The sequence below is a fragment of the Anabaena sp. EIM26 genome, assembly GCF_057568715.1.
Genome location: NZ_CM172472.1, coordinates 127,501 through 588,873, shown reverse-complemented (window position 1 = coordinate 588,873; position 461,373 = coordinate 127,501). Strand labels below are relative to the sequence as shown.

Here is a 461,373-nt window from a genome sequence, read left to right as displayed (position 1 = left end):
ATCCTTTTGACAGAATGTTAATTGCACAGGCTATGGTGGAAAATATACCTATAATAAGTGCTGATACAATTTTTGATGCCTATCCTATACAGCATTTGTGGTAAAGACTAAAGCATTAATTCGTAGATTTATCCCATAATGATGGAAAATTTTTAACTTAAAAAAGTTGTGTTTTATGTATTTAAAATCACCGTGGAGATAAAGAGCAAAACCAAAGAATTGCTAATTTATCTCAGGAGTTTGCTTTAGTTTCTCAGGATTTAAATATACCTTATTTAGATGTTTTTTCAAGATTAATAAATTCAAATATTTGGTTAGAAGAAGCCAAAAGTAATGATGGCGCACATCCCAAGTCGAGAGGATATAAAGAATTTGCCAAAATTGTTGATAATTGGGATGCTTGGTTAAAATGGTTTCCTATTTATTAAAGATCATAACCCATGATAGAATCATCTATTACAAATTCATTCCCAAATTTTTTAATTTCACTGGCAATAATTTTAAAGCCAAATCTAGTATAAGCTTTAATCCCTTTTTCATTCCTTTTATTAACATTGAGAATTATTTGTTGTAAGTTCATATTTTTTGCTTTTTTATAAATATGATTTAACATTATTTGTCCATAGCCTAAACCATGCAGTGAGGGTAATAGGTAACATTTGTGTAGCTTTAAATAAGTAATATTATTTTTGGTTTCTGAACCATAGGATAAATAACCAACGAATTGATCATTTTTTAAGACTTTATCGTAAAATATACCCTGATTTAAAATTTCATTTTCAATTACTCCTACACCGTACATCAGATTCAGCATATACTCTATCTGTTCAATGCTGATAATTTTGGGATAGTGAGTATACCAAATATCTACACTAACTTTTCTGAGTTCATCTAAATCTGTATCTAATAACTTTTCAACCCTGATTAAAGAATTATTCATGGTTCACTAAACTTTTTAATAAGCTAATAATGCAATTTATCAGGTTTTTGGTAGATTGTGGAATTGTGCCATGAAACGTCGATCAATGCAGTCTTTCCAGTGCCACAATAATTGATGAGGTGGTAAAGTGAAATTACCCCTAGTAGCTAATGCTCTTTTTTCCCCTGTACTAATTAAACTCAAATATGCTTTTTGGGGTTTGTAAGGTTTGAGTGATTTACCCAAAACCATTCTGCACAAATTTTCATATAGCGGTTTACCTTGACGCACGGCAAACACACCTGCTTTCGGTAGGTGATAATTTACCATAGTCGCAATATCACCTGCTGCAAAAATATGGGAATGGGTGAGGGATTGCAAATTATCATCTACTAAGATAAACCCTTGTTCATCAGTACCAATTCCTGATACTTTTATCCAATCTGGTGCTGATGCTTGTGTCACCCAGAAAACTTGATTACATTCAACTATTAACCCAGATTCACATTTAACCTCAAACTTTTCCTTTATCGGTGCAACTTGACACACTGTTTCCCCTAAATGCAATTTTACACCTTTGTGATTTAAAACTCTTTGCATGATTGTCCGTACTGATGGATGATGATTTGGCATTAATTGCCCACCTCGTTGAAATAAATGCACCTCTAAATTTTCAATCTCCAATTTCTGTAAACCTGCTTGCATTGATAACGCCAATTCCACACCCCCAGCACCACCACCCACGATACTAATACTTAGGGGTTTTTGGGGATTGGCAGCTGCACTTTTCTGTAATTTATCCCAATGTTCTAAAAGTTGTGCTACTGGTTTAGCACTAACAGCATATTCTGCGGCACCTAATACAGACGATTTAGCGGGGGTGCTGCCAATGTCAATAGACAGTAGATCAAAATCTACCGCAGGTCGGTTAGCACAAATCACTTTATTATTTTGTAAATCTAGCCCAATTACTCGGTCAAAATACAGATTTACATGAGCAAAGTTGCTTAAATTTTGCAAGTCAATATGACACTCAGCATAATTGTAAAATCCGGCAATATGTCCTGGTAACATCCCAGAGTAGGGCGTATATTTATCTGGGCTAATTAAGGTCAAATGTAATCCAGAGAAAGGTTTATTACCTAAGAGTCTCAAGATAATAGTATGACTATGGCCTCCACCAATTAGCACTAGCTTTTTCAGTATTGGTTGGCAATTTTGCTGCATTGTCATATTTAAGTAAATACTGGTTAATGATTAAATATCAATATGATCATGATTTTGATCAGTTGTTTATGAATACTACTATTTAGTATTCATAACTAAATTTTGAACCATATGTTTAACATATATTTTTCCTAGTGTCTATACCTCAAATGATTATATTTTCTTTTTTAAGTGCAGAGTAGAATTGGGTTTATCCCAAATAGCTGTAGATCATAGATATGATTTATAAACCTGCTAATAGTTCCTCTAGTATCTTTTGAATTGCTTAGTAGTTATCTTAACTAATAATCAAGGGTTATTTATGTACCAAAAATTGCAACGAATACTCACGAAATTACAAATAATATAAGTATTATGAGAGTGCCAAAAATATTTTCTATTACTTCTAATGAACTTCAAGTCACTGCTTTTTCGGATAAAATAACTACAATGAAAATCATCCGGTGGATGCTGGGAATCAATGAAAATCTAAAGCATAATCAACACAATAAACACTATCAAGATTACTTAATGAAGGTTGTAATCCAACTTGAAAATAATTCCATAGCAAGCAGTCTAGGTGCAATTAATGATTTAGAGCATCTCGCTGGAGTTAATCCACAATACCATTGGATAATCATGGATATGCTCACTAATTTTGTGCGAAATCAAGCTAGTAATATATCCTCAGAAGAAGTAACAAATAATTCTGCTGAAAATGCCAAGACAGTAATTCAAGCAGCTATTACTGTGATTGGTAGAAGAGATACAAAATATGATCCAGAAAATGAGCAAATTGACTTAAGTTACACAGATTTAAGGGGAGTAAACTTGCAAGGTGCAAACCTGGAACAAACTAACCTTTATCAAGCTAATCTCTCAGAGGCAAATCTTGCTGGTGCTAATCTAGAGGGAGCGATTCTCAGTGCGGCTAATCTCTCTGGTGCTAATCTCAATTTTGCTAATCTCTCCCAGGCTATCCTGAGTGCTGCAAATCTCAGAGGTGCAAATCTCTCTGGTGCTAACTTACATCGAGCTAATCTATATTTAGCTAGTTTACAGGATGCAATTTTGAATGATGCTATCCTGGATGAGGCAAACCTGAGGGAAGCTCAGTTTAAGTTGTAAGAAAAAATATATACCAAGTATCTAATGCTGATTACTGATAAAGTTACAACTGAAATTTTTGCTTTCTAGGCATTGACATCTACTCCTATATGGGGGTATTTATAGAAATAAATTGTATAAGTAGGTAACTGTGAACAGGAAAAAGTAAACAGGGTTAAAAGTCTGTGTATGTCTGATTTTTGTGATTTGTGTATGTCGTAACTTACTTAGTTACTGCGATCGCTCTACAGACAGTAAGATCTTTTCTAAAAAGTATATTTATTATCATTCTAACTAATTAATACAACGCTTAATTAAGTAAGTTCTAGCATATCTAACTTTGAAGCTAAATGCTATACTGTTGTTTTTAATCATCTCAGTAATACTCATTATTGTGAAGCATCTTTCTGGTATGTCTGCTAAAAAGACAGACAAAACTTTGAATTGGTTTATTAGCATCATAGTTATTGTTGCTATGTCCTTAATACTGATTGTCTTCGCATCTACTAATATTGAAAAGTTATCACTTCAGCAGCGAATAACTGATAGAAATCAAGCATTAACTACTACTGCCATAGTTTTTCTAGGTTTTGCTGTCATGCTTAATGCTTACTACGCAGCAAAGCGAACTCAAGCAATGCAAAAAAATGCGATTACAGCGGAGAAAAGCCTAGCAATTGGCATAGAAAATACGAAACTGACTCAAGAAAGATTGATTGCAGAACGGTTTCTGGGCGGAATTGCTCAGTTGGGGCATGGCAAGGTAGAAACGCGCATTGGTGCAATTTATGCGTTAGAAAGAATTGCCCAGGATTTCCCCCAAGAACATTGGACAATCATGGAAATTCTTACCGCTTTTATCCGCGAGAATGCAGCTATACAAATAGAGAGGAAATTACCCAAACCGGAAGATTTTATGACGATTGATTTGGGTCAACAGCGAGAACGGTCGCGCCGTCAACAGCCAGCAGATTATTCTATCCCTTTAGAGTCTTTCAAACTTCGCACCGATATTCAAGCAGCACTAACTGTGATTGGGAGACGCAATTTTCAGCAAGACCGGGAAAATCAAAAACTGGATTTACGGAATACTGACATTAGACGGGTAGATTTGGCAGGGGCTAAACTGCAAGGGGTCGATTTGCGGGGATCTGATTTGAGTGGGTCTGATTTGCGGGAGATAGATTTGGGTGGGGCAGATTTAGACGGGGTTAAACTCATCGGGTCGATTCTCTATGAAGCTAACTTGTTTAAAGCGAGTTTGCGGGGAGCTAATTTAAGTCGGGCGAATCTGAATCTTGCTAATTTATATGGTGTCAACTTGCGTTCAGCTAACCTATCTGGTGCAAGTTTGCGTGCAGCTAATTTACAAGCTGCTAATTTGTATAAAGCTAATTTGCAACAAGCAACTCTGAAAGCGGCTAACTTGTCTGGTGCTAAGTTATTTTTGGCTAATTTGCAAGGGGCGAAGTTGGGTAAAACTAATTTACAGTTAGCGGGTTTAACTGCGGCGAATTTGCAAGGTGCAAATCTCAATGGTGCAAATCTCCAAGGTGCAAATTTGAATGCTGCTAAATTACAGCAAACAGATATTTATTTTGCTAATCTGAGCGAAGCTAGTTTGACGGAGGCGGATTTGCAACAAGCTAATCTGATGGGGGCTAATCTTTGTAAGGCTATTCTTGATGAAGCTGATCTTTCTTGGGCAAATTTGATGGGAGCTAACTTAGCTGGCGCTCATCTTTGTGATGTTAAGCTGACTGGAGCGATTTTGACGGGGGCAAAAAACCTGGAATTAGAGCAGATAAATATGGCTTTGGGCGATCGCACTACTCGTCTACCTGATTATATCGAAACACCGGAGAGTTGGCGGCAATCTGTTTGAAAATTTACAACTGCGGTTAGCAGTAAAACCATCTTGGTGCATTCTACTTTTTCAGGCAAGATACGAATTATAAATAATTTTGATTGTTATTAATTGCTCACATTATAATTTTAATTAAGTTATTAAATCATGACTTAGTAATTGTCATTATTGCTTGTTTTTAAAATTCTTAATTCGTAATCAAATTAGCTTTTTATAGTTAGCAATTTATAGTAATTTTTGACCATGACTAATAAATAACATTTTCAAGCTTTTGCTAGATAAAGGTTTGAAAAGATCAGGCTGTTACAAAAAGATTACTATTTTTGAGGATAAAAGTCTGATGACACTGGATATTACTAACAATTTTTCCTCTCAAAAGGAACTCAATATTACTCCTGTTTCCCCAGTTAATACCTTTGATAATCAGGCTGACAATAGCTTGAGTTGGGGTAATCGTAGTAGCTCTCCACAGCAAGAAACGAAAGAGAAAGAGTCTGTTGTCACCACTAGCACCTATAACTCCAGAAATGGCTATGGCTTAATTAATGCCGGAAACGCAGTCAGTGAGGCTGCTGGTGAAAGCCCCTATGCAGATGCTCCTGACTTGGGTGGAAATAATTGGGGTGCAGATTTGGTGAATGCTCCGGCAGCGTGGGAGCGTGGACATACAGGACAGGGTATTATTGTTGCGGTTCTAGATACTGGAGTTGACTATAACCATACCGATTTGAATGATAATATTTGGACGAACAGTAAAGAAATTGCAGGTAATGGTATAGATGATGACGGTAACGGCTATATTGATGATATTCAAGGTTGGAATTTTGATAGTAATAACAATAATGTTTTAGATAACAATGGTCATGGAACTCATGTTTCTGGAACTATAGCTGGGGAAAATAACGATACTGGTGTGACTGGTATTGCTTATAATTCCAAAATTATGGCAGTCAAGGTTTTAGATGAAAATGGTTCAGGTTCCTATTCAAATATTGCCAAAGGAATCTATTATGCTGTAGATAATGGTGCAAATGTGATTAACCTCAGCCTGGGAGGTAATTCTGGTAATGATACTCTCAAATCTGCCCTTGAATATGCCAGCGGTAAAGGCGTAATTGTAGTTATGGCGGCAGGTAATAATAGCGAGTCTACACCATCCTATCCCGCCCGTTATGCCGATAATTTAGGAATTGCTGTTGGTGCAGTAGATAAAAATAAGAACCTCACTGACTTCTCTAACCGTTCTGGTTCTCAAGAAATCAAATACGTCACAGCACCTGGTCAGGATATTTACTCTACTGTTCCCAATAATCAATATGCCACTTACAGTGGCACTTCTATGGCAGCCCCTCACGTTGCTGGGGTAGTTGCCCTGATGCTTAGTGCTAACCCCAATCTGACTGATAGCCAAATCCGGGATATTATTACCCGTACAGCAGAAAATGGGACACAAACTCCAGAACCTACTCAGCCTTCAAATCCAACGCCTTCTTTACCATTTCCGTTTCCTATTAACTTACCATTCAGTCTCATCAATATCGGCTCACTATTTCCCTTCGACAATATAGGTTCATTATTTCCCCTAGAAGTACAATCAACTATCCCATTAGAACCTGTTGTTTTATCTGTTGGTGATATGAATACGGCAACGCCCAATGTAGAGGAATTTAGTTATCACAATCAGAGTCATGATAGATGGGAATTGCGTTACTACGACAGCAATTTAACTAATTACACAATTACTGAAGATGCTGATTTGTTAGGAGTTCGGAGTTCGGAGTTCGGAGTTCGGAGTTCGGAGTTCGGAGTTCGGAGTTCGGAGGCAGGAGTCAGAAGGAAGAAGTCAAAAGAATATTTTTCTCTTCTGTTCCCTGCTCTATAAAACATTCTTTATCCTGAATCCTTACGCTGATTTAGTAAATAAGGAATTAGTGGGTTTGGTTTATTTGAGTTTAGCTACAGCCCCTTCAAAAGCTGTATTTAGTTCTTTCCAAGCTTTTTCAAAGCCAATTTGCATCTCTTCCCAAGCTTGCTCACTAGCTTTTTGTAATTCTTCTAATTTAGCTTGAGCAGCATCACGCTTGGCATATATTTCTTCTAGTTTATTGTTATATTCCAAGGCTGTATCTGCTTTGGCTTGATTTGCCTTGGCTTTCATTTCATCAATCTGAGCATTGAATTTATCTAATTGTGCTTTGACTTTATCTTGATAAACTTGTCTTTTTTCATTCTGCAATGTCATAAACTTACCTGCAATAAATACATCTGCTAAGATGATGATATTTGTTTTATAAATTAATCATCATTTATACCCATATTTTAACAAAAATATTCCTCCTGACAATCATCCGATAGATGCAAAAATAATAGATAATGATTAGGGAAACTATATCTAAAGGAATACAAATTTCAAAATTAATTTTAAAAACCTGATATAGCGGTTTTCAGTCGTATGAAATACAATCGAGGGCGGGAAAACCCCACCCCTACAGGTTTTGCGATTGAATGACTGTATCTCACTCGATTGCATACCGCTATAAAATTTCCTTTTTTATGCATTTTTTAATAAACTCTACCTTTCCATTCACCACCACGTCCTTGCCAATGACGGATAGCAGAATCTATGGTCATTAAAGTATAGAAAAGGGCAATTATAGGTAAACAGCAGACTAACCAAGGAGAACATTTATAAAAACGAATGATGGGGAAATAAGCTAAGGTCATTAATAACCATGTGATAAAACCAGTGGCAGTAATAGGTAAATTTCCTAACCCTAAACCCAAAATTATTCCCACCGGTGGCACTAGATAAACTAAGATCATTCCCAAAACACTTCCTACTAGCAGCCAAGGAGAATAATTCAGTTGGGTGTAAGCACTACGGGCTACCATATCCCAGATGGTTTTCAAGGAATCATAAGGACGCAAACTGTAAGTTAAATCACTTAATCCTAACCAAATTCGCCCTTGATTGGATTTGACGGCTTTTGCTAAAGAACAATCATCTATTAAAGCTTGGCGAATTATTTGTATTCCTCCAATGCGATTTAGGGCTGTTGGACGAATTAATATACAACCGCCAGCTGCTGCTGCGATCGCTTTTTTGGGGTTATTTACCCAGCGAAAAGGATAGAGTTTTTGGAAGAAAAAGACGAAAGCGGGAATTAATAGTTGTTCCCAAAGGCTTTGACAACGTAGTTTGACCATAATTGATACTAGGTCTAAGTTGTCTTCTTCTGCTTTGGCAATTAATCGCCGCAGATTGCTGGGATTATGTTCTATATCTGCATCAGTCAGTAAAAAATAATCGGGTTGTAATTGATTGGCTTTTTGTATGCCCTGTTCCATTGCCCATAGTTTACCAGTCCAACCAGCGGGTAATTCTTGACTAGAGACAATATGTAATTGCTGGGGTTTATCTAAGGCTTGAGCTACTTTTTGGGCAAGATGTGCTGTATTATCTGTGCTGTGATCGTCTACTAAAAAGATGTTGTAATTACCAGAGTAGTCTTGTAGGAGGAGCGATCGCACACTAATGGAAATTACATCAGCTTCATTTCGCGCTGGAATCACCACACAGATTGTTGGTAAGGATTGTTGTGTGTGGATGTCTTCACTTGTTTCTAATTGCTGATCTACCCGCCAAAACTGCCCCCAAAACAACAGCAAAAATAACCAAATCACCAAAGATAAAACCACCAACCCCAATATAATTTCCGTCATGACCTGTTGTAAATTATCAGTGACTCAGACAGAATACAATGTCTATTGATTTTGAGAAAGAATATTAGGACTTACGCAAGATTAAACTCAAAACCTGATTCTTGTGTAGGAGTAATTCATGAATTACCCCTACTTCCGTTCTATTTTGCGTAAGTTCTGAATATTATGGCAGGGAACAAGCGTAAAATTACCTTCCTTACCTCTTCCTTCCCTACGGGACACTGCGTGAACGCGCCCTTTGCGCCTATCCCTACGGTACACTTCGTGAACGCGGTTCAATATAATCCATATTCCTGTAGCAAGAAAATATGTGATTAAATATCATGTAGTGCAGAGGAAAGCAATTAATGCAAACACAAAACAGGGTGCAAGTCAAGCAAATAGCAGAAGCGATCGCAGCCAGTCAACAACATCTACTTTCGATTCAAAAGCCAGATGGATACTGGTGGGCAGAGTTAGAATCTAACGTTACCATTACTGCTGAAACCGTTCTGCTGCATAAGATTTGGGGAACAGACAAAACTCGACCATTGCATAAAGTAGAAACCTATCTGCGATCGCAACAACGAGAAAACGGCGGTTGGGAACTGTTTTATGGTGATGGTGGAGAACTGAGTACAACCGTAGAAGCTTATATGGCACTGAGGTTGTTAGGCGTACCTGCAACAGATCCGGCATTAATAAAAGCTAAATCTTTAATTTTGCAAAAAGGGGGAATCAGCAAAACCCGCATTTTCACCAAATTACATTTAGCATTAATTGGTTGTTATAATTGGCGTGGACTGCCATCATTACCACCTTGGGTAATGCTACTACCCGATAATTTTCCCTTCAATATTTATGAACTTTCGAGTTGGGCGCGTTCTAGTACAGTTCCATTATTAATAGTCTTTGATCGTAAACCTATTTTTAAAATAGATCAACCTATAAACTTAGATGAATTATATACAGAAGGCGTAAATAACGTCAAATGGGAATTACCCCAAAATGGTGATTGGTCGGATATATTTAACATCTTAGATAATGGTTTTAAATTAGCAGAAAGTTTAAACTTTGTCCCTTTTAGAAAAGAAGGTATCAAAGCCGCAGAAAAATGGATTTTAGAACGTCAAGAAGCTACCGGAGATTGGGGAGGAATTATTCCCGCCATGTTGAATTCTCTATTAGCTTTAAAATGTTTAAATTACGATGCTAACGACCCGATTATATATAGAGGTTTAAAAGCAGTTGATAACTTTGCCCTTGAAACAGAAAATAATTATTGTGTTCAACCTTGTGTTTCTCCTATTTGGGATACAGCATGGGCAATTCGCGCCTTAATTGATTCTGGTTTTGAGGCAGATAATCCAGTGATAGTAAAAGCTGGAGAATGGTTAATAGACAAACAAATTCTTGATTATGGTGATTGGTTTGTCAAAAATAAACAAGGGAAACCTGGTGCATGGGCTTTTGAATTTGATAATCGCTTCTATCCAGATGTTGATGATTCTGCTGTAGTTGTCATGGCTTTACATCAAACAAAATTACCAAATGAAGAACTTAAAAAACAAGCTATCAATCGGGCTTTAAACTGGATTGCATCTATGCAATGTCAACCAGGCGGTTGGGCAGCTTTTGATATTGATAATAATCAATATTGGCTCAATTCTGTACCCTATGGCGATTTAAAAGCCATGATAGATCCAAATACAGCCGATGTCACCGCTAGAGTATTAGAAATGTTGGGGGCTTGTAACTTATCAATTCCATCAGATAAGTTAGAAAAATCCCTTGATTATCTTCTCAATGAACAAGAAACAGAAGGTTGTTGGTTTGGACGTTGGGGGGTAAATTACATTTATGGAACTAGCGGAGTTTTATCAGCTTTAGCTTTGATAAATCCGCAAAAATATCGCAGTGAAATAGAACGAGGTGCAGCTTGGTTAGTCAAAGTTCAAAACCTTGATGGTGGTTGGGGTGAAACTTGTTCTAGTTACAATGATTCGAGTTTAAAAGGACAAGGAAACAGCACCGCATCCCAGACAGCTTGGGCTTTAATTGGATTAGTTGCAGCAGGGGAAGCGACAGGAAAATTTGATTTTGAGAGTCTTGAAAAAGGGGTTAATTACTTGTTAGAAACCCAAAGATCAGATGGTACTTGGGATGAATCATATTTTACAGGAACTGGTTTTCCTTGTCATTTTTATCTCAAATATCACCTCTATCAACAGTATTTTCCTTTAATGGCTTTGGGAAGATATCAAGGGATTAAAAAATAGGGATTTGTGAGTGTATAAGAGGTTGTTTGAAAAGTCTCCTTCCATGTCATGCTGAGGAACGTAGCATCTCAGTATGTGGGCTAAACTCCAGATTCTTCGTTGCGTAAGACTCCACATGGCTAACGCCACGCTATGCCTACGGCACACTACGTGAACGCGAACAGAATGACAAATTATACGTCCCTAAACTTTTCAAACATACTCTAATATCAAATTAATATGAAGGTGCATAGAATAAAATCTCAAGAATAATTGAACGCAGATGGACGCAGATGAACACAGATGAACACAGATAAAGATGGATTGATCAATGGATTTCAGGATTATGTGCAGCTTCACATAAAATTGGTATAAGCTGTTTTACATTTAATTTGCATCATATAGTGCGGGCAAGATGCCCGCACCACAAGAAAGAAATTTTTGGGCATTTTTTAATGATAAATCCATCGCAACTTTACGGACGCTGCAACACTTTAATTATTCTATTTTTATCATCTGAATTGCCTGTAATTCCGGCTAAGAGTTTGCCATCAGGACTGGCAACTAAATGACTGATTTGCTCTTGCTTTTGGTCTATAACTGCTTCTATCTCGGCTGTTTGTAGATTCCAGACTGTCAGACCCTTCGAGGTATTACCAATCATAAAATTATGGCTGATGGCGATACTATATGGACTAAATACTTGACGAGAAAAACTTTTCTTAGCCTTTACTTTTCCTGTTTTAAAATCTGATAATTGCAGATGTAAATAGTCTTTTTTTGCTCGTTTAATATTAATCAGTGTCTGCCCATCTAAACTGATGATTCCTGAGTCTAGAGTAGGGTCAAAAAATTGTTGGAGAACTTGTTGTTGGTTTGTTGCCACATCCCACGCCACAAGTTTACTACTCGGTAAAGTAATAAGTACGTACGTTTTTGCCATCTGGACTAATGTCATTAAAATGGATATATGGCAATCTTGCTTTTTGTTTACCTGTTGCCATATCCCAGATTTTGATCTCAGGAGAATCACCACGATCACGACTCATGATAGTCTTGCCATCAGAGGAAATTTCAACATCAGTAACATTACCGGAATGACCTCTGAGTTTTTGAGGAGGCTGATTTGAGGTAAGATCCCAGATGCGAACTAGGCGATCGCTACCAGCACTAACAACAGTTTTACCATCAGGGGCGATCGCTAGATCATTAATTGCACCTGAATCACTCTGTAGTGTTTTTTTTAACCTTCCTGTTTGCAGTTCCCAGACTTTGATTGTTTTATCTTGACCACCACTGACTAAAGTTTGACCATCTGCACTGATCACAATTGCAGAAGCTGTCGGATGTCCCTCTAGGATGCGAACAACTGAAAAATTGCAGTAGGGAGAACTTGCATTATGGGAACAGTACCTATCTCTGTATTGAAAAAAGCTGACAAGTTTCCCAGGAGAACCAGGGAGAAAACCTAGAACGATAGCTACCGGAATCAATAAAGCTTTGCGTTTCCAATTACCTGACTTGAAAATTTTCATCAGATATTTCAATCTCAAATTTCATGATCACAAATTACTTCACCATTTTTGAAATAGATAACGGATAAATGTTTTGCCACTAAAGCTATATAATAATGATTATCATTTTATATAAATCCTATGTCGTCTGCGAATTCAAACACCGATAAGCCCTTAAACCTGCCTCAACGTCCCCGTCGTCTGCGTCGGAATGCAAGCTTGCGGAAAATGGTGCGGGAAACGACTTTAAGCGTAAATGACCTGATCTATCCGATGTTTGTGATGGAAGGGGAAGGACAAAAAGTGGCGATCGCTTCCATGCCAGGATGTTATCGTTTTTCTCTGGATTTGCTGCTGAATGAAATAGCTGAGGTTTCACGCTTGGGAATTAATGCGATCGCACTTTTCCCCGTTATCCCAGAAAATCAAAAAGACGATACAGGCACAGAAAGCTACAACCCAGAAGGCTTAGTACAAGAAACAGTCAAAGCTATTAAAAAAGCAGTTCCCGAAATCATCGTTATTACCGATGTTGCCCTTGACCCCTTCACCACTCATGGTCACGATGGTTTAGTCGATGAAAACGGCATTATTTTAAATGACCCCACAGTAGAAGTGTTAGTAAAAATGGCACTTTCCCAAGCCGCAGCCGGCGCTGATTTTGTTGCTCCTTCTGACATGATGGATGGTAGAGTTGGGGCAATTCGTAAAGCTTTAGATGCTGAAGGTTATATCAATGTATGTATTTTGGCCTACTCTGCCAAATATGCCTCAGCCTACTATGGCCCCTTTCGAGATGCTTTAGAATCAGCACCGAAATTTGGTGATAAAAAGACTTATCAAATGGATGCTGCCAATAGTCAAGAAGCTTTAAAAGAAGTGGAATTAGATATCGCCGAAGGTGCAGATATCATCATGGTCAAACCAGCTTTAGCTTACCTCGATATCATACATCGAGTTAAAAAAGTCACAAATTTACCAGTTGCAGCATACAACGTTAGCGGTGAGTACGCCATGATCAAAGCCGCTGCCGCTAACGGTTGGATAGATGAAAAAAAGGTGATTTTAGAAACTTTAACCAGTATGAAACGGGCTGGTGCTGATTTAATTTTGACTTACTTTGCTAAAGAAGTTGCTCTCATGTTGATGTAACTGGGGACTTTATGACTAATATTCCTGCAAAAATTGACTTAGCAATTATTGGTGCTGGCCCCCATGCCCTCACTTTAACCGCCCATCTGTTACAAAAACGGCAGACAATGAAAGATAACTTTGCCGTATTTGACCCCAGTGGTACATGGATGAGTGGTTGGAAACAGCAATTTGCGGCTTTGGAAATTCCTCATTTAAGATCGCCCGCAGTTCATCATCCCCACCCCAATCCCTTCGCTTTACGGAAATTTGCTGAATCTCGTTCTCAGGAATTTTTTCCCCCCTATGATTTACCAGGAACAAAACTATTTGTGGATTTTTGCGAGGATGTCATAGCAGAACATCAGTTACAGGATCAAGTTATAAATTTGGCTGTAACCAGCATTAAACCGTTATTTAATCATTTTCGTCCTCAATTTAAATTAGGGCTGTCAGATGGGCAAACAGTAACTGCACGGCGGGTAGTGTTGGCAACGGGTAGCGGTAAAATACACATTCCTGATTGGGTAAACGAGATTCAGTCACCCTATCCTCAAGATAGACTTTGCCATTCTCAAACTGTGGATTTACGTCAATTACAGTTAAAGTCTCAAAGAGTCTTGATTATTGGTGGTGGTTTGACAAGTGGACATTTGGCTGTAGGTGCAATTTCTCGTGGTGCAAAAGTTCACTTGATGATGCGACGACAGTTATCAGAAAAGCTATTTGATGCAGCACCAGGTTGGTTAGGCCCCAAATATCTCAAAGGATTTTTTGAGCAAAATTGGCAACAACGCTGGTTGATGATTCAGCAAGCTAGAAATGGTGGTTCAATGACTCCGGCAATAGCGACTCAACTCCGTAAAGAAAAGCATCGTGGTAAAATCATAATTGATGAAAATTGTCAAGTTATCAAAGCCGAATGGTTGGGTAATAACTGGCAGGTAGAATGTAGTGATGGTAACTTTTACGAGTGTGATTATATCTGGTTAGCCACAGGTACTAAATTTGATGTCACCACAGAACCATTATTAAAAGACATTTTAGCCGCTTACCCCATCCAAATCGTCAACGGGTTGCCAGTTTTAGATACGTATCTGCGTTGGCCTGGTTGTGAATTATTTATCATGGGTGGTTTAGCAGCATTGCAAGTGGGGCCAACAGCAAGGAATTTATCTGGTGCAAGAATGGCTTGTGAAAAAATCGTTCCTGCGATCGCTAAACCTAGTGTAGCCTTTTCCCATAGCATCACTGGAATCAAAGCCAGCTAATACAATTTTGGATTTTAGATTTTGGATTGGAAGAAACTCACATAATCCAAAATTCCCAACTCCTGCCTTCTGTCTCCTTACTGTATTTTCCCAAAAATAAACTTCAACATCAATAACATTTTGAGCTTTTTGCGCTAGACTGATAACGATTCTCATTATATGTCTCGAATTATTGAACTGATGATGACTCAATTAACAGCACCAACTTCCAATTTAATTCCTGAAATTCCCAAACAAGGAATGCCCGTAACTATCATTACAGGATTTTTAGGTAGTGGAAAAACCACACTTTTAAATCAAATCCTCCAAAATAAACAAGATTTAAAAGTTGCTGTACTCGTGAATGAGTTTGGTGATATTAATATTGATAGCCAACTGCTAGTTTCTGTAGACCAAGATATGGTCGAACTCAGTAATGGCTGTATATGCTGCACCATTAATGATGGTCTAGTTGATGCAGTTTATCGAGTTTTAGAAAGAGAAGAACGCATTGATTATCTAGTAATTGAAACTACTGGTATTGCTGATCCATTACCAATAATTTTAACTTTTCTGGGAACAGAACTAAGAGATTTAACAAACGTAGATTCAATTCTCACAGTAGTAGATGCTGAGACATTTAATGAGAAACATTTTGAAAGTGAAGCAGCTTTACAACAAATTACTTACGGAGATATTATTCTCCTCAACAAAACAGACCTCGTGACACCAGATAAACTACAAGAAGTAGAACATTTTATCCATGATGTGAAAAATGGAGCAAGAATTTTACACACTCAATATGGAGAAGTTGCTTTACCATTAATTTTAGGTGTAGGTTTAACACCAAAAGATGTATATATTTCTGGTGATAAAGAAGATACTCACGCATCTGAACACCATCATCATGATCATGAACACCATGAAAATCATGACCACCATGAACACCACCATCATCATGAACATCACTCTCATCATTTAGAAAATGATGGCTTTGTATCAATCTCTTTTCAATCTGACAGACCATTTGACGTTAATAAATTTGAGGATTTTCTCACTGAACAAATGCCCCAGAACGTATTTCGAGCTAAGGGCATTTTATGGTTTAGTGATAGTGATTTACGCCATATTTTTCAACTGAGTGGACCTCGTTATCACTTACACGCTGATGAATGGTATACTTCACCTAAAAATCAAGTAGTTTTCATTGGTAGAAAATTAGATACTAGTGAAATTCACACACAACTTAACAAATGTTTGTTATAATCAATAAGTGTTAAGAAATAACTCTATTTGGTTAATAGTTGTTCAAATGTTTTTAACTATTAACCAACGCATAATCTATCTCAATTAAAACAAAGAAAATGACTTTATCGATTCGTCCCGATCTGAATTCTGCTGCTCAGGTAGTATCATCTTTATCTACTCAGCAACAACCAATTGTGACAGAAGCAGAAATGATGCAAGCCGTCAGGACTTTGCTGATTGGACTAGGAGAAAATCCTGACCGGGAAGGTTTAAAAGATACTCCTAAAAGAGTTGTTAAAGCCTTGCAATTTCTCACCAAAGGATATAACGAATCCTTAGATGAACTGTTAAATGGAGCAGTCTTTACAGAAGATGCTAATGAAATGGTATTAGTCCGAGATATTGATATTTTCAGTTCCTGTGAACATCATATATTGCCCGTTATTGGCCGCGCTCATGTCGCCTATATTCCTAATGGTAAAGTCATTGGTTTATCAAAAATTGCCCGCATTTGTGAAATGTATGCAAGACGTTTGCAAGTGCAAGAACGGTTAACTTTACAAATTGCTGATGCACTACTAGGTTTACTCAAACCCAAAGGAGTTGCAGTCGTTATAGAAGCAACTCATATGTGTATGGTGATGCGTGGTGTACAAAAACCCGGTTCTTGGACTGTGACTAGTGCAATGCGTGGTGTATTCTCAGAAGATGCTCGCACCCGTGAAGAGTTTATGAATTTAATTCGACACAATCCTAATTTTCACTAACAGCCTTTGCTGGATGCAAATGTAAATTTAGGTGTACTATGTAGAGATAGGAAATTTCTTATCTCTACATTATTGATTTTTTAATTAGGTTAGTAGAAATTATTCCTACTAAATTTTAATTTAGATATATTCGACTGACGCTCACAGTGAAGCCTAACTCCTGACTTATTACATTTTTATGATTTGATTATGACTATACCAAGTATTACTGTGGTCGCTGGATTATCTGGGGCTGGAAAAACTAACTGGATTTATCAACAAATTCGAGATATTAAATCTGTCGATAAATTAATTTATTTTAGTCCTGGGACGGGGAATGTTACTGTTGACCAAACTCGCATAGCTACCGATTTTCCTGGTATTCAAGTTTTTGGTGATGGACAAGAAATTGAATTTTTGCATCAACTACCCAAAGCAGATGCGGTTTACGTCGAATTGGGTTTTTATCTAGAATTAAAATCAATAGTTTCAGGATTAGACAATCTAACTTACCGTGCTGTAGCAGTCTTACCACCAAATACCAAAAATACAGAATACAATTCTTGGGCTGAAGAAATTGTCTATGGCGCACCAGCCGAAACTATGACAGTAGAAAACCTATGGCGGGTAGCTACGACCGGTCAAGTTATTGATGAAAACAGTTTAGAGGAATTTTGGTATGAAATAACTCATGGTGCTTATGGTGTAGTTAGCCGTGCTAAGGGAATTTTTGATGTCAATGATGGACGTTCTCTTTATTGTGATTTTGTTGCTGGTGTTCCCCAAACCGATTTTTTAGAATTAGATTTACCACGCTGTTTAGAAGGTAGACCTCAGCGGTTTAGCGGTATTGAAGTAGTGGGGAGAAATTTAGATGAAGCAACTTTAAAACAAACATTATCAGATTGCTGTTTATCTGATTCTCTGATTGTGCAGTATCAACAACAGGTAAAAGAAGTTTTATTAGCGGAGCAACAAAGGTGAAAATAGCTGTTATTTCATGTATTCATGGTAATTTTGAAGCTTTAGATGCTGTCCTGTTAGATATTGACCAGCAAAAAGCCGAAAAAATCTTTTGTGTTGGTGATTTGGTCGGATATGGCCCCCATCCTAATGCTGTCGTTAGCCAAATTCGCTCTTTAGATATTCCTACTTGTGTCGGTTGCTGGGATGAAGATATTGTAGAAGGTTTGAATGCTTGTGATTGTAGTTATCCCTCATTATTAGCCGAAAAAAGAGGAATAGAAGCTCATCAATGGACAAACAAGGAAATTCATTCTGAAAACCGCGAATTTTTAGCTAATTTACCCTACAGTTTCAAGGAAGGAAATTTAGCTTTTGTTCACGGTAGTCCCCATAGTAATCATGAGTATTTGTTACCGGAACTTGATGCTTTTGTCGCTTTAGAAAGGGTGCTTTCTACTGGTGCAGATGTGTTGTTTTGCGGTCATACTCATGTTCCTTATGCCCGAAATCTTGATGCTGGTCAGCTACAGGTGCGGGTTGGTAGTAGCAAAGAAGAATCACGGGAAATTAGATTTACATCTCCTCTCAAACAAATTGTGAATGTTGGTTCAGTAGGAGAACCTCGACATGGTAGACCCAATGCGACTTATGTTATTTATGATACTGATGTTCAATCTGTGACTTTGCGAGAAGTTGTTTATGATTATCAGAAAACCTGTGCAGCGATTATAGAGAAGGGATTACCGAAAATTTTTGCTTGGCGTTTGGCGCATGGTTTGGAGTTTGCAGAACGGGCTGATGATCCAACTCATGTTTGCACAAGATGAAGGGATTGGATAAGGGACTGGGAACTGGGAATATGAATACTCATTATACCTCTCCAAAAAAGAATGTAGAGACGTTCCATGGAACGTCTCTACAAGGGTTCTAGGATACATACGCGTATTTAAATTTGGTCGATGTCTATCACCAATCTAAAATCTAAAATCTAAAATTGACTATGTGGGCTATTTTGAGTGGAATTGAAGGAAATTTGGCGGCTTATGAGGCTGTGATGGCAGATATTAAGCGCCAACGTTATTTAGAGGCTTTGTATATTTTGGGTGATTTGGTTGGCCCAAGGCAGGAATGTGAAGCGCTGGTGGAAAGGGTGAAGTCACCTTTGCGGGGTGAGTTAGAACCGATGATTTGTAAGGGTTGGTGGGAGGAACAATGTTTGATTTTGCATGGTTTGGGGGCGACTGGGGAAGCGCCTGATTTGTTGGCGAAATATGGGGGGGATACGGTGAAGATGCTGTGGGAAAGTGTTTCTCGTCAGACTGTGGAGTGGGTGCGATCGCTCGATTTTGGTTTTTTTGAGTTGGATTGTTTGCTAATTCACGGTTCTACGGTAGACATAAGTGAAGAACTTACCCCAGAAACTCCTCCTATCCAAATGCTAGATAGACTAGCGCGAATGCAAGCCAATAATTTATTTTGCGGTCGTTCTGGTTTAACTTTTCAGTATCAGTTGCAAACAGGTTCCATTACCAGTGCAATCACAACCCTTGATCACCAAGTGTCTCCGCAAACAACTACTGTTACACCACGTCAAGTAATTGGGGTGGGCAATGTGGGACGTACCCCCGGTCAAGCTACCTATACTCTCTACAATCCTGGTACAAATCAAGTGGAATTTAAATCTGTATATTACAAAAATAATGATAAAAAATAACCCAAAAAGCCAATAATTGCTAACTTATACTAATTTTTTAGCAGTTAGTGATAAAAATTAGATAGTTTAGTTATTGTGTAAAATACAATCATACTACTCAATATTCCAGATTAAATAACTTGGTTATAATTGGGTAGTTTATATAATTAATTTGTAATTAAATCTACATTTAAAAAATGATTTTAATAAAATAAAATTTCCTGACAAGTATCTTTAATAATATCGAAAATTCCAGGTTAATTAAAATACTATTGCCAGGTAAAAACGTAATCTTAAAGTAATATATTTAAACCAGTCGGAAGACAGATGAGCGATAATATAAAAATATTTAAATTAACGATCAAGAAACAAAGGGCGTTACAAATTAACGGTGCAAATGCCCCAATCACCAAAATAAAAAACACAGAGTAACAAGCATAGTGTTAACTCTGTGCTTATCTATTTCCAACTATTGAAAATAACAGATTTTCCTTTCTTACCCACTTTGCGGGACATAAATTTGATGTTATAGCAGCTTTCATGTATTTACACAATTGATTTCTCTCTGTGGCTCTGCGACTCTGTGTGAGAAAAAAATGTGGTTCATTTACCTGAAAATATCTGTAAGCTGACACTCATATTGCGTAACAGCTAAACCCTGACTTATCGAATCAAACAATTCAGCATTTTTGAAAAGGTTAATTTTTTAGCCCGTTTGAGTACAGCAGACAGATAAATTTAAGCGAATTTTGGCAAAAACCAGGAATAAACACCAGCAAGTATGTATAGAATCTAATATATAAACTCTTGCTGACGCGATTATGCCGCCAGACTACTCCGGTCAAAATCTCCGAGGGCGCTCTTTTAAAAATCAAAAATTAGAAGGAGCTAACTTTAGCAAAGCTGATATTAGAGGTGCAGATTTTACCAATGCTTTCCTAAGAGGTACAGATTTTAATGGTGCTAAGGCTGGACTACAGCGACGTTGGGTAATTGGTTTGCTGATAGTTACATTTCTACTGTCAGCACTATCAGGGTTTTTCTCAATTGTTGTTAGTGCGTGGATAACATATATTTTTGATACCAATCACTTTAAAAACTTTATTGCTGGAATAGTTGTTCTAGTTGTGGTGACAGTCTTTTGTATTGTCACTTTTCGCAACGGTTTAATAGCCGGAGCCTTCACCGGAATTGTAGTCGGAACTATAGCCGGAACCGGAGTTGTATTCACAACCATAGCCGGAGCTAGAGTTGCAGTCGGAACCGGGGTTATAGCTGGAGGTGTAGCAGGAGCAGGAGCAGGAGCCATAGCTGGAGTTATAGCTGGAGGTGTAGCCGTAGCAGGAGCCGTAGCGTTAGACGTAGCGTTAGACGTAGCTATGTCTGTAGCTATATCTGTAGAAATAGCCGTAGTTGTAGCCATAGCTGTAGATGTAGCCACAACTATGGTTGTACAAGTAGCTCTAGCCTTAACAGTAGCTTTATTTTTCGTGTTTTTTACTGTTTACATAGGCTGGCGTATTTTTAAGGGAGATGACAGAGATGCTTGGATTCGTTCATTTGCGATCGCTTTTGCAGCTACAGGTGGGACAAGTTTTCGTGGTGCTGATTTAACTGATGCTGATTTTACTGGTGCAACTCTGAAAAACACAGATTTCCGAACAGCAAATCTAACGCGCACTCGTTTTTATGAAGCGAAAAAACTTGATTTTGCTAGACCAGGTAATACTATATTGAGTAACCCTGCTGTTCTCAATTTGCTCGCTACTCTTAATGGTAGAGAAAAATCCTATGCTGGTGCTAACCTAAAAGGCGCGAACCTAATAGGTGCAGATTTGAATAAAGCTAATTTAAAAGATGCTGATATTATTGAAGCCACTTTTCAAAGCGCTTGTTTAGAATGGGCAAACCTGACTCTTGCTCAAGCTGTAGGTACTAATTTCACCAATGCTCAAATGACAGGTGCTTGTCTGGAAGCTTGGAATATTGAAAGTACAACTATATTGGATAATGTAGATTGTCGCTTTGTCTACCTTTTAGAATATCCGAAATTGGAAACAGATGATCGTGAACGCCGTCCTAGTAGTGGAGAATTTCAACCAGGAGAATTTAGCAAATTATTTGAAGAGGTTTTAAATACTGTTGATTTAATTTTCCGCGACGGTATTGACTGGAAAGCTTTTGTTAATGCTTTTGGCAAGGTGCAGAACCAAAATGAAGATACAGAATTATCTATCCAGAGTATCGAAAATAAAGGTGATGGTGTAGTTATTGTTAAAGTGAATGCACCTGAAGGCGCTGATAAAGAAAAGATTCACAGCGATTTCACTCAAAATTATCAATTAGCATTAGCAGCAGTAGAAGAAAAATATAAAGCACTTTTACAAGCAAAAGATAATGAAATAGTTATCTATCGTCAACAAAGTGCTGATATGAAAGAAATTACTAGCTTATTAGCTAATAAACCTATAAATGTTCAAGTTGACAACAAAGTAGAGAATAAAAATATGACTAACAGTAATGATTCCAGTCGTAAAGTTGAAATTGGTAATGTTGGTAGAGATGTTAATGCTAGTGGACAAGCTTTGAATTTAGGTGAAATCAGTGGTACGGTAACAAATACTATTAATGAATTACCATCTGCACCCAAACCAGAGAAACCGGGAATTAAGGAAATTTTGACGCAACTGCAAACAGCAATTGAAGCTGATAATGATTTAACACCAAAAGATAAAGAAAAGGCACTCAAGCAAGTCAAATCTTTAGCAGAAGCAGCACAAAATCCTCAAGAAAAACAAGATTTAGCAGATACAGCAATTACTATGTTAAAAGGAGTTCTTAGCAACTTACCAACTGCGGCAAAATTGGTTGAGGAATGTAGTAAGCTTTTACCGCTAATTTCTGGTTTTCTGGGTTTAGTCTAGAAATACAGCACGAAAATCTCATTTTCAGATTTCTAGAAATGCAGATTATGATGGGAGGTAGAACCTCCTGGAAGGCGTTCCCAGTTTCTAACTGGGAACGAGGTAAAAACATTCCCGTAGCCCCCTTTCTGTTTACGGAGAGGGGTTTGGGGGTGAGGTTCCGGGTTTATAACTCACCTAAAAAAGGCTATGGTCACGAGGTATTAATCATGACTTCTGTAACTTTACAAATACCAAAATCATTAAAATTCACAGATGATGAATTTGCGGAAATAGTAGATGCTAATAAAGATTTGCGTTTGGAATTATCATTTGAAGGGAAATTAGTTGTTATGTCACCAACTGGGGGAGAAACGGGAGAGAGGAACTTAGAATTAAGTGGACAAGTTTGGTTTTGGAATCGCAAAAATAATTTAGGAAAAGCTTTTGATTCTTCCACCGGTTTTAAATTACCTAAGGGTTCTACCCGTTCCCCTGATGTATCTTGGATAAAAATAGAAAGATGGAATGCACTCACACCAGAACAAAGAAAGAAATTTCTGCCTTTGTGTCCTGATTTTGTGATTGAATTAGTTTCTGAAAGCGATGATTTAGCAGATACGCAAGCAAAAATGCGGGAGTATATTAATAATGGTTTGCGTTTAGGTTGGTTAATTAATCCTAAAGATAAACAAGTAGAAATTTATCGCCAAAATCAAGAAGTAGAGGTTTTACAATCTCCTACAAGTTTATCTGGAGAAGATGTATTACTAGGTTTTAGTTTAGATTTACAGCCGATTTTTGGATAATGAAAAAGGTAAGAATTCAGGAGTCAGGAGTCAGAATGCTTATGAAATCAGGAATAGAAAGAAGTAATATTTTATCAAAATCATTAAAATTGACTAAAAAAGCCTGTATTCTTTATCCTAAATGCTTACATGAAAAATATAGAAGGACACAGCATTGCTGTATCCCTACATTACGTTATGCACTTTAATTTTAAGGACGAGGGGCGTGAAAGGCTTCCCAGGCGGCTTTGGCTGCGTCTTGAAAGCGATCGCTCAAGGTTGTAAAATCCTTAAACATGGTATGCCAATTCTTCTCGGCTTCTTCCTGAATAGTCTTCCAGGCATTTTCTAGTTTATCGCGCTCAATCAATTTTTCTTTCTCAATCGCCTCCCGTGCTTGACGCACAGCATTTAAATAGGTATCACGAGTGAGAGTACCAGCAGATTTTGCTTCAGCTTGGGCGCGGTTTTTAATCGCCTCAATTAAGGCTTTGGTTTCTTGCTTCACTTCATCAGTTTCTCCAGCCATTTCCGTTTCTACTATTTCGCTAGTTTGAGGATTAATTTCTACAATTGCTGAAGATTCAATGTTGTTATTAGTCATAATTCACACATCCTTAATTTGCAAAGCTTACTCGCAGATAAAAACCGTATCTTTGTACTTAATAAGCTCTTGTTGGCAGTTCTTGCTCTAATTTTAGTAATGCTTCCACACGCGCCTCAGTTGCAGGGTGACTGGAAAACAAATTACCTAAGAATTGCCCTGAAATTGGATGAATAATCAATAATGGTTCAAAGGCTGGATTAGCATTTAAAGGCATCTGTTTTGCTGTAGCTTCTAAACGTTGTAAAGCCCTAGCTAAAGCACGAGGATTACCTGTTAATTTGGCAGCACCAGCATCAGCAGAAAATTCTCTTGTGCGGGAAATTGCCAACTGAATAATTGTCGCGGCTATGGGTGCAAGCATAACTGTCACCAGCACTCCCAAAGGATTTCCTCCTCTTTCATTATCTCTTGAACCGCCACCAAACCACAAGCTATAACTTAACATTTGTGCCAGGAAAGAAATCGCACCGGCAACAGTAGCAGCAACGGCTTGGGTTAAGGTATCACGATTGATAATGTGGGTGAGTTCGTGAGCAATTACGCCTTCTAATTCGTCCTCTGGTAAAATATTCAAAATGCCTTCAGTTACGGCAACAGCAGCGTGTTCTGGATCTCTCCCTGTAGCGAAAGCATTGGCAGTTTGTCCAGGAACAATGTAAACTCCTGGCATGGGAATATTGGCACGCGCAGACAATCTTTGCACCATGCGATAAAGTCCTGGTGCTTGGGCTTCACTAACAGGTTGGGCTTGATAAACTGCCAAGGCAATTTTATCAGATTGATACCAAGAAAACAGGTTAGTAACTGCTGCTAACCCAATTCCTATGATCAAACCACCCGTACCACCAATTACCCAATAACTAATTGCAATTAATAAGCCGCTAAGTGTAGCTAACAAAACAGCAGTTTTTAGTTGGTTTCCCATATTGCACTCTCCTGTTAATGCTGTGTTGATTTTTTTAACTTTTAGTAGACAACAGCATTTGTTCAACCATGTCTTGATTGTATCGAGTTCAACTCTGAGGTACAGTGATGAAAACCTCTAACCTGAGTACGGTTTTCCCGCTGGTAATGAGAAACTATTTGCACCTACAATGATGTTTTTATTTGATTGGTGTTTCCCCTGGTAAAATAAAACCATATTTTTTCATGATATTCCTAGATTCTGAACTGTTAATAAAATTTGCAAAATTACGAGACTGCAATTCATATTTACTATCTTTAATTACAGCCAACATCTGCTCAAGGGGTTTATGTAAATTTTCAGGAATTAAAACCCAGCTTCCTGGTTTATTAATACTCAGCGATAAAGCCGAAATAGTTACATCAACATTTCCAGTTTCTCCATATTGTTGGGCTTGACGTATATTTTGCGCTAATACTAGCTTGGGCTTTACTTTTTCCCATAAACCCGCCGATTGTAATGCTTCTTTTGCAGCAAGTCCATAAGGTGCATGATCAGGATTAGCAATAGCTATTTTTTTGACTTCTGTCTTGACTAAATCTTTAATATCCTGAATCTTTATTTTTGCGTCTTCACGAGTCCATAGAGTAATGCGCCCAATCCCATAAATTTGTTTTGTATCGGTAATAATTAAACCTTTTTTATCTAATTCTTCAATAAATTCTTTATTAGCTGCTGCAAATATATCTACAGGCGCTCCATTTTCTATTTGTGTAGCTAATTGACCTGTAGAACCAAAATTAAATACTATTTTATTTCCCGATGCTTTTTCAAAAGTTTTACCAATTTCCTCAAAGGCATATTTGAGATCAGAAGCCGCAGAAACATTTAATGTTACATTGGGTGAGATAGATTGAGTAACTTTTGGGTTAGAGTTGATGGTTTGTGTACAAGCTATTAAAACTACAGTCAGGAAAAATGCTAGGAAAAATTTAAGGTTAAATTTCATACTTGACTAAGTAATTTTCAGAAAATCTTGATACAAAGTACACTACAGCAATATCATCTGTTTTTTTTGTTACACAATGTAATTATGTCATGTCTTTTTAACAAGAACTTTCTTTTTAGAAATAGTGCTAACTATCTATCAAATCTTGGATTAGATTGCTTATATTTATATTCTTATACAGGACTTACGCAAAACAGAACGGAAGTAGGGGTAATTCATGAATTACCCCTACGCAAGAATCAGGTTTTGAGTTCAATCTTGCGTAAGTCCTATTATAATTTCATTCCAGATTCGTAATTAGTTAGAACTTACGCACATCTCACGGAAAAACGAACCACAGAGGCACAGAGTTCACAGAGAAAAGAGGCTTTGAGAGATATTTTGCGTAAGTCCTGTTAGTAAAGTTTGTTCATTTACTAAAATATGATGTAACCTAGTTATATAAAAATTATGAACGGCGATGGAACTCGCCAAAACCGCCTTTAGAAAGGCTGATGGTTCCTACTTTTCCGACTTGCTGCGGGAGGGTGGGGCTATTTGCAAACCTAACTCTCCTGTAGAAAGTATCTGTCTACAAATCGCACTTTCAGGAGTTAGGAATGTTATTTAGTATAATTTGGATTTTATTGATGGGCTATTTTAGCGGACAAATTGCCCGTCGTTTAGGTACTCCGCCGTTACTGGGGATGATTTTGGTAGGGATTTTACTTGGTTCTCAAGTAGGGAATGTTATCAGTGCAGATGTGTTAAATGCTGCTGATGAATTAAGAACTGTGGCAGTAATGATTATTTTGATGAAAGCTGGGCTAGGGTTAGATAGAGAAAAGCTGGCTCAACAGGGGACTGTGGCGCTGCGTTTGGGTTTTTTACCTGCGACTATGGAAGCGATCGCACTTTGTCTCGCCTCTATGGTAATTTTTAAATTAGATTTTCCCACGGGTTTGCTTTTAGGTTGTGTCATTGGGGCAGAATCTCCCGCTGTAATTGTTCCCGGAATGCTGAGACTAAAAAGTTTAGGTTGGGGTGTCACTAAAGGTATTCCCGATGCAATTTTAACTGGTAGCGCTTTATCTGATGTCTTGCTGTTATTAGTTTTCAGCCTTTTACTAAGTTTTTTGGGTAAAGGAGGAGTTGAGCAAATTACCCTGTTTGGGGGTTTGACTTTAAATGCTCTGCAATTACTCCCACTGCAAATTATCATGCAGATATGCTTAGGAGTTTTGCTGGGTTACTTAGCAGCCAGGTTGTTAGTTTCCCTATTAACCACACAAAACTGGACTCAAAATGCCGTTCAAGATACGATTATTGCGGCTGGAATAGCTTTATTGTTGGTAATTGTCGCTCATATCCTACCTTATTTTTCTGGTTATTTGGCGACAATGGCTTTAGGATTTTTCTTAATTGAGTTAGATGCACCTTTAGCGCGACGTTTGCGGGGTGGGTTTGATAGTTTATGGGTAGTAGCGGAGATTTTCCTGTTTGTGTTGTTGGGTGCAACTATTCCACTGCAAGTATTGGGTAATATACTGTTACCCGGCCTGTTAATTTTGGCAATTGGTTTATTTATTGGTCGCATGATAGGCTGGTATTTATCGACTTTGGGTAGTAATTGGAATTGGCGCGAAAGACTGTTTTTACTACCAGGAAACTCTGCTAAAGCCACTGTACAAGCGGCTATTGGGGCGATTCCCCTGGCGCAAGGGATAGAGGGAGGAGAGATCATTTTAGCGATCGCAGCCCTTTCTATTATAACTACTGCACCTATAGGTGCTTGGGCTACTATGGCTTTTGCACCTAAATTATTAACTAGGGGAGAGGTTGACCCCACAAAAGTCACAGTTGCTACTCAAACCCTGTTGCTGGCAGCCGTAGATACCTCTGATATATCAACTGAAGTTTTGATCAAGGTGGCAGATTTAGCCCGTCGCAGTCATGGAAGTGCGATCGTTTTACACGTAGTTAATATTTCCAATCAGCAAGCTGTCAAACAACTGGAAGCACAAGCTAAAAAATTGCTATCGGATATCAAATATGAGTTTTTAACAACAACAGGAACTGTTCCCGAAGAGATTATTCGCATTGCCCAAGAGCATCATGTTACTGCAATTGTCATGGGAAAACGTGGACATCAACCTTGGGAACAAGTGCTGATTGGTTCAGTATCACAAGCAGTTTTGGAAGCCAGTTCAATTCCTGTAATTTTTTTAGAAAATCGTGGAATTAAATGAACCAATTTTTTTCTCACGCAGAGACGCAGAGAGAAGAGAAAAAGTTTCACTAAAATGTATTTCAAGATAGTCTATTCAACTCCTAAAAATACATTATTTAAGTAAAATGAATTATCTGCCTCAATTTGAAATATTTATTGCTTCTAGGTATTTAATTAAGTGGTTGCTAATTTCTTTTATAATTGGTATTTTAGCAGGTGCTGCTTCTGCTGCTCTTTTATCATCATTAGAATGGGCAACTAATTGTCGGGAATCTCATCAGTGGATTATCGCTTTTTTACCAATTGGTGGATTTATCAGTGGTTGGATTTATCATCGTTTTGGTCGGAATGTAGAAGCTGGAAATAACCTTTTACTCGAAGAAATTCATAACCCTAAAAATATTATTCCCTTCCGCATGGCTCCCTTTGTGTTAATAGGAACAGACCTCACACATTTATTTGGTGGTTCAGCCGGACGTGAAGGTACAGCATTACAAATGGGTGCGTCTCTAGCAGATCAATTAACTAAAACATTGCATTTTAAAGGAGCGAGTCGGCAAATTTTGTTAATGGCTGGTATCAGCGGTGGCTTTGCTTCAGTTTTTGGGACTCCATTAGCAGGAACAGTCTTTGGTTTGGAGGTTTTAGCAATTGGTAAAATTCATTATGATGCCCTTTTTCCATCTTTAATTGCAGCAATTGTTGGGAATCAGTTAACTTTGTTATTGGGTTTACATCATACAGCATACCGACACGCTCCAATTATCCCCGCAATGACAATTTGGATGTTTATATCTGCTATTATTGCAGGGGCAATTTTTGGAATTGTAGCAAGAGTTTTTTCGCAAGTAACGCATAAAATTAATCATTTATTTAAAGCTAACATATCTTATCCACCACTGCGTCTTTTGATTGGTGGTGCTATGGTAGCTGCAATTGTTGGTTTAAGTGGGACTACTAAATATATTGGGTTGGGTATTCCGACTATTGTTGATGCTTTTCAAACTCAGTTACCTCCCTGGGATTTTGCTGCTAAATTAGGTATGACGGCACTCACTTTAGGAGCAGGTTTTAAGGGTGGGGAAGTAACTCCGTTGTTTTTTATTGGTGCTACTTTAGGCAATGCTTTATCCTTGTTTTTATCATTACCTGCACCGCTATTAGCAGGAATGGGATTTGTCGCTGTGTTTGCAGGTGCAGCGAATACACCTTTGGCATCAATATTAATGGGAATTGAGTTATTTGGTATAGAATCTGGGGTATTTATTGCTATTGCTTGTATTGTCAGCTATCTATTTTCTGGTCATTCGGGAATTTACACTGCACAGCGAATTGGTTTGAATAAGTATTCATCTACAAATCTGGAATCAGGTTTGACTGTGGGTACTTATAAACAAACAAAAAATATCCCAGAAACTGAATGATGAACCTGCTCTAATTCGTAATTCGTAATTCGTAATTCGTAACTCCGAACTCCTAACACCGAACTCAGGTGATTGTAACGACAAATTACGTTGGCGGTAGCCCGCTGGAGGTATTATTATCAATTACGAATTATTTTAAGTCCATGTCTCAAATGTAAATGGAATTCCTTCTGATTTACAAAAATTACGAAACTCATCCACGGCTGAGGGATTACCACCATATAATTTTTTTAGCAATGCTAATAGAATTTTATCTCTATCCTTTTTTGCGACAGTTACCCAAAATTCATAGTCTGTATCACCCCAGGTTTCTAAGGGGGCTTTACCTATATCTTGCCCAAAAATAAGTAAGTCGCCTTTTTCGTTTAATTCTGCATCAATGAAGCGTGAAGTTTCTCCTTTTTGTTCAAAAAGTCTAATACTAGCTGGGGTAGTTTGCGAATCATTTTTGGGCATAATTTTGGGCATCATTTTATATTTTGATTGACTCGAATTGATGTGTAATTTAGTTGAATGTCAGTAATGGGATAGAATTAATTACACAACTGATTTTTCTGTTCTCTCTCTCAACGAGTGAATTTAATGTCATCCGACTATTTATAGCAGTTTGCGTAGTTAGTAGGTACAAAATCTAAATTTAAACCTATACACAAAGCCAGTACATAGCGATGAGTAACGAGTAACGAGTAATGAGTAAGAAGGAGAGTCAACCACTCGGTACTTGGTACTCACAACTCTTCCGAACTCCAAACTCAGAACTCCTGACTTCTGCTGTATCAGTAATTATATCCATCTTCAATCATGGTAAAATCATAATCAGAAGACAGGGTATGATTGTGTTTTCCATTGGTTTCTTGATCAAGAACTTTGACAACTTTGTTATAAATATCTTCCGCTTGTTGGGGAGAATCACCAATACTAGTTAATCCTAATTTGCCAAACTGGGAAAGACAACCCATGAGATGAAATACTGTACCTGTCTCAGTTCCACTATCAAAATGTAATCTATGGTGAGCGATGATATCCATTAAATCGTTGGGTAATAATCCTTTATAACGGTCTTTTTGTAAATTGTCTGTAGCGATGTAATATTTAGGTCTTCCTTGTTGGCTGTAAAATAATCCTGTGGACAGGTCATAGCGTCCAGTTGTTAATAACTTTAAGGTCATGAAAGGGTGAGTAGTCCCACCTTTACGGAGGTTGATTTCAATGGCTTGAATATCCCATTGGCCATTACCTTGATCTACGGTGACAAAATCAACACCAAATCTTTCTAATGTGCCTTTCTCTGCTAATTTTTTACCTACTTTTAAGCCTAATTGCTGTAGTTGTAATCTATACTTTTCATCAGCAGGAAAGCTACAACCTAGATAAATCTGTCCGTCTGGGCCTCCCAGAATTTGGTCATGGGTGGAGAGAATTTCTACTTCTCCATTAGGTGTAATCCGTCCTTGGACGCTGGGAGAACGCTTGATTTCTCCTTCGATGTATAATTCTACGATTGCTCCTAACTCTGGGATACGTTGGGAAAAATTCGCCCAGGTTTCTTGTGTGGCTTGGAAGCGCATGGTTGAAAAGCGATCGCTAATAGCTGCTACTCTTTCACTATGAGAACCTTGACCAGGTGCAATATTCACCAATGGACGCAGATCCAAAAGTGCATTTCCTTCTCCCGAAATTCCTTCATTAAGTTTCACAACCATCCGTTTTAATGTCGGTTGACGTTCCCATAAATCAGCCGCAGCTACTGCTAATTCTGCGGTATTTTTCACCAGTTCGCTACCATCTGGAAGAGGTACACCACTTTCAGCAAAAATTTGCCGACTACCACTTTTTGTCCCCCAAATCTGTAAATCTGGTGCAGCAGCATACAAAGGCACATTTAATTTCAGTGATAATTCTGCTTCCCAAAATGTGGAATTGTAACAAGCCATAAAAGCCTTGTCTAATCGCAAAGCTTGACGAATTTTTTCTATCAAACGAGGACGTTCTAAAATTTTTTGGCTGAGGGGTTTCAGGGAAGAATCATAAGTCGAAAGTAGTAATAAGCGATGACGGGCGTGGGAAAATGGTATTCCTGGTAGTAGTTGTAAATAGTAATCAATAATGCTGGGATGAAGTGGCATTGATGTCACATAAATCAATCTAGTCCGGGGATTTCGTAAGCGCATCAAAGAAAATAGTAATCTTTCTTCATAATGTTCGCACCCTTCAATCTTTTGCATTTCCCGTTGGTCGATGCTCAAAGAAGGGATAATTAAAATATCCGCTTCGCTGTTATCAAATAACTCGCTAGTTTTCCAGCGATCGCGTAAAGTTAATTGTAAATTGCGAAACTGATCAACCTGTTCTAACTCAGAAATATTTATTGTCACCATAACCCATACCCTGACTAGATACCATTGTTGCCTCATTATCTCAGGTATATCTCAAGGAATAGTTGAGACGCTAATTTAGTATGTATATTTTTGTAAATGTCTTGGAAAAGTCTGATAAGGCTTTTTAAGTCAACTTTGATGATTTTGATAAAATTTCACTTCTTTCTATTCTTCATTTCATAAGCATTCTGAACCAAAGGTCTGCGAAGCGTCTCCTGACTCCTGAATTCTTACGTTATTTCTGCGTTCAAATTTAGCTCATTCATCATTCAATGTCTATATATTTTAATTTATAATTTCTACGTCTCAAGGTTGACGAAATTGATATTTTGTTTATTTCTAGGGAACGATAAAATTTCAATAAATTACATTTAAATTAAGGGCAGATAGTAAGGATAAATCCTTCATCTACAGAGAGTTGTGTACTTGTTTTCAGTGGTTGGATTAAAGTGTGCAGATGTGGGGAGTAATATTCAAAAGCCGCGCATTGTCATATCTTACTGCGTTGGGCTAATTTCTCAGAAAAAAAGTCTGAACTTGCAATAAAAGAACGAGTGGGAGCTAAAAAGTAAGCCTTGGGTTGATATTTCGATCCAAGGTTTATTCTTAGTAATTGGTAATTGGGTTTTTAATAATCAAATTTGGAGTAATCATGATGGCAAAACAAAAGACTATGCAACCACCACAAACACAAGAACTGCCAGGTGTAGAATCAAAAATGGACCCAAAACCCAAAGCAGAAAATGCTGAGTACCGGGGTAGTGGTAAATTAAAAGATAAAATTGCCTTAATTACTGGTGGAGATAGTGGTATAGGTCGTGCTGTAGCTATTGCATTTGCTAAAGAAGGCGCTGATGTAGCGATAGTTTACCTGCAAGAACATGGAGATGCGACAGAAACTAAAAATTTAGTTGAAAAACATGGGCGAAAAGCAGTAACTATTACAGGTGATATTACCCATGAAGATTTTTGTCAGCGGGCTATAGAACAAACAATAGATGAGTTTGGTAAACTCGATATTCTCGTGAATAATGCTGCTGAACAACACCCTCAAAATAGCATTGAAGATATTAGTCAAGAACAATTAGAACGCACTTTTAGAACTAATATTTTCTCGATGTTCTTTCTAACTAAAGCAGCTATGAAACACTTACGCCAAGGAAGCTCTATCATTAATACAACATCAGTAACAGCTTATAAAGGCAATGCTCAATTATTAGATTATTCATCTACTAAAGGTGCAATTGTCGCTTTTACTCGTTCCCTCTCACAAAACTTAGTATCCAAGGGAATTCGCGTCAATGCTGTAGCACCAGGGCCAATTTGGACACCATTAATTCCCTCTACTTTCCCAGAAGAGAAAGTAGAAACTTTTGGCGCACAAGTACCAATGGGAAGAGCCGGTCAGCCTGAAGAAGTAGCACCAAGTTTTGTATTCTTAGCTTCTGATGACTCTTCTTATATGTCTGGTCAAGTATTACATCCTAATGGTGGTGAAATAGTCAACGGTTAATTTTTCAGGCTCAAGGAGATGGGAAGATTTGATATTTTCCTCTATCTCCTGATACTCAATCTGAATGCAAAAGCTGTACTTATTCCTCCATTAGAGGGATGAATCAATATTTAATGACTGATAGTATATTTGTGCAAGTATACTATCAAATAATTATGTCTATGGGTTCCCCAACAAAATTACATGGCACAGAATTAGTAGATTGTGCTAGAGCAAATGCCAAGTTAGGAATTGAAACAGCTACTTATCAATGTGGTTATGGCGATGATATCCAAACCTTTTCCCAAGAACTTCGCCAAGCTTGTGAAACAATGAATTTAAAAGTTAAAGAACTCAATGAACTGATTACCGATCAGGATATGATTTTAAACATGGGTACAGGAGAAATTATTGCTCCTGATACGGCATCAGAACTTTAAGATAAGATGGGGAAAATTGATAAAATATCCCAGTATCAAGACAATTTTGTTAAATACTCCAATATTTTTTTAGTTCTTGGTGTGAGTAATGTGCGGCGATAAGCATCTGCTGCTTTTTTAATTGCTTCTGCTTGAGTTGGGTAAGGATGAATTACACTACTGAGTTTGCTCAGACCGATTTTATTGACAATGGCTGTAGTAATTTCCGAAATCATTTCACCTGCATGATTAGCAACAATTGTTGCACCGATAATTTCGTCAGATCCCTTTCTGTGGTGGATTTTCAGAAAACCAGATTCTTCACTATCTGCGATCGCTCGATCTACACTACTAAAAGGAATTTTAATCGTCGTGATCTCAATACCCAACTTCTCAGCCTCGTCCGCATACATCCCCACATGAGCAATTTCTGGATCTGTGTATGTTACCCAAGGCATCACCAAACTACTTAACTGAGAACGTCCCCAACCAAAAGGCGAAAACAGCGTATTCTTAATCACAATTCGTGCCGCAGCATCAGCAGCATGGGTAAACTTCCAATTCATGCAGATATCCCCAGCCGCATAAATCTTGGGGTTAGTCGTTTGTAGATAATCATTCACCTTCACACCCAAAGTTTTATCGTACTCCACCCCCACCGCTTCTAAATTCAAACCTTCCACATTTGGCGTACGTCCCGCACCTACTAAAATTTCATTAACAGTCACAGAATCTCGATGGCCATGAGCAGAAAAATAAAGTCGCTTTCCTTCCGTAACAGTCACCACCTCTTCTAACTTAGAATTCAGCACCAAACGAATACCTTCAGCAATCAAAACCTTTTGTAAAATTTCCGCAGCTTCTTTATCTTCTTTATTGAGAATATGAGAACCATTATGAAATAATGTCACCTCACAACCCAGGCGTTGAAAAGTCTGTGCCAATTCGCAACCAATTGGACCCCCACCAATGACCGCCAACTTATCTGGTTTTTGAATTAGAGAAAAAACTGTTTCATTAGTTAAATAACCTGCCTCTTCAATGCCAATAATTGCAGGTTTTACGGCTCTTGCACCAGTAGCAATCACAGCTTTTTTAAACTTGAGAATTTTGTCACCAACTTCTACAGTATTCTTGCTCGTAAACTTACCATTTCCTAAAAAAACATCAATCCCTAAATTTTTGAATCTTGCTGCTGAATCATGATGACTAATCCCTGCTCTAATGCGTCGTAATCTAGCCATAACTGTAGAAAAATCTACCTCAATATGTTGGGAAACATTAATACCTAAATCCTTAGCTTTCCAAATTTCACCAACTACACGCGAAGACCTAATCAGACATTTAGATGGTATACAACCCACATTTAAGCAATCTCCACCCATGAGATTCTTTTCAATTAATGCAACTTTCAAACCTAAATCTAAACCCGCAGCACCCGCAGCTACCACTAATCCTGCTGTACCGGCACCAATTACCACTAAATCATAGCAATCAACAGGTTGGGGATTAACCCAATTTCCTGGATGAACATTGGCTACCAGCTTTTGATTATACTCATCCATTGGCAAAACAGTCACTCTCTCAAATTCTGTAATAGACATTATGTATTACCTCTGAATGGTGATGTATAAAGTATGTTTTTGATTCTAGTCTTGAGTTAATCTGTCATGCTGTCTTTACCATCAATATAGCTTTATGAATATTTTGTCAGTTTTATATTTAACAGTTCTTCAGAAATAATAACTATATAAATAAATCAATACGCTTAGTGTTAAGAAATTCGGTCTAACACCTGAATACGACCTTTAACCACACGGCGCAAAAGCCTGTTGAGTGCTTCTTCTTCTTCTTTATCCTTGGATTCATCTAAAATAGCTGCCATTAGCCCATAGCGATCAGCTAGAGTCAAAACCCCTGTGTCAGCAGAAGAAGCGATAATTTCCGAAACAGCACCAGGAAGAATTTGGATATGAAACATGGGGTATGGACTGTGAACTCTATTAATTTAATATCTCCTTAAATTTGATTTATTCGGGTGATTGACATAATATATTTGGTGTGATAAATATCAACTTTTCTTGTGATTGAAATATCAATAAATTTGTGATTTGCGTCACATATATACTAGACATCGACGGACTTTAAATATGCGTTATCCAGAACCATTGTAGAGACGTTACACAAATAGCAATACTGTTCGAGTAAGGAGTGTAGAGACGTTCCATGGAACGTCTCTACAAGGGTTTTCGGTTTACGAATTTGCCTAACCGAACAGTATTGACACAGGTAGGTATTTTCGGCTCTAAAATCTTTTTCACTACTATGTATAGAACGTCGATTCATTAATTCTCAAAACCCCGTTTACGTAACAAAGTAGCTTGATCTGTCGTTGGTTAAATGAGAAAAAACCCGTTTTTTCTCCAAGATTTTGCCTACTAAATCGCTGTTCTCTATAGTAGATGATTTTGAATATTTATCATGGTGATCAGGCACTTAGCTGAGTGTCCCGGATTCCTCGACTTACTTAAATTTAATCGCCATTAATCGCCACAGGCATCGCATAAACCCTGAACCGTGACTTCATAGGTTTCCCCACGCAAACCAGGACGTAGACTGTTTAGCCCAATAAAGCTGAATGTATTCCAAGCAATATCTTCAATTGCACCACATTTATGACAGCAAAAATGATGATGGGGTAGAACATTAGCATCATAGCGAGAAACCCCCTCTTGTAATAACACTTCCCGCACTAGTCCCACTTCTCTCAGCGCTTGGAGAGAACTATAGATCGTTGCTTGAGAAGAAACAGGAAAATCTTTATTCAGATCAGTCAGTATTTGCTCAACTGTCGGGTGATCTGTGCGATATAACAAATTTGCATAGACCGCAAACCGCTGAGGAGTCACCCTCAAACCCTTGGATTTTAAGGTTTGAACAATCGCGTTTGCTTGTTCCTGCATGATCGTTGCCGTATTTAAATAGTTTTTTGTTTTTATTATAGTCTACCAGATTAAGGAATTAGTATCACATTATTCTTTTTATCATATTTAGGTATTTATAACTATTGAATATTTATTAAATCAGAATTATTCTGAGATACATCAAGAAAACATAAATTCACACATCACATTCAAGAGGTCAATATGGCTGTAATCGAAACCGTTCCTAATGTCGTCTTTAAAACCCGTGTCCGTGACGAATCTATTGGTGGACCCAACCCTTTCCGCTGGCAAGAACGCACCACTCAAGAACTATTTGCTGGTAAGCGGGTTGTTGTGTTTTCATTACCTGGTGCTTTTACCCCTACCTGTTCAACCTCACACCTACCCCGTTACGAAGAACTCTACAAAGATTTCAAAGCCTTGGGAGTTGATAGTGTGATCTGTGTATCTGTAAATGATGCCTTTGTTATGTTCCAATGGGGTAAACAACAGAACGCAGAAAACGTCTTCCTGCTCCCCGATGGTAATGGTGAATTTACCCGTAAGATGGGGATGTTGGTTGATAAAGCTAATTTAGGCTTTGGAATGCGCTCTTGGCGCTACTCAATGGTGGTGAATGACGGCAAAATCGAAAAAATGTTTATTGAGCCAGGTTTCGATGACAACTGCCCTACAGACCCCTTTGAAGTATCAGATGCAGATACCATGCTGGCTTACCTGAAAAGCGCTTAGACTGGTATTGCTGTCTAACTTTGAGAAAACGTGATTTCATCAAAATAAGGGCATGATACCACCATGTTCTTAATAGCAATATAAAACTTAGGGGACACATGAGCTACGATTTTGACTTGTTTGTAATTGGTGCGGGTTCTGGTGGTATTGCCACTGCCAGACGTGCAGCAGAGTATGGTGCCAAGGTAGGAATTGCTGAGTTTGACCGACTAGGCGGAACCTGCGTTAATCGTGGCTGTGTCCCCAAAAAACTCATGGTTTACTCTTCTAATTTCCCTGGCTTGTTTGAGGATGCCCAAGGATACGGCTGGAGTTCTGTCGAGAGTACTCTAGATTGGGAAAAGATGATCACGGTGGTCAACAACGAGGTAACTCGCCTCAATGGCATTTATCAAAAAATGCTGAATAATTCCAAAGTTGAGCTTTTTCAGGGATACGGCCAGTTTGTTGATGCTCACACTATTGTCGTTGGCGAACGTCAAGTGACCGCAGACAAGGTGTTGATTGCCGTTGGTGGACATCCTATTAAGCCCAACATTTTAGGAATTGAACACGCCATTACCTCTGATGATATTTTCCACCTGCAAGAACAGCCCAAAAGAATGGTGATTTTGGGGGGTGGTTACATTGGTACAGAATTTGCTTGCATTATGAATGGATTGGGAACCGAAGTCACTCAGGTGATACGCGGTGATAACCTTTTGCGTGGTTTTGATAACGATTTGCGGACTGAAATTCATCAAGGAATGACTAATCACGGGATTAAGATTCTCAGCAACATCGACATGATTGCCATTGAAAAGGATGCGGAAGGAATCAAGGTGACAGTTCGCAAAGATGGTGAGTCTGAGGAGACAGTTGTTGTTGATGTTGTGAGTTTAGCTGCACTTGGACGCAAACCAAATACCCAAAATTTAGGTTTAGAAAATACTAAAGTTAAGCTGCATGATGGCGCAGTTGTTGTTGATAAGTACAGTCGCACAGATGAAGAGAATATCTATGCGGTGGGAGACTGTACTAACAATATTAACCTGACTCCAGTAGCGATCAATGAAGGTCGAGCCTTTGCTGATACTGTGTTTGGTGGCAAGTCTCGTACCATGAGTTATGAAAATGTACCAACAGCGATTTTTACAACTCCAGAAGCTGCTACGGTTGGCTTGACGGAAGCAGAAGCTAGGGAAAAGTATGGTGATGCAGTAAAAATTTATCGCAGTCGCTTCCGCCCCATGTACTACACCTTAGCTGGTAAAGATGAAAAAACGATGATGAAATTGGTGGTTGATGAGAAAACCGATAAGGTGCTGGGAGCGCACATGGTGGGAACAAATGCGGCAGAGATTATTCAAGGAATTGCGATCGCACTCAAAATGGGTGCAACCAAAGCCAACTTTGATGCCACAGTAGGCATACATCCTAGTTCTGCCGAAGAGTTCGTCACCATGCGCTAAAAATCAGTTATGTCAGGAGTTCGGAGGCAGGAGGCAGGAGGCAGGAGGCAGGAGTCAGGAGATGGATTCTGATTCCTGGATTATTCTTCAAGTTCCCAACATTTGCAAATTATGCAAAGTGGAGTAAAGCCCTCCTTGTTCTATCAATTGTTCATGACTTCCCTGCTCAATTAATTCCCCACGCTTCAAAACAAAAATCCGGTCTACATTGCGAATAGTTGACAAGCGGTGAGCAATAATAATCGCCGTCCGTTTGATTAAAAGCTGATTTAACGCCTGTTGAACCAAAGCTTCTGTTCCCACATCTAAACTAGCTGTAGCTTCATCTAATACCAAAATCTGGGGATTACGAATAGCAGCACGAGCAAATGCTAAAAGTTGTTTTTGTCCACTAGAAATATTTGTTCCTCGTTCTCGTAATTGAGTATCATAGCCTTGAGGCAATTGATCAATCAACTCAGAAACATTAGTTTTTTTGGCTGCTTGTTCAATCTCTTCAAACGTGTAGCTATCCCCTAAAGTAATATTACTTTTGACATCACCAGCAAACAAAAAAGCTTCTTGTAAAATTACTGCCATATAACGCCGCAGTTCTGCTTGTGGTATCTCCCGGATATCCACACCATCAATCAGAATGCGTCCTTGAGTAGGTTCGTAGAGACGACACAACAGCCGAATAATAGAACTTTTACCTGCACCCGTCGGCCCCACCAAAGCTATTTTTTCCCCTGGATGAATTGTAAAATCTAAATCTTTAATTACATAATCATCATCTTTATAAGCAAACCAGACGTGTTCAAAACAAATTTCTCCCAGTTCAGGTGGTGTAGTAAAATTTTGAGATTCTAAATCCCTAATGATCTCATCTATATAGCCGAATTGAGCATCTAAAAGTGAGAATCTGGAATTGATACTATCTCTAATTTCTATCGGTTCATCTAAAATATCGTTTAACCTTTCAACAGCAGTGAACCCAGATTGAATAACAGTGAATTTTTCAGCAAAATTTCGCAAAGGATCGAATAATTGCTGGGCATACAAAATAAATGTAGCTAAAATACCGAAGGTAAGATTTTTTTCTAACAGTAACCAACCACCTATTCCCAATACTCCTGCAATAGCAATCAAACTAACCCATTCCAAGGTTCCTGACACAGCAGAATCATACCAAATGGTGGCATCCACTTCTTTAACATAGCGTTTGTTTGTAGCGCGAAACAGTTCTGCATTGAATTTTTCCCGGCGGAACAACTGCACTACATTAATACCAACAATGTTTTCTTGTAGCTGGGAGTTGAGTTTTGATAATTCTTCTCGTACTTTGTAATTGGCATTGCGATACTGCTGCTGAAAGTAAATAATTAACCAGGTGATTGGGCAAAGAATTAATAACAGCAAGCAAGCAAGTTGCCATTGGAGAGAAAGCATTAAACCGACAATTACCACCATAGAAAACAAATCGGAGACAATGCCAATTGCCCCTGTAGCAAAAACATCTCCTAAACTTTCGACATCACTGGTGAGTCTAGTTATGAGTTTACCTACGGGTGTGCGGTCAAAAAAACGCACTGCAAGAGATGTGACATGACGAAATAAATCTTCACGAATTGTCGCTGTAATTTTTTGCCCTAGCTTCTGTACGAGATAGCCCTGAACACCTGTGAGTGATAATCTGGTAACTATCGTAGCGAGGAAGCATCCTTGGAGGATACTTAAACCTTCCCATAACGAGCGATTTTTGAAAAATTCGTAGGTACTAGGTTCCTGACGAATCAGGGATATTGCTTGTCCAATTAGTAATGGTTGAATGGCGTTAGCTATGGAGATGGGAATGAGTAAAAACATTGATAGCGCTAATAACCGCCCGCTACGACGGGCATAAGGTACTAAACGCAAAAACAACCGCCAGTCATTTCTACGGGGACGGTATTCTTTGTGAGATTTTTGCTGGGATTGATAGATGACCATATTATAAAGTTAATTGAAGTTTAGACTTTATTTATACAAATGTACTATTTAATTTTGCAGTTTAATGCATAAATCCTAAGCCATTTTTTGGTGGTGCAGAACAGTAATCTCCAAAATCTCCAAAATGCTGATCTGGAATCGCTTCTAAGTAATTAGACGTTTTTTATACATTTTATCCCTGCATCTTAGGCAAAACAGTCAAATTTGATTTTGTAGTTTCCATTATCCACATCAATTGAGTCAATTCTTGAAGAAGGAGTCAGAATCAAGAAGCTCGTTCCTCGCTAACGCTGCGCTATCAGTCGGGGATACCCTGCTCTAAGCAAGCTACAGATCCACAACTGATTGTTCGCCTTTGGCGTTCCCGAAGAGTAGACCACCCAATTGAATTCTGACTCCTGACTCCTGAATTCTGTCCGATAAAATTAGCTATTGAAATTTATCTATCTCAAGATAGAACACGAACTAGTAATTTATATATCTTTCTATAGAAGGCAATAATAATTAACAATAATTTAGGGAATTTATGACTAATTTTATATCCAGCATTAAGCAGGTAATAGCTCAAAAGAAAGATGCAAATTCTCTAGTTATTATGTCAACCTGAAATTGGTAATAAATGCGATTCCTTTGGCGAGGAGAATTTAAAATGGTAATGACTTTAGATGATACTAAACGGAATGCTATTGCAGTAAAATTGGCAGATATGAAATTACTGCAACAGTTATGTATTGATAATGAAGAACTCTTTTTGAGGGAATGCTCTGATGGGGAAATAACTGATAGTATTCGCCGGATGCTTGATGATGACCGCAAAAATCAAGGCATTCTCGATACTGTAGTGGTTCAATATGGCATCCAAAAAAATGCGGAATCAACTGTGCAACAAATGGTGCAATCAATTCGCAAATTAATGCAAGGTAGTGAATTAAGTTTTTTTGAAAAAGTATTTCAGCATGAGTTGTTGAAGCATCAACAAGTAATGAATGGGCTTACAATTCATAAAGCTGCACAGAAAGTTGGTGCAGATGTCATGGCAGCAATTGGCCCTTTAAATACTATCAATTTTGAAAATCGCGCTCATCAAGAACAACTGAAAGGAATTCTTGAAATATTAGGTGTGCGGGAACTGACTGGACAAGATGCCGATCAGGGAATTTGGTCGCGTGTGCAAGATGCGATCGCTGCTATTAGTGGTGCAGTGGGTAGTGCTGTTACCCAATCTTCTGATAAACAGGATATGAATATCCAAGATGTTCTGCGTATGGATCACAATAAAGTAAATATCTTGTTTACAGAATTAATACAAAGCGATGATCCTCGAAAAATACAAGAATATTTTGGACAAATTTTTAAAGATCTCAGCGCCCATGCAGCAGCTGAAGAGGAAGTTGTCTATCCTAGAGTACGCCCTTTTTACGGTGAAGCTAATACTCAAGAATTATATGACGAACAAGCTCGCTGGGGTCCAGTATTTGAGCAATTGAGAGCTATTAGCCCTTCTGCACCTGAATTCAAAGACAGACTTAGAAGAATATGGGATGAAATTGGCGACCATATTCGACAAGAAGAAAGCACAATGTTTGCTTCTATTCGGAACAACATGAGTAGTCGAGAAAGCGAGGAATTAGCTACTCAGTTCAAAGCTGCAAAAGGTAGGATTCAAGAGCAAATGGGAGGAGCTAAAACAGAGGCAAATGTTTAGATTCTGACCTAGTGATATGATGTCCCGCTGATTAACTATAAATGTAGGGATGTTCAATTGAGCGTTTCTACATTTATTGCCTTTTTTATTATTTTCGACTCAACGGACATTATATGCTCAGTAATATACCACCCTTATTTGATTTGCAAGGTAGGGGTTTAGGATTACTAAACCCTTTTTGTTTATTAGACCTTTCCAAGAATTAAATGTGAGTGATTTGAAGCTCTTGTAGAGACGTTACATAGAACGGCTCTACAATCTTTTTCACCGGATGTTTATTAATTCAAGAATGAAAGTTGTAGCGACTCGCCTTTCATTTAATTCACCTAAGTCCTAACATTCTATTAACCTGTTCTGACTGTAAGGGTTTGCGCTCTATATTCTGAAAACATTCAACTTTTTTTAGATATGCTGAGGCGGTTTTAAAATTACTTAGGTTCAGTAAAACCATATCTTCATATACTGAGTCTTGGGGAATTTTAATATCTAAAACTAATTCTTCTAGCTTATTTTGATCAATTGCAAATTTTAGATATTTTACAAATACTTCCCGCTTTTTAGATCGCACAGTTAATAAGTACCAATGATTACTGGTGGGTTGTGGTGATGAAGATTCTATAGGTTCTATTGGTGGCATATTAGGGTAAGTTTTTGTTGATATGAAAAATTCTCAGCTTATCTAGTAAATTGTTGTGATTAATATTAGATCCAAGTAATAATACAACCTCTACAACATCACATATTTTTAAATAATTTGTCAACGTATAAAATTAATTAATATTTTGTTGTTGACGCTAAATGCCTAGATTTTTGGACAAATTTGTCCAAATTGTAATACCAAGCGTATTACAATCACGGCTGATTCCTACTCAATTACTACCAAATATGTGTGAAGTGTTGGTTATATCCCTTATAGAAAAAGAAATTTATTTTAGTTGGTAATATCTGTAAGCGGCATAAGCCAACGTCACAACCCCGGTAATAATGGCAGATTCATCAACTTCAAATTGGGGATGATGTAAGGGATGATTAATGATTCTATCTTTGTAACCTACACCCAAGCGAAACATTGAACCGGGGGCGTGTTCTAAATAAACAGAAAAATCTTCAGCCCCAAGGGAGGGTTCTGGTAAAACTTGGACTAGTTCACTACTCCAAGCTTCTTCTGCGGATGATTGCAATAATTGTGTTAGTGCATAATCGTTTTGTACACTGGGTACGCCCTGACGATAATTAACTTGGTATTTAGCGCCGTAGGAATTGCAAACATTAGCGACAATATTCTCAATCCATTGTGCTAATTGGGCGCGAGTTTCTGGATGGAGCGATCGCACCGTACCCAATAACTGTACTTTATCAGCAATCACATTCGGCGCTCTACCACCATTAATCTGTCCAATACTCAACACAACAGGGCGTAAAGGATTTTGAGTGCGACTAATCGCTTGTTGCAATGTAGTAATAACTTGGGAAGCAATCCAAATAGCATCAATCGCTTCATGGGGACGCGCACCATGTCCAGATTCACCCATAATGATAATCTCTAAATCATCCGCTGCCGCTGTCAAAGCCCCATAACGGATACCAACAGAACCAGCAGGGATAGAAGGAAAAACATGAACCCCCAAAATTGCAGAGACATTCTCCATCACCCCATCTTTTACCATCCAGCTTGCACCTTGGGCAATTTCTTCCGCTGGCTGAAATAAAAACCTAATTTTACCACCCAACTCATCTGCTATTTGGGAAAGTACCATCGCTGTACCTAATCCCACCGTAGTATGAACATCATGACCACAAGCGTGCATCACCCCTTCCTTACGAGAAGAATATTCTAACCCGCTACGTTCTTGGATTGGTAAAGCATCCATATCAGTGCGAATTGCCAAGATTCGAGCATCTTGATTAGCGCCTTGTAATTCGCCAACCACACCAGTTTTACCCACTCCCTCTTCTACGTGCAAACCACTGGAAGACAGTACCCCAGCCACAAAAGCAGCAGTTTGATACTCTTGTCCACTGAGTTCTGGGTGTGAGTGAATATGGCGGCGAATCTCCACTAAGCGGGGTACTAGGGTGGTGGCTAAGTCTTTAATTCGGGTCAGCATTTAATTAATTTTAGTTGATCAGTGTTGTTTCCATGATAGATAAGTGCCAATTGCCAAAATGCTCTCACTTGACAGGAAAAAAGGGACATTGGCCTCGCATCTGGGGCAATTGTGAAGAAGATATAAAAATCCTAGAAATTATAATGCTAAGACTAGCCAAAGCCAAACAAATGATATAAAATTTATTTTAGCGACTATACCGAAAGATTTATAGACTACCAATTATGTGGTCCCCCTAGCTTAGAAAACAAAGCAGCTAGGGGGATCTTGTTTTATATCTCGTTCCTAGACTCCGGCTAGGAATGTTATCACAGAGTCTCTGACTCTACTGTCATCAACCAGTCCTTCTAGAATTCATAGTTATCTCGTTCCTAGACTCCGGCTAGGAATGCTATCACAGAGTCTCTGACTCTACTGCCATCACCAGCCCTTCTATAATTCATTCTCATACAGAGTGTATAAACAACAATAACCCCGCAATCTTATATTTTTATTTGTTATAACGCTTTTAAATTGGATAACAACAAACACTTGTCGCAGGAATCAGGAGTGAATTTAACGAACCGCAGAGACGCAGAGAGCGCAGAGGTAAAGAAAGAATGTTAACATCCTTATTTAAGCTCGCTATATTTATTAGACATCTCCGAAAATTAAATGTGCGTTTCCTAGAATCCTTGTAGAGACGTTCCATGGAACGTCTCTACATTCTTTTCTGGAGATGTCTATTATTTTGTTGCCTCAACCAATCACGAAAACTAGGATGATAAAAGCTATAATTAACTTCTTCTGCTATTAATTCTAAATGTAAAAATTCTCGCCACTTGTCTAAAATTACCTTAATTTCATATTCATCTTCATCTAACCTTTCTGCTATACTTTGTATTGATACTGATTGCTCTTGAGCTAAGATATTTAACACCTGCAAAACCATTTCTTGCTGGTTATTGGTTGCTGAATTCATCTTTTCTAAATGCTTTTGGTAATAGAGTTGTAAATCTTCGGGGTAAACTTCCTCATTAATAGCTGCTAAAGTTTCCTTAACATACATAAAATTTGTCTCATCATTATCAATTGGTGTTAATAATTGATCATCAATATTTTGAGACATTAAATAACTTTTAATATATTCTTGGACATCAGCGCAATTTTGCTTCAGGTAATTTGATAAATCTAAAGACTGAGATGGCGTTTCAATTAATAAACCAGATTTATCTGTTAGAAACGGACGACGAGTGAGGATAAAATAAACCTTTTCTGGCAGATAACGAGGTAAATAGAACAGATTTGATCCGCGTGGTTGCTTATCAATATTAATTCTGTCACAACCATCAATAGTAATAATTAACCGTTCTTCTGAATTTAATCTACTACTGATTTGCTGCAATAATAATGATAAAAAACCACTATTCTCTGTGGTAGAATTGGTTGAATTATTAGTTATATCTTGACCACCTTGATGTTGAGCAATTTCTATCAATTGAGTGCAAGTCGTCGTCAGAAATTCTTCAGCGCGATTTTTACCAGCAATTTCCACATTATAATAAACAATTCCCGGATTTTGGCTGACATAATGGGCAAGAATAGCACTTTTACCAATACCAGGTTCACCGATGATAGTAAAATAGCCCCGGTCATATTGATTAAGAAAATTATTAATAGCAGAAAAGATGAATTTACGACCTACAAAATTATGATTTTTGGCGTTAATAATTTGCTGAAATTCTGGAGGATATCTGGGGATATTGATTGTATTTTGGATGATTTTATTCATTTTTTACTCTCCCTCTAACCGCAGAAAATGAACCCGTCCTGATTGTTCTCCTGCCGCAATTATCAACCCATCTGGGGAAACTGCACAACATATAATAGATGTGTCACCAGTAAAAGTAGAAATTACCTCTCCTGTTTGCAAATCCCACAGTTTTATGGTCTTATCATCAGAACCAGAAACCGCTTTTTTTCCATCATTTGCAATTGCTACTGACCTAACCCAATTTTCATGACTAGTCAGAGTAGAGATTTCCTTTCCCGTCTCTAAATCCCACAGTTTTATGGTCTTATCATCAGAACCAGAAATTGCATTTTTACCATCTGGTGTAATCGCTACTGTTTTGACTCGCATAGTATGACCAAAGAGAGTAAAAATTTCCTGATTTGTTTCTAAATTCCACAATTTTAGGGTGTTATCCCAAGAACCAGAAATGGCTTTTTTACCGTCTGCTGTAATCGCTAAAGACCAGATTGCACCTCTATGACCCCAAAAAGTATAAATCTCTCTTCCTGTTTCTAAATCCCATAATTTTAGCGAGTTATCTTCTGAACCAGAAAGGATCTTTTTACCGTCTGGTGTAATAGCAACTGCCCAAATTGAACCATGATGACCTCTGTTCGCGTAGCGTTCCGAAGGAAAAGTATAAATTTCCTTTCCTGTTTCTAAATCCCACAATTTTAGGGTGTTGTCAGATGCAGCAGAAACAGCTTTTTTGCTATCAGGTGTAATAGCTACTGCTTGTATCCAAGAATTATGACCTGTGCTTGTATACTCTTGCAAAGGAAGAGTTAAAATTTCTGTTCCTGTTTGTAAATCCCACAGTTTTAGAGTTTTATCATCAGAACCAGAAACGGCTTTTTTACCATCAGGTGAAATTGCTACTGTATTTACCCAATCATTATGACCTTTGTTCGCGTAGCGTTCCGAAGGAAGGGTAGAAATTTCTTGTTCTGTATCTAAATCCCACAATTTCAAAGTTTTATCATCAGAACCAGAAACGGCTTTTTTACCATCAGGGGTAATCGCTACTGCATTTACCCATTCGTTAAAACCTGTGAGGATAGAGATTGATTTTCCTGTATCCAAATCCCAGAGTTTTACAGCTTTTTTACCATCTGGGGTAATGTCTAATTTGTTGACAGAATCATTATTATTTATATAATGTTTAGAAGCAAGGGTAGAAATTTCTTTTCCTGTTTCCAAATCCCACAATTTTAATGTTTTGTCATAAGCACCAGAAACAGCTTTTTTTCCATCTGGTGTAATTGCTACTGACCTAACCCAATTATTATGACCAGTGAGGGTAAAAATTTCTTGACTTGTTTCTAAATCCCAGATTTTCAGGGTATTGTCATCAGCACCAGAAACGACTGTTTTCCCATCTGGTGCGATCGCTACTGTTCTCACCCAACTGTTATGACCTCTTAGGGTAAAGATTTCTAAACTCGTTTCTAAATCCCAGATTTTCAGGGTATTGTCATCAGAACCAGAAACGGCTTTTTTCCCATCTGGTGTAATTGCTATTGCATTTATACAGTTGTCATGACCAATGAGAGTAAAAATATCCTTTCCTGTTTCCAAATCCCATAGTTTTAAGGTATGGTCATCAGAACCAGAAATGGCTTTTTTACCATCTGGTGTAATTGCTACTGCATTGACGCAACTGTAATGACCAGTCAGGGTAAAAATTTCTTTACCTGTTTCTAAATTCCATATTTTTAAAGTGTGGTCATCAGCACCAGAAATGGCTGTTTTCCCATTTGGTGCGATCGCTACTGTATTGACATAACTGTAATGACCAGTGTTCGCGTAGCGTTCCGAAGGAAGGGTAAAAATATCCTTGCCTGTGTCCAAATCCCATATTTTTAAAGTATTGTCATCTGAAGCAGAAACAGCTTTTTTACCATCTGGTGTAATTGCTACTGCTCTGACTGAGTTATTATGACCTGTGAGGGTACGCAGCAGTTTTCCGTCAGGAGTAGTTAAGCTGGCTGTAATCGGACGAAATCGGGGAATTTCACTTTTACTTTCTGCTGCATCATTTAATATTTTCTGAATATCTGAATTTTGAAGACTCTGTAATCTACCCCAGAATTGCCCTATTAATTGATTTGGGTCTTGACTCAAAACATGGGCTGATAATTGTAGGGCATTTTGAATTAATTTCAGGGTTTTAATTTTTGCGGTTTCTAGTTTTTCATCTGCTTCTAAATTATCTAATATCTCTGGGTTGGCAATTAAATCATAATCTTTAATTAGGGCTTCTACTCCAAAGTTAGGAGATTGAATTTTCAGATTAATAAAATCAAAATCGGTGAGGGTTTGATAATATTTTTCAGAGTTTCCCGCTTTTAATTGTTGTTCAGGAAATTTACCTAAAAACATATTTTTAAATTCTGTTGATTTTGCGGTTAATTTATTAGCAAGATTCCCCATTTTATTTATTTCACCTTTTTATTTAGATCCTCAACTTGTTAAGGAAGTGGGATATCCGGTATATTATTTAATTATTCCCAAAAATCCACATTTAGCATTGCATTAATATCACAACTAAATGGCCATATATCAGGAAATTCACACTGTGGATAACCCTTACGAACGAGTTTAAGAGAATTTGCATAAGCCTTATCAAATACTTCGATAAAATAGGGTTTGAGACTTGGTGAATCTGCTAATAAATCTTCTATAGCAATCCTTTGTTTAATAATAGATTCTACCCAACCACGATAACAATCAGGCATATTCACATATGTTCTCTTGAGAATATGTTCTAAAAGTTCTCTGAGTCTACTTTCTAACTCACGTTTATCTGAACGCCCCAAACTATCTATCTCCTCAATTAAATTATCAAAATCTAAACCGTCAATATCCCTATTACGTAATTTGTTGACAATATCTTCAATCCAGAGTAAATAATCTTGCTCATATAAAGATACTTCTGTTTGTATCTGTGTCATGGTTTTACTTCCTAATTCAATTTAAAACATAGATATTCAACTATATTAACTGAAATTACTAACTAGATTCAATGACATTTAATAGAAAACTGTTCATTCACCATAGCTTCGCTATTGACTAATTTATATTTTCCTGATTTAACTAGCTTGAAAATTTTAATAACTGCTTCACCTTCTAAACAATTTCTATCATAACTCCAATCATCAAAAGGGCGATTTAAAAAACAAATATCAAGATAAATAAAATCAGATTTGCTCACTGTATATCCCCTCCCTCCAACCGCAGGAAATGCACCCGACCTGATGATCCTCCAGCGACAATTGTTAAGCCATCTGGGGAAACTGCACAGCAATACATAGAACTTTCACCAGTAAAAGTAGAGAGTTCCTTTCCTGTCTGCAAATCCCACACCTTCAGGGTCTTGTCAACTGAAGCAGAAACGGCTTTTTTGGCATCGGGGGTAATTGCTACTGCTGGTACCGAGGAGTTATGACCTGTTAGGGTAGAGAGTTCCTTTCCTGTCTGCAAATCCCACACCTTCAGGGTTTCGTCACGTGAAGCAGAAACGGCTTTTTTGCCATCGAGGGTAATTGCTACTGCTCGTACCGAGGAGTTATGACCTGCCAGGGTAGAGAGTTCCTTTTCTGTCTGCAAATCCCACACCTTCAGGGTCTTGTCATAAGAACCAGAAACGGCTTTTGTGCCATCGGGGGTAATTTCTACTGCTCGTACCCAGTTGTTATGACCTGTCAGGGTAGAGAGTTCCTTTCCTGTCTGCAAATCCCACACCTTCAGGGTTTCGTCACGTGAAGCAGAAACGGCTTTTTTGCCATCAGGGGTAATTGCTACTGCTTGTACCCAGTTGTTATGACCTGTCAGGGTAGAGAGTTCCTTTCCTGTCTGCAAATCCCACACCTTCAGGGTCTTGTCATAAGAACCAGAAACGGCTTTTTTGCCATCGGGGGTAATTGCTACTGCTTGTACCGAGGAGTTATGACCTGTCAGGGTAGAGAGTTCCTTTCCTGTCTGCAAATCCCACACCTTCAGGGTTTCGTCACGTGAAGCAGAAACGGCTTTTTTGCCATCGGGGGTAATTGCTACTGCTTGTACCGAGGAGTTATGACCTGTCAGGGTAGAGAGTTCCTTTTCTGTCTGCAAATCCCACACCTTCAGGGTGTTGTCAACTGAAGCAGAAACGGCTTTTTTGCCATCGGGGGTAATTGCTACTGCTTGTACCGAGGAGTTATGACCTGTCAGGGTAGAGAGTTCCTTTCCTGTCTGTAAATCCCACACCTTCAGGGTGTTGTCAACTGAAGCAGAAACGGCTTTTTTGCCATTGGGGGTAATTGCTACTGCATTTATCCATTCGTTATGACCTGTCAGGGTAGAGAGTTCCTTTCCTGTCTGCAAGTCCCACACCTTCAGGGTGTTGTCAACTGAAGCAGAAACGGCTTTTTTGCCATCGGGGGTAGTTGCTACTGCTTGTACCGAGGAGTTATAACCTGTCAGGGTAGAGAGTTCCTTTCCTGTCTGCAAGTCCCACACCTTCAGGGTGTTGTCAACTGAAACAGAAACGGCTTTTTTGCCATCGGGGGTAGTTGCTACTGCTCGTACCCATTCGTTATGACCTGTCAGGGTAGAGAGTTCCTTTCCTGTCTGCAAATCCCATACCTTCAGGGTTTCGTCACGTGAAGCAGAAACGGCTTTTTTGCCATCGGGGGTAATTGCTACTGCTCGTACCCATTCGTTATGACCTGTCAGGGTAGAGAGTTCCTTTCCTGTCTGCAAATCCCATACCTTCAGGGTTTCGTCACGTGAAGCAGAAACGGCTTTTTTGCCATCGGGGGTAATTGCTACTGCTTGTACCCAGTTGTTATGACCTGTCAGGGTAGAGAGTTCCTTTCCTGTCTGCAAATCCCATACCTTCAGGGTCTTGTCATAAGAACCAGAAACGGCTTGTTTGCCATCGGGGGTAATTGCTACTGCTTGTACCGAGGAGTTATGACCTGTCAGGGTACGCAGTAAGTTTCCACCTGGAGTAGTTAAACTAGCTGTAATCGGACATAATCGCGGAATTTCACTTTTACTTTGTGCTGCATCTGCTAATATTTGCTGAATGTCTCGCTGTCGAAAACTCTGCAATCTTCCCCATAATTGTCCTACTAATTGATTTGAGTCCTGATTCAAAACATGGGAGGATAATTCTAGAGTCTGTTGAATTATTTTCAGGGTTTTGATTTGTTCTAGTGTTAGTTTTTGATCATCTGCTAGGTTTTCTAATTTTTCAGGATCTTCAACTAATAAATAATCTCTTGTTAAGGCTTCTATTCCAAATTTAGGAGATTGAATTTTTAAAGAAATAAAATCAAAATCCGTGAGAGTTTGATAATATTTCTCTATGTTTCCAGCTTTTAATTGTTGTTCAGGAAATTGACCCAAAAACAAACTTTTAAACTCTGCTGTTTTCGATGTTAATTTAGTGGCAATATTTCCCATATATTTATTTTTCTGTAGTTATTTAATATTGTTATATTGTAGGGTGTGTTATCTTAACGAACCACAGAAACACAGAGAACACAGAGACAAAAAATGAGTAATCTTTAGAGTAGGGAAGGAGTAATTTCATCCTGTACATCCTTTAACCCTGGACATCCTGATTCTGACAATAATTATGGTGCGTTACGCTGTCGCTCTAGCGTAGCCATGCCCGAAGGGCTATACGCACCCTACATGGATTTTGTTTATAAGTCCATCTGGTTCAGCATATAATTAGCCATAATTTCATAAACTTCTCTAAACAGTTTTCGACCTGTTTTTAATTTATCTTGCCCTTTGAGAAATTCCAGAAAACTGCGATGATAAATACTATAGTAAGTTTTTTGTTCCTCTGCATTTACTTTCGGTGTGACATATTCAATCCAATCATCTAAAACATCTTTAACATCATATTCATCTTCATCCAGAATATCTGCAATCAAGTTTAGAGATATGGGTTCACCTCTTTCTACTAAAATATAAAGTATTTTTACTTTCTTTTCATTGGCTTCTTTATCCATTCCCATTCGTGTCCAATGACTTGTATAATAGTCTTGTAGACCTTGGGGTAAACCCGTTAAAGTTAAATCATTATATTTACCTTCAGCGATGCCTGGTAATAAATAGCGTAAATAGATGAAATTATTTTCACTCTTAACCGCTATTTCTTGAATAAAATTATCCTCAGAAATGTTGCGTTCATTTATCCAATTTCTGAGTTTTTGCTCATTATTCAATGATAAGTGCAGATACTCTTTTACGTCTTCTTGACTCAAGGCTGTATAATCACCTTTTGTTAAATCTAATTCATCTACAGGAGTATCTGGAGACAAATTCAAACGCTTTGTTTCTTGATTATAAGGTCTTCTTGTTAATAAAAAATAAATTCCATCAGGCAGATTTTGTGGTAAATCTAAAAGATTACTATTTCCTTCTTGTTCTACTTCATCTAGTGCATCAACAACTATGACTAGTTTTTGTCCTTGGAGTTTTTCACTGGTTTTTTCTAGTAAAGTTCTTAAATCAGCGTTATCTGCGTTTTGGAGAGAATAACGTTTGATTAGTTGTTGACGAATGCTGGCTAAAAACTTTTCTGGTTTGTTGCGTCCTTCTGCAAAAACGTTGAAATAGCAGGGAAATTTGGTGGCTAAGACGTATTTAGCTGCGATCGCACTTTTACCCATCCCTGCATCCCCAATTACGGTAAAATAACCTTTGGGTTGGGTGGTGAAAAATTGATTAATAGCTTTAAAAACGAAATCACGCCCGCAAAATAAGCGAGTTTTTTCAAAGATTAAAGCTTTAAATTCTTTGGGATAAACGTCTAAATTCCAATCTGGATAGGGTTGATATTTTGAAGATTTGGTTTGTTTGGCAACTGCTATAAAAGCTTCACCAAATTCTTCTAATTCAGCCGAAAAGTTGATTTTTGCATTAATTATATGCGTTTTTAGTTCGTTATTTTGATTAAGAAACTTTTTTGTATTCTCTACAAACTGAAAGGGAGAATTATTACTATAAGCATCCCAAAAATAATCTTTAATTACTTTTTCTCTAAACAGGTTTAAGATTGCTTCCGGTTTAAACACTCCATACTTGACCAGAGTATAACCATAAACTGTATCAACATCATCAAGAATTTGGGTGGGATTGAGTTTTAGTTCTTGTAAAACTTTGATGACAGCTTCATTTTTTTGAGCTTGTTTAATGATTATTTGACTAGCTTGAGGGGCATATTTACTAATCACTGAAGTAATGGCGGCAAATTCTATCATGGTTGATTACCCAAAATTTACAATATTTACTACGTTATTAATGCGTAATTACAGTTATTTTCAGGTAAATGTAGCATATTTTTGGATTTTCCGCATAAACCCAGTAAGGATGTTTGTAATCTGACATCTTGCATCAGTTTTAATAACCGCCATGTGTGTCCTTACCTGAGTTCGGAGTTTCTCCTATGCCTACGGCACGGCTTCGCCGAATGGAGACGCTACGCGAACGGAGTTACTCTTTTTAAGAGTGAGAGAATAAGGGTTTGAGACTCTTACTGGGGGGGAGTTTTCCACAAATTATCTTATGTCGAACTCAGGTAAATCCTAGTTTTCGGTAGTAATTTTCTTGATTTGTAATTGCTGGTGTCAGTAATCTTTCCAGTTGCTCTGCAATTACTTCGTCTTCCACCATTAGTCTGTGTTTCTTTTTGGCATGGTCTCTATTGGTTTTTTTGCTGGTCGTCATGGCTAGTCTCAATCGCTCAATTACTTGTCTAGATTGAGTTTCCCACTATTTTTGACTTCTGCAAATACCACCCTTGACAATTTCCCCTTTTCCTTAACTTGTCACTAATGGTATATTTTGAATTATTACCAAAGTTAGGCAGCAGTAACTTTGAGGAGCAATCACGGATAGTGAAGAAAACTTTACCCATTTTTAATAACTATAAAATTTGCGTATTAGGTGATAGAGAATTTTGTTCTATAAAACTAGCAAACTGGCTAAAAGACCAGGGTTTATGTTTTTGTACAAGACTTAAAAAGAGTGAATTTGTAGAAATTAAAAAAGAAATTTGGGTAGATTTAAATAATCTAGGTTTATCACCAGGAGTTGCTTTCTTTTTGGACGGAGTTAAAGTTACGAAAAACATGGTTTTACCAGCTTTAATGTTGCCTGTAAATGGAAACGTAAAATCTTAGGAGTAGCGCCAAAGGAAGGGTGGTTTATTTTAACTAATTTAGATAGTTTGGAATTAGCGATTTCCGCCTATAAAAAGCGATTTTGTATAGAAGAAATGTTCCGTAATTTTAAACGTGGAGGTTATAATTTAGAAGACACAAAGGTTACAGGTGAGCGGTTAATATCTATGATTTTATTAATATCAATTGCGTATACTAGTGCGACAATACAAGGGCAAGAAATTAAACGCAAAGGTATCCAAAAATATATTGGTCGAGTGAAGGAATATGGGCGTACAGAAAGAAGACATAGTAGTTTTTATATTGGATTATATGCCCAATCTTGGGTTAGTTTCATAGACAATTGTAGGGAATTAGTCAGGTCACTATTGAGACTATCTCCTAATAAGCGTAAGTATTATCAACAGGGTGAGAGAGCTATGAGGCTTATTCTGTCTGCATCTTAACCATTTTTGTCATCCCGTCAGGATTGCTATATATTTTCACCAATCAAACCAGATTCCTATATCTAATATACTTGTATGAAAATTTTAGGTGTTCATCATGTTGCTATTATTTGTGCTGATTATCAAAAATCAAAACAATTTTATGTTGAAGTTTTAGGCTTTGAGATTATTCAAGAAACTTTCCGCAGCGCCAGGAATTCCTATAAATTAGATTTAAAAATAGGAAATATTCAAATTGAATTATTTTCTTTTTCTCATCCTCCCCAAAGGGTTAGCAATCCTGAAGCTTGTGGTTTAAGACATTTAGCTTTTGCCGTTGAGGATATTGAGGAAAGTGTGAGTTATTTAAAATCTCACAATATCGAAGTTGAAAATATTAGAGTTGATGAGATTACAGGCAAGAAATTTACATTCTTTCAAGACCCAGATAATTTACCCTTAGAGATTTACGAGACTTAATATCTCAGCCTTATCCCCCAAGTCTTGCCCTTGCGACAATGTAAAAAACCTAAACCTGTGAGGGGGAGGGGTAATTTTGTATATCACGCTTAAAATTTGTATAAGGGATTTCCAAATAAAAATCGGTGTAGGAAACTGCACCGATTTTCAGGATTAATTCTATTTTCCGCACATTTCCCTCACGCTAATGCGGAAGCTTGAGGTTTGGCAAAAATCATCCTACCAGCGGAGGTTTGTAAAGCACTGGTGACAACTACCCGTAATTCACCACCAACATAACTGCGGCCTTCTTCAACGACTACCATTGTTCCGTCGTCTAAATAGCCGACACCTTGAGTCGGTTCTTTACCTTCTTTGAGAATTTTCAAATCTAGATTATCTCCAGGTAAATAAGAAGGACGAACTGCATTTACTAAATCATTGACATTTAAAACTGGGACTTTCTGCACACTAGCAACTTTAGATAAATTGTAGTCATTAGTTAATAGTGTACCGTTGATTTCTTGGGCAAATTTTACCAATTTAGCATCAACTGTGCTAATATCTTCGTAGTCTGCTGGGTTGATGAGAATGCGTTCAGGGTAAGTTTCTTTAATGCGGTTGAGTATTTCTAGCCCCCGTCTTCCCCGCACCCGCTTTTGATCTTTGCTGGCATCAGCAACTTGTTGTAATTCTTGTAAAACAAATTGCGGTACAAGTATAACTCCTTCCAAAAATCCTGTTTCTAGTAAGGTTTCAATGCGACCATCAATAATGCAACTAGTATCTAAGACTTTGGTATTAGCTGGTTTCAAGGTTCCTTCTACCACTAAGGTTTCTACGGTGTTGGGATTAATTAACCGTAATAAACCCCGTCCGTGAGTATCTGCCAAATTCATGCCAGTGACAGAAAGTATGATGCTGCCGACAACTGCCACGAGAGGTTTAATAAATCCAAAATCTGCGGGAATGGGTAGTAAAAATAGCGGGGCTAACATTAAATTGGCGAGTAATAGCCCAATTACTAAGCCAATGGCACGGGTTAAGATGACTTCGAGGGGCATTTCGCGGACTTGCGCTTCTAAGCGACGATATGCCGTTTGGAAACTCAGCCCAATTGCACCACCTAGAATAGCAGCAAAGACAGCCACCACTAAGCGCAATGCGTCTAGGTTTGTGACTCCGTTGAGGGTTCCAGGGGGAAGTAGTTCGGTGCTGTAGTAACCTATTCCCGATGCAGCCAGAATAAATGAGATAATGATAATGAAATCAAGCATGATTGTGGTTTTTTCCTACAACTGTGATTTACCCAGTAGAGTCAGGTATTTTTTAGATCAACGGTGAGATTGATTGAGAAATATGGACTTAAGCTAGGGGTTTCGGCAGTTAATACAATATATGCAAACATTATAACTAAAGAGTTTTCGCTGCATAACTATTCTTATTTTTGTTGTAAAAAGATAACAAGTTGTAAACAAACTACTCATTTTCACGATTTGTATTTGTCCATGAAATTAATTTAATTTTTGATCATAATGAGCCTAAAAGATGTTGCTGTTCAATTTCCCAGTGCGGCTTACGTGCATATCCCCTTTTGTCGGCGACGGTGTTTTTATTGTGATTTCCCGGTGTTTGTGGTGGGCGATCACTCGCGGGGAGAAAATTCTGGTACTATTGCCCATTATGTTGAGGCAGTTTGTCACGAAATCAGCATCTCACCAGCCTTTAGTCAACCCCTAGAGACGATTTTTTTTGGTGGTGGTACGCCTTCGCTGTTATCGACAGAACAGTTGCAATGTATATTAACAGCGTTAGATAGGCGTTTTGGCATTGCTAAGGGGGTAGAAATTTCTATGGAAATGGACCCCGGTACATTTGATTTGACGCATATTACGGGTTATTGTAGTGCGGGTGTAAACCGGGTAAGTTTGGGTGTACAAGCTTTTCAAGATGAATTTTTAAAAGTGGCTGGGCGATCGCACTCAGTTAAAGATATCTTTGCAGCTATAGAGTTAATCCACCAAGTCGAGATACCCGAATTTAGCTTAGACCTAATTTCCGGGTTGCCACATCAGTCTTTGGTTCAGTGGCAAGATTCCCTTACTAAAGCGGTAGAAATTGCCCCCACCCATATATCTATCTATGATTTAACCATTGAACCAGGGACAGCTTTTGGTCGTTATTACAAACCAGGAGATAATCCCCTACCGACAGATGAAACCACTGTTCAAATGTACCAACTAGGGCAGAAAGTCTTAACTGGTACAGGTTATGAACATTATGAAATTTCCAACTATGCCAAAAGCGGACATCAATGTAAACATAATCGAGTTTATTGGGAAAATCGTCCTTATTATGGTTTTGGTATGGGTGCAGCTAGTTATGTGCAAGGTAAACGTTTCACCCGTCCCCGCAAAACTAAAGAATATTATCAATGGTTGGAAAATGGCGCTGTAATTGATTGTGAAGTCACCCCACCAGCGGAAGAATTGTTAGAAACTTTAATGCTGGGGTTGCGGTTAGCAGAAGGTTTGAGTTTAACGGTGTTGTTAGAGAAGTTTGGAAAAGGAAAAGTAGAGAAAATTAAACAATGTTTACAACCTTATTTTGAGAAGGGTTGGGTGGAAGTTGTGGGGGAAAGATTGCGTTTAATTGATCCAGATGGGTTTTTGTTTTCTAATGTGGTGTTGGCAGATTTGTTTGAGAAATTGGGGTATTGAAGCAGTAATTTGCAAACAAGATAAAGCTGTTGTTACAATTAAATAAATAACCATTAACCCAAATGTCTAAAGAACTAATTGAATTGATGCGACTAGCAGACGCACTCACACCGGATGAACAATTGAGTTTCATTGCTTACCTAACCCAAAGGCTACAACTTTGTGAAATCAAACGTAAACCACGCCGCAATCTCACAGAACTGGAAGGAATTGCACCTAATCTACTAAGTGGTATGGATGCCCAGGAATATGTCACACGCATGAGACGTGGAGAGTTCCCTGATTTAGAAATTGAGGAAATGAACACAAGGAAACCAGCGTGAACGTTGAAGAAAGTTTACAGGGTGTAACACGCATATTTTTGGATACTGCACCAGTTATTTACTTTGTTGAGCGCAATCTACAATACTTGGCAACTGTCAGAAAGGTGTTCAATCAAATTCGGGACGGTTCTCTAATAGCTGTCACTTCACCAGTGACTTTAGCAGAATGTTTAGTTTCTCCTTATCGTTTAGGGCAGCCTCAATTAGAGCAGGACTTTATCGACACAATTGTTGATGGTAACAACACTATTTTTATGCCAATCAATAGCCCTCATCTAGCAATAGAAGCTGCTCAAATCAGAGCTAAATATAATTTACAATTACCTGATGCTTTTCAGATTGCTGTTGCTCTAAATGCAGAATGTGAAGCTTTTCTGAATAATGATATCACCTTCAAGCGAGTCACAGAATTACGTATATTAATATTAAATGATTTTAATTCTTCTACATAAGTAAAATTTTTTGATGGTGCGTTATTTGATTAACGCACCCTACAGGTTTTTAAGGAACAATCAAAACTGGACAAGGGGAAAGATTAATAACGCGACTGGTGACGCTATCAGTTGCACCTTCATCAGTTAAGCCTAAACCCCGACAGCCCATAATAATTAAGTTGGCCTCAATTTCATCAGCCACATCACAGATAGTAAAGGCTGGTTTACCTTGTCTTTCCAGGACTTCGGCTGTAATACCCTGCTGTGAGAATAAGGCTTGGGCATTTTCCAGAAGTTTAGCAACGGCCTCTGGAGACATCATAGGATCAGCATTAGGCGCGTCTGGGGCGGCTTCTTCCACCACAGACAATAGAACCAAGCGACTGCCATATTTCTGCACAACGTTGGTAACTACTTCGGCCGCTTCCCGTGCAGCGCGACTTTGATCAATTGGAAACAGAACAGTTTTAAACATAGATCACCTCAGCACCCCTCACTCCGGTAAAATCTTGATAGTTATATTCCAAAACCATAACAAAAAGGCAATCAGGAGAGTTTGGCTGTGTCGAAAAAAAGTTTAGCAAGTTTATCTGCGGCGGATGTATCTGGAAAACGCGCTTTAGTACGGGTTGATTTTAACGTGCCTGTGGATGATAAAGGCAGCATTACCGATGATACCCGGATTCGGGCTGCGCTGCCAACTATCCAGGATTTGACCAAAAAGGGTGCTAAGGTCATTCTAACAAGTCATTTCGGCCGTCCCAAGGGTGTAGATGACAAATTACGTTTAACACCTGTTGCTAAACGCCTTTCTGAGTTGTTGGGACAAGAAGTTGTCAAGACTGATGACTGTATTGGTGATGATGTGGCTGCTAAGGTTGCAGCTTTGCAAAATGGCCAAGTGCTGTTATTGGAAAATGTCCGCTTCTACAAAGAAGAAGAAAAGAATGATCCTGAATTTGCTCAAAAATTAGCAGCAAATGCTGATTTTTATGTAAATGATGCGTTTGGTACTGCACACCGCGCCCATGCTTCTACAGAGGGTGTAACCAAGTTCCTCAGTCCTTCTGTGGCTGGTTATTTGGTTGAGAAGGAATTGCAATATTTACAAAGTGCAATTGAAGAACCTAAGCGTCCTTTGGCGGCTATTATCGGCGGTTCTAAGGTTTCTAGCAAAATCGGCGTAATTGAAACTCTGTTGGAAAAGTGCGATAAGTTGATCATCGGCGGTGGGATGATTTTCACTTTCTATAAAGCCCGTGGTTTGAGTGTTGGTAAGTCTTTGGTAGAAGAAGACAAGCTGGAATTGGCTAAGGCTTTGGAAGCTAAGGCTAAAGAAAAGGGTGTGGCTTTGTTGCTACCTACAGATATCGTTTCAGCAGATAAGTTTGCTCCTGATGCTAATGCTACTACTGTCAGCATTGAGAATATTCCTGCTGATGGTATGGGTTTAGATATTGGCCCTGATTCTGTGAAGGTTTTTCAAGCGGCTTTGGCTGATTGTAAGACTGTGATTTGGAACGGCCCTATGGGTGTGTTTGAGTTTGATAAGTTTGCTGCGGGTACGGAAGCGATCGCACATACTCTAGCAGAAATCGGCAAAACCGGCACAACTACCATTATCGGTGGTGGTGACTCTGTAGCAGCTGTGGAAAAGGTAGGTTTGGCTGATCAAATGAGCCACATTTCTACTGGTGGTGGTGCTAGTTTGGAGTTGCTAGAAGGTAAGGTTTTACCTGGTATTGCAGCTTTAGATGAAGCGTAAGCTGTAAAAGTCCACTAACTAATGACAATTTGAGCAGGGGTGCGGTATGCCGTACCCTTGCCGTTGTCTATAGTTAATAGTTTTAGTAGCACCTATTAGAAAGTATTCAAAAAGATCAATGGTTCAGTATTTTTAATGTTGAGAAAGAAATTAAAGGTTTGAGAGCTATGCTAGAAATAGCAAACTTCAAGGAGAGAGCAAATCATGGAAGAATTACTAGAACTCAGGGAATTAGTAGTTTCTGGCAACCTAGAAGCGGCTCTATCTTTAATTGATGAATTGGAAGAAATGAGCAAAGAAGATAAAATTAATAAAATTTATAGCTATTGTGTAGTGCTTTTAGTTCATTTAATTAAACAACAGGCAGAAAAAAGGACAACTCATTCTTGGGATGTTTCTATTCGCAATGCTACTGATGCAATTGATCGGATCAACAAACGCCGAAAAGCTGGAGGATATTACATGAACAAAAAAGAAATAGAGGAAATTTTATTAGAAGCTTATAATCGAGCTTTAGATAATGCGGCCTTAGAAGCCTTTGGTGGAATTTACGATGGATTAACCTTAAAAAATATGGTAGAGCAAGAATTAATTATCCAACAGGCTTTAAATTTAATTTAATATTAAATTACAATGCAATCTCGTAGTCCCACACATCAAAAACTATAGATTTATGGTCCAATCTTCAAGTTTTAAATTAGGAACTTTGATAAAATCTTTGTAATTTTGAGTTACCACAATTCCATCATTAACTAAAGCTATTGCGGCAATTCTTAAATCTTGTGTACCTGTATTGATTTTTTGCTGGCGTAGTTTTTTAAAAAATTCGCAAGCTGCTTCATTAAAATCTAATAAATTCATATTACAAAAGTAACGTTGAGTTATTAGTAAATTTTGGTGAGCAATTGGTAATAATTCTGGTTTAGTAGCACATCTACTAATAGCGGCTAATCTACCTTTTAATTGTTCTTCAAGTGTCACGGTTGTAATAAATATATTGGCAATTCCAACATTTTTTGCACGTTGAGCAATATTAGGATTTCCATGTTGAGAAAAAGTAACAATATTAGTATCGAGAATATATCTGCTCACGCTGTTTGATTCTCCTCTAAATAAGCTTCATAAGCAGCTACTTCTGCATCTAATTCACGGCGGTTTGCAGCCATATCTTCTACAAATTCATCAAAAAGTGGGTCGTCTTTGAAAATACCATCAAACTGAACAAGAGGATTAAAATCTTCTGCTTGTTTTTGGTTCAAAATTGGCAAACAGCAGAAACGCAATGTAACCCACCATAAATAAGACATGATAGGACTATTGAATTCATTATCACTAATTAAACCATGAGCCATGCGGTTTCTTAAATTACTTCCAGCATCTTCAATGAGTAAACCTCTGAGATCGAAAAGCGTATCTTCATCAAAAATAGATGTTATATCTGCCATATAAAGCATTTTATTCAAATCATATTCGTGTTGAATACCATTCTCAAGCTTGGAGGTTATTACATCTTGCTTTTGCCAAAGTAACTCACGGATAGAATTCTCAATTTGCGGAATAAGAATATGGGTTGATGTAAAGAAATCTCCAGATAGGCCAGCGTAAAGACCTTTTGCAAATAAATATTCTCTTCCTTGTGGCACAAAAGGACTGTATGAAATAATTTTCAGTAAATCATCAACTCGTATGCTATGTTCTAAATTTATCTGATATCTAGCTGGTTCGATATAAGCTTGTGCATGAAACTGTTGGTGGAATCTGGCATTCCTGTACGCTTCAAAAATAGTTGCTTCTTCAGATTCTTTGGCATCATTTGATAAAACTGATGCAGATTGATGAGCTATGAATTTACCCTTACTGTTTGTCATTACTTTTGGGAAAAAAGATGCTAAATAATCATGAGCATTATTTTTCACCTGTTGTTTAAGTTTACAAACTTCTGGAGGACTAACTAATAAAGCTAAAGAAAAAATAGCATCTTGAAATTCTTTTCCTTTCACATAGTTTCTGGCTTGTTCTACTTCAACACTAATGTTTACACCTGGATGGGAAATATTAATCAATTCTTGTGTAGACTCTTCCTGATATTGAAGTAAAATTTTATGGCATTCTTCAGCCCGTTCTTTTGCTGTTGTAGTTTCCTCTTTTGTACCTGGAATTCTCTTAAAAGCTTCCACTGCATCTAGCATAAAATGTGATGCAACTGAGTAACTAGGTGATGTTCTCTTTAGTGCATCCTCAGCTTCTTTAACAAAAGTTTCAGCAGCTTGCATTTTTGCTGTACGTTCTTGTTCTCCATTCTTTTCAATATGATGCCATTTTGCTTTTATTTCCCAGTAGTTACGTGCTTTACGCCAGTCATTATTTAATTCTGCTAATGTTGCAGCTTTTTCAGCAATACCAGCATATTTACTCGGATCACCAAATCGAAATTCTAGCAAAAGTTCCATTAACTTTGCTGATAGCCAAAGAGGATCTTCTCCTTTGTAACGATCCAAAACTTCTTCTATATATGTAAAAACAGTTTCATATTTATAATTAATTTTGCGTGCTAACCTCAGCACCCTTTCAATTCTATCTGTACAATAAGGCCATTCTTCAGGATGTTCTAATTCTTTAGCAGATTCTAAATAAGCATCAACCGCTAACTGTCCCATTTGATAGTCACGCTTTTTCACCCAAAGAATATCAGCTACTCTTGCTTTAAGTTCTGGATCTAATATTTCAAGCGCAATGTCACTAAGAAAGTTTAATTGTCCCTCTGTGAGGTTGCTAAAAACTTCATTAAAAAATTCGTCATTTGATTCTGGCTTGATAGCAGCACCAGTTACAGCGGACAAAATTTCAAAAACTGCCTGTTCTCTGATATTTCCTGCTTCTTTTGCTTTCTTTGCTTTATTCCAGAATGTCATGTCATAGCTCTGACAATCTTTTCTCTCGCTGTTATCAACTACTTCTTTCCAGCCAGATTTAATAAAATCTTCTTTACTCAGAGGAGGGTTTAGTGATGCCATAGTTTAATATTAGTAAATTATTCAGATACTTATATATTAGCTCAAATTGCTCTTAAACGTTGTACTATACGTAAAGACTGCTGCGGGTACGGATGGGAACTGACAAGTCAGCGCTTGCGCGATCGCACATACTCTAGCAGAAATTGGCAAAACCGACACAATAACCATTATCGGTAGTGGTGCTAGTTTAGAGTTGTTAAAAAGTAAAATTTTACCAGGTGCAGCTTTAGATAAAGCCTGATCAGGTTTACAGTTTCTTCCTTCATTGTCCAATCAGCAGAGACGCTAGGCATTAAACCTCAAGAAATGGGGACTCGATTAAATAAAACCCAATAAAATCCAAGCTGTTGGACTGCTTGGTTAAATTGTTCAAAATCTACAGGTTTGACGATATAGCTATTCACCCCCAGTTGGTAACTTTCTATTACATCTCTATCTTCGGCAGAAGAAGTCAACACCACAATGGGAATTGTTTGGGTGCGGGGGTCAGATTTGAGTTGCCGTAAAACTTCCAATCCGTTTACTTTTGGTAGTTTCAAATCTAGTAAAACGACTTTGGGTTGATTTGTTATAGTCCGATCGCTATATTTGCCCCGACAAAAGAAAAAATCGAGGGCTTCTGCTCCATCTTGAAGCCATTGCACTTGATTTCCAATTTTGGCGCGACGTAAAGCCCGCATAGCTAATTCGGCATCAGCAGGATTATCTTCAACTAACACAATAGATATCGGTTGTTGAGAAGATGTATCAGTGGGCTGATCAATGAGTTGGTCAGTCATTATATTATGGTAGGGAACAAGATTAGAGGATGGGAAGCAGAGGAAAAAATTCTTACTCAGTACTCAGTACTCGGAAGGGTGAAATAAAAGGTTGCACCTTGACCGACTGCTGCTTCGGCCCAAATGTGGCCACCATGACGTTGAATAATGCGTTGCACGATCGCTAGTCCAATACCTGTACCTTCAAATTCTTGTTCACGGTGCAGACGTTGGAATACTCCAAAGAGATGATCGGCATACTGCATATCAAACCCTGATCCATTATCTCTGATCCAGTAGACTCCTTCTCCATCCATCACCTCATAACCCACTTCAATATGAGCAATGGATTTGTAACTGGTGTACTTAATGGCATTGGATAACAAGTTGATCCAGACTTGGGTGAGGAGGGAAAAGTCAGCTTGACAGTTGGGTAAATCAGCGATCGCAAATTCTACTTGCCGATTTGACCATTCTGGAGCTAAATCACTTAACACCTGTTGAATCAACTCATTGACTAACACAGGCTGTTTGGACATTTCCTTGCGATCCAAACGGGATAAATTCAACAAATCATCAATCAACTCACCCATGCGTTTGGCATTATCCCGGACAACTTTTAAGTAACGATTGCCTTCTGCATCCAGTTGTTCACCGTAATCTTCTTGAATCATTCTCGAAAAGCCATCAATCGCCCTTAAAGGCGCTCGTAAGTCATGGGAAACAGAATAGGAAAACGATTCCAAAGCTTTATTAACAGCCTGTAATTGGGCAGTTCGTTGGATTACCCTTTCTTCTAATTCTGCATTGAGTTGACAGACAGATTGATTCAATTCTTCCTGCTGCTGTAATAACCGGGCATTATCAATGGAGATAGCTGCCTGAGTTGAAAGCAGATTGATGATTTCAATCCGTTCTGGGGTAAATGCGTTAGTGGTGAGATTATTTTCTAAAAGGACAATTCCTGTAAATTTTCCTTGATTCAATAAAGGTGTACATAGAATTGATTTGGATTGGTGGTAGATAATCCACGGTTCAGATTGAAAGTTACCTTCTTTAATAGCATCACCAAGGACGATGCTTTCCTGGGTACGAACCACATAATTAATCAAGGATGTTGGTAAACAAGGAATGTTGTCTGGGTGTATTAATTCAACTTTCTCATTGTCAATTGAACTAATCGCTTCAATTCGCCATTCATCTTGGGTTTGTAAAATCAAATAACCTGTTTGCGCTCCCGCATTTTCAATCAGAATAGTCATCAGTTTTCCCAGAAGTTGATCTAAGAGAACTTCAGTGGAGTAGGTGCTGCCAGTTGCAGAGATTGCTTGGGAAGCTTTCAACACCGTTTCTAGGTCAAGTGCTGCTAATTTAGTAGAGGAAGATTCTGTCGTATTAAATCTGCGGTTTTCGGTTTGTTCTGATTGCAGTTCTAGTAGTTGGGGATAGCGTCTTTGCATATCTTGAACTTTTGCTGTTGCTCCCCATCTTAAATAACCATACCTGGCCTCTTGCAGATATATTGTAGCGATGGTAATCAAACCTTGTTGCAGATAAAAATTGGCTGCAAGTTCGTTGGCCAGAGCTTCTTCTTGTAAGTATTGGTTTTCCTTAGCCAAACTAATAGCCCGATCATAGGCTTTTATGGCTTTTTTAAACCGACCTAAGACACGATATCTTTCAGCCTCAACAAGATACCATTTGTGCTGGTAATTCATTGGGGCATGATATGCCCAATTTTGCATTTTGGCTTGATTTTCTGCTACCTGCTGAAGCAACTCAGACTGTTGCAGAGGATCTGCATTTGTATACACTGCCAATCGAGATAGAGAATCGTAGAACTTAAAGATAGCAACCAAAGCCGCTCCGGTCATGGCAGGTAAATACTCTTGTGCGATGACAGCATTAGCGTAGGCGCTGCCAGTCGCAGACATCACCTGATTGGTATTAGAGAACAAGTAACAAAGAAATAATTTATTCAGGTAGAAATAAAACAAACCTCCGTGGAAATTGGTTTGTTGCATTTGGGGTAGCCGAATTGCTTCATCATAAGCTTGACCCGATAAAATACCAGGATTAGGAACTTCCTGAATCAAGTTCAAAACAGTTTGCCAGCAAATTTCTACAAAATGAATACCAGCTGAGTGCTTAATTTGTTTAACTGCCTGGTGATAATGATTCAGGTGTAGTTGTAGCTCATCCAAGGGTTGACCGACTGCAAATGAATAAGCACAAAAATGCATGGCAGCATAGCCAGCAAACTCTAAATCTCCCTGATCAACACCAACCTGATAACAATCTTGGTGTGACTGCAAACTTGCTCGGAGGTGTGTTTTCCAAACATTAATTTGGTTACTGACCGCGAATAGGGTTCTGGCTTGAATGGGTTTAGCATCTAAACGAGACAGCAAACTTAACGCCAGTTGTCCAAATTGATATCCTGCTTCAATTTCAAATACAACTCCACAGAGAATAATCCCATAAGCAGCATAGGCAAAGGGCGCTAACATCATGTTTCCGTACTCAACGAGCAAATCTACCATTTTGAGGACAATCAGCAGAAATAGAGGTGGTACGGCTAAAAAAGCTGATGCACACATACTGGTTAAAAGCTGCATTGCTGCCAGCATTTCTGGCTCAGACATCATGGGCAGGTCAATCAAATTTTTAATGGGTCTGTTTGCCAATTTTGAGGCAGTTGCGGAGAGGGCTGGCTGAATATGTTCAGAGGTGGGTTGTATGGGGAGGTGAACCCCTAATTGTTTTAGTAACTGTAAACTTATCTGAATTGCCTCTAGCAGTTGATTTTGGGCGACATAAGTCTGAATTTTGACATCGTAGACTTTGACGCTGGCTAGTAAGGTTTTTGCATGGTCAACTACCTGTTGAAATAGTGGTTCTACTTGCTCGAAATTACCGCTCAGATAGGCTGCTTCTGCCGTTGCACTATATAGAGTTAGGGTAAAGTCATAGTTAGTTTGCCAGCTATCTGTTGTCAGCAGATCCAAAGCAGTTTGCAAGTATGTAAAAGCAGCTTCATAAGCTGTTGATGTTTTGGCTTTTTCCCCTGCTATTAGGTTTAACTGGGACAAGTTATTTTGTTCGGATTGAGTTTTGATTAATTTTTTACCCTGGTTCAGTTGGTTGGTGATATCAAAAATCTTGTATTGTAACTGTTCTGGGGCAGTCCTTTGCCACAAACACTGTCCTACTTGCCAATGGATCATTTGGCGATCGCTCTCTGGGATGAGAGAATAAGCTGCTTGCTGAATGCGATCATGAACGAATTTATATTCAATGGCAGGACTATTGCTGGGAAGTGGCACTTCTAACTCAACGGATTTGTAGGCATTGCTGAGGGGCAAAATCAAGCCTTGTGCGATCGCTTCTCCTAATTTCTGGGCAGTTTTTTGTAGAGATAGTTCTGCCGTCACTGCCAAGGTTTCTAAATCGAACTGGTTGCCAATACAGGCTGATAACTGTAACAATCGCTGTGTCTGCAAACTGAGTTTTTGAATCTTACGTGCCAGTAAATCTACAACATTATCAGTAATTCCCCGTTCCTGAATTTGCTCTATTGACCATTGCCAATTTCCCTTTTGGCGATCAAATTCCAGCAGCTTTTCAGCATACAGGGATTTCAAAAACTCATTCATAAAAAAGGGATTACCGTTGGTTTTTGCTTGCACCAGTTCAGCTAAAGGTAAAACATCTTCTGGTTGACAGCGGAATGTATCAGCAATCAACTGGTTAATAGCGGGCAATTGCAAAGGCTCAAGGAACAGTTGGTTTACCACCCCATTTTCCTGCTGAATTTTTGCCACCATACGGATGAGAGGATGGGAAGCATTTATTTCATGATCCCGATATGCCCCAATTAATAACAAAGATTGCTCAACCGTTGCTATTGTCAGCATTTGCAGTAATTTCAAAGAGGCAGTATCTGCCCATTGCAGATCATCCAAAAAAATCACGAGGGGATATTCTGACTGAGTAAAGACGCAGATAAACTTTTGGAAAACTTGATGAAAGCGATTTTGGGCTTCTGCTGGTAGCAAAGTAGGTACATCTGGTTGATTGCCGATAATTAGTTCTAATGCTGGAATTACCTGGGTAATCACACGACTGTTAGATCCCAAGGCTGCTAAAAGTTTTTCTCGCCAGTTAATTAGCTGTAATTCGCTCTCAGTCAGTAATTGCTTAATCAGTGAGTTAAAAGCTTGTGCGATCGCAAAGTAAGGGATATTACGTTGATACTGCTCGAATTTACCCGCAATAAAATAACCTCTGCTGCGTGTAATAGTTTTATAAATTTCCTGCACAAATGCTGATTTACCAATACCAGAGTAGCCAGCAATCAACAACATTTCTATAGCATTAATCTGACTTGACTTCTGAATTCCTGTGACTCTAGCAAATGCAGCTAATAAGATCTCCACTTCCCTTTCTCTACCATAGAGTTTTTCAGGAATATGAAAATTATCAGAAATATCATGTTGCGCTAAAATAAAAGACTCAACTCTTTTTGTTTGTTGTAGCTGGATCAGACACTGTTCCAAATCAGCCTTAATCCCCCAGGCGCTTTGATAGCGATCTTCTGCTGTTTTCGCTAACAGTTTTAGAACAAGTTCTGAAACTACAACTGGTATTTCTGGATTGATTAAATGAGGTGGCACAGGTTCTAAAGCCAGGTGATAATGAATTAACTCCAACGCATCGCTAGTTACAAATGGTAATCTATGAGTCAACAATTGGTAAAAGGTAGCACCCAAAGAGTAAAAATCAGTTCTATAATCCAGAGAACGGTTCATCCTACCTGTTTGTTCTGGAGATATGTAAGCTAAAGTTCCCTCCAATGTAGTAGGATTTTTGAGAGTTAATGTTTCCCGTGACAGGGCAGTAGCAAGACCAAAATCAATAATTTTAATCTGATTTGTTTCTAAATTTAAAACAATATTGGCTGGATTAATATCTTTATGAATGATATTCGCAGTATGAATTTCACTGAGAATTTTAGTTATCTGAATTGCCATAGGGAGAAAATCAGTTAATGCAAACTCTCTTTTAGTTAAAATCTTTTCTAAAGATTCACCTCCAAAATCCTCTAAAATAATCACAAAAGTACTTTGTAGTTGCTGTAAATCATAAGCTTGCACAACACCAGATATTGTCAAGCTGTGGGTAATTTCATATTCGAGCTTATAACGTGTAATTTCCTCTGGTGTGGGATAGTCTTTCTTCAATATTTTGAAGATTACAGGTAAATTATCTAATTCCCTAATTCCCCGGTAAATCTGTGAATTGTTACTTTCATGAATTTTTGTATGAATTTGATAACTAGGAATTTTCAACATGGTTCAACCACCTTCAATTGGTAAACTCAGGCAGAAAGTCGGGTTAACTCGCAAAGCCGATTTGACAATAGTTGCACTCTTAATTAACGGGCTAATTTATAGCACTGTCAAATTCCATGAGAGTTTAAAGAGGCAAGAAAATGTGAGCATATCAAAGTTTAGCAAGGAGATTCTAAGGCATGAGTGAAGCCTTAAATGTCCTGATTATTGAAGATTCAGAAGCTGATGCTATGTTAGTTCTCAGGGAACTGCGTCGCGGTGGCTTCAACCCAAATTGGGAGCGTATCGAAATCGCCCAAGAGCTACACGCAGCCCTGAACAATCGTACATGGGATGTTATACTTTCAGATTACCGCTTACCTGGATTTAATGCACCTGCGGCTCTGCAAATAGTCAAGCAGAGTCAAAAAGATATTCCTTTCATTCTCGTTTCCGGCACAATTGGCGAAGTATTAGCCGTGGAAATGATGAAAGCAGGCGCTCATGATTATGTGATGAAGGACAACTTAAACCGATTACCAGAGGCGGTGCGTCGAGAACTTCGAGATGTACAAGTCCGAGCAGAACACAAACAAGCCCAAAATCTGTTAGAGACATTAGCCTCTAATATACCGGGCATGATATACACTCTCGTACAGCATTCTGATGGTTATGCTGCTTTTGAGTACGTCAGTTTGGGCTGTTTATCTCTTTTAGAGTTAACGCCAGATCAAGTTTTAGAAAATATCTCTCTTTGCTTTGCCCAAATTCATATTGATGATCGTGCTGGATGTTATGTAACTGCTAAACAAAGCATTCAAACGTTAAATCAATTTTTTTACGAGTGCCGATTAGTTACACCATCTGGTAAGTTAAAGTGGGTACAAGCCAGCGCCCGTCCAGAACTCAAGGAAAACGGAGATACAATTTGGCATGGTATTTTATTAGATGTGAGCGATCGCAAACAGGCACAGGAATTACTGATTCATAATGCTTTACATGATCCATTAACAAACCTACCCAATCGCACACTATTAGAAGAGCGACTTGAATTAGCAATTCACCGCACTAAACGAGCAGAAAACTATCATTATGCTGTCTTATTTCTAGATTTAGATCGCTTCAAAGTTATCAATGACAGTTTAGGGCATTTAGCTGGAGATCAACTACTTAAGACTGTTGCTAAAAAGCTAAAAACTCATCTGCGGGAAATTGATTTAGTGGCTAGACTTGGTGGTGATGAATTCGTAGTTTTCTTAGAGGATATGTATAACTTGGAAGATGCTATCCAAATTACCACGCGTATTCTTAAAGATTTTCAAACACCATTAATAATTAATAATTCCGAAGTTGTAATCAGCACAAGTATCGGTATTGTTTTAGGCACAAAAAACTATGATCTCGCTGCCGATTTACTGCGAGATGCAGATATTGCTATGTATCAAGCCAAAGAAAAAGGCAGAAATTCATACAAAATTTTTGATGCCCAAATGCATACCCAAGCAGTAAATCGACTAACTCTAGAAACTGAAATTCGTAAGGCTATCGAAAGAGAAGAATTTATCGTATATTACCAGCCTATTATTGATATATTTAGCAATCGTCTGATTGGATTTGAGGCATTAGTTCGCTGGCAACATCCAACTCGTGGATTCATTTTACCGAAAGAATTTATTCATCTTGCCGAAGAAACTGGACTAATTGTGCCGATAGATCAGTGGATGTTTTTCACAGCTTGTCAACAACTAGCAACCTGGAAAATTAAGTTTCCTCACCGCTTCCCACTAAAAATAAGTATTAATCTCTCTGTTCAAGATATTCGCCAAGATAATTTAATTGAAGACATTGATAGAATTTTACAAGCCACACAATTAGATGGTGAATCTATCAGTTTGGAAATCACTGAGAGTATGCTAATTGAAAATATCAATCAAACAATTGATTTGTTAACTCAATTAAAATTAAGAAAAACTCAGATTAGTATTGATGACTTTGGCACTGGTTATTCATCACTCAATTATCTTCATCGCTTACCCGCTGATAACTTGAAAATTGATCGCTCTTTTGTAACTCAAATGCAGGAAGGAAATCGTAATTATCAAGTGGTGAGTACTATTATCACTTTGAGTAATCAACTTGGCTTAACTGTTGTAGCAGAAGGAATTGAAACACTACAGCAACTACAATGGTTACAACAATTAGGGTGTGAATTTGGGCAGGGATATTTATTTTCTAAACCCTTGGCTGCAAAGGAAATTGAAATCTGCTTTCTTGACAAAGACCATGATAAATTTTATTAGCTTTTACGAAAAGTGATGCAGATGATTGATAAACTCTAAAATTTTTGTGTTGCTAACTTTCCCAGTCGTATCAAACACAGGACTTACGCACAACAGAACGAAAGTAGGGGTAATTATTACCCTATGTAATCATAAGGTTTTCACCTAACTTTAACTTTAATTTAACTAAATATTAAGAATTGATTACCTAAACCTTAATACATAACAACAAAACAAAAATATACAATATAAACTACATCAAAATCTCTGGAGAAATACAGATGACAGGGTTAAACATAGAATAAAACTTTGAAGAACGGATATTTGTTATAGATAATAGGGAAATCGGTAAATGTCTAGAGATTATAGTACAAAAAGAACCGAAAAAAGTTTAACGGCTAGTACAAAGACAGCATCTAATAAATTGCCGAGTATTTGGAAAATATGGCAACAGCACTTAGTAGAATCTGTACCATTTTTAATTGCTTGCACTGTATTTTTAAGCGTGATTAGTTTAAAAAGTCCTATCCTGCTTTTTTGTTTATTAGCAGGTAGTTTGATCACCATTATTTGTCAGCAAATTGAACAGCAGGTAAATTTACCAAAAAGATGGCTGATAATATGGCAAATTTTGGCAGTATCTATCATTCTTAGTTTATTTTGGGTAGACTTTTTTTCTGCCCCGGCATCTGCTCAATTTTTTGGTAAAGCTGAAAACTTTTTCAAAACTACACTGACACAAGGTACAGACAGTAATAGTAATCCTCAAACAGCAGTCAGTTTAATATTCAACGTTTTGAGAGCAATTTATTTACTTTATATTGCTATTTCTTTAATTGGTGTCATTAATGCAGTTCGCAAAGATGAAGATTGGCAAAGTATCGCTAGAGTTCCTTTGATAGTAGTAGTTGCTGTCACTGTTGCTGATGTCTTGACAGGTTTTGTAATTGGTGATGCCAAATAATTTATCAATGATTCAGATAAAATCAAGGTCAAGTTGAATATCAAATAATCAAGCCTTCTGATTTCTGAATCCTCTTCCATTTTTAAAATTTTTTATGTCTCCAGAACGAGATCAAGAGTTTCGCCCAGTTAATCAAATTCTAGGTTCACAACCATCATTAGGACCAATTCCGGCTGATCAAATTTTTCCTTGGCTGCTGATTGTTCTAGTTTCATATTTTGTGATTAATGGAGTTTTTGGAGGGTTATTTGCAGATGATTTCCAAAGGTGGTTATGGACAGCATTGATTTCAGGGTGGGGAATGGCAACTTGGTGGATATTAAGTGGTGGTAGGAGTTGGCGTTTTTTAAGCAAGTTTATTGGAGTTCCCACTTGGACAAGAGGCTTTGCTCGTTATCAAAGCGTGCTAGAAATTAACTATGAAGCAAAAAATCGGAAAACAAAACATCAACGTCCCAGGTCAAGAAAGTAGATTAACACCATTTGAAGATGCTTTACATTTGGCGACAATGCTCCACATTTCTCTGAGTGGAAGAAATATTGGTGCTTATATTTTGAATAAAGAAAATCAAAAAGATAGGTTTTGTTTTGTTTTTGGTTTTGAATGTCGTGGTATTCACACTACTTTAAGATCAGAACAAATAGAGACTATTTTTAATAATATTGAATCAGGTTTAAAAGATATTCCTGAAGGTGAAAAAATGACCTTACATATAGGGTCTTTTGGTTCGGATCAACAACGCCAAACAGAATTAGTAGATTTAGTAAAGCGGACACCATCAAGGGATATTAAATATTTATTGACAGCAGAAAGAGCGAGAATTCAAGAGCTTACAAATTCTGGAATTCGCAAGCCAAAATTTATGCGAATTTATGTTACTTATACTATTGAACCTCATGCTAATCAAGCTGATGATTGGATTGAGAAATTATTAAATAAAACTGAATCATGGTGGTTAAAATTTAAAGGAGAATTAGCAGAAGTTCAAAATCAGCGAATTGAAACTCTGATCATCAAAGCTTACCAACAAGGTTTTTCTCGCTGGGAACAGCTTTTGTCTAACAAAATGGGGTTAGATGTCAAACCATTAAATGCTGATGAACTTTGGGAAGAAGCCTGGAGACGATTTAATGATACACCACCGATAGAAATTCCCCAATTACTTTATTTAGATGAAAATGGACTCCATGAGGAAGTTAATTCAGATTTAGCTAGTAGCAAATTGCTGATAGAGAATATTCATAGTACAACCTTGTTGATGGAATCGAGTGTACCCTGTGCTGATCGTCGTTGGGTAAATGTGAAAAATCGCTATATCGGGGCGTTAACGTTTTTAGAAAAACCTGGAGGTTGGCCAAATAAATTTTCTCAATTGCGTTATTTGTGGGAATTATTGGCTAGAGAAACAGTAGTAGATACGGAAATTTTTTGTCAGTTAACTGCTGCTAATCCAGCATTGGTTAAAACTACTTTACAACGGGTTCTCAAACAGTCGAATATGACAGCTATGATGGCTCAAGAAAAAAGTAAAACTATTGATGTCAATGCCCAATTAAAGTTAAAGAAATCTGTTGCAGCCCAAGAACAATTATATGAAGGTGCAGTTCCTATATATACAAGTGTAGTTATTTTTGTCCATCGTCCGACTATAGAAAAATTAGACCAAGCCACGAGATATATTGAAAACTGTTTTCAACGTCCTGCACAGGTAATTAGAGAAGTAGAATATGCTTGGAAAATTTGGTTACAATCTTTACCGATAGTTTGGGAAGGTTTGTTAGTTAAGCCCTTTAACCGCAGACAATTATATTTAACCAGTGAAGTGCCGGGATTAATGCCTTTAGTGTTAACGAAAGCTGGAGATAAACACGGTTTTGAGTTAATTGCGGAGGAAGGAGGAACACCAATACATTTAGATTTGTTTAATCAACATAAAAATTTAGCTTTGTTTGCAACGACTCGTGCGGGTAAATCGGTTTTGGTGTCAGGAATTTTAACTCAGGCTTTAGCACATGGGATTCCTGTGGTTGCATTGGACTTTCCCAAGCCTGATGGGACATCTACGTTTACAGACTATACAGAGTTTATGGAGGGGAATGGGGCATATTTTGATATTTCCAAACAATCAAATAATTTGTTTGAACAGCCAGATTTACGATCGCTCTCACCAGAAGAACAGCGCGATCGCTTGCTCGATTATACTGGATTCTTAGAATCAGCCCTAATAACGATGGTTTTAGGCTCATCCACTGAAAATCAACTATTATCTCAAACGGTGCGTTCCCTGCTCAACCTAGCCTTAGCAGCTTTCTTTGCTGATGCAGGTATCCAGGAGCGATATAAACAAGCGATCGCAGATGGTTTTGGAACTACAGCTTGGCAAAAAACCCCTACCTTAAAAGATTTTCTCTGTTTTTGTTCACCAGAACATCTGCAATTAGATTCTATTAGCGGCCGAGTCGATGATGCACTTAGTCAAATTCAATTGCGCTTACGTTTTTGGCTTTCTAGTCGTGTAGGAAAATCTATTTCTGCACCATCTAGCTTTCCCACCGATGCCCAACTTTTAGTATTTGCACTGCGAAATTTATCAGATAATGAAGACGCAGCAGTTTTATCTTTAAGTGCTTATTCAGCAGCTTTACGACGAGCTTTAAGCAGTCCAGCTTCGATATTTTTTATTGACGAAGCACCGATTTTATTTGAATTTGATCAAATATCAGATTTAGTGGGTAGAATTTGTGCCAACGGTGCAAAAGCTGGAATCAGAGTTATTTTATCAGCACAAGATCCCGATACTATTGCTAAATCTAAAGCCGCATCAAAGATTTTACAAAATTTGTCAACGAGATTAATTGGTCGAATTCAACCAGTTGCGGTAGATAGTTTTGTCAGTATTTTAAAATATCCCCGCGATATTATTTCTCGTAATGCAACAGAAAGCTTTTTTCCTCGGAAAGAAGGTATTTATAGTCAATGGTTGTTAGATGATAATGGTATTTATACATTCTGCCGTTATTATCCAGGTTATGAACAATTGGCTGTAGTTGCTAATAATCCTCATGAACAAAATGCTCGTAAAGAGGCTATGTTACATTATGCGGATAAATATGAGGCAATTTCTGTTTTTGCGCGGCAGTTAGTAGCTTCGTTGCGAGGTAGTTAATTGAGGAGTTTTCTCACGCAGAGGCACAGAGAGAGAAGGAAATGAATAGGGGGATTGTATGCGGAAGGTTATTTTTTTTAGTTTGGGGTTTTTGTTGATGTTGGGTTTACCAGCTAGGGGACAGTTAGGTAAGGTTTGGAGTGAATTTCAATTATATTCTGTGGATATGCAAAATTATTTTACAAATAATCTGAGTGAAACTTTAAGTCTTTTAGAAGTTAGTAGTCAAAATTCTTTGAATATTGCTACAGGACAATTGAATTTACCTAATCCAATTGAAGTTGGGAAACAAGCACGTCAGAATTTGTTGTTTTACCCAACGACGGATAAGTTTGAAAATAATCCGGTTGTTAGAGCTAATGCGGTTAGTAATGAGATGAATCGTTTGATTCTTCGGGGTGCGGTGGAAGGTGCTATGGGGACGGAGGGACAACGACGATTAAAAGTTAAATTGGAGGAAACTGAAAATGTGATTAATAATATTGTGGAAGTGGCTAATAATGCAGAACAAAGTAACCAAAATTTTCTCAATGATATTATTTCCAAAATTCCGACTATTGAAAATGTAGCTGAACAATTATCAGCCCAAACTGGTGCTAATCAAATTAATTTACAACTACAAACTCTGAAAGTTCAGAGTCAACAATCTAGGATTATTGGAGAAAACTTAGCGCAAACAATGCAAACTAATCAATCTTTGCAATACTCTAATTTGAATTTAGCAAGTATTTCTCAACAAATGGAAGAAATGAATCGTGCGCGTCGAGTAGATTCAGCAACTGAGGCTGCAAGATTGATGCGGACAACTGCTCAAATAGATTTGTTTGGGAGGGAAGAAAATGAAAATAGAATTCAGGAGTCAGGAGTCAGGAGTCAGGAGTAAGAAGAATTGTAGAACCACAATTCACGAATACTACTGTAATTTATTTAATTTTCTCAAAAATATTGAAAACAAAAAATGCAGTTTTATATTTTGCAAGTCTTTCCTGAAATTGGTATCAATGAAAATTTTGATAGTGGTGCTGAAACTGCCAGAAGTATGGCGGAAAGTTGGGATAATCAATGGTTAGATTTATTACAAAATAATAGTAGCAATAATTTGTATGGGGCAATGACAAATTTAGGCGTGTTTTTTGCTGTAGGAACTCTATTATTTTTTATGATGCAATGGCTGAAAGATGTTATTTACAGTGAATATTCTCGTCCTATATCCGGTTTGATTTGGCCGTTTATAGTAGTAATGCTATTAAGTAACACAGGGGATGGTAGCATCCTTTCTAGTTTGACTTTGGGGGTCAGAAACTTTATCAATACTGTTAATCAGCAAGTGGTAACTTCAGCAGATATTGATCAAACTTATCAACAGGCTTTAAATATGAGTTTGGCTGAAGAAGTTGCGGGTTCTTTAATTCGTCCTTGTCAGTCATTGACTGGTGAACAACAAAATCAATGTTTTGCTAAAGCTAGTGATCAGGTTGATGGTCTTTGGCAAGAATATAGAAATTTATACGGTAATAAAGTTTGGATTCAAAGACTAGAAAATCAGGTAATTTCACTAAAGTTTGGTACAGGCAATTTATCAGATACTAGCTTTAATTCTTTACTGGGAAATACGGCACAAGCTAGTATAAAAAATTTTTTAATTTCGTTGCAATATGCTTTTCAAAACTTGCTAGAAGCGACTATGTTACTAATTGCTGCTTTGGGGCCTATTGCTATAGGTGCATCTTTGTTACCTGTGGCAGGAAAACCTATTTTTGCATGGCTGATTGGGTTTTTATCTGCTGGTATCGCCAAGATATCATTTAATATTATCGCTGCTGTCACTTCTGCTGTAGTTATTAATGGCCCTGCTGAAAATCCTAATGCGAATCCTGACTTAATGTGGTTCATTATTTTTCTGGGAATTTTAGCACCGATTTTATCTTTAGCTGTGGCTGGTGCGGGAGGATTTGCGGTTTTTAGTGCTATTAGTAAGACGGATGGTTTGGTAAAAGGTCGGATATAAATCTGGATAATATTAAATAGGATGAATATACAAACATGACAAGTTTACTTAATCAGAAAAAGCCCACAAGAAATATTTTAAATACTTTTGCAATTGCTACTTTTAGTTTGCATTTATTGGTGTTATTTTTATTCGTTTTTCAAGGGTTGAATATTCGCCAACTGAATCTGCGAAAACCGCCTAACTTTGTGCAAATGATAGATGGTAAAACTTTATCTGCTACTGATGATTTAGCTAGAGATCCCGAAGCGATTCGCCAATTTATCAGTAAAACCATGACATCTATGTTTAATTGGTCAGGAACTCTACCAGTCCAGACTATTGAAGCAGCAGCTAAACCTCAACCAGATCCCGGAATTACGGTGAAAACCTTACAGGGTGGAAATCAAAAAGTTTCTACTAGTAGCTGGGTAGCTAGTTTTGCGATATCTGAAGATTTTCGTAAAGGTTTCTTAAGTGCGATCGCACAAATGACCCCATCAGAAGTTTTCTCTAACAATCCTAATCAAGCTATATCAGCAGAGTTGATGATTAAGCGGATTTATCCACCAGAAAAAATTGCCCCTGGTAAGTGGCGAGTGGGGATGGTAGCGGACTTAATTCAAAAAAAGCGCACAGATGATAGAAGAACAATAACGCCCTTTAATAAAGATTTATTAGTCCGTGCAGTAGATTATTATCCCTATCCCTTACCTGAAATTAGCACCAATATTCAAAAAGCAATTTATAGCAACCGCGCTCAAAAATTAGAAATTTATGAAATTAGAAATTTATGCTTAATAGATAACTATAGTAATCTCAATCAGGATCAATCAAACCCCTGTGGAAATAGAAGTACATCTGATAGCTTTCTTAGATACAGCAGAATTCAGGAGTCAGGAGTCAGGAGTCAGGAGTAAAACTAGCTTGGTGCCTAGGTTTCAATTTTGATTCTGTACCTCATTAATCTGTACTCTGCTGTAAATTCTAAATTCTCATTCCCAATTACCTAAATTATGCAACTTGTCAAATCAGAAACTAAAAAAAGTAGCATCTTACCACTTTTAGCAGTTGGAACATTTGGATTACATCTATTTACTCTGCTATTACTTTTATTTAACGGTTCTATGTTACAGGATTTAAAACGACAATTAACACCCCAAAGTTTAGTGCAACTTGTTGATGGTCGTGCTATCACTGTAGACCCCAAACCAAGTTATGACCGACATTCTGAAACAATTCGCCATTTTGTTGGTGAAACTATGACTCTGATGCTTACTTGGTCACGACAACAGCCACCACTTACAGTATGGGAAATTAGTTCACAACTTTTATCCCCTGAGTTGAAACCAAAATTTCAATCAGAAATTACTAATTTAAATACTAACAATCAATTTGCCAATATTAATCAAGAAAATGAATATGTATTAGTAATAGAAAAAGTTTCTCAGCCCACACCAATAGCTAATGGTAAATGGGCAGTAGAAATTTTTGCCAATCAATTAAATTTTAGCGGTTATAATAATTTGGGAACATCAATTCCGTTTCATAAACAAATCTTAGTTAGAGCTATTGATAAATCAAAAACGTTTCTGCCAACTAAACCACTACCTTGGCATTTAGCCGCTTACCGTCTTGGTGAAGCTAGACTAGAAATTTACGATATATGCGATATCAAAGATAACAAATGTTTTGCAAAATCTAACTAATTAATAAATTATGACTTCCTATTCAATTCAATCACCAATTCCTACACAACCTCTCATTGAATCCGATGCTGATAACTATCAAGTGGAAGTAGATTCTACAGATTGGGAATCTAAAATGGCTAAATTAGTTGGTTTTAAAGAAGAACCACCAATTTTAAATATTGATGCTTTAGAAGCTGATATAGATAGTTTAGAACCGTCCCAGTCTCAAGTACAAGAAGTTGCAACTGCACAATCTCTATCATCTAATCCTTTTGCTAAGTTAGCTTTGGTTGGCGGTGCTACTTTGGTTGTAGTGCTAGTAGCTGGTGTGTTTTTATCGCAGATTATGAGTACGGCCAATCAAAAACCAAAAAATAGTCTTGTTTCTTCGGCAGCTTCGTTACCACCAAAAATTGAACCCATTGAGCAAAATTTAGAACAAGAAATAGAGATTCTCAAAACGAAATTGGCTCTTTCTGAACAAGCACAGGCTGTAACAGCAGCCCAACAAAGTCTGAGAAATAGAGTTATTTCATCGTCGGCAATTCCACGAGTTAATAACAGAACACAAACACCTGTGCAAACTGCTTCTATTCCTCGTGTAGTCACGGTTGAGCGCATTATTAATAGACCAGATAGACCATCCTATTCTCCACCAGCAGTTGTACCACCAGTTGCTGTTATGCCGACTGTTACACCACCAACGCCAAATGTGCAACCATCTCCACCTGATCCTCTCCAAGAATGGTCACAGTTAGCCAAGTTAGGTAGTTATGGTCAGGTGTACACGACTGGTGAATTTAGTGGGAATACAGCTAAATCTGCGGCTGCTAATCATACGAATGTTGCTCAAGAGCCAACTGACTCTAACTTTGAGGCAACACCGTCGGAAGAAGATGTTGTAGCCAACCAAGCACAACCACAAAACTCAAAATCGGTCAAAGTCGGAACTAGTGCTAAAGCTGTTTTGGCAACGGCGGTTTTTGGGGAAACTACGAGGACAAGGAATAATCAAAGGAATAATGAACAAGATGAAAATACAGAAATATTTGTGGTGCGGTTGAAAGAACCACTAAAATCTATAGATGGTGCGATCGCATTACCTGCTAATACTGAGTTGTTAGCTCAAGTTCAGTCTATCTCTGAACGAGGATTAATGCGCTTGGATGTAGTCAAAGTGATCTTACAAGATAAAGATCAGCTTCAAGAAAGAAGCTTACCCAACAATGCTATTATTGTTCGCGCTCCCCAAGGCAGACCACTAGTAGCAAATAAATTTCCTAATAATGGGTCATCTATAGCCAGAATGGATGCCAGTTTATTTGTTTTGGGCGGTGTCAGTAAAGCCGCAGAGTTATTGAATCGGATTGACACCCAAGTTACCACAAATGCTGGTAGCACTATAGTCAGCAATAATAACGCCCAACGTAATCTAGCGGCGGGAATTGTTGAAGGTGGTTTAAAGTCGGTGGTTCCACAAATTTTACAACGTAATCAACAGTCAGTTTCGCAAATGATGCAACAAACTAATGTTTGGTTGATACCAGCTGGCCAAGAAGTGGAAATATACATCAATAGCACCATGCAGTTTTAGCTATAGCAGAATTCAGGAGTCGGAAGAGTTGTGAGTACCAAGTACCGAGTACTTGATTCTCCTTCTTACTCATTACTCGTTACTCGTCGCTATGTACTGGCTTGGTATCTGGCTTTGAATTTAGATTTTGTATCTCATTGATCTGCAATCCGCTGTATTTACGAAAAACTTTAAATTACACCAATGTAAAAAATGATGGTGAAAGCTAGATTTATGCGAACATCCCAATTTTGCAAAAACATTGTCAATTGTCATTCTGAGTGGAACGGAGTGAAGCGTTCGCGTAGCGTTCTGAAGGAAAGAATCTCGCGAGATGCTAGAGCCTCCGGCACGCTAACGCGAACATTGCGCTTTGCTTCATTCAGCATGACAGTGAACTTACACATTTGGGATGCTCCCAGATTGATAGACTTATACTGTATACGCAGAAAAGGATTCCCAATCCCAAATCCCAAATGGTATGATCATCATTTTTTACCTCTGGCTGCTCTAATTTTCTCAGTAGCTATGTTATCTTTGGCAGGTCGTGCTGTAGCTAATAATGCCGTTCTCCGTTCCATGTTTTCCTGTCAAGCCCAAGGTTTAGGGGGAGTTGTACCGACTATCGACGTTTCTTATCAACAAGGTACAAATTTAAGCTTTCTTCCTGCTGGCGAAACCATTAAAAAAGTTTGGTTAAATGATCCGTCACAAGTAACTATGGATTTTGATGGCGCAATGTGTATGCAGTTCGGACAAGAACGTAATTTAAGTTCAGGGGATTGTAAAAATTCAGCAGCAAATGTCATTCAACTCCGGCGAATTGAAAGGATAAAAATCCCCGGATTATCCAAAATGGAAAATACACTTTTAACCGTGATTACTGAAGGGCAAGGTGAAACTAAGCTTTATACTTTCAGAATACTTTATCAAGATGCTGCTCCTGGATATCACACTTTAGCTATTTATCCAGATTCATCTGCTGCTAATGGTGCAAATTGTGCGAGAACATCCTCTTAAGCAAGAATCTAGCTATCCGAGTCTGGAGTCCTGTAGCGGTAGCGAGGCGTTTAGACCGTATAAACCCGGTTACTATAGCAATCCTGTTATTTTATTGTCAATTGAGGTGGTCTGCACTTTATGAAAATCCCTACACTTCTCAATACTGTTCGGTTAGGCAAATTCGTAAACCGAAAACCTTTGTAGAGACTTTGTAGAGACGTTCCATGGAACCTCTCTACACTCCTTAACAGAAAAGTATTGCTACACTTCTATATATTGGGTAAAGAAAATCTCAACAACGCCAGCAAAAATTTATCTAAGCAACAAATGAAGTTGAGTAAAGAAGACAGAATAGACGCTAAAATCGATCCAGCCTTTGTATTTTCGTGGTTTTGTCCCAGATAAATCAGAGTGCGGTTCACTGCATAAATCCTAACTGTCAACGACCCTATCCTCAACCTTGGGGAAACAGATTTTGTAATAGCTGTGGCGCACCGTTACAGTTATTAGACCGCTACAGCCCTATTAATCCTTTGGGTTCAGGAGGGTTTGCCCAAATTTACACGGTTTGGGATGAAAAAACCGAGACTGAAAAAGTTCTGAAAGTCTTAGTAGAAGATTCTCCTAAGGCTTTGGAATTGTTTATCCAGGAAGCGGAGGTTTTAAGTAGTTTCCGACATCCGGGTGTTCCCAAAGTTGATGCTGACGGGTATTTTCAAATTAATTTAACTAGTCCTAAACCACACCAGTTGGCTTGTCTGGTGATGGAAAAAATTGATGGGCAAAATTTGGAGGAAATTCGCAGAAATTATCCTCAAGGATGTCCAGAAGATTTGGTGTTAAATTGGTTCGCCCAGGCTGTAAAAATTTTACAGGAACTACACAAACGCCAAATTATTCATAGGGATATTAAACCTTCTAATTTAATGTTGCGGAACCCTTCACCAAGCGCCCTTCTGCAAGTAGAACAATTGGTACTAATTGATTTTGGTGGTGCTAAACAATTTAGTGGGGCAATATTGCGATCGCACTCTCCCTCCACAAGACTATTTTCCTCTGGTTACAGTCCACCAGAACAGGTCATAGGTGGAAATGTAGGGCCGGCAGCGGATTTTTACGCCTTGGGGCGGACAATGATTGAATTACTCACCGGTAAGCATCCGCAGAATTTAGAAGATCCCATCACTGGGGAATTACGTTGGCGCAATCGCTGTAATGTCAATCCCCGTCTAGCAGACTTATTGGATGAGATGGTAAAGACGGATGTGCGATCGCGTCCCGCCCATGCAGCTATAATTCAAAAACGCTTACTGAAAATAGTCCCCGCAGCATCACAACCAAATTTATTTATCCAACTCAAAACCACTGTTATTCAATCTGTCACCCAATTTACCCAAGCTGTGGGTAGCACAACTCTACTCACAGTCCAGGCAATTTTCAAATTCTTACTAGCTTGTCTGTCAACAATTTGGGCGATGATTTTAGGTGGTATTGGCGCTAGTTTAGGGACTATCGTCGGTTTTATCTTGGCTTATCAAAGCAAATTAGGCGCTTTCGTCGAGGAATTTATATCCCGCCAATTGCCAGCATTAATCCAAAATTCTCAACCAGCTTCAGCCAAAGAAATGATAGTATTTGCTGCTGCTGGTTTAGGAACCGCTTGGGGAATTACCGTATCTGGCAGCTTTGGTCAAAAACGGCGATTTTTGATGGCAGCACTCATGGGTTTAATTGGCAATAGTTTAGGCTGGATAGCTTGGCAATTCATCACCCCACATAACAGCGCCGAAGGTTTAGTTGCATGGATGTTAGTGTCAATTTCCATACTCACCTTGGGCTTAGGTCTGCGTACCCATTATCTAGCTTACGCCTTCATAACTTCCTTTGGGAGTGCAAACATCTTAGCAGCCTTAATTCATCTAGGTTTACCAGTCCCTTCTATCCATTTTTCCTCCAATCAACCAGGCTGGTTAGAGTTATTTGTACCTATCGCCTTTTTTGGTTTTGTGGGTATTTTAATTAGTCTTTGTTTAGGATTGAGTTATTACCTCATTGTTCCTTGTTTACGCTGGTTAGGGTGGCGATAATTCTTAATAAGGGACTTCCTAAAAAAATACTCAAAAGTTTCTTGTGGTGCGGGCATCTTGCCCGCAAATTATCAAGGACACCTGAGTTCGATATAAGATAATTTGTGGAAAACTCCCCCCCAGTAAGAGTCTCAAACCCTTATTCTCTCGCTCTTAAAAATCATAACTCCTAACTTCTAACACCGAACTCAGGTTGATTTAGCGACAAAATTCAGAGGTTCTAGGGACAAAACAAAGTTTCCCTTGTATCCCTACCTGTCACAGGATTAGTACCTTTAGCCAGTTTACACAATTTTTTTTGCTCATCTCCGCGCAGCAGCGCATCAGTAAAATCCGCTCCGTCAACAATAGCACCATCAAATTTGGCACTAGCTGCAAATACTCCTTCTAAAACTGCATTGGTTAAATTGGCTTTAATCAGACGAGCCGAATCCAAAGTAGCATTAGTTAAATCAGCCCCCTCTAAGTTAGCTGATTCCAGATTGGCTGCAAAGAAGCTCACACCACGCAAGTTCGCATGACTGAAATTACTCTGACGCAGATTAGCTTTGGTAAAACTAGAGTCAGTTAAATCACGTCCAGAAAAATCAGCTGCTATCAAGATTTCTTTGTTGTATTCGAGTCCTAAAGCTGTTGGTGCTAAACCTATTAATGCTGTCATCGGAATGATTGCCCAAAGCGATAAACTGAGTATGAGTGATAAAATCCGATACTTAGTATTCATGATATTTTTAATTTAATGCCTAAACATCCACCATCTAATTATCTAGATATCGGTGACTTAGGAGAAGACCTAGTAACCCAATGGTTACAATCTACAGGTTGGGAGATTCTGCACCGTCGCTTTTCTTGTCGCTGGGGAGAAATTGATATTATTGCCCAGTATCACGATCAAAAAGTAACATCGTCTCATAAAAACGGCAATCAACAGGATATCATACTAGCCTTTGTGGAAGTGAAAACCCGCAGTGCAGGCAATTGGGATGCAGGAGGCAGAATTGCCATCACCCGACAAAAGCAAGCAAAACTTTGTAGTACAGCACAAATCTTTTTATCTCAGTATCCTGAAAAGGCTGATTGTTATTGTCGTTTTGATGTAGCTCTTGTTTATTGTCAACGATTATCAAAAAATCTTGTTGGGGCTATAGTTACCCCAGAATCCCCAGCTAGTTTATCAATTGCTGGGTATCAGTTAACGTTGCAAGAGTATATTGTCGCAGCTTTTGATGCTGCCAATTTGTAATTAAAAATTAGATCAAGTTTGCTAACTTTTAAGCCAGTGTTTCTGGGCAATAGCCCAAACCTCGAACAAATTGTTGACGGAATGCTTCAATTTCTTCTTTTTCCGAGCTACCATGAGATACAATTGCTACTTGGTAACGGCGCATTACGTCCACAGGATATTGTCCTGCTTCCAAGCTCCAAAGTGCCATTTGCACTCTCATTGGTGGTTCGTAACTAATTCCTAATTCATTGAAAAAAGACCGTAAATCTCCATCTTCTTGAGATGACACTGGTTCTTTGAGTTTGATTCTCACTACCCAACCGTCAATTTGATGAATTACGCTGATAAAGGAAACAGGGGTTTGGGGTCTGTTGTGCAGATGTTGAACTATTCTCAGTGTCAGGCTGGCATTTGCCAGGTAATATAAATATTCCATGATGGTGTTTGGGAGCAAATCCAATCCTACTTCTCTATTTTCGTGAATAAAGTACAGTTCCTGTTAGGGTAAAAGCACCCGTTTTTATATGGGGAGATTTACCCAATTTTGATCCTGATGCCAAGTGCTTAGGGACTGGGGATTAGAAATTTTATCTTTCTCCTGTACCCTGCTTTCTGCCCTGAATCCCCAATTACTGATTAATCTAATACATGGAGCCACAAATCTCACAAGCTAATTTACAGGAAACGTCTAATCTAGAGAGACTAGATTTGAGTTTAGACCGTTCTTTATCTGGCTATGACTATGAACTTCCACCGGAACTAATTGCTCAAAATCCGGCTGTTCCCAGAGATAGTTCACGTTTATTGGTGGTTAATTCTCCGAATGCAGACCAGGATGTGTTAGCCCTAAATCACATTTTCCGGGATTTGCCTGAACTGTTGCAACCTGGAGATTTGTTGGTGATGAATAATACTAAAGTCATGCCAGCACGTTTGTATGGACGCAAGTTAACGGGGGCAAAGGTGGAAGTTTTGCTGTTGGAAGAAAGACGGCATAATTGTTGGTTGGCGTTGGTGAAGCCAGGAAGGCATTTCAAGGTTGGAACTCAAATTGTTTTTGATGGAAATAAATTATCAGTCAATACTGAATTGACAGCTACGGTTTTGGAGAGTGATGCCGCAACTGGAGGACGGTTGTTGCAATTTGATTTACCTGAGAATATTTCTTTGGTGCAAATTTTAGAGGATTTTGGGGAAATACCTCTGCCTCCTTACATTACGGCTTCTACGGCTGCGGATGAACAGTATCAAACTGTGTATGCTCAAGAACAAGGTGCGATCGCAGCGCCAACGGCAGGATTACACTTTACACCAGAACTTTTACAAAAATTGCGCGATCGCTCTATCAATCAAGCTTTTGTCACGCTGCACGTTGGTGTGGGGACTTTTCGCCCTGTGGAAGTCGATGATGTTACCACCCACCAAATGCATGAAGAATGGATTGAAGTCAACGCTGCTACAGTTGAGCAAATCCGGGCTACTAAAGCTGCTGGGGGGCGGATTATCGCGGTGGGGACTACGGTAGTTCGTGCTTTAGAAGGTGCGGCTCAATTCGGCGATTTACAGCCTTATGTAGGCAAGGTAAATTTGTTTATCTATCCAGGCTTTCAATGGCGGGTTATAGAGGGTTTAATTACTAATTTTCACTTGCCTCGTTCTAGTTTGCTGATGTTGGTCAGCGCCCTGATTGGGAGAAAAAGGTTATTGAAAATTTATCAACAAGCGATCGCATCTCAATATCGTTTCTATTCCTTTGGTGATGCCATGCTGATTCTGCCAGAGGGAGTAATGAGTACCGAGTACCGAGTACCGAGTAATGAGTAATGAGTAATAATTAAATTGTGAATTTTTGATGTAGTTATGGGTACTCTGATTGTGTCAGGATTTCAATTACAAATATAAGGTTACAAGTTATGGCTAAAAAAAATCTACTTACTCGGTACTTGCACAGTTCATTTCCAGCCGATTTTTACAAAAATTCCGCACAACGATTAGGACTTTTGTTTGCTTCTTCTGCATTTTTGGTGTTGGGTTTACCGACAATTATTAATTTGCCAGGAAGCAAACTGTTGGCGCAAAGTGTGGTTTCTCAGGATTTAGACGCAGCTATTTTGTATCAACTGGGAGTTACCCGCTATCACCGCAAAGACTTCAAAAGTGCTGAAGCTGCTTTCAGGCAAGCTTTACAGCGAGATATTAATATTGGGTTAGCACGGCATTATTTAGGTAATATCTTGATGGAGCAAAATCGCCTAGATTTAGCTGTACAAGAATATGGGGAAGCGATTAAACTTAATCCCAATTTTGGCGATGCTTATTACAATTTGGGTTTAGCTCTGCAAAAACAAGGACAAAAAGAAGCGGCAATTAGTGCTTACCGACAAGCATTAGTAGTCAGTCCGACGATGGCAGCAGCCCAGTATAATTTGGGAGTTGTTTTGTATGAACAAGAACAGCGAGAAGAAGCAATCGCGGCTTATCAACAAGCAATTAATTTAGATGGTAGCAATGCCAATGCTTATTTTAATTTAGCGATCGCACTCCAGCAAGAAGGACAAGTAGAAAATGCGATCGCAGCCTATCGTCAAACCTTAACGCTAAATCCTGAAAATACCTTAGCTTACAACAATTTAGGCAGTCTCTTCGTAATTCAAAATCAACCCTTAGAGGCTATTGCCATTTACCAAAAAGCTATTCGCCAAAATCCCAAAAATGCCTTAGCTTACTATAACTTAGGAGTAACTTTATATAATCAAGGCGATCTCAAGACAGCAAATCAAGCATTTAAACGCGCTCGTCAAGAGTATAGCGAACAAGGAAATACTGAACAAACCGCGAAAATTGACGAAATAACCCAGAAAATTACCGAACATTTAACACCCAAAAAACCACAAACCACAACCCCCACTCCTAAGAATGATGTAACATTACCTGCACCTGAAGAAATAATGCCCGTCAACTCTACTGATATGCCTAACACTGTAGAACAACAACCAAAAACACCCTAAGTAGGGTTTGTTTAAAAAGTTGTTGGTGAGGACTCTTAATAGAGAATAGGCAATAGGTCAGGACTTACGCAAAACAGAACGGAAGTAGGGGTAATTCATGAATTACCCCTACGCAAGAATCAGGTTTTGAGTTTAATCTTGCGTAAGTCCTATAGGTAACGGTTTCAGCTATCTGATAGCCTGCGTGTCGTAGCCATACATCCTCAAGGAGAATATTTATCTTTCTGCTGCCTGTTGTCTATCTCAAATTGGCAAGCGATTAATATCCTTATTACAGCCAATAACTACCATCGCTGTACCACGTTCTAAACGCTTAGTAGGGTCAGGATTAATCTTAAATTTACCATCCTGACTCACTGCCAACAAATTCAACCCATAACGATTACGAAGTTGGATTTCAGCAACAGTTTTACCGTGAAATTCATCAGGGACAATCAACTCAACAATGCTGTGATCTGGGTCGAGGTCAAATCGATCTAGAATTGATGGTTTAGTGAGTGTTCTAGCTAAAGCACAACCAGCTTCAAACTCTGGAAAAACAACATGATCTGCTCCCACTCGTTTTAATAACTTGCGGTGAACTTCACTAGAAGCTTTAGCAACTACATGAGGTACACCAGCTTCTTTGACATTGAGAGTGGTGATAATACTTTCTTGAATATAGTTACCAATTGCTACAATTACCGTATCAAATTCAAAAATACCAGCTTCTTTAAGTGCCGCAGGTTCAGTTGAATCTAGTTGCACAGCATGACTAACAATTTCATCAGTTAACGCTTCTGAAACTAGCTTTTCATCAACATCAGTAGCTAAAACTTGATAACCTAAATTATGCAGCGTAGAACAAACAGAACGACCAAAGCGACCTAAACCAATTACCGCAAATTGGTGGTTATCTTGGCGTAAACTGCGAAAAAACTTTAATGATGAAAGATTCATGATTGGTGATTGGTGATTGGTAATTGGTGATTGGTAATTAGTAATTGGTGATTGGTAATTAGTAATTGGTAATTGGTAATTGGTAATTGGTAATTGGTAATTGGTAATTGGTAATTGGTGATTAATAATTTCCCCTATTTCTCCATCTTCCCAGACTATCCTACGAGTAAATTCTCTTCTGGATAGTGAACTCTGCTAGGACGAGGGTCTCCTAATAAAGCTGACATCAATAATAAAACACCAACTCTACCAATATACATTGTGACAATTAAAATTAGTTTTGCTGCTGTGGAAATACCACCAGTTATACCTGTAGACAAACCAACTGTGGCAAACGCTGATACCACCTCAAACAAGATTTTAATAAACTCTAATTTAGGATCTGTGAGACTAATTAAAATTGTTGCCCCAATCACAGTAGCTAGAGAACCAAAAACTACGCCGACAGCTTTTAAAATCAGTGATATAGCTATCTTACGATCATACAATAAAACTTCTTCTTTCCCTTGAAGGATAGATTTTGTACAACTAGTCAGAACTCTCAATGTTGTTGTTTTTATACCTCCTCCCGTACCTCCAGGACTGGCACCAATAAACATCATTGCAATGGTTATAAATAAACCCGCATCCGTCATTTGCCCAATGTCAATAGTGTTAAATCCAGCAGTTCTAGGAGTAACTGATTGAAACCAAGCCGATAGTAATTGATCAGTAAAACTCAAATTACCAAATGTTTGAGGATTCCTAGTTTCTATACAAAGAAAGGCTACTGTTCCCAATGCTAAAAGTATCAAAGTTGTACTGGTTGCTACTTTAAAATCAAGAGAAAATAAGATCGCATTGGGTTTTTTCAAAATTCTATCGCGTAACCAAAGGTATATATCTAAAATTACCTGATAACCAATTCCTCCAAAAATAATTAAGCCGGTGATTGTGAAAACTACTAATCCTGAACTTTGATAGCCTATTAAGCTGTCTTTAAACAAACTAAACCCTGCATTATTCCAAGCATTGATGCTATGAAATATAGCCAACCACAATCCTTGATTCCAACCATAATCAGGAACAAAAGCTGGCAATAATAACAATATTCCTGTGATTTCAAAAATCATGGTTGTTGCAATGATTGAACGGATAATTTGCGTGCTACCGCTCATCCCTGGACGGTCTAAAGCTTGTTGAATTGCTACTTTTTGTCGCAGGTCAAATCTCCTGCCAATTAACAAAATCAAAAATGTGGTAGTTGTCATATACCCTAAACCGCCAATTTGAGCCAATAGTGTGATAAACAATTGACCCCAAAAGGAGAAAAAAGTACCAGGATCAACTACTGATAACCCTGTAACACAGACTGCGGACGTTGAGGTAAAAAGTGCTACAATTGGGTCATTCCACATACCATTGCTAGTTGAGAAAGGCATCATTAACAGGATAGTTCCTAGCAGGATGACAGCCATAAATCCCAAGCAGATTGTACGAGCAACAGTCATAAGTAATTTACAATTTTCTTCTGGAAGCAAAATCGCCTTATCTAATTAAATACACAGATGGTAGCCTAACAATATGTTTTTTGAAATTCGGCTTTGTCTTCTCTGGTGACTCATGAGTACAACACTTTATCAGCAAATTCAACAATTTTACGATGCTTCCTCTGGTTTGTGGGAACAAATTTGGGGAGAACATATGCATCATGGTTACTATGGTGCCGACGGGAACCAGAGGAAAGATCGCCGTTTAGCCCAAATTGATTTAATCGAAGAACTGCTGAAATGGTCAGGGGTTAAGGGTGCGGAAAATATACTGGATGTGGGTTGTGGTATTGGTGGCAGTTCCTTATACTTAGCTGAAAAGTTTAATGCTAAGTCAACAGGGATTACACTGAGTCCTGTACAAGCGGCTAGAGCGACGGCTAGAGCGAGAGAGGCTAATTTGAGCCAGAGAAGTCAATTCCTTGTGGCCAATGCTCAAGAAATGCCGTTTGCTGATGATTCTTTTGATTTGGTTTGGTCGCTGGAAAGTGGTGAACATATGCCAGATAAGACTCAGTTTTTGCAAGAGTGTTACCGGGTGTTAAAGCCTGGTGGGACTTTGATTATGGTGACTTGGTGTCATCGACCAATTGATAGAAAACCACTAAATGCAGATGAACAGAAGCATTTAGATGATATTTATCGCGTTTATTGTTTACCTTACGTGATTTCGTTGCCAGAGTATGAAGCGATCGCACATCAACTACCATTAAACAACATCCGCACCGCCGACTGGTCAACCGCTGTCGCCCCCTTTTGGAATCGGGTAATTGATTCAGCATTCACTCCCCAAGCAGTGTTTGGCTTACTGGTTTCTGGTTGGAGTACAATTCAAGGGGCGCTTTCTTTGGGTCTAATGCGTCGGGGTTATGAACGGGGATTAATTCGATTTGGCTTATTATGCGGTCATAAATGATAGTAGGAGTCAGGAGTTCGGAGTTTCTCCTATGCCTACGGCACGGCTTCGCCGAACGGAGATGCTACGCGAACGGAGTCAGGAGTCAGGAGTTCAGGAGTAAAAATCTTTTGCTGTATGGCTTTTTCTGTAAATCCTGTACCCCATTCAAGTGAATACCGCCATAAATGTATTTAAACACCCTGTAGGGGCGGGGTTTCCCCGCCCTTTGAATTTGTTTTGAATTTGCCAGGGTTTCCCCGCCCTTTGTAATTTTTTTGTAGTTTCCAGTTAGAGAGTAGAAAATGAATCAGTTTTATAAACAGAATTCTCCGATTTCTTCAGTAAACTGGCTTTATGCCTTTTGGAAATTTTCCCGACCGCACACAATTATCGGCACAAGTTTAAGTGTATTGGGTTTATATTTAATTACCCTTGGTGTCACTTCCACAAACTTTTCTAATCCTCATTTTGGTCAAATTTTAGGAACTTGGATTGCTTGTATATCTGGCAATATCTACATTGTTGGTTTAAACCAATTAGAAGATGTTGATATTGACAAAATTAATAAACCTCATTTACCCATAGCATCAGGTGAATTTACTAGACAACAAGGTAAATTAATAGTCATTATTACCGGGATTTTGGCACTGATTACCGCTTGGTTAAACGGCCCTTATTTATTGGGAATGGTGGCGATTAGTTTGGCGATTGGTACAGCTTATTCTTTACCGCCAATTCGCTTAAAACAGTTTCCCTTTTGGGCTGCACTGTGTATCTTTTCTGTCAGGGGAACAATTGTTAATTTAGGACTGTTTTTGCATTTTAATTGGTTATTGCAAAAAAGCCAAAGTATTCCAGGTGCAGTATGGGCGCTGACTGTGTTTATATTGGTGTTTACATTTGCGATCGCTATCTTTAAAGATATCCCTGACATGGAAGGTGATAAACTTTACAACATTACCACATTTACCCTGCAACTAGGACAACAAGCAGTATTCAATCTTGCCCTTTGGGTATTAACTGTTTGCTATGTAGGAATGATTATGGTCGCTGTATTAGATTTAGCCCAAGTAAATGCCATATTTATATTTATCACCCATATAGTAGCCTTAATTGTCATGTGGTGGCAAAGTAGAAAAGTAGACTTGCAAGATAAAAGTGCGATCGCAGATTTTTATCAGTTTATCTGGAAACTGTTTTTCATCGAATATCTAATTTTTCCTTTCGCGTGTATTTTGGCTTAAAATCATGTTAGAAAATTTACCAGTTAGTAATATTTTTGCTATATCTTTAGTAATTGCCAGTATTGGGACTCTCATTTATTTCGCCTTGAGAACATTAATTACTTCAAACTTATTTCAAAAAGGCATCAAGCTTTTTCAAGCCAAAGACTACGAAGGTGCAGAAGCAGCTTTTCGTCAAGTAATTGCCATCAACTCTACCAATGATATGGTGCGGTTATTATTGGGTGATCTTTTAACCCAAAAAGGCGAAATTGATCAAGCCAAAGAATTATTCAGCGAAGTAATTATTCTTAATCCTAAAAATCCCAATGCTTACCTCCGCTTGGCAAATATTTTGCTACTCCAAAAAAAAGAAGCAGAAGCAATAAATAACCTCCAACAAGCAAAAGATTTATTTCAAAAACAGCGTCAACCGCAAAAAGTAGAAACAATAGATAAAATTCTCCAAGACATAGCAAGTGAAAGTAACCAATGACCAATGACCAATGACCAATGCCCAATTCCCAATTCCCAATGCCCAATACCCAATGCCCAATAATAAAGTTTACCTTGTGGGTGCAGGCCCAGGAGATTTGGCATATTTAACTGTTAAAGCTTATCGTCTTTTGGCATCTGCCCAAGTGTTAGTTTATGATGCTTTAGTAGATGCTCAATTGTTAGATTGTGTACCACCAAATTGTCTGAAATTAGATGTTGGTAAACGCGGTGGTAAACCCAGCACTCCCCAAGCTGAAATTAACAATTTACTAGTTAAGCATTGTCAAGAAGGTAAACAAGTTATTCGGCTAAAATCAGGAGATCCTTTTATTTTTGGCCGCTGTATTTCCGAAATAGAAGCTTTAAAATCTGCCGGTTGTGAATTTGAAGTTATACCAGGAATCTCTTCAGCCTTAGCCGCACCTTTGCTTGCAGGAATTCCTCTGACAGATAATGTTCTCAGTCGCTGTTTTGCTGTATTGACAGCACATGAACCAGATGTTTTAGACTGGGAAGCACTATCAAGATTAGAAACTTTGGTAATTTTGATGGGGGGAAAAAATTTAGCAGAAATTGTTCATCAACTGCTACGCCATAACCTATCCCACTCTACACCAATTGCTATTATCCGTTGGGCAGGAACTCCCAGTCAAGAAATTTACATAGGTGAATTAGGCAATATTTTGGTACAAACTGCGGGTTTATCTCTCTCCCCAGCAGTAATCGTTATTGGTGAAGTTGTCCGGTTACGCCAATATCTATAGTATAATTACTTATTAAGAAACTTAGTATATAGCAATTCCCATTCAAGTGAAGTACAAGAAGAAATAATTAAACGCAGATGGACGCAGATAAACACAGATAAATTTGTACCTCATTAGATTGGAAAAGGCTATATTTGATTATCGCTCTTCCCATTACCAACAGTAACAAATATGATTAAGTATATCTTTTACGGCCAGCGAAGCTCACAAACTAACATGATATAACCTGAGAAAAATATCTTTATAAATAGCCAAAACTCTTATATTTTCCCTATGTCAAGCAATCTTCCTCTTTCAGGTAAAACCATTTTAGTGACACGTTCGGTTGGACAGTCAAGCCAATTTAGCGATCGCTTGTCGGCAGCAGGTGCTACAGTCATTGAAATGCCAGCCTTAGAAATTGGCCCCCCTTCCAGCTGGAAAGCTTTAGATCAAGCAATTGTTAACTTATCAACTTTTGACTGGTTAATTCTCACTTCTAGCAACGGTGTAGACTACTTTTTTGAAAGATTCTACCTCAAAGGTAAAGATAAAAGTAATTTAAAAAAGATTAAAATTGCCGTTGTTGGTGAAAAAACAGCCCAAAGTCTTAAAAAACACAATATCCGACCTAATTTTATTCCCCCTCACTTTATCGCTGACTCCTTAGTGAAAAACTTTCCTGAAAACTTAGCAGGTAAAAAGATTTTATTTCCTAGAGTTGAAACCGGGGGTAGAGAAGTCTTGGTTAAAGAATTAACCACTCAAGGTGCAGAAGTTATCGAAGTTCCTGCTTATGAATCTTGTTGTCCCCAGAATATTCCCCCAGCAGCAGAATTAGCTTTGCAAAATCGTACCCTAGATGTAATTACCTTTGCTAGTTCTAAGACTGTGCAGTTTTTCTATCTCTTAGCAACTAGTAAATTAACAAATGGAGTGACACCTTATTTCGACAAAATTTGTATTGCTTCTATAGGTCCCCAAACTTCTAAAATTTGCACCGATTTATTCGGACGTGTTGATATTGAAGCTGAGGAATATACTGTAGATGGTTTAATTAAAGCAATTATAAAATGGTCTAAAGGGTGATTGGGGAATGGGTAATAGTTTTTTCTAATTACCAATTTACTAATGAAAAAACATTTAATCGGTTTAACTGGTGGTATAGCTACAGGTAAAAGTACAGTGGCTAATTATTTAGCTACTGCTTATAATTTACCAATTTTAGATGCAGATGTTTATGCTAGAGAAGCAGTATCTGTTGATTCACCTATCATTACCCAAATTTCCCAACGTTACGGCCAAGAAATTTTGCTACCAGATGGTAATTTAAATCGTTCTCAGTTGGGAGAAATTATTTTTAATCAGCCAGAAGAACGTAATTGGGTAGAAAATCTCATTCATCCTTATGTGAGGAATTGTTTTACTCAAGCTATTAATGAATCATGTGCAAATACCTTAGTTTTAGTTATTCCTCTGTTATTTGAAGCTGGTTTAGAGAATTTAGTTAGTGAAATTTGGGTTGTCTATTGTTCACCAGAACAGCAACAACAAAGATTAATTCAGCGAAATCATTTAACTAATGAACAAGCTGTCGCTAGAATTAATAGTCAATTATCTATTACTGAAAAAGTAGCCCGTGCTGATGTGGTTTTGGATAATTCCTCAACTTTAGAATCACTTTTACAACAAATAGATCTGGTGATGAAAAGGGTTTCTAGTAAGTTGATATGAAGTTGTATAGAACAAGATATCAAAAATAATTTACCGCAGATAAACGCAGATACAGCAGAATTTAGGAGTCAGGAGTAAAACTGGCTTTGTATATAGGTTTCAATTTAGATTTTGTACCTACTAACTATGCAAACTGGTGTAATTAAATTGGTGTCATTATTCTGTTTTGTTTGTCAACAGATTTCTGAAAATATTTTATGTTTAAGTCCCTAATAGGGAGTAATAGAAATTGCAATACGAGCATCTTTAAAATTGGCTTGTAGGATTGATGATAATGACGTTTCAATCCCTAATAGGGAGTAATAGAAATTGCAATTCTTCTTCATCTTTTTACTACACAATATATGCGGCGTTTCAATCCCTAATAGGGAGTAATAGAAATTGCAATTTTCGGGAATTGCCCCATCTGAAGGCTGAGTAAAGTTTCAATCCCTAATAGGGAGTAATAGAAATTGCAATTGAAATTAAACGGCTACTGACTGAAATAGAAACGTTTCAATCCCTAATAGGGAGTAATAGAAATTGCAATCTGCGACCGCTCAAAAAAAATCTCCATTCTCTCTTTCACGTAGGTTTCAATCCCTAATAGGGAGTAATAGAAATTGCAATTCCCTGAATTTTGATACCAGCGGCGATGTCGTCTTTGTTTCAATCCCTAATAGGGAGTAATAGAAATTGCAATTTATCAAATCACCTCATAGCTTTTAAGCCTTTCCCATAAAGTGTTTCAATCCCTAATAGGGAGTAATAGAAATTGCAATGCTTTTTGATTTCCGTAGCCAATTGTGAGTTTAGCTTGTTTCAATCCCTAATAGGGAGTAATAGAAATTGCAATACATCTAGAGGCAACTTTTGAATTTCCAGAAAGCTCGTTTCAATCCCTAATAGGGAGTAATAGAAATTGCAATATGCCCTGCGACGGGTGGTGCGGTGCTGAATTTCTCACCATAGTTTCAATCCCTAATAGGGAGTAATAGAAATTGCAATTGGTAATGCTTTAAAAAAGGGTGGTGTTGTCCTCGAAGTTTCAATCCCTAATAGGGAGTAATAGAAATTGCAATCTGTATTTTGGCTTGCTAACGCTTCAATTTGATATTGAGTAGTTTCAATCCCTAATAGGGAGTAATAGAAATTGCAATCTCCCAAGAATCCTATCTGTGGAATAGTATTTCGTTCAGTTTCAATCCCTAATAGGGAGTAATAGAAATTGCAATAGGTATCTTAAATGAGAAAATGTCTAAAGTCGATTAGTTTCAATCCCTAATAGGGAGTAATAGAAATTGCAATCATTGACTTAAACCACTTGCCAATCCTGAATCAAGGTTTCAATCCCTAATAGGGAGTAATAGAAATTGCAATTCTACCCAATCGGCACGGAATGGGTAAACCAACCTATGTTTCAATCCCTAATAGGGAGTAATAGAAATTGCAATTTGGGAACACTTGCAGAAAGTGTATATGCAGGAATTTGTTTCAATCCCTAATAGGGAGTAATAGAAATTGCAATTTGCCATTCTGCCCAATAGGTGTTTTGTCTGGTTTGTTTCAATCCCTAATAGGGAGTAATAGAAATTGCAATACGGCGGATCATGTCCTGCAAGTGTTCCCACGGTTTATGTTTCAATCCCTAATAGGGAGTAATAGAAATTGCAATACAAAGGATTATTAAAATTTGGATTTGGATTAAAAAGTTTCAATCCCTAATAGGGAGTAATAGAAATTGCAATAAAGGCATCCCAATGATGCCCTGTTGTGTCAACTAGATAGTTTCAATCCCTAATAGGGAGTAATAGAAATTGCAATTTTTAAAGGGGCAATTAGCCCCATAAATTACATCAGTTTCAATCCCTAATAGGGAGTAATAGAAATTGCAATAAGCAAAAGGAAAACACAATACATATTAGGTATTCTAGTTTCAATCCCTAATAGGGAGTAATAGAAATTGCAATATTAGAATTGCTATTACTATTACCTTGAGCGTAGTTTCAATCCCTAATAGGGAGTAATAGAAATTGCAATTTTCATCAATTTTTAACTCTTTGAGAATATCTGCAAAGTTTCAATCCCTAATAGGGAGTAATAGAAATTGCAATTGAAAAGCACCAAAAAAAAGGCGATCGCCTAAACGTTTCAATCCCTAATAGGGAGTAATAGAAATTGCAATTGGACATATGACCTTCCTGACCAAAGAAGAGGGTTTCAATCCCTAATAGGGAGTAATAGAAATTGCAATCATGATGAATCAAGCACACTACCACTTAACTCATCATGTTTCAATCCCTAATAGGGAGTAATAGAAATTGCAATCTGAGGATTCACTTTTAATTCGTGTTTAACAGATACTACGTTTCAATCCCTAATAGGGAGTAATAGAAATTGCAATTTCATTTGTTACTGATGCCAGGGTCATCACCCCTGGCGTTTCATTGTTTCAATCCCTAATAGGGAGTAATAGAAATTGCAATTTCATTTGTTACTGATGCCAGGGTCATCACCCCTGGCGTTTCATTGTTTCAATCCCTAATAGGGAGTAATAGAAATTGCAATGTGAATGAGTAGTGAATGAGTAGCTAGAAATCTGGGTTTCAATCCCTAATAGGGAGTAATAGAAATTGCAATCTTGCTACACGCCGATTGAAGGGCTGCTAATTTCTCGGTTTCAATCCCTAATAGGGAGTAATAGAAATTGCAATAACTCCAGGGAATTTCGCCTCTACTTCATCCAAATATTCGTTTCAATCCCTAATAGGGAGTAATAGAAATTGCAATAGCGGCATCATGGAAGCCTGTCTGTATTTGGTTTTCAAGGTTCGATTGCGCGAGCCTCATCATAATAGTCCATTTCAGGAATTGTGTCAAGAACAAAAAACGCTGAAACCCATGCTGTGTAAGGTGCGCGGATGGTTCATCAACATTAATAGTCGCAAAACCAAGCCTATCAAGAGATACAGCCATTTTTTGCTACTTCTCATTTTTTACACCTACCCACCCGCGCAAAAAAGCTGATGATTAACTCACCAAATCAGGGAAAACCTCTTGTACAGCCGGATGTATTAAACGATGGTTCTGCACATTCAAACCCTTAGCCAAAGCTGGGTTAATATCCAAAGCCTTAATTCCCAAATTAGCCAGCTGCACAGCATAGGGCAAAGTGCTGTTATTGAGAGCTTGAGTGGATGTCCAAGGTACAGCCCCAGGCATATTGGGAACACCATAATGTACTACACCCTCATCTATATATACAGGATTGGTGTGAGATGTAGGGTGTAATGTTTCTACACATCCACCTTGATCAACTGCAACATCCACAATGACTGAACCAGGATGCATTTGTTTAACCAAATCGCGGGATACTAAAATTGGCGCTCTCCTGCCGGGAATTAAAACCGCACCAATGAGTAAATCGGCTTCTTTAACTGCGGTTTCAATATGGGCAGAGTTGCTATAAAGCAGTTCCACTCTAGAACCAAAAAGAGTTTCTAAGTAAGCAAGGCGTTCAACATTAACATCTAAAATTTGTACGATCGCACCCATACCCACAGCAATTTTAGCGGCTTCTGTGCCGACGACACCACCACCTAAAATTACTACTTTGCCAGCTTTAACACCGGGTACACCACCTAAAAGTACCCCCTTACCACCTTGTTGACGTTCTAGGAATCTAGCGCCAAATTGTACCGCTAACCGACCAGCAATAATGCTCATGGGGGTCAGCAAGGGTAATCTATTCACCCCTGGTTGTTCTACTGTTTCGTAAGCGATCGCACTAATGCCACAATCTAGTAAATATTCTGTTAATTTGCGATCGGCTGCCAAATGTAAATAAGTAAATAATAACTGTCCCTTTTGCAAAAAATTATACTCGCTTACCAACGGTTCTTTAACCTTGATCACTAACTCCCGATTCCAAGCAGCTTCTGGTGTAAAAACAATTTCTGCTCCCGCACTGCTATAGTCTTCATCTGTAAATCCAGCACCAGCACCCGCTTGTGTTTGGACAAAGATACCGTGACCATTTTCTCGCAGTACCCGCACACTAGAAGGACTTAAACCTACACGAAACTCTTGATCCTTAGTTTCCTTAGGAACGCCGATTTCCATTTACAGCCTCTGATATTTTTTTATTTACTCTAGCCTGCCAGTCTCTATCTTGCTACTTCCGTATTAGAGATAGCCAATTTCTTACCCATCGCCCCTAAATCTACCTGCAAAACTGCCAACTCTTACCCTTGACTAATCTCCCAGTATTCTTACAATAGATAAAGAATCATTAAAAATTGTAAAGTCGGCTTTTGCATTGCTATCTCCAACAAGCTGCTGTTGGACTTCTCAAGTTAAAGCACTGCAATTAGCTAAAAGCTCAATTTAAAGTTTCGTTTGCCATCAAGAAAAGAGGAAAAACTGATAATGACACAACCACAACCAAGCGTTAACCCCAAACTAGAAGATCCCAAATTTGGTTTTAATGAATATTCCGAACGCCTAAATGGGCGGGCAGCTATGATTGGCTTTATCTTAATGGTTTTGATAGAATATCTCACCAATCAAGGTGTACTTTCATGGCTTGGTTTAAAGTAGTTTCACATTAAAACATAGCTATCAATTAACCCAAGTTGTTCATCTTGTTTTTAGCAACATATCCCATCTATTGTTTCGGAGAAGCAAGGCAGGGTGCAGGGGGCAGGGGGCAGGGTGCAGAAGAGAAAAATATTCTTCTTCACTTCTTTCTCCTAACTCCTAACTCCTAACTCCTAACTCCTAACTCCTAACTCCTAACTCCTAACTCCTAACTCCTAACTCCTAACTCCTAACTCCTAACTCCTAACTCCTAACTCCTAACTCCTAACTCCTAACTCCTAACTCCTAACTCCTAACTCCTAACTCCTAACTCCTAACTCCTAACTCCTAACTCCTAACTCCTAACTCCTAACTCCTAACTTCTAACTCCTTGCCCTGAGCGAAGCCGATAGCGTAGCGTGGCGTTAGCCATAGGGCTGACTCCTCAATGCTAAAGAAGGAGAATTAATATCGACTCAAAATTAAAAATCCTACTTGAAATAACCCGACAACAAAACCCAAAATACCGCCTAAAGTCACAATTGCCTGTAATTCATTTTTAACAATTCCCTCAATTGCGGCTTCTAAATCAGCAGGTGAAGTTGATTTTACTCTGTCGATAATGACTTGATCTATAGATAGAATAGGAATGACTTGGGTAACGATTGCTTCTAAGTCTCTTTCTAAATAGCGTTCTAAAATTAAAGCCAACTCTTCGGAAACAACACCCAAGGAAGTGTTGACAACAGGTGAATTACTCAAACGCTTCAAAAGTAATTCAGAAATATTTTCCCAATCGGCTGATTCTGTTAATTCTTGTAATAAATTGCTACCACTATTTTGCAGATAATGACGAACACTTTCTCTCGTTGTTTTTCTGAGTTGACGGACTGTACCAATTGGTAGATTTTGAAAAGATAAATCTTGTAACAATTTTTTGAAGCGATCGCGCATTTGCAAATCTTGAATTAATTCTTGCAACCGCTTATTGGTAGCTTCTTTTTCATCTAAACAAAATGTCCGCAATCGCGTGAGAGTATTCCGTAAACCAAATAGATTAGCTACTACCCAATAAGTACCACTAGTTTTTTCTCGAAAGCTATCATCAATAGTTTGAATTGTGCGATCAGTTAAAAAGTCAATTATTGCTTGCCGTAATACATCTGGTGGTAAAACAGCTTCTAATAACCAATCAGCTAAACGAGTTGATTGTTCTTCACTCAGTTGAAATTCCAGTAAAATCTGGTCAAAAATTTGGTTGATTTGCGCTTCTAAAAAATTTTCCTGTCGTGCTAAGACCTTAAGCAGTCGTGGTAAAGACTCTCCTAATAAATCACGTAAAATTCCCGCGACAACTTTGATGCTTTTCTGGTTTTTGTCGCCTTGGACTTGTTCAATTGCTAACTGCAATAACCAGAGAATGGCACCTTTTACTCTTTCTGTTTGTAGGAGTCGTCGCGCCAGTTTTTGTAATTCATCTGGCGTTAACAGCGACCCCATAATCGTATCCGAAATATTTTTTGCTAACCGTTCTTGATTACGGGGAATCAATCCGGGAGTAAAAGGTACTCTCCGTCCCAGAATATAAATAGCTTGGTAGGGACGAAATAGCATTTTGATGGCTATATCGTTGGTGAAATAGCCGATAACTCCACCCAAAATAGGGGGTGATACATAAAGCCAAAGATGAGACCAATCCACAGTATTTTGGATTAGGAAACGAGGACAAGGTATTGGGGATTGGCGACTGGGGACTGGGAGAAATTAATTAAAAATTAAAAATAATTCTTATCTCCTGTCTTTTGCCTCCAATTACCAATTATTTATTTACTACTAGCACTCCCATCATATCGTTAGAAATGGGATAATGTACGCTATTGACAAAACCAGCTTTTTGTGCTAATGTTACCTGTTCTTTACCTATGGGGAAGCGGTCTAAGCTGGGACTGATATAAGCGTATTCTTCCTTTACGCCTAGATTTGTGGCTAGGGGAACAACTAAGTTGTCTAAATACCACTGTTGAACAGTGCGGAATATGGCATTACTAGGTCGATGAAAGTCTAAAATAGCTGCTTTGCCACCAGGCTTAAGAACACGATATATTTCTTGGAGACTCCGGGGAATATCTTTAACATTTCTTAAACCATATCCCATTGTGATGGCATCAAATTGATTATCATCAAAGGGTAAATTTAATACGTCTGCTTCTAACCAAGTTATAAGTGCTTGGGGGTAATGTTTGTGGCAGCGTTCTTTAGCTACTGTGAGTAAGTTGCAGGAAAAGTCTACACCATATACCTTTCCCGTCACTCCTGCATATCGGGCTAACCGAAAGGTTAAATCGCCACTACCGCAACACAAATCCAAGCAAGTATCTCCCGGTTTAGCTGCACTCCATTTGACTGTCATTTCTTTCCATATGCGGTGTTGTCCCAGACTTAACCAATCATTTAATTGGTCATAGACTGGAGCAATACGGTCAAAAATGTCACGAATTTCGTTGCCCATTAGTCAGATAATTATGGAAAATTGAGATTGGTATCCTAAGAACAGTTTATAAAGTGTCATTCTGTAGCTTGCCTCCGGTTTTAGAGAGGGATACAGTATGACATTAGGTCTAGGTTTCACCGGTTTGCAGTATAACTACTCGATAGAGCGATCGCTAATAGTTCCACTGATAAATGGATGAGTTTGAGTTCATCTGTTCTTAAAATACAAGGTTTTTGCCACTGTAGGGATAATACCCCCAACATTTTCTGCCGATAAACAATGGGGATAATTAAATGTGCTTGGACTCCAGCGGCTTGGTAGTAAGGAAGGCTACTAAGATTAGGGTCTTGAGGTATATTTAGAGACGATTGTATTTGACCTGTTGCGATCGCTGCTTTTGCTAATACATCTTGAGAGAGCCAATTTTCAATCATGCCCGTCTCGCTGTATACCCCTTGAGTTCCAACTAGAGTGTCTCCTTCAACTAGTTGCACAATACAGCCATCTGCATTAAAAGTTTTACTACAAGCCTTAGCAATGGGAGCCAGAGTTGCTTCTAAACTAGAAGCGGCTTGAGTGACTTCGACCAAAACCGTCAGCAGATCCATTTGGGCATTAGCACGGCGTAATTCTTCAGTTCTTTGCTTGAGCAGATCATAAGTTGCTGCTGCTCTTTGCACTACATCCTTCAGTTCTCCAGAATCCCAAGGTTTGGTGATGTATTTGAAAACTTGACCGGAATTAATAGCCTCTACCAAGTCTTCAATATCAGTAAATCCAGTGAGAATAATTCTGACCGTATCGGGAAATTGTGGTAATGTCCTGCTCAGAAATTCAGTACCTTTCATTTCTGGCATCCGCTGATCGGATATAATAACTGCGACTTCCCCCTCTTCCTCTAACAATTGCAGTGCATTTACACCACTGTCAGCTTTGAGGACATTAAAATCACGGCGAAAGGTACGGTACAGCAAATCCAGATTATCTGGTTCATCATCAACTACAAGAATTTTGAGTTTTGTGGGGCGTTCACGATTACTCGCTTGAGAGCGCAATTGCTCAATGTCCATATTGAGGTTATCCATAAGTTGTTTTATATCTTCTTTACAATTTGGTTATATTCCATACAAGGCTGACTTGAGAATAGGGGATTGGGGATTGGGCAATGGGTAAGACACTCCTCATACGTAAATCATATTCCTAGATATCATTAAGAGTTGATTATGGAAGATTCTGAGTCTGACAAGAGATTAGCACTTTAGAGATTAGAATTAGGATATGCTGTTCAGGTTAAGCCGTAACATATTTTAATTACACGCTAATTAATAAAATTCCGGCATCAGGCAAATACTAAAAGCCAACGCCAGGAACGAAGTCCATCGTTTAAATCTCAAAGAATCACCATATTAAGTTAAAGTTTACACTTTAGATTATGACTGAACTACCAACCAATACTCAAGATACTGAGAACGCTGCTAACGATACAGCACAAGAATTATTAGTCAAGTTAAGACAAAAACAAGGGAACTGGGTGGAATGGGGAACAGCGATCGCTTACCTACAAAAAAACGGTTACAATCCTCAAGAAATTTTTGAAGCCACTGGATTTGAGCCAAGTCAACAAAATCAGGTGATTGTTGGCTCACAAGTTTACAGTTGTTTAGAAAAGTTTGGTGCATCCGAAGCTACAAAGGCATACTATGGTGAAAGGGCTAGTGATATTCTATATGAACTACGCCTACTTACCCAAGAAGACCGAGCCGCAGCTGCCGATTTGATTTTTCACCACAAACTCGACGTAGACGAAGCGCGGGATATCGCCAAATCAATTAAAGATTTTTCTCGATTTGCCGCACCACCAACAGGTTTTACAGCCAATCCTGGGGATGCTGTAGCCTACCAAATTTGGAAATTAGCAAGACAAAATTCTGATTTACAAGAGCGATCGCGCTTAATAGCCAAAGCATTAAGATTTGTTCACTCACAAACAGCTAGGAAACAAATCGAACAACTATTAATGGATTTTACCGCAGTTGCTCCACGTTCCGCTCCCATTCTTCCCTTTTTCCGTCTAGAGTCAGATGAAGAATTACCCCGGATTGTACCTGTAGTTGGTGAGTTGCCATTAACACCGCAAGATATACAAGCTGTACCCCTAATTACAGAAATTGAACCATTCCGGATTGTCAAATTTGCCGGAGAACAAGCTTGGGTATCCTTACCAGGTTGGCAAGTACTACGATCTGCTGAAGATCCCTTAGTAATTATTGCTAGTAGCGATATCTTCCCTAACCCAACCCAAACTAAAGTAGAACCTGTGCTAGTTGTTATAGATCGCGCACAAAGAGAATGGGATATTTCCAGCTACTTTGTCGTCGATAACTCCGGTGAAATTGATTTTCAGTGGTTTGATACAGCCCCAGAAAATACCATACTCGGAAAAATAATAGTTATTTTACGTCCTAAGAAAGTTCTTGATGAAGAATTTACCAAGGATTCTTGGCAGATTGACGAATAAGGTTAGGTGATTGGTGATTAGTGGTAAGAATTCAGGAGTCAGGAGTCAGGAGTCAGGAGGAAGAAGAATATTTTTCTCTTCTGTTAAGAGTTCCCTGCTATATCAAATATTCTGTATCCTGAATCCTTACGATTAGTGATTGGTGATTGGTAAGAAAAGTTTTACCATTCCCAAGTTACCAATTATGAATTGCTGCAACGATAAAGCTGATAGGGAAAGTGACCAGTGCGATAGTGTTGGGTAGGTTCTATATTACAAGTAGTTTTCCCAGAGGTAAGTGTCAACTTTGGTGGATAATCCCGTTTTCTCATACTTGAACCTACGAACCATAAATTAAACTGAGATATATCTGCCATAGAAATTTGAGAAAGCTTGTTACTGAAGGTAGAAAAATCAGGAGATTTATCTAAAAAAATCAAACTATCTTTCTGGAATTGGCTGGTAATTTCATTACTTCTGAGTTGTTCTAATGCCACAGCGAAACTTAGTCCTCCAGCGACATCTTGATAATTGTCATATCCCACCACCAACATTAATGGTACAGCAGGTTCAAAATTCATATATTGGGCAACTTTATCCGGTTGGAAGGGTTTTTGAAACCCTAAATTAGAAAGCACAAAAATACAACTGATTAAACCAACCAATAAAAAGACAAATTTGGAAATTTTGACCTTTTCTAAACTGGCTGCTAATAAAGCGCAAAAGCTAGGATAATAGACAAAATGATAACGAGGAACAACGGTAATATCTTTACCTAATACATAAGCAATAAAGAAGAATTGTAATAATACAAAAAAAGTAAAACTTAAAAGTGTGAACGTAGGCAAATGGGTTGTACTTTTTAACCATAGTAACTTTAAATTTGGTAAGACTTGCCACCCAGCCCAAATCATAAATATAACCATGAGAAAACTACATAAAATTGCCATTAATAAAGGCTGATTTTCTACTGGGAGAGTAATGATCATCAACACCCAGGTGATCAAAGTTTGATAGATAGGTTCAACATGATGAGCAGATGGCAACCAATTAGTTTCTGATCTGCGTAAATGGCTGACTATAACTAGTACCCAGGGTATGAAGCTAATAATAATAAAACAGGTAGAGATAATTAGATATAAACAGGCTTGACGAAGTTTTAAAATATTACGTTTACCCCGATAAATTAGCAATAATAGTGTAGCAACTTCGGCAATAAATGCTATACTAAAAAAATAGTGAACATAAAGACCGATACTATTAATAATTGCCCATAAAAGCCAAACCCAAAATTTTAATCTTGGTTTGTGAAAGAGATCTTGCTGAATTTGCATGAGCAAGAACAATGCTAAAGTAATTATGAGCATAGGTAGAGTGTAGTGCCTTGCTTCTTGAGATAGGTAAACAGCAAAGGGGGATAAAGCCATAAAAAATGCTGCCATAATTCCAGATGTGGGAGAAAAAGCCATGCGATTGACCCCATAAATTGCGAGGATTGTAGCCACACCAAATAAAGCTGGTAGCGATCGCAATTTAGCCATCCACTCTATATCCAAAGGATGCAAAAACCCTAACCAATAGTACATCCAGCAAAAAAACAGCGGTGGGTGAGTAGAATAATTAGCAAGATTTTCAGCAATTTGAGGACAGCTAACACCTGGTTGAAAAGCAAAAATTGCCTGAATTTGGTTGAGGGGAAAGAGAACATCTAAAGGTAAATCACGGTAATTTTTCCCCAAGCTAAAAATAGCCGTAATTATTTCATCGAGCCAGAGGGGTTTTAAATCTAGATGCCAAAAGCGCAAAATAGCACCAATAGCGATCGCAATACCCAATGCAGGTATCGTTCCAGTTAAACCCAAATCTTGTATCAAACGTTTGCGATTTGTCATTATTAATTTATGTTAATTGAAATACTTAATCTCTCAAACACTCACTCTCTGAGCCTCTGCGTCTCTGCGTGAGATAAAATCATACACTTACTCAGCAACGCCAAAATAAAAACCTAAATATTTATATGTCTACAGATAAAATTACTGATTTAGAACATCAAGAAAACCTTGAATTAGAAGAAAATCAGCAATCTTCCTTTGCTAAATTAAACGACAACATTGTAGCCATTCGTGATAGTTTGCGACCTGGACAAAAGCAAATGGCCGACTGGGAATCTGGATCATTAGCTGTGTCAGCGGTTCCTGGTGCTGGTAAATCGAGAGGGATGGCAGATGCAGCTGCGATCGCGATCGCACGTCAATATCAACATTCCCTTTCCACAGGAAACAATTACCGTCGTCAATTGGTAGTCGTCACCTTTACCCGTTCCGCCGCTGCCAACATTAAAGCAAAAATCCGCGAATGCTTACGAGATAAATTATCTTTACCGCAAACAGGCTTTGCAGTCTATACCCTGCATGGTTTAGCCTTAAACATTGCCAGTCGCCATCCTCACTTATCCGGTTTGCAGCTAGAAAATGTCACATTAATTACCCCTAATCAAAGCCATCGTTTTATTCGTCTAGCCGTAGAACAATGGATTATTCATAATACCGAACAATATTCTCATTTACTCGCAGGTAAACAATTTGATGGTGAAGAAACAGAAAAACTGCGTCGTCAGTCAGTATTGCGAACAGAAGTATTACCAGATTTAGCTTACACCGTCATTCATGAAGCCAAAAGCTCAGGAATAACACCAGAACAATTAAAAAAATGGAGTCAAAAAACTACCGATAAGTATGCAATTTTGCAAGTTGCGGCAGGATTGTATGAGCAATATGAAAACTTAATGCGTAGGCGCAACCCATCAGATATGTCGCCAGACTTCATCGACTACGACGATATGATTTTAGCTGCTTTACGAGTTCTAGAAAACGACAGCGCCCGTCGTATAGAGCAAAATCAAGTTTTCGCCGTTTTTGAAGACGAAGCCCAGGATTCTAGCCCACTTCAGACGCAGTTATTAGAAATATTGGCTAGTGAGGGAGATAGTCCTGATTCTGAAATTTCTTTACTGAGGACTCCTCAACTCAACCTAGTGCGAGTAGGTGATCCTAATCAGGCGATTAATTCAACTTTTACTCCTGCTGACCCGATTTATTTCCGGGATTTTTGTAAAAAATGTCATCTTGATCAAAGATTGGCAACAATGGATCAAGCAGGTCGGAGTACAAGAATTATTATTGCAGCAGCTAACTTTGCATTGGAGTGGGTGAATAATCAGTGGTCAACAACCAATAAAGGCGAAGCTCCATTTCTGGTACAGACAATTCACCCTGTGGATATCAATGATCCTCAGACAAATGCTAATCCCGCACCAGTGGGGAGGGGACTTGAACTTTATACCCCTGTGGATATTCATCAAACAGTTGAGTTACTTAGCCAGAGAGTAGTTGAATTATTCACCCAAGATCCCCAATCCTGTGCAGCGGTATTAGTGCGAGAAAATCGCCAAGGAAGATGGTTAGGGGAGGCTTTAGAACCGATCTGCAAAGAACATAAAATCAAACTTTATGACGTGGGAGAGAGAGAAAGACGTTCTCATGTACCCCAAGAAATTTTATCATTATTGCAATTTTGCGATCGCCCCCACTCCCCCGGAAAACTAAAAGCCGCCCTCGATGTCCTAGTCCAACGTCAATTAATTCCTACCCAAGACCTCAACGCCCTCGCCAGTATTCCCGAAGAATTTTTATATCCTGGCCCCCTAGCCGCACCGCAAACAGATATAGTCCAAAAAACTGCCCATTTGTGTCGTAGTCTACTCCGCGCTCGTCTAGAACTACCTCTGTATCAGATTATTTCCTTCTTCGCCATAACCTTAAATTATGACCAAGCAGAATTAGCAACCGCTGACAAACTTGCAGAAAGAGTCAACCAGCAACTCTTCGGTAACACATCAATGGAAGCTATTCTTTCCGCTTTAAGTGAAATCGTCAGTTCCGAACGGTTTGAACCAGTAGACACAGAAAATCTGGATGAACAATATACCCAACCAGGTCAACTCACAATCATCACCATGCACAAAGCCAAAGGGCTAGATTGGGATTATGTGTTTTTGCCCTTTCTGCATGAAAATCTCATTCCCGGTAAATTTTGGGTTCCACCTCAAAGCCAATTTTTAGGTGATTTTACCTTATCAGAAGTCGCTCGCGCCCAAATTCGTGCCGTACTCCACACCAAAACCATCCCCAATATCAGCCAAGCTTGGGAAGATGCCAAATATCTGAAAATGGCTGAAGAATACCGTTTACTCTATGTTGCCATGACCAGAGCCAAGCGGCTGTTATGGATGTCTGCGGCTCAACAAGCACCCTTCACTTGGAACAAACCGCATAATTTGCAAGCTTCAGCCCCCTGTCCGGTTTTTGCAGCCTTAAAGCGCCAGTTTCCCAAAAACGTAGTTAAGAGAACTCCATAAAAAACATGATCCAATAAAGTAGGGGTAATTCATGAATTACCTCTACTTTCGCAGTTGACAAGCTTTAGGGGAATGATATTAAAACAGGATCAATCATTCTATGGAGTTCTCTAAGTAAGGTTTGGTAAAATTATCTCGAATCTGAAAAAGCACTTGAGTTTTTATTTAGATATAGGAGTGAATTCTGTATTCCCTGGTTTCAAGAACAATTCGGGGAACAAAATTAAGCTAAAAATAGTAAATAAGTTTATATATCTTGTTAAATTGAGGCGGAAAACAGATTATGTCATTTCATTTGAAAAATATCGGTAAATTACCTCAATCAATTGTTTTAACCCTGGCTTTAAGCGGGTTGCTTGCTTGTGGACTTGATATTTCTAACAATCAAACTTCTGTGGCTATTCCTAGTCCAGAACAGACACAATTAGCTCAAAATCGAAACAATCTACCTAGAGATATTTCTAGAGCAGTGCTACGAGATGCGGCTAAACGTTCTGGGGTAAAAATTCCTGATTTAAAAATTACTCAAGTCACAGTTACAACTTTTGGAAATCCCTGTATTTTTCGATTTGGGGAAATCTGCACTAAGGAATACAGACCTATTCGCGGATGGAAGGTAGTTGTGCAGGTAAAGGATCAATCATGGACTTATCATGTTAATCAACCTGGTTCACAAATCCTGCTCGATCCCAAAGTGAATGTATCTGCTGCTTCCCAACTGCCGAAGGATATAGCTGATAAAATTGTGATTGATGCTTCTAAACGCTCTGGATTACCGCAAAATGCTATAAAAATCACTCAAGCAACCCAACAAACCTTTAGTAATGCTTGCGTATTCGGTTTTGGTGAGGTCTGTACTCAACAGTATGACCCCATAGAAGGCTGGATAGTAACTGTGAAGGTGAAAAATCAATCATGGACTTACCATGTAGATAAAACCGGTGCAAGCATCGTCTTAGATCCTAAAGTCGCAACCTCCACAAAAAATTAATTTGGGTTTTTTGATATATAATAATAGATTGTGTCGAATCATAGCCAAACCCATGCCTAAACTCAAAACTCGTAAAGCAGCGGCGAAGCGATTTCGTGCCACTGGTACCGGTAAAATTGTCCGTCGCAAAGCTTTCAAAAGCCACCTTCTGGAACATAAGTCTTCCAACAAAAAGCGTGGTTTGCGCCAGTCTGCACTTGTTAATGAACGTGATGCAGACAATGTACGTTTGATGCTCCCTTATTTGTAAAACATCACAGGTAGTTAAGATATGACTCGGGTAAAACGCGGTAATGTAGCTCGTAAACGCCGCAATAAAATTCTCAAAATAGCTAAAGGTTTCCGTGGTTCTCACTCAACTCTGTTTAGAACCGCTAACCAACAGGTGATGAAGGCGCTTCGCAGTTCTTACCGCGATCGCAAAAAGAAGAAGCGTGATTTCCGCCGTTTATGGATTACACGTATTAACGCAGCTTCCAGACAACATGGTTTAAGCTACAGCCAGTTAATTGGTAATCTCAAAAAAGCTAACATTGAACTCAACCGCAAAATGTTGGCACAATTGGCAGTTCTTGACCCTGCAAGCTTTGCTAAAGTTGCAGAAATGGCAAACGCAGTTAAAGGATAAAGGTGGCAACGGATGAATAACGGATGTAACAGGTGGTCAAAAATTAATCAGTTACATCTGGTATTATCCGCTACCCTAGTTTTGGTTTTCTGCCTTTGTTTTGGGGGAAAATCGTTGACTGCATCAGCTGCTACGTTGCCGGAAATTCAGCAACGAGGCTATGTAAATATTGCTGTTAAATATAACTTGCGTCCTTTGGGATTTAAGGATGATAACGGCAATTTACAAGGGTTAGAAATTGATTTAGCCAAGCGTTTGGCAGAGGAATTGCTAGGTAAACCGGATGCGGTGAGATTTAAATCGGTTGCTAATAGCGATCGCTTATCTGTAATTTTAAACAATCAAGTAGACCTCACCATTGCCAGAGTTACAGCAACTGAATCACGCTCCCGTATAGTTAGTTTTAGTGTTCCTTACTATCTTGATGGTGCGGCAATAATTACAAAAGATACATCTATTCAAAAATTACCAGATTTATCTAAACGTAAAATCGCAGTCCTCAACAATTCTAGTACCATCGCCAGGATAAGGTATTTTATACCCGATGCTGAGTTAGTAGGCGTAAATTCCTACGTAGAAGCACGAGATAAAATCGAAAATAACACTGCTGATGCCTTTGCGGCTGATACCAGCGTTCTCAGTGGTTGGGTGCAAGAATATCCCCAATATCGGCTATTACCCACCAAGCTATCAGCCCAACCTTTATCGGTGGTGATGCCCAAGGGTTTGCAGTACGATGAATTAAGGCGAAAGGTAAATGAAGCGATCGCACGTTACACAGCTACAGGTTGGCTCAAAGAACGCGCACAATTTTGGGGACTGTAGCAGAATTCAGGAGTCAACACTTCGACCCTTCGACAAGCTCAGTGACCAGTCAGGAGTCAGAAGAGAATAACTTTCTATCTATTCCCTATTCCCTATTCCCCAATTACGAATTATTTTTTTATTTCCCCATTTTCCCAGAAAGTTGAATAATAGATAGAGAAAGCACTTTTTATATTTGTATTTGTAGGCAATGGATAACAATCTAGCCGTCGTTTATCTCTCAGTTTTTGTTGGGCTGCTCGCATTTGCAGGTGTGAGTGTTTTTCGAGAAATTTTCAAAACTCGCAAACTAGAAGGTTCTCTTTCCAAGTTGAAAAGCAAGTTAACTAAAGAAAAAGGTACGGCTCAAGAATATTACGAATTAGCCAGTATTTATTCCGAAAAAAAAGTCTTTACTCAATCAATACCCCTATTTCAAAAAGCTCTTAAAGCTGCTGAAGAAGAGGGAGAAGAGAATATAGCCCCAGTTTACAACGGTTTGGGTTATGTTTATTTTGCCCAAGAGCAATATGACTTAGCAATTCGTCAGTACAAAGAAGCAATCAAATTGAACCCAGATTATATATCAGCCCTGAATAATCTTGGACACGCTTACGAGAAGAAAAAATTAAATTCTCAAGCACTGGAAATGTATGAAGCAGTACTAAAATTGGCTCCTAATAACGCCACTGCAAAACGTCGTGCTGAATCTTTACGGCGTTTGGTTATTGCATAATCCAGCCAATTATTTGCAAATTAGTTTCTGAATCTATCGGTTTTACTATTAGCACTTGGGAAATAAATAACTAAGTCCTAAACAAGTAAACTAATGATTCAGAAACTAAGGTTTTTTGGGCTAGTTGTTGCCATTATTGTTTTCACTACTGCCATACTGGGATTTATGGGCATTTTATCTGCTCAGGAATCTGTAATTTCCCATCCTTTAAACCCATTAACCGAGATAGAAATTAATCAAGCTGTAGATATACTCAAACAGGAAAAAACTTTGAGTGATACAGCATTTTTTCCCATGATTGCTTTGCAAGAACCGGATAAAAAAGAAGTCTTAAATTTTACACCAGATAAGTCATTTACACGCCAGGTTTTTTTATTAGTTTATGAGCGTGAACTCAACAAAACTTTCACAGGAACAGTTAATCTCACCACCAAAACATTAACGTCCTGGGAAGAAAAACCAGGTGTGCAACCTGCAATTTTACCCACAGATTATGAAATAGCAAAAGAAGTCATTAAATCTGATCCTCAATGGCAAAAAGCCATGCAAAAGCGAGGAATTACAGATTTTGATCAAGTACAAATCAGTTGCTGGACAGCAGGAATACTAACCCCAGAAGAAGAAAAATCAGGTAATCGTCTTTGTCGGGCATTATCTTATTATAAGGGTAAACTATCCAATTTTTATGCCCGTCCCATTGAAGGAGTTTTGGTTACAGTTAATTTAAACAAAGGTGAAATTGACAGTTTTGTCGATAACGGTGTAGTTCCTATTTCTCAAGAAAACTGGGACTATGATCTAAAATCTTTCAGTAAATTACTTTCACCACCAAAACCCTTAAAAATTATTCAATCTCATGGTCAAACCTTCAAAATTAAAGGTAACGAAATTAGTTGGCAAGGTTGGAAATTTCGTTATTTAATGCATCCTCGTGAAGGCTTAGTTTTATATCTTGTTAATTACAAAGATGGCGAAAAATACAGGCCAATTTTATATCGTGCTGGATTATCAGAAATGGCAGTTCCTTATGGTGATTCTAACCCTAATTGGTCATTTCGTAACGCCTTTGATGTCGGAGAATATAACCTCGGTTTATTAGCAAATAAGATGGAAATAGGTAAAGAAGTTCCCGAAAATGGGGTTTTACTGAATGCCGTATTTGCTAATGGTGAAGGAGATGCTTATACAATGCCTGGAGTCATTGGTATCTATGAAAGAGACAACGGTGTACTCTGGAAACATTTTGAATACAACAGCCAAAAAAATGATGTTCGTCGCAGTCGTGAATTAGTAATGAAGATGACGACGGCTGTTGATAATTATGATTACAGCATTAATTGGATCTTTCACCAGGACGGTACTTTAGAAGTACAAAATGAGTTAACAGGCATTGTTTTAGCACAGGGAACAGCAGCCAAAATCCAAACTCAAAATAGTTCTTTAGGTAGATTATTAGCTCAGAATATATTTGGAGTAAATCACCAGCATTTCTTCAACTATCGTCTAGATTTAGATGTAGATGGTCAGGCTAATTCGGTAATGGAAATGAATGTTGAAGCTTTGCCCATAAGTGATAAAAATTCCTTGGGAAATGCCATTACTGTAGAAGACACACCATTAAAAACAGAAAAAGCTGCTGTCCGTGATTTAGATATCAAACACAGTCGAGAATGGATGATTGCTAGTGCAGATAAACAGAATAATTTAGGTGTTCCCCCTGCATATATGTTGATGCCAGGAGGAAACACGATTTTGTATGCGGTAGAAGGTGCAAAAATCCGCGAAAAAGCTGGTTTTGCAACTCATCATCTTTGGGTAACAAAATATAAAGCTAGTGAAATGTATGCAGGTGGAGATTATCCCAATCAAGCAAAACCAGGCGAAGGTTTACCAAAATATATTGCTGATAATGAATCTTTGCAAAATGAAGATATTGTTGTTTGGTACACAATGGGAATGACTCATGTTCCCCGTCCAGAAGATTGGCCTGTGATGCCACGACACCAAGTTGGGTTTAAGCTGATGCCCAGGGGGTTTTTTAGTAGGAATCCCGCGATTAATTTGGGTGAGTAGGTATTTCTTATTTCTCGTTACCTGTCTCTGACAGGTAATGAAATATAGCAATCCTATTTGAGTTGAGAACTTATCGGTGAGGGAAGGGAACAGGGAATAGGGAATAGGGAATAGAAGTATTCATAAATCATTTAGGATTGCTATATATGAGGCTTCGCCTATTGTGCTACGCTGATCAAGCATAGCCTTATTAAACAATATTTTGGCAGAGCTAAATCATAAAATCATAAGATAGTTAATCAATTGATAGCATGACAACTTTCCTTACAGACTCTACAGATATAACTAGAATACATTTATCACCAAAACTGAACCTGAAACAAAGAAGTGAATTGGGTCAGTTTTTGACTCCTGCAACTGTTGCGCGATTTATGGCTGAACAATTTAGTAATTTATCTGGTCATATTAGTCTTCTAGATCCTGGAGCCGGAGTTGGGTCTTTAAGCGCTGCTTTTGTAGAGCGATTATTGAGAAATTCGGCTCAGGTTGATAGTTGTTTGATTACAGCTTATGAAATAGAAACAACCTTCTTATCTTCTTTAGATAAATGTCTTACAGATTGTTGTGTTGCTTTGGATAAAAAAGGAATTACAGCTAACTATTCTTTACAAAATAAAAATTTTATTGAAAGCTATAATAATATTGATTTACCACTTTTCACTACTTCATTTAACAGCTATACTCATGCAATTATCAATCCACCCTACAAGAAGATCAACAGTCAATCATTTGATAAAAAGAATCTGATTAACTTGGGAATTGAAACTGTCAATCTATACAGTGCATTTGTTTGGCTGGCTATGCTACAGCTTGTAAAAGATGGAGAGATAGTTGCAATTACTCCCAGAAGTTTTTGTAATGGTGCTTATTTTCGTCCTTTTCGTCAAGCTTTTTTACAAGAAATGGCTTTTCAAAAAATTCATATTTTTGAAAGTCGCTCACTAGCTTTTTCAGAAGATGCGGTCTTACAAGAAAATATTATTTTTCATGCTGCAAAAACAGCAACTAACCCTAAATTAATAGAAATAAGTATTAATTCAGGACAAGAATTAGATGATGTTTCAGAAATGAGACTTGTTCCTTATAGACGAGTTATTGAAACAAATGATAATGAAATGTTTATCCATATCGTTACAAACTCTCTCGAAGATGCTTTGAGAGTGCAAATGGATAAATTTTCATCTACTTTAGAGGAACTTGGTTTAGATGTTTCAACAGGCCCAGTTGTAGATTTTCGCCTCAAGTCAGCTTTGAGAAATTGCTTGGATGAGAAAAGTGTTCCATTGCTGTATCCAGAATCTATGAAAGCAGGAAAAGTTGTTTTTCCACCAAATAATCCTCGCAAGTCAATTGCTATTGAAAAAAACCAGGAAACGCAAAAATGGTTAGTTAAATCTGGTTGGTATGTTTTAATAAAGCGGTTTTCTGCTAAAGAAGAAAAACGTCGTGTTGTTGCTGCTGTATGTTCTCCTATGGATACATTAGGATTTGGTATCGAAAATCATTTAAACTACTACCACGCTAAAGGAAAGGGAATGAATCCCGACCTGGCAAGAGGTTTAGCAACATTTCTAAATTCAACTTTATTTGATCACTACTTCCGGCAATTCAGTGGGCATACACAAGTCAATGCAACGGATTTGCGGAAAATTAAATACCCTTGCAAAGATGATCTAATACAACTGGGAAGCCAAATTGGTGATTGTGTCTATAACCAGGAGCAACTTGATACACTTGTACACAAAACCTTGTCAATTATGAGTGAAGCAATCAACACGATTGAAGCGAGTAAACGTATTCAGGAAGCACTAGCTATTCTTAAAGATATTTCTGCCCCAAAAGAACAACAAAACGAAAGGTCAGCACTGTGCTTACTTGCTTTGACAGATATTCGACCAGACACTTCTTGGAATCAAGCGATCGCACCAAGACGTGGAATTACTGAAATGATGGATTGGTTTCGTGATTATTATGGGAAGCAATATGCACCAAATACCCGTGAAACAGTAAGACGGCAAACGATGCACCAGTTTGTGCAGATGGGCTTAGTCGTTGAGAATCCAGATCAGCCCGACCGACCAATTAATAGCCCTAAATGGTGTTATCAACTTCAGCAACAAGCACTGTCACTTATACAATCATATAATTCTGAGCAGTGGGAAGAGGCTCGCCGTAATTATGCTATTTCAGTAAAAAACTTATTGCAGGATAGAAATCGAAATATAGCCATGATTCCCGTTAGCTTGCCCAATGGTCAAGCAATTCAGCTTTCAGCAGGTGGACAAAACAAGTTAATAAAAGATATTTTGGAGAGTTTTTGTCCTAGATTTACACCTGGAGGTATGGTTCTCTATGTGGGTGATGCTGGGGATAAGTTTATCATTAATGAAACTCAGAAGTTTAGAGAAATGGGGGTACATTTAGATCCTCACGGTAAAATGCCCGATGTTGTAGTTTATTATGAACAGCAAGATTGGCTGGTATTGATAGAGGCTGTAACTAGTCATGGCCCAGTTAACTTAAAACGACACAATGAATTAAGGCAGCTGTTTCAGTCAAGTAGTAAGGGACTAGTTTTTATGACTGCTTTTCCCAGCCGTAAGGAAATGACTCGATATTTGGCTGAAATTTCTTGGGAAACAGAAGTTTGGGTAGCAGACCAACCAGACCACATGATTCATTTCAATGGAGAGAGATTTCTGGGCCCCTACGAAAACCGGGAAAATCATTCTTAATATTTTAGCAATGTCATCGGCAGGCTGCACTTCCGCTTCACTATTTTCTGAAACTAACTTATCTACAATAAAACTTACTCTTGCGGTATTAGGACTAACAAATTGAATTGTAAATCACTGCACAATAGAGTTAATCAGTACCTAATTTCTGTGTAAAATCCGTGTGTTCAACAGACTGTAAACCAGCTTGTAAAACATTCAACACACCTTGCATATTACCTATTAATAATTCATTTACTGCTAACCATAAACCTGGAAATACCCGACTTTGTAAAATTCCATCTTGATTAGGTGCTAGTTCTAAATATTCACCTTTTTCCAGAGAAAACCAAGTCAATTTTTGGTCTAAAACTTGCCAAACAATATATTCTTTGACACCATTACGGCGATAGGCTTGTTTTTTACCATGTAGGTCAATAGCTGCACTACTAGCAGCAATCTCCACAACTAACTCCGGCGCACCTTCAATATAATCATCCTCACTGAGTCTGGTTTGACCTCCTGCTTCTGGTGTAATAATCAAAACTGCATCAGGTTGAGGTTCGTTATCTAAGTCTAAACGCACCGTGGGTTCAACTCCTAATGCCACACCGGGAGTTAAAACTTCATAATTACCAAGCCATGTTAAGATTCGAGCGTGAGGTTGTCCATGACTTCTAAAGCGCAGAGCAGCAGGCATAATATAAACTATTCCTTCGATTAATTCGGCTTTTTTAGGTTTAGGGATGGCATTATATCGACGCTCAAATTCATAACGAGTCAGTTTGTCGCCGTTTGTCAAAGGAGGAATTGTTGAAGCCAGAAAGGGTATTTTTACCATAATTTTTATAATAGGTAATTAATTCCTGTTGTGTATATTTTAGCAAATTACTGATAAAGACTGATTATATCATTTGGCTTTTTTGCGGTTTATATTAACAAATATCAGTAATGTCAATTGCCCAAAATTGATCGAAAGATTTTGCTAATCATTAAGATTTATTGACTTAAACAACATGAATATTGTTTAAGTCAGTAGCTATAACCCAGTCAGGAACTAGGTTTTACCACTTCCCACGTCAAATAACCTCGCAACAAACCTTATTTGTTCATAACGGTTAGGTTTGAGAAAATCAGAAGCGATTTAATAATCAAGCACTTATAGTTATTTGAGTTGTAAAGGGAGAAAACCGGATGAAATTGGCTTACTGGATGTATTCAGGCCCCGCCCACATTGGCACATTGCGGATTGCTAGTTCTTTCAAAAACGTTCATGCAATTATGCACGCACCTCTCGGTGATGACTACTTTAATGTCATGCGTTCCATGCTATCGCGGGAAAGAGACTTCACCCCAGTGACAACTAGTGTGGTTGACAGAAACGTTTTAGCGCGTGGTTCTCAAGAAAAGGTGGTGGATAACATCACCCGCAAAGATGCTGAAGAACACCCTGATTTAATCGTCTTAACCCCCACCTGCACCTCCAGCATTCTGCAAGAAGACTTACACAACTTTGTGGAAAGGGCGCAGTTGGAAGCAAAAGGGGACGTAATGCTGGCGGACGTGAACCATTACCGCTACAACGAATTACAAGCCGCAGACCGGACTCTACAACAAATCGTTCAATATTACATTGAGAAAGCCCGCAAGCGTGGGGAATTACCAACACAGAAAACTGCTAAACCTTCAGTTAACATCTTTGGTATTTCTACTCTTGGTTTCCACAATAACCACGACTGTACGGAACTGAAACGGCTAATGGCTGATTTGGGAATTGAGGTAAATACTGTCATTCCTGAAGGTGCTTCGGTTCACGAGTTAAAGAATATGCCAAAAGCTTGGTTTAATCTAGTTCCTTACCGCGAACTTGGGTTAACAACAGCTAAATATTTAGAAGAAGAATTCGGGACTCCTTACGTAGATATTACGCCGATGGGTGTGGTGGAAACTGCAAGATGTATCCGCAAAATTCAGCAGGTTATTAATGTCCAAGGTGCTGAAGTTGACTATGAAGACTTCATCAATGAACAAACTCTCCATGTATCCCAAGCAGCTTGGTTCTCCCGTTCTATTGACTGTCAGAACTTGACTGGGAAGAAAGCGGTGGTTTTTGGTGATAATACCCATGCGGCGGCTTTAACTAAGATTTTGGCGCGGGAAATGGGGATTCATGTGGTTTGGGCTGGTACTTATTGCAAGTATGATGCTGACTGGTTTAGAGAACAGGTGAGCGAATATTGCGACGAGGTATTGATTACAGACGATCATGGTGAGATTGGGGATGCGATCGCTCGCGTTGAACCTTCTGCTATATTTGGTACACAGATGGAACGTCACGTTGGTAAACGTTTGGATATTCCTTGCGGTGTGATTGCAGCACCAATTCACGTGCAGAATTTCCCCATTGGTTACAAACCATTTATGGGTTATGAAGGTACAAATCAAATCACTGATTTAATCTACAATTCCTTCACTTTGGGAATGGAAGATCACCTGTTAGAAATCTTTGGTGGACACGATACAAAGGAAGTAATTACCAAAGGAATTTCCGCAGAATCTGGTTTGAATTGGACAAAAGATGGACAAGCAGAATTGAATAAGATTCCTGGTTTTGTGCGCGGGAAGGTGAAGCGAAATACCGAAAAGTTTGCCCGTGAACGTGGGTTTAAAGATATCTCGGCTGAGGTATTGTATGCCGCTAAGGAATCTGTAGGGGCGTAGATTTCGAGGTTAGTTAATAAGAGTGAGTGGTGAGGGGTAAGATTTACTCTTTACTACTTGCTCTTATTTTATATTCTGAAGTTATTGATTTTGGCGTAAAGCTAGAGTTTTTCATAAAAAATACTCTTTTAGTATATAATGCTATCTATTGTATTTGACAATATCTAAATCCACCTAATATGAAACTTTCCTTTGTTAAACCTCATAAATCAATTAGGGCTATTCCAAATCTTGAGATACCTGATTTTATAGTTTTGACTGGAGTTAATGGTGCTGGAAAAACTCACTTATTGGAAGCAATCGAAAAAGGTTGTATTTTGGTTGACAATATCACAATAGATGAACAGACAAAACCAATTCGGCTCTTCAATTGGATGAATCTTGTACCTAATGATAGTGGTGCTATGGCTCCTTTTCAACTAAATCAAGAGAGATATGATTTGTGGTCTCAACTTTCACAGTCCATTAATGAATATCGTCCTCCAATTTATAATACATTACAGACTTTTAATAAACCTGAACTCTTAAATATAAATATTCATACTCTTGTAAGTATGAGTACAGAAGAACTTATAGAACTAGGGCTAAATTCAGATCAAGTACAGCAAATTTTACAGACAATTAAAAATGTAAGTCAACGCGCTAAAAATAAGTTCATACAAAATGACCGTAGTTATCGCCCAACGTTACTCAATCGTTTGGAAGAAAAAACTAAGATTCCTCTGATAGCTTTTGAACAAGAAGATTTTTATGATAACTTTCCTACGACACATTGGATGTCTGTAGATATGTTTCAGCAATCTTTTGGTAGACTTTTCGCAGAGTATCAAAGAAATTGGCTTTTGAATGAGCTTAAGGAGCTTGGACATTCAAAAGGGAATAAGAATGTTACATTTTTATCAGAGCAAGAGTTTAGAATACAACATGGAGAACCACCTTGGGATTTTTTAAATAATGTTTTTGAAGCAGCAAATTTAGATTTTCGTATCAATAAACCACATGAATATGAAGATCGTCTTTATGAACCAATTCTTACAGACAAATTAAGAGGAAACATTGTCAAATTTGCGGATCTCTCCTCTGGAGAAAAGATTTTAATGTCATTTGCACTATGTTTATACTATGCGGAAGACCGTCGTCAGCTTGTAGATTATCCAAAAATTCTGCTTTTTGATGAAATTGATGCTCCATTACATCCTTCTATGACTCAATCTCTTTTAAATACAATACAAAATGTACTCATAAATCATCATAAAATTAAAGTAATATTCACAACACACTCACCCTCAACAGTAGCTTTAGCTCCAGAGGATTCAATATATATCATGAATAAAACTGGAGAAAATCGTTTACAAAAAACGACAAAAGATAACGCGCTTGCTATTTTAACGGCTGGTGTTCCCACTTTAAGCATAGATTACGAAAATCGTCGTCAGGTATTTGTTGAAAGCCAATATGATGTTGAATTTTATGAAAAGATTTATAAGAAACTAAAGAACTATTTAACACCAGGAATTTCACTCAACTTTATTTCATCTGGAGTAGGCGGTAAGGGAAACTGTGACCAAGTTGAAGAAGTTGTAACTCAGCTATATGATAAAGGTGGTAATAAAACTGTTTATGGAATTATTGATTGGGATTGGGATTTGAAAAATATTGAAAGCGAGCGTGTGAAAGTTCTCGGTGAAGGAAATCGTTACAGCATTGAAAATTATATTTTTGATCCACTTCTCTTTGCTGCTTTCTTATTGAAAGATAAGTTAATCGAACGCTCAGAGATAGGTTTAAATGAGAATGAGACATATATTCACATTGCTACATTGGATAATATTCGGCTTCAAAAAGTAGCTGATTTTATAGTAGATAAGGTGAGAGAACAATTACCACCTCAAAAAGAAGAAAATAATCAGCAATGCTACTATATTAGTGGACAATTAATTAACTTGCCAGAATGGTTTCTTCATATTCAAGGGCATGAATTGGAAACTAATCTAAAAAATATTTTTCCAGCCCTCAAGCGGTTTCACCAAGAACCTAAACTTAAAGAAGAAATTCTAAAGACTGTAGCTGATGATATGCCACAACTGCTTTCTAAAGATTTTATACCATTGTTCCAGAAAATTCAGAATGTTAACTTTTAAACACAATAATCATTGAGTCCGTTTTAACGGACTTCGGCTATTAGACTGGGAATTAATTCCCATACGGGTTAGAAAGCTAACTGAATAACAATACTGTAGCCAAATTACGAGGGTTCAACGGCTGTAGAAGCATTGTGAATACGACCAAGAGAGGTAAGCTTGGCAAAAATCTGGGATAATAAAATAGGCTCAGGCTGTTGCGGAAGCATTTTTAACATTTCCCGAACATATCGAAAACCACGACAGTAAGCCTGAAGATCAACAATGCCAGAACCAGGATTATCTTGACGGAACTGAGCTAGAAGATAATGAGATAAATTGACCATAAAAAATGAAAGGTTGACAGCATTAGTCACCGCAGTTTGACCCCTGTTCATAAAATCTTCCAATCCCCAAAATTGTTTAGCATCACGAAAATTAAATTCGATTTGGAAGCGCAGTTTATAATAGTCAATTATTTTGTCATATGATAAAGTTAAGTCACTAGAAAACAGAATTACGTGACTGCAAGCATTAGTTTTCAGATTGGTTTTTACTAAAATCACTACATTCAAAGGCTGGGCAAATTCTTTGTGCAATAAGGTAGATTGATAAGTATTTGTTTGGATATCTTCTTCAATACTAATTTGACACAAATATTTATCAGATATATTGTGCCAGTCCAGCTTATCTCCGTATTTACGACGAGAACGATGATTGGGGTCAGGATGTTGGTAAGGTATATATAATGCCGAATCGTGGCGTAACTTGGAAATTATGTGTAACTTTACCTGCCTAGCCATCTGCAAAGCATTATTGTTCCCAAAGTGACCATCTACGACTAAGTAAGTGAGAGGAATAAAATTAGCTATTAACTTGAATAACTCATTAATCATCTTCTGAATTCGTAGTAACTCAGATGTCAAAAAGACTTCCGTTTTATTTTTGTTTTTACTTCCTTTAGGTCGTCCTCGTCCACGTTTTTCTTGAGATTTTATTTCTGGGATTGACGATACAGTATTTTTTTCTACATCACTCTTGATTACTTGTTCTATTTGAATCGGAAATGAGTGTCTTTGTTGAACACTTACTAATGATAAGGTAAAGAAAGATAACCCCGATATTGGTTTGCTTATTAAACTGGAAAAAAACCTATCTAATCCGTAGGTTTTTTTCCCGGCTTTGCTTATTACTACTTCGTCTCCTGCCAACAAATAAACATCATTTGGGCAGAACAAATGCCGCCGAAAAAACACCCAGAACACCGTTGTCCACGGTATGACTGTACGAAAAAATCTGATTACCGTCCGATAACTACCACCACTAAGCGTCCAACGCGATATTCCCAACATTGTGACTCGCCCGCTCATGGCTAACATGGCCGTGATGATCTGGCTCAACTGCCGCATCGTCGTGACTTTTATTTCTGGCAGTAGGCATTGCAACAGTGCTAGTATGTCAAACATGGGCTGTATGTGGCTTTCGAGTTGTCGTTGTGGAAGACTATAACTCTACTACATCAGCCCTCTTTTTATACTCTTTTTTTGGCTACAGTATTGAATAAAAAATATGCTATTCTATTTTTAGTAATTGTTAGATATTACAATCACTATGAAAAAATTTCGAGACTTATATATATACCTCAATAGCTATGATATTGACCAATTAATTAAACATTTAACCGATAATTGTACAAACAATTGGTCAAGAGCTTACGAACGCGAGAAAAACGCAGTTCTCTTAGAAGAAAAAGCCTACTGTTTTGAACATACCACAGGAGATGGTTTAGAAGCGGCGGGTTTAATACTTTTCCAGAAAGATCATAATACTTGGTTTGTATCTAATATTGTACCAGCAGAAAAAGGTCAATTATCTGTTGATGAATACAATCAAATCTTAGTAGATTTCTTTGAGAAAATTGTACAACCTGCCATTGAAAATACTCCTGTAACCACAGAACTAACAAACGATCAAGAATTTATTGAAAATCTGATCGGTAATGATGCAGCAGCATTATTAAATCAATTTGCTGTTTATGCAAATAAATTTACCGTTACCTCACATCCTGTAGATAGAAAAAAATGGTTTGATTTCATATTATCTGTAAATTCCAAAGGCGTAAAATTAGATTCTAATTTATTAAGTATGTCCTTAATTGAAAAAGGATGGTCAAAAGAAGCAGTAGATAAATTAGTCACAGAATACGAATTTGCAGATGCTTTGCTGAACTATACAAAAGGACAATGATGAATGTTTATTAGTTCAAAAGAGCTAAGTGAAATTATTATCTCTGCACCTGCACCAGTTTTATTTTTAGACACTTGCATAATTTTAGATATTATCCGTTCTCCATTTCGAGATAATATATCTACTAACGAAATATCCGCATCTTTAGAACTGATTAATAAATCACAACTAAATAATCCTAGTGTGTGGTTAGTGACAAATCAAATAGTCTATACAGAATGGAAAGAAAATATAGAAACTGTCAAAATAGAACTTACAGAAGAAATAAAAAAGGCAGAACTAAAAAGAGAAAAATGGTTAATGCTGCAAATATTATCTTTGATTTTAACCATGATTTTGGACAAATAATAAAAACTCTAAATCTCCCTGAACATCTGGGAAATCTCTCCAAAAGTCTCCTAGATAAATGTGAGAAAATAGCAATAGATGATTCTCATTATGTAGAAGCAATGAAGAGAATTAATAAATGTGATGCTCCTGCTCAAAGAGGTAAAGATTCAGCTAAAGACTGTCAGATATTTGCGGCTTTTTTAGATATCGGTAAGCAATTGAGAAATAAAAATTTCCAGAAAAATGTTTGCTTTATCAGTACAAATTTTCAAGATTATGGAAAACCGAATGCTCCTAAATCACCTCTTGATCAAGAAGTTGTTAGTATTAATGCCAAATACTTAAATAAATTAGAATGGGGTTTAGCTATTATTGAAGGTAGAGTATAATTCTGAAAATCGAAAAAATCAAACTCATGGCTGATTATGAATGTTATCCATTATGGTGGGTAAATTCTGATAAAGCTGGAGATATTGACCCAGAAACATTACCACTGAGTCAAGGAACTATTACACGTTTGGAAAAATGGGCTGACATTTATGATGCAAAATTGAACTGGGAAGATCCTAATTCATCAGGTTTTCCCAGTTTAGAAGTTAAAGAGGCTTTTGAAGCAGAAGGTATTAGTTTGTGGAAGCAACTGCAAAAAGAACTTGCACCTAATTATGAAGTTGTTCATTTCAGTGAAACATTACGTAAAGTTGTAACTGATATGAATGAATTAGAATCTTTACGCAATATCCATACTTAACGGATAGTCAACTAAAAAAGTCAACAATGACAAAAGCCTCCTTATGCCAATAATACTTGCTCAGTAGTTAGCAAATATCGTCTAGATCAACCCATTCATCATAGGATGAGTCATAGTCAATGTAATGTACAAAGTATTGTTGACCTTGAATTTTATTGATAGTTGCAGAATACCATTCTTCATTATCCTCATCCCAAACTTTGACCTTTAAACCCACAGCATATCCATTATCATCGGATGCAGCTTTGTCGCGGATACGCAGATAATCTGGTTCAACCCATTCATCAGAGGATGACCCGTAACCATCGTAATGAATAAAGTATTCATTATCTTTGACTTTCTCAATAGTTGCAGAATACCAATCTTCTTCTTCTTCATCCCATACTTCTACTTTTGTTCCTACCGCATACTGATTATTATCAACCTTGACAGTAGATGATATTTCTCGGACTGATGATTTTTCCTCTTGCTGAATTTCCTGTTTAACTAAAATATAGGATTGCTTGATCAAACTAAAAGCCACAGTTTGAATCCCTGTATGCTCATAATAATTGGTAGTTTGATCGATGAATGCTGCTACAAAGTCTAGATTATCATCAGCAATTTGAATAAAATTACCCAGACTACTAAAAATTGATTGCGGAGTTATACCTGTTTTGGATACTAAATTAGATATCCAGTCTTGTACAGAATTAAAACCTTGAGTAATAAAACCAAGCTTATCAGTGGGATTATTACCTGGTAAAGAGCTATTAATAGCTGAAAAAACTGGGTTTTGAGCTATTTGACTAGCATCAGTGCCACTAATGAGTTGATGAATTTTGTTAAGGAAATCAGGGCCTAATGGTAGAATCCCATCTAGACAAACTAAAGCTATCATCCTCATCAGGGAGGCATCTTGATAGTTGTTGGCTAGAGACTTGGCAAACTCTTGGGGGTTAGGTTGCGGAATGCCATTTAGTTTGCAAAAAACGATGATTTCAACAGCAAGTTTCAATACCAAATCAATTGTTTGGGTGAGGTCTGCTTTTGGTGTAATATTGCTCAAAAAAGAAAGAACACCAATTTTCTCACCAACCTTGTTCGCTAAAGCTGCCGCTGCCATAGCTGTGTCTGCTTTATCAATTGTTTGATAAAGCTTAATTGCGCTCTGGTAGCCTTGTTGAGGATCGTGATATAAAATAACAGCACGCTCCCGGATTTTCTGGATTACCTTAGCATCAGTTTCTCCGGTAATGGCACGGATGCTATTGTCAAAACCCACCAAATTGTTCCATTGACTTGGTGCTACATAATCGACAGCCTTTAAAACTTTGACGGTAATATTATCAGTTGATAACTCGTCTACTAACTGAATAATTGATTTTTCCATCAGTAATCCTCAAATAATCCTCAAAAACAAAAATGGGACGTTATTGATAGAGTTCCCTAAATTGGTAAAAAAGTAACTTTCTTTTTTATCTGAAATAGGACTTACGCAAGTGTCATACTAAAAATCTGTTGTAGGGTGCGTCAGACTGCATAAATTTTGCAAATAAACAGAAAGTCCCTCATGGTGTATCAAAAACTCTCAGATCCCTCCTAGCCTTGATAAGAGGGGGAATGAATCTATCAAAGTCCCCCTTTTGAAGGGGGATTTAGGGTGATCTACAGGTATTGGATACCACACCAAAAAGTTTTCAAATATCCTCTTAAACTTAGTTCAGCGACTGTTCAGATGCAATATATTGTTGTTGACAATATTCCTGAGTTGGTGTTACAGAAACAACTTCCACTTCCACAGGTTTTTCTGTGGTTGGATTAATAATAAACTCGCTCGGACCTACATGGGGTTTTTGTAGATTTCCCCAATCATAGGTATAACCCAAACCTGACCAAGGATAATATTCCTTTTTTGCATTGGTGTAAGAATTGGTGTATATTGCCTTGATTATAGGACTGCTATCTGGCACTGGTAAAGGTAAAAGATTGCAACTAGCATCGTCAATTTCTGGATCAATACAGGGTCTGATTAAATCTTCTCCTTTTACCCACATTTCCACAAAATGGGTTTTAGTAGAATACTTATTTAAAATCAACCCTAAATACTGTTGTAACCGCAGTGAAAGTTCAACATTATCAGGAATATTGGCATCTATGGCTTTATATTGCTGACAAAATTCTTTAACTTGTGGTGATGCTGTAAACCAAGTTTGATAAGCAAGTTGTTTTTTTGCACCTATTGGCCAATCTACACTTGGGTTACTCACATATTTCCAAGTAGACATTAGATACTCAATTTTACCATTATTCTCTCTCCATTTAATTCTAGGATTACTTGGAGACAATGGCCAAAGATTGCTAACTACCTCATCTGCTAATGGCTGTTTTGCATCTTCAATACTATCTGCTAATGTTTTGGTCAAAACATTGTAAGTTTCCGGTTGATATTGCAATAGATACTCGTAAACGTTAATAGGTACTTCTGCTTGAGCTAATTGTGCTTTTAGTACTTGTGTACTATAGTCTGTAATTTCTTCAGCTAATACTCTCTGCTCCCATCCAAAAATTAAGAAAGCACAACAAAGTAAGCCTACAAAAAAGCGTTTCTGCCAATTCTTCATGGTAAATGACTTGGTGGTATTTATTGTTGCTGTAAATTCAATTACAGGTTAGATTTTATATTAAGGTTTTACGAAATAACCGATGTGTTTACTTTTTGTAATTCACAATTATATGTATAATATAAAACTTTACATCAAGTGATTTTATTGGAAAAATTATACCTTCACTACAAATGATAATTCGGGAATTTTGCCGAATTTAAAACAATGTCTTGTTATTTTTCTAGTATATGTACTAAATTTTAGACAATAATTGCAGCTTATTTACGTAAATTTATGCAGCTAGAGTAATACTAAGGGAAAACCAGAAAATAAATTATCTAATCTAGGTGCGTAACAGCTTACTATGGCTATCGACAAGCTCTGTACAAGTCCTGCCCGTCCTTGATAATTTGCGGGCAAGATGTCCGCACCACAAGAAATTTTTGTAAATTTTTTTATTTGGAAGTCCTTAAACCCGAACTGCACCTATAGTTTTTCCGGTGGATAGTCTCCTTAATCTGATTTTTTGGAAGTAATTGATACCAATTTTGAATTTTAGATGGGTAATACTTGTACTGAGGCTATTTCATCCATTGGCAATAATATAACTTATTGCTCTTTCCTGTAATTACCAAATCTACTAAAATCAAGATACCTCAGTTAATGGTATCTGAAATATGCCTAAACCTGAAATTTACATAACTTTTAGATTGACCCAGCCAGAGAAAGATTTACTGAGAGAGTATTGTGAACAAACAGGTAGAAATCAAACAGATGTGTTGCGTGAATTAATACGTGGATTGAAACGTCGCATCAAAAGAACAAATAAGGAGGTTTAAAAACCGCTTGTATTCCCATATCCTATATAATGATTGGTAAAGCTTCCTGCTTTTATATCTGAGTTTGGGTACACTATGCAAGTACTTTTTAGCTCTAACATGAATTCTCAGTTGTTCAGCCTTTTTCCTCCACAGGATTACCCTGGTTAAACAAAGAGTGTATACTGTCAAGCAATGATAGTTAGAAGCAAAACTAAGATAAATTATATAGTACAGTTGAACAGTCGTAAATTCTAAATCCTACTATATCAAATAAATTATGTCAGTGCAGAACCCGAATGCTGAAGAGTCTACAGATTTGATTATTGATATTAATAATCAAGAAGTCTATGAGTTACAAAAAAATGCTTCACCTGTAGTTAGTCTAGCTACAAGAAAAGGATCTATTTCTCAGTTCCTTGCTCCCTTGACTCAAGATACTTTCAAACAAGTAGTTCAGGAAGTAGAGCATAAATTAAGGATTGTCAATGAAACCTTATCCATGCTGGATTATCAGGGTTTTGAAACTATCCTACAAGAAATGCTGCATTCGATCACCTTGAAAACAGGGGAGTTATTAGGAGCAGATCGAACAACAATATTTTTATTAGATGAAGAAAACCAAGAACTCTGGTCTATTTTAGCTGAGGGTAAAGGTAAGCGACCATTAGAGATTCGGATTCCAGCGGATAAAGGTATTGCTGGTGAAGTTGCAACTTTCAAGCGGGTAGTCAATATACCTTTTGATTTTTATACAGATGAGCGATCAGTATTTGCTCAAGAACAAGATAAAAGAAATGGCTACCGTACCTACACAATGTTAGCTTTACCGCTGTTAAATGAAGATGAAAAGTTGGTGGCGGTTGTACAATTATTAAACAAATTAAAATATGTACATAATCCAGAAGATCCGCTGTATGAGCGTATTGATAATAATGGATTTACTAGTGCTGATGAGAAATTATTTCAAGATTTTGCACCTTCCATTCGTCTAATTTTAGAGTCATCTCGCTCTTTTTATATTGCGACACAAAAACAAAGGGCTGCTGCGGCTTTAATGAAGGCGATCAAATCACTGAGTCAAAGTAGTCTTGATTTAGAAGATACCCTGAAACGGGTAATGGCTGAGGCTAAGGAATTGATGAATGCCGATCGCAGTACTCTGTGGTTAATAGACCGCGATCGCAATGAATTGTGGACAACAATCACTCAAGACAATGGTTTACCCAAAGAATTGCGAGTACCAATGGGTAAAGGCTTTGCTGGTATAGTTGCTGCATCTGGTAAGAAGTTAAATATTCCCTTTGACTTATATGAGCATCCAGACTCAGAAACGGCTAAAGCTATGGATATACAAACTAACTTCCGCACCTGTAGCCTACTTTGTATGCCGGTGTTTAACAGCGATCAAGAGTTGATTGGTGTTACCCAGTTAGTTAATAAAAAGAAACTGGGAGATTTTCCTCCTTATGATCCCGCTAATTGGCCTGATGCACCCGAATGCTTCCAAGCTAGTTTTGATCATAATGATGAAGAGTTTATGGAAGCTTTTAACATTCAAGCAGGCGTGGCGCTACAAAATGCTCAGTTGTTTGCCAAAGTGAAACAACAAGAACAAATGCAGCGAGATATTCTGCGGAGTCTTTCTAATGGTGTAATTTCTTCAGATAAAACAGGACATATCATCACTGCGAATGAAAGCGCCAAACGGTTATTAGGATTTGATGATGAAGAACGTTTGGAAGGCAGATTAGTTAGTGATGTTGTGAATATTAAGGAGGGTGATTTTAGTAAGTGGTTTGTAGATGCTTTACACGCAACAGATTTAAAAACTAGTCAGCAATATTACCCTGACCGCACACTTTTGACTACCAGTAACGAACAGCATAGCATTAATTTATCACTGAATACTATTGCTGATGTCAGCGACCAAAATCAAGTTTGTGGCGCACTGGTGGTCATGGATGATATTAGTGATGAAAAGCGGCTCAAGAGTACTATGTACCGTTACATGACTCAGGAGTTGGCAGAAGAACTGCTGAAATTAGATGATGCTAAACTAGGAGGCGATCGCAAAGAAGTTACTATTTTATTCTCTGATATTCGTGGCTACACCACCCTCACAGAAAACATGGAAGCTGAGGAAGTGGTGGGTATGCTCAATGAATATTTTGAATCAATGGTCGAGGCTGTCTTTAAACATAAAGGCACTTTGGACAAATATATTGGCGATGCCATCATGGCTGTATTTGGTTCTCCTCTACCTTTAAAAGAACACGCACGCATGGCAGTGCAAACTTCTCTAGAAATGCGCTCTCGTTTAGAAGAGTTGAATACAAGTCGCCAAGCTGTTAATAAGAGTAGGATCAAAATTGGGATTGGTATTAATTCTGATACTGTTATTAGTGGCAATATTGGCTCTAGTAAGCGGATGGAATTTACCGCTATTGGTGATGGTGTCAATCTTGGTTCCCGACTGGAAAGTGTTAGTAAGCAGTATGGTTGCGATATTATTGTCAGCGATAATACATATCGAATCTGCGAAAAAGATATTTGGGCGAGGGAATTAGATTATATTCGCGTTAAAGGCCGAAATGAGCCAGTAGCTATCTATGAGTTGCTAGGCTTGCGTTCTGATTCGATTAGTGATACCAAATTAGAACTAATTGAGCATTATCATCAAGGGCGTGAGTATTATCTTCAACGTCAGTTCATAAAAGCTCAGTCGGAGTTTGTCAAAGCTTTATTAGCTGACAACAATGACAAAGCCTCTATGTTATATCTAGGCCGTTGTCAGCATTGGATACAGTCACCACCATCTGATCAAACTTGGGATGATGGTGTTTGGACGTTTAATGAAAAATAAGCTTTCATGGGCTTGCTGAAAAAAATCTGCCATTTTTAGGGTGTGTTATGGCTTTTGGCCTAACGCACTACTCATGAATATGAATTTAAAAAAGCCCGATCAATTACCGTATTAATTTCCAAAATTTAGCCGTATTAGGCTTATTTTAATTTCCATTAGCCTAAGTTTTTGTTTTTTAATGGTTTTTATTATTTTGTAATTAAACTTAAAAAAAGAAGAGATAAAACCTCAAAAATCACTGTATATAGGTTGTATAGCCTCTAGTTTGTAACAGTTAATTGATATTTGTTGTCAAATCAATCCTCTAGATAGAAACTAGGAGTACAACACAAGCAATTATTTTTATGAACGCTATTTCTAATTTGGAATTTAAACGGTCAACTTGGCAAACAGCCATTATGTTGACTTTGGGTTTTTGGCTTAGTGCTACTCTGGTTTTAGATTGGGTAATTATGCCTAGTCTTTATATATCTGGCATGATGAACCAAGCTAGTTTTTCTACAGCTGGCTATGCTATTTTCTGGAATTTTAATCGCTTAGAGTTACTATCTGCGGCTGTGGTTTTGACTGGAGTTCTGGCTATTTGCAAAGCCAAATCTAATTGGCATTTGAGTAGTATAGTTTTATCGGCGCTTTTGTTAACAGTAGCTTTGCTGGATACTTATTTTTTAACTCCGCAAATGTGCGCTGTGGGAACGAGTTTAAGCCTATTTGCAGAAAGTGCCGTGCCAGTAACAATGAATGTACTACACGGTGGTTATTTTCTGCTGGAAGTATTCAAGTTTGTTGCTGGTGCTATAGTTTTAAACTGGTGCTGGCAGGAAGTTTAAGGCGAAATTGAAAAATGCGATATCCAAATTATGGTGGGTATTGCCCACCATAGAAATATTAATTTATTCTGACTCGGCTTGACTGTTGGGTAATAGCAAGCGGATAGCGAGGATGGCAAAACCCACAGCCGCGATCGCTTTTAAGATGCGTGTAGGAAAAAATTCTGCAACTGCTCCCCCGGCTAATGCTCCTAATAAGCTGGTTAATAACAGCGCTCCAGCAGTACCAAAGAAAACACCACGCCGAGATTGACCACGACCAGAAAGAGCGATCGCAGCTAACTGACTTTTATCACCCAATTCTGATAGAAAAACTGTAATAAAGCTCAACCCTAAAAGATGCCAATTCATATTGATTCTCTGTATAAATAATATCTACTAACCAATAAACACATCCCAAAATAGCATCACAGAAATCAGCAGCAACATTACCCCTGCTGATTTTTCTACAGTTTTTGGACTGAGTTTACTGGCTATCCAACCACCTAAAAGTACACCTAATAAGCTAGTAGTAATTAATGCAGCCCCAGAACCAATGAATACTACCCAAGGTTGATGAGATTCTGCACTCATTAACAGAGTGGATAGTTGAGTTTTATCACCAATTTCTGCCAAAAATATAGTGATGAAAGTTGTTCCAAACACCATCAAGGCTGAATCCTGCTTTTTGGGACTATCCTCAATTACAGGCTCAAGTAGATAATCACTGGTATCTTTTAGTTCTAACTGGTTTTGAGTCTGAGAGAGATCAGAAATGCTTACAGGTGTAGAGTCGAGTTTCACAGGCGGTTGTCCTGCCACTAATTTGTTTTCATATTCTTTTCATTTTCTCAGATTTTTGTAATAAATTGCAACTCTACTGGATAAAATTCCAGATTATAAGCCAACAGCTTGATCAAAACGGATAATTTCCAAACTCCTATCCCCATAGACACCCTCAATTTGCTGATGACAGCAGTCAATGGCAAAATCACTCAGTTCCTCTGGTTCAATGCCGTACATCTCCTCAAATGTCTCTGCTTCCACCCGACAAAAACGCGGACGATCATCATAAATGCCGCATTCTCGCGTAATATGGTCAAAATTAACGCACCATCCCCCCTCTCCCACCATACTCATGTAAACTTCCAATTCTGCTGGTGTGAGATAGTCTTCCAAATCTGGACGATCTGCTGGATCAAGATGACAGCAGGCTCCACATTGCTTTACACATTGCCAAGTGGCCATAATTTCCTCTACCTTGTGACTTCTCGCTATTTTACTTTTTTATGTTGTTTTCTATAATTTTGTTAAGTAAATTAAATCTGGTGTCCGCTTCCCGGATATGATCTATGGCGGTATTGGCAGTTGAATTATTAAATTTTTTAAGACAATAGAGAGGAAAAGAAAACAATGGAAGCTTTAGCCAACATTAATTGGGAAGTCATTTTTCAATTGACCTCCGTAGGTCTAATCATCATTGCTGGGCCAGTAGTAATCTTTCTTTTGGCTTTTCGCAACGGCAACCTGTAGATTGAGTAATGGGTAATGGGTAATAGGTAATGGGTATAGTTTTTGCCAATTATCAATTACCAATTACCACCTGATCACATGGCTGTTTTGACAATTTTTAACTCATAACTATCCAAAGCCTGAATAGCAGCTTGAATAATGCCATCATACTGAGGTAGAGATAAATCAACCTTTTTGGCATCATCACGATTGCTACCTAAAAGACCAATGCTATCTCCCGGCTGCATGACTAAAACTTTACCTTCAGGATTTTTAATTCTTAATTCTGAGTCTACGCCATTTTGATAAACGCCACAGGTGTATTGACGCTGTTTATATTCAAAGTTAGCGCGTAATTTTTGAGATGGTGGGGTGGAAAATATTGGAGATTGAGCGGGAATTCGGATACCTACTAACTCCATTTCGATGGTGATTTTGTCATTAAAGTGATTTTCCCGGAGTTTGTAAGCTATATCAACTCGTCCAGGGAGGGGGAAGTAATCACGCCAACGCCAAGCGATCGCTTTCATTTGAGATCTGATATTATCGACAGTCTGCGCCAATGTCAGTTTAATGTGGCCTTTACCGACTATTTGCTGCTCTATTACTTGGGCATTAGGTGTCCAAAATATAGGATCTGGATTTTCAATACCGCAAGGATGGAGAATATTTAGCTGTTGATATAACTCCTGATTGATTTGATTGAGGTTGGCTTGGGCATCAATTTTGAGTAGTGGTTTAAGGTGTTGGGGTTCTAAACACTGATTTGCAAACTCACATAAACGCGATCGCACTGAGAGTAAATTATCTGCTGGTAAAGAAAATCCTCCTGCGGCTTTATGTCCACCAAATTTGCCCAGCAAGTCTCGACAATATTCTAAAGCTGCAAATACATTAAATTCAGGAATTCCCCGCGCCGAACCGCGAATTACGCCTTCATCCTCAAAAGTACCGATGAACACAGGAACACCGTAACGTTCCAGCAACCGAGAAGCGACAATGCCAATTACACCATGATGCCAATTATCTTTAACAACGACTAATACCCGGTCTTTTTGCAAAGAGTTGACATATAAATCTTCAACAAGTGCGATCGCTTCCTGTTCAATTTGCTCACACATCTGCTGACGTTGGATATTTATTTGTTCGCACTGCATTGCTCTTTCCAGTGCTAACCCCATATCATCAGTAGTCAGCAATTCTATCACCGTCTGCGGGTTGCCAATTCGACCAATTGCATTAATACGCGGCCCCAACCGAAACCCAATATCCTCCGGCTTTAACGATTTTGAATTTTGAACTTTCTCCCCTGCTCCCCTGCTCCCCTGCTCCTCTGCTCCTATTGCCTGAACTCCAGCTACTTGAATTAAAGCCTGTACCCCTGGTAACGTAGATGTAGGTAATAGCTTTAAACCACGTTTTACCCAACGGCGATTAACACCAGTTAAAGGAGCTAAATCGGCAATAGTTCCCAAGGTAAACAACGCTAACATTGGTTGCACTAAACCCTTAAGTTGTCCTAATTGCTGGGCTAAACATACGGCTAAAATATAAGCCACACCCACACCAGCCACACCCCGATAAGGTGAAGACTCAGCAATGAGTTTAGGGTTAAGAATCGCATTCGCTGGGGGTAAAACTGGGGGAATGTCGTGATGGTCGGTGATAATGACCTTTAAACCCAGTTCTCTGGCTCTCGCAATTGGTTCAAAAGCAGATATACCATTATCTACAGTTAAAACTAATCCTACCCCTTCGCTGTGGAACTCTTCAATAATGCGTTTGTTAATTCCATAACCTTCGTGCATCCGACTAGGGATAGCGTAATCTACATTAGCACCCAAAGCACGGAGGCTGCGGAGTAGTAATGCAGTACTAGTCATACCATCTGCATCGTAATCTCCACAGATAGCAATCTTCTCTTGATGAGCGATCGCATCTTCTAACAATTCTACACTCACTGCTAAGTCTGGAAAATCCTCTAACGGAGAAGGTAAATCTAAAGTTTCTGGACTTAAAAATACTTGTGCGTCTTCTGGTGTTTTCATCCCCCGATTAATCAACAACTGGCTGATAATTGGAGATATATTCGTTAAATCTGCCAGGTTTTGAGCTAATTCAGGATTTGCCGGAGCAATTTGCCAGCGTTGATTGGGTAAGCGTTTGATGGGTTGGTCATTAGTCATTGGAATTAGTCACTGTGTAATATTCTTATAAGAAAAGAGGTTGAAACCCCCCTAAGATAGAATACATATATATGATTTATATGATTAGTCCCAGTTAACTATGCAACTAGAAGACTACTTTAACTTTTTAGCATCTGATGATATTTGGCTAAAAGGTAACAAGAGTAGGAATTGAAACAATTATATTTGATTACCTAGCATCAGATAAAATAAAAACAAATCAACAAAAGGCAGTCTTTATGGTAGCCCAAATCAGTGAAATCAAATTCCCCACTGAACTGGTAATTTCTTGGGAAGCCTTACCCGATGATTTTCAGTTAGAGGATGAACCAGTGGAAAATACAGGACAGCCAATTTTGGCTGGTGCTTTACGAGAAAGTTTAGAAATTGCGGGTTTCATTCAACCTCAGATGTTGATAGCCTCAAATTTTGGTTTGTGTGCAACATTAAACGGTCAATTTATTGCTAAAGCACCTGATTGGCTGTATGTTCCTGCGGTTAAAGAGATTTTAGCTGAACGCAAAAGCTACACACCCAATTTAGAAGGGGATATTCCAGCGATAGTAATGGAATTTTTATCCGACAATGATGGTGGAGAATATTCTTTTAAGCGAACCTATCCACCAGGAAAATGGTTTTTTTATGAGCAAATTTTACAAGTTCCTGTTTATGTAATTTTTGATCCAGATGGCGGTTTATTAGAATTTTATCACCTAGAAAATGGTCGCTATGAGTTAAAACAACCAGATGAAAATGGTCTACATTGGATTGATTCAATGGGTCTATGTTTAGGAACCTGGAGAGGAGAAAAAGAAACCAGAACAGGGTATTGGTTAAGGTGGTGGGATAAAGCAGGTAATTTGTTACCTTGGTCTGTGGAACAGATTTCACAAGAACGTCAGCGTGCTGAACAAGAACGCCAACGTGCCGAACAAGAACGTCAGGAGAAAGAACGATTAATAGCTTATTTAAAATCTCAGGGTATCGATCCTGATAATTTACCCACAACAATGCCTTGAAATTAAGAATTCAGACCCCTGATTTCTTGAAAAAATCGGGGTTCTTACAGCAGTTTGCGTAGTTAGGAGGTACAAAATCTAATTAGGACTTACGCAAGATTAAACTCAAAACCTGATTCTTGCGTAGGGGTAATTCATGAATTACCCCTACTTCCGTTCTGTTTTGCGTAAGTCCTGCTAATTTGAAACCTATACACAAAGACAGTTTTACTTCTGACTCCTGAATTCTGCTGTAATTATTGCTAATTAATTAAAATATGTTTACTTTACCATCATTGAGAATATAAAGAGAGCGATAACCTGGAAACTTATTACTAGGACGCAGTTCTAAACGCAAAGTCCCAAAATTAGGTTTTGAAGCAACTGCGTCTAAAGACCTTCCCGTATCATCCCAAAACAAGAGAGAAATATTTGGATTTGTACTGTTTTGTTGTTCTGTACGATATTCTTGTCCGGGTTGTAGAGTAATGCGTCGCATTTCTGGTAATTTTTCTAGTTTTAATACTCTAGGTGTGCGGTTTACAACTTGTAAGCGGACATATTGACCAGGTGTAAATTGAAGTGGTTTTGCACCACAATTAGAAGCGCAGGTTCCAGCTAATGTGACATGAGAATTATTAGTTGGTGTTAACAATAAAGTTGTAACAATCAAGGTTGCTGAAATTAACTTAGACATAAGAGGATGTTTGACAAGTTAGAAAGGGCATAAAACAGATCTCTCAGTATAAGCTGTGAATAGATAGTAAACAGCACTGAGAGAATAATGATAGGACTTACGCAAGATGTGACCGAAACCCTGATTCTTCCGTAGTGGTAATTCATGTAGCTTGCTTCCCGAAGGGTATTACCGCTACTTTTGTTGTGTTGTGCGTAAGTCCTAAATGAGTAAAGCATACCCCAGCAACGTAACCCACGCCCAATATGAATTTTTCAAGCACATAATTTTGATTCCATAAAACTTGTCTAACACCCTCTCAGAAAACTGAAAGATTCCAGGGGTCTAAGCGTGAAATATACCCCCAAAAAAGAGAGTGGGAGGAGGCATATCAAGCGCCTTTCACTCCCACTCTACTATTTGCTGCTGAAGCGATTCAGGAATATACACATAACGCCAATCGTCACTTAGGGGGGTAATTTACAGATTAACGATAACGCCTCTACTCAGTGAGTATTCCTATTGCAGCAAACGCTAATTCTATTTAGTTGTCTGACAAACTTCACAAGAGTCATTTGCTAATTTGTGAAACTTCTTCACAACTGCCTTGCTTTCGTTTGTCTAATACAATGTAACTTGGTTCATCAGAAGGTGGTTGCCAAATTGGCATTTTTTTAAATTTTTTATATTGTTCATTGCTAACTTTTGACCAGCTATATTTCTGTTAATGCAACATAAAAAGACTAGATAAATTTCTTGTAAATTTTCCGGATGGACAGAAAGAGATTGTTTTTAAATTAATAGGGGGTTACACCCCTTATCCTTATGATAACTTGATTTCAGTGGATTTTGGCTCCTTTTTTTATTTGCCTAAAAGCTATTTTAAAGCAAGTTAATCCTGTAAAAATAAGGTTTTAGCTATGAGGGGTGAAACCCTTCCTTAATCTATAGGCAGTTTTCTAAAAGTCGTGATTATCGAATTTAAATGGTTAACTCAACGGGTTACTGAGAAGATTCATCAGTTGCGATCGCTTGATATAGAAGTATGTTGATGTTGATAGTACCTTGAGGCTGAAAGTTGGACTAAATAAAGTGTTTAAGTATACAATAATTAGATTGAGCGGATTGAGAATATTGACGAGCCTGGATTAAGAGTGAAATTCAGCAAAACCCCCAACTCCATGTAAAATACAGATTCCAGACTGTATTTCCTCAACATCATGGGCAGCACTTTTGGTCATCTTTTCCGAATTACGACTTTTGGCGAATCTCACGGCGGCGGTGTGGGCGTTATTATTGATGGTTGTCCGCCACAACTAGAAATCTCGGCTGAGGAAATTCAATTTGAGTTAGATAGAAGAAGGCCGGGACAAAGCAAAATAACCACTCCTCGCAAGGAAGCAGACACCTGTGAGATTCTTTCTGGGGTGTTTGAGGGGAAAACTTTGGGAACGCCAATTTCAATTTTGGTGAGGAATAAAGATGCTCGTTCTCAAGATTATGATGAGATGGAGCAAAAATATCGCCCTTCCCACGCAGATGCTACCTATGATGCAAAATATGGATTGAGAAATTGGCAAGGCGGTGGCAGGTCGTCAGCCCGTGAGACAATAGGGAGGGTTGCTGCTGGTGCGATCGCTAAAAAGATTCTTCGTCAAGTCGCCAATGTGGAAGTGATCGCTTATGTTAAGTGTATTAAAGATTTAGAAAGCGTAATTGATACTGATACTGTAACTTTAGAACAGGTAGAAAGTAACATTGTCCGTTGTCCAGATGGCGAAATTGCCAACCGCATGATTGAATTAATTGAACAAACTGGTAGAGATGGTAATTCCATCGGTGGGGTAGTTGAATGCGTGGTGCGGAACGTTCCCAAGGGTTTAGGTGAGCCTGTTTTTGATAAATTGGAGGCAGATTTAGCAAAAGCTGTGATGTCTCTGCCTGCAAGTAAAGGTTTTGAAATTGGTTCTGGTTTTGCGGGAACTTTGTTAACTGGTTTTGAGCATAATGACGAATTTTACATTGATGAAAAAGGCGAAATTCGCACCGTAACTAACCGTTCTGGGGGGATTCAAGGGGGAATATCTAACGGCGAAAATATCATTTTGAGAGTCGCATTTAAACCAACCGCAACTATTAGAAAAGAGCAAAAAACGGTGACTCGTGAAGGAGAAGCAACACTTTTGGCAGCCAAGGGAAGACATGATCCTTGCGTTTTACCCCGTGCTGTACCAATGGTTGACGCTATGGTGGCTTTGGTGTTGTGTGACCATCTGTTACGGCATTATGGGCAGTGTAAGGTGTTGTAGAGGGGACTGATAAGTTAGGGGTAGAGCGATCGCACTTTAAACAAGTGTCACATTTAGAATTAAATGTGCATTTCTTATCATCCTTGTAGAGACGTTCCATGGAACGTCTCTACTGACTAAGATTTTCAAACATCATTTAAAAAAGTTGCTAAATTTGGCACATTTACCCAGGTTTTCAACTCATGAGATTGATGAGATAAATCCATCAATAATTGAGAATAAACCCCCTCACGCAATGATGGTGTAATCTCTTGTTTAGTTTCAATTCCTTTTATCCATTCATCCACAACACGAAGAAAAGCACAAATGCGACCATCAGCATAATATTGTGGAAATAGCAATTGTTGAGGAATTTCTATTTCTGTTAAAGGTTGACCAATTTGAGAACCCCAAACATGAAAACCGTGAATATAATCCTTTTGGTTGTCGCTACCTAAAATCAATGTACCCTTATCTCCATACACCTCTACCCGATGAGTTCTGGGTGCATGAACAACTGCACTAATAGAAACTTGGCAAGGTATACTATTTGCTAATTCCAGAGATAACATACAAGTATCATCTGTATTCACTGGCTTTAATTTTCCATTTACTGGATCAATTCTTTCGGGAATAGCTGTACTCAAATATGCATTTAATTTGTGAACAGGGCCAAATAACCAATTAATATAATCAAAAGCATGGGAACCTAAAGATCCTAATGCACCACCACCTTGTTCTTGATTAGAATACCAATTCCAAGGACGGGAAACATCAGCGCGAGAAGCACCCAACCAATCAATTTTAATTAAGCGTAAATTACCAACATAGCCTGATGATAAAAGTTGAGCAAAATATTGCCATCCGGGAACAAAGCGAAATTCAAAATCTACAGTCGCAATCACATCTTTATTTTTAGCTAAATAGTATAGTTCTTTAGCTTCAGTTACATTTAAAGTTGTAGGTTTTTCTAATAAAAGATGTTTGCCAGATTGCAGGACTTGTTTTGCCATTTCATAATGTAGAAATGGCGGTGTAGAAATGCTGACTGCTTGGACTTCTGGCAACGCCAGAATTTCTGTTAAATCATCACTAGCGTGGGGAATATTATTTGCTGTAGCGATAGCTTGAGCTTTATTAATATCTCGATGATAAATAGCAACTATCTCTGTTTTGTGATGGGCTTTAAATGCGGGAATATGCACTTTTTGACCAAATCCAGTACCGACAACTGCAACACCAATCATAATTAGTTAAAAGTTAATTTTTTCAAAACCGTAATTTTCGGATTATCATAACTATACATTACCTAGCCAAGATTGACTGAGTTTAAGAAAAAATTATAGGAGTTTTTATATTCAGTTAGTTAAATTTTGTAATCATGAAATAAAATATCAAGAATAATAGAACGCAGATGACCGCAGATAAACACAGATAAAGATAGATCAATCAATTTTAGGATTCTGTGCAGCCTCAGAGGGTGTTTGAAAAGTATAAAGTGTCATGCTGAACGAAGCACCAGCGTAGTGTTCGCGTAGCGTGCCGGAGGCTTCAGCATCTCATAATTTAACGCCAAATCAGGATTATTCACTCCACTTCGTTCCGTTCAGAATGACGAATTATACCTTTCATAGACTTTTAAAACATCCTCTCACATAAAAGTGGTTTTATTTACAAATACCTTTTTTCAAACTTTCTTGAGGATCATTTGAAAATTTTTGAATTATTCCTATCAATTCTTGGCTAGTTCTTGTTCGATTAACCATTAATCTAGGTATTTTGTAATTATCTTTTAAACAAGTATAATTGAGCAGTTTATCATTATATAGATAACCAGATAAATAATACTTGGTGACATACTTTTCTACCTGTTTATTATAAGCACCATAAGGATAAGCAATATGGGAGGCTACTTTTTGTTCTGGGTCTAAATCATCTAGACATTTTCTCAGTTTAATTCTAGCTAATAATAGTTCACTAATTACCTGTTGCTGAGAAATTTCGGTTAAGTTCTGATGATTATTTCCATGAGATTGAATATCAAAAAATCCTTTCTGCCAACCTTCTCTTAATTCCTGACACCTCAAATGAGTTGCAGGTATGCCATCATTATTAGCTAATGTACCAGGACTGATAAATAAAACTACTTTAATTTTTTGACCATATTTTTTTTCCAGCTTAGATAAAATCGGCAACAAATTTGTATATACTGTCTTATAGCCATCATCGAAAGTTAACATAATCATTTTTTTATTTCGATGTTCATAAGGTATTTCTTTAGATTTAGTCAGAAAAAAATCATACAAGTCTTGAGTAGTTAAAAACCAATAATCTTGAGTAACTAAATATTCTAATAATTTCTCTATTTCTTGCTGTTTATAATCCATCTCTAAGTTGGAAGATTGACGAAGATTATTTTGAGATTTCACAATACCATGAAAACCCAAAATCGGAATTGTTGGTGGATTAGATCCTAGTTTAAGCAATGGAAAAATAATTGCCATTAACAAAAATATGGTAATCGGAAATTTTTGGGTTTTTGAAGAATTTCTAATTTGATCATTATTATTTTCGGTCATTTAAAAAATGTTACCTTTTAATTAATATTAGTTGTCAGCATAAACTCAATATATTATATATAAGATGTGATTGATAATCTAAAATATATATTAGGACTTACGCAAGATTGAACTCAAAACTTAATTATTGCGTAGGGGTAATTCATGAATTACCCCTACTTTTGTTCTGTTTTACGTAAGTCCTGTATAGGTATCTTTGTGGTGTATCTACCAGTCAATAAAATCAAGTTTAAAAATAATTACTAGCAAACTTTGATTATTATTGGAAGACCTACAGAAGCTTGGTAGATGCTACTGAGAGAAACTGCATCTAATTTGCAATTAATTATTTCGATTCATCAATGCTGTGATATTGCAAGCGATGTAACCAATTGCTAGAGGAGATTGATTTTGTAAAAGTGGCAAAATTTGATTGAGAATTTGCGGAAGAGTAGAACTATATATAGGGTATAATTTTTCACACAGTTGATTTAAAATGCGATCGCCTGCAATATCGTCTGTACCCGGTCGCAGTAACCAATGCGTCCGCAATATGTGAAAATAATGTATGTCATTAGTCCGCACAACCTGACGAATCTCTTGAATAGCATTTTCCACTAACTCATCAGTTGCCACTTTCATTACCAAAGGTTGCAGCGTAAATGCGGGTTCTTGTTCACTGTTCCATTTTTCTAAAAGCGATCGCTTTTCCAAGGCCATAATGCCCTCTAAAACCATAGCAGGATCAACGGATAGCAGCAAATGGGTCTGCAATCGACAGAAAGAGATGGGTTCTTGCCAAATTGCTAACCAATATAGGATATCTCGTTCCCAGCCGGAAAGCTGCTCAAATTGCTGTTTGAGGATGACACGCAAGCGATCGCCCACAACTATGGTATTTTGATTGAGGAAAGCTGCCACATTCCTACCAAATACAGACTCAATCAAGGGAACAACAATTTTTATTGCTAAAGGATTACCACGATAAAGTTGAATTAAAGCCGATAAACCTAATTCTTTACCTGTAAATCCTCTCGATTGTAATAGTTCTAAAGCCTCTGTTTTGGCTAAACCATTTAATGTGAGAGTACAAACTGTTTTAGTATTAACTTCCAGGGAATTTTGTTTTTCCCGGCTAGTCGTAATGATACAGCTTTGATGGCGGTGAAGGCTTGATTCTTGAATAAATTTAGTTAATTCTGAATTGGATAAAATAGCATCCAATCCATCTAAAATTAATAAACAACGATGTTGTTGTAAATAATTTATTAATTTAAAAGTATCTTTTTGAATGTTTTTAACCGCAGATTGATGAAAACTGTTTAATAAATTATCTATTAAAAAAAACAGTGAAGGTGTATGATCAAGCGATTTCCAAATTAAACAATCAAACTGAGATTGCAGACGATCTGCGATAGCTAATGCTAGAGAAGTTTTACCAATTCCCCCAATACCAATAATATTAATTAATTTACAACCATTATTAATCCATTCCTCTAACTGTAATAATTCCGCATTTCTGCCATAGAAACTTTCAATATCAGGTGCTTCATTCCAGTCAATCAAAGGAGTAGTAACATCTGATTGAATATCAGATGAATCTGAGATAGTTTCCCAATCATTAATACCCACAGCTTGACAAATAGCAATGAAGATTTCTTTCTGAATGCGATCACCCTGCCAAAACCGTCGTAAAGTAGCTTTAGAAGTATGAGCATCTTGCCACCAACGCGCTGTACTAGTTTTAGTCCACCCTAACCGCAGACGGGCTTTATCAACAATTTCTAATCCTGTAGTTGATGCTTTGATAGAATTAGACATATCCCTCTACCTAATTTAATGTTTTTAGCTTAACCTACAAGTATTGCGTAGAGAGATTTAATATCAACGTATACCTGAAATTAACTAAATTAGTTTATTTTAAATGATTCTTATTAATACTGAATTAAACTGAAATACTGATTTTAAAACCAAAGTATAGTATGAGTTATGTGAACTTTATCTCTAGAAAATTCAGAGGTAACAGGAAAAATTCATGTTGAAAAATATGAAATTGAAGTAATGACAGTGTTTTTTGTACCACAATTTTTGAATATTTTATTAAGATAAAAGTTATGTTTAATTATCCAGTAGATACTAGATTATTTTTTGGCGATCGTACTGAAAATATAAGTGCATTTTTTTGGCATTTATGGCGACAGAATGAAGATTACCTATATCGTTGCTGTCTCAAGTGGATGAATGGCAACCCTAGTGATGCTGAGGAAGCTTTGAGCCGGGTGATGTTCAGAGCATGGGAAAAGGTACAAAAATATGCAGGAAAAATTACTAATTATCGGGCTTGGTTGACGCGACTGACTCATAATCTATGTGTAGATATTCATCGAGAGCGAAATCGCGCTGCAAATAGAGTTGAGAATATAGAAATTTATGTTGCATTAGAAGAAAAAAACCTGGTTTTTTATTTCAAAATATCAGAAAGTGCTTTGGAGACAGAGGAGAAAATGGTTGTAATTCGTGAAGCTATTTATAACTTACCAATCAGATTACGTGAGACTTTTATTCTGCATTTTTATCAGGAATTATCCTATCAAGAAATTGCCCAACAGCAAAATATATCCTATCAAAATGTCTGCAAGCGCATTTCGCAAGCAAGAGCAATTTTACGAGATGAATTGAAGGAATATTTTATTGAAGAAACTTTGAACTAAACAGAAGAGATTATCGGTGTGTTGAAGCCCAGTTTATGAAAGGAAATCTGCACCGATTTATTTGGAATCGACTTATGATTTATCATTTACCTGATTCCTAATCACATCACCAAAATAACGTCGATATAATTGGCAACGCGGCTCTACTTCATTGCCTGCAAGCTTCACCAAACCCATACTCTGTAATTGATAAGCTGATATCGTTTCTAATCTCGCTGGCGTAGTAGAATAAATCACCGTTTGAAATGCTGCCATTAATTTCGTTTCCTGTTGCAAGCTCAACCAATATTCTCTTAAATGATGACGATAGATACCTGCATCTGTTACGGCTTCTGCTAACAATTGCTCAAGCGTAATATCAGGATAACTTTTGATATGAGAAAATGCCTGTTCCAATAGATAAGGATGACCACCTACCAATTGCATTAAAGGGTCTATTAAGAATTCATCTTCGGTTAATCCATATTGTCGAGCAAATTCCTGCACCTGCTCTCTCGTTAATTCTGGCAGTTCAATGGGCAATCCCACATTAAAAGGAGACTGATTAATATTTAGGCGGATATAAACATCCGTGGAATGAGCGATCGCTAATCGCAACTTTTTCCAGTTGACACGGCTTCTGGCTTTTTCATACCAAGAACGCAATAACCCAAAAAAGTCTTCGTAAACTTCAGGATAAGGGAAAAGTGCATCCACGTCGTCTAAGTATAAAACGAGGGGATTGTCATTGGCAGCCAAAAGGTATTCTTCTAAATAAGTTGTGCAACTTACCTTCGCACCCATTCCTTCTTCATCCCAACATTCATCTAATTGATTGGGTAGCTTGAGTTCTCGACTAAGATTGAGGCAGAACCAGCGTAAAAATTTATTCAGATTGGTGAGATGAGTTTTGCGATCTGCCATCTTTAAACTTAAGCTAACTGTACGATAGCCCTGCTCTGTCACTTTAGCCAATACCCGTTCCATGAGGGAGGTTTTACCCATTAACTTAGGTGCTTTGAGCCGAATTAAGGAACCTGGTTGCAACAGAGTTTCATGGCAAAGAAATTCAATTGAACATCGCTCCACATATAATTCAGAAGGCTGAGAATCTTGTGTAACTGGATAGGTCGAAGATGGTAATTCTTTTAGTTTACTATTGTGATGTTTACCGTTAGTAGGCATTAATTCCATTGGAGATGAAAGAGATTCAGATGTAAATTGTTTCTCCCAACATTGCTTTTCCCAATATCGTTTTAAGGCTTGTTTAAAATTACTTTTTCTGACTTTTTCACCTAAGGCATCTGTGAGCAGTTTCCAAAGCTTGGGAGCAATATCTTGACTAATATAACTTGTTGCATACTGGTTTTTAGCTGCAATTTGATCATATTCGTCCCGTTCCCAAGATCCTTTAATTACAATTATTTCAACGTCAGTTAAGTTTCTATAAAAATTTTTTAAAACAGCTTGATTAGCTATTTTTATGGCATCATCTAAATTAAAATTCATAACCTTTATACATATTTAATTAATTTATACGTTGCTCAGACTTGCAGGGAGATTTCTTTAAATAAGGGTAAATTTGTATTACTCATTAGCAAAGTTTGATTATTTATTACCGCGCCCTTGTTCTTAGAGGATATCATGTATGATGCAAAATATAGCTAATATTTAGTTAAAAGATTAAACAAACTCAATTTTGTCAATACTGCCTAAGATAGAAATAAATCTTATTAATAAGATTTTTGTGAATAGCTTGAATTTTTGGACAGTACAAATTTCCACTCTACTACTCATGGAAGGAAAGGGGTGGGTAACGCTTCAACAAACTGTTGATATATTTACAAACCAAATTAAATCTATTTAATCTTAATTACAAATCTTTATGCCAAAATAAAAACTGTTATAAATATTGAGAAGCAGCTTATTTAAATCAAGAAACTATTATATATTTTGTAAAATCCAACTATTATCAAAAACGACTTCATAAATCCGGTTATGGATTTTCAGATAACTCTCTTCTTTAACTAATAGCCCTGATAATATCAATTCTCGCTCAATTGGACTATCCGCTGTCTTCACCTTGCCATGTTCTAAAACTTGCCCATAGAGTTCTAGCATTGAAGTAGCTGGCTGTTCACCTTTGAGGATGCGATCGCGAATCGTCCTTAAATGCTCTGGTTCGTCTTGAGCTTCCCAGTCGTATATAATACTGGTACGGATTAAATTCTCAATCCAGGCTTTTTCAGTTTTTTCAGATATAGAAGATGAAGAATTACGAACCATCTGGCAAATCTTTTGAGTTAAAAAAGGCTGGCCGTTAGTCCAAAACAACACTTCTTTAAGTACCGCTTGTGGGTTGCTAACCTTGTCTGAAAACCCATGTAGTAGAGGTTGAGCTTCGTGTAATTGGAAGCCTTGCAGTTGAATAGCCTGACCAATATTAAACGGCGTTCGGCGATAATCTGTAATTAAATCACTAGGAGTAGCAACTCCTAATAAAACAAAGCACAATCGCTTATACTCTGGATTAATACCGCGCTGATTATAGCAAGACCGAACTAAAGTAAAGAAGTCATTAACTGAAAAATCTAAACCTAAAATACAATCAATTTCATCTAAAAAGATCACTATCTTAGGTGCAGGAGTACCATCTGATAATCTAACTTCACTTAACAAAACCTCCTCAAAAAATCTACTCAATCTCTGCACAGGAGAAAGTTCGATATTTTCTTGCCACCAAGCTTTTAAATTAACCTTACCAAACAGGTCAAAACCTTGCCACAACTCCACAGCTAATCCTTTGTACCATTGATCTGGAGTAATGTTTTCACTACCAATTCGAGTCATATCAATGGCAGCACAGCAAAAACCTTCTTGTTGTAAATAGTGCATCATCCGCACCATCAAACTTGATTTACCCATTTGTCGGGTATTGAGAATATAACAAAATTCTCCACTTCTTAATGCTTTATATAGATAACGATCAGCAGCACGCACTACATAGGTAGGAGCATCAATTGGCAAGCTACCACCAACTTGATAATTATAACTTGAAGCTTCTTCATCACTTTTTAACAGAGCATTTTCAAATTCTAATTTAGCTTGAGTGGCTTTAAGAATTTCCAAAGTTTGTGATAGTTCTTGAGTACGTTTTTCTACTTTTTGCTCTAGGGTTTCGTAGAGACGAGAATTTTCAATAGAAATAGCAGCTTGACTAGAAAGAATATTTAAAACTTCAACTCTTTCTGGTGTAAATGCTCCCGTTGTGAGATTATTTTCTAAATATAAAATACCGCTCAATTTACCTTGATTGAGGAGGGGAGTGCAGAGAATTGATTTCGGTAGCGTAGCGATAATATAAGAATCACGGGTAAATTGTCCCTCATGGGCGGCATCATTGAGAACTATATTTTCCTGGGTGCGGGCAACATAGTTAATGATAGCGGTTGAGAGAAGCGGAGTCTGGGTAGAGACATCTAGTGAGTCTACCGGGATAGATTCTAGAATAGTAACGTCATCAGAATCTATAGATCCCACTGCCTCAATCACCCATTGGTCATCAGAATGTAGAAGCAGAAAGCCTTTTTGAGCGCCAGCATTCTCAATTACAATTTTCATTAACTTTGCCAGCAACTTACCCAGAACAATTTCACTAGCTAGGACTTGAGATGCTTTAACGACTGTTGTTAAGTCGAGAAATGTTCCATCATTACCACTAGTAGAAATAGTGGGACTGAGGCTTTTAGCCTTCCCTTTGTTTGTAGTTCCTATAAGATATTGTGGATATTCATCTTCTAATTGTTTTATTTTGGCTTTAGCTCCCCAATGTGTATAACAATGGTGGGCATTTTTCAGATATAACTGCCCAATTTCTTCTCTACCTAGTTGCAGATAAAATTCTGCGGCTCGTTCATAAGCTAAAGCTTCTTCATGGATAAATTCATATTTCTTAGCACCTTGAATAGCTTTTTCATATAATTCTTCTGCTTGCCAATTTTTTCCTGACACTCTGGCTTTTTCAGCAGCAACTAAATCATATTTATGTTGAAAGTTTGCCGGACAATGGTTAGTCCATATCTTCATACTCTCCTGATTTTTGTTTACTTGCTCCATTAATTCTATTTGCTGGTTAATATCACAGGTCTGATATTCAGCCAACGCAGCAAGGGAAAAATAAAAATTATGGTAGGGGCTTGTAAGATATGAACTACAGGCTTGTACATATTTTGCTGCATTAAATCCGGTTGCCAAAGCTTGATGATAATCTTTACAAAAGTAAAAATATATTTGTTTAGCGAAATATGCAAAAAATATTAACCAGGTATTATTATTTTGTATCCAATTATTTAAATATTCTATCTCTTCTTCTCTAGAATTACCAATAATCAAACCATTCTGATTATTATTTGTTGTTAAGAAATTAATTACTAACTTGTGAAATATGTCTATACAGTATATGGAATAAACAAACCCTGTTTTTTTTATATACTTAGAATATTTTTGAAAATCTTCTTCAACCTCTTCTAAATTATATCCACCTAAGAACTTAAAATAGCAATAATCTATAGCCAGATAAGAAGCACTTTCGTTGTCTCCGGTATCTATACCTGTCTTAAAACTTTGTTGTAATTGGTTTTGTGCAATAATCTTTCTTAAAAATTCGTTCCAGTGGTAAATCTGTGAATAATACACATGGATAACAAAAGCTTCTAATCTGGGAACGTTAAATTTTTCTAGTAGCTTGAGAGCCAGTTTACCAAATTTATTTCCATTATCAATATCCCTTTTAATACATAAAAACATTGCATAAACTGTATAAGTGCAAGCTGCTTCAGGAGGATGTCCATATTTCAGGTAGAGATTGATCTGAGTTAATATTACTTCTACTGATAACGGAAAATTAGTCGTGCTTGCAGTGACAATAATTTGTTGTAGGATGACTATAGCTGCAATTTGCAACTGGTCGCTCATTACAGGTAAGTTAGCTAAATCTTCAACATTTTCAATTTGTTTGTCTTGCAAAAATAACTTGATCAATTCTTGTTGTTGGGAAATTTTCTCTTCTATTTTGCTTGGTTCTGGTAAGATATTTATCCCAAATTCCCCTAATGTTTGCAGAGCAGTATCTATTGCTTTATCAGGTTTAAATGTTGTGTTATAGTATAGTATTTTTAACTCATTAACCTTAGATTTATCTAAAATTGATTTTGCTTGTTTGATCACCTGTTCAGCAAGTTCTTCAAATTGGGCAAATTTAATGTTTAAGCAAAGCAGTTCTAATATTTCTACATAAAATTCAAACGTTAATTTATACTGCTTATCCCAGCTATTAGATGCCAAGAGTTTTAATCCCGATTCTACATATCTAAGAGCCGGTGCATAAGCTGTAGATGCCTTAGATTTTTTACCTGCTTGAAGATTCAATTTAGCTAACTCATCTTTTTTAAATTGTTCAGTAATTAATTCTGCTCCTTCATTCAGTTGATTGACAATATTAAAAATATTTTCGTCTAATTCATCTGCTTGAGTATTTTTCCACAACAGACGGCCTATTTGCAAGTGAATAGATTTCTTTTCTTCTTCTAAAATGAGACTATACGCGGCTTGTTGAACTCGGTCATGTAAAAATTTATAGGGAATGAATACAGCCGTTTGAGGGATGAAATCCAAGTCAATATCTGAAGTATTACTTGATATTTCTTCCTGATTCCATAACAGAGGTAGTTTATAGTTATTATTTAAGGGAATGATTAAGCCTTCCTGAAGTGCTGGTTGTAGTTCTTGAGCAGTGACAATTGAGGATTTTTTATTAACAATTGACAAAACTTCCAAGTTAAATTCATTTCCTATACAAGCAGCTAATTTTAAAATATTTTGTGTATTGTTATCTAGTTTTTCAATTTTCCTGACCATTAAATCAACTACATTATCAGTTATTCCTACTCGTTGTATTTGCTCGATATCCCAATGCCAAAAACCTCTGTTATGTTCTCCGTGATTAAAAGGAATTTGAGTGATAGTAAATACTAATAATTTTTCTTGATATAATATTTGTAATAATTGAGTAATAAAGAAAGAATTACCAGCAGTTTTTTTAGTTACTAACTCTGCTAAAGGTCTTACCTCTTCCCTGGAACAATTTAGGGTATCAGCTATTAATTGTTTAACATCACTAATTCCCAAAGGTTGAAGAATGATTTGATTAACTGTAATTTCAACTTTTCTAACTTGCTCTAATGTTTGTATTAAAGGATGAGTGGGACTGACTTCATTATCTCGATATGCCCCAATAATCAATAAATATTGACTATCCGCATTGGTAGTTAATTTCTCAATTAAATTCAAAGATGGTAAATCTGCCCATTGTAAGTCATCGAGAAAGATAACTAAAGGATGTTCTTTTTGACTAAAAATGTGAATAAATCTGGCAAAAAATAAGTTAAACCGATTTTGTGATTCAGTTGCTCCTATTTGCTCAACAGGTGACTGTTTACCGATAATTTTTTCCAAGTCTGGAATTACATCAATAATTATTTGACCATTATTTCCTAAAGCTGTTAATATTTTCTCTTTCCAAATTTGTAGGGTTATTTCCGGTTCACTCAAGAGTTGACGGATTAAACCTTGGAAAGCTTGGGTTATCGCTGCGTAAGGAATATCTCTCTGTAACTGGTCAAACTTGCCATTGATAAAGTATCCTCTTTGCTGTGTAACGGGTTTATGAATTTCGTTGACTAAGGCAGATTTACCAATGCCTGAATAACCAGAAACGAGAATTATTTCAGTATTACCTTGGCTAACTCGCTCAAAAGTAGTTAATAGTTGAGTAATTTCTTGCTCTCTTCCATAAAGTTTTTGAGGAATATGAAACTTATCAGCAATATCTTGACTACCTAAAGAAAATTGAGCAATTTTTCCTGTGGTCTTTAATTGCTGAAGACAGGTTTCTAAATCTGCTTTAATTCCCCAAGCACTCTGATATCTTTCCTCTGGGGTTTTGGCTAACAATTTGATGATGATATTAGATAATGTTAAAGGAATTGAAGCAATTAGTTGATCTGGTCTTTTTGGGTGTTGTGCGATATGACAATGGACTAATTCTATTGGATCATGGGTGGTGAAGGGGAGTTGATGTGTTAACAGTTCGTATAAAGTGACACCTAGAGAATAAAAATCACTACGGTAATCTATACCCCGGTTCATTCTGCCGCTTTGTTCTGGAGAAATATAAGCTAATGTTCCTTCTAAGTGATTGATGTTGCTAACTGTTTGATTTTCTTGAGATAACCGGGTAGAAATGCCAAAGTCAATAATTTTTAGTTGTCCAGTTTCTTTGTTATAAACAATGTTGGCAGGGTTAATGTCTTTGTGGATAATATTAGCGGCATGAATAGCTGATAAACTCTCAGTAATTTGAATAGCAATCAAGAGAAATTGTTCCACGCTAAACTGAACTTGAGACTTTACCAGGTTTAAAGATTGACCTCCAAAGTCCTCTAAGAGCATGATTAAACTATTCTTGTATCGCTTTAAGCCATAAGCTTTGATAATTCCATTTGAATTTAAGGAACGAGTAATTGTATATTCTTGTTTATATCTAGTTAATTCTGAAGGAGTGGGATAGTTTTCCTTAAGCATCTTCAGAATAATTGCTTGGTCATCTGGCTTTAAAACACCTCTATAAACAAACGAATTAGTACTTTCATATATTTTTTCTGTAATTTGGTAATTGATGATATTGTCCATATTTAAAACTTACTAATTTTTATATTTTTAAACTAAATGACTTTAAAGTTAAAGCATAATATCAGATTGTTATTGCAAGGAATAAAGCGATATTAGTCCTGCAATAACATCTTAATATTGACTTTTACTTATTCCCAATTCTTCTAACTAGAAGTTAGAGGTAAATAGGGGTATGGAGGCGTGACATAGTTTACATATATTGAATATTGTCCATCTTCTGTTTTAGAATAAAATGGAAAATCTTCTCCTTCATCGTCAGCTTCAGCCCATTTTTTAATGTGTTCGGGAGGGAGGTTGATTTCGGAAGGTATGGGAGGATAAGGAACAACTACTTGAAAAGCTGTAGAAGAACCTCCTGGATTCATACTCAATTCTTTAATTTTGCCTTCATAGCCATGCCACTCTACTTCCATTCCGTACCTATTAACTATTTCACCGGTACTTAAAATAGGTTGAGAAATTTGGTGATAGGATAAGTTTTCACCCTCTCCAATATTACGATATGCTTGTCCTGCCATCAAAAGACTTAAAGCAATTCCCTGCCATGCATTACTATTGGGCAAAATCAAGAATCGTGGATTTTGACAAGCTTCAGATGAACTCCGTAGTGGATAATAGATATCAAGATTATGGGGGTCTAGCTCGGATGAAGAACTGCTTTGATTAACAAAGAAAATTTCCCTAGCTATGAGTGCATCCAACATTTTAGGATCAATCCTATCCCATTCACCATTTACAAAATTATCCCAACCAGTTGTTTTTTTCGCTTCTAAATAAAAGTGCCATGTTGTAGAAATTAGCTGTGATATTTTACGACTCTGAAGTAAATTCCGGATTGAATCATAAAAATTATTGGCTTCACTAATGATTTGATTTCGTGAACTGCTTTCTGAGAATAACTCATCTACAAAACCGTCTGATAAAAATACTCCAGGTGAAGGTAAATAAGAGCCTATAGAATCACCAGTAATATTCCGCTCTTCGTAATAAGGTTTTAGCTTGTCTTTACTTGCTTGATCAAGCAAGTATTTGTCAAATTCTTCCTTGGTTTTAGCTACTATTGTTGTGTCTATATATTTTGCTGGTGTTTTTTCTTTAGGGGGAGTAACTAAGAGGATTTGATAATATGTGTCAGGACTATGCGACTGTCCTGGACGCAAGGTATCCATTCCGTATCCTACTAGCGGTATAGAAGGATAAGAGGACAATTCTTGTTGATTCATGATAATAGTGCATCCTTAATTTAATGTTCAAGCCAAACTGTAAAAACGGCTGGGATTATCCCAAACAATCTTTTGTATTGTTTCTTGAGATAACTGTGTTTCAAGCTCTATAACTGTGTTTACGCTGTTTTGTTTATGATCCATGTGAGGGTAATCAGAGCCGAAGATTAAGTTATCAGAACCGATATATTCGATAATTTGAGGTAAATAAGGTTCGGAAGGTTCGATACCTACAAAGCACTGACGACGGAAGTACTCTGATGGCTTCATTTTGACATGATCTTTGACCTCCCAATGTAAATTATCATACTCTTCGTCCATACGCCAGAGCCAGTAGGGAAGCCAACCACAACCAGACTCTAGAAAGCCTACCCTTAGATGAGAGTGACGTTCTAATACTCCTCCTTCAATCAAGGCTAACAAGGCCATCATCTGTTCCATTGGGTGGGAACAAGCGTGGAGGGCAAAACGAGTATTAAACCGATCTGCACCTGTGGTTGGTAAGCGGCTATGGGTTCCTTCATGTATTGCTACTGCAATGTCTAACTCTTCGCAGGCTGTCCAAAATGGATCATAAGTGCGATCGCTCAAAATTCGACCTTTTACCGGGTTAGGACGTAAAACCACAGCTTTCCAGCCAAAATCCGCTATGCGATGTAATTCTGATACCATTTGCTCTGGATCATGAAGATTTATGGCTCCTACCCCTTTTAATCTATCTGGATCATAGCTACAAAATTCTTCATATAACCACGTATTGTAAGCATTAGTAAAAGCTCCCACTACTTCAGCGGGCATGGTATCAATGCCAAATAGCCACAGTCCATAAGTTGGATAAATAAACGCTATATCAACCCCCATTTGCACCATTGCTTGGAGGTGAGATTCTGGATTATAGCGATGCAGATAAGCATGGGGATGAGCCTGCATCATCTGCTGATTACCCATTTCTCTCATTTGCAAGGATATCTTTTCCACAATGTCTTCCCCTTTAATTTTCATGTCTGGAGAAGGTGCAAAATGCTTAAATTCTGGGGCTAGATACTTAGACCATATCTGCGGAGGTTCAATCACATGGGAATCAGCATCAATAATTTTATATCCGTGCAGCATAAAACCTGGGAAATTACAGATAGTTATCAGTATAAATTATCCTGTTTGAAATTTGGAGCAAACATCATTTATCTAGCTACCTGTCAAAAATCTCTACGGAATAATACATAAACATCCTAGTCAAAATTAATATAAATATAAGTAAGTGGACAAAATTAATTACATAGGATCTAAATCTACAATCTTTGTGTGATAAAGAATTTGCAAAAAATTCAGTACGTAATTAATTCTGTCCTAGTACTAGTACAGCAATCCTAGATGAAATATGAACAAACTTCAGGACTAATACCCACCAGTTAGCTCAGAAGTCAAATCCGGACTTGCTATAGTATCTTTGGTTTCTCACCTCAAGAATTGAGTTAAAATCAGGACTGTTGCACATCGGTTCAATTCAGTTCAATTCAGTTCAATTCAGGTATGGCAAATCCCAAAAGCCTCCGAACTCCTGACTTCTGATTCCGAACTCCGAACTCCGAACTCCGAACTCCTGCCTACATCCACATCGGATAAGGGTTCAATTGGTCTTCTGTCAAAGACTGTTTCAACCAACCCATTTTAATAGGAATCTCATACAGCCGTCCTGTACCTAAGCGTTTCCACATATGTCGCATTCCTGGCACAATTACTTTAGCTACTCTTAGTCCAATATCTGCACGAGTTTGATCTAGAACTAGCATTTCCAGACCATTTTTTTCCACGATTTGTTGACAAAGCCTAATATCTTCTAAAAGATCATCACTGGCTACTTGGGGATAATCTGCAAAAATTTTCGGGATACTCTGATCATCTGGAAGCAGATAAGGTTGATTTGCTACAGTCGCAGATTTCCACCATTCTATTGCTAGAGGATCAGCAGATGGGGGATATTGGGTAGTTCCATCAGCTTGAGCAGATAAAACATTAGGTAGTATTTGGTTAACTTCAGTTAAAGCTCGACTAATGGCAATCTGAGGGTCAAAATGGGTTCCATACCCTAAAATAATATCTTCTATTTCTTGATCTGTGCGGCGACTAATAGCAGCAAAAGCGGGAATATTCAGGTCACTAGTAATATCTAAAACCCACAATTCTCTATTAATGGCTTGATAATATTTCTTTAGTTCTTGGAAATAAGGCTGATCGAAACTATCTAAATCTACTTGAGGTTTTTGTAGACGGTTATACCACCACAACGCTACACAATCACGCTCAACTAATTCCATAAATCCTTGAAGAATTGCCTCTTCGAGTGTATTACCTGCCGCACATCCATTAGAGTCTGCCCAACAGTCAGGTTTATGGGATTGAGAATAGCCGTAATAGCAATAAGCTGTTGGCAGATATTTAAATTTTTGATAGGTTAAAGACCAAACTGGTGTCCAGTCGATTTCTTTTTCTATATCAAAGGGTTCTGGGATTTTTTGAAACCAACCTTTACTTTTAGTATTCAACTGTTCCCGATGCTGATATTGCTGTTCGCTGAAATTCATACAGTTATTAGGATGAATAGCTTTGTCTCCCATTTGTTGGTAACTGCTTTTGTGTCTAATTTCATCTCCCTGAAATACCCCAGAATACCTTTCAATAGCTTCGCAAAAACCGCTTACCCTGGCTTGAATATCAGTTCTACCTTTTCCTGCACTTCTACCGCCAATATTTTGGCGTAAGCTGTCTACATCATCAAAGACGCTGAGAAAATGATGCTTTGCTATGTATGTATGATTTAACCCATGACCTGGGATCTTTTGTAGTTCTCGAACAACACCTGTAATAGGACTAATATGATGTTGATATTTTCTGAAGGTTTCTTGTGGTGAACAATAACGATGCCCTCCGTCTTTAGTAAAGTTTTTCTGCCGATGTCCTAAAACAATGGGTAGGGGTTGGTTATTTTGTTCATTGGCTATTTCTCCACAATCAGAACATTGGGGACGCTTAACGAAAAGATGCTTTTGGGTTTGGAGAGTAAGGGTATCATAGGTCAATAAAGTTCCTTCTAATTGTTGATTTCTCCCTTGGATAATCCATTTGAAAACTTCTGTTGCTGCCATTCCTAATGCTGTTTGCACAGTAGAAGCCAGGAATCCCAGGGGAGAAGATAGGGAAATTTGTTTATGTTTTTGGATAAAGTTTGCAACTGGTCTATTATCCCTTAATCTCTGGGCTAAACATTCCCAACACCCGGTTGTATGGTGATTAATATGGTGATTAAATATAGGCCCTATCCAGAGGGTTGTTCCTAAGGGATTGACTAGCATCCAAGGTGATTGAGATTTTAAGGATTGTTGATTAAATGCTTTTAGTTGAGGGTGTAGGTAGTCGTCAGTTAAGACGACTGTGAAATCTCCAGCATCAGCTATTTGAATATGCAGGGATTTCAGAATGTTTATGAAGTCTTCGCTAGGAGGAGAACCAAAGGTTTTGATTGCTACTTTCGTTGATTGTAGTCTTTGTGCAGCGATTATGGGAGTAATATTAAGATGATGACAGAAGATGGCTAAGTGAGAGGGGAGTGAGTTATCTTGTTCTACCAAATAGCCTTTTTGTTCCATTTGGAATAGGGCATACTGGGTTTTAATACTGAGATTGAGAATATTTTGAAAAAAGTCGCTAGTTTCTTGAGTAGGTGTCTGTTCTTGTAGTAGTTCTGATTGAATAATATCAAGAATTTCATCAACGCTATAATCGTGTTCTTGTAGTAAAGAAGCGATACGATAAGAAATGCGATCGCTCAAACAGACTGTCTCTCTCTCGGATAAGAGAAATACCTGGTCTGGTTCTATGGTTTCAACAGAGTAACAAGGCTTGAAATGGGGTTTGTTGATCATTTTTCGTATCGGATACAATACAATCGAGGGCGGGGAAACCCCCTCACAGGGGTAGGTTTTTAATATTAACTGTAAAGGCAGGACTAGGAAGACAAGGAGGGAAGGTAGACAAGGAAGATTTGATACGCACAATGGTATTTTGACGGACTGTTCTTGTTACCAAGAGAATCTGATTTTGCACGGTTTTCCTCCCTTGTCCACTGTCCTTCCTTGTCATCCTTGTCTTGCCCTCACGACAATGTAAAATACCTACCCTTGTGAGCAACCCCCTCCCCGCAAGCGATGAGGGGGCTATGATGTATTTCATTCACGTGTATACCGCCATATTAGAGAACTCCACAAACTGCAAATTTTTATTTGGAAGTTTCTATGTGTATAGTTTTGTCTAGAAAATTATCAACTAGGGACTAGCTGTCTAAGATATTGGGATCTGTTTCTAGGGTATGGGCTGCTGTTTGCATCAGTTCAATATCTGCCGGCGACCAATCACGAAGTGCTTGACAATGGTGTGCGGCTAATAGACCCCATAGACCTTTTGGGATCACAATCGGTACTACTAGGTTAGAGCGAACTTGGATGCTGCGAAGAAAATCTCGGTGACAAGTTTCGATAGCTTCTGTTTCTATATTAGCGATCGCTCTTACTCTTCCTGCTAAGTACAAAGCAGCATACTCGCTGTTAAAACAATCATCTGCTCCAGTTGAACCTAAAACCGAGAATTCCTCAGCGCTTAAAGATTCAAATGTTACCTGTCCTTGCCATTTCTCATAAAAGTAATACAAAACTACACGGTCAACCTGGAGTGATTCTCTAAGTTGATTCATAGTCTGTCGGACTAACTCATCCCGCTGCATTTTGCTGACAAGGCGCTTGAGCAATTTTCGCAAACCCTGTTCACTATGCCGATTTGGGATATGTTCAAATTCTGAGTGAGAATGAATTTGCACAGTTTTCAATTGCTTTAGTTCTATATAATAACTGATTAGACTGATGGACAGAGGATTTTAATGTCTCTTTCCTGCACCCAAATACAATTCTCCTACTTTGGGATCGTGTAACAATTCCAATCCTGGCCCAGTGATAGCATCCCGTCCCGATTCTAATACACAACCACGATCTGCCATTTCTAAAGCTTTACGAGCATTTTGTTCTACTAGGACAATGGCTGTACCTGATTGGTTGATTTGTTTAATCTGCTCAAATACTTGCGTTACTAAGATGGGAGATAAAGCCGCAGAAGGTTCATCTAACAGCAGTAAACTGGGTTCTAGCATTAAAGCTTTCCCCATTGCTAACATCTGCCTTTCCCCTCCAGAAAGAGTCCCAGCCCGTTGACGACGGCGATCGCTTAATCTTGGGAACATGGCAAATATTTTATCCTTCAGAGGTTTCAGGGGAATATTCCGTACAAATGCCCCCATTTCTAGATTTTCTTCAATCGTCAGCGAAGGAAAAACGTTGGCTATTTGGGGAACGTAGCACATCCCCCTTTCGACGATTTGATTTGATTTCAAACCTGTAATATTTTCCCCTTTAAAGGTAATTGTGCCTGTGTGGGGTGTCAAAAGTCCAAAAATTGTTTTTGCTAAAGTGGATTTACCTGCACCGTTGGGGCCAATTACTGTGACTAATTCTCCTGCTTCAACACAGAAATTGATACCTTGCAAGATATCTACATCTTTAATATATCCAGCATGGACATTTTCAACTTCTAATAAATAATTTGTCATAAATTATGAGGAGTCAGGAGTCAGGAGTCAGGAGTCAGGAGGCAGGAGGCAGGAGTCAGGAGTCAGGAGTCAGAAAAAAGATAAACATTTCCCCAGTCCCCAGTCCCCAGTCCCCAGTCCCCAATCGCCTAATCCGCTATTTTTTGCAATTCTGGTCTTTCTTCTGCCAAAATTGCTCCTTCTACTGGGCAAACTTGTAAACAGATGCCACAGTCGATGCAGGTTGCAAAGTCAATCCAGTACCAATCGGTGCCTTTGACATTTTTACCTGGGCCGTCATGAATGCAAGCTACAGGACAAGCTGCTACACAGTCAGCCACGCCTTCACAAACGTCAGTCACAATTGTATGTGGCATTTTCTCGATTCCCTCTCTTTAAATAAATCAGCAGTTTCTAGGGTAACAATTTGTAAATCTGTGTAAGGATTCAGGATACATAATGTTTGATATAGCAGGAAACAGAAGAGAAAAATATTCTTCATCCTTCCTTCTTTCTCCTGACTCCTGACTCCTGAATTCTTACAAATCTGTTAACTTACTGCTTCAATTTTGGGTGATCCATCGGCTTGAATCCAGGCGATTTGAGCGATCGCTCTTTCTATGGCATATTGACGAATAGCCTCTGTATCCCTGCCCCCTAAATCCATTTCTACCCGCACTAAATCACTAGATTCTCGTAATTTTTGGGCATAGGCAAAGGCAGCAGCATCAGCACTCTTGCTTTCTGGAACTACTAACCAGTTACTCGCTGGGGTGCTTTGTGGTAATTGCTGAGTAGATGATAGAACTTGGTATAAAACATCAATATTTAGTTCAAACCCAATTCCGGGTATATTTTCGCCTTGGGGATGATATAGCCCTAACAACTGATCATAACGACCACCACGCCCTAAAACTTGAGCTTGCCCATCGGTATCACTGACTACTTCAAACACAATTCCTGTGTAATAGTCAATAGTTTGAATCAGGCTCAAGTCAAGAATTAAGGGGAATTTACCTTCTGATTCTAGTAATTCTACCAAGGATTTGAGGTTATTGACTGCCTCTTGTTGGTCTGCGTCCAGATTTAAACTACTGACTTTTTGCAAGACATCTGCACTATTACCACGCAAATCAAGCATGATTTTAGCACGTTCATGCAGTTCGTCTCCAAGGGGCAAAGTATCTAGAGTTACACGGTCAAGATGAGCGATCGCACTCCGCACTTTGTTTCTCAGATGAGTCGGAAAAGCATCCAGCAGCGATTTGGTAATTCCCGCTTCACCTAAGATTAAATGCCATCCCCGCAAATCCAAGGCCTCTAAACAATTGCCTATCAACAGCAGCACTTCTGCATTTGCCAGCAACCCGCCTGATCCTAGCAACTCTACCCCAGCTTGATAATACTCTTGCTGGCGATTATGTCGCTTTTCCCAGTTACGACGAAATACATTAGCATTGTAATACAGTCGTTGGGGATATGTAGCATCTGCCATGCGAGTGACAACTGTCCGCGCAATTGAAGCCGTGAGTTCTGGACGTAAACCCAATTCTTCATCTTGTCCATTTTGCAATTGAATCACCATTTGGCGTTGAATTGCTTCACCAGCCATCAGGGTATCCATTCGTTCCAAAGTTGAGGTGATAATCCTGTGATATCCCCAACGGTGAAAAACTTGTTGTAACCTATCTTCAATCCAGCGTTTTTGAGCCACATCTAAGGGCAATAAATCCCTAGCTCCCGCTGCTGGTTGATACACCATTATTTTTTCTTCCCACCAAACAAACCACCAAACAAACCACCATTACCAGAGTTATCTGGTTGATTATCTCCTGTATTTGGAGATGAATCCACTTGAACAGTACTGGATTTTAGACCCATAGCCTTTTCTACTTTAGGTTTCCACTCCAAGGCAATTTTGTCTTGGGGATTTAATCTCAATGCGTTTTCAAAGTGAATTTTTGCCATTTTTAGCTGATTTTGCTGTAAATATATGATTGCCATTAAGCTATGACAACGACTATTTCTTGGCTCCAACTTCAAGGCATCCTGTAATTCTACTTTGGCTTGGGTAAATTGGTTTTTTTCAATTAGAATTTGAGCGCGACGGAGGTATTGTGCTACCGGTGAGTCGTCTTTAGGTGGTGGTGATGGTGGTGGAGATGGTGATGGTGATGGTGATGGTGGTGTGCTGGTATTACTTGGCAGCAGAGGTTGAGGGGTTTTCATTAACCGTCCTGCACGCCGCATCAGGTAAACTAAGTTCAATTCACTAATTTGGCTAATAAATTGGGCTGCTTGTTGCAACTCGTCAAATTGAGTCTCGGCCAATTTAGCAAGTTCACTTTTGTACAACAAATCTATATTTGGTGCGATCGCTAATCGTTTAGCTATGTCAGTACTTAGTTCTATTGATGTTGACTCTTGTGCCAAACGCTTGCCTATTTGCGACAAAACTAAACCATATTCGGCGCGATTGCGTTCTACAGAAAGTTTTTCGTAAGCCGGATTAACCAGCTTAGATAATAATTGATTTGCTATATCTTTATCAGCATTTTTGGTAACAACAGAACTATCTGGGTGCAAGCGACGGGCAATTTTGAGATAACGTTTGCGAACTTCTTTAGCATCTGCGTCAACCGGAACACACAAAACTGCGTGATGATCTATGAAATCATATTTAAATAGTCCACCATCTATTTTTAACGACATAATTTTAAGCGTTGCACCCAAGCAGCAATTTTCTATAAGTTTACCCTGCCGGTAATATTTAATGGTCAGTTGTCAGCAGTTTTTCTATCTCACCTATTAGGGAGAGGAGTGACTTGCATGAGTTCCTGACTGAGACTGTTGTGAATATAACCATTGGTAGCGAGAATTCTCCCAGACTCGATTTTAAAAGCGGTTCCATCATAAGCTGTAACTTTGCCGCCAGCTTCTTGTAATAAAATTATACCAGCGGCAATATCCCAAGGTGCAATACCTCTTTCCCAGTAAGCATCAACACGACCACAAGCAACATAAGCCAAATCTAAAGCAGCTGAACCGCCGCGCCTCACTCCTTGGGTAAGATGGGTGAGATGACAAAATTCTGCATAGTTGTTATCAGTAGTTTCCCGGCGGTCATAAGCGAACCCCGTTGTTAACAAACTTTTATTCAGTTCAGCGGTTTGAGAAACTTTGATAGGACGACGATTGCGTGTTGCACCCAAACCCGCAGCAGCCCGGAATAGTTCATTATGGAAAGGGTCATAAATGACACCAATTTGCGAGACACCATTAATAAATAAGCCAATGGAAACTGCAAAACAGGGATATTGATGGGCGTAGTTGGTTGTACCATCTAAAGGATCAATTGCCCAAAGGTATTCATTATCTTGATTTCCCAGTTTTCCTGATTCTTCCGCGAGGATTGAATGTTCAGGAAAGTGACGACGCAAAATTTCTAAAATGACTTTTTCTGAAGCTTTATCGGCTGCGGTGACTAAATCACCAGGTCGTCCTTTTTCTGTAATCGCGTCTTCTACTTTGCCTAAATAATCTTGCAAAATTACACCAGCCGCTAAAGCTGCTTCGGTAGCAATATCTAGAAAAATTTGTAAGTTTGTCATTGGTGATTGGGCATGGGGCATTGGGCATGGGGCATTGGGTATTGGGCATGCGAACATCCCAATTTTGCAAAAACATTGTCAATTGTCATTCTGAGTGGAACGGAGTGAAGCGTTCGCGCAGCGTGCCGTAGGCTTTAGAATCTCGCGAGATGCTTCATTGCGCTTTGCTTCATTCAGCATGACAGTGAACTTACACATTTGGGATGCTCCCTTGGGCATTGGGCATTGGATAATTCTCTGTTTCCTGTTCCCTCTTTCAACGATATAAACGGCGAAATTCACCGGGAGTTAAACGCATGGGTTTTTCTGGGTTCCAAATGCCTTGTCCCATAAGTCTAGCCCATTGTTGGGCGCGTTCTAGGCGTTTGTCGTATTTGTGATTGGGCGATCGCGCTACAAATAGAGCATACCCTTGTTTGAGTACTTGTTCATTTAACAAAACCTGATCTTTCCACGCATAAACCAAAGTTCTGTCAAATTTATCTTTGGCTTCTAAGTCAAACTCTAACTTGATAGATTTTTCTGCATCACCAAGCAAGCTATTTAAAAGTTCTTTAGCATCATCCCCCCAAGGACGCTGGCCTAAATCTGGTGCGTCTACTCCAATTAAGCGCACTTGGGAAATTAAATTGGGTTGTTCTGCCATACCTAGCACTTCTAAGGTTTGTCCACTAACCACCCGCGCTACTTTTACCTCTGAGGGAATATTCGTAGGCTGATTTTTGGCTTGACAACCTACTAAAAGTAGCAAACAGAGGATAAAGCCTATTTTGCGGCTCAAGACCCTAAAAAGACTCTCTAAAGCCCCTATTTCCACATTTAAATATCTGCACCCTGTTTTCTGCTTTGTACTAGTCTTCATCTAAAGGTAAACCTGCTTTAACTTTACCTTTACCAAAAAAGCGCCCAAACTGGAGTTCATAGACTTCATCTTCGTCTTGTGTTTCTACTTCCAAGTCGGAACGGGCATAACTCACACACAATAAAGCGTAACCCTTACGGCGTAAATCGGGAGATAGTCCAATGGCTTCTGGTTGGTAAATGTCTCCTGAGATAACTCTGACAGCACAAGTTGTACAAGCGCCATTGCGGCAAGAAAAGGGCAATTCTATTCCTTGGTGTTCGGCTGTGTGCAGAATATAGCGGTCTTCTGGAACTTGCAAGCTGTATGATGTGCCGGCAGCGCGATCGTGAACTCTAATTGTATGCGTCTGAACCATTTTGTTTTGCTGAAAAGTGTGGACTCTGAGATTTATTTTAAGAAAGTCTTTTATTAATATTGCATTTTTTGCATTTTTGTTTTAAGATGATGATTCGTGACCCCTGGAGAGATGGCCGAGTGGTTGAAGGCGCAGACCTGGAAAGTCTGTTATGCAGTAATGTATACGAGGGTTCGAATCCCTCTCTCTCCGTTCAGAATATTACAACATCGCTAATCCTGATGCATTAAGTTTTACAGTTGGGATTGGGTTTTTTTGACTACGGTTCTTGAAATTGAAGCAGGTGCAGTTTTTGCTAGAGCGATCGCAGCAACAATCGGAACAAGCGATAATAGAATTGGTGACGACGATAATTGTCTACAAGTTTTCTAACCTGAGTCGAGAGGAGATTGAAGCTATGTTGGGACTGAATCTGGAAGAACCGAGGGCTTTGCGAGACGCGAGAGAAGAAGGAGAAAGAAAGATTATTCTCCGACAATTAAAACGGCGATTTGGTGAGTTTTCTGATGAAATTCAGCGTCAGGTTCAGGTTTTGTCGCTGGAACGTTTGGAAGCTTTAGGTGATGCTTTGTTGGATTTCTCTACTTTGGTTGATTTGGAAGGGTGGTTACAAGGTGAAGTAAGGGGGTAAGTCTCACGCAGAGGTGCAGAGGCGCAAAGGAGGGGAGAAACGGCTATAATCCTCCTTTAATTGATATTTTTGCATTAGTCTAGTCCACCTCTGCGACTAGCAATTTCCTTTTCTATTTCCTCTTCATTTAATAAAGGCTTCCCAGACGCAACTATTCTAAAGCGAAGTTTTCGCAGCAGACGAACAGGAGAAACCAAAAGAATGAAATATACAATAATTATTCAATGGTCTGAAGAAGATAAATGTTATGTAGTCTTATTGCCTGATTTTACTAATGTGATGCAGCCTTGTATTCATGGCGAAACTTACGAAGAAGCTTTAAAAAATGGTCAGGAAGTATTAGAAATGCTAATTGAATCATGTTTAGCAGAAGGTGAACCCCTTCCCGAACCGCAAGTTTTAGGAAGGTCTTTAAAAGTCGCGTAATTTTTACATTGAGGTAGGTTGGGTTGAATAAAATGAAACCCAACATTGATTAATTACAGCTTCAATAAGTAACTGTTCCTAAACAATCTTTGATAAATTCAATAATTATCTTAAAATCAACAAAATCCTCAGCTTTTCTTCTTTCTTCACACATCCATTTACAAAATTTCATTTTTTGAAATTCTTGAATTTTATTTTCTTCTCCATAATCTCCATATTTAGTTTTTGGTAAATAAAATTCTTCTGTAAATAAATGATCAGAAAATAGATTTTCAATACCTTTTTTGACTTTTCGATTCTTTTGTTGAGGTATTTTTCTGATTCTCAATTGTTCATGGTTTTCGTCAGATTTATCAGTATCACAATCATAAAGTAATAATACTTTTCTATCACCTAAGAACTTAGGGTTAGAGATAAGAACATCTCTAGTATTCTTTAACCCACCATCGCCAGTATTTATACTTTTTCCTTTACCTATAGAAATTCCTACCCATTCAATATCAACTTGTGCTAAAATTTCCTTTTCTCCTAGCAGTTCTAAGGCAGTTTTAATATAAATTGGGTCAGTTTCTCCTTCTGTTAAAACTAGAGGTTTAGTACCTTTTTCGACAGTAGCTTGAACTTCATCTTTGACTGCGTTAATTTTCTTACAATACTCATAAAACATCCATTGACCATTAATAGACATCAAATAGCTACAGTAATCTTCCCAAACCTGAACAGACCAATGATTTAATGTTTGTCGAAGATATTTATAATTAGGATTTTCTTCTCCATAACGATATTGTAAAAAGTGATCAGGATAACTAGGATACCTTCGGGGTGTATGAGCAGGTATATTATGACGTGCCATTATTCTTAATAAAGCAATTCCCTCTCCTTCCCACATTCTAAGGTGTTGAATGTCATAAGATAAATGAGCAGGATTAGAAGAATCTGCCATAACAATAATACAAAATCCTAAATATAAAGGGTTTTTATGTTCTCCCCGAAAACAACCTTCTTCAAAAGCATTAAGAATACCTTGCGCTTGATTTTCTTGTAAAACATTATGAATCCACCAATCAGGAATTTCTTGATTATTAAATCCATAACCAGACATGATCCAAAAACTACCTACAATGTTTTGAGGATATTCTTCAAGTAATGATATTGATCTTAGACAATTAGTAATGCCAATTTCAGGTAAATGCACTGTCATTTTCAAAAATCCTAGTAAAAATAAAAACGTGATTTTATTCCATTAAACAACAAAATCAAACAAATAATGTGCCATTTCCAATTTAGAACAAGCTGGAATTTCTACCTCTCTTCCTGACCTATCTAAAAACACTGCTTGATTATTATCAATAACTCAAAGTTTATGTTATAGTGTACTCAAGTGTACACAATTTCTCAACTCACTATTATGGACATCCAATCTGTAGGCATCAAAGAATTTCGCGCCAATTTACACAAGTACACACAACAAACATCTGAACCAATTGCAATTACTTCTCATGGAGTCCCAATAGGTTACTACATACCAACACAACCTACTCCTCAAAAACAAGATTTAATGGCTTTACAAGAAGCAGTACAAAAAATCAAACAATTGCTGGAAACAAGCGGTATTAGTGAAGATGAATTACTTGCAGATTTCCAGAATGCTAAAGAAAGTACAATATAACGATGAGAAAGTTAATTGTTCTGGATACTAATATTCTGATTCGGGCAATATTAGCAGAACGTGTACCCAACTTATTAGATAATTACAATTATAACTGTAGTTTTGTTACTCCCGCTTCTTGCTATGATGAGTTAAATCAGCATTTACCCAAAATTTTACAAAAACGGAATCTTGCATTAGATCCATTTTTAACTGCTATTGAGAAACTAACAAAGGTAGTCATACCAATAGCTGACGAAATTTATAGCGAATATGAGTATGATGCAAAACGGCGAATACAAGAAAGAGATATAAAAGATTGGACAATAGTTGCTCTTTCTCTATCTTTAAATTGTCCAATATGGACGGAAGATCAAGATTTTTTTGGAATTGGAATTGCTACATGGAACACTCGAAACGTAGAGATTTATTTAGGTAGTAATTAATGTCATACTTATAAAATTCTAATTACAGCAATATCCACTTTAATGATGTACATTATAGCCCCCTCCTCGCTTGCGGGGAGGGAGTTGGGGGTGGGGTTCTTGTATCTCACTCAAACGATAAACGCTATATTAATCTATCAGAAGTAGAAGAACAATAGAATGTAATTTGATTCCATTAAACAACAAAATCAAATAAATAATGTGCCATTTCCAACTTAGAGCAAGGCGAAATTTCTACCTCTTTTCCTGACTTATCCAAAAACACAGCTTGATTATTATCACTACCAAAACCACTATCAACTTTATCAATAGGATTCGCTACAATTGCATCTAATTTCTTTCTTTGCAATTTTTCCCGCGCTGGAGTAACAATATCCCCTGTTTGTGCTGCAAAACCAATTAAATATTGATGTGGTTGTTTACGATTTCCGATTTCAGCGACAATATCCGGTACTGATGCTAGTGGTAGATTTTCTGGAAGCGATCGCTTGGGCAATTTTTCGGTACTATAATCTCTAGGCTTTACATCGGCAACTGCGGCAGACATAACAATGATATCTGCATTGGCTAAACGCTCTAACATCACCTGCTGCATTTGGTCTGCACTAACTACCTCAATTGCTTCTACTCCCAAAGGTACATCCCAACTCGCTGGACAATGGACTAATATTACTTTTGCACCTCTGTGCAGTGCTGCCTGTGCCAATGCTAAACCCATTTTACCCGTTGAGGGATTGCCAATAAACCGCACGGGATCTAAATATTCTCGCGTTCCCCCAGCACTGATTAAAACCTGTTTCCCAGCTAAATCTCTGATTCCTTGGGTGTGTAGTAAAGATTGAATATAAACAAATATTTCTGCGGGTTCTGCCATTCTACCAGCACCAATGCGATCGCACGCCAACAAACCAGACCCCGTTTCCATACCATAAAATCTACTATCTGTCAATAACTGTAGCCAATTCCTTTGCACTGCCACCTGTTCCCACATATCTGTATTCATCGCAGGTGCTAACAACACTGGACAAGTAGAAGCGAGAACGGTATTTGTTAGCAAATTATCCGCCATACCATAGGTTAACTTAGCTAAGGTATTAGCAGTTAAAGGCGCAATCACAATTAAATCAGCCCAATCACCCAACTCGATATGTAATGGACGAGAATAAATCGGTTGCCAGAAATCATCATCAGTATAAGCGCGATGACGAGATAAAGTGGCTAAAGTCAAAGGTGTGATAAATTCTTGGGCAGATTTAGTGAGAATAACCCGCACTTCTACCCCAGATTTAAACAGAGTGGAAACTAGTTCACAGACTTTATAGGCGGCTATACCGCCGCCTACAGCAATCAGAACCCGCTTAGTGGATGATTTTAGATTTGTAGATAATGGCATTTTGGCAATAACTTGCAATTATCTTTGATTTTAGCCACTCAACCCCAATCTAAAATCCAAAATCTAAAATCTAAAATTCTTAGGCTTCGTCGTAGGCTTCTAAATCTAAAAGGTGGATAAAGGGTTCAACTAATTCTGGGCGCTGAAACGCGATTGCTCGCAGTAGATGCCAATCATTTAAACCCTCAAAAGCATTGCTGTAATTATCCAATTCCAGACGCGTAGCCAAATCTTGTACTTCTGTTGCTGTCATAGCAGCAATATTTTTTCTGGAAATGCTTAGAGTTGTCATCATGCTTGCCCCTCCCTTTTGCAGCGTTCGCATTCAGCTTGAGGTGGATTTGCACTAAACGCTTCCACCCAATCTATATTACTCATTAGTGGGCAACAAAATTGTTAAAATTTGGCTGATTTCTCACCCAATTTGTAAAATATTTGTAACTTTAGCTAACCAATTGTCTTGATTACAAAAGTTCGTAGTACTTCTAACATTTGTAAATTAATTTCATGCCCCATGTCAAATTCATGATATTCTACTTCGACTCCTAGGGATTGGGCTACTTCTCTGGCCTTGATAGCAGCTTGTAAGGGTACAACTTGATCTTGTCTGCCATGCATGATTAATGTGGGTGGAAAGCTAGTTTTATTCAGAGTTTCTACCCCAGGATGTAAATACCCACTCATTACCACTAAACCAGCTAAGGGTAAGGTTAATCCGACATCTAAAGTCATCGCCCCACCTTGAGAAAACCCACTCAAAATAGTCCGCGATAACGGCACACCTGTATTACTCTCTAAAGATTGTAGCCAATCTATTAATAATTTCCGACTTTCTATCAATCCTGCATACATATTTTCATCTCGCAAGTCATACCACGCTCTACCGGTGGGAGAATGAGGATATGGATAAGGGGCATTGGGAAGTAAAAATTCATAATCAGGTAAGTTGATATAAGGGACTAAATCTTCAACATCCTGAGCATTTGCACCCCAACCGTGTAAAGTGACGATTAAAGCGGTTGGTGTTGACTCTGTTTTGGGGGAAAATTTGATGAAATCTAATGCTTGAGTCATGATTTATAACGCCATATGATTGATTGAGAAGGTGGGAGGAAACCCCTACTTTCTATTCATTGTATCGAAATGAAACTGTTAGCTGGTAAGGGAATTGTGATTGTTAATTTCCTTGCAATGGTGCATTTAAAGTTTTTTCGATGCGATCGCGTGTTTCTAGTAAATGAGCTTTAGTATATTCATCATCAGACTTCACTCGCCGGAGTTGCTGATCTAATTGTTTGAGTTTATACCAAGCTAATGTGCGACCATCTTCTGGTACGTCTACTTTCCGTAACACCATCGCTGTTAAAAAGTTCACATATTGTCGTTGTAAACCCCTTCGCAAACTAGAAATTTCTAATTTACCTTTCGGTTTTAAAACTTCTGTCCAAATCCCAGTTTGTAAGGTATCAAATAACTCAGGTAAAGCCAGTGCTTCTCCTTTTGCGCTTTTGAGTTCAATATCCTTAAGGCGTGATAAGCGATCGCTTGAAAGTAAATCACTCAACACGACACTCTGCACAAATAAAACTAAATCATGTACTGGATAATCTAAACGTCCCATCTTCGGATTACTACCCCAATGGTACCAACGAGAAGGTGCCAATTTATTGAGTAGTTCTGGTGAAAATTTCAGTGCATCTTCAGCAAACACATACTCTTGCAGCGTTGCTAATGCCTGTCTTTGCTGGTCTACAGGTACTGATACAAATGGTAGGCGTTTTTTGCTGTCTCCAGGATGAACACGGTAAAAAGACTGCCCCCCAATGTATTTACTTGTATAGTATAATTGCTGTAAATAATTACCAAATATGGTGCTAAATTTTTCGCTTAAATCGCTGTAACTATCTCCCTCAATTGAATAACCTTTATTTAATTTTTCCCACATCAAACGAGAATTATTCAACTGCCATTGTGAATAAATTAGCACATTACTACTATTATCCCAAGGCGCAGATGTAGGGTCAATACTAGATACATCCTCATCTGGAGAATAACTCAAATCTGGGTTTTCTGATTGTTTAGCAATTTGTTCTAAAAATGGTTTCTCTGCAATGGGAGTTTTGGCTTGAGTAGGAGTATAACCATATTGAATTGCCCATTGATCATAGCTTCCCACCATATCAGGAAAATAATCTCCTTGTTGAGTACCATGAGGGGCTATATTTGGTGGAACATAATCCATCACTGAAGCTGTTAAGCCTTTACTGCGGGTGATTTCACGATTATTCATTTCCTCTGGTGGCAAGAGAGTACTACCACGAAAATTATGACGCAGACCTAAAGTATGACCTACTTCATGGGCAATAATTAAACGTAAATATTGATGGATATAATCCTGCACCTGTTGTTTAGTAGGAGCGATATTTGGTAATAGAGACATTGCCAAAGAACCAAAAGCAAATTGGTTAACAGCTTCTATTCCGTAACATAAATCATACTCTCCTGCTAGTTTGGATAAATTACCTCTTAATCCCTTGGTAGTTTTATCTCTTTTTCCACAAAGGAGTCCATTTTCCATCAATGCTGACAAGGAAGTATTAATTTGTGTTTTGTTGGGTAAAACAATTTGCCGATATTCGTTTTTTAAAACTCGCACAAAACTCGCATCAACGATAATATCTGCATCCAAAATTTCTCCAGTTAATGGATTAACACGAGATGGACCCATAGCAAAATATCCATCTATTGTATTAATCCAGCGAATTGTATTGTAACGAATATCCGCAGCATCCCATGTAGGATTATCCGGCATTTGTCGGACTTCAATTGCATTTTTAAATCCTGCTTTCAAAAAGGCTTGATTCCACATTAATACGCCTTCTTTAATAGCATCACGATATTCAAACGGTACGGCGTTATCAATCCAGAAAACAATCGGCTTTTTAGGTAGAGAAATTGCGGCGGTCGGATCTTGTTTTTCTAAATTCCAGCGATTTATATAACGCACAAAAGGATCATTACGATCATCTATAGATAAATCTTGATGTGCAGTGAGAAAATATCCCACCCGATCATCTGCTAATCTGGGTATATAATCATTATTAGATAATTGGGAAAGGCTATAGTGAACCCGCAGAGTAAAGCCCCGATTATCAGGTAAAACTTCAAAATTCTCGCTTTCATTTTTGCCAGCACTATTATTAGAGAAGTTAAAAATTGATTCAACTTCTAGATTCTGGGGAAAAGCTTTAGCATTACCAAAATAAGGTTGATCTGAGTTAGAAGTTAATTCTAAACTTGCAGATAATCCAGCCAAGTCTGTCAGCAACAAATCACCTAAATCAATCAGGATAGTTTTGCGTTCAGAATTAATACTTTTAATGGGAATAGTGTAAAGAACAGAGTCACTAAAAGAACGAGCAAGCGATCGCGCTTGGGGATCTCCTTGACGAGTACGAAAATTAACATTACGAACAACAAAATGTAAGTTCTTGTCTACTCGTTGGAAATAAAACAAAAAATCTTGCAATGGCATACCACTATAAATACCTCTTTCGCCAATACCAGATTCCAACGTGGCTGTAGCTAAGAAGTTTTTTTGTAGTTGCTCTGGCTTAATTTCTAAATATATTTTATTTTTCTCTTTTTGGCGATAGAGAGTAAATAGCCCTTCTAGCTTTTGACTATCTTTCACTACTTCATCAAAGGATTCTAACCCATCCTCTGGAGATGGCTTGGTGAAATTGCCTGGTTTTTTGGGAGTTTTAGCAGCTTGCAGAAATGGTTGCTGTCTGGCTTGATGTGGATTTTGAACTACCCACATAAAAGATTGTTTTTGTACTTGTTTATTCTGATTAATTACCCATACTTGTGATGGTGGTAAGGTGCTTTCAGTTGCCTTTCCTAGCTTGACTCTTGTTTCTGTTCCCGGTTGAAGTCTATTGATTGGTAGTGACTGAGCGTTAGCACCCCCCATTCCTAAAAACAAACTTTGTAATAAAACGATATAAAAAGTTATTTTGTTCATTCTCTATCCCCAATAACTATTTTTCGCAGAATCAGGCAGCAATGCTGAATAAAATCTACTTTTTGTGGATACTGTTTAGTTATTTCTGCCCTGTTGTACTAGTTAATCATCAAAGAAGGGAAGAGGGAATAGGAAACGGGGAAAGGGAAAACAATATTTAATTAATTTTGTTGGAGTTATACCTGTTGCTTTTAGGATTCTCTTAACACGTATCCTACACCCCTAACTGTTTGAATGAGGCGTTTTTGACCATCTTCTTCGATTTTTAGGCGCAAGTAGCGAATATATACTTCAATGACATTTGACTCACCCATAAAGTCATAACCCCAAACATTTTCTAAAATTTGTTCGCGGGTTAATACCTCACGGGGATGTTCCATAAAAAACTTTAATAATTCAAATTCCTTCATTGTCAGGTCGATCGCTCTACCATTATGGATAGCGCGACGGATACCAATATCTAAGATGAGATCGCCAAAGCGCAATTGTTCGTTAGTATCAACATCAGGTTTGAGATATAAACGAATCAGTTTCAAAAAATCTTCCGAGCGATAAGGTTTGAGGATGTAGTCATCTGCACCGGCTTCGAGACAAGCTACACGATCATCAACTGTATCTCTTGCCATTAAGATTAAGATCGGGGCGCGATTACCAATAGTACGAAGATTTCTGCACAAAGAAAGTCCTGATTCTCCTGTCAGCATTCGGTCTACAACAATTAAAGCAGGACTGACTTCTCGGCAGTTTTGTAATCCACCAGCTGCATCATTAGCCACAACTGCCTCATAGCCAGCTTCTTGCAAATCAAAAGCCAGTTGATTGGCTAGACTATCATCGGGTTCAATCACCAGAACACAGGGATTGTGAGCAACTATCATATTAATTTTTGGGATATTGGATTTGGAATTAGGGATTGTATAGCGCTGGAAATGTAATTTAAGAGTTTTTGATATGGTTACAAGTCTGATTTAAAATCTTGCTATACCAGGTGGGGATTTTTAGGTAATTAGTGATTGGGGAAAAATTATTACCTATTACCCTCTGCCCAAAATCTTAAACCATGATACTTGTATCAATCTAGTGTCAACGATGTTTGAAAACGTTGAGATATCAATCCTCGACATTTCCAAGGTGCAATTTTAATTACTCATTCCAAATACAATTCCCTCACTAGCAATTCTGGAAGGAAACAACCCTAAGATAGAGTTTTTACCTCTGAACACTGATAATTAAGGCAGTTCTACAGAATTGGGTTTAGCAATATGTGGCAGACCCCAACCTAGTTTTTCCCGTAAAATTCGGAAAAACTCTGGTGATTGTAAGCGAATGAATTTAGCACTGTATGGCGATCGCTCTAAATATACGCGATCTTCAGGCCAAACATAACATCCTCCGTTTCCATCTACCACCATCACCATGCGAGGGACATTGACTGGATAGATGTTAACTGGTTCACTATCAGGAAACACCAAAGCCCTAGAAGCCAGAGAATGGGGACAAATTGGTACTAGCTGCAACACTGGTACACCAGGAGTTACCACTGGACCACCGGCGCTTAATGAATAAGCAGTCGAACCCGTTGGAGTAGAAACAATTACACCATCGGCGGCAATATCCACTGCGGCATGATGACCAATTTCGATTTCAAAATGGCACATTGATGTCAATGGTTCCCGATGTAGCACCATTTCATTTAAGCAAAGAGCTTCCCATAATACCGAATCTCCCCGCAGAACTTTGACAGTTAGCATGACTCGTTCTTCGATTTCATACTTACCTGTCATGACCTGTTCTATTGCTTGGGGCAATTGGTTAAGATACGCTTCTGTCAAAAATCCCATATGACCAGTATTTACTGTCAATAGTGGGATACCGCAAGGGGCAACTTGACGCGATGCTGCTAAAACAGTGCCGTCTCCCCCCAGCACCACTGCAAACTCCATGTCTGAGTCAAAACCAGGGGGATTTAGACCTTCTATTGGGGTGTGACATACAGGACTATCTGGATTACAGTAGCCCAATATACCACCGATACTCGTTGTTACACACACATCCCAACCAGCTGCGGTTAGCTGATCTTTCAGTTCGATAGCGACACGAACCGCTATCGGTTTAATGTCGTTGTAGATAATGCCTGCTTTCGGCACACTCAAATATCCAAGTTTAGGCGACGCTTGATCTCTAGTAATCGTTACACATTTTTGGCTAATGTAGTCATTAGTCTGGAATTTTATTGACTATTAACTTTTGAAGACTGTTTAAAAGGGGTTTTTTTATCTTTTTGCTTTTTGTTTTTGGTTTTCTCGTAGTCTAACTCCTTCAGCTTTTTCATAATTCGGCTGAAGTACTCTTGCAGATAGGTTTCTACAGTAGCTGTTTGTTGTTTGTCTAAACCAAATACTGTATAAACTTCATCCATAGGCGCATTTAATGGTCTGCCACTAGCTAAGACTTCTGTAAAGGCTAGTCTGTCAGCAACATTCCATCCCCACTGAAAGAACCGCAGCAAACCCTGCACACTGCGAAGTAAGCCAATCGGCATCCTTGTGACTCTGGCATCTTTCCCAGATAAGCGTTCACATATGTTAATTATTTCTTCTGCACTCCAAGCACGAGTACCAACTACAGGGAAGGCTTGATTTTGGGTTTCTGGCACACTTAAAGCGCGGATAGCAAATTTAGCAATATCTTGAGTATCCATATAAGCAACTGGTGAAGATGCACCTGTTACCCACACTGGTTGATTTTCCAAAATGGGGATGCCATATTGACCAATTAACCCTTGCATAAAACCAGCTAACCGTAAAACGGTGTAGTTCAAGCCGGATTCAGCTAAATATAATTCTGTACACCGCTTAATTTCCATGAGCGGTACTTTGGGGTATTTTTCGGCATCGAGAATGGAAAAGAAGATAAAACGCTCTACATTGGCAGCTTTGGCAGCTTGAATTAATGCTACCTTGCCATCCCAATCTACTTGTTTAATAGTTAGTGAGTCTGTGGGACGAGATGTAGAAGCGTCAATGACTGCGGTGACACCTTCTAATGCTGCTTCTAGAGTTTGGGGATAACACAAGTCTCCTCTGACTAGTTCTGCGCCCCATTCTTTTAGGAATGCTGCTTTTTTGTTACTGCGGACTAAACAACGTACCTTATACCCCTCATCGATAGCACGACGAGCCACTTGTCTTCCTAAGGTGCCAGTGGCACCGACGATTAATAATGTCATGAGGGTCATTATAAATTTTAATGTTTTATGAAAAGAATCTTAACAGAATTCTCTATAATAAATAAAACTTTACATATTTTTAATGTAACAGGAGTCAGGAGTCAGGAGTCAGGAGTCAGGAGTCAGGAGTCAGGAGTCAGGAGTCAGGAGTCAGGATAAAGAAAGATTAATGCTCTCCTCATCTTCCCTGCACCCCTGTACCTCTGCTTATTCTTCTGCGCCTTGAATTTTTAGCAATAATGCGCCTAAAGCCCAACCTACGAAGATTAAGCCGAAAGATAACATAGCTGCATTTAAGATTTCGCCGCCCATTTGCTGTGATTCTCCTTTGTGAAGTGAATGGTTTGTTAATGTTTCCTGTTTGTCAGACTGCTTAATTTGACTTGATGGTGCAAATCTCATTTTTGCTAGTCTGACCACTGAGGCTAACTAGGTCTAATCCCAGCACTGCGATCGCTACTTTGGGATTAGACCTTTGAGAATAATTCTAGACCAGTTTAGCAGCTATGGTGGTGTAGCCCAACGAGACTCAGGTGTATAGACCTGGGGAAAATAAATGTTGATGGGTAATAATAATTTAAGCAAGGCTAATGTCACGGATTATCTATAGCAAAATTAATAATAATGTGACATGGAAATTTTATGTATCAAATCAATAAACGTCCAAGATTAGCATTGACGCTGGGAGATCCAGCAGGAATTGGGACAGAGGTGATTTTGAAAGCTTTGGCAGATCCGGAAGTTAGTCAAAACTGTGATGTGGTGGTGGTGGGTAGCCGAGATTTACTGTTCCAGAATTATGAGAAATTAATTAAAAATTTGACATCTTTGGCAAATCCATCTGATTTGTCTGTGATTGATGTTCCTAGTGGTGGTGAAATTATTATAGGTGTGGGTGATGCGAACAGTGGTGCAGCGAGTTTTGCTTATATGGAATATGCTATAGCTCAAACTTTGGCTGGTGAATTTGATGGTATTGTTACCGCACCTATCGCTAAATCGGCTTGGAAGGCAGCGGGATATAATTATCCAGGACAAACGGAGCTTTTAGCCGCAAAGGCTGGTGTTGACCGTTTTGGAATGTTATTTGTCGGGCGATCGCCTTTTACTGGTTGGACACTCCGGGCTTTACTAGCTACTACACATATCCCCTTACGTCAAGTAGCGGATACTTTAACACCCCAATTATTGACTCAGAAACTTGATTTATTAGTGGAGTGTTTAGAGAGAGATTTTGGGATCAAAAATGGGAGAATTGCGATCGCAGGTTTGAATCCCCACAGCGGTGAAATGGGACAACTGGGAACCGAAGAAATAGATTGGCTAATTCCCTGGATTGAGTCAGAAAGGTGCAAGCGTCCAAATATGCAGCTAGAGGGGCCAATACCACCAGATACAATGTGGGTTAAACCGGGTATTGCTTGGTATGGTAATTCTGACATCAAAAATCCCGCTGATGCTTACTTGGCACTTTATCACGACCAAGGCTTAATTCCGGTGAAGTTGATGGCTTTTGACCGGGCTGTAAATACTACTATTGGTTTACCGTTTGTCAGAACTTCCCCAGATCATGGAACAGCTTTTGATATTGCAGGTAAAGGAATTGCTGACGCAACGAGTATGAAAGCAGCGATACAGTTAGCGGTGGAGTTGGTAAAGCAGAAAACATAAGATTATAGGTTTTCATGTGCTGGCTACCGTATGTACCTTGAACAAGAAGATTTAAAAATTATTTTTCTCTTGTGTGGTGGAGACAAAAGCACTCAAGTCCAAGACATTAGTAAAGCATTATTGATCTAGAGTGTGGGATTTTAGTTGTTTGATGGTGCGACTTAGAAATAATTTGTCTTCACCAAAGTATAAGTATGTTGGCATGGTAGTACGGCAATATGATTGTCGTACATGAGCATTAGCTCTAAACTTAATATGTAGATTTTATTCCATAGCTAATTCTAATAGGCGATAATAAGCGATCATCTTTAAAGGCAGGACACGAATAGTTGGCGAATGTTTGTCATATTTAAAAGTAGCTTTTATCATCGCTTAAAAAGCTTTCATTTGTTACTTTTTTCCTAAAAAATTTGTTTGTTCCACCAAGGTGTATTTTGAATTTCCTGTTGAATATTATAAATTTCTTTTTGTAATAGTTTAACTTTATCTAACATAGATTTTTTAGAAAAAAATTCTATTGATATTTCAAATTCTTTAATCGCTTTTTTATATTCTTTTTTCTGTTTGAAGATATAACCTTTTTGAGCATAAGCAGCAGCATAATCAGGATCTATTTTAATTATTTCGTTAATATCGGTTATGGCACTACGTAGATTTCCAATTTTAGCCTTTGTAAAGGCTCTCATATAGTAGGCATCCATACAAGAGGAATCTTGTTGCAAGGCTTGAGTATAATCTCCAATAGCTTGGTTATATTCCTTTAATTTTAAATAAATATTTGCACGTTTTAAATAGGCATTAATTAAGCTAGGGTTTAGCTTAATAACTTTAGTTAAATCTTCTAAAGCATTAGTATTAGCATTGATAGCAGTATAAGCTTCAGCACGGTACGAATAGCAATCAATACTTTCTGGTTTAATTTTGATAGACTCACTTAAATCAGAAATAGCGTTTTTGTATTTGTTTAATTCTAGGTAGAGACATCCTCGCATAAAATATGCTTCAAAAAAATTTGATTTTAGTGTAATAGCTTGAGAATAATCGGCAAGTGATTTATCATAATCTTTTTGCTTTAAAAAAAGATTTCCTCGCTGTAAATAAACATTCAAATTATCAGGATTAACCGTATCTATGGTAATACTTTTAGAATAGTCTGCAATTGCTTTTAGGTCATCACCCAAAGTAGCAAAAATATGTCCTCTATTTATATAAGCATTAATATGATTAGGGTCTATCTCAATAGTTTTATTATAGTTTTTGATGGCTTCTTGATAATCACCTGTATCAGAAAAAATGCAGCCTCTTAAAAAATAAGCATTGGCATATTTAGAATTTATAGAAATAGCTTTTGTGAAATCTTCAATAGCTTCAACATATTGTTTTTTGTTTAAAAATTCGACTCCTCTATAGAAAAAATCTTCATCACTTTTAAAGAAATCTAAGACAGAACCAATTTTTTTGGTGGCTTCTCCAAATATATCTGTTATGACCTTACCTGTAGCTTTGACTTTTTCTTCTCCTGCTGCACCAGCAAAAGCACCGCCCACAATTAGTATAGGTACAGCTAAAGGTAGACTAGTAATACCTACGGCTATTCCAGCAGCTAGTGCTGCGCCTCCTCCCAAAACTGATCCTGTTGCATTTTTCTTATTGAATTCGTTTTCAGACAATTGATTAGCTGTTTCGACAGTTTCTTTTAAAATTTCCCAATTCATGTTGATACCTCTATTTTTTAATTATACTTAGCTACAGTATATACAAAAATATAATATGCAATTTTATTTTGATAAAACAATTCCCAATAATTGATGGCACTAAGTTATTGGAGTCGCAATCGCTTTTTGCCTTGCCGATGTAGTCCCCTGTGGTGGAAGTCAGGAAATACATTTTATGTATAAAAAGTGATTTATTTGACGTAAACGATTAAACGTATTTACATAATAGACAATAAAATTATTATAGTTGTAACAACAAAACATATGCCGAGATTACTTGTCAATTACAAAAAAGTTGAAGAAGTTTATGGTTTGTTTGAGGAAGCTGAAAAAGCACTTAATAAATGGAAAACTAAAGCAGATTTAAATGGGTTATCATATATTGAATCAGATTTAATTATTTATAAAGATAATTTGTGTAAATGGATTCCAGGGTATGGTAACTATGGTGGCTATGTAACCGTATGGGGAATTTATATTAGCAATAATTTATATGAATTACTCTAGTAGATAAGTAAATTCCCTCTAATTAGATCCTCAAAATCTTAACATTCAATACTTTCCGTATAATTACTATGATAGGATTTATTTGTGCAAACTTTTGACAATAATTTTTTGGAAATTTATTATGTCGTCTTACTCTTTCTTTATCAAGAATTTTCCATATAGATGTAATCATTTATTAAATACATATTATCATTTAGCGAAGACAACAGACACAGAGTTAACTCTAATGATATCTATAGCTTCTTCGGGATTTATTATACCCTATGAAAGACTACATTCTAAGGGTTATGATAAAATTCCAAAAAATACTAAAAAACAAATTGAAAGTTTTTTAAAAAGAGATTTTATAGATTTTTTTATTTGTGATAAAGAAACAACTTCATCTTGGCATATTGGCGAAGATATTATTTACAAAGGTGGTGATTTTGTTAAAAATTTGCAACCAGTATTAAACGATCTTAAATTAGTAAGCGAACAACATAAAGTAGATTACATACTCAGAATTTTAAGGAATGCAATGGCTCATGGTAGTATATTTACAAGCGGAGCAGCTTATATAGATAAAATATACTTTTTTGACGAACGAAAGAAAGCCGTTATAGAAGTGTCACCTGATGATTTTCATCTGTTTCTACAAAACTGGTTTCAGTATCTATCCGAATTAGATTTCGGAGAAGTTTAGATAATCGGGTTTATCCATCTTGCCCCAGTTATAAGTCCCCTTCTTGCAATTTTTATTTAAATCTAGCTTCTAGATATCCTAATAATAATAATAGATAAGCGCAACTATTTAGTTATTGTATTGAATATATCAGATACGCAGAGAGAAAAGAAAAAAATTACTGTTAAATAAGGCGCTCAAAAATGTGATTGAGGCACAAGGTGGAATTGATAAACTGCCAGTACCAGTACAGCAATGTTACGACAAATTGACTCAGATGCTATCTGAGAAGGGAGAAATTGAATTTTATTGTTTAACTGCCTTATTGGATGCTTTAGGATTACAGTTAGGAGTAACCGTTAAATAAGCCTGAGTTTTTTATTCCCTATTCCCTATGCTTAATTTCACAATTACCGGAAAGTGATCAGCAGGCCAAACCCCTTCCCATTGTTGACGGTCAATAATTACCTGTTCTATCTGGAAAGAGCGATCGCAATATATTGTATCTATAGCATCCCAAGCTTCACCTGTAAAATCGTGAAAGGTTTTCTGTTGTTCTAAGGGAAGGGTGGCTAAAGCATCTTGGATTTTATGATGATCAGCTAAAATTAGCCGCGCTAGGGTGCTGGGATTAGCATTAAAATCCCCTGTGAGTAGTAGGTGGTCTTCTGGTGCAAATTCCCCTAAACGGTGACTAATTAACGCTGCACCTAACTCTCTGGCTTTAGCATTTTCGTGATCTAGATGGGTATTGACGATAGTTAAAGAAATTCCAGGATGACTCACTTCAAAATTAGCCCAAGTGGCCATGCGTGGTAAACGAGTTCCCCAAGTGATGCTACCAGGGATTTCTGGGGTATCGCTGAGGTAAAAATCTTTGGTTTGTTGAAGCTTGAGACGTTGGGGATTGTAGAAAACTGCACAATGTTCACCTTCTCCTGTCCCAGTGCGATCGCCCCCTATAAATTTATATTCTGGTAAAAGTGCTTGTAAATCAAGCAGTTGATGAGATTTCCCTTCCTGTGTCCCCAGTAAATCCGGTTGGTAGTGTTGGATTAAAGATGCGATCGCACCTACACGTTTTTCCCACTGACGTACCCCCGGATCTGGTTTATCGTAGCGGAGGTTAAAACTCATTACCGTGATTTTCATGAACTTCTTTAATTTAATCAATATTAAAAAGGATATATATAGTCAGCCTATCTTTTCTAGTCCTAAAATAACTGAAGTACAGAAACTTAAACAAAAATCCAAAATCCAAAGTTGCTATGAGGCTTGAGTAGACACAAATTCCCTGACCAGATTTAGCTCCAATATCTTAATTAGCACGAATAATCTAACCAAGCCTCAAAAAAATCCTTAATAAATTCAGATTTTCAACCAATTTGTTCAGCAAGAACAGCATTAATAATTTAACGAGTTGCTTGGGAAATTGGAAATTTAAACTTTGCTACCTTCAGGTGGTTCAAACTTATAACCATAACCACGAACGGTTTTAATAAATTCTGGCATACTCGAATCAGCTTCCATTTTTTTGCGTAGCTGACCAATATGTACATCCACAACTCTTCCGTCTCCTACATAGTCACAACCCCATATTTTTTGAATTAGTTGGGGACGACTCCAAGCCTGACCAGGATGGCTGGCTAAAAAATGTAAAATATTAAACTCTAAAGCTGTTAAAGCCAAAGGTTTATCATTCAGCGTTACCTCTCTACCTTCTGGATTAATTGCTAACTGTTTAAAAATGAGACGTTGTGATTGACTAGGATGGATATAACGAATACGTCTTAAAAGCGCTTCCACTCTGACTTCTACTTCTGCCAAGCTAAATGGTTTAGTCATGAAGTCATCTGCACCTGCTGCCAAAACTCTAATTTTATCCGCTTCATCATTCCTACTAGTGAGTATCAAAACTAAAACATTTGTGCGACTCTGCATTTCTTGACAGAGTTTGTAGCCATTAGCATCTGGCAAATTCCAATCCAGAATTACTAATGCAGGGTTAAATTGGTCAAACAACGCCAGCGCAGTTTTACCGTCTGCTGCTGACTCTATTTGATATTTGCGACTGAGGAAACGGTAAACGAGATTTCGGACACTGAAATCGTCATCTACAACCAGAATCTTGGGAATAGTCGTGGGAAGCATATCCATAATGCAATACAGTCTATGACTTGAATTAGGCAATTTGCTGTGGCGATAGATGAGTCTAGATGTTGTTGAGAGTGTAATTGCTCCTACCCTAGCTCAGATTGAATAATACGCTAGTACAGATATACACTTAATTTTCCCTGAAGTTTATCCAAACTTTATAATAATGCTTACAGAATCTATAGGTAATGTATGATTTTGGTATTTTTCAAAAAACTTTTGGTATAATTTTACGATTACATACCTAAAATTGAATAGCATCTCAATAGCTGTATCTGTAAAAATACTTATTACCCTTAAAAAATATATTACTAATATATTTCAAAGTAGGAATTACGCAAGATGTGACTGAAAACCTTATTCCTGTGTAGGGATAATTTATGAATTACCACAATTCTGGTTCTGTTTTGCGTAAGTCCTATAAAGGTCTCTTTAACTTTTGCGATCAATTGCATCTCTTGTAGCTTTATAAGCTTCGACAAAAGTTCGGAATGATTCTTGGGATATATTTTCTGAAACCAAATCGCCTACTACTTGTTCAAGAATTTGATCTAGCTTTTGTTGCAATAAATCCTTATTTTGCTGGCGATGTTGCAACAATTTAACTACTATCTTAATATATTTTGCAGAATTTTCTCTTTGCTTCTGTTCAATAACTAATTGAGAAACTTGTCTATCTCTTTCTATAGCTTCTCTAGTATTTTTGTAGGCTTCATTAAAAGTTCGGAATGATTCTTGTGAAATTTTTTCATCCACCAAAGCTTTAGCTGCTTCATTGAAGGTTTTGTCAAGCATTTTCTGCCTATCTTCAAGCTTGTATTGGTCTTCTTTCATCAAATTAATAGCTAATTTTAGGTACTCATCAGCTTCATCTTTTTTACTTCTTTCAATCCATAATTTTAGTTGTTTAATCCATTCAACTAAAATTAAAAAAGCTGTCAATAATAAAGCTATATAGTCGGCATTTTCTTGGACAAAAGTTGGTTTGTCTCTTTCATAAAAATCCAAAGCACCAGGATGTAAAGAGATATCAATACCACTAGTGTCACTAGGACGATTAATATCAGCGATTAATGGTTTAACTTCAGTGTGTTCTTGAGAAATTTCGTTGGCTATTTCTTGGCGATATTCATATATAATTTGTGTTAATTCCCTAATTATCCTAGCATCTACTTGATCACTTGCTAATAACAGCCTTGATATAGCTACTGTAGGTAAGTTAGTAGTCGGCATAGGAGGATTACCTCTGTATGCTCCTTGGGGAATAATAGCAGTTTCAAAGGCAGGCTGTTTAATTTTCATCGCTTCTGCCTGTGTGATTGGTAATAATTTTCCCTGATAATTGTTGACAAAATTAGAGATGGATTTATTGCCTGCGGCTCGAACTCGGAATACCGCATCTGCTTTGTTTTCATTAAAGTCTTGATCTGCGGTATTATCGTTGTAACCATTAATGGGTTTACCATTACTATCTAAGCCTGTAATTTTAAAGTCTTTTTGGCTCAGACCATAATGTTCTGCTATTTTGAGAAAAGATTCGTATTGACCCCCACTAGCAGTTACAGCAATTCTTTTACCTTTGAGTTGAACGAATTGGTTAATCTGAGGATCTTTGACAACTAACTGAAACAGATCTCTATATAATACAGACACAGTTTTAGCTGTGGGTTTTTTGTGGTAATTTAAAAATATAGGTTTATCGCTAGATAAAGTACCAATTTTTTGAGAAGTTACATCTGCCTGTGCAGTTACTAACTGGGCATTACCTTCTAATAACATCTGTAAGTTTTTTGTTGTACCACTGGTTTCTTTGACTATAATTTTGATATTTGATCTACGTTCAACTACTTTTTGTATAGCTTCGCTAATAATATAGCTTTCTCCTTGTTTGTCTCCAGCAGCAAGAGTTAGATGGGGAGTTGATAAACGATTGATTACGTTCCAAGCAATGATTGCAAATATGCCGATGCTGGCAAGTCCGAGATTTACAAAAATGAGCTTAGATAAAGGATCGAGAGTTAGAAAAAATTTGAAAAAATCAGAATGAGTATTTTTTTTAGATTTCGCCATATTCGCAAAGTTTCCATTTACTAAATAGACATAGGAGTGTGAATTAAATATGCGTGACTTGAAACCCTTAGAGAACTCCACAAAAAAGATGATCCAATCTTGTGGGATGGGCAGCCCGTCCTTGTATTATTAGCGGGCAAGATGCCCGCACCACAAGAAATTTTGGGATATTTTTTTAATTGGAGAACCCTTATAGAGACGTTCCCTGTAATACTATTTATGAAGCTGCGCTGAATTTTGTAACTTTGTCTTTTTCTCCTTTGTGTTCTCTGTGCCTCTGTGGTTCGTTCCTTTCTAAATTTGGCGCATTTTTATACAGAATTGGTATAAGGTCTCTACAATCTTTTTCACTCCTCTGTCTAATGACCAAATGGGATTCTCAAAGTATTTAACTTTCATGAGCATAAATTTTAATACATGAAAAAGGGTCACTATTCCCAATTTTCCGGCAATGTTTTGTTGTAGGAAACTGATATGTATTGAGTTACAATAGAATGTCTTTGATTTGATTTAAGAAGAGATTATGAAAATGTAAAATTAAGAATAAAATTTTGGATTATTTTGTATTTTGTAGTGAATAAATTTTTCAAGTAAATTTTTTAGCTGAAATTGAATTGAATAAAAAACATATAGCCGTTCCCCTGCTCGTGAGGTACAAAGTTTTTTGTTTTAGGGAACTCTCAACAGTGAATAAATTGGTGTGTACTTCATTAGACTGGGAAACGCTATATAGTTTTTTCTTAATCGGGTTTTGTTCCTATATACTCTTCCCTGTTAAAAGTTCCCTTTTGAAAAACTCCAGTTCTCAACTTGGACGAGGTTTAATAAGTTTGTATCAAGTTGAATACATCGAAAGAGAGATATTTTTATTCATCCTCAAGAAAGATAAAATCAGGATGATTTTTTTGTTAATTTACTGTTAGTCCTTGCACTAACAAAACCTATGAATAACAATCCTATAAGTGGCATTATTCCTCAACAGCCACCAATAGAAGCCGAGTCTGATGTTCATGTAGTTAAGTCTCGGTTGGAATGGGGTGAACCGGCATTTACAATTTTGGATGTGCGCGATCGCTCGACATACAACGAAGGTCATATCATGGGAGCAATGCCTATGCCCATAGATGACCTCACCGAGCGTGCAGTGGACTCTTTAGATAAAAGCCGTGATATTTATGTTTACGGTACGAATCAGGGTCAAACTGCTCAAGCTGCCCAATTATTGCGTTCTGCTGGATTTGAACACGTATCTCAACTCAAAGGCGGTTTGAGTGCATGGAAAGCAATTGGTGGCCCAACAGAAGGCATTATTGAATCCAGAACTCCCGCAGGTGCAGATGATTACAATGTTGTCTCTCGGATGCAAAATCATTTAGAAAATCAGCAGAGAAATTAGGGAATTGGGGAGGAATCTATCTATCTTCTGACTCCTGACTCCTGACTCCTGACTCCTGACTCCTGCTGTATTTCCTCAGTGTTCAAATAAATCTTTGAACTGCAACAAATCCAAGGAAACTATTGTTGGCAGAACTTGGAAGCATTCTTGTGCTAGTTGCCAACGTCCTTCTCGTTGTAGCATTTGGGTGAGCTTTTGCTGTATGTTCAGTAAGTAACGCACATCGTTGGCAGCGTAACTGAGTTGAGCTGCTGATAAATTAGTGGCGTTTCCCCAATCAGAACTTTGAGAGCTTTTGTCTAGTTCTACTTGTTCCAATTCTTGTACCACATCTTTGAGTCCATGACGATTGGTGTAAGTACGAGCTAACTTACTAGCAATTTTGGTACAAAAAACAGGTTGAACCTGGATTCCTAAGTTATGACGTAAAGTAGCGACATCAAAACGGGCAAAGTGAAATACTTTGAGGACATGGGGTGCTTCCAGAAGTTGTTTTAAGTGAGGGGCTTCTGTTTGTCCTTGAGCGATGCGGATAGCTGTTACCTGTCCTTCTGGGTTGCACAATTGGATGAGACACAAGCGATCGCGCTGTGGTAATAGTCCCATCGTTTCGGTATCCACAGCCAGAGCATCAAATTTTAAATATTGGGAGAGAGTGGCCGCATCCAAATCGCGATCGCAAACTTGAAAATTGTCTAATGTCATAAAATTTGCTCAGAAATAATAAATTATAGTGTCTTTCGGTTAATTACGAATAACTTTAAATTAACCTGAGTTCGACATCAGATAATTTGTGGAAAAATCGCCCCCAGTAAGAGTCTCAAACCCTTATTCTCTCGCTCTTAAAAATCATAACTCCGTTCGCGTAGCGTCTCCATTCGGCGAAGCCGTGCCGTAGGCATAGGAGAAACTCCAAACTCCGAACTCAGGTTAAATTACCCTGTCAGACACCAAATTATGACAACAGCAGTAGGGCTATGTTGCAATACGTCCCTACTGTAATTTCCCCCAAAAAATTACTTATCAGATCTATCTAGTATTTAAAAATATTTGCGTGAGGTAGACTTCACCTTTAGCATTAGTGGCTACACCAACCCCTGTAAGTTTATATTCTCCATGAATATTCTTTAAATGTCCAGGACTATTTAACCAACCAATTACAGCTTGATTTGCGGGATTACTATATCCGACGTTAAAAGCTACATTTTCCGCTGCACTATTATAACTAAGAGGTATAGCTTTAACTCGTTGTTCAAATCCATGATGACTAAACTTAACTATACCATTAGCCATATTTTGACTGTGAATTCTTGCTTGCTGAGAGATATTTGCATTTAAAATTAACGTTGGCATTCCTTGAGCAGCCCGATATTGATTAATTTGCTCAAAAACTAATTTTTCTAGAGTAGAATTTTGAGAATTAAGGTTCGATGCTATCACTGCCTGACTAGAAAGATTCAATGACTGCTGAGTTTGAGAAATTTTTTTGGTAAAACTATTACCGGTAATAGGAGCTGTCATGAACCCACTAGCAAGGACAAGCGTACTTAAAGCCATGCCAAAAGCAGTTTGTCGGAACATAGAGAATTAGGTAGTGTATGAATTGATGAGACATATACTCTATCTTCTGATTTCAGAATAAATACCAGGATACTATCAAGTATTTATCAACTGAGGAATTACCTGATTTTCCAAACTTCTGAGTTCAGTTTTATCAAGATGGCATTTTATTTCCCTGAAAATCTGCCAATTTTATGACCTTTTTAAAACCCTGGTATCCAGTATATGTCAGTAGTAGATGCCTTACTTCATTAAATGTTCTTGACACTACATTATTAATCAAAAAAATATAAAAAAAATAGTATCCACTGACAGATGTCATGGATACTAAAATTATTAAACAGGTATTTCACAAAACTTATCTTGATCGCAGGAAAATTTGTGTGAAATAAATTTGCCCTCGGCTATTATTCGCTACACCAATTCCCGTGAGGTTATAGTTACCTTTAATGTTGGTTAAATGTCCTGTACTTTTCAGCCATCCTTGAACTGCTGTAGTAGCTGGATCACTAGAACCTTGGTTGTAAGCAACATTCTCCGCAGCTGCACTGAAGGGAATAGCGATCGCTTGAACTCGTGATTGAAATCCGCTATGTCCAAAGCCGACTTTACCACTAGCCATGTTTTGACTGTGAATTCTGGCTTGATTGTCAATCTGAGAATTACGAGTTAGTGCAGGTAAATTTTGGGAAGCCCGGTACTGATTGATTTTCTGAAAAACAGATGCCTCTATTGCCGCTGTATTAACAGTACCTTGTGCAACCTGGTAGCTAGGAGTTAATACGGTTGGAGAATGAGGTGCTGAACTAGCTATCCCACCACTAACTAAAACCAATAATCCTGCACCAGCGGCTGAAATAGTGTTTTTAAACATAATTTATCACTGCTCAAAAAATATGAGTTAGGGATGTACCTGAGTTCGATATAAGATAATTTGTGGAAAACTCGCCCCCACTAGGAGTCTCAAACCCTTATTCTCTCGCCCTTAAAAATCATAACTCCGTTCGCGTAGCGTCTCCGGAGGAGAAACTCCGTTCGCGTAGCGTCTCCGTTCGGCGAAGCCGTGCCGTAGGCATAGGAGAAACTCCTAACACCGAACTCAGGTGGATGTAGATTAAATCACCAAGTTAATGAAATTATCTACAAACTTTTTAGAGTGTGTTAGGAACACACCCCGATTGTACTCATTGAATTAAGAACTTAGCCGCTGTTTGCACATCTTTATCACCTCGTCCAGAACAGTTGATGATAATTCGGGGACTACCAGAGAGTTGGGGACACAAAGTTTCTAGATAAGCGATCGCATGAGAAGTTTCCAAAGCAGGTATAATTCCCTCTAGCTTCGATAACCGCTGAAAAGCATCCAAAGCCTCAGCATCAGTCACACTGTAATATTCAGCCCGTCCAGTATCTTTCATATAGCTGTGTTCTGGCCCCACACCAGGATAATCTAACCCAGCACTAATCGAATGGGGTTCAATAACTTGGCCATCATCATCTTGCAAAAGATAACTCATCGAACCATGCAAAACACCAACTTGTCCTTTTGTCAAAGTTGCCGCGTGTTTGCCAGTATTCACACCTTCTCCCGCTGCTTCCACACCAATTAACCGCACAGATGACTCCTTCACAAACTCGTGAAAAAGTCCCATTGCATTAGAACCACCACCCACACAAGCCATCAGAATATCAGGTAAACCGCCCCATTTTTCCATCGCCTGAGCGCGGGTTTCTTCACCAATTACAGCATGAAAATCCCGTACCATCATTGGGTATGGATGAGGCCCAGCCACAGAACCAAGAATGTAATGGGTAGTCTCCACATTCGTTACCCAGTCGCGGATGGCTTCAGAAGTGGCATCTTTGAGAGTTCCTGTACCCGCAGACACAGGGCGAACTTCAGCCCCCATCAGCCGCATTCTGAACACATTTAAAGCTTGGCGTTCCATATCATGAACACCCATATAAATCACGCATTCTAAACCAAAACGAGCGCAAACAGTTGCCGTCGCTACTCCATGTTGTCCTGCACCTGTTTCCGCAATAATTCGCTGTTTGCCCATGCGCTTCGCTAATAATACTTGACCAAGAGCATTATTAATTTTATGTGCGCCAGTGTGATTTAGATCTTCACGTTTTAAATAAATTTGCGCCCCTGTGCCATCAGGACGAGCATAATGACTAGTGAGACGTTCAGCAAAATATAACGGTGTAGCACGTCCTACATAATCGCGCAGTAAACCTTGCAATTCTGCCTGAAAAGCAGGTTCGTTACGATATTGCTGATAAGCTGTTTCTAGTTCAGCTAAAGCAGGCATCAAAGTTTCCGGAACGTATTTACCACCGAAGCGGCCAAAGCGTCCCAGATTATCAGGTACTGAAGCGGTTTGTGAAAAATTTGGGGAAAGGGGTGTAGTAGTCACGGATTGGGTACAAATTAGAGAACAAAGTTAATTTTAATTCTAGAACTGCTGAGGATAACTTGAGTTCGGAGTTCTGAGTTCGGAGTTTCTCCTCCGGAGACGCTACGCGAACGGAGTTATGATTTTTAAGGGCGAGAGAATAAGGGTTTGAGACTCCTAGCGGGGGCGAGTTTTCCACAAATTATCTGATGTCGAACTCAGGTGAGGATAGTTATTCCTTTAGATGGCTGTACAGCTTTCTGAAATATTTCCAAAAGTAATCAGACTTCCTTTTAATTTTTAATTTTGCCCTATGGTACTAGTCTATACAAGGTAGAATGCCAAAGGAAGATTAGGGGAAACTGTCCCATGCTTGGGCAACCAACTTACTGAGCCAACGTCGTTGTTGCCTATCTAACACAGTGTCATCCGCTAACACCTGGGCAGTTAATTCTTCTAAAGATTGACCTTGAGCGCGAACAAGTTGAACCACTCCGGCAATTACGGCTGCTACCAGTTCTTCATCAACTGGCTGTTGTCGAAGTGCAAAAATTTCTTGGGGACTGTCTGGGATAGGATAATTCATGGTATGAGTTTACAGAAGTTCTAAAATGATTAATAAAGTTAACAACTTATTAAAATTTCTTAATTCAATGGTGATGCAACTGATAGGGGGGAGTCTAACGCACTTCCCGTCTTTGTCAAATCTTTCGTAGTGAGTAGATCGATGGGAGATATCAGCAGAAATATGAAAGAAATTCTTTACTTAGAAGTTCCTACAACTGACACTGTGGCTGTACGCAACTGGCTACAGGTAGATTTTGCACCGGGAAATGGGGAAAAGTTGCTGACAGCGGATGGTTTTCGTCTGAGCAGCCCTGTTGTCTCTGTGGAGTCAGGTTTGCCAGATGAACTTTCTGTGTTTGTCTGGTCGGTACAGCACACTACTTATCTCAAGGTATTCCGTTGGGCTGAGAAACCCTTTGCTAATGAGGGGCAAATCCTCCAACGTCTAACCACAGAAATCCGCAGCCATTTCCCCCATAGTTATCCAGAACTACCAGAAATTGATTTCCAAAAGTCGATTTTCGCAGAGCTAGAACCTTATTATCCCCTAACTGTCAAGTACTTTCAGAAAATGCCTAATGGGGAATATGACCTCAAGCGTGCTTATTGGTGGGAGCAACGTTGGCGAGAAGGGGTCAGAAATCCGCAAAAGCCTCGTCAGGTGGTATTTTCTGCGGGAAACAGGGAAGAGGGAAAGCCCAATCTCCAGTATGACCTCATTTACATTGGTGGGGCTTTAGGTTCAATTCATGCGGCTTTGATGGCTAAGTTAGGCTATAAAGTCTTGTTGGTGGAACGTTTACCTTTTGGCAGAATGAATCGGGAATGGAATATTTCCCGTGATGAAATCCAATGTTTGGTTAATTTGGGTTTGCTGACAAATGCTGAGTTGGAAACAATTATTGCCAGGGAGTATAAAGACGGGTTCAATAAATTTTTTGATGGGAATAATCCCTCTCATCTCAAAGCACCGATTTTACACACGCCTACTGTGCTGAATATAGCTCTAGATTCTGAAAAATTACTGCAAATATGTGGGCAGAAATTACAAGCTGCGGGTGGTGATATCTGGGATGAAACAGAGTTTATCCGAGCAGATGTGAGTAACACACAAGTTGTTTTGAGTGTCAAGCATTTACCGAGTGGTCATGAAAAGCAAGTGAGTGGAAGATTGCTGATAGATGCGATGGGAACTGCTTCACCTATTGCTTGGCAATTAAATGGTGGTAGGGCTTTTGATAGTGTTTGTCCAACGGTGGGAGCAGTAATTGACAAGGGATTTGAGCCGGGAGTCTGGGATTCTGATTATGGAGATGTTCTCTATAGTCATGGAGATATTTCTAGAGGTAGACAGTTAATTTGGGAGTTGTTTCCTGGGGTTGGGGAAGAACTCACGATTTATCTGTTTCATTATCATGAGGTGAATGGGAAAAATCCTGGTTCTTTGTTGGAAATGTATGAGGACTTTTTCACGATTTTGCCAGAGTATCGTCGCTGTGACATGGATAAACTGGTGTGGAAAAAGCCGACTTTTGGTTATATACCGGGGCATTTTAGTGTTAGTAGTAGCGATCGCACAATTGCTTTTGATAGATTAATTGCCATTGGTGATGCTGCCTCACTCCAGTCACCTCTAATCTTCACTGGGTTTGGTTCCCTAGTTCGCAATTTGGAGCGTTTAACCACTCTATTAAATACAGCCCTCAAACATGACTTATTAAGTTTCCAGCATTTAAATCAAATTCGTGCCTACCAAAGTAACGTTGCTGTCACTTGGTTATTTTCTAAAGGCATGATGGTTCCCACAGGGAAATTTATCCCCCCTCAAAGGGTAAATTCTATGCTCAATACCTTCTTTGGCTTATTAGCAAACGAACCCCCAGAAGTGGCAGATAATTTCATTAAAGATCGCTGTGATTGGTTAACCTTTAACCGTCTAGCCTTGAAAGCAGCAAGAAAAAATCCAGCATTGCTACTATGGATTTGGCAAATGGCTGGGCTTAAAGATTTGCTTAGATGGTTGGGTAATTATGTCAACTTCTGTCGTCACGCTCTAGTCAGTGCTTTTTTAAGCAAATGGTTCGCTAGTTTCCTCAAGTCGAATCAATCTTGGTTAGAACCCCGTTATCCCGGATTGTGGTTACAGTTGTTAACAATTAATTATGCAATTTCTACCGGCAAACCACTATGGCACAATCAGGTAGTCCAAGTTAACCCAAAAGCAGTAACTCAACAATTGAGTACCAAGTAACGAGTAACGAGTACCGAGTACCGAGTACCGAGTAGTGAGTAGTGAGTAGTGAGTAGTGAGTACCAAGTAATGAGTAACGAGTGCTACCTAAGTTCGACATAAGATAATTTGTGGAAAACTCGCCCCCAGTAGGAGTTTCAAACCCTTATTCTCTCGCTCTTAAAAATCATAACTCCGTTCGCGTAGCGTCTCCAAAGGAGAAACTCCGAACAATGACTCTTATTCTTCATCGTTGACTTTTGATTCATGACCCTTGGTGCGAAAATTTGGTAATTCTACCGATGCCAATGACTTGCGACCCTTGGGTGGGCGCTGGGGATAAATCAACGGTGAAGGTGATTTATTATCTTGGGGATATTCACCCAATGGTTCTGGGGTAAAACTGTGCTTTGGTAATTTCGACGTTGTAGATGGTGAAACATCTGACCAATAGTCCTCAATTTCTAAAGCATTTGTTTCTTGGTGTGGAGAAGTGGGAATTATTGATGGATCATTAGAGGCAGAAATGAGATAATCATCCACCCCTGCACTGTAGGTAGCAGCTGTATTAATAATATCCGTTGCTAAATCTTGTTCTATTATAATTTTTGTTTTTTCAGCATTCTCCGCAATAGATGCTAACGTTTCTGAGATAGGCGGATCAGCTTGATGAGGTTGCTCATTATCTGCCGTTGTTAGTGGAATTGCTGTTGTAGGTGCAGAGGTGAAAAACATTTGAATGAGACTCTCCAACTGCTGGTCTATGTTGGAGGAATGAGAATTAGAAACAGCATCTGATGTAATTACAGATTCATTATCTTCTAAAGAGGCAGCTGTTTCCGTCGGTGTGCTGGTGCGTTCATCATCCAACCAGTTTTCAGAAGATACAGAAATTGGTGCAGAATAATTTTTTTCGTGTGAGCATGGCGTTAAAGGTTCCACCCAAGAACTATCAGCGTGTTGATGTTCTAAGTGTTGGTGTAAACTACCACAAGTATCACCCACAAAATCTGATTCTGCTGACCAAGGTTTAATAGGCTGTGCATTGGGGAATAGCGATCGCGCTTTTCTAGAGAATCTTGTATGTCCACCAGTTACGTCATGGGGATGATGGGCTTTATCCTCTAGGGTGTCATAGTTAGGAACAGACGTATCTAGACATTTTTCTAGAGCCGCTTTAAATTGTAGCGTTTGACGTTGTTGACGCATCAGTCTAGTCCGCAACTCCCGACAAGTATTCTCTGAATGCGATAGCTGCTGAGACTGTTCAGTGTAGTTAGTTTGCAGCAATGAACACTGACGTTCTAATTGAGCTAGGCGTTGCTGGCTAATTTGTAAATGTGCTTTATGAGTTTCGATGAAAATTTCTTGACTTTGAACAGTTTGTATAGCCGTTTCTAACTGTTGAAATAGGGACTCAATTTGCTCTTGTGCAGCTGAAAGCTCCTGAGTTTGTTGATTTAGCATCGAATCTGTGACGCTGGAGCGTTTTTTTTGCCATTGCAAAATCTTTTCTGCTTCAGCTAATTCGTGTTTTAACTGTTCTACTTGAGAGTACAAGTCACCATTAGCTGTGCTTAACTCTTGATTCAGGGTCAGTAATTTATGAAATTCAGAGTCTACAACTGCTTGTTTCTCACTATCAGGTTCTGCAACCCAGTCTTTTTGAGTATTGACTACGGGTTCACACTGCTGTTCTGCGGCTGGGTTCAGGAGTGGTAAATTAGTCACGGCCATATTTTCATCATGGACAACTGAGTAAAAAGGACAACTTGCCAGATCTGATGATGGCGAATTTGCAGAATTTAGGGGTTCAATCACAGTGCCGTTGTTTGAGGTGTCAGCTATATTCATCACTCTTGACCCACCTGCTTAAAAGTATTCAGTAGTGTTTATGACAACATTGCTGATCAACTGAGTTAAATTCAGGATTTCCTCTAGAAGCCAAGTTTAACTCTCTTTCAGCATGAGTGGCTAGTACTATCAGGTAGCTAGGCTATAGGCAAAAGCCAGAAAGCTTTAATGCTCATAGAATTGAATTCTTTTGTCTATGTTTAATTGTCTAGTTATTTGTACCTGACTGTATGTACTAGTCATGAGAGAGTATCCTAATTGTGCATTTAAAATTGATGCTGATAACGCCGTTATAACATTGTCAGTTTCTTGTGCGTCAACTTTCTGTATGATGTAGTCTTTTTCTCCTCAAGTGGTAGAGGGTGTGAACCTACTTGACGTTGGTTAAAAGTTATATTAATTTGCTAAAAATTATTATGCCTCCTGCGCTCTCCACTCAGATACTACAATTGGGTAGAGAGAGGCAGATATTTTCTGGTGTTAAAGTATTAAATTTTACATTAAAAAATAGGAGTCAGGAGTCAGGAGTCAGAAGGCAGGAGAAAGAATTTATTTTCCTCCCCTGCAACCCATGTCTTGATCAAGGTAGCCAGTGGGGATGAAAACCGACTAACGGTAGCTGTTCTGGCTTGATTTCGATGTTTTCTACATCAGTGATTGGTAGCAGAGGCATTAACCACAGACTACTAGTAGCAATTGGCTCTCCATCATCAGTTTTTAAAGTATTGGCAGATAAAGAAGTTTGTGGCGTACTATTTTGCATTGCTACTACTTGGTCGAACAATATACCCAAACCGTCAGGTGCTAAACTCATTTGCACATTTCGTTGGGCTGGTGGCAGCATCAATAGTGGTTTTTGCTGCTCAGTTTTCAGATTAATCGCCACTAAATAAGGCTGTTCTATATATTGTTCTTGTGATACTAGCTGTGTGAGCAAGCAGTAGAGGGTGGGTGAGGCAGGATCAAAATCACAGCCGAGAATTGAGCCTGTTGTTTTTAATAGTTGTTTCTGTACACCTTGATTGGTGACTAGGAATAAATCTCGTGTATAGTCAGTATTAAATTTGACCATTACGGCTTGTGAACCATCCTTGGAGAAAGCTTGGACTAGTCCAAATTGTGGTAAAAAATCTAGTGGTTTAGTGGCATCTCCTTCGAGGGATAAAATTGCTGTTCCTTGTCCTTGAGCAACTGCTACAGCTTTACTATCTGGTGTGATGAGAAAGTCTCCACCGGGTTGGCTTTCCAGGCGTTTTGGAGTAGGCCGGTTTCCATAATTATCGGTGGTTGCTGGAAGATGCCACAGGCCAAAATCTCCTGGATTATCTCTTTTGCCTCGTTGAACAACTATTGTTTGTCCATCAGGGGATAAATCAAATTTCAGGTTTTGATAGTCTTTATTATCTAAAATTAGGTCAAGTTTACCTGCTGGTTCTGGTTGTTCATCAATTTTGCTGGTAATACCTGTTGTAACTGTATATAGTTGGGCTGAGAGTAGGTCTGGATTCTTGGCAGAGCGCGCAGAGAATAATATTTTCTCTCCATTGGGAAATGGCTCGAAATCCATGACAACTATATCTGGGGGGGTAAGTACTTTCTTTTGCTCTTGAGTTAGGTTGTAGAGTACTAACTTTCCTTGTTCTTGTTGATTAGCTCCTATGTAAAGTAAGGCACGATTGCGAGTACTAAAACTTCCTGTAAAAGGCTGAATTTCTCTTTTTTTTCCTTCTGTTTCTGAGAATTTATCTCTGGCTCCTTGCAATAAAATTTTATAATTTGTGCCGTAGGGAGCGGGTGTTAGTAGTGTGTAAACCATCCGTCTTCCTGCCCAACTGACCTTACCGGCTAGTGGTGGATCAATTTTTAAATTATCCTCTACGCTTTTGGTGTCCATTGGACGGCTAAACGTGAGGCTAAAAGCTGTGTCCTCTGCACCAATTTGTTGATTTTGCCAGTTAAAATTCCTAACGAGGGGCTTAACTGCGTCACCTTGTAAGATGACGAACCCAATCAGCAAACTTAAGAGGAGCATGAGAGCGATCGCTATTCGATCTAGTGGTTGAATAAATTTATGGGATTTAGTCATTAGTCATTGGGCATTGGTCATTGGGCATTGGGCATTGGGCATTGGGCATTGGGCATTGGTCGTTGGTGAATAATTATTCTCTGTCACCTGTCACCTGTCACCTGTCATCTATTCCCTAATAACTATAAGGATTTTCAGGTTGGGGAATTTTTTTGAGGGAGGTAGCTTTGATAGTAAGTTGGCGTTTATTGGCTACATTTTCTGTGATCATTTGTCCCTCTACTTCTAGCCAGACATCTGGGGGATACTGATCACGATTATCTGGAATTTGAACGGGTAAACCTGCGGGATAGACATCTGCGGCACAACAAGTGATCACAAATTTTGCCAATAACAAAAAGTCTTGATCTAATTCTGGGGGATGGATCACAAATCCCTGGACTTTAACCTTTTGTCCTGTGTATGCGTCTGGTTCTGGATAGACATTGAGGATGCGTACCCAGTCTATGAGCGATCGCTCTTCTGGCCGCACAGTAGCGCGAAAGGCTTGGGGTTGGGAGCGTGTGGCTCCAAGTATCTCTGTTACACCCCGATCAAGTGCTGTTTGACTAGTAAAAACACGAGGAGTAATTATAAATCCTAAAATTGCTGTGGTTAGCAGCAAACCACTACCCCAACCAGGGGGAAATAAATTTATATGCTGATCGTTATTAGTAGGTGCTTCATAACGACGACGGCGTTTCCAAAGTTGTTTTCCCTTGAAAAACCCAACAATTAGTAAACCGACAGCACCCATAATTACTAACCAAAAATAATCGGGGTGAATCAATAAGTTTAGTTTACTTGTGAGCCAATATTTCAGCATTAATATTCCCCAAGCTGTAATTGCTAGTACATCTAGCCAGGGAATCAACTGATTTTGGATTTTGGATTTTGGATTTTGAATTGAAGTCATTTTTTATTCGTCATTTTTTATTAAAAAAATACAACGAGCAACTACAGTGGATATAACTAAATACGAAACCTTACATAACGTGCAGATTCAAAAGTAAAGTCAAGAAAAATGTCAATAGTCCGGCTAAAGCAAATAGATAAAATAAGGCTCTAGGTTTGAAAATTGATAACATCAAACCAACACCTTTGATGTCAATCATGGGGCCAAATACCAAAAATGCTAACAAAGAACCACTGGTAAAAGTTGAGGCAAAAGATAGTGCAAAGAAAGCATCGACTGTAGAACAGATTGATACTACTGCGGCTAAAACCAACATAGCTAAGATGGAGGTGATTGGCCCAGCACCTAAACTGAGGATGAGTTCACGGGGCGCTAGAACTTGAATAGAAGCAGCAATAGCACTTCCTACTACCATCACGCCTCCTAATTCTCGTAATTCTTGGACTATATTATCCAATACTAGACGGAGTTTATCTGCAACAGGTTTATTGACGCTAGAAGTTGAAAGATTTGTTTGGATTAAATTATCACTTATCCTGGTGGATATACCTGCTTTACCGCCCAGAATATAAGTTCCTGATTGCAAAAGGCTATTAGTTGCTTCTGTTGGTGCTTGGTAACGCCTTCCCTTACGTTTAGCGTCTTGTTTAGCAGGTGGATTATATTTCAGATAACGAGCGATAGTCGGTTGCACAAAAGGACTTAAATCTTGCTGAAAACTGAAAATAAAACCGATAATAGTAGCGATCGCTAAAGACAACACAACTCTTAACACTACTATTTCTGGTTGATCTCGAAATGCTGTCCAAGTTGCCCAAATCACAATTGGGTTAATTGTCGGTGCTGCTAGTAAAAAGCCAATTGCTACGGGTGTGGGTACTCCCTGCATCAATAACCGCCGTGCAACCGGCACATTACCGCACTCACACACCGGAAACAAAAAGCCAATCATGCTGCCTACTAAAGCCCCCAGCAGAGGATTTGTTGGCATTTTCTCTACTAATTTGCGCTCATCAATAAAAAACAGCAGAAAACTGGAGAATAACACTCCCAGCAGCAAAAAAGGCATCGCCTCGACTAGCAGACTTAGAAATAGCGTAAAACCGTTGTTCAGTTGATTCATCATGCGTCGCAGTCAAAAGCGGTTTTGAGTTTTAGGGTTATGCCTAGTCATTTTATCGAAATGGGGATCAAATGGGGATCAAAGACAGAACTAGAAAAGTAAACAATCATTATACTCAGTCATTTAGGCATATTGGAGTTATTGAAGCAATTCCTGATAGTATAGCGATCCTATTTGAGTTGAGAACTGATTGGTGGGGGCAGGGAATAGGGAATAGGGAACAGGGAACAGGGAACAGGGAAAAGAAAGCGTTCATAAATCATTTAGGATTGCTATATATGCAAGAAGATGTGAGTATAAGGCAAAAGTCTCGTAGAGCTAATTCATAAATTACTTCTACTTTTTGAGCTTTTTTACTGCATAGTTATTTTATCCCTGCTGCACTAGATAGATATTTTTCGTTGAGTATATTTACTACTGATGACAATTGACAATATCTCAGATGATCTAAATATCCCAAATAGTTCCAATTAAGTATTTCAATCATCGCTCTGTAGGATTATAAATTATTTAAATTGGTCTTTTTATTCAACCAGTTTTGGTAAATAATTCGATATTTGGCTTTAAGCTTGATTGTTTTTTTACTTGTTTGTAGTCAGCCCTACGCGGAGTTGATCTTGATATTTGTTACTTTTTCACTACAAAAATGCTAAAAAGCAAGACTATTATAGATAAATTTTGATAAAGACACTGGCAGCTACTATGAGTGTCATGATAATAACACGGTAAGTATCAGCATTTTATTCTCCCATCATAACTTCTGAAATGTCTAATTCATTAGCATTTTGCATATTTTTACAGGTTCTTCATACTCAAACACCTAAGTAAACTGTATTTTCCGCATTTCAATATTTACTGGATAATACTGTTGTCTACCTTGAAACCCATATCAATAGACGAAATGATTCATGTTTTGTGATCGCAATTGGCTGAAAAAAATATACCAGCATATTTTCGGGTTACAAATTATCAGTTTTTCGAGATAGTTGAAGTTAATTGCCAATAAAAAGCAAAAAAACTCCAACTTATATAAATCTGGGAAAATTTGATGAAAATTAAAAGTGCATTTATCTCTATAAGTCTGCTTCTCGGTGCTGTGTTATGCGGTGCTAACTCCGCTGAAGCTGCAAGTTTTACCAGCAATGTTACCAAGACAGATGCTAAAAGTGATGTGATCTTAAACTCCATTACTCAAAATGGAAAAACATTTGATAACTTCTCTTACGTCAACAAGGCTATTATTAAGTTCAATACACCAAGAACAAAAGATCCTAACAGTGGTGCGGCTAGTACCGATAGAGGTGATAAGGCCACTTATCCACTAACAACAGCCGAAGACCCTACAGCTAATGCTATTGCTGCATTTTTGGGTAATAACAACTTAAACAACATCATTGACACTGAAGATGTTGGTTCTTTCTCAATAGATGTTATCTTTGATAGCAAAATAGTTAAAGACGATTCAGGATTGGATAGTCTTTTCTTTTGGGAACGGGGCATGAATAGTGACTTGGGTATTCAGGCATTGGATATGTCTGGAAACGTGATTGGTAGTTTCAAAAAACTTTCAGAAACACGTAATTCCAATAACAATGCTGGCTTCCAAATTGACACAATAGAAATTGGGGGCGCTCAAAATGTAGGTTCTTGGGGTATTAGTCTTGATACTCTGGGAGTTACTGAATTAAGTGGTTTGAGATTAACATCAGACAAAAGCTATAGTGGCCCTGATTTTAAGGTAATAGCTAGAACCTCTGTACCGGAACCAACAACCATACTTGGGTTAGGTGCGGTTGCTGGACTCGCTTTATTACGCCGTCGTCAGTTGAAACAGAATTCTATTTAATTGGTTGGTGTTAAAGTAAATTTTCACCACGTTGGTATATATCCCGTGCATAATCAGTCCAAGCACCTTGTCCCCAATATCGAAAACAACTTGTTTGTAGTAACAGATTATGTAATAAAACTTGGCGATAGTGAGGTTGTCTAGTTACAGGTTCATCTGCATTATTAGACGATATTTGATCAAATTTTTGATGAAATGAACTGCTTAATTCATACATGGGAGATAAAACATTTTCGTATCCTTGAACCCAACTAATATGATTAGTCCATGATGCCCCATCAATATGAAAATTGGGGTTATTTTTTTTGATTTCTTGAATGGCATTTTCTACAGCATCTGGTTGAGAATTATTTGGTGCAATCTGCTGCCAAATTTGATGCTGTCCTACTGGTTGACATTGGGGAAAGTCTTCAGGTTGACAACCAGCATCTGCTAGTAATTCTAAATATTCTGTACCACAAACACCTACTACTCCGGTTTTTCCTCCCCCATTCTGCACCATATCCCCCCAAGCTTGTTTAAAACCGCTGGGAAATTCATTCATCATCACACCACCATTTTCACCATCACCAATTTGGCTAACAATTGGCGGTACTAAAACATTACCTAATTGTTGTTTAGATAAGGTTTTGGCTTCGTAATATGGCTGCATTTGAGCAACTAATTTTGTATCTGAACCTTGGGTTTTAATTAAGGCGGTAATACTAATAGTTTCTCCTTGGGAATTGCGAGCAATTAAACTATGTGGTAAATGTTTTTGGGTGATTGATTGACCGCTAATTGTTTCTATAGTGTGTTCTTGTACCAATAACCAACGGTATCCACATTCTTTGAGGGCTTTGATGAATGCAAAGAGGGTATCGGGGTGATTGGGTAGATGCATTTCTGGGGGAGAAAATCCCTTGACTCGCGCTAGTGCTTCCCAACCAAAAATTGCCGCGAAATGTTGTTGCCAAGCGATGATATGCAGTTTAATATCTGCTATGGGTGTAGAAGGAATGACGGCGTGACTCCACATTGTTCCCAACCATTCTACATAAGGCTGATAGGTAGGATCACAAGTTACGCGTTTAAGATTGTCGAGAATGTCGCTTCTTCCCATTTGTCGGAGTCCCCACAACAGATTACCAGAGTAATCCAACATGACACGGGGATTGCAACCTTGATTGACTAGTTCAGGTATAAAGTCACCTATCCGGCTGTAACAATAAGCAAAGGGGGCTGCGTTGTGGTTGTCTCCCTCGTGCTGATGTTCAAACATATATTGCAGATTGCTGATGAGTGAAGCATTCTGTCCAGCTGGTATAGTGGGCTGGTGCATATGGAGTGCGATCGCAAATACTGCATTTACATCTGCTAATTTAATATTAGTTGTTGGTAAAAATACAGGCTGATTATGGTTGACTACAGCCAGAACTTCTGTTTCCCAACCAGATATATTTGGTAAATCATCAATGATTTCGGGCAAATTGGGCAGATTAGTAGGTAATTGAAACATTTCTGGTTGCTCCGAAACGATGTATAACTGTCAATCTTGCACCAATATCTGGCTATGAACACCCCCAGTCACGCAATTCTCAATCTGGTGATTTTTAATCAACAACTACGAACTCAGGCTAGTCCAGCGATTATTATCGGTGCAGTCCTTCCAGATATTCCCATCTTTGTGTTCTACTTCTTGATGAAGTTTGTTTACCGTTTACCAGAACGCCAAATTTGGTCTGAGGTTTATTATCAACCTTTTTGGCAATTTATTGTCAGTACGTTTCATTCGATCCCTTTAGCGTTACTGGGTTTATTAATTGCCCATATCGGGAATTGGCAAGTAATTGAGGTAGGTTTTATAAGTATGGTGTTGCATTCTTTGTTAGATTTACCAGTTCATAACAATGATGCTCATCGTCACTTTTTTCCTTTCAGTAATTATCGTTTTATCAGTCCTATTTCTTATTGGGATGTAAATCATTATGGACGCATTGCGGCTTTTGTAGAAATTCTATTGGTTTTAGGAGCGACAATTTATTTATTTTCTAGTATTCAAGCTTATTTGGGTGCAGGTTTGCTAGTTGCAGTTAATGTATTTTCTTGGTTTGGGTATTTTCGGTTTTATGTGAAAAGGAAAACTAATTGATGCGGGAGAATCCCAAATTTGTAAGTTTATTTTTTCTGAGCTTCTAACTTAAACAAGACATGAAATGAACGAACCACGAAGAAGCGAAGGACACGAAGGTAAGAAGAAAGAAGAGAGTTTTCAGATACTTATTCTGCATTTTTGCAAAATTGGGATGCTCCGACTTGATGCGGACTATGGTTAGGAAATCAAAGTTTTGAAGAACAACAGGACTTTGGTATTAGGGTTATTAAAGTTTTTGGAGGTACAGTTTAATGTTAACCTTGGACGTGCAATCAATTTTAAGCTCAATTACCAATGAAGTGGCTTGGGAAAATATCATCCAATTTGAAAAATTGGATCAACGGGTAGATACAGCTAATATGTTATGTCCTAATCTGATTGGGGTAAATGAAGGTTATATTGAATGGTGTCCTAATTCTGAGCCACCTAGTCGGTTAGAAATTTTAATTTGGTGGTGGGTTATTCGCCCAGATTTGGGTGCAGCTATAGCTATTGAAGCACCTGATGAATTAAAAAAAGTTATTGGTAAATATATTTTAGAAAATTAGTAATTATGGATTTGCTAAACTAAAAATACACCTAAAAAAAGGCAATATCAGGGTGTACACACAAGTCCTATTTAAGATTAAATCGGCGGTTAGAAACCGCAACTACACAGGCAAAACCAGTATTGTTTCTTAGTCCACGCAGGTGGACTTCGTTTGTGTAGCCGTGATTTATAATCGCCAGGGCTTGTTTTGGGTAATCAGATCACTTGTGTGTACACCGTAGGCAAGCGAGGAGGGGAACTGGATTTCCCAATTAAGTCTGGGTAAGGATATGTGTATATAGTAGAGAGAGGGATTTTACAACTTCGTCGAACTTCCGTTAAACAAAGTCTCTACATTCTTCATTTCCTACTTACGGGCTGAACCGAAAGCCAGCCTATTTCTAGAGAACAACGAATTGCTAAAATGCTGGATTTTTCTGACAAAACTCTTGATTAAGTTGGGTTGGGGTTGTTTTCTTGGTGCTGCTAGTTTTAAAACTATTTCTAACAACCAAGGGGCAAAATTTTGACACAAAACGGCTAAATGAGATTGCCATCCGACTAAGATTTCTGATGAGTCTTTTTCTAGTCCTCTGGTGAGTGCTTGGGCGACTTGTTGGGGTGTCATCGGGGTGACTCCACGAAATAGTTTTAAGTCTCGCACCATGTCTGTGTCGGTGAGGGTGGGAAGTAAGGCGACAACGCGGATGTTGTGTTCGGCTAGTTCCCGACGGAGGGCTTGGGTAAAGCCGAGAATTGCAAACTTGGTGGCTGAATAGGTGGCCATTGTGGGGGCTGCAACTTTCCCCATGAGACTGGAAACATTGACGATTGTTCCCTCTTTTTGACTGGCCATACGACGGGCTATCAGACTCGTGAGGTTGTACATTCCTAACAAGTTGACGGAGAGTTCTTCTTGGACTTGGGGGAGTTTTGATTGCAGAAATGAGTTCTGATATGCGACTCCTGCACAGTTAACTAAAAGGTGTATGGGGCCATCTGTGCGCCATAGTTGAGCGATCGCAATATTTACGTTGACGGCTTGCGTCAAATCTAATTCTATGATTGTGGTTTCAGTCCCGAATGCCTCGATTTCTTGGGCTACTTCGGCTAATTTATGGCGATCGCGTGCTACCAATATCAGCCGCTTTACTCCTTGTTGGGCTAACTCTAGTGCGATCGCTTTGCCAATTCCACGGGAAGCACCCGTAATCAGAGCTACTTTATCTTGAATCTTCATCGGTTTTCACCTCCATATTCTTCGTCTTACCACTTGCTTCTTTGCAATCCAAAGGTCAGACGATTGATGATTGGTAATAGATTGATGATTGGTAATACTAGTCAAACGAGCATCTCTAGCTAATCCGGCAATACCCCTCCATTGCCTATACGAAGCCGAAATTTCTCGTTGGTACGATAGTCAAAACTCAAGTCCATCGGCGTGGATACAGCGCATCGGTTTTACCTCTCTTTAATCCGAGCATTCACTAGTATGTTGCCACTACACACGTTAGCAACTAAATCAAGAGATTGCAATCTTTTTTAATAAGAATCGCTTAACATTTGTTTACGAAGCATATATATAAAATTATTTTCTTTGATAAGTTTTTATGAATACTGGATGATCCCCGTATTGATACCTTGACAATTGGGGGAACAGGAGGCCAAAAAGTTGGAGATATGAGAACAGACAGTCATCTCAAACCCATACACACAAGGACTGTTAAATATGTTCCCTGTTTCCGGCAATCAAACGGACTTCATTCTAATAATTAATGTTCATTTTTCAATTGCTGACTAGAAACCCTAAAATGAGAGCAGCAAAAGACGATTCCGAACACAAGCACACTCCATGCGTATTTCTCTAAATTGGCTACGTGAACTAGTAGAAATAAAACTTAGTCCAGAAGAATTGGCGGAAACCCTGACAATAGCTGGGTTTGAAGTAGAAGATATTGAAGATCGCCGCACTTGGGCAAATGGCGTAGTTGTGGGGAGAGTGCTTGAGCGTCAACCCCACCCCAACGCTGATAAACTGAGTGTATGTACAGTTGATATTGGGGCAGATGAGACTTTAAATATTGTTTGTGGTGCGGCGAACGTCCGTGCGGATATTTATGTCCCAGTTGCCACTACAGGCACGTATTTACCAAATATCGACTTAAAAATTAAACCTGCAAAACTACGCGGTGTGCCATCTAATGGGATGATTTGTTCTTTAAAAGAACTGGGTTTACCTACAGATATAGATGGAATTCATATTTTCACCCAAGAAAATCTGCCTTTAGGTAGTGACGTGCGTCCATTGTTGGGTTTAGAGGATGTAATTTTAGATGTTGCTACTACCGCTAACCGTGCTGATGCTTTGAGTATGGTGGGTATAGCTAGGGAAGTGGCAGCTTTAACTGGTGGAAAGTTATCTATTCCCGCACCTGGTGAAGTCACAATTACCAAAGATACAAGTAACTTAAGTTTAAAAATTTCTGAACCCGAAGCTTGCCCTGCTTATATTGGGACGGTGATTGAACAGATCAAAATTGCCCCCTCTCCTGAATGGTTAAAACAGCGTTTACTTGCTGCTGGGGTACGACCAATTAATAATGTAGTAGACATCACCAACTTTGTATTGTTGGAACGGGGACAACCTCTACACGCTTTTGATTGCGATCGCTTAAAATCTGTAGCTGGGGGTGAAAATTTAACCGTTGGTGTCCGCTTTGCTAATGCTGGAGAAACCCTCAAAACCTTAGATGGCCAAACCCGCACCCTCTCAACCCAGAATTTATTAATTACTGCTAACAACAAAGCTGTAGCCTTAGCAGGAGTCATGGGTGGGGAAGAAACTGAAGTTCATCAAGCTACACAAAGCCTAGTTTTAGAAGCGGCTTTATTTGATTCTGTCGCTATTCGGCGTTCTTCTCGCAGTGTTGGTTTAAGAAGTGAAGCTTCTGGCAGATACGAAAGAGGAGTTAACCGCGCTGAATTAGAAATAGCTTGTAACCGAGCTTTATCATTAATTAGCGAATTGGCTGCGGGTGTAATTGTTCAGCAAGAAATTTCTGATCATCGTCCTCACCCTTCTACCTGGTCGCATTCTATCGCATTGCGTTTAGATAGGATTAACGAAGTACTAGGGCCAATTGAATTGGGAGAAGAAACGGGAGTACTAGAAGCAGAAAATGTAGAAAAAATCTTAACTGCATTAGGGTGTGAATTAGTCGGTAGTGGAGAACGCACATGGACAGTTACCGTTCCTCCCTATCGTTACCGCGACTTAGAACGGGAAATAGATTTAATTGAAGAAATTGCCCGTCTTTACGGTTATGACAAATTCTGCGACACCTTACCAGAAAAGTCTGAAGCTGGCTATCTACCCTTAGATCAAGAATTAATCCGCAAATTACGCGCTTATTTACGGGCTGAAGGTTTAACAGAATTAATCCATTATTCTCTAGTTAAACCAGGGGAAAGCCAACAGGTAGTCTTAACAAATCCTTTATTTGCAGAATATTCAGCATTGCGGACTGATTTGATTGCTGGGTTAATTGATGCCTGTCAATATAATATTGAACAGGGAAATGGGGTACTGAATGGTTTTGAAATTGGGCGCATTTTCTGGCGAGAAGAAGAAGGTTTAGAAGAAGCCGAAATGTTGGCGGGGATCATCGGTGGTGATGCTACTGTTGGTAAATGGTCACGAGGTGGTCGTGAACAACCGATTACTTGGTTTGAAGCTAAAGGCATTTTAGAAAGCGTATTTAAGCAATTTAGCTTATTAGTAGAATTTCAACCTGAAAATCGAGATTCCCGTTTACATCCAGGACGCACTGCTTCTTTATGGGTACGGGGGAATAGATTGGGAACTTTTGGACAAGTTCATCCTCAATTGCGGAAAGAAAAAGGTTTGCCAGAGGCAGTTTATGTGTTCCAATTAAGTTTGGATGTACTTTTAAATGCGCTGGATGATGATGAGTTGTTGATTCCCAAATTTAACTCCTATTCTACCTATCCGGCCAGTGACAGAGATATTGCCTTTTTTGCACCTGTGAAAGTCACGGTTTCAGAAATTGAAAAGGTGATTACCAAAGCGGGTAAAGGTTTGCTGGATTCTGTGGAATTGTTTGATGAGTATCGTGGTGAACACGTTCCCGAAGGACAGCGGAGTTTAGCGTTTCGTCTAGTCTATCGTTCAAGCGATCGCACTCTCACCGAAAATGAAGTTGAACCAGTTCATAATAAAGTCCGCACCGCTTTAGTAGAAAAGTTTGGTGTTAGTTTAAGAAGTTAGGATTTGGTAATTGGGAATTGGTAAGAGTTTTTTCCAATTCCCAATTATCATTACCATGAACGCCTAAAATCTCAAATAGATTTCTTTGATCCCAAGCTTCTTAGAGGATTACAAAAATTATGATTGCTTTTTATTATCTGTATTTTCTCTAATTTTAGTGGTTATATATGTTATTAATAGCCATTTTCCTGGAGTATAATTAATATCTTTTAATTAATAAAAATACCTATTATAAAACTATGCTTACTTTTAAATCTTTATATTTCTCATTTAAACTTTACTACTTCTTGATGAAAACTTTGTAAGTTTCTTTATAAGATAGTGGAAGCACACTACTCGTGTCACGATAAAGGCACTTTAGTGAATCAGTAAATTCTCTGTGTACATAATAATGACAACAGCAGCAGACTCAACAAACTGGCTGCAAGGAAGCCGTTATAGTAATCGGGGAAGCGTTTATTTGTTTGCTCCGATGGTTAACTTCAATGTAATGGCTGAAGTTGGAGATACTCCCCCTTAATTTAACGTACTTGTACTTGCTTAGAAAATTCATGAGGAATTCAACAATTACATCTTGATAGCAGTGAGAAAATTATATTTTCACCTGGGAAGAGTATAAACAGATGTAATTGAATTGGAATCAATATTTTGATATTTGATAATAGAATATCTGAATTATACTAGCTTGGCAAATTGCTAAATATTACACATCAAGAGTGAGATGTTTAATGTTGTGTTTAAGCATTAAGCTTTAGTATTAATCAGTTGGGAATATCAAAAAATATTTTCTCTAATTTCTAGCTAATACAAGTACTCAATATTGCAGCAGCAATCAGACAATTGCAAACTGCTGTAATTACAAAATTTGCTTGTAAACATATACAGCATTTTTTGGATAGCTATGTCTAACAATTAAATAACACCTGCATTGAATAGTTTTTAGCCTGACAAAATTGCTTTGGGTTTTTCAAATATTTGAAAAACCTTATATTAGCCATCTTATTTTTTAGTAATCTGCACTTTTAAAAAACAGGTCTAAAAATATAGATCATATAACCGAAGCCAGAATTCAGGAGTAAAAACCTTTTATTTATGTCCTAACTAACTGTCTGTTGCTATACATAATGAGACTTAGTTACAGGATATTCAGGACTTACGCAAAACAGAACAGAAGTAGGGATAATACCCTTCGGGAAGCAAGCTACATGAATTACCCCTACGCAAGAATCAGGTTTTGAGTTAAATCTTGCATAAGTCCTAATATTTTGAGTTAGGAATTTCACAATGATACAAATCTCCAATTTCAAAATTTAGCCGTGAAGAATAGAGTCATGAATGAATTAAACAAATTTTCAAAATGGAAGAGATTTCAAGAACTTTTCTTAACCACTCTTATAGGCGATATTCCGACAATTTTTGGGGGTGTAAAGTTACGTAATTTGCTATACCGCACTATTTTTGCTCAGATAGGTAGCTCAGTTTATATTCAAGATGGCGTTGAATTTATCAGTACCGATGCTATTGAAATTGGCGATAGAGTGTATATTTTTAAAGGTGTTCGTATAGATGGAGAAGGACATGAAAATAATATAATTCATCTAGAAAATGGAGTTATCCTAGAGCGTAACGTTCTGATAGGAGCATTAAACAAAACTTATATCGAAATTGGTGAAGATACTTTTATTGGCCCCAGCGTTTGTATTGCTGGCCCTGGAAATATCAAAATTGGTAAACAGTGTTTAATTGCAGCCCACACGGGAATATATGCCAATAATCACAATTTTACAGATCCAATGGAGCCAATCAAATACCAAGGTATTACTCAAAAGGGGATTGTGATTGAAGATGATTGTTGGCTAGGACATGGAGTGAAAGTGTTAGACGGTGTGACCATTGGTAAAGGCAGTGTTATTGGTGCTGGTGCTGTTGTGACTAAAGATATTCCTCCATTTTCGGTAGCTGTGGGTATACCTGCACGAGTGATTAAAAATCGTGATGGTAAAGAACTTGTTAAGTTGAAATCTACAGAATTATCCCACTCATAACACATTTTAAGTAAACAAAAATTCTGCTGTTAATCAGAGGTAAAAGTATCTATCATCCAAAACATAATTAGGAGATTAATTGAATGACAACAATAACAGAAAAATCTACTGAAAAAAGAATTCATCTTCCTTATTTGGATGGTTTAAGGGGATTGGCATCTTTGTATGTTGTACTTGTTCATGTTGAACCAGCAATCGGAGATCAATTACCTATGCACTGGTTCTTTTTTGCCAGGATTATGAAATATGGTGCATTTAGTGTGATCAGTTTTATTGTGCTTTCTGGTTATGTTTTAATGTTGCCAGTAGCTCGTTCTGAAAATGGTCATTTGCCGGGAAGTCTGATTAATTATATTAAGAGGCGCTCACGGAGAATTTTACCTCCATATTACATAGCCTTATTCATTTGTTTATTAATAGGAGCAGTTGTTTTCATATTAGAGCAATATACAAGTTTTAGGTGGAATGAAGTAGCTGGTTTCGGCTCATTTTCACCTAAATTTTCTTTGCTGGATGTTGTAACTCACCTGCTATTAATCCACAACTTTAGTGAGCATACTTCCATAAGTATTAACTCACCGATGTGGAGTATTCCAACGGAATGGCAAATGTATTTTTTGTTTCCACTTTTATTACTACCTATATGGCGGCGTGTTGGATTAACGTCAGTTGTTATCATCGCTTTTGTAATTGGGATAACACCGCTTTACTTATTAAATGGGTTTCTTGAACAAGCAAATCCTTGGCTTTTGGGTATATTTTCTTTAGGAATGGCGGCGGCAGATATTGGATTTTCTCGAAAACCCAGGCTAGTAGCGCTCAGAAATTCTCTACCTTGGGGTCGGTTGGCTATTATCTTTACTGGTATTGCCTTTATAACTGAATGGCGACCCCTCGGATTGCATATATGGATTAATCAGAGTTTTGCGGGTTTTGCATTTGCTTGTTTATTTATTTCCTTAACTAAGTCAATCACTGAAGGCAAAGAACCACCATTAGCATTAAGGATATTAGAACATCCTTGGGCGATCGCACTGGGGACATTTTCATATAGCCTATATCTTATTCATGGGCCAGTTTTGGTGTTTGTGCGTTACTTCCTGTTTTACCTGCCTATCTCACCAGATATGTTTGCGGCAGCATCCTATTTGCTAGGCACGGTAATGTCACTTATGATTGCTTATTGGTTTTACTTATTCTTTGAGCGGCCATTCATGTCTAGTTTCTTAAAAAAGCGGAAAATAAAAGATGTAGTAATTTAGAAAAACCTATGCAGAATTAATGATGAAGTAGGTTAAACTACTACCCATTTGGTCTGATGAAAAGATAAATTTACATTAAATTTTTCATCCCCCATTCTTTAGCGAAATCTGTCTAGCTACGCCATCGAAGTATCTTTTCTCTAATTGGGTTAACAAAAGAATGACCCTGTAGTTGAGATCGAGCAAATTCTGCCTTCAATCTATAATACCAACGTGCCTGAGCATCGGCATCTCCAACTAAAGTTAAGGGTGGATTATGTTTCAAGCCAATTTGTTGTTTAAGCAAAATTTTTCGATCTTGATGGAGAAAACTACGGGTAAACCATAGCAACAATGGCTTGAGAATGGGGAACCACGGTAAAGTTGTGTAAAACAGGGTTGTTTCCTCTGTTTCAGTTTCGGAAATAGGAGTAATTGCTGTTAAATTATAGACCATATTTTTATCAGTAGATACGCCCTCAATCCGAATTCCTGGCAAACGAAATGAGATTTCGATCTGTGGATTACGCCCAATCAAGCGATAGAAAAAGGTTTGTTGCTCTAGTGGATGCTTTCGCATGGTAAAGCCATACAGAGATGGGTCAAAGGTTTTGACTACCTCGTTTAATATTTCCGGGGAACGCCACCACCATGCCTGGTGAACGAAAGCAATATGAGCAGGATCGATTAATCCTACTACGGCGTGATCAACATCACAGGGAAGGCGGATAGATTCAAAAGCTTGGTGGGATTGGTCGCCAAAATCAGGGATTCTAGGGATGTCTTCTTGTATTAAAGAAGTTTCATTATTGGACATATAAATCCAGATATTTCCTTGTGCCTCTTGTATTGGATAACTTTTCGTTTCACCGAGTTTGGCAAAGACTTTGCCTGAGCTATTTCGACTAAAAACAATTAACTCGTTCAAGAGAGTTTTGGAAAGTGTTTTTCCAGGTTTTAGCTGCTTACTTGGTAATGCATAGTACCAAATATTTCTTAAAAACAAAGGTGATTTAGCCATTTGAGAATTTAGGTTTAAAGGAATTTTTTGATCACAATTTATGAGTTTATTTGCAATTAATTCAGGATATATGTTAGCTAATTGCATACATGGAGCGATTTTTTCCGCACTTGATCAGGACTTACGCAAGATGTGGCTGAAAATCTTATTATTACGTAGCGGTAATTCATGAATTACCGCTACTTTTGTTCTGTTTTGCGTAAGTCCTGTTTATCAAGGGAAGCGATCGCTCTCATTGCCAAAATCCAGACTTGATCTAGACAAGAGAGATGAGTCTTCACTGGAAGATGATTAATTCTGGAAACTGTGTAGAAAACTCAAGATGCAGACCTCTGTTGCCTACACTGAAGCATTCAAGGTGATTTGATTGATTGGAGTTGGAAATAACCCACAACAGCCATCTAGAGGCGGTGGAGAGTACCCCACAAGGCTTTTTTGCCATCATTTTTGGGGTGTCCCACAAAAGTTAACATCTTTATGTTAAGCGATCGCGGTAATTATGCCTTGATTCTAGAGAATTGGTATTTATGGTGAATAAGGAGGAAAATTGAACGGAATAATTTTGAGACGAGAGTGGTTTTTTAACACCCAGCGAGACATTATGGCGGGTGCAGTTGTGGGACTGGCACTGATCCCAGAAGCGATCGCATTTTCGATCATTGCCGGGGTTGATCCCAAAGTCGGGCTGTATGCCTCATTTATTATTGCCGTCATCACAGCATTTTTAGGAGGTAGACCAGGTTCAATTTCCGCCGCTACAGGAGCGATGGCGCTGCTAATGATTGATTTGGTCAAAGATTATGGTTTGCAGTATTTATTTGCCGCCACTTTCCTCACAGGGGTGTTTCAGGTTGTGTTTGGGTTGCTGAAACTCGGACGACAAATGCGATTTGTCCCCAGGGCGGTAATGATTGGCTATATCAATGCCTTAGCGGTGTTAATTTTCCTCGCCCAGTTGCCCCAATTAACCAATGTACCGCCGACTGTATATGTATTAACTCTTCTTTCCTTGGGGATTATTTACATTCTGCCGCGCTTTACCAAAGCTGTTCCTTCTCCCTTGGTTGCTTTAGCCGTGATGACGATCGCAGCGATCGCACTTAAATTAGATGTTCCCACAGTTGGGGATATGGGACAACTACCCACTGCCCTACCCAGCTTTGCCCTACCCCAAGTACCATTTACGCTGGAAACACTACAGATTATTCTGCCCTATTCTCTAACTTTAGCGATCGTTGGTTTATTAGCTTCATTCCTCACCGCTTCTCTAGTAGATGAACTCACAGACACCCCCAGCGATAAAAACCGAGAAGCCAAAGGGCAAGGTATTGCAAATATAGTTACTGCCTTCTTTGGGGGTATGGCTGGATGTGGGATGATTGGCCAATCAGTCATTAATGTCCAGTCTGGTGGAAGAGGAAGACTGTCAACTCTTGCGGCCGGAGTTTTCCTATTAATTGCTATTTTATTTTTGCAAGATTGGGTCAAGCAAATGCCCATGGCCGCATTAGTAGCCGTGATGATTATGGTATCAATCGGGACATTTCGCTGGTCATCTTTCAAAAATATTCGTCGCATTCCCCGTACCGAAACCGCTGTTATGTTGACAACGATGGTAACTACCATTCTCACTCGAAATTTTGCTTTAGGTGTGGTGATTGGCATCGTTATGAGTACGGTATTTTTCTCTAACAAAATTGCCAAATTGGTATTTGTGGATAAAGTGCTGAGTGAAGATGGCTCTCATCGCATCTATAAAGTAGCTGGGCAAATTTTCTTTTTATCGAGGGATGAATTTCTCGGATTTTTTGATTTTACAGAACTGGTAGAGCGTGTCACCATTGATTTATCTCATGCTCATCTCTGGGATCAAGGGGCTGTAGAGGTACTTGATCGAGCAGTGCTGAAATTTCGCCGCAATGGTGCAGAAGTAGAACTAATTGGACTCAATGAAGCTAGTACTACCTTGCTGAATAAATTAGCAACTTCTCAAAAATCTGATGATTTGAAAAAGTAGTAATTTACCTTTTACCCTTTAATTACCAGGGAATAAAACCAGCATGAAAAATATTTTACTTTGTACCGACGGTTCAGCCTTTGCTGAAAACGTTTACAAATATGGAGCTTGGTTTGCTAATCAATTCCATGCCAAAATCAATGTTTTGTTTGTCACCGATATTCGCAGCCAAAAAGTGGTTTCTACTGGCAACTTAAGCGGTAGTATTGGACTTGGTGCTTCTGAAGAATTGCTAAATGAATTAGTGAATTTAGAACATGAAAAAGCCAAGCTGAACAATCAACGGGCAAGATTAATTTTACAAACTGCTGCTGAAATTCTTAAAGCAGAAGGCTTAGAAGATTTTACTGTCAATAATAAAACCGGATTTCTGGTGGATTATTTTCAGGAATTTGAAGAAAATTACGATTTGATTGTTTTAGGTAAACGGGGAGAAGCAGCAGATTTTGCATCTGGACATTTAGGAGCAAACGTAGAGCGAATTGTCCGCAGCATCAGAAAACCATGTTTAGTTACACCCCGTGAATATAGACCCATTGAGCGAGTTTTAGTTGCTTATGATGGTAGTTTAACAGGGAAAAAGATACTACAATTTATAGTAAATTTTCCCAGCCTTAAAAACTTAGAAATACATCTGTTGAAAGTAACTAAAAATGAAACATATCCAAGAGCAGAGAACAGAGTCAATGAAGCTAAAATTATTTTAGAAGCGGCAGGTTTTAATATCATTTCTAGCATTAGGGAAGGTGAATCAGAAGAGGTTATTAATAAATATATAACTGAGCAAAATATCAGTCTTTTACTAATGGGAGCTTATGGACATAGACGTATTCGACATTTAGTCATTGGTAGTACAACTGCTCAATTACTCAGAAGTAGCAATATTCCTGTTTTACTGTTCCGTTAAGAGGTTATTGGGAAAGTGATTATTGATGATTTGATGCACTTATTGATTCCCTCTAGTATACCTTGAACAGGAAGAGGAAAAAGCAGTTATAGAGTAGGTTGGGTTGTTTAGGGGTAATTCATGAATTACCCCTACGAAAGAATCAGGTTTTTGATTACTTCGTGCGTAAGCCCTAGATTAATACATCGGTATTCTAGAGAACAACATTGTGCGATCGCAAAACAGCCGCAATGTGGGCAGGTTTTGTTTAACTTCCAAATAAGCTGTTACGCCATGAAAAACTACTGTTCTCTCGATTTACGTGGTTTAGTATTTTTAATTGGCTTAGGGCGAGAAAACTTAGAAACTGGCTGGAATTTCTCGACTGGTACATCTTGAAGCGCCTTCTCCATAAAATCGCGCCAAATCGGAGCAACCATACCACCACCTGTAGCACGGCGAGCTAACTGTTTATTATCATCTCTTCCTACCCAAATAGCAGTTGTTAACTGGGGTACTATACCAATAAACCAAATATCCTTTTCTGAAGAAGTTGTACCAGTTTTTCCCGCAGATGGACGGCTTATAATCGCACCTCTACCAGTTCCTTCTTTAACTGCCGATTGCATCACATCTAAAATGGCAGCTGATGCCCAAGGATTAAGAACTCGTTGAGGTTTTGGGGTATTATCGAGCAAGATATTACCACTACTATCACTCACACGGGCGATGAGAGTTGGCGGAGATTTCCAGCCATAATTGGCAAAAGTCGCATAAGCACTAGCTATTTCCAGTGGTGTAACACCAATTGCACCTAATGGCAAAGAAGTTACAGGTTCCATCGGACTGCTGATTCCTAAGGTACGGCAAGTTTCAATAACTTTTTTGATTCCTATCTCTTGACCAAGCTTAACCGCAGGGACATTACGAGATAGAGCCAAAGCATTACGAATTGGTATTGCACCTTTAAAACTATGATCGTAATTACGTGGAGAATAAACACCTCCTTCCACATCAGGGTAGCTAACCGGGGTATCAAGTATGGTTGTATCTGGCGTAAACTTACCACTAGCAAAAGCGGCATAGTAAACAAATGGTTTAAAAGCAGAACCAGGCTGACGCAGTGCTTGAGTTACCCGGTTAAATTCGCTAGATTTTGAATCTACACCACCTATCAATGCTTTGATAAATTGAGTGCGTGGATCAATTGCAACTAAAGCCATTTGATTTTTATTTAACCCTTGATTTTCAAGAGTTTTATGCCACTTATTGATAGTTTCTTCAGCCATGATTTGCAGGTCTGATGCTACCGTAGTTTGCACCCGCATTCCACCTTTAAACACGGCATCATGCCCAAACTTTTGAATCAATTCCTGTTTTACAGCATTGGTAACATCAGGAAAAACACTACCTTGAAATGACTTGATTTGACCAAGTTTAATTTTTTGTTGGATAGCATCATCATATTCTTGCTGGCTAATCCATTTTAATGCCCGCATTCTTCCTAATACTTGCCTTTGTTTCTGTTTAGCCAAGTTCATGTTGACAAAAGGGCTAAGTTTTTCTGGGGCTTGAATTAAACCTGCCATCATTGCTGATTCACTCAAAGTCAAATTCTCCACCGATTTATCAAAGTATGTCTGTGCTGCTGTTTCTACACCATAGTTGTTATGACCCCAATAAACTTGATTGAGGTACATTTCTAAAATCTGGTCTTTGCTAAGAATTTGTTCTAAACGAATGGCTAATATCGCTTCGGCTATTTTGCGACTTAAAGCACGCTCTCTAGATAGAAAGAGATTTTTCACCAGCTGCATGGTGATTGTAGAACCTCCTTCTTTGACACCACCAGCTACCCAATTGACTACAGCCGCACGACCAATACCTCCGGGGTCAATGCCGTGGTGTTTGTAGAAATAATTATCTTCACTGGCTAATACTGCGCGTTTTAAATTGGGGGGAATTCTATCCAATGATACAACTTTTCTATTGGCTTCCCCGTGTATACCTACTAACAATTTGCCGTTTATATCATAAATATAAGTTGTTTCTGCTGGCAAAAAATTGACTATATTTTTAACATTTGGTAAATTGCGGCAACTAATAGCTAGACCAATTAAGCCTCCCACAAAAATAGAACTTGCCAGCATACCGATTGAGAAGAGAGTACCACCAGTAATCAGACCTACTTCTCTCCAAAACTCAAAATTAGGTGAAGTCTGAAATTCTGACTGTTCCTGTGGAAAAGTTTCTGATGAAGACATGGTAATTCTATTTCTTTATTTCTAAAGAAAACGATAATTTGACTATTTATTTAACGAAACAGTGAAATATTTAATGTAATATTTTTGTTGCAACCACAAGAGTAGTCTGATATTTAACATCATTATTTTCTCACTACAAGAAAATCAGGACTTACGCAACTTATACAGCGAATTTCATTTAAATAAGATACAAACTTGAATAATGAAACTTTTGTGGTGCGGGCATCTTGCCCTCTAGGTATGTACCTCCTGACAGCGAAATTTGCTGTATATTAGTTGCGTAAGTTATACAAAATATAGTAATCATATTTGATTTCTGAAAAAATCTAGGTATATGTAGGGTGTGTTAGGCGTAAGCCGTAACGCACCAAAGGCTTCAAGGAAGGTGCGTTACGCTCCGCTAACACACCCTACGTGTATTTCAAAAATCAAATATTAGTCCTATATAACTACTTACTATATTGTGATCATTTTCTAAAAATTAACCTCTGACAAAAGTTATAAAAATAGAACCAATGGTTAGAGGATGTTTGAAAAGTATCAGAATTAATCAATATCCCCCCTTTTTAAGGCTCACAGGTGTAGGTTTTTTACATTTAATATTAAAAACCTACCCTTGTGAGATCCCCAACCCTCCCCTTGCTAAGGGGAGGGTGCGCGACAGCGCGGGTGGGGTGTATTTCATGAGCTTGGGAATTGCTATATTATTAATTAATCAGTAGAAGTAACTAGCAATCATGCCTAAATATATAATGTGGGGAACTTACTGCGAGGACGTGTTAGAAAAACGCGATCCCTATCGTCAAGCTCATTTAGAAGGATTAGCAAAACAAAAAGAATCGGGTATTTTGATTACCCTTGGCCCTACTAAAGATGTCACTAAAGTTTTTGGCATTTACGAAGCCGAAGATGAAGCTACTGTCCGTCAATTAGTCGAAGCTGATCCCTATTGGCAAAACGGCATCTGGACAGAATATTTTATTAAAGAGTGGATTCAAGCTTTTTAGTTTCTAATCATTATTTTACAGAAGACATCTAGCAATTAGTTATTCAGGACTTACGCAAAACAGAACGGAAGTAGGCGTAATTCATGTAGCTTGCTTCCCGAAGGGTATTACCCCTACGCAAGAATCAGGTTTTGAGTTCAATCTTGCGTAAGTCCTAGTTATTATAGATTTGTTCTTTTTGTGAAACACCGCTACATCTCTGGAGAAATTAGCGGTGTAATCATATCAGATAATTATAAGTTTAAAATAGTTTTTAGAACTTGCTCATCAGTAAAGTAAGAAAGATGGGTTTTTCCTTTTAATTGTTTAAGTAAATCAAATTTGAGCTTATTTTTAAACGATTGAATAATTAAATTGAGTATCAGAATCAACAACTAATTGCCTGAAGATAAGCATAAATTTGGGAGTGAAGCATGGCTGTAAGTTCTCCCAAATTTATGTTGAATTTTATTGAAAATCCAAATTAATATCTATCCCTTGAGTGCTTTTCTAAAGTTGCGTCGATAGGATGGATTAGCAATAAACAAAACTGGCCATAACAATGAAAAACCAATGCGATTCGGCAGAGTTTGATTAAAATTGGTTTTCCTGAACCCAGTCCAAAATTTCCAAGCACCACCTAAATAAACTACTATCAAGCCAAGAATAATTAACTTGCCCATTGTTATCAATTTCCTTAGTAACTGAGGAATTTTAGTTAAAAGTTACCACGCAATAGAGAGACTTCGCGCCAATTATAGATAAAATATAAATCCGGCTATCAATGTATGGCTAATGCCAAGCGGCGTTATCGGCTTTGAAGTCACTTAATTTATAGTTTAAGTTAGTATTACCAATTGCTCTTATTTTATGATAACAGGATTGCTACAGCAGATGGCAACTTAGTGAGCGACAAATTATCATAGGAGCAAACGGTCGTTAGTCCGTACTTCGTTTACCTGAAAAATGTTGTAAATAACAGGTAACAAGGTTGAAAGACTATTAGATTACCTAATAATTACCATAAATTGCTAGTTAGGGAAACGGTGAATTTTGATAGGCTTTACCGTAAACGTCAGCGATTAGTGGTAGATGTCTCTTGTGAAAGTTCCTCAAAGATCAAGATATGGAGGAGACTAAATAAAGAAGAAGCAAGTTTTATAACGGATTTTGATGCAGCCACGGCTGCGAATAGGAGGATTTATGCGTGCAGTATTAATGGCGGGGGGTTCGGGGACAAGGTTACGTCCCTTAACTTGCGATCTACCGAAACCGATGGTTCCTATATTAAATCGACCAATTGCTGAACATATCATTAATCTTCTCAAACGACATCACATCACGGAAGTAATTGCCACGTTGCATTATTTACCAGATGTTCTCCGAGATTATTTCCAAGATGGTAGTGATTTTGGCGTGCAGATGACCTACGCTATTGAAGAAGACCAACCGCTGGGGACGGCAGGGTGTGTAAAGAATATTGCTGAACTTCTGGATGAGACTTTTTTAGTAATTAGCGGAGATAGTATCACAGATTTTGACTTGAGTGCTGCGATCGCATTTCATAAACAAAAACAGTCAAAAGCAACTTTAATTTTAACCCGCGTTCCCAACCCCATTGAATTTGGGGTCGTCATTACTGACGAAGAAGGACGAATACAGCGATTTTTAGAAAAACCTTCCACTAGCGAAATTTTTTCCGATACTGTCAACACTGGCACTTATATTTTAGAACCCGAAGTTTTAGACTATTTACCAGAAAACATTGAATCTGATTTTTCCAAAGACTTATTTCCCTTACTCCTAGCCAAAAATGAGCCAATTTACGGTTATGTAGCCCAAGGTTACTGGTGTGATGTGGGTCACTTAGATGCATATCGTGAAGCCCAATATGATGCTTTAGCTAGGAAGGTAAAACTAGATTTTCCCTATACAGAAACTTCTGATGGTATCTGGGTGGGTCAAAATACTTATATTGATCAAACAGCCAGAATTGAAACTCCGGCTGTAATTGGCGATAATTGCCGCATTGGGGCGAGAGTACAAATTGAAGATGGGACTGTGATTGGTGATAATGTCACCATTGGTGCTGATGCTAATTTGAAGCGTCCCATAGTTTGGAATGGGGCAATTATTGGTGACGAAGCCCAACTTTCGGCTTGTGTAATTTCCCGTGGAACTCGTGTAGATAGACGCGCTCATGTATTAGAAGCTGCTGTAGTTGGTTCCCTTTCTACGGTGGGAGAAGAAGCGCAAATTAGTCCTGGGGTGCGAGTTTGGCCTAGTAAAAAAATTGAATCTGGTGCAGTTTTAAATATTAACTTGATTTGGGGAAATACTGCCCAACGAAATTTATTTGGTCAACGAGGTGTTCAAGGTTTAGCTAATATCGACATTTCCCCAGAATTTGCGGTGAAATTAGGTGCTGCTTATGGTTCGACTTTAAAACCAGGTTCTAAAGTCACAGTTTCCCGTGACCAGCGCAATGTCTCACGCATGGTGACTCGTTCTTTAATTGCTGGTTTAATGTCGGTAGGTGTGGATATTCAAAACCTCGATTCTACAGCTATTCCCATTACCCGAACTGTTATCCCCACAATGGGAGTTGCTGGGGGTATTCATGTGCGAATACATCCAGATCGTCCTGATTATATCCTAATTGAATTCATGGATAGTAAGGGAATTAATATCACTAAGGCTCAGGAAAAGAAGATTGAGGGGGCTTATTTTAAGGAAGATATGCGGAGAGCGCAAAGTCACGAAATAGGTGATGTTGCCTATCCTAGCCAAGTGATTGACCGTTATTGTACTGCTTTTGAAAAGCTATTAAATGTTTCTACCCTCAGCAATAGTCGGGCTAAGGTGGTAATTGACTATGTTTATGCTGTGTCTGGGGCAGTTTTACCCCAAATGTTAGATAAATTTGGTGCTGACGCGGTGGTGTTGAATGCGAGTTTGAATAAAGCTTCAATGACTACCACTAACCGAGAAGGACTACTGACTCAATTGGGTCATGTGGTGGAAGCGCTCAAAGCTAATTTTGGGGTGCAGGTATCAGCTAATGGAGAACAACTGATTTTAGTTGATGAGTCTGGTTATCCGATTCGGGGGGAAATTTTGACGGCGTTGATGGTGGATATGATGTTAACATCTAATCCGAGATGTTCGGTAGTTGTACCGGTTCATGCTTCTAGTGCTGTGGAACAAGTTGCGCGTCGTCATGATGGTAAGGTAATTCGCACGAAAGCAAATCCGACGGCGTTAATGGAGGCTTGTCAGAAAAATCCGAATGTGGTTTTGGGTGGCAGTGGTGAGACTGGTTTTATTTTCCCCCATCTTCATCCGGGGTTTGATTCGATGTTCTGTATTGCCAAGTTAATTGAAATGTTAACTATTCAAGAGCGATCGCTTGCATCTGTTCGCGCCGAACTGCCAAGAGTCATTCACAGGAATTATACCATCCGCTGTCCTTGGACTGCAAAGGGGGCATTAATGCGTTATTTGGTGGAAACTCACCCAGCCCAAAATCTGGAATTAATTGATGGGGTCAAAATTTGTCAACCCTATGATGATAGTTGGGTATTAGTTTTACCTGATGCTAGTGAACCAATGGTACATTTATTTGCCAACAGTAGCGATCGCGATTGGGTAGATGAAAACCTGAGAAACTACCGCAATCGTGTCCAGACTTTTGTGGAAAGACAACAGGAATATTACGCAACAGAAATGTAAAGACAGCAGAAGTCAGGAGTCAGGAGTCAGGAGTCAGGAGAAAGAAGGAAAGGAGTCAAACTGGCTTAGTGTCTGGCTTTTAATTTAGATTCTGTAGCTCATTTATCTGCAATCTGCTGTGTCAGTAGGGGCTTTCCTCCTTTTTGCCCCTACCTATTGTCAATTATCAAATTTATAAGATATACTCTATTTAAGATAAAAGCCTCGCTGCCCTGTAAAGGGTCATAACAGTGAGTATGCTCGTTGCCTATTAGGGGTCGTAACAACGAGAAATATCTACGTAAATTTTAGGAAAACAGAGAAGCTGGTGAATGTGATGAAAAACAACCAACAAGTATTAAATAAAGGCTCAACCAATGTCGAAATTTCGCCCCGCGAAGAACTCGTACTCCTTGCCCTCTACAACAAAGAACTCTATGGTTTGCAGATTCCGCAAGCTATGGAAGAAGCTAGTGGAGGTCAGCGTCAAATGGGCATTGGCACGCTTTACCCTGTTCTCCATTCTTTGGAAAAGAAAGGGTTGGTTGAATCCCGTTGGGGAGATGAAGCGCGTGAAGAACGAGGCGGAGCAAGACGACGTTACTATAAACTTACAGGTAGCGGCGTTGCCACCCTCCAAGCCTTCCAATCTTTCCGTTCCAATTTACTTACCTGGCAACCTAGTTAGGGAAACAATCGGTATAGAATTTGAAGACCATGATTGGGAATTTAGTGTTAGAGAACTGCAACTTAATATGCATCATCTGGAGGAAATTACATCCTTAAAATCAGAGGAAATTATCAAAGTTGCAGAAGAACTAATCACCCAAGAAATGGTTAATGATTTAGAAGAATTAGCAGAAAAACTAGAAAAGTTATCTCAGCTAAATAATAGATTACGCAAATATAAGAAATTTGAATCTGCGGAAACTTGGGTTAGTAGGTGGATAGCTTCCCAAATTGCTTATCTTTTTCCCCCAGAACGACGGGAAGAATGGTTAGGTGATTTGTATGAAGTGAATCGGGAAATGTTGCACAAAGGCTATCCCCGTTGGCAGGTAAATTTAAATAATCTGGTAAAAACGGTCATTTTGATAATTTCTGCTTTGAAAATTAACTTGTCAGACTTGCTTTCACTAGGTCAGTTCAGGAGTAAGTAAAGGATTAATTAACCGCTTTTTTGAAACCCTACCCCTAACCCTCTGCACAAGCAAGGCTACCTGATTTGTAAAGTGGGTTAGGCATAAAAAATCCTAAAGTAAAATTGTCTAGAAATCTGATTGAGGCTTGTTTTTTATATGACCAATATTATTATTTCTAACCTTGATGATGAAATCAAATCTCGTCTGCAAAAACGAGCAGAAAAACACGGACGTTCTCTAGAAGAAGAAGCCAGAGAAATTCTTTACATGACTCTGATAGAAAATAACGAAAATTCCTTAAACCTAGCAACTCTGATTGAAAAGAGGTTTGCGAATTTCGGAGATTTTGAATTACCAGAAATAGTAAGAGAACCTATCCGTACTGTATCAACATTTGAAGAATGATTATTCTTGATACCAATGTATTGTCAGAACTGATGAAGTCTAAAAAGTCTAAAGCAGTTCGTAATATCATGTCCGGTAAAATGCTTGTCATTCTGAACGAAGTGAAGAATCTCCGAGATACTTCTCTACGAGACGCTCCGCGAACGCTGCACTACGTTCCGCTCAGTATGACACATATATTTTATCGTAAGTGATTAGGCGGACATGATATAATTGGACAAACCAACAACCCTTAATGAGTCTGTTTACCACAACAATTACTCAAGCAGAAATTCTCTATGGAATTACTATACTCTCTGAGGGAAAACGACGAGATGAACTCACTCAAGCAGCACAACTGATGTTTTCTGAAGATTTCGCTGGACGTATTCTTCCCTTTGATCAAAATGCTGCGGTAGCATTTGCTAATATTGCATCCCAAAGACGAAAAAATGGAACTCCGATTTCTCAAGCTGATGCTCAGATTGCGGCTATTTGTTACACTCATGGAGCAGCTATAGCAACGCGAAATGTTTCTGACTTTGAAGAGTGTGGTATTAAGATTATTAATCCTTGGGAATATGAATCAATATAGTTAAGCAGGTTAGTTTGAAGAACACACACACTTATTTTCTAATTTTAAATATAAAACACCCTTGGATTATTCATATAGTCATAGTATCATAAAAGCTAAAAAGGTCAAGACCCTAGTAAACTCGTTGAATTATTGCAAATATTCTCAACCTTATTGATAAAAAACTGGGCTAATTCTCAATAAATATAGTAGATTACATTTCTTGGAAAATTATGATTGAAATAACTTATGTATATTTTTCTTTAATTAAGTTTTATCTATAAATAAAACTACACTTTTCCGTCAAACCCTAAAGTATAGGAAATAATTAGGGTTTGCTGAAAAAGTGTTTCCTTTCAATTGGGTTGTGCAAATTCCAGATTTTTCAGCTTAATTATTCATGCACCGACAAAAAGCGAAAAGGATAGTAAATGAAACCTCAGAGAAACTAACAGGACTTACGCAACTGGCTTACTTTGTAGGGTGAGTCAGACCTATAAATTGATTATTATCAACAGATTTACCATATCTGACGCACAGGCAGAAGATATTAAATGTGACACTTGCGTAAGTCCTGACTAACTTAACGTGAGTTCGGAGTTTCTCCTGCGGAGACGCTACGCGAACGGAGTTATGATTTTTAAGGGCGAGAGAATAAGGGTTTGAAACTCCTACTTGTGGCGAGTTTTCCACAAATTATCTTATGTCGAACTCACGTTAACTTACTGCTACAAATTCATACGTCGTAGATGAGGCACTCTAAAGCATCTGGATACATTTCACAATAGCTTTCTAGGGAAGTTTTGTGATGTTGTGCCTGTTTTTGATGTGCTTTTTCGGCTTGCAATTCTTCAACAATATCCCAAGCTACTGCACAATTAGGAGAATTACTTCCATTTTCCTCACAGGTTGCACGAGCTTCAACAATTGCTTCGAGAATCGCTGCTTCAATTGTTTGAGTGCTATTTTTATCGGAGTTAATAGCAGCTTGAACTCCATCTAAAGATGTCATGATACTTTCACCTGTTGAGATAAATATTGACTGATAGCTGCCTTTCGTATCAGGAAGCTCACACTTTCCGGTTAGATAAGCTCTACAAAATAAGATGGTTTCAGCATCTTATTAATTTTTGGACTTTGTTGAACTCTGATCAAAGGTAACAATTCAAAAAATACTTTTTAGTTAATCTCTATACTGTTTGTGTAACGAAAACATAGAGATAACTATTTTCTTGGTGGAAGATTTTATTAATTTTTTGCTGGTTTTAAATTGCAACTTAATTAATACCAATTTTATGTAAGGCTGCACAGAATAATGATATCAATTAAATTATCCGCGTTTATCTGCGTACCCTTCGGGAAGCAAGCTACATCTGCGTTCAATTATTCTTGATATCTTAATTCTCTGCAACTTCATATCAATTTTTCAAAATTCTCCGAATTTTCCCCCTAATTCTGCTCTCAACCGATACAAAATTGTATTTTTATCAACTTGAGATAAAATCTCTTGAATAACGGTACTAGCTCCTAACTGTCCCCAGGTACAGCCTTTTTCTAGATATACCTGTGCAGCTTTACCAATAGTATAAGAACCATAGGCGGCAATACCAGCTTGAGCAACACCTCCGGTGAGCTTCGCTAATGCACCACCAGCAAAGGTAGTAATATTCAGAGGATTATCACCACTGGCTAGAACAGCAGTACTATTACCTAAACCTAACATTAAACTACTGCCTATTTCTCCTAACAATAAACCGCCAGAACTGAATAAAATGGTTTTTAATAGGTTAGTAGCTTCATAGCTAGTCATTGGTAAACCGTAGAATCTAGCTAAAGAACGAATTAAAGCTAAATCGGTAATGGCCCCACCAATAACATCTAAAACAGGAATGGGATTTAAAGCGATCGCAAGAGCTTTATATTTGCTAAATTTCCAAATGATATCTTCTGCCTCTTTTTGGCGTAAATCAATAGTTTTTTGAGCTATAGATGCTTCTGAGTCCCGTGCTTGCAGGAGTGCATTTAAAGCTAAGAGCGATCGCCCTTCCCGATTTAGTATATTAAGTATGGTTTGCTTAAGTTCCTCAACCTGTGGTGGTGGCGTTTCCCATTCATAGCTCACATTCCCATCTGCATATTCTACCCTCACCTCCATCGGTGCCGGTTCAGCCGCTACCATCACAATTTCATCAGGTAATAAAGGTTTAGCTTGGAGATTTCCTGCCCCCAATTGCTGTAAATTTTTGTAAATAGCTTTTCTATCTATTTCTGGGTATAAATCAATTTTATTAAACACCAAAATCAGAGGTTTTTGAGCTTGGCGTAATTCTAGTAACCCTTGATACTCTATTCTAGTAATATCACCGGAGACAACAAACAAAATCAAATCAGCCTGACGTGCCACATCTCGCGCCATTTGCGCCCTTGAATCCCCCTCAATTTCATCTAATCCAGGAGTATCAATTAATTCAACTAAAACCTTTCCCCCTGGTTTCCAACGAATCGAACGAGGCCATTGAGTTACACCATTGAGAGGGCCAGTTTGTAGGATTTTTTCCCCTAGCAAAGAATTCAAAACCGCAGACTTCCCACGACTCACCAAACCAAAAGCCGCAATTCTAATCACATTAGAATCTAGTTTATTGAGTGTCGCAGTTAAAGCTTCTATTTCTGGTTTTACCAAACTTGCCAATTCTGGTTGAGATGATAGCTGTCCAGACTTGCGGAGATATCCATACCAAGATAGTGCTTGTCTAAGACTAGCACGGGCGCGGTTTAAATGAGTTTCTTGCAGATTACGCACTGCGTTAGGTTGGGACAAAGTGAAACAAACAAAGAGTTATATATTCATTTATATCGGAATTTCTACTTTTTTGACCCCTTAGATCACCTGGAGAAATTTCTATTCAGAACCTAGGACTATATTCATTATCCCAGCATTTCCTAGAATCTTGACATTTACTGAAATCCTCGATCCTAAGGAATCGAAGTTGGATAGTTTAAAAAAGCAATATCAAACCTAGAAAGTTGGGTAATTCCTAAGTTTTACGACAGTTTACTCCTCAAAACTAGGAAAATCTCAAAAAACTATTCTCCACTCTTGCCAAAATAGTACTAATGTACTATAATAACCCTATAGCATCCACTTTCTGAGGACTTACGCAAGTGTCACACACAATGTCTCTTGTAGGATAGGCCAGACCTATAAATTGCTTAGTATCAACAGATTTGCGACATCGAACGCACCCTACTAAATATTCCAGTGCGTAAGTCCTGTCTCTAAAAGCCTTCTAGAAGATGGATTTAACGGTTAATCTTATGATGAAACACTACATTCTCAATCTTAATCCAACTGCAAAGCATGAATGGGATAGATATATTTTACGTGATCCGTTAACCGCGAAACGTCCAGATATTGCCAAGTTAATTGCTGAAGCAGTGGGTGCGGATACAGGTAATTATTTAGTCAGTGTCAACATTCAAGTCACAGTGTTAGAAGAAGCAACAGTTTCACCAGCAGAACAGCTTTCCCTTCCTTTTCCTGAAGTCAATATTTCTTCACAAAGACGGGAAGCCGCATAAATTAGTTCTACCACCTAATATAGCCCGTAATCCACGGGCTTCATTATTTTCATCTAGAATCGCTCATTGTATTTTAGGTTTAATTACTAAATTCAATAATTGAGCAATTTGTTGATTAATAGTCGTCACATCAAAACGCTGACTAGCATTAATTTTAGCATTATTAGCAATAGTCGCAGTTCTTGTAGTTTCATTAATACAAGTATTAATCACCTGTGCTAATTCATCAGGGTTATTCGGTGTAAATAAAAAACCATTAATTCCATCTTCTACTAACTCCATTACTCCCCCTGCTTTAGCAGCAACGACAGGTTTACCGCACAGCATAGCTTCCACAATAACCCTTCCAAAAGGTTCAGGTGCAGTCGAAGTATGAGCTACTAAATCACACATAGTCATTAATTGGGGAATATCCGAGCGAAATCCTAAAAATTTCACCTGGTTTCCCAATCCCAATGCAGTAACTTTTTGGTGTAATTCTTGCACATATTCTTGTTCACCAAATAAAGCATCACCTACTAACATAACTATCACATCTTGCGGACATTTAGCTAGGGCGCTAATTAAAATATGCTGTCCTTTCCAAGGAGAAAGCCGGCTAAAGTGTCCAACAATAAATTTTTCTTCTAGTCCTAATTCTTGCCTGATGTTTCTAACATCATTTTCAGAAACTTGGTAATTATTTGCTGCAAACCCATTATAAACAACTTCAATAATATCTGGTTTTCCTCCCGCTTCTGAAAATGCTGTTTTACTAGCTTGGGAATTAGCAATTACTAATGAAGCAAACTGATTTACTAAAGTAACTGCAACCCGCAGGTTAGTTTGGCTAAAGTGTTCTGGGGAAAGAATATCATGTAAATGATAAACCAAGGGACGACGAGCTAAAAAACTCGCTACTGCACCAACAACTAAGGCTTTTTGAGTATTAGCATAAATCAAATCATATTCTCTAGCACGTTGAACTACTTGATTAATTAATGGTATAAGCTTTCCTAAACTACCTATCGCTTGTAATAAACTGCTTTGTTTATGAACTGGAAGTGATTGAGTTGTTAAAATATCTACAGGAATTTGATGTTGTTGTAATAATTTTCTAAAATCACCATCTGCAAATAAACCAACAAGTGAGCTTTCAGCATATGGTTTAGCAATATCTAATAAACATAATTCTGCACCACCTGGCTTACCACTTTGGTCTAAAAAAAGAATTTTCATGTGAACTCCTAAAAATACCAAAACCCAATTTTAGTTTCTTTATATAAACACAGTAATCAAATTCAAATATGTCTAATAATGTACCCACATCTTTCACGGATATCTAAATAATATCCACAGAAATTATAATAATATAACAAATTTAATTTAATAAAATTTGCCGCACCTTTTGAGAAATATGATTCCAATCATAATTTGTAGTTGTATAGTGACGACATTGTTCTCTGGAAGGTAAATAGATTTTTTCTAACAATACCTGTTCTAATTTTTCTCCAATACTTTTAGTACTAATATCATCAGTAATTAATTCCGGTGAAAATGGTTGTAAAATTTCTGGCATTCCTCCCACAGGAGTACATACAACAGGAGTACCACAAGCTAAAGATTCAAGAATTGCTAATCCAAACCCTTCAAAAGATTGACTAGGCATAACAGTTAAATCAGCAGCTTGATAGGCAATAGGTAATTGTTCATCTGGTAAAAAACCTAAAAATTTAACATTATTCTCTAAACCTAATTCTTGAGTCTGTTTTTGGAGTAAAGTTTGAATATGTCCACGTCCAGCTATTGCTAACCAAATATCAGGGATTTTTGGTTTAATTGCCGCTACTGCTTGCAATAATTTGTCAATTCCCATACGATAAACAAGGCGACGAGATGTAAATAATATGGGATTGTTATTTGGCCAACCGAGTTGTCTTCTAGCCTCTTGTCGTGATAAATTATTTTGAAAATGATAAATATCTACTCCACCAGGAATAATATTGATTTTGTCCCAAGAAATTTGATATTTTTGATGTAAAATATGACCAAAAGCTTTGCTAAGAACAATAAATCGATCGCATCGATCATAAGTCTTCTTTTCTATTAGCTGCTGCTTCAACCAAATACTAAGTTTCTGATTTGTTACTTCTTCTTGACTTTCTGAAGCCCAAGGCCCATGAAAATTAAAAGTGATTGGTACTTCTTTAGGTAAAAGATCTAAAATTGGAAAGCTATATAATGCAAAATGTAGATTAATAGCATCAGGTTTATCTAATCTTGTTTTTTGGAAATTAGAACGAATTGACCATAACCTCTGCCAAATTAGACTATCGGGAGATGCTAAATTAGTTAATTTAACTGGTGTATCTTCTTCAGTATTTGGTAGACCAACTCCACATAATTCTATCCGGTCTTGATTTGCAGCTAATTTATGAGTTAGTTCATAAATATACCTTTCTAATCCTCCTGGATTTTTAGGAAACCAACCTGTTCCTAAGGTTAAAATAGATGCAGAGGATGAATCAATATTTTTTTCGTTACTTTCCACCTAATTATCTCCTCTAATGAATTGAGCTTACTTCTGTTCGCGTCCATACCCAATTCAAACTCTTTACATTTTAAAAAATTACAAATCAGGTTATTTTTGAATAAATTAATAATTTTTTAGATATAGCGAGTCAAAAAGTATATGTAAATTTTCTGTTTAGAGTTTTTTATAAAAAGTAGCTAGACATTTTCACGAATACTACAATAAGTATATATAGCAATCCTAAATGATTTATAAACGCTTTTTCCCTGTTCCCTTGAGCTTTTGCTTTACGCCTACCGATAGAATCGAGTGATTAAGCCGTTGTGAGTATAGATAATACTGTTCAGTTAGGCAAATTCGTACACCCTTGTAGAGACGAAAACCTCTAACCATAGAACGTCTATACACTCCTTAACCGAAGAGTATCGGGTAGATATGGCAATCCTATAAATATCTTCAAAAGATAGAAAACTCCTTTGTAAACCATTTTAATTTGACTGTCAACCAGAAAATAAAAAGTATTTTTATTGCCCACAAGTTGTGATGGTAGTGTAGAATATCTTAGTTTAATAAAACCTCTATCTAAAGAATTTATTTAATATTTAATTTGTATTAAATATTACTTTATAAGGCAAAATAATATTTGCCACTTAGATATAACTATTCTGTAAAAAAAATATATAGTCTTGATAAAGTTTCGATGAAAATATATGATCAATGCTATTTATTTGTTAGGTTATTCATGTGTTCTGCCAATACCTAAGCATAATTAAGATGAATTTTATCTTATTTAGGCAGAATGTATGAAGTAAATAGGTGCAACAAAGACATTCATAAGCCAAGTTTAAGACTAATTACGATGATTTTCCTAACTATTAGTTTTAATTTCTTGAGCTAAATTTCATTTTTGATAGTATTTAGTAAATTAAACTAAATATAACAATTTCATCTACATTCATAACTTCATAGAGAAGTAATGATAGCTGCCGATATGCAATCATAGTAATTCCATGATCAAAATATTAATCTCACACTTTAAAAAAAACCGCCAAACACTTAATCAATTTATAAAAAGATCAATTCAGAGCAGATATTGGCAGAGAAAAATAGCTTTCAATATTTTTCTCGGTTTAACTTGTTTTTTAATGGCAATATTCGTAGGTATGATGATAGATCAGGCTACGACAAAAAGCATTACAGTATCTAACTTTACTAATCAAATTTCTAAAGCAGAAACAACTAAAACATCTAACATTACTCATCCAATTTCCAAAATACCTGATCTTACTAATCAAATTTCTCAAAAAGAAACGGCTAAAGCACCTGCATTTACATATACAACTTCTTGGCTTGGTAACACTATCGGCAAGGGAAAGTTGCGAGTACAAAATAATGTAGAGGCAATGTATGTAACTGCAAATGGTGAAATTTACACTAATAGTTATTGGGATGAAGCAGGAGGAGAAGCAGGAATATATAAAGATGGTAAAGTTATCGGGTTTCTAGAAGATCTTCACGGCTGGAATCGTCTTGGTGGGAAAGCGGTGACAGTCAATAGCAAGTATATTTATGTTGCTATGTCTCAGAGTGGGATGAATAATGGAAAAGAAGGTTATCCTCCAGAAGGTAAAACTTGGTACTGTGTGCGACGTTATAATTTAGCGGGGAAAACTGTACCTTTTTCTGGCGGTAATGGCTGGGATAAAAGTATGTTAATTACCAGTGATAAAAGTGAAGTCACTGGTTTAGCAATTGTAGGTAATAAGCTATTTGTGAGTAATGCCATTGATAACATTGTGGGTATTTATAATACTGAAACAATGCAAAAAATGGGCAGCTTTGCGGTTACGAATCCGGGAGAAATAGCTATTGATCCTCAAGGAGATTTATGGATTATTCAAAATAAAAAAGGTAGCACCGCTGGTAAGGTTGTGCATTATTCCCAAACTGGTAAAAAATTGCCTGAACAAATTGTAGATGTTGTTGACCCTACAGCGATCGCACTAGACAAACAAGATAGACTATTAGTGGCAGACAATAGCCTCCGGCAACAAGTACTAATTTATACAATTAAAGGCAAACCTTCCCAAGTAGGAACTTTCGGCGATAAAAATGGTATCTATGGCGGTGTCCCTGGTGAAGTGCAAAGCTTGAAACTCTATGGAATTACCGGAGTCGGTACAGATAGCGCCGGTAATATCTATATCAACAACAATGGGTTTAACAAATCAGGCACAGATTTAAGAAAATTTTCAGCCACTGGAAAACAACAATGGCAATTACTAGGCTTGATATTTGTAGATAATGCAGACACTGACCCCAAAAGCGATGGTATAAATGTATTCACCAAGCATGAAGAATACTTGATGGATTATAGTAAACCAGTGGGTAAACAGTGGACTTATAAAGCCTACACAGTTAATCCTTTCAAATATCCTCAAGATCCTCGTTTACACACATCCCCAGATGGTACCTTTGCCCGTCGTATTCAAGGAAAGCCTTTTTTATTCCTCACAGATATGTTTGGCAGCTTACTGCAAATTTATCGCTTCCAACCCGCTACAGACGGTAAAATTGCTATTCCAGCCGGGTTATTTGTAGGAACTAATGACCAAGGTAAATCTATCAACGGGAATTGGCCTCCCCACCAACCAACCCAAGGAGAATGGATTTGGCGAGATAGTAATGGAAACGGTGCATTTGATCAAAAAGAGTACGACAGCAGCAAAGATTATCCCTACATAGGTGGTTGGTGGGTTGACAACAAAGGTGATGTTTGGAAAACCTTGCGAACAGAAGATGGAATTCGCCATTATCCTTTACAGGGATTAGATAGCAAAGGCAACCCCATCTATACTTATAATTCCATGCAAAAACACAAGACTCCCAGCGTCTTTAAAGATTTGCGGCGAATTGAGTATTTTCCTGAAACAGATACTATGTACTTGTCAGGTTTCACCGCAGAACATCCAGCTTCTGGTGATGATACTGGAGTTGTCGGATCAGAAATTGCCCGCTTTGATAATTGGAGTAAAGGAAATCGCACCCCCAAATGGCGAACAGTAGTTCCCTATGACTCTACAGGGAAGCGAGAAATTTCCACCGCAGCTATGAGTGTAGCCGGCGATTATGTCTTCGCAGTGACAGTCAAAACCGCAGAGGTGTATGTCTATAAAGCTGCAACAGGAAAACTCCTACACAAATTCGGACCCGGCCCTGAAGTTGGTGGAGAAAGTGGCTGGGTTGATATTCCCCACGGTATCCGGGCTTTTCGCAGGTCTAATGGTGAATACTTAGTCTTTGTAGAAGAAAATATGAACGGAAAAGTGATTATCTATCGTTTTTAAACTTGAGGCAAAAGCTGAAAATTTACTCAAAAAATTGACTACTGTCTGGGTACAGCACATTCCTCATTAGTTTCAATATAAGCTCAGTTTATCTCGTTTATCTCGTTCCTAGTCTTTGACTAGGAATGCTATCACAGAGGCTCTGCCTCTACTGTCATTGATAGCATAGCGTGGCATTCTCTAACACACAACACAAAGAAAGTAGCGGTAATTCATGAATTACCGCTACGGAAGAATCAGGTTTTCGATCACATTTTGCGTAAGTTCTGACAGAGTATGGGAACGAAAAAATTTATATCAAGTTTCGTCAAATAAATTATTGATAGAAGTTATAGTAGCGTTTATATAGCGCTTTTTTGTGAGATGCAATACAATCGAGGATGTAAAGTCATCTGCCATATTTAAGTAGAAAATAACTCTTAAGTTACTTCTAATTTTCCTTCATATTTATGGCGCAATTTTACAAAAACAATAAATACTGGAGAGCATATTTAATTATGATGAATAACATATACTTATTGGTTGCTGATTTTTAAATAGTCTCAAGGGGAAATTATAATTTTCATCAATATTTCATAAGTATTAATACACATTATAATAAATAAGCAAAAAAAATGGATAAAACTAGTCTGATTAAATTAGAAAAACTAATTCCTAATGATTTTCTCAATCAGATACAATATATTCATTCCCAATTACTTACACAATGGATTTTGACTTGGGGAAGTCAGCCACTAAAATTTAGTCAAAAACCAGCAATGGTGTTTTCTCCCCATCAAGATGATGAAACCTTTGGTTGTGGTGGGATGATTGCACGGAAAAGAGAACAAGAAATACCAGTAGTTGTCACCTTTTTGACAGATGGCAGAGGTTCTCATGGTTCAGATCCACATATTCAAAATAAAATTATTCATATTCGCAAACAAGAATCCTTAAATGCATTAGAAATTTTGGGAGTAAAACCTTCAGAAATTCATTTTTTGGATAAGCTAGATGGAAGTTTACCAGATTTAAAGCCAGAGGAAAGACAACAGATAATTAATCAGATTTCTGAACTACTAAAACTTTATCAACCAGGAGAAGTTTATGTTCCCCATCGTAAAGACTGTCATAAAGATCATGAAGCTACATATCATTTAGTTCAGGAGGCAATCACCCAATCAGGAATTATAGTAGAACTATTACAGTATCCTATTTGGGTGTTTTGGAGAGCGCCTTTATTTATCCTTTTGAAGTTAAAGGATATCAGCGCAGCTTATCGGCTTTCAATTACCTCGGTGCAAGAAAAGAAAAAAAGAGCAATCGCCGCCTATCCCTCTCAAATACAAAATCTACCTCGTGGTTTTATCAAACGATTCTTATACTCAGAAGAAATCTTCTTTAAATCTGAATCTTATTAACTGGTAAATTATCTACTTTAGATTTAATTCAAGATTATATCTACATTAGGGAGCATCATGATATTTGCTAAAAATAATTGCCGTGGAGAAAAATTAAATGAGAATCTTGCATATTACAAATCATCTACAACAAATCGGTAATGGAATTGTCAATGTAGCAGTAGACTTAGCCTGTTTACAAGCAAAAAACGGACTTCATATTGCTGTAGCATCATCAGGTGGAGAATATGAAGCATTATTAGCAAATCATGGTATTAAGCACTTTAAACTAGATCAATCACGATCACCACTCAACATGATCAAAGCTGCCTGGCGTTATCGAGAAATTATCAAAAAATTTCAGCCAGATATTGTTCATACTCACATGATGACAGGAGTGGTGCTGGCGGGAATTTTTAGAAATAGTGGTAACTATGGCTTAGTTTCTACTGTCCATAATGAATTTCAACGTAGTGCTGTTCTCATGGGATTAGCAGATAGAGTAATTGCAGTTAGTCATGCAGTTGCTGATTCCATGATTCGGCGTGGTATCCCAGCCAAAAAATTGTGTGTGGTTGCCAACGGCACCTTAGGTAGCCCTCGACATAGAAACATTCAAGATTACCAACCCCTAGCATTACATCATCCAGCTATCACTACTGTAGCCGGAATGTATAGCCGCAAAGGTATTGGTGATTTAATTGAAGCATTTAGCCTCATTGCTCAAGATTTTCCCCAAGCTCATTTATATTTAGTAGGAGACGGCCCAGATCGGCCTATTTTTGAGAAAATTGTCCAAAGTAAAACATTTAGCGATAGAGGACTACACCGACGCATTCATTTTGAAGGTTTTCAAGCAGAACCACAACGCTATATGTTATCAACAGATATCTTTGTCCTTGCTTCACACTGCGAATCCTTTGGTTTGGTATTAACAGAAGCACGAGAAGCTGGTTGTGCAATTATTGCCAGTGATGTAGATGGCATTCCAGAAACTTTGGATCATCGGCAAGCGGGTATTCTCGTCCCACCTCAAGATAGTCAAACTTTAGCCAATGCTTTAGGACAATTACTCAGCGATTCCCAACAGTTGCAAAAGTGGAAATTCCGCGCCCAACAAAACTTAGAAAGATTCAGCGCTGTACGGGTAAATCAGGAAACATTGACTGTATACAGTGAATTAATGAGAAAATACAATGTTCATAAAGTCATAGAAACAAGAGAACTAGTAGCAGGTAAAAAGGTATTTATATCAAGTTCAGATAATTACTGATTGACCTACCTTGAGAGAGTTTGGTTCTAAATCGTATTAGTTATTAGCACAGTTTGCCATTAAGTATATGCTTATATATGAATAATTTCCTTTTGACTGAGATACATAGCAATTCCTTTTTCATAATAAGCTGCTTCATTAATAAAAATGGGATAAACTGTAGACTCTCCCTCATAAAGAATCTCTTTGTCTTCAAAAGTTAGAAAAATCGGATCACCGGGATGCAAAGGTTGATAATCTCTAAATTGAAGTTGGGGGTGAATCATTGCTTGAATTTCGCCGTCTTCATTTCTAGGATAATCAACCATACCAATAGATTTGTAAAAAGTTAGCGTGTTGTTGGTGAGGGTGACTTGACCTTGATTACATTCTTCAAAATAGTTCAAAACATGATAAATAAGCTGTTCTGTTTGTTGAAATAATTGAGCATCTAAAATACCTTGAGCTACAGCACCAACTTCTATAGCAAAACCCAATTTACTTAAAGAACGGAGAAACCCACTATTCTTAGGTTGTTGATGAATATAGATTTTCACTAAAGGATTAATTGCCGTTAGATTAGCTGCTAAATGAAGTAATATGGGATGCATATCACTTAAAATAATACATAATCCCATGTTGGCTGTAGTCGTGTGTAAATCAATAATTGCATCTACAAATTCTTGGTTTTTTGGTTGCAGTATTTGCAGTATTTCTTTTGCTCTTAGTTCTTCATAATTAGATGCTATAGTGGCCGCTTGTAAATTATCTCCTGTGAAGCAACGATTTAAATCGGTGTCTATATATCTTCTGCCGGCAATAATAGCTTTAGGATTGCCTAGTATTGGCAAAGTTTCAAAACTTGTTCTGTGGATTAAATTTGGATATTTTTGAAATTTTTTGACTAGATAAGCTCCTGTTAATTCATTACCGTGACTTCCTCCGACAATTGCTACCCGCTTAATTTGATTCATAATTACCCCATGTATAAAAGAGTTTACCATCAAAGCAAAGATATTCTGTGATCTTTTGAAAATACATAACAGTATAGGCTCTAAAAGAGCAGATTAATAAGGGTAATTATAGGAAAATATGAAAAAATAAATCCTATTGGAAATAGGTACTTATGGCACAATAGTATCATGCTATAAATACCTATATTGCACATCATTAATAATAGCGTTAATCGACAAATGACCAATGATTCCTTGATGGTACAAGCCCCCGGATTTATCTGTGGGGTCAATCAAAAATCCAAAATTTTCTGACCACAGATGAACTACATCTTGATACCTTGATGTTGGTAGAATTTATGTGCTGCCATAGCCATAGCTAAAAATCCCCACATAATCATGCCTGCTACACTCAACATCCCGCTATAAATAATTAATTGAGCGCAAGAACTAATACTAATAGCACGAGCAGCACTGACAAAACTATCAAAGCTGCCTTCAGTATATTTACTCACACTAATTAACATCAATAGCAACCCACCAATATAAGGGATGGCACCGAACCAACCCAAGGTGAAAAACATATCTAAAATGCCACTGTCAATGACTATTACTTCTATTTGCCCAGTTTTTTCATTGACTTTCCAGATATTTCCTAAGCCATTACCAACAATATTAGAAAGGGCAAGACTGAGGTTTCTGTCATAAGTGGCTGATCTATCTTTAAAGCTACCATCTTCTTCAAGATTAGAAAAAGTTTCAAATCTTGTAGCAACGACTTTAGAAATCGGCTCGATAGTCACCAATGGTACGACGCACATAGCCATAACTAAAATTATGGTGATTAAGCGCATTTGAATTCTGGTTTTGACCGAACCAAAAATCATTATTATTCCTAATAACCAACCTCCCCAACTGGTACGAACTTGTGAAAGTAAAAATGATAAGTAACCTACTGCTGAGGCAGGAAAAATCAAAGGGCCAGAACTGGTAAATAATAATAATAGACCTGTTCCCATTACGGTACCAAATGGGCCTGGTGAGTGTAGTGTACTCCATACACGCATTCCAAAAGGTATGGGATCTCCTGCACTGGTAAACATTTTTGATTCTATCAACCAGTATTTATCCCACTCAGGAGCCAGGACAAATTGATAAATGCCGTAAGCGCCTAAGATGAAAACACACCAAGTAAATACACGCTGAAAGTGCTGACGATAACTTGGATAATCTCGCCAATTCATAAATAAATGAAAGGCGAAGATAATGGGACTCAACCAATCTAAAAACCCGCGTATAACTGGAAGTGGTTGATTGTAAATCATACCGACCAAACAACCATAAAAGACCCCAGCAAATGCCAAAATAAAGGGCAAGCCTCCTTGACGAATGGCGCTAGGTAGGTGTTTAACAAAGGTCGCTATGGTTACAAACACCACTAAATAGGGGGCAATGAGCATCTGACGGGTGGGGTCCCAACCAATCCGATAGTCAACTAGACGAGTTAGCAAGGGTGTGAGAAACCAGATCCACCAGGTGAAGCCAATGTAGAGAATGGGATGACGCAGGTATAAGAATATGCCTACCCCTAAGGAGGTTGCGGGAAAAACTACGCGTAACAAGCCAGCTGCACCTGTAAAGTAGCAAGTTGCTGTGAGTAAGAGGAAGCCTAATATGACTATCCAACTCTGTGCTGCCCGATCTTGAGGAGAAAAGTTGGTTTGTGAAAAACTATTAAAAAGTATTTGTTTGGAAATCATGCCATTTTGGATTTTAGATTTTGGATTTTGGATTCTAAAATAATTTTGAATTTGTGAATTGTGACTATCTCTGAATCCCGATCTAAATTGTTACTTCTGCCTTTTTCAATTGATTTGTTTGCCATCCTTGCCAGCGTCCACGCAAAGATGCTTGCAATTTTTTACTTACAAGTTGGCCTTGACTGGGGAAAAATCTCAGCCATTGAATTAAGCCGAAACTGTCTTTTGTGCCTACTAAAACTGCCCAGAATAAAAAGACAATCCGACGTAGAGGGGGTAGATGTTCTAATAAAACTACGGTTTCGTTATGAACTAGGTTAATTAAGGCAATTTCATTGAAGTTTTCGCGCTGGTCTTCATCAAAGCGTTGGGCTGGATAGTGGTCTACGGCGACGCTGGGGTCATAAATCATTTTCCAACCTGCCCTTTGAAGAGTTAGGGTGAATGCCATTTCAAAGTTGACCTGTGCGCCTGTGCCACGCATTCTTTCGTCAAATCGTAATTTTCCTATGGCTTGGGTGCGAAAACTCATGTTTACACCTTTGAGGATTTCAACTTTGCGGGGTTCTCCTATTCCCAGGTGATGGTTGCCAATTACTCTTCCAAACCACTGTAAACGCCCTACAACTGAGCAGGAACCGGATTCTATTTTGTCGCCCCGGTAGATCCAATCTCGCCCACCAACACCACCTATGCAACGATCGCTTTGAAAGTGTGCGGTGATTTTTTCTAACCAATCGGGGTGGGGGGCAGCATCATCATCGGTGATGGAAACGATATCACCTTCTACTGCTGCTAGTCCAGCGTTAAGAGCGGCGACTACTCCCGGTTGTGTGACTGTGACAATCTGTAATGGTAGGTTGTGGGGTTGAAATTCGCTGAGGAATTGTCGAGTTGCGGTGTCTGTATCGCGGACTATAGCGATCGCTTGATCAACTGGTTTAGTTTGGGCTTGCAGTGCGGTAAGGCAGCGCGATAGGTCTTGCGGACGGCGATAGGTGGGGATGAGTACTGTGTTCCTCATTTTTAATTAGCTCTTCAAATATATCTACATAGGTTTGGGCCATAGTCGTCCAGCTATGTTGTTCAGCAACGGTGCGGGCTGCTTTACCCATTTGCTGGCGAATTGTGCGATCGCTATTTAGTAACTTCAGCGCAGCCGCTAAAGCATCAACATCATCACAATCGGGGACAACAATTCCACAAGACGGCGTTACCAAGTCAGCAGCACCGGTTGTTTTTGCCGTAATCACTGGTAAGCCTGAAGCCATCGCTTCAATGACTACTAGTCCAAAAGGTTCATAACGGGATGGAAAAACGAAAAAATCTGATGCCCGTTGCAGAAGGGGCATATCATGGCGATAACCTAAAAAATGTACCCGTTCACTCAATTGCAATGCGGCAGCCATTTGTGGATACGGGCTATCTTTGGTTTCACCGACAACCGCCAAATGTAAATCAGGAACGTGAACTAAGGCATGAAGCACAGTATCCAAATTCTTGCGGGAAATGCGAATATCTCCTGCAAATAGCGCCAAGGTGACATTTTCTGGTAAACCCAATTCTTGGCGACAAGTCACACCAGGAGAAAACTCTTGTAAATCAACTCCATTGACAATGACGCGAATCTTAGCACGGGGTACGCCGATGTCAACTAACTCCTCAGCTACGTTTGCAGATACAGCAACGACCATTTTAGCCTGACGAAAAGCCTGTTTTTCCCAATAGGCATTCATTGCCGTGTACAGCCATTGGTATAGCCCATAGACATTTTGAGATGGTGACTGGTGCGATCGCAGGTATCGCCACCATGAACTATGGACAAAATGCACAGCATTCACATCCGTAACACCCATAGTAATCGCACCATTGACTTTAATTAAATCAATTTCCGCACGATTTTGGCGCAACCAATCACCACTTTTTCTGGCAAATAAAAAATTACGGATAAATTCCGTAGGAAAACCTTTGACAGGAATCTCCACGCAATCAACTGCCCTATTCTGTTCTAGCTCTGGTGCTATTTCACTTGCCAATAATGTCAAATTATGACCACGACGAAGCGCTTCCATCGCAACTTCATAGTTTACTCGTCCCTGACCATCACCTTTCCTAATTTTGTGGGTAACAATACAAAGTCTCACTCACTACCTCTTGCACATTAATTTAATAATTAAGAAACACCCAATATTTTATGAGCTAATCTTGGTGGCACAAAACTGAGCGTCAGAGCAGTTAAAGTTCGCAAATTAAATTTTTGCTCAACCAAAGTTTTCCAAAAATAAGAACGTGCTACTGTTGTTTGTTTATCACCTAGCAATCCAATACCTAAAGTTGTATTAGCTTCTAGCCATAGATTTTTAAAATGTCCATGAAATTCCTTAAGTCTCACATCCTCCATAAACACTTCATAACAAAAAATTTCACTTTTAGCTTTACGAATTTTCGCCTGCATATTGCGTCTTCCACTGAGCATCGTGTCAGTTTGCTCATGCTCACGATAATATGTCAATTTTTCTGGACAATAATAAGCAGAATATCCTGATACACAACATAGATAAGTTAAATATAAATCCCACATACCACCAACTTCCGCTGGGATGAGATTCCAATCAATCAAACCATTACGAATCACACAAGCTGCCGCCGTCGCTATACTTTTATCAATCAAACCAATTTTACTAAAATTCTCATGGATGCCTGAACCAATTTGATCACGCTTGTAATAGCGTGTATTTTCTTCAGTAATAATGGGTTCAATTTTACCTTGAGCGTTGATAATGTATTGGTCACAGAAAGCAATAATTAAATTAGAATCAGCCTCCAGCGGTGGTATAAGTTTAGCTAAAAAATCTTCATGCCAAATATCATCATCATGAAGACTAGCAACATATTTACCTCTTGCCATCTTGAAGGCATTCATTTGATTAGCTAACATTCCCAAATTTTCTTGATGCCGATAAAACTTAATACGAGCATCAGCAAAAGATTCAACTAAAAATTGAGGATTCTCTGGACTACAATTATCAGAAACAATGATTTCAATATTTTGATAACTCTGTGTAACTGCGCTAGAAATTGCTTCTTTCAAGTATCCCATCCTGTTATAAGTAGGGATAATCACGCTCACTAATGGTTCTGGTAATTTAAAATTAATAGACATCATTCTTAGCCGTTACAGTGTCAAATTTAGCTTCTACTAATCGCCCCATGAAAATTAACATTTATAAATTGATACATACGCAAATTATTTAAATTTACAACAATGTTTCCACCTCAACTTTCTGAGTTATTGACTGTTGATAAACCGTTTCTAAAAAGCGTAATGCAGTCGGGACTGGACTGTAATGCTGAAGCGCCCATTTCCTTCCTTCTAAAGAAATTGTCTCTAAAATTTCTGGTTCATCTGCAATTCTGTCTATAGCTGCTTGTACGTTGTCTAAGTCTATGCCAATATAATGCTGCCAATTCTGAGGCATGACAGGAAGGAAAATACCATATTTTTCAAAATCCACATGAAAGGTAACACATCCTGCTGCCAATGATTCCCATAATCGCCAACTATCCCACTGCACAATAGTGTGTGACTTTAATCTCAATTTAGTCATCAACCGCTGAATATTATTATTAATTAAACCGCCTGAATTCTTAGGCCAAGAAGGGACAAAAAAACCACCAAAACAAGCACAAGCCATTGAATTTTTCAAGCGCTCATAGTAAGTCGGGTAGTGACGTTTACCAGTTTGTCGCCAGTGGAGATAATGATATGCTTCAGTTGAACAATTAGCTGCATTATCGACACTATTATTGATTTGCCAAATATTGCTAATTTTTGGTATTAATAAATTAGAACTAATATTTCTCACGGGATGACCAGTTCGCCAATGCCGAAAATTTACCAGTATCTGACTTTTTCTATCTTGAAAATTTGGTACTGATTGCAATTCTTGTAATATCCGCTGACTCAAACCAAACGACCAAGGATAAAAGTTATCCAAATAATTCAAGTGTCGATTATAATGAGTCTTGAGAATAAAATCAAATTGCCTATATTCGGGGCGCTTATTATAATCTTTATCATTGTCGTTGCCATCTAAATAAACAGTTAAATATTTACGGTTGGCATGAAATAAATTATCTGGCAGAGGATAATTATTATTAAACCAGTTATTGTTAAATACAACAATAGAGCAATCATCCGGCGTTATATCTGGATCATGGCGAAAGAGATATTCTGCTTTTTCAGGTAATTCTTGCCAATAATTGATATTTGAGAAAAAGGATACCCCCAATTCCCGAAAACCTTCCGCTAAACAAATAAATAAATGCTGGAATTGATCCTTTCCCTCTTTTTCCTCTCTTGGCAAACAGAAAAAATAGATTTTGCCATTAAAGTTAGCCAATTGTTCATATCTCATATTTTTTGCAATTTTATTGTCCCAAATAAATAAAGTATCTATCTTTTTATGTCAATCCAAAAATAAAGATTGACATAAAATTTCACCCCAATAAATATTTAATTATTGTTCATCTCACTTCATTTTGAATTTGATAATATTGCCAAAACTTACCACGTTGTTGACGTAGCTCTTGATATGCTCCCTGCTCCACAATCTGTCCTTGTTCAATCACTACAACCTTATCTGCTTTAGCAATTGTGGAAAGACGATGAGCAATTACAATCACTGTTCGACCCACGGTAAATTTTTCTAACAACTCCTGAATCACCTGCTCTGTGATTGAATCTAAAGCACTCGTTGGTTCATCTAAAATCAAAATTTCTGGATTTCTAACCAAAGCGCGAGCAATAGCAATTCGTTGCTGTTGTCCTCCAGATAATTGAATACCATCAGCGCCGATAACTGTATCCAGACCTTGAGGCAAATTTTCGATAAATTCTAATGCATTTGCCAGGCGTGCTGCTTCTATAATTTCTGTCTCAGTTACTGCTAATGCACCATAAGCAATATTATCGCGGATAGAAGTATTGAAAATAAATGTTTTTTGACTAACTATAGCCATTTTGCGGCGCAGTGAGTCAATTTCAAATTCTCGTAAATTTATACCATCTATGAAAATTTTGCCTTCTATGGGGTCGTAGAACCTGGTTATTAAATCAGCAAGTGTGCTTTTACCACCACCAGATGCTCCCACCAATGCTATCATTTGACCTTTTTCAATAGTCAACGTAATATCTTTGAGTACAAGTTTATTAGGTTCATAACCAAAATTTACAGCTATTATTTCTATCGCTCGCTGTAATTTATGAAACTGAATATGACCATTTTGGAAGTAATTTTTATCTTCGGTTTTCAACAAATCCTTAAGATTTTCTACTGCTCCTGCTTGGGTACTTAAAAAAGCTACCACTCCATTTAAGTCCTGAGTCATAGGAACTAAGCGAAACAATACAAAAAAGAATGTTAATAAAGAGGAAACCTCCATTAATCCTGTGACTAGTGCTACTATAATCATCGAGAGAAGAATCATAGTAGATAGACTCTCAGCTAGAGGTTTAACTAGCAGAGAAATCCAATAAACACTCTTCCACGTATTAACTATTTTTTTACTGGCTTGATAATATCTTTGCCGCTCAAATTCTTGAGTAGAAAATGCATGAACTGTGCGTATACCTTCGATAAACTCTAGCGATCTAGACGTAAAATTATCATTAGCTTTAGTAATTGCAAAACTACGCTCTCTAATTTGTTTGTTTAGTGTTGATAATCCTACAGCTAAAAGACTAAACAATAAAACAGAAACTATTGAGAGTTGCCATGAAAGCACGAATAATGAAATAGAGTAGACTACTAATGTTAAAGTTCTAGTGACCAAAAAAGCCACCCCTCCAAAAATTTGTCTAATTCTCTCCATTTCATTTGTGAGAGTACTAATCAATTCTCCAGAATTTTTTTTACCAAAATAACTGAGGCTTTGAGCCGCTAATTGTTCAAAAATTCGTTTACGGAGATTATCTACTAGATTTATTTCACTAAACTGAATGCAAATTTGTCCCATGTAGTTGAACGATGCACGCATACAGGTCGTGATAATAATTAAAGCCGATACGCGATATAATCGCTCAGTGGCTGAAGCATTAATTCCTAAAATGAAAATATCAAACCAGCCAATACCTGTTTTTACAGGTTCAGAACCGGGAGTAGTTAAACTTTGCAAAAATATCAATAAAAAACCTAAACCAAACCCCTCAAAACTGGCTGCTAAAGCTGAAAAAACAATAGCTAAACTTGCGACAAGTCGAAAATGTTTAAACTCTCGTAAGATTAAATGATAATTTTGCCAAAAATTTGTGGCTTGCAAGATTTTCAAAGTTGATGAAGGAATTTTAAGATTCATAAAAAATTTGAACATTACTTCTGAGAATTAAGCACATAAAGCTCAATGAAAAGATAATAATTAATATCCTTATCCTTACATGGGAGAGCGACGAATAAAACGCCCAACAGCAGATCCAAAAAGAATTTCAAACTGTTGCCATATTAATTTTGCAGTTGAATACAACTGAATAGGTGTTTGGCTATGTCGCCAATACAATTTATCAGTAATAGTTGGTGAGTTACCTTCTAAAGCACTAAAAATCAATTTTTTGCGCCAAGGTTTAACATTTGGTACAGTGGCATGAGACATGATAGTACCACCAGGAACAAAATCCATTCCATCAGGGCCAACCGTACTCAAAGGATAACTAGTCAACATCAATGCTAAATTTAAATAAGTCTGATCTCCATACAGATAGGGATAATGATGAAAAGTATTATCAGCATAAAGATCCTCTAAATTGGCATATCCTGCCATTTCACCCAGTTCTTCTAATTTCTGCCAAAGCGTTAGTATAGATTTATAGTTTTTATGAATACCAATAAAGCCACTATTATAGTGATAATCTAACTCACGCTCACAAAATAAACCGTTATCTTGAGCAAATTCTTTCCATCCTAAACGTTTGGGATGATTAGCAGGAACAAGATACCAAGAATCACCACAAATAGCAATTCCACGACTAACCCAATGTTCGTAAAAAGTCCAACTACACTTATTGACAATATCAGGGTCAAAATAAAATAATGCATCAATATCTGGGCAGAATTTTTCCCACAATTGAGACATAAAATCAGGTTTATAAAAACCTAAATGCTTGCGGGTTTCTAGCTTTACAAACCGAATCGCGCAACCTTCCGCTAGAGAAAACTCTTGATAACCATTTCCTGCTTGAAGAGACTTAGCCCAAGGTGGTAAATTACCACGATAACCCGCCCAAAATATTCCTCGAAAACCGTGGTGATACAAGGAATTTACTAAAGCACCTACACCATAGTGATAGTCTTTTTCAAAAACGGTACAAATTGCTGTTTCCATGATAGGTTTTATGTTTAAAGTAAGTACATAATTCTTTGGTTAAAATACTAAAACAGGAAATAATTATCAGTTAGATAAAAACATACTATAGCAATCCTAAATGATTTATGAACGCTTTCTTTTCCCTGTTCCCTATTCCCTGCCTCACCAATCAGTTTTCAACTCAAATAGGATTGCTATAATATGCAATATAGGCTTTTACTAGGATGGAGCCAGTTTAATTTATGACAACCTAGCTGGTTTCAATTTAGTTTCTACTTGCCATAGTTTTATTAATCCTGGTAGTCTATACAAGTGTTGTTTTTTTACTTCTGGACTTAACTTGACTGCATCATCTAAAGACCAATAACTATATCCCAATAAACTCATTTCTCCCCTAATGACATTGAATAACATGGGTAAATTTTCTAGACTATATTTAGTCATCCATAATTTGAGTGGTATAAAATTTCGTTTTGTCTTTGTGCAGAATTTTATGGTTTGAAAAAGTTTACCTCTCTCTCCAATCTGCCACTCATAGGAAAATGGTAATTCTGAAAATTGAATTCCCATGAGAATAAATAATCCTAGCATTAAAGGACTAATTAATATCAGTAAAATTAAAGCTAAAAACCAGTCAGCTAGTCGTTGTATAATTCTCAATATTTGGTGATCTGATGTTGATAATCTATGGCTAGATGGTAGACTGAGAAATATTGGTTTCTGAGCTTTTTTGCAAGCATCTGCCCAAAATTTTAATGCATTATCACCTAGGTTTGGATCTATAGTTACCAACATCACTGGAGAATTTTTTAAACACTCTACCAATAATTTTTCGTTATCTAGTGCAGGTAAATATGGTTGTTGCAATTTTCCAGGAGATTTCACCAATAACTGACCCCTGCGCCATTGAAGTGTGCAGTATTGGGAATTATAATTTTGTGTTGGCTGGGCTATAGTGTAATTATCCTGTAAGCTGGGAATGAGTGAAGTTGTCATATTTCGGTGAATTTATACAGTAGCAAATTACTGGCTTGATAGTAGAAGTTTGGCAGTGTTTATGGGTGTTAAACTTAAGTAAAAGTTGCTGGGAAAAAGCCTTTTAGACTTAAGTGAATACCAATATATAAGAACTACGACTTAGATTTAGAAGAAACTGTTTTTTGTATCCTCCTAACGAATGATTGTACTAGTCTTTACAGCAAATATCTGGTGTAATTGTGTAGGTGTAAAGATGTACAGAAAGCAAAAATAAGAGTTAGGCGAACAGCAATTAAGATAAATGGTGAGTTAGGAAACTTGGTATTTTCTTTAGGGATGTGTAGAGGTCAATTATCCCGTCAAATTATTGCTATGCTGATGTATTTTTGTCTATTTAATTTCTAGACATCTATCACAAAATTGCTCTAATTTTACTTTGACAGCTTTTGGTTTTGAGTTTTGTCCTCAATTTCTAGAATATAAGAACCTAGAGAAATAACTAATGATTAAGCCAATTCTTTATTTACTCTTTAAATAAAGCTATAATTTTCACCAATAATATTAAGCTATGATGAATTGATCTAGTTAAACATAAAAAAGTTACAATTATTTGTAGCTATTAACTAAACTTAGTTTTTGTATGATTGACAATCAATAAATGTTACATATTTTACTGATAAATAGATTATCCTTGTTGGAGTTTGAAAAGATTAATCTGATCAAATTTAGAGGTTATATTTATTACTATCTCTGTTGAGATATAACTCCTTTTTGATTTTAAAATCCCTTGTGAAGCATATTCTTAGCGTGTTTTCCTTATTTTATTTTCCCTGTCATAAACATCTCAAAGAATTGATTAATTTATTTTTTCAAAATTCTGCAATTCTCAGATTAACTGATTGATTAAATTTATACCTGCTAAAAAAGCCCACTACAGGAGTCAGTCATCTAAAATTAGTCTGACTTTTGACTCCTGAATGATTTTTTGATAAATAGAATGATGCCGTGGAAATCATTTAACTATTTTTCCACAATCTGTTGCAGCACCAATTGTTGTTGCTTGACATAGGGGACATAAGTGCTATCAGAGTTAGATACTCCATTAGCCACAATTCCAATTAGATTTAACTTGCTTAACATGGCGGTAGCTTGGGCTAAATTGTTGCGTGTTACCCTACCAATACTTGCTACCATGACTACACTACGGCAAGATGATGCTGTGAGCATAGCATCCACTAAACCAAGAACTGATGAAGAGTCTATCAGTACCAAATCATAGTTTTCCTCAAATGTTGCCATCAACTGCATCATACGTGGGGAACTTAAAAGATGAGCAGGATCTATAGGTATGGGGCCAGCAGTCAAGATGTCTATATAGGATGAACCTGAGTATTGAACCCCAATTTGTTGAGGAAGGTCAACATCACTAGCTAAGAGTGTGGAAAGTCCTTGTTCATTGGGAAGATTAAGCTGTTTGTGTAAGCTTGGATCTCGTAAGTTGGCATCAATTAGTAGTACCTTTTTGTGTAACCGGGCTGCACTCATGGCTAGACCTAACGCCAAAGCTGATTTACCCTCGTCTGGTAATGCTGATGTTACCATCAATGACTTCAAATCAGACACACTATTGAGAAGTTCTATATTTTTATAAATTAGATCTAATGATTCCCAACGTGGTGGTGATTGCAATACTTGAATTGTCCAGGGTGCTAGAACTTCGGGTTTACCAAATGGCAATTTGATGATTGATTCTTTGGGTTTAGCTGGTGGTAATTTGGGTGTTGTGCCTAATAATGGGAGAGCAACTTGTTTCTCTAATTCAGCGGTAGTATGTACTGAATCATCAGATGATTCTCGAATAAAGGCGGCAATGCCACCTAACATTAATCCGACTACGGCACCTAATAAGAGGTTCTGTTTGAGGTTGGGGCCTAATTGTGTGCCTTCTTGGGGATCTTCGACCACTTCCCAATTAAATCCACCTTTGGACAGTTCCTGCCGCAATTGCTGTTCTGCCCGCAATAATTGCTCCATTCTTTCCCGGCTAAATTGTAATTGGGGAAGTATGCGGTTGTAATAGGCTAAGAGGGAGGGGAAGCGTTTTAGTTGCGATCGCAGTTCTTTCTCTTTTTCTGCTAAAGTTTGATCACGCGCACTCAGAGAAACTATATTTGTCTGGGTTTCTACCAACTCACTGGTGAGATTAATGTCAATTTCTCCCAGTTGTCCTTGTTCAAGCAGGGTTTCTCCAATCCCAAATGCACTAGTAGACCGTCCACCTAAAGTTCTGCTAACTTCTTTTTGCAAGAGTTCTTTTTGACTTTGGAGTTGTTCATTCAGCTTCTGCACACCAGGAGTGTCATCAGTGAAGCGTAAGCGTTCTGTGGCTAAAGCTAGTTCGGTTTTTTGGATTTCGTTGAGTAAGCCTTGATAACGTGTGGACTGACTCAAACGAGAGGAAACTAAAGCATTTTGTGGAGAACGATTGAGTTGTACTTGTAAAGATTTTTGTTTAGCTATAGCTTCTTCATATTGAGAACGGGTTGTTTGTCGTTCTCGCTGAATAGTGTTTAAAGTTTCTTCAATTGCTTTAGCTTGTAATTCTGGATCAATTAAATTTTGGTTTCTCCGAAATCGTTGGAGATTGCTTTCAGAAGCATTCACTTCATCACTGGCTTTTCTCAATTGGTCTCTGATAACTTGCAGACCTTTTTGCAAACGCGAATTCTGTTGTTGTTTGTTATATTCTAAATAAACTTGCCGAATGGCATTTAGGACTTTTTGTGTTTTTTCAGGATTGGTATCTGTATAGTCAACTTGGAAAATTTTAGTGGCGACATTATCTTCTTTAGTTCTGATTTGAGTTAAGACTAAGGATTTTTTAATCTCCTCTACAGTGATACTGGGATATTCAGCTTTAAGTTTATCAACTGCTTTTTGAATCAGTCCAGAACTCTGCATTAGATTAAGCTGGGTTGCTGTATCGACAACAACGTTAGAGTCGGTAAACTGATTTTCTACTGTATCTCCTCCTTCTTTTTTGCCTTGATAGTTAGGTTCTACTAACAATTGCATCGTACTTTTGAAGGTGGGATTTGTCTTTAAAGTAATGATGCCAGCGAGTGCGGTAGAACTTAAAAATGCTAATAAAAACCAGGGAAATCGCCGGAGAAATACGGAAAAAATTTGTCCATAACTTGGTTCTGTATCTGCTACTGAAGTGATGTGGGGATTAAGACTAGTTTGAACCACGTTTATTATCCTTGTTGTGCGAGACGCTATGTGTAGCTTGTTTTCTCTGAGAGGGACAGCTAACCAATTAAATAAATGAGCGATGCACACCAGAAGCTTGAACAATAATTTGCTCAACCTTACTAAAGAATGCCTGTTCTGAAAAATTATTTACGGCATGATTACGAATATTTTCGTAATTCCAAGATATTCCTCTAGCTTCTAGTAATGCCGATTGTAGAGAATCAGGTGTTTGTCTATTAAAGAAAACCCCGGTTTTACCAGGTATCTGAGTATCTAATACCCCACCGGCTCCATAGGCTATGACTGGTGTTCCACTAGCATTTGCTTCTACTGGAACTAAACCGTAGTCTTCTAAAGCAGCAACAATAATGGACTTGGCTTGAGAAAATAAGTCCTTACGTTTGCCATCACTAACGTGACCTAAGAATTCGACATTGCCTAATGCCTTGGATTTTAACCGTTCTAGTTCGGGCCCGTCACCTGATATTAATAAATGCCACCCTAACCAGTTGAAAGCCTCGATTATTATATCAAGACGTTTATAACTTATCATCCGGGCAGATGCCAAGTAGTATTCTGCTTTTGTATCTGAAAAAACAAAGTTGCTGGTATCAATTGGATAGTTAATTACAAGTGCTTGTTTACCATAAATTTTTTGAATACGATGGGCAACTACGCTGGAATTGGCAATGTATAGGTCTGGTTCTTGGGAATATTTCAGGTCTACATTTCTCATGAGTTGAAATATTTTTTCAATTAACGGAGCGAAAAAATGATAGTCTCCATACTCCCGTAAATAAGTTTCTGTATCCCATAAAAACCGGGTAACATTATGACAAAAGCAAATGTGGCGTGCTTGGGATTTTTTTCTAACTGCTTTGGCAAAACTAGTGCTACTACTGATAATTAAATCGTAGTCTTGTAGATTCAAAGACCGAAATGCAGGAAAGTAAAGGGGAGCCATTAAGCGGAAATGCTTTGCTGCACCAGGAATATTTTGCAAAAAAGTTGTCTTAACTATGCGCTCACTCAGATCAATAGTTTTTTGCGGATCGTATAAGGATGTGAAGATGTCCGCTTCAGGGTAGCGTTTACAAAGCAATTCAAACACACGCTCTGCCCCACCGCGCTGGGTTAAATAGTCATGGACGAGAGCAATTTTCATGGATGATGCCTTATATTGCAATGTTGATTAAATTTTGGGTTGATTAGCAAGTATTTACAGATATGTTTATAACAGTATGCTGTATTTACTAAACCCATCTATAGGAGGTTGTGGAGGTTTTTTATTTTGGATAATGCCCTTGTTGAGATCTAAAAATCTGTGAAAATTTACTTATTTTTAATATAAAGATAGTTAAGTAATTTACTGGCGTGATAAGTTACTTAATTTTGATAAAAAACAAGTAAATATTATTAATTTAAATTGCGAACTCCTATAAATAAGAATCAGGGGTTGAATAAGAATATCAGGATTTTTTTTTACTGTTGGCTCATTTTGAACTAAATTATATCTAGCTTAAGGGTGATAACCACCCCCAAGCTATCAATCAATTAAAAACTATTTTGCAAGTATCAAGGTTTTTGCAGGAGCAAAATAAGTTGTTTGTTCAGATCGTAGTTTGTCGCAAAGTCTACCTTCAGGTAATTCCACATCTTCATAAGTGAGGACTTGATCTTTGGCAAGATCATGCTTTAAGCGACATCCTTCTGCTATTCCCATTGGCAGTAAATTGTCTTGTTTGACAATTTCTGCGTTTTCACATTGTCCATAGGTCATGTAATAACCAATGCCATCAAGGGTTTCTCCGGCTTTGAGGTCGATTTTGGCAGTGGCGACGACTTCGACAACGGGGCCGGCTATGGGTGCAAGAACGGCATCATGGAAGAGGACTGCGCGGGCTACTGATAGGGGAACTTCAAAATGGCAGAGGTGATAGGGGGTGTAGAAGCTGTAGAGGGGGCCTTCACCGAGTTTATAGAGGTTGAGGTAATGGCGTTGTTTGGGGTCGTCGTGGGTGGCAAAGACGAACACTCCTGGCCCTGGTTTTGTGCCGACGACATAATCAACGATGCCACCTAATTCTTTGAGTTGGTCAACATCGTACATTTTGGTCATTTCATCGACATGACCTGTGTAGTCATATCCCAACATTCCGCGTTTTGCTACTTTCATGTTTGTAGCATTGGCAACTATTGCTTGCTCAAAAGAAATTTTTGTGCCGTCTGCAAAACTTGTCACCATAGCGGGATTTTGACCCCAGCGTTTAGCAAAGCCTTCTTGGGTGGTGGGGTTGCGGTAGGGGTCTTGTAGACCTTTGATGTTGCCACACAATAGGGGGGTTAAGCCGATGCTTTTGACGAAGCGATAGAGGTTCATTTCTACCCCTGGTTGGTCGCCGTCACAGGCGCTGAGGATGACTCCAGCGCGGTCTGCATGGACTTTGAGGATGGGGCCTATTGTGCCGTCGAGTTCGGCGTTCATTAAGATGATATGCTTTTGATGAGCGATCGCACTCATGACCAAATGAGCCGCAAATTCGATTGTGCCGGTAACTTCAATAATTGCCTCTATGCCTTCGGCTTCGCACAGCAACATGGCATCTTCGGTGACTGCATACTGCCCTTGTGCGATCGCATCTTCCAAATCAGCTAAATTAGAAACAACTTGAATATCCTCAATACCTGCTTCTAAATAAGCTCGTTTGGCTGTATCAATATGGCGATTAAAGATAGCCACTAACTCCATTCCCGGCACAGAATTGATAATTTGATTAGCAATTCCTCGACCCATAAAACCTGCACCAATCATCGCCACTTTAACTGGTTTACCCAAAGCAGCACGGGCTTCTAAAGCTTTATCTACAATAATCATCATTAAACTCCTATTAAAATAGATTCTAGTAAAGGCCAATTCCGATCTTTATCAGACATTTCTGTAACGCTCAAAGGCCAAGAAATTTCTAAAAGTGGATCATCATAACGCAAACCACGCTCATATCCAGGAGTGTAAAATTCACCCACTTGATAGACAACTTCTGCACCATCTGTTAAAGCTTGATAGCCATGAGCAAACATTTCTGGTACATATAAAGCACGACGATTTTCCGCAGTTAGTTCTACGCCAATATGTGATAGATAAGTTGGCGATTCTGGACGCATATCAATAATTACGTCATAAATAGCCCCTTGAGTGCAGCGAATTAATTTTGTTTCTGCGGCTGGAAGAATTTGATAATGCATTCCCCTCAATGTGCCTTTTTGATGATTAAAAGATAGGTTACATTGGGCAACTGTTGACTTTAAACCATGTGCTGCAAATTCTTCAGCACAGAAAGTTCGAGCAAAGAAACCACGAGAATCTGACTTTTCTTCTAAGTCAATAATAAAAGCACCAGAGAGCTTAGTGGATGTAAAAATCATGGGTTGCTATGATGATAATAATGTCTAGTGAAAACAGAATTGATTCAAAGAGTTTCATTTAGAGTGATAAATCCTAATTGAAACTACTATATGATAGTAGAAATAAAGCTACTACGTGAAAAGTATTACTTCTATATATCAGTATTAGCCGTCTATAGAAGTGAGAGATTCTAAACTTTTTGGCACGAATGATAACTGATTATTTAACTCCTGATCATCTTCCCTACACAAATTTGGTTTAGGGAAAGAATCATCCCAGAAATGATTACAAAGTTGTGGTTGTTTAGGAGGATTAGCAGTGTAGGCAAAAAATAATGTTGACCGTTCTTGAGTGCGGAGAGTGCCATGATGTAAAAGTCTTCTTGTATCAACAATAATCACCGTACCCGCTTGTCCAGGACAAGACCTCCAAGCTGATTTGGGGATAATTGGACTTAGTGTTTCATCGTTTATTCCTCCTGATGTATTAATCTTAGATTTAATCCGATAACAATTAGGATGATATGGAGCAGTATAAGACAATGGTACATATTCAAATGGCCCATGTTTTTCTTCTACATCATTTAAATAAACGATGACTTTGATAACTCGACGGTCTTCTATATCTCTATGCCATAGTAATGTGGCAAACTGATCTTTATTGGCAAAATCTTTGCGTAAATGTACACCATGAAAGGCAACAGGAAGACCGATATAATTTTCAATGATGCTGAGTAATCTTGGTTCTATTCCCCAGGTGAAAAATTCTGGTAAATCTGTAACCGTATAAATAGCTGGTGGATTCTGGTCTGAAGAATTGGAGTTATTCTTAACCAGACTTGGTAATAAATGATAAGCAGAATTAAGCAGTTGTGAAGTAGAAGTTAATCCTAAATCTGTAAGGTTGGTAATGCAAATACAATCACGTTGGAGTGAGTCCAGAATTGGGCGATCGCATTCTGCTAATGCAGGTAAATTTTTACGATGCTTAACTAATGCCATTCTGTAATTAAATTCATAACTTAGTGCTGATCTTTTGGCTTGAATTTTGTTGAGCATGATATGAATCCTTGCTTCATTAATGATTTATTATTTGAAGATTTATGAGATGTCGGCAAAAGTGATAAATATTTCATTATCAATAGATATACATAAGATTCTATTGATGCCTGATATCACCTATTTGTGAGGTTGTATCTTCTGTTTTATGAGAGGCAATAGTGCTTTCTAAAACTGATACACTTACCAAGCCAAGATAAGGAATTATCGTAGTAACTGCCATAATTGGCCATCTTTTTAAAGCACCAAATAAAACTCGCCAATTATTATTTCTAAAATGCTGGATAACTAATTGATTACAAAAATGTTTAGGATATCCTACCTCATTTAGCTTAATATTAATTTCTGGCGAATACGTGTATTGCATTTTTAGTAACACCTTGGGTTTTAGCATCCAATGACTAGCACCAAAAGCATTTTCTAAATAAGCATCTTTAGTTATTTTAACGCTGCCATGACCAGCACAAAAACCAGTTAAATAGACTTGGTAATCTAAGTTGTTTAAACCTTCATACCATTTTTTTAGAGCATTTTGAGCTAATTCTGTTCTATATATTTGAGCAGACATCAGTTGTACGCCAGAGCGATTTTCTTGTATACAACGCTCAAATGCTGCCTTGCCATCATGCTCAACTTGTTCATGATCAATTTCATAACAGCGTTGATATAATAATTCACCAGTTACTTCATGACGACAGGAAAAATTCAAGATTAGTAAAGTTAAATCCGGCTCTTGATTCAAGGTTTTAACTATATAAAATATCGCATTATCAGCGATAATATCATCATCACTAATAGTCCAAATATATTTGCTGGTTGCTGCTTGTATGCAATAAGCAATATTTTTCATTACACCCAAATTTTCGTAGTTCTTATTGTTAAGAAATACTATATTTGGTAAAAATAACTGCCATTTATTAATTATTTCTTGTGTATTATCTTCTGAACAATTATCAGAAACAATAATTTCACATTCAGATTCAAAACCTTTAATAGATTTAGCCAGCCATGCTAACTGTTTATCTAGCAATGCAGCACGATTATAGGTAGGAATAGCAATGGTAAGTAATTTATTCACGGTATTCACAGGAAATCAGGTTAAACAAAGAAAGCATTAGGTTATGAATACTCATTATTAAGTATTAAGTTTCAGCAAAACTGTATTAGTTCCTATTTATTTGTTGGCTTAACTGTGGTCTAGCAAAAGTATTATCATTATATTGCCTACAAAGTTCTGGACGCTTTGGTGGGTTAGCTGTATAAACAAAAAATAGTGTTGAACGCTCTTCTGTTCTCACAGTTCCATGATGTAAAACATTTCTTGGGTCTACAAAAATTACAGTTCCAGCTTTTCCAGGACAAGATTTCCAAGCTGACTTGGGTATAATTTCCATCAATTTTTTATCATTTATTCCTAAATAATTAGATCTCCAAAGCATATAATCAACTCGATAATAATTTAATCTCTCTAAAAAACTAGAAGGTGTTGGTACATATTCAAAAGGCCCATTTTTTTCTGTCACATCATTTAAATAGATGATGACTTTAATCATGCGTCTATCTTCGGAATCTTTATGCCATAATAGTGTTTGTAGTTGCTGCTCATTAGGGAAGTCTTTTCGTACATGAACACCATGAAAAGCTATAGATAGTCCTATATAATTTTTAATGATTTTTTGTAGCCTTTCTTCAATTCCCCAGCTAAAAAATTCTGGTAAATCTGTAACAGTATAAATTTGTGGCAACTTATAACCTGTATGGATATCTCTTGGCGTTACCATACTTGTTGCATAACTATTAGCAGAAGCTAACATTTGTGTAGTTGATGGTAATCCTAAATCTTCTAAAGAGGTGATATAAACACCTTGACGTTTTAGAGTATCAGCAATTAAGCGATCGCGTTCTTGTAGGGTAGGTAACTTACTTTTATACTGCCAAAGTTGATTTCTATAAACTAACTCATTTCCTAATGCAGAAATTTTGTCTTTAACACTATTAAACATGGTATAACTTCCTGATGATTGAATAAATAGTATAATGCACCTATTTCGAGTAAATTACTACTCATATTTTTTTGATTTGTTGAGTAGATACATCAAGCATTTCTACAGTTTTAAATTCCCTAATTGGTATTATTTCAAATGCAGATAAACTAACTAATGCCAAAAAAGGAACTACTGTTTGGATAGCGGGAAAAGGCCATCTTCTTAAAGCACCTAAAAAAACTTTTAAATTTACTTCCCGGAAATTCTGTAACATCATCCGACGGCAAAATTGAGAAGAATATCCAATTTCTTCAAATTTTAAAATCACTTCAGGGATGTGTTTATACTGCATTAATAGTGCAGATCTTGCCTCTTTCTGCCAATGACTCACACCAACAATACATTCTAGATAAATATCTTTAGTGACAATAACTTTGCCTTGAGTGGCACAATAACCAGCAATGTAAGCTAAAGATATCCAGTTATTAATTGCATCAGGCCACATTGTTAGGGCGCTTTTCACTAAGTCAGTCCGGTATATTGTTGCAGTCAGAAAAATTACTGCACCAACACTTTTTGCATAACAATGTTCAAAGGTGGCTTTACCATCACTTTCCCCATCTTCTCTCTCAATATCAAACCAGCGATTACCCACTATTGTAGGTGGGTGAACAGGTTCACCAGTGATTTGATTTCTACCAGAGAAGTTCAAGAACAACAATGATAAATCTTCATTTTGCTTGATTTTATTAATTACATAAGCAACTGCTTTTTCTTGAATTGGATCATCATCACCAATTGTCCAAACATATTTACTAGTAGCAGCATTTAGGCAGTAAAAAATATTTTTCATTACGCCTAAATTTCGATAATTTCTATTGGCTTTAAAGGTGATATTGCTCAATATATTTTGCCATTTCTTTATGATTGATGGCGTGTGATCAGTAGAACAATTATCAGAAACTAAAATTTCACATTCTGATTCAAATCCTTTGATAGCTTGAGACAACCAAGTTAATTGTTTATCCAGTAACTCGGCTCGATTGTATGTAGGGATTGCAATTGTCAGTATTTTATTCATGTTGAATCAGTATTTTAATTTTATTAAATTGACTAGATGTAGATATCACTATTAACTCTCTTCACTTAAGGACGTAATCAATTGTGGTTCAACATCATTATTTTTTCTGGAAACAAAGATGAGTCTATAAGCAGATTGGCAGATCAAAGACCAGTAATAAACCATGACCCTAATCGCTAAGAAAGGCCATCTTCTAAAACCACCTAAAAAGATTCTCCAGTAATTTAATTTGACTAGGTTTCTTAAAATTTTTCTTTGGCAAAATTTATAGGAATAACCTATAGTTAAAAGCTTTAAATAAACTTCAGGGATGTAGATATACTGCATCATTAATGCTAATCTTGGATCTTGATCTAAATGACTAGCGTGCATTGTGCATTCTAAATAATTATCTTTAGTGACTATGACACTTCCATGCAGCGCACAAAATCCTGTCCAATATGCTTGAGATGCCAAGTTTTTAGCAGAAGTTGGCCAAGTTTTTAAAGCACGTTGTACTAGTTCTGTTTTATAAACTGCTGCTGTCATGAAAAGTACACCACCAAAGCTTTCCTGTAAATAACGTTGAAATACATTTCTGCCATTAGTGACTGGTTCATTAGTATTACTTTTAAACCAATGTTCGACAACTATTTTATTTGTTCGTTTATCACGACCAGAACAATTTAAAAACATTAATGTTAAACTCGGATGCTGCTTGAGTGTAGTTACTAAATAAGCAAGGCTTCTTTCTTGAATTGGATCATCATCACCAACAGTCCAAACATACTGACCACTAGCAGACTGTATACAAAAAGCAATATTAGGCATTAAACCTATATTTTCACGATTCCTATTATTTATAAATACAGTATTACTAAGTTTTGCTTGCCATTGGGTAATTATTTCTTGTGTATTATCTTCTGAACAGTTATCAGAAACAATAATTTCACATTCAGATTCAAAACCTTGGATAGATTTAGCCAGCCATGCTAATTGTTTATCTAGCAATGCAGCACGATTATATGTAGGAATAGCAATGGTAAGTAGTTTTTTCATGGCGGTATATTCATCCTAAATTCCTGGTATGATTAAAATGAGTGACAAATGATTGTGAAATTCTAGAAACTTCCGAACCAACCAGAATTGATTCGGAAACTTGAATTAATTCATTATTGAGACTAAAGCTACTTTCTGATCCAGAAAAAATCTTGGTCAATTTGTTGAGTACGAATCAGATACTCTAACTGCTTTAAGCGTGTAAATCCTCGGAATAAGAAAGTATCTTCAGTCATATCAATTTGACTGAATAAATCAAATAATTGTTGAGCGCCAAGTTGAGCATTCCAATCGCACTTGAATCCTGGCAAGATTGTATTAATTTTTTCAAAGGATACTCGATAGCTGCGATTATCCGAACCGTTATTACCAAAAGATAATCTACAACCGGGGAAAGCATCAGCAATAATTTCTGCGATTTCTTTAACTCGATAATTATTAGTTGTATCTCCCACATTAAAGATTTGATTGTGAACAATATCTCTAGGCGCTTCTAAAGCACAAACAATAGCTTTACAAATATCCAACGCGTGGACTAATGGCCGCCAAGGTGTACCATCACTTGTCATTTTAATTTCTTTGGTAGTCCATGCTAATCCTGACAAATTGTTTAAAACAATATCAAATCGCATTCTTGGAGAAGCACCAAAAGCGGTAGCATTCCGCATAAAGGTAGGAGAGAAATCATCATCGGCTAATGGTTGGACATCTCTTTCTACTAATGTTTTACATTCTGCGTAAGCTGTTTGAGGATTCACAGGTGATTCTTCTGTAACATCATCTTCACTGGCAACACCATAAACACTGCAAGAAGACATATAAACAAAACGACGAACACCTACTGCTTTTGCTAAGTTAGCCAAACGCACTGAACCTAAATGATTAATTTCATAGGTGATGTTAGGTGCTAATTGTCCTGTAGGATCGTTGGAAAGTTCCGCCATATGAACTATTGCTTCCACACCCTCTAAATCTTCAGGAGTAATATTCCGAATATCTTTGTTGAGGGTTTTTGCTGTTACATCAGTTCCGTTATATAGCCAACCAACTTTATAAAAACCGGTATCAACGCCAATAACTTCATGACCTCTAGCCATTAACAAAGAAGGTAGTAAGGAACCTAGATATCCTTCTGTTCCTGTTACTAATATTTTCATTTTTGTCAAATCCTTATGATTGATTAATTTAGTTGTAGTCAGTTGGGAGTGGTATTTGTCTTGAAGATTTCTCTACTCCATGAAACTGTTACAACTAATTTTTGCAAGTATCAGTGTAATTCACAATTCAATTATTGGTTGATGAGCGGTATTTGAAATGCTATAAATCCAATATTGAATCATTGAAGCTCATACAACACAGCACAAATATAGATATCATATAAAGTCAGCTAAAACCCAACTATATAGATATCTATTTTTGAGATTTTCACCTTTTAAACTAGGCTACTAAGAGGGTGTTTGAAAAGTCTCCTTCCATGTCATGCTGAGGAACGTAGCATCTCAGTATGTGGGCTAAACTCCAGATTCTTCGTTGCGTAAGACTCCACATGGCTAACGCCACGCTATGCCTACGGCACACTACGTGAACGCGAACAGAATGACAAATTATACGTCCCTAAACTTTTCAAACATGCTCTAAGCTTTGTAAATGTGATTGTTGAGGTATTTGGGTGACAATTGCTTTGCCAATTTCTAGAGAAGATGTTGCTGCGGGAGATGGTGCATTGCAAACATGAATTGAGTTGTTACCTTGAACGATTAAAAAGTCATCTACTAAGGAACCATTACTCATCAATGCTTGAGCGCGAACTCCTGCATGGGTAGGAACTAAATCTGCTGCTTGGACTTCGGGAATTAGTTTTTGCAAACTTCTGACAAAAGCTGCTTTACTAAAGGAACGAATGATTTCTTGGATACCTTCATCAGCGTGTTTAGCTGCTAGTTTCCAGAAACCAGGATAGGTGATAACTTCTGCAAAATCTCTGAGGTCAAAGTCGGTTTTTTTGTAACCTTCACGTTTGAGACTGAGAACTGCATTTGGCCCTGCATGGACGCTATTATCAATCATTCTAGTGAAGTGGACACCCAGGAAGGGAAAATCTGGGTTGGGAACTGGGTAAATGAGTGTTTTGACCAGATAGCGTTTTTCGGGGGTAAGTTCGTAATATTCTCCCCGGAAAGGGACAATTTTGGCTTGGGGGTTGGCTTTACCTAGTTTTGCTATGCGATCGCTATGCAACCCGGCACAATTGATGATAAAGCGAGTTTCAAAACTACCTTTGTTGGTTTCAATGACTTGATTGTTACCACTTGGGGATATTTGCAAAACTTTGGTATTGAGACGTAAATCTCCCCCTCGCTTTTGAATGAGTTCAGCGTATTTTAAACAAACTTGCTTGTAATTAACAATCCCTGTCGAAAATACCCGAATTCCACCGACACAACTGACATGAGGTTCAATTTCTCTAACTTCTTCAGCAGTGATTTTTTGCACTGCTATGCCGTTTTCTAAGCCTCGTTTGTAGAGGGTTTCTAGTCGTGGTAATTCTTGTTCTTCTGTGGCAACAATTACCTTACCACAAATATCATGCTCAATGTCATATTTTTGGCAGAATTCTACCATCGAGCGACTACCATCACGGCAAAATTTTGCTTTAAAGCTACCTGGTTTGTAATAAATTCCAGAATGAATTACGCCGCTATTATTGCCTGTTTGATGAAATGCCCATTGACTTTCTTTTTCTAACACTAAAATTTTTGCATCAGGATAGCGATTACCTAAAGCCATCGCTGTTGAAAGTCCAACTATTCCCCCACCAATAATCGCAAAATCATACATTAGCAATTTTTCCCCAATCTAAAATCTAAAATTCCATAATAGTAGGGAGTATTGAGTACCGAGTGGTATTGATTTTCTATCTCCTGACTCTTGACTCCTGACTCCTGACTCCTGAATGCTCTACTGTATTACCATTTCTTCCAAGGAGCTTGACCGCTTTTCCATAGCTCCTCTAAATAGTTTTTATCTCTTAAAGTATCCATTGGTTGCCAAAAACCATTATGTTTAAAAGCTGATAGTTGTTCCATATCAGCTAATTTTTCCAATGGCTCTTTTTCCCAAACAGTGGAATCATCAGTAATCAAGTTGATTACTTCTGGTTCTAGAACAAAATAACCACCATTAATCCAAGCTCCATCACCTTCAGGTTTTTCTTTAAAACTAGCAATTTTAGTTTGTTCTTGTCCTAAAGAAATTGCTCCAAATCTTCCTGCTGGTTGAACGGCGCTGAGTGTTGCTAAAGTTTTTTGTTCTTGATGAAATTGAATTAGTTCTGTGATATTTACATCACTTACACCATCACCATAAGTGAAGCAAAATGTATCATTACCAAGATGTTCTCTGACTTGCTTTAAGCGTCCACCTGTCATTGTGTTATCACCTGTATTTACTAAGGTGATGCGCCAGGGTTCAGCATATCCAGAATGTATGCTCATTTGGTTAAATCGCATATCAAAAGTTACATCTGACATATGTAAGAAGTAGTTCGCAAAATACTCTTTGATGATGTAACCTTTATAACCACAACAAATAATGAAATCGTTAATTCCGTGGGATGAATAAATTTTCATTATATGCCAAAGTATTGGCTTACCACCAATTTCAACCATTGGCTTGGGTCTGATACTTGTTTCTTCACTGAGGCGCGTACCAAGTCCTCCAGCCAAAATTACTGCTTTCATGCAATTACCTCAAATATGTGCCGGTAGGTTATTGTTTGATTTTTTGGGGATGAAGAGGATGCACAATAAATAGAGAGAATATCAATTTTTGTAAGATTTTCTCTATTAAGGATCTAGAAATAATCTAACTGTAAATTACTGAAAAATTATGAAGAGAAAGTAAATTTAAGATATTTTATATGTAAAAAATTGATGAGTATGATTATTTTAAACTCGGATTTATACAACGAAAAAATAATACATTTAAAATAACTAGCACCAAATTTTCTCTACCTCTTAAGGTATGAATTTCCCTGAATAAAAGCAAAAAATGCTAATTATAATATACAAGGTTAAAATGACTACTCCAGCAGAATCTTTAGCAGTCTATAGATCAAGTCTGTAGATACCAGAAAGACTTAATTCGTGCATCAGTACTATATATTTGTAATTTGTCCTTAAAAGTACATAGCAAATTAATGAATATTTCAAATGAATAGGACTTGCTCAAGATGTGGTTAAAAATCTTATTATTACGTAGCGGCAATTCATGTAGCTTGCTTCCCGAAGGATATTACCGCTACTTTCGTTCTGTTTTGTATAATCTACGGCTATTACAAATTACGTTTATATCTACACACGATCTACCTGTACAGTAACATCAATTATGTACCATAATGTTTATTGATGAATGCAAGTTTTACTGATTAATTTTTTCAAAAAGGGTTGAACTTTGGAATAAAATGTCACATTTTTTGGAGACAATAACGCAAATATTGCTGATGGCTTGCTGGTAATTATCCATATCTTCTTGTTCAAGATAAATTTGAGCGGATTTTTCTAAATCTGCAATTGCTTGCTCCTGGTTATGCTGAATTTTATTTTCTCCATATTGTGCTAGTTCATAATGAACCATGCCTCGTTTGAGATAAACTTTAGCCATGTGAGGATTAATATTTAGGGCTTGGTTAAAATCTGCTATTGCCTGTTTGTATGCTTGAATATAACTACTGCTATATTGAGCAAATTGATAACGGGCAAGTCCTCGCTGAAAGTAAGCTTCTGCTTTGGATGAATTGAGTTGAATTGCTTCAGTGAAATCCGCAATTGATTTTGCATATTGCTGGTAGTAGTTCTGGCTATATTTAGCAATTTGAGAATGAACTATACCACGTCTGATATAAGCTTCAGAATCTTTTTCATTGATGCTGAGAGCAGTATTAAAGTTGTTAATGGCTTTTTTATATTCCTGGTCAGGATCGCTACTATATTCTGCCAGCATATAATAGGCATTACCCCGATTTACCATAGCTTTTACTTCCTGTGGATTAATTTTTAGAGCCTGGTTATAGTCGGCTAATGCTCCTTCATAATCATTCATATTGTAACGAGCGTTACCTCTATTCATGTACAATCTGGAGAAGTTCGGATTTTTTTTAATGCCTTGGGTAAAATTTTCAATTGCTTGTGTATAGTCTTGTTTTTGATAGGCTGTATTACCTCGCTCATAATAATCTGTAAAATTCAAGTTTTCCTCTTCAATAGTTTTCTTTTCTTGCCGAGACATTAATGTTTGTTGAGTGTAAGGATTTTGGGATACGAATGGACGAGTAAATTTAATCATTATGTCCAAATATCCTAATAAACCAAAACCCAATAAGAAAAACATGATAGTATAAAATTTTGATTTATTGGGATTATTTACAGGTTTATAAACAGGAAAGTTTTGGGGAAATACTGGTCGCCAGTGATGTAGTGGAGATGTTAATACTGCTGGCTTGCGGACACGAGGAGTTTGTATATTGCGCTTTTTAGATTTTCGGCGGGGTTTGAGATGTTCTTTAGATGCGATCGCTTCTAATGATGGAAAAGGATCACGTCCACCTAATTGTGAGGTACGTTCACACCAAGGACATTGCTTGAGGTGATGATCATAAAGATGCTGGGGATTTACCGCACAAGTGACAAGATTCTCTTCAGCTGCGGCTATTGCTGATAACCAAGTTTGAGCGCTAGGACGTACTTGGGGGTTGTTATGACCATCCTCGAAACAACGCACAAACAAATCCTGTAAACCAGGATGCAGCATTTCCCAAGGAGGTGCTATGGGGGTAGGTAAATAGGGAACTTTTTGCTTTTGACTGTAGGTGAAATGACCGGCTACTATTCTGGCTTCATAGGCAGGGGGGTCAAACAGACCTTGAAAAATCCCAGAAAATGGGTGAGTGCCTTCCATTAACAATTGAAATATCAGCACTGCTAACCCAAATAAGTCATGGGAACTTTCACGATCATATTCCGCAAAAGTTTTATTTTGTAGTTCTGGTGGGGTATACTCCGGTTTACCTACTGAGCAACGATAGACGATATTCTGCTGCGGATCACGTACTTGAAATGAGTCTGTGTCTACTAGGGTGACTAATGAGGTGTCACTAACAAGGATGTTTGACTCATTTACGTCACCAATGCAGTACTGACTTGCGTGTAGAGCTGCAAAAGCTGCTGCCAAATTTCGAGCAGTACGCAGTAAATACTGATAATTAAATAAAGGGCAGTTTTGGCGACGGGTTCCCGGATTATAAAAATCCATGATTGGCCGCATTCCTCGAATGCGCGGCATTAAAAAGCCAATGATGCTCCCACTGCTATCTGCTGCTTGCAATAACTCCTGTGGCCAAGCTATGGAAATATGTCCTAAATTAGCCGTTGGGTTTTCCGGGGGGTTGGCAAGCATGGCCTGGAGTTTGTGAGCATTTGTAACAATAGGCTTGTGATAAATTTTGGCCACTAAATTTTCATCTGATGGCACTGCATATACACAAGCTTCACCGCCACGTCCTAAGCTGACTGTGAGATTAAGGATTTCCTGTTGGGAAAGATAACGTACTACCTGCATGGTAAAATTACGGTTGTGAGAGGTTATTTTAGAGAACTGGGGATTGAGTGCTGGGGAGTTAGCGCAGTTTTTTCCCTTAGGACTCAATGCATTGATTGGTCAAGACCCGATTTGCAGTAACTGACCTGTCTCTTCAAGAAGAATGCGACTGACATACCTCTTGTTCTCTATGTCCTTCAGAGACGATCCACAAATGGGATAGTTTAGCTAATGCGTAGCGTCTCGACAGAAATATGCTAAAAGAAGGGCGGAGAATTGGGAAAAACCTTACCCTGAACCTTGCAGTATGCACTTTAAACCCTACCCAATCGACCTTGCTCATCAGTTGCCTAATGCTGCTATAACTAGGGTCAAATCATCGTCTGTACGCTGGGTAATCCGATCAGAGCATAAGAATTTCACTAATTGCTCTTTAGCTACGATTTTATCGTCAGAATTGGCTACAAATTCAAATAAAGGAAAAAAGAAAGGTTTATGCGGTTCACCCACAATCATATTCAAAGCCAGCATTTGTAGTCCATCGGTGAGAACGCCGATATTAACTATGTTTTGACGCAATATTCTGATTTGTGCTGTATCTAAAGCATCTGGTGAAGTTAAAAAGGTTGTTTCGTTGATATATTCACCGTTGTTAGGGATGGTAAGTGCCAGTAAATTACCTGTGCTATCCTTGGCTACAGCTAAACCATCACCTATTTGGGCTACTGCGACAATTTCTGGTGTAGCGATCGCAATAATTAAGGTAGTTGCTAAATCATTGGGCAAATGCTCGCTCACATCCGCCTCTTCTTCTATCGCTTTTTTGCTGGCTAATATGGCATCCGTCAGCAAAGCACGCAAGAGGTTATCGTCAGCAAGGGTGCTAGGCGTAATTTCTGGGCAGTTGGAAATATGTTCTATTGCCGTTTCTACCGCAATCATTGCTCCCACTTTTCCCAAGCTGGCAGAACCGGCACCATCTGCGGCTGCGATCACCAACACATTATTTGGCAATATCTGCCAATGATGAGCGTCTTGACACAGTTGCTTGTTTTTAATGTGGCTAGTACCACATACGGATGCGGCTACTATTCGCCATTGAGAAATCTGTTTTGATGTGTTCATAAATTGCTTCTAACAGCTAGAGTAAAGAGTTATCAGTCCCAAGATGGATGATATGGAAAGTGCTGTAAGCGGTAGCGGGGCATTTAGCCCTGCTGGGTATAAACCCATTTGCTTCAAGGCTTTGAGCAATTCGCACTGTCCTAGCCTATCTGAACTACAGCCATAACTGATAACTGAAAACTAAATAACTGTTAAACAGACCCCCAACCAATTGGCGGTAGTGCTACTTGTTCATCTACCTTAGAATGAGATACAGCTGACATACTCGCTGAAAGCCAAACAAACATTTCAATAAAGTTTAATCCTTGTAATTTGAGAGGAGTACGCACAGCTATTTGATTTAAACGCGTCATATTAGCATTCTCTACTCCTACTGTAAAAAAAGCAACACGCTTATTGGCTTCATCTCCTTGTAAACGCTGCACTGCTTGCTCAATCACCTCATCTAGCTCACCTTGAGGTTCACCATCTGTAATCATAAATACCCAAGGACGATAGTAAGCAATGCCATTGGCACGATACTGCGATTTGCGTTCTTGAATTATTTCTAATGATTTATGAATTCCCCCACCCATCGTAGTTAGTCCTTGGGCTGTTAAAATAGGCGGGTTGAATTGGTCTGCCGTGACAAAATCTTGTACTACATTGACATGACTATCAAAAGTAACAATTGCTACTTCTACCCGTCTCGCTGCCAAGGAATTTTTGACCAATTCATCTTTAAAACTCAGTAAGCCTTGATTTAAGGCTTCAATCCGTTCTCCCTGCATTGAGCCAGATGTATCTAGCAATAGCACGCACGGACAACGCGGTTCTGGGTTTTCTGCAAACTCTACGACTTCATCTAGTTTTAGTGTATCCAGCATAACCTTTTGTGTTATGTTATAGTCCAAAGCTTTAATTTCCTTTTCTCAAAGTATATAATTTCCAATACTAGTACGACTACAAGTATGGTATTTATCGGTAGATAGCGTCAACTTCATTAACCAAATTATTCTTGTCAAATTCTCAATTTCAGGAAATTTGCATCATTATATAGTTCCTAAGCAGGTGAATTTATCAGGGTAAACATTACTTTTTGTAGTGGAGATACCATACATAAATTATCGTGAAAAAATTAAGAATACAATAATCAATATATACATTTATTTCAACAAATTTTTAAAGATTTTATGTGGAAATTTGGCTAATTATAGACTCTTAATTAATTCAGTCATTTAATAATTATTGCCACCATGTAAAAATGAAAACTGAAAATTTGTATCATGTTGAATATACGATGAGAATTTCCAGCCTAGTAGTATGATGTAAGCAAATAACTAAGGAGTAATTCATATAGCTGGTGATAGATACATAATATTTACCAATAGCATGACTAGTTTATAAAGAGATTGGCAAGGGAAGACAATACCTGATTCTGAAATCTCTTATTTCTCAATAATAAGTCAATTCTTCGGAAAAAACTGTAAAAATATGAATAATACTGGGACTTTTAGCAAACTATCTCCTGAACGTTTATTAAGACAGTTAACTAATTCTTCTGACACTACTTGTTTACAAGTCTTAAGCAATTCGGTGTCATGGTCAATATTCTTAGATCAGGGCAAAATCATCTATGCTACCCATTCAGTAGAACCCTTTGATAGATTAGAACGGCAGATGCGTCGTCTGAGTCAACAAATTCCTCTCCTGACTAATGAAGTTCGTGTACAACTACGGATGAGTTTTGAACCTGACTGGCCAACCCAGTTAAGTGAATCTAAGGATGATTTTATCAACCAACCACCAGAATATCAAGCTATTTACTGGCTTGTTGATCAAAAACATCTCCTTTCTACCCAAGCGGCATTACTCATTCAAGAGTTAGTTAAAGAGGTGATTGAATCATTTTTATTAATTCCAGAAGGAACGTATAAATTAACTGAACCAGTTGATAGCATTCCCAAAATTTGTAAACTGGATGCAGAAAATATTATGGAGCGCTGCCAAAAGCGGCTACAAAATTGGCAGTCTTTTACTCCCCAAATATCTTCTCCTTATCAGCGTCCATATCTGTTGATTAACAGTAAATTTTATGATAAAAAACTACCAGAATTGCAGCAAAATCTAACTAATTGGATGAAGGGTTTTAGTCTGCGTCATTTGGCAGTAATTATGAATCAAGATGAAGTGGAACTGGCTCGAACTTTATATCCACATATCCTACAAGGTTCGATTATCTTACATGCACCAGATCCTCCATTTGATACCTTGCCTAAGACATTTGCAGATTTTTCACTATCTTCTCAATATGGAACAACAGAAATTAATCATAAATTATCTAATACGGGATTATTACCAGATACGAGTCCTACTATAGAACACTCTGTACCTGAAATTTCTGCTTTACCACCAGAAAATCTGCAACTGGTAACTATACCAAATAACATAGAAACTGATGAGCAAAACGTAAACGCTGCTACTATAACTGCTAAAAAAACCTACAAAATTATTTCTGTCGATGATAGTCCGACGATTCTCAAAGAAATAAGCCGTTGTTTAGAAGATGAAAATGTTGTTGTTGTAACTATTAATGATCCAGTCAAAGCAGTTATGTCTATTATTAGACATAAGCCCGATTTGATTTTATTAGATCTAAATATGGCTGGTATTGATGGTTATGAGTTATGCCGAATCATTCGCAATAATTCATTTTTTAAAGAGATTCCCATCATTTTTGTGACAGGAAATAAAGGAATTGTAGACAAAGTAAAAGCAAGATTAGTAGGCGCATCTGGTTATTTAACCAAGCCTTTTACACGTGCTGAACTACTAAAAATGATTTTTATGCATTTAGCATGAACGAGACTGGGGAGATGAAGGAAGATGGGGAAGAGATGGTAATTCTCGTTCTTCTACCTTCTTCTCATCATAACTGTCACCTGTTTCCTGTCACCTTCTTCCACTGACAACCGAAAACTAACTATTAAAGTAATTACTCGTGGCACAAGTTGTATTAGAAAATGTTTATAAAAGTTTTCCTCCCCGGAAGGGGGAAAATGTAACGACTCAGCAGCAGTCACCACCAGGACGGGAAGGTGCGGATAGTATTAATGTCTTGCGACGGATTAATTTGACCATTGCTGATGGTGAATTTATGGTGTTGGTGGGGCCTTCTGGTTGTGGTAAAAGCACCTTGTTGCGGTTAATCGCTGGCTTGGAGGTGATGACTGGTGGCAATATTTCGATAGGCGATCGCTTGATTAATGATTTACCTCCGAAAGAACGCGACATTGCAATGGTGTTTCAAAATTATGCCCTCTATCCCCACATGACGGTTTATGACAACATCGCTTTCGGGTTACGTCGTCGATTTGGGGATGCAGGGGGAGACAAAATTACCAAATGGCGTGAAGATATTTTTGTGGGGATGACGAGGAAGCTACCTAAGGGACTTCGTTATGTTTCTGAAAAAGAACGCGTAGTAGATGAACGAGTGCGAAGTGTAGCTCTGTTGTTACAAATTGAAACTTTGTTAAATCGTTTACCGAAACAACTTTCCGGGGGGCAAAGACAACGAGTAGCATTAGGAAGAGCGATCGCACGCAATCCCCAAGTATTTTTGATGGATGAACCATTATCTAACTTAGATGCTAAATTACGGGCAGAGACTCGCGCTCAAATTGTCAAATTACAGCGTCAGCTAGGAACGACAACGATTTACGTCACCCATGATCAAACTGAAGCTATGACAATGGGCGATCGCATCGCCATCATGTCAGAAGGTAAGATACAGCAGGTTGCCGCACCATTAGAATTATATAATTATCCAGCTAACCGCTTTGTAGCAGAATTCATCGGTTCACCACCCATGAATTTTATTCCGGTAGAGTTTCACGCACCATTATTAATTACCCATTCCGACTTTCGCTTCACACTTCCAGATATCTGGGGAAGTGCATTGCAAAAATACGATGGACAAACCTTAATTTTAGGAATTCGTCCAGAACATCTAACTTTGAGTGTACCTGCCACTAAAAATTTACCTGTAAAAGTAGACCTAGTAGAAAACTTAGGAAATGATACTTTTTTATCCGTCAGAATTGCTGATCCTGATTTAACAAATAAAAATGGTCAAGCATTACAAGTAAGAGTTCCACCGGATAGAAGCATAAATATCGGTGAGCAACTTTGGTTATCTTTAGTACCTGATAAACTACACTTTTTTGACCCAGAAACCGAATTAGCCATATTTCCAAAATAATCAATCGTCAGGAGTTCGGAGTTTCTCCTATGCCTACGGCACGGCTTCGCCGAACGGAGACGCTACGCGAACGGAGTTCGGAGTTCGGAGTTCGGAGTTCGGAGTTCGGAGTTCGGAGTTCGGAGTTCGGAGTTCGGAGTTCGGAGTTCGGAGTTCGGAGTCAGGATGAAGAATATTTTTCTCTTCTGTTCCCTGCTATGCTAAACACGGTTAGGACTTGGACTTTTCTAAAATTGGAAAAACCCCAGATGTGTAGGGGTAATTCATGAATTACCCCTACCTATAGAATCAAATGATTAAGCCGTTTTGAGTATATATCAAACATTATGTATCCTGAATCCTTACAATCAATCTTCACTGTTTGTCATATATTTAGGAAACACCAAAAAATAAATTACCCAAAAATTGTAGGTTGGGTTGAGGAACGAAACCCAACATTTACAAGCATTTGTTGGAATGCGGTTTCTTAGGAGAGGGTTATTCCATCCGACCGAAAACTGCTATATACATTTCACACTCAATGCAAAATTAGGGTGTGTCTAATACCGAAAATCTGCAACTGCTGATTTAGTCATTTCCTGAATTGCTGCTAAATTTAGTGGTGATATTTCGCTTTCCATTCCCAACCAGAGTAGAAATTCAATATTACCTGCTGGGCCAGTTATGGGCGACCACGTTAAACCTTTATACACCCAACCCAACTCCAATGCCCCTTGCAAAACCTGAAAAATAGCATCAGCGTGGTCGCTAGAATCGCGGACAACACCCTTTTTACCCACGCGAGACTTCCCAACCTCAAATTGAGGTTTCACCAGCAATACAGCCTCTCTAGGTGCTTGTGTTAATTCCCACAAAGCAGGCAAAATTTTAGTTAAAGAAATAAACGACACATCAACCACAGCTAAATCAGGAAAAATTGCATTTTCAGCATATAAATCTTCTGATTTTAACTGCCTTAAATTGGTGCGTTCTTTTAAAATTACCCGTTCATCAGTTCTGATTTTCCAGTCAACTTGTCCGTAACCAACATCAATTCCATAAACTTGTTTTGCACCAGATTGTAATAAACAATCAGTAAAACCACCCGTAGAAATTCCCCCATCTAAACAAATGCGTCCAGCTACAGGAATTCCAAAAAATTCTAAAGCTTTAGCGAGTTTTTCGCCACCACGAGAAACAAAAGGAGGACGTTCTTTAACTTGAATTTGGGCTTTAATATCAACTTCAGTCCCGGCTTTATCAATCATCTGTTGATTTACTGTCACTTCCCCAGCTTGAATTAGCCGTTGTGCTTGCTGACGGGAGGGACATAAACCTAAATCTACTAATAGCGTATCGAGTCTTTGTTTGACCAATTAATTTGATTCTCCTGGTAATAAGCTGAAAAATATCTGGTTTGGATATTTAAATTCCATTAAACTCTTGTGGGGTGGGCATCTTGCCATTGGTGTCAAGTTAAGGCATCAGCCCAAATGTCAAGAGAGCGAGCAGCCGTTCGTCGGTGACGTTGACGGACGGCCTTGACTAAACCCATAGAACGATGATGTTCGACAAGCCAAGGAATAAGTTGCAAATCAGGAGCGAGTAAAAGTGCGCGGTGGAAAAAATATAAACTGCGAAAAACCATTTCCACAGAAATGCGTTCTAAAGGTTGTTGTAAAGCAATAGCGACATCAGCACACAAGTCATTGAGGACAGCGTAGAAAATCCAGGTAGCATATATTTGCATCTGTACACCATTAGTGCCACCAACCCACAAATAGGACAAGCCCAATAAACGCTTAGTCAATAAAAATGCGTCCTCAATTCGCCAACGTCGGCGGTATAAATCACAAACCTCCTGTGGTGAAAGCTGTTGTGGGTCAAGAACATTAGTCAAATAATGATACCAAGTCTTACCCCATAATACGGATACTTGGCGCATGGGATAGCGACATGGGTTGGTATGATGCAATCCCATTTGAATAATTTCATCCCTGTAGTGAGAGCCGCTAGAAAGTACACGCACTACCTTATATCTAACCTTTTCCTTTTGGCGCGTGAGAACATACTTGCCGGCAGCAGTTAGAGAATCAAACCACTCAAAACCATAAAATCCCATGTCTACTATGAGTAAACCACCATCAGGTAAAAGTTCTAACAATGCTTGCCACCAACGAGTCTCATTCCGCTTGGCATCAGCATCATACCAAACTGCTACAGGAATATGAGTGAAAGCTTCTACTACCATCAGCATTTTTCCTGCCAACACTGAACCTGTTTTTTCTTGCAATTGTCCGAAGTGCTTTTTCATGGCTTCGAGTGTTGAGGCATCACAAATCCAAATGGCGGAAAATCTCTGCGCCACTGATGCCCAGGCTGGAGCTAATTCTTTTGCATTCCTTTTTGCTGCTAGACGTTCTACTACTTGCTCAAACATCTTGGCAAATAGATGCGCCGGTAAACTGTTGAGTCTTTGGGACAGAGCTTGCTTGCTGACTTTTGTTGCCTCTACCCACATTAATCCTTCTACTTCTAGGCAGCGCAATACATCTGTTAAGTGTTGTACTTGTCGATATACTAGACTCAGTATTATTGCTGCCATTACTGGTAGGGTTAATACTCTTGAGCGCAAGCTTCGCTCTTTGTCTTTTACCCCTTTGAGGTTGGCAAATGTCCCTGGACTTAATAGCCCAATCAACCGTGATTCTATTTCTTCACTAGCTGGAGCAGGTACGCTAACTTGATGGCGAAAGTCTGGATTCCCTTGTTTTTTCCTTGGTTTACTCATGGCTCTTTTCAACACCCCTGTGTTGACTTTTACCATTTATTTCCCACTCTTGACACAAATCCATTTTTCTTAACTTGACACCAATGGCATCTTGCCCGCCCATATTATGCAAATTAAATGCCGATTAGCTTATTAAACCTAAAGCATAATGAATAATTTCTTCTTTATTAACCAGCTTTTCTAATTCTTCTGATTCATAAGAACCTTCTGCTACTTCCAGCAAAGCTTTATCAATAGCATTTAAATAAGCTTCTTCTAAAGTTTCCCATAATTCTTCTCTCGTGAGATAATGACGCTTATTTTCCCGTTGAATTTCCCGAATTGAATTCCGAATTGAGACTTCCCAGGAACGAGTTGTGCGATTTTCAGCTTTTTGTTTAATCAAATGCAACAATAAAATTACTGCATAACTCCGAATTGTCTTGATAATGTCATTTCGGCTCATTTCTTCTAATTCTTCAACTATTATTAATGCACCTTGAAAATCACCTTGTAGGAGTAGGTTTTTGAGAGTTAATATTTCTTCCATAATTTAATACCTAGCAACTGATCAGTGACTCATAGTTTTAGTGTACAGTCATCCTATTCCACAGCCCCCAACGCCTTCAAAGTCAATATTTCCGCCTGGCTTAACCCCTTTACCCCCTGAATCTTCAATCCTGCATATAACTGATGGTTAAAGGTAGCGATACAGTCCCCAGTCTGCACATCCCACAGTTTCACCGTATTATCAAGACTACCACTAGCCAAGGTCAGACCATCTCCACTCCAGTCTACTGACATAACTATACTGCTATGACCCTCTAGGGTTCGCACACAGTCCCCAGTCTGCACATCCCACAGTTTCACCGTTTTATCATCACTACCACTAGCCAAGGTCAGACCATCTCCACTCCAGTCTACTGACATAACTATACTGCTATGACCCTCTAGGGTTCGCACACAGTCCCCAGTCTGCACATCCCACAGTTTCACCGTTTTATCATTACTACCACTAGCCAAGGTCAGACCATCTCTACTCCAGGCTACTGAATAAACCGAATTGCGATGACCCTCTAGCGATCGCACACAGTCCCCAGTCTGCACATCCCACAGTTTCACTGTTTTATCATTACTACCACTAGCCAAGGTCAGACCATCTCCACTCCAGGCTACTGAATAAACCGAATTGCGATGACCCTCTAGCGATCGCACACAGTCCCCAGAATGGACATCCCACAGTTTCACTGTTTTATCATTACTACCACTAGCCAAGGTCAGACCATCTCCACTCCAGGCTACTGAATAAACCGAATTGCGATGACCCTCTAGCGATCGCACACAGTCCCCAGAATGGACATCCCACAGTTTCACTGTTTTATCATTACTACCACTAGCCAAGGTCAGACCATCTCCACTCCAGGCTACTGAATTAATCCAATCGCTATGACCCTCTAGGGTTCGCACACAGTCCCCAGTCTGCACATCCCACAGTTTCACCGTTTTATCATCACTACCACTAGCCAAGGTCAGACCATCTCCACTCCAGGCTACTGACCTAACCGTACTCCTATGACCCTCTAGGGTTCGCACACAGTTCCCAGTCTGTACATCCCACAGTTTCACCGTTTCATCACCACTACCACTAGCCAAGGTCAGACCATCTCCACTCCAGGCTACTGACCTAACCGTACTCCTATGACCCTCTAGGGTTCGCACACAGTCCCCAGAATGGACATCCCACAGTTTCACTGTTTTATCATTACTACCACTAGCCAAGGTCAGACCATCTCTACTCCAGGCTACTGAATAAACCGAATTGCGATGACCCTCTAGCGATCGCACACAGTCCCCAGAATGGACATCCCACAGTTTCACTGTTTTATCATTACTACCACTAGCCAAGGTCAGACCATCTCCACTCCAGGCTACTGAATAAACCGAATTGCGATGACCCTCTAGCGATCGCACACAGTCCCCAGAATGGACATCCCACAGTTTCACTGTTTTATCATTACTACCACTAGCCAAGGTCAGACCATCTCCACTCCAGGCTACTGAATAAACCGAATTGCGATGACCCTCTAGCGATCGCACACAGTCCCCAGAATGGACATCCCACAGTTTCACTGTTTTATCATTACTACCACTAGCCAAGGTCAGACCATCTCCACTCCAGGCTACTGAGTTAACCGTACTCCTATGACCCTCTAGGGTTCGCACACAGTTCCCAGTCTGCACATCCCACAGTTTCACCGTTTTATCATCACTACCACTAGCCAAGGTCAGACCATCTCTACTCCAGGCTACTGAACTAACCGAATTGCTATGACCTAATAAGTTTAACAACTCCTTACCAGTAGTAGCATTCCATAGCCTGACCCTGCCATCATTTTCTCCTGTGGCCAGGACTTTGCCATCAGGACTAAAGGCAACGGTATAAACTGAAGTTAAGTTTGTAGCAAAGACCGACTCTTTTAAATTAGCGTTGGTGAGATTGACATTATATAAACTAGCTAAACCAAAATTCACACCAGATATTACTGTCTGACTCAAATCCTGTCTTTCTAAAGCCAACCGACTACCTTTCAGTAACAACTGCACCGCATTACTACCACAGTAACCTGCTACTGTTTCAGTTTTACCTTTGGTGGCTTTAACCTCTGCTAATAACCGTTGATTTGCCATTCTTGACAACATAGGAAACATCAAATCTAACACGGCTTTGGCTAACAGAGTTTTTCCAAAAGTTTGACTTAAATCTATTTTTCCTTGGTCGTAGGGAAGAACCTCCACAACTTCCTGAAAATCTGCTGCCAAAATGCCTAATTCTCGTCCCAATTTATAAGAAACAAAAAACTCCAATAATGACCGATGGGCAGGATAATAATCACCATCAGCATTTCTAATTAACATGGCTTGCCCCATCATGTCATAATGCCAATGATCTAAATCTTTTTGTTCTTCTACTGCTTTGCCAAAACAACGACGAATCTGGTCAGGAAATTCTTTATAATTCAAACTCATTCTATCTGTTGACAGCATTTCCCAGGATAATTCACACAGGAAATATAATTTATCTGCCATTGAGGTAAAAGTGCGGTCAGCTTTAATATCCCGTTCCATTTTATGCCGCACTGCATAAAGATAAACACGGGAAATATCCACAGGTTTACCAGCTTCAATATCCGGTAATGCTTCCATAATTAAATCAATCATTACCGGACGACGTGCCAAATCTAATAATTGTTGATTGTTAATTATATTTTGAACTGTTTCTGGTTTAGCTTTAAAACTGAGAACTTGTTGAATTTGTGCATCATCAAATTTTTCTAATTCTAAAATCTCAAATTGGGGTGGTTCTCCTGTTAAATTAGCAGTAGAAGCTTGTAATTCAGCATTTAACAGTCTCCTTCCTTCCAATGCTTCCGGGAAATGTTCAGTCCGACAAGTTAAAATTGCCTTTGTTCCCTCTGTTCCCACAACTTTTGCTAACTCCCAGAAATTATTAATCATCGCTTGACGGTCTACCCGTGCGGCCATTTCATCAAAGCCATCAAAAATTAATAATAATTTCCCCATGCGGTTAAGTTGTTCAAAGGCAGAATATCCCACTAAACCAATTTGATGTTTACGAAAAAAGAACTCAGAAAAAAGAGATTCAATACTCACCGCTTTGGCATAATCTCTTAAAGGAATCACTAAAGGAATACGCGGAATCGGTAAACCTTCTTTTTTAGCTTGACGATATTTTTGTAAAGCCAACCAAGCATAATGAAAAGCAAACCAAGTTTTACCTGTGCCAAATTCTCCTAAAACAGATAAATGTTCTTTTACTGGGTCAGCCAACCATTCATTAATATAACGCTCAATCCAACCATCTTCTTTACCGTAATGACTAATACCAATCCGCTGTTTAGTTTGGGGATTAATTTCTTCTTTGGTACAAGCTAAGGGAACATAATATTTATCAATTCCTCTGCTTTTAACTTCTGTTTCTAACCAATCAAAATAACCAGTAAAATCAGCATCAGCTTCAATTAATTCATCAAATGAATAACAAAAAATATGGCTATTTTCAGCTTTTTCAACTTCGGTTCTCGCTAATTTACTAACTCGACGTGGTGCAACAATCCAACCTTCATCAACTTTCTGAGTTTCTACAGCTTGTTTTACTGCATTAATATCATTAATTCCCGCTTCTGCTTCGACTCCGTGAATCAAAATCCGGTCATATCCTCGCCGTTTGGGAATATTAATAATCCATTCAAAATATTCTGGTTTTAAGATTTCGTAAGTTTCAAATTTATAACCCAGGGTTTGAAACCATTTTTTTAATTGTTTAGCTAATTCCGTTTCTCTGGTAATTTCCGCAGGTGGTAATAATTGCTGTTGACTTTGTAATAATTGGGTAATTTGTTTTTGAATTTCTGGTAAACTCAGTTGGTTAATTTTTTCTCGAACTTGATTTAAACTATTTTGTAAACTCTCTAATTTGTGTTCTTGTAAAATTTCTGTCGGTGTTCTAGCTCGTTTAGCAATTTCCACAAACAATCGAGCAAATTCTGCCAATTCTCGACGATAATCAATATTTTCATCTTTGATTCTATCGCCAATATTAGAACTTTGAATAAAGCCATCTAATGTTTGACTATTAAAACTTTTATTTTGACTAAATGCTTGCCGAAATTCTTCTTTAATTTCTTTTTCTTTAAATAACTCTAAAATAACTTTTTGTTTCCCAACTCCATACTCAATCAAAGTATAAACATAAACCCCATCAAAATCATTAGGTGGTTCATCTGATTTCAAGCCAAATTTATTTAAAATTCGCAATCTAGTTTCACTATGATCTAGTTGATCTAAAACTTTATCTGTTGCTTTTCCAATTAATGCTCCAATGACATCATCAATGATAAACATATAAAATTTTGTATAAAAGCATTGTGTGTTTTTAATTTTACACTCTAAGTACCTTTATCTGTCAACAAACTATTTTTTACATTAAAAAAAGTAAACGCACCTTGCTAATAAAGTCAAAGTGCGATATTAAAAATCAAGTCCGTCTTTACGGATTTGATTGTGTAGCTGCGATTTCCAATCGCCAAAATTCAGATATTAAATATCAATCTCACTCAACTCACGAGTGATATAGTCAAAAGGCTCATCCACAAAAGCAGTGTTAGCAATACCAGCAGCCGCTACTTGCTCCTTGACAAGACCCTTCATAATCTGGATACCTTGAACTGTAGAACCAATAGGTACGCCCAAAGAATTGTAAGTTTCCCGGAGTCCTTGCAACACCCGCTCATCAAGTACATTCATATTGCCAGCTACCAACGCATAAGTAGCATAGCGGAGGTAATAGTCCATATCCCGCAAACAAGCCGCAAACCGACGAGTTGTATAGGCATTACCACCAGGACGAATCAACTCTGGCAATTCTTCAAATAACTTAGCACCAGCCTGTTTAACAATAGCCGCTGCATTAGAATTAATTGCAGCAGCCGCTTGCACTCTTGCCGTACCAGTTTCAAAGTAAGACTTGAGGCTATCGATCGCATTCCGGTCAAAATAACGTCCGGTTACGTCATAATTCTTAATTAAAGTTGTAATTGCATCGCGCATTCTTTTTTCTCCCAATCATTAGCTATCTATGGTTTGATATTTATTTGGCTGCAATTATGCACCTGTAAACTTTTGTGCCATAAACAATAAATGCGGCACAAAAACTATCCATCCGCTATTTAAGGATTCTATGCCAAAGTTGACCCCTATGAGATGATATTTCCAGTTTTGTGCAGATGATGAAGAAAGGTTAATATAACCTGTAATCCAGATAATCTGTAACAAACACTACAAAACCACCTCAAGTCGAGTATTTACGATATTCCAGGTGGTGTGTCACAACTTGGGTTAGTTCGGCAGGGATAAGATGCTTTGGCAGATTCTGGTTTTACTTTAGAAAATTGGGTACAGAAGGAGTAACAATGACAACCCCAAAAGAAGTCTTGAAGATGATTCAAGACAAAAACATTCAGATGATTGATCTGAAATTCATCGACACACCAGGGACTTGGCAACATTTGACCATGTACCAGGATCAAATTGATGAAAGTTCATTCACTGATGGTGTTCCTTTCGACGGTTCCAGTATTCGGGGTTGGAAAGGCATCGAAGAATCAGACATGACAATGGTGCTAGATCCAAACACCGCTTGGATCGATCCATTCATGAAAGAGCCAACCCTAAGTATAATTTGTAGTATTAAGGAACCACGCACAGGCGAATGGTATAACCGTTGCCCTCGTGTTATTGCCCAAAAAGCAATAGACTATCTTGCTTCCACAGGACTTGGTGACACAGCATTCTTTGGACCAGAAGCAGAATTCTTCATCTTTGATGATGTCCGCTACGACCAAACCGCCAACTCTGGTTACTACTACGTAGATTCCGTAGAAGGTCGTTGGAACACTGGTAGAGAAGAAGGCCCCAACCTGGGTTACAAAACCCGCTTTAAAGAAGGTTACTTCCCCGTACCACCAACGGATAGCTTTCAAGATATGCGGACAGAAATGCTGCTAACTATGAAAGACTGTGGTGTACCCATTGAAAAACAACACCACGAAGTTGCTACAGGTGGTCAGTGTGAATTAGGTTTCCGCTTTGGTAAGTTAATCGAAGCTGCTGACTGGCTGATGACTTATAAATATGTCATCAAGAACGTTGCCAGAAAGTACGGTAAAACCGTCACCTTCATGCCAAAACCAATTTTTGGTGATAATGGTTCCGGTATGCACTGTCACCAATCTATTTGGAAAGGTGGACAACCTTTATTTGCCGGTGACAAGTATGCTGGCATGAGCGAAATGGGATTGTACTACATTGGTGGTATTCTTAAGCACGCTCCAGCATTGTTGGCAATCACCAACCCCACTACAAACTCCTACAAACGTTTAGTACCGGGTTATGAAGCACCAGTAAACTTGGCTTATTCCCAAGGCAACCGTTCTGCTTCTGTACGGATTCCCTTGTCTGGTAATAACCCCAAAGCCAAGCGGTTAGAGTTCCGTTGTCCAGATGCCACCTCTAACCCCTATTTAGCCTTTGCTGCCATGCTTTGCGCTGGTATTGATGGCATTAAGAACAAAATCCATCCTGGTGAACCCTTAGATAAGAATATCTATGAACTTTCTCCAGAAGAATTGGCGAAAATTCCTTCTACACCAGGTTCTTTAGAATTGGCATTAGAAGCACTCGAAAACGATCACGCTTTCTTAACAGAAACTGGTGTATTCTCAGAAGATTTCATCCAAAACTGGATTGACTACAAACTCGCTAACGAAGTTAAGCAAATGCAGTTACGTCCTCATCCTTACGAATTCTTCTTATATTACGATTGCTAATTGCAACGAGTAGTAAAGCAAATTTGCAAGCCACCCTTGAGGGTGGCTTTTTTTCAATCTGTTAGTTTAAGCATTCAAACAAAAGTCTTAGCTCATAGATGCGTGACTGCTACTATAAATTGTTTGTGTAGTAGGATCTATCTTCCCTTGAATGGGGTTCCAATAATGGGATAGTTCTTCAGGAAGACCGAGTTCTTGTGCAGCACGCATCAGCATTGATTGTTGACGGTTCTTAACTTGCTGATGTTGACGTACCATTAACGCACGAGATTTTTCTTGAATAGACATAACTACAGTCCTCACTATTTCTTACTAATAGAATTTTTTCCTTACCCATTTATAGTAACAGGATTTCTGTAGCGTATGCTACGGAATTGAAAATAATTTACAAAAATTTACACTTGAGCGATCGCTATACTTCTATAGGACTTATGCACAACACAACGAAAGTAGCGGTAATTCATGAATTACCGCTACGGAAGAATCAGCTTTTCGGTCACATCTTGCGTAAGTCCTGTTCTACTTGCTGTATGTAATATCGTGGATCAATCCAAGAATTATACGTAGTTGAAGACGAGTATTTATTTCCAAAAAGCTTTATTCTTGATGGTGATTCCAATACAATAATTGACGGTAATAAAGTTTAATCTATTGTTTATGTCAGACACCTTAACCAAGCTGACCTATCAGACTTTTCAACAAGGAAAGAATTACTTCAGCTTTGCTCATAAAATTTTAACTTCACAATTAAGAAACTTAGTGCATCCCACACTAGCGCAAACGAGCCAACTTATACCTCAAGAGGTAATACCCAAACTGCGAAACAGATTAAATCAGCTACTAGAAACTGACTGGCAGGATGCAGAAAAAGGAATATATCCGACTAGTGTATTATTTGATAATCCTTGGGAAGATTTTTTCCGCTATTATCCATTAATTTGGCTAGATTTACCCCTAATCTGGGAACGATCCATAAAAAATAGCCAACAAGACTTTTCACCAGAAATAGATAAAGACAGTTATCCTAGTTACTATTTGCAGAATTTTCATCATCAAACTGATGGTTATTTGAGTAACCTATCAGCCAATTTATATGACTTACAGGTGGAACTTTTGTTTGGGGGTTCAGCTGATGCCATGCGACGACGTATTCTCGCCCCGCTGAAAAGCGGTTTGGCAAAATTTCAGTTTCTGTCGCCAAAACAAATCCGAATTCTAGATGTAGCTTGTGGTACTGGGCGGACTCTGAAGATGATACGCGCAGCTTGTCCTCAAGTTTCTTTATATGGTACAGATTTGTCGCCAGCTTATTTACGTAAATCTAATGAGCTATTGTCTCTAGATCCGTTGGAATTACCACAACTTTTACAGGCAAATGCTGAAAAATTGCCTTATTTAGATGATTATTTTCATGTGGTAACTTCTGTGTTTCTTTTTCATGAGTTACCTAATACTGTGCGTCAATCAATTATAGAACAATGCTTTCGGGTGTTAAAACCAGGTGGAATCTTGATTATATGTGACTCCATTCAGAAGAGTGATTCACCTGAATTGACTCAGGTGATGGATAACTTTCCGAAAATGTTCCATGAACCTTACTACAGAGATTACACTACTGATGACTTAGTAGAGCGTTTAAAGAAAGCGGACTTTGAAAACATCGACACAGAAGTCCACTTTCTCAGTAAGTATTTTATTGCACATAAACCAGTTTAAGGTAACGCAGAAGTACTCATCTGGTTTAGGCTAATGACCATTGACAGTCCTTGACACCGCTGTAGATTTTAGATTTTGGGTTCTGGATTAACTGTTTTATGGATCTCCAAAAATTCTCAATATTCCTACTGGATATCACACCGACCTTGACGGGTTAACCACAAGAAGTACAATTCTATTCTCTTCCTGCTTTTCGGCCTCCCTAATATATAGACGGCTAATACAAAACAGCAGCAGTTGAGGAAAACTAGTCGAGTACGTATATGAGTTACTAAGTCATACCATTTTAGATTTTGGATTCTCAAAGAGTTATGGATCAACTTTTTAGAATATCCATTGATCACAATCTTTGTTCTTGATTGGTATCACTAATACAAGCTAAGTTTTCCACAATTACTGGATGTTTTGAGGGAATACTAAATGATCGCTCAGTTGTGCAGTTGTGTAGTGCTTTAACTGTCTATGTCTTTAGTCAGAGGTGATGAAATCTGGAACGATGAATGAGTTATGTAGTGCTTTAACTGTCTATGTCTTTGGTCGAAGAAGATAAAATTTGGAACGATGGATAAGCTATGAAATGCTTTAACTGTCTATGTTTCGGTTCGACAAGTTGTGTCAAGGATCTTAAACACCCAGTTCGCAGGTAATTTGATTCCTTTGCTGGCAACGAATTCTCCTACAAGCGGTCTGAAGCTAGGGTTGCTAAACAACTGAATGGATATTTCTGAAATATTCCATTGATTCTCTACGTCCACTACCACGATGAGGGGCTGGCTGTTCTGGTTGGTTAGGCCCTGGTTTGGGATTATCAGCCAGTAGCTGTTGTGAACCAGAACCAGCAAGCAGGAGGTAGGAAAGACGAGTAAGCATCGCTTCGCCGTTAAAAGCTAAGGAGCCGAATACCAGACTCGATACTAAAAGTGAAATGGCAGCACGCATAGTAGATGTCTATTTTAGAACTCTCTACTTCACTGATACTTAACATTTGTATGATGATCCGGACAATTTATCAAAAAGTATTGTATGTGACTGCAAAAAAATTAATTTGATACTTCGTCGATATATTCGACAAGTAGCCAGTGACCAGATGAATTTTGATATCCCCAGACGGTAAGCTTTTGTTGCTGAGGAAGGGCTTGCAGTTGCTTGTCAATATGCGATCGCAATGTCACAATTTGCCAAGTTATATGTGAAAATTCGATGGGATTAATAATACTAAATCTATAATCTTGTTGGTCTAGGCGATTAAAAATGCCCATGAAACAATCAAGATTCGAGTAATCATACTGATTAACCAATAAACAAGGACAATTACCACTGGAGGGATAAGTTTCTGGGTTGTCCAAATAATGAATTTGCCAGTCTAACCACTCTGGATGATTGGTTGTTACGTTAAATAAAGGAACAATTGCTGTCGGACATTGCTCATCAGTTAATAAAGCTGTTTGCAATTTCCTGACCGGCAAATCCCTGGGCTGACATTCTAGCTCACAACATAGAGCAGCTGCCATACCCGCAGCTTGACCAATGCCCATTACTACAGGCTGTAGTCTGGTTGCCCCATTTGCTATGTGAGACACAGAAATATTCTTTTCACAGACCAGCAAACCATCTGTAGACTTAGGAATTAGACAACGGTAGGGAATAGTAAAGGGTGTTCCAGTCCAACGTCCCCCCCAGCGAATAGATTTAGGTTGTAGTGAGAACTTAACACCAGGGTAATGGTGATCATTGGCGTAGTTACCAATAGCAACTGCATCATCAAATTTTGCTGCAACGTTACCACCTGCTAATGGCAGAATATTCTGCTCACAGACAGTAATCAATCCCTCTAAACGACGACTTTCGCGGTAGTAGGGATGCAGCGCAAAAGCTGGAGAAAGACTAGGAAAAACTCCTTCTGCTAAACCGTAGCGTCTACCAAGCTGAGTTTGAATGAAATGGGCAAAGTTTTGACTATGCCAGAAACATTCTTGCTCAAACTCACGTCTTGTCATTTCTGACTTTATCAAACGATCAGCCTTTTGACCGTAGTCATTGCCACAAATAGGCCAATTAATCATAAATCGACCTTCTGGCAATCTTCCATAATTCAAAAACTTCTCAGCGCCATAATCTGACCAAGCACCTGTAAACAAAGAAGGGTCATAATTAGGAGCAGCAGGAATTTCTGGGGCGATACTTTCACCAAAATCTTGCATCACCACCACCCAAGTTGGTGATTGTACCGGATACTTTGCAGTGAGAGCATCAGGGACAATAGGGGCGCTAGGTTCTCCCCAGTCTGACTGCAATTCCCAACCCCAACGGTAAGGTACTTCCCCTAAAGCCAATAAATCACCTAATTCCGTACCATCAAGAATAATTTTGGCATTCACGGTGAAGTCTGCAAAGCGTACACCTGTAATACAGTCTCCCTGACGCAAAACCTCTAAAGGCACTTTTCCCGAAATCCAATGTAAATTCGGTAATTCTTTCACCCAGTCTGCAAAAATTTCTGCACCTATACGCGGATCATAGCTAAAAAAGCTCACCCAACTATTATCTAGTCCTCCTGGTTGTCGTTGGCGTAATTCTTGGATAAATGCTCCCCATAATCCTGTGTGGAAAGATTGTAATTCATTGCCATCTGGTGCAGATACGCCAGCAGATGTTAACATTCCGCCTAACCAGGTAAATTCACTTACGAGGATAGTTTTAGCGCCCCTGCGTGCTGCTTGGATAGCCGCAGCAGTTCCACCGGTTCCCCCTCCGACTACTAAGACATCAGTTGTATAAATTTCATTCATATCAATCAATATTAAGTAAAAGGCAATTTATAATACAACAAACTTGAGAATCTTCTCAAAATTGTAGGTTGAGTTAAGCAACAGCACAACCTAAAAACCAATAAAAACTTTAACAATAAATATGAATAACATTTTACCCATTGGTGCTATTCTCCGAGATCGTTATCAAATCATAGATATTTTATCTACTAAAACCGGATTTGGTATTACCTATAAAGTTAAAGATAGAAATCATCCTAACCAAAGAATTTTAGTCTTAAAACAACTTAAAAAACCGACACCTGCAAGTTTAAAGATTGAGCATTTACCCCTAGCAGAACAACAAGAAAAAATAAATCAAGTTTGGGCTAACTATTTACGACTTTTTACCAAAGAAACTCAAGCATTAGCTAAACTAGGAGAAACATATAATCAAATTCCTACTATTCATGAACGGTTTACAGAATTGAGAGAAGAATTTTATGCACAAGAATATATGGAAGGACATTCTTTAAATGCGGAAATTCAACAGGGAAAGAAATTATCAGAAGATAAAGTTAAATCTTTATTGACGGAAATTTTAGAAATTGTTGAATATATCCAAGACATCAAAAACAACAAAGATTATGCAGTCATTCATCGAGATATCAAACCAGAAAATATTATTCGCAGAAGTGAAGATCATAAATTAGTTATTATTGATTTTGGTTTGGTCAAAGAAATAACATTCGTAGGGATAAAACTTGCATCAATTTTAGGAGGGACACCGGGATATATTGCACCCGAAATTTTATTAGGATTCGTATCTTTTGCAAGTGATATTTATTCAATCGGAATGATTGGTGTTTTTGCAATCACAGGAGAAGATCCTTCTTTTACACCTAACTTAGCTAAAAATTGGCAAACAAAAGCAAATGTTAGCTCTGAATTTGCTGATTTTTTAAATAAAATGATTTATGAAGATTATACAAAACGGTTTCAAAATGCTCAGGAAGTGTTAACAGAATTAACAACAAATAAAACACTACTAAAACCACCCACACCACCAAAACCCTCTATTCCCTGGCAATTAATTATTAGTGGAATTTCAGGAATTATCGTAATTATTGGTGTAGTCATAGCTGTAACGACTATATTTACAAAATCTGATGAGCAATTAATAGCTGATGGTAAAGAAAAATGGCTCTTCGGTACTTGTTATGCAAAATATGAGTTTATTTAAGCCATAGCCTTTATCAATAAAGAGTTTCACCGTTTTCATGGCAAATTTAATGTAAATTACCTAAATTCGCCTTGAATTCTTGTATTGCAAGGGTTAAAGGATTTTAAAAAATTTATTTAGCATAGTAAGTACCGAAGAACCATAATATTTATTATTTTGGGTTTTCATCATCCCATAAATAATCATGCAATTCAAATGGCTTTTAAAACCTTTTACAAATGATATGAAGTATGTCTCTATTGTGTCCAAATTCCTGGGATTTCAGGAAATTGTCTTTGAGGACTTGTTTAATATATTAAACGAATAGATTCAAGTTATCAGGGAGGGTATGCAGATGTATAGATAATTCATACCTATGGATCTTAAATTTCACTATTAATGAGGATGCAGGGTATTAAAGATCTTCCTGTATACTCTCTTAATATCAGTATTTCAAGAAACGATTATATTTACATCAAGGTTCTGGTGACGGACTGGGAGTGTGAACCTAAAATTAAAGATGAAATAAAGTTACTATGGGTGCAGGATTACAAATTGCTGAAATAGCCTAATCAAGAGGATTTATAATCTAAAGTCCTAAATCCAAAATTGGTATTGAGATAGGCAGAATTACAAACAGCAGTATTCTGACAAGTTCAGGCATCTATTGATTTTAAGAAACCTCCACGCATCCCCATCGTCTTTAACCAGGCTGCTCCTCTTACAAACACTATTTCAGCCCTCTGTTAAGCAGGTTTTATATATGAATGACCAACAAAGAACTAACCGTAATATTTCTTCAGGTGTGATAGCAGCTGTCTCAGCTGCGGTTGTGGCGGTAAGTGGTGGTGTAGCTTGGATTACTTCTCAAACTCCTAATACTCCCACACCAGTAAACCCCTCTCAAAGCATCAGACAGCCACAACAGCCATTGACTACGCAGCCAGCTAATGAACAGACTGCTAGTATATATTGGCTCAGATCTAAAGAAACGGGTGTGGAGTTGGTTCCGCAACCTCTCAAAATTGCGGCTGCACAACCAAACCAAGTTTTGGAAAAGGCTTTCCAGGCTTTACTATCGGGTCCAAGTGAAGGTACAGATTCCACAACTATTCCTCAAGGAACTCAATTGCTGGGAATGAAAGTGGAAAATAATGAAGTCCATGTGAATTTATCAGAAAATTTTACCAGTGGTGGTGGCAGTACTTCAATGATGGGTCGTGTTGGTCAGGTTGTCTATACTGCGACAACTTTAAATCCTGATGCTAAAGTGTACATTGATGTCAATGGTAAGCCTTTGGAAGTTTTAGGTGGTGAAGGTGTGGAAATAGAACAGCCACTAACTCGTAAAAACTTTAACCAAAATTATCCGCTTTAGCAAATAATCAATGGTCAGTGGTCGATTTAGCAAAAAATAAACTAATGACTAATGACCAATGACCAATGACTAACTTTTATTTAGTACCCTGAAGCTGCGGGCTTGTGGTTCTAGCCTGGTGGCCGATCGCTTGGCTCCTTTCTCTACGTTCGCGGAGCGTGTCGTAGACAGGGGCTACGCGGAGCCTCTGGTTGGCATAGCTTGCTTCCCTGGTGGGGTACGCCACAGGTATTGCAAACCCGGTTACACAAATCAAAAATCATTTCGTCTTCTACCCGGTAGTAAGCGCAAGTTCCTTCACTGCGGCGGTTAAGGATTCCGGCTTGCCACATTACTTTCAGGTGCTTTGATATGTTTACCTGAGATGTTTGTGTTGCCTCTACCAACTTTTGCACACATTTTTCTTCATCCTATGGCAAGTGTAATAGCCGCAGATGCATCGGCTCACTTAATAGGCTGAAGTATTCAGCGACTTGTTGCACTACTTCTGATGGTACAGGCAACGTTTGTTTCATCAGGATTAACCCGCAAGTATTTAGAGCTTTAACAATGACTCATTTTATAGATTCATACTTAATCAGGGTTAATTCGCATCAAAGGTTGACCATATTCAACCGGTTCACCATTCTGTACCAAAATTTCCATCACCTGTCCAGAAACTTCGGCTTCAATTTCGTTCATTAGCTTCATGGCTTCGATGATACAGACTGATTGACCGCTACGGACGCGATCGCCTACTTCCACAAATGCCGCTTCACCAGGCGCAGGTGCGCGATAAAATGTTCCCACCATAGGGGACTGCACTTCTACCAATCTGGCTGAGGGCGTATTCACTGACAGCGGTGATTGCGCCCCAGCTACAGAATTATCACGACTTGTCGCGGCTTCTGGTAGGGTTGTGGGTGCTATTTGGTTAACTGATGTCAATCCTGAACCTACCACACCGCCTAAGGTCGCCTGACCTACGGATAGAACATGATTGCTGACACCTTTCCGTACTGTTAGCTCAAAGTCATCGCTTTTGAGCGTTACTTCGGCAATATCCGTTTGTGCAATAGTTGCCAGTAGTTGGCGGATTTCATTAAAGTCTAATGGCACAGTTTTTTTTACCTCGACCTAACCATAAACGAGAATCTTAAGTGTGGCAGGGATTTAATCCCTATATAAACAAGGGATTGAAATCGTTATTACCAATTTTGGATTTTGGATTTTGGATTGTAATTGCAAAAATTATTACCCATGACCCAATCATTATCCCAACTTGGTCTCAGGAGAGATAAAAATTATTCCCTACCCAAGTATTTATCTTCCCTGGTATCAATTTTAATCCGTTCTCCTTGAGTAATAAACAAGGGAACCATGACAGTTGCACCAGTTTCGACAATTGCAGGCTTAGTACCACCAGTAGCAGTATCACCTTTAACACCAGGATCTGTTTGGACAATTTCCAGAACTACAGAATTAGGTAGTTCTACTTCTAGCACTTGTTCGCCCCAACGAATAACGTTGACTTCCATACCTTCTTTGAGGTATTTTACGCGATCGCCAATTTCCGCTACAGTTAATCTACCTTCTTCGTAGGTTTCCATATCCATAAAGACTAACTCTTCGCCTTCTTTATAGGTATGCTGCATCGTAATTTTTTCCAGAGTAGCTTGTGGCAAAGATTCCCCAGCCCGGAAAGTTTTTTCGAGTACTTTCCCACTCTGGACATTTCTTAGTGTTGTTCGCACAAAGGCAGAACCTTTGCCCGGTTTAACGTGAAGAAAATCTATCACTCGCCATACAGACCCGTCTAGGACAATTGAGACACCGGGTCGAAAGTCGTTACTAGAGATCATGAAACTTTCAATTTTTGGAAGACAATCGGCATTTATTGTACCCTTCAAGGGTCGTAATTTGTCAGTTGTTATTCGTCTTTAGCTTCAGGACTCAGCACTCAAAAATCAGTACTCAGTACTCAGGACTGTTACTGTGGGAAGATAATTGATGTGTTACTTCCAGTCAAAAATTTGATGCTGCATTTGAGAAATTCCATGTTTAACTTCATAAAGTCCGGGCTGAAGCACAGCCTAAAAGCAATACTGCTTGTAACAATAGTTTTAGGACTAAGCACAGCTGGGTGGACTCCCTCTAGTTACGCTGCCCTACCAGCGGGGAATGCGATTACCGACGGCAAAGCTTTGTTAAGGTATGCACTCCCAATTGATAACAAACCAGTACGCAAACTGCAAGCTAGTTTAGAGGATATTTCCAACCAACTGCGAGCAAATAAGCGATGGGGTGCGATCGCTAACGACCTCAAACAAGCATCACGGATTCTCGATCAATCCTCCCAAATCTTAGCAAGCGTTCCCGAAGAACGCCAACCCCAAGCAGAAGCTTGGATTACTGAGTTAAAATCTGGTGTCACAGAACTGCAAGAAGTAGTCAAAACTAAACAGAAAGACCCTATTCTGCAAGGAAGAGCCAAATTACTCAATCTAGTTAGCTTGCTGGAAGAGTCTATGGTGAAGGAATTCCCCTTTGAAGTTCCTGCTGAATACAGTAATTTACCCCAACTCAAAGGTCGCGCTACCATCGCCTTCAAAACTAACAAAGGCGACCTTACCGTAGTTGTAGATGGTTATAGCGCTCCTGTAACTGCTGGTAATTTTGTCGATTTGGTACAACGGGGTTTTTATAACGGTTTAGAATTCACCCGTTCAGAAGAGTCTTATGTACTACAAACTGGAGATCCAGCCGGTAAAGAAGTCGGTTTTATTGATCCCAAAACTGGCAAATATCGCGCGGTTCCCTTAGAAATTTTGGTTGAAGGCGAAAAAGAACCAACTTATGGCATTACTCTCGAAGATGCTGGACGTTATCTAGATATGCCAGTATTACCTTTTTCTTCCTTTGGTGCATTAGCAATGGCACGTCCTGAAGGTGACGTAAATGGTGCTTCTTCTCAAGTTTTCTTTTTCCTCTTTGAACCAGAACTTACCCCCGCAGGACGCAATCTTTTAGATGGTCGCTATACTGTGTTTGGCTATCTGATAGAAGGTAAAGAGATTTTAGATAAACTCAACGCAGATGACAAAATTGAATCTGCAACCGTTATTCAAGGAATTGAAAATTTAGTTCAACCAAAAGCAGCTTAATTAATTGTTTTTCGTAGTTGGTGCTTTATCGCTAAAGTGCCAACTACAAACAAAACCTAAATTCCCAAACATTAATTTACCTAAAAATTGTTTTAAAATGCAGATAAATTAAACGACCACAGCTTGTCCTAATCTCTTAAGAATTTGCAAAACTTCTGCTAATTCATGTCGTCGGGGAAACAGGGAAAATGTGCGTGATACGTCATATTCAGGTTTGTCTGTGATAGCTAGTTTTATAAATATAAACTCATCGCCATTTGTAGCCATACCAAATACAGATTTATCTCGGTGGGGAGTACTTAACATATAGGCTAATAATTGCGGTATTGCTGTAACAACTGGAATGCTATTTCGTTTAGATTCAACCACAAAAATCCAAAGGTTTTCTTGCACAACTAGGACATCAATAAAACCGCGAATTGTTTCTTCTGGTTCTTCAATTTCTAAACTTATGCCATAAGGTGAGCGAATTCGGTAAGGTGAATCTAGAAAACCTGCAATTTCCAAAAGTGGCGAAACTACTAAAAGATTAATTGTACCTTCTAATAATAAACCATCAACACGATGATAATCATAACGCTGTTTAATGCGAGTAACACCTGATTGTTCTTGCAGACTGAGTTGAGGTAAGTCTGTCAACCATTCGTTAAAAAAGTTTTCATCTTCTGCTTGATGTAAGTTACAACGAGTTTGTAAATCACTCAAGCTTTTAATAGTGTCTGTGATGCCAACAGTAGAAACCATTTATTTGCTGTTACCTTTAAAGAAATCTCAAATTTGTAGGGTAGCTAACCCGCTATTTACATTGACTATCCCAAATTGCCTGCATTGAATACCTGCTCAACTGTAATATTCAATTCGGGAAAAGTTCGCGATATAATTTTTTGATTAGCAGTAAATACCGTATCTTCATATAATCCTTCTTCTAGGAATAATACAGAAATTTTAGATTCTAAAGGATCTACAATCCAATATTCAGAAACTCCTAAAGCTCCATATTCCGACCGTTTATAGCGATAATCACTTTTTATAGATTCTGGACTAACTACCTCTATAATTAATATTGATGCTGACTCAAATATAGCAGAAGCATTTTTTAATTCTTTCGCGTCTTCTACTGTCACCACACACAAGTCACTCAACCGCGATTTATTTCTACTCGTTCTCACTCCAGTTTCCCGAAAACACAACCAAAGTAAACTCAACCGCTGAATTTGATCATCTAGATTTGTTTCGAGAAATTTGCAAATCAAAAAATGTTCAATCGTGGGTGGATTCATAATTTCTAGCTGTCCATCAACCAGTTCATACTTAAAACCAGTTCCATCTTCATATTTTAAGTATTCTTCAAAAGTGATACCTTTTAGTTGTATGCTGACCATCTTGATTAACCCCTAGATGATATTTTTATCCTAACGTGTAAGTGAAAGACAGATGGTGAATAGTGATTTATCTTCTCTACAAGTAAAAGATATTGGTGAACAAGGTCTTTTAGAAAGATTGCAACGTTTCTGTCCTCCAGATGTAATTGGAGATGATGCGGCTGTTTTGGAAACTTTGCCAAATCAATCTTTGGTAGTTACAACAGATATGCTGGTTGATGGTGTGCATTTTAGTGATGTTACCACTTCCCCCGAAGATGCAGGTTGGCGGGCTGCGGCGGCAAATTTATCAGATTTAGCAGCTATGGGCGCTTTTCCCTTGGGTGTCACCGTTGGACTGGGTTTACCTGGAGATTTAGCTGTGAATTGGGTGGAAAGACTCTATCAGGGCATGACAGAATGCTTGCAAAAGTATAATGTGCCTATAGTTGGTGGTGACATTGTGCGATCGCCCATCACCACTTTAGCAATTACTGCCTTTGGTCAAGTTAACCCCAATTTTATGATCCGTCGTTCTGCGGCACAAGTTGGATATGCGATCGTCGTTACAGGTATTCACGGAGCCTCCCGTGCAGGCTTAGAAATACTTTTACACCCCGAAATAGCACAAAGTTTAAAAACAGAAGAAAAGGCAGCTTTAATCAAAGCACATCAGCGTCCAAATCCCCGTTTAGATGTCCTTCCCATCCTCCAGGAAATCCTAAAATCTCCCTGCCCTATTCCTGTTGCCGGTATGGATAGCAGTGACGGTTTAGCAGATGCTGTATTACAAATCTGCCGCGCCAGTCAAGTAGGCGCAATTATAGAACACAAACGAATTCCCATGCTATCAACTTTAAACCAGTGGGTAACAGCAGAACAAGGGCTAAAATATGCTTTATACGGTGGCGAAGATTTTGAATTAGTCCTCTGCTTACCACCAGAACCTGCATTAGCATTAGTCCAACAACTAGGCGCAGGTGCAGCAATTATAGGTTCAATTACGCCAGGCTTAACAGTCATATTGCAGTATGAAAACGAAAAAATCCCCGACCAAGTTCTGAGTCTCAGTCAGGGATTTCAACATTTTTAGTTATTAGTCGTTAGTATTTAGACAACTGACGACTGACAACTGACAAGTTAAATTAAACCCATTTTTCAGCTACTAATTCAGCCAAGTCTAGAACTCGTTGGCTATAGCCCCACTCATTGTCATACCAAGCCATAACTTTGATCATGTCATTGCCCATAACAATAGTTAAATTGGCATCAACAATAGAAGACTCATTAGCACCTTGGTAATCAGATGATACTAAAAGTAGTTCACTGTAGCCTAAAATGCCTTTGAGTGAACCTTCAGAAGCATCTTTAAAAGCTTGGTTAACTTCTTCAGCAATAGTGCGCTTCTCTACCTGAACCACAAAATCCACCATCGAAACGTTGGGGGTAGGTACACGCAAAGCTGAACCATTTAACTTACCCTTGAGGTCAGGAAGTACCAAAGCCACTGCTTTAGCCGCACCGGTTGAGGTGGGGACAATATTGATGGCTGCTGCTCTAGCCCGACGCAAATCACGATGAGAAGCATCTAGTAACCGCTGGTCCCCAGTGTAACTGTGGGTGGTGGTCATGGTGCCTTTGATGATACCAAATTTTTCATTTAGTACCTTGGCAATAGGAGCCAAACAGTTAGTGGTACAGCTGGCATTACTGATGATGTTGTGTTTGTTGTGGTCATAATCAAGATGATTTACTCCCATAACAAAAGTGCCATCCTCATTTTTACCAGGTGCGGTAATGAGAACCTTTTTAGCACCTGCATTGACGTGCCTCATGGCCCCTTCTTTGCTGGTAAAAACGCCGGTTGATTCGATAATCAGATCAATCCCCCACTCTTTCCAGGGCAAGTTATCTGGGTTGCGATCAGATACACACTTAATCGTATGACCGTTAACGGTGATGGAATTATCATCGGCCGTAATGTCCGCATTTTGTAACTTCCCTAGCATCGAGTCATATCTGAGCAGGTGAGCATTGGTTCTAGGGTCAGAGGTGTCATTGATAGCGACAAGTTCAATTTGGCTATTTTCTCTACCTACCCAGCAGCGTGCGAAGTTCCGTCCAATGCGCCCGAAACCGTTGATTGCAACTCTAATCACAGTGTCTTGCCCTCTGTATTTATGCCTATAAGTTGATATCGTTGACCCCAATCATATCGCAAAGGGGGGGAGTGTTTATAACCATAAAGTGTTGAATCTAAAAAAAAACACAGAATTTATTCAGAATTGTTGGAGTAAAGGTTGTGGTTGGTGATGTAATAGCTGACCGACTCCGGGACTAAACCATGAATTGAATGGCTGACGCGACAAAATTCCCGGATTATACTTGACGAAACTCTTACTAAAGGTGTATTCAGTAATTGCCAGTGAATGATGTGCGATCGCTCTGCTCGTCCGAGGTATCTTGTCAGCACTAACTTTTCAGTTTGTGCTTTCAGTTCTTGTTCCACTTGCTTGCAGATTGACTCACTTTGAGCTATAGTCTCACCACCTAGCAGTCGGGGTGCGATTAACCAATCACACATTTGTGCTAGTTCGTGTCCAAGATACCAACGGGGTAAAGTTTGGAAAGCATCCAAACCAATAATCCAGTACCAATGAGTATTTGGATAGCAATTAGATAAATCAATCAGGGTGTTGATAGCATAAGAAGTCCCAGTGCGTTCTCCCTCAATTAGTGAGACGGTAAACACTGGGTTGTTTGCCATAGCTAGTTGCAGCATTGCTACTCGATGCTCAAACAAAGCTGCTTGTTTATGAGGAGGATTTCTTGAGGGCACCCAAATCACCTGTTCTAGGTGTAATTGAGCCAGAGCTATTTCAGCTACAAGCAGGTGTCCCCAATGAATTGGGTCAAATGTGCCACCAAAAATTGCTAGTCGCTGCATCAAGTTTAGGGATTGGGGGATGGTCTTAGGGACATATAAAAGTGATCAACTGACCTTTCTACCCGGACTAATACTTTGAGTCCAGGGAATTCTTGCTGCAATCAATTGAATTCAGTTGAATAATATTTTCACTGCCAATGTACTATTGTAGTCAATTCACCCTGAGCCTTGAGGTAATTTCAAATCAGGAGCTAATTCCAGTAAGGTACTCAATAATATGTATTTAACATTACCAGATTTTTTTCCCGATGTAGTCTTAATTTTCAGAATAATCATAAGAAGATATCAGAAATATAAAAATCTCTCATGAGGGTAATATCTTTCTGAACAAGCAAAACAAAGTAAAAAATTAATCCCTCATACGGCTATGAAAATCTTACAGAAGCCGTATCTGTAAAAATCAAAATCCTGTTATGATACGCGTGTCATTTGTGATGATTATGTGGTGTGGTGTCAGAGGAACAAAAGATGAGTAATTCTATAGATTTTAACGGTAGACCATTTCATTTCATTGGAATTGGCGGCATAGGAATGTCTGCCTTAGCTTATGTTTTAGCAAAGCGTCAATTACCAGTCTCTGGTTCTGACCTGCGTCCTAACCAAATTACTCGCAAGTTAGAATCTCTTGGCGCTCACATTTTTAGTAGACAAGAAGCAAGCAATCTTGAATTCTTTCGTCCCCAAGAATTAACTAATGAAGTATCATTAAATTCACAAAAACAATTACTTGCTGACCATACCATTTTGCCACAAGTAATTTGTTCAACAGCTATCAACGCCAGTAATTTGGAATACAAAGCAGCCCTAGAATTGGGTTGCCCAATTTTACATCGTTCGGATGTCCTAGCAGCCCTGATTGCTGATTACCACAGCATTGCTGTGGCAGGAACTCACGGCAAAACAACCACTAGTAGCATGATTGGTTATATGCTACTACAAGCTGGTCTTGACCCAACAATTTTGGTAGGTGGTGAAGTCAACGCTTGGGAAGGAAATGCTCGATTAGGCGCAAGTCAGTATTTGGTAGCTGAAGCGGATGAATCAGATGGTTCTTTGGTGAAACACTCACCAGAGATTGGGATCATCACCAATATTGAACTCGATCACCCCGACCACTACGACACATTAGAGGAAGTAATTGATACTTTCCAACAATTCGCTCAAGGTTGCAAAATCCTCATAGGTAGCATTGATTGTGAAACAGTGCGCGATAGATTGAAACCAACAATCAGCTATAGTCTACATCCAGATACCAATGCTGACTATACCGTTACCAACATTGACTACCGCGCTGATGGTACTACTGCACTCGTTTGGGAAAAAGGTAAAGCCATAGGTGTCTTGAATTTGCAACTTTTGAGTCGGCATAATCTTAGCAATGCTCTAGCCGCAGTAGCGGTGGGACGCTCACTAGGTTTAGAATTTGGTGAAATTGCCAAAGGCATTGCCACCTTTGAAGGTGCAAGACGGCGCTTTGAATTCCGGGGCGAAGCAGCCGGAATTACCTTTATTGATGACTATGCCCATCACCCCAGCGAGATTCGTGCTACTCTTGCCGCAGCACGTCTCCAGGCTAGACCAGGACAAAGAGTAGTTGCCATATTCCAACCACATCGTTATAGTCGTACACTTACTTTTTTAGAAGAATTTGCCGAATCCTTTACCCATGCTGATGTAGTAGTCCTGACTGACATTTACAGTGCAGGTGAACCTGATTTAGGACAGATTAGTGGTGAACAACTGGCCGCAGAAATTGCCAAGCAACACCAGCAGGTGATTTATCAACCAACCTTATCCTCAGTGTGCGAATCCTTATTGTTAACTCTGCGACCGGGTGACTTGGCATTATTTTTGGGTGCAGGTAATTTAAATCAAGCAATTCCTGAAATCATTGCCACTCTCCGTGAACCAGCTACAGTTACAGCTACATCATAAGTAGAGCAAACTTGCTAGGTTTTGTTTTGTAAGTCAATTCTCAATCTAGCAATAGGTTCATTAGTTAAATTTTATTACCGGATTCAATCGGTAAAAAAGTAATAGAAATTACCAATAAAAGCAACGATGATAACCTCCCAGGCAGTTGGAAACGTCTGTACGATTTCTGCTTTGACTACCAATAAACAAGAAACGATTAATTCTGTCGATGGTAATGTAATTTACTTACCCGGCACTGATTGTGTGATCAAGTCCCAGGCTTCTTTATCAGCATTTACTTCTTATAGAGTTGGGGGAGGGGCTGAATTGTACGTTGCTCCTCGTAACTTAGAAGCACTACAAGCTAGTATCAAGTATGCAAAAGAACTAGCTTTACCAGTAACAATATTAGGCGCAGGTTCTAACTTGTTGGTTAGTGATCAAGGTATACCCGGTTTAGTTATTGCCACTCGTCATTTCCGTTCTAAGCACTTCGACCCACAAACAGGTCAATTAACCGTCGCTGCGGGGGAATCTATTCCTAGTTTGGCATGGGAAGCAGCAGATTTAGGATGGCAAGGTTTAGAGTGGGCTGTTGGTATTCCTGGAACTGTTGGTGGTGCTGTTGTTATGAACGCAGGGGCGCATAATAGTTGTATTGAAGATATGTTAGTTAGTGCCGAAGTTCTCTCACCCGACGGTACTTTAGAAACTCTCACCCCGGCTGAACTAGGCTATAAATACCGGACTTCATTATTGCAAGGTGGCAAACGTATAGTTACCCAAGCTACCTTTCAACTCCAACCAGGTGCAGATCCAGCACTAGTTATAGCTACTACCAAGCAACACAAAAAGCATCGGCTTAGTACCCAACCTTACAATTTTCCCAGTTGTGGTAGTGTGTTCCGCAATCCTAGCCCTTACTCTGCTGGGTGGTTGATTGAACAAGCTGGTTTAAAAGGCTATCAAATTGGTGGAGCGCAAGTAGCATTGCTTCATGCCAATTTTATCGTTAATCGTGGTGGAGCTAAAGCCAGCGATATATTCTGTCTAATTAGCCATATTCAACGTGAGGTACAAGAACGTTGGTCAATTTGGTTGGAACCTGAAGTAAAAATGATCGGTGAGTTTCAACCTGTTGGTTGATAGGGACTAGGGATTGGGGACTGGTTCAAGAAAATTACCAATCCCCAATTACCAATTACCAATTACCAGCCACATCTATAATTGAATTTGATTTGTTATTCAAAGCATAAGTGAAAAATTAATTATGACATCAGGAAAAGGACAGGGCTTTGGTTTTGGTTTAGGAAAAATGAAAGAACTGGCTGACGCTTTCAAAAAAGCCCAGCAAGTTCAGGAAGGTGCAAAACTTCTCCAGGAACAATTGGAGAAAATGGAGATCCAAGGAGAATCTGGCGGTGGTTTGGTTAAGGTGATTGTCAGTGGCAACCAAGAGCCTAAGCGGGTAGAGATTTCCCCAGAGGCATTGGCAGAAGGCGTTGAAGTACTTTCTGATCTTGTAACAGCGGCGATGAAAGATGCCTACAACAAGTCCACTGCTACTATGCGGGAAAGCATGGAAGAATTGACCAGTGGACTAGAACTACCTGGATTTTAGTCATTAGTCATTAGTCATTAGCTATGACTAATGACAAAGGACAAAAGAATTTTATGCCTTACAAGTTACTTTTTGTCTGCCTTGGTAATATTTGCCGATCGCCCTCAGCTGAAAATATTATGAATCTTCTCATTGATCAGGCTGATTTGGGAGATGGTATTTATTGCGATTCTGCTGGTACTTCTAGTTATCACATTGGATCAGCACCTGACCGACGCATGAGTGCTGCTGCGGTGACAAAGTTGGGAATTGAACTCCGTGGTCAAGCCCGTCAGTTTACGAAGTCAGATTTTCAGGAGTTTGATTTAATTCTGGCAATGGATAAAGACAATTATGAAAATATCCTGGCTGTTGACCTTTCTGGGCAATATCATCATAAAGTCCGCTTGATGTGTGATTTTTGTTCTAGACACACCCTTAAAGAAGTTCCAGACCCCTATTATGGTGGTACAGAGGGCTTTAATCAGGTGATTGATCTGCTCATTGATGCTTGCGAAGGTCTATTAGACTATGTTCAAACTCAACAAGTTTAGAAAATAGGAGTTCAGGAGGCAGGAGTTAGGAGTCAGAAGATAGATAAATACTCTCCCCCTGCTCTCCTGCAATCTACTCCACTAGACCATGCTTCATTGCAAAACGTACCAGTTCGGCTCGATTGCTGGTTGATGTTTTTCTTAATAAACTGCTGACATATTTTTCTACTGTTCGCGGACTCAGGTGTAGTTGATGTCCCATATCGGCATTAGAGAATCCATGGGTCAATAGTTCTAAAACTTCCTGTTCTCTGGTAGTTAGTGATGAAAGTACTGGGGATATATGAATTTGAGTAGACAGAGAATTATGGCTGTCTACTGTTTTTGTAGAGTGGGAACTATCTAGGTTTTCTTGATGAGAAAAGCGGTACTCTGATTGAATAATTTGCGATCGCTCTAATAAATTACGAATAGCCGCAGCTAACTCTTCTAATTCAAAAGGCTTAGGTAAATATAAATCACAGCCTGATTGATAGCCGAGAATTCTTTCTTGGGTTTTGGTACGAGCTGTTAACAAAATTACAGGTAATAATCTAAATTCTGATTGTTTACGTACCCGACGCACTAGTTCATAGCCGTTCATCCTTGGCATGACAATATCTGTGACAATTAAATCAGGCTGGTTCTCTTCTACCATAGCCAAAGCCTCTTGACCGTCATCAGCCATAATCACCGCATAGCCAGACAGTTCAAGATAGTCGCTAATAGACAGACGAGTGCCCAGGTCGTCATCCACTACAAGGATCTTCAAGGGCATGGACAGTACACCCCTAGCATTTTTGTTACTCAGCAATTTGCTTTTATAAACACTATCAATAGACACTGGCAATAATAGTGTTCTTATGTTTCATACTATGACAGGATTACCTACTAATGTCTGCCTGAGGGGATGATTTATAAAGAAAATCTTAAATCCTTAGGAAGTGTTAATAATATTTAACACACCTTCAACTTTTCTTACTGATTAGTCCCAGAGAGTTTATAACTCTTAACAAATCTCTGATCACCTGAGTTCGGTGTTAGGAGTTAGGAGTTATGATTTTTAAGAGCGAGAGAATAAGGGTTTGAGACTCCTACTGGGGGCGAGTTTTCCACAAATTATCTTATGTCGAACTTAGGTCTGATCAGATACGGTAGAGTGTCAAGTATTTATTATTTCTTGTAGAGTTCATCAGACTCGATTATTTGGTAATAATCAACGGATTTTTAACATCAGACGCGCCTTACTGAATATGCCAGTTGCGTAAGTCTTGAAATTAATATCGTTTTTATATCAAGCGAAGCACTTAATAATGCTATAATGATAGGTTAGATTATATGTAAGGTTAGTGGGATTTAACCCCATATTCAAGATTAAAAAGCATCTTTACTTAATTTACACTTAAATTACGCCCAGTCTAAAGAAAATTTTAGGCATATTTAACACAAACAAAATTCTCAATGAGTGACAAAAAAGAAGGTTTCAAGGTTATCAGCGACAATCGTCAAGCCCGTTATTTGTATGAAATCATAGAAACCTATGAAGCTGGAATTCAGCTAACCGGAACTGAAGTCAAGTCGATTCGTGCAGGTAAGGTTAATCTCCAAGATGGCTATGCGTTACTTCGCAATGGCGAGGCATGGTTAATAAATATACATATTTCTCCCTACACTTCCAGTGGACAATATTTTAATCATGAACCGCGCCGCACACGCAAGTTGCTGCTGCATCGCCAGGAACTTCGCAAGCTAATTGGGAAGGTAGAACAGCAGGGTTTAACCCTAATCCCGTTAAAAATGTATCTCCAACGTGGTTGGGTAAAAGTAAGTATTGCCTTAGGTAAAGGTAAAAAACTCCACGACAAGCGCGAATCCCTGAAACGCCGACAAGATCAGCGCGATATTCAACGGGCAATGAAAAGTTATTAAGTAGGGCTTGGGGAAAAAGTTTTTCGTGATGATTTAGGAGTCAGGAGTTCGGAGTTTCTCCTATGCCTACGGCACGGCTTCGCCGAACGGAGACGCTACGCGAACGGAGTTCGGAGTTCGGAGTTCGGAGTTCGGAGTCAGGAGTCAGGAGTCAGGAGGGAGAAGAGGGAAGAAGACGGAGGGAGTTAGAAATGTCAATCCAATTTCTAGTTGCTAATATACGTGGTAATTGCTTACACCAATCATGAGGTAGCCTAGAATTTGGTCTCCCCATGCTTTGAGCCAGAATAACCATGAACCAGGTAGACTATCTCCGTATTAGTTTAATTGATCGTTGCAATTTCCGGTGTCAGTACTGTATGCCAGAGGGAGCAGAACTGAACTATATCCTCAAGCAACAGTTGTTAACCGATGAGGAAATACTCATCTTGATTCAAGAGGTATTTATTCCCCTTGGCTTTAACCGCTTTCGTTTGACTGGTGGAGAACCTCTACTGCGTCCTAGTGTTGTAGATTTGGTCAGCAAAATTGCAAACCTTCCCCAAACTCAAGATTTGGCTATGACCACCAATGGGTTTTTACTAGCTCCAATGGCACAAAATCTTTATAATGCAGGATTAAGAAGAATTAATATTAGTTTAGATTCTCTCGAAGCAGACACTTTTGAGCAAATTATCGGTAATCATGGGCGTGGACGTTGGCAACAAGTTTGGGAAGGGATTCAAGCTGCCTATCAGGTGGGGTTTGACCCGTTGAAGTTAAATGTTGTGGTAATTCCCGGTGTTAATGACCATGAAATTCTCAATTTAGCTGCCCTAACGATTGAGAAACAATGGCATATCAGGTTGATTGAGTTTATGCCTATTGGCAATGAACATTTATTTAGCGATCGCGGTTGGATATCTTCTGCTGATTTACGGCACAGTATTCGTGAACGTTGGGGATTAACAGAATCTCAGGTTTATGGAAACGGGCCTGCTGATGTATTTCAAATTCCGGGAGCTAAAGGCACACTAGGATTTATCAGCCAGATGTCCGAATGTTTTTGCGATCGCTGTAACCGGGTACGTCTGAGTGCTGATGGCTGGCTACGACCCTGTTTATTAAACGAAACTGGTCAAATAGATTTGAAAACTTCTTTACGTGCTGGTATTAGCACCGCCCAATTAAGACAACAAGTCAAACAATTATTAAATATCAAAGCCGAAATTAACTTTAAACAACGCGACTCAGGTAATTCTGGTACATACACCCGTACCATGTCGCAGATTGGGGGTTAGTCACTTGACCGAATTTTAGATTTTAGATTTTGGATTGTAGATGAAAAGAAAATCAATTCTAATCCAAAATCGTAAATCCAAAATCCAAAATTGACTTAGGCTTGACGTGAGTAGTATTCCACGACCAACAGTTCATTAACTTGGAGTGCTACCCATTCTCGCTCAATCACGCTGTTAACTTTACCAGTCAATTTGTTTTTATCAAATTCTAGGTGATTGGGGAGGTTAGCTAAACCAGGATATTGCAAATTAGCTTCTACCAATTTCTTGGATGCTTCTTTATTTCTGACAGCAATTTCCTCACCAGGACGGCACTGATAGCTGGCAATATTCACTACACGACCGTTAACGGTGACATGACCGTGATTTACCAATTGACGCGCCGCTGGAATGGTAGGAGCCATACCCATGCGAAAAACTGTATTATCTAAACGCATTTCTAGAAATTGCAGCAAGACTTGTCCGGTAGAACCAGTAACACGTCTGGCTTTTCGTACATAGCGCAGCATTTGCTTTTCAGTCAAACCGTAGTTTAAGCGGAGTTTTTGCTTTTCCTCTAGACGGATAGCATACTCAGAGCGCTTTTTACGGTTCTGGCCATGTTGACCGGGTGGATAAGCACGTCTAGGGCTTTTCCGGGTTAATCCTGGTAAGTCGCCCAAGCGGCGGACAATTCTGAGGCGGGGCCCTCTATATCGGGACATGAGTTTCCTTAATTTAATCCTGTTTAAACTTTACGCAAATATTCTATTATGACATTCCTCAAAGCAGTTAGCTAGAGTATTCTTGGTTTAATGATCTGTCTTCTGAAAAACTACCCCTAAATGCCCGCTCTCTCGAACCAAACGAATTAGTTTAAATAGTCTTTGGAAGACTTCATTTCTATGGTACTAACTTTTAAGTAGGGTATTGTCTACCTAAAATAGCACCTGCCAAGCTTTCAGGATTTGACCCTGCGTTTCCATGTGTCCCACGGTACGTTTAACTCAGATGTTGCCAAAAGACTGAGTTTTTGAAGTTTAGTCACTGCTGACGCAATGTTGACTATTAATTTGCAGTCGTTTTCGCCACAAACTATCTACTATAGTCTAACCTGAGACAAAATTCATTCTCTGTTGTTGGGAATAGTTCAAAATCACAGTATTAGGTTTTGGGACTATTTTAGACAATCGCGTCAAAATTTCTTGATTGCAGAGGAGTTTAAGCAGATTCTAAGTTAGCATAACCTTGGTGTTTGGAGAATAGCTTATGTTAAAGAGCAAAAAAGAAATTAGCAATTTTCAGAACCAAAACAGAAATTATGTTTTGAGATTTTTAACAGTGCCAGTTGTAGCGATCGCTGGATTATTGACCAATGTTATACCGAGTATAGCTGTTACAGATTCTTATAGAAATGATTACCGGGTCTGTGCGGCTCAATTATTGAGTGTAGGAGTGACAACACAAGCAGCATCTCAGGGTTGTGCCACAGCCCTGCGACCAAGAGAGTTGTCGAGCTGTGTAGCTCAAATCAAAAAGCAGACGGAAATTGCCTCTACAGAAGCGCTTTATTCCTGTAGTAAAGCCCGTCGTCCTCAAGAATTAGCGGCCTGTGTAGTTGGCATCAGCAAGAGTACTCAGAAGGCAATTGACCCAACCACCTTAACTTACTGTGGACGCAGTTTATTACCCGTGACTTTTGCTCAGTGTGTCGTTGGCTTGCGTAAAGAAATTGATTTAACCCCAATTCAGTCTTTGAACACTTGTATTAATGCCAGTGACAGAATTATTAGTATTGGGGAAGGATCTACAACAACACCAGGATTAAGTCCTCGTCTTGAAACTACTCCTATGCCATCAACTCCCAGTGGTAGCGGTATCTAAGAGTTAAATTTGCCTGTAATTTTTACAATCGTAGGGTTGGCAAATAGTCCACCCTACTAGTCCATCAAGCCAAAAATAACGGGGGTAGGCAAGTTTAGGGGATGTTAGGACTTTTTTCCTGTTTTTAACCCCTCAAATTTACTTTTCCTGACTACTACGAATGTGCGAGAACTTTGCTTTCTACACATAATATACTGCAAACGGGTGAAAACTGAACTTATGTCATACTGAGCGTAACGTAGTGCAGGGAAGTATATCGGAGATTCTTCACTTCGTTCAGAATGACATTTTTAAACCGTTTTTAGTATGGCCGCGCTCATGGTGTGAAGAAGAGCCATGAAAGATATTTTACTGTCGTCCCCAAATTAGATTGATCAAAGTTGCGTAACCAAAAATTAGCGGATTAGGTCAGTCTAAATTTTTGGTCGGCTTAATCGTCTTGATTACCAAAAACCATTTGGAGAATCATCGGCATACCTCCATCTTGGTGATATTTATCTGCCCAAGCTCGGATAATTTCATCCAATTCTTCCATAGCTTGTTCCATTTGTTCGAGGGGTATATCCAGTTCTTCTACAGCACGCATGGCATTTGCTTTCCGTTCTGCCCAATCTTTCATCATGCGGAAGTATCGAGCGGTATCTTCCACCATTGTGTAAGTACGCTCTTGATCGTCTGCGGGAGCATAGAAAGGACGAGTGAGGGCGTAGAAGGGCATTCCCCAAGGAGAATCAATGCGTGTGACTGTACCGGAGTAGAGTAAACGGCGCTTGATATGTTCTGCCAAGGCTTCACTCAGGGGCATTTGGTGGTGTGGTGGTAACTCCTCTTGCGATCGCTTGTGGAGAAACTCAATTAACTCCAAAAACTCAAAGGATGTCACTAACTGAGCATCAGGCAGGTTCTTGGGCAGTTTACGCTCAATTTGCCTTTTTTCCTCACTAGTCAGACTTGTACCAGGAACACGAGATCTTCCTGGCTGCCAAGGATATTTTTCCATCCATACGTAAGGCAATTGAATCAGATAGCGAGGTTCTTGGGAACCCAGCATTTTTAGCAATTTACCTTCAGTCAGAGCCTGTCTCACTTCTTCGACAATGATTTTGACTCGCTTTGGCTCAAGGTGGTGCAAATGACCGGTCATTCGCAGGTTTTGTCCCTGCTCCAGATAGGTCATATAAATCGCACACTTAGCTGCTGTTGCAGCTGCATCTAAAAATGCTCCATGCCTGTGTCCACTTGTCCGCATGGCACTAAAAGCTAGATAAAGCATGATCTGATCCATCGCGCTCGGACCAAGACGTTTGATCAGATCTATGTCGTTACTCATATTGACAGACAGATGAATAGCACGTTTACAAGAGTGGTAGTCAAATTAAACTATCTATTTTACACCCAAATGCAATTTTTGTCTTCACACTAGATGAAGATTTTTTATGCTTTTACCCTAAAATTGCTTGGTTTTAAATGACTCAGGGTGTAAATCGTTAACTTTATACAGCGGAGTAGTTCTGCTCACCACTAAAAATTATGGACTTTTGCTGCATCAGGTTAATAGTTTGGATGATGCAGCTAATCAAGTATAAACTGTGGTGCATTTAAATTGCTTTTTTGCCAACTGAAATCTCTGCTGCAAGGCGGCTTAATTATCAAACCAACCTATAATCTAACACCAAATTTATCCAAATTGAGAAATATAACAATTACTGGAAATCAGAAGTAAATTATTACCCACGATATTTAGTTTCATTGTTCTTCATCCTTTGATTATTGGCATTAGAAGATTGCAAATGATTCCGCATTTTTTCAAAGCTGATAGCAACTGCACCACCAGTGACTAACAACACTCCCATGATTTGCACAAGATCCAATTTTTCCTGAATCATCAATCCAGCAAAAATTACGGTTACTACTGGAACAAGAGCGCCGATAATAGCCGATGGTGGCCCACCTAATTTGCGAATTCCAAAATTATTAAACAAATATCCGCAAAGAGTCAGGACACCCAACATAAAAGCACTTAATATCACTTCCAGTAAATTGGCTGATCTAATTGCTAAACTCCAATCACTTGGTAGTGGTACCATTAAGCAGATGAAGCTTAATAGCAACATAGTGGCGAAGTTAATCAAAGCAAAAGAAACTGGATGCAGTTTCGGAGCGCACAACCTAGTAAGAATTACGTAAACAGCAAAAGCCATTCCGGACATAATTCCAGAAATAATTCCTAAAGAGGTATTATTCATACCATTTGAATAACTACCCAAGATTAATAATTCACCACAAAAAATGCCGAAAATAGCACCAGCGTTGAATACATTAGGACGTTCACGAAAGAGGAACCATGCTAAAAGTCCATTAATCAGGGGATAGATAAAAAAGAGTGCGATCGCAATTCCAGTTAAAACTTTACCAATTGCAATATAAATGAGTACTTGGGACAAAAATAACAAGCAGCCACTCGCGACTGACAAGAGTAATACTTGTTTTGTTTTTGCCTGATTGGAAGTAGCATTTCTCCCTACTGAATCAAATAAATTTTGTAAGTCTTGCCAAACTGAAGGGTGTAAAATGGGAGCCAATAGCAACATTAATGGCACAACAACTAATAACCTCAGCATCAAAATTAAGAAAATATTCCCCAAAGTTGGTGCAATTAATTGCTGTGTCTCGAAATTTCCTAAAAAATCAGAACCTTGGTAAAAAAGCGCCTTTACAGCTACGTTGTAAAGTGATGACATCACAGTTGACAACACAACCAACAGGAAACCCACCTGAACAGGTGACCAATTTGGGGAACTACGGGATCTTTCTCTTCTGGTTGTTGCTTCCCGTTTGGGTGTTAGTGATGGTGAGTATTTTGATTGCTTGGGTGAGGGGTCAGGAGTGAGAACAGAAATTGGCTCAGGTGTTTTTTCCTGAGTAGAGAATTCTGATGTTGATTGTTTTGTTGAGGAATCAGGATTCTGAAAAGACATTGGCTCAGGTGTGTTTTCCTGAGTTGATGATTCTGATGTTGATTGTTTTGTTGAGGAATCAGGATTCTGAAAAGACATTGGCTCAGGTGTACTTTCCTGAGTTGATGATTCTGATGTTGATTGTTTTGTCGAGGAATCAGGATTCTGAAAAGACATTGGCTCAGGTGTGTTTTCCTGAGTTGATGATTCTGATGTTGATTGTTTTGTCGAGGAATCAGGACTAAGAACAGAAATTGGTTCAGGTGTGTTTTCTTGAGTAGAGAATTCTGATGTTGATTGTTTTGTGAAAGAATCAGGAGTCTGAAAAGACATTGGCTCAGGTGTGTTTTCCTGAGTTGGTGGTGATGTAACTACAGCCTCTGTTGATGATAAATTTCCGCTCTTTGGTGACTCCTGGGGAAACAGAGAAATTGGTTCAGAAATAATTCTTTCTGGAGATTTCTCCAAAAAACCGTTTTTGTATGGCTCATTTAGTTGTAATACAGTGGGCGCACCTCCTGTTAACACCTTGAGAGAAGTTGTTTCTCTGGTTTTGTCCAGTTCCCCTCTGAGACGATTAATAAATTCTGCTAATATGTCTTCTCCTTCTTGCTGTTGGTCGTACATTCGTGACAACTGCTGGGAAAGATGATTTTGATAATTTTTTAGTTCTTGTTGCAGCGAGCTAAAAGCAATTGTGACACTATCATCCAAATTGTCCAACATTTGACCAACATTTTCATTGATCTGACCAGCTGCGAGGGAATTAACTTCCGCAGATCTCAATGTGACTCGTTCGGAAGATCCACCTTCAATTGATTGGGTGGCTAAAGTCTTTAGTGAAGATTGTAGTTGTGAAGATATATGCTTTGCCAAAACTTCAGCCAGCTGACGGATTAAAACTTGCTGTTCAGTGATTTGTCGAGCTTGCTGTAACTTTTCTTTTTCCTCGGTCAATCGTTGAATATCATTAGCTAAACGGGTTTTTTCGGACTCCAGCCGCTTTACGTCGTCTTGCAACGATTTCAGAACATTCTTTTGAAGATTTTCCAAATCCTCAACTACATCCCAGAGGGCGTTTTCAGCTGCTCTGGATAAGTCTCCTCTGATTCTTGGGTTGTCTGGTCGCTTCTCAAATCGCCCCATTAGTTTATAACCTCTAACACCTTGACGATAAATCAGTTACCAGTTGTCAGTTATCAATTTTTAGGCTGATAACTATTCACTGTCTACTGATAACTATTCACTGTTTACTGTTCACTGTCTACTGTTCACTGATAACTGTTTCAAAGCCTTGCAGATGGGTAGGTTATGAAAAACCAAAATTTGTGCGAAATGTAAAGTGGGTGACAGTTTCCGTTGCTGTAGGGAATTAAAGTATTGTTCTATAAAAAAGAAAATATACTACCCTTCCCTGCATAATATTCTAATAAATGAGTCGAAATTCTGCAAAAATAGGCTGTATTTTTAGCACCAATTGCAGAATATGGTGGTTTGAAATCCGTGGGATTCAATGGGGCTTACGCAACTGGCATATTAATCAGGATGTGTCAGACTCGATAATTTTGGTAACAATTAAGAGATTTTCAACATCTGCCGCATCTTAGTAAGAAACATTAAGTATGATGCTTGCGTAAGTCTATTCAAGTTGAATGTGTGAGTACAGCACTGAAGGTTTTGTAGTGAAACAGGAAGCCCTACTTAACTGTACCCCTAGAATGTATTGCATTTATAGAGAACCAGTATGTGAGAATCTCCATAAATTTCATTTTCAATTTAAGATCATCCGGATAATGCTGAAGATGGTGGCGCTGAGAATGGCACTAATGGGGACTGTAATTACCCAGGCTGAGGCAATTCCTTGGAGGGTTTGGAATTTAATTGATTTTAGGTTCTGCACTAGTCCAATGCCGACTACACCGCCAACTAGGGCATGGGAGGTGGATACTGGTAAGCCTAATCGAGAAGCTAGTAAGATGGTGGTGGCGGTGGCTAGTTCGGCACAAAATCCGCTACTAGGTTGCAAGGAAATGATGTTTTCGCCAATGGTAGCGATGACCTTTTCACCCCAAATGGCTAAACCGGCGACAATGCCAAGACCACCAAGGATCATAATCCAAATGGGGATGGTGATGCCGTTAATGGGGGCGCTTCCGGTTTGATTGATGTAGGATATGACCGCCAGGGGTGCGATCGCATTGCCGACATCATTGGAACCATGTGCAAAGGCAACAAAGCAAGCACTCAACAGTTGGAAACGAGCAAATAAGCTTTCTACGGGATTTTGGATTTTGGATTTTGGATTTTGGATTATGTTGTGATCTAGTTGTCGCCAGCTATAGAGTGTCAGTCCTATGGCGGCTGCTGCACCTGTAAATATAGGGATGTCGTGAGTAGGTATGTTTAAACCAACTTTTTTGATTAAATAGTTTGTTAGTGGTTGGGTAAGGGTGGGAAGCACAATTACACCGAAGATAGTTATTAAAATCGTGCTTAACCAGGGAATCCATTCTTGTAATTGCGCTACTGGGTGAGGTTGAGCCAAAATCCAACGCTGAATAAGACTATAAAAAAAAGCGGCAACAATACCACTAATGACAGGTGTTAAAATCCAACCGATGGTAATTAAACCAATAGATGACCAATCTATGGCTTCTATGCCTAATGCTACCCAAGTAAAGCCTGCGATCGCACCGACAACTGCATGAGATGAGGATACAGGTAAACCCCGTGATGTGGCAATTTGCAGCCATATTCCAGCGGATATCAGTACTGTTACCATCCCTAAAAGTAAGGTTTGCGGTGTGGTGGTAAATAATTCGGGGTTAGCAATTTTCGTCCCTAATGTTTCTGTTACCCCATGTCCAAATAAGACAGCACCTGTAAATTCTAAGATGCCAGCAATAATGATTGCTTGTTTGAGGGTGATGGCTTTAGAACCGACAGAGGTTCCCATTGCATTAGCAACGTCATTTGCACCCAGGTTGAAAGCGACGTAGAAAGCTAAGAAAGCGATTATGATCATAAATCACTCAAAATTAGGTAATAGATAACTGGTAAATAGTTTTTCCTCTTCCCCAATTACCCATTACCCATTACCAATTTATGGATAAATCAAAATTTTATACGTTTCTGGTGTGGGTGCGATCGCTTGGTCTACGGCTTGTGATAAATCTTGTAAGGGATAGCGATCGCTAATTAAGGCTTTAACATCAATGCGGCGATTAAAGACTATATCCGCAGATAGACTTTGCAGACGGTAGGATGAGCTATAACTACCCATTAAATCAATTTCCCGACGGTAGAGAATATTCGGGTTGATAGGAATTTCGAGTTCATCAGGAAATTCAGCGAAAAAGAGAATTTTTCCACCTTTGCGGGTACAGTCTAAAGCTTGGAAAAACGCTTTATCACTGGGTACTGCTAACAAGGTGACATCAACACCCATTCCCCCAGTTAAAGCTTGAATTTTTGTGGATAAATCGGGATCTCGCGCATCAAAAGCGGCTTCTGCTCCTACATTTAGAGCTTTTTCAATTCTAGAGGGAAGTAAGTCAGTTGCGATCGCTCTGGCACCAAAATACTTCACCAACATCATAAACATTAACCCAATTGGCCCCGCCCCTGTCACTAATACAGTTTGTCCCGGTGCGATTTGAGCTTTTTTCACCGCTTTTAAACAGCAATTAGTTGGTTCAACAAAACTCGCTTCTTCAAAACTGATATCATCAGGAATGGGAATCAACCCCCCATTTTCCACAATGTGTCCTGGAACTTTCACATACTCAGCAAAACCGCCACCACTGGCGTTAAAACCTGCGGTAGTGGAGATATTTTTATAAACATCGCACATAGAGAAATTATCATTTAAGCAATAGGAACAACGCATACATGGTATATGGTGCATCACTGCTACCCGTTGTCCTACCGTCCACCCTTTCACATTAGCACCTACAGATGCGATCGTTCCCGCCGTTTCATGTCCAAATATGCGTGGTGGTTCATACAGAGGATAACGAATTTTTTTAATATCTGACTGACACAAACCCACAACCCGCACCTGTACTAACACTTCATCTGCTTCTAGGGTAGGAACTGGGATTTCTTCGTAGGATAATTGATTTACGCCTCTAAATACTTGTGCTTTCACGTTGGTTTCTTATAGTTTAACGTTACTAGATTTAACACTTTGTGGTTTAGGTTAGGTTATGAAAGTATGGATTTTTTGGGCAAATCTTGGTATTGGGTTACTTAATTTATCTAGTAAATAATGTTGTAGAGACGTTCCATGGAACGTCTCTACAAGGATTTGAGATAAAGCATATTTAATTTTTACCAGAATTTGAGCAATTCCTTAACCACCCGGCTGCCAGCTTTGTTATTGGTGCGTTAGAAGACTGGCAAAAAACGAAGAAACATTAAGAATGATATTGCATTTCCACATGAAATGTAAAGTTGGGTTGAGGAAACCCAACAAAAATCTATCTAAAATAACAGAGAGTACCATTTTACTCAGACGATACCTCAAGAGTTTTTAGTTGCTACCCAACCACCAACCCAAAGCCCTGTATAAAATCTTAAAATATTACCAAAGCCAGCTTCCTGTAATAATTCCACTACTCTTTTTTCTGGAATAGGAAAAACACCTTTTTTGATTGTTTCTAGTCCTTCGGTTATTTTTGCTGGGGTGATTCCCATTTGTTCCCAATAAACTTTGATGATAGCAATCATTCTTTCAAATTCCTGAGTACCCTTTTCACCAAATATATCCAATAAAATAAAAGTACCTGATGATTTTAGCCGTTGGGAAATATTTTGCAGTAAAGCTAATTTACTACCATCATCTGGAAGAAAATGCATGACTAAAATACAAGTTGCTGCGTCATAAAAAGAAGCTTGATCTAAATCATGGGTATATCCGGCAAATAATTTAATTTGTGTAGATAAACCATGTTCCTCTATTTTATTTTGAGCAATAGCAAGCATATTACTAGATGGATCTACACCTAGCATTTGCCACTGTGAATTACCTTTACCAAATTTGACTAACTCCATACCACTACCAGCACCCACAATCAACAAATTAGCCTTATCTGGTAAATTTGCTCTTAAAACAGATAATGCCATATTGTGCATTACCTCATATCCAGGTAAAGCCATTTGAATCATCGTGTCGTATTCATTGGTAGCAACTGGTGGATTAGAATCAAAATTTATAGTTTGTTCTGCCATTATCTTTTCAATAACCCAGTTCATTTAGGGGGCTAACTGAGAAAAAACCTCAGCGTACCTCCGCGTTAACCTCAGTGCCCCTCTGCGTTTAATCTTACCTCTCTATCGCCTCTTTAACCCACTGTTGCAAAGTATTAACAACTTCCTCAATAGGGATTTCTTGAGATTCACGGTTTGCGCGTTTTACTACTTCAACTTTACCATTTGTAATCGCTCGACCTGTGACAATTCTAAAGGGAATACCGATTAAATCAGCATCTTTGAATTTAACACCTGCTCGTTCATCACGATCATCTAGTAAGGTTTCTACACCAGCTTGATTGAGTTCTGTGTAAAGCTGTTCTGCAACTGCGATTTGTTGGGTATCTTTAATGTTAGGAATGGTGACAATGGCGTGATAGGGTGCGATCGCAACAGGCCAAATTATGCCATCCTTATCATAGGATTGTTCAACGGCTGACTGTGCTAAACGAGACACACCCACACCGTAACAACCCATCACCAAAGGCTTTTCTTCCCCTTGTTCATTAGTATAAGTTGCACCCATAGCTTGGGAATACTTTGTACCAAGTTGGAAAATATGACCAGCTTCAATGCCTCTAGCCGTTTGTAGGGTTTGGTTTGAGTCGTGCAGAGAGCGATCGCCTAATTTTGCTTTCCGAATATCTACGGTTAATTCAGGTAGTTTAAATTGCTCACCCCAATTAGCCCCAACGACATGAAAACCAGCTTCATTTGCACCAGTGACAAAGTTCTTTAACTCAACTGCGGTTTGATCAACCAAGCGCACAAACTTAGGATTTACTTGCTTACTTTCAGCAATATAATCATCAGCAACATCTGGCGCAATGTAGCCTAAAGGTAAAGTTTTTGCTGCCCAAGTTGCAATTGTTTCACTAGTAGGTACACTAAAAGCAATAATAGCTTTTCCGCCAAATTGAGGAGCTAATTTAGTCAATTCATTTTGTAACTTGACTTCGTTAACTTCCTGATCTCCGCGAATATTTACCAACACCAAAATAGTCAAACCATTATCATAGACAATTTGATATAAAACGTTTTTGACAATTTGAGTAGGAGAACATTTGAGAAAATTACAAAGTTTTTCTATTGTATCTGTTCCTGGAGTTTCCCGTTTTTCGTAAGTTGTAAAAGGTGAAGTTTCAGCATTAGCAGGAAGAGAAACTGCTTTTTCTACATTCGCTGCATATTTACCATCTTCAGTGTAGAGAACTTCATCTTCTCCCGCATCTGCTAACACCATAAATTCTGTTGAACCAGAACCCCCAATAGCACCAGAGTCAGCTTCCACAGCCCGAAAAGCTAAACCAGAACGTCGCAACATATTACTGTATGCTTTGTACATATCCTGGTAAGTTTTTTTCAAACTTTCTTCATCAGCATGGAAAGAATAACCATCTTTCATGATAAATTCTCTACCGCGCATTAAACCGAAACGGGGACGAATTTCATCACGAAATTTAGTTTGCAGTTGATATAAATGCAGCGGTAATTGACGATATGAACGAATCATATCACGGGCAACAGTTGTAATGACTTCTTCGTGAGTTGGCCCAAGTCCTAATTGTTGTTCTCTTCTATCAACGAGGGAAAACATGATCCCTTCAGCTTTAGTATATGTATCCCAGCGTCCTGATTCCTTCCATAAATCAGCCGGTTGTAATTGGGGTAATAAACATTCTTGTGCGCCGGTGGCATTCATTTCTTCCCGCACAATTTGGGAAACTTTTTGCAAAACTCGCCACATTAAAGGCAAATAAGCATAAATACCACTACCAATGCGACGGATATAACCTGCACGGAGTAACAATTTATGACTAGGAATTTCCGCGTCAGCAGGATCATCCCGGAGTGTAACGAATAACATTTGTGATAATCGCATCGTTTTTACCTTTACAAAAGCACTAATTTATGTGACTAGGCAGTTTTTGTTTATGCAGCCATTAATTATATCAAATTTGGCTGATTATTCAACTTCACCTGTAGCAAGATACCACAAAGTAACGAGATTATAAAAGCAAAATATGTAAGCTAAAATTATAGAATATATCTCTGATCAAATTATCTTATGCAGCAGTCTACCTCTGGCAATAACCAGGATTTGATACGGCAGCTTGCTACTTTAGCTGCTATTGTTGGTGCTTTCGTGATTAACGTATTATCCAATATTTTTCCGCTGAATGGAGTCAGTATTGGAGAAATTTCTAATACTGTATTTAGAGAGGTTTTAATTATTCCTGCTAACTATGCTTTTGCTATTTGGGGACTGATTTATTTAGGGTTGTTTACTTTGGGAGTTTATCAATTTCTTCCTAATCAAAAAAATGATCCTGATTTACGTAAAACTGGATATTTATTGGTAGTTGCTTCCGTTGCTCAAAGTATTTGGGTGTATTTGTTTCTCTCCAGACTTTTTACCCTTTCTATAGTTGCAATGTTAGGGATTTTGATTCCCCTGATTATTATTTACCAGCGCTTAGAAATTGGCAGAAAGCGTGTAGATAAAAACAAAAAACTGTGTCTTCATACACCTATTAGTATCTATCTGAGTTGGATTAGTGTGGCGACTATTGTCAATGTAGCTTCTGCGCTGTATTTTTATGGTTGGAATGGTTGGGGCATCACTAACGAGGTATGGACTGTAATTATGTTGTTGGCAGCAGCGGCGATTACTACTGTTATGGTTATACAGTACCGGGATATTGCTTATGCTGGGGTAACGGTTTGGGCAGTGATTGCGATCGCTCTCAAACACTGGGATAATTCTTTAATCAGGTATGCAGCCTTAGTTGTGGCAATATTCCTGTTGGTGGTAAGTATCATTAAAAATCCACATCTGGTCATGGGTAATAGGTAAAATATTAGCCTACTACTATAAAAACAGATGACACAGGGCAAAATATTACTCAAACCAGGCACATTGTGGACAAAAGTCAAACAAACCACAGCACAGGCTTTACAATGCGGAGCGCTAAAATCTATCCCGACGGAATTTGAATTTATCGAACAAGATGATGTTAAATTCTTGGTGCGGATATTATCGAACTTAAACCGCAAACAAGCAGCTAAGAAAAAGCAAGATCAACAAACTGCTAATACTGGTAAAGAGTTTAATCCTTTCTTGCCTTACGAAGAAGATTTGTTTGTAGCAGATATTTCTGATACCCATGTTTGTATTTTAAATAAATTCAATGTTGTTGATTATCACCTGCTGATTATCACCCGTGCTTTTGAAGAACAGGAAAGCTTACTTACTGTAGAAGATTTTGCAGCAATGTGGGCTTGTCTAGCTGATTTTGATGGTTTAGTATTCTACAATGGGGGTAAGATTGCGGGGGCTAGTCAGCGACATAAACATTTACAAATTTTACCTTTTTCTGAGCTAGAAATTCCTATTACACCATTATTAAAAACAGCAAAGTTTCAAGATTCTATTGCGACTATACCCGGATTTCCTTTTTTACACGCTTTCACTAATCTCGATTTGCAGGAAGAAGCAGAAGTAACTTTTACAAAATATCAAGCTTTACTGCAAGCCGTGGGTATTGAAGCAGTTGGGAATAATAAACAATCTGGGGCGTATAATCTTTTAGCTACGCGAGAATGGATGTTAATAGTACCGCGTTTTCAGGAAGAATTTGAGTCAATTTCTGTCAATTCTTTGGGCTTTGCTGGCGCTTTGTTGGTGCGAAATGCTGAACAAATACAGTTACTCAAAGATATAGGGATAATGAATGTTTTGCAAAAAGTCGCTTGGCCGATTAAATAGGGTGGAGTTTAAACGCAGAGGTTCGCTGAGTTAAGCGCAGAGGGACGCGGAGGAGGTTATTGTTGGGATGAAGATATTGTCTCTGTAGTGGGTGAAAAAATAAGGAAATTTATTTATGGAATCTCTTGATTTAAAATGGATTCGCGCTCAGTTTCCGGCATTAACGCAAACGACTGACGGACACCCAGCGATTTTTTTTGATGGACCCGGTGGTACTCAGATACCTGGTGCAGTGCTTGATGCTATGAGTGATTATTTGGTGAGGTCTAATGCCAATGCTCATGGCTATTTTACTACTAGTGTGCGAACTGATGCGTTGATTATTTCTGCTCGTGCTGCGATCGCTGATTTGTTAGGATGTGATCATGATGAGGTGGTGTTTGGTGCGAATATGACCACTCTCACTTTTGCAGTTAGTCGTGCTATTGGCCGAGAACTGCAACCAGGTGATGAAATAATTGTGACTTGTCTTGATCATGCAGCTAATATTTCTCCCTGGAAGGCTTTGGAAGAAAGGGGTGTAAATATTCGCACGGTTGATATTAATGTTGCAGACTGCACCCTAGATATGAGCGATTTGGAAAGCCAGATTAATTCACGCACAAAATTAGTAGCAGTGAGTTATGCTTCCAACGCAGTAGGGACAATTAACGATATTGCTAAAATAGTAAAATTAGCTCATGCTGTTGGTGCTTTGGTTTTTGTTGATGCCGTCCATTATGCACCCCATGCTTCTATTAATGTTCATCAATTAGATTGTGATTTTCTCGCTTGTTCTACTTATAAATTCTTCGCTCCCCATGTGGGTGTTCTCTACGGAAAACGAGAACATTTAGCGCGGTTTACTCCCTACAAGGTCAAACCAGCTTCAGAAGAAGTACCCTCACGTTGGGAAACAGGAACTCTCAATCACGAAGGTTTAGCGGGAGTAGTAGCAGCAATTAATTATCTAGCAAAGTTAGGTTGTCATGTTTCACCAACTTTAGATAATGAATTACTATCGTCTTTAATGGCAGCGGATAAAGAAGGTTTAACTACCTTTCACTGTCCTAGTTTTCTCACTTTATCTGCACAACCTAATCATGAGTTAGCATCAGCTTATCACAGTCGTCGTGCAGCTTTAATATCTGCAATGTCAGCCATTCAGCAATATGAGAGAGAATTAAGTAAAAAGCTAATTTCTGGATTGTTAGAAATTCCCGGTTTAAGAGTTTATGGTATTACTGAACCTAGCCAATTTATCTGGAGAACTCCCACAGTTTCTATCACAATTGAAGGACAAACACCAGCAAATATAGCCAAAATTTTAGGAGAAAAGGGTATCTTTGCTTGGCATGGACATTTCTATGCTATTGACCTTACCGAAAGATTAGGTGTGGAAGCAAGTGGTGGTTTGCTGAGAATCGGATTAGTACACTACAACACAATAGAAGAAATTCATCAACTTTTGTCAGTCTTAATTGAGATCTAAACTCTCAATAAATGCGAAAAAACAATATCAAACTGTGAAGATAAAAGTGGGACAAAGGAAAATAACTATTGATTTAAAAATCTGTCTTTGACGTTTGCTAAATCTTTCGTTGATCTAATCACAAGATTGGAATATTTTGCCAATGCTTCTTGAAAACTGTCAGATAAAAACCTCTGCAATGCTTTGGAATCGTGAGGATCTATGTGGAAGTTTGCCATTGATTCAAATGCTGAAGCATAAGCTAGTCCTGTAATTACAATTAGTGTGGCTGCTGTTCCTCCAGCAATCACACTACCTGCAACAGGAATTAATTTGCTTAAAATATCAAATCCTAATGTAACTCCCGCAACACTCAATGTTGATTTTGATATTTTTCCTCTATAAATTTGTGGTAGAAATTCTCTTGTCTCACCAAATCCATATACAGATGCAATTGAAACAGCTAGATATTCTTGCACTCCCAAACTTGTTCCTGTCGTTGCACCTATAATAGGAAGCCAAGCACTACTAAAGGTTATTGCTGCTGCTGCTGCAATTAACTTCCAAGCTAACTCTCGTTTTGATTTTATATCAACAATCTGTGCCATCCTCACTGCGTCTGCATAGATTTCAGGTAACCGCATGATAGTTTTCTCAACTACTTCGTCTAAACCAAAAGGTTCGCAGATGGGTTTTCCTCTAATTGTCAGAGGAGACGCAGCTACTTCAATTATATCTGACACATTTAAAGGTGTTAATACAGGTTTAATACCTTGAATTTCTTCATCTCTTGCTCGATCAACTTGAGAAAGAATAATAATTAACGGTATCCCATAGTTGCGAATTTGATTAATAATCTTAATATCAAACCTTTCAACTCTACTAGAGGCAGCATTAATCAAGTACCAAACTATATGAATCTGCTTTTCAATTCCTGCCTTTTGTTTGGAGTTTAAGAAATTAAAAATATCCAAAACAAATATATTTTCACTACTGAACTCATAGCCAGCAGAGTCATAGATATTAACAAGACCATTACTATAAAAATGGAACCCTTCTGTTACAGGAAACCCTGCACCAGTTTTTACTAATTCTTCACCGAATACAGCATTTATTAAGCTGCTCTTACCCACACCTGTTTTGCCTACAACTAGGATATTAGGAGCTTGAATTTTTGTCATGACGCTTACTACTGCGTCTGTAACAGGTAATTGTTCCATTTTCTGTTTATTTAATAGGGTGAAATGAGACACATTGATGTCACTTAGCCCTTTCTTGTACTTCTATTATGAACAACAATTGAGACGATTATGAACAACAATTGAGACGATTACCCAAAACTACATCTTTTGATTGCTTTGATCTGTGTTATTGCTGACATTCAGCCTATTCGGCTTTAATGGGCATAAAAATTTCACTGTAATTAGCAATGCTTTAGGTTAGTAAATCCTCAACTTACTTTGTTTGGTTTTCAAACTGTCTTTACTATTATAGTAATTGTTGATCAAGAATTCAGAAAGGTTCTCTTTACAATATCTAACGTTTCACGATTAGGGATACTATAAAGGCTATATTTCTCAAATTCTTGTTTAAAACTCTCTTGTAAATATTGTTTTATTTCTTCTCTTGTTTTTCCTTGAAGATTATCGTGTGCGATTTTTTCAAATACAGCTGTGCAAGTTAGTCCAAACGCTACAACATAGGAAGCTACTCCTGCTGCTGTTAGTAATCCGGCAGGCGGAAAAAATATACCTAATAAATCACTTAAAACAGAAGTTACAAATGTATTGAAGGCTGCAAAAGTACCTATTGTGTTTAAAAAGTCGGCAAACTCACGATGACCATATACTGAAGCAATAGATACACAAAGCCCTGCTTGTACTCCAATTAGCACTGGAGAACTTAAAGGGGCTGGACTTGCGGTTGAAAGGAAGCAAGTGGTGGCCGCAGCAGATATATATTTCCAAGCTAATTGTCTTTTATCTTGCAGTTTTACAACCTGCGCTGCTATTACTGCATCTGTATAAATATAAGGGACAATTTCAATAGTTTTATCCACTAATTCGTGTAAACCAAAAGGTTCGTAAATAGGTTTACCTTGAAACTCTAATGGAGACGCGGCTACTTCCAACACATCATGGATATTGTCAAGGTTAAAAGTATTTAGTGCAGCTTTGATGCCTTCTATCTCTGTGTCTTTCGCACGATCGCATTGTGATAGAATTATAATTGCGGATATACCGAGTTGATTAATCTTTTCAATAATAATTTCTTCAAATTTCTGTACCCTACCTGATGAGGCATTAATTACATACCAGACAAGATGAATTTGTTTATCAAGCCCCTCATTTCTCTTTTTAGTTAAAAAATCTATGACATTATTGACGAATTGAGTCTCTTTAGCAGCTTCATAACCAGCCGAATCATATATAACAATAGGTATATCTCTAGATTCTTCATCTGCAGGATAGCGGCAAAACTCCTGAGTAACAGGCAAGCCAGCACCTGTTTTAGCTAAATCTCTACCAAAAACAGCATTTATCAATGAGCTTTTTCCTACTCCTGTACCACCAATGACGGCAATGTTGGGAGCTTTGAGTTTTTTGATTTCTTCCTTCAGTTTTTCTGATAGTGTTTGTTCTGACATATACAATTTTTAATTAGTTATTTGTACTAGTTGTAATCTTATCACAGACTTGACTATACAGATAGACCTCTTACAGAAATCCCTTAGTGGTGCAGAAAACTTCTGAAACACCTATTGTCAGGAGATTAAATACATTGTTTCTGGCGTGGAAATTACTGCCTATGCAATGTAAATATCACTTTGATTGTTGTCATTGATAATTAACCTGTGAATTAAGATATCAAGAATAATTGACCGCAGATAAACACAAGACCTCTCCGAAAAAGAATCTGAAACTCTTGTCCTGTCTAAGACAAAACCTAATTTCTGGAGATGTCTACAGATAAAGAGGGATAATTCAATAAATTGCGATTTCATGATTGCGCTCTAATTATTCAATCCCAGTTTTGCAACTACCATCTACACAATAGGCAGATTGATAGGTGTCTCCACGCTTGCCAAACAGGGTGTAGCGATGATCCCGGATTTGTTCATAAAACCTATCTCCTGCCCATTTCATCCCCGGTAAGGCACGATAAGCCTCAACAAATAAACTGCCTAGTGGCAATAATCGCCCAATTTCTTCTGCTGCGTTGCTGCCTTGCCAACGTTTTGAGGAATCATTATGATCAATTAAAATCATTCCTTGTTCACAATCTTGAGCAGTTATTCCCCATTGAGATAGCATTTGTTCGTCTTGCATGGGGATGTATCTGAATAGCTTTCCTTGGTCTAGAGTTTCGAGCAACTGCACTAAAGTAACGCAGAGATTGCATTGACCGTCATAAATTACGTGGTATTTCATATAAGTCCTATATTTTTCTGAAGAGATTTCAATTCTGTTGTGATATTGAAACGGGCTAATTCTTCAGAAGATTCTAACATTAATGGGGTTAAGTAGATAGATTGACGTTGTAAAAAATGCTCTAATACTTTTCCTCTACCTGTGATATATTCAGTTTCTGAAACCCAAGCATATTCTTGGCGAATGGCTTGGGCATATTCTTGGTACTGAAGTGGAGTAGCAGCTAAGATTGCTAAATCAGCATCAAGTAAAATTTGACTGTCTAGATCATCTGCTTGATGATTTTTAGTACACAAAATTAGACGTTTAATATTGGTAATATTACTAGTTGGAATTGCTAAAGTTTTGAGCATATTAGCAGCATAAACAGCACTTTTTTCTTCATTATCTTGGGTATGAGTGTCATATACTACATCATGAAACCAGGCTGCTAGTCGTAAAGAAGGCAAATCTTGAATACAGGTTGTAAAAGTCTCAATTGTGTTGAGGACAGAGTGAATGTGTTGTAGGTTGTGATAGTAGCGACTGGGGCTAGAATAAGCTGAAATGAGTTGAAAAAATGCTTTATTTGCCGTTGTTTTGTCAACATTAAATGATTGAAGTGTCTGCTGCCAATGAGAAGATAATAAATCTGTGATATTTTTAGCTAACATTTTTATGACTGCTACGACTGATGATATTTCATTAACATTTTTAGTCTCGGTTCAGAACTTAAGTTTGTTCTTGACGACGGTGGTTAGCAGCTTGTAATAATAAAGATCCGGCAAATGCGATCGCTTCATTTGCAGATTTGCCCCCAGCTAACTGTGCTAATTCTTCCCGTCGAGTGCTTAAATTATCTAAGCTAGTCACTCTCACAACTGTACGTTGTTCAGTGTTACCATTTTTATGAGTAACTTGTTTATCCACCCGAAAATGGCTATCTGCCATTGCTGCTACTAAGGGCTGGTGAGTAACACATAATACTTGATAACTTTGGCTGAGTTGGTGTAATTTCTCAGCTATAGCTTGAGCAACTCTTCCCGATACACCGACATCAATTTCATCAAATACCATTGTTTCTGCACCATCATTTTGATTAAAACAAGCTTTTAAAGCTAGTAAAAATCTGCTCATTTCCCCACCGGAAGCGATTTCTGTAAGCGGTTGTATGGGTTCACCGGGGTTAGGGCTAAACATAAATGTGATTTTATCAGCACCTGTGGCCGTGGGGGAAGTAGGCACAATCTCAACTTGGAATTTGACCTTATCCATTGCTAAAGGCTTGAGTTCAGTCAACAGGTGAGATTCTAAATTAGCCGCAGTTTGGCGACGTAGTTGGGTTAATTGTTGGCTAACTTGGTTGAGGTGCTGTAAATAAGCCTGTTCTTGCTGTTCTAAGGTTTCTATAGATTGTTCGCTGTTGTTGAGTTCGGCTAATTCTATTTGAATACGTTCATAATATGCGATCGCTTCCGTGAGAGTTGGGCCGTATTTACGACAAATTTGTTTTAATTCCCGCATCCGTTCCTCAACCTCTTCTAGCCGTTGCGGATCTGCTTCCAATCCTTCCCCATAAGCACTAATTTGTCTTCCCACTTCCATCACAGTTGTGACTGCATCCCGCACTAATTCTAATAAAGGTTGTAGTTGGGAATCAAACTCCACCATATTAGTTAATGTTGCGTCACTGTCTCCCAATAAATCAGAAGCAGTAGGGGTTTCATCTTCATTTTGATACAAAGCCTGATAAACCTTGTAGCTCATTTGTTGCAAATCAACAACGTGATTTAGGCGTTCCCTCTCTTGTGTCAATAGTTCCATTTCCTGAACATCACTGAGATTTGCTGCTCCCAATTCTTGCACTTGATAAGTCAGTAAATCCAGTTGTTGCAAGCGTTCCCGTTCCGAAGTGCGGCGTTTTTCTAAAGTTTGGTGTGCAGCATGGTATGTACTAAAAGCAACAGTAACTTTTTGGCGTTGTTGCATCAAAGACTCACCACCATATAAATCTAACCAATCTCTGACTTGAGCAGATTGTCCCACCTGTAGGGTTTGTCCTTGCGCGGTAATTTCCACCAAGCGATCGCGCAGACTTCCCATAATTTGCCGATTTACCAGCACCCCATTTATCCGTGATCTAGTGCGGATATTACTGCTAGTGGCAGAAATATCTCGACTAATTACTACCGAATTATCATCAATTAAATCAATTTCCTGCTCACTCAACCAAGCACTCAGGAAAGGATTGATACTAAAAGTACCTTCCACCAAAGCACGGCTAGTCCCCGTGCGAATCACACGACTAGACACTTTCCCACCTAAAACCGCATCAATCGCATCTAAAATAATCGACTTCCCAGCACCGGTTTCCCCTGTCAACACATTCAAACCAGCACCAAACTCCAATTCCAGGTGATCGATGAGGGCAAAATTCTCAATTCTGAGGCACAGCAACATCAGGCTAAAATCTCCGTGAGAGTGGATTAACAGCAGGTGAAAAGCTAACATCACATATTCTTGATTTTAACAGAGAGACTATTCTTCACATAAGTTGATAAATATCCACAAACATCAGCAAAAGGAAGAATTAGTAAGTAGATATATCAAAAATTTAGTGGCATAATTAGAAAAGCCAATTAAAGCACTTTTAAAAATATGAAATTCACCAATTTAAACCTTACCATTAGCTTCATTTTAGCCAGTTGCTTTTTTTCCCAAGCTGGTTATAGCCAAGAAACTACAAAAACAACATTTAAACTAACTCAAGAAGCCACAAAATTACGTCAACAAGGTGCAACAGGATTAGAAATTTTTCTCAAATCTCATATTGGTGATTTAACATCCCTAGCCTCAGTAGAAGTTAAAACAGCTTTAGATCAATTGTGTCAACAACGAGATTGTTACGCTTCCAAATTGTATTGGTATACCGATTTAGAAAAAGCTAAAACCGTTGCTAAAACTAGCGGCAAACCAATTCTTTCTTTACGACTATTAGGTAGATTAGATACAGATCTCAGTTGTGCTAATAGTCGATTTTTTAGAGTTGCATTATATCCAAATGCAGAAATTTCTCAACTCTTAAAAGACAAATTTATATTACATTGGCAAACAGTCAGACCAGTTCCCAAAGTCACAATTGATTTTGGAGACGGACGCAAATTAGAAAGAACAATTACAGGTAATAGTATTCATTATATTTTAGATAGTTCTGGTCGTCCCATTGATGCCATTCCCGGACTGTATGGACCGAAAGCTTTTTTTAACCAACTCAAACAAACAGCAGCAATAGCAACAAAATTAAATAAAAGTAGCAGATCAGAATACGAAATTTTATTACAACAATATCATCTTCGCCAGCTTGATGGAATTCAAAATCAATGGAGAGCAGATTTATCTAAATTGGGTATTCAATCTCCACCCCAATTAGTAGAACGTAGAAATAATTTGACTTCACCTCCAAGTGCTGTATTGGCAGGTTCTCTAGCCGTTTCTAAATCAGTAGTAGAAAGACCAATTATTAATTCAATTCAACCCGAAGCATCAGATCAGACACCTAATTCTTTAGAAATTATTGACCAAGCAACTTGGAATAAATTAGCTCAATTGTATCAAGCAGATGCCAAACTAGATGCCAATAGCATAGCTTTAATTCAAGCCAAGAAATTACCAAATACAACAAACAGAAATAATTTCTCTCAAGTAATTCGTAATTTTGAAACAGTTATGGCCTTAGATACAGTCAGAAATGAATATATCCTACACAGGCAAATTCACCAATGGTTTTTAGAAAAAAATGAAACATCTGATGTCAATCAACTTAATGAAAAAGTCTATGCTGAACTGTTTTTAACACCTAATTCTGATCCTTGGTTGGGTTTAGCAAATAATGATACTTATAATGCAATTGATAATGGCGGCCTCGTTGAAAATCCTGTATCCAGAAGCCGCTAAAATTTCAGGCAATTGCTCAAGCTGATCAGGTGTTTTTGTACCATTTATTTTCAATAATTTAACTGATGACTACTAATAACTATTTATGCTTAGATAATTATCAAAGCATAAAATATTCAAAGGAGTATCATGGTTAAGTCTTTAGAAACTCCCCCAGTTGAGTTATTGAAACCAGGTGTCAAAGCACCTGTTCAAGAAACATTATTAACACCCCGTTTTTATACCACAGACTTCGATGCTGTGGCCAAAATGGATATTTCTGCCTATGAGAACGAATTAAGATCTGTCGTTGATGAACTCAAAGCTGATTATAACCGCCATCACTTTGTTCGTGATGATGAATTTAAACAGTGTTGGGATCACATTGAAGGAGAGAAAAGGTTAGCTTTTCTTGACTTTTTAGAACGTTCTTGTACTTCAGAGTTTTCTGGGTTTTTACTGTTTAAAGAATTATCTCGTCGTATCAAAGACAGTAACCCTCTACTATCAGAAGCATTTGGTTATTTAGCACGAGACGAAGCACGCCATGCGGGTTTTCTGAATAAATCAATGGCAGATTTTAATCTTTCCCTTGATTTAAGTTATTTAACTAAAAATCGCACCTATACATTTTTTCCTCCAGAATGGGTGATTTACACCGTTTACCTGTCGGAGAAAATTGGGTACTGGCGTTATATTTTAGTCTATCGCCACATGGAAAAAAATCCAGAATTTCAGTTTTATCCTCTATTTCGCAAATTTGAAAGCTGGTGTCAAGACGAAAATAGACATGGGGATTTTTTCAAGGCTTTGTTACGTTCTCAACCACAGTTATGGAATAATTGGAAAGCACGATTATGGGTGCGTTTCTTCTTATTAACTGTATTTGCTACTCACACAATGACAGTCTTTGAACGGGCAAGTTTCTATGAAATATTAGGTATTCATCCCCGTAAATACAACAATCAGGTAATTGAAGAAACCAACAAAACTGCTGCTAGGGCATTTCCAATTATCTTAAACACAAATCACCCCTACTTTTTCTGGTTTTTAGAGCAATGTGCAATCAATAACCAGAAATTAATTGAACTCAATAACAGCAAAGATTGGGGAGTTATCAAGTTCTTCAAAAAAATTCCATTGCTGAGGAACATCGTTTGGTATATGTTGCGGCTTTACCTGATCAAACCAATCAATACGGAAGTAATTCGGGAAACGGTGTATTAATTTTCTTGCTATCTTTGGCAGTTGTTATGATTATTAATTGCTACTCTTGCGTAATTCCTAATATTTCTATACTCAATACCATTTTTTATAGCGTTTCCTCATCACATGAGGTGCTGAAACCCCTGTAGAGACGTTCTATTGAACTTCTCTACTTTACCGGAGATGTCTATTAAACTGCGTCTACAACGTTGAGCCTCAGGCTTACGCAAATCCTTAAACGTTACAATTAATCATACTTAAGTTTCGTAAATATTACTTACGAAGTAATACTTACATAGGTCTTAATATTAATTAAACATTCATCATTTATCACGAAGCGCAAAGAACTAGTAATTAGTCATAATAAACTATTAAGATTGACTAATCCCGCAGTCTGAATTGTTACTTTTAGTTTGACCCAATCTATATGAATACGATTCTGATTATTGAAGATGAGCCTCAAATACGAAACAACATTCAGGAAATTCTGGATATGGAGGGATTTGCTACAATCACCGCAGAAGACGGATTACAAGGGTTAGAGATGGCTGTAGAACATCAGCCAGATATTATTATTTGTGATCTGATGATGCCTCGATTAGACGGATATGGACTTATTAAAGAATTGCGTCAAAAGCCAGCTACTGCGGAAATTCCGTTCATTTTTCTCACTGCTAAAGCAGAACATCGTGATTTCCGTCAGGGAATGATGCTAGGTGCTGACGATTATTTAACTAAGCCGTTTGAAGTCTCTGAACTTCTCCAAGTAATTTCGACTCGACTAGAAAAACGCAAAATTGTTGTTCAACGTTACAGAGATCAGATTGAGCAGATGGAAGCTCAAATCAATTATCTAGCTCGTCATGATAGCTTAACCAGTTTACCCAATCAATTTTCTCTGGAAGAATATTTCAATAACACTCGTGTTAAAGCTTACAATCAGGGTCAATTTTTGCCCTTATTGCTGATTGATATAAATATCCTCTATCACACTAAATTATTGTTTGAACCCAATTTGAGACCCTTTTTATTAAAAACTATAGCAGAAAGATTAAATCAAATAGACCCCACCAATCAGATTATTGACTTGATAGCTTACTTAAAAACAGACCACCTAGCATTGTTGTTAAAGCCAGTTCTGGATAGTACAATTACTGCGGGTATTGCCGAACATATTTTAGAGAGTTTATCCCTGCCCATTATTTTTAATAATCAGGAAATTTCTGTACAAACTAAAATTGGTATTGCTTGTTATCCAGATGATGGTTTGCAAATAAGTGAACTATTAACTCAGGCAGAAGTTACCCTAGAGCATTACAAATTAGAGAATACATCTGCGTATCATTTTTATAATCAAGAAATTTTTAACATTGTCTTTAGAAAAATTCTTTTAGAATCGGACTTTGTTCAAGCACTAGAAAATAATGAATTTCAGCTTTACTATCAGCCTCAAATTAATGTTAAAAATGGCAAAAACATTGTCGGTCTAGAAGCATTAATTCGTTGGAAGCATCCAGAATATGGAATGATTTCTCCAGCAGAATTTATTCCTATTGCTGAAAATTCAGGCTTTATTATACCCTTAGGAGAATGGATATTAAAAACAGCTTGTTTACAATTAAAAGCGTTACAAGCAGAAGGACTAGGAGATTTCAAAATAGCTGTAAATATATCGGCTCGTCAATTTAGTCAAGACAATTTCATTGAACGCATTAATGATATCATTACCAATATCAAGTTTAATCCGAAATTATTAGAGTTGGAATTGACTGAAACTATACTTATTCAAGATATTGAACTGGTAAAAAGCAAAATAAATAAATTAATGGAAGATGGAATTAAATTCTCAATTGATGATTTTGGCACAGGATACTCATCATTTAAATATCTTCAGGAATTTTCTTTTAGTCACTTGAAAGTAGATCGATATTTTATCACTAATATTGATAAAATTGAAAACAAGCAATCAATTGTTAAAAGTATAATCCAGTTAGCAAATACGTTGAATGTCAATATTATTGCCGAAGGCGTAGAAACTAAAGAAGAGCTAAATTGGCTCCAGGAAAATAATTGTTTTGTGATCCAAGGATATTTTTTCAGTCCTCCTCTAGCGATAGAAGACTTAAAGATGTTTTTGCAAGCCAATAACTAAATAATTTTCAAATAAAATACTCGTTCATTAACTTAGATAAATCAAAAAAAATGAAAAAAATTCTAATCATTGAAGATGAGCCTCAAATCAGAAATAATATCAAAGAAATATTGGAATTATCAGATTTTGAGACACTAGTAGCAGAAAACGGGTTGCAGGGTTTGGAGTTGGCTCAAGAGAAACATCCTGATTTGATTCTTTGTGATTTGATGATGCCAGAATTGGATGGTTATGGTGTATTAACTCAACTTCGTCAGAATATGAATACTGCCATAATTCCTTTAATTTTCTTAACTGCTAAGTCAGATCGGTCTGATGTACGTCGAGGGATGGAATTGGGTGCAGATGATTACCTAACTAAGCCTTTTCAACCGGATGAATTACTCCAAGCAATTGCGACTAGATTCGATAAACAATCTTTATTTGATCAACAAACTCAGGAAAAATTAAATACTTTAAGCAGTTGTATAAGCCACTCATTACCTCATGAAATTAATACCCCTCTTAATCATATTATAGGATTATCAAAGTTATTGATTGAAGAGCAGGGAATACTTTCTGATGAAGAGAATTTAGAAATGCTAGAATCAATTCATCGGTCTGCTCTAAGGCTGTATAGATTGACCCTTAATTTCCTTGTGTATGCAGACTTAGAGTTATTAGCATCTAATCCAGAAAAAATTGCGAATTTCCGCAATCATGAAGTCAAAAACTTTGTTAAATCAGCTATTGAAGATGTAGCTATAAAATCTGCCAACAATGCCAATAGACTGGCAGATTTAAAGATGGAAATAGCAGATGCAATGATTAGTATTTCTTCAGTGAAAATTGGTAAAATTGTTGAAGAGATAATTGATAATGCTTTTAAATTTTCCCAGCCAAACACACTAGTCAAAATAATAGGATATGGCAGTAATCACGCCTATCATTTGTATATAATTGACCACGGACGCGGTATGACTAAGGAGCAAATTTCGGGAGTTAGAGCTTATGTTCAATTTGAAAGAAAAATGTATGAACAACAAGGTTCTGGCTTAGGATTATCAATTGCTAAGAGGTTGATAGAACTCCATGGAGGAGAATTTTCAATTGAGAGCATACCTGGCAAACAAACTATTGTGAGGATGCTTTTTCCCCAGTAAATTGGCTCAATGATGAAAGGATGTTTGAACTGGGAATGTAAGTAATATTCCCGGCACAGGCTTAGGACTATCAATTGTAGCAAAGTGTGCTGACTTACACAACGGGGTAATTGCTGTTAAGAGCGAAGTAGGAATAGGGACGACTTTTATTGTGACAATTACCTTATAATAAGTGATTGTGTGGACGGAATTGGTTGACAATACTGATAAATAAATTTATATCTAGGAGGCTTTTCAATTATGAGCTTAATTTTAATTATTGAAGATGAAACTCAAATTTTGTTAAATCTTCAGGAAATTCTAGAACTAGGAGATTTTTCTGTTATTACTGCTTGTAATGGTACAATTGGCTTGCAGTTAGCTAAAAGTAAAAATCCTGATTTGATTATCTGTGATATTATGATGCCAGGATTAAATGGTTATGAAGTATTACAAGAACTGCGTCGAGATCCTCAATCGGCTGATATTCCCCTTATTTTTCTCACTGCTAAAATAGAACGGGATGATGTGCGTCAAGGTATGGGTTTAGGGGCAGATGATTACATTACTAAACCTTTTGAGCCGTTTGAAATTTTGCAGGCAATAACAGCACGTTTAGAAAGACATTCAATTTCTAATCAAGCATATCTGCAAGAGTCGCAGAAAACCGAAATAATGCAACAGGAAATAAGAAGAAATCGGATTGAATTGCAAAATTCTCAGGAATTAGCACAAATTAGAGGAACTTTGTTAGAGAGAATATCTCAGGACTTATGCGATCCACTATCTAGTATTAATATGGCAATTTATATGCTCAAACAGGCTAAAGAGGAAAAAGATAGGGATAAATATTTGTCTATTTTAAAAGAAGCATACACGCAGGAAATCAAGATATTGAATGAGGTTGATAGCTTGCAGGAATTACTGACTGCTGAAAATACAAAATTGCTCAGAAATTATAAATTACTGAAGTAGAAAAGTTTTAGGAAAATATAATTTACTACTAAACAAGCAAAGTCCACCTGCGTGGACTAAGGAAAAATCGAGGGTTTTAAACCGATAATTGATTTTGTAGGACTACTGATTTTGGGCTGATAAAAGCTGTTGCATTATAGTTACAAGTTGCTTGAGTATTACAGGTTTGGTCAGATAGTAGTCTGCTCCGGCTGCTAAACATTTTTCCTGATCACCGGGCATGGCTAAAGCTGTCAAGGCAATGATGGGAATATTTGCCAATTTTGGCTCTACTCTAATTAACTTGATTGCTTCCATACCATCTATTCCCGGCATTTGAATATCCATTAAAATGAGATTGGGAGTTTGTTCTTTGGTGAGAGCGATCGCTTGCTGACCGTTTTTTGCCAAGATAATACGGTATCCCTTGGCCTCTAAATAATTAGAGATGGTAAAAATATTAGCTTCATTGTCTTCTGCCAGCAAGATCAGAGGAGATTCCTGTGAGATGTTGTTGGCAGTAGAGTCTACATTAGATGATATCTGCTGGTCTGACTCTTGGGAAGACTCAGAAACGTGGACGCAGGGTAAATCAAAGGTAAAGCGGCTGCCCACACCGATTTCACTGGTTACTCCCACCCGTCCACCATGTATTTCCACAATCCGCTTCACGAGTGCAAGCCCCAAACCAGTTCCAGCATATTGGCGGTTTAAGGAACTATCAATTTGGATGAAAGGTTGAAATAGTTTGTTGATATTTTCTGGGGCGATACCGATGCCTGTATCAATGACTGCAATCTGAATCGAGTTTCGCAGAGATGTCATATCTGCTTCAGAGGGAAGTTGCTGGAGGGTAATTTCTAAGGTGATGCGCCCTCCTTCTGGAGTGAATTTTACAGCATTATTGAGCAGGTTAATTAAAACTTGGCGGATACGTCTTTCATCTAGCAACAAATCTGGCAAATTGGGTTGAATCTTCACTTCTAGCTGAATGTGTTTTTGGAAGGCTTGTTGTTTGATAAAGGACAAACTGGATTGGCAAAGGGGACTGATAGCCACTTGACTATAGTGTAATTCCAGTTGCCCGGCTTCAATTTTTGACAAATCCAGGATGTCGTTAATTAATTCCAATAGGTGGTTGCCGCTACGCTCGATGGTTTGCAAACCCCGACGTTGTCTTTCCGTGATTACGCCAAGTACTTCATCTTGCAATGCTTCCGATATGCCGAGAATGGCATTGAGAGGGGTGCGTAGTTCATGACTCATGTTAGCGAGGAACTCATCTTTAAGACGAGTAGCGCGGGCAAGTTCGTGATTGAAGGCAGCAAGCTGTTTATTTGTCTGATGCAGTTGTTCTTCTGCTAGTTTGCGTTGACTAATATCTGTGACTCGGACTAGGTTCATTTTCTGACTGGCTACAGTAATTTGCTTGGCGGCCAGGCTGCCCCAAAAGAAATCACCTTTGAAGGTCTTGTATTCAAGCTCCTGACTCCAAAAGCCTTGTTTATCCATATCATCTGCAATTGCTTGCATCTGTTCGGAGGTGAATTGCAGCTTTTGCAACTCATGTCCTTCAATATTAATCAGGTCGGTTTTATTGGCAGCTGCAAACATTTCCACTGCCCGTTTGTTACAGTCTATAGTTTTGACGGTTTCTGCATCGACTAGGAATAGGGCATCAGCCGATTCATTAAAAATTGCCTCTCGTAAATCCCGACTGCGGATAATCTCAGCTTCTGCTAGTTTGCGACTAGTGATGTCGTAGTTAACGCCAATCATCCGTTGGGGTTGCCCTTGAGAATTGTGCTGAACAATTGCATAGCCCTTGAGGATGCGAATTGTGCCATTAGTCAATATAATTCTGAATTCGATATCTAGTTCTCGATCTTCAGCAATAACTTGTTGGACAGTTTCGCGGATAGTGACTCGATCATCAGGATGAACAAATTGCTCAAATTTTGCCCAAGCTCCCTGACCAGGGTCAAAATTCAGAGGTGTAACACCGAATATTTCATACATTTGTTCATCCCAAACTAGGGAATCGTTGATCAAATCCAAATCCCAAATGCCAATTTTTGCGGATTTGACTGCCAAACTCAGGCGATCTGATAAACTGCGGAGTTGTACTTCTGCTGCTTGCAACTGGGCTTCTGATTGTTTGCGTTCACTAATGTCGAAGTTAATGCCGATCATCCGTTGAGCTTTGCCCTGGGAGTCCCACTGTACAAGGGCATAGGCTTTAATAAATTTGATTGTGCCATCAGGCCAGATCACCCTAAATTCAGGCTCGAAGTCGCTTTCTCCGGCAATAGCTTGCTGGATAGCGGCACGGCAAAATAAAAGATCGTCGGGATGCAAGCCTGCTTCCCATGCTTGGTAAGCACCTGTAAAGTTTGAAGCCTGTACGCCATAGAGTTCGTACATTTGGTCATCCCAGAGCAGGCAGTCGTTAACGATATCCCAGTCCCAGATGCCAATTTGAGCCGATTTGATTGCTAGATCCAATCTGTCTGATAAGTTGCGGAGTGCGATTTCGATTTTTTTGCGTTCGGCTTCCATCCGCGCTCTTTCGCTGATATCGAGAATTAATCCATCCCATAAAATATCACCGTTGGTTTGTTTTTGAGGTTGGGCAACGCCCTGTATCCATTTGATATGACCAGATGGGGTAATGATTCTGCCTTCCCATGACCATTGCTGCAAAGTGGAGGCTGAACGGATCATAGATTCTTGCAATGTGGGTAAATCATCTGCATGGGTCATGTTAAATAAAACATTGCCATTTTCGAGCATGGTAGCTGATGGCAGTTCATACAGTTCTTTACAGCGATCGCTAACATATACAAATTTATGGGAGCCATCAGGATGGAGAAGATATTGATACATTACGCCAGGGACATTGGCTGCAATCCGCTGGAATCGGACTTCATTTTGGTGTAAAGCTGCTTCTGAGAGTTTGCGGATGGTGATATCCCTATCCATGCCGCGATAACCTCGAAATTCTTCATCTTCATCAAAAATAGGAACTGCGCTTGTCTCTAAGGTAATCAGTCGGCCATCTTTATGTAGGTGAATATTTTCTAAGCATTGAAAGGGCGCTTGAACTAATATGAATTTCATAAACTGTGTTAATACCCTTAGTGCTTCTTCTGGGGGCATTAAATGAAAGGGAGTTTTGCCTAAAACTTCTTCTGGAGAATATCCCAAAACGTCAAAAACTTGCGGACTAGCGTAAGTATAAATTCCACATTCATTAATTTCCCACACCCAATCACTTGATGTTTCGACCAGATTACGGAAACGTTTTTCACTTTGTTGTAGTTCTGCTGTGCGTTGGGTAACTTGGTTTTCTAAAGTCTGATTTTGTTCTTCTAGAATTTGCAACAGGTGATCGCGTTCCTCTTCTGTATACTTGCGATCTGTAATATCCTCTGCCATTGCACCAATGCGGTAAATTTCCCCAGCCGCATTCCTAATGGGGAAACATCTGCCCCTAATCCACCGCATTGATCCATCCGGTCGAATAATGCGGTATTCCTCGTTTAAGAATATCTGCCCACCAGCTTTGTGATAGGCGCTTTGAATGCGCTGACGATCACCAGGGTACAAAAAATTCATCCAGGAATCAGGATTTTCATACAAGCTTTCGCTGGTTTGTTGCCAAATTTTTTCATAGGCAGGGTTGACATAAAGTAACTTTCCTGAATCAATCTGACGAAGTAAAATTACTTCTCGACTGTTTTCTGCAAACTGGCGAAATTTCTCTTCACTAGCTTTCAGTGCATCCTCAGACTGTTTGCGCTGAGTGATATCTTGGCTCATGAGGATGCCTGCAATGACACTACCCTGATCATCGCGCACAGGGATATTATGGGTAATGTAAAAGCGATCGCGGTAGGGAACTTCTGCAATCACAGATTCTCCAGCTAGAGCTTGCTGTAATAGGGGTGCAATTACCTCTGATGTCTCTGGTGGAAAAATTTCCCAAATTGTTTTGCCTTCCATTTCTGCCTTGCTCAAACCAGCACTAGCTAGTCCTAAGCCTCCTACCAGTAGGTATCGCAGGTTATGGTCAAACAGCACAACCATGCCATTGGGAAAGTTATCTACTAATGAACGATAAAGCTGCTCACTGCGACGTAAGGCTTTTTCTGCTTGTTTGCGACGATTGATGTCTGTAATCGTCCCGATGTATCCTCTTATTGTTCCTTCTTGGTCTAGTTCGGGAACTGCTTGCCCAAATACCCAGGTTTCCACCCCATTAGGTTGCCGAAACCGATATTCCAAATTAAAAGTTTTGCCGCTTTGTACCAGTTCATTCCACTCCACCTCAACTAGATGTTGATCTTTTGGGTGTAAGGCTCTTTTCCATCCACAATCAATGGCTTCTTCAGGAGTTAATCCAGCAATTTGACACCAGCGGTCGTTGACATACAAACAATTTCCCGCTGTATCGGTGCGGTAAATACCAACGGGGGCTGATGCTGCTAGAGTTGCGTAGCGGCGTTCACTTTTCTGTAATGCCTTCTCCATCTCTTTGCGTTCTGTAATATCTTCATAGCTGACAAGAACGCCAATAATGTCACCTGTAGGGGTGAGCAGGGGTATTTTATTAGTGCGTAACCATCTACAAAGGTTGTCACCGTTTGTAAATGGTTCTTCAAGATTGAATTGGGGTAGACCAGACTCCATGACTAAGCGATCGCCTGTCTGATAAAGTAGAGCTTGATCTTTCCAAGGCATATCATAATCACTTTTGCCAATTATGTCTGCTGGAGATGATATTCCTGCATCTAAAACTAGTTGCCGATTGCAGCCCAAGTAACGGCAGTTTCTGTCTTTCCAAAAGATGGCCATAGGTAGGCTATCCATAACCAGTTGCAACAAAATTTGGCTTTCCTGAAATGCCTTTTCTGCTTGTTGGCGCATAATTTCGCTGCGTTTGGCTGCGCTGATGTCTCGTGCCACCCAAATGACTGCTTCTGGTGAAATTGGTGAAACTTGGGCATTAAACCAAACGTATTGATTGCCAATTTGTAAGCTGTATTCGCATTCTAAGGATTCTTGTCTGGTTAGAGTTTGCTCGATCATGCTCATACACAGGTCAGCCACATGACCGGGTAAAATTTCATAGACAGTTTTACCAAGCACTTCTTGAGCAGGTCGGTAAAGCTTATCTGTCCTGGTAGGAGCAATTTTGAGATAACGTCCCTGTCTATCTAGCACCATAATCACATCGACCATGGCATTGAACAGTCCTCGCAGTTCAATTTCCGAGGTTTTTAGAGCTTGTAGAGCTTCTTGACGTTCACTTTCAACGCGCTTTCTCTCAGTAATATCTCGCCCCTCAGCAATCAACATTACTACCTGTTCTGATTCATTCTTGAGGGGACGGAGAGAAAAATCTATGGTAGCTACCTGACCTCCAGCCCCCAAAACATCCACTTCGTAGCGGATAAATTCTCCTTGGGCTGCACGAGCGATATTTTGCTGTAATCTGTCCTGCGTTATCTGGGAAATTTGCCACCAATAGGCTTTCCAGAAAGGTCGATGGACGACATCTTCTATTTTTATACCGCCAAAGTTTAAGGCTGTCTGGTTGGCTTCGAGTAAGATGCCCTCGGTTGTCAGCAGTCCTGTAAACTGAAAAGAGTTATTGAATATAGCCCGAAATCTGCGCTCACTAGCTTGCAGTTCCTGTGTCCGTTCTTCTACTTTCTGCTCTAGAGAGGTATTGAGATTTTGGAGATTTTCATAGAGTTCTGCTTGTTGAATGGCTACAGATAGCTGTACAGAAAGTTGCTGGAGTAGATCCAGTTCATTTGTCTGCCACTCACGAGTTTCGCTGCACTGATGAGCAATTAGTAACCCCCAAAGCACATGAGAAGAAGATTGAGAAACAGGCAATAATGTCAAGTTTCCTGTCTGCTTCTGTTCTTCTGCTCCCTGTACCCTGACTTCTGTGTTCAGAAATATGGGTACAACAAGATTAGCCTTGACTTGAAATTGCTCCAGCAGGTTGATATAAGCAGTTGTTAGCCCAGCATCATAAATATCGGAAATGGCGCGGATTTTGTAATTACCATAGCTGGTGCCATTGTTTTCTAATAAACTCTCCTGGATTTGAAGATTGAGGACAGCTTTCCATGAAGGTAGTACGGATTCAGCAACAATTTTACCATTCATTTGCTGATCAAACTGGTACACTATTGTCCGATCTGCTTTCAGCAGTTCCCGAACTTCTTGAACGGCTGTTTTCAGAATTTCCTCTAAATGCAAAAACTGACGAATGCGGAATGATATGCCAGCAAACAACTGTTTTTGTTGCTCCTGCATCTGAATCTGCTTGATGAGGCGGGTTTTTTCTAGGGCAGTATGAATACCCCTGCGGAGTCCATTAGGGGTGAGTTTACTTTTGACCATGTAGTCGAGGGCACCATTTTTCATGGCTGCAACTGCGATCGCTTCATCCCCCTGGTTTGCTAACATGATCACTGGAATTTGCAAGCTCCCAAATTGCGATCGCAATTGGCTCAAAAATTCTAGACCATCCACATCTGGTAGTTGATAGTTTAGCAGTATTAAGTCTGGCTGAAAGTCAGTCAGTTGGGTTAATGCTTCTAATCCAGATTCAGCTTCAAGTACATCATAAGTTGCAGTTCTATCCTGACTTAAATAACGGCAGTATAGTAACCGATCTTCTGGCGCACCCTCCAGAATCATAATTGAGTAATGGGAGATTGCCATAGCTTTTTCAGTAATTCTACAGTTTTAATTACATTTGAGCGTAGCTGTTTTTCTAAATTATCACAAAATCACCTCAATCAATAATTGTTTTTGAAAGTAACATAAACGAAGTTTCATTAGCTTTCAATTACGAGTATACACATAAAAATCAGTAATTATTCCAAGCTGCTGGTATTTTTTTTTATAAAAGTAACTTAATAGAGTAGTTTTACTTATTAAAGTCTAAAGAAATAGGACTGTATTTAGATTTTTGAGAAGATTAATAGTTAAATACTTTGTAAGATATCAAAATACCCAGGATCTACATCAGCAGTGGTATCGGCTAGATAGATTCTGCCAGCAACCACATCTCTCCACGAAAGCAATTTTTGAACCTTGACATCCGACGGTGAACTGATAAACAAGTCGGAGACATTCTGGAAATTTGGCGATTGAACATGAAGGAAGCAACCATGAGTAATAATTTAGCCATCAAACTGCGTTCTGGTACTCAAAAAGCTCATACAGAAGCAGAAAATGTCGGCTTCATGAAATGTTTTGTCCAAGGTGTGATAGATAGAGACTGCTTTATTCAACTATTGAGAAACTTGTATTTTGTTTACAGTGAACTAGAAGCAGCTATTGAGAAAAATAAACAACATCCTGTGATTAGTGTAATTTATTTTCCTGAGCTAAATCGCCAAGCCTCCCTAGAAAAAGACATGGAATTTTATTATGGAAGTCAATGGTATAAGAGGATTGCACCAACTACTGCGGCTCAAAATTACATTGCTCGCCTTCAAGAAATATCTATTCATGAACCTGCATTGTTGTTAGGTCATTCCTATACTCGTTATTTAGGCGATTTATCAGGGGGACAAATGCTACAAAAAATTGCTCAATCAGCTTTAAAACTTTCTGGATATGCAGGAACTTCTTTTTATAACTTTGAGCAAATTCCAGATCCGCAAGCATTTAAAAACAAGTATCGTCAAGCATTAGATACCGTACCTGTTGATGAGACAAAGGCCGATCAAATTGTAGCAGAAGCTAACCATGCTTTTTATTTGAATCTAGAAATAATTAAGGAATTAGAAAATATGTTAATTTTAGCTCTGGGACGTGCTACCTACAACGACTTAATTTGATAATTTAATCCTGCCCCAAACCGATTAATTACGCAAAATATTGCTCAAACTCTTGTTATTTTGCGTTTTTTACGGTTTATTTAAAATAGTAGAATTTACAACTAAACTAGTTTGTGTAGTCGTGAATTCTATTTACTACAACTAGTTTATAGTATTTTTGATCAAAACCGGGTTTCTTGACGTAATTCCTAGCTAGCTCGTTTCAGTTTTTTCGACTGAAATATACAAATATATTGGCAATTATGAATCAAAATAATTGTCAATTTGACAACACAAATTGGGGAGACTCACCATAAGTATTCCCATAAAACTGCTATGACCACTAGGCACTAAACTCACAGATACTCGGAGGTTTTGATGGTCTTTCTATTACCTGGTGTCAAATTTGATCTGGATCTGATTAAAAAGTACGATACTCGCGCTCCCAGATATACAAGCTACCCACCTGCTACAGAATTAAGTGACACATTCACAGCAGCAGATTTCCAAGCTGCTATAACCGCTTCTAATCAACGCCAAACTCCCCTATCTTTGTATTTCCACATTCCCTTTTGTCAGAGTGCTTGTTATTTCTGTGGGTGTAATACGGTAATTTCCAATAACAAGAATATTGCCAAACCCTATCTACAGCATTTGGCACAAGAAATCAAGAATACAACAGAATTAATTGACACAAGCAGAAAAGTACTTCAGGTTCATTGGGGTGGGGGTACACCTAATTATTTGGAACTGCATCAAGTTGAATTTTTGTGGAACAAAATTAACCGTTATTTCAATATTGATTCTCAAGCAGAAGTTTCCATTGAAATTAACCCCCGCTATGTTAATAGAGACTATATCAAGTTTCTCAGAGATATTGGATTTAATCGCATTAGTTTTGGTATCCAAGACTTTAACCCCAAAGTGCAAGCAGCAGTCAACCGAGTCCAGCCAGAAGCAATGTTATACAATGTGATGGATTGGATTAAAGATGCTAATTTTGCTAGTGTCAATGTAGACTTAATTTATGGTTTACCCTACCAAACGCTGCAAACCTTCCGGGAAACTGTACAAAAGACAATCGCTCTAGATCCTGATAGAATTGTGGTATTTAATTTTGCTTACGTACCCTGGATAAAAACTGTGCAAAAACGGATACAGCAGGAATCCCTACCTCCAGCACAGGAAAAATTAGATATTCTGAAAATGACTATTGAGGAGTTAACGAATAACGAGTATTTGTTTGTTGGTATGGATCATTTTGCTAAAACTAACAACGAATTAGCGATCGCTCAACAAAATGGTACTCTAAAACGTAACTTCCAAGGCTACACCACCCACGCGGAAACAGAGCTTTTTGGCTTCGGTTCTACATCTATCAGTATGTTAGAAGATGCTTATGCTCAGAACCACAAAGGATTAAAAGATTATTATCAGTCCGTCATAGCAGGTGTTATCCCCACCAGTAAAGGTATCAAACTAACCCAGGATGATATCATCAGACGCGATGTAATTATGTCAATCATGTCTCACTTTCAGCTACATAAGTCAGACATTGAACAGAAATATCACATCAATTTTGATGGATATTTCTCCCAAGAACTAGAGGAATTAAGACCCCTAGAAGCTGATGAATTAGTCAATTTGTTAGCTGATGAAATTCAAATTACAGATATCGGCAGATTACTAGTCAGAAATATTGCTGTCGTTTTTGATACCCATACAAAAACTAGAGCCACAAAATTCTCCCGTGCAATTTGAGGAACAGTAATACTGGATAAGTATAGGATTTATGCAAGTGTCACACTAAAAATCTGTTGTAGGGTGCGTCAGACTGCATAAATCTTGCAAATAAACAGATTGTTGATATCTGACGCACCTTACCAATGTACCAGTTGCGTAAGTCCTGAAGTATTCAGTCTTCGGCTACAAACAAGAAGACTGAATATTTATATTTAAACCCATGTATAGTAGTTTGCAATTGAGTACACTACATTCTCAATCTGCTTTAGATATCTCTACCTTTTGACTTGACACATTTATTTCATCTGGTAGAAAAAAATATAATTAATGATTGATAAATTTAATACAGGTTAGATGTAAATATTTGGGTTTTGAGGAAATAATTATGAATATTATTGCTTGGATAATTTTAGGAATATTAGCTGGTGCGCTCGCTAAAGCTATTTATCCTGGTCGTCAAGGTGGTGGAATTATTTCGACAATGATTTTAGGTATTGTTGGTGCGTTTATCGGTGGTACTATATTTACACTTATAAACACAGGAACATTACAACTTACATCCGCTACATTTAGTCTTCCTGGTTTTTTAGTAGCAATTATTGGAGCAATGATTGCCATCTATTTATGGGAATTATTTCAAAGAAGCAGTAGAGCTTAACGGTAGGTAATGTAGGGAGTTAGGTTGAATTTAATAGGAGAATAAAAGGTATGTTTTTTCACAAGAAAGAACCCATTCATGTAGTCAAAGTTGATGAATGTAATCCTCGTTTTGCTCAATTAATGCTAGAACAATTTGGTGGTGCAACCGGAGAACTATCAGCAGCTTTGCAATATTGGGTACAATCTTTTCATGTAGAAAATGCTGGTATTCGAGATATGCTTCAAGACATAGCAATTGAAGAATTTGGTCATTTAGAGATGGTTGGTAAACTCATCGAAGCTCATACAAAAAATTCTGACCAAACAGAAGCTTACAAAAGCACTCTTTTTGCTATCCGAGGAGTTGGTCCCCATTTTCTTGATAGTCAAGGAAACGCTTGGACTGCAAATTACTTGAATGAGGGTGGTGATGTAGTTCGTGATTTACGTGCTAATATTGCCGCAGAAGCTGGCGCACGTCAAACTTACGAAGAGTTGATTAAATTAGCAACAGACGAGGGAACTAAACAAACTTTAGTACATTTGCTAACGCGAGAAGTTTCTCATACTCAAATGTTTATGAAAGCTCTAGATTCTTTGGGTAAATTAACAGATCCCTTCTTTGGTAATATTCAACCAGATGAAACCGTCTCTCTCTACTACAACTTATCAACAAATGGAACTGAGCAAGACCAGCGTGGCCCTTGGAATTCTGAACCAACATTTAATTACATCGCAAATCCTTTAGAAACTCATTCTTAGAATAAGTCTAAAAAATATCAGGTTTTATCTAGAAACCCCCTTACTTAAGTAAAGGGGGTTTAAGTTTTTATTATAGCAATTCCCAAACTCATAAAATACACCCCCTGTCGCGCACCGCACCCTCCCCTTGGTCTACGGTGTACACACAAGTCCAGTTAAGATTAAATCGGCGGTTAGAAACCGCAACTACACAGGCAAAACTCCTTCGGATGATGCCTCCGGCACGCTACGCGAACGCCAGTTCCCTAGGTTGGGAGACCCGCCTATCAGTAAATATTGTGACTTCTGAATTCTTACAAATCTATACGACCAAAAGCTCTATTTATTCCTTATTGTAAATCCTAAAACAAAATAAAGAAACAAGTCTTTTGACTACCAAAACCATAAGATGATTATAGTAACTGAGTATACAGAATTCCAAGTTGTAATCCCTTCTACCTGCCATTTTTGGGGAATGAGTACAGCTAAATATATCATCAATTATCTTACCTAAATCGCTGCAAAGTCTCATAGGTAAAGAGATTTATATTGAGTGCAAAATATCTCAAACCCCATCTTAAAAATACAAGTACCCCTGTTATCAAAAGCTAGTACCCCTACCCCAAGAGAAAATGTAAAGTTCTGTTAAATAGGGGTTTAAACCTATTGAGTACAAGAGTAATAAATTCAATATTCCCAATCGGTATGTGCTGTTTTTTTTTCTTTTGAGTTACCTGATATAAGCATAAAAATACAACACGGCTCCTTTAACCAGACAGTACCGATGCAACAGTCTTTAGACAGTATCAGTAAAACCAAAGCTGCAAATACAGACTTGATGAAAAATCAACGTTCTGGCAGTTTTTTGGAGCCATTAATGAGCGATTTTCGCATCATTTTTGAACGTGATCCAGCAGCACGTAATTGGTTGGAGGTAATATTTTGTTACCCTGGATTTCATGCTCTTTGTTTACATCGGCTTGCACACTGGTTACACCGCAGTAAAGTGGGTTTTATCCCCCGGTTAATTTCTCACTTAGGACGGTTTTTAACAGGTATTGAAATTCATCCAGGTGCAGAAATTGGTAAAGGTGTATTTATCGATCATGGCATGGGTGTTGTCATTGGTGAAACTGCCATTGTTGGAGATTATGCACTGATTTATCAGGGTGTAACTCTGGGTGGAACTGGGAAAGAAAGCGGTAAACGTCATCCCACCTTGGGTAATAACGTTGTTGTGGGTGCGGGTGCGAAGGTTTTGGGAAATATCCAAATTAGCGATCGCGTGCGGATAGGTGCAGGTTCTATTGTCTTACGTGATGTTCCCCCAGATTCTACCGTCGTGGGGATTCCTGGACGCATTATTTCCCATAAACAAAGCAAACGTCTCTCTCCCTTAGAACATGGCAAGTTACCTGATGTTGAAGCGGGTATAATTCGTTCCTTGCTTTCCCGGATCGAGAAACTTGAACAACAACTGCAAACCCTGACAAATCATCAGCAGGATGAGGATAGTTGAATTATGTTTTCATCAGGAGAACAAGTTTTACAGATTCCTTTGAGTGATAGATGGCAAATTTATCACCGTTTGCAAGAATTGATGATTACTTGTTCCTGTCCCCCAGATGGTTCGTTGCGAGTGCAAGTTAATAGTTTACAAGAAGCAATCCTTGTCCGCAGTGCAGTTATGCAATTTTTAGCTTCTCGTTGTGAACTAGTGGAATGGTTAGAAGGTTGTTGGTCTCAGAGTTAAATCATAATTCTAGCCGTAAGAATTCAGGAGTCAGGAGTCAGGAGTTAGGAGTCAGGAGGAAGAATATTTTTCTCTTCTGTTAAGAGTTCCCCGCTATATCCAACATTCTGTATGCTGAATCCTTACTTGTAGCCACATCGACAATCTCAAAATTCCTTTCTTTGCATGAGTAATCACAATTTACAACTTCTAGAATGTCTAATCAATACAATATCAGAGCATAATTCATGATGCAAGCGTGATTTATCCTCTACAAAAGTTAAAGTTATTGTTCACTCACAAATTAGCTTGCAGACTGAAGGTAATTAACCTAAGCTTAGGTTTCATTCATTTTGCCAAATCTGCTCAATCTACAACATCTCTCATATAGAGCAGATAGCATAGCGTGGCTTTAGCCATAGGGTTAAATTCTGCTGTATTTCATTTCTCAATAAAGTGAAATTAGCAAATAACACTGGGGATGGCATTTGAAAAATTATTGTCTAGCTTGATATTTTCAACGTCAAATTATGGTACAGCGTAACAGCGATAAGAAATTACTTCACTTTTTGCATAATGAATTGGCACTTTCAAATGCGGATATTGATGTTGCATTACGACACCGTGAATTAGATAAAGGCCCTATACCAATGCTGCTTTGGCAGTATGGCTTCATAGATTTAGAGCAATTAGCAAAAATTTTTGATTGGTTAGCAGAACACGCATAGTGAATTATTGCGGTACTAACTAATTAGAGAGTTATTTTTTTGCACTTAGATATGAAGCAGCTATTTGTGAGACATCAATTATCTAGAACACAGATCACTTTTCGTAAACAAATGAGGTTATTACTATGATTACTAGTTTAATTGCTGGATTGAGTATCTTGTTACTTACTGGATTTACTAATAGTTATATTAGCTACTTACTATTTGACAAACATCAAATTTACAACAGTAAAAAGCCTTCGTAAATTATACCAATATTTTGTTTTCTGTCATACAGATGTGGTGTGAGTTATTGAGCAATAATTAAAGATTATAAACCGTGTTCAATAACTGGTGCTATGAAATCAGACAAAAGAAAGGAGGTTTAATTGCTTTTATATGTATTGGATCTTTTTATTTAATGTTTATCTAGAAATTTTTAATATTTCTTTTATATCTATTATTACTAGGGATTGTAGTGTTAAAGGGTATTAGTAAAAACTCCGCCAGAGGAATATTTGAGATGAATCAAATCATTATTAATGATACTACCTTACGTGATGGTGAACAGGCGGCAGGTGTTGCTTTTAACCTAGAAGAAAAAGTAGCAATCGCTCAATTTTTGGATGCCATTGGCGTTCCTGAAATAGAAGTCGGTATTCCGGCAATGGGAGAAGAGGAAATTCGGGCAATTACAGAAATTGCTAATTTAAATTTAGATGCCAAATTACTAGCTTGGAATCGCGCTGTTATCTCAGATATTAAAGCTTCTATCGCTTGCGGACTACAACGAGTACATATTGCTATTCCCGTTTCTGGTATTCAAATTGCTGCTAAATTTCATGGTCAATGGAGAGTAAGTTTACAAAGACTCAAAGACTGTATTAGCTTCGCTGTTGATAATGGTCTTTGGGTTGCAGTAGGAGGAGAAGATTCTTCTAGAGCAGATGAAAACTTCCTCGAAGATGTAGCATTGTATGCTCAAGAATGGGGTGCGTCAAGATTCCGTTTTTGCGATACAGTTGGAGTTCTCGATCCCTTTGGAACTCATCTCAAAGTTAAGCGCTTAGTATCTACTTTATCAATTCCCGTAGAAATTCACACTCATAATGATTTTGGTCTAGCAACTGCTAACGCTATTGCTGGTATTAAAGCCGGAGCAGTTTCTGTTAATACCACTGTTAATGGTTTAGGTGAAAGAGCCGGAAATGCAGCTTTAGAAGAAGTTGTGATGGCACTTAAATGTATTTATGGTGTTGATTTGGGTATTAACACTCGACACTTATTAGAACTATCTCAATTAGTTGCTGCTGCTTCCGGTGCTAATGTTCAACCTTGGAAAGCAATTGTTGGTAAAAATACCTTTGCTCATGAATCTGGTATTCATGCTCATGGTGTATTACAAAACCCAGAAACCTATGAACCTTTTGCTCCTGAAGAAGTAGGTTGGGAGCGCACTTTGGTAATAGGTAAACATTCTGGACGGCATTTAGTATCTAATCTATTAGAACAGTATGGGATCTTTTTAAATGCGGAAGAAACCCAATCTATTTTAGATGCAGTGCGTCAACAATCAACACTAAAAAAACGCAGTCTCACCACAGAAGAATTGTTAAATTTAGTACGTGAACAGAGGTACTCTCATGCAGCGCGATGAATTAGAACTGGACTTACCTCCCGCTTTTGAAATTGGTCAAAAGGTACGAATTCGTAAATTGATCAAAAATGATGGCACGTTTCCCGGTCAAGACATTGGTGCAGTTTTGGCTCAAAAGGGAGACGTTGGTTATGTAGCAAGTATAGGTACATATTTACAAAATACCTATATTTATGCGGTGCATTTCTTAGAAACAGGGTTCGTCATCGGTTGTAAGAAAAAAGAACTAGAAATTGTTGAGGAAAATAATGAAAGTAATGCTCAGAATGAATGATGCTGGTACTTTGGTGGTTTATGTTGCCAAAAAAGACCTTGAAGAAGAAGTTGTTAAACAAACAGATAGTGATTCAGGTAAAGTTCTTACTTTAGCTAATGGTTGGGAATTAGAATTTAGTGAGTTACCATCTACAGAAAAATTACCCCTCACTGTAGAAGCTAAACGCCTCGCTTAGAAATTTGATGGTAGGGAGATGGGAAGATAGTGAAAATCTATCTTTCAAATCATGTCAAAAAAATTCGTAATTCGTAATTATAATTATTGAGAGTTTGTCTTCTCTTTAATTACGAATTAGACATGATTCACCCTATCTAACTCAGGTGACACAGAAGTTAATTTTGGAATTTTGAGTTACTGATATGGGTGAAAAGTACCAGACTTTATCGGAATTGAATCTTGAAGGACAGTTTTTAGGTTTCGTCGGTGATAAATCAGGACAATATAAACATTTACAGTTAGCAATTCCTTCAGGAAAGGTAAAAGTTAAACTACCTAAAGACTTGCGCTGTTCTCCAATATCTACTTTAGTTCCTGGTGAACAAATTCGCATTGGTGCTGTCGGTAAATTAAACTCGCGGACAAGTAAAGTTAAACTCAAAGCTTATCAAGTTGAAGCAGTTGGTTTGTGTCTCATTGAAAATAGACTACCACAAACCAAGGCTAAGATTATGGTTTGTCAAAAATCTGGTTGTATGAAGCGGGGTGGAAAAGGTTTATTATCAGAGTTAGAGAAAACTCTGTGCGATCGCGGTTTATCAGATCAAGTGACTATTGAACACACCGACTGTCAAAAACGCTGTAGTAGCGCACCCAATTGTGTTTTGATGTTGGGTAAAAAGCAATACAAAAAAGTTCATCCAGAAGCGATTGCTTCTTTATTAGAGAATCATTTAAAAGGATGTTTTAAAAGTGAGTAAATAATGTGACTAAACTCACAATTTCAAGCTGAAATTTGAATAATCAGCTTGAAATTCTTTTCCGGATCTGTCTAATTCACTATTGGATAAATTCTATATTAGAGGATATTTTGAAAGGGTCTCTTGCTATTAAATATAGCACATTAAAGCATCTCAGTACATTAATAAAACCTTGATTTGCCGTTTTATTTAGACTCAGTAATAACGGTAAAATCTACCTTTTGGTAGTTTACGAATATCCTTTAATCAAATAAATAAGTTGTATAAGAGTGTGAGGATCATAACTTTGAATAAATGCCAATTTGCCAATATGATTTCTGCTAATTGGCTGCTGTTGATTGGAATAAATCTTTTAGGTGGCCTTTTCCTATCTACATCTGTTGCCATTAAAGCTGCATCTGCAATTGATAGAGAAGTTACTGATGCTGCAAGCAAGGAATTAGCGACTGAGAAAAAAGCAGAATCCACTGCAAAGATTAGCCAAAAATCGCAACATCCATCTTTTAAACTGAAGCAACGTTTGATTCAGTTCAAACAACAACAGATTCTCAAGCAACAAATAGATGCCTCAAAGAATGTGGGGGATACCTTTGGGGAAGCCAAGAAACTTTCTCCTACTCAAAACCAAACTATCACCCAACAGATAGATACCTCTGGTGAAGCAGGTGATACATTTGGAAATGTTAATAAATTACGCCAGGATTTATTAGTTGAACCCCTGATTCCAACAACTCCTCCACAAACTCCTCCACAGACTCCTCCAGCCAAGCGAACCTACCAACCTGGACTCAGTTTTGGCGCTCCGAGCGCTTTCGGGGCGGCTTGGGGTGACTTATTTGTAGGAGCATCAGGCGCTACAGCAGGTAAAAGTAGGGACGGGAACCCAGACGCGAGTATGAGCGCAGGTTTTGGCATAGGAGATGCCTACAACCTAATTGGTTTGGAATTAACCTTCAACAACGGTAGTATCAAAAACTTCGGTTATAACGGCACATTTGACCTCAAAGCTCACCGGGTTGTCTATGTTAAAGGCAACAATCAAGTTGCTGTAGCTGCTGGCTGGAATACCTTTGCCCAGTATGGTAATGAAGGAATTAGACCTTCCGGTGCTTATGGTGTAGTTACAACATACTCTCTTTTACAGCCCGACAATGCTGTTAATCCAATGGCTATTTCCTTTTCTGTAGGAGCCGGTGGTGGCGACTTCCGACAAGGTAATGATAGTACTGGTGTATTTGGTGGAGTGGGTCTGCAAGTTCATCCCCAGATTGGTATGGGTTTCGGTTGGAGTGGAGTAGGTTTAAATGCTGGGGTTTCCTTCGTTCCTGTGCCTACTATTCCTTTGATAATTACTGCTCAAGGTGCTGATCTCACAGATAACAGTTTCGGCGGTAGGATATTTGTTCTGACTGTGGGCTATGGTTTCAATTTCCTACCTAGATAGGTTTGATAGCATCAAAACTTAAACAATACATGAAGGTTTTCAATGATTATGAAAACTTACTAATTTGTCCTGCTGATTCCTAAAAGGCAGTTGCTCTTGGGAAACCTCAAGACTGTACTGCCTTCTCTTGGTTCCTAATTTATGGCTTACGTCAAGCCACTCCTCACGACAAAGTTTTTCAGCCAACCCTAAGGGACTTCTAGTAAATAAATTATCTAATCTTGTGGAATGGGCTTCTAGCCCGTCTGGGTTTAAAGGCTGGCTTTTTGTCCCACAAGAATTAATTGAATATTTTTTTATTTGGAAGTCCCTAATTCAGCGCTTCAATATTGACTATCTAGAGAATAACCATGTTGAAAATTAGAACCTTTTTTCTTGCTCTGGCTTGTGCGCCTTTAATTACACTTTCTTTGCAGTTAACGAATCAAGTTCAAGCGGGTTCACCAAGTAAAGGTCAGGCGGGTTCTGGTAGTGGCGGTGCAACCCCACCTGTAAACTATAACCCATCACCAAGTAAAGGTCAGGCGGGTTCTGGTAGTGGTGGTGGAGGCATAAATCACCCTGGTCAATCACCAAGTAAAGGTCAAGCGGGTTCTGGTAGTGGTGGTGGAAACACAAATCCCCCTGGTCAATCACCGAGTAAAGGTCAGGCGGGATCTGCTAGTGGATCAACTTCATCTAATATCATTGTCACAAAAGAACCGGATGGGTCTATTAAGATTACGCTTTTACCTGATGCTGTAAAGAGGCTAAATGATATTGCTGCTAGACTGCGTGCTAGTGGAAGGGATAGTAAATTTACACGGTTTAAAGCTATTTTACTTCAGAGATATTTCGTGTTAAATGGGATTAATCCACAATTAGCAAAAGCATTCACAAGTGTATTACCAAATATTTTCTTGACTTCTGCCGATGCTTCTACTACACCCAGTCTTCCTTCAGTTCAGTTACCACAAGGAAAGTTAATAGCCAGCATGAAAGCTTTCAAAGCTGGTTTAACCATTGCTGAGGCTAATGAAGCACCAACTGTGAATGTTGATAAACTGAACGAAGCTATTAATATCCACAACAAGATAGTTCTAGAAAGTGATCCAGCCACTCTTCAGCAACTTGTACGAAATTCAGACTTTGTGGAAATTGGTAAAGCTCTTACAGAATTAAGGGCTGCAATTCAGTAGTATTGAGATTAAGTCTGTAGGGTGTGTTAGGGGCATTTGCAAAAAATCTTGATTTATGAATAACTGGATCAAGTGCCGTTACCCACCATTAGCCGTTGATAATTATATATATCTTCTTATGGTGGGTAACGCTTTCGCGCAGCTATGCTCGCAGAGCTATACCAACCCATTAATATTGCGTTCCAAAAACCGATTTTCCGCGCATCTTTGTTATAAAATCATTTGAGTTAAGTTTTTAGATATATGCAAATAAAAAGCCTCTGAATGAGAGGCTTGATTAATAATTTAGAGAAGCTTTAAGCAAATAAATTAGGAGTCATTACTGCTAAAACTCCAGCTATTACGGATGCGGCTAGGGAGACTAAAGCGGCGTTAAATAACCACCAAGCAGCATCTGCAACAGCTTTTTTGCTGTCGATCGCTTGCTTTTTCGCTTGTTCTCTAATAGCTCGTAGTCTTTTTTGAGTTTCTTGCTGGATGCGTTCGGCTTGGTGTAATACGCTATCCCGCGCAGATTCCACGCGATTGATAATTTGATTTGCTTGCTCCTGGGAGATATCGGAACGGGAACTGAGGAGAGCAACTAAGGTATCTCGGTCGAATTGACTTAAGCGATCGCGCAAGGCTTCAAATCCGGTTTGAGGATCATCGAATATTTTCGCAAAATCTTGCTGGATACCTTCATAATTGAGTTCAGGACGCTCCATAGAGTTGAGATAGTCACGAACTCTGTCAAAAATTCTATCAACAAGCGATCGCACTCTTTGCTGAATTTGCTGGAATTGTTCAACAATGGAGTCACGCACCGATTCGATTTGGTCTACAATGCGGTTCGCTTCCTCTTCTGAGATATCCTCACGTTGAGAAAGCAAAGCGACTAATGTAGAACGGTCGAAGTGAGAAATGCGATCGCTTAAAGTTCCCAAACCTGCGCGGGGTGAAGACAGCAGCAATTGCAAGTCACGTTTGATACTTTCAGGATTCAGTTCTTCTTTGTCGGTGTTCCGTAGATAATTTTCCAGATTTGCTTCAAAATCTACCACCTGTTTAGTTGTGCGTTGCACTAAACGCTGGGGAGTTTTGACAATATTAGCGATCGCATCTTGCACAGAATCAATAATTTGGTTAACTTGTTCCTCATTCAAATTCTCGCGCTGACTGAGCAGTTTAACCAAAGTTTCGCGGTCAAATTTCGACAAGCGATCGCGTAATGCTAAAGTCCCCTGTCTAGGGTCATTAAACAACTGTTGCAAATCTCGCTGAATACCTTCAGGATTCAGTTCTTCCAAATTAGTATTTCGCAGATATTCAGCTATAGCTGTTGTCGTTTGTTCATACTGCTCTTTCGTTTTGTCTGCAACTTTTTGCGGCGTTTGCAGAACATTATCTCGTACCCTTTCCAAAGTATCTAGAGTTTGGTTAACCTGTTCCTCACTTAAATCTTGACGCTGACTCAATAATTGGACTAAAGTGTCCCTATCGAATTGCGATAAGCGAGAACGCAAAATATTTATTCCCGCTTCCGGGTCTTCTAACAAAACTTGAAAATCCCGCTTGATAGCATCAGGATTGAGTTCATCCTTATTCGTATTTCGCAAATAATCTTCTACCCTTTGGCGCAATTCCCCAGCCTTATTTCTGGCTTGTTCTTGCAATTCTCTGCCACGGTTAATAAAATTATCACGAGTACTTTCTAGTTGACCAACAACATTATTAGCTTCCTCTTCGCTGATATCCTCACGTTGCTGAAGTAATTGTAAGAACGTATCACGGTCAAATTCACCCAAACGTTTCTGCAAACTTTCAAAACCAGCTTCTGGATCTGCCAACAGAGTACTAAAATCTCGCTCAATACCTTCAGGATTCAGTTCCTCTCTATTAGTATTTCGCAGATAATCTTCTATCCTACTACGTAAATCCTGAGTTTGCTCCTGTTCTTCCCTGTGCTGAACAATTGGTAAAACTTCTTGACGAACACCTTCTAATTGTTCAGCAATTTCAGTCATTCTATTTTCACTAAAATCACCCCTCTGTCTCAGCAAATTAACAAAGTAATCTTGGTTAATTTCTTCTAACTCACTGCGAACATTTCTAGGGTTGGCATTTTCATCATAAATCACTTCTCTAAATTCATCTTGAACCGTAATCCGGTTGAAATGCCAAGGAAAAGAATTAAGAACATAATCTTCTACATCTGCTTTGATATTATTTTGAGATTGTATTGGTAAACCTTCAGCAACTTGATTACCAATTTTACGCCCTTGCTCACTGGTTTGCTTAGTAACCTGTTTCAGTTGCTCAATAATTTTATCGACATCAACATCTTGAACACTGCTACCAATTTTTTTTAATTCACTAGTAATTTCCTGAACATTAATATCAGCAAGGTTAACTCTCTCTAAAACTGCTGTTCCCGCAGCACCCAAACCATATTGAACAGCTTTTTTTATAACACCATTGGTTTGCTTGCCATTTCCACCACCAACACCGATCAACTCTTGAAGTCGTTCACCTAATTTTTCAGATTTTAGTTCTTCTGGGCTGGCAGACTTGAGTAAATCAAGAACTTTTTCAGTTGAATCTTGGCGATTTATAACCTGCTTCCAAGCTTCCTCAAGTTGGTCAGCAATTTGATTTACCTGCTCTTGAGAAAAATCAGTTCGACTACTGATTAAATCAACAAAAGTCTGACGATTAATATTTTTCAGAAATTCCCTATCACCAACATCTCGCAAATCTAAATCTTTTAACAATTGGTTAAATTGATTTCTAATTTCTTTAACATCTAGATTTGGTAACTGTAGAGAATTCAAAGAACTTTGCAGAGTATTTCTAATACTATCAGCATCAAAACCTGACGTTAACTCTCGACGAACTGCGGCTGTAATTTCTTCAGCCGTAGCCACCATCTGTTTTTGAGCAACATTAGCACCAAGAGCATTAGTTGCAGTACCCATCAAACTTTGAATACCTGAAGTTACAGTGTTAACAAAAGAACCAATTAAAGAGCCTAGAGCATTGGAACCCAGCCACATAATTACAGTAAAGAAGCTAGACCAAATAACTACACCAATAACTGCTCCTAAAAACACACTTTCAATTAAGCTCAGTTTAACCGCCAAAAAACAAGCGAGGAACAATGCAATACTAGAACTAGCAATTGCCCAAGTCCCAACTTTAGCTTCTAATTTGCGAACTGTACCCCCCACTGTTTCTGCATCATCAACATCAGAATATGCACCAGTTCCTATGGCTGAAATTCCCGCAGCTACAGAGAGATTTGTGAATAATAATTGAAAAGCAAATGCCATGAGTACACCACATAGCAAAGCCAGCAAGAAATTAGAACTAGAAAATATAAATGGGGCTGGTTCTGGAATAAAAACATCACCAGTCACTGTAATTGGAGCTAGTCCTAAGTGCAAATAGCACCAATTGAAAGTAGTTAATAAACTTGTAAAAAGCATAACTTCCTCTTTAAAATCGAAATAAAAATTGCGTAAATCTTGATTAAGAAACACGCCTCAAAGGTATCCTTATTAGGAGGTAATAGCTGTTGTGTATTTTGGTGTTAGAATGGATCAAATTTATGGCTTATTTAGGGCTTGCAACTGTATAATAATAGCTTCGGCTTTTCTGTAATATCTTCTGCCATTCGATATATAAGCTTCTATGCTGTAAGAGATATTAATTAGGGCTTGCTGATAGCCTAACCCTGAATTCTTGATTATTAAACCTGATCTTTACCTGAGTTCGACATCAGATAATTTGTGGAAAACTCGCCTTCAGTAGGAGTTTCAAACCCTTATTCTCTCGCTCTTAAAAATCAGAACTCCGTTCGCGTAGCGTCTCCATTCGGCGAAGCCGTGCCGTAGGCATAGGAGAAACTCCGAACTCCGAACTCAGATGATCTTTAGACATCTCCTCAGTTTGCATCACTGCCAATCACCTTGAATAGAAAAAGCTGCCCAATAATAAGGCGCAGAGAAGTTCTTATTGCGCCACATTTCTAATTGCGCCGTCCTCAATGCTGCCATTGGATTTAACCCCTCCTTGAGCATCTTTTGATAAAACTTAGTCATCAACTCTGCCGTACCCACATCGCTCACACTCCACAAACTCACCACCACTCGTTTAGCTCCCGCATACATAAACCCCCTCGTTAGTCCCACTAAACCTTCACCTTTCACCTCTTCACCTAGTCCCGTTTCGCAAGCACTTAAAACTACCAACTCCGCAGGTAAATTGAGGTTAAAAATATCTTGAAGACGTAGAAAACCATTTTGTGATTTGCCATTTTGATCAAATAAAGACAATACCACACCAGATAACTCTGGATGGATAGAATTGATTAAACCGTGAGTTGCTAAATGAATAATTTGGTAATTTCCTAATTCAGAATTAGTTGCTATATCACGAGAAGCTTGGAAATCAAATGCTTGCAAACGTTTATTTTCTGGGACAAGGGCAAGAATTTTCTCAGCTTCCTGGCGTGTATATTCCAATCTATTTAGGGTAGAACCCACATCAAAAGCAGAGCGAGTGAGACTACTGGCAATGGTGGTAGGTTTAGTAAACGTTGGCACACCTGAAAAACGAGTATCTGTTAATTCAAATACCGGGTCGGCTATTACTGCCAGAGTTTTAGCTGCTGGACGACGACCTCGGAGTTGACGACGCAAAATAGCTACTGTCGAAGCTGACGGTAAAGAGACAATTTCATTCTGTACCAACAGAGGTGTGTAACCTAATTTTGCTGAAGGTATTGGCAGGGCTGCAAAGGGAATATATTGTAATGCCCCGTCACCGACTATTAGCAAGCGTTTGTTGCCCAATTGATTCCCTACTGGTTGCAACAACATTTGGCTTAATTTCTGTCCTGCTTCTAAATCTCCTTCTTTTCCTGTTTTGAGAAAAGAGTAAAATTCGTCAGATGCAGCTTTTATAACCGCAAGTTTTGGCAATTGATAGCTAGTCATCCCCTTTTTACTAACTACCCATAAATAGCTCCTATCCTTCCCCAAGGAGTATTCTAAAAGTACAGTATTATCATCTAGTACCTGTTCTTGAATCTTTTTTAGAGTCAAGGGTTCAGGATATTTAAGTTCGGCATAGCGGGGACTAGTAAGGCGGATTTTTGCTGCCAGTTGGTCAATTTGGGTAAGTAAGGATTCAATATTTGCTTGAAGTTCTTGTAATTGTTTCTGGCTGTACTGACTATTAAGAAGTTGATATTTGTTATTTTCTAAGGTGTTAAGTTGTTGTTGCAAATTACTTTCTTCAGCTAAGAGTTGAGAATCTACACCAGTTCTAATATCTGCATTAGCTTCAGTAAGTAGTTCCAACAAACTGCGAGCGCGGCCACGTTCACTGGCATGAAGGGCTTGAGCATCATAGCCTTGATGAGGATTTTTTTGATGCAGTTGCATCAGCAAATCAATATATAGTTTATAGTAATCTTGAACTGTGGCAAAGTAAGAAGCACGGAGTTCTTGAGAGCCAATTTTGGTTCGCAGTTTCTCTACAATTTTGATAGCAGTTTCTATCGAAGTTAGAGCTTGTTGATAATTACCTAAATCACGTTGCAGTTCAGCAACATTGTAAAGACTCAAAGATTCCCCAGCTTGATCTTGTACTTGTCTTTTGAGTACAAGAGATTGGTCATAGTAATCTAGAGCTTTTTGTTTTTCCCCTGTACTGGAGTAGATAGAAGCAACGTTATGAATAAAAATTGCTTCTGAACCTTTTTCTCCCATTTGTTGGGCAAGAAAAACAGATTGCTGGTAATATTCTAAAGCCTTCTGCATCTCTCCTAGACTGCTATAAATTCCCCCAATATTATTGAGCAACAAAGCCTCTCTACTCTTGTTACTTACTTGTCGAGCTAGGGGCAAGGATTGATTGAAGTAATCTAGAGCTTTTTGCTTTTCACCTAAATCATTATAAATCCCACCAATATTATTGAGGGTTAGGGATTCTCTGGATTTATCTCCCAATTTTTTGAATAAACTTAAAGATTGATTATAGTAATCAAGTGCCTGATGTTCTTCTCCTAATTTATCATAAATACTACCAATATTATTGATAATAATACCTTCTATATTTTGATTACCAATTTGTCGAGCCAGCAGCAGAGATTGATTAAAATAATCTAAAGATTTTTGCTTTTCTCCCAGATCATCATAAATTCCTCCAATGTTGTTAATCGCCAATACTTCTAGATTTTGATCGCCAACTTGTTGGGATAAATCAAGAGATTGCTGATAGTAAGAAAGTGCTTTTTGTTTTTCTCCTAATTTAGAGTAAGTTCCACCAATATTGTTGAGAGTATTTGCTTGTTTGTCTTTATCCCCTAACTGTTGAAATATGGGAAGAGATTGGGCATAGTATTCTAGTGCTTTTTTATTTTCTCCTAAATCATTATAGACTTTACCAATATTGTTGCGAATAACTGCCTCTCCTGATTGATCACCTATTTGTTGATATAGAGAAAGAGATTGGTTATAGTATTGTAGTGCTTTTTGCTTTTCTCCTATATCTGAATACACACTACCAAGTTTAGCTAAAACCATTGTGGCTTTTGTATTGTCAGCTAATTTTTGAAAAAGCAATAAAGATTTTTGTAAGTATTCTAAAGCTTTAGGTTTTTGTGCAATATCACTATAAACAATAGCGATGTTATTGAAAATAATAGCTTCTGTACTTGTATCGCCTATCTTTTGGGAAATATCAAGAGACTGATTATAGTATTTTAAAGCTGTTTCATTTTCACCTATTTGATTGTAAACAAAGGCAATATTATTGAGAGTATTGGCTTCTCCAATTTGGTCTTTGATTTCCCTTCGCAGCCGCAGAGATTGATTATAATAATCTAGAGCCTTTTGTGCTGCATTAAGATTGGAGTGGATTAAACCAATATTATTAAGTATAAGAGCTTCCCTATATTGATTACCTGTTTGTTGCCAAAATGCTAAGGATTTATTGTAATATTCTAGGGCTTTTTGTTTGTCGCCTATTTCATTATAGATAGCGGCCATGTTATTGAAAGTTAATGCTTCATTTGATTTTTCACCTACTTGTTGAGAAAGGGAAAGAGATTGATTATAATATTCCAAGGCTTTTTTTTCTTGTCCTATATCATCATAAATTTTGCCTATATTGTTGAGAGTTAATGCTTCGCCTCTTTTCTCTCCTAATTTTTGCCTGAGAGGGAGAGCTTGGTTATAATATTCTAGAGCTTTTTGCTTTTCACCCATATCATCACAGGCTTTCCCAATATTATGTAGGGTGAGTGCTTCCAGGGATTTATCCTCTATTTGTCGGGAGATAGGAAGAGCTAAGTTATAAAGTTCTATTGCTTTTTGAGATTGGCCAATTTGATCATAAATAAAACCGATGTAAATAAGAGTGACGGCTTGGGCAGAGCTATTACTGGCTTTTTCATATAAAATAAGTGCTTCTTCCAATTTTGTAATTGCCTGTTTTAGAGATGCTGATGTTTTTTGCTGAAATAGTTGAATACCTTCCTGATAAGCTTTATCGGCTTTATCTGTATTAGCTGGCTTTTGGGCTATAACCTCTATCTGTCTAGGTATGGTGGCTACAGACTTTGATAACGAAAGAATATTAATAATTCCGGGTAGTGAGATGAGTGTAAGTAATGCCAACATTGATTTTTTCAGCATCATTAATTCCAATATCATTGAACAGAACAAGCTGCTAAATAATCAGGAGCAGATTCTTCAGTTTGTAATATTTATAACTGTATTGTCAATATAGCTGCAAACGAGTGCTGAGTAAAATTAGATAATTAGGGCTTGCTGATAGCGTAGCGTATGACAACTACGTCGTTAATTGAACTGTATTGATTCCTATAGATTAGGGACTTCCAAATAAAAAAATCCCCAATTTGTAGGGTGTTTTAGGACGCTAGTCCGTACACCATAAATTAAATTCAAGGATAATGGTGGGTTACGCTGTCGCTAACCCACCCTACGGTTTTTGTTTAGGTCATTTATTTTTTGGTGTTCCCTTAGAGGTTGTTTGAAAACTTTGTCGTGTGGTATCTAACACTTGTAGTTTGATCAGCTACGGCTGAAGATTACTCAAAATGTCAATTTAAGGATTTGGAAACCGATACCAACCATACCAATGCAGAACTGCTAACCATGCGACTGATAGCAAGCCGGCTAGACTGAGAGTTAAACCACTAAAAGGTATTAATAAACCAAAAACAGGTAAAACAGCGCCAGCAATTGTACAAATAATTGCAGATAAGGAAGTATGACGATTTGAGCCTAAACCATAGGTTAAAATTAGAAAGATAGATGCAATCATTGTCCAAGCTAGTTCGGCATTTATTACCCGCGCCATGTAGGTTAAAGTTAGTAAGCAGGCAAAGAAAATAGCCCCGGCTATGGCAACATTTTTTAAATTCATTGGTAGAGACAAATACAAAAGTAATATCCACCAAAGAAACAGTGCGGGAGCTAATAGTAATAACCGGGGGATAATGCCAGTATTTTTAATAGGTTGGGTACTGGTAAATACGCCAAAGGGATTTTTGACAGAAACATTTTCATCAAATGTCCAAGTGAATTGGGTGCTGTTACCATCAACTTTAACGTTAGTGGGAACAATGCCACTAGCAAAATCTGCATTTCTAAAATTGGCTGTTGCTATGAGACGGAATTGAGAAAGTAGTTGATTGGCTGCACTATAAACCCAACGTGAACCACCTATAGCTTGATAGGTGACTTTAAATGTTGTTTCTTCTCCTGGTTTTAAACTGAAGGGAAATCCATAATCACCGGGATTAGTTTGTTTTAATCTTGTACCGTCACGTTCTATTTTGTAACTTTTTAGTAATGAGTACCCCTCTGGTGGTGGTGCTTCAAAGAAAAAACTATCAATATCGCTGAGGGGGTTAATAACTTTATAATCAGCAGTGTAGTCAGTGTTGTAAATGACGCTGCTGTTTTGAACGTTGACACTTTGGTCAATTGTGACTTGAATTTGCGAGCCGGCTAGTGTGAGGTAACGGGTAACTTTTTGTTTGTCGTTGACTTTGACTATTTTGCCATCAACTTGGGTGGTATAGATGTATGGCTCTTCGGTAATGTAGCGGATTTGGGGCGCACTTTGTTCTAATTTATCACCGGCAACGCTTTCTGCGACTTGGGCTATTTTGGCTTGTTCCCAGTGGTGGTAACGATTGCTGAGGGTGGAAAATAGGAAAAATCCGGTGATTAATAAAATTAAAATTAGGGCTAAATGCTGTAGTCCCCGCAATAATTGAGAATAGCGAATCGACCATTCACCAAAGAAAACGGCTTGTTCTGTGGTGTTGCGTCTGAGGGAAAAACTGATGAGTGCGATCGCAACTCCCAACGCTACAATCAAAAATATCAATAGCAATGAACCTTGAAATACTTGAGTGCCAAATTGTACTAACTCTTGAGGATGTGTCAAATCTGGCAAACCAGGAATGCCTTGAGCAGAAGGAGACATGGGCAGATACTCAGATTTTTAGAGAATTTAAGCATCTTGACAGATGTAATCTCACAAAAGTTTCTGCAAAAATACTAAGAATACATTGTTAAATTAATGACTCAAATTCAATTAGAAAAAATCAATGCACAGCAACAAACCAGCACTAAGCCGTATTTAGGTCTGGTTTGCATCACTTCTGATCAGCAAGTGCGCTTTCGGACTATTACCCGTACCCGTTATTTAAAACTCTCTCTTCAACAACGTGAAGATACTTTGAGACAACTTTATCAACATAATTTGCGGTGCTTAGATGAGGCTTTGTCTTTTTGTCAAAAGCAGAATATTCGGCTTTATCGAATGACTTCGGCTTTATTTCCTCTCAGCGATCTGGAAGATGAAATTGGTGCAAATATTTTAGAGGAGATGAGTGCAGATTTAGGTAAAATTGGTCAAATAGCCCAAACTTTGGGGATCAGAATGGTGTTACATCCAGATCAATTTGTAGTGTTGAGTTCTGATTCATCTGAAGTAGTAGAAACGAGTATCAAAATTTTAGCAAGGCACGCCCGCACATTAGATTTACTCGGTTTACCCCAATCACCTTGGGCGCTGATGAATATTCATGGTGGCAAATCTCAACGTGCAGAAAAGTTAGTAAAAGTGATTTCTGAACTACCACCAGGTATCAAAAATCGGTTGACTTTAGAAAATGATGAATATGCCTATAACGCCAATGATATTTTAATGGTATGTCAACAGGCAGGAATACCGATGGTGTTTGATGCTCATCACCATATTTGTTATGAAAAGTTAGATACTTATAATCATCCAAGTGTAGAGTTTATGCTTTTAGCAGCACGAGAAACTTGGTTAGATCCAGATTGGCAGTTAGTACATATTTCCAACGGTGACTCAGGTTTTAATGATAGAAAGCACAGTGATTTAATTACTGCTATGCCTGACGCTTACTACCAAGCGCCTTGGATAGAGGTAGAAGCGAAACAAAAAGAAAAAGCTATTACTCATTTGCAAAATTGGTGGTTAATCGAGAATAATTAACGATATATTAACTATACTTACGTATTTACATCGGGTGTGAAAGAATAAAATAAGATATGCCTATTGCTATTGATTTTGGTACTAGTAACACAGTCATTACGCGCTGGAATCCCGTCACCCAGCAACCGGAAACTATAAATATACCGAATTTATCAATTCAGGAGCAATTCAATCCCCCACTGATTCCCAGCTTGGTTTATGTGGAAGAAGCCACCCAGAATCAGATATTAGTTGGGCAACAAGTGCGCGATCGCGGTTTGGATATCAAAGGTGACTCTAGATTTTTCCACAGCTTTAAACGGGGTATTGGTGCAAATATCCCAGGGTTTTCACCAGAAATAGATGGAAAAACCATCTCTTTTGAACAAGTAGGAGCATGGTTTTTAAACAAGGTAATTTCTGAATTAGCACCCATAGAAGGGGGAATAGATTCTTTAGTTTTAACTGTACCCGTAGATAGCTTTGAAGCTTATCGTTACTGGTTAGGCAAAGTTTGTCAAGCGCTTCCCATTGAACAGGTGCGGATATTAGATGAACCAACAGCCGCTGCTTTGGGTTATGGTTTGTCAGGACAAGAAAATCTCTTGGTAATTGATTTTGGCGGTGGGACTTTAGATTTGTCTCTAGTGAGTTTAGAGCAAAAAACACCAGCAAAAGTAGGATTTCTGCTCAAATGGGGTAATAAATCCCTGGCTGAAGACTCGAAGCAAAAAATCAAAACAGCCCGTGTGTTAGCAAAAGCAGGGCAAAATTTAGGCGGTACTGATATAGATAATTGGATAGTTGATTACTTTGCCAAAAGTCAAGGATTTCCAGTTAATTCCCTGACAACTCGACTGGCAGAAAAGTTAAAAATTCAGCTATCTACCCAAAATCACGCTAGTGAATTTTATTTTAATAATGATACTTTTGAAAGCTATGATATGGAACTTAATCGCAAGGGACTAGAAGAAATCCTCAAAGAAAACGGATTTTTCGACCGCTTGCATGAGGCAATGATGACGCTGTTACAGCAAGCACGTCGTCAGGGCATTGAACTGGATGATATTAATGCAGTTTTGTTGGTTGGTGGATCTGTGCAATTAACTGCGGTGCAGACATGGGTCAGCCAATATTTTGAGCCAGAAAAAATCCGCTGTGAAAGTCCGTTTGAAGCGATCGCACAAGGGGCGTTGCAAATCACTCAAGGTTTAGAAATTAAAGACTATCTCTATCATAGTTATGGTGTGCGTTACTGGGATCGTCGTCACCAGCGTCACAGCTGGCAACCAATTATCAGGGCTGGACAGGCTTATCCCATGACCCAACCAGTAGAATTAGTCTTGGGCGCTTCTAGGGAAAATCAACCCAGCATAGAGTTAGTTTTGGGGGAATTGGGTGCAGAAACTGGAGGGACAGAAGTTTATTTTGATGGAGAGCGTTTAATTACTCGTAAAATTAACAGTATGGACATCACCGTCAAACCGCTGAATGATCAAGAAGGTGCCAGAAATATTGCCCAACTTAGCCCCCCAGGGTTTCCGGGGAGCGATCGCATTAAAATCTTATTTCAAGTTGACGAACAGCGATTATTACGCATCACCGTTGAGGATTTGCTGACCAATGACACCTTGGTAGAAAATCAACTTGTGGCACAGTTGAGTTAGGGGCTTGTACCAAAAATTCCCAATCCCAAATCTAAAATTTTTAGAGAGGAGTCACTGAGAAGCCCACACTCACCTGAAAGGGAGTGTGTGGAGTATGTCACAAGTAAAACTGGCTTTGTGTATAGGTCTCAACTTAGATTTTGTACCTCCTAACTATGCAAACTGCTGTATCTTGTAATCTTGTTTTAATGGGATTTGAATTATAAATTTAGTTCCTTTATCTATATGTGAAAAACAAACCAACTTTCCATGATGCTCTTCGACAATAATCCGATAGCTAATCGACATACCAATTCCTGTTCCTTGTCCTATGGATTTTGTAGTAAAAAATGGCTCAAAAATTTTCTGCTGAAGATGCTCAGGAATACCAATTCCATTATCGTGTATTGTAATTTCTACCCATTCTTCTGCGATTAGAGAAGTCTGAATTTTAATTTGAGCAGGATTATCTTTAATTCCTTGATATAATTTTTTGGTATTGCTTTCTTCCAGCGCATCTATTGAATTTGTCAGAATGTTCATAATTACTTGATTGAGTGAGCCAGGATAACACTCAACATCAGGTAAATTATTGTAATCTTTGATAACCATAATTTCTGGACGCTCTGGTTTTGCTTTGAGACGGTGTTGCAAAATCATGAGTGTACTATCAATTCCTTCATGAATATTTACAGTTTTAAGTTCAGCTTCATCTAAACGTGAGAAATTTCGCAGTGACAGAACAATTTGCCGTATGCGCTCACTTCCTACTTTCATAGAAGCTAATATTTTCGGCAAATCTTCTTGGAGAAATTCTAAATCAACTGCTGCGATTAGCGTTTGAATTTGCAATTGTGGAACAGGAAATTGAACTTGGTAAGCTTTGACAATGCTCAATAGATCCTCTGCATATTCTTGGACATGAGCCAAGTTACCGTGAATAAAGTTAATTGGGTTATTTATTTCATGTGCAACACCTGCAACTAATCGTCCCAAACTCGACATTTTTTCTTGTTGAATTAACTGAGCGTGTGTCTGTTTAAGTTCTACTATAGTTTGTTCTAAAAGTTGGTTTTTGCTCTCTAGTTCCATCTTTGATGCAAATATCTGACTGAAGCAAGCTAGTAAATCAAAACTTTTGTAAAAAGTCAGAAATCTTACAGCAATAACCACTGTGAGCAAGTCTGCTACTGTTTGCCAGAGGAGTGAATGAATCAACCCCAGCGCTTTCAATCCATGCAAGCCGTGACCAAGAGAGCAACTCAAGAAAATCATAGCTACTGTAACCACGAGTGGGTCAACTCCAAGCTGCCGATTACGCCAAACCCCGTGAGCGATTACACTACCAATGATCAAATAACAACAAGAAATGATTAAGTTTTCGCTGACTAGTAACCAAGGCAGTTTATCTGCCTCTAGAAAATAAGACATGAATTTGATAACACTCGAAGATATATATATTTAACGTACCCATTCTGCACTCAATAAATATAAGATTGCACCTTTTATATAAATTTATTTAAATAGATACTGTGGTTAGCTACTTATTAACTGGTCTTTAGACTAATTCCTAGTGTAAAACTCTAAACCTTATACATTGATAGAGTTACAAATTGCATTTGTATAAACCAGTCTACTTACTTTGAAACCCATAGTTTTTTCTTAATTGTTTTTTTCCTAAATCCTAGTTCCCCTTTGAAAAACTCCAGTTCTCAACTTGGATGAACCTGAGTTAGACATAAGATAATTTGTGGAAAACTCGCCCCCGCTAGGACTCTCAAACCCTTATTCTCTCGCTCTTAAAAATCATAATTCCGTTCGCGTAGCGTCTCCATTCGGCGAAGCCGTGCCGTAGGCATAGGAGAAACTCCGAACTCAGGTAGGTGTTGGGTTTCGTCTCTCAACCCAACCTACATCTGAAATCTGTATTTTGTTTCCAAATCTGTAACCCAATCCTGAGGCTGAGTATTTATTGGCTAACTTGAGATTGCAAGATTTACTGAGATTGCTCAATCTATATTCTATGCTGCAAAAATTTTCCCACTCAGCCTTAGTCAAATCAACTATTTTTGGATGTCTGCTTGTTTCTAGTTGCCTCATCTCCTTACAGTCTACCGTTGCTAATCCGCAAGTTTTGATGACACCACAAGCAAAGACGATCGCTCAACAAGTGCTTCAAGATGCGATCGCTAATGAGAAACTTGATCATACTGCAAAAGTCGTTCAAATTGAGCGAGTTGGTAAGGGCGATATCTGGATGTACAATCCTGTACCTAACTGGAAAATTGCGATCGCTGATCAGCGTCAAAGTTTGGTCTATTTCACCACTGATAATAGTAACTTTAGAGTCTTGATGCAAAGGAACGGGCAAAATATCCATTCTCTGGGAAAACCTGCCCAAGAAGTTCCACCACCGGCAATGATCACAGCAGCGATTCAACAGGCGAAAAAATGGGGTTATCCTGGACAACCCGCATTAACTAATATTTCATCTGCAAAGACAACCTGGGCAAGTGGTTGTGAAAATATTTCTGCCCCTTATCCCTGCGATCCTGTTCTTCGCCAAGGCTGGAAAATTACCATTCCCCACCAACGCCAACGCTGGGTGTTTCAAGGTGAAACAGCCGATGATTTACAATTGATTGCACGTAGTAATCCTGTTATTGAAAGCGGCTTACCGATTCCGGTGGGTAAGGAAATCAAGAGTATTGCCAGCAAACACTTGCAAATCTTACCCTCGGTTGTTCTGATTACGAAAATCGAGCCTAAAACCTTTACGGATAGCTGTTTAGGATTAGGGAATTTAGCCCAATCCTGCGCTCAACAAACAATTCGGGGCTATCGGGTGACGGTGGCGGGAAAGTCCCAAACACGGCAAATATATCGCATTAGCAACGATAAAGTTAATATTCGCACCGAAGCGATCGCTGGACTTCCCAACCGCACTGATGAGATACCAACTGCGATCGCTCGCACAGTATTCAACGCCGCCCAATCAGACTTAAAAAAACCCATTGCTAATCTCAGCATTACCCAAGTTGCACCAAGATTCAATTGTTTTCGTAGTCCCACAGCTGCACCCAATGAACCTTGCATACCAACACAGCGCCTTGAAGGTTGGAATGTCACAGTAACAAATTTTCAGAAATCACTGAATTACACAGTTAATCTCAGTGGCAAGATTCTTAGTAAACGATAGCTGAGTGCTGAGTATAAATCCATTAGATACAAGGCTTTTAGTAATTAACACCCTCTAAGATTCTTTAACTAAGACACCATTGAGGAAAATATCAGCGAGTCCTTCGGCCATTTTTTGCATTTCTTGGGGGGATGCGTTGGGTTCTAGGAGGGTATGATCAGAAAAACCAGCTACGGCAAACATTCCTAAAAATACCTTAGCCACTAGTTTGGCATCTGTTTGGCGATAGATACCTTTATCCATCGCTGTTTGAAAGAAAGCTTCCGCTACATCCGTCATTTTATCAATAACTTCAGTTTGAATGCGATCGCGCAAATCTGGATGAAACTGCACCTCCATGAAACAAACTCGCATCATTTCCACGTTTTTTTGCATATTCCACATTCGCCGGCGCATTACCTGAGCTACAGCTTTATAACTACCCATTTCACTCAATTCTGTCAACAAATCTGTAAGAATTTCCACCCAACCGCTAGTTGCTACTTCGACCAAAATCGCCTTTTTATTAGAAAAATGACGAAACAGAGTACCCTCAGCTACACCTGCTGCTTGCGCTAAATCGCGGGTGGTTGTACCATCGAATCCCTGAGCAGCAAATAACTTTTGCGCCGCTTGTAGGATACGGGTGCGCGTCTGCGCCTCTGACGGTGGGGGAGAATTAAAAACTCGCATAATAATAGTAGTTATTGCTATATCTCAGGAACACGACTTGTAGCAATATTGTCTAACGTTTAGCCCAAAAAGCCTAAAAAGCTTAATACAAGATTAACGCTCTGTTTGTTAATTAGTATATTTCTCAAGAAGTGTAACTTTACTTTAATTTTTGCTATGAACCATTGGATTTTAGATTTTAGATTTTGGATTTTGGATTGTTTAATCCCCATTCCTAAAAATTTCCAGACAAAATCATCTTCCCACCCCCCAGTCTTACGTCGTCTGTTGGCAACTGCTTTAGCATTGATGATATCTTGTTGGGGCTTAATGCCAGAAGTCGCTATAGGACTGCAATCTCAGCAAACTTCAATTCAACCTTATTTAGATCGGGTAATTAAGCAGTTAACAGAATTTCGTCTTGATAATGGCTTGAAGTTCATCATTTTAGAACGACATCAAGCACCAGTAGTCTCATTTCTCACTTATGCTGACGTTGGTGGCATAGATGAACCAGATGGACAAACAGGTGTAGCGCACTTTTTAGAACATTTGGCTTTTAAAGGTACAAAGCGCATTGGGACAACAGATTACCAAGCTGAAAAACCGCTACTAGAAAGATTAGAACAGCTAGACACCCAAATTAGAACTGCGAAAGCTAAAGATCAAAAAGACGACTTAGCAAAATTGCAAACTGAGTTTAAATCAGTTGAAGCTCAAGCAGTCAAGCTAGTTAAGCAAAACGAAATTGGGCAAATTGTTGAGCAAGCGGGGGGTGTAGGTTTAAATGCTAATACTTCCACCGAAGCTACCCGTTATTTTTACAGCTTTCCTGCAAATAAATTGGAATTATGGATGTCTCTAGAATCAGAGCGATTTTTAGATCCTGTATTTCGGGAGTTTTATAAAGAAAAAGATGTAATTTTAGAAGAGCGACGAATGCGAGTAGAAAATTCTCCTATAGGTATGATGGTGGAGAAATTTAACGATACTGCCTTCAAAACTCATCCCTACAGACGACCGGTGATTGGTTATGACGAAGATATCCGCAACTTAACACCGTCAGATGTGAAGAAATTTTTTGACACTTACTATGTTCCTAGCAATTTAGCGATCGCAATTGTCGGCGATGTTGACCCCACAGAAGTCAAAAAATTAGCACAAGTTTACTTTGGCCGTTATCCAGCTAAACCCAAACCACAACAAAAACTTGCCCCAGAACCAAAGCAAACCGCAACTAGAGAAGTTACATTACAACTATCTTCTCAACCTTGGTATTTAGAAGGTTATCACCGTCCCGCTGTCACCCATCCTGATAATGCAGCGTATGACATCATCAGCAGTTTATTAAGTGATGGACGCACTTCACGACTTTATAAATCCTTGATTGAAAAACAGCGTTTAGCGTTAGCTGCTCAGGGTTCCAGCGGTTTTCCTGGAGATAAATACCCCAATTTGATGTTATTTTATGCCCTCACTGCTCCCGGTCACACAGTCGATGAATTAGCAGTGGCATTAAGAACAGAAATTGAAAAATTAAAAACTGAACCTGTCTCTGAAACCGAATTACAGCGAGTGAAAACCCAAGCCAGAGCAGGTTTATTGCGGAGTCTCGATTCCAACATGGGTATGGCGCAGCAGTTGTTGGAATATGAAGTCAAAACTGGCTCTTGGCGCAATTTATTTAAGCAGTTGGAAAACATCGCAGCAGTTACTCCTGCCGATATTCAGCGTGTCGCACAAACAACCTTTACCCCAGAAAATCGAACAGTTGGTAAGTTGTTGTCGAAGAAGGTGACAGTTGACAGGTGACAGGTGACAGTGAAGAAAGGATAGGAAGAAGGTGAATTTTCTTCCTTTGCTCCCTTCTTGCTGCTTTCACGGAACTGAGAAAAAAGAGAAGAGAGAAATTATGCTGAATTTTTTGGTGAAGGGTAAAAAATTGAAGTTTCCACTTAAGTTTTCAAAAAATTGGCGTTTTGTTTCGGCTTTAGTAATTGCTTTGCTGTTAACTTTTAATTTTTCTAGAGTAGCAACAGCAGCAGCAAAACATTATACCGATTTACAGTTTACACCTGTGTCCGAGGTGAAGTTACCCAAGTATGAACGATTTGTACTAGATAACGGCTTAGTTGTGTATTTGATGGAGGATCATGAGTTACCGTTAGTGAGTGGAACTGCACTGGTGAAAACGGGAAGCCGTTGGGAAGCAGGTGATAAAGTTGGGTTAGCAGAGATAGTTGGTTCGGTAATGCGGACTGGTGGAACTCTCAATCATTCCGCTGATGAATTAAATGAGATATTAGAGCAAAAAGCGGCAGCAGTAGAAACCGATATTTCTGAAGCTGCTGGTAGTGCTAGTTTTGAGAGTTTGACTGAAGATGTCGAAACTGTCTTTGGGCTGTTTGCTGAAGTGCTACGCGAACCAGCATTTGCTCAAGAAAAGTTAGATTTGGTGAAAACTCAGGCTAAAGGTGGAATTGCGCGACGCAATGATAATCCCAGTGAGATTGCGAGTCGGGAGTTTAGGAAATTAATTTATGGACAAGATAGTCCTTATGCTCGCACAGTAGAGTATGGGACATTGGATAAAATTGACCGTGAGGACTTGCTGAAGTTTTACCAGGAATATTTTTATCCCAACAATATGATTTTAGGGATTGTGGGAGATTTTAACCCACAAAAAATGCGATCGCTCATTCAAAGTAAATTAGGCGCATGGAAACCCAATCTCCAAATCGCTAAAACCCAGTTACCGCAAGTATCACCAGCTAATTTAGGCGGGGTATTTGCGGTTAATCAGCCCCAACTCACACAGAGTAACATTCTCATGGGGCATTTGGGCGGAAAGTTCGACAGCCCCGACTATGCAGCCTTAAACGTCATGAATGGAGTGTTAAATGGATTTGGGGGACGTTTATTTAATGAATTGCGATCGCGTCAAGGTTTAGCTTACAGTGTATACGGCTCCTGGAGTCCCCGCTTCGATTATCCAGGAATGTTCATCGCCGGCGGACAAACCCGTTCTGATGCCACAGTCCAGTTTATCAAAGCCCTACAAGCAGAAATTAAGCGACTGCAAATTCAAAAAGTGACAGCAAAGGAATTAAATTATGCCAAAGAATCTACCCTCAATTCCTTTGTATTCAATTTTCAAGACCCCAGCCAAACATTATCCCGATTAATGCGCTACGAATATTACGGCTATCCCGCTGATTTTCTGTTTCGCTATCAAAAAGCCATTATCGCCACAACCACAGCAGATATACAACGAGTAGCCAAAAAATACCTCAAACCAGAAAATTTAGTCACCTTAGTAGTGGGTAATCAAACCGCCATTCAACCCCCATTAACCCAGTTAGCCGCTACGGTGACACCAATAGATATCACAATTCCCCCTACTGCAACCCAAGCGAAGAACTAAAACCATTTACAAACCCAATTCCCGATTTCTGAAAAAAAGTCGGGAATTCTTTTTTTCTTATTTCTGAATCCTAATATATGTCTTACACCACGCTATAGCAAACCCTATTTATTTTCAGTTTTACAGACAAAACTCCTTAAATTCTGTCTTGAAAATTACTCTAAAAACCTTGACTTTCCCAAATCAAAGTTCAAAATATAAGAAGAGGATTCTAAAATTGTAAATTAATCTATCCCGACCAATATTTAAGGAGGTGATTTAATGATAGGCATAAAAATCTATGATCTATATCCTGGTCATGATGCACAGTTTTTAGATGAACAAACTTCGTTGGAAATGGCTAATATTCAGGGTGGTCTAACCAATGTTTTCAACAATAACAATGGCAGAGGAAGAAGAAGAAGCGATCCAAGTACAACAACAGGCAGTAGTGAGCTTTCAGTACTGATGGAAGAGATAAATACTAGTGTCGCTGCCTGGAGAGTAGAACTCAATGACTCACTTGATAATTTGAGACAAGGATTGGAATTTTAACGTATTTTCTTTGTAATTCAACTGGATTTTAATTACTCGTGTGTTGCTATTCTCCGGAATATAAAAATGCACGATTTTTTTTATGCGATTTATAGAGTTAGAAAAGCAGTTTTATATCAGTATAATTATAGCTTTTGACCGCCAACACTCTAAGGGCAATAAAAAACCGCTATTAATTGTATTACTGGGGGCGAGTTTTCCACAAATTATCTTATGTCGAACTCAGGTAATTGGCATATCAGTAGGGTGGGTCAGACTTTATAAATCCTGTAAATAAACAGATACTTGATATCTAAAGCACCATAAAATAGATGTTTAGTGTGACACTTGTGTAACTCCTAAAACTGAAAAAATATTGATTAAAATAACTTTTCAAAAGACATAAAATCATGATTAATGTCTGACAAACCTAGCTCCAAACCTTGATTTTCTAGATTTTTACCAATAAAAATAGGAGTATCGGTTGAGCGAACAATAACTTAACTGATTCCCACAAGTTCTACTTACTGAAAACAAGTCTTTTAGGAGGAAATTATGGCAAATATTAAACTCGCTGAATTGGAAGCAACCGGATCTGAACTATTCCAAGATTCCGAAAGCTTTTTGAATGAAATGAGTGATGTTAATTCCATTTACGGTGGATATTATGGTGGTAGTAATGTGAGCGATATTTCCACACTCACAAAATTGGCTGAAGCCTTTGTGAATGTATATGGCATTGGTCATATTGCTTACTTAGCTAAGTCTTACAGCGATAAGGGCTACGGCTACTAATAGTCTTGTATTTGATTCACAAGTTCTACTCACTGAGAACAAGTCTTTTAGGAGGAAATTATGGCAAGTATCAAACTCTCTGAATTGCAAGCAACTGGATCTGAACTATTCCAAGATTCCGAAAGCTTTCTTAACGAAATGAGTGATGTTAATTCCATCTACGGTGGATCATATGGTGGTAGTGATGTGAGTGATGTTTCCACACTCACCAAATTGGCTGAAGCCTTTGTGAATGTATATGGTATTGGTCATATCGCTTACTTAGCTAAGTCCTACAGTGACGGCTACGACTACTAATAGTCTTGTATTTGATTCAAAAATTCCCACAAGTTTTACTCACTGAGAACAAGTCTTTTAGGAGGAAATTATGGCAAGTATCAAACTCTCTGAATTGCAAGCAACCGGATCTGAACTATTCCAAGATTCCGAAAGTTTTCTTAATGAAATGAGTGATGTCAACTCCATCTATGGTGGTGGTTATGATAGCGAAGTGAGTGATGTTTCCACACTCACCAAATTGGCTGAAGCCTTTGTGAATGTATATGGCATTGGTCATATCGCTTACTTAGCTAAGTCCTACAGTGATAAAGGCTACGGCTACTAATCGTCTTGTAGTGAACAACTAAGTTAGATGGCTCTCCTAGGATTAAAGGTAAAAGTAATTTATGTAATTAACATAAATTGACTTGATTACGAATAAACCAGGAGAGCCAATTAAAAAAATATTTTTTTCAAAATTAAATAAATGGCACGAATTATCATTGCTGATCTGCATCCCATTGATTCAGAAGCCTTTCTCAATGAACTTACTAATCAAAATTCTCAAACTGTGTTTGGCGGTAAAGATGACTATCGTCCTCAGATTCTAGATTTTGGTGTTAAGGCTTTTGAGTTTGTGCTTGTGATTGCAGCTATAGATGCTATTTCGTTTCTGACCAATTCATTTATAAATAAAGATTCAACTTAAATTACTTTATTGACATGAGCAATCATAAAATCTGGTATACAACGATTCTACTGGAATATTTCATAGTGTCTTTATAGTTGATCGACACAACATCAGGACTTATTCAACTGGCTTGCTTTGTAGGGTGTGTCAGACCTATAAATTTATTATTATCAACAGATTTACAAAATCTGACGCACCTGCAAAATAGATTAAATGTGGCACTTGCCTAAGTCCTGAACAGTTTTAAAACATTTCACAATCATTTGAAGTTATGCCATTTATTTTAAGCTATCAAAATGTTTTTAACTATCTTATTTCCCAAGGATTGTGTACTCAGGCTGAACAATCATTGAGTGAAATTGAGTTAAAACCAGCCAAAAACTTTAACTTGTTAGTCCGCTTACCTGAAGGACGTAAACTGCTAGTAAAGCAAGAGCGTCTGAACAGAGAAGGTAAAACTCGTGGTGAGTTTTTTGATGAATGGAAAGTGCATAATTTTTTGAGAATATTTCCAGAAATTAGCCATTTACGCTCATCTTTATCAGAAGCAATTCATTTTGATGCTGAAAATTCGATCATTGTTTTCAATTATCTCAATGATTATCGTGATTTAGCAGAATTTTATGCTAAAGATAATTTATTTTCCACTGATATTTCTCGGTCAATTGGAGCGACTTTAGCATCAATTCATCGTTTAACCATAAACCGTCAAGATTATCGGGAGTTTTTCCAAACCTCTGAGAATACCAGCAATGGTATACAGTCTAAGCAGTTGGACAGATTAAATAGAATTACACCAGAAGTGTTTGGTTTAGTTCCTGCTGATGGGTTGAAATTTTTTGCCCTCTATCAACGTTACGATAATCTGGGGAAAGCGATCGCAGATTTGGGTAATGCTGTTAGTCCTTGTTGTTTAACTCACAACGATCTCAAGCTCAACAATATTCTTCTTTCCTTAAACTGGCAAGCAAATATCGACAACGAATCACCCTTTAGCAACAGGATCATTCGCTTCATTGACTGGGAACGTGGCACTTGGGGAGATCCTGCTAGTGATTTAGGAGCAATAATTGCTAGTTACCTACAAATCTGGCTACATAGCATGGTAACTAGCAAAACAACACCAATTGAAGAATCTTTACGTTTAGCTGCCATACCCTTACAACTACTGCAACCTTCCCTCTCATCCTTGCTGACTGCTTATTTAGCTAACTTCCCCGAAATTTTAGAGCTTCGTCCTAATTTCTTGCCATTAGTTGTGCAGTTCTGCGGTTTTGCCTTAATTAATTCTATTCAAGCCACACTGCAACACGAAAGAACCTTTGGGAATTCCGGTATCTGTATTCTCCAAGTTGCCAAAAGTTTATTATGTCGTCCCCAAGCATCTGTACCCACAATTTTTGGCATGGAAATATCAGACCTAATGAAAGCAAACTTATCTCCTGCCTAATTTAAGGGATGAAATCAACTCTTAACTCTACACCCTCAATCCTAGTAGACCCATGCAACTATTAGATTCACTGCACAGCCAACTTTCAGAATTGCCAACACAATTGCAGATATCACTGCAAGATATGGTAAATCAGATTGAAATTGAGTCTTACCACTGTATCAAGCATTCAAACTACAAACCATTAGAATTACCAGAGTCAGTCATCTCTCGTTTTGAGCAGTTACCATTGGAAATGCAGCAACAGCATTTGAAGTTACAATTACGTAATTTTTTATACAGTGCTTATTATAACGTCGCTTCCAAACCTATTCTTAATTCTGATCAAGAGGAAGCAAATGTAAAATTTTCCCAAAATATCGAAAATAACAGCTTATTTGGCGTAGATTTAGAATTTTATGATCGCTTACATACCAGGAACAAAAGTGAGGGCTACTGGAGTCATAACTGGCAGGTAGTCAGGGAAGAAAGCGATCGCACATTGGCAGTGCATAAAAATGGATTAACATTGCACGTTGAACCCAACATACATCTATTACCAACAAACCAAGCCGTAACAGTTGGTAAGTTTGTATCTATCAAAATGCCTAAAAATGTGGTGCAGAAAGGATTTTATATGGCTATAGCTAATGCAGGCTCCCAAAATAATCATCAGATTACGCGAATTTACTTTAACTTAACACCAGAAGGGGCTGCCGCAGTTATGGAAATTTTAACAGAACAGCTAAATAATATCCCGATTTCCTTTTCTTTTAAAGCACTATATAATCCATCAGATTATGGACGTTATGACTCAGCTGTGCTTTACTTTAACAAAGGCAACTATGATGTCGTTCACCCAGTATTAGAAAGGCTCTATGCAGAAAATAAATCCTATTTTCAGGAACAAGTACCTTTATTTACCAAGTTGTTAGCACCGGGATTAGCTTGCGCTGAAGAACCGGATCAAAAATTTAGTGATCAAGAAAGTTTTGGTACAAATCGCTGTCAAATTATCGCTAATGCTTTAATTGCTGCTTGGGAGCAAGGTGAATACAGTCCCGAAGGTCGAATGGCATCTATTTTCAACCATTTTGCATTACATAAAATTCAATTACAACATCCTTATCTCAATGCCAGATCTAAGGATATTTACACTCCCTTATCTTAATTACCATAAATTTAAGCCTGTTTAATCAATGGCATTAATCAGGCTTATTCCTTCACCAGCATTTTACCGTAGTCTAGTAGTCTTTATCAATTAATTTAACTTCGCATCTCAAAGGTATTTAGTATGATTCAAGAAAATTTTGAACAAAAAAAACAGTTAGATCAAATATTTAAACACTCACAATTTCAACAAATTCTCAAAGCAATTATCCTGGGTAAATATTCTTGGGCTTGTATTTTATTCCTGCATTTTTCTGGATATGATCCTCAAGACTACATACCTCAAGAAACCTACCATAAATTACTCCAAGAAAACTTTATTTTTACTGAAGTAAATCCTCATCCAACTCATCACAGAAAATTAAAATTTCCCCACATCAAATTAAACTGGATTAAGTTGATTACTAGTAAACATAGCTCAAACTAAATTTATGAATAATTGATAATTTATGAGGGGCTATTGCAATATGCTCCTACTGTAAATATAAAATATTCACCGAGAATCTGCTTTTAAGCAGTTAAAGATTCTCGGTTTTCTGATTTTGATTACTTCCAGTAATATGTTTTAGTTTTATCTAGGCATGATTATGGAAAGATTTCGTTAACTAGCTTCGCTCAATATTTCTGGAGAAGATGCAGAATTTTTATCCTCTGCTAGATTGGCAACAATTTCTAATTGGTTTACTTGTTGTCTCAACCAATTTGTAAATAATTCCCCCATAATTTTTAATTGCATCTGTTCATTTAGCTGGGGTTTAACAATTTCTTCAACCATAATTATATGTACTCCGTGAGGTGTAGTTATTGGTTTGAGAATTTGGGGTGGATTAGCAGCAAAAATTGCTGCTGCAATTTCTGGTCTAAAATCACTACGTTGACGAATACCTTGATATCCTCCTGCACGTCGCAGTTCTGGATTTTGGATATATTGACGAGCAATTTCTTGAAAACTTATTTCTCCCTCTTGCAAAGCATAAAATATTTCTAAAGCTAAATCTTCATCATCAAATATCACTTCATAAGTTACTGCTCCAGTGTAATCAAGTTGATGAGCATAAAAAAAAGGTTCAACTTTATCTGCAAATAAATGATTAGCTAACTTTGCAGAGAGTAAGTTTGTATGAGCAATTTCTTCAAAGTTATCCAAAGAAAGATAATGTTTTTTTAACCAGAGCCAAGTATCTTCTGCTTTAATCAATTTGTTTGCTAATCGTAGGCTATCTGCTGCTTGTTGTAGTTCTTCAATCTCGATCTTAATTCCTTCTTTAACAGCAGTATCAGCAATAATTTTCCTAGTAGCGATTGCTTCTAGTAAATTAGGGATCTGACAAGATATCTTGATATGATAAAGAATATCTTCAGGAGAAACAATTACCGATGTTAACATAATCTAATTCCTCCAGGGATACCAATTTATGATTTCCAATTTTCAATTTTGTAATCTACTAAGTTACAATCTGCCGTATTCTAATTTTATATCCTACACAAAGAATTTTCAGATAAAAATATCATATTCAATAAAATTTTTTATTTTTACTTATACCTCAAGATAGGTGACAATAGGGATTAATTAAAACTCACATCCAATTAAATATTGGCTGTCAACCATAAACTGTAAACAGCCAACAATCCCACAAGTTAGTTTTAATTATGCCCATCTACTTACTGAATTCACACTTAACTAATGCATAAGTACTAAAGCTCTAGACCATTGTTTTTTAGCTTTTTGAATGGATCTAAAATAAAGTCAATCACTCGTCGCTGACGCACAATAACTTCTGCTGTTGCTGTTTGACCAGGTACTAAGGGTATACGTTTATTACCCGTTTGTATATATGGTTGTTCTAAAGCGATTTCTACATCATAACTTTCGAGACGATTGGGGCTATTTTCTTGAATTTTAGAATCAGGTGAAATCCAAATAACACGTCCCTGGGTGACACCATATTCTTGGAAAGGATAAGCATCAAACTTAATTTTAACTGGCATTCCTACCTTCACAAATCCACTTTGTTGGCTAGGCATTTGTGCTTTCAAAATTAAAGTCGCATCTTTCGGGGCAACTTGAGCTATCATTTGTCCCGGTTGTACAACAGAACCAGGCTTTTTAATGGGTAATTCAAAAATTATGCCATCAATAGGCGATCGCACTACCCGCTGCTGTAATTGCAATTGCAAGGATATAATCTGACTCTTAGTTTGAGTGATTTCTGATTGCAGCGAAGTAATTTGTGTTTGCAAATCTTTCACCTGTTCCTGATTTTTTAGCAATGTTAGTTGACCTGATTGGATAACACCTTGATAGCTACTTTCCTCTTCTTGTAAACGTAATTTAGCCTGTTCAATATCTGACTGGGCTTGATTCATAATTGACTGATAGCGCCTGAATTCTTCTTGTAAACGCAACTGGGATTGTTGGATATTAGCTCTTGCTTCTGCTTGCAAACGTTCACTATCTTCCGCTGTTTTTTCTAATTCTACAACTTTGGTTTGGGGAATTGCACCAGCCTTTAAAAGGGTACGATAACGTGAAACTTCAGATAAATCTCGACTCAAACGACTTTTGGCTAAACGATGAGAAATTTGATTAGAATTTATGTTCTGTTTTGCTTGATCAACTTGAGCAAGTTTTTCCAATTTCTGTAAATGATATGCACTTTGTTTAGCATCTAAGTTTTGCCGTGCTTGATTAAGTTGAGCAAGTTTTGCTAAATTTTGAGACTGATTTTGTTGTTCTTGAATATTAATAGCCAGCAGTACCTGATTTTTGAGCAATTTTATTTGTCCTTCGCGGCTTAATAATCCTTCTAATTTGGCTTTTGTTTGTTGTAATTCGGTTCTCAAAACGTCAGATTCCATTTCAACTAAGACTTGACCTGCTTTAACAGTTGCACCTTCGGTAACATTAACCGCAATCACACTGCCAGTAACTACACTATCTAATTTTTGGGTTGCACCTTTGGGTTCTATTCTGCCAATAGCATTTCCGGTTTCATCAACTTGGGAAAACATTGTCCAAGGTAGAGCTATAGTTGCAAAGCTAACCAGCAAATAAAGCATTGAGCGTGTCCATGCTTTCGGTAAAGCATCTAATAATTCTTCTGTGCCATAAAACCAATCTTTTTCTTTAGTTGCTGTCTGTGTGCCATGTTGACTCAAAGATGGTTGAGTCTGTTCTGGTAGAACAAGAGTGGATGATGAATTGTAAGTTGATTGTGGCATAACCAGTTTGGGACTAATAAGATTAGACTTACTTGCAAAGTGAAACTATGAATAATTAAACGCCGCTTTATGCGAATAAAATTCATTTATGGAATGCTGAAATTTGGTTTCAAATCTGACATATATATTAGAGACGTTGTATGCAACGTCTCTAGGTTGAGATTGGAAATTACCAATTTTTAATTGAAAAGATTTGAAACAATAAAATTTTAGAGATGTGTCCTTAATCAGAGGTACAGAATCTAAGTTAAAAGCTGGATATCAAGCTATTTTTACTTCTGAATCCTGCTGTAATTTAACCTGTTTGTGCAAGTTGTTGTTGATTGAGATAGTAATAATGTCCTCTCTTGGCAATTAATTCTTCATGAGTACCGCTTTCAACTAAAACACCGCGATCTAAAACTAAAATTAGGTCAGCATGACGCACAGTAGAAAGGCGGTGAGCAATAATTAAACTTGTGCGTCCTTTGAGGATTATTCTGAGATTATTCTGGATGATTCGCTCAGATTCAGAATCAAGATGACTGGTAGCTTCATCTAATATTAAAAGACGAGGATTTCCCAGTAAAGCACGAGCTATAGCTAGGCGTTGGCGTTGTCCCCCTGATAACATTCCTCCACCTTCACCAATTTGGGTTTCATAACCCATAGCCATGCGTTTTATGAACTCATCTGCTCCTGCAAGCTGTGCTGCTTCCATAATTTCTTCTAGCGCAGCTTCTGGATGAGCAATACTAATATTTTCCCGAATTGTGCCACCAAATAAAAATGTATCTTGGTCAACGACTCCAATTTGCGATCGCAGTGATTGCAAAGAAATACTAGTCACATCTTGATTGTCAATTAATACCCTACCATCTGTCGGTGGGTATAAACCCAAAATTAACTTAGAAAGAGTTGTTTTTCCTGAACCACTCCGCCCTACAACTGCTACAGTTTGCTCAGGCAGAATTTCAAAATTGAGATTTTCTAGGATGTTAATTTCACTGTCTGAATGATAACGAAAAGTGACATTATCAAAGCGCAAATGACCGCGCAATCTAGGTAAACTCTGACGGGGTTGGGCTGCTAAGTCTTCTTCTACTTCTGCCTCTAATACATCATTAATTCTTTCTGTGGAAATAATTACTTCTTGTAATTGATTCCACAATATAATTAATCGTTGAAAAGGCTGAATAACGTTGCCCAATAACATATTAAAAGCAACTAATTGTCCAATTGTTAATTGGTTCTGAATGACTAACCAAGCTCCGAACCACAGTAAGCCGGTATTGGCTACAGTTTGAATTGTTGAGCTAATAATTTGTAGTTGATTACCAATGACTTGACCACTAAAATTTTTCTTGGTCAAATTATTGAGCAATTCTTCCCAACGCCAGCGGACTGTTTGTTCAATCGCCATGGAGCGAATTGAAGAAATGCCAGTGAGACTTTGAATTAAGTAACTATTTTCTTTAGTTACCGCAGTAAATACTTCACGGCTAATGCGTCTTAAAAAAGGTGTTGCGAAAAGCGCTAGTAAGAAAAAAGGTGGTACAATTGCTAAGACTAATAAAGCCATAGGCGGACTGTACCAAAACATTAATCCTACATAGATAAACACAGTCAGTAAATCTAAGACAATAGACAGTGCTTCACCAGTTAAGAAACGTTGAATTTTCTGATTCTCTTGGACACGAGAGACGATATCACCAACATAACGAGATTCAAAAAATGATAGAGGCAGGCGGAAAGTATGTTTAATAAAACCTACCATCAAAGCTACACTAATTCGGTTAGCTGTATGGTCTAGTAAATATTGTCTAAGTCCATTGATGACGACACGAAATAAGCCAAAAATTAGCAACCCAAAACCAACGGTGTTTAAAGTAATGGTGCTACCTTGAACAATTACTCGGTCTAATAATAGTTGAGTAAATAAAGGTGTCACCAGTCCAAAGATTTGAATTAACACCGAAGCAACAAATACTTCTAGTAGGACTTGTGAGTGAGGTTTAACTAAATCAAATAGTTGCCAGAATGGTGTGTTAGCTTCTGGGGTTTCTTTGAGTGAGTTTGTGGGTTGCAATAACAACGCATAACCAGTCCAACCTGCCTTGAATTCGCCAATAGATAGGCTGCGTTGACCGATCGCAGGATCAGCTACAATGACCCGTTTTTTGGTAATTTCATAGACAACGATGTAATGTTTACCTTCCCAGTGTGCGATCGCTGGTAGGGGTTGTTGTGCTAATTTATCTAAACTGGCTTTCACCGGACGAGTAGCAAATCCAATAGTTTCAGCCGCTGTGCTTAAACTTCGCATTGATGCACCAGCGCGATTAACATTGGATAAATCTCGCAAGCGGTTAATACTGAAATTTTTACCCCAGTAGCGGCTAATCATCACCAAACAAGCTGCACCACAGTCAGAAGCACTTTGTTGTTCTAAAAATGGGTAGCGTTTGTGAATTTTGCGCCACCAATTCCCCGCTGTAACTGTAGGACTAGGAAAATAGCTTTGATGTTTTTTTGGCTGTGGCTGTGTCTGTTTCTGTGTTGTCGTTTGGGGAAATTGAATCACATTGCGGTTTTTGACTTTAACTTCCCGCTTTATTGGTTCTGGAATTGGCTCATCTTCAATATCCATCAACTTACTTAATTGTGGCCAGTGTTGTATTACTGTGAGCCAATCAGCATGACGTAAAAAGTAGGCTTTTGTAGGTTGAGTTGCTTGCCAATTTCCATGTTGAGGATTGACATAAATATTCCCTGGTGTTAATTTTATCCCTTGGGAATGTTGCAATTCTCCTTGATGCACTAACAACAATTTAGTATTTTTGGTGAGTTTGATATTTAAAGAACCAATTTCTAGATTTTGCCTCTCAAATAGGGATAATGCTGTTAACATTTCCTCTACTGGTTCATGGCGAGGTGTAGCAGAATTTCGGCACAATAATAGCAGTGTATCCCAAAGTTCTGCCTTTAGAAGTAGGCGACCGCATACACTTGGAAACTGACTAATTACCTCTTGAGAAAGATAACCCACTGTTAAATTAACAGAAGCTCTAGCCACATAAGAACTCAGTTTCTGTTCTGGAAATAAAGTCAACTCTCCAAAGGATGAACCAGATGTCAAAGTGGAAATTAAATTATTCAAACCATCTAACAGCCGAACTTTACCAGACAAAACTATATAAATTCCCGGTGCGGCTGTAGTTGCTTGCCAAAACTGCTTGGCAATTGGTGGTTCGATAATTTCTAACCCTTGGATACAATTTTTAAGTTCTTGACTTGATAGTGAATCACCCAAAATATGGGTAATTTGTGCAGCTAACTGTGATTGGGAAAACGCTGATGGCATTTCCTGACCTCCAAATATTAGTTATTGGTCTGAATTAAATTAAATGACCAATGCAAACTAGGTTCGGAGTTAGATTGCAAATCACAAATTGTAATACCAGTATCCTGATTTTGATTATTTTTTGTTTGGTGGGAACTTTTACGTTTCGTAGAAAGTCCCATTTCTTTAAGTAGGCGATTAATATGGCGATCGCTAATTTCAATCCCCAATTCATTCGCTAGATGTTTACTTAACCATTGAGCAGTCCAATAACCAAAAGCATAGCCATATTCACGCGGACTATGACTTACTAATTCCTTCAATCTGTTAATGTATTGATTATTAACAGTCTTTGGTCTACCGATTCTCCGTTCATTCCACTTATGTGCCATACCAGCCTCGGCTATACCTATCCAATACCTCGCCATTTCCTGAGAACAACCAATAATTTCACAAATATGAGATTGAGATTTCCCCATATCTGCTAACAACATAATTTCAATCCTACGTCGATATTCTGGCTGTAAATTAGCTTGCAAGTTTTTAATCAGCACTTTACGCTGAAAAGGTGTTAAAAACTTGCTTTCATGTGCATCGTAAATATCAGAAACCTTGTTTGGATTAGAAGAGAATGACATAATGATTACCAGTTGCCGTCTACTGCAAAATTTGGGCAAATTTATCCATTACATCTGTTACTAAAATCCAGATGCAAAATTAATCAACCACTTCAAGCTAATTAAGTATTTATGAATAGTTGAGTTTTTATTACCCAACAATGAGGTAAAACCTGTTCCACAAATTAAAGCCTAAAAGCTATTAAGCTCAAGCAAGGAAGCCATTTATATCTATATTCTTAATACTATCCTAATATTAGTATTTTCTCATCAGCAGATCTTCATAAATCTGAAATTTTCCGCAAGAAAAATTAAAAAAGCTACAGTTCTCCAATTTTTATTTTTGGCTGATTTAATTCATTACTAAGTTTTCCTATATCTTCATAAAAAATTTATAGAAAAGACCTTGTTGCACTCTTATAATAATTTTATATCAAGTTTATATTCATTAGATGAATTACTTAAGGATGATAATTTTAAAAAAAAATCATTAAATAGATCAGATCGTAGGTTATTTAAATTTTTATTCAATGAAAAAATTAAGAGTACCAAAATAAATGCCACCACTAAATTTAAATTATTATACCTCTACCATCAGAAGTAAACCTACACTCTATTAAGGTCTGAAATATACCCAATTTATATCTATCTCTAGTATGAAAATTAATATTTAATTTGATAATGTCTTCGCAATAGATAAATTGAGTTGCGAAATCTAACCTGGGATAAATAACTAAATAATAAATTTAGTGTAAAAATTTGCAAATTAGTGGAACAATAGACAACACTTCTCCCTTAAAGGATATTTAAATAGGGTATATAGCAATTCCCATTCAAGTGAGGTACAAGCAGTAATAATTAAACGCAGATAATTTTGTACTTCATTAGACTAGGAAATACTATAGCAATTCCCAAGCTCATGAAATACACCTACCCTTGTGAGCCTTGTCCCCCAAATCTTGCCCTCGCGACAATGTAAAAAACCTACACTTGTGAGGGGTTGGGGAGGGAGCATCCCAAATATGTAAGTTTATTTTTAGTTTGAGTTCAAGATTTGAAAGAAACGAACCACGAAGGACACAAAGGACACAAAGGGAAGAGAGAAGAAGACAGTTTTTGGTGTTGCTGCGGCTATTTTTTCAAAATTGGGATGCTCCCGTTGGGGAGAGGTAATTTTGTATCTAACTAGAGTGGGAAAGGCTATATACTCATAACAAAAGGAAGCTGTAAAAGGTTTCAGCTTCCAGTATCCACTATATAAATTGCCAACTTATACAGTGAAGATCATCTGATCCTATTTGGGAGAAATAGGATTATAATAATTGCAACAGAAGTGTAATAGCTATAAATTTTACCAGCCATGAGGACAATTTCATCCTAACTTTCCATTTACAAGACTACTTTTAGTTAGTGTTAAAATTTTTAATTAAAAATTAACACATAAAATAGTAAAGTAGTTTCTAAGACAATCTAAACTTCGAGGGAAGCCACTACCCCAATTTTTAGTTGCTTAGATTTCTTGAAAAAAGAACCACCTTTAGTTAGGATTTATCAGTCTTGAGTGTAAAAGTTATCTCATCCATGAATGCCTGAATGTTTAAACTCCAGTATTATGTATTTCATGGTCAGATATAATCATTCACTTTATTGGTAAAAATTGATTTATTTGCCATTTACCTCTTCAGGTTGTTATTTCTAATTTATAAGATGTTATGAGTGTATATTTGCCATTCTGGCAGAATTTTTACACCTCTTATTCAATTTAAACTGCTCAAATTACCGTCACGCATTAGCAAAAGGCTATACACTATCGCTCAAACCATTAGTAGCTTGAAAATGGTGGGCAATAAATGCCCACTTTACAAATTACTCAACCTTCACTGACTTACTAAAAATGCGATAGTACAACCATGTACTCAATTCCTTCACCGGAAACAACAGATAAGTTAGCGGGTTTACTGTGACAATAATATTTCTAAAATCCCGCTTGGCTAAAAACATAATACCCCGTGCGACTTGGGGTGGTGACATCACACCATAGGGATTGAGTTGACTTTTGAACGGCCCTAAAACTAACTTGCGAATTACACAAACCCCATCTAACCGCTTGAGAGTAATAATATCACCTAATGCTCTTTTGCTGAGTTCATACAGGGGGCTTAAGGCTGGGGAAACCTCTGCTTCCGAGGTATTTACCCAAATTTCCTTGGTTGCTTTAGCTTCTGGGCCTGTGACAGTGGTAGAAAATATATCAATCAACCGCAAAGCTGAAAAGGTATTGACTTGATAGGAGTTTTGAATTGCTGCCGAAGTGCGATCGCTATAAACGTTCACGCCATGATTGATAATTAAAATATCCACTTTCTCTAGGCTTTGTTTCAGTGCGCTTCATTACCCAATTCCCAAGCCAGCACTTTTAACCCAGTTTGTGCCTGTATTTTATCAGGATTAGTACTTAATGCTACGACTTTCGCATTGTGCTTAAGCAATTCCCCCACCAATGCTTGTCCTAAAGCACCTGACGCACCAGTTAAAGCAACAGTTTTACCTTTGAGAGAAAGTCCTGTTCCTAATATTTTATCCACAAGCGGAAAAACGCCACTGTAATAAGCATTAACATCATCAAAATGATGTCGCCAATGGTAGGTTCTATTCACCAACCAAACGGAAGGAATTGTTTCTAAGGGGCCTGGTAAATGGTTATAGTCTGTGTCAATTGTCCCTTGGAAATATCGCAAAGACGCACCATACAAAAAAGTTACCGCATAAGCAACTCCCAACCATAATCCCCATTGTTGAGCAACCAAGGCTACTGCTGTTAATATAACTACCAGTATCATAGACTCGACTATATCGTGATACAACTGGGAATCTATGTAAGCCTTCTGGGAAACTAAGGTTAAATCTCTACGGTAAGCTGCATGGTGCTTATTATGCCATTTTGCCAACCAGGTGACTTGGTGACACAAAGCATGGTAACTATCTCTTAATATTTCCGCAAGCAACAGGGAACAACACCCCCAAAGAGTAAACTGTATACAGGTATTTACTAAAACCCAGTCCATTGTTAAGTTTTCAGCCAGTCTCATCACGTTTTTATTCACACAACTTAATACAGATGGTATAGTATTCGACCGTTAAAAATCTAGAAAACTATCCCAACCTAGTGAAAGGCACAGGCAAGCTTTATGTAAAACTTGGTTAGTCTGTACGAGATTAGGACTGTCTAAAAAACTTTACTATAGAATAAAACATTACTAATGTAACCTATCGCACTCCCATGATGTATGCTATTTTTTCTACTTCTACTAAACTTTGACGTTCTAATTCATAAGCAATAAATGGAGCTTTGCTTTTTAAATATTCAAAAGGATAATCTTTCTGACAATAAGGTAGTAGCCAATCTAGTCTTCCTTTCACACAATTATCATCTTCATTAAGTTTGAGGCGTTTAATTGTAGTAACTAATCTGTCTTGTAGAGGATATAAAATATTTGGATTAGGTTTAATAAATAAAGAAGGAAAATCGAGAATAAAATAATCTTTTTCTAATGAACAAGGGTCTATAACGTCTAAAAAATTGCGTTTTCTAGCATTTAACTTTAAACAAGCCAGGCGAAAATTATCCCACTCATAAGCCCATTCTGGTTTTACAGACTTAGGAATAAAATGATCTACAGTCGGAGTTCCTTCAGTTCTGGGCATCCATTGAGCAGAATAAGCACAAATACGACCATAAACCTTACATAAATCATCTAAGGATTCCTGCCAATATGATCCTTTTTTCCAATCTTCAGTTTTGGGATTAGGAACTTTACTTAAGAAAGCCAAACCTGGATTCCTCACTTTTTCGTCAAAATGATCAGGTTTAAGCTGAAACTGCACAGGTATCACAACTCTACTCCATGCCTTTCTGCAAAATAAACCCACCTTGGCCAAAATTCATCATCTTCTGATAAATACCTTGCTAAATCTTTTGATACTTTTGCTACAGATTCCAAGTCAGGATTATCTGAAAACTGCAAAGCCTTCGCAGCACTTAATGCCTTTTCTGCTTCCAAGGAACGAGGTTGACGCAATTTAAAAACATCAGACATTAACCAAGAATCTACCACACCTTGACGTATAAAAGGAAGTTCCTCAATTTGGACTTCATTACCTAATAAATCGCTTTTCACCAGTTCTAGACTAAATAGCTTATCAACTGTTTCATCAAATCTAGGTTCTACAGATGCCATTACTAAAGGAGAATGAGTAGCAACCATAATTTGTACTTGTAAATCAGCAGCTAAATCATCTCTGACATCTAACAAAGCAGGTAGAATAGCCCTTTGCCATTGGGGGTGAAGATGTGCTTCTAACTCATCTACTAAAATAACCATTCTCTTCTGTGGTTCTATGCGGATAAGTTTTGATTGTATTTTATGTTCTTCATAAGCCCAAACTATCAAATAAGCCATTGTAATTATCCGCTGTACTCCTGCCGAAGCATGAATAATAGGAACAGTTCCATAAGGATGTTCTATGGTGGGAATCTCTCTAGCATCATAAGGAAGTCTGATAGGTTCTCCCGGTTTTAAAATTCCTAAATCCCCTTCTTCGGGAGGAGATAAGCGTTCTAATACTTTAACAAGAGTATCAAACGGATATTTATCTGGTCTACTTTGCCACTGTACCCAATCTTGTAATAATCCATTGATAAAAGTATTGCCATGTTCATCTTTTTGACCATTCCATAACTCATCTTTTGTAAATACAAAAGGAAGTGGTACTTTCTTAATATCTTGAACACGGGATGAAAATGACAAATATTGTTTTGCTGTGTCCCATACGGCAAATGAACCATCTACTCTGGCATAAATTACAAGACCTGGAATAGTTGAACGATTTTTGATTTCGTTCCATCTTTGAAGTTGCCAATCATAAGAAATACTTTCTTTATCAGATTCAGAATCTCCAGAAATTTCAAAAATAATTTTAGGTTCATCTTCACTTACAGTTTGCATTGGATATGCTGGTAAATTTGCCCACTGTCCAGTTAAAGCCCACCAAGCACATTCTAGTAAAAAAGTTTTACCCAGTCCATTATCACCTGTAATTAAGCTCAGTCGTTCTGCTGGTTCAAAACAAAGTTTTTTTGCAGCACCTACACCTTGTATTTCTAAATAAGTTAAAGTACCTTCTTCTGGAGGAATATCTGGAGGTTTGCCAATAACAGTTTTTAACTCTTCCCAAGACACTAATTTATCTTGAAAAATCTGGTTTATCTTGATATTCTCTGGGATGGAAATATCAAACAATTGATTGATTTCTTCCTCATTTAACAAAAAATCATTTTTGAAATGTTCAATAATATCTTCTAGCGTTGTTTCAGATGACCATTCTCTTTCACGATATAGCCAAACCGCTAAATGAAAAATAGGAATTACTTGATTGTTATATAAATAAGATTTCAAAATTTCAATATAGTTATCTTTCCAACCCCAGGCATCTTCATCAATTTGATGTATTAATGCTAGTCCAAAATGCTCTTTACCAAGGGCTTGTATTTGTATAACAGACTTTACATATCTGTCAAGTCTGACCCATCTATCTTGATTTTTTGATAATGGTGATAAACGGAAGCATCTATAAGAAAATGTTGATTCTTTACAGGGTTTATAGTAATTTTCTAAAAAAGCTTGAATTTCCGAATATAGAGATATTTTAATAGTATTACCTACTGGTAATTGTAATTGCTTGTATTTTAGAAAATTAATCCCCCAAAAAGGATTTACTTCTTTCAAATATTTCAGAGAATCTCTTATTTGTTCAATACTAATAAACATGAGTTTATCCAAAGCATATATCTATATTATGTACTCAACACCAAAAACGCGAAAAAGTGTCCGCGTTAGCGTAGCGTTCTGAAAGAATAGAGATAGCTTACCGCAGCGATCGCCCCAATTATCCCACACCCATCTATATATATGATGTAATTCTCACCCCTTAGAACAATCAAACAGATGCAACCCCAACCGTTGCGACAGTTCCTCACACACCTTCACCCCGCGCACACTATTACCCCGCACATCTAGCAACGGTGAAAACACTCCTATCCCCATCTGTCCAGGAACAACAGCAATAATTCCCCCACAAACACCGCTTTTTGCTGGAATACCAACGTTATAAGCCCATTCACCAGCAAAGTTATACATCCCGCAGGTGTACATCACACTCAAAATATCTTTGATATAACGGTTATCTACCGCTTTTTCTTTTGTAATAGGATTAATACCCTTATTCGCAAGAGTAGCTGCCATCACAGCCAAATCTCGACAATTAACCATCACAGAACACTGTTTAAAGTATAAATCCAGAGACTCCTCAATATTTTGGTCAATCATGCCAAAATTAAGCATTAGATGGGCTGTAGCACGATTGCGATGTCCTGTACTGCGTTCTGAAGTAAATACAGAAATATCTACAAATACATCCCGTCCAATATAACGCCGATACATATCTAGCAATCGGTTTAGACGTTCAGTAGAACCAGCACCTTTAATTAAACTAGTAATTGCGATCGCACCCGCATTTACCATTGGGTTATAAGGTCGCTTCGATTGCTCATCTAAAATAATCGCATTAAAAGCTTCCCCCGTCGGTTCTACCCCCACCCTAGTCAAAACATAATCCCGTCCATGATCTTCCAAAGCCTGTCCATAAACAAACACCTTAGAAATTGACTGGATTGTAAATAGTTGTTGATAATCCCCAACTTCATAAATTTGACCATCTACAGTAGCAATGCAGATGCTAAACAAATCGGGGTTTACCTTCGCTAATTCGGGAATGTAGTTAGCTACTGTACCTGCTTCCAGGGACTTGTACTGGGAATGTAAATCCTTGAGAACTTCTAAAAATGGTAACGAAACTATTTCTAAATCTTCAGAGTTGGCCATAAGGTTAATAACTTGCTAATAGATAATTATACTTGACTTTCTAGTTAGTGACGACAATGTAAGTGATTTTTGATACACTTAAAATTTGTTTTTATCCACTAACGAGAATTTTTATTGTCCCATCATGAATTTTTTTTTGACAAGAAAAAATACTTAAAGAAGTAATAGCGGATTTTATGCCTGTAAATATACTGGAAAATTTTATTTTAAATAATACTCTCAATGTCTCAGTCAATCTCGCAACTTCTGTATTAAATATAACTAAAAAATTACCATGACTTCAGTCTAGTAATCTCAGATGATTTTTCTAGATAATCATCAATTTATTTAAGTTTAGCTGAATTTTCATGCCCATAACTTTATTAAGCATAAATACTTAATGGCGAAACTTAAAGATATGGTTCTTAATAAAAAAGTTATTTACTACTTGTTAAAAATAGCACCTCAGTACAGTTAATATCTAGCGACTCATCAAGATAGTAGCCACCTCAATAAATCATCGTCTGATATTAATTCTTCATAAGAAATTATTGACGTTCCGAAAAAAAATGTTACAAAGCCCAAAACCTGATTTGAAAAAGGTTTGACCTAAAAAATTCACCTGGGAATTGGAACACAGGAGAAAACCCTACGCTAAAACCCTGATCCCCAAGCCAAAAGGTTCATGTTACTCTGTTGCAGTTATAAACAAAAAGTGAAAGCGGAACAGGTTCGAGTTTTAGGGAATATCACCATCATTTGTGAAAAACCCACCAATTTAAAACTTCAGTTCTATAGTCGCTTTAAAAAATCGGAAGCATGAATCAAAGACATTTGTGGACTACTGCTGCCTTGTTTCTGACCGTTTTGGGTACACCCTCAGTCGGTCTCACTCAAACAACAGAGGAAAAAACTCCAACTTCCCAAGCATCGGCTCTAACTGATGTAGTCAAAGTAGGAGAATATCAATCCCCGGCACAGAAACCTACCTTGGATGCTGTGAAAACGGACATTCATCCTCACAGTATTGGAGGCCGTCAGGCGGCAACCCTTTACATCCGGAATATTCCTGTTCTTACCTTTCTGAGTTCTGCACCAGTTAGTAGTGCAGAAACCAAAGTTGGTGAAGTTGGAAATGGTAATGGCGTAAAGTCATATGCCTTTGTTTCTAATAATTCAGCAAAGGTAGCCAGTATTGGGAACGTGATAGATGTGAGCAAATCTCCTAGCTCCATTGCCGATGACCCAGTTCAAAGAGCTAGTGTTGTAGCCGCGAGAATCAATCAGCTGATTGATGAAAATGTGGATGCCAGTCAGATTACCGTAAGTTGGAAAACAACAGAACAATCTCCAGTTAATAATAAAGCCCAAGATAAAACACTCTCTGTTAAACAGCAGCTAGATCGCTACACCATTAAAGTTGATGGTCAAGAATTGGTGGAAATCAATCAAGGTACGCAACTAGCAGATAGCACTAAAGATTTAGCAAAGGATGCGTTGCAAGCAACCAATCGTCTACGAAGACTCATTGGTAATGCATCTCCTATCAGCGAAATTGCTAATTTACCAGTCAGTACATCAGCATTGACATCAAAGCTGCCGCAACAGATTGCCCGTGGATTTAAAATCAACTTCCAAGGTATAGCTTCTTGGTACGGTTATGATTGGGCTGGCAGAAAAACTGCCAATGGAGAAAGATTTAATCCTGATGCAATGACAGCAGCCCACCGCAGTTTACCTATGGGGACAAAAGTTCGTGTGACTAACACTCGAAATAACCGTTCTGTGGTTGTGCGAATCAATGATCGAGGCCCATACATCGGTGGTCGAATTATTGATGTTTCTATTGGTGCAGCCAGGTTATTAGGGATGGTTGGCAATGGAATTGCACCAGTGCGTATTGATATTCTAGGAAGGTAGCCTCTTTTTTCATCCTTTTTCGCTTTTCACTTAAAGACCTCTAGTTCAACCATCTCTTCCCGCGATTATGGCTTGCGCCACGCTCCGCTATCAGATATAAACTAACGGGGGAGAGGATAGATAAGAACTAGGGGTATTTTGTGCGCCTGCTGACAACAGTTGCAGCTTTACGCTGTTATTTAACCCAACGTCGCCGCAAGGCGGCCAGACTTACGCCTACGGAAAGCAATCTGATGCTTCCAGAGGAGCTATTATTTGATGATCAGACTACTTGGTATTGGACAGAAGTTGGTTTAGTCCCAACTATGGGGGGTCTACATCAAGGTCATCTCAGTCTTATTGAACGAGCTAGGCAAGAAAATTCTACGGTGATTGTCAGTATTTTTGTTAATCCCTTGCAATTTGGCCCCAAGGAGGATTATCAACGCTATCCCCGTACTTTAGAGCAAGACCAAAAACTTTGTGAACAAGCTGGAGTGGATGCGATTTTTGCCCCTACTCCGGAAGAAATGGGAATTTCTCAGAAGAATGTACAAGAAACTCCAGTTACACAAGTCATCCCTCCATCTGGTATGATAAATAGCTTGTGTGGTAGTTATCGGCCTGGTCATTTTCAAGGTGTGGCGACGATTGTCACCAAGCTTTTCAATTTGGTTCAGCCTGACCGAGCCTACTTTGGTCAAAAAGATGGTCAACAACTGGCAATTATTAAACGGCTAGTGGCTGATTTAAATTTGCCGATAGAAATTGTTGCTTGTCCAACGGTGCGGGAAACTTCCGGCTTGGCTTTGAGTTCTCGTAATCAATATTTGACTGCAACGGAAAAAGAGCAAGCTACGGTGTTATTTAAAGGCTTGCGGCAAGCTGAAGCGGCGTTTCGTGCTGGCGATCGCAACAGCAGCCAGCTGATAGCATTGGTGTGGCAAGAAATCGCAAAGGTCAGCACTATCTATGTCGAATATATTGAATTGGTTGAACCGAATACATTGATGTTTTTAACTAAAGTTGAGGAAGAAGGAATGCTGGCGATCGCAGCCCGTCTTGGTTCTACACGTTTGATTGATAACACTATCTTGCGGGATGTGTATGACGAGCTACGCCAACCTATCATCGCCATTGATGGCCCTGCCGGTGCGGGTAAATCGACAGTAGCTCGCCAAGTGGCAACCCAGTTAGGTTTAGTGTATCTAGATACGGGTGCTATGTACCGGGCTATTACTTGGCTAGTACTGCAAAAAGGTGTTGCTATTGATGATGAATGTGCGATCGCTGAATTAGCTAACCAGTGTAAAATTGAACTTACTCCCAGTCAATCCCTGCAATCTCCAGTACAAGTGTGGATTAATGGTAATGATGTAACTCAAGAAATTCGCACCATTGAGGTAACATCACAAGTTTCAGCCATCTCCGCTCAAAACGCAGTTCGTAAAGCACTGGTCAAACAACAGCAAAACTGGGGTAAACGAGGTGGTTTAGTAGCTGAAGGCCGGGATATCGGTACTCATGTTTTCCCAGATGCAGAAGTGAAAATCTTTTTAACTGCTTCTGTTGGTGAACGCGCACGTCGTCGTCAGCAAGACTTTACAAAACAAGGTCAACCCGAAGTTAGTTTAGAACAGTTGGAACGAGATATTGCAGAACGAGATCACAAAGATAGTACTCGCAAAATTTCCCCTTTGCGAAAAGCAGCAGATGCAGTGGAAGTTCAAACTGATGGACTTAGCCCTTCTGAAGTAGCAGCGCAAATTGTTAATTATTACCAAGATCGCTTGTCTCAAAGGTAAGAATTTAGGAGTTCGGAGTTCGGAGTTCGGAGTTCGGAGTTCGGAGTCAGGAGTTCGGAGTCAGGAGTTCGGAGTCAGGAGTCAGGAGTCAGGAGTCAGGAGTCAGGAGTTCGGAGTCAGGAGTTCGGAGTCAGGAGTCAGGAGTCAGGAGAATTATTTGCTCGTTCCCATACTCTGTATGGGAATGAATTCTAAGGCTCTGGCGTTATCAATGAGGGTAGAGGCAGAGCCTCTGTGATAGCATTCCTAGTCAGAGACTAGGAACGAGATAAACTCCGAACTCCGAACTCCGAACTCCGAACTCCGAACTCAGGTGTTCCCTATTCCCTTTTTTGTAAGTTCATAAATCTAAAGTGTTCTATATATTCAATGGTAAATTAGAAAATCTTGTGTTCAATATCTTAAATTTAAAATCTTTTTAAAATCTTTAAATCATAATTAATCTAACTAAAGACAGATTTAAAATATTCTCATTGTTACATTTTCAAACTATAGAAATTCTATTATCTCCCTCTTTTGAGAGAGGTCGGAGATCTTGTTTTTCCGAAAAATTAACCTATTTTTAACCGCTTCAGGGGAAGAGGTGATTATACTGGATATGTGCATATTTGGAAATCTGAATTTGAGGATAATCTTTCGCAAACGGCTAATTAACTCGGCAGATGTTTATTAGAAATTGTTATTTATCATCAGAAATCTCTCCCAAATTCACTTATTGCCAAATTACTTTGGTTTAACCTTGACTTTGGTAGTAAAATGACTAAGTTAAGTTTTATATCCCAATATCAAGGATCTAAAACTGAATCAATACAAAACCTGTAGTTTTCTAAGTTTAGGCAATAGCTTTAAACTAGAAAACAGTAAAGAGAGGATTTCAAAACATGGCATTTTCACAACTTCCACTACCCTTCGACTTTAATGCTCTAGAGCCTTATGGTATGAAAGGTGAAACCTTTGAATATCACTATGGTAAGCATCACAAAGCTTATGTAGATAACCTCAACAAGCTCACCGATGGTACAGAACTTGCTGATAAGTCCCTCGATGAGGTAATCCAAATTTCCTTTAAAGACTCTTCTAAAGTTGGTATCTTCAACAACGCTGCTCAAGTTTGGAACCATACCTTCTTTTGGAACTCACTCAAACCCGCAGGTGGTGGCGCTCCTACCGGTGAACTAGCTGCTAAGATCGACAAAGATTTTGGTAGTTTTGACAAATTCAAAGAAGAATTTTCTACTGCGGCTGCAACCCAGTTTGGTAGCGGTTGGGCTTGGCTAATTGATGATGGTGGTACGCTGAAGGTGATTAAGACACCAAATGCAGAAAACCCTTTAGCTCATGGTAAAAAGGCACTTCTCACCCTAGATGTTTGGGAACACGCCTACTACATCGACTACAGAAATGCGCGTCCAGCATTCATCAAAAATTTCTTAGATCAATTGGTTAACTGGGAATTTGCTGCTGCAAATCTAGCTGCTTAATCAACCTTTGAGAGAAAGCTTTCATTGTCCCCATGCCTAACCAGCAGGGGATTTTTAATAAAGCTATCTGAGACGTAAACGCCTCAGTGGCTTCTTGATCCCCTGTATTGGTAATTTATTGGCTCCAACCCTGAAAATCTAGCTGTTCACAGCGCGAAAGTAAAATTGGGGTGCAATTTGATCAAATTTACACAACTTGCTCGCCTGGTCTTTAAACCACCGTTGACTAGTTTTTCGCTTGAATGTTATGAGTTTAGTTGGTGGTTTTGCCTGATTACCCTGATTGACAACGGCTTTATTCCCCAACTTGACCGAGGCGAGTTCAATGTAGTCTATACTTCTGCCTTGCCTAGTGTTCCTGATCCCCGACTATTGGCGCAAGCAGGACAAGAACAACGAGGAGAACCAGGAAGGCTACCGGGACAAGGAGAATCGAACATAAGAGGACAAATAAATTCCTCTTCGGCTGCTGCTTTCGCTGCTTTATCATCTCCATTTCCTCTTCCTAATCCTTTAAATGATTCTCTGGATGTTGCTAAGAAACTGGAAGTAGTGGTAAGAAAGTCTCCTGCGATCGCTCTCCAACATCCACAAAGCTAGGATGTAGTCATTGGGAAAACTGGCCAAAATGTAGGCCATTAATGTAGCATGACAAATGATTGTGTCAGCGGCAGGATGATTGATTTTCCAAGATGGAACAGACTAATAGCTCAAAATCCGCACGCGAAGTTTTTAATATATCCAGATGGGCAATTAAATTTTCGTGGTTGACGGTATGTTTTTGGATAGCGGTGACAGTAGCGGGTATTCTCGCTTTCGGTTCCCTCAAATACGCTTTGTTTCCAGATATTACCTTTCCGGTGGTGGTGGTAAATGCCCAAGCACCCTTAACTTCTGCTTTAGATACAGAAACCAAATTAACGAAACCACTGGAAGAAAGCCTCAAGTCCCTGGCAGGAATTGAAAATATCCGTTCCTCAACTTATCCGGGGCAAAGTGCTGTTAGCCTGTTGTTTGGGGTTGGTACAGATTTAGAAACATCTACTCAAGAAACTACCAACGCCCTGAAGGAGTTAAAACTACCTGAAGGAGCTAAATATAAGATTATTCCTTTAAACCTGAATGAGTCATCAGTCATTAGTTATGCCATTGAGAGTCAGTCAGGAAATTTGGGTGATTTGCAGAAATTAGCTGATGAGAAAATTTTACCTGCGATCGCTAAATTACCAGGAATTCTCAAAGTCTCACTATTGGGCGCTCCTCCAAAATCGCCTCCTCTCAACCTTAGCAATGCCACAGGGGCTTTAACAGGAGGAGCAAATTTAGTTAGATTTAATGGTCAAGATGTACTAGCATTTCAAGTCATCAAGCGTGGCGATGCTAACACCTTAGAAGTAGTCAGTCGAGTCGAACAGGAAGTACAAAACCTGCGTTCTACCTTAAAAGATGTCAAACTCACCCTAGCGACTACCCAAGCAGAATATATCCGCCAAGCTACCAAATCAACCATAGATGCGTTGATAGAAGCCATTATCTTGGCAGTTGTGGTAATTTTCCCATTTTTATGGAATTGGCGAGCCACATTAATTTCGGCTTTGGCAATTCCCACATCTTTGTTAGCGACGTTTATCGTCATGGCGATTTTCGGCTTCAACCTAGAAACAATTACGTTGTTAGCCTTAGCTTTAGTGATTGGTAGTGTCATTGATGATGCCATCATTGATGTGGAAAACATCTTGCGGCACATCGAAGAAGGACAAAGCCCCCGCGAAGCTGCATACTCAGCTACCGATGAAATTGGCTTAACGGTCGTCGCCACAACTGCCACAGCCGTAGCGGTATTCTTGCCTATTGGTTTAATGGGTGGAGTAGTCGGGCAGTTTTTCGAGCCATTCGGAATCACGGTTTCTGCCTCCTATATTGCTTCTACCTTGGTAGCTCGGACTTTATCACCGGTGTTATCTATTTATTGGCTCAAACCTGTTAAGAAAAGTTCCAAGAACAGAGAATTGAACCACGAAGAACGCGAAGAACGCGAAGAGAAGAGTGTATCCAAGAGTTCTTGGGTAAGTCTTGCAAATATTGGAGTTTATTTTACCGACGCTTATCGCAATTTACTTTCTTGGTCTTTGAACCACCGCAAAATAGTTATTGCCTTAGCTGTACTCAGTTTTGTTGCGGGGATTGCTATTATTCCCTTTATTCCCAAGGGTTTTATTCCCAAATTAGATCGGGGTGAATTTAATATTACCTATACTGCACCTCTGCCTAAAATCCCTGATTTGGCAGCGTTACAACTAGGAGGCAGGAGGCAGGAGGCAGAAGGCAGGAGGGAAATAACTTCCCAGTCCCCAATACCCAGTCCCCAGTCCCCAGTCCCTATTCCTAACCCTCTGAATGATTCTTTGGAGGTGGCAAAAAAACTAGAAGCAGAGGTAAGAAAATTCCCAGATGTGGAAACAGTTTTTACTACTGTCGGTTCTCGTGGGGGTGAGCCAAATAAGGGAACTCTCTATGTCAAACTGAAACAAGACCGCACGATTAAAACGGCAGAGTTACAAGATCAATTACGCCAAACTTTACCGAAACTTCCTGGTGTGACTACCAGTGTGGAAGATATTCAATTTGTGGATACTGGTGGAGAAAAACCTTTACAGGTAGCACTTCGCGGTAATGACCTCAAAGCTTTGAATCAAGCGGCTAAGACTATTAAAGACCGCATTACCAAAATCCCAGGTTTTGCTGATGTCACAGTTACAGGAGACACCAACAATGCAGATCAGGTTTTTCAAATTGAACGACTGAACCAGGAACGGGTTGCATATATCAGTGCTAATTTGGGTCAGGGTTTAACTTTGGGTGATGCTACAGATAAAATTGTTGCGGAAGCCAAAGGAGTTTTACCTGCTGATATCACTTTAGGTTTAGGTGGAGATTCTGCCCGACAAAACGAGGTTTTTGGTAGTTTTATTTCAACTTTGATTTTATCGGCTTTGTGTATCATCGTTGTGTTGATTTTACTGTTCAAAAGCTGGGTAGATCCTTTAGTAATCGGTGTTTCTTTACCTTTAGCGGTTGTAGGAGCGATGTTAGCTTTACTCTTTACTAAGAGTGATTTTGGCATGATTTCGCTGATTGGTTTTGTATTCTTGCTGGGATTGGCAAATAAAAACGCTATTGTTTTGGTTGATTACATTAATCAGTTACGTCGAGCAGGTTTGGAACGCAGGGAAGCAATTCTCAAAGCTGGGCCAGTTAGACTCCGACCAATTATGATGACTACTGTCTCTACTCTTTTAGGGATGCTACCGATCGCTTTGGGTTTTGGTGCGGGTTCTGAATTGCGATCGCCTATGGCTGTTGCTATTGCCGGCGGTTTGGTAACTTCCACTATCCTCAGTTTGATTGTTGTGCCGGTTGTCTATGCCATTTTAGATGATTGGTTTCCCAGGAAGAAGATGACTCAATAACAGCTTGTAGGGTGCGTCAAAAAGCTAATTTTAAAATTAGTGAATTGAAAAAATTGACGCACCAAATTCAATATCAGGATGTCCAGGATTTGAGGATTTACAGGATGTTTGTTTATGGTATGATTCTTTTTGTCTGAATCCTGTTTCCGACGTTTTAAAGGTTCAAAAAAATTGCAAAATTCAAAGAAAATTTGTTTTTTTGAGGTTTAACCCTGTTGACTTTTTACTCTGAAAATGATATTTTTATAATGGGAATATAGCCTCAAGTAAAAATTTTGCTTACACTCCATTATATTAATATGAATATTTTACCACGTTGACCCAAACCGCAACCCATAAAAAAAGAATTTTTTTGAATAAAAACTTATAAAAAATATTTTACTTAATAATATAAACTTATTAATTACAGAAGATAACTGAGTTTTTTTGCCTGTTATCCTGTTAATCCTCAAATCCTATACTTCGACTTAGCTTAGTAACCGTAAATCCTGATTCAAACAATAATTAATATTCTAGTTTGCCATGAAAAGTCAAGATAGTCAAAGACTACAAATATTCTTAGATAAGTAGCAAGGTTCTCAAGGTAATGAAAGAGCAAATTATCAGTGAATAATTAAAAACTTTAACCTTCAAACAGAAATATCCCCTTTATAATATTTTTCATACCCATCGTTATTTCTAATATAATTATCCATGCTGAAACTTGAAGATATCTGTCAAGATGATATTGGTAAATGGAGTATCTTATTATCCAACGGAGTTGAGTTTTGTTTTAGTGATCAAGATAATCCTCCTAGTGAAGAAACCCTTAAGCTGGCAGAAAATGTCATTAGCAAATTAGATGAACTTGCGGCTAGGTCTCTCAATTACATAGATATTTGGGTTGATAGAGATCGACCTAATATTGGTCGAAAGTATGAGCTTTACGCGATTTTGATGATAACTGGTAATAAAGAAGTTAAACTGGAATTTAACTTTCCAGAAGATGAAATGTCTGAATGGTGGGTGTTGTTTAATATTCTCTACTACAATGAAAGTATAAGTTACTGGCCTGTGTCCTTTGGTCGTAATCAGGCTTATTAATTTAACCAATATCTTCGCCAAAACCCTTAAGAGTAAGCCACAAAATAAATGATACTGTTTTGTCATGCTGAGTGTAGCAAAGCGAAACGTATCCCTTACGGGGCCGGAGGCTCTAGCATCTCGGAGGATTCTAAAGCCTACGGCACGCTGCGCGAACACTACACTTCGTTCCGTATGGCTAACGCCACACTATGCCTACGGCACACTACGTGAACGTGAACAGAATGACATTGGGCATTTCTTTTTGTGGAGTTCTCTAAAACCTATTAGGCCTCTCTGGCAATTAAATGTGCGTAGCTTGAAACCCTTGTAGAGACCTGCCATTGAATATCTCTACATTCTTTTTCACTACTATGTCTAATATCCTCAAATACCATATTCAGACAATAATGAAATATTGAGGAGTGAGAGGTTATTGAATGCGGGCTTTTGTAACTGGTGGTACAGGTTTTGTAGGTTCTCATGTGGTGCGATCGCTTTTAGAGTCAGGATACAACGTTACAGCTTTAGTACGTTCCAGCAGTAACTTAGGCAATTTACGCGGTTTAGAGGTAGATATTGTCAAAAGTGATTTAAATGATCCGCAGATCTGGAAACAGATGCAGGGTTGTAACTACCTGTTTCATGTCGCTGCCCATTATTCCCTCTGGCAAAAAGACCGAGAATTGCTTTATCGTCATAATGTGGAAGGAACGCGCAATCTTTTAGCAGCAGCCCAAAAAGCGGGAATTGAACGCACAGTTTATACAAGTTCTGTCGCGGCTATTGGAGTGGGAAAATCTGGTCAAGTCGTTGATGAAACCCATCAGAGTCCTGTAGAGAAGTTGGTGGGAGACTATAAGAAGTCTAAATTCCTAGCTGAACAAGTAGCAATGGACGCTGCAAAACAAGGTCAAGATATTGTGGTGGTTAATCCTAGCAGTCCCATTGGAACTATGGATATTAAACCCACACCCACAGGAGATATAATCCTGCGGTTTTTGCGACGACAAATGCCGGCTTATGTAGATACCGGTTTGAACTTTATTGACGTGAGAGACGTGGCTAGAGGACACTTGCTGGCTTTAGAAAAAGGTCAAAGAGGCGATCGCTATATTCTCGGACATCAAAATCTCAGCCTCAAACAGCTGCTAGAAATACTAGCCGACATCACCGGATTAAAAGCACCGCAAATATCCGTTCCAGCTTTGTTACCTTTAACCGTGGCTTGGATAGAAGAAAAAATCCTCGCACCTTTAGGAAAAACCCCCACCGTTCCCATAGATGGTGTCCGCATGGCACAGCAACCAATGTATTATGATGCTTCCAAGGCTGTCCGCGAACTTGGTCTACCTCAGTCCCCTCTGAACGTAGCACTCAAGGACGCTGTTGATTGGTTTGTGTCTAATGGTTACGCGAAGTAGGTGACAGGTGACAGGTGACAGGTGACAGTAAAAAGGAAATTAGGGCATAGAAAATTACTTCCTACCCTTCTACCTTCTGCCTCCTGCCTTCTGCCTCCTGCCTCCAATTACCAAAGAGAGGAGTGTTAATTAAATGGCGATTAATCTACAACAAGCAATAGATATTGGCAAATATCTAGTAACACAGCGCTTTTTAGGGCGTAAACGTTTCCCTCTGGTATTAATGTTAGAACCGCTGTTTCGCTGTAACTTAGCTTGTACAGGTTGTGGAAAAATCCAACATCCCACAGAAATACTTAAACAAAACCTGACCCCAGAACAGTGTTTTGCAGCAGTAGAAGAATGTGGCGCACCAGTGGTTTCTATTCCTGGAGGAGAACCGTTATTACATCCCCAAATTGATGAAATTGTTAAGGGTTTAGTTGAACGCAAGAAATATGTTTACTTGTGTACAAATGGATTGTTATTAGAAAAGAGTCTCCATAAATTTCAACCTTCACCTTATCTAAGTTTTAGCGTTCATCTTGATGGAATGCGAGAATGGCATGATAAATGTGTAGACCGTAAAGGCGTTTTTGATACAGCTGTGCAAGCGATTCGCGCCGCTAAAGCTAAAGGGTTTCGTGTAACGACTAACACAACTATTTTTGAAGGTTGCGATGTCCAAGAAATGCAAGAGTTTTTCGATTTTCTAGAAACTCTAGGAACTGATGGCATGATGATTTCTCCTGGTTACGGTTACGCATGGGCCCCAGATCAGGATCATTTTCTACAAAGAGAACAAACTCGCGCTTTATTCAGAGAAATTCTCACACCTTACACATCTGGTAAAAAGAACTGGAACTTTAATCACAACCCTCTATTTTTAGATTTTCTTATTGGTGAGAAAGACTATGAATGCACTCCTTGGGGTAGTCCTAGTTATAGTGTTCTCGGTTGGCAAAAACCTTGCTATCTCTTGAATGAAGGATACTATACAAGCTTCAAACAGTTGTTAGATGAGACTGATTGGAGTCAATACGGACAGAAGAGTGGTAATCCTAAATGTGCAGATTGTATGGTTCATTGTGGTTACGAACCAACCGCAGCAATGGATGCGATGCAACCACAAAATATAGCCCGTTCTTTGGGAACTGTGTTTGGTAGGGGGTAATTTGAAAACTGTCAGAATCAGGATTTTGGGAATTATCAGGATATACAGGATGTAAAGAGTAATTTATTAACATTCATCTTTGTTAATCCTTCCATTTAGTAAGGGATAATCAGAAAATAAAGTCCTCAATTTTGTGGGATGGGCATCCTGCCCGTCCTTGATAATTTGCGAGCATCTTGCCCGCACCACAAGAAACTTTTGGGTATTTGTTAACCTTGATTTCAACATCTAAATTCTATTTGGCAAACTATTAATTCATGCGTACTCGGCAAAGTATAGTGGAAATGTTTGCGACTTTCCTGCAATTTGAAGCTGAACACTTCAATGGTTGGGTATATGATGCCAAACTGCGTCGCAGCATCCAGAACCTCTGGTTACAAATACCACAAACACAAAGCTCAGAAAATTTTTGGGCGATTTACTGGCATAAGGCTTGGCAAAATCAGCCAAACTCATTAGCTGTTGGTCATTTGTCTGCTTACTTGCAAGAAACCTGTTATTGGGCTGTAAAAAGAACAATTCCCCAGTTTGCCAGCTTACAGAGTAGTTTAGCTGATTGTTTTCAAATAGCGATCGCACAAGTACCGAAAATTCTCAAAGGTTGTGACCCCAACCAAAAAGCTAGTCTCAAAAGTTACAGTACCGTAGCTTTTGGTAATATTATCCGTGATGCCTTGCGTCAGCAACAAGAAATAGATTATGCCAACGATTGGGCATTACTGCTGAAATTAAGCCGCAAGCGACTCCAGGAAGCCTTACAAAATGCCGGAGTGACAGATGAAATAATTAATCGTTACCTGCTGGCTTGGAAAAGTTTTACAGATGGTTATATTCTGGGCAAATCACCAGGTGTCCGCAAGTTGCAAAGACCTGACCAGAATACTTGGGAAACCATAACTCAATTTTACAACCGCGAACGCCTGACCCTTAAATCCTCTGAACCAGAATGCAATGCAGAAACTCTGGAAAAATGGCTAATGTTTTGTGCCAAACACGCACGTGCTTATCTTTATCCAGTCGTTTCTTCCCTCAACTTACCCAAGTTAGGACAAACAGAGGGTGAATTGCAAGATGATTTAACAGATAATACTCATGAATCTTTATTGGCTGGTTTAATTGACCAGGAAGAAGCGGAAACGCAAAAAAATCAACAAATAGAAATCCACAACCTGTTAATTGCTGCTCTAGCAAAACTAACTCCACAATCACAGCAATTGTTGCAGCTATATTATCAACAAGGACTCACCCAACAACAAATTGCCCAACAGCAGCAAATCCAGCAATACCAGGTTTCACGTCAATTAGCTAAAGCTAGAGAATCCCTACTACTGGCTATTACCAAATGGAGTCAGGAGACAATGCATATTTCTCCAACTTCCAACGTGGTCAAATATATTAGTGCTGTGTTGGAGGAGTGGTTACAGAATTATTTCCGTAATCTGGAATCTCACTCCTCAGAGGAGAAATAGTTATGTCTCTGTTCTGTGTCCCCCCTACCCAACTGTGGTTAGAGGTATCTTTAGAGGTACAAAACCAATCTTGGCAGCAAAGCCAGTCTTTTGTGAGTCCTCTCGGTCGTTGGAATGCTTTTCTTAATCAAGTATGCCTCAGTACTTTTTTGCCCTGGTTGCAAACAGAATATGCACCAGAAGCTACTGTGGAAACCCTTCCCCAGGTTTGGGAAGTAGTCAGCGGTACGGCAATAAATCTGGATACAAAGCGGCTGATTCTGATTCCAGATAAAAATTTAGAAACTAGAGAATTTCTTGTCCCCCAAGAATGGATAGATATTCCTAAGTTAGCTGGAGATTATTATCTAGCCGTACAAGTTAATCCTGATGGTGAATGGCTGCGAATTTGGGGTTATACTACCCATGAGCAGTTAAAAAATCAAGGTAGCTATGATCCTCAAGAGCGGACTTACTCTCTGGAAGCCAATCAGATGATTGAGGATTTAAATGTGCTGTGGGTTGTACGTCAATTATATCCCGAAGAACAAACACAAGTAGAAATTTCTCCACTACCGATTTTATCAACTATTCAAGTAGAAAACCTCAAGCAGAGATTAGCAAATCCAACAATCACTAATCCTCGCTTAGAATTACCCTTTGAAATTTGGGGAGCATTATTAGAAAGGGAAGACTTTTTCCAACCAACACAGAATTCAACAATTGTTAATTTGCGTCAGTGGTTTGAGAATGTAGTTACAAATAGCTGGCAAACAATAGAGTCTTTATTTGGTACAGAATCAAATTTAGCTTTCAGCCTTCGTCAAATTAATGATGTTGTTGAAGAATCAATTCGACGGATAAAGGTAATTGATTTACCTACTCAAGATAGTAGTCAATCCGTGGTACTGATGTTGACCTTGACAGCAGAAACAGATAACAGAGTAGGAATTCGCGCTCAATTATATCCGAGCGATCGCAATTCTTATTTACCAACTAATGTTAGACTAGCATTGATTTCTGCATCAGGCGATATTGTGCAATCAGTAGCAGCAAGGGAAGCAGATAACTCTATGCAACTGAAAAGGTTTCGATGTCCAGTAAATACAAGATTTAGTATTCAAGTTATTCTAGATAATTTCAGTTTTGTAGAAGAGTTTGAATGTTAATTAATTATTGTAGGGGTTCAGCAATGCTAAACCCTTACCCAATAAATAACTTGTAAAAATCTGGATTTATGGCTAACGCCACGCTAAGCGAACAGCATTTAAGGATGAACAAGATTATGACTTATCTCATTTATCTGCAATATTTAGTATTTACCATTGAACAGGTACACTATAACTAGAAAAAATTGTATCTTTACTCAATAAAATAGCATTTTCACTCTGAGCTTGTGAAATTAGTAATCTATCAAATGGATCTTTATGATGTAAAGGTAACTGTCCTAAGCTTAAAATATGATGAATTTTGACTCCAATAAATTCTATTCCGTTGCTTTGTTGCTGGTGAATTGTTTCAGATAAGGGCTGATTTAAGTTTAGTTTTCCTAATTGAGTTTTAATTTGGATCTCCCAGAGACTCACAATACTTACTAATCGCTCATTTTCTGGATTTAATAACGATTCTAAAACCTGCTTTGAAAGCTTTGTGGGGTCACTATCCCACCAAATAAATGTATGAGTATCTAGTAGAAATTTCATGATAACCAAAATTCATCAGGTAAAGGTTCATCAAAATCTTCACTCATAACCATTGCGCCCAAATTTAGCCCAGCTTTAGGTATAACTTTTTCCTGCACAGAAGGAATAGGAATCAACTTAGCAAAAGGTTTATTTCCATTAGTTAAAATAATTTCTGTATTATCATCTTGCACCAGAGATAATAAATCAGAAATACTGATAGACATTTGTTGGATATCAATATTTTTTGTTGTCATAATTACACCTGTAAAGTGTCTAATAGTATTTTAACATAAATGTGAGTATTCTCACACTATTCATATCTTTAACGGTGTATATTTTGCTTGGCTAAGATAGCCTAACTAAGAGTCAATTTATTTGCATCAAGTCTGCTTTTTTATGGTAAATTACGTATAATTAAGAATGGCTTGTTAAATCATCAATCACCAATTACCAATTACCAACCATGAGTAAATTGATCGTCCTAAATTTAGGAAAAGGCAACCTACAACAAGGGTTTCCCACGGTCATAGCTCAACTTTGGCAAACGGATGCGCCTACTCCCATGCAGTTTACAGGTGGATTACCTGTTGCACCACAATTAGACAATCTTTATCGACGTTGGCAACAATTGTATACGGCTTTGTATGCCAGTTTAGGATGGCGTGGTAACAACATTTCGGAATTTGAAATTGAAGAAGAAGACGTTACCAATATTTCTCAAGCTGAGTTTGAAAGTATTTGCCAAGAATTACAAAAATGTCTGAATACATGGCTTAATAGTTTAGCGTTTCTGAATGTTGACCGCAAACTACGTACCCAACTTTTACCTACGGATGAAATTCGCTGCGTTATTACGGCTGAATGTGATCAGATTTTTAAATTGCCTTGGTGTTTATGGCATTTTTTTAATGATTACCCATTAGCAGAAATAGCCCTCAGTCCTCCTGAATATAGCCGTGCAATTAAAAATAATTCCCGCAAGACTAATGGTAAGGTGAGAATTTTAGCGATTTTGGGAGATAGCCATCACATTGATGTGGAGAAAGACCAAAATTTACTTCAGCAATTACCTAATGCGGAACTCAAGTTTTTAGTTGAACCCAATCGTTCCCAACTTACAGAACAATTATGGGAATCTGGGTGGGATATTCTTTTTTTTGCGGGGCATAGTTCTAGCCAAGGTAAAGGGAGAATGGTATTGAATCCCCAGGAAACTTTGACCATTGATCAATTAAAGTATGGTTTGCAAAAAGCGATCGCACAAGGTTTGCAGTTAGCCATCTTTAACTCTTGTGATGGTTTGGGAATCGCAGAAGATTTAGCTGATTTGCATTTACCGCAAGTAATTGTCATGCGAGAACCTGTCCCAGACCGGGTTGCACAGGAATTTCTCAAGCATTTTCTCGCAGCTTTTTCACGCGGACAAACGTTGTATACAGCAGTTAGAGAAGCTAGGGAAAGATTACAGTCTTTAGAAAATGATTTTCCCTGCGCTACTTGGTTGCCTGTTATTTGCCAAAATCCCGCCGAAATATCCCCAAATTGGCAGGATTTCTGTAACCAAAAATTAGGCTTACAGTTTTCACGTCCCAATTTACGCCAGTTACCAATTGTTTTTATTGGTAGTTCAATGGTTGCTTTATCTATCCTATTAATACGACTCTTAGGGGGGCTGCAAGCCCTAGAATTGGCAGCATTTGACCAATTAATGCAACTCCGTCCGGAAGAAGCGCCAGACTCCCGTTTGTTGGTTGTAACCATCACAGACCACGATATTCAAGCCCAAGGGAAAGAACCTAGACAAGGTTCACTTTCAGATAAATATCTGAACTTATTACTCACAAAACTAGAACAATATCAACCAGCAGCCATTGGTTTAGATATATACCGGGATTTTCCCGTGAGTGCGAACCAACCAGAACTAGCCAAAAGAATGCAAAAAAGCGATCGCTTGATTGCTATTTGTAAACGTGCTGACCCAGAATATGACCCCACAGGCGTTTCACCTCCACCGGAAGTACCAGAAGCAAGGTTAGGTTTTAGTGATTTTGTCCAAGACGATGACAGTATACTGCGCCGTCATTTGGTAGCAATGACCCCAAATCCCATCTCCTCAACTTGTACACCAGCTTATGCCTTCAGCACCCAGTTAGCATTCTTATATCTGCAATCACGAGGAATTACAGCCAAATTTACACCAGATTGGAATTTACAACTAGGAAATAAAACCTTCGGACGTTTGCACAAAAGAAGTGGCAGTTATAACTCGATAGATGCCCAAGGTAGCCAGATTTTGCTAAATTATCGTTTTTCGCCCTCTGTGCAGACAATCGCCCCACAAGTTACCATGAGCCAAGTCCTAAACGGACAAATCAACCCCAATGCCCTCAAAAATCGAATTATTCTAATCGGTGTCACCAGTAATAGCAGTAGTGATTATTGGTCTACACCCTATAGTAAAAGCCCTTTAGAAGTTGTACCAGGCATATTCATTCAAGCACAGATGGTCAGTCAGATTATCAGTGCTGGTTTAGAAAACCGCCCCTTGTTATGGGTTTGGACGCAATGGGTTGAAATTTGCTGGATTTGGTATTGGTCTTTCACAGGAGGATTACTAGCTTGGTATGTGAGAAAAATCACTTATTTAATCATGGTCTTAGCGATCGCAATAATCACACTATTTGGACTCTGCTTAATCATACTCATTCAGGGCGGTTGGATACCCTTAGTACCAGCGATAATTGCTTTGCTAGTTTCCAGCATTCAAATCAACTATCTCAGCAGAAAAAAGTGACAGAGGGCAGAGAGAGGAGAAAAATAAGAATTACAGTGATCAATATCTAATGGTGTCTCATTTTCTACTTCTTTCATGGCTAGAATAACTCCTTCATCTTCTAGTGCTTCTAGCAACCGTAAATATTCTTAAAAATCCATGACTGCTTGTCTGAATATTACCCTCAATATCAGTAATCAATTCTTGAGCAAAGGGATATTTATCAGCTTGCATTTTGTTTATCTTGTTGGTAAGATGAACACATTTATTAATGTCAAATTCCTAAAATTTTACCTTAACATATTAATATCACGAGATGGTATCTCATCTGCTGTTAAAGTCACCACTTTACCATCTCTCAAAATACTAATATATTCTCCTAACCTGCGATGTCTTTCTATAGCTTGAGCAATAGCGAATTTCACACCAGCATCTATTTTTTGATGTAACTCTGTAACAGGAACTTGAGATTTATTCTCTTGCTGTGATTTGATTCCAGATTCCGTATTCATAAATTACCACTTCCTTATCAATACCTGATTCAGCCACTAATTGAGGTTCATTTCCAGAATTATTATATACTATCCAAGTATCACATACAGGTAAATAAAGATCGGTTAGGTTTCTCCGTCCACGTTCATAGCGTCTGCGGATGATATCTTCTGGAATATTATGACCTCCACTTGCTACCCGTCTGCTTACCCTAGATATTGCTAATTCTGGAGTTTCTAACCAAAAGAATATTAAGTTGATTATATAATCTTGATCTTTACATTTTTTTAGGACTTACGCAAGATTAAACTCAAAACCTGATTCTTGCGTAGGGGTAATTCATGAATTACCCCTACTTCCGTTCTGTTTTGCGTAAGTCCTGTTTTTAATAAAACGCGCAAAATTACGAGCAGCTAAAGTTGTTTCAAAAGCAAAATTAGCTTTGTCATTAACAAGAGTTTCTAATCTTTTCAACATTAACCTTCCTGCTTCAATAGCTACAGATTCAGAATTGAGAGGAGAAATACCTTCGGCGATTTTATCAGCATTAACATATTCAAACACTTCTAGAAAATACGGGAGAATTTGCAAAGCGACGGTAGTTTTTCCAGAACCATTTGCACCGCCGATAATGTACAGGTTAGGCATAGTTATGCTAATATATATTAATAAGTGGCTTCTTTATGGGTATTTTACCATTTGTTAAATCCTTATTCAATTACGCGACTTATTTAATTATTGTTTTAGCGATCGCAATAGTCACACTATTTGAACTTTGCTTAATCATACTCATACAGGGCGGTTGGATACCCTTAGTACCACCAATAATTTCTTTACTAGTTGCCAGCATTCAAATTACCTGTATCCGAACAAAAATAGCAAGTGAAAGGTAATAGGCGACCGAAACAAGGCATTTTTGAATTTTGAAATTCTCTATTAAAAATTACGAATTTTGACTTAGTAATTTGTATAACAATTTATCAACCCTATTTTGTGATTAAAAAATTAATTATTCCCATGAAAAAACTACTTTGGTTTCATACCATCACCCTCATCTCTGCAATAAATTTGAACATTTTTAATTTGCCAGAAAATTGGCAAAGTCAAGCTCAAACTTTAACATCAACCACCAAAATCAAGTATATTGCACCAGTAGTACAAGAACAGCCAGGAGAACCAAAAGGACGACGTAGAGGTGGGGGCAGTCGTGGCCCATGTAAGCAATATGAAACCATGACAGCATTAGTACCTGTAACTAAAACCGAAAATAAAGATATAGTTTGGGGAAACTCAGCATCTCAAACCCCAATATTTTGGTTTTTTGTACCTGATAAATTAACCCCCAAACTTCCTGTAGAGTTTGTAATCCAAGACGAAGCAGATAATTATGTCTATCAAACAAAATTTAATCCACCAGAAACACCAGCAGGTATAGTTAGTTTAGCTGTAAAACCTACAGTACCCTTAGAAACTGCTAAATCTTATCGTTGGACTTTTTCTGTTTCTTGTGATCCAGATAAACCTTCTGCATCAGTTTATGTTCGAGGTTCAATGACACAAATAGCCCCTAATGCAACACTGCAAAAACAACTAGCAGCAGCTAAAACACCTTTAGAAAAAGCCGTTATCTTTGCCGAAAATGGTATTTGGCATGATGCATTAACGACTTTAGGTGAACAAATGCAAAACAGTAAATCTATAGATCCAGAAATTACATCTGTTTGGGCTGAGTTGCTTAAACAAGTTAATTTAGATAATTCTGCGTCTGCTTCTATTGTTCCTTGTTGCACACCCAAATAATAGACATAATGCAATAGTTAAACCCACATTACGCAAGATGTGACCGAAAACCTCATTTTTCCGTAGCGGTAATTCATGTAGCTTGCTTGCCCGAAGGGTATTACCGCTATTTTCGTTGTGTTGTGCGTAAGTCCTATGGGATAAAAAAACACTCTAGGAATTAAAAATAATTTCTGAGTGCTGTGTTTATTAGGCTTGAGATTATGAATTTGGGAAACCAATTTATAGGAAATATTAAACAAGCTGAACATCTAAACTAACTGCGAAACCAGCAGGTATATTCTCAAGAGTAGCGAATTGATTGCCTTGGAATAACAAGCCACCAGTAGCGTTATTGTAACTGAAACTATTGAGGTCAGTGATACCAAATCCAACTTGAGAAATCTGAATTTTGTCACCTTCTATCCAACTAAAATCTTTGATAATGTCTAAGCCTTCTAAAATAGAGTTGAAGACAAATTTATCAGCCCCAGATCCACCTGTAAGGATATCATTACCAAATCCACCCACTAAAGTATCATCGCCAGTGCTACCCCGCAGTTTATCAGCATATTGTGTACCAGTAATCTCAAACTTCTCAATATTGCTATATCTAAGCAGGGTAAAACTAGAGGATAAATCATCGCTACCACTGTCAGAAGTACCAGAGAATAAGGGATTATGACTATTGTTAGAAGTGCCAGAGTATAAGGGATTGTTATTAGTAGAAGCACTACTGCCAAGAATGTTGCTATAGATTAGATTTTCTCCGTTGTATCCCACTTCAATCTCAAAACCATTATTAAATTGACTGTAGTCGGCTATGAGAGTGTCACTACCGGCACCACCATCAACATTTCCATCTATATCAACTAAAGTATCATCACCGTCACCACCAAAGAGGTAATCATAACCAGCGCCACCACCGATGACATCATTACCAGCACCACCATTAAGGATATCATTGCGATCGCTACCAACAAGCAAGTCTCCATATTGCGTACCAGTTACATGAAATTGCTCAATATTAGTGTAATCAAGTACAACTTCACCCCCTGATAAACTGCGAATTCCTTCTCTGCCAAAGATTCCAAAATAGACACCAGCACCATTATTAAACAGACCGTAGTCAGAAATCAGAGTATCAATTCCTTCACCACCATCAGCAATTCCATTGATATCAATTAAAACGTCATTCCCATCACCACCATTTAAAATATCATTACCAGCCCCACCACTAATTTCATCATTACCACCACCACCATTGAGAATGTCATTGTTTGTACCACCCCGCAGTTTATCTGCATATTGTGTACCAGTGATATCAAACTTTTCAACATTGCTATATGTAAGTAAAACAGAAGCATTATAAGCAAAGGGACTACCAAAAGGTATGCTGTTGTCATTACTATAGATGGCATTTTCTCCGTTGTATCCCACTTCAATCCCAACACCATTATTAAACAGACCGTAGTTGGCTATGAGAGTATCAGAACCAGCACCACCATCAACCAATCCCTGAATATTAATTAAATTATCATTACCAGCCCCACCAAATAAGTAGTTATAACCACCACCACCATCAAGAGTGTCATTATTAGTGCCACCCCGCAAAATATCGTTATATTGTGTACCTGTAATTTCAAACTTTTCAACATTGCTATATCTCAGCAACACAGAAGGAGAATACAAGTAATCGTTACCAGAATTATTATTACTAGGACTGCTCGTATACTTGCTGTAGATAGCACTTTCTCCGTTGTATCCCACTTCAATCCCAACACCATTATTAAACAGGCTATAGTCTGCCTTTAGAGTATCAGTACCCGCACCACCATCAACAATTCCTTGAATATCAGTTAAATTATCATTACCATCCCCACCATTCAGATAGTCAAAACCAGCACCACCATTTAAATTATCATTACCAGCCCCACCAAAGATTTCATCATCACCATCTCCACCATTGAGGTTGTCATTATAAGCGCCACCTTGCAAAATATCTACATATTTTGTGCCAGTGATTTCAAACCTCTCAACATTGTTGTAAGTCAGTAAACCACTAGCATCAACGCGACTAAAGATGATGTTGTATCCCAACCATCCCACATGAATACCAGCACCATTATCAAACTGGCTATAATCTGCTTTTAGAAAATCAATACCAGCACCACCATCAACACTACCTTGGATATCAACTAAAATATCATCACCATCTCCACCATAGATATAATCGTAACCTTCCCCACCATTGATATTATCGTTGCCACCGCCACCGTAGATGGTATCATTTCCTTCATCGCCATTTATGATGTCGTCATTATTTCCACCAGTTAAGATATCATCGCCGCCTTTTCCAGAAATCACCCAAGATAAACCATCATTAGGTGCGGTAAAGATATTATTGTTATTGTCACCTGTATATCTAGGCATTTTAGTTTGTCCTTTATTGTTGCAAATTTGAATTCCTTGCTGAGTTACACGGTTGACTTTTGAAGTTTATGCAAAAATGTGAAAAATAAAAAATCTGCTATGAGTTCCGTTATTAAACAAAAACCCAGTCTAGGACTGGGGAAAATTGATTATTAAAATTGCGCTTGAGTTTTTAGAAAATAACAATCTTAAAAGAAGGTAGAAAACCTTCAGCATTTTCTAGATCAGAGTTTTAAACAAGTTGAACGTCTAAACTAATCGAGAATCCAGCAGGTTTATTCTCAAGAGTAGCCAACTGAGTTCCTTGGAAGAACAAGCCACCAGTAACATCGTTATAACTGAAACTATTGAGGTCAGTAACACCAAAACCGATTTGAGAAATCTGAATCTTATCACCTTGCACCCAACTGAAATCCTTGATAATATCTAAGCCTTCTAGTTTGGAGTTGAAAACAAAGTTATCTGCACCAACACCACCATAAAAAGTATCATTACCAGTTCCACCGATTAGAGTATCATTACCAGCATCGCCATAGAAGATGTCATTACCAGCGCCACCATTGAAGATGTCATTACCTGAACGTCCCTCAAAAACATCTTGATATTGTGAACCAGTAATATTGTATTTTTCTATATTAGAGACATTAACCAAAACCTGACCATTGACACGACTAAAAACATTATTTGAACCATTCCACCCCAAATGAATACCAGCGCCGTCCACTTTAGCAGTGTAATCAGCTACTAAAGTATCAATACCAGCACCACCATCAACCGTACCATTCGCATTTATCAAAGTATCATTGCCAGCACCACCGCTGAGGGTATCATCACTAGCACCTCCCCGGAGAATATCATCATATTGTGTGCCTGTGATGTTAAATCGCTCAACATTCACATGACCCAGTAAAAAATTACCTGTTTGGCGACTAAAAATAGCATTTTGTTGCACATCAATACCCGCACCATTATTGAACAGGCTGTAGTCGGCAACTAAAGTATCCACACCAACACCACCATCAATACTAGCTTGGGTATCAATCACAATATCATTACCTGCTCCGGCGATTATTTGATCATTACCACCAGCACCATTGAGAGTGTCATCACCAGACCCACCCCGGAGAATATCAGCATATTGTGTGCCTGTGATATTAAATCGCTCAATATTGCTGTAATTGAGTAAAGGATTATAAGTAAGACGGCTGAAGATGGCATTTTGTCCACTGTATCCCAAATCAATACCAGCACCATTATTGAACTGACTGTAGTCGGCCACTAAAATGTCAGAACCAGCACCACCATCAATATTACCTTCACTATCAATTAAAACGTCATTCCCATCTCCGCCAAAGAGGTAATCATAACCAGCCGCACCATTGATTTCATCATTACCACCACCACCTCTGAGAGTGTCGCTATCAGCAGCACCTTGCAAAACATCGTCATATTTTGTGCCTGTGATGTCAAACTTCTCAATATTGCTGTAAGTCAGCAAACCACTGGCATCACGGCGACTAAAGATGATGTTGTATCCCGCATATCCAACATGAACACCAAAACCATTGTCGAACTGGCTATAGTCTGCCCTGAGAGTATCAGTACCGCCACCACCATTGACATTACCTTGGATATCAACCAATAAATCATCACCTTCCCCACCAGAGATATAATCATAACCTTCTCCACCACTGATGGTATCGTTGCCTTCATCGCCATTTATGGTATCGTCACCAGTCCCACCAGTTAGGATATCATCGCCGCCTTCTCCATAAATCACCCAAGATGAGCCGTCATTAGGTGCAATAAAGATATTATTTTGCTCGTCACCTGTGTATGTACCAAATGTAGACATTTTAGTTTGTCCTTTATTCTTGCAAAGTTTGCGTGTAATGGAGTTGGGTGTTAGCTTTTCAACTCCTTGCTGAATTACACGGTTGACTTTTGGGGTTTATGCAAAGTTAAAGGAACAAATCTAAAAATTTTTTTGAGCAACCTACTACAGCCAATTTCCCAATAATACGTAAGATGCCCAATGCACAGGATGTCGATAATCTGGGTCTTTTAATAGTGAAAGTTGCGCGAGTCGCAGTGCTTCTGCCTTTGTCACTTGCTTAGTTGCTAACTCTTTATAAAATTGACCAATGAGAAGCGCCCCAGATTCATCGTCTAGACTCCAAAGAGAAGCTAAGGTACTGCGTGCGCCGGCTTGAACTGCTATTCCAGCTAGTCCTAAAGCCGCTCGTTTGTCTCCTTCGGCTGTTTCGCAAGCACTCAAAACCAGTAATTCAATGGGTTCAGGTCTAGTTTGTTCTCTACTACGCAGCAAATCTTTTAATTCATTGACTTTCATGGGCTTATCCCAAGCCAATACAAAGGTGTCATCAGCATTGGAACTAAATTGACCATGAGTTGCCAAGTGTACAACAGAAAAAGGTAGAGAGTCTATTTGTTGACGTAATGCTGTACTCGTAAATGTCTGATTCAACAGAACTTGACTCGGTACTTCTGACTCAACTGCTTTTAATTCTTCATTGACATTCGGTAAAGAACTAAATCCATGTCTTGCTTCTGTCAGTCCAGCTACCAAAGTTTTTAACCTACTTTCCTGTAAAGGCCGAGGGCCCAATAATTCTAAACCGGGCGTAAGTGCCAGACTGTATTGTTCTAATAAATATTGTTTGCCATCATATAAAGCAGCCATTGGGATATTTCGCAAAGAACCGTCCAAAATAAAAACTAATGTTTTCACCTGACTTTGAGCAAGTTCTGTTTGTACGGGACGAATTAACCAATCATAAATTTTTGCAGATAATAATTTTCCTTCGGGAGTTGTATAAGGTTTTTCTAAATTAAATCTGAGTTCTGCAACAATTTCTTCAAGTTCAATTTGAGAAACTTGAGCAGTGTAGTGACGTAACCCTTGTTGGGGTAAACTCAGAATTACTTCTAGTTTGTCTTTGAGAATAATTGGATAAATTACTGCTGCTTGTGATTCTTGAATCTGTTCAATTGGTACTATCTGTCCTTCTAGACAAGCAGAACGAAAAAAGTTATCAAGCTCTGCTAATTGTAATGATTCAATAACTTGACGAGCTTGTTTTAACTGCTCTTGACTAGGTTCTTGATTTGTTCCCGGATTGAAAAGTAATTCTACATATTCACGATATACAGGTTCTACAGTTTCCCGAAAAGAAAATTGAATATCTGTGTTAACTGCAACTAAATCACTCCGTAAAGATTTTAAGGTTGTGAAGGCTACTTTATAAGCATCTGTTGCTGGTTTGATTGAGCCTTGAGCTTTTAAAATTCTTCCTAATTGCCACTGCCATTGATAGGCAACATCTGGAGCATTAATAGCTTGGGCTATTTGTAGAGCTTGTTCAGTTAACTCTTGAGCATTTGACCATTGCTGAGTTTTTTCATATAGTCCACCTAAATAACCTAAAGCATAAGATTCGGCTTTTTGATCATTTAAACTTTTAGCTTGTTGCAGTGCTGTTACTAATAATTTAGCAGATTCGGTTTCTTGATTTCCCAATTTTACCAAATTTTTTGCTAGATTAATATGAGCATAAATTGTGGAACGACTAGGAGATAATTTAGCTAATTTTGGCTGTAACTGAATCCAGATATTGTTGGCATCTGCTAATTTATCAGTATTGATTAAAAGGTAAATTTGATTAATATTAGCTTGGATTTGTGTAATGTTTATAGATGAACTTGTAGCAGCCTGTTCATAGTATTTTAATGCAGATTCTTGATCTCCTTGGGTATAAGCTGTGTTACCTAAACTGAGTAATGTGGAACTTATTTCTAGTTTATCTAGATTATCTGCACTTTGTAATAATTGTAAGTTTTGTTGTAATATTTTCCGAGAATCATCAAAAGCACCTAATAATCTGAGAGCATTACCCAAACTACGCAAACTTGTACTTTTTAATTGTGTATTTGGCTGATTTTCTAGTGCTTTTTCGACATTTATGAGCGTTTTACGTGCTTGGAGGTAAAGCCCTAAAGCTTGTTGAGCTTGTGCCTGATTTATTAAACTACCAATTCTCCCTTGTATATAACCGACTTCAGTGTAAATATTAGTTGCTTGCTGCCAAGTATTTAAAGCTTGTTCTGCTTGACCTTGAGCTAATTCTAAACTTCCTTGAATATTGAAAGTTTGAGCCAGAATTAGTTTTGTTTGTGGAGTTATTTGTTTGATATTTCTTAGTAGCTGAAGACTAGAAGTAATTGCTTCTTTTGCTTGCTGCCACCGTCCCAATTTTTGATAAGCTAAAGAAAGATAATTTAGCACCATTGATTGAGATGATAAATTATTTCTGTTCTTTTCAGATGTAAGTGCCAATTGCCAAATATTGATAGCTTCAGTATATCTTTCTGTTTGATATAGTTCTCTACCTTGTTGAATTAAATTGGAAAGTTCCTGTGCTTGTGCAGTTGGAGAACTAGAAGCAAAAGGTGGAACAGTTGCAGATGTAACTGTTCTAAATTCGAGTATCAGTGTTAGACTTATTCCTGTTAGTACACAAAGCAGAAAAGCTATAACTTTACACAATAATTTAGGTATTTTTTTTGCCATCTGAAGATTGGTAAGCATTAGTTTTGTACAACTGGACAATTAACAGGTGTAACAAAAGAATTCTGAGGAGTAGTAGTGGGTGATTGAGCTACCAAGGTGACATTGCCATCATCACCAATTACCCAGCCTTGCGCTTCTACAATTGCAGCAGGTGATTCAGAAAGCTTTTTCTCTTCTTTTTGAGAGTTATTGAGTTTTTCATTCAGCAAAGCATGGGGTTGTAAGTCTTGCCAAATTACATCACTGCTTAAAAGTTCACTGGGATTAGATGGTAAACCACCCCGTCCAGTGATAACAAACTCACTTTGTTGACTAGCTGTTTGTTCTCCGCTTTGTTTACAAGTTTGGGCTATTAATTTGGAAGCATCTACTACATTCGTTGATAATTCAAATATTCCATTGTTGGGGTCTGTATCAAGTATATTGAGATTTATTTGACCATTTAATGAAGGATTGGCTTGGGAAATAGCTGTAATATCATTGGTAGGGAGCGATGCTGAATTTAATTGGGTGGGGTCGTTTGTTCCCAATAACCTCTCCAGGTCAGCACGAGAGCGGGATATTAACCCAAAGATGCTTATAGCATTAATATTGACACTTCCACCATTGCCAGTAAAAGCGTTGGCGGTAATATCGTTATTTTCTGAGGGAAAAGCCACAATAAATGGGGTATTGATGGTTATATTACCTCCATCACCTCTTGCTTGAGCAGTTCCAGCAGTAGTGGAAATTAGACTATTACGCCTTAATAACAACAGGTCTTGTAGTTGGATTTGAATATTACCGCCAGTATTACTTGCTGTTTCCGCAGAAATTACAGCTTTGTTATCAAGGGTTAATATCCCAGCTTGGATATCAATACTACCCCCTGTTCCACTACCTTGGTTATCGACAGCAATTTTTGCACCATCACGAAGAATCATGATTTTAGGGTCGATGAAGATATTACCACTGTTGCCCGTAACATCAAGGGTAGTATTGGCAAATAAACCTGTGCCGTCTCCTGATAAAGTCACGCGATCGCTTATTTTTAAAGTAATATCTCCGGCTTTATTGCTACTGCTGGTTGAAGTTAGGAGTTGTCCACCACTTGCTGCATCGAAGGTATCTGCTGTCACTTGGATATTACCTGCATCTCCTTGACCTTGAGTTCTCGTATTAATTACAGCACCATTAGTAATTGATAATGCTTGAGCCATGATATCTATATCACCACCATTACCAATTGCTTCAGTTTCCACTAAACTAAGTGCGCCACTAGAAAACCCATTGCTGTTTTTACCATCGAAGGAAACAACTCCACTGGCTTGAATGTTGATATTACCCGCATTACCTACTCCCCTAGTACCAGCAGCTAGTTGAGTCCCATCTGTTAAAAATAGAGAGCCAGTTATAATTTTGATGTCACCACCTTTACCTATACCTCTTGTTTCTACTGCATTGGAAACCAAGCTATCAGAGGATAGGTTGATGGTATCGTTGGCTTGAATGGTAATATCACCAGCATTTCCCATGCCTCTAGTCACACTGATCAATGAAGCCTGATTGCTCAAGTTCAGTGAGTTACTATTAATGTTGATGTTACCTCCTTGACCCTCAGCACCTTCTCTGACACTACTACCTATTGCTGTGGGAAACAGAGGACTTGCTCCATCTAAAATTACAGAGTCTTTAGCATAAATATTGATACTACCTGCATTGCCCCGACCTGAAGTATTTGTTTGCAGTTGAGAACCATTTTTTAAGGTGAATAATCTAGTATAAATATTGATGCTACCTGCCTGGCCTACAGATGTGCGGTTAAGACCACTAATAACTGCACTTTGCTGATCCAATAAGACTTGATCACGAGCATGGATATTTACATTACCAGCATTCCCTTGCCCTGAACTGCTAGTTGTCAATAAACTGTCGTTGCTGGCAACCATTGATCCAGTGTTGATAGTAATATTTCCCGCATTTGCCTGTCCATCTGTGCGGCTATTCAAATTAGCATTATTGGTCAGAGATAAAAACTCAGTATCAATATTGATATCTCCAGCTTGACCTAGACCGACAGAGGCTACTGCACTAGATATACCACTGGGGAATATGCTGCCTTGAGCATCAATGAATACTGTCTTGTTAGCAGTAACATTCACATTTCCACCTTTTCCCTGGCCAAATAAGTTGGTAGACAATAGAGCGCCATTAGTCAGTTGTAGAGAATCAGTCATAATGCTGATATTTCCACCATTACCTACGGCTCCACGACGAACTTGACTACTGATATTGGTAGGACTACCGCTACTACGTTCGCCATCTAAGGAGATAGTATCGTGTGCAGTAATGATGATATTACCTGCATTTCCTTCTCCAGATACTAGACTGGTTATATTAGCACCGTTGGTCAATGTCAAAGCATTGGTTGTGATGCTGATGTTTCCAGTGTTACCTTTTGCTCCTTGGGTAATAGAAGTACCTACTGCTGTGGGAAAGCCATCTCTATCCTCACCATCTAAGAAGATATAATCATGGCCAGTAATCCTTATATTTCCAGCATCACCTTTACCCTGGGTAACATTATTGATTGCTCCCCCATTGGTTGAAATTAAGGTTTTAGCTGTAATCTGTATATCTCCTCCTGTACCTACGGCTTCTGGAAAGAGGTATTGCAAAATGCCGCTAATGCCATCTATTTTGATTTCTGCTGCTGCATTTAGGGTGATATCCCCTGCTTTACTGGTAGCTGATCCTAAACCAGCGCCGATACCAGCAAAAATAAAACTATCACTCATTGCTATATTCTGAGCATTCAGTGATACACTGCCGCCATTACCAGCAATAACGTTAATTCTTGTCCCATTTAAGAAAATATCTGCCTTGGTTAAACTCTCAGGAAAATTCAGGCTTAAATTATCACTATCGCGGCTAAATTCTACAATTCCTTCTCCGCTTACTCCTCCTAGCTCCACTCTACCTGTGGGAACTCTCAAGGTTGCGTTATCTAAGCTGACATTGCCACCTACCAGCGCTATGGTTTTACCGCTTGGTTTCAAGAAATCAGTACCCTGTACTTGAATACTTCCTGAATTGCTCTGATATTGTAATCCCAAGGGGACGTTAATTGTTAATACAGAAGCAGATTGGGGATTTTTGGCACTGAATAATAAACCATCACCAAACACAAAACTATCTGCTGTGCTGGCAATAAAAGAACCGCCCACATCCAATCTTGCATTTTGCCCAAAAACTATGCCGTTGGGGTTGATCAAAAATAAATTGGCATTACCCAAAACCCCAAGTGTCCCCAAAATATCAGAACGGTTTTTTCCAGTGATTCGTGTGAGAATATTTTCTATGCCTGTAGGGTTGGAAAAGTAGACCCGTTGCCCGTCACCAATGCTAAATTCACGAAAGCTGTGAAATAGGTTTGCTCCTCGGACTGCACCACCTTCAATTAGTAGGTGTAGCTCATTGGTGACATCTTTTTGTTTTATCAAAGATGCTTCATTGCCCAATGTAGTATCGGGTTTAATTTCGGCAAGGACAACAGTTTCTCCCAAAATAATGGGATTTAGCAAGAGTGCTAACCCAAAAAACAAAAACTCGTTTGACCATCTAACCAAAATTTTGTTCAAAAAATACATTACTTATTATTCTTTAATAATCACATATTTTAGTTGGGAAGAATTTGAGGAATGCGATCGCACTCTCAAAGCCCAACTCACTTTCAATACTCATTTCCAGCGAGATGGACATATACAACAGAATTCAGGAATAAAACTGGCTGGATGTCTGGCTTTGAATTTAGATTCTTTACCGTATGGCTACGCCACGCAAGCTATCGGCTGATGCTCACGGCGAAGCCTCATTGATCTGCAATCCGCTGTATATGTTAGAAATAATTACTTTTTGGGAATCCTAAAAATTAGTCATCAAGTATTGAGAGACATTAAGTAATGAGAGTAAGTTATGTAGGTTTAGGTTTGCTGAATCAACTAGCACTAGGTTTAATGCTGATTTGGTGCCATACGGCTCATGCTCAAGTGACATCTGATGCTACCACTAACACCAACGTCATCTCAAATGGCAATAACTTTACTATTCTTAATGGTATTGAAAAAGGTAAGAACTTATTCCACAGTTTTGGCAATTTCTCTATACCTACAGGTGGTTCAGCTAACTTTGATTTAGTGAACACGCCAAACATTACAACTATATTTAGTCGGGTTACAGGTGGAAATATTTCCCATATTGATGGCTTGATTCAAACCCTCAAGGGTAATCATCCCACCAGTTTATTTTTGATGAATCCTAATGGAATTATATTTGGAGAAAACGCTCGTTTGAATATTGGTGGATCGTTTGTGGCGACGACAGCCAATAGTATTACGTTTAGCGATGGAGTTGAATATAGTGCTGTTAACGCGAACACAACTTCTTTGCTGACGATGAGTGTACCTGTGGGTTTGCAGATGGGCAGTAATCCTGGTGCAATTAGCGTTCAAGGATCAGGACACAATGCTCAAATAGGCATATCGCTTCCAGTCTCTGAACCGAACCTGGGTACAAAAGGATTGCAGTTGCAACCTGGAAAAACCCTAGCACTGGTGGGTGGAAATATAGACTTAGAAGGAGGGTTGCTCTATGCACCGGGAGGAAGAATAGAACTGGGTAGTATCAATAACTCCAGCGTCGTCCTCAATTCCATTCCTGAAGGATTCACCCTCAGTTATCCCAATGCTTCCAGTTTTGGGGATATTCAGATCACTCAACAAACTTTAGCATCTACACGCGACTCCACTGGGAAAAGGGGAGGAGACATCCAAATTCAGGGGAAACATATCAGTATCCAAGATGGTTCGCTGATATTAGTACAAAATCTTAGCAATCAAACTGCGGGTAATATTGCCATCAATGCCACAGAATCCCTTGATATCATTGGCAAGTCTCCTGATTTTAATAGTTCTAGCAGTTTAATCAATGAAACTATATCCTCTGGTGCGGCAGGAAATATTATCGTTACCACTCCACGATTGAATATTGATCAAGGTGGCTATATCTTAAACCGTACCTTTAGCGCAGCACTGGGTGGCAACATTGCACTCAATACTAATCAAATGCGGGTCAACGGTTTTGCATCTGGCGATCCTTTTCCTTTTCGAGCAGTCAGCCAGATATTCGCTGCTTCTTTTGGGACTGGGAAAGGTGGAAATATTGCCATCTCCACTCAAAATCTGTCTATTTTAGCTGGCGCTAATGTGGCAGCAAGACCTTACTCTTTAGGTAATGGCGGTGATGTCGTAGTCAAAGCAGATACGATTCAGGTGACAGGTGAGGGAGCGCCAGACGGTCTTTATTTTAGTCTGTTATCTGCTGCCACATTCGGGTTGGGTAAGGCAGGGGATTTAAAAATTGATACTCGTACACTTTCAGTTCAATCTGGCGGTAGAGTATCTGCTTCTAGCATAATTTTAGGAGATGCGGGTTCACTAACTATCAACGCCTCTGAATCAATAGATGTGAGTGGTGTAAAAAATCCGCAAAATCCCAGTTATATTGGTACAGCTGTTATTCCTGTTTTTGGAGTTTCTAGCGCTAATTCTGGTAGCACTACGATTAACACCCCAGTTCTTAATATCAGTAATGGTGCAACGGTGTTTATCAGAAATACTGGCTCCGGTAACGCTGGCACCTTGAACATAAATGCGAATACCTTAAAAATAGATAATGGGGCGAGCATTTCTGCATCTACAAAAGCAGGTGAAGGTGGTAACACTAATTTGCAACTGCGGGATTTGCTACTGATGCGTCATGGTGGTTTTATTAATGCAGAAGCTGGTGGTAGCGGTAATAGCGGCAACATTACTATCAATGCTCCGATCATTGTCGGTTTAGAAAACAGTGACATTATTGCCAATGCAGTTAAAGGAAGAGGTGGCAACATTCAAATTGCCACTCAGGGAATTATCGGGCTAGAGTACCGTAATCTCCTCAATCCTAGAGAAGTTCCTAGTAATGATGTGACTGCAAGCTCACAATTTAATGTCAGTGGCACGGTTCAAATTAATAACATCGGTGCCGATCCCAATTCTGGTTTAGTGGAATTGCCAGGGAATGTTACTGACTCATCCCAACAAATCGCTAGTGGTTGCGCTAATAATACTGGCAGTAGTTTTGTGGCAACGGGACGAGGTGGGATACCACAAAATCCTAATCAAGAAGTGAGGAGCGTTGTCTACGATGGGCTACACCTCCGCACTTGGTCTGATATCCGCGATATCTCTGCATATCGTCAAAGAGAGGAAACACAAGGTCAAACACCCCAATCTTCAGAGGTGCTTGTCCAATCTACAGGTTGGCAACGTAATGCTAATGGCAAAATTGAGTTAATCGCAGCTAAATTTCCTGCTCATCTGCCATCATATTCAACTTGTGCTGCCGTTTCCAAAAGTTAATTTTCCTAATTTTCCTTAATTTAGTGAGTGTTAGAAATGATTACCGATAGATTTGATCACAAGTTGGGTACTATAAATAATAGTGATTATTTGAACACTACTTGTACCGTGACGAATCATCAAACAAATTCCTCAATCATAAGTAATTAATTATGGCTTTCCGAATTAAACGAACTCGTTGGCTGTATGCTGGCTTGAGTATATTAAGTTTATTTCTAGTGTTTATCGGTACACCTGTTAAAGCATCTCCAACAGTAGCAACAACACCGATTATCTCTGCTTCCCAACCTACTAACGGGCTAGAAAAGGGGCGAAATCTCTATCGTGCGGGACGTTTTACCGAAGCTATTACGGCTTGGCAAACAGCAGCGCAACAATATCAAACCCAGGGCGATCGCTTAAATGAGGCTTTGAGTTTGAGTTATCTTTCCTTAGCACAACAGGAAATCAACCAGTGGGAACCAGCCCAAAATTCTATTGAGCAAAGTCTCAAAATTTTGCAAAGTACTAAACCTGCTGCTGATGCAATTATCTGGGCGCAAACACTGAATACCCAAGCAAACTTACAGTTGCGTACTGGTAAAGCTGAAACTGCCATCGAAAACTGGCAACAAGCACAAAAATATTATGAGCAGGCTGGCGATATAACAGGCAGTCTGGGTAGTCAAATTAACCAAGCACAAGCTTTACAAAGTTTGGGATTTTACCGTCGTTCGAGACAGCAGCTAGAGACACTAACTCAAAAATTGGCAGCAATGCCAGATTCGGAAGTTAAGGTTAGTGGATTGCGATCGCTTGGCTGGGCTTTACAAGCGATTGGTGATGACAAAAGCCAGCAAGTTTTGGAACAAAGTTTAGATACAGCAAATAAAATTCAAGCCAAAACCCAGTTAAGTTCTATCCTTTTAAGTCTAGGAAAAAATGCCTCACATTTGCAAGACCCAGAAACAGCATTAAATTACTTTGACGATGCCCAACAAGCTGCCACTAACCCGAATGAAGAGTTGCAAGCACGTTTGGCTAAGTTCAAATTGTTGATCGATTACGACAAACTCGAATATGCAATTCCCCTCGCTCCTCAATTGCGACAACAACTAGCAGAAATACCACCTAGTCACGATTCTCTTTACGCAGCGATTAATTTTGTTGCCACTGTAAATCAATCGGCAAAAACCGAGAAAGTTTTACCAAACAAAGACTTAGCAGAACTCATGGCAGTGACAATAAAATCTGCCCAAAACATTCAGGATACTCCCGCAGAAGCACACGCATTATATCAGTTAGGACAACTTTATATCCGCACTCAGCAATGGTCTGAGTCCAAGAAATTAACAGAGAAATCTCTCAATATAGCCCGTCAACTCCAAGCTGACGATATCATTGCTCAAGCGGCATGGCAGGTAGGAAAGTTATATAAGCAAGAAGGTAATAAATCGGCAGCAATTACAGCCTACACAGAAGCAGTTAAGTCATTAAAGGCACTGCGCGGGGATATGGTTGCTGTTAACCCAGATGTCCAATTTTCCTTCCGCGAAAGTGTAGAGCCTGTATATCGGGAACTCGTGGGGTTACTTCTGGATGAACAACCAACACAGACAGCATTAATGCAAGCTCGTGAATTAATTGAATCATTGCAAGTCGCTGAACTCGATAACTTTTTCCGGGAAGCTTGTTTAGATAAAGCGCAGCAAATTGACAAAGTTGATCCCACAGCAACAGTTATTTACCCAATTATCTTAAGCGATCGCCTGGCGGTGATTCTTTCCCAAACCGGAAAACCTCTGCGTTACTACGTTACTCACAAATCTCAAGCAGAAATTGAACGAACTCTGAGTAATTTGTTCGTTTCCCTTAACCCGGTTTCCGATTCTCAAGAGCGGCAGAAATTTACTGAACAAATTTATGACTGGCTAATTCGTCCAGCAGAACAGGAGCAAGCTTTTAAAGATACCAAAACATTAGTGTTTGTTTTGGATGGAAAGTTGCGTAACATTCCTATGGCAGCTTTGTATGATGGCAAGCAATATTTGGTTGAAAAATATGCCATTGCCCTGTCGCCAGGATTGCAACTCATGGCTGCTCATCCACTCCAGCAAAACAAAATTAATGCGATCGTTGGCGGTATTAGCGAGTCTCGTGCTGGGTTTTCTGCCTTACCTGCGGTGGAGTCAGAAGTTAAGCAAATATCTCAGTCAATCCCGTCTCAAGTTTTACTCAACCAAGAATTTACAAATAAATCCTTTGGCGATCGCATTAAATCCGCTAAAGTTGATGTTGTTCACCTCGCAACCCACGGACAATTTAGCTCCCGTCTTGAAGATACCTACTTACTTACCTGGGATGGGCGCATTAATGTTAACGAACTGTCAGAACTACTCAAAAATCGTGGTGGGGATTCATCAAAAGCGATTGAATTACTAGTACTAAGTGCCTGTGATACTGCAACCGGAGATGATCGTGCCGTCCTTGGTCTAGCCGGTTTAGCTGTTAAATCCGGTGCGCGTTCTACCATTGCCACCCTTTGGCCAGTCAAAGATAAAGCCGCAGAAATACTGATGACTAGCTTCTATGAACAACTGCGACAACCAAAAATTACTAAAGCCGAAGCATTGCGTCAAGCACAAATAAACCTGATTCGTCAAACTGATTTTCGCGATCCATTCTTTTGGTCTACTTTCGTTTTAGTTGGAAATTGGAATTAAACCACGTCTACGTCGAAACCAATAGTTTTTTCTTCATCGGGTTTAGTTCCTAAATCCTATACTCTTCCCTGTTCCCTTTTAAAAAACTCCAATTCTCAACTTGGAGGAGGTTTAACTACGTGTTGACAGTAAAAATTGTGATAAAAATATATTTCCTTTATGGTATTTTGCTCCATATTCGTTTATAAAAGCTAATATATACCACCCTATTTAGGGACGGAGATCATGAAACGTCGATATTTAGTTAGTACATTGAGCTTAACCGCTCTTTTGTCTAGCAGTATATGGACTAGTGCCTATGCTGTAAAATTTACCCCCCCTGCCACAAATAGCGCTCCTAGCCAAGCAACAGGAGGGGCTTCCAGAGGTAATTTATTTACTCCCCCGGTTAGAAATAGCGCTCCTAGCCAAGCAACAGGAGGAGCTTCTAGAGGCACTTTGTTTACCCCTGCTAAAGGTAACAGCGCTCCCCAACAGTCAAGTGGTGGGGCTTCCAGAGGCGATTTATTTACCCCTGCTAAAGGTAACAGCGCTCCCCAACAGTCAAGTGGTGGGGCTTCTAGAGGTAATTTATTTACCCCTGCTAAAGGTAACAGCGCTCCCCAACAGGCAAATGGTGGGGCTTCTCGCGTTGGTACTTACTACTTGAATCCTTCGAGTGTTGGAGCATCTGGTCCAGCAGCATTAATTGCACTTCTGCCTCAAAGCTTCTATGGCACAACAGTGTCGGAACGTCCTACAGTTATGGTGCATTTACCTGCTTCTAATGCAGAAGAAGCTGTATTTAGCCTGAAGGATGAATCTGGTAGAATGCATTACAGCACAACTATCCCAGTTGCTAAAAAAGTTGGTGTAGTTGCCTTTAAAATGCCTGCGAATGCACCCAGTTTAGCTGTTGGTAAGAAGTACCAATGGTTCCTTGCCCTGAAGGTGAATGGACAACTTAGCCCTAGCACACCTTACGTTGATGGATGGATTCAGCGCATCTATCCTAGTGCTGATTTGGCAACGGCAATGCAACAAAAAGATGCTCTGAAACAGGCGACTGCTTTTGGTGCGAATGGAGTGTGGTATGACTGTCTAGCAACACTAGCTACCTTACAAGCTGGCCAACCCAATAACCCAAGTATAACCAAACAATGGGAAGAACTTCTTTCTTCGGTGAACTTGAAGGAAATTGTAAAAGCTCCATTAGTATCTGTCAACTAGAAAATTAGATTAATTTCAATACGGTTCAGTTCAAACCAAAATATTGCCTCAATTGGCCTTGACTGAACTGTATTGAAACTATTTTTAAACAACTCCATAGAATGATTAATCCTGTTTTAATATCATTCCTCTAAAACTTGTCCCCGCAAAAGTAGAGGTAATTCATGAATTACCCCTACTCTATTGGATAATGTTTTTTATGGAGTTCTCTTAAACAAGTATTGTGGAAAAATGCTTGAGCAGGGCTATAAAATCTCCTGATAATATCTCCACAGGCGATCAGAGCATCCACTACGCCGACGGCGACTATCATCAATATTATTTCAGCGTGTAGCGTAATTATGTGGCGCAAATTCAAAACTTTCATCCAAAACACTCGCAGCGTTTTGATTATTACTCCTAGTATTGCCCTAACAGTACTGATTGGGCAATCCTTGGGACTTTTCAATTTACCTGAGTGGAAACTTCGCGATGAATGGATGCGTCTAGCACCCCCGGAGAACATGGCTGATGAGATAGTAATCATTACAATAGATGAACGCGATATTCAAGCTGTAGGTAAATGGCCTGTTCCAGATTGGGCGCTGGCAGAATTGCTCGCAAAAATCCGGTCACAACAACCCCGTGCAATCGGGTTAGATTTGTATCGAGATTTGCCAGAGGGAAAGGGATATGAGCAACTAGTGCAAATTTTTCGGACTACTCCTAATTTGATAGGAGTGGAAAAAATCATTGGTGAGCGTGTCAACCCCCCGCCGGAACTAAAAAAAAATGACCAAGTGGGATTAGCTGATTCGGTTCTAGATAGCGATCGCCATGTGCGTCGCGCCCTCCTCACAGCTAAAGATGAAAAAGACGATGGCAAAATCAAAGCTGGACTAGGAACCCTTGTTGCCCTCAAGTACCTGGAAGTTGAAAAGATCACCTTAGAATCAATTGACGAACAGCGGCAGAAATTTCAATTGGGTAAGGCAATTTACGAACCACTTAGTAATCAAGAAGCAGGCTATGGTGATGCCGATATCGGGGGTTATCAAATCCTGCTCAAATGGCATGGTTCAGAAACAGCATTTCGGACGGTTGCCATGCGTGATGTGTTAGCCGGAAAAATTCCAGCCAACTTGATGCGCGATCGCATGGTATTTATTGGATCAACTGCCACTAGTACCAATGATTTCTTTAGCACGCCCTTCAGTTCTACCTTGATTTCTGCCCAAAAACCAACTCCTGGTGTCGTTGTTCACGCTAATATTGCTCTCCAACTGGTGCGAGGGGCAAAAACAGGAAAAACCACCCTCCACGGTGTCACTGGTAATGTTTTCTCATTCTGGATTATTCTGTGGACTGTAATTGGTTCTACAGGTAGTTGGTGGTTAGCTAGTGCGCGTACAGGAAAATGGATTCCAGGGGGTAAAATTCTGTGGGCAACTGTAGTTATCAGCACAACATTGATGGCAAGTGGTTACGGAATATTTTTACTTGGACTGCTAATTCCAGTCACACCTGCTTTAGCGGCGTTCATCGGCAGTGTAGTTGCAACAACCAATGCCTATAAACAGCAAAAGTTAGAACAAACAAATCACCAACTAGAAATTGCTAATACTCAGCTATTAGATTATTCCAAAACCTTAGAAACAAAAGTCGAAGAACGAACTCACGAACTTTTGGAAGCAAAGCAAGCTGCTGATGCCGCCAACCATGCCAAAAGTGAGTTCCTGGCCAATATGAGCCATGAGCTACGCACCCCGCTTAATGGTATTTTAGGTTTTGCCCAGGTATTAACCCAATCGCCCAACTTAACCAAGGAAAACCTCGACGGAATCAACATTATTCACCAATGTGGTTCCCATCTGTTGATGTTAATTAATGATATTCTCGACTTGTCGAAGATTGAAGCTCGCAAACTCGAATTAGTGACCAATAGCCTAGATTTGTCAAGTTTTCTACATGGAGTTACAGAAATTTGTGGGATTCGAGCCGAGCAGAAAGGAATTAGCTTTAATATTTTAATTAGCGATCGCTTACCATCTACCATTGAAACAGATGAAAAGCGATTGCGACAAGTATTAATAAATTTGCTGGGCAATGCCATTAAATTTACAGATAGCGGTAGTGTCACCTTTAAAGTCGAGCTACTAGAAACCAACCTTGAATCTGCTCAATCCCCAACTGCAAAAATTCGCTTCCAAGTAGAAGATACAGGAGTCGGGATGTCACCTAACCAGCTCGAAAAAATCTTTTTGCCTTTTGAGCAAGTAGGTAATATGGGGCAGCGTTCTGAAGGTACTGGTTTGGGATTGACCATCAGCCAAAAAATTGCCGGATTGATTGGCAGCCAAATTCAAGTACAAAGCAGTCCAGGTGAAGGCAGTATTTTTTGGCTAGATACAACAGTTCCAGTATCCCTGGAACAGGATTGGCATTTAGGAAGAAACACATCAAACCACGAAAAAATTATTGGCATTCAAGGTAACGCACCTCAAATTCTCATTATTGATGATGATGCAAACCATCGTTTAATATTAACTAGCTTGCTACAAGAAATTGGCTGTCGCATTCAAGAAGCCAGCGATGGAAAACAAGGTTTGCAATTAGTTAGCGACAGCCAACCTGATATGATTTTGCTTGATATAGCTATGCCCAACATGAATGGTCTTGAGTTCATAGTTCACCTACAAGAAAATCTGCCAAACCATAATATTCCCATTATTGTTTCCAGTGCTAACGTCTTTGAATCAAATCGCCAGCAAAGCTTACAGGCAGGTGCAGCTGCGTTTATACCGAAACCCCTCCAGAGAGATCAACTGCTTAATGCCTTGCAATCGCTGCTCAAAGTTGATTGGATTTATGCAGAATCTAGCCAACAATCTCTACAGAAAACAAAACAGACTCCTCCTAATGGTGAATTAATATTGCCATCTCAAGAGGTTTTGCAGGAACTATATCACTTAGCAATGATGGGGGATATATCGGGAATAGAAGAAACATTAAAAACCCAAGTAGACCAAAACAACCAGCTAGTTTCCTTTGCTACTGAGTTAACTAAACTTACTGACAGTTTTCAAACTGCAAAAATCCGTAAATTAATTAAATCTTTTGTAGCTGAGGAAACAGTAAAATGAGTGACAATCTTCTCTCCCAACCAATGTATATTCTTTTAGTAGATGATAACCCGAATAATCTCAAAGTACTATCAGAAGCAATTCAGGGATATGGCTGGAAAGCACTGATGGCAAGTGATGGAGAGTCAGCAATCGAACAAGCAGAATACGCACACCCAGATTTAATTATTCTCGATGTCATGATGCCTGGAATTGATGGCTTTGAAACTTGTCGGAGGTTAAAAGCTAATTCAATTACTCGGAATATTCCAGTTATTTTTATGACAGCATTGTCTGATTCTACAGATAAAGTCAAAGGATTAGAAATTGGTGCAGTTGATTATGTTACCAAACCATTTCAACAAGCAGAAGTTATTGCCAGATTAAAACTACATCTGAAGCTATCCCATCTGACGCGGACTTTAGAACAACAGGTAGAAGAACGTACTGCTGAATTGAGCAAATCTCTACAGCAGCTACAAAATACCCAATTGCAAATGATTCAAAGCGAAAAAATGTCTGCATTGGGTAATTTGGTTGCCGGGATAGCTCACGAAATGAATAATCCTCTGGGGTTTATTTCCGCTACCCTCAAACAAGCAAAATCAAATGTTGGCGATATTATCGAACACTTAAAGCTTTATCAAGAAAGCTTACCAAGTCCCAGCCAAGAAATTATTAACCATGCCGAAGACATAGATCTGGATTACTGCACAGAAGACATATCCAAAATGATTGACTCCATGATAGTAGCTTGCGATCGCATTGAAAATATTAGTAATAGCTTAAGAACTTTCTCTAGGGCAGATCGAGACTATAAACAACCTTTTAATTTGCATGAAGGTATCGACAGCACAATTTTAATTCTCAAGCACCGTCTCAAAGCCAACGAAAAACGTCCAGCAATAGAGGTATTTACAGAATACGGCAAGATACCTAAAATTGAATGCTTTCCTGGTCAATTAAATCAAGTATTTATGAATATTCTGGCAAATGCCATTGATGCTTTAGAAGAAGCAAATAGCAGGTTAACTATTGAAGATATTAAGGCAAAGCACAACAAAATTATAGTTAAAACATCAGTAGAAGATAACCAAGTAAAAATATCAATTACTGATAATGCTCAGGGAATGAGTGAAGAAGTCAAAGAAAAAATATTTGACCATTTATTTACCACAAAAAGTATCGGTAAAGGTACAGGTTTAGGTTTGGCAATTGCTCAGTCCATTGTGGTAGAAAAACATAACGGTTCAGTGGTTGTGAATTCTAAACTAGATGAAGGGACTGAATTTGTTATTAGCTTGCCAATTATTACTTAGATCTAAAATTGGCTTGATTGAAACTATGATTGTCGATACTTGTAATCTGCCAGTTCGCTGATTTTGAGAAATATTGGCTCTACGGTACTTATTATGCTAAATTACCAAGTCGATTAGAGGGAACAGGGAAAAGAGACAATACTTTGCAATAATGTTAAAAATTCTGCATCATTTCTTATACAAATTAAAGTTTCTGGTATTTTTTGCCTAGATTTTACATCTTAGGTACTGAAGAACCGAAATATTTAGGGCTTGCTTAATAAAGCTAAAACTTAGATATATCAAGAGTTTGAAGGTTAAAAAGGTGAATCAGGTGCAAGGAATAAGCGTTGAAACTGTTCATTTACCTATCACTTGAAGAGATTCAAGACTATTCTTCTCTTCTTCTAATTCTTCCTCCTGACTCCTGACTCCTGAATTCTGACTCCTAGCCCATGACTTACGTCACGCTGCGCGAACACAGATAACTTTTTCAGCAAACCCTATTTATTAATTTAAAACCCAAAGGGAAAAATTGAAGTGCGAACACTGATTATTGATAACTATGATTCCTATACATTTAATTTATTTCAAATCATTGCCGAAGTAAATGGAGAATTGCCTATTGTAGTTTATAATAATCAACTGAATTGGGAAGAAATTACACAATTAAAATTTGATAATGTAGTCATTTCTCCGGGACCAGGCCGTCCAGAAAAAGCTAAAGATTTTGGGATTTGTCCACAAATAATCCAAAATATAAATATTCCTCTACTTGGTGTTTGTCTCGGTCATCAAGGACTCGGTTATTTATATGGTGGTCAGGTTATTCATGCACCGGAAGTTAGACATGGAAGATTAAGTAAAATTTATCATAATGACTCTGATTTATTTACAGGAATCCCTAATCCTTTTGCAGTTGTCCGTTACCATTCATTAATTCTTGCTGAAAATTTACCAAACTGTTTAGAAAAAGTAGCTTGGACTAAAGAAGGATTAGTAATGGCTTTACGCCATTGTCATTTACCATTTTGGGGTGTACAATTTCATCCAGAATCAATCTGTACTGAATATGGTAAAAAATTACTGAATAATTTTAAGGAAATAACTTTAAAATTTTATAATCAAGAATCAAAGCCAAAACTATTTTCGTCCTTTTCTACTACCTATTCTCCACAAAAATCAAAACTGGAGTTTACAGTTTACAGTAAAAAGCTAGATATTTATCCTGATACAGAACAGGTATTTTTTCATTTTTTTAGTCAAGAAAAAAATGCTTTTTGGCTTGATAGTAGTGATGTAAATTCTGGTCTTTCACGCTTTTCTTTTATGGGAAGTAGTAATGGAGAAAATAGCTTATTCGTTGAGTATCGTACCCAAACTCAAGAAATTACTATTATCCAATCAGGTAAAGTTACACGCCGGACAGAAAGTATATTTGATTATCTAAAACGAGAACTTGAGCAAAGATACTGCAATTCTGATGATTTACCTTTTGATTTCAACTGTGGTTTTGTTGGTTACTTCGGTTATGAACTTAAAGGGGAATGTGGTTCTGAATTAATGCATTCTTCAGAACTGCCTGATGCGGTGTTTATCCTGGCTGACCAGATAATTGTATTTGATCATCAAGAAAAAAAAGTCTATCTTTTATTTTTGGGAAAAAATGATCAATTGCATTTGGCAGGAATTTGGTTTAATGAAATTGAAAAACAACTTAATCAACTTCTACCTTTATTGCCTATTTTATCGCAATTGAAAGAACCTGTAATTTTTAAATTAAGTCGTTCTTATCAAACTTATATAAATGATATTGAAAATTGTTTACAGGAAATTCACGAGGGGGAAAGTTATCAAGTTTGTTTAACAAATAAATTGTCTACAAATATAATTCCTGAACCATTGGCATTTTATCGCACTTTACGCAAAATAAATCCTGCACCTTATTCAGCTTTTCTCCGTTTTGGTGATCTGGCTATTGCTTGTTCTTCTCCAGAACGATTTTTAAGAATTGATGCTCAAGGTTGGGTAGAAACTAAACCGATTAAGGGAACTTCAAGAAGGGGCAGAACTCTGGAAGAAGATTTTATTTTGCGGGAAAATTTGCAGAATAGTGAAAAAGACCGTTCTGAAAATTTGATGATTGTGGATTTGTTACGCAATGATTTAGGTCGTGTTTGCGAAGTTGGTAGTATTCATGTTCCGAAATTAATGGATGTGGAAACCTATGCAACTGTGCATCAAATGGTTTCAACTATACGCGGTTGTTTACGTCCAGATCTGGGAGCAACTGACTGTATTCGCATGGCCTTTCCTGGTGGTTCAATGACGGGTGCGCCAAAAATTAGAACAATGCAGATTATTGATAAGTTGGAAAATGAGGCACGGGGGGTTTATTCTGGTGCAATTGGGTTTTTAGCTGTGAATGGTGCAGCAGATTTGAATGTTGTAATTCGGACTGCGATATTAACTCCTGATGAAACTTCTATTGGGGTGGGAGGTGGAATTGTGGCTTTATCGGCACCAGAAGCAGAATTTGCGGAAATTATCCTCAAAGCTCAGGCTTTAATTGAGGCTTTACTCATTACTGTTCATGGTGAGTTTAACCCAAATTCATACTACATTTCGGTTCAATAACTTACATTAAGAATTACGAATTACGAATTACGAATTAATTGCTGCTGTTCAAGTCCCATTTATTTGTTTCCACAATGCGATGGGTGGAAAATAATTTGCGGTAAGTCCAATGAGTTGTCAGAAATATCAAACTTCCTAAGCTAAGAATCAGGATACTAAAAACTGTTCCGTAGGCGTGAGAATGCCATAAAAGCCGCTGTAGTTGCGATTTACTAAGTTTCCACAGACGGAATAAATTGACTTTTTGGAAATTGTGAAGATTGATTGGTGTGTTCTGCTGTGCCATCGCCATTTTTAAATCTACGGTAATTCGATAGAGTTTTAGATGTATTGATTAAGTATGGCATAGTTGAATTTAATAGGCAAGCTTAAATCTAAATTGCTGTTCCTATGTCACCCTGGTAGAGGGGATTTTAGCTCCTCTTGGTTACAAGTCACAGTAAAAATGTCGAATCAAGTTTGGTTATCACAGTTACAGGAACATCGAGCGATCGCAGTAATTCGCGCTCCGAAAATGGATTTGGGTGCAAAAATGGCTGCTGCTGTGGCTGCTGGAGGTATGCGGCTGATCGAAATTACTTGGAATAGCGATCGCGCTGCTGATTTAATTTCTCTACTCCGCACCGAATTACCCGGCTGTATGATTGGTACAGGGACGCTGTTTAATGTCCAGCAGTTGCAAGATGCGATCGCAGCTGGGGCGCAATTCCTCTTTAGTCCCCATACTGACCCAGAAATGATCAAAGCCGCAGTCGCTAAAGATGTACCGATTATTCCTGGCGCACTTACACCCACAGAAATTATTACTGCTTGGCATCAGGGCGCAAGTTGTGTCAAAGTATTCCCTGTGCAATCAGTGGGGGGAACCAGCTATATTCAAAGTTTACAAGCACCACTTGGGCATATTCCCTTAATTCCTACTGGTGGTGTCACGTTAGCAAATGCTAAAGATTTCTTACAAGTTGGAGCAGTAGCTGTAGGCTTAAGTGGCGAATTATTCCCCAAAGAATGGGTATTAGAGGCAAATTGGAGTGCGATCGCACTTCAAGCAAAAAAGCTCATACTGACGTTAAATTAGTAGTTAAGTGACAGGGAACAGGAGCAAGTTTACCAATTACCCGTTACCAATTACGAATTAGCGAAGAGGAGTGTGTTTACCATGAAGAACCTTATTGATCCTGACTGGATGCGTCCTTTAAAAATATTACTTGCAGGTGCATTCGTCTCTGGTAGTATTTTAACTCCGGTATCGGGTCAAGTTTGGGCAAATTCCCCTAATAATAAAATTGCTACAGCTATTGAAACACTAAAACAATCTGATCAACGCTGGATTCAAATTGACCTCTCAAAGCAAAATTTAATTGCTTGGGAAGGTAACAAACCCGTGTATGCAATCACCATTTCTTCGGGGAAACGATCTACACCCACTCGCATTGGGACTTTTAAAATTCAAACCAAGTTAAAAAAAACGCGGATGCAAGGTAGAGGGTATAACGTTCCCAACGTCCCCCATACCATGTATTATCAAGGCGGTTATGCTATTCACGGAGCATATTGGCACAACAGATTTGGTACACCCGTCAGTCATGGCTGTGTAAATCTTGCACCCAATCATGCTAAATGGGTATTTGAATGGGCTGATGTGGGGACACCAGTCGTTATAAAAAAATAGAGGATTAGGGATTGGGAATGGTGATTGGTGATTCTCCTCCCACCGTCCCAGTCTCTAAATCACAGGAAATCAGAACAATTAAACAGTGCTTTGCGACCCAGGATAGGTAAAATGGAAAAAGGGGAGGAAACATGATTGACAATCTCTGTTTCCTTGAATTTGGCGTAAATCCTGATAAATCCTGCACAAACTGATAACAGTAAATCTTCAAAGGTAATTGGATTATGCCAAGCTGGATTCGCAGTGCTTTAATACGTTCCTCTGGAACTTTTTGTACAGGTTTAGCGTTGATGTTGGTGACTTTGTTCTCTTGGTCTTCACCAACCAGTGACCCCAAAATGACAGCGGCTAATGCAACTACAGTAAATCAAAGCACTACTGTATCTAAAACTAAGCAAATATCCCTATCTCGCCGAATTGAAATTGATTTGTCTGAGCAAAGATTACGGGCATGGGATGGTAAAACACTGGTTTATTCATTCCGAATTTCTACTGGTAAACGCCGCACCCCTACACCAGTTGGTAGGTTTCAGATTAATTCTAAATATCGTGTTCATCGGATGCGTGGTAGAGGTTACGATATTCCCGATGTTCCTTACGCTATGTATTTTCATCAAGGCTATGCCATTCATGGTGCTTACTGGCATAACAATTTTGGCACTCCTATGAGTCATGGTTGCGTTAATTTGCCAGTTAGCCAAGCACGAAAATTATACAATTGGGCTTCCACAGGGACTGTGGTGGTTGTGCGTCGATAGATGAGACGGAATTAGACATACAGCAGAATTCAGGAGTCAGAAGAGTTGTGAGTACCAAGTACCGAGTACCGAGTGCTTGACTCTCCTTCTTACTCATTACTCGTTACTCATCGCTCTGTACTGGCTTTGTGTATAGGTTTCAACTTAGATTTTGTACCTCATTTAAGACTATTCTTCTCTTCTTCTAATTCTTCCTCCTGACTCCTGACTCCTGACTCCTGACTCCTGACTCCGAACTCCGAACCCCGAACTCCTGACTCCTGACTCCGAACTCCGAACTCCGAACTCCGAACTCCTGACTTCTAGCCCTAACGGAAAGACTTTTATGCCTAACGGCAGGCTACGCGGTAAGCGAAGCTATGCCCGCAGGGCTTCACAGCAAGCCCTACGTATATTTTCAATAGTCAAACCGGATTCCTACATAAATTTACTTACTCAGGACTTACGCAAAACAGAATCTTTCGTAGAAGTAATTCATGAATTACCCCTACGAAAGAATAAGATCTTCAAGCACATTTTGCGTAAATCCTATTACTATCAGAGAAAGCGGTGGAGGAGAAAATATATTTTTTGCCCGCTGCTTTTTTTTCGGTAATAATAGCAAATATTACTGAAACCATAAAATTTAACAGTAGTTAATTAAAGTCCAATTATGAAAGCACCATTACCTGATGATGAAACACAGAGAATAGCAGCACTTTTAGAGTATAAGATTTTAGACACCCCGCCAGAACAGGTTTTTGACGATATTACTCGTCTAGCTTCATATATTTGTGAAACGCCTATTTCCTTAGTTAGCTTAATTGATCAAAATCGCCAATGGTTTAAATCTAAAGTCGGTTTGGATGCCTTAGAAACATCTCGTGATCTTGCGTTTTGCGCTCATGCAATTCTTGAAAATGATGTCTTTATTATTCCTGATGCAACAAAGGACGAAAGATTTGCAACTAACCCCTTAGTTGTAGATGATCCAAGTATTCGTTTTTATGCAGGTGTACCTTTAATAAATGCTCAGGGTCATGGACTGGGAACTCTCTGCGTAATTGATCGCATACCACGAAAACTAACGGATGAACAAGTAGAAGCATTAAGAGTTTTAGGTCGTCAAGTCATCCAACAACTAGAAATGCGACGCAATTTAGCTAGTTTGGTACTTGCCGGACAGGAACGCAAACAATCAAATAAAATACATATTCAAGTTTTCAAAAGGGTTTCGGCAGGATTTGGATTAGCATCAGCAATTTTAGTGATAATTGCCGGAGTTTATTATCAAAATACAAAGTTTTTTATTACAACTAGTAATCAAGTCACCGAAATTCAAGAAAGAATCAATAAGCAAGAAAAAATATTATCTTTAATCCAGGATATTGAAACTGGAGCGCATGGTTATATTTTGACAGGAAATAAGTCTTACTTAGAACGATATCAAAAAGCAGTTAATACGATTAATCAAGAAATAAACTCTATAAAATACTTAACCATCAATCAACAAAATCAACGGCAGCATATTTTAATTATTGAAAAGCTAACATTAGCCAAACTAGCATTAATCAAGCAGACTATCGACTTGCGACAAGAAAAAGGATTTGCAGCAGCATTGCAAGTAATCCTGACAAATAAGGGCAAAGATCTTATGGATAATATCCGCAAGGTGATCAATGAGATGGAGAAAGAAGAAGAGGTACTGCTTAAACAAAAAATCGCAGCAGCAAAGAGCAGTGCAAAAAATAGAATTTTGATAGTTGCGATCGCTCTCTGTTTGTGTTTTATAGTTCTATCTATAGTCTATTACCTGATTTATCGAGAATTTATTAGACGAAAACAAACTGAAAACATCCTCAAACTAGAGCGTAATTTTATCTCAGCCGTCTTAGATACAGCCAGTGCTTTGGTTATAGTTCTCGATTTACAAGGGCGAATTGTGCGTTTTAATCAAGCTTGTAAACAACTGAGCGGTTACTCATTTGATGAAGTTAGAGGTAGGTATATCTGGGATGTTTTTATACTTCCTGAAGAAATAGAAGCTATTAAATCATGTTTTCAAGATTTACAATTTAATCAAAATTTTAAAGAATGCGAAAGTTACTGGATAACGAAAGATAAGAGCTTGCGATTGATTACATGGACTAACACTTCCCTCCAGGATATGGAAGGAAATATTGAATATGTAATTTGCACTGGTGTTGATATTACCGAAAAGAAACGAGATCAAAAATATTTAGAGGCACAATATGCTGCCAGTAATGCTTTAGCACAATCTATCACTATTAAAGAAGCTACTCACCGCATATTACAGGGAATTTGTCAGAGTTTGGACTGGGATTGGGGTGAGCTTTGGCTAATTGATCAGCAAGATAATGTGCTGCGATGCTTGGAGGTTTGGTATGGAGAAGTTCCTGAACTACAAGAATTTGAAGACATAACTAGGGCAATCTCTTTTCGTATAGGAGAGGGTTTACCTGGTCAAGCATGGGCAGATTTTCAACCTATATGGATGATTGATGTTACCAAAGAATCTAACTTTTTAAGAGGAATTACAGCCAAAAAAATAGGACTACACGCGGCTTTTGGGTTTCCTATCTGTGGTGAAAATAAGACTTTTGGGGTCATGAGTTTCTTTAATAAGAAAACTCACCAACCAGATCCAAATCTGCTGAAAACTATGATGTCGATTGGTAATCAGGTAGGACAGTTTATAGAGCGTAAACAGGCCGCAGAGGAGATTGAACGTCAAAATCAGCGATCGCTACTTTTAACCGATGTCACCCTGAAAATTCGCCATTCTTTACAAATCGACGAAATCCTGCAAACCAGTGTCACAGAGGTACAGAAGCTGCTGCAAGCTGATCGGGTACTGATTCTAGAGTTGCTGGCAGATGGATCTTTAACTGCCAAAAAAGAAGCATTGATTCCTGGTATCCCTGTTGTTATGGGAGAAAACATTCTTGACCCTTGTTTTGCAGAAAAGTACATCCAGAAATATCGTCAAGGATGGATAGGTATCATTAATGATATAGAGCAAGCTAACATCCAGCCTTGTCATATCCAACTATTGCAAAGGTTTCACGTTAAAGCTAACCTTGTGATTCCCCTGTTCTGCAAAAAGCAACTTTGGGGTTTACTAATTGCTCATCAGTGTACCCAAACCCGTGATTGGAATCCCTGGGAAATTGAACTTCTCAAGTCCTTATCTGACCAAATCGGTATTGCTTTAACTCAAGCTCAATTACTAGAAGCAGAAACCCAGCAACGACAAGAACTCGAATTAGCACGACACCAAGCCGAGTTAGCATCTCTGGCCAAAAGTGCTTTTTTGGCCAACATGAGCCATGAAATTCGTACTCCCATGAATGCCGTTTTGGGAATGACAGGCTTGTTGTTAGAAACTCCCCTCAATCGAGAGCAACAAGATTTTGTCGAAACAATTCGTATTAGTGGAGATGCTCTTTTATCTCTAATTAACGAAATTTTGGATCTCTCTAAACTTGAAGCTGGGGAGATGGAACTAGAACATCTAGATTTTGATTTATCCTCCTGTATTGAAGAAGTATTAGATTTATTGGCTCCCCAAGCTCACCATAAAGGCTTGGAAATTGGGGCTTTAGTTCGTCGTAAAGTTCCTATCTATCTCCAAGGAGATGCCAGCCGCTTAAGACAAATTTTAATGAATTTAATCAGCAATGCAATTAAATTCACTAGTGAAGGAGAGGTAGTAGTGCAAGTAGAACTGCTATCAGAAACTGCAACTACAGCTACCATCAAATTTTCGATTATAGATACAGGTATTGGCATTACTTCTGAAGATCAACGCAAGCTGTTTCAAGCATTTAGCCAAGTCGATGCTTCAATTACCCGTCAATATGGTGGCACAGGTTTGGGATTAGCTATTTGTCGGCAGTTAGTCAATTTGATGGGAGGAGAAATTGGAGTTACAAGTGAGATTGGGCAAGGATCTAAATTTTGTTTTGATCTATCTTTTGCCAAACAACTTTATTTTGCTTGCCCAGTTAATGAGCCAGAAATTCTCACTAATAGACGCTTGTTAGTGGTAGATGATAATGCTACAAATCGCAAAATTGTTTACCATCAGGCTACTCGTTGGGGAATGCAAGTAGATGAAGCCGCTAGTGCTGAAGTTGCTTTCCAGGCTTTACAAGCAGCAGCAGCAGAGGGTAAACCCTATGATATTGCTTTGGTTGATATGCAAATGCCGACTGTAGATGGCTTGACTTTAGGCGTACAAATTAAAGCCAATGATGCGATCGCTCATGTTCCTTTAATTATGTTGACTTCTACCAATCAACGCGATGAAGTCCAAAAAGCTCTAAAAATAGGATTTGCTGGTTATCTAGTCAAACCAGTCAAGCCATCCCGTCTATTTGATACCATTATGAATATTTTGGTAGCCAAATCAGAGTTAGATGATCATCAAATCAGCTTAACATCAGAAAAACTCTCTCTTGATCAGCAATTTACACAAACTACTAACTCTACTAAAGAAAACATACGAGTCCTGTTAGCAGAGGATAATGTAGTTAATCAAAAAGTCGCCCTCAAGCAACTTCAAACTCTGGGTTATACGGCTGATACTGTCAGCAATGGAGAAGAAGTTTTACATCTATTAGAAACAGTTCCTTATGATTTGATTTTGATGGACTGTCAAATGCCAGTTCTCGATGGTTTACAAACAACAAGAGCAATTCGTAATTGGTCAGATAGTCATTTTCCCCGTCATCGTCAACCTGTAATCATTGCCATGACTGCTAATGCTATGAAAGAAGACGAACAAAACTGTCTTAATGCAGGGATGAATGGTTATCTGAGTAAGCCTGTAGTCAAAGAAAAGTTGGCCAATATTTTAGAGTACTGGAGTGGAAGAATACTCACTACAAATGATGTTGGTATTTATAATCCAACAGTTGCTGAAAAAAATAATGATTTGTTTGACTTAGCTATTGACTGGGAATATTTACATCAATTGTCGAGCAATGATACACAATTTGAATTGGAGTTATTACAATTATTTGTTGAAGATAGTGTATCTCATCTAGAAATAATCAAAACCGCAGTTCTCTCCCATGATTTCCATAAAATTGGCAGAGAAGCTCATCATTTTAAAGGTTCTAGTGGCAATATTGGAGCAAAAACTATTCAGATAGCCGCAGAAAAAATAGAACAACTAAATCACCAACAAGAATATAGTCAAATAGATCAATTAATTGCAGAAATAGAAGATTTTATGCAGCAGATTCACGTTTTTTTAACCAATAATATCAAGACTTAATTCTCTTCATTTTCAGGGTTAAAGCGGTTGCCTAAGTCCTGTAATTAGGGCTTGCTTAATAAAGCGAAAACAGTTTGAAGGTTAAAAAGGTGAATCAGGTGCAAGGAATAAGCGTTGAAACCCTAATTAAGAGGATTCGATTTCTGCTAATTTCTCCTGTGCGTCTTTTTGGAAAGGTTGATAATTAATCTTTGCGGCTAATTCCTCACCTTCAGTTAAAGAATTAATGGCTGCGGTTTTATCTCCCATTTGTAACTGCACCTCAGCCAGAAAATAAATTAAATTGCGGCTTTGACTATAAAAACTACCAATTTGCTGATAAAGATTTTGTGCTTGTTGAATATATCCTAAACCCTGTTTTGGGTCATCTTGTAATTTACCAAATTCCTGCAAAACATTAGCTTCCCCCAAGCGAGAACCAGTTTCCCGGTAGAATGACAATGCTTGTTCATACTGTGATAATGCTTCATCTCTCCGGTCGAGAAATTGCAACACATCCCCATAAACTTGAAGTGCATCACTGAACAGTCTTTTCTCATTCTCCTTCGGAGATTTCCATTCTGTAATTAATCTTTCATATAGACTCAAACGAACGGCATTGTAATAGCGCTTTCTTAAAAATTCATCACAATCATCATGATTATTTTCTGGATAATAAACACTAGAAAATGCCTTAGCATATTTTCCCAACTCACAATAATGATGGAAAATTTCTAAATACTCCGTCACCGTTGCCAAATTATCATCAGTTGCAAGTTTAGGTTTACGGTGTTGTGTGTAGTAAGCTATAGCTAATTCATGGGCTTTAGTTCTGTCTTCTGGTCTTTGCTGTAAATAACCTTGAATCAACGGCTGAAATTGAAACTTCCAAACACCTGCTTTTTTCTTTTCTTGCAACAAAGAACATTTTGCTAATTGTCGCAACTCCTTATTTGTAATCGTCTCATCAATTAAGGCTGCTGCGGCATTTTCATCAAAGGACAAACGATAAATACTCGCATTCAACAATAGAGTTTGTAATTTTTGATTTAAACGTTTAAGACTAGCATCAATAATTTTACCAATACTCGCTTCTGGGTCATCTCGATGTAAACCCAAAATCTTAAAAAAGTTTTGATTTAACTCCTTTAATTCTTCCTGTTCATCCAACAACAAACCAGCCACCAGTTTAATTAATAAAGGATGTCCATTAGTCCGCTTGACAAAATCTTCTAAATCTGATTCTTCACCTTGAATTTGTAAATCCTTCAGCAAAGCCACCCCTGCTGATATCGAAAGTCCATCTAAACCCAACCATTGACAATAGCTAAGAGTATTATTTGGTAATGTCGGTTTTTCTCGACTAGTAACTAAAATTAAACTGCGACTATTAGACCCAAACCACCGTAATAAAAACTCACCATAAGCTGGATCTTGCCATTGGCCATTATCTTGGAATAGGGTTTCTAAATTATCCCACACCAACAAATATCGCCCACTTTGCAAAAAATTACATAAGGCAATTAATAATTCTTCGTCCTTTTCTGGTGCAGGTTGTTTTAACTGTTCTAATACCCAACGTCCCCAAATACTAAAAGAATATGCTTGACTAAAACTTGTCCAAATTTTGTGATCAAAGTTTTGTAAATCATCAAATATCTTTCCCACCAGTGTTGATTTACCAAAACCACCAGCAGCAGTTACCCCAATTAATTTAATATTTGGTAAATTCAACCAATCTTGAATTTTGGCAATTTCATTTTCCCGTCCATGCCAATAAGTAGCATCAGGACGGCGTTGATCAATAATATAACTGGTGAGATTTAACTTTGTCCGTTCCCCTTCGGACGAACTTAGTCAAGTTGTTTTATTAATAGTGATATTGGCAGCAGTATAACTTTCTCCACCCTCAACAGTTACTTCATTTTTAGTTTGATAACCTGTATTATTTTGACCATCAATATTCATCACCATTTGGCTATTATCTTGAATCTTACCAGCATGAATTTCTTCGGCTAATTTTTGCACCTCTTGGGCAAACTGAGGATCATCATTCATTTCATCCTCTAAATACACCACCAATCGGTCTAAATCTGGCTTAGAACCTTGTTCAATTGCGGCCAGTGCGGTAACTGCTCTAGAATTACCTCGTAGCTTATCCCAAATCTTTTTACGCAGTTCATCCATTTTAGCCAGTGCGGCCTCTGTGAATTTCTCACCCAACTTACCAACACTAGACTCAAAGAATTTACTGAAGGCAAAACCAGCGATTGTCGCTACTGTTAAGGTTACAGGATCAGCCATAACTGTGAATATTTGAGGTTTAGTTTAAAACTATACAGCTTTTTCTAGCTTTTATTCACATTCACAGTTTCTAATTCCTTAAATCTAGTGTCTAAAAGTTCTCACAAGTGCCATCATCTCAAAAAATGCTGTGGTTTTCAAAACTTAAGCGTCACCAAAATTTTTGCTTGTTGACTCCATTGTTGTACTAACTCAACTGGTGGACACAAATCACGACGCTGTAATGTTGCTACTTGCAAACGCATAACTTGTTTATGTAATCTATGCGTAGGAATTTCTGCTAATTGCACCACAGAAATCACACCTGCATGGAGTAATAAACCGCAATATTGAGTACCAATAGTGGGAATACGAGCTAAATCAGCCAAAGTTAACCATTTATTGACAGATTGAATATTTACCTGTAATTTACTTGCCAATAATAGTTTTGCTTCTGGGGTTTTTCCTTGTTTGATTAGTTCTCCTGTGGTAGTAATGCCACAATTTTGGAGTCGGCATTGTTCCTCTTGGTTTAATCCTGGTAATTGTTCAATAGGCCAATTAGCAGCTTGCAGGATATTTCTATTATTTGTCTGTTTAGTGGGCATTATTTTTTAATCTGACACAAAAGCGCAAAGGAAGAAACAAAACTCGGTTTCATCTGACGGGTTACTGGAAAATTAACCTGTAATTAATTCACCACGCAAAACTGTTACTGCTTGTCCAGACAGAAAAACGCGGTTTTCACCGGGATAATTTACTTTTACCACACCACCCCGATGAGAAGCTTGATAAGCTAAAAACTTGTCTTTACCCAATTTGTTACGCCAAAATGGTGCTAAACAACAATGAGCCGCACCAGTTACAGGGTCTTCATTAATTCCTAAACCCGGTGCAAAAAAGCGAGAGACAAAATCATATTCAGAGTCAGATTTGCCTATGCTAGTAACGATACAATTATTAATAGCTAAGGTTTTCATCAGTTGGAAATTAGGTTGCATTTCTCGCACTAATTCCTCAGATTCTACTTCTACTAAATAACCCAAAGAATTTTGATAAACCGATTTATAAGGTATTCCCAAAATTTGACTCAGTTCTACTGGGGCTTCTATGGGTTGGGAGTGATTAACAGGAAAATCTAACTCAATCCAATGTATTCGCAACTTAGCAATTAGCACGCCACTTTTAGTATAAAAACGTGCAATTTCATCAGGTAATAAATGCCCCTCAGACCATAGCACATGGGCGCTGGCTAAAGTTGCGTGACCACAAAGGGGAACTTCTGTAGTCGGTGTAAACCAACGTAAATTAAAACCATCATCTTGCCTCACTAAAAAAGCTGTTTCTGATAAATTCATCTCCTGAGCGACTTTTTGCATCCATTCATCAGGTTGGGGAGTTGCTAAAATACAAACAGCCGCAGGATTGCCTTTAAATGGTGCATTGGTGAAAGCATCGACTTGAGTAATAATTTTTTTCATATACTTTTAGTATGTAGAATCTCTTTGAGGAGATGAATCATTTTAATTGATATCGGCACAAATCATGAGGTGTATTAAGAGGATGTTTTAAAAATATAGAAATGTATATTGTGTTAATTAAGTTATAACTCAGAATTTATGCACAGCCAAAACACTACCTTACCTGAAACCCTCCGTCACCGTCGTCAAAAACTAGCTGAACTGATTGATTTTCCTGCTATTCTTTGGTCTGGTGGTTGCAGTCCCCGCAATTTCCCCGCTAACACCTTCCCACACCGCGCCAATAGCCATTTCCTTTATTTTGCTGGAATTTCTCTCCAAAACGCCGCCATTCGCCTAGAGGGTGGCAATCTACAACTATTTATAGATGACCCCCATCCCAGTAGCGCCCTTTGGCACGGTGAAACCCCTACCCGTGAAGAAATCGCCGCACAAATAGGTGCAGATGATGCCAGACCAATGGCAGAATTAGAAGATTATTTAGAAAATGTGGCTACTTTGTCAGTACAAGATGCTGCAACTTGGACACAGCAAACACAATTACTAGATAGATGGGTTTTACCAAAAAATCAACCAGAGGGAATTGATTTAGATTTAGCTAAAGCTATTGTTTCTCTGCGTCTTACTCACGATGAAGCCGCATTAGTTGAATTACGCAAAGCTGCGGCTGTGAGTATCCAAGCACACAAAGCGGGAATGGCTGCAACACCGAAAGCGAAATTAGAAGCAGAAGTACGTGCGGCAATGGAAGCGGTAATTATGGGTCAGAATATGACTACTGCTTACACTAGTATTGTGACGGTACATGGCGAAGTTTTACACAATGGGCATTATTATCACTCGCTACAACCAGAGGATTTACTTTTAGCTGATGTCGGTGCAGAAACTGAGACGGGTTGGGCTGCTGATATTACCCGTACCTGGCCTGTTTCTGGGAAGTTTTCATCTACCCAAAGGGATATTTATGATATTGTTTTAGCGGCTCATGATGCTTGTATTGAGCAAATAGCCCCTGGTGTGGAATATGCAGAAATTCATCTTTTAGCTGCAACTGCGATCGCAGAAGGTTTGGTAGATTTGGGGATTTTGCAAGGGAAACCGGAAGATTTGGTAAAAATGGATCTTCATGCGTTGTTTTTTCCCCACGGGATTGGGCATTTATTGGGTTTGGATGTTCATGATATGGAAGACTTGGGGGATATAGCAGGGTATGATGAGGGCAGAAAAAGGAGTAGCCGCTTTGGTTTAAGTTATTTACGGTTAAATCGTCCCCTACGTCCGGGAATGTTAGTCACCATTGAACCGGGATTTTACCAAGTTCCAGCCATTTTAAATGATCCGAAAGTGCGATCGCAATATCAATATTTAGTCAATTGGGAAAGACTAGAACAATTTGCCGATGTGCGTGGAATCCGCATTGAGGATGATGTCTTAGTTACAGAATCAGGTAGCGAAGTTTTAACAGCCGCATTACCAACTCAAGCTGATGATATAGAAGATTTGTTAGAATTTCCCAAATAATTAGAATCTGAGAAAATCATGATTAAAAAACCAATGCGATTTCTACTTGCCGGAGTTATGATCAGTTTAGGTTTTTCACCATTATTGGCTCAAGCACAACAACCTGTTTCTGATAGCCAAGTTGCAGCAATGGTAGAAGCTTTGCGACTTGCTGCACCCCAGACAAAAAAGCCAAATAGTGGATATTACAGCGCATGGCAAGTTAAACCAGGAACTCTCAAAGGTTGGTCAAAAACTTGTTTGAAAAAAGAATTAACACCGACTCAGTTTGAAAACGATCCTAAAATAGCCCGTCACGTTATTTCTTGCATTACAAAACGTGAATTAACTAACCAGTTTCAAGCTACAAATAATAATGAAACTGCTGCTGTCCGTGGTGCAGCTTGTTGGTGGATGACTGGACTTTATACAGGTTGTGATAAAGGTTTTACTGGTGATTATGTGCAGAAAGTTGTCCGTTTTTACCAGCAAGAACGAGCAAAACCAAAAGTTGTAAATACTCCATCATCTAGATAATTTCTAGCGTTTCTGAATGAAAATATGATTTTATCTCACGCAGAGGAGCCAGTGCTGTGCGGGGGTTCCCCCCGTTGATGCAACTGGCGTTAGCAGAGGCACAGAGAGGAAGAGTTTGAGAGGTGAAATTTAAAAATTCCATCTCTCGATTCAGCAAGGCTTGATTTCTGCATTTTAATAAAGAGAATGAAGATTATCTTTCACTTTTGCCGCAGGGGAAACGCATTTTTTGAGTTCACAGGTTTGTAATCTTGAATTACAAATTACTTGCATTGCTTATGCGTAGAGGTATTACGAATTACAAATTATGAATTACTATGGCATAATATCATCTAATTTGAGTTGTAAGTTGGGAAATAGAGAAGAAGAAATAGCATCTCCTAAGCGATATTGTTGCTGTTGATATACGCCATTAACTAGTTGACAGATAGTGAAAGTAGGTTGTTTGGGATTACCGATAAATTGCAAGCCACCCAAACCGCGAAAATCTACAATCCAATATTCTGGTATTTCCAGAAAAGCATATTCTTCAACTTTTCTGGCATAATCATCTTGCCAATTGGTACTCACTACTTCAGCAACTAAATGAATAGTATTACCATTACAAATAATAGGTTCTTTTTGCCAAAGTGGTTCTTGGCTGAGTTTTCTTTTATCTAAAACAATAACATCTGGACGGAGTGCTGTTGCTTCCGCAGCAGGTGGTTTAATTAAACAAGTTTTTGGAATCAGCCAGTTTAAATTAGAACGAAGAATTTCAGCATAAATCCTACCAACAATATTTCCTGAAACTTCTTCATGAGGTCCCGCCGGTTCCATGTCACGCAGTTCTCCGTCAATGAGTTCGTAACGGGGGTTGTCCCCATACTCAACTAGAAATTGCTCAAAAGTGAGGAGTTTGGGAGGGCTGTAAGTCATAAATTTACATTGTGACAGCAGGTGATTATATTTTAACGAAGCTTTAAAACAATTTTCCCTGTACTGATTCTAATTTTTTCTTCTATAATTACCCAAGTTACTGACCATATGACTCTCAAGACTTACGCAAAATTTCTCTAAAACCCTCTTTCCTTCGTGTCCTTTGCTTCGCAACGCTACCGCGAACGCGCCTTCGCGGTTTTATAAATCTTAACAATTAGCCCGCCTGCGCGGGCTTTGCTTGTATAGATCCAAATTTTTAATTTGATGGTAATTTATTCCTACTTTCTCACAACCAACTGAAAAGAATTTAAATATCCCGTGATAGTTTTAGTTAAAGTTGGACGCTGTTTTTTAGAAACTATTGCCATTACTTGGTATAATCTTTCTTCAGCAACATACATTCTATTTGTAGTTACCTTACCAGCCGAATCTATATACTGAATTTCTTTACCTGGATGACCATTAGAACTGCGAATATTGCGCTCACTAATTAAATTGCTTTGAGTAGCTTTTAAGGTATTAGATTGGGCTTGATTCAATATTTTTTGTGGGCTTGTCATCTTAGCATAGCTATAAGGAAATTCATTGTAAGTTACTAAATATGCAACTTCTTGTTCCGGTGGTTGGGTTGCAAATATTTGTAATTTTATTTCTCCCATATAGGTTTTTTGAACTTGAGTTTTTGGTTTTGGTCTTCCTGGCATTAAAACCTGAAAACTCTTGTCTGGGGGAGTGAATATCTTCCATTTTGGCTGCACTACTACAGGAACAGTTGGTTTACTGGGAGAAGCCACAGGTTTAGGTTGACGCGCCTCGGCTGAAACATAACCACTGTATACAAAAGTGGCAGCAATGAAAGGTAGTAAAAATTTAATAGTCATATTTGTAGCCTTCGCAGATGCGGTTTTCACTGTTGCTGCTATTTATAACCTAGAGGCACACAAAGCAGCACCAATTAATCCTACTTGTTGATTAAGAATTATGTGAACAGGGATTTCTTCGAGGATGGAACGCATTCTCCCTTTTTGGGTAAAATTTAACATAAAGCTACCTTCTTGCATTAAAGGCAGGATTTTAGGGGCAATACCACCAGCTATGTATAATCCACCGTGGGGTAATAGTTTCAGCGCCAGATTTCCGGCTTCTGCACCGTAGGCTTCAACAAAAAGTTGCATGGTTTGTTCGGAAATGCGATCGCTTTTAGCTAAGGCTGCACTACCAATAGCCGCACCAGGATCAGCCTTTTTTTCTGTTTGTCCCGCTTCTTGTTCCCACATTCTGACTACTTGCGCTATTTCTGGGGATTCGGTGGCTACTTTTCTATCTCTTAAAAATTGATAAATCGAAGTAATCCCCAACCCAGAAACTACTCTTTCGGCAGAAACCCGTTGAATATCATGTTTATCCAAAAGATATTTTAAAAGTTGAAATTCTAACTCGTTCCGGGGTGCAAAATCTGCGTGTCCACCTTCGGAGGGAAAAACCTGATACTGATTTCCCTGTTTAATTAAAAATCCTTGTCCTAACCCAGTTCCTGCACCAATAACTGCCATAGGTGCTTCTGGTTGGTGTTTACCAGCTTGCAAAGTCAGCAAATCTTGTTTAGTTAAACCGAAAATGCCATAACCCACAGCCGCAAAGTCATTGATGAGACTAATGGAAAGTATTCCTAATTCTTGGGCTAAACGTTCTGTATCTAAAAACCAGACTAAATTAGTCAGTTTAGCAGTATTTTTTACCACTGGGCCAGCGATCGCAAAACAAGCTTTTTCTGGTGTTGAGGATTTAGCTGCTGCCAAAAATTGCTGTACCATCGGCACTAAATCGGGAAAATCTCCACTGCGGTAACTCTCCTCATATAGGGTATTTAACGCGGGTGAGTCTGAAGATTCCACCAATCGCAAAATTGTTTTTGTCCCGCCGATGTCTCCTGCTAGTAGCAATGTCATAAAAAATATCAGTCTGTTAGTTATTTTTGCTTAGTATCAAGTCGCCATTAATTTAAAATCCCTAATTTAGAGATTTAAACAAATCGGACTACTTCCTCTATTTTGCTTAAATGGGAAGTATCTCCCTTTAGTTCTAGCAACCAATCTGATTCTTGACGCACCACTTTAACTAAAGAACATAAAGTCGCTTTTACTTCTGTTTTGGCAATTTCTCCTACTAATCCCATAGCTGCACCCAATACCGAAGCACCATGAGCTACCAGTAGGATATCATCTGGATAGAACTCAGATGCTAAACATCTTGCAGTTTGTCCAGAACGTTCCCGCACTTTTTCATGGGTTTCGGGATATTGTGCCGCAATACGCGACGTGTAACTGGTGTCAATTCTGGGGAATAATGCGGCTAAAGCCAGAGTTGAGAGTTTTTCTGGTTCTTCAGTCATCCATTCTGGATTCAGCCACTCACTTAAGCCTGTTTCTAGTTTAATCGGTAAATCTAGCTTTTCTGCGATCGCATTAGCTGTTTGCACTGTTCGCAGAAATGGCGAAGCAAATATCTGGGATATTTTTTCACCTTTGAGTCTTTTGGCTAACTGTTCTGCCTGTACCATGCCATCATCTGATAAAGGTGGATCATAGCGTTTTTCGGCTGTGAGAAACCAATCAGGGTTGACAAAATCAAGTCGGTTGGCGTGTCGTGCTATCCAGATTATTTGACTCATGGGTGAAAATAATTTTACAGTTATACGCAGATAAACACCCAAAACACAGGTGCAAATCTCAATATAGGACATAATTGTAATATTTCGTAATAATTAAGATTATTTTGCATTATTTTTGGGATATAGCGGTAGGCATTTGAATGAGTTAGATCATAGCCTCTTCATCGCTTGTGGGGAGAGGGTTGGGTTCTTGTATTTCACTCAACCGATAACCGCTATATTTTTTATTTGCAAGTCCCTTGTATCAGTTAGATAAACTCAGTAAATTACAAAACCTGTAGGGGTGGGGAAATCCCACCCTCGATTTTACCTCACATTTCTCACTAAAAAATTAGCTTGTCCACAACTTGTCCGAGAACGTCTCAAAATCTCTTCGCTACAAATTCCAGGTTTACCATCTTTAGAATAGCAAAAGAAAACTTCTTGCAAAAACCTACCTGAATCAGAACAATAAGGTGCTACTCCATTAGCAGTAAATTTATTCTTATTCGCACTCACAAAGGCAATTTTTAAATCTTGAACTGTAGTACGAAAAGGTTTTTCAGGACGATTATAAGCTGTAGGAATGGCAAGAGAATATTTTAACTTTTTAGATAGATTTAAATATTCTAAAGGTTTTTGACCTGAACAAGTTCCATGTTTTTCCCATTCATGATCAAAAAGTCTTTCATTAGGAAACAAACCTCTAAATTTTTGCTTAACTAATGGTGGTAATTTTTCAGTTGAACAGTTAGCAGGATAACCTTTTTGGTACTGTGGCCAAAGACCATGCAAGACAAAACCATACTTTTTCCCCGGTTTGCACTGTTGTGGATCACGATTACCATTTTTAGCGCAATAATCAGGAGACCAAGATAAAGTTAGTACATAAAAATCAAATTTACCTGGAGTACCACGATTTTGTGCGAGCGCACTATTAGGTAAAGTCAAACTAGTTATTAGGATGGAAGATACAATTACCAGTTTCTTTATTTGCATATTAATAACCATTTCTCCCTGTTGTAAAAGTGTTATTAATTACATTACAGCATTTTGGTAACGAAAAAAGACATATAGTTAAAATTGATTATTCTGAGATAATATCAGCATTTATTGTCCAATTCTGGCAGCATCAGCCTATGTCAGTATTTTATTCCACCACCCAATTAAAAGCATGAGAATTGGACTTATTATACAAATCGGGAAAACTTATATTTGTACAAGTTCCCTATTCTGCTAAAGATAAATAAACAATATGTGCCAAAAAAACTTACGATGATTCTCATAAGCCATCGCTAGTGATAATTTTTATGAGTTACTATATCGCTCCCAGCTTTCTTGATAAACTTGCTGTTCACATTACCAAAAATTTCTTGCATCTTCCTGGTGTGCGAGTTCCCTTAATTTTAGGCATTCACGGACGCAAAGGAGAGGGAAAGACTTTCCAGTGTGAGTTAGCCTTTGAAAAAATGGGGATTGAAGTGACGCTGATATCTGGAGGAGAATTGGAAAGTCCAGATGCAGGAGATCCAGCACGATTAATTCGTTTGCGTTATCGAGAAACAGCAGAATTAATCAAAGTACGCGGCAAAATGTGTGTATTAATGATTAATGATCTAGATGCAGGTGCTGGACGTTTTGACGAAGGTACTCAATATACTGTTAATACGCAGTTAGTAAATGCAACATTAATGAATATCGCTGATAATCCCACAGATGTACAGTTACCGGGAAGTTATGATTCAACTCCTTTGCATCGTGTACCGATTATTGTCACAGGTAATGACTTTAGCACCCTTTATGCTCCATTAATTCGTGATGGACGAATGGAGAAATTCTACTGGGAACCCAACCGTGATGACAAAGTGGGGATAGTGGGGGGAATTTTTGCACCAGATGGATTTTCGCAGCGGGAAATTGAAGAGTTAGTTGATACTTTTGCAAATCAAGCCATTGATTTTTTTAGTTCTTTGCGATCGCGCATTTATGATCAACAAATTCGCAATTTTATTCATCAAGTTGGTTTTGAGCAAATATCCAAACGGGTGGTTAACAGTTTGGAAGGGCCACCTGAGTTTAAAAAGCCTAATTTCAACCTATCGCATTTAATCGAGTCTGGTAAATTGATGGTCGGTGAACAAAAACGAGTCGAAACTTCTCATTTGGTTGATGAATATAATCGTTTAAATCGAGGTAAAGCTTCTCAACCAGGGTCAAATTTCACAGAAACACCTACTATTCAACCACCAATTCCCCAAGCAGCAACATCAATCACCCATTTAACCTTAGACACACAAGCACAAGTCCGTCAAATTTTAGCCCAAGGTTATAAAATTGGCATTGAACACGTAGATGAACGCCGCTTCCGCACTGGTTCTTGGCAAACTTGCGGTAATGTTCAGATTGATGCCGAATCAGATGCTATTTCTACTTTAGAATCTTGTTTAACTGAATACAGTGGTGAATATGTGCGCTTAGTAGGAGTTGATCCCAAGGTGAAGCGACGAGTAGTGGAAACTATTATTCAGCGTCCTCATGGTAAAGTTGAAAATTAAACCTCATCCTTGTTGAAAACTTAAGTGCAGACTTGAGATGGTGATGAAAAATCATCAACTTGGAATATTGCTGTCATTTGAATAACAGAGACAGCAGTATAGATTTATTTAAGTAAACTTGTAGCTGTAGTCACTAAATGCTAAAACAGTGTTGGTTACTCAAAAGCCTTACAAAAAATAACTTTATACTCAGCACTGGCTAAACACCCCGCTACCGCTCACAGGAATCAGCACTCTGCTATAGTTACTGGGGATAGCGATAACAAGGATGTATAATTAGCCCGTCTCCTCTATAAAAAAGAACATCTTGAGTAATAGCCTGCTTGACTATTTCTTTTACCTTGATAAGGGGCATATGTGGCAAGAAGAAACAAAAGATAGTGTAATCATTCGTCTAGCGTTATCGCTGGCTTTAGCTACCACCCCACTGACAGCAAATCTATTGGTGTCAGCACCTGTATTGGCAGAATCAGCACCTGATGTTACCACTTTCCCTCAACCGCAAACAGTAGAGAATGGAACCATAGTGCGGATTGATGGTTCCATAAACTTGGCGATGATCAACCAAAGCCTGAAAGATAACTTTGAAAAACAGTTTTCTGGTACACGGGTAGAAGTGGGAGTCAATGGTACTGACGCTGCACTCAAAGCTTTACTAGACGGTAAAATTGATATAGCTGCGATCGCACGCGGACTAACCCCAGAAGAAAAACTGCAAGGTTTAGAGCAAGTGCGTTTACGCCGAGAAAAAATTGCGATTATAGTAGGAGCAAACAATCCCTTTCAAGGAAGTTTGACTAGTGAACAATTCGCCAAAATTTTCCGGGGAGAAATTACTGACTGGTCAGAATTAGGAGGGAAATCTGGCAAAATTCGGTTTATTGATCATCCCTCAACCAGTGATACTCGGAATTCCTTTCGCGACTATCCAGTTTTTAAATCCGGCGAATTTTCCACGGGTGCTAACGCTATCCAAGTAAGTGAAGATAAAACTGCCGAAATTATTAAACAATTGGGTACAGATGGCATCAGTTATGTGATAGCCAATCAAGTCTCACAATTGCAAGATGTGCGAACTTTAAAAGTACAGGAAATCTCACCAGATAGTTCTAAATATCCCTTTTCCCAGCCTTTAGTATATGTTTACAAGCAAAATCCCAGTTCAGGGGTAGCCAGCTTCCTCGGCTTTACCAATGCACCTGTAGGTCAAAAAACAATAGATGCAGCTAGAGATGCAGAAGCATCTGCGATCGCAGCTAGTGCATTACAAATGTTGACCACAGAAACTGCTACAAGTGTCACACCAGAGGTTACACCTGTACCCACTACTCTACCTGCTACAGCTAATCCAGGTAACGAGCAGCAGTTTGTGACTCCGGTGGAAAATAATCCTGTAGGTGACAGAAATGTAATATTTTTGATGCTGCTATCGTTGCTGCCAGTTATTGGTTTAGGAGGCTTTTTAGCCTGGTGGTTACGAGGAAGAAAGCGATCGAAAGATAGCTTGGAAACATCAATTTCCAGCACAACTATTCCACCAACCACATCAGAAGAATACACCATTATTCCTCCTGTCAATAACGCCACCAGCACTAATGGCAAATCTCACTTAGCCGAAAATACCACCACAACCATATCCAATACAAATACAAAAGAAAATTTCACTGACGCAGAAACTTTTATAGGTAGTCTAGCAACCCTAACTGCAAAAGAAACAAATACTACAGCAGGTAATACAAATAACCTTGATACCTTGGCTGAAACAATTGCTCTTGACTGTGGCGAAGTAGTCTGGGACACAGAAGCGCCCGTAGCAGTTGTTAATACTCCTTATCCCTCAGTCCCCAATTTTCCAGAAATACCATTCGATATAGAACTACCAACAGATGAATTCACTGGTTCTTTATCAGAATTACTCAATGAACCAGCCTTACTATCTCATCAAGAGTCCAGCACCTCACTGTCAGAATTACTTGACGAACCAGCATCAACTTCCAATCAAAATGGCACTACTTTATTCTCAGAAGTCATTGATTCACTAGCAGATTCATCTGATGCTGAATCCAGCACGTCACTGTCAGAATTACTTGATGTCCTAGTAAATTCACCCAATACTGAGTCTAACACTTCACTTTTAAATTCATTGTCTACCACCGCCGGTAAATCAAATAAAGAGTTTAGTACCTCACTGTCAGAATTGCTAGGTTTACTACCAACAGAATTAGATTTAGAACCAGTAACAGAGGAGTCCACACATTCAGAATTTGAGTTATCAGATGAGTTAGGTGATATATTCAATACTTTAGCAGATGAGGCTGAACTCAAGGCTAATTTAGCAGCAGAAGTATCTTCAGGTTTATCTATTCCATCTCATCTCCCCCAACTCACAACTGAACAGTCCGCTTTGAAGACAAGCGCAGAGATAGAAGATCTAGCTAGTATTGATAGTATTCAAGACTATGCTTTATCAGATTTACGAGAGCAAAATAACTTCCTAGAACCTGCTACTTTGTTAGAAGATTCACAGGAGCAAACTCACACCCTAGAAACTGCTAGTTTGTCAGATATCAATGAAAACAGTAGTATTGTTTTCACACCCCGTACTCCCAAGTGGGCTTATGTTTCTTGGTATGTTTCTGAGTCTCAACAAGAAGCACTGCGGAAAAAAGGAGCTACTCTCTTGGCAGTCCGGCTTTATGATACTACTGGTATTGATCTAAGTTATCAAATTCCCCAACTGGTGCAGCAGTATGAATGCGAAGAAGCAACCCATGATTGTTATGTAGCTATTCCCATCAGCAATCGGGACTACATAACTGAAATTGGTTATGTCACGAATAATAATACCTGGTTGTGTCTAGCTCGTTCTGGAACTGTTCGTATTTTTCAGCGCCCTAGCGCAGATTTCTGGTTTGTAGCAGATACTGAGCTAGTTATTCATGGAGCAACGGAGCCAGGTGCAACAGTAACTATTGATGGTCATATCATTACACCTCAATCTGACGGTACTTTCCAGTTTCGTGTTCCCTTCTCAGATCGCTTACTTAACTATCTGTTAACAGCCACTTCCATTAATGGAGAAAAGACCAGAACTATCCATAAGCAATTTTCCCAGGAAAGTTCAGAAAGTTAAACTTTAGGAGTGATTACGGCAAACAATAATCACTCCTCATCTATGGTCGGATTTGAATTGATGTGAATTTTGTCTATCCTTGCTGCCTAACTGTCACTTGATTCTCATACTCAAATCCAACCACCTTGACTGAGTAATTGGCGCACTACTAGAAATATAATCAACACCAGTCTCAGCGACAGCGCGAATAGTTTCCAAAGTCACATTCCCAGAAGCTTCAATTTTTACGCGTTTATCCTGTCGGCGAATTAACTGCACCGCTTCAGACATCATATCTAAAGGCATATTATCCAACATAATTATGTCGGCTTTGTGCTGCAAAGCTTCCTGTACTTGCCCTAAATTTTCCGTCTCGACCTCAATTGTCAGAGGATAAGGAATGCGCGAACGAATCTGAGTCACTGCTTTCCCAATACCTCCAACCGCAGCAATGTGATTATCCTTAATCATCACGGCATCATCTAATCCCATCCGGTGATTAATTCCACCTCCCACAGCAGTTGCGTACTTTTCCAAGAGTCTCAAGCCTGGAGTTGTTTTGCGCGTATCCACCAACTGAACTGGTAAATCTGCGATTTTTTCCACATATATATTAGTAAGAGTTGCAATTCCACTCAACCTCATCGCTAAATTCAGAGCCACCCTTTCCCCCATAAGTAAGGCATCCAGGGAACCGTTAATTTGGGCTATCATCTGTCCTGGTTTACACTTTGCCCCTTCAGGGACAAGACATACAAAGCTAACTTGATCATTCAAAAGCTGGAACACTCTGGCCGCAATTGGTAAACCAGCAATTATTCCCGGCGCTTTCGTTATCCACTGAGCTTCTCCTGACGTTGCATTTTGGGATAAAAGAGACTCAGTTGTGCGATCGCCCCTACCAATATCTTCTAATAACCAACCATGTAACAGCGGATCTAACACTAGCCAAGGCGGCAAAACACCCACATTATTCACAACTTCATTATTTATGCTTGACTTCAAATTAAGACTATAGCCTATAACCCATATTCCATAGGGATTTTAGTTGAATAGAAAAAAAGCCCAAAATTTTTTTGTCAAAGGAGTTGACAAACGAAAGAAGGTTCGATATATTGAATAAGTGCCAAAGAGAGAGCCGCGAGAGAGCGGGACTCGGAGGGACACCGAACCTTGAAAATATTATAGTTTGAAAGCCAGTATACAACAAGAGATTGTGTCAGTAAAGAAAATAACCTGACCGTGGTTGTAAAAACGGTCAAAAGAGCTTAAGAAGAACGAACCAAAATGGAGAGTTTGATCCTGGCTCAGGATGAACGCTGGCGGTATGCTTAACACATGCAAGTCGAACGGAATCCTTAGGGATTTAGTGGCGGACGGGTGAGTAACGCGTGAGAATCTGGCTTCAGGTCGGGGACAACAGTTGGAAACGACTGCTAATACCGGATATGCCGAGAGGTGAAAGATTAATTGCCTGGAGATGAGCTCGCGTCTGATTAGCTAGTTGGTGGGGTAAGAGCCTACCAAGGCGACGATCAGTAGCTGGTCTGAGAGGATGATCAGCCACACTGGGACTGAGACACGGCCCAGACTCCTACGGGAGGCAGCAGTGGGGAATTTTCCGCAATGGGCGAAAGCCTGACGGAGCAATACCGCGTGAGGGAGGAAGGCTCTTGGGTCGTAAACCTCTTTTCTCAGGGAAGAAAAAAATGACGGTACCTGAGGAATAAGCATCGGCTAACTCCGTGCCAGCAGCCGCGGTAATACGGAGGATGCAAGCGTTATCCGGAATGATTGGGCGTAAAGCGTCCGCAGGTGGCCATGTAAGTCTGCTGTTAAAGAGTCATGCTCAACATGATAAAAGCAGTGGAAACTACACGGCTAGAGTACGTTCGGGGCAGAGGGAATTCCTGGTGTAGCGGTGAAATGCGTAGATATCAGGAAGAACACCGGTGGCGAAAGCGCTCTGCTAGGCCGTAACTGACACTGAGGGACGAAAGCTAGGGGAGCGAATGGGATTAGATACCCCAGTAGTCCTAGCCGTAAACGATGGATACTAGGCGTGGCTTGTATCGACCCGAGCCGTGCCGTAGCTAACGCGTTAAGTATCCCGCCTGGGGAGTACGCACGCAAGTGTGAAACTCAAAGGAATTGACGGGGGCCCGCACAAGCGGTGGAGTATGTGGTTTAATTCGATGCAACGCGAAGAACCTTACCAAGACTTGACATGTCGCGAATCTTTCTGAAAGGAGAGAGTGCCTTCGGGAGCGCGAACACAGGTGGTGCATGGCTGTCGTCAGCTCGTGTCGTGAGATGTTGGGTTAAGTCCCGCAACGAGCGCAACCCTCGTTTTTAGTTGCCAGCATTAAGTTGGGCACTCTAGAGAGACTGCCGGTGACAAACCGGAGGAAGGTGAGGATGACGTCAAGTCAGCATGCCCCTTACGTCTTGGGCTACACACGTACTACAATGCTACGGACAAAGGGCAGCTACACAGCGATGTGATGCTAATCTCATAAACCGTAGCTCAGTTCAGATCGCAGGCTGCAACTCGCCTGCGTGAAGGAGGAATCGCTAGTAATTGCAGGTCAGCATACTGCAGTGAATTCGTTCCCGGGCCTTGTACACACCGCCCGTCACACCATGGAAGTTGGTCACGCCCGAAGTCATTACCCCAACCGTAAGGAGGGGGATGCCTAAGGTAGGACTGGTGACTGGGGTGAAGTCGTAACAAGGTAGCCGTACCGGAAGGTGTGGCTGGATCACCTCCTTTTTAGGGAGACCTAATCCATTGAGAAATCGAACACAATCAGTAATTAGATTCTTAATTGGTCTATCCTAGGTCGGTCACGATTCTTGAAGTATGGCTTTCAAACTATGATTTGGTTCATTAAGGGCTATTAGCTCAGGTGGTTAGAGCGCACCCCTGATAAGGGTGAGGTCCCTGGTTCGAGTCCAGGATGGCCCACCTGAAGCAAGTCAAAAGTTAGAAGTCAAAAGTCAAAAGTAATTATTTTTGAATTTTGAATTTTGAATTTTGAATTGTTTTTGGGGGTTTAGCTCAGTTGGTAGAGCGCCTGCTTTGCAAGCAGGATGTCAGCGGTTCGAGTCCGCTAACCTCCACATTGGAAAAGAGTCAGCAACTGACGAAGAGTCAGACTGCTGGATTAAAACCAGCCAGAACCTTGAAAACTGCATAGTAACGCGAATTAGCAGGCAGACGAAACTGAGTGCTGAATGCTGAATACAGAGTAATGAGAGAAAAACTCAAAACAGAGTAGGAAAGAATTCAGAACAGCAGAAAGTTTGCAAGTCGAAGTAAATGTAATGAAGTGGTCAAGCTAATAAGGGCTAATGGTGGATACCTAGGCACACAGAGGCGAAGAAGGACGTGGTTACCGACGAAATGCTCCGGGGAGTTGGAAGCAAACTATGAGCCGGAGATATCCGAATGGGGCAACCCTATGTACTACCTGCTGAATATATAGGCAGGAAAGAGCCAACCCAGCGAATTGAAACATCTTAGTAGCTGGAGGAAGAGAAATCAAAGAGAGATTCCCTAAGTAGTGGTGAGCGAAAGGGGAAGAGCCTAAACCAAAGGGTTTACCTTTTGGGGTAGTGGGACAGCGAGATCGAATCTGGAGGCTAGACGAAGCAGCTAAATACTGCACCAGAGGGGGTGAAAGTCCTGTAGTCGAAAGTCAAAGGATAGTAGCTGAATCCCGAGTAGCATGGGGCACGAGGAATCCCATGTGAATCAGCGAGGACCACCTCGTAAGGCTAAATACTACTGTGTGACCGATAGTGAACCAGTACCGCGAGGGAAAGGTGAAAAGAACCCCGGAAGGGGAGTGAAATAGAACATGAAACCATTAGCTTACAAGCAGTGGGAGTCCGATTAAACGGATGACCGCGTGCCTGTTGAAGAATGAGCCGGCGACTTATA

358 protein-coding genes, 3 tRNA genes, 2 rRNA genes, 7 pseudogenes, 1 CRISPR repeat array and 1 riboswitch (2 of these 372 cut by a window edge) are annotated in these 461,373 nt (G+C 38.4%); of the genes and pseudogenes, 188 read left to right on the top strand and 182 right to left on the bottom strand.

Features of this window, described 5'->3' with window-relative positions; genetic code table 11:
- On the top strand, nucleotides 1-104 hold the end of the coding sequence (locus AC012T_RS02390) for a type II toxin-antitoxin system VapC family toxin (protein WP_487062746.1). Its footprint begins 277 nt before the window's first position; 104 of the gene's 381 nt are visible here — the last part of the coding sequence; the start codon falls outside the window, past its left edge; its stop codon occupies nucleotides 102-104.
- A 320-nt stretch (nucleotides 105-424) separates the two neighbouring features.
- Here AC012T_RS02390 and AC012T_RS02385 read toward each other — a convergent pair whose 3' ends face one another.
- Nucleotides 425-940 carry a GNAT family N-acetyltransferase gene (locus AC012T_RS02385; protein WP_487062744.1) on the bottom strand — a complete coding sequence of 172 codons (516 nt, stop codon included), beginning with the start codon at nucleotides 938-940 and terminating at the stop codon, nucleotides 425-427.
- A 39-nt stretch (nucleotides 941-979) separates the two neighbouring features.
- Complete coding sequence (locus AC012T_RS02380; protein ID WP_487062742.1) at nucleotides 980-2,146, bottom strand: FAD-dependent oxidoreductase; 1,167 nt, start codon at nucleotides 2,144-2,146, stop codon at nucleotides 980-982.
- 354 nt (nucleotides 2,147-2,500) lie between these two features.
- Between AC012T_RS02380 and AC012T_RS02375 the strand changes: the two genes are divergently transcribed.
- The 3 genes from AC012T_RS02375 (at nucleotide 2,501) to AC012T_RS02365 (ending at nucleotide 6,981) form a co-directional block, all read left to right on the top strand.
- Nucleotides 2,501-3,253 (top strand): pentapeptide repeat-containing protein, encoded by a 753-nt coding sequence (locus AC012T_RS02375; RefSeq protein WP_487062740.1) that lies wholly within the window; start codon nucleotides 2,501-2,503, stop codon nucleotides 3,251-3,253.
- Nucleotides 3,254-3,644: 391 nt separating this feature from the next.
- Complete coding sequence (locus tag AC012T_RS02370; protein ID WP_487062738.1) at nucleotides 3,645-5,117, top strand: pentapeptide repeat-containing protein; 1,473 nt, start codon at nucleotides 3,645-3,647, stop codon at nucleotides 5,115-5,117.
- A 322-nt stretch (nucleotides 5,118-5,439) separates the two neighbouring features.
- Nucleotides 5,440-6,981 carry a S8 family peptidase gene (locus AC012T_RS02365; protein ID WP_487062736.1) on the top strand — a complete coding sequence of 514 codons (1,542 nt, stop codon included), beginning with the start codon at nucleotides 5,440-5,442 and terminating at the stop codon, nucleotides 6,979-6,981.
- Nucleotides 6,982-7,041: 60 nt separating this feature from the next.
- Here AC012T_RS02365 and AC012T_RS02360 read toward each other — a convergent pair whose 3' ends face one another.
- The gene (locus AC012T_RS02360; protein ID WP_487062734.1) at nucleotides 7,042-7,341 is read right to left on the bottom strand and encodes a sll1863 family stress response protein; all 300 of its coding nucleotides are present in this window, start codon (nucleotides 7,339-7,341) and stop codon (nucleotides 7,042-7,044) included.
- Between the two features lie 320 nt (nucleotides 7,342-7,661).
- Nucleotides 7,662-8,822, bottom strand: coding sequence for a glycosyltransferase (locus tag AC012T_RS02355; RefSeq protein WP_487062732.1), 1,161 nt, complete (start codon nucleotides 8,820-8,822; stop codon nucleotides 7,662-7,664).
- A gap of 347 nt (nucleotides 8,823-9,169) precedes the next feature.
- On the opposite strand from AC012T_RS02355, the gene shc reads away from it, so the two are divergent.
- Nucleotides 9,170-11,080, top strand: a complete 1,911-nt coding sequence (gene shc, locus AC012T_RS02350) for a squalene--hopene cyclase (protein WP_487062730.1) — start codon at nucleotides 9,170-9,172, stop codon at nucleotides 11,078-11,080.
- A gap of 454 nt (nucleotides 11,081-11,534) precedes the next feature.
- Here the strand turns inward: shc and AC012T_RS02345 are convergent, their stop codons facing one another.
- Together AC012T_RS02345 and AC012T_RS02340 are read right to left on the bottom strand one after the other, a co-directional pair.
- Nucleotides 11,535-11,957 carry a hypothetical protein gene (locus tag AC012T_RS02345; RefSeq protein ID WP_487062728.1) on the bottom strand — a complete coding sequence of 141 codons (423 nt, stop codon included), beginning with the start codon at nucleotides 11,955-11,957 and terminating at the stop codon, nucleotides 11,535-11,537.
- 7 nt (nucleotides 11,958-11,964) lie between these two features.
- Complete coding sequence (locus tag AC012T_RS02340; RefSeq protein ID WP_487062726.1) at nucleotides 11,965-12,594, bottom strand: WD40 repeat domain-containing protein; 630 nt, start codon at nucleotides 12,592-12,594, stop codon at nucleotides 11,965-11,967.
- A gap of 120 nt (nucleotides 12,595-12,714) precedes the next feature.
- On the opposite strand from AC012T_RS02340, the gene hemB reads away from it, so the two are divergent.
- The 9 genes from hemB (at nucleotide 12,715) to AC012T_RS02295 (ending at nucleotide 23,319) form a co-directional block, all read left to right on the top strand.
- The gene (hemB, locus tag AC012T_RS02335) at nucleotides 12,715-13,725 is read left to right on the top strand and encodes a porphobilinogen synthase (protein ID WP_487062724.1); all 1,011 of its coding nucleotides are present in this window, start codon (nucleotides 12,715-12,717) and stop codon (nucleotides 13,723-13,725) included.
- Nucleotides 13,726-13,736: 11 nt separating this feature from the next.
- Nucleotides 13,737-14,975: an FAD/NAD(P)-binding protein gene (locus tag AC012T_RS02330; protein WP_487062722.1), complete on the top strand. Its 1,239-nt coding sequence runs from the start codon at nucleotides 13,737-13,739 to the stop codon at nucleotides 14,973-14,975.
- Between the two features lie 183 nt (nucleotides 14,976-15,158).
- A complete protein-coding gene (locus tag AC012T_RS02325; RefSeq protein ID WP_487066412.1) occupies nucleotides 15,159-16,220 on the top strand; it encodes a CobW family GTP-binding protein in 1,062 nt (353 codons plus the stop codon).
- A gap of 98 nt (nucleotides 16,221-16,318) precedes the next feature.
- Complete coding sequence (folE, locus tag AC012T_RS02320; RefSeq protein ID WP_487062720.1) at nucleotides 16,319-16,969, top strand: GTP cyclohydrolase I FolE; 651 nt, start codon at nucleotides 16,319-16,321, stop codon at nucleotides 16,967-16,969.
- 189 nt (nucleotides 16,970-17,158) lie between these two features.
- Nucleotides 17,159-17,932 (top strand): CobW C-terminal domain-containing protein, encoded by a 774-nt coding sequence (locus tag AC012T_RS02315; RefSeq protein ID WP_487062718.1) that lies wholly within the window; start codon nucleotides 17,159-17,161, stop codon nucleotides 17,930-17,932.
- A complete protein-coding gene (locus AC012T_RS02310) occupies nucleotides 17,929-18,741 on the top strand; it encodes a metallophosphoesterase family protein (protein WP_487062716.1) in 813 nt (270 codons plus the stop codon). Before AC012T_RS02315 ends, AC012T_RS02310 begins: the two co-directional genes overlap by 4 nt.
- A 167-nt stretch (nucleotides 18,742-18,908) precedes the next feature.
- Nucleotides 18,909-19,628: a metallophosphatase gene (locus AC012T_RS02305; protein ID WP_487062714.1), complete on the top strand. Its 720-nt coding sequence runs from the start codon at nucleotides 18,909-18,911 to the stop codon at nucleotides 19,626-19,628.
- 800 nt (nucleotides 19,629-20,428) lie between these two features.
- Nucleotides 20,429-22,531, top strand: a complete 2,103-nt coding sequence (locus AC012T_RS02300) for a pentapeptide repeat-containing protein (protein WP_487062712.1) — start codon at nucleotides 20,429-20,431, stop codon at nucleotides 22,529-22,531.
- Nucleotides 22,532-22,740: 209 nt separating this feature from the next.
- Complete coding sequence (locus tag AC012T_RS02295) at nucleotides 22,741-23,319, top strand: Uma2 family endonuclease (RefSeq protein ID WP_487062710.1); 579 nt, start codon at nucleotides 22,741-22,743, stop codon at nucleotides 23,317-23,319.
- Between the two features lie 190 nt (nucleotides 23,320-23,509).
- Here the strand turns inward: AC012T_RS02295 and AC012T_RS02290 are convergent, their stop codons facing one another.
- The 3 genes from AC012T_RS02290 to modA form a co-directional block, all read right to left on the bottom strand.
- Nucleotides 23,510-23,902 carry a hypothetical protein gene (locus AC012T_RS02290; protein ID WP_487062708.1) on the bottom strand — a complete coding sequence of 131 codons (393 nt, stop codon included), beginning with the start codon at nucleotides 23,900-23,902 and terminating at the stop codon, nucleotides 23,510-23,512.
- 58 nt (nucleotides 23,903-23,960) lie between these two features.
- Complete coding sequence (locus AC012T_RS02285; RefSeq protein WP_487062706.1) at nucleotides 23,961-24,830, bottom strand: zinc metalloprotease HtpX; 870 nt, start codon at nucleotides 24,828-24,830, stop codon at nucleotides 23,961-23,963.
- A gap of 178 nt (nucleotides 24,831-25,008) precedes the next feature.
- The gene (modA, locus tag AC012T_RS02280; RefSeq protein WP_487062704.1) at nucleotides 25,009-25,818 is read right to left on the bottom strand and encodes a molybdate ABC transporter substrate-binding protein; all 810 of its coding nucleotides are present in this window, start codon (nucleotides 25,816-25,818) and stop codon (nucleotides 25,009-25,011) included.
- A gap of 447 nt (nucleotides 25,819-26,265) precedes the next feature.
- Nucleotides 26,266-26,329: riboswitch (Fluoride riboswitch) on the top strand.
- Nucleotides 26,330-26,417: 88 nt separating this feature from the next.
- Here modA and AC012T_RS02275 point away from each other — a divergent pair.
- Together AC012T_RS02275 and AC012T_RS02270 are read left to right on the top strand one after the other, a co-directional pair.
- Nucleotides 26,418-28,046 (top strand): cation:proton antiporter, encoded by a 1,629-nt coding sequence (locus AC012T_RS02275; RefSeq protein WP_487062702.1) that lies wholly within the window; start codon nucleotides 26,418-26,420, stop codon nucleotides 28,044-28,046.
- Nucleotides 28,047-28,152: 106 nt separating this feature from the next.
- Entirely contained in the window at nucleotides 28,153-29,451 is a 1,299-nt protein-coding gene (locus tag AC012T_RS02270) for a voltage-gated chloride channel family protein (RefSeq protein WP_487062700.1), read from the top strand.
- Nucleotides 29,452-29,586: 135 nt separating this feature from the next.
- On the opposite strand, the gene AC012T_RS02265 is transcribed toward AC012T_RS02270, so the two are convergent.
- Nucleotides 29,587-29,922, bottom strand: coding sequence for a hypothetical protein (locus AC012T_RS02265; protein ID WP_487062698.1), 336 nt, complete (start codon nucleotides 29,920-29,922; stop codon nucleotides 29,587-29,589).
- 305 nt (nucleotides 29,923-30,227) lie between these two features.
- Nucleotides 30,228-31,829, bottom strand: coding sequence for a peptide ligase PGM1-related protein (locus AC012T_RS02260; RefSeq protein WP_487062696.1), 1,602 nt, complete (start codon nucleotides 31,827-31,829; stop codon nucleotides 30,228-30,230).
- 655 nt (nucleotides 31,830-32,484) lie between these two features.
- Here AC012T_RS02260 and AC012T_RS02255 point away from each other — a divergent pair.
- Together AC012T_RS02255 and AC012T_RS02250 are read left to right on the top strand one after the other, a co-directional pair.
- The gene (locus tag AC012T_RS02255; RefSeq protein WP_487066410.1) at nucleotides 32,485-33,342 is read left to right on the top strand and encodes an SDR family oxidoreductase; all 858 of its coding nucleotides are present in this window, start codon (nucleotides 32,485-32,487) and stop codon (nucleotides 33,340-33,342) included.
- Nucleotides 33,343-33,503: 161 nt separating this feature from the next.
- Nucleotides 33,504-33,761: a hypothetical protein gene (locus AC012T_RS02250; protein ID WP_487066408.1), complete on the top strand. Its 258-nt coding sequence runs from the start codon at nucleotides 33,504-33,506 to the stop codon at nucleotides 33,759-33,761.
- Nucleotides 33,762-33,796: 35 nt separating this feature from the next.
- Here the strand turns inward: AC012T_RS02250 and AC012T_RS02245 are convergent, their stop codons facing one another.
- The 3 genes from AC012T_RS02245 to AC012T_RS02235 all read right to left on the bottom strand — a co-directional run bounded on the left by AC012T_RS02245 (nucleotide 33,797) and on the right by AC012T_RS02235 (nucleotide 36,703).
- Nucleotides 33,797-35,344: a mercuric reductase gene (locus AC012T_RS02245; protein WP_487062694.1), complete on the bottom strand. Its 1,548-nt coding sequence runs from the start codon at nucleotides 35,342-35,344 to the stop codon at nucleotides 33,797-33,799.
- Nucleotides 35,345-35,514: 170 nt separating this feature from the next.
- A complete protein-coding gene (locus AC012T_RS02240; RefSeq protein ID WP_015217259.1) occupies nucleotides 35,515-35,721 on the bottom strand; it encodes a hypothetical protein in 207 nt (68 codons plus the stop codon).
- 562 nt (nucleotides 35,722-36,283) lie between these two features.
- Nucleotides 36,284-36,703, bottom strand: a complete 420-nt coding sequence (locus AC012T_RS02235; RefSeq protein ID WP_487062693.1) for a Fur family transcriptional regulator — start codon at nucleotides 36,701-36,703, stop codon at nucleotides 36,284-36,286.
- Between the two features lie 183 nt (nucleotides 36,704-36,886).
- On the opposite strand from AC012T_RS02235, the gene AC012T_RS02230 reads away from it, so the two are divergent.
- On the top strand, nucleotides 36,887-37,417 hold the full coding sequence (locus AC012T_RS02230) for a redoxin family protein (RefSeq protein ID WP_487062692.1): 531 nt from the start codon (nucleotides 36,887-36,889) through the stop codon (nucleotides 37,415-37,417).
- Between the two features lie 98 nt (nucleotides 37,418-37,515).
- A complete protein-coding gene (gene gor / locus AC012T_RS02225; RefSeq protein ID WP_487062691.1) occupies nucleotides 37,516-38,868 on the top strand; it encodes a glutathione-disulfide reductase in 1,353 nt (450 codons plus the stop codon).
- Nucleotides 38,869-38,955: 87 nt separating this feature from the next.
- Here the strand turns inward: gor and AC012T_RS02220 are convergent, their stop codons facing one another.
- Nucleotides 38,956-40,836 carry an ABC transporter ATP-binding protein gene (locus AC012T_RS02220; protein ID WP_487062690.1) on the bottom strand — a complete coding sequence of 627 codons (1,881 nt, stop codon included), beginning with the start codon at nucleotides 40,834-40,836 and terminating at the stop codon, nucleotides 38,956-38,958.
- 649 nt (nucleotides 40,837-41,485) lie between these two features.
- Between AC012T_RS02220 and AC012T_RS02215 the strand changes: the two genes are divergently transcribed.
- Nucleotides 41,486-42,541: a hemerythrin domain-containing protein gene (locus tag AC012T_RS02215; protein ID WP_487062689.1), complete on the top strand. Its 1,056-nt coding sequence runs from the start codon at nucleotides 41,486-41,488 to the stop codon at nucleotides 42,539-42,541.
- A gap of 322 nt (nucleotides 42,542-42,863) precedes the next feature.
- Here AC012T_RS02215 and AC012T_RS02210 read toward each other — a convergent pair whose 3' ends face one another.
- The 9 genes from AC012T_RS02210 to AC012T_RS02170 all read right to left on the bottom strand — a co-directional run bounded on the left by AC012T_RS02210 (nucleotide 42,864) and on the right by AC012T_RS02170 (nucleotide 54,154).
- Nucleotides 42,864-43,178: a chromosome segregation ATPase gene (locus AC012T_RS02210; protein ID WP_487062688.1), complete on the bottom strand. Its 315-nt coding sequence runs from the start codon at nucleotides 43,176-43,178 to the stop codon at nucleotides 42,864-42,866.
- Nucleotides 43,179-43,467: 289 nt separating this feature from the next.
- On the bottom strand, nucleotides 43,468-44,649 hold the full coding sequence (locus AC012T_RS02205; RefSeq protein ID WP_487062687.1) for a M20 family metallopeptidase: 1,182 nt from the start codon (nucleotides 44,647-44,649) through the stop codon (nucleotides 43,468-43,470).
- Nucleotides 44,650-45,349: 700 nt separating this feature from the next.
- Nucleotides 45,350-46,420, bottom strand: coding sequence for an AAA family ATPase (locus AC012T_RS02200; protein ID WP_487062686.1), 1,071 nt, complete (start codon nucleotides 46,418-46,420; stop codon nucleotides 45,350-45,352).
- A 3-nt stretch (nucleotides 46,421-46,423) separates the two neighbouring features.
- Complete coding sequence (locus tag AC012T_RS02195; RefSeq protein WP_487062685.1) at nucleotides 46,424-48,856, bottom strand: hypothetical protein; 2,433 nt, start codon at nucleotides 48,854-48,856, stop codon at nucleotides 46,424-46,426.
- Between the two features lie 71 nt (nucleotides 48,857-48,927).
- Nucleotides 48,928-49,377, bottom strand: coding sequence for a DUF29 domain-containing protein (locus AC012T_RS02190; RefSeq protein ID WP_487062684.1), 450 nt, complete (start codon nucleotides 49,375-49,377; stop codon nucleotides 48,928-48,930).
- Between the two features lie 68 nt (nucleotides 49,378-49,445).
- Nucleotides 49,446-49,637 carry a hypothetical protein gene (locus AC012T_RS02185; protein ID WP_487062683.1) on the bottom strand — a complete coding sequence of 64 codons (192 nt, stop codon included), beginning with the start codon at nucleotides 49,635-49,637 and terminating at the stop codon, nucleotides 49,446-49,448.
- Entirely contained in the window at nucleotides 49,634-51,874 is a 2,241-nt protein-coding gene (locus AC012T_RS02180; RefSeq protein ID WP_487062682.1) for a WD40 repeat domain-containing protein, read from the bottom strand. Before AC012T_RS02180 ends, AC012T_RS02185 begins: the two co-directional genes overlap by 4 nt.
- Before the next feature lie 245 nt (nucleotides 51,875-52,119).
- Nucleotides 52,120-53,688: an AAA family ATPase gene (locus AC012T_RS02175; protein ID WP_487062681.1), complete on the bottom strand. Its 1,569-nt coding sequence runs from the start codon at nucleotides 53,686-53,688 to the stop codon at nucleotides 52,120-52,122.
- Nucleotides 53,689-54,001: 313 nt separating this feature from the next.
- Nucleotides 54,002-54,154: a hypothetical protein gene (locus AC012T_RS02170; protein WP_487066784.1), complete on the bottom strand. Its 153-nt coding sequence runs from the start codon at nucleotides 54,152-54,154 to the stop codon at nucleotides 54,002-54,004.
- A 110-nt stretch (nucleotides 54,155-54,264) separates the two neighbouring features.
- On the opposite strand from AC012T_RS02170, the pseudogene AC012T_RS02165 reads away from it, so the two are divergent.
- Nucleotides 54,265-55,055: pseudogene (locus AC012T_RS02165) on the top strand (IS4 family transposase); the annotation flags it as partial.
- Nucleotides 55,056-55,130: 75 nt separating this feature from the next.
- Complete coding sequence (gloA2, locus tag AC012T_RS02160; RefSeq protein WP_487062680.1) at nucleotides 55,131-55,514, top strand: SMU1112c/YaeR family gloxylase I-like metalloprotein; 384 nt, start codon at nucleotides 55,131-55,133, stop codon at nucleotides 55,512-55,514.
- A 179-nt stretch (nucleotides 55,515-55,693) separates the two neighbouring features.
- Here the strand turns inward: gloA2 and AC012T_RS02155 are convergent, their stop codons facing one another.
- Entirely contained in the window at nucleotides 55,694-56,770 is a 1,077-nt protein-coding gene (locus AC012T_RS02155) for a PIN/TRAM domain-containing protein (protein ID WP_487062679.1), read from the bottom strand.
- A gap of 258 nt (nucleotides 56,771-57,028) precedes the next feature.
- Between AC012T_RS02155 and hemW the strand changes: the two genes are divergently transcribed.
- The 3 genes from hemW (at nucleotide 57,029) to AC012T_RS02140 (ending at nucleotide 58,988) form a co-directional block, all read left to right on the top strand.
- Nucleotides 57,029-58,213: a radical SAM family heme chaperone HemW gene (gene hemW / locus AC012T_RS02150; protein WP_487062678.1), complete on the top strand. Its 1,185-nt coding sequence runs from the start codon at nucleotides 57,029-57,031 to the stop codon at nucleotides 58,211-58,213.
- A 62-nt stretch (nucleotides 58,214-58,275) separates the two neighbouring features.
- Nucleotides 58,276-58,536, top strand: a complete 261-nt coding sequence (locus tag AC012T_RS02145) for a hypothetical protein (RefSeq protein WP_487062677.1) — start codon at nucleotides 58,276-58,278, stop codon at nucleotides 58,534-58,536.
- A complete protein-coding gene (locus tag AC012T_RS02140) occupies nucleotides 58,533-58,988 on the top strand; it encodes a type II toxin-antitoxin system VapC family toxin (protein WP_487062676.1) in 456 nt (151 codons plus the stop codon). The genes AC012T_RS02145 and AC012T_RS02140 overlap by 4 nt, the downstream gene beginning before the upstream one ends.
- A gap of 49 nt (nucleotides 58,989-59,037) precedes the next feature.
- Here AC012T_RS02140 and AC012T_RS02135 read toward each other — a convergent pair whose 3' ends face one another.
- Entirely contained in the window at nucleotides 59,038-59,445 is a 408-nt protein-coding gene (locus AC012T_RS02135; protein ID WP_487062675.1) for a universal stress protein, read from the bottom strand.
- A gap of 87 nt (nucleotides 59,446-59,532) precedes the next feature.
- Here AC012T_RS02135 and AC012T_RS02130 point away from each other — a divergent pair, with 87 nt between their 5' ends.
- Together AC012T_RS02130 and AC012T_RS02125 are read left to right on the top strand one after the other, a co-directional pair.
- On the top strand, nucleotides 59,533-60,735 hold the full coding sequence (locus AC012T_RS02130; protein ID WP_487062674.1) for a phosphoglycerate kinase: 1,203 nt from the start codon (nucleotides 59,533-59,535) through the stop codon (nucleotides 60,733-60,735).
- A 204-nt stretch (nucleotides 60,736-60,939) separates the two neighbouring features.
- A complete protein-coding gene (locus AC012T_RS02125) occupies nucleotides 60,940-61,356 on the top strand; it encodes a DUF29 family protein (RefSeq protein WP_487062673.1) in 417 nt (138 codons plus the stop codon).
- A 42-nt stretch (nucleotides 61,357-61,398) separates the two neighbouring features.
- Here AC012T_RS02125 and AC012T_RS02120 read toward each other — a convergent pair whose 3' ends face one another.
- On the bottom strand, nucleotides 61,399-61,827 hold the full coding sequence (locus AC012T_RS02120) for a type II toxin-antitoxin system VapC family toxin (RefSeq protein ID WP_487062672.1): 429 nt from the start codon (nucleotides 61,825-61,827) through the stop codon (nucleotides 61,399-61,401).
- The gene (locus tag AC012T_RS02115; RefSeq protein WP_487062671.1) at nucleotides 61,824-63,749 is read right to left on the bottom strand and encodes a DUF4209 domain-containing protein; all 1,926 of its coding nucleotides are present in this window, start codon (nucleotides 63,747-63,749) and stop codon (nucleotides 61,824-61,826) included. The genes AC012T_RS02120 and AC012T_RS02115 overlap by 4 nt, the downstream gene beginning before the upstream one ends.
- 118 nt (nucleotides 63,750-63,867) lie before the next feature.
- Between AC012T_RS02115 and pgk the strand changes: the two are divergent.
- Nucleotides 63,868-63,990, top strand: a pseudogene (gene pgk, locus AC012T_RS02110) (phosphoglycerate kinase); the annotation flags it as partial.
- 58 nt (nucleotides 63,991-64,048) lie between these two features.
- Here pgk and AC012T_RS02105 read toward each other — a convergent pair.
- Together AC012T_RS02105 and AC012T_RS02100 are read right to left on the bottom strand one after the other, a co-directional pair.
- Complete coding sequence (locus AC012T_RS02105; RefSeq protein WP_487062670.1) at nucleotides 64,049-64,528, bottom strand: response regulator; 480 nt, start codon at nucleotides 64,526-64,528, stop codon at nucleotides 64,049-64,051.
- A gap of 56 nt (nucleotides 64,529-64,584) precedes the next feature.
- Nucleotides 64,585-69,861, bottom strand: a complete 5,277-nt coding sequence (locus AC012T_RS02100; protein ID WP_487062669.1) for an AAA family ATPase — start codon at nucleotides 69,859-69,861, stop codon at nucleotides 64,585-64,587.
- A 179-nt stretch (nucleotides 69,862-70,040) separates the two neighbouring features.
- Between AC012T_RS02100 and AC012T_RS02095 the strand changes: the two genes are divergently transcribed.
- From AC012T_RS02095 to AC012T_RS02045, 11 genes are all read left to right on the top strand, one after another.
- Nucleotides 70,041-72,140, top strand: a complete 2,100-nt coding sequence (locus tag AC012T_RS02095; protein WP_487062668.1) for a putative bifunctional diguanylate cyclase/phosphodiesterase — start codon at nucleotides 70,041-70,043, stop codon at nucleotides 72,138-72,140.
- Nucleotides 72,141-72,471: 331 nt separating this feature from the next.
- Complete coding sequence (locus AC012T_RS02090) at nucleotides 72,472-73,083, top strand: hypothetical protein (RefSeq protein WP_487062667.1); 612 nt, start codon at nucleotides 72,472-72,474, stop codon at nucleotides 73,081-73,083.
- Between the two features lie 94 nt (nucleotides 73,084-73,177).
- Nucleotides 73,178-73,555: a hypothetical protein gene (locus AC012T_RS02085; protein WP_487062666.1), complete on the top strand. Its 378-nt coding sequence runs from the start codon at nucleotides 73,178-73,180 to the stop codon at nucleotides 73,553-73,555.
- On the top strand, nucleotides 73,503-76,250 hold the full coding sequence (locus AC012T_RS02080) for a hypothetical protein (protein WP_487062665.1): 2,748 nt from the start codon (nucleotides 73,503-73,505) through the stop codon (nucleotides 76,248-76,250). Before AC012T_RS02085 ends, AC012T_RS02080 begins: the two co-directional genes overlap by 53 nt.
- Before the next feature lie 58 nt (nucleotides 76,251-76,308).
- Nucleotides 76,309-77,133, top strand: a complete 825-nt coding sequence (locus AC012T_RS02075) for a hypothetical protein (RefSeq protein WP_487062664.1) — start codon at nucleotides 76,309-76,311, stop codon at nucleotides 77,131-77,133.
- A gap of 75 nt (nucleotides 77,134-77,208) precedes the next feature.
- Nucleotides 77,209-78,258, top strand: a complete 1,050-nt coding sequence (locus AC012T_RS02070; protein ID WP_487062663.1) for a hypothetical protein — start codon at nucleotides 77,209-77,211, stop codon at nucleotides 78,256-78,258.
- Nucleotides 78,259-78,293: 35 nt separating this feature from the next.
- A complete protein-coding gene (locus AC012T_RS02065; protein ID WP_487062662.1) occupies nucleotides 78,294-79,157 on the top strand; it encodes a hypothetical protein in 864 nt (287 codons plus the stop codon).
- A gap of 96 nt (nucleotides 79,158-79,253) precedes the next feature.
- Nucleotides 79,254-79,946: a hypothetical protein gene (locus AC012T_RS02060; RefSeq protein ID WP_487062661.1), complete on the top strand. Its 693-nt coding sequence runs from the start codon at nucleotides 79,254-79,256 to the stop codon at nucleotides 79,944-79,946.
- Nucleotides 79,947-79,956: 10 nt separating this feature from the next.
- Nucleotides 79,957-81,522: a TrbI/VirB10 family protein gene (locus AC012T_RS02055; protein ID WP_487062660.1), complete on the top strand. Its 1,566-nt coding sequence runs from the start codon at nucleotides 79,957-79,959 to the stop codon at nucleotides 81,520-81,522.
- Nucleotides 81,523-82,029: 507 nt separating this feature from the next.
- Complete coding sequence (locus AC012T_RS02050) at nucleotides 82,030-82,521, top strand: hypothetical protein (protein ID WP_487066406.1); 492 nt, start codon at nucleotides 82,030-82,032, stop codon at nucleotides 82,519-82,521.
- A 368-nt stretch (nucleotides 82,522-82,889) separates the two neighbouring features.
- Nucleotides 82,890-84,590 (top strand): protein kinase domain-containing protein, encoded by a 1,701-nt coding sequence (locus AC012T_RS02045; protein WP_487062659.1) that lies wholly within the window; start codon nucleotides 82,890-82,892, stop codon nucleotides 84,588-84,590.
- Between the two features lie 220 nt (nucleotides 84,591-84,810).
- Here AC012T_RS02045 and AC012T_RS02040 read toward each other — a convergent pair whose 3' ends face one another.
- Nucleotides 84,811-85,314, bottom strand: coding sequence for a pentapeptide repeat-containing protein (locus AC012T_RS02040; protein WP_487062658.1), 504 nt, complete (start codon nucleotides 85,312-85,314; stop codon nucleotides 84,811-84,813).
- Nucleotides 85,315-85,329: 15 nt separating this feature from the next.
- Here AC012T_RS02040 and AC012T_RS02035 point away from each other — a divergent pair, with 15 nt between their 5' ends.
- Entirely contained in the window at nucleotides 85,330-85,833 is a 504-nt protein-coding gene (locus AC012T_RS02035) for a YraN family protein (protein ID WP_487062657.1), read from the top strand.
- A gap of 28 nt (nucleotides 85,834-85,861) precedes the next feature.
- Here AC012T_RS02035 and AC012T_RS02030 read toward each other — a convergent pair whose 3' ends face one another.
- Entirely contained in the window at nucleotides 85,862-86,251 is a 390-nt protein-coding gene (locus AC012T_RS02030; protein WP_487062656.1) for a hypothetical protein, read from the bottom strand.
- Nucleotides 86,252-86,463: 212 nt separating this feature from the next.
- On the opposite strand from AC012T_RS02030, the gene queA reads away from it, so the two are divergent.
- Nucleotides 86,464-87,639 (top strand): tRNA preQ1(34) S-adenosylmethionine ribosyltransferase-isomerase QueA, encoded by a 1,176-nt coding sequence (gene queA, locus AC012T_RS02025; RefSeq protein ID WP_487062655.1) that lies wholly within the window; start codon nucleotides 86,464-86,466, stop codon nucleotides 87,637-87,639.
- An 89-nt stretch (nucleotides 87,640-87,728) separates the two neighbouring features.
- Nucleotides 87,729-88,823: a tetratricopeptide repeat protein gene (locus AC012T_RS02020; RefSeq protein WP_487062654.1), complete on the top strand. Its 1,095-nt coding sequence runs from the start codon at nucleotides 87,729-87,731 to the stop codon at nucleotides 88,821-88,823.
- A gap of 243 nt (nucleotides 88,824-89,066) precedes the next feature.
- Here AC012T_RS02020 and AC012T_RS02015 read toward each other — a convergent pair whose 3' ends face one another.
- Both AC012T_RS02015 and AC012T_RS02010 read right to left on the bottom strand, forming a co-directional pair.
- Nucleotides 89,067-89,762, bottom strand: a complete 696-nt coding sequence (locus AC012T_RS02015; RefSeq protein WP_323313585.1) for a potassium channel family protein — start codon at nucleotides 89,760-89,762, stop codon at nucleotides 89,067-89,069.
- Between the two features lie 155 nt (nucleotides 89,763-89,917).
- The gene (locus AC012T_RS02010) at nucleotides 89,918-91,252 is read right to left on the bottom strand and encodes a TrkH family potassium uptake protein (RefSeq protein ID WP_487062653.1); all 1,335 of its coding nucleotides are present in this window, start codon (nucleotides 91,250-91,252) and stop codon (nucleotides 89,918-89,920) included.
- Nucleotides 91,253-91,364: 112 nt separating this feature from the next.
- Here AC012T_RS02010 and AC012T_RS02005 point away from each other — a divergent pair, with 112 nt between their 5' ends.
- The 6 genes and pseudogenes from AC012T_RS02005 (at nucleotide 91,365) to coaE (ending at nucleotide 96,387) form a co-directional block, all read left to right on the top strand.
- On the top strand, nucleotides 91,365-92,207 hold the full coding sequence (locus tag AC012T_RS02005) for a methyltransferase domain-containing protein (protein WP_487062652.1): 843 nt from the start codon (nucleotides 91,365-91,367) through the stop codon (nucleotides 92,205-92,207).
- Nucleotides 92,182-92,310 (top strand): hypothetical protein, encoded by a 129-nt coding sequence (locus AC012T_RS02000; protein ID WP_487062651.1) that lies wholly within the window; start codon nucleotides 92,182-92,184, stop codon nucleotides 92,308-92,310. The genes AC012T_RS02005 and AC012T_RS02000 overlap by 26 nt, the downstream gene beginning before the upstream one ends.
- 181 nt (nucleotides 92,311-92,491) lie before the next feature.
- Nucleotides 92,492-93,433 carry a homogentisate phytyltransferase gene (locus AC012T_RS01995; RefSeq protein WP_487062650.1) on the top strand — a complete coding sequence of 314 codons (942 nt, stop codon included), beginning with the start codon at nucleotides 92,492-92,494 and terminating at the stop codon, nucleotides 93,431-93,433.
- A 4-nt stretch (nucleotides 93,434-93,437) separates the two neighbouring features.
- Complete coding sequence (locus AC012T_RS01990; protein ID WP_487062649.1) at nucleotides 93,438-93,908, top strand: tetratricopeptide repeat protein; 471 nt, start codon at nucleotides 93,438-93,440, stop codon at nucleotides 93,906-93,908.
- Between the two features lie 52 nt (nucleotides 93,909-93,960).
- Nucleotides 93,961-95,742: pseudogene (cobA, locus tag AC012T_RS01985) on the top strand (uroporphyrinogen-III C-methyltransferase).
- 42 nt (nucleotides 95,743-95,784) lie between these two features.
- Nucleotides 95,785-96,387 (top strand): dephospho-CoA kinase, encoded by a 603-nt coding sequence (gene coaE, locus AC012T_RS01980; protein ID WP_487062648.1) that lies wholly within the window; start codon nucleotides 95,785-95,787, stop codon nucleotides 96,385-96,387.
- A gap of 199 nt (nucleotides 96,388-96,586) precedes the next feature.
- Nucleotides 96,587-99,156: a CRISPR direct-repeat array (repeat unit 37 nt; unit sequence GTTTCAATCCCTAATAGGGAGTAATAGAAATTGCAAT).
- 240 nt (nucleotides 99,157-99,396) lie between these two features.
- Here coaE and ald read toward each other — a convergent pair.
- Complete coding sequence (ald, locus tag AC012T_RS01975; RefSeq protein ID WP_487062647.1) at nucleotides 99,397-100,488, bottom strand: alanine dehydrogenase; 1,092 nt, start codon at nucleotides 100,486-100,488, stop codon at nucleotides 99,397-99,399.
- A gap of 306 nt (nucleotides 100,489-100,794) precedes the next feature.
- On the opposite strand from ald, the gene AC012T_RS01970 reads away from it, so the two are divergent.
- Entirely contained in the window at nucleotides 100,795-100,965 is a 171-nt protein-coding gene (locus AC012T_RS01970) for a hypothetical protein (protein ID WP_015217022.1), read from the top strand.
- Nucleotides 100,966-101,409: 444 nt separating this feature from the next.
- On the opposite strand, the gene AC012T_RS01965 is transcribed toward AC012T_RS01970, so the two are convergent.
- The 3 genes from AC012T_RS01965 to AC012T_RS01955 all read right to left on the bottom strand — a co-directional run bounded on the left by AC012T_RS01965 (nucleotide 101,410) and on the right by AC012T_RS01955 (nucleotide 104,520).
- A complete protein-coding gene (locus tag AC012T_RS01965) occupies nucleotides 101,410-102,645 on the bottom strand; it encodes a DUF445 domain-containing protein (RefSeq protein WP_487062646.1) in 1,236 nt (411 codons plus the stop codon).
- 118 nt (nucleotides 102,646-102,763) lie between these two features.
- Nucleotides 102,764-103,453 (bottom strand): bifunctional demethylmenaquinone methyltransferase/2-methoxy-6-polyprenyl-1,4-benzoquinol methylase UbiE, encoded by a 690-nt coding sequence (gene ubiE / locus AC012T_RS01960; RefSeq protein WP_487062645.1) that lies wholly within the window; start codon nucleotides 103,451-103,453, stop codon nucleotides 102,764-102,766.
- Nucleotides 103,454-103,569: 116 nt separating this feature from the next.
- Nucleotides 103,570-104,520 carry a response regulator gene (locus AC012T_RS01955; protein ID WP_487062644.1) on the bottom strand — a complete coding sequence of 317 codons (951 nt, stop codon included), beginning with the start codon at nucleotides 104,518-104,520 and terminating at the stop codon, nucleotides 103,570-103,572.
- A 347-nt stretch (nucleotides 104,521-104,867) separates the two neighbouring features.
- Between AC012T_RS01955 and AC012T_RS01950 the strand changes: the two genes are divergently transcribed.
- A complete protein-coding gene (locus AC012T_RS01950) occupies nucleotides 104,868-105,953 on the top strand; it encodes a RuBisCO accumulation factor 1 (RefSeq protein ID WP_487062643.1) in 1,086 nt (361 codons plus the stop codon).
- Between the two features lie 182 nt (nucleotides 105,954-106,135).
- Here the strand turns inward: AC012T_RS01950 and AC012T_RS01945 are convergent, their stop codons facing one another.
- Complete coding sequence (locus tag AC012T_RS01945; RefSeq protein ID WP_487062642.1) at nucleotides 106,136-107,824, bottom strand: glycosyltransferase family 39 protein; 1,689 nt, start codon at nucleotides 107,822-107,824, stop codon at nucleotides 106,136-106,138.
- A gap of 125 nt (nucleotides 107,825-107,949) precedes the next feature.
- On the opposite strand from AC012T_RS01945, the gene AC012T_RS01940 reads away from it, so the two are divergent.
- The 8 genes from AC012T_RS01940 to AC012T_RS01905 all read left to right on the top strand — a co-directional run bounded on the left by AC012T_RS01940 (nucleotide 107,950) and on the right by AC012T_RS01905 (nucleotide 118,316).
- Nucleotides 107,950-110,349 carry an ATP-dependent helicase gene (locus tag AC012T_RS01940; RefSeq protein WP_487062641.1) on the top strand — a complete coding sequence of 800 codons (2,400 nt, stop codon included), beginning with the start codon at nucleotides 107,950-107,952 and terminating at the stop codon, nucleotides 110,347-110,349.
- A gap of 283 nt (nucleotides 110,350-110,632) precedes the next feature.
- Nucleotides 110,633-111,340 carry a hypothetical protein gene (locus tag AC012T_RS01935; protein ID WP_487062640.1) on the top strand — a complete coding sequence of 236 codons (708 nt, stop codon included), beginning with the start codon at nucleotides 110,633-110,635 and terminating at the stop codon, nucleotides 111,338-111,340.
- Nucleotides 111,341-111,392: 52 nt separating this feature from the next.
- A complete protein-coding gene (gene rpmI, locus AC012T_RS01930; RefSeq protein ID WP_487062639.1) occupies nucleotides 111,393-111,590 on the top strand; it encodes a 50S ribosomal protein L35 in 198 nt (65 codons plus the stop codon).
- 21 nt (nucleotides 111,591-111,611) lie between these two features.
- Complete coding sequence (gene rplT / locus AC012T_RS01925) at nucleotides 111,612-111,968, top strand: 50S ribosomal protein L20 (RefSeq protein ID WP_015217013.1); 357 nt, start codon at nucleotides 111,612-111,614, stop codon at nucleotides 111,966-111,968.
- A gap of 12 nt (nucleotides 111,969-111,980) precedes the next feature.
- Entirely contained in the window at nucleotides 111,981-112,793 is an 813-nt protein-coding gene (locus AC012T_RS01920; RefSeq protein ID WP_487062638.1) for a transporter substrate-binding domain-containing protein, read from the top strand.
- 190 nt (nucleotides 112,794-112,983) lie between these two features.
- Nucleotides 112,984-113,508, top strand: coding sequence for a tetratricopeptide repeat protein (locus tag AC012T_RS01915; protein WP_487062637.1), 525 nt, complete (start codon nucleotides 112,984-112,986; stop codon nucleotides 113,506-113,508).
- 93 nt (nucleotides 113,509-113,601) lie between these two features.
- Nucleotides 113,602-115,581: a primary-amine oxidase gene (locus tag AC012T_RS01910; RefSeq protein ID WP_487062636.1), complete on the top strand. Its 1,980-nt coding sequence runs from the start codon at nucleotides 113,602-113,604 to the stop codon at nucleotides 115,579-115,581.
- A 251-nt stretch (nucleotides 115,582-115,832) separates the two neighbouring features.
- Nucleotides 115,833-118,316: a BsuBI/PstI family type II restriction endonuclease gene (locus AC012T_RS01905; RefSeq protein WP_487062635.1), complete on the top strand. Its 2,484-nt coding sequence runs from the start codon at nucleotides 115,833-115,835 to the stop codon at nucleotides 118,314-118,316.
- Nucleotides 118,317-118,446: 130 nt separating this feature from the next.
- Here AC012T_RS01905 and AC012T_RS01900 read toward each other — a convergent pair whose 3' ends face one another.
- Nucleotides 118,447-119,136, bottom strand: coding sequence for a Uma2 family endonuclease (locus AC012T_RS01900; RefSeq protein WP_487062634.1), 690 nt, complete (start codon nucleotides 119,134-119,136; stop codon nucleotides 118,447-118,449).
- A 353-nt stretch (nucleotides 119,137-119,489) separates the two neighbouring features.
- Here AC012T_RS01900 and bchB point away from each other — a divergent pair, with 353 nt between their 5' ends.
- Complete coding sequence (bchB, locus tag AC012T_RS01895; RefSeq protein ID WP_487062633.1) at nucleotides 119,490-121,016, top strand: ferredoxin:protochlorophyllide reductase (ATP-dependent) subunit B; 1,527 nt, start codon at nucleotides 119,490-119,492, stop codon at nucleotides 121,014-121,016.
- Between the two features lie 179 nt (nucleotides 121,017-121,195).
- Nucleotides 121,196-123,157: an ATP-dependent nuclease gene (locus tag AC012T_RS01890; RefSeq protein ID WP_487062632.1), complete on the top strand. Its 1,962-nt coding sequence runs from the start codon at nucleotides 121,196-121,198 to the stop codon at nucleotides 123,155-123,157.
- A gap of 104 nt (nucleotides 123,158-123,261) precedes the next feature.
- Here AC012T_RS01890 and AC012T_RS01885 read toward each other — a convergent pair whose 3' ends face one another.
- Complete coding sequence (locus AC012T_RS01885; RefSeq protein WP_487062631.1) at nucleotides 123,262-124,602, bottom strand: transposase; 1,341 nt, start codon at nucleotides 124,600-124,602, stop codon at nucleotides 123,262-123,264.
- 145 nt (nucleotides 124,603-124,747) lie between these two features.
- On the opposite strand from AC012T_RS01885, the gene AC012T_RS01880 reads away from it, so the two are divergent.
- The 4 genes from AC012T_RS01880 to AC012T_RS01865 are packed head-to-tail and all read left to right on the top strand — an operon-like array spanning nucleotide 124,748 to nucleotide 126,464.
- Nucleotides 124,748-125,383 carry a hypothetical protein gene (locus tag AC012T_RS01880; protein WP_487062630.1) on the top strand — a complete coding sequence of 212 codons (636 nt, stop codon included), beginning with the start codon at nucleotides 124,748-124,750 and terminating at the stop codon, nucleotides 125,381-125,383.
- Between the two features lie 3 nt (nucleotides 125,384-125,386).
- A complete protein-coding gene (locus AC012T_RS01875; RefSeq protein WP_487062629.1) occupies nucleotides 125,387-125,731 on the top strand; it encodes a hypothetical protein in 345 nt (114 codons plus the stop codon).
- On the top strand, nucleotides 125,677-126,102 hold the full coding sequence (locus tag AC012T_RS01870; protein WP_487062628.1) for a hypothetical protein: 426 nt from the start codon (nucleotides 125,677-125,679) through the stop codon (nucleotides 126,100-126,102). Before AC012T_RS01875 ends, AC012T_RS01870 begins: the two co-directional genes overlap by 55 nt.
- A gap of 26 nt (nucleotides 126,103-126,128) precedes the next feature.
- Entirely contained in the window at nucleotides 126,129-126,464 is a 336-nt protein-coding gene (locus tag AC012T_RS01865) for a hypothetical protein (RefSeq protein ID WP_487062627.1), read from the top strand.
- Between the two features lie 67 nt (nucleotides 126,465-126,531).
- On the opposite strand, the gene AC012T_RS01860 is transcribed toward AC012T_RS01865, so the two are convergent.
- Nucleotides 126,532-127,836 (bottom strand): Tudor-knot domain-containing protein, encoded by a 1,305-nt coding sequence (locus AC012T_RS01860; protein WP_487062626.1) that lies wholly within the window; start codon nucleotides 127,834-127,836, stop codon nucleotides 126,532-126,534.
- A gap of 325 nt (nucleotides 127,837-128,161) precedes the next feature.
- Nucleotides 128,162-129,067, bottom strand: a complete 906-nt coding sequence (locus tag AC012T_RS01855) for a hypothetical protein (protein WP_487062625.1) — start codon at nucleotides 129,065-129,067, stop codon at nucleotides 128,162-128,164.
- A gap of 659 nt (nucleotides 129,068-129,726) precedes the next feature.
- On the opposite strand from AC012T_RS01855, the gene AC012T_RS01850 reads away from it, so the two are divergent.
- The 3 genes from AC012T_RS01850 (at nucleotide 129,727) to AC012T_RS01840 (ending at nucleotide 133,563) form a co-directional block, all read left to right on the top strand.
- On the top strand, nucleotides 129,727-129,888 hold the full coding sequence (locus AC012T_RS01850) for a ribbon-helix-helix protein, CopG family (protein ID WP_015217037.1): 162 nt from the start codon (nucleotides 129,727-129,729) through the stop codon (nucleotides 129,886-129,888).
- Between the two features lie 259 nt (nucleotides 129,889-130,147).
- Complete coding sequence (locus tag AC012T_RS01845; RefSeq protein WP_487062624.1) at nucleotides 130,148-132,733, top strand: GAF domain-containing protein; 2,586 nt, start codon at nucleotides 130,148-130,150, stop codon at nucleotides 132,731-132,733.
- Between the two features lie 344 nt (nucleotides 132,734-133,077).
- Nucleotides 133,078-133,563: a hypothetical protein gene (locus AC012T_RS01840; RefSeq protein WP_487062623.1), complete on the top strand. Its 486-nt coding sequence runs from the start codon at nucleotides 133,078-133,080 to the stop codon at nucleotides 133,561-133,563.
- Between the two features lie 63 nt (nucleotides 133,564-133,626).
- On the opposite strand, the gene AC012T_RS01835 is transcribed toward AC012T_RS01840, so the two are convergent.
- From AC012T_RS01835 to AC012T_RS01825, 3 genes are all read right to left on the bottom strand, one after another.
- Entirely contained in the window at nucleotides 133,627-133,914 is a 288-nt protein-coding gene (locus AC012T_RS01835) for a TMEM165/GDT1 family protein (protein ID WP_487062622.1), read from the bottom strand.
- A 27-nt stretch (nucleotides 133,915-133,941) separates the two neighbouring features.
- A complete protein-coding gene (locus tag AC012T_RS01830; protein ID WP_487062621.1) occupies nucleotides 133,942-134,346 on the bottom strand; it encodes a TMEM165/GDT1 family protein in 405 nt (134 codons plus the stop codon).
- Between the two features lie 93 nt (nucleotides 134,347-134,439).
- Complete coding sequence (locus tag AC012T_RS01825; protein ID WP_487062620.1) at nucleotides 134,440-134,790, bottom strand: YkgJ family cysteine cluster protein; 351 nt, start codon at nucleotides 134,788-134,790, stop codon at nucleotides 134,440-134,442.
- 165 nt (nucleotides 134,791-134,955) lie between these two features.
- Here AC012T_RS01825 and psb30 point away from each other — a divergent pair, with 165 nt between their 5' ends.
- Complete coding sequence (gene psb30, locus AC012T_RS01820) at nucleotides 134,956-135,075, top strand: photosystem II reaction center protein Ycf12/Psb30 (protein WP_438888280.1); 120 nt, start codon at nucleotides 134,956-134,958, stop codon at nucleotides 135,073-135,075.
- A gap of 74 nt (nucleotides 135,076-135,149) precedes the next feature.
- On the opposite strand, the gene recJ is transcribed toward psb30, so the two are convergent.
- Nucleotides 135,150-137,240 (bottom strand): single-stranded-DNA-specific exonuclease RecJ, encoded by a 2,091-nt coding sequence (recJ, locus tag AC012T_RS01815; RefSeq protein WP_487062619.1) that lies wholly within the window; start codon nucleotides 137,238-137,240, stop codon nucleotides 135,150-135,152.
- Nucleotides 137,241-137,479: 239 nt separating this feature from the next.
- Here recJ and AC012T_RS01810 point away from each other — a divergent pair, with 239 nt between their 5' ends.
- Nucleotides 137,480-138,259 (top strand): Uma2 family endonuclease, encoded by a 780-nt coding sequence (locus AC012T_RS01810; protein WP_487062618.1) that lies wholly within the window; start codon nucleotides 137,480-137,482, stop codon nucleotides 138,257-138,259.
- Between the two features lie 250 nt (nucleotides 138,260-138,509).
- Here AC012T_RS01810 and AC012T_RS01805 read toward each other — a convergent pair whose 3' ends face one another.
- Nucleotides 138,510-138,935, bottom strand: a complete 426-nt coding sequence (locus tag AC012T_RS01805; RefSeq protein WP_487062617.1) for a hypothetical protein — start codon at nucleotides 138,933-138,935, stop codon at nucleotides 138,510-138,512.
- Nucleotides 138,936-140,134: 1,199 nt separating this feature from the next.
- On the opposite strand from AC012T_RS01805, the gene aroC reads away from it, so the two are divergent.
- Entirely contained in the window at nucleotides 140,135-141,223 is a 1,089-nt protein-coding gene (aroC, locus tag AC012T_RS01800) for a chorismate synthase (protein ID WP_487062616.1), read from the top strand.
- A gap of 125 nt (nucleotides 141,224-141,348) precedes the next feature.
- On the opposite strand, the gene AC012T_RS01795 is transcribed toward aroC, so the two are convergent.
- The 3 genes from AC012T_RS01795 to AC012T_RS01785 all read right to left on the bottom strand — a co-directional run bounded on the left by AC012T_RS01795 (nucleotide 141,349) and on the right by AC012T_RS01785 (nucleotide 145,581).
- Nucleotides 141,349-142,449 carry a Gfo/Idh/MocA family protein gene (locus AC012T_RS01795; RefSeq protein WP_487062615.1) on the bottom strand — a complete coding sequence of 367 codons (1,101 nt, stop codon included), beginning with the start codon at nucleotides 142,447-142,449 and terminating at the stop codon, nucleotides 141,349-141,351.
- 420 nt (nucleotides 142,450-142,869) lie between these two features.
- The gene (locus tag AC012T_RS01790) at nucleotides 142,870-143,781 is read right to left on the bottom strand and encodes a polysaccharide deacetylase family protein (protein ID WP_487062614.1); all 912 of its coding nucleotides are present in this window, start codon (nucleotides 143,779-143,781) and stop codon (nucleotides 142,870-142,872) included.
- Between the two features lie 321 nt (nucleotides 143,782-144,102).
- On the bottom strand, nucleotides 144,103-145,581 hold the full coding sequence (locus AC012T_RS01785; RefSeq protein ID WP_487062613.1) for an NB-ARC domain-containing protein: 1,479 nt from the start codon (nucleotides 145,579-145,581) through the stop codon (nucleotides 144,103-144,105).
- Between the two features lie 293 nt (nucleotides 145,582-145,874).
- On the opposite strand from AC012T_RS01785, the gene AC012T_RS01780 reads away from it, so the two are divergent.
- On the top strand, nucleotides 145,875-146,471 hold the full coding sequence (locus AC012T_RS01780; RefSeq protein ID WP_487062612.1) for an RNA polymerase sigma factor: 597 nt from the start codon (nucleotides 145,875-145,877) through the stop codon (nucleotides 146,469-146,471).
- A gap of 72 nt (nucleotides 146,472-146,543) precedes the next feature.
- On the opposite strand, the gene AC012T_RS01775 is transcribed toward AC012T_RS01780, so the two are convergent.
- The 13 genes from AC012T_RS01775 to AC012T_RS01715 form a co-directional block, all read right to left on the bottom strand.
- Entirely contained in the window at nucleotides 146,544-147,959 is a 1,416-nt protein-coding gene (locus AC012T_RS01775; protein ID WP_487062611.1) for an AAA-like domain-containing protein, read from the bottom strand.
- 435 nt (nucleotides 147,960-148,394) lie between these two features.
- The gene (locus AC012T_RS01770; protein ID WP_487062610.1) at nucleotides 148,395-154,199 is read right to left on the bottom strand and encodes an AAA family ATPase; all 5,805 of its coding nucleotides are present in this window, start codon (nucleotides 154,197-154,199) and stop codon (nucleotides 148,395-148,397) included.
- 143 nt (nucleotides 154,200-154,342) lie between these two features.
- Nucleotides 154,343-155,422, bottom strand: a complete 1,080-nt coding sequence (locus AC012T_RS01765; RefSeq protein WP_487062609.1) for a hypothetical protein — start codon at nucleotides 155,420-155,422, stop codon at nucleotides 154,343-154,345.
- A 27-nt stretch (nucleotides 155,423-155,449) separates the two neighbouring features.
- Entirely contained in the window at nucleotides 155,450-156,535 is a 1,086-nt protein-coding gene (locus AC012T_RS01760) for an amidohydrolase family protein (protein WP_487062608.1), read from the bottom strand.
- Nucleotides 156,536-157,026: 491 nt separating this feature from the next.
- Entirely contained in the window at nucleotides 157,027-159,342 is a 2,316-nt protein-coding gene (locus AC012T_RS01755; RefSeq protein WP_487062607.1) for a TOMM precursor leader peptide-binding protein, read from the bottom strand.
- 407 nt (nucleotides 159,343-159,749) lie between these two features.
- Nucleotides 159,750-160,289 carry a GAF domain-containing protein gene (locus AC012T_RS01750; RefSeq protein WP_487062606.1) on the bottom strand — a complete coding sequence of 180 codons (540 nt, stop codon included), beginning with the start codon at nucleotides 160,287-160,289 and terminating at the stop codon, nucleotides 159,750-159,752.
- A 57-nt stretch (nucleotides 160,290-160,346) separates the two neighbouring features.
- Nucleotides 160,347-161,072 (bottom strand): ABC transporter ATP-binding protein, encoded by a 726-nt coding sequence (locus tag AC012T_RS01745; RefSeq protein WP_487062605.1) that lies wholly within the window; start codon nucleotides 161,070-161,072, stop codon nucleotides 160,347-160,349.
- A gap of 128 nt (nucleotides 161,073-161,200) precedes the next feature.
- Nucleotides 161,201-161,428, bottom strand: a complete 228-nt coding sequence (locus tag AC012T_RS01740) for a ferredoxin family protein (RefSeq protein ID WP_487062604.1) — start codon at nucleotides 161,426-161,428, stop codon at nucleotides 161,201-161,203.
- Nucleotides 161,429-161,601: 173 nt separating this feature from the next.
- Complete coding sequence (locus AC012T_RS01735; RefSeq protein WP_487062603.1) at nucleotides 161,602-162,813, bottom strand: ATP phosphoribosyltransferase regulatory subunit; 1,212 nt, start codon at nucleotides 162,811-162,813, stop codon at nucleotides 161,602-161,604.
- Nucleotides 162,813-163,763, bottom strand: coding sequence for a J domain-containing protein (locus tag AC012T_RS01730; RefSeq protein ID WP_487062602.1), 951 nt, complete (start codon nucleotides 163,761-163,763; stop codon nucleotides 162,813-162,815). Before AC012T_RS01730 ends, AC012T_RS01735 begins: the two co-directional genes overlap by 1 nt.
- A gap of 89 nt (nucleotides 163,764-163,852) precedes the next feature.
- Nucleotides 163,853-164,662, bottom strand: coding sequence for an inositol monophosphatase family protein (locus AC012T_RS01725; RefSeq protein ID WP_487062601.1), 810 nt, complete (start codon nucleotides 164,660-164,662; stop codon nucleotides 163,853-163,855).
- Between the two features lie 256 nt (nucleotides 164,663-164,918).
- Nucleotides 164,919-165,524, bottom strand: a complete 606-nt coding sequence (locus AC012T_RS01720; protein WP_487062600.1) for a thermonuclease family protein — start codon at nucleotides 165,522-165,524, stop codon at nucleotides 164,919-164,921.
- On the bottom strand, nucleotides 165,514-165,882 hold the full coding sequence (locus tag AC012T_RS01715; RefSeq protein WP_487062599.1) for a 2Fe-2S iron-sulfur cluster-binding protein: 369 nt from the start codon (nucleotides 165,880-165,882) through the stop codon (nucleotides 165,514-165,516). The genes AC012T_RS01720 and AC012T_RS01715 overlap by 11 nt, the downstream gene beginning before the upstream one ends.
- Nucleotides 165,883-165,987: 105 nt before the next feature.
- Between AC012T_RS01715 and AC012T_RS01710 the strand changes: the two genes are divergently transcribed.
- From AC012T_RS01710 to AC012T_RS01700, 3 genes are all read left to right on the top strand, one after another.
- A tRNA-Ser gene (locus AC012T_RS01710) sits at nucleotides 165,988-166,074 on the top strand.
- A gap of 76 nt (nucleotides 166,075-166,150) precedes the next feature.
- On the top strand, nucleotides 166,151-166,513 hold the full coding sequence (locus AC012T_RS01705) for a DUF4351 domain-containing protein (protein WP_487062598.1): 363 nt from the start codon (nucleotides 166,151-166,153) through the stop codon (nucleotides 166,511-166,513).
- Between the two features lie 201 nt (nucleotides 166,514-166,714).
- On the top strand, nucleotides 166,715-166,939 hold the full coding sequence (locus AC012T_RS01700) for a type II toxin-antitoxin system HicB family antitoxin (protein ID WP_487062597.1): 225 nt from the start codon (nucleotides 166,715-166,717) through the stop codon (nucleotides 166,937-166,939).
- Between the two features lie 61 nt (nucleotides 166,940-167,000).
- Here the strand turns inward: AC012T_RS01700 and AC012T_RS01695 are convergent, their stop codons facing one another.
- Complete coding sequence (locus AC012T_RS01695) at nucleotides 167,001-168,140, bottom strand: hypothetical protein (protein ID WP_487062596.1); 1,140 nt, start codon at nucleotides 168,138-168,140, stop codon at nucleotides 167,001-167,003.
- Nucleotides 168,141-168,347: 207 nt separating this feature from the next.
- Between AC012T_RS01695 and AC012T_RS01690 the strand changes: the two genes are divergently transcribed.
- Together AC012T_RS01690 and AC012T_RS01685 are read left to right on the top strand one after the other, a co-directional pair.
- Nucleotides 168,348-168,608, top strand: coding sequence for a prevent-host-death family protein (locus AC012T_RS01690; protein ID WP_487062595.1), 261 nt, complete (start codon nucleotides 168,348-168,350; stop codon nucleotides 168,606-168,608).
- A 2-nt stretch (nucleotides 168,609-168,610) separates the two neighbouring features.
- Nucleotides 168,611-169,033, top strand: coding sequence for a PIN domain-containing protein (locus AC012T_RS01685; RefSeq protein ID WP_487062594.1), 423 nt, complete (start codon nucleotides 168,611-168,613; stop codon nucleotides 169,031-169,033).
- A 175-nt stretch (nucleotides 169,034-169,208) separates the two neighbouring features.
- On the opposite strand, the gene coaBC is transcribed toward AC012T_RS01685, so the two are convergent.
- The 7 genes from coaBC to AC012T_RS01650 all read right to left on the bottom strand — a co-directional run bounded on the left by coaBC (nucleotide 169,209) and on the right by AC012T_RS01650 (nucleotide 177,682).
- Nucleotides 169,209-170,426 carry a bifunctional phosphopantothenoylcysteine decarboxylase/phosphopantothenate--cysteine ligase CoaBC gene (coaBC, locus tag AC012T_RS01680; RefSeq protein ID WP_487062593.1) on the bottom strand — a complete coding sequence of 406 codons (1,218 nt, stop codon included), beginning with the start codon at nucleotides 170,424-170,426 and terminating at the stop codon, nucleotides 169,209-169,211.
- A gap of 79 nt (nucleotides 170,427-170,505) precedes the next feature.
- Entirely contained in the window at nucleotides 170,506-170,718 is a 213-nt protein-coding gene (gene isiD / locus AC012T_RS01675; RefSeq protein ID WP_487066404.1) for a protein IsiD, read from the bottom strand.
- A gap of 155 nt (nucleotides 170,719-170,873) precedes the next feature.
- The gene (locus AC012T_RS01670) at nucleotides 170,874-171,500 is read right to left on the bottom strand and encodes an alpha/beta hydrolase (protein ID WP_487062592.1); all 627 of its coding nucleotides are present in this window, start codon (nucleotides 171,498-171,500) and stop codon (nucleotides 170,874-170,876) included.
- Between the two features lie 103 nt (nucleotides 171,501-171,603).
- Nucleotides 171,604-174,453, bottom strand: a complete 2,850-nt coding sequence (locus AC012T_RS01665; protein WP_487062591.1) for a zinc-dependent metalloprotease — start codon at nucleotides 174,451-174,453, stop codon at nucleotides 171,604-171,606.
- A 191-nt stretch (nucleotides 174,454-174,644) separates the two neighbouring features.
- A complete protein-coding gene (gene nblR / locus AC012T_RS01660) occupies nucleotides 174,645-175,331 on the bottom strand; it encodes a response regulator transcription factor NblR (RefSeq protein WP_487062590.1) in 687 nt (228 codons plus the stop codon).
- 351 nt (nucleotides 175,332-175,682) lie between these two features.
- The gene (locus tag AC012T_RS01655; RefSeq protein WP_487062589.1) at nucleotides 175,683-176,600 is read right to left on the bottom strand and encodes an NAD(+) kinase; all 918 of its coding nucleotides are present in this window, start codon (nucleotides 176,598-176,600) and stop codon (nucleotides 175,683-175,685) included.
- Between the two features lie 83 nt (nucleotides 176,601-176,683).
- Complete coding sequence (locus AC012T_RS01650) at nucleotides 176,684-177,682, bottom strand: SDR family oxidoreductase (RefSeq protein WP_487066402.1); 999 nt, start codon at nucleotides 177,680-177,682, stop codon at nucleotides 176,684-176,686.
- Nucleotides 177,683-177,709: 27 nt separating this feature from the next.
- Between AC012T_RS01650 and AC012T_RS01645 the strand changes: the two genes are divergently transcribed.
- Entirely contained in the window at nucleotides 177,710-177,841 is a 132-nt protein-coding gene (locus AC012T_RS01645; protein ID WP_487062588.1) for a hypothetical protein, read from the top strand.
- Between the two features lie 48 nt (nucleotides 177,842-177,889).
- On the opposite strand, the gene petM is transcribed toward AC012T_RS01645, so the two are convergent.
- Nucleotides 177,890-177,994, bottom strand: a complete 105-nt coding sequence (gene petM, locus AC012T_RS01640; protein ID WP_104387810.1) for a cytochrome b6-f complex subunit PetM — start codon at nucleotides 177,992-177,994, stop codon at nucleotides 177,890-177,892.
- 330 nt (nucleotides 177,995-178,324) lie between these two features.
- Here petM and pdxA point away from each other — a divergent pair, with 330 nt between their 5' ends.
- Nucleotides 178,325-179,353, top strand: a complete 1,029-nt coding sequence (gene pdxA, locus AC012T_RS01635; protein WP_487062587.1) for a 4-hydroxythreonine-4-phosphate dehydrogenase PdxA — start codon at nucleotides 178,325-178,327, stop codon at nucleotides 179,351-179,353.
- 21 nt (nucleotides 179,354-179,374) lie between these two features.
- Nucleotides 179,375-179,482: pseudogene (locus AC012T_RS01630) on the top strand (type II toxin-antitoxin system RelE/ParE family toxin); the annotation flags it as partial.
- Nucleotides 179,483-179,754: 272 nt separating this feature from the next.
- Here AC012T_RS01630 and AC012T_RS01625 read toward each other — a convergent pair.
- Nucleotides 179,755-181,068, bottom strand: a complete 1,314-nt coding sequence (locus AC012T_RS01625) for a tetratricopeptide repeat protein (RefSeq protein WP_487062586.1) — start codon at nucleotides 181,066-181,068, stop codon at nucleotides 179,755-179,757.
- A gap of 264 nt (nucleotides 181,069-181,332) precedes the next feature.
- Between AC012T_RS01625 and AC012T_RS01620 the strand changes: the two genes are divergently transcribed.
- The 3 genes from AC012T_RS01620 (at nucleotide 181,333) to AC012T_RS01610 (ending at nucleotide 182,603) form a co-directional block, all read left to right on the top strand.
- Complete coding sequence (locus AC012T_RS01620) at nucleotides 181,333-181,575, top strand: hypothetical protein (protein ID WP_487062585.1); 243 nt, start codon at nucleotides 181,333-181,335, stop codon at nucleotides 181,573-181,575.
- A 226-nt stretch (nucleotides 181,576-181,801) separates the two neighbouring features.
- Nucleotides 181,802-182,257 carry a hypothetical protein gene (locus AC012T_RS01615; RefSeq protein WP_487062584.1) on the top strand — a complete coding sequence of 152 codons (456 nt, stop codon included), beginning with the start codon at nucleotides 181,802-181,804 and terminating at the stop codon, nucleotides 182,255-182,257.
- A gap of 184 nt (nucleotides 182,258-182,441) precedes the next feature.
- Nucleotides 182,442-182,603: a hypothetical protein gene (locus AC012T_RS01610; RefSeq protein WP_487062583.1), complete on the top strand. Its 162-nt coding sequence runs from the start codon at nucleotides 182,442-182,444 to the stop codon at nucleotides 182,601-182,603.
- An 11-nt stretch (nucleotides 182,604-182,614) separates the two neighbouring features.
- Here AC012T_RS01610 and AC012T_RS01605 read toward each other — a convergent pair whose 3' ends face one another.
- The 3 genes from AC012T_RS01605 to AC012T_RS01595 form a co-directional block, all read right to left on the bottom strand.
- A complete protein-coding gene (locus AC012T_RS01605) occupies nucleotides 182,615-183,388 on the bottom strand; it encodes an endonuclease/exonuclease/phosphatase family protein (protein WP_487062582.1) in 774 nt (257 codons plus the stop codon).
- A 288-nt stretch (nucleotides 183,389-183,676) separates the two neighbouring features.
- Nucleotides 183,677-184,393, bottom strand: coding sequence for a response regulator transcription factor (locus tag AC012T_RS01600; RefSeq protein ID WP_015212585.1), 717 nt, complete (start codon nucleotides 184,391-184,393; stop codon nucleotides 183,677-183,679).
- A 429-nt stretch (nucleotides 184,394-184,822) separates the two neighbouring features.
- Nucleotides 184,823-186,460 carry a TAXI family TRAP transporter solute-binding subunit gene (locus tag AC012T_RS01595; protein WP_487062581.1) on the bottom strand — a complete coding sequence of 546 codons (1,638 nt, stop codon included), beginning with the start codon at nucleotides 186,458-186,460 and terminating at the stop codon, nucleotides 184,823-184,825.
- Between the two features lie 943 nt (nucleotides 186,461-187,403).
- Here AC012T_RS01595 and AC012T_RS01590 point away from each other — a divergent pair.
- Nucleotides 187,404-187,856 carry a rhodanese-like domain-containing protein gene (locus AC012T_RS01590; RefSeq protein WP_487062580.1) on the top strand — a complete coding sequence of 151 codons (453 nt, stop codon included), beginning with the start codon at nucleotides 187,404-187,406 and terminating at the stop codon, nucleotides 187,854-187,856.
- A 75-nt stretch (nucleotides 187,857-187,931) separates the two neighbouring features.
- Here AC012T_RS01590 and AC012T_RS01585 read toward each other — a convergent pair whose 3' ends face one another.
- The 5 genes from AC012T_RS01585 to AC012T_RS01565 form a co-directional block, all read right to left on the bottom strand.
- Nucleotides 187,932-188,561 (bottom strand): ribonuclease H-like domain-containing protein, encoded by a 630-nt coding sequence (locus AC012T_RS01585; RefSeq protein ID WP_487062579.1) that lies wholly within the window; start codon nucleotides 188,559-188,561, stop codon nucleotides 187,932-187,934.
- A gap of 324 nt (nucleotides 188,562-188,885) precedes the next feature.
- Nucleotides 188,886-189,437, bottom strand: a complete 552-nt coding sequence (locus AC012T_RS01580) for a CAP domain-containing protein (protein WP_487062578.1) — start codon at nucleotides 189,435-189,437, stop codon at nucleotides 188,886-188,888.
- 337 nt (nucleotides 189,438-189,774) lie between these two features.
- Complete coding sequence (locus tag AC012T_RS01575; RefSeq protein WP_487062577.1) at nucleotides 189,775-190,290, bottom strand: CAP domain-containing protein; 516 nt, start codon at nucleotides 190,288-190,290, stop codon at nucleotides 189,775-189,777.
- A gap of 310 nt (nucleotides 190,291-190,600) precedes the next feature.
- Entirely contained in the window at nucleotides 190,601-191,839 is a 1,239-nt protein-coding gene (gene trpB / locus AC012T_RS01570) for a tryptophan synthase subunit beta (RefSeq protein WP_487062576.1), read from the bottom strand.
- A gap of 331 nt (nucleotides 191,840-192,170) precedes the next feature.
- Complete coding sequence (locus AC012T_RS01565; protein WP_438888869.1) at nucleotides 192,171-192,404, bottom strand: hypothetical protein; 234 nt, start codon at nucleotides 192,402-192,404, stop codon at nucleotides 192,171-192,173.
- A 162-nt stretch (nucleotides 192,405-192,566) separates the two neighbouring features.
- Here AC012T_RS01565 and AC012T_RS01560 point away from each other — a divergent pair, with 162 nt between their 5' ends.
- Entirely contained in the window at nucleotides 192,567-194,636 is a 2,070-nt protein-coding gene (locus AC012T_RS01560) for an NAD(P)/FAD-dependent oxidoreductase (protein WP_487062575.1), read from the top strand.
- 219 nt (nucleotides 194,637-194,855) lie between these two features.
- Here AC012T_RS01560 and AC012T_RS01555 read toward each other — a convergent pair whose 3' ends face one another.
- The 4 genes from AC012T_RS01555 to AC012T_RS01540 form a co-directional block, all read right to left on the bottom strand.
- Entirely contained in the window at nucleotides 194,856-196,469 is a 1,614-nt protein-coding gene (locus AC012T_RS01555; protein WP_487062574.1) for a hypothetical protein, read from the bottom strand.
- Between the two features lie 580 nt (nucleotides 196,470-197,049).
- Nucleotides 197,050-198,555 (bottom strand): Ig-like domain-containing domain, encoded by a 1,506-nt coding sequence (locus AC012T_RS01550; RefSeq protein WP_487062573.1) that lies wholly within the window; start codon nucleotides 198,553-198,555, stop codon nucleotides 197,050-197,052.
- Nucleotides 198,556-198,670: 115 nt separating this feature from the next.
- On the bottom strand, nucleotides 198,671-199,450 hold the full coding sequence (locus AC012T_RS01545) for a TIGR03943 family putative permease subunit (protein WP_487062572.1): 780 nt from the start codon (nucleotides 199,448-199,450) through the stop codon (nucleotides 198,671-198,673).
- A gap of 70 nt (nucleotides 199,451-199,520) precedes the next feature.
- Nucleotides 199,521-200,573, bottom strand: a complete 1,053-nt coding sequence (locus AC012T_RS01540; RefSeq protein ID WP_487066400.1) for a permease — start codon at nucleotides 200,571-200,573, stop codon at nucleotides 199,521-199,523.
- 1,048 nt (nucleotides 200,574-201,621) lie between these two features.
- Here AC012T_RS01540 and AC012T_RS01535 point away from each other — a divergent pair.
- Nucleotides 201,622-202,419 (top strand): exosortase-dependent surface protein XDP2, encoded by a 798-nt coding sequence (locus AC012T_RS01535; protein ID WP_487062571.1) that lies wholly within the window; start codon nucleotides 201,622-201,624, stop codon nucleotides 202,417-202,419.
- Nucleotides 202,420-202,429: 10 nt separating this feature from the next.
- On the opposite strand, the gene AC012T_RS01530 is transcribed toward AC012T_RS01535, so the two are convergent.
- Complete coding sequence (locus tag AC012T_RS01530) at nucleotides 202,430-203,917, bottom strand: glycosyl hydrolase family 57 (RefSeq protein ID WP_487062570.1); 1,488 nt, start codon at nucleotides 203,915-203,917, stop codon at nucleotides 202,430-202,432.
- 54 nt (nucleotides 203,918-203,971) lie between these two features.
- Here AC012T_RS01530 and AC012T_RS01525 point away from each other — a divergent pair, with 54 nt between their 5' ends.
- Both AC012T_RS01525 and AC012T_RS01520 read left to right on the top strand, forming a co-directional pair.
- Nucleotides 203,972-204,550: a metal-dependent hydrolase gene (locus tag AC012T_RS01525; protein WP_487062569.1), complete on the top strand. Its 579-nt coding sequence runs from the start codon at nucleotides 203,972-203,974 to the stop codon at nucleotides 204,548-204,550.
- A 254-nt stretch (nucleotides 204,551-204,804) separates the two neighbouring features.
- Nucleotides 204,805-205,101, top strand: coding sequence for a hypothetical protein (locus tag AC012T_RS01520; RefSeq protein WP_487062568.1), 297 nt, complete (start codon nucleotides 204,805-204,807; stop codon nucleotides 205,099-205,101).
- Between the two features lie 348 nt (nucleotides 205,102-205,449).
- Here the strand turns inward: AC012T_RS01520 and AC012T_RS01515 are convergent, their stop codons facing one another.
- The gene (locus AC012T_RS01515) at nucleotides 205,450-206,322 is read right to left on the bottom strand and encodes an SDR family NAD(P)-dependent oxidoreductase (protein WP_487062567.1); all 873 of its coding nucleotides are present in this window, start codon (nucleotides 206,320-206,322) and stop codon (nucleotides 205,450-205,452) included.
- Nucleotides 206,323-206,934: 612 nt separating this feature from the next.
- Between AC012T_RS01515 and pheT the strand changes: the two genes are divergently transcribed.
- The 4 genes from pheT (at nucleotide 206,935) to AC012T_RS01495 (ending at nucleotide 212,677) form a co-directional block, all read left to right on the top strand.
- Complete coding sequence (gene pheT, locus AC012T_RS01510) at nucleotides 206,935-209,370, top strand: phenylalanine--tRNA ligase subunit beta (protein ID WP_487062566.1); 2,436 nt, start codon at nucleotides 206,935-206,937, stop codon at nucleotides 209,368-209,370.
- 391 nt (nucleotides 209,371-209,761) lie between these two features.
- Complete coding sequence (locus AC012T_RS01505) at nucleotides 209,762-209,890, top strand: hypothetical protein (protein WP_277882422.1); 129 nt, start codon at nucleotides 209,762-209,764, stop codon at nucleotides 209,888-209,890.
- 811 nt (nucleotides 209,891-210,701) lie between these two features.
- Nucleotides 210,702-211,415: an acyltransferase gene (locus AC012T_RS01500; RefSeq protein WP_487062565.1), complete on the top strand. Its 714-nt coding sequence runs from the start codon at nucleotides 210,702-210,704 to the stop codon at nucleotides 211,413-211,415.
- A gap of 83 nt (nucleotides 211,416-211,498) precedes the next feature.
- Nucleotides 211,499-212,677 carry an acyltransferase family protein gene (locus AC012T_RS01495; RefSeq protein WP_487062564.1) on the top strand — a complete coding sequence of 393 codons (1,179 nt, stop codon included), beginning with the start codon at nucleotides 211,499-211,501 and terminating at the stop codon, nucleotides 212,675-212,677.
- A gap of 112 nt (nucleotides 212,678-212,789) precedes the next feature.
- On the opposite strand, the gene AC012T_RS01490 is transcribed toward AC012T_RS01495, so the two are convergent.
- On the bottom strand, nucleotides 212,790-213,677 hold the full coding sequence (locus tag AC012T_RS01490; RefSeq protein WP_487062563.1) for an aromatic ring-hydroxylating dioxygenase subunit alpha: 888 nt from the start codon (nucleotides 213,675-213,677) through the stop codon (nucleotides 212,790-212,792).
- A 601-nt stretch (nucleotides 213,678-214,278) separates the two neighbouring features.
- Here AC012T_RS01490 and AC012T_RS01485 point away from each other — a divergent pair.
- Nucleotides 214,279-215,694, top strand: a complete 1,416-nt coding sequence (locus AC012T_RS01485; protein ID WP_487066398.1) for a SulP family inorganic anion transporter — start codon at nucleotides 214,279-214,281, stop codon at nucleotides 215,692-215,694.
- A gap of 43 nt (nucleotides 215,695-215,737) precedes the next feature.
- Nucleotides 215,738-216,601, top strand: a complete 864-nt coding sequence (locus AC012T_RS01480) for a universal stress protein (protein WP_487062562.1) — start codon at nucleotides 215,738-215,740, stop codon at nucleotides 216,599-216,601.
- 281 nt (nucleotides 216,602-216,882) lie between these two features.
- On the opposite strand, the gene AC012T_RS01475 is transcribed toward AC012T_RS01480, so the two are convergent.
- On the bottom strand, nucleotides 216,883-218,844 hold the full coding sequence (locus AC012T_RS01475; protein ID WP_487062561.1) for a transglycosylase domain-containing protein: 1,962 nt from the start codon (nucleotides 218,842-218,844) through the stop codon (nucleotides 216,883-216,885).
- Between the two features lie 737 nt (nucleotides 218,845-219,581).
- Between AC012T_RS01475 and AC012T_RS01470 the strand changes: the two genes are divergently transcribed.
- Nucleotides 219,582-219,851, top strand: coding sequence for a YciI family protein (locus AC012T_RS01470; RefSeq protein ID WP_487062560.1), 270 nt, complete (start codon nucleotides 219,582-219,584; stop codon nucleotides 219,849-219,851).
- A gap of 470 nt (nucleotides 219,852-220,321) precedes the next feature.
- Here the strand turns inward: AC012T_RS01470 and AC012T_RS01465 are convergent, their stop codons facing one another.
- Nucleotides 220,322-220,513, bottom strand: coding sequence for a hypothetical protein (locus tag AC012T_RS01465; RefSeq protein ID WP_487062559.1), 192 nt, complete (start codon nucleotides 220,511-220,513; stop codon nucleotides 220,322-220,324).
- 520 nt (nucleotides 220,514-221,033) lie between these two features.
- Between AC012T_RS01465 and AC012T_RS01460 the strand changes: the two genes are divergently transcribed.
- The 5 genes and pseudogenes from AC012T_RS01460 to AC012T_RS01440 form a co-directional block, all read left to right on the top strand.
- Complete coding sequence (locus AC012T_RS01460) at nucleotides 221,034-223,562, top strand: sugar phosphate nucleotidyltransferase (protein ID WP_487062558.1); 2,529 nt, start codon at nucleotides 221,034-221,036, stop codon at nucleotides 223,560-223,562.
- Between the two features lie 316 nt (nucleotides 223,563-223,878).
- The gene (locus tag AC012T_RS01455; RefSeq protein ID WP_487066396.1) at nucleotides 223,879-224,229 is read left to right on the top strand and encodes a PadR family transcriptional regulator; all 351 of its coding nucleotides are present in this window, start codon (nucleotides 223,879-223,881) and stop codon (nucleotides 224,227-224,229) included.
- Nucleotides 224,168-224,701 (top strand): hypothetical protein, encoded by a 534-nt coding sequence (locus AC012T_RS01450; RefSeq protein WP_487062557.1) that lies wholly within the window; start codon nucleotides 224,168-224,170, stop codon nucleotides 224,699-224,701. Before AC012T_RS01455 ends, AC012T_RS01450 begins: the two co-directional genes overlap by 62 nt.
- 138 nt (nucleotides 224,702-224,839) lie before the next feature.
- Nucleotides 224,840-225,088 carry a FitA-like ribbon-helix-helix domain-containing protein gene (locus AC012T_RS01445; protein WP_487062556.1) on the top strand — a complete coding sequence of 83 codons (249 nt, stop codon included), beginning with the start codon at nucleotides 224,840-224,842 and terminating at the stop codon, nucleotides 225,086-225,088.
- Nucleotides 225,089-225,299: 211 nt separating this feature from the next.
- Nucleotides 225,300-225,662 (top strand): annotated as a pseudogene (locus AC012T_RS01440) (PIN domain-containing protein); the annotation flags it as partial.
- 715 nt (nucleotides 225,663-226,377) lie between these two features.
- Here the strand turns inward: AC012T_RS01440 and AC012T_RS01435 are convergent.
- Both AC012T_RS01435 and AC012T_RS01430 read right to left on the bottom strand, forming a co-directional pair.
- Entirely contained in the window at nucleotides 226,378-226,653 is a 276-nt protein-coding gene (locus tag AC012T_RS01435) for a CP12 domain-containing protein (RefSeq protein WP_487062555.1), read from the bottom strand.
- A gap of 414 nt (nucleotides 226,654-227,067) precedes the next feature.
- Nucleotides 227,068-228,444 (bottom strand): GTP-binding protein, encoded by a 1,377-nt coding sequence (locus AC012T_RS01430; RefSeq protein WP_487062554.1) that lies wholly within the window; start codon nucleotides 228,442-228,444, stop codon nucleotides 227,068-227,070.
- Nucleotides 228,445-228,959: 515 nt separating this feature from the next.
- Here AC012T_RS01430 and AC012T_RS01425 point away from each other — a divergent pair.
- Nucleotides 228,960-229,223: a hypothetical protein gene (locus AC012T_RS01425; RefSeq protein WP_042465568.1), complete on the top strand. Its 264-nt coding sequence runs from the start codon at nucleotides 228,960-228,962 to the stop codon at nucleotides 229,221-229,223.
- A 63-nt stretch (nucleotides 229,224-229,286) separates the two neighbouring features.
- Here the strand turns inward: AC012T_RS01425 and AC012T_RS01420 are convergent, their stop codons facing one another.
- A complete protein-coding gene (locus AC012T_RS01420) occupies nucleotides 229,287-230,441 on the bottom strand; it encodes a glycosyltransferase family 4 protein (protein ID WP_487062553.1) in 1,155 nt (384 codons plus the stop codon).
- A gap of 142 nt (nucleotides 230,442-230,583) precedes the next feature.
- Complete coding sequence (locus AC012T_RS01415; protein ID WP_487062552.1) at nucleotides 230,584-231,753, bottom strand: glycosyltransferase family 4 protein; 1,170 nt, start codon at nucleotides 231,751-231,753, stop codon at nucleotides 230,584-230,586.
- A gap of 992 nt (nucleotides 231,754-232,745) precedes the next feature.
- On the opposite strand from AC012T_RS01415, the gene AC012T_RS01410 reads away from it, so the two are divergent.
- From AC012T_RS01410 to AC012T_RS01400, 3 genes are all read left to right on the top strand, one after another.
- The gene (locus AC012T_RS01410; RefSeq protein ID WP_487062551.1) at nucleotides 232,746-235,082 is read left to right on the top strand and encodes an NHL repeat-containing protein; all 2,337 of its coding nucleotides are present in this window, start codon (nucleotides 232,746-232,748) and stop codon (nucleotides 235,080-235,082) included.
- A gap of 614 nt (nucleotides 235,083-235,696) precedes the next feature.
- On the top strand, nucleotides 235,697-236,482 hold the full coding sequence (locus tag AC012T_RS01405; RefSeq protein ID WP_487062550.1) for a PIG-L deacetylase family protein: 786 nt from the start codon (nucleotides 235,697-235,699) through the stop codon (nucleotides 236,480-236,482).
- A gap of 97 nt (nucleotides 236,483-236,579) precedes the next feature.
- Nucleotides 236,580-237,734: a glycosyltransferase family 4 protein gene (locus tag AC012T_RS01400; RefSeq protein WP_487062549.1), complete on the top strand. Its 1,155-nt coding sequence runs from the start codon at nucleotides 236,580-236,582 to the stop codon at nucleotides 237,732-237,734.
- Between the two features lie 71 nt (nucleotides 237,735-237,805).
- Here the strand turns inward: AC012T_RS01400 and AC012T_RS01395 are convergent, their stop codons facing one another.
- The 24 genes from AC012T_RS01395 to AC012T_RS01280 all read right to left on the bottom strand — a co-directional run bounded on the left by AC012T_RS01395 (nucleotide 237,806) and on the right by AC012T_RS01280 (nucleotide 269,168).
- Nucleotides 237,806-238,687 (bottom strand): aspartoacylase, encoded by an 882-nt coding sequence (locus AC012T_RS01395; RefSeq protein ID WP_487062548.1) that lies wholly within the window; start codon nucleotides 238,685-238,687, stop codon nucleotides 237,806-237,808.
- Between the two features lie 305 nt (nucleotides 238,688-238,992).
- A complete protein-coding gene (locus AC012T_RS01390; RefSeq protein WP_487062547.1) occupies nucleotides 238,993-240,426 on the bottom strand; it encodes an O-antigen ligase domain-containing protein in 1,434 nt (477 codons plus the stop codon).
- Nucleotides 240,427-240,508: 82 nt separating this feature from the next.
- Nucleotides 240,509-241,450: a glycosyltransferase family 2 protein gene (locus tag AC012T_RS01385; protein WP_487062546.1), complete on the bottom strand. Its 942-nt coding sequence runs from the start codon at nucleotides 241,448-241,450 to the stop codon at nucleotides 240,509-240,511.
- Complete coding sequence (locus tag AC012T_RS01380) at nucleotides 241,368-242,570, bottom strand: glycosyltransferase family 4 protein (protein ID WP_487062545.1); 1,203 nt, start codon at nucleotides 242,568-242,570, stop codon at nucleotides 241,368-241,370. Before AC012T_RS01380 ends, AC012T_RS01385 begins: the two co-directional genes overlap by 83 nt.
- A 29-nt stretch (nucleotides 242,571-242,599) precedes the next feature.
- A complete protein-coding gene (locus AC012T_RS01375; RefSeq protein WP_487066394.1) occupies nucleotides 242,600-243,589 on the bottom strand; it encodes a glycosyltransferase family 2 protein in 990 nt (329 codons plus the stop codon).
- 94 nt (nucleotides 243,590-243,683) lie between these two features.
- Nucleotides 243,684-244,844, bottom strand: coding sequence for a glycosyltransferase family 1 protein (locus AC012T_RS01370; RefSeq protein ID WP_487062544.1), 1,161 nt, complete (start codon nucleotides 244,842-244,844; stop codon nucleotides 243,684-243,686).
- Nucleotides 244,845-244,953: 109 nt separating this feature from the next.
- Entirely contained in the window at nucleotides 244,954-246,783 is a 1,830-nt protein-coding gene (gene hepA / locus AC012T_RS01365; RefSeq protein ID WP_487062543.1) for a heterocyst formation ABC transporter subunit HepA, read from the bottom strand.
- A gap of 75 nt (nucleotides 246,784-246,858) precedes the next feature.
- Nucleotides 246,859-247,803, bottom strand: a complete 945-nt coding sequence (locus tag AC012T_RS01360; protein ID WP_487062542.1) for a hypothetical protein — start codon at nucleotides 247,801-247,803, stop codon at nucleotides 246,859-246,861.
- A 222-nt stretch (nucleotides 247,804-248,025) separates the two neighbouring features.
- Nucleotides 248,026-248,781, bottom strand: coding sequence for a heterocyst development glycosyltransferase HepC (gene hepC, locus AC012T_RS01355; RefSeq protein WP_487062541.1), 756 nt, complete (start codon nucleotides 248,779-248,781; stop codon nucleotides 248,026-248,028).
- Nucleotides 248,782-249,783: 1,002 nt separating this feature from the next.
- Nucleotides 249,784-252,015 carry a GumC family protein gene (locus tag AC012T_RS01350; RefSeq protein ID WP_487062540.1) on the bottom strand — a complete coding sequence of 744 codons (2,232 nt, stop codon included), beginning with the start codon at nucleotides 252,013-252,015 and terminating at the stop codon, nucleotides 249,784-249,786.
- 67 nt (nucleotides 252,016-252,082) lie between these two features.
- Nucleotides 252,083-253,183: a glycosyltransferase gene (locus AC012T_RS01345; RefSeq protein WP_487062539.1), complete on the bottom strand. Its 1,101-nt coding sequence runs from the start codon at nucleotides 253,181-253,183 to the stop codon at nucleotides 252,083-252,085.
- 396 nt (nucleotides 253,184-253,579) lie between these two features.
- Entirely contained in the window at nucleotides 253,580-254,893 is a 1,314-nt protein-coding gene (locus AC012T_RS01340; protein ID WP_487066392.1) for an NAD(P)H-dependent oxidoreductase, read from the bottom strand.
- 2 nt (nucleotides 254,894-254,895) lie between these two features.
- Complete coding sequence (gene rfbC, locus AC012T_RS01335; protein WP_487062538.1) at nucleotides 254,896-255,441, bottom strand: dTDP-4-dehydrorhamnose 3,5-epimerase; 546 nt, start codon at nucleotides 255,439-255,441, stop codon at nucleotides 254,896-254,898.
- A gap of 144 nt (nucleotides 255,442-255,585) precedes the next feature.
- Nucleotides 255,586-256,479, bottom strand: a complete 894-nt coding sequence (locus tag AC012T_RS01330; RefSeq protein ID WP_487062537.1) for a phytanoyl-CoA dioxygenase family protein — start codon at nucleotides 256,477-256,479, stop codon at nucleotides 255,586-255,588.
- A gap of 100 nt (nucleotides 256,480-256,579) precedes the next feature.
- The gene (locus AC012T_RS01325; RefSeq protein ID WP_487062536.1) at nucleotides 256,580-257,557 is read right to left on the bottom strand and encodes a glycosyltransferase family 2 protein; all 978 of its coding nucleotides are present in this window, start codon (nucleotides 257,555-257,557) and stop codon (nucleotides 256,580-256,582) included.
- 85 nt (nucleotides 257,558-257,642) lie between these two features.
- Nucleotides 257,643-258,482, bottom strand: a complete 840-nt coding sequence (locus AC012T_RS01320; protein ID WP_487062535.1) for a phytanoyl-CoA dioxygenase family protein — start codon at nucleotides 258,480-258,482, stop codon at nucleotides 257,643-257,645.
- A gap of 61 nt (nucleotides 258,483-258,543) precedes the next feature.
- On the bottom strand, nucleotides 258,544-259,545 hold the full coding sequence (locus AC012T_RS01315) for a glycosyltransferase family 2 protein (protein WP_487062534.1): 1,002 nt from the start codon (nucleotides 259,543-259,545) through the stop codon (nucleotides 258,544-258,546).
- A gap of 51 nt (nucleotides 259,546-259,596) precedes the next feature.
- Nucleotides 259,597-260,583, bottom strand: coding sequence for a glycosyltransferase family 2 protein (locus AC012T_RS01310; protein WP_487062533.1), 987 nt, complete (start codon nucleotides 260,581-260,583; stop codon nucleotides 259,597-259,599).
- Nucleotides 260,584-260,711: 128 nt separating this feature from the next.
- A complete protein-coding gene (locus AC012T_RS01305; RefSeq protein ID WP_487062532.1) occupies nucleotides 260,712-261,740 on the bottom strand; it encodes an NAD-dependent epimerase/dehydratase family protein in 1,029 nt (342 codons plus the stop codon).
- A gap of 466 nt (nucleotides 261,741-262,206) precedes the next feature.
- The gene (gene lhgO / locus AC012T_RS01300; protein WP_487062531.1) at nucleotides 262,207-263,421 is read right to left on the bottom strand and encodes an L-2-hydroxyglutarate oxidase; all 1,215 of its coding nucleotides are present in this window, start codon (nucleotides 263,419-263,421) and stop codon (nucleotides 262,207-262,209) included.
- A gap of 128 nt (nucleotides 263,422-263,549) precedes the next feature.
- Entirely contained in the window at nucleotides 263,550-264,323 is a 774-nt protein-coding gene (gene rfbF / locus AC012T_RS01295) for a glucose-1-phosphate cytidylyltransferase (protein WP_487062530.1), read from the bottom strand.
- Nucleotides 264,324-265,002: 679 nt separating this feature from the next.
- Nucleotides 265,003-267,198, bottom strand: coding sequence for a tetratricopeptide repeat protein (locus tag AC012T_RS01290; RefSeq protein WP_487062529.1), 2,196 nt, complete (start codon nucleotides 267,196-267,198; stop codon nucleotides 265,003-265,005).
- A gap of 321 nt (nucleotides 267,199-267,519) precedes the next feature.
- Entirely contained in the window at nucleotides 267,520-268,302 is a 783-nt protein-coding gene (locus tag AC012T_RS01285) for a PP2C family serine/threonine-protein phosphatase (protein WP_487062528.1), read from the bottom strand.
- Nucleotides 268,303-268,493: 191 nt separating this feature from the next.
- On the bottom strand, nucleotides 268,494-269,168 hold the full coding sequence (locus tag AC012T_RS01280; RefSeq protein ID WP_042464439.1) for a vWA domain-containing protein: 675 nt from the start codon (nucleotides 269,166-269,168) through the stop codon (nucleotides 268,494-268,496).
- 607 nt (nucleotides 269,169-269,775) lie between these two features.
- Here AC012T_RS01280 and AC012T_RS01275 point away from each other — a divergent pair.
- The 3 genes from AC012T_RS01275 to AC012T_RS01265 all read left to right on the top strand — a co-directional run bounded on the left by AC012T_RS01275 (nucleotide 269,776) and on the right by AC012T_RS01265 (nucleotide 272,814).
- Entirely contained in the window at nucleotides 269,776-271,143 is a 1,368-nt protein-coding gene (locus AC012T_RS01275; RefSeq protein ID WP_487062527.1) for a response regulator, read from the top strand.
- 139 nt (nucleotides 271,144-271,282) lie between these two features.
- Complete coding sequence (locus tag AC012T_RS01270; RefSeq protein WP_487062526.1) at nucleotides 271,283-272,545, top strand: ABC transporter ATP-binding protein; 1,263 nt, start codon at nucleotides 271,283-271,285, stop codon at nucleotides 272,543-272,545.
- Nucleotides 272,546-272,574: 29 nt separating this feature from the next.
- On the top strand, nucleotides 272,575-272,814 hold the full coding sequence (locus AC012T_RS01265) for a hypothetical protein (protein WP_487062525.1): 240 nt from the start codon (nucleotides 272,575-272,577) through the stop codon (nucleotides 272,812-272,814).
- Between the two features lie 270 nt (nucleotides 272,815-273,084).
- Here AC012T_RS01265 and AC012T_RS01260 read toward each other — a convergent pair whose 3' ends face one another.
- From AC012T_RS01260 to apcB, 5 genes are all read right to left on the bottom strand, one after another.
- Nucleotides 273,085-273,900, bottom strand: coding sequence for a TlyA family RNA methyltransferase (locus AC012T_RS01260; protein ID WP_487062524.1), 816 nt, complete (start codon nucleotides 273,898-273,900; stop codon nucleotides 273,085-273,087).
- A gap of 95 nt (nucleotides 273,901-273,995) precedes the next feature.
- Nucleotides 273,996-275,315, bottom strand: a complete 1,320-nt coding sequence (locus AC012T_RS01255) for an IS4 family transposase (protein ID WP_487066390.1) — start codon at nucleotides 275,313-275,315, stop codon at nucleotides 273,996-273,998.
- A 124-nt stretch (nucleotides 275,316-275,439) separates the two neighbouring features.
- Entirely contained in the window at nucleotides 275,440-275,844 is a 405-nt protein-coding gene (locus AC012T_RS01250) for a DUF29 family protein (protein ID WP_487062523.1), read from the bottom strand.
- A 53-nt stretch (nucleotides 275,845-275,897) separates the two neighbouring features.
- A complete protein-coding gene (locus tag AC012T_RS01245; protein WP_487062522.1) occupies nucleotides 275,898-280,217 on the bottom strand; it encodes a WD40 domain-containing protein in 4,320 nt (1,439 codons plus the stop codon).
- A gap of 195 nt (nucleotides 280,218-280,412) precedes the next feature.
- Nucleotides 280,413-280,922 carry an allophycocyanin subunit beta gene (gene apcB, locus AC012T_RS01240; RefSeq protein ID WP_015212563.1) on the bottom strand — a complete coding sequence of 170 codons (510 nt, stop codon included), beginning with the start codon at nucleotides 280,920-280,922 and terminating at the stop codon, nucleotides 280,413-280,415.
- Nucleotides 280,923-281,284: 362 nt separating this feature from the next.
- Here apcB and glnA point away from each other — a divergent pair, with 362 nt between their 5' ends.
- Nucleotides 281,285-282,700, top strand: a complete 1,416-nt coding sequence (gene glnA, locus AC012T_RS01235; protein WP_190556155.1) for a type I glutamate--ammonia ligase — start codon at nucleotides 281,285-281,287, stop codon at nucleotides 282,698-282,700.
- Between the two features lie 87 nt (nucleotides 282,701-282,787).
- On the opposite strand, the gene gifA is transcribed toward glnA, so the two are convergent.
- A complete protein-coding gene (gene gifA / locus AC012T_RS01230; RefSeq protein WP_015212565.1) occupies nucleotides 282,788-282,988 on the bottom strand; it encodes a glutamine synthetase inactivation factor IF7A in 201 nt (66 codons plus the stop codon).
- A gap of 369 nt (nucleotides 282,989-283,357) precedes the next feature.
- On the opposite strand from gifA, the gene AC012T_RS01225 reads away from it, so the two are divergent.
- Nucleotides 283,358-284,416 carry a class I SAM-dependent methyltransferase gene (locus AC012T_RS01225; RefSeq protein ID WP_487062521.1) on the top strand — a complete coding sequence of 353 codons (1,059 nt, stop codon included), beginning with the start codon at nucleotides 283,358-283,360 and terminating at the stop codon, nucleotides 284,414-284,416.
- Nucleotides 284,417-285,118: 702 nt separating this feature from the next.
- Here AC012T_RS01225 and patX read toward each other — a convergent pair.
- Both patX and AC012T_RS01215 read right to left on the bottom strand, forming a co-directional pair.
- Nucleotides 285,119-285,355: a heterocyst-inhibiting protein PatX gene (gene patX, locus AC012T_RS01220; RefSeq protein WP_015212567.1), complete on the bottom strand. Its 237-nt coding sequence runs from the start codon at nucleotides 285,353-285,355 to the stop codon at nucleotides 285,119-285,121.
- 101 nt (nucleotides 285,356-285,456) lie between these two features.
- On the bottom strand, nucleotides 285,457-287,205 hold the full coding sequence (locus AC012T_RS01215; RefSeq protein WP_487062520.1) for an FAD-dependent oxidoreductase: 1,749 nt from the start codon (nucleotides 287,203-287,205) through the stop codon (nucleotides 285,457-285,459).
- Between the two features lie 121 nt (nucleotides 287,206-287,326).
- On the opposite strand from AC012T_RS01215, the gene AC012T_RS01210 reads away from it, so the two are divergent.
- Both AC012T_RS01210 and AC012T_RS01205 read left to right on the top strand, forming a co-directional pair.
- The gene (locus AC012T_RS01210; RefSeq protein ID WP_487062519.1) at nucleotides 287,327-288,406 is read left to right on the top strand and encodes a protein kinase domain-containing protein; all 1,080 of its coding nucleotides are present in this window, start codon (nucleotides 287,327-287,329) and stop codon (nucleotides 288,404-288,406) included.
- A gap of 742 nt (nucleotides 288,407-289,148) precedes the next feature.
- Complete coding sequence (locus tag AC012T_RS01205) at nucleotides 289,149-289,763, top strand: GerMN domain-containing protein (RefSeq protein ID WP_487062518.1); 615 nt, start codon at nucleotides 289,149-289,151, stop codon at nucleotides 289,761-289,763.
- A gap of 143 nt (nucleotides 289,764-289,906) precedes the next feature.
- Here the strand turns inward: AC012T_RS01205 and AC012T_RS01200 are convergent.
- The 3 genes and pseudogenes from AC012T_RS01200 to efp all read right to left on the bottom strand — a co-directional run bounded on the left by AC012T_RS01200 (nucleotide 289,907) and on the right by efp (nucleotide 291,604).
- Nucleotides 289,907-290,278: pseudogene (locus AC012T_RS01200) on the bottom strand (ArsR/SmtB family transcription factor).
- Between the two features lie 58 nt (nucleotides 290,279-290,336).
- Complete coding sequence (accB, locus tag AC012T_RS01195) at nucleotides 290,337-290,861, bottom strand: acetyl-CoA carboxylase biotin carboxyl carrier protein (protein WP_487062517.1); 525 nt, start codon at nucleotides 290,859-290,861, stop codon at nucleotides 290,337-290,339.
- Nucleotides 290,862-291,046: 185 nt separating this feature from the next.
- A complete protein-coding gene (efp, locus tag AC012T_RS01190; protein WP_015212530.1) occupies nucleotides 291,047-291,604 on the bottom strand; it encodes an elongation factor P in 558 nt (185 codons plus the stop codon).
- Nucleotides 291,605-291,799: 195 nt separating this feature from the next.
- Between efp and AC012T_RS01185 the strand changes: the two genes are divergently transcribed.
- Complete coding sequence (locus AC012T_RS01185) at nucleotides 291,800-292,906, top strand: peptidylprolyl isomerase (RefSeq protein ID WP_487062516.1); 1,107 nt, start codon at nucleotides 291,800-291,802, stop codon at nucleotides 292,904-292,906.
- A gap of 108 nt (nucleotides 292,907-293,014) precedes the next feature.
- On the opposite strand, the gene AC012T_RS01180 is transcribed toward AC012T_RS01185, so the two are convergent.
- Nucleotides 293,015-293,650, bottom strand: coding sequence for a type I restriction endonuclease subunit R (locus AC012T_RS01180; protein ID WP_487062515.1), 636 nt, complete (start codon nucleotides 293,648-293,650; stop codon nucleotides 293,015-293,017).
- Nucleotides 293,651-293,715: 65 nt separating this feature from the next.
- Nucleotides 293,716-294,288, bottom strand: a complete 573-nt coding sequence (locus AC012T_RS01175; protein WP_487062514.1) for a Uma2 family endonuclease — start codon at nucleotides 294,286-294,288, stop codon at nucleotides 293,716-293,718.
- A 55-nt stretch (nucleotides 294,289-294,343) separates the two neighbouring features.
- Between AC012T_RS01175 and thiL the strand changes: the two genes are divergently transcribed.
- Complete coding sequence (gene thiL / locus AC012T_RS01170; RefSeq protein WP_487066388.1) at nucleotides 294,344-295,360, top strand: thiamine-phosphate kinase; 1,017 nt, start codon at nucleotides 294,344-294,346, stop codon at nucleotides 295,358-295,360.
- A 52-nt stretch (nucleotides 295,361-295,412) separates the two neighbouring features.
- On the opposite strand, the gene AC012T_RS01165 is transcribed toward thiL, so the two are convergent.
- Both AC012T_RS01165 and nadD read right to left on the bottom strand, forming a co-directional pair.
- Entirely contained in the window at nucleotides 295,413-296,426 is a 1,014-nt protein-coding gene (locus tag AC012T_RS01165; protein WP_487062513.1) for a type I glyceraldehyde-3-phosphate dehydrogenase, read from the bottom strand.
- A 116-nt stretch (nucleotides 296,427-296,542) separates the two neighbouring features.
- A complete protein-coding gene (nadD, locus tag AC012T_RS01160) occupies nucleotides 296,543-297,214 on the bottom strand; it encodes a nicotinate (nicotinamide) nucleotide adenylyltransferase (RefSeq protein WP_487062512.1) in 672 nt (223 codons plus the stop codon).
- Nucleotides 297,215-297,682: 468 nt separating this feature from the next.
- On the opposite strand from nadD, the gene murC reads away from it, so the two are divergent.
- The 4 genes from murC to AC012T_RS01140 all read left to right on the top strand — a co-directional run bounded on the left by murC (nucleotide 297,683) and on the right by AC012T_RS01140 (nucleotide 301,282).
- On the top strand, nucleotides 297,683-299,149 hold the full coding sequence (gene murC / locus AC012T_RS01155) for a UDP-N-acetylmuramate--L-alanine ligase (RefSeq protein WP_487062511.1): 1,467 nt from the start codon (nucleotides 297,683-297,685) through the stop codon (nucleotides 299,147-299,149).
- A 126-nt stretch (nucleotides 299,150-299,275) separates the two neighbouring features.
- Nucleotides 299,276-300,274, top strand: a complete 999-nt coding sequence (murB, locus tag AC012T_RS01150) for a UDP-N-acetylmuramate dehydrogenase (protein WP_487062510.1) — start codon at nucleotides 299,276-299,278, stop codon at nucleotides 300,272-300,274.
- A gap of 124 nt (nucleotides 300,275-300,398) precedes the next feature.
- On the top strand, nucleotides 300,399-300,749 hold the full coding sequence (locus AC012T_RS01145) for a YbaB/EbfC family nucleoid-associated protein (protein ID WP_487062509.1): 351 nt from the start codon (nucleotides 300,399-300,401) through the stop codon (nucleotides 300,747-300,749).
- Between the two features lie 53 nt (nucleotides 300,750-300,802).
- Entirely contained in the window at nucleotides 300,803-301,282 is a 480-nt protein-coding gene (locus tag AC012T_RS01140; RefSeq protein ID WP_487066386.1) for a low molecular weight protein-tyrosine-phosphatase, read from the top strand.
- Nucleotides 301,283-301,355: 73 nt separating this feature from the next.
- Here the strand turns inward: AC012T_RS01140 and AC012T_RS01135 are convergent, their stop codons facing one another.
- The gene (locus tag AC012T_RS01135) at nucleotides 301,356-302,039 is read right to left on the bottom strand and encodes a response regulator transcription factor (protein WP_487066384.1); all 684 of its coding nucleotides are present in this window, start codon (nucleotides 302,037-302,039) and stop codon (nucleotides 301,356-301,358) included.
- Nucleotides 302,040-302,722: 683 nt separating this feature from the next.
- On the opposite strand from AC012T_RS01135, the gene smpB reads away from it, so the two are divergent.
- The 3 genes from smpB to moaA all read left to right on the top strand — a co-directional run bounded on the left by smpB (nucleotide 302,723) and on the right by moaA (nucleotide 304,470).
- The gene (smpB, locus tag AC012T_RS01130; RefSeq protein WP_323309559.1) at nucleotides 302,723-303,190 is read left to right on the top strand and encodes an SsrA-binding protein SmpB; all 468 of its coding nucleotides are present in this window, start codon (nucleotides 302,723-302,725) and stop codon (nucleotides 303,188-303,190) included.
- A gap of 62 nt (nucleotides 303,191-303,252) precedes the next feature.
- On the top strand, nucleotides 303,253-303,438 hold the full coding sequence (locus AC012T_RS01125; RefSeq protein ID WP_487062508.1) for a hypothetical protein: 186 nt from the start codon (nucleotides 303,253-303,255) through the stop codon (nucleotides 303,436-303,438).
- 45 nt (nucleotides 303,439-303,483) lie between these two features.
- Entirely contained in the window at nucleotides 303,484-304,470 is a 987-nt protein-coding gene (gene moaA / locus AC012T_RS01120; RefSeq protein WP_487062507.1) for a GTP 3',8-cyclase MoaA, read from the top strand.
- A gap of 95 nt (nucleotides 304,471-304,565) precedes the next feature.
- On the opposite strand, the gene rpsD is transcribed toward moaA, so the two are convergent.
- Nucleotides 304,566-305,174: a 30S ribosomal protein S4 gene (gene rpsD, locus AC012T_RS01115; RefSeq protein ID WP_015212516.1), complete on the bottom strand. Its 609-nt coding sequence runs from the start codon at nucleotides 305,172-305,174 to the stop codon at nucleotides 304,566-304,568.
- 544 nt (nucleotides 305,175-305,718) lie between these two features.
- On the opposite strand from rpsD, the gene AC012T_RS01110 reads away from it, so the two are divergent.
- The gene (locus AC012T_RS01110; protein WP_487062506.1) at nucleotides 305,719-306,333 is read left to right on the top strand and encodes a hypothetical protein; all 615 of its coding nucleotides are present in this window, start codon (nucleotides 305,719-305,721) and stop codon (nucleotides 306,331-306,333) included.
- Nucleotides 306,334-306,763: 430 nt separating this feature from the next.
- Here the strand turns inward: AC012T_RS01110 and hetR are convergent, their stop codons facing one another.
- The 6 genes from hetR to AC012T_RS01080 all read right to left on the bottom strand — a co-directional run bounded on the left by hetR (nucleotide 306,764) and on the right by AC012T_RS01080 (nucleotide 316,425).
- A complete protein-coding gene (gene hetR, locus AC012T_RS01105) occupies nucleotides 306,764-307,663 on the bottom strand; it encodes a heterocyst differentiation master regulator HetR (RefSeq protein WP_015212514.1) in 900 nt (299 codons plus the stop codon).
- Between the two features lie 397 nt (nucleotides 307,664-308,060).
- Nucleotides 308,061-310,436: an EamA family transporter gene (locus AC012T_RS01100; RefSeq protein ID WP_487062505.1), complete on the bottom strand. Its 2,376-nt coding sequence runs from the start codon at nucleotides 310,434-310,436 to the stop codon at nucleotides 308,061-308,063.
- A gap of 625 nt (nucleotides 310,437-311,061) precedes the next feature.
- On the bottom strand, nucleotides 311,062-312,315 hold the full coding sequence (locus AC012T_RS01095; RefSeq protein WP_487062504.1) for an inorganic phosphate transporter: 1,254 nt from the start codon (nucleotides 312,313-312,315) through the stop codon (nucleotides 311,062-311,064).
- 78 nt (nucleotides 312,316-312,393) lie between these two features.
- Complete coding sequence (locus AC012T_RS01090) at nucleotides 312,394-313,440, bottom strand: zinc-dependent dehydrogenase (RefSeq protein ID WP_487062503.1); 1,047 nt, start codon at nucleotides 313,438-313,440, stop codon at nucleotides 312,394-312,396.
- A 374-nt stretch (nucleotides 313,441-313,814) separates the two neighbouring features.
- Nucleotides 313,815-314,522, bottom strand: a complete 708-nt coding sequence (locus tag AC012T_RS01085; RefSeq protein WP_487062502.1) for a class I SAM-dependent methyltransferase — start codon at nucleotides 314,520-314,522, stop codon at nucleotides 313,815-313,817.
- 94 nt (nucleotides 314,523-314,616) lie between these two features.
- Complete coding sequence (locus AC012T_RS01080) at nucleotides 314,617-316,425, bottom strand: proline--tRNA ligase (protein WP_487062501.1); 1,809 nt, start codon at nucleotides 316,423-316,425, stop codon at nucleotides 314,617-314,619.
- Nucleotides 316,426-316,611: 186 nt separating this feature from the next.
- Here AC012T_RS01080 and AC012T_RS01075 point away from each other — a divergent pair, with 186 nt between their 5' ends.
- From AC012T_RS01075 to AC012T_RS01065, 3 genes are all read left to right on the top strand, one after another.
- Nucleotides 316,612-317,400 carry a tryptophan-rich sensory protein gene (locus AC012T_RS01075; protein ID WP_487062500.1) on the top strand — a complete coding sequence of 263 codons (789 nt, stop codon included), beginning with the start codon at nucleotides 316,612-316,614 and terminating at the stop codon, nucleotides 317,398-317,400.
- A 27-nt stretch (nucleotides 317,401-317,427) separates the two neighbouring features.
- Entirely contained in the window at nucleotides 317,428-318,312 is an 885-nt protein-coding gene (locus AC012T_RS01070) for an ATP adenylyltransferase family protein (RefSeq protein ID WP_487062499.1), read from the top strand.
- A 115-nt stretch (nucleotides 318,313-318,427) separates the two neighbouring features.
- Nucleotides 318,428-319,783 carry a cysteine desulfurase-like protein gene (locus AC012T_RS01065; RefSeq protein ID WP_487062498.1) on the top strand — a complete coding sequence of 452 codons (1,356 nt, stop codon included), beginning with the start codon at nucleotides 318,428-318,430 and terminating at the stop codon, nucleotides 319,781-319,783.
- Nucleotides 319,784-319,848: 65 nt separating this feature from the next.
- On the opposite strand, the gene AC012T_RS01060 is transcribed toward AC012T_RS01065, so the two are convergent.
- From AC012T_RS01060 to recN, 5 genes are all read right to left on the bottom strand, one after another.
- The gene (locus AC012T_RS01060) at nucleotides 319,849-320,982 is read right to left on the bottom strand and encodes a GTPase (protein WP_487062497.1); all 1,134 of its coding nucleotides are present in this window, start codon (nucleotides 320,980-320,982) and stop codon (nucleotides 319,849-319,851) included.
- 284 nt (nucleotides 320,983-321,266) lie between these two features.
- A complete protein-coding gene (locus AC012T_RS01055; protein WP_487062496.1) occupies nucleotides 321,267-322,409 on the bottom strand; it encodes a GTPase family protein in 1,143 nt (380 codons plus the stop codon).
- Nucleotides 322,410-322,779: 370 nt separating this feature from the next.
- Nucleotides 322,780-323,193 (bottom strand): thiol-disulfide oxidoreductase DCC family protein, encoded by a 414-nt coding sequence (locus AC012T_RS01050; RefSeq protein ID WP_487062495.1) that lies wholly within the window; start codon nucleotides 323,191-323,193, stop codon nucleotides 322,780-322,782.
- A complete protein-coding gene (locus tag AC012T_RS01045) occupies nucleotides 323,190-323,846 on the bottom strand; it encodes an HD domain-containing protein (protein ID WP_487062494.1) in 657 nt (218 codons plus the stop codon). Before AC012T_RS01045 ends, AC012T_RS01050 begins: the two co-directional genes overlap by 4 nt.
- A 58-nt stretch (nucleotides 323,847-323,904) precedes the next feature.
- Nucleotides 323,905-325,632 (bottom strand): DNA repair protein RecN, encoded by a 1,728-nt coding sequence (gene recN / locus AC012T_RS01040; protein WP_487066382.1) that lies wholly within the window; start codon nucleotides 325,630-325,632, stop codon nucleotides 323,905-323,907.
- A 198-nt stretch (nucleotides 325,633-325,830) separates the two neighbouring features.
- On the opposite strand from recN, the gene AC012T_RS01035 reads away from it, so the two are divergent.
- The 6 genes from AC012T_RS01035 to AC012T_RS01010 all read left to right on the top strand — a co-directional run bounded on the left by AC012T_RS01035 (nucleotide 325,831) and on the right by AC012T_RS01010 (nucleotide 332,559).
- The gene (locus AC012T_RS01035) at nucleotides 325,831-327,126 is read left to right on the top strand and encodes a thioredoxin domain-containing protein (RefSeq protein ID WP_487062493.1); all 1,296 of its coding nucleotides are present in this window, start codon (nucleotides 325,831-325,833) and stop codon (nucleotides 327,124-327,126) included.
- Between the two features lie 129 nt (nucleotides 327,127-327,255).
- Nucleotides 327,256-328,332 (top strand): magnesium-protoporphyrin IX monomethyl ester (oxidative) cyclase, encoded by a 1,077-nt coding sequence (acsF, locus tag AC012T_RS01030; RefSeq protein ID WP_487062492.1) that lies wholly within the window; start codon nucleotides 327,256-327,258, stop codon nucleotides 328,330-328,332.
- A 406-nt stretch (nucleotides 328,333-328,738) separates the two neighbouring features.
- Nucleotides 328,739-330,463, top strand: coding sequence for a putative bifunctional diguanylate cyclase/phosphodiesterase (locus tag AC012T_RS01025; protein WP_487062491.1), 1,725 nt, complete (start codon nucleotides 328,739-328,741; stop codon nucleotides 330,461-330,463).
- A 50-nt stretch (nucleotides 330,464-330,513) separates the two neighbouring features.
- Nucleotides 330,514-331,605, top strand: a complete 1,092-nt coding sequence (locus AC012T_RS01020) for a hybrid sensor histidine kinase/response regulator (protein WP_487062490.1) — start codon at nucleotides 330,514-330,516, stop codon at nucleotides 331,603-331,605.
- A 46-nt stretch (nucleotides 331,606-331,651) separates the two neighbouring features.
- Nucleotides 331,652-331,774: an ATP-binding protein gene (locus tag AC012T_RS01015; RefSeq protein ID WP_487066380.1), complete on the top strand. Its 123-nt coding sequence runs from the start codon at nucleotides 331,652-331,654 to the stop codon at nucleotides 331,772-331,774.
- Between the two features lie 71 nt (nucleotides 331,775-331,845).
- Nucleotides 331,846-332,559: a response regulator transcription factor gene (locus tag AC012T_RS01010; RefSeq protein ID WP_487062489.1), complete on the top strand. Its 714-nt coding sequence runs from the start codon at nucleotides 331,846-331,848 to the stop codon at nucleotides 332,557-332,559.
- Between the two features lie 102 nt (nucleotides 332,560-332,661).
- On the opposite strand, the gene AC012T_RS01005 is transcribed toward AC012T_RS01010, so the two are convergent.
- Complete coding sequence (locus AC012T_RS01005) at nucleotides 332,662-339,285, bottom strand: PAS domain S-box protein (RefSeq protein WP_487062488.1); 6,624 nt, start codon at nucleotides 339,283-339,285, stop codon at nucleotides 332,662-332,664.
- 452 nt (nucleotides 339,286-339,737) lie between these two features.
- Here AC012T_RS01005 and AC012T_RS01000 point away from each other — a divergent pair, with 452 nt between their 5' ends.
- The 13 genes from AC012T_RS01000 (at nucleotide 339,738) to AC012T_RS00940 (ending at nucleotide 351,426) form a co-directional block, all read left to right on the top strand.
- Entirely contained in the window at nucleotides 339,738-340,412 is a 675-nt protein-coding gene (locus AC012T_RS01000) for a biliverdin-producing heme oxygenase (RefSeq protein ID WP_487062487.1), read from the top strand.
- A gap of 357 nt (nucleotides 340,413-340,769) precedes the next feature.
- Nucleotides 340,770-342,152 (top strand): oxygen-independent coproporphyrinogen III oxidase, encoded by a 1,383-nt coding sequence (hemN, locus tag AC012T_RS00995; RefSeq protein ID WP_487062486.1) that lies wholly within the window; start codon nucleotides 340,770-340,772, stop codon nucleotides 342,150-342,152.
- A gap of 367 nt (nucleotides 342,153-342,519) precedes the next feature.
- Nucleotides 342,520-342,792 (top strand): GlsB/YeaQ/YmgE family stress response membrane protein, encoded by a 273-nt coding sequence (locus tag AC012T_RS00990; protein WP_487062485.1) that lies wholly within the window; start codon nucleotides 342,520-342,522, stop codon nucleotides 342,790-342,792.
- Nucleotides 342,793-342,842: 50 nt separating this feature from the next.
- Nucleotides 342,843-343,535, top strand: a complete 693-nt coding sequence (locus tag AC012T_RS00985; RefSeq protein WP_487062484.1) for a manganese catalase family protein — start codon at nucleotides 342,843-342,845, stop codon at nucleotides 343,533-343,535.
- 763 nt (nucleotides 343,536-344,298) lie between these two features.
- Nucleotides 344,299-345,033 (top strand): serine O-acetyltransferase, encoded by a 735-nt coding sequence (gene cysE, locus AC012T_RS00980; RefSeq protein WP_487062483.1) that lies wholly within the window; start codon nucleotides 344,299-344,301, stop codon nucleotides 345,031-345,033.
- A gap of 3 nt (nucleotides 345,034-345,036) precedes the next feature.
- Nucleotides 345,037-345,267 carry an Asr1405/Asl0597 family protein gene (locus AC012T_RS00975; RefSeq protein WP_487062481.1) on the top strand — a complete coding sequence of 77 codons (231 nt, stop codon included), beginning with the start codon at nucleotides 345,037-345,039 and terminating at the stop codon, nucleotides 345,265-345,267.
- Nucleotides 345,268-345,776: 509 nt separating this feature from the next.
- On the top strand, nucleotides 345,777-345,974 hold the full coding sequence (locus AC012T_RS00970) for a DUF2949 domain-containing protein (protein WP_487062479.1): 198 nt from the start codon (nucleotides 345,777-345,779) through the stop codon (nucleotides 345,972-345,974).
- 502 nt (nucleotides 345,975-346,476) lie between these two features.
- Nucleotides 346,477-347,610 (top strand): homocitrate synthase, encoded by a 1,134-nt coding sequence (nifV, locus tag AC012T_RS00965; protein WP_487062477.1) that lies wholly within the window; start codon nucleotides 346,477-346,479, stop codon nucleotides 347,608-347,610.
- Nucleotides 347,597-347,884: a nitrogen fixation protein NifZ gene (locus AC012T_RS00960; RefSeq protein ID WP_487062475.1), complete on the top strand. Its 288-nt coding sequence runs from the start codon at nucleotides 347,597-347,599 to the stop codon at nucleotides 347,882-347,884. Before nifV ends, AC012T_RS00960 begins: the two co-directional genes overlap by 14 nt.
- Nucleotides 347,859-348,062, top strand: coding sequence for a putative nitrogen fixation protein NifT (gene nifT, locus AC012T_RS00955; protein WP_487062473.1), 204 nt, complete (start codon nucleotides 347,859-347,861; stop codon nucleotides 348,060-348,062). The genes AC012T_RS00960 and nifT overlap by 26 nt, the downstream gene beginning before the upstream one ends.
- A gap of 184 nt (nucleotides 348,063-348,246) precedes the next feature.
- On the top strand, nucleotides 348,247-348,804 hold the full coding sequence (locus AC012T_RS00950) for a (2Fe-2S) ferredoxin domain-containing protein (protein WP_487062471.1): 558 nt from the start codon (nucleotides 348,247-348,249) through the stop codon (nucleotides 348,802-348,804).
- A 286-nt stretch (nucleotides 348,805-349,090) separates the two neighbouring features.
- Nucleotides 349,091-350,248 (top strand): hypothetical protein, encoded by a 1,158-nt coding sequence (locus AC012T_RS00945; RefSeq protein WP_487062469.1) that lies wholly within the window; start codon nucleotides 349,091-349,093, stop codon nucleotides 350,246-350,248.
- A gap of 350 nt (nucleotides 350,249-350,598) precedes the next feature.
- A complete protein-coding gene (locus AC012T_RS00940; protein ID WP_487062467.1) occupies nucleotides 350,599-351,426 on the top strand; it encodes a hypothetical protein in 828 nt (275 codons plus the stop codon).
- Between the two features lie 296 nt (nucleotides 351,427-351,722).
- Here AC012T_RS00940 and AC012T_RS00935 read toward each other — a convergent pair whose 3' ends face one another.
- The 3 genes from AC012T_RS00935 to AC012T_RS00925 all read right to left on the bottom strand — a co-directional run bounded on the left by AC012T_RS00935 (nucleotide 351,723) and on the right by AC012T_RS00925 (nucleotide 360,936).
- Entirely contained in the window at nucleotides 351,723-354,893 is a 3,171-nt protein-coding gene (locus tag AC012T_RS00935) for an MFS transporter (protein WP_487062465.1), read from the bottom strand.
- Between the two features lie 468 nt (nucleotides 354,894-355,361).
- On the bottom strand, nucleotides 355,362-359,129 hold the full coding sequence (locus AC012T_RS00930) for a CHAT domain-containing tetratricopeptide repeat protein (RefSeq protein ID WP_487062463.1): 3,768 nt from the start codon (nucleotides 359,127-359,129) through the stop codon (nucleotides 355,362-355,364).
- A gap of 415 nt (nucleotides 359,130-359,544) precedes the next feature.
- Nucleotides 359,545-360,936 (bottom strand): hypothetical protein, encoded by a 1,392-nt coding sequence (locus tag AC012T_RS00925; protein WP_487062461.1) that lies wholly within the window; start codon nucleotides 360,934-360,936, stop codon nucleotides 359,545-359,547.
- Nucleotides 360,937-361,032: 96 nt separating this feature from the next.
- Here AC012T_RS00925 and uvsE point away from each other — a divergent pair, with 96 nt between their 5' ends.
- Together uvsE and AC012T_RS00915 are read left to right on the top strand one after the other, a co-directional pair.
- On the top strand, nucleotides 361,033-361,977 hold the full coding sequence (gene uvsE, locus AC012T_RS00920; RefSeq protein ID WP_487062459.1) for a UV DNA damage repair endonuclease UvsE: 945 nt from the start codon (nucleotides 361,033-361,035) through the stop codon (nucleotides 361,975-361,977).
- A 56-nt stretch (nucleotides 361,978-362,033) separates the two neighbouring features.
- Nucleotides 362,034-363,623, top strand: coding sequence for an Hsp70 family protein (locus AC012T_RS00915; RefSeq protein ID WP_487062457.1), 1,590 nt, complete (start codon nucleotides 362,034-362,036; stop codon nucleotides 363,621-363,623).
- Nucleotides 363,624-363,776: 153 nt separating this feature from the next.
- On the opposite strand, the gene AC012T_RS00910 is transcribed toward AC012T_RS00915, so the two are convergent.
- A complete protein-coding gene (locus AC012T_RS00910; protein WP_487062455.1) occupies nucleotides 363,777-365,033 on the bottom strand; it encodes a sensor histidine kinase in 1,257 nt (418 codons plus the stop codon).
- A 592-nt stretch (nucleotides 365,034-365,625) separates the two neighbouring features.
- Here AC012T_RS00910 and AC012T_RS00905 point away from each other — a divergent pair.
- Nucleotides 365,626-366,801, top strand: a complete 1,176-nt coding sequence (locus tag AC012T_RS00905) for a hypothetical protein (protein ID WP_487062453.1) — start codon at nucleotides 365,626-365,628, stop codon at nucleotides 366,799-366,801.
- A gap of 54 nt (nucleotides 366,802-366,855) precedes the next feature.
- Here AC012T_RS00905 and AC012T_RS00900 read toward each other — a convergent pair whose 3' ends face one another.
- The gene (locus AC012T_RS00900) at nucleotides 366,856-367,473 is read right to left on the bottom strand and encodes a TetR/AcrR family transcriptional regulator (RefSeq protein ID WP_015212408.1); all 618 of its coding nucleotides are present in this window, start codon (nucleotides 367,471-367,473) and stop codon (nucleotides 366,856-366,858) included.
- A 288-nt stretch (nucleotides 367,474-367,761) separates the two neighbouring features.
- Between AC012T_RS00900 and AC012T_RS00895 the strand changes: the two genes are divergently transcribed.
- The 10 genes from AC012T_RS00895 (at nucleotide 367,762) to AC012T_RS00850 (ending at nucleotide 376,159) form a co-directional block, all read left to right on the top strand.
- Nucleotides 367,762-369,264: a M16 family metallopeptidase gene (locus tag AC012T_RS00895; protein ID WP_487066378.1), complete on the top strand. Its 1,503-nt coding sequence runs from the start codon at nucleotides 367,762-367,764 to the stop codon at nucleotides 369,262-369,264.
- A 100-nt stretch (nucleotides 369,265-369,364) separates the two neighbouring features.
- Nucleotides 369,365-370,876: a M16 family metallopeptidase gene (locus tag AC012T_RS00890; protein ID WP_487062451.1), complete on the top strand. Its 1,512-nt coding sequence runs from the start codon at nucleotides 369,365-369,367 to the stop codon at nucleotides 370,874-370,876.
- 261 nt (nucleotides 370,877-371,137) lie between these two features.
- Nucleotides 371,138-371,410 carry a hypothetical protein gene (locus AC012T_RS00885; RefSeq protein ID WP_487062449.1) on the top strand — a complete coding sequence of 91 codons (273 nt, stop codon included), beginning with the start codon at nucleotides 371,138-371,140 and terminating at the stop codon, nucleotides 371,408-371,410.
- 534 nt (nucleotides 371,411-371,944) lie between these two features.
- A complete protein-coding gene (locus AC012T_RS00880) occupies nucleotides 371,945-372,184 on the top strand; it encodes a hypothetical protein (protein WP_487062447.1) in 240 nt (79 codons plus the stop codon).
- A 60-nt stretch (nucleotides 372,185-372,244) separates the two neighbouring features.
- Nucleotides 372,245-372,481: a hypothetical protein gene (locus AC012T_RS00875; protein WP_487062445.1), complete on the top strand. Its 237-nt coding sequence runs from the start codon at nucleotides 372,245-372,247 to the stop codon at nucleotides 372,479-372,481.
- Nucleotides 372,482-372,551: 70 nt separating this feature from the next.
- A complete protein-coding gene (locus AC012T_RS00870) occupies nucleotides 372,552-372,788 on the top strand; it encodes a hypothetical protein (protein WP_487062443.1) in 237 nt (78 codons plus the stop codon).
- 141 nt (nucleotides 372,789-372,929) lie between these two features.
- Complete coding sequence (locus tag AC012T_RS00865; protein ID WP_487062441.1) at nucleotides 372,930-373,151, top strand: hypothetical protein; 222 nt, start codon at nucleotides 372,930-372,932, stop codon at nucleotides 373,149-373,151.
- A gap of 253 nt (nucleotides 373,152-373,404) precedes the next feature.
- Nucleotides 373,405-374,583 (top strand): phosphotransferase family protein, encoded by a 1,179-nt coding sequence (locus AC012T_RS00860; protein ID WP_487062439.1) that lies wholly within the window; start codon nucleotides 373,405-373,407, stop codon nucleotides 374,581-374,583.
- 52 nt (nucleotides 374,584-374,635) lie between these two features.
- Complete coding sequence (locus AC012T_RS00855) at nucleotides 374,636-375,733, top strand: T3SS effector HopA1 family protein (protein WP_487062437.1); 1,098 nt, start codon at nucleotides 374,636-374,638, stop codon at nucleotides 375,731-375,733.
- Nucleotides 375,734-375,856: 123 nt separating this feature from the next.
- Nucleotides 375,857-376,159, top strand: a complete 303-nt coding sequence (locus AC012T_RS00850; protein WP_487062435.1) for a HetP family heterocyst commitment protein — start codon at nucleotides 375,857-375,859, stop codon at nucleotides 376,157-376,159.
- Nucleotides 376,160-376,333: 174 nt separating this feature from the next.
- Here the strand turns inward: AC012T_RS00850 and AC012T_RS00845 are convergent, their stop codons facing one another.
- The 8 genes and pseudogenes from AC012T_RS00845 to glsA form a co-directional block, all read right to left on the bottom strand.
- A complete protein-coding gene (locus tag AC012T_RS00845) occupies nucleotides 376,334-377,119 on the bottom strand; it encodes a peptidylprolyl isomerase (RefSeq protein WP_487062433.1) in 786 nt (261 codons plus the stop codon).
- 308 nt (nucleotides 377,120-377,427) lie between these two features.
- Entirely contained in the window at nucleotides 377,428-378,954 is a 1,527-nt protein-coding gene (locus AC012T_RS00840) for a beta-barrel domain-containing protein (RefSeq protein WP_487062431.1), read from the bottom strand.
- Nucleotides 378,955-379,249: 295 nt separating this feature from the next.
- Nucleotides 379,250-382,297, bottom strand: a complete 3,048-nt coding sequence (locus tag AC012T_RS00835; RefSeq protein WP_487062429.1) for an ABC transporter transmembrane domain-containing protein — start codon at nucleotides 382,295-382,297, stop codon at nucleotides 379,250-379,252.
- A 17-nt stretch (nucleotides 382,298-382,314) separates the two neighbouring features.
- Nucleotides 382,315-382,914, bottom strand: coding sequence for a helix-turn-helix domain-containing protein (locus tag AC012T_RS00830; RefSeq protein ID WP_487062427.1), 600 nt, complete (start codon nucleotides 382,912-382,914; stop codon nucleotides 382,315-382,317).
- A gap of 1,845 nt (nucleotides 382,915-384,759) precedes the next feature.
- Nucleotides 384,760-385,982 (bottom strand): annotated as a pseudogene (locus tag AC012T_RS00825) (bifunctional sterol desaturase/short chain dehydrogenase).
- A gap of 178 nt (nucleotides 385,983-386,160) precedes the next feature.
- Nucleotides 386,161-386,778 carry an HNH endonuclease family protein gene (locus AC012T_RS00820; protein ID WP_487062425.1) on the bottom strand — a complete coding sequence of 206 codons (618 nt, stop codon included), beginning with the start codon at nucleotides 386,776-386,778 and terminating at the stop codon, nucleotides 386,161-386,163.
- A gap of 5 nt (nucleotides 386,779-386,783) precedes the next feature.
- On the bottom strand, nucleotides 386,784-388,721 hold the full coding sequence (locus AC012T_RS00815; protein WP_487062423.1) for an AAA family ATPase: 1,938 nt from the start codon (nucleotides 388,719-388,721) through the stop codon (nucleotides 386,784-386,786).
- 153 nt (nucleotides 388,722-388,874) lie between these two features.
- Nucleotides 388,875-389,834 carry a glutaminase A gene (gene glsA, locus AC012T_RS00810; RefSeq protein ID WP_487062421.1) on the bottom strand — a complete coding sequence of 320 codons (960 nt, stop codon included), beginning with the start codon at nucleotides 389,832-389,834 and terminating at the stop codon, nucleotides 388,875-388,877.
- A 798-nt stretch (nucleotides 389,835-390,632) separates the two neighbouring features.
- On the opposite strand from glsA, the gene AC012T_RS00805 reads away from it, so the two are divergent.
- The 11 genes from AC012T_RS00805 (at nucleotide 390,633) to AC012T_RS00755 (ending at nucleotide 404,724) form a co-directional block, all read left to right on the top strand.
- On the top strand, nucleotides 390,633-391,733 hold the full coding sequence (locus tag AC012T_RS00805; RefSeq protein ID WP_487062420.1) for a septal ring lytic transglycosylase RlpA family protein: 1,101 nt from the start codon (nucleotides 390,633-390,635) through the stop codon (nucleotides 391,731-391,733).
- Nucleotides 391,734-391,873: 140 nt separating this feature from the next.
- Nucleotides 391,874-393,517 (top strand): bifunctional pantoate--beta-alanine ligase/(d)CMP kinase, encoded by a 1,644-nt coding sequence (locus tag AC012T_RS00800; protein ID WP_487062418.1) that lies wholly within the window; start codon nucleotides 391,874-391,876, stop codon nucleotides 393,515-393,517.
- The gene (locus tag AC012T_RS00795) at nucleotides 393,480-393,755 is read left to right on the top strand and encodes a hypothetical protein (protein WP_487062416.1); all 276 of its coding nucleotides are present in this window, start codon (nucleotides 393,480-393,482) and stop codon (nucleotides 393,753-393,755) included. Before AC012T_RS00800 ends, AC012T_RS00795 begins: the two co-directional genes overlap by 38 nt.
- Before the next feature lie 643 nt (nucleotides 393,756-394,398).
- On the top strand, nucleotides 394,399-394,998 hold the full coding sequence (gene sodB, locus AC012T_RS00790; RefSeq protein ID WP_438888937.1) for a superoxide dismutase [Fe]: 600 nt from the start codon (nucleotides 394,399-394,401) through the stop codon (nucleotides 394,996-394,998).
- A 222-nt stretch (nucleotides 394,999-395,220) separates the two neighbouring features.
- On the top strand, nucleotides 395,221-395,598 hold the full coding sequence (locus AC012T_RS00785) for a hypothetical protein (RefSeq protein ID WP_487062414.1): 378 nt from the start codon (nucleotides 395,221-395,223) through the stop codon (nucleotides 395,596-395,598).
- 92 nt (nucleotides 395,599-395,690) lie between these two features.
- Nucleotides 395,691-398,468, top strand: a complete 2,778-nt coding sequence (locus AC012T_RS00780) for an efflux RND transporter permease subunit (protein ID WP_487062412.1) — start codon at nucleotides 395,691-395,693, stop codon at nucleotides 398,466-398,468.
- A gap of 693 nt (nucleotides 398,469-399,161) precedes the next feature.
- Complete coding sequence (locus AC012T_RS00775; protein ID WP_487062410.1) at nucleotides 399,162-399,551, top strand: hypothetical protein; 390 nt, start codon at nucleotides 399,162-399,164, stop codon at nucleotides 399,549-399,551.
- Between the two features lie 419 nt (nucleotides 399,552-399,970).
- Complete coding sequence (hpnA, locus tag AC012T_RS00770) at nucleotides 399,971-400,954, top strand: hopanoid-associated sugar epimerase (protein ID WP_487062408.1); 984 nt, start codon at nucleotides 399,971-399,973, stop codon at nucleotides 400,952-400,954.
- Between the two features lie 133 nt (nucleotides 400,955-401,087).
- Entirely contained in the window at nucleotides 401,088-402,107 is a 1,020-nt protein-coding gene (gene hpnH / locus AC012T_RS00765) for an adenosyl-hopene transferase HpnH (protein WP_487062406.1), read from the top strand.
- A 257-nt stretch (nucleotides 402,108-402,364) separates the two neighbouring features.
- Nucleotides 402,365-403,576: a sigma-70 family RNA polymerase sigma factor gene (locus AC012T_RS00760; protein ID WP_487062404.1), complete on the top strand. Its 1,212-nt coding sequence runs from the start codon at nucleotides 402,365-402,367 to the stop codon at nucleotides 403,574-403,576.
- A gap of 2 nt (nucleotides 403,577-403,578) precedes the next feature.
- The gene (locus tag AC012T_RS00755; protein WP_487062402.1) at nucleotides 403,579-404,724 is read left to right on the top strand and encodes a DUF1822 family protein; all 1,146 of its coding nucleotides are present in this window, start codon (nucleotides 403,579-403,581) and stop codon (nucleotides 404,722-404,724) included.
- Between the two features lie 150 nt (nucleotides 404,725-404,874).
- Here AC012T_RS00755 and AC012T_RS00750 read toward each other — a convergent pair whose 3' ends face one another.
- Both AC012T_RS00750 and AC012T_RS00745 read right to left on the bottom strand, forming a co-directional pair.
- Nucleotides 404,875-405,258: a type II toxin-antitoxin system VapC family toxin gene (locus AC012T_RS00750; RefSeq protein ID WP_487062400.1), complete on the bottom strand. Its 384-nt coding sequence runs from the start codon at nucleotides 405,256-405,258 to the stop codon at nucleotides 404,875-404,877.
- Entirely contained in the window at nucleotides 405,255-405,494 is a 240-nt protein-coding gene (locus tag AC012T_RS00745) for a type II toxin-antitoxin system Phd/YefM family antitoxin (RefSeq protein WP_487062398.1), read from the bottom strand. The genes AC012T_RS00750 and AC012T_RS00745 overlap by 4 nt, the downstream gene beginning before the upstream one ends.
- A gap of 209 nt (nucleotides 405,495-405,703) precedes the next feature.
- Here AC012T_RS00745 and AC012T_RS00740 point away from each other — a divergent pair, with 209 nt between their 5' ends.
- Nucleotides 405,704-408,034, top strand: a complete 2,331-nt coding sequence (locus tag AC012T_RS00740; RefSeq protein WP_487062396.1) for a CHASE2 domain-containing protein — start codon at nucleotides 405,704-405,706, stop codon at nucleotides 408,032-408,034.
- Here the strand turns inward: AC012T_RS00740 and AC012T_RS00735 are convergent.
- From AC012T_RS00735 to AC012T_RS00720, 4 genes are all read right to left on the bottom strand, one after another.
- Nucleotides 408,013-408,111, bottom strand: a complete 99-nt coding sequence (locus AC012T_RS00735) for a hypothetical protein (protein ID WP_487062394.1) — start codon at nucleotides 408,109-408,111, stop codon at nucleotides 408,013-408,015. The genes AC012T_RS00740 and AC012T_RS00735 overlap by 22 nt on opposite strands.
- 192 nt (nucleotides 408,112-408,303) lie before the next feature.
- Nucleotides 408,304-408,525 (bottom strand): hypothetical protein, encoded by a 222-nt coding sequence (locus AC012T_RS00730; RefSeq protein ID WP_487062392.1) that lies wholly within the window; start codon nucleotides 408,523-408,525, stop codon nucleotides 408,304-408,306.
- 319 nt (nucleotides 408,526-408,844) lie between these two features.
- On the bottom strand, nucleotides 408,845-409,153 hold the full coding sequence (locus AC012T_RS00725) for a zeta toxin family protein (protein WP_487062390.1): 309 nt from the start codon (nucleotides 409,151-409,153) through the stop codon (nucleotides 408,845-408,847).
- Between the two features lie 79 nt (nucleotides 409,154-409,232).
- Nucleotides 409,233-409,355: a hypothetical protein gene (locus AC012T_RS00720; protein WP_487062388.1), complete on the bottom strand. Its 123-nt coding sequence runs from the start codon at nucleotides 409,353-409,355 to the stop codon at nucleotides 409,233-409,235.
- Nucleotides 409,356-409,522: 167 nt separating this feature from the next.
- Here AC012T_RS00720 and AC012T_RS00715 point away from each other — a divergent pair, with 167 nt between their 5' ends.
- Nucleotides 409,523-410,305, top strand: a complete 783-nt coding sequence (locus AC012T_RS00715) for a DUF928 domain-containing protein (protein WP_487062386.1) — start codon at nucleotides 409,523-409,525, stop codon at nucleotides 410,303-410,305.
- 234 nt (nucleotides 410,306-410,539) lie between these two features.
- Here the strand turns inward: AC012T_RS00715 and AC012T_RS00710 are convergent, their stop codons facing one another.
- The 4 genes from AC012T_RS00710 to AC012T_RS00695 all read right to left on the bottom strand — a co-directional run bounded on the left by AC012T_RS00710 (nucleotide 410,540) and on the right by AC012T_RS00695 (nucleotide 420,928).
- On the bottom strand, nucleotides 410,540-412,717 hold the full coding sequence (locus tag AC012T_RS00710) for a calcium-binding protein (protein ID WP_487062384.1): 2,178 nt from the start codon (nucleotides 412,715-412,717) through the stop codon (nucleotides 410,540-410,542).
- A 232-nt stretch (nucleotides 412,718-412,949) separates the two neighbouring features.
- Complete coding sequence (locus tag AC012T_RS00705) at nucleotides 412,950-414,572, bottom strand: calcium-binding protein (protein WP_487062382.1); 1,623 nt, start codon at nucleotides 414,570-414,572, stop codon at nucleotides 412,950-412,952.
- A gap of 144 nt (nucleotides 414,573-414,716) precedes the next feature.
- A complete protein-coding gene (locus tag AC012T_RS00700; RefSeq protein ID WP_487062380.1) occupies nucleotides 414,717-417,308 on the bottom strand; it encodes a CHAT domain-containing protein in 2,592 nt (863 codons plus the stop codon).
- A gap of 17 nt (nucleotides 417,309-417,325) precedes the next feature.
- A complete protein-coding gene (locus AC012T_RS00695; protein ID WP_487062378.1) occupies nucleotides 417,326-420,928 on the bottom strand; it encodes a two-partner secretion domain-containing protein in 3,603 nt (1,200 codons plus the stop codon).
- Between AC012T_RS00695 and AC012T_RS00690 the strand changes: the two genes are divergently transcribed.
- The 7 genes from AC012T_RS00690 to pabB all read left to right on the top strand — a co-directional run bounded on the left by AC012T_RS00690 (nucleotide 420,921) and on the right by pabB (nucleotide 434,695).
- The gene (locus AC012T_RS00690) at nucleotides 420,921-421,142 is read left to right on the top strand and encodes a hypothetical protein (protein WP_487062376.1); all 222 of its coding nucleotides are present in this window, start codon (nucleotides 420,921-420,923) and stop codon (nucleotides 421,140-421,142) included. The two genes, AC012T_RS00695 and AC012T_RS00690, sit on opposite strands and share 8 nt — an antisense overlap.
- A 107-nt stretch (nucleotides 421,143-421,249) precedes the next feature.
- On the top strand, nucleotides 421,250-423,748 hold the full coding sequence (locus AC012T_RS00685) for a two-partner secretion domain-containing protein (RefSeq protein ID WP_487062374.1): 2,499 nt from the start codon (nucleotides 421,250-421,252) through the stop codon (nucleotides 423,746-423,748).
- A 152-nt stretch (nucleotides 423,749-423,900) separates the two neighbouring features.
- Entirely contained in the window at nucleotides 423,901-426,450 is a 2,550-nt protein-coding gene (locus AC012T_RS00680; RefSeq protein WP_487062372.1) for a CHAT domain-containing protein, read from the top strand.
- Nucleotides 426,451-426,675: 225 nt separating this feature from the next.
- Nucleotides 426,676-427,659, top strand: coding sequence for a DUF928 domain-containing protein (locus AC012T_RS00675; RefSeq protein WP_487062370.1), 984 nt, complete (start codon nucleotides 426,676-426,678; stop codon nucleotides 427,657-427,659).
- 341 nt (nucleotides 427,660-428,000) lie between these two features.
- Nucleotides 428,001-430,781, top strand: coding sequence for a CHASE2 domain-containing protein (locus AC012T_RS00670; RefSeq protein ID WP_487062368.1), 2,781 nt, complete (start codon nucleotides 428,001-428,003; stop codon nucleotides 430,779-430,781).
- Nucleotides 430,778-432,079 carry a hybrid sensor histidine kinase/response regulator gene (locus AC012T_RS00665; RefSeq protein ID WP_487062366.1) on the top strand — a complete coding sequence of 434 codons (1,302 nt, stop codon included), beginning with the start codon at nucleotides 430,778-430,780 and terminating at the stop codon, nucleotides 432,077-432,079. Before AC012T_RS00670 ends, AC012T_RS00665 begins: the two co-directional genes overlap by 4 nt.
- A gap of 519 nt (nucleotides 432,080-432,598) precedes the next feature.
- Complete coding sequence (gene pabB / locus AC012T_RS00660) at nucleotides 432,599-434,695, top strand: aminodeoxychorismate synthase component I (RefSeq protein ID WP_487062364.1); 2,097 nt, start codon at nucleotides 432,599-432,601, stop codon at nucleotides 434,693-434,695.
- Nucleotides 434,696-434,729: 34 nt separating this feature from the next.
- Here pabB and AC012T_RS00655 read toward each other — a convergent pair whose 3' ends face one another.
- Nucleotides 434,730-434,981: a hypothetical protein gene (locus AC012T_RS00655; protein ID WP_487062362.1), complete on the bottom strand. Its 252-nt coding sequence runs from the start codon at nucleotides 434,979-434,981 to the stop codon at nucleotides 434,730-434,732.
- 159 nt (nucleotides 434,982-435,140) lie between these two features.
- Between AC012T_RS00655 and AC012T_RS00650 the strand changes: the two genes are divergently transcribed.
- The 4 genes from AC012T_RS00650 (at nucleotide 435,141) to AC012T_RS00635 (ending at nucleotide 442,409) form a co-directional block, all read left to right on the top strand.
- On the top strand, nucleotides 435,141-435,773 hold the full coding sequence (locus AC012T_RS00650) for a bifunctional 4-hydroxy-2-oxoglutarate aldolase/2-dehydro-3-deoxy-phosphogluconate aldolase (RefSeq protein WP_487062360.1): 633 nt from the start codon (nucleotides 435,141-435,143) through the stop codon (nucleotides 435,771-435,773).
- Between the two features lie 81 nt (nucleotides 435,774-435,854).
- A complete protein-coding gene (locus tag AC012T_RS00645) occupies nucleotides 435,855-436,367 on the top strand; it encodes a L,D-transpeptidase (RefSeq protein WP_487062358.1) in 513 nt (170 codons plus the stop codon).
- A gap of 224 nt (nucleotides 436,368-436,591) precedes the next feature.
- A complete protein-coding gene (locus tag AC012T_RS00640) occupies nucleotides 436,592-437,125 on the top strand; it encodes a L,D-transpeptidase (protein WP_487062356.1) in 534 nt (177 codons plus the stop codon).
- Between the two features lie 652 nt (nucleotides 437,126-437,777).
- On the top strand, nucleotides 437,778-442,409 hold the full coding sequence (locus AC012T_RS00635) for a GAF domain-containing protein (protein ID WP_487062354.1): 4,632 nt from the start codon (nucleotides 437,778-437,780) through the stop codon (nucleotides 442,407-442,409).
- Between the two features lie 126 nt (nucleotides 442,410-442,535).
- Here the strand turns inward: AC012T_RS00635 and AC012T_RS00630 are convergent, their stop codons facing one another.
- The 4 genes from AC012T_RS00630 to AC012T_RS00615 all read right to left on the bottom strand — a co-directional run bounded on the left by AC012T_RS00630 (nucleotide 442,536) and on the right by AC012T_RS00615 (nucleotide 446,152).
- Nucleotides 442,536-444,122, bottom strand: a complete 1,587-nt coding sequence (locus AC012T_RS00630; RefSeq protein ID WP_487062352.1) for an NB-ARC domain-containing protein — start codon at nucleotides 444,120-444,122, stop codon at nucleotides 442,536-442,538.
- A gap of 123 nt (nucleotides 444,123-444,245) precedes the next feature.
- Nucleotides 444,246-444,692 (bottom strand): hypothetical protein, encoded by a 447-nt coding sequence (locus tag AC012T_RS00625; RefSeq protein ID WP_487062350.1) that lies wholly within the window; start codon nucleotides 444,690-444,692, stop codon nucleotides 444,246-444,248.
- 137 nt (nucleotides 444,693-444,829) lie between these two features.
- Nucleotides 444,830-445,279, bottom strand: a complete 450-nt coding sequence (locus tag AC012T_RS00620; RefSeq protein WP_487062348.1) for a DUF4332 domain-containing protein — start codon at nucleotides 445,277-445,279, stop codon at nucleotides 444,830-444,832.
- A 72-nt stretch (nucleotides 445,280-445,351) separates the two neighbouring features.
- Nucleotides 445,352-446,152: a PhzF family phenazine biosynthesis protein gene (locus AC012T_RS00615; RefSeq protein ID WP_487062346.1), complete on the bottom strand. Its 801-nt coding sequence runs from the start codon at nucleotides 446,150-446,152 to the stop codon at nucleotides 445,352-445,354.
- A 138-nt stretch (nucleotides 446,153-446,290) separates the two neighbouring features.
- On the opposite strand from AC012T_RS00615, the gene AC012T_RS00610 reads away from it, so the two are divergent.
- Together AC012T_RS00610 and AC012T_RS00605 are read left to right on the top strand one after the other, a co-directional pair.
- Complete coding sequence (locus tag AC012T_RS00610) at nucleotides 446,291-447,673, top strand: aminopeptidase P family protein (protein ID WP_487062344.1); 1,383 nt, start codon at nucleotides 446,291-446,293, stop codon at nucleotides 447,671-447,673.
- 18 nt (nucleotides 447,674-447,691) lie between these two features.
- Entirely contained in the window at nucleotides 447,692-448,189 is a 498-nt protein-coding gene (locus AC012T_RS00605) for a hypothetical protein (protein ID WP_487062342.1), read from the top strand.
- A 315-nt stretch (nucleotides 448,190-448,504) separates the two neighbouring features.
- Here the strand turns inward: AC012T_RS00605 and AC012T_RS00600 are convergent, their stop codons facing one another.
- From AC012T_RS00600 to AC012T_RS00580, 5 genes are all read right to left on the bottom strand, one after another.
- A complete protein-coding gene (locus AC012T_RS00600) occupies nucleotides 448,505-449,107 on the bottom strand; it encodes a Uma2 family endonuclease (RefSeq protein WP_487062340.1) in 603 nt (200 codons plus the stop codon).
- A 281-nt stretch (nucleotides 449,108-449,388) separates the two neighbouring features.
- Nucleotides 449,389-449,991 (bottom strand): hypothetical protein, encoded by a 603-nt coding sequence (locus AC012T_RS00595; RefSeq protein ID WP_487062338.1) that lies wholly within the window; start codon nucleotides 449,989-449,991, stop codon nucleotides 449,389-449,391.
- 42 nt (nucleotides 449,992-450,033) lie between these two features.
- On the bottom strand, nucleotides 450,034-451,059 hold the full coding sequence (locus AC012T_RS00590; protein ID WP_487062336.1) for a glucokinase: 1,026 nt from the start codon (nucleotides 451,057-451,059) through the stop codon (nucleotides 450,034-450,036).
- Between the two features lie 74 nt (nucleotides 451,060-451,133).
- Nucleotides 451,134-451,781 carry a histidine phosphatase family protein gene (locus tag AC012T_RS00585; RefSeq protein WP_487062334.1) on the bottom strand — a complete coding sequence of 216 codons (648 nt, stop codon included), beginning with the start codon at nucleotides 451,779-451,781 and terminating at the stop codon, nucleotides 451,134-451,136.
- A gap of 306 nt (nucleotides 451,782-452,087) precedes the next feature.
- Nucleotides 452,088-452,759 (bottom strand): ribonuclease T2 family protein, encoded by a 672-nt coding sequence (locus AC012T_RS00580; RefSeq protein ID WP_487062332.1) that lies wholly within the window; start codon nucleotides 452,757-452,759, stop codon nucleotides 452,088-452,090.
- A gap of 311 nt (nucleotides 452,760-453,070) precedes the next feature.
- On the opposite strand from AC012T_RS00580, the gene AC012T_RS00575 reads away from it, so the two are divergent.
- Nucleotides 453,071-454,315, top strand: a complete 1,245-nt coding sequence (locus AC012T_RS00575) for a RuBisCO small subunit-like domain-containing protein (protein WP_487062331.1) — start codon at nucleotides 453,071-453,073, stop codon at nucleotides 454,313-454,315.
- Nucleotides 454,316-454,670: 355 nt separating this feature from the next.
- Nucleotides 454,671-457,448, top strand: a complete 2,778-nt coding sequence (locus AC012T_RS00570; RefSeq protein WP_487066376.1) for a substrate-binding domain-containing protein — start codon at nucleotides 454,671-454,673, stop codon at nucleotides 457,446-457,448.
- Between the two features lie 93 nt (nucleotides 457,449-457,541).
- On the opposite strand, the gene nadC is transcribed toward AC012T_RS00570, so the two are convergent.
- On the bottom strand, nucleotides 457,542-458,405 hold the full coding sequence (gene nadC, locus AC012T_RS00565; RefSeq protein ID WP_487066374.1) for a carboxylating nicotinate-nucleotide diphosphorylase: 864 nt from the start codon (nucleotides 458,403-458,405) through the stop codon (nucleotides 457,542-457,544).
- Between the two features lie 306 nt (nucleotides 458,406-458,711).
- Between nadC and AC012T_RS00560 the strand changes: the two genes are divergently transcribed.
- From AC012T_RS00560 to AC012T_RS00545, 4 genes are all read left to right on the top strand, one after another.
- Nucleotides 458,712-460,200: ribosomal RNA gene (locus AC012T_RS00560) — 16S ribosomal RNA — on the top strand.
- Nucleotides 460,201-460,321: 121 nt separating this feature from the next.
- A tRNA-Ile gene (locus AC012T_RS00555) sits at nucleotides 460,322-460,395 on the top strand.
- An 82-nt stretch (nucleotides 460,396-460,477) separates the two neighbouring features.
- A tRNA-Ala gene (locus AC012T_RS00550) sits at nucleotides 460,478-460,550 on the top strand.
- 211 nt (nucleotides 460,551-460,761) lie between these two features.
- A 23S ribosomal RNA gene (locus tag AC012T_RS00545) occupies nucleotides 460,762-461,373 on the top strand; it runs 2,213 nt beyond the window's last position.
- Together the 16S and 23S rRNA genes with 2 tRNA genes alongside form the textbook arrangement of a ribosomal RNA operon.

Bases quoted from the DNA above. Each gene is read 5' to 3' on its own strand.
- AC012T_RS02325 (WP_487066412.1), top strand. From the start codon at position 15,159: ATGACTCAATTAACAGCACCAACTTCCAATTTAATTCCTGAAATTCCC.
- hpnA (WP_487062408.1), top strand. From the start codon at position 399,971: ATGCGGGCTTTTGTAACTGGTGGTACAGGTTTTGTAGGTTCTCATGTG.
- AC012T_RS01265 (WP_487062525.1), top strand. From the start codon at position 272,575: ATGCCTACGGCACGGCTTCGCCGAACGGAGACGCTACGCGAACGGAGT.
- AC012T_RS00990 (WP_487062485.1), top strand. From the start codon at position 342,520: ATGAATATTATTGCTTGGATAATTTTAGGAATATTAGCTGGTGCGCTC.
- AC012T_RS01595 (WP_487062581.1), bottom strand. From the start codon at position 186,460: ATGGCGAAATCTAAAAAAAATACTCATTCTGATTTTTTCAAATTTTTT.
- AC012T_RS00570 (WP_487066376.1), top strand. From the start codon at position 454,671: ATGTGGCAAGAAGAAACAAAAGATAGTGTAATCATTCGTCTAGCGTTA.
- AC012T_RS01340 (WP_487066392.1), bottom strand. From the start codon at position 254,893: ATGATTATTGTAGATAAAGCTTTAGAAGCCCGTGCTGCTTTGGGTAAA.
- AC012T_RS02235 (WP_487062693.1), bottom strand. From the start codon at position 36,703: ATGCAGGAACAAGCAAACGCGATTGTTCAAACCTTAAAATCCAAGGGT.
- AC012T_RS01455 (WP_487066396.1), top strand. From the start codon at position 223,879: ATGAAAAACAACCAACAAGTATTAAATAAAGGCTCAACCAATGTCGAA.
- AC012T_RS01560 (WP_487062575.1), top strand. From the start codon at position 192,567: ATGAAAGAAATTCTTTACTTAGAAGTTCCTACAACTGACACTGTGGCT.
- lhgO (WP_487062531.1), bottom strand. From the start codon at position 263,421: ATGTATGATTTTGCGATTATTGGTGGGGGAATAGTTGGACTTTCAACA.
- AC012T_RS00845 (WP_487062433.1), bottom strand. From the start codon at position 377,119: ATGTTAACATCGGTAATTGTTTCTCCTGAAGATATTCTTTATCATATC.
- AC012T_RS02370 (WP_487062738.1), top strand. From the start codon at position 3,645: ATGTCTGCTAAAAAGACAGACAAAACTTTGAATTGGTTTATTAGCATC.
- AC012T_RS01050 (WP_487062495.1), bottom strand. From the start codon at position 323,193: ATGAAATACCACGTAATTTATGACGGTCAATGCAATCTCTGCGTTACT.
- AC012T_RS01855 (WP_487062625.1), bottom strand. From the start codon at position 129,067: ATGAAGAATTGGCAGAAACGCTTTTTTGTAGGCTTACTTTGTTGTGCT.
- AC012T_RS01410 (WP_487062551.1), top strand. From the start codon at position 232,746: ATGATCAAAATATTAATCTCACACTTTAAAAAAAACCGCCAAACACTT.
- AC012T_RS01790 (WP_487062614.1), bottom strand. From the start codon at position 143,781: ATGACCGAAAATAATAATGATCAAATTAGAAATTCTTCAAAAACCCAA.
- AC012T_RS00855 (WP_487062437.1), top strand. From the start codon at position 374,636: ATGCAACTATTAGATTCACTGCACAGCCAACTTTCAGAATTGCCAACA.
- rfbC (WP_487062538.1), bottom strand. From the start codon at position 255,441: ATGATTTTTACATCCACTAAGCTCTCTGGTGCTTTTATTATTGACTTA.
- patX (WP_015212567.1), bottom strand. From the start codon at position 285,355: ATGCGTGCTGCCATTTCACTTTTAGTATCGAGTCTGGTATTCGGCTCC.
- AC012T_RS02240 (WP_015217259.1), bottom strand. From the start codon at position 35,721: ATGTTTCATATCCAAATTCTTCCTGGTGCTGTTTCGGAAATTATCGCT.
- hetR (WP_015212514.1), bottom strand. From the start codon at position 307,663: ATGAGTAACGACATAGATCTGATCAAACGTCTTGGTCCGAGCGCGATG.
- isiD (WP_487066404.1), bottom strand. From the start codon at position 170,718: ATGACAACTCTAAGCATTTCCAGAAAAAATATTGCTGCTATGACAGCA.
- AC012T_RS00610 (WP_487062344.1), top strand. From the start codon at position 446,291: ATGCACAGCCAAAACACTACCTTACCTGAAACCCTCCGTCACCGTCGT.
- AC012T_RS00985 (WP_487062484.1), top strand. From the start codon at position 342,843: ATGTTTTTTCACAAGAAAGAACCCATTCATGTAGTCAAAGTTGATGAA.
- AC012T_RS01110 (WP_487062506.1), top strand. From the start codon at position 305,719: ATGTTAAAGAGCAAAAAAGAAATTAGCAATTTTCAGAACCAAAACAGA.
- AC012T_RS02245 (WP_487062694.1), bottom strand. From the start codon at position 35,344: ATGTCTATTACAGAATTTGAGAGAGTGACTGTTTTGCCAATGGATGAG.
- apcB (WP_015212563.1), bottom strand. From the start codon at position 280,922: ATGCGCGATGCAATTACAACTTTAATTAAGAATTATGACGTAACCGGA.
- AC012T_RS01425 (WP_042465568.1), top strand. From the start codon at position 228,960: ATGATGAAACACTACATTCTCAATCTTAATCCAACTGCAAAGCATGAA.
- AC012T_RS01780 (WP_487062612.1), top strand. From the start codon at position 145,875: ATGTTTAATTATCCAGTAGATACTAGATTATTTTTTGGCGATCGTACT.
- AC012T_RS01590 (WP_487062580.1), top strand. From the start codon at position 187,404: ATGAATAACAATCCTATAAGTGGCATTATTCCTCAACAGCCACCAATA.
- cysE (WP_487062483.1), top strand. From the start codon at position 344,299: ATGCAACAGTCTTTAGACAGTATCAGTAAAACCAAAGCTGCAAATACA.
- AC012T_RS01290 (WP_487062529.1), bottom strand. From the start codon at position 267,198: ATGCAGGTAGTACGTTATCTTTCCCAACAGGAAATCCTTAATCTCACA.
- AC012T_RS01700 (WP_487062597.1), top strand. From the start codon at position 166,715: ATGAAATATACAATAATTATTCAATGGTCTGAAGAAGATAAATGTTAT.
- AC012T_RS02050 (WP_487066406.1), top strand. From the start codon at position 82,030: ATGTTATCTTTGGCAGGTCGTGCTGTAGCTAATAATGCCGTTCTCCGT.
- AC012T_RS01665 (WP_487062591.1), bottom strand. From the start codon at position 174,453: ATGAACAAAATAACTTTTTATATCGTTTTATTACAAAGTTTGTTTTTA.
- AC012T_RS00740 (WP_487062396.1), top strand. From the start codon at position 405,704: ATGAGTAAATTGATCGTCCTAAATTTAGGAAAAGGCAACCTACAACAA.
- AC012T_RS01840 (WP_487062623.1), top strand. From the start codon at position 133,078: ATGAACGCTATTTCTAATTTGGAATTTAAACGGTCAACTTGGCAAACA.
- AC012T_RS01215 (WP_487062520.1), bottom strand. From the start codon at position 287,205: ATGAATGAAATTTATACAACTGATGTCTTAGTAGTCGGAGGGGGAACC.
- AC012T_RS01485 (WP_487066398.1), top strand. From the start codon at position 214,279: ATGGCGGGTGCAGTTGTGGGACTGGCACTGATCCCAGAAGCGATCGCA.
- AC012T_RS00780 (WP_487062412.1), top strand. From the start codon at position 395,691: ATGGAACAGACTAATAGCTCAAAATCCGCACGCGAAGTTTTTAATATA.
- AC012T_RS00625 (WP_487062350.1), bottom strand. From the start codon at position 444,692: ATGGCTGATCCTGTAACCTTAACAGTAGCGACAATCGCTGGTTTTGCC.
- rpmI (WP_487062639.1), top strand. From the start codon at position 111,393: ATGCCTAAACTCAAAACTCGTAAAGCAGCGGCGAAGCGATTTCGTGCC.
- AC012T_RS01995 (WP_487062650.1), top strand. From the start codon at position 92,492: ATGAATCAGTTTTATAAACAGAATTCTCCGATTTCTTCAGTAAACTGG.
- AC012T_RS01225 (WP_487062521.1), top strand. From the start codon at position 283,358: ATGTCAGACACCTTAACCAAGCTGACCTATCAGACTTTTCAACAAGGA.
- AC012T_RS02170 (WP_487066784.1), bottom strand. From the start codon at position 54,154: ATGACGACCAGCAAAAAAACCAATAGAGACCATGCCAAAAAGAAACAC.
- AC012T_RS00665 (WP_487062366.1), top strand. From the start codon at position 430,778: ATGAGTGACAATCTTCTCTCCCAACCAATGTATATTCTTTTAGTAGAT.
- rplT (WP_015217013.1), top strand. From the start codon at position 111,612: ATGACTCGGGTAAAACGCGGTAATGTAGCTCGTAAACGCCGCAATAAA.
- hepA (WP_487062543.1), bottom strand. From the start codon at position 246,783: ATGAATCTTAAAATTCCTTCATCAACTTTGAAAATCTTGCAAGCCACA.
- AC012T_RS01945 (WP_487062642.1), bottom strand. From the start codon at position 107,824: ATGACAAATCGCAAACGTTTGATACAAGATTTGGGTTTAACTGGAACG.
- AC012T_RS00960 (WP_487062475.1), top strand. From the start codon at position 347,597: ATGCAGCGCGATGAATTAGAACTGGACTTACCTCCCGCTTTTGAAATT.
- AC012T_RS00890 (WP_487062451.1), top strand. From the start codon at position 369,365: ATGCTGAATTTTTTGGTGAAGGGTAAAAAATTGAAGTTTCCACTTAAG.
- AC012T_RS01600 (WP_015212585.1), bottom strand. From the start codon at position 184,393: ATGGATATGCTTCCCACGACTATTCCCAAGATTCTGGTTGTAGATGAC.
- AC012T_RS00585 (WP_487062334.1), bottom strand. From the start codon at position 451,781: ATGAGTCAAATAATCTGGATAGCACGACACGCCAACCGACTTGATTTT.
- AC012T_RS00940 (WP_487062467.1), top strand. From the start codon at position 350,599: ATGTTGAAAATTAGAACCTTTTTTCTTGCTCTGGCTTGTGCGCCTTTA.
- AC012T_RS00870 (WP_487062443.1), top strand. From the start codon at position 372,552: ATGGCAAGTATCAAACTCTCTGAATTGCAAGCAACCGGATCTGAACTA.
- gloA2 (WP_487062680.1), top strand. From the start codon at position 55,131: ATGAAAATTTTAGGTGTTCATCATGTTGCTATTATTTGTGCTGATTAT.
- AC012T_RS01045 (WP_487062494.1), bottom strand. From the start codon at position 323,846: ATGTTAGCTAAAAATATCACAGATTTATTATCTTCTCATTGGCAGCAG.
- AC012T_RS02030 (WP_487062656.1), bottom strand. From the start codon at position 86,251: ATGGAATATTTATATTACCTGGCAAATGCCAGCCTGACACTGAGAATA.
- AC012T_RS02290 (WP_487062708.1), bottom strand. From the start codon at position 23,902: ATGACTAATAACAACATTGAATCTTCAGCAATTGTAGAAATTAATCCT.
- AC012T_RS00860 (WP_487062439.1), top strand. From the start codon at position 373,405: ATGCCATTTATTTTAAGCTATCAAAATGTTTTTAACTATCTTATTTCC.
- AC012T_RS01520 (WP_487062568.1), top strand. From the start codon at position 204,805: ATGTTAACCTTGGACGTGCAATCAATTTTAAGCTCAATTACCAATGAA.
- AC012T_RS02210 (WP_487062688.1), bottom strand. From the start codon at position 43,178: ATGCCACCAATAGAACCTATAGAATCTTCATCACCACAACCCACCAGT.
- AC012T_RS02020 (WP_487062654.1), top strand. From the start codon at position 87,729: ATGGCTAAAAAAAATCTACTTACTCGGTACTTGCACAGTTCATTTCCA.
- AC012T_RS01885 (WP_487062631.1), bottom strand. From the start codon at position 124,602: ATGTTTGACATACTAGCACTGTTGCAATGCCTACTGCCAGAAATAAAA.
- AC012T_RS02005 (WP_487062652.1), top strand. From the start codon at position 91,365: ATGAGTACAACACTTTATCAGCAAATTCAACAATTTTACGATGCTTCC.
- AC012T_RS01580 (WP_487062578.1), bottom strand. From the start codon at position 189,437: ATGTTCCGACAAACTGCTTTTGGCATGGCTTTAAGTACGCTTGTCCTT.
- AC012T_RS00935 (WP_487062465.1), bottom strand. From the start codon at position 354,893: ATGCTTTTTACAAGTTTATTAACTACTTTCAATTGGTGCTATTTGCAC.
- hemB (WP_487062724.1), top strand. From the start codon at position 12,715: ATGTCGTCTGCGAATTCAAACACCGATAAGCCCTTAAACCTGCCTCAA.
- gifA (WP_015212565.1), bottom strand. From the start codon at position 282,988: ATGTCTATTCAAGAAAAATCTCGTGCGTTAATGGTACGTCAACATCAG.
- AC012T_RS02380 (WP_487062742.1), bottom strand. From the start codon at position 2,146: ATGCAGCAAAATTGCCAACCAATACTGAAAAAGCTAGTGCTAATTGGT.
- AC012T_RS02090 (WP_487062667.1), top strand. From the start codon at position 72,472: ATGTCTAGAGATTATAGTACAAAAAGAACCGAAAAAAGTTTAACGGCT.
- recJ (WP_487062619.1), bottom strand. From the start codon at position 137,240: ATGACTAATGACCAACCCATCAAACGCTTACCCAATCAACGCTGGCAA.
- AC012T_RS01095 (WP_487062504.1), bottom strand. From the start codon at position 312,315: ATGATCATAATCGCTTTCTTAGCTTTCTACGTCGCTTTCAACCTGGGT.
- AC012T_RS00650 (WP_487062360.1), top strand. From the start codon at position 435,141: ATGTCGAATCAAGTTTGGTTATCACAGTTACAGGAACATCGAGCGATC.
- AC012T_RS01020 (WP_487062490.1), top strand. From the start codon at position 330,514: ATGAAAAAAATTCTAATCATTGAAGATGAGCCTCAAATCAGAAATAAT.
- AC012T_RS02375 (WP_487062740.1), top strand. From the start codon at position 2,501: ATGAGAGTGCCAAAAATATTTTCTATTACTTCTAATGAACTTCAAGTC.
- AC012T_RS01905 (WP_487062635.1), top strand. From the start codon at position 115,833: ATGACAACTTTCCTTACAGACTCTACAGATATAACTAGAATACATTTA.
- AC012T_RS01955 (WP_487062644.1), bottom strand. From the start codon at position 104,520: ATGGATAACCTCAATATGGACATTGAGCAATTGCGCTCTCAAGCGAGT.
- AC012T_RS00830 (WP_487062427.1), bottom strand. From the start codon at position 382,914: ATGTCATTCTCTTCTAATCCAAACAAGGTTTCTGATATTTACGATGCA.
- AC012T_RS01605 (WP_487062582.1), bottom strand. From the start codon at position 183,388: ATGAAAATCACGGTAATGAGTTTTAACCTCCGCTACGATAAACCAGAT.
- AC012T_RS01715 (WP_487062599.1), bottom strand. From the start codon at position 165,882: ATGGTTCAGACGCATACAATTAGAGTTCACGATCGCGCTGCCGGCACA.
- AC012T_RS01495 (WP_487062564.1), top strand. From the start codon at position 211,499: ATGACAACAATAACAGAAAAATCTACTGAAAAAAGAATTCATCTTCCT.
- AC012T_RS01670 (WP_487062592.1), bottom strand. From the start codon at position 171,500: ATGACTCAAGCATTAGATTTCATCAAATTTTCCCCCAAAACAGAGTCA.
- AC012T_RS01250 (WP_487062523.1), bottom strand. From the start codon at position 275,844: ATGGAAGAAATATTAACTCTCAAAAACCTACTCCTACAAGGTGATTTT.
- AC012T_RS02340 (WP_487062726.1), bottom strand. From the start codon at position 12,594: ATGAAAATTTTCAAGTCAGGTAATTGGAAACGCAAAGCTTTATTGATT.
- queA (WP_487062655.1), top strand. From the start codon at position 86,464: ATGGAGCCACAAATCTCACAAGCTAATTTACAGGAAACGTCTAATCTA.
- AC012T_RS02035 (WP_487062657.1), top strand. From the start codon at position 85,330: ATGCCTAAACATCCACCATCTAATTATCTAGATATCGGTGACTTAGGA.
- AC012T_RS01140 (WP_487066386.1), top strand. From the start codon at position 300,803: ATGCCTTACAAGTTACTTTTTGTCTGCCTTGGTAATATTTGCCGATCG.
- AC012T_RS01950 (WP_487062643.1), top strand. From the start codon at position 104,868: ATGACTGAACTACCAACCAATACTCAAGATACTGAGAACGCTGCTAAC.
- AC012T_RS01005 (WP_487062488.1), bottom strand. From the start codon at position 339,285: ATGGCAATCTCCCATTACTCAATTATGATTCTGGAGGGTGCGCCAGAA.
- AC012T_RS00705 (WP_487062382.1), bottom strand. From the start codon at position 414,572: ATGTCTACATTTGGTACATACACAGGTGACGAGCAAAATAATATCTTT.
- AC012T_RS01865 (WP_487062627.1), top strand. From the start codon at position 126,129: ATGGCTGATTATGAATGTTATCCATTATGGTGGGTAAATTCTGATAAA.
- AC012T_RS01460 (WP_487062558.1), top strand. From the start codon at position 221,034: ATGCGTGCAGTATTAATGGCGGGGGGTTCGGGGACAAGGTTACGTCCC.
- AC012T_RS00865 (WP_487062441.1), top strand. From the start codon at position 372,930: ATGGCACGAATTATCATTGCTGATCTGCATCCCATTGATTCAGAAGCC.
- AC012T_RS01080 (WP_487062501.1), bottom strand. From the start codon at position 316,425: ATGCGATTATCACAAATGTTATTCGTTACACTCCGGGATGATCCTGCT.
- AC012T_RS02085 (WP_487062666.1), top strand. From the start codon at position 73,178: ATGTCTCCAGAACGAGATCAAGAGTTTCGCCCAGTTAATCAAATTCTA.
- AC012T_RS01845 (WP_487062624.1), top strand. From the start codon at position 130,148: ATGTCAGTGCAGAACCCGAATGCTGAAGAGTCTACAGATTTGATTATT.
- murB (WP_487062510.1), top strand. From the start codon at position 299,276: ATGATAACCTCCCAGGCAGTTGGAAACGTCTGTACGATTTCTGCTTTG.
- AC012T_RS01575 (WP_487062577.1), bottom strand. From the start codon at position 190,290: ATGTTTAAAAACACTATTTCAGCCGCTGGTGCAGGATTATTGGTTTTA.
- AC012T_RS01940 (WP_487062641.1), top strand. From the start codon at position 107,950: ATGTCTACAGATAAAATTACTGATTTAGAACATCAAGAAAACCTTGAA.
- AC012T_RS01305 (WP_487062532.1), bottom strand. From the start codon at position 261,740: ATGAAAATATTAGTAACAGGAACAGAAGGATATCTAGGTTCCTTACTA.
- AC012T_RS01770 (WP_487062610.1), bottom strand. From the start codon at position 154,199: ATGGACAATATCATCAATTACCAAATTACAGAAAAAATATATGAAAGT.
- AC012T_RS01255 (WP_487066390.1), bottom strand. From the start codon at position 275,315: ATGAGTAAACCAAGGAAAAAACAAGGGAATCCAGACTTTCGCCATCAA.
- AC012T_RS01205 (WP_487062518.1), top strand. From the start codon at position 289,149: ATGAATGACCAACAAAGAACTAACCGTAATATTTCTTCAGGTGTGATA.
- AC012T_RS00755 (WP_487062402.1), top strand. From the start codon at position 403,579: ATGTCTCTGTTCTGTGTCCCCCCTACCCAACTGTGGTTAGAGGTATCT.
- AC012T_RS00735 (WP_487062394.1), bottom strand. From the start codon at position 408,111: ATGAAAGAAGTAGAAAATGAGACACCATTAGATATTGATCACTGTAAT.
- AC012T_RS01145 (WP_487062509.1), top strand. From the start codon at position 300,399: ATGACATCAGGAAAAGGACAGGGCTTTGGTTTTGGTTTAGGAAAAATG.
- AC012T_RS01565 (WP_438888869.1), bottom strand. From the start codon at position 192,404: ATGAATTATCCTATCCCAGACAGTCCCCAAGAAATTTTTGCACTTCGA.
- AC012T_RS02070 (WP_487062663.1), top strand. From the start codon at position 77,209: ATGCAGTTTTATATTTTGCAAGTCTTTCCTGAAATTGGTATCAATGAA.
- AC012T_RS01075 (WP_487062500.1), top strand. From the start codon at position 316,612: ATGCAGCAGTCTACCTCTGGCAATAACCAGGATTTGATACGGCAGCTT.
- AC012T_RS01360 (WP_487062542.1), bottom strand. From the start codon at position 247,803: ATGGAAACAGCAATTTGTACCGTTTTTGAAAAAGACTATCACTATGGT.
- AC012T_RS00805 (WP_487062420.1), top strand. From the start codon at position 390,633: ATGAATCAAAGACATTTGTGGACTACTGCTGCCTTGTTTCTGACCGTT.
- AC012T_RS02270 (WP_487062700.1), top strand. From the start codon at position 28,153: ATGAATTATCTGCCTCAATTTGAAATATTTATTGCTTCTAGGTATTTA.
- AC012T_RS00875 (WP_487062445.1), top strand. From the start codon at position 372,245: ATGGCAAGTATCAAACTCTCTGAATTGCAAGCAACTGGATCTGAACTA.
- AC012T_RS01060 (WP_487062497.1), bottom strand. From the start codon at position 320,982: ATGGAACAATTACCTGTTACAGACGCAGTAGTAAGCGTCATGACAAAA.
- AC012T_RS00575 (WP_487062331.1), top strand. From the start codon at position 453,071: ATGAGTTACTATATCGCTCCCAGCTTTCTTGATAAACTTGCTGTTCAC.
- AC012T_RS01550 (WP_487062573.1), bottom strand. From the start codon at position 198,555: ATGACTAAATCCCATAAATTTATTCAACCACTAGATCGAATAGCGATC.
- AC012T_RS01445 (WP_487062556.1), top strand. From the start codon at position 224,840: ATGACCAATATTATTATTTCTAACCTTGATGATGAAATCAAATCTCGT.
- AC012T_RS00840 (WP_487062431.1), bottom strand. From the start codon at position 378,954: ATGCCACAATCAACTTACAATTCATCATCCACTCTTGTTCTACCAGAA.
- AC012T_RS02360 (WP_487062734.1), bottom strand. From the start codon at position 7,341: ATGACATTGCAGAATGAAAAAAGACAAGTTTATCAAGATAAAGTCAAA.
- AC012T_RS00680 (WP_487062372.1), top strand. From the start codon at position 423,901: ATGGCTTTCCGAATTAAACGAACTCGTTGGCTGTATGCTGGCTTGAGT.
- AC012T_RS01175 (WP_487062514.1), bottom strand. From the start codon at position 294,288: ATGGTCAGCATACAACTAAAAGGTATCACTTTTGAAGAATACTTAAAA.
- AC012T_RS01875 (WP_487062629.1), top strand. From the start codon at position 125,387: ATGTTTATTAGTTCAAAAGAGCTAAGTGAAATTATTATCTCTGCACCT.
- AC012T_RS01620 (WP_487062585.1), top strand. From the start codon at position 181,333: ATGCCGAGATTACTTGTCAATTACAAAAAAGTTGAAGAAGTTTATGGT.
- AC012T_RS02295 (WP_487062710.1), top strand. From the start codon at position 22,741: ATGACTTCTGTAACTTTACAAATACCAAAATCATTAAAATTCACAGAT.
- AC012T_RS01070 (WP_487062499.1), top strand. From the start codon at position 317,428: ATGACACAGGGCAAAATATTACTCAAACCAGGCACATTGTGGACAAAA.
- murC (WP_487062511.1), top strand. From the start codon at position 297,683: ATGAGTAATTCTATAGATTTTAACGGTAGACCATTTCATTTCATTGGA.
- AC012T_RS00900 (WP_015212408.1), bottom strand. From the start codon at position 367,473: ATGCGAGTTTTTAATTCTCCCCCACCGTCAGAGGCGCAGACGCGCACC.
- AC012T_RS01035 (WP_487062493.1), top strand. From the start codon at position 325,831: ATGAAATTCACCAATTTAAACCTTACCATTAGCTTCATTTTAGCCAGT.
- aroC (WP_487062616.1), top strand. From the start codon at position 140,135: ATGGGCAGCACTTTTGGTCATCTTTTCCGAATTACGACTTTTGGCGAA.
- AC012T_RS00615 (WP_487062346.1), bottom strand. From the start codon at position 446,152: ATGAAAAAAATTATTACTCAAGTCGATGCTTTCACCAATGCACCATTT.
- AC012T_RS00640 (WP_487062356.1), top strand. From the start codon at position 436,592: ATGCCAAGCTGGATTCGCAGTGCTTTAATACGTTCCTCTGGAACTTTT.
- AC012T_RS02260 (WP_487062696.1), bottom strand. From the start codon at position 31,829: ATGGTGACAATAAATATTTCTGAGTTAGAACAGGTTGATCAGTTTCGC.
- AC012T_RS01545 (WP_487062572.1), bottom strand. From the start codon at position 199,450: ATGACTTCAATTCAAAATCCAAAATCCAAAATCCAAAATCAGTTGATT.
- AC012T_RS01185 (WP_487062516.1), top strand. From the start codon at position 291,800: ATGTTTAACTTCATAAAGTCCGGGCTGAAGCACAGCCTAAAAGCAATA.
- AC012T_RS00685 (WP_487062374.1), top strand. From the start codon at position 421,250: ATGAGAGTAAGTTATGTAGGTTTAGGTTTGCTGAATCAACTAGCACTA.
- AC012T_RS01900 (WP_487062634.1), bottom strand. From the start codon at position 119,136: ATGGTAAAAATACCCTTTCTGGCTTCAACAATTCCTCCTTTGACAAAC.
- AC012T_RS02115 (WP_487062671.1), bottom strand. From the start codon at position 63,749: ATGGCATCACTAAACCCTCCTCTGAGTAAAGAAGATTTTATTAAATCT.
- AC012T_RS01470 (WP_487062560.1), top strand. From the start codon at position 219,582: ATGCCTAAATATATAATGTGGGGAACTTACTGCGAGGACGTGTTAGAA.
- AC012T_RS00815 (WP_487062423.1), bottom strand. From the start codon at position 388,721: ATGTTTATTAGTATTGAACAAATAAGAGATTCTCTGAAATATTTGAAA.
- AC012T_RS02385 (WP_487062744.1), bottom strand. From the start codon at position 940: ATGAATAATTCTTTAATCAGGGTTGAAAAGTTATTAGATACAGATTTA.
- AC012T_RS01765 (WP_487062609.1), bottom strand. From the start codon at position 155,422: ATGAATCAACAAGAATTGTCCTCTTATCCTTCTATACCGCTAGTAGGA.
- pdxA (WP_487062587.1), top strand. From the start codon at position 178,325: ATGTATCAAATCAATAAACGTCCAAGATTAGCATTGACGCTGGGAGAT.
- AC012T_RS00970 (WP_487062479.1), top strand. From the start codon at position 345,777: ATGGTACAGCGTAACAGCGATAAGAAATTACTTCACTTTTTGCATAAT.
- AC012T_RS01720 (WP_487062600.1), bottom strand. From the start codon at position 165,524: ATGAAGACTAGTACAAAGCAGAAAACAGGGTGCAGATATTTAAATGTG.
- AC012T_RS02330 (WP_487062722.1), top strand. From the start codon at position 13,737: ATGACTAATATTCCTGCAAAAATTGACTTAGCAATTATTGGTGCTGGC.
- AC012T_RS01825 (WP_487062620.1), bottom strand. From the start codon at position 134,790: ATGGCCACTTGGCAATGTGTAAAGCAATGTGGAGCCTGCTGTCATCTT.
- AC012T_RS02265 (WP_487062698.1), bottom strand. From the start codon at position 29,922: ATGATGCCCAAAATTATGCCCAAAAATGATTCGCAAACTACCCCAGCT.
- AC012T_RS01810 (WP_487062618.1), top strand. From the start codon at position 137,480: ATGGTAGCCCAAATCAGTGAAATCAAATTCCCCACTGAACTGGTAATT.
- moaA (WP_487062507.1), top strand. From the start codon at position 303,484: ATGAACCAGGTAGACTATCTCCGTATTAGTTTAATTGATCGTTGCAAT.
- AC012T_RS01490 (WP_487062563.1), bottom strand. From the start codon at position 213,677: ATGGCTAAATCACCTTTGTTTTTAAGAAATATTTGGTACTATGCATTA.
- AC012T_RS01285 (WP_487062528.1), bottom strand. From the start codon at position 268,302: ATGAACACATCAAAACAGATTTCTCAATGGCGAATAGTAGCCGCATCC.
- AC012T_RS01645 (WP_487062588.1), top strand. From the start codon at position 177,710: ATGAAAAGAATCTTAACAGAATTCTCTATAATAAATAAAACTTTACAT.
- AC012T_RS02010 (WP_487062653.1), bottom strand. From the start codon at position 91,252: ATGACTGTTGCTCGTACAATCTGCTTGGGATTTATGGCTGTCATCCTG.
- acsF (WP_487062492.1), top strand. From the start codon at position 327,256: ATGGTTAAGTCTTTAGAAACTCCCCCAGTTGAGTTATTGAAACCAGGT.
- AC012T_RS02365 (WP_487062736.1), top strand. From the start codon at position 5,440: ATGACACTGGATATTACTAACAATTTTTCCTCTCAAAAGGAACTCAAT.
- AC012T_RS01515 (WP_487062567.1), bottom strand. From the start codon at position 206,322: ATGAAGATTCAAGATAAAGTAGCTCTGATTACGGGTGCTTCCCGTGGA.
- bchB (WP_487062633.1), top strand. From the start codon at position 119,490: ATGAAATTGGCTTACTGGATGTATTCAGGCCCCGCCCACATTGGCACA.
- AC012T_RS02230 (WP_487062692.1), top strand. From the start codon at position 36,887: ATGGCTGTAATCGAAACCGTTCCTAATGTCGTCTTTAAAACCCGTGTC.
- modA (WP_487062704.1), bottom strand. From the start codon at position 25,818: ATGAAATTTAACCTTAAATTTTTCCTAGCATTTTTCCTGACTGTAGTT.
- hepC (WP_487062541.1), bottom strand. From the start codon at position 248,781: ATGACAACTTCACTCATTCCCAGCTTACAGGATAATTACACTATAGCC.
- AC012T_RS01000 (WP_487062487.1), top strand. From the start codon at position 339,738: ATGAGTAATAATTTAGCCATCAAACTGCGTTCTGGTACTCAAAAAGCT.
- AC012T_RS00635 (WP_487062354.1), top strand. From the start codon at position 437,778: ATGAAAGCACCATTACCTGATGATGAAACACAGAGAATAGCAGCACTT.
- AC012T_RS01400 (WP_487062549.1), top strand. From the start codon at position 236,580: ATGAGAATCTTGCATATTACAAATCATCTACAACAAATCGGTAATGGA.
- AC012T_RS01850 (WP_015217037.1), top strand. From the start codon at position 129,727: ATGCCTAAACCTGAAATTTACATAACTTTTAGATTGACCCAGCCAGAG.
- AC012T_RS02220 (WP_487062690.1), bottom strand. From the start codon at position 40,836: ATGGTCATCTATCAATCCCAGCAAAAATCTCACAAAGAATACCGTCCC.
- AC012T_RS01480 (WP_487062562.1), top strand. From the start codon at position 215,738: ATGAAAAATATTTTACTTTGTACCGACGGTTCAGCCTTTGCTGAAAAC.
- AC012T_RS00715 (WP_487062386.1), top strand. From the start codon at position 409,523: ATGAAAAAACTACTTTGGTTTCATACCATCACCCTCATCTCTGCAATA.
- AC012T_RS00835 (WP_487062429.1), bottom strand. From the start codon at position 382,297: ATGCCATCAGCGTTTTCCCAATCACAGTTAGCTGCACAAATTACCCAT.
- AC012T_RS01920 (WP_487062638.1), top strand. From the start codon at position 111,981: ATGAATAACGGATGTAACAGGTGGTCAAAAATTAATCAGTTACATCTG.
- AC012T_RS02075 (WP_487062664.1), top strand. From the start codon at position 76,309: ATGCGGAAGGTTATTTTTTTTAGTTTGGGGTTTTTGTTGATGTTGGGT.
- glsA (WP_487062421.1), bottom strand. From the start codon at position 389,834: ATGGCCAACTCTGAAGATTTAGAAATAGTTTCGTTACCATTTTTAGAA.
- psb30 (WP_438888280.1), top strand. From the start codon at position 134,956: ATGGAAGCTTTAGCCAACATTAATTGGGAAGTCATTTTTCAATTGACC.
- AC012T_RS01650 (WP_487066402.1), bottom strand. From the start codon at position 177,682: ATGACATTATTAATCGTCGGTGCCACTGGCACCTTAGGAAGACAAGTG.
- AC012T_RS01345 (WP_487062539.1), bottom strand. From the start codon at position 253,183: ATGAAAATTGCTCTCGTCCATGACTATTTAACCCAGCGCGGTGGGGCA.
- AC012T_RS00905 (WP_487062453.1), top strand. From the start codon at position 365,626: ATGCTGCAAAAATTTTCCCACTCAGCCTTAGTCAAATCAACTATTTTT.
- AC012T_RS02195 (WP_487062685.1), bottom strand. From the start codon at position 48,856: ATGGGGAATCTTGCTAATAAATTAACCGCAAAATCAACAGAATTTAAA.
- AC012T_RS02190 (WP_487062684.1), bottom strand. From the start codon at position 49,377: ATGACACAGATACAAACAGAAGTATCTTTATATGAGCAAGATTATTTA.
- AC012T_RS00595 (WP_487062338.1), bottom strand. From the start codon at position 449,991: ATGACTATTAAATTTTTACTACCTTTCATTGCTGCCACTTTTGTATAC.
- AC012T_RS01795 (WP_487062615.1), bottom strand. From the start codon at position 142,449: ATGATTGGTGTTGCAGTTGTCGGTACTGGATTTGGTCAAAAAGTGCAT.
- AC012T_RS01010 (WP_487062489.1), top strand. From the start codon at position 331,846: ATGAGCTTAATTTTAATTATTGAAGATGAAACTCAAATTTTGTTAAAT.
- AC012T_RS01740 (WP_487062604.1), bottom strand. From the start codon at position 161,428: ATGCCACATACAATTGTGACTGACGTTTGTGAAGGCGTGGCTGACTGT.
- AC012T_RS00725 (WP_487062390.1), bottom strand. From the start codon at position 409,153: ATGCCTAACCTGTACATTATCGGCGGTGCAAATGGTTCTGGAAAAACT.
- AC012T_RS01615 (WP_487062584.1), top strand. From the start codon at position 181,802: ATGATATCTATAGCTTCTTCGGGATTTATTATACCCTATGAAAGACTA.
- AC012T_RS01025 (WP_487062491.1), top strand. From the start codon at position 328,739: ATGAATACGATTCTGATTATTGAAGATGAGCCTCAAATACGAAACAAC.
- AC012T_RS02175 (WP_487062681.1), bottom strand. From the start codon at position 53,688: ATGATAGAATTTGCCGCCATTACTTCAGTGATTAGTAAATATGCCCCT.
- AC012T_RS01880 (WP_487062630.1), top strand. From the start codon at position 124,748: ATGAAAAAATTTCGAGACTTATATATATACCTCAATAGCTATGATATT.
- AC012T_RS02255 (WP_487066410.1), top strand. From the start codon at position 32,485: ATGGCAAAACAAAAGACTATGCAACCACCACAAACACAAGAACTGCCA.
- AC012T_RS01690 (WP_487062595.1), top strand. From the start codon at position 168,348: ATGGACATCCAATCTGTAGGCATCAAAGAATTTCGCGCCAATTTACAC.
- AC012T_RS01500 (WP_487062565.1), top strand. From the start codon at position 210,702: ATGAATGAATTAAACAAATTTTCAAAATGGAAGAGATTTCAAGAACTT.
- AC012T_RS01390 (WP_487062547.1), bottom strand. From the start codon at position 240,426: ATGATTTCCAAACAAATACTTTTTAATAGTTTTTCACAAACCAACTTT.
- AC012T_RS01755 (WP_487062607.1), bottom strand. From the start codon at position 159,342: ATGATCAACAAACCCCATTTCAAGCCTTGTTACTCTGTTGAAACCATA.
- AC012T_RS02250 (WP_487066408.1), top strand. From the start codon at position 33,504: ATGGGTTCCCCAACAAAATTACATGGCACAGAATTAGTAGATTGTGCT.
- coaBC (WP_487062593.1), bottom strand. From the start codon at position 170,426: ATGCCATTATCTACAAATCTAAAATCATCCACTAAGCGGGTTCTGATT.
- AC012T_RS01745 (WP_487062605.1), bottom strand. From the start codon at position 161,072: ATGACAAATTATTTATTAGAAGTTGAAAATGTCCATGCTGGATATATT.
- AC012T_RS01465 (WP_487062559.1), bottom strand. From the start codon at position 220,513: ATGGGCAAGTTAATTATTCTTGGCTTGATAGTAGTTTATTTAGGTGGT.
- AC012T_RS00700 (WP_487062380.1), bottom strand. From the start codon at position 417,308: ATGGCAAAAAAAATACCTAAATTATTGTGTAAAGTTATAGCTTTTCTG.
- coaE (WP_487062648.1), top strand. From the start codon at position 95,785: ATGAAAAAACATTTAATCGGTTTAACTGGTGGTATAGCTACAGGTAAA.
- AC012T_RS00850 (WP_487062435.1), top strand. From the start codon at position 375,857: ATGATTCAAGAAAATTTTGAACAAAAAAAACAGTTAGATCAAATATTT.
- ubiE (WP_487062645.1), bottom strand. From the start codon at position 103,453: ATGGGCAACGAAATTCGTGACATTTTTGACCGTATTGCTCCAGTCTAT.
- AC012T_RS00605 (WP_487062342.1), top strand. From the start codon at position 447,692: ATGATTAAAAAACCAATGCGATTTCTACTTGCCGGAGTTATGATCAGT.
- AC012T_RS01860 (WP_487062626.1), bottom strand. From the start codon at position 127,836: ATGGAAAAATCAATTATTCAGTTAGTAGACGAGTTATCAACTGATAAT.
- AC012T_RS01405 (WP_487062550.1), top strand. From the start codon at position 235,697: ATGGATAAAACTAGTCTGATTAAATTAGAAAAACTAATTCCTAATGAT.
- AC012T_RS01320 (WP_487062535.1), bottom strand. From the start codon at position 258,482: ATGTTTAATAGTGTTAAAGACAAAATTTCTGCATTAGGAAATGAGTTA.
- AC012T_RS02300 (WP_487062712.1), top strand. From the start codon at position 20,429: ATGCCGCCAGACTACTCCGGTCAAAATCTCCGAGGGCGCTCTTTTAAA.
- shc (WP_487062730.1), top strand. From the start codon at position 9,170: ATGCAAACACAAAACAGGGTGCAAGTCAAGCAAATAGCAGAAGCGATC.
- AC012T_RS01245 (WP_487062522.1), bottom strand. From the start codon at position 280,217: ATGTTTATCATTGATGATGTCATTGGAGCATTAATTGGAAAAGCAACA.
- AC012T_RS02155 (WP_487062679.1), bottom strand. From the start codon at position 56,770: ATGCTTGATTTCATTATCATTATCTCATTTATTCTGGCTGCATCGGGA.
- AC012T_RS02125 (WP_487062673.1), top strand. From the start codon at position 60,940: ATGGAAGAATTACTAGAACTCAGGGAATTAGTAGTTTCTGGCAACCTA.
- AC012T_RS01775 (WP_487062611.1), bottom strand. From the start codon at position 147,959: ATGAATTTTAATTTAGATGATGCCATAAAAATAGCTAATCAAGCTGTT.
- AC012T_RS01870 (WP_487062628.1), top strand. From the start codon at position 125,677: ATGGTTAATGCTGCAAATATTATCTTTGATTTTAACCATGATTTTGGA.
- AC012T_RS00720 (WP_487062388.1), bottom strand. From the start codon at position 409,355: ATGCTGGCAACTAGTAAAGAAATTATTGGTGGTACTAAGGGTATCCAA.
- efp (WP_015212530.1), bottom strand. From the start codon at position 291,604: ATGATCTCTAGTAACGACTTTCGACCCGGTGTCTCAATTGTCCTAGAC.
- AC012T_RS01395 (WP_487062548.1), bottom strand. From the start codon at position 238,687: ATGAATCAAATTAAGCGGGTAGCAATTGTCGGAGGAAGTCACGGTAAT.
- AC012T_RS01310 (WP_487062533.1), bottom strand. From the start codon at position 260,583: ATGAAAAAACTACTTACCATTGCTATTCCTACATATAATCGTGCTGCA.
- AC012T_RS00915 (WP_487062457.1), top strand. From the start codon at position 362,034: ATGCCTATTGCTATTGATTTTGGTACTAGTAACACAGTCATTACGCGC.
- AC012T_RS01910 (WP_487062636.1), top strand. From the start codon at position 113,602: ATGATTCAGAAACTAAGGTTTTTTGGGCTAGTTGTTGCCATTATTGTT.
- AC012T_RS02215 (WP_487062689.1), top strand. From the start codon at position 41,486: ATGGTAATGACTTTAGATGATACTAAACGGAATGCTATTGCAGTAAAA.
- smpB (WP_323309559.1), top strand. From the start codon at position 302,723: ATGAGTGACAAAAAAGAAGGTTTCAAGGTTATCAGCGACAATCGTCAA.
- uvsE (WP_487062459.1), top strand. From the start codon at position 361,033: ATGACTCAAATTCAATTAGAAAAAATCAATGCACAGCAACAAACCAGC.
- nifV (WP_487062477.1), top strand. From the start codon at position 346,477: ATGAATCAAATCATTATTAATGATACTACCTTACGTGATGGTGAACAG.
- AC012T_RS00675 (WP_487062370.1), top strand. From the start codon at position 426,676: ATGAAACGTCGATATTTAGTTAGTACATTGAGCTTAACCGCTCTTTTG.
- AC012T_RS00600 (WP_487062340.1), bottom strand. From the start codon at position 449,107: ATGACTTACAGCCCTCCCAAACTCCTCACTTTTGAGCAATTTCTAGTT.
- AC012T_RS02055 (WP_487062660.1), top strand. From the start codon at position 79,957: ATGACTTCCTATTCAATTCAATCACCAATTCCTACACAACCTCTCATT.
- AC012T_RS00620 (WP_487062348.1), bottom strand. From the start codon at position 445,279: ATGCCCACTAAACAGACAAATAATAGAAATATCCTGCAAGCTGCTAAT.
- AC012T_RS01435 (WP_487062555.1), bottom strand. From the start codon at position 226,653: ATGACATCTTTAGATGGAGTTCAAGCTGCTATTAACTCCGATAAAAAT.
- AC012T_RS02145 (WP_487062677.1), top strand. From the start codon at position 58,276: ATGTCTAAAGAACTAATTGAATTGATGCGACTAGCAGACGCACTCACA.
- nifT (WP_487062473.1), top strand. From the start codon at position 347,859: ATGAAAGTAATGCTCAGAATGAATGATGCTGGTACTTTGGTGGTTTAT.
- folE (WP_487062720.1), top strand. From the start codon at position 16,319: ATGACTTTATCGATTCGTCCCGATCTGAATTCTGCTGCTCAGGTAGTA.
- AC012T_RS01890 (WP_487062632.1), top strand. From the start codon at position 121,196: ATGAAACTTTCCTTTGTTAAACCTCATAAATCAATTAGGGCTATTCCA.
- AC012T_RS01100 (WP_487062505.1), bottom strand. From the start codon at position 310,436: ATGGGGCGATTTGAGAAGCGACCAGACAACCCAAGAATCAGAGGAGAC.
- AC012T_RS02060 (WP_487062661.1), top strand. From the start codon at position 79,254: ATGCAACTTGTCAAATCAGAAACTAAAAAAAGTAGCATCTTACCACTT.
- hpnH (WP_487062406.1), top strand. From the start codon at position 401,088: ATGGCGATTAATCTACAACAAGCAATAGATATTGGCAAATATCTAGTA.
- AC012T_RS01685 (WP_487062594.1), top strand. From the start codon at position 168,611: ATGAGAAAGTTAATTGTTCTGGATACTAATATTCTGATTCGGGCAATA.
- AC012T_RS01835 (WP_487062622.1), bottom strand. From the start codon at position 133,914: ATGAATTGGCATCTTTTAGGGTTGAGCTTTATTACAGTTTTTCTATCA.
- petM (WP_104387810.1), bottom strand. From the start codon at position 177,994: ATGGGCGGCGAAATCTTAAATGCAGCTATGTTATCTTTCGGCTTAATC.
- AC012T_RS01385 (WP_487062546.1), bottom strand. From the start codon at position 241,450: ATGAGGAACACAGTACTCATCCCCACCTATCGCCGTCCGCAAGACCTA.
- AC012T_RS00895 (WP_487066378.1), top strand. From the start codon at position 367,762: ATGATATCTTGTTGGGGCTTAATGCCAGAAGTCGCTATAGGACTGCAA.
- AC012T_RS01540 (WP_487066400.1), bottom strand. From the start codon at position 200,573: ATGAATCAACTGAACAACGGTTTTACGCTATTTCTAAGTCTGCTAGTC.
- AC012T_RS00880 (WP_487062447.1), top strand. From the start codon at position 371,945: ATGGCAAATATTAAACTCGCTGAATTGGAAGCAACCGGATCTGAACTA.
- AC012T_RS01935 (WP_487062640.1), top strand. From the start codon at position 110,633: ATGTCATTTCATTTGAAAAATATCGGTAAATTACCTCAATCAATTGTT.
- AC012T_RS02275 (WP_487062702.1), top strand. From the start codon at position 26,418: ATGTTATTTAGTATAATTTGGATTTTATTGATGGGCTATTTTAGCGGA.
- AC012T_RS00590 (WP_487062336.1), bottom strand. From the start codon at position 451,059: ATGACATTGCTACTAGCAGGAGACATCGGCGGGACAAAAACAATTTTG.
- AC012T_RS01805 (WP_487062617.1), bottom strand. From the start codon at position 138,935: ATGTCTAAGTTAATTTCAGCAACCTTGATTGTTACAACTTTATTGTTA.
- AC012T_RS02135 (WP_487062675.1), bottom strand. From the start codon at position 59,445: ATGTTTAAAACTGTTCTGTTTCCAATTGATCAAAGTCGCGCTGCACGG.
- AC012T_RS02065 (WP_487062662.1), top strand. From the start codon at position 78,294: ATGACAAGTTTACTTAATCAGAAAAAGCCCACAAGAAATATTTTAAAT.
- AC012T_RS01475 (WP_487062561.1), bottom strand. From the start codon at position 218,844: ATGTCTTCATCAGAAACTTTTCCACAGGAACAGTCAGAATTTCAGACT.
- AC012T_RS01730 (WP_487062602.1), bottom strand. From the start codon at position 163,763: ATGTCGTTAAAAATAGATGGTGGACTATTTAAATATGATTTCATAGAT.
- AC012T_RS00975 (WP_487062481.1), top strand. From the start codon at position 345,037: ATGTTTTCATCAGGAGAACAAGTTTTACAGATTCCTTTGAGTGATAGA.
- AC012T_RS02180 (WP_487062682.1), bottom strand. From the start codon at position 51,874: ATGGGAAATATTGCCACTAAATTAACATCGAAAACAGCAGAGTTTAAA.
- AC012T_RS00760 (WP_487062404.1), top strand. From the start codon at position 402,365: ATGCGTACTCGGCAAAGTATAGTGGAAATGTTTGCGACTTTCCTGCAA.
- AC012T_RS02015 (WP_323313585.1), bottom strand. From the start codon at position 89,762: ATGAATCTTTCATCATTAAAGTTTTTTCGCAGTTTACGCCAAGATAAC.
- AC012T_RS01990 (WP_487062649.1), top strand. From the start codon at position 93,438: ATGTTAGAAAATTTACCAGTTAGTAATATTTTTGCTATATCTTTAGTA.
- AC012T_RS01315 (WP_487062534.1), bottom strand. From the start codon at position 259,545: ATGAATAAAATACTGACAATTGCAATCCCTACATACAATCGAGCCGAG.
- rpsD (WP_015212516.1), bottom strand. From the start codon at position 305,174: ATGTCCCGATATAGAGGGCCCCGCCTCAGAATTGTCCGCCGCTTGGGC.
- AC012T_RS01585 (WP_487062579.1), bottom strand. From the start codon at position 188,561: ATGACATTAGACAATTTTCAAGTTTGCGATCGCGATTTGGATGCGGCC.
- AC012T_RS01625 (WP_487062586.1), bottom strand. From the start codon at position 181,068: ATGAATTGGGAAATTTTAAAAGAAACTGTCGAAACAGCTAATCAATTG.
- sodB (WP_438888937.1), top strand. From the start codon at position 394,399: ATGGCATTTTCACAACTTCCACTACCCTTCGACTTTAATGCTCTAGAG.
- AC012T_RS01785 (WP_487062613.1), bottom strand. From the start codon at position 145,581: ATGTCTAATTCTATCAAAGCATCAACTACAGGATTAGAAATTGTTGAT.
- AC012T_RS01125 (WP_487062508.1), top strand. From the start codon at position 303,253: ATGCCTACGGCACGGCTTCGCCGAACGGAGACGCTACGCGAACGGAGT.
- AC012T_RS01555 (WP_487062574.1), bottom strand. From the start codon at position 196,469: ATGAATATAGCTGACACCTCAAACAACGGCACTGTGATTGAACCCCTA.
- AC012T_RS02040 (WP_487062658.1), bottom strand. From the start codon at position 85,314: ATGAATACTAAGTATCGGATTTTATCACTCATACTCAGTTTATCGCTT.
- AC012T_RS02315 (WP_487062718.1), top strand. From the start codon at position 17,159: ATGACTATACCAAGTATTACTGTGGTCGCTGGATTATCTGGGGCTGGA.
- gor (WP_487062691.1), top strand. From the start codon at position 37,516: ATGAGCTACGATTTTGACTTGTTTGTAATTGGTGCGGGTTCTGGTGGT.
- nblR (WP_487062590.1), bottom strand. From the start codon at position 175,331: ATGATAGTTGCTCACAATCCCTGTGTTCTGGTGATTGAACCCGATGAT.
- AC012T_RS01725 (WP_487062601.1), bottom strand. From the start codon at position 164,662: ATGACAAACTTACAAATTTTTCTAGATATTGCTACCGAAGCAGCTTTA.
- AC012T_RS00745 (WP_487062398.1), bottom strand. From the start codon at position 405,494: ATGACAACAAAAAATATTGATATCCAACAAATGTCTATCAGTATTTCT.
- AC012T_RS01370 (WP_487062544.1), bottom strand. From the start codon at position 244,844: ATGAGATATGAACAATTGGCTAACTTTAATGGCAAAATCTATTTTTTC.
- AC012T_RS02105 (WP_487062670.1), bottom strand. From the start codon at position 64,528: ATGACTGACCAACTCATTGATCAGCCCACTGATACATCTTCTCAACAA.
- AC012T_RS02285 (WP_487062706.1), bottom strand. From the start codon at position 24,830: ATGGGAAACCAACTAAAAACTGCTGTTTTGTTAGCTACACTTAGCGGC.
- AC012T_RS01210 (WP_487062519.1), top strand. From the start codon at position 287,327: ATGAATAACATTTTACCCATTGGTGCTATTCTCCGAGATCGTTATCAA.
- AC012T_RS02100 (WP_487062669.1), bottom strand. From the start codon at position 69,861: ATGTTGAAAATTCCTAGTTATCAAATTCATACAAAAATTCATGAAAGT.
- AC012T_RS00775 (WP_487062410.1), top strand. From the start codon at position 399,162: ATGCTGAAACTTGAAGATATCTGTCAAGATGATATTGGTAAATGGAGT.
- AC012T_RS01525 (WP_487062569.1), top strand. From the start codon at position 203,972: ATGAACACCCCCAGTCACGCAATTCTCAATCTGGTGATTTTTAATCAA.
- AC012T_RS00645 (WP_487062358.1), top strand. From the start codon at position 435,855: ATGAAGAACCTTATTGATCCTGACTGGATGCGTCCTTTAAAAATATTA.
- AC012T_RS01760 (WP_487062608.1), bottom strand. From the start codon at position 156,535: ATGCTGCACGGATATAAAATTATTGATGCTGATTCCCATGTGATTGAA.
- AC012T_RS00885 (WP_487062449.1), top strand. From the start codon at position 371,138: ATGATAGGCATAAAAATCTATGATCTATATCCTGGTCATGATGCACAG.
- AC012T_RS01505 (WP_277882422.1), top strand. From the start codon at position 209,762: ATGACAACAGCAGCAGACTCAACAAACTGGCTGCAAGGAAGCCGTTAT.
- AC012T_RS01530 (WP_487062570.1), bottom strand. From the start codon at position 203,917: ATGTTTCAATTACCTACTAATCTGCCCAATTTGCCCGAAATCATTGAT.
- AC012T_RS01420 (WP_487062553.1), bottom strand. From the start codon at position 230,441: ATGAAAATTCTTTTTTTAGACCAAAGTGGTAAGCCAGGTGGTGCAGAA.
- AC012T_RS01275 (WP_487062527.1), top strand. From the start codon at position 269,776: ATGAATAATACTGGGACTTTTAGCAAACTATCTCCTGAACGTTTATTA.
- AC012T_RS00670 (WP_487062368.1), top strand. From the start codon at position 428,001: ATGTGGCGCAAATTCAAAACTTTCATCCAAAACACTCGCAGCGTTTTG.
- AC012T_RS00710 (WP_487062384.1), bottom strand. From the start codon at position 412,717: ATGCCTAGATATACAGGTGACAATAACAATAATATCTTTACCGCACCT.
- AC012T_RS01280 (WP_042464439.1), bottom strand. From the start codon at position 269,168: ATGCTGGATACACTAAAACTAGATGAAGTCGTAGAGTTTGCAGAAAAC.
- AC012T_RS01970 (WP_015217022.1), top strand. From the start codon at position 100,795: ATGACACAACCACAACCAAGCGTTAACCCCAAACTAGAAGATCCCAAA.
- rfbF (WP_487062530.1), bottom strand. From the start codon at position 264,323: ATGAAAGCAGTAATTTTGGCTGGAGGACTTGGTACGCGCCTCAGTGAA.
- AC012T_RS00580 (WP_487062332.1), bottom strand. From the start codon at position 452,759: ATGCAAATAAAGAAACTGGTAATTGTATCTTCCATCCTAATAACTAGT.
- AC012T_RS00930 (WP_487062463.1), bottom strand. From the start codon at position 359,129: ATGATATTGGAATTAATGATGCTGAAAAAATCAATGTTGGCATTACTT.
- hemW (WP_487062678.1), top strand. From the start codon at position 57,029: ATGAGCCTAAAAGATGTTGCTGTTCAATTTCCCAGTGCGGCTTACGTG.
- AC012T_RS00910 (WP_487062455.1), bottom strand. From the start codon at position 365,033: ATGTCTTATTTTCTAGAGGCAGATAAACTGCCTTGGTTACTAGTCAGC.
- glnA (WP_190556155.1), top strand. From the start codon at position 281,285: ATGACAACCCCAAAAGAAGTCTTGAAGATGATTCAAGACAAAAACATT.
- AC012T_RS01695 (WP_487062596.1), bottom strand. From the start codon at position 168,140: ATGACAGTGCATTTACCTGAAATTGGCATTACTAATTGTCTAAGATCA.
- AC012T_RS01735 (WP_487062603.1), bottom strand. From the start codon at position 162,813: ATGGTGTATCAACCAGCAGCGGGAGCTAGGGATTTATTGCCCTTAGAT.
- AC012T_RS01085 (WP_487062502.1), bottom strand. From the start codon at position 314,522: ATGGCAGAACAAACTATAAATTTTGATTCTAATCCACCAGTTGCTACC.
- AC012T_RS01915 (WP_487062637.1), top strand. From the start codon at position 112,984: ATGGATAACAATCTAGCCGTCGTTTATCTCTCAGTTTTTGTTGGGCTG.
- recN (WP_487066382.1), bottom strand. From the start codon at position 325,632: ATGTTGCTGTGCCTCAGAATTGAGAATTTTGCCCTCATCGATCACCTG.
- AC012T_RS01330 (WP_487062537.1), bottom strand. From the start codon at position 256,479: ATGCTCAACAAAATTCAAGCCAAAAGATCAGCACTAAGTTATGAATTT.
- AC012T_RS01375 (WP_487066394.1), bottom strand. From the start codon at position 243,589: ATGTCTATTAATTTTAAATTACCAGAACCATTAGTGAGCGTGATTATC.
- hemN (WP_487062486.1), top strand. From the start codon at position 340,770: ATGGTCTTTCTATTACCTGGTGTCAAATTTGATCTGGATCTGATTAAA.
- AC012T_RS02095 (WP_487062668.1), top strand. From the start codon at position 70,041: ATGAGTGAAGCCTTAAATGTCCTGATTATTGAAGATTCAGAAGCTGAT.
- ald (WP_487062647.1), bottom strand. From the start codon at position 100,488: ATGGAAATCGGCGTTCCTAAGGAAACTAAGGATCAAGAGTTTCGTGTA.
- AC012T_RS00950 (WP_487062471.1), top strand. From the start codon at position 348,247: ATGGGTGAAAAGTACCAGACTTTATCGGAATTGAATCTTGAAGGACAG.
- AC012T_RS01135 (WP_487066384.1), bottom strand. From the start codon at position 302,039: ATGCCCTTGAAGATCCTTGTAGTGGATGACGACCTGGGCACTCGTCTG.
- pheT (WP_487062566.1), top strand. From the start codon at position 206,935: ATGCGTATTTCTCTAAATTGGCTACGTGAACTAGTAGAAATAAAACTT.
- AC012T_RS00655 (WP_487062362.1), bottom strand. From the start codon at position 434,981: ATGGCACAGCAGAACACACCAATCAATCTTCACAATTTCCAAAAAGTC.
- AC012T_RS02355 (WP_487062732.1), bottom strand. From the start codon at position 8,822: ATGACGGAAATTATATTGGGGTTGGTGGTTTTATCTTTGGTGATTTGG.
- AC012T_RS01535 (WP_487062571.1), top strand. From the start codon at position 201,622: ATGAAAATTAAAAGTGCATTTATCTCTATAAGTCTGCTTCTCGGTGCT.
- AC012T_RS00750 (WP_487062400.1), bottom strand. From the start codon at position 405,258: ATGAAATTTCTACTAGATACTCATACATTTATTTGGTGGGATAGTGAC.
- AC012T_RS01055 (WP_487062496.1), bottom strand. From the start codon at position 322,409: ATGTCAGAACAAACACTATCAGAAAAACTGAAGGAAGAAATCAAAAAA.
- AC012T_RS02205 (WP_487062687.1), bottom strand. From the start codon at position 44,649: ATGCTGACCCGAATTAAAGACTTAGCCACCACCCTAGTACCCCGCTTA.
- AC012T_RS00925 (WP_487062461.1), bottom strand. From the start codon at position 360,936: ATGTCTCCTTCTGCTCAAGGCATTCCTGGTTTGCCAGATTTGACACAT.
- AC012T_RS00730 (WP_487062392.1), bottom strand. From the start codon at position 408,525: ATGAATACGGAATCTGGAATCAAATCACAGCAAGAGAATAAATCTCAA.
- AC012T_RS02200 (WP_487062686.1), bottom strand. From the start codon at position 46,420: ATGAATAAAATCATCCAAAATACAATCAATATCCCCAGATATCCTCCA.
- AC012T_RS01180 (WP_487062515.1), bottom strand. From the start codon at position 293,650: ATGGTTTCTACTGTTGGCATCACAGACACTATTAAAAGCTTGAGTGAT.
- AC012T_RS01065 (WP_487062498.1), top strand. From the start codon at position 318,428: ATGGAATCTCTTGATTTAAAATGGATTCGCGCTCAGTTTCCGGCATTA.
- AC012T_RS02080 (WP_487062665.1), top strand. From the start codon at position 73,503: ATGAAGCAAAAAATCGGAAAACAAAACATCAACGTCCCAGGTCAAGAA.
- nadD (WP_487062512.1), bottom strand. From the start codon at position 297,214: ATGCAGCGACTAGCAATTTTTGGTGGCACATTTGACCCAATTCATTGG.